This window comes from Limnobaculum zhutongyuii (assembly GCF_004295645.1).
GTDB lineage: Bacteria > Pseudomonadota > Gammaproteobacteria > Enterobacterales > Enterobacteriaceae > Limnobaculum > Limnobaculum zhutongyuii.
This window is the reverse complement of the sequence record NZ_CP034752.1, coordinates 2532127-2993499: the sequence shown is the minus strand read 5'-3', so window position 1 is coordinate 2993499 and position 461373 is coordinate 2532127. Positions and strand designations below refer to the sequence as shown.

Below are 461373 nucleotides of genomic sequence, written 5' to 3'. Positions count from 1 at the left end.
ACACACTACCGGGTCGTTCAACGGTGCTCTGGTTTACGTCGGTATCCATGCTGCGGTCGCGATTGTTAGCTATCTGTTTGTGGTTGGTAAGATTCAGCGTATTGAGCTGAAAGTGTAATCATCAGGAGACAAGTACTATGCATACGCAAGATACGCCAAACATTGTTTCCATGAGGGTCATTCCGGTTGCCGGTCATGACAGTATGCTAATGAATATCGGCGGAGCACATGGCGCATACTTCACTCGCAATATAGTCATTATTAAAGACAACGCCGGTCATACCGGCGTAGGTGAAGCCCCGGGTGGTGAAGTGATTTACAACACGCTGGTGGAGGCAATCCCCCACGTGGAGGGGCAGTCGGTAGCAATCCTTAACCGACTGGTCGATAAAATGCATCAGGGCAATTTGAATTCAGATTATGACACTTTTGGTAAAGGCGCCTGGACCTTTGAGCTACGGGTTAATGCAGTAGCGGCTCTGGAAGCGGCACTGTTGGATTTGATGGGCCAACATCTGGGTGTACCGGTTGCAGAATTACAGGGACCAGGTAAGCAACGGGATGAAGTTACCGTGCTGGGTTATCTGTTCTACATCGGTGACAGCCAACAAACTGATTTGCCTTATCTGGCTCCGGAAACCGGTAAACATGACTGGTATCGTCTGCGTCATCAAAAGGCCATGGACACTGCATCCGTAGTAGAACTGGCTGCCGCGGCTAAAGATCGCTATGGCTTCAAAGATTTTAAAATGAAGGGCGGTGTACTGGCGGGTGAAACTGAGATTGAAACGGTTACTGCGTTAGCCAAAACCTTCCCGGATGCACGTATCACGTTAGATCCTAACGGTGCATGGTCGCTGGATGAAGCTATCCGCTTATGTAAAGGCATGGACCATGTTCTTACCTATGCAGAAGATCCTTGTGGTGCAGAGAATGGTTATTCCGGTCGGGAAATCATGGCGGAGTTTCGTCGGGCAACCGGACTACCAACGGCAACCAATATGGTGGCGACTAACTGGCGCGAAATGTGCCACTCCATCATGTTACAGGCAGTAGATATTCCGCTGGCGGATCCGCATTTCTGGACATTAACCGGCGCTTCCCGCATTGCGCAGATGTGTAATGAATGGGGCCTCACCTGGGGTTGCCACTCTAATAACCACTTTGATATTTCTCTGGCAATGTTTACCCACGTAGGAGCTGCGGCACCGGGTAATCCAACCGCACTGGATACTCACTGGATCTGGCAGGAAGGTCAGCATTTGACCAAAGAGCCGATGCAAATCGTTAACGGCAAAATTGCCCTGAGCGATAAGCCCGGTCTGGGTATTGAGTTGGATATGGACCAGATAGAAAAAGCCCATGAGCGGTATAAAAAAATGCCGTCCGGTGCGCGTAATGACGCCATGGCGATGCAGTATCTGATCCCAGGATGGACCTTTGATAAAAAGCGTCCGGCAATGGTGCGCTAATGATGATTTGTCGGTTGGCCGTTAACATCAGCTGACCGGCTAAAACAGACTTAATTTATTGAATAATAGAGAACAAGGTGGATTAACTATGAGCGCTTCATCATCCCCAATGATTATTGAAATGCAGGTGATTCCGGTTGCCGGACACGACAGCATGTTGTTAAACCTTAGCGGTGCTCACGCACCTTACTTCACACGTAATATCGTGATTATGAAAGACAATGCCGGTAATACCGGTGTTGGTGAAGTTCCGGGGGGCGAGAAGATTCGCCAGACGCTGGAAGATGCCAGACCATTAATCATTGGTAAAACTCTGGGTGAATATAAAAATGTTATGAATACCGTTCGTGCCCAGTTCTCCGACAGAGACTCAGGTGGTCGTGGCACTCAGACATTTGACCTGCGTACCACCATCCACGTCGTAACCGCAATAGAAGCGGCGATGCTTGATCTGCTGGGGCAACATTTAGGGGTGACAGTGGCTTCCCTGCTGGGGGATGGTCAGCAGCGTGATGAAGTGGAAATGCTGGGATATCTGTTCTACATCGGCGATCGTAAGAAAACTGACCTGCCTTATCAAAGCCAGCCGGATGATAAATGCGATTGGTATCGTCTGCGTCATGAAGAGGCGTTAACACCGGATAGCGTAGTGCGTCTGGCAGAAACCGCATATGAAAAGTATGGTTTTAATGACTTTAAACTCAAAGGCGGTGTACTGGCTGGGGAAGAGGAGGCTGAGTCTATTATTGCTCTGTCTAAACGCTTCCCACAGGCGCGTATCACGCTGGACCCCAATGGTGCCTGGTCACTGGATGAAGCGATTCGCATTGGTAAATACCTGCGTGGTTATCTGGCCTATGCAGAAGACCCATGTGGTGCTGAAGCGGGTTATTCCGGTCGTGAAATTATGGCTGAATTCCGCCGCGCCACCGGCCTGTTAACCGCAACCAACATGATTGCCACTGACTGGCGTCAAATGGGGCATACCATTCAGCTTCATTCAGTGGACATTCCACTGGCTGACCCGCATTTCTGGACCATGCAAGGTTCGGTACGCGTAGCACAAATGTGCCACGAATGGGGCCTGACCTGGGGCTCTCATTCTAATAACCACTTTGATATTTCACTGGCGATGTTTACTCAGGTTGCCGCAGCGGCACCGGGCAAAATTACCGCCATTGATACTCACTGGATCTGGCAGGAAGGCAATCAGCGTATCACCAAAGAGCCACTGCAAATTAAGGGCGGTATGGTACAAGTGCCGAAGAAACCGGGTCTGGGTGTTGAGATCGACATGGATCAGGTGCTTAAAGCCCACGAGCTGTATAAAAACATGGGACTGGGTGCCCGTGATGATGCGATGGGTATGCAGTATCTGGTTCCAAACTGGACCTTTGATAACAAACGTCCTTGTCTGGTTCGTTAATCAAAGAGGGGCTGCGGTAATGGCCGTAGCCCGTCGGAAAGATTATCACTCAGGCTTAATTAATACTGAATCACCAGCCGTCGTGCTGCAGATAATAAAAAGGATTCATGATGTCTAAATCTACCGTTGTTAACCCATTTCGTCAGGATCTCCTGGGTGGTAAAACATTAATTGGTTGCTGGGCTTCACTTGCCAGTCCTATCACCACTGAGGTTCTGGGCTATGCCGGTTTTGACTGGCTGCTGCTGGACGGCGAACATGCCCCAAACGACGTAACGACCTTTATCCCTCAACTGATGGCGCTAAAAGGCAGCGACAGCGCAGCCATTGTGCGCCCTCAGTCCAACGATCCGGTCACCATTAAGCGTTTACTGGATATTGGTTTCCATAATCTGTTGATTCCTTTTGTTGAGTCAGAAGAAGAAGCATTGCAGGCGGTGGCTTCTACACGTTATCCACCACAGGGTATTCGTGGCGTATCGGTATCTCATCGCAGCAACTGTTACGGCACCGTAGCGGATTACTTCAGCAAAATTAACGACAACATCAGTGTGATGGTGCAAATCGAAAGCCAGCAGGGTGTCGATAATCTGGATGCCATTGCAGCGGTAGAGGGCGTGGATTGCATCTTTGTAGGACCAAGTGACCTGTCGGCTGCGCTGGGCTATTTAGGTCAGGCCGGACATCCGGAAGTGCAAAAAACGATTCGCCATATTTTTGAGCGTGCAAAAGCACATGGTAAGGCCTGCGGCATTCTGGCTCCGGTAGAAGCGGATGCGCGCCGCTACCTTGAGTGGGGCGCAACCTTTGTTGCCGTTGGCAGCGATCTTGGCGTTTTCCGTACCGCCACTCAGGCACTGAAAGACAAATATAAGTAATTGTCTGACGACAATTCTGTTTTACCCCTTCTCCTGTGGTTAATGCCACAGGATTGAGAACGAACACTATGAGGAATATGTAATGAAAATCGGTTTTATTGGCTTAGGGATTATGGGCAAACCAATGAGCAAAAATCTGCTGAAAGCGGGTTACTCGTTAGTTGTCATGGATCGCAATGCGGATTCCATTGCTGAAGCTGTCGCAGCCGGTGCCGTCGCTGCGGCAACGCCAAAAGCGGTAGCAGAGCAAAGTGATGTGATTATTACGATGCTGCCAAATTCACCGCAGGTAAAAGAGGTTGTTCTGGGAGAGAATGGCGTTATTGAAGGTGCAAAGAAAGGCGCTATCGTTATTGATATGAGTTCCATTGCGCCACTGGCCAGCCGTGAAATCTGTGCAGCACTGGCTGAGAAAGGGGTAGAAATGCTGGATGCTCCAGTGAGCGGCGGCGAACCAAAAGCGATTGATGGCACTCTGTCCGTTATGGTTGGCGGTAATAAAGCAATATTTGATAGCTGCTTTGACATCATGAAGGCGATGGCAGGTTCTGTGGTTCATACTGGTGATATTGGTGCCGGTAACGTCACTAAACTGGCTAATCAGGTCATCGTTGCACTGAATATTGCAGCCATGTCTGAAGCACTGGTACTGGCAACCAAAGCGGGAGTCAATCCGGATCTGGTGTATCAGGCTATCCGTGGTGGGCTGGCGGGTAGTACCGTACTGGATGCCAAAGCACCTATGGTGATGGATCGTAACTTTAAGCCAGGCTTCCGTATCGATTTGCATATTAAAGATCTGGCGAATGCGCTGGATACATCACATGGGGTTGGTGCTCAACTGCCATTGACTGCGGCAGTAATGGAAATGATGCAAGCCCTGAAAGCGGATGATATGGGAACTTCTGACCACTGTGCTTTAGCACGTTACTATGAGAAGTTGGCTAAAGTTGAAGTTACCCGGTAATAACCGTTTGTCCACCTTCACAGGTGAACGGCGGGCAAAGGTATCGTATCTATCGTTGGTCATTCAATAATCTTATATATGGATAGGTTATGAAAATAGTCATCGCACCGGATTCCTACAAAGAAAGTCTGAGCGCACTGGATGTTGCGACCCAGATTGAAGCTGGATTTCGTGAGATTTTCCCACAGGCCGAGTACATAAAACTACCGGTTGCCGATGGGGGAGAAGGAACAGTAGAAGCGATGGTAGCCGCGACATCAGGGAAAGTTCTTACAGTAGATGTGACCGATCCATTAGGTGAACGAGGCTCTGCTTTTTTAGGACTGTCCGGTGACGAGCGCTATGCCATTATTGAGATGGCGGCAGCCAGTGGACTTGAGCGAGTTCCAGCCAGTCAGCGTAATCCAATGATAACCACTTCGTTTGGCACCGGAGAGTTGATTGTTGAAGCGCTTAACAGTGGAGTAAAACACTGCATTATTGGCATTGGTGGCAGCGCTACGAATGACGGCGGTGCAGGGATGGTTCAGGCATTGGGTGCTAAATTACTCGATGAAAACGACCAACAAATTGGATTTGGTGGTGCAGAGCTTGCCCGTTTGCATCGTATTGATGTGAGTCAGATGGATAAGCGTATTGCCAACTGCCGGTTTGAGGTAGCCTGCGATGTCACTAACCCATTAACCGGCACACAGGGCGCTTCAGCGATATTTGGCCCACAGAAAGGCGCAACACCAGCGATGATCGAACAGCTGGATGCCAATCTGCTTCACTATGCAAAGATTATTCAACGCGATCTTGGGCTGGATGTGAATGATGTTCCGGGAGCAGGGGCTGCGGGTGGTATGGGAGCCGCTTTACTGGCTTTTCTTGGCGCCGAGCTGCGTCCGGGTATTGATATTGTTACGGAAGCTGTTGGGCTGGATGAGGTGGTCAGAGACGCGGATTTGGTGATTACCGGTGAAGGCCGAATCGATAGCCAAACCGTTAACGGCAAAGTACCCATTGGGGTTGCCAGAGTGGCTAAACGCTACCATAAACCGGTGATCGCCATTGCCGGCAGTCTGAGTAGCGATGTGGATATTGTCTATCAGCACGGCCTGGATGCGGCGTTTAGCGTACTGTATAAAATCAGTTCATTAGATGAAGCACTGGCTCAGGCGGCGGATAATGTCAGGATGACAGCCAGAAATGTAGCGATGGTGTATCGCTTAGGATTATCTGCAAAATGATGGTTTGATTTGTAGATGATTCTGTTTTGAGTAAGTTCTGCCCGTAATAATGCAGTGCTTCGCCAAACATCCCTGTTTGGCGTGCTACTCTCTTTCAGTCGTCAGCTAATTCCAGCGATCTGAAAGCTCAAGGGATAAGTCAAAAGAGAAGACGATTAATAAAAAACAACCTGTGTACCGAACGACATCAGGTTGTTTTTCTATTCAGATAATACATTTATAAACAACAGGTTTGCTGTTATTTAGTGCTCTGCACTCCGATGTGCGGCTCCGCCACCAATAATAAACGGCGGTTTAGCAAACCAGACAAATACCAGCAGCAGCAGGAAGATGCCACCAAATAACCAGAAGATCTCATTGGCAGAAATAATCAGTCCCTGATTGGTTATCTGATTGTTAAGATAAGCGCTAATTTGCTCCGGCGACATTCCCATTTTCCCCATAGACTCATAAGTTTGCTGTGATAGCGGATTATGCGGATTAATAGCCTCGGTTAATCGGGTATGGTGCAGGGCTTCCCTTTGGGTCCAGGAGGTGGTGGTAATCGATGTGCCAACGGAACCCGCCAGAGTACGCAAAAAGTTGGACAGGCTGGATGCAGCCGCAATTTTTGACGGTTCCACATCGGAAAGCGTAATTGTCGTCAGCGGCATAAAGAAACAGGCAATGGCAAAGCCCTGCACGAATTGCGGCCAGGCCACGGCAGCAAAATCCATTGCTGGCTCAAAAGTATAGGCCCGCCAGTAGAAGCAACCGGCATACACAATGAAGCTAAAGGTAACTAATCGACGTAAATCGATTTTAGGGCCATATTTACCAATTATTGGCGCTAATAACAGCGGAATTAACCCAATGGGTGCCGCAGCCAGTCCCGCCCAGGTGGCGGTATAACCATATACCACTTGCAATAACTGTGGTTGCAATACAATTGAACCGATATACAGCATGAATGCCAGACTGATACACAGGCATCCGATGGTGAAGTTTCTCGATTTAAACAGCGATAAATCGACGATCGGGTGGTCGTCGGTTAACTCCCAAATTATCAGGAAGGTGATGGCCACCACGGCAATCACCGACAAAACGATGATTTCAGTTGAGTGGAACCAGTCCAGCTCTTTACCCCGGTCAAGTAGCATCTGGAAGCAGCCAATTCCCACCACCAGCAAGACCAGGCCAACCGTATCAATAGGGCGGATCTCGGTTGGCGTTTCCCGATCTTTTAAGATGCCCCAGGTAATGATAACCACAGCAATACCGACCGGAACGTTAATATAGAAAATCCATCCCCAGTGATAGTTATCGCTAATCCAGCCCCCAAGTATTGGCCCAAAAATGGGGGCTACCGTTACCGTCATTGACCAGAGCGCCAGCGCCATACTGCGTTTCAGCGGAGGGTAGTTATTCAACAGCAGGCTTTGTGATAGCGGCATAATGGGTCCGGCCACCAGTCCCTGAATAACCCGGGAGAGAATAAGCATCTCCAGACTATGCGACATTCCGCACAGCCATGAAGCCACCACAAATAGCGTAATGGAGGCCATAAACAGGCGAACTTCACCAACGCGTTTAGCAAACCAGCCGGTTAGCGGAATGGAGATAGCGTTAGCCACACCAAAAGAGGTGATAACCCATGTGCCCTGAGAAAGGGATGAACCCAGATCGCCAGAAATGGTTGGAATAGCCACGTTAGCGATGGTGGAGTCCAGCACTTGCATAAATGTCGCCAGTGCCAGAGCCAACGTGATCCAACCTAATTGAGCCCCTTCAAGAGGCTTTAGCGGTGCGTTATTCATTTTTGGCATCAGTTGCCAGCGTTGGCATGAATAATATCAGTAATCAACGTATTGACTGGCGTCAGGTCATAAGTGAGCGCATTAGTCTCATAGGCCACTCCCGGACGAGGTTTTTCAGCCAGTACCAAGCCATTTTGGTCGGCAGTATCTACCGTAACTTCCATTGACAGACCAATACGTAGCGGGTGTTGTGCAACCTGCTGTTGGTCAAGTTCAATACGTACAGGCAGGCGCTGCACTACTTTAATCCAGTTTCCGGTAGCGTTTTGCGCCGGAAGGAGAGAGAACGCGCTACCGGTTCCCATATCGAGCCCTGCGACGGTGCCGGTATATTCCACATCATCACCATAGAAATCGCTGGTAATGTGGACCGGCTGGCCGATGCGCATATTGGCCAGTTGAGTCTCTTTAAAGTTAGCATCAACCCAAACCTGATCGGCCGGCACTATCACCATTAGTGGGTTACCCACGGCGATTTGTGAACCAACCTGAACGCTACGACGTGAGACGTAACCATTAATCGGAGAGACCACTTTAGTGCGCTGTAGGGTTAACCAGGCATCCCGTAGCTGAGATGAGGCATGCAACACAGAAGGGTGCTGTTCGAGTGGCGTATTAAGTACCAGTGCGTTGTTGGCCTGATATTGTTGTAAAGCGACTTCCAGTTCGGCACGAGCGCTAACGGCGGCATCTCTGGCGTGCTGTAACTCTTCTTTACCGATAGCGGCGGCTTTACCCAGCGTTTCTCTACGCGCCAGATCTGCTGCTGCCTGACTCAGAGCGGTTTTCTTCAGCTCAATATTGGCCTGCAACTGGCGGTTATTAATAATGAGTTGATGAGTTTGTCGCACGCTATTTGCCAGCGCGGTTTTTGCGCGCTCAAAGGCTTGCTGTGCATCCGTTGGATCCAGCGTGAGCAGAACATCTCCCTGTTTTACCCGGTCGGTATTATCCACATGGATAGTGGTTACGTTTCCGGCTATCTGGGCCATAATCTGGATCTGATTACCGGCCACATAAGCATCGTCAGTTGTTTGATGATGACGTAACGCCACAAACCAATAGATGGCATAACCCGCGCCAATAATGATAAACAGCGAAGATGCTATTGCCATTGCCAGTTTACGGGTTTGCTTTTTGTTTTTTGGTTGCGGGGAGAGCGTTTCCGCGGACATTTGGTTCTACCTCAAATAAGTTTGCTCTGAATGGTATTCGTCAGCCATTCAGTTACCCTGAAATTCAGCGCTATAGTTTATGGGTATTTTGTGCAATAAGGCAGTGATAAACTGCTGTAATTTAGCAGTATACGATGGGATCGCATATTTAGCTAAATTACAGCATTAACAATCAGGCGTGATCGATAGTTTCCAGACGGGTAAGCAGTTTGCGATTTAACGATTCAAGTTGAGCGCGCTCTTCTTCAGAGAAAACATCCCAAATCTTAATTAAATTAGCATGTTGCTGTGGAAACATACCGCTAAGAAAATCTTGTCCGGCTGGTGTCAAAAACAGGTGCAGGCAACGGCGGTCCTTGCCACTTTCTTTACGAACGATCCATCCCTTTTTTTCCAGATCGTCAGCAATACGTGTAGCATTAGTTCTGGACGAACCCAGAGCCAGGCTTAATTCTGATGGTTGAATTGATTTGTCTTTTTGTGCATTCAATATGACTAACGCCATAAACAGCGTTTCATTTATTCCCTGCGCCTTGAAATTTTTATTCCGATATTCAAGTAACTTTGAGTGGGTATGCATGCTAAGACGGGTTAGCTGGATTTCCTGACGCGGAAACTCTTCCTGTGTTGTTGCGTACAGGCTTAAAATACTTTCGGTAGGCGAAAATGAACTTTCCATGTGCTACATTCTCCTCGTTAGCGTTGCATAATAATAACGTTGATAATACCCATAAGTAAATATTTCAAATATTGTAACGTAGTGTTTATTAGTTTAATCGGATTAATTAAGCCCATTTATACAACGCTTTGACAATGTTTTTTTTATAATATTTTTTATCTGTCATTGTATCGATAGTGAATAAGGCAATAATCACGCGGTTTGTGGAGTAGGTAGTTAAAAATATGGATGGGTTGCGCCTGACAGATTTGTGATCTGAACAGGCTTTTTTTCAATATATAAAAACGTTTTCTTACCAAAGCGTGGATGACCAAAAAACACGCCCAATAATATGAATGCGTTGTTCAAACTCTTCTCTGGTTAGCTGCTCATCAGGGTAATCGGTGTTGTTAAAGCTCTTAATGATCATGCCACCATCCGGACGAGGGATCAGCTGTTTTACTCTGATCAGATTCCCATCACGGATAGCGTACAGATCGCCATCAATAATCGTTGAGTTATTAGCAGTATCAATACCTACCACATCTCCGCTACGCAACATTGGCGCCATGCTATTGCCGATAACCCTGACAACTCGGGCATTAACCCCCATTCTGCGTAGAGTATACCGACGAAACGGCAGGGCATAGATTTCATGCTCATTATCCGCCATCGCGCCATCGCCACAGGCCGCTTCCACATTCAGCATTGAGACTTCGACAAACTCGTCCTTGTCGCGATTCATTGATTCCCATTCTTCAACTCGCAGGCTACTGGCCTTGATTTCACTGTCGTATATATCTACGGACTTAATGGGAACTGATTCATCACCAAATAATAGCCATTGTGGGCTGACCTCTAATGCTTCTGCCAGCCTGTCCAAATTGCGTGGCGATCGGGTTTGGCCCGATTCAATTTTATTAATTGATTGTTGGCTGACCTGAATCTTTTCTGCCAGGGTTTTTTGACTTAAACCCAACTGTTCGCGCCGCTTTGCAACGCGTTCTGCTAACGTCTGCATAGTGATTCTCATTATAGATAAAAGATGAAACTGACAACTAAATATAGTTCTACTATAACAACTAATATATGTTGATCAACCTTTAATTTTCGATTACCATAGCTTCACAACTAATTGTTGTTAATGTCCGGGGGGATAAATGCACAATATCAAGACAACTTTAGAGATGTGGGGCAACTGGGCTCGTTGTAATGTCGGCACTGAATATTCCAAAGTCAATGTCACTTTTCAGTCGGTTTTACCGGACAGCAGTTCGACATTTTTCCGCACCGATGATGAGCAGGGAATGGTGGTTGATTCTGCTGTTGCCGGACTTCGTCATTATGATCAGTTGGCTTATAAGTTGGTGATTGCACACTATGTTTACCGAATTAGCCAGTCAAAATTAGCGAAGCAATTGGGTAAGGCTCAGAGCTATATTGCAGGAATTTTAAGAGTCGCTGAAGCTTTTATTGCCGGACAAATTTTTGTTCAAACGGGAGAGGCGGTTGCTGTCTGATGGCGTTTTATGAAGCTTAGTTTTTGCATTTATGTGCTGCCAAAAGGCGGCACTTTTCATTTTCAGGCCCCCTATAAATAAAGTTGTTAAAACAAATAAAAGGTGTTGACTTCATCTGATTATCAGGTATAGTAAGCAGTATAAAGTCACAAAGTTGTATCCAAAGAGTGCTTCTACAAATGCCCGCTATTGAATGCGGGCATTTTTGTTTTTATCACCTGGTGGAGTACGGCTCTGTGGCCTTATTTGATACGAACAAGCACAAATGGAAAACAAGCCCGAATGGCAAAAAGGTGTCATAAATGCTGTCCGTCAACAGCCCCGGTACTTATTAACAAAAATTGTTAAACCACAGGATGCCGTACATTAACCATGTGTGACGTATCAGTCTGTCAAATTTAGCCCCGCTTTGCGGGGCTTTTTTATTTCTCCCGTTTAGGAGTTGAAAACATAAATGCCAATAAAAGAACCTGAAAACTTCAGTTTATTTAGTTACTTGCTCGTATTGATTATGACTTTACTGGGCGCTATTGCCAGCTATGCCTACCGAATCCTCAATGGCGAAGAGTTTCGCTGGTCGATTCTTTTGCTGCAAGCCATCGTGGCTATCTTCGCCGGTGCGCTGGTGTTGCTGGCCGCCAATTATTATCACTGGGCTGCTGAATTTGCCGGCGGCATTGCCGGATTATCCGGCTGGTCTGGTGCGGAATTTATTAAAACCCTGGAAAAGCGTTTTCTAAAGCGGGTCCATGGAGGAAATCATGATAACTAGCCAGCATGGTGTGGATCACATCAAGTCTTTTGAATCCTGCCAGCTAAAAGCTTATCTCTGCCCGGCAAACGTATGGACCATCGGTTATGGCCATACTGCCGGTGTTAAATCAGGAGACCAGATTAGTCAGATGCAGGCGGAGCGCTATCTGAAGGCCGATCTGGTTCGTGTAGAGCAGGATATTCAAAAAATTGTCCGTGTTCCTTTAACTCAGGGGCAGTTCGATGCATTGGTTTCTTTTGCATTTAATTGTGGAACACGAGCACTCAGCACTTCAACCCTGCTACGTAAGCTTAACCAGCGAGACTACAGCGGTGCTGCGGAAGAGTTTTCCCGCTGGGTGTATGCCAATGGAAAACGATTAGGAGGGCTGGAGCGCCGTCGACGTCTGGAAAAACGGATGTTTGAGTCATGAGTTTTACCCATAAGTGGATTACCGCCGCATTAGCGGCGTTATGCATTGTTGTGTTGCTGCTCTATTGCCGCTGGTTGAGTCATCAACTGAATCAGCTAAGGAATGAGAAGCAACAGGCAGTGGTGGCGTTAGCCGAAGAACGGGCCTATTCAGCCAAGATCAGGACCCAGTACTTGCAAATCCAGGAGGTGATGGATGGTGTTGCAGAGCAAAAACAACAGAGTGAAAAACGTACTGCAGCGTTGCAACGGGCACTGGCACAAAGCCAACTGGAGAGTCCCTGCGTTGCTGTTCCCGTTCCTGATGCTGTTACTCAGCGGTTGCGTGAGCGAGTCGCCGAAGTCAACGCCACCGCTGCCGGTGCCAACAAGTCTGTTCAAGCCTTGCCTGGTGCCAACTTATCAAGTTCAACATTACGGTGATTATCCCGGCTATATAGCCGAGCTTTTCGCTGTGATTGAACAATGTAATGGGCAATTAAAGGGGGTACAGAAAATTCTGAATGCATCGGTAAAGTAAAAATTTCTATATGTGGGGCAAGCGGACCAATGTTTTTTCGTCATTTCTTAGAGTGGGAGAGCTCTGTGGTGGTTGATAAGGCTGTTTATGCGTTATATCCGCGTTATCACCAGCAAAGTATGAAGAAAAAATACATCTGAAAAAATTAGAAAAAACAAGAAGAAACATGGCGTCAGGTATTGGTAATCAATTGATATCGGCCAAATTACATTAATCTTTAGGTGGTTTATGATGAAGCTTGAAAAAATAACAAAAGTACCCGGGTTTGATAAAGAAGATCCTGACAACGCGCGTCAAAATAACTATGCGTGGAGTATGACGGGGTTTGGCGACTACGTTTACGTCGGAACCGGTCGGAACGTTCCTTATAATGGTTATGGAAATTTTGATTTACCCGCTCCGGATGCTTTTACACCGGAAAACCCAACGATGACTGCGGAAATATGGCGTTATCCAAAGTGTAGTCATGGTCACAAACATTGGGAACGCGTTTTCCGGGCTCCCAAAGAATGGAGTGTGATGGGTTTTCGAAGCATGGAAGTATTTACCGATGATAAAGGAGAGACGGCCTTATATTGCGGTTGCTATGCCAGAGGAAACGGCCCTTCATATATGTTGAAATCCACTGATGGTGTGAGTTGGAGGCATATTCCGGCAGGCATTGAACCGGGTTACAGCACGCGAAGCGTTAAGACACATAAAGGAAAGCTATATACCTCCGCGCTGCACCAATTCACTACTGAACTGGAAAGTTTTTTATATGTTACCGAAAACCCTGAAAAGGGCTGGACTCGTGTCAATACAGACACGATAAGCGGTGAGATATTTAATATGATTAGTTTTAATGGCAGCTTGTATCTGGCAACGATGCCGGTGGGTGGCTTTGAGTTATGGCGTTGCGAAGATCCTGAAAGCGGTAAATGGAAGCGAGTCATTGATAAGGGTGCCGGTGATGCACTTAATGAATGTCCACTTTCTTTAGAAGTATTTGAAGATCATCTCTATATTGGCGTTGGCATCAGCTGTGAGTTTTACAGTACCGATCCGGTCAATCCGTGGGTAGTTCCTAAAGGGTTTGATTTGATCAGAATATCAAAAACTGACAAGTGGGAAGTTATCGTCGGACAGAAGCCTATTGCACCGACTAAGACCACTACCGGAACTCGAAATTTAGGCAAGTATCCATCAGGCCTTGGCAATATGTGTAACGCATACTGCTGGGAATTACGCAGTTTTGGCGGACGACTGTATCTGGGAACCTGGGATACACGCAGGATTAATCAAACGTTTATTAGCGATTTTATTCTGCGCCCTACGATGGAACGATACAAAAAGTTTGGTTCTTTCCTGGTTGGGTTTATCAAAAGTGTTGGTAAGAATATTATTGAAGATGACTACCATATGCTGCGTTGGCTCAAAGCATTTCTCTGTACTTATCTCAAGCGCGAAAAGAGTCTTGGTTTCGATTTTGCCAGCAGTAAAGACGGCAAAACGTTCGAGATGATTTCCATTGATGGTTTTGGTAATAAGGAAAATATGGGAATCCGGAGAATGTATACCCCAGACGATCGAATTATGTATATCGGTACAGCCTGTGGTTCTCAGGGGTGTGAAGTTTGGACCTTAGAAGAAGATAAGTGTAAGTGTTGTAACTCATGTAACTGATAGCCAGGATACTTCAGCTTATTTTATTGGTTATCAGATATTGTTAGCCACAATAAAGTAGAAAGGTTATATCCAAATGAGTATAGAAAGGGCCAGCATAAATATGTTGGCCCTTTTTTTACAATACAATTCTTGAAGTTGTCATTTTTTATTGTGTTCGATATTACGCGGTTAGTCTATTAATACCGTTATATCAGCTGTTATTGCTTAGCAATCATTTATCTCTTTATTACTAGTCTCAGCCCGCATTATGTCGGGCTTTTTTATTCTGTTTTTTTGCTGTTATCGAACAATACAACAGACAACTAAAGGAGGGTTCTGAATACAGTTGTCACGTGAAAATTCTATATACCACTAAAAACAAACCCATATTTTTTCGTCATTTCTCAGGGTGGGAGAACTCTGTGATGGTTGATAAGGCTTTTGAGAGGTTATTTCTGTTTTATCACCAGCAAAGGATGAAGAGGAAATAGATACAGGATAGGTAGGAAAAATAATAAGGGAAATGGTTGCGGGTATCAGCAATAGCCTGATAGCGGCCAAATTATATCAATTTTTAGGTGGTTTATAATGAATTTTGAAAAAATAACAGAAGTACCCGGGTTCGATAAAGCAGATCCTGGCAACGCTCGCCAGAATAACTATGCGTGGAGTATGACTGGCTTTGGCGACTATGTTTATGTCGGGACCGGTCGGAACGTTCCCTATAATGGCTATGGAAATTTTGGTCTAATCGCTCCGGAAGCTTATACGCCGGAGAATCCGACGATGGCTGCTGAAATATGGCGTTACCCAAAATACGGTAGCAAACACAGAGAATGGGAACGTGTTTTCCGTGCACCAGTTGAATGGAACATGATGGGATTCAGGAGTATGGAGGTATTCACCGATAATAAAGGTGAAACAGCCTTGTATTGTGGCTGCTATGCCAGAGGAAATGGCCCTTCATATATGTTGAAATCCACTGACGGTAGGAATTGGAAACACCTTCCTGCCGGAATTGAACCAGGATACAGCACGCGAAGCGTTAAGGCGCATAAAGGAAAGCTATATACCTCCGCTTTACATCAGTACACCACCGAACTGGAAAGTTTTTTATATGTTAGCGAAAACCCGGAAAAGGGCTGTGCTCGGGTAAACACCAGCGGAATCACCGGTGAGATCTTTAATATGATCAGCTTTAACGGCAGCTTATATCTGGCAACGATGCCGGTGGGTGGGTTTGAGTTATGGCGTTGCGAAGATCCCGAAAGTGGTAAATGGAAATGTATCGTTGATAAAGGGGCTGGTGATGCACTGAATGAATGCCCGCTATCTTTAGAAGTATTTGATAATCACCTTTATATAGGTGTCGGTATCAGCTGTTCACTTTATAGCACCGATCCGGTCAACCGCTGGGTTGTATCTAAAGGGTTTGATTTAGTCCGGGTATCAACCGCCGATCGGTGGGAAATTATCATTGGACAAGAGCCTATTGCGCCAACTCAGCCAACAACCGGCACCAGAAACTTAAGCCAGTATCCCTCGGGCCTTGGAAATATGGCTAATGGATATTGCTGGGAGCTGCGCAGTTTCGGCGGACAACTGTATTTGGGAACCTGGGATACCGGTACGGTTTATAAGACGTTTCTCAGCGATTTGATCTTGCATCCTTCTGCTGAGAAGTACTCAAAACTTGTCACTTTTCTTCGAGGATTTTTCAAAAGTATCAATAATAATATCGTTGAAGATGACTACCATATGACGCGTTGGTTCAAAGCATGGTTCCGTACTTTTCTTGAATATCCAAAGAGCCTTGGTTTTGATTTTGCCAGCAGTAAAGACGGTAAGACTTTTGAGATGATTTCGGTTGATGGTTTTGGCAATAAAGAAAATATGGGGATACGGAAAATGTATACCCCTGACGATCAAACGTTGTATATCGGTACTGCTTCTGCCTCTCAGGGGTGTGAAGTTTGGACCATGAAAAAACAGCTGTAATAACGAGTGTAGATTAATTATTTATCGGTAACTCATTAACTCTGGCCCCGCCTTCTGCGGGGCTTTTTTATTTCTATTGAGTATTCGGGCTAGAGCACGGAGCTGTTTACCGTTATTGAACAAGGCAATGTCCAATTAATGGGAGTTAAGGACATTCTAACGTCATCAAAATAATACCCATTATCCGGGAAAATAATATCGCTTTTTAGAGTGGGAGAACTCAGTGATAGTAGATAAAGTATTTGATTTATTAGGTGGTTATAGCGATCCAAATTACGGCGTCAGCTATGGTCTGTCAGACAATAACCGTTGGGAAAAATTACTGGATACCCCCAGACTTTGGGGGCATAACCCGGCGGTTAATGATTATGAACCCACAGCACAAAATTTGGTTCAGGCAATTACTGAGCTTTTGGCATCAGCAGAGCACACCATTGATATTTCTACCTTAACCCCATTGCCTTATGGATTATTTTTAGAGGCAATTAAGGCAGGAATTGAAGCCGCAATTGCCAAAGGCCATCGACCTGTTGTTCGCGTATTGGAAGGCGTTTATTTTCCACTGCTTACCACGGGGGAGCCAACATCAAAAATGGTCTCTTTTTTGCGAGAGCTAAGCGTTTCACTGGATGTTCCTATTTACGCAGGAGCGATGCAAAGCTCTGCTTTGTCATGGAATCATTCCAAGTTAATTATTGTGGATGGCAAACGGGCTATTTGTGGAGGGCATAACCTTTGGTCTTCTGATTATACCGGTTTTGGCCCGGTTCATGATGTCAGCATGCAATTGTCAGGGCCAGCTATTACCACGGCACAAAATTTTCTGAATAAAATCTGGTCTGTGCTGGCGAGCTATTCGCGCGGTTGTGATATTACCAAATGGTATTGGAGCAGGCTGATATATAGAGGAAATATTTATAAAAATGCCTTACCGGTGATTAAACATAACCTGGCTGAACCAACCGGCGATACCAGAGTGCTAGCCTTAGGCAGAATGGGAGATGGTTTAGTTGATGCCAGCCCTTCTGCGAATGCCAGTCAAACAGCACGTATTGCCGCGATTCAACATGCCAAATCACATATTCGTCTGTCTCAACAAATGATTGGGGTGATGGATATTGGCTAGGCAGAAGGCATCTCCTTTGGTTTTGATAATGAATTTATTCGTGCTTTGGCGACGCATATTTCACAAGGGCGCGATCTCTATCTTATTGTTGCAGATTCAAACGGAACCAGCGGTGTTGTAGGAGGAACCTATGCCGGTGTTGGAGGTGTAAAAGAGGCCGCACGCTACATTGGCGAAGTGGTGTCTAAAGTGAGCGGTAAAAAGGGTTCGGCGCTGATCGAATTATTATCAGCACATCTGCATGTTGCACCAATACGTATTTATGACAAGCAACCAGGCGACCCTAAAGCAGAAAGTTGGAAATGGCGGAAAGATAAGAAAGTGGTTGAGCCTGGTAATCATGCCAAAGTTTGTATTTATGACGATGAGGCTTTTTACATCGGCTCGGATAATGCCTATGGCGTTGTGATGAACCCTCAGGGATTACAGGAGTTTGGCTTCATGGTTTCAGGTCATGAAGAGACCGCTGTTTTAGTAGAAGAATACTGGAATAAAGCCTGGCACTACTCATCTCAGTTCCTGTTTAAGGATTGGGCCTCACTTTTTGCCAATAAATAACAGGGAAACAGATATGAACCATACTTTTATTCACAGTATTCAAAACCAATCGCCAGAAACCGTTCAGATTATGGTGCTTAATGAGGGTAATTCATTAAGTTATGATGCGATATTGGCTGCAGGACAATCTATTTGTTATAGCGATATCTTTGATGCAGCCAGTCTTCCTGTGCCTTATGTGGCATCAGCCTCGACTTTTAAACAATTACACATTGAGCTTAGGGTTGGAAAATCGACCTATGCTTTGTATGAACATGAAAATCAGGTTCGCTGCAATCATCAGGGGCTTTTTAGTGCAGATACGCCGCCATTAGCGGGATATTCCGGTCATGGTGCAATGGATTTAATTATTGATTGTGATGGCATTCCTTATGGTGAAGTGAATGCTTTTAGTGATAGTACCGAGCTCACCAGTATTTCCTGGATACTTTCTCAGTATGCTTTGTACGGATTGAAAAAAGGAAAACTAAACCAGAAGTCATTTGTGATCGCTGACTGGAAAGATCAGGAAGCGTTCGAACAGCCAGCATGCGGTTTAAAAGGGCCTATCGTCGCCGTTTCATGGGCTGCCGGGCGATATGCTATTTATGCGCTTGGTAATGATAATCAGATTTATGAAAAGTGCTGGCTGACCAGCTATTGGAGCAACTGGGCGATTTATACCCAACCAACGGGTGTTAATTTACGTCATTTATCCGCAGTTTCATGGTGTTTGTCGCAATACGCTATTCATGGCGTGGGAGACAACGGAAATCTGTATGGAAAAACGTTCAATATCACCACCTGGAAAGATTGGGAGAACATGGGGCGCCCGACCAGCTGTCGCTTAAAAGGCCCGTTAACTTCAGTCTGCTGGACTCCATTGCGTTATGGCATCTATGCCCTTGGCGATGACGGAAACGTCTGGATGAAGTGGAAAGGTCTGTTTTGGTCTGAATGGAAAGATATAGGTTCACCTGTTGCTCCGCTTAAAACATTAACTTCAACATCCTGGCTGGATCGAGCTTATACCATTGCTGGTGTGGCTGAAGACGGCAAGCTATATGCCAGAAACTACCATTATGCATGGGATAAAAACTGGAACGATCTCGGTCATCCGCCTGAATGCAAACTGGCAGGCCCGGTGACAGCGGTAAGCTGGTGTCTGGGTAAATATGCTTTTTATGCACAGGGGGTTAATGGCGTTATGTATCAGCTGTTCGAAGGTAAATGGTCGGTGGTTGATGGACGTTAGGTAATATTGTTCAGGTGAGTGTTTTTAATTAGCTATAAAAGATTGAGTTAAACACTGTAGAGGTGATTTTTATTCTTATATCAGATATCGCTACATTATTTAGCTGTAAGTTTGTAGTTTATTATCGAGAATAATTTATTTGTTCGTAATTAATTTAGCCCCGCATGATGTGGGGCTTTTTTATTCTATCTATATGCATTAATAATATTCAGGAGCTTCAATGGCTATAAAGATTGCCGGGATTTTAATGGATGGAATGGGGGAGCCTATTCCTAATTGCACAATTGAATTAAAAACAAAAAGAACTACGCAAAATGTAATTATTAAAACAGAAGCGAGTTTATTAATTGATAAAAATGGTTCATACAGTATGGATGTGGAACCTGGTGAATATGACGTTACGTTATACGTTGAAGGTTTTTCTCCTAAAGCGGTAGGTAGTATCACTGTATATTCAGATTCCTCCTCTGGTACCTTAAATGATTTTCTAATCTTACCTGGTGATAGTGATTTATCTCCTCAGCAGGTTCTGGTATTTCAGCAGTTGAGAGATGAAACTAAACAGGCCGCGATTGCAGCTAAAAATAGCGCAGAACAAGCACATATTGCTTTGGATGATAAACAGGATAAATCAGCATTACTTACGGCAATTGCTGCGCTTAAGACAGCGGCAAATGAATTGATTTATCTGACTGGTTCTGATTCAGCTGCCGTTACGGCTTTAAGTGAATTAGGACGAACACTATTATCTGTATCAGATGCATCTTCAGCTCGTTCAACGATTAATGCCGCAGCTGATAATGAAGTTTTGAAAATATCCAATTGTCTTTCAGAATTTCGGGATACAACTTTACGGAGTACCGCCAGAAGCAACTTAGGATTAAGCAATCTGGCTACTGAGAGTGGTAGTGACCTGGTCAGAGTTTTACCTTCTGGTTCTTTCAATCAATCGATTAGAAGAACTGATGCTTATCCTTCAATTGTATTAGAAAGTACCCGGGTCCCAACATCATCTGTTGGTTGTAAGGTACTACTGGAAAGTTCCGGTTCCTCACTATATTTTGTTATTCGTAATGGTAATAGCTTTGTTGATCAAATGGTGATTAATATGGTTTCCTCGTATAAAGCAGGTACCTATACGTTGTATTCAAGTGCCAACACGATTGTTGATGAGAATGGGTTCATTAAGAAGGCGTAGTTTACGTTTAGAATTTTTTGATAGCTTTTTATTATTCCTTTAAAATAAAGTTGTTAAAACAACCAAAAGGCGTTGACATTATCTAATTATCAGGTATAGTAACCACTATAAAGTCACAAAGTTGTATCTGAACGAAGTATATCAAGAGCCTGCATTGTATGCGGGCTCTTTTGTTATCTGGTTTTATGTCAGTATCTGTGACTTTATATAATTCAATATGAAAACATTATTAACTAAATAAAATTGTTTTTTTCTAAATTGTCATTTAGCAATAGTGGTTGTTTCAACAACCAACTCCAGCCTCGCATTATGCGGGGCTTTATTATTTATCCCATCTACTGAATATCGATTCTTGAGGTTTTCATGGCGATAAGCATTGAACAGCAGTTGAAAAACTTGCTGCAACCCTTGCTGGACGCCAGCCTGATTGTTAAGGGGGAAGCAGTACCGGAAGAACCTTATGCTGAATTAAGTATGGTTTCTTGTACAGCATTAGGCATGAGTGATGAGATTGGTCAGGAGGTTGATGAACAAGGTTATTTGATCATCCGTGGCCAACGTCGAGCCGAGATTGCTATTCACTACCGCGGAGAAGGGGTAGTGGAGCAATTAAATAAACTCAGCGACAGACTGAGAAAAGTATCCGTGTCAGAGCGGTTTCAACTGGCACAAATAGGAATAGAAGGCAGCGCTCAACTTAAAACAGAAATGAAAGAAGACGCTGAATGGACACCAAACTCAGAAACCTATCTGAGTTTGTTTATCCACTATTCCGTCATTATCAAGGACGCCATTAGCGTAATTGAAAATATCCATGCTGCCACTGATGGTAGCGAAATCATGATTAACTTAACGAGGTAAAACAATGGGTTCTCTGAATCAGATTGTGAATGTAAATATTGCACTAAGTACTACCAGTGTACCGCGTGGTGTTTTTGGCGTGCCAATGATTATTGCTCCATTAACCACTTTTACTGAGCGTGTTCGCGTCTATCTGGACTACAACGCGGCTCAGGAAGATGACCTGCCAGCAGAGGTACTGAAAGCACTGCGTGCAGTATTTAGCCAAACCCCACGTCCACAAATGTGTAAAGTAGGTCGTTTGGACGTTGGCACGGAAGGGAAAGTGGCTGCTGATACGCTGGCTGCACAACTGTCAGCTATTCAGGCTGAAGATGCTAACTGGTATGGCTTTGCGTTGACAGAACGTACTCCGGCACTGCAATTAGCGGCTGCGGAATGGGCTGAAACTCAAACCAAAATGTTCTTCACTTCCAGCGCGGAAGCAGCAATTACTGATGCCAGCAGCACTACGGATGTTCTGTCTTCGCTGTCGGCTAAAAATTACCTGCGTACGGCTGTTATTGTTGATAAGCACGCTGCAGACCAGTATCTGGAAATGGCTTGGATGGGCCGTTGCTTTACGATTGCTCCGGGGGGAGAAACCTGGGCTCTGAAACAGCTTTCTGCTGTGGAAGCCTCCGACTGGAGTGCAACCGAGCAGCAAACCATCCTGAAGAAAGGTGGCAATACTTTTGAACGTTTTGCGCCACAAATTTACCTGACAACTCCGGGTAAAGTGGTCAGCGGCGAGTGGGTGGATGTGATCCGTTTCCGCGATTGGTTGGCCGATGCTATCCAAACCAGCTTAAGCACCCTGATGATCAACCGTAATAAAGTGCCTTATACCGATGGCGGTATTGCGCTGATTGTAAACAACCTGACCGGTTGCCTGATTGAAGGCCAACGCGTTGGCGGTATTGCACCGGATGAAATTGATGCTGATGGTAATAACGTTAAAGGTTTCGTTGTGACTTATCCACGTAGCGTTGATGTGTCATTCCAGGACAAAGCCGATCGTATTCTGAATTTAGCATTCTCTGCTCGTCTGGCTGGCGCTATTCATCTAACTAACATCAACGGCAATCTGTCGTACGAATTACAATAATAAGGAACATATATACTATGGCAATTGAATTAACCGGTACTTATAAAGGCGATCAGGTTTTTGTTACTGTTGGCTCTGTTCTTATTTCAGGCTTTAGTGATGGTGATGCCATTTCTGTTAAGCGTGCAGAAGAGCTTTATACACTAAAAGTGGGCATTGATGGTGGCGTTGCTCGTTCTCGTAATGCTAATAAATCAGGCACAATTGAAATCAAATTACTGCAAACCAGCAAAGTAAATGATGAATTATCAGATATGTTCTACGTTGATAATTTTGGTGAAGATGGTTCGCCTGTTTTACCAATCAGTATTACTGATGGTAATGGTCGTACACTTTGCTCTGCTGGTCAGGCTTGGTTAAAAGCAGTACCTGAAATTACTTTTGGTAAAGATATTGGCGAACGCAGCTGGGCTTTTGATTGTGCTGATTTGAAAGTTTATATCGGCGGCAATTGATTCTATTTTTATTTCTCAAAGTTAAAACCAGAATTAGATTATTTAATATTTTAAAAATAGGAGGCTTATGCCTCCTGTTTTCATGAGGAAACATAATGAAAGTTGAAACCTTTATTATTGGAAATAAAGAATATACCGCAGGTAAAATGAATGCGTTTGATGCTGGCCGTTTATTGATCAAGCTTAAAAGTGTTATTAGCCCAGCGTTATCGCAATTAGGTCAGGGTGAAGATATCCAAAATGGCAATATTATGGATTTATTATCAGGTCTTGATGAGAAAACTCATGAAGATATTATCTTCCCTATTCTGGCGGCAGCAGGTGTTTATTCAATTGAAGATAAAAGAAAAATTTCATCCGCAATGGATATGAATATGTGTTTTTCTGTTGATACTTTATTTGATTTTTATCTGCTGGTTTGGGAGGTGTTGAAATTGAACTTCACCCCTTTTATCGGTCAGGTAACGAGCCACTTTGGCAGCCAAAATACCGAGCCGGAAGTGGTAGTGTAGTTAATAGCAACGATGTAGGTCAGCTACGCAAGGATCTGGAGGAAGAGCTCTGGATCTGGCGTCCGGTACTCGCTCAATTAGTTACTGTTGAGGCAATTAAATCTGGCGAGATAACCAGTGAAGACCTGTTGAAACTCAATGCGCTTTTAGATATGCGTGAAGCTATACAATCTAAAGCTCAAATGGAGAATCGCGCATGATAACAGCTAATATGTCGTTATCTAATGAGATGAGTAAAATAAGAGAGTTAAATAAATTGCTGGAGAGTGGGGCCAGTATTTATGTTAACTATCTCAAAATACAGAAATCTATATTAGGTGATATACAGGAAAAGATTAGAGAAATATCCAAAGACTCTGTAGATGGTGCTAAGCATACAGGTAATCAACTCATAAAGTTATTTTCCTTAATTAAACAGGGTGCTAAAGATTTAAAAAATGATCTACATAAGTTATCAATAGCTCCAATGATTATTTTTGCTGCTATTGGTGGTGGAATTCTTTTGGGATTAACCCCGGTGCTTAGAGCTATCCCACATTTGTTTCGTGCAATGGGAAGAACAATAGCATTAATCGTCCGTATGAGTGGTGCTGGGATTATTCTGGCATTCAAATTGATTGGTAAGGGTATTATTGGCATTGTAAAACTGGCGGGAAAAGGCATCTTAAAGTCTTTTAAATGGATTGGCAGCAACATAGCCAATATGGTAAAAACTTTTGCCAGTGGATTTCAGAAAATTCCTGGATTATTAGCAAAAATCCCAGTGAAAAGCTTTGCTGAACAAGCTCAGGAAATGCAAACATTACAGAAAAGAATTCGTGGATTACCTCAACAATTCTGTGATAGCGCAGATGGACTGGCTTATTTATCCCGGCAAGCTAACCGAGCTCGCAGACCAATAGCGAGCTATGGTGAGGCATACATTTCTTTAGCTAAAAGTACCAAGTCATTTATCACGTCTCCGCTTGAAGTTAGTAATGCATTAAATACCATGTCGAATGCATTAACTCTAGGAACTGGAAATTCAGAGGAACAGGAAGAAGCACTAACCGCTTTAACTAAGGGATTTAGAAAGGGAGCATTGGATAGTAGTGAATTAAGCGGATTTCTTAAATTACTTTCTGAAAAGGATTTAAAACAGCTGGAACTGGCTTTAGATGTGAGCTGTGGTTCTTTACTAACCATGGCAGAACAGGGAAAAGTAACTGGTGCTCAGCTTATTGATGGATTAAAAAAAGTAGGCCCGGCATGGCAGGATCAAGTAAATGGAATGCCATTAACTATTGGGCAAGCAACCGATAAGATTTCTAATCGCTGGCAAACATTCTTGTTTAATTTAGAAAATAAAACTGGAGTTATTAGTAAGATAACTAACTTTATTTTTCAGGCATTTAAATTTATTGAAAAACAGTTGGATCGTTTTATAAGCAAAAGTGGTGGAGCGAGTGCTGTTTTAGCCAAATTTGTGAATTTGTGTATAAAAGGCTTCGGTTATATCAATAAGCTTATTAGCTGGTTTGTGGAATATTGTGGAGGAGCAAAACAAGCACTGGTTACGCTTGGTATTGTTTTGGGTGGATTGGGGATAGCATCTTTTATCGCTGCATTGACACCAATTCTTATCCCTCTGGGGCTTATTATTACAGCACTGCTTTTAGTTGGTAAGGTTGTTAAAGATGTGTTTGCCTGGCTTAATGGAGAGCAATCTGTTCTTGGCGACTTTTTTGGTCCTTGGGCCGAATTTGCGCCGAAACTTACAACAGCTTGGAATACATTTTCAACTAAAATGGTTGCAGTATGGAGTACTGTAAAAAACATCATATCAACCGTATGGAATGAATGTTCTCGGATGTTTGAGCTGATGGCACCATCTTTTAGTGTGTTATGGGATGGTATTACATCTATCTTTAGTGGCGGTATTGATGTTCTGACAGGACTTTGGGACATCATTATGGGGATATTTACTGTTGATTCAGAAAGAATTAACGCTGGTTTTTCCTCTATATTTACTGGTATCTCAAATATACTTAATGGGTTGATTCAATCGATTATTGGATATCTTTCCGCCATGGGAGTAGCCATAGGTGATGTATTCGACAACATGCTTGCTTCATTATGGTCTGTCATTAAGGGATGGATAGCTAAAATACCAGGTGCAAAAGCATTTCTTGGTGACAGCTTTGATCAAGATACACCATCAGGTAAGGCCCCTACATATCACAGTCTGGCTGGTCTGGAAGGTTTATCTAATATGGGGAACAGTATTGGTAATATCAATGCTATGAGTATAGCTCCTAACCCCAATATTATTAATTCTCAAAGAACTGCTAATAATCAAATCAATGTTGCTGTACCGGCAGGAACTAATGAACAGCAGGCTCAGACTATTGCAGCATTAATTAAAAATTCATTAATGGAAGTAGAAACCCGACTGGCTAAGAATTTAGCGGGGGGCGTACCATGAGTGCAACCTGGGGTATTTTAATTAAGAAGATAATGTCTAATACAGATGTTGTTACTCTTAATAATGAATATATCAATATGGAGTTTGATGTAGTTACTTCTGAGGAACACACCTGGACTTCGGAGGTAACCAGTAATCCTGTCGAATATGGTGAGCCTGTTTGTGATCACGTACAGCGCAAAGCGGATACTTTAACGCTATCAGGTGTTATTAGTAATGCATCATTACAACGCTGGCGAGGATATATTTGGGAGAAAATTAGCGAACTGTTAAATAGAGAGTCTAACGTACAGATAGCCTTTGATCAGTTTAGAAAAATAATGGACGATAAGCAGCCTGTAACCGTTTATACCCGATATCGTAATTATCCCGACATGGTTATGACCAGTCTGTCTATTCCTCGCAAAAATGAAGATGGTGATGCCATCGAATTTTCGGCTTCTTTCACTCATATTAAACGAGTCACTACATTATTAGTGGATTCAGAAGAGGCAGGAATTAGCCCGGAGCAGAGCGATACGCCTGAAACTGGACAGAAATCATCGGGTAAACAAAATCGTGGTAAAGAACAACCGGTTTCTGTGGATAATGAGACAGCAAAAAAAGCGGATGAAGCTTATAACTCTGGAAGTTGTGGTGTCGGTGGCAGCTGTTCGGTACCTGATGATAATGTCAATGATCCACATGCATAGGAGATATTATGTCTAAATTCCTAAAGATTCCTTTACAAGCAGGTATAGCCGATCAGCAGTTAGATATTATTTTGGATGAACAGCCATTAACGATTCGTGTTACCTGGAATGGAGATGGAGAATATTGGTATTTCACTCTATCGCATAGAAATGGCGATACTATTCTTAATGGTATTAAAATGGTCAAAAATATTCCCCTGATAAGCCGATACCAAATAAAGTCTCCTCCCGGGGATTTTATTTTTTTAGATAATAACAGTAATAAAGAAAGACCTGACTTTTATTCATTAGGTAATGACTATTTATTTCTTTATAAAACACAGTATTAATTAATTTTTTAATAATTATTTTTTATCCCTATCTTTATAAGAGAGGCGGTATGCTATTTAATCGTATCGCAGAGTTAGTGGTAGGTGAGGTTGATGGTAACGCAGTAATTATCAAAGATCTCCGATTTTCATTTGAAATTAAAAAGGATAATGATAAATCCACTAATAAACTGACGCTTAAAATATATAACATGAATAATCAAACTCGGTGCTTAGTTGAGCAGGTCAATAATTGTGTCATGCTGAAAGCTGGTTATGAAGATGATATTGGTGCAATAACTATATTTACCGGCACTGTCGTAAGCGCATGGACCATTCGTGAAGGTAACGATACGATTACTGAAATGTCCGTTCGTGATGGTATTTTACCATTAAGACAAAATAAAATATCGGTAAGTTATGCACCGGGTACTTCTGCACTGGATATTCTTGATGATATTTCACACACGTTCAGTATTCCGGTTAAATCTTTTCCTGAAAACATTATTGATAAGCCCTATATCAGGGGTTTTGCTTTTTGTGGAAAAGCAGAAACGGCGATGAGTAATATCTGTAATTATCTGGGACTAACCTGGTCTATTCAAAACAATGAAATACAGATCCTTAATAAGAATAATCCAGTAACGGATGAACTGGTTGTATTAACACCTGATAATGGATTGATTGGATTTCCGACTCGTATTGTTGATTCGACACGCAAAAAATCACAAGGTGACCCTTCACCTCCTTCCCAATTAGTTTTATCGGAAAGTCTGGATAGCAAAAATCAATATCAAATTGAAGGATATAACGTGAAATGTTTATTACAACCACGACTGTATCCGGGCTGTTATGTAGGACTGGAAAGCAGAATGTTACTGCTTGATCCTTCTGTTGACCGTGAGGGTGAGGAGCTTCCAAGAGCCTTCTTTCGGGCCGAGGTTGTCACCCATAGTGGAGACACCTTTGAAGGGGAATGGATTACTGAGTGTGAATTAAAAGCAATTTCTCAGGGAGGCAAAAATGGCTGAAAGCAATAATTTGATGCAGGCATTTCAAACGTTGATTCAATCTGAAACCAGTCAAATGAATACTGCAGTAGATGGCATCATCGAAAGTTACGCTTCAGGCATTGCCAGTGTAAAACCAATTCCTAAGCAGCGTTTTGTAGATGGTACTTCTCTTGATTATCCCGTTATCCCCAATGTCCCCGTGATGTGGCCACGCTTCGCCGGTGATATCGCCGGCGTTAAAGGTCCTGTCAGACCAGGAGATAAATGTCTGTTGGTTTTTTGTCAGCAGGCAGTAGACGACAGCGATGATGAACGCCGTTTTTCTCTTACTGATGCCTACTGCATTGTCGGTGGTTTTGGTGCTGCCAAAGATCGTGGTGCTGAAAATGATCAGATGCAACTCTATTTTGGTGAGGCCTATGTGGCTCTGACCGAAGATGGCAAATTGCTGATTAATGCACCGGCTGGTGTGGAGATAACGACGCCAGAGACCTTGAACAAAGGTTTATTAACTACGGAAGGTAAGCTGAGCTATCAGGCAGGAATGTCCGGCACGGGTGGGGCTACCATTAACGGCACCGTGAAGGCAACGGGCGATGTTCAGGGTAGCGGTATTTCATTAATTCAACACACCCATCGCGAACATGATGGGCCTTCTACAGGATCAGCCCAATGATTGATCTAAAACTTGATACTACGGGCGATCTCGATTTGCGGCGTAATGACCTGTCATGGGTTGATGGCGCAGAACGTGTACACCAACAACTGCAGATTAAGCTGAAATTATGGAAAGGTGAGTGGTTCTTAAACACAGAGTTTGGCACACCTTATTTACAGCAGATTCTGGGAAAACACATCACGCTGAATGGTGCTCTGGCAGCGCTAAAAAATAGTATTAACGAGGTGGACGGTGTACAGGAGATCGAACAATTTAACTATGACTTTGACCGGCAAACCCGGCAGTTAACCGTGCATTTTGCCGTTAAAACACCTTATGGTTTAGTCAAATATAAAGGTAAACAATAATGGCTTTAACTAAAGATGGCTACACAATCAAACGGTTAGCTGAGCTGAAAAAAGAGTATGACCGTTTGTTAATTAATCGTTTTGGGCCGATCAATACTCAGCCTGATTCGGTTATCGGGCAGTTAGAAGGTATTTGGGCTGAAGCATTAGCCAATATCTATGAGCAAGCCCAGGATACTTATCACTCTATGTACCCATTCAGTGCAGAGGGTGTTTCTCTTGATGGTGCGGTGTCATACGTAGGGATCACCCGATTTGCTGCTACTTCAACTCAGGTAATTGCTGTTGTATATGGTCGTGAATCAACACTATTAAAAAGTGGCGCTCAGGCAACGGATGGAAATCAACGTTACCAAAGTGTGCTGGATGTGGTTCTCAGTCGAGCCAATGCCATTGATATTCAAATCGAAATTGATGCAAAAGACAACACTGAGTACGCCATTAATATTAGTGGCGTGTTATTTAAGTACCATTCAGGAAGTAATACGTCAGCAGGACAAATTGCAGAAGGGTTTGGTGAGCAGTTAAATCCCAAAGTTTTACGTTATGAAATAAAAGAGAAAACATTACGCATTTATGCAGCAGATGGTTTTACTCCTTTTGCGCTTTCGGTTGGGGAATATTTAAAGCTAACTCAAATTGGTTCTCCAGCTCGTTTTATTGCAATGGAAGAGGGACGAAAAGTTCTGCCCGCGGGGGCATTAACGGAAATCATTACTCCACGTAGTGGCTGGGATGCCATTTCAAACCTGAATGATGGAGTGATTGGTCGGGAACGAGAAAGTGATGCAGAACTGCGGCTGCGATTCGAGCAATCCCGTCAGGTAACCGGCTCGGCAACCCTTAAAGCCATTCGTGCCAGACTGATTCAGGAAGTTAATGGCGTTAGTGAGGTTCATATTTTTGAAAACCGAACTAATTGCGTATCTGAAGATGGGATTCCACCACACGGTTTTGAGGCTTTGGTGGTTGGTGGCGATAACCAAAGCGTTGCAGAGGCTTTATGGAAATATAAGCCTGCTGGTATCGAAACGTTCGGTTCAAATAGCATGATGGTGAAAGACGAAAATGGTGATGGTCAGCAAATTCGCTTTTCAAGACCAAACCAACAATATGCCTGGATCAAAATTAATATTACCGGGCTATATGACGAAGAAACTCTGCCACAGGATGTGATTAAAAATATTAGAAAAGCCGTGCTGAGTTATGGCGAAACTCTGGGGATTGGCGATGACATCATTTTACAGCGCATGCTGGGGCCAATTTACAGTAATACTAGTGGGCTAGCTGAAATAGCTATTGAGGCAGCGATTACCAGTGAACCAGATCAACAACCTGCTTATCAAGCAGAAAATATAGCAATAGATAAACGCAGCGTTGCTCTGTTTGATGAGATTCGACTGGAGGTGATTGGATTATGACGTTTCCCTACAGAAAGACCGCCCTTTCACGGCTAGTAGGGCAATTTCACGATAAACCAAGAGTTAAAGCGCTGATGGAGTCAATGGTGGCTCCACTTGAAGATATCTCAAGCGATCTGGACGAAATTAAGCATCTTCGTTGGGTCGATAATGCAATAGGCGCTCAGTTGGATGGTTGCGGTTATATCGTTGGTGTCACCCGCTTGAGTCGAAGTGATGACGAATACCGAATGGCGATTAAATCACGGATCCTCAGTAATACTTCACAGGCAAGGCCACAAGACCTGATCGAAGGGGTTCGCTTTCTAACTAAAGCGACGGAGGTTCAGTATATGGAAAGCTATCCTGCCTGCGCGTTACTGTTTTCTAATGGTAAGTCAGTTCCGGAAGGTAGTCAGACTATTTTACAGGATATCGCACCAACCTCGATTGAGAATGTTCCATTAATGGTGAGTTATGGGCGAGCCGCTCCTTTTCGCACCGGGCGTCTGGCTCAACCAATGAGCATGAAAGTGGAGACTTCTGATGAAAGTGGTCGATTACAGACTAACGATCAACAGCTAACTATTAGCAATAGTAATCCACAGGGTTCAGCTCGCTTATCGGGAATGTCGCCAAATAAACTTTCACTCACGGCTAATCACGCCAAAATCAGCGTTGGCGGCGGTATGCTGGCTGTCAGCACCAGTTATCAGGTCTTTGATAACGGATATCATTTACCAGGAGTTTTTCAATGACCACTTTTGCAGAAAATAATATTGTTTTCCCTGACGGGCAATTAAACGTTGCCCCTTTACCAGAAGCGCTTATGCGTAATGGCTTTACGCCTGAAACCCGTGATGCACCGGGCATGCCGCTACCAGCACAATATTTGAACTGGTTGTTTAGGGATGTTTATCGTAACCAGCAAGCTAATCAAGATGCTACAAATAATGCATTAAAGAAAGATGCTAATTTGTCAGATATAGTTGATCGGGATGAAGCTTTAAAAAATCTTGAATTGAAAGAGGCTGCAAAAAGAGATGTGGGGAATGGTGAAAACCAAATTCCTGATATGTCATCTTTTGCGAACTCATTACAAAATAATGGCTGGCAGAAGCTTCCCAGTGGATTGATAATTCAGTGGGGAACCACTGTAGTAAATTCTAGTGGTGATGCCATAATTAATTTTCCAACAGCATTTAAAGTAGCTTGTTATGCTCTAATTCCTGTTTCTGGTCAAACGATGTCGGCTGCTTATGCATATACATCGGTGACAAAAACATCAGCTGTAATACCTCATTACAATACAGTTACGGGAACAAAATCTACAGGAGGATCAAATACACAATGGATGGCTATTGGAGTTTAATAATATCTTAGTAATCTTATCTGCTTAGAATAATAAAAAGATTAATCAGAAATTTAATTAGTCATTATAAAAGGTTTTTTATTGAGATAAATATCTCAGCCTTAATGCTTTAAAAAATCTATATCTTGCAAAGAAATTAATTTCTCGGCAGGTTCTCTATTGATCTTTTTAGACCGAATAAATTTATAAGGAAAATTAAATGGCTTTAACAATCGAACAAGAACAAGCGTTATTAGCATTATTAGATGAAAAGAAAATAACTTTATCTGAATTGCCCGCAGCAACGGATTTAAGTACAGAAGATCTGCTGCTTATTCGCCAGGGTATTATTGATAAATCAGTTAATAATAACGTCTTGAAAAAATACTTTACTCCGGCAGCATCTTCTTTCACTGAATCTGGCATTGTGAAATTGAGTAATGCGATTAACAGTGATGATGAATATATTGCGGCAACTTCGAAAGCAGTTAAGTCAGCGCACAATATTACTATGCAGGCTAATCAGGATGTTGCTGCTAAAACGTTAAGTAAAAGTGCAAATTTGTCTGATGTTGCTGATCCAGTCGAGGTTCTGAAAAACCTTGGTTTATCAGAAGCGGCAAAAAGGGGGGTAGGAGATGGTGAAAACCAGATTCCTGATATGAACTCGTTTATATCCATGAAAGGAGGGGCAAATGGTACATATCTTAAATTGCCGGGAGGTTTTATTTTACAAACAGGACGAGCAGAAACAAACCGCCTTTCAGCTTCATTAATCAACTTGCCAATTGCGTTTCCAAAGAGCAGTTATAATATTGTTGGTGTCTCAATTGATCAGACTTGGAGTACTGTAGCAACCTGCGCACCTCAAACTGCAAGTTCATTTTATTTGAGTACTTGGGGGGCAGGATCTACCGCTAATCTGGGGGTTCGTCAGGAAAGCCTTGTATATTGGATTGCATTTGGTTATTAAGGAGGATAGAGAAATAATGTTCCTATACAGCGCGATAAACAATGCATTTTACCCATTGGAAATGAAACCATTATATGAATCCGTTGGTACATGGCCTGTTGACGGTGTAGATGTTGACAAATTAACGTTCGAGGCTTTTAGTGGGAATGTGCCAGTTGGTAAAGTTCGTGCATCAAATGAGTATGGACTGCCTGTTTGGGTAGATATTCCTCCACCATCACGAGAGGAGCTCATTAGTGCGGCTCGCAATGAAAAGGCATGGCTGCTAACTTTGGTGGATACTACGCTGAATACATTAAAAGATGCAGTAGAACTCGATATGGCGACAGATAAAGAGGCTGAAAGATATACAACCTGGCGTAAATATCGTGTATTACTTAGTCGTATTGATGTGACAAAAGCACCAGATATTGAATGGCCAGACAAGCCTATTGAGTAATAATAAACTTTCTTTCAATTTCTTTTACTGCCGAGTGATTAATTTAGCAATATGCGATATTAATTGATGATTTCATAATTTAGCTATGCAAATTATAGCGCGGTGATAATATTAAATAACACCGCGCTATAATGAGTATTAAATAACTCCCACCCCCACATCAAATATGATGCCCATACCCCACATCACAACTCGCTTTCTTTTTACGTTTCTTTGGTGTTTTAAACAAAATGCCAGCGGGATAAATATCAGGCACACTGCCGCCATCAGGTAGAAAATATCCAGGTAGCTAAGCAATCGGGCTTGAGCGAAGGCGATCTCTTTTATATTTTCCAGCGATACGCTTAAATCCACACTTTCGGTGACCCGATCGCTGATGCGGCTGTAATGCATATTGGTTCGGCTATGGAGCATGTTTGCCATTAGCGTCAGGCCAACGCTGCCGCCGATATTACGCATCAGTGCCGCAAAAGCGGCGGCTTCGTTACTTTTATTGGAGGAAATTATTATCTAATGTGATTTGATTCTTACTGCATAATCAAATGTAACAAGAATGAGGTTCAGATGCAGTTCTGGGTACGGAGTCATGTTTGATGTGAAGAGCAGCCAATTAACCCACTATGTTTAATTAATTTTGTAGCGCAGTGAAAAAATGATAACACAGCGCTACAATTTGCATAATTACACTCTAAAGCGATTGATTGATTTTACATTATGCAAAATCATCGTTTCTTTCTGGAAGGAATGGAAAAAGTTATTATAGCTCAGCGGGCCTATCTGGCCATTCAATATCTGGTGCTTTTGATATATCCAATCTATTAAGTAATACTCGGTAAGTTCTCCATTGCTCATAACGCAACGTTTCATTTGGTGTTGCAATTCCCAGTTCAACTGCGTCCTGCAATGGCGCAATTGTGGTCGCAATTTCAGACAAACGCTGTAGCTTTTCTGATTCAGCCTTCAATTTAGGGGCCTGAATTGGAGAATCAATCCAACACGGTTGGTTATTTTCTATCCCTCGTAATTTATTCAATGGAGGTTCACCCGAGTAAATTGTAAAAATATCATTATCAATTAATACTACATCAGTAGGCCAGGAATTAGATGCAAGATAATTTTTTTTACCGATTCAGGATAAAAAGCATTTTCTTTGGGACTAAAATAAATATTCATATTACTCACCAATTGCTATCCAATATGCATAAATAGAGCCAGAGGTAAGACTACCCATTAATGCAAAAGTTGATGCTGTTAGCGGTAAAGCTGCAAATGAATAGATAGTCGATATACCTGATCGAGCATTATCATATGAACAAACCACACTATAATTAGTATCAGAAAATGAAATGGGAAGCTGAATTGTTGTTGGGTTTCCTGCAGTTCCAGCGATGCTAATACCTCGTTGAATAATTGTCCCGTCTGGGAATCGTTTCCATGACCGCGATCCTTTAATACCAGTCCATGCATTCATATCTGGTATTTGATTTTTCCCCGTTCCTACCCCTCTTTTTGCCGCTTCTGATAAACCAAGGTTTTAAAGAAGATATCTATTTTTCCCCTTTCATTTTTGAGACTATCCTGTACAAAAATAAAAGGAGAAAAATAGGTGCTAATTGGATATGTAAGGGTGTCAACAAATGACCAACAGACTAATTTACAGCGAGAATCACTCAATCGTGCAAATTGTGAGCTGATTTTTGAAGATAAAATTAGTGGGACTAAGTCTGAACGACCGGGCTTAAAAAAGTTGTTAAAGACGGTTAAAGAAGGTGATACGGTAGTTGTCTGGAAGTTAGATAGGCTTGGTCGAAGTGTGCGCCATTTGATTACTTTAGTTGCTGATTTAAAAGCTCGTGGAGTACATTTTAGTAGTATTACCGATAATATTGATACCAGCACTGCCGCCGGTCGGTTCTTTTTTCATGTGATGTCAGCATTAGCTGAGATGGAGCGGGAATTGATTGTTGAACGAACTCGGGCTGGGTTGGCGATTGCCCGGTCTCAAGGACGAATTGGAGGGCGCCCAAGGCGATTATCGACTTTACAAATAGAGCAGTCACAGAGATTGCTAAATAAAGGTCACTCTCGTAGAGAGTTGGCATTGATTTATAATGTTAGTCTGGCAACTGTTTATAAATATTTACCAGCATCGAATATAAAGAAGTAATGATTTTATTTCACAAACATATAATTGTAAGCTATTCACCCAAATAGAGAGATATTCATGTCGTATCATACTATTTTATTATCTGAATAAATTACATCAATTCCCACCCCCACATCAAATATGATGCCCATACCCCACATCACAACTCGCTTTCTTTTTACGTTTCTTTGGTGTTTTAAACAAAAATGCCAGCGGGATAAATATCAGGCACACTGCCGCCATCAGGTAGAAAATATCCAGGTAGCTAAGCAATCGGGCTTGAGCGAAGGCGATCTCTTTTATATTTTCCAGCGACACGCTTAAATCGACACTTTCGGTGACCCGATCGCTGATGCGACTGTAATGCATATTAGTTCGGCTATGGAGCATGTTTGCCATTAGCGTCAGGCCAACGCTGCCGCCGATATTACGCATCAGTGCAGCAAAAGCCGCGGCTTCATTACTTTTATTAGCCGGTAACCCTTCATAGGCCAGCAGGCTAACCGGAATTAACATTACCGGAAACCAGATAACCTGTAATAAACGTGCCCAAACGAAGGTGGCAAAATCCACGTTTAGTGTCATTTGTGACATATGCCAGGTTGAAATAGCGGTGCCCAGCAAGCCAATTGCCACTAACCATTGTGGATACGCGACTTTATTGGTGATAACACCAACGATCGCCATAGGAATAATCACCAGAAGACCACCGATGCCCAACATAACCCCGGCAATGGCCGCCGTGTAGCTAAACAGCTCCTGAGTCATTTGTGGCAGGACCTGGGTGGTGCTGTAGCTGAGAAAACCAATTAAGAAGATAATCAGACTGCTGATGGTAAAGTTGCGATGGCGCAGCAATCGGATATCCATAATTGGCTGAGGATGGAACCACTCCCATATCACCAGAAAGCTGAGGGAAACCGCTGCGGTAACGGCCATCGTGCAAATAAAGCTGGACGAGAACCCGTCATTGATTTCATATCGGTCAAGAAACAGCTGTAAGGTACCAAATCCGATAATCACTAATGAAATACCGACGTAATCGATATTACTTTTTTGTAGTTTGCGCTGCTTACGTTCTTCTTTCAGAAGTGGTGGCTCTACGATGAAGTAATAGCTGAGTATCAGAGAAACAATCCCAATCGGCACGTTGATTAAAAAGATCCAATGCCAGGACATATTTTCTGTTAACCACCCGCCCACAAACGGTCCGATAGCGGGAGCAACCAGAATGGTAATACCATACAGCGCAAAAGCATGAGGGCGTTTTTCTATCGGGAATGAGTCGGTGATCATCGATTGTTCAACCGGCGCCAGTCCGCCGCCACTCAAACCTTGCAGTACCCGGGCAAGAATTAAAAACTCAATGCTGGTGGCGATGCTGCAAAGCAGAGAGCCAATAGTAAATCCGGCAATGCTCAACATATAGTAACGTTTTCGGCCAATGGTACTGGACAACCAACCGCTCATCGGCAGCACTAATGCGTTAGCAACAATATAGCTGGTTAATACCCACAGCGATTCGCTATAGGAAACGCTAAGCGAGGCCGAAATATGATAAAGGGAAACGTTGGCAATGGTGGAATCCAGCAGCTCCATAAATGTGGCAATAGAGGCAATAATGGCCATTAGCCACGGGCTACGGTTTCCGGCAGCGGAGCGGGGCAGGTGCGCCGCACTGCTATTACTTGATGTGGACATTAGGCACTACCGACATGCCGGGAGACAAAGGATGCTCGGCGTCATTAATTCTGGGGTCGGTAAACAAGATTTTTACCGGTACTCGTTGAACCACTTTAATATAGTTACCGGTGGCATTTTCTGCCGGTAACATACTGAATACCGGGCCTGTTCCACGCTGGATACTGTCTATTTTGGCGCTGTATTTATATTGAGGATAGGCATCAATAGCCACTTCCACCTCTTGCCCCGGGCGCATATTGGCCAGTTGAGTCTCTTTAAAATTTGCCGTTATCCAGACGTTGTTAGAAACCACAGATAATAAGGTTCTGCCCGGATCGATATAACTTCCCAGCTCTACGCTGCGCTTGGTGACATGCCCACTCTGTGGCGCAATAATTTTGGTATAGGACAGCTGCAGTTTTGCATTCTCGATTTCGACTTCCAGCTGTTTTAGTTGCGCATTGTTCTCTTCCAGTGCGGCTTTTCCTTTATTGAGCAAGGCCTGATTGTAAATAACCGACTGGCGTGCGGCATCTAACCGACCTGCACTGGCTTTAAACGCGGCATGTTGCATACTGAGCTGACTCTGACTCCAGGTTTGCTGAGATTTTTGGTAGCGGTCATAATCATCTTTATCGCGTTGATACTCAGCCTCTGCTGATTTCACGTTGGCCTGAGTCTGTTTTAAATTGGCTTCCAGCGCTTCTATCTGATTATGTAACTGTGGCGTTTGTGCTAATGCCACATTCTGAGCGGCAATGGCCTTATTGAGCAGGTTTTGATAGTCACGGGCATCAAGCTCAATCAAGACGCTACCCGCTTCCACATATTGATTATCTTCCACCAGAATGCGATCTACCCGACCGGGTACGGCGGCGGACACTTTCGCAATATTGGTATCAATAAAGGCATCATCAGTACTTTCGTAGTCTTTCAGACAAAACCAGTAATAACTAAAGGAGGACAGCCCGATGATAAACAACAATAATATATAAAGAGTGAATACTTTTTTCTTATTATTCTTGTTTATTTTCGTATTAGTTGTTGTTGGCGATATTGTGTTGTTGTCGGGCGACATGCTGATTTTGTTCCCTGTGTTAAAACGAAATTCCTTTGCTAGTTACCTGACGAAAAATAAGGTAATTCTTATTTTTATTATTCAAAAGGCACTTAAATATAATTAATGTTGAGTATTTGTCATTCGGCGGTATTAATAATATTTAACGTGAAGGATGTCAATAAGCATGGCTATAAATTCTATTTTAATTATATGGTTAGCTAGATTTTTCTAAGTAATTACTTGGTATTTATAAGTAACGATATAGCTTTTCTATGGCTACTTATTTAATTATTAACCAGTGGGATTTGAAAGGGTTTTATTGAATTGTTGAATAATTAACTAAATAATTATTTTTTAGAATTGAAAAGGAATTGCCATTAATGATAGAAATTAATCACTAATGGCAAACCAGTTGTTTCAAAATATTAAACTTTAGGTAAATCAAATACCAAAATCTCACTATCGCTATGAACAGTGATATTCATGGTTGATTCATCCCACAGAGCGATACCGTCGCTAGTTGAGGCTTGAACACCATTGATTTCTACATCACCTTTCACCACCTGTACCCAGATACGACGTCCTTCTTTGATACTGAATTCAGCTGTCTCTTTGGCATCCAGCGCCCAGCGCCATAGCTCCATATCCTGATAAACTTTTAAAGAACCATCACGGGCATCAGGAGACAGGACCAACTGACGCGCATGCTTTGCAGTAAAGGTCTTCTGCTCATAACGTGGCGTAATGTCCTTGCGATCGGGAATAATCCAGATCTGATAAAAGTGCAGAGGTTCGCTATCACTCGGGTTGTATTCTGAGTGGCGAACGCCGGTGCCGGCACTCATAATCTGAAAATCACCAGCAGGAACGCGCTCTTTGTTTCCCATACTGTCCTGATGTTCAATAGTACCTTCCAGAACATAAGAGAGTATTTCCATATCTTTATGTGGATGGGTAGGGAAACCCTGGCCCGGTGCCACTCTGTCTTCATTGATCACTCGCAGTGCAGAGAAACCCATAAAGTTAGGATCGTAGTAATCAGCGAAAGAGAAACTATGCCAGCTATCAAGCCAACCATGATTAGCATGGCCGCGTACATCAGCTTTACGTAAATAAATCATGTGAAACCTCCTTAACGTTTTAAACAGTTTAGTCGATAGCACAAAGATAAAAAGCGGAAAAAAATCACTCAGATATTCAAAAAAATTGAACAATAAAAATGGGTTTTACTGCAGGTGGTATAAAGCATCCGGTGAAGTGATTATCACCGGATGCCAATTTTAAAAGCAAAATTACTGATCGATGTTGTCCAGCAGGTTAACGCCAGCTATTTTCGACATCTCTTTACGATAGGCATCAATTTTAGGCGGATATGTTACCCCCTTCACAATGGATATTCCCCGGATTGATGGAAACAGGTGAATGTCATCTACCGACAGCTCACCGTTACAGGCTGCCGGTGATTGAATCAGTTTTTCCAGTTGGGCAAGGTCTTGCTCCAACTGCTTAATCAGTTCCGGCGTTTGTGCCAGCGCTTCAGCAAAATTACCAATCATGGCTTCTTTTTTGTGGCTGAAATACTGACGGGCCGATGGCGTTCTGAATTCACAGAAGTCAGCCTGAGCATAGCGAGGAATCAGCAGTTTGTTGAGATAAGGGGAAACCTGCTTCAACCAGTCGGCAATGGCCGGGTTGGTTTTACCGGTTAAAGCCGGGGAGCCAAACGTTTCATCCACATAGTGCACAATATCCATACTTTCTGGCATATAGCTACCATCGTCTTTTTCCAGTATTGGCGCCATTTTTTGGCCGATCATGCGAATGGGGTCTCTTCATCATCATTCAGCAGAGTTACCAGTTCAAAAGGGATCTTTTTGATGCCAAATATCATGCGTGCTTTCACGCAGAAAGGGCAATGGTCATAGACATAGAGTTTCATAATATATCCTTAGCCAGCAGAATCAGGGGATAGTATAGGTTTAACCCAGAATGAAAACGGATGCCATTATTATCTTACCTGCCTGATTAATCGAAAAGAGAAAAGCCGTAAGCAGAATAGAAAACGAGGCGGCATATTCGCCGCCATCAATCAGGATATCGGGCTACATAATTCCAGCAGAATTCCGGACGGCGCCCTGACATAGGAGACGGTCTGCCCCCAGGGCATCACCGTTGGTGCTTTTAGCTCGGTAGAACCATAAACAATCGCGGCATTGTGGGTTGTTTGAACATCTTTTGTCACCAGCGCAATTTCAATACCCAGCGGTTTTTCTGAGCTGCCTGCGGGTATATAGCCATCAGGGAAATGACCATGGCCCAATTCATGAGAAGCAAACGCCAGAACGGTTTCGCCGGTATCCAGCTCGCCATAGGTCCCGGTATCATGCAGAAAGCGGGTTTTCATATTGAAGGCTTCATTAAAGAAATGAAGCGTTTTCTCAACATCGTCGACATAGACAATGGTGTATCCGAATTTAACCATAATACAATCCTGTCTGTTTATGCGGTCAGTAATAAAATTATGGCAAAAGAATAACGGAAATCTATTCCGGAAGGGCAAGAATATTGGAATTGTGAAGCAGGCTGGTGAACAAAGAGCCTGACATGGTGTTCAGGCTCTTTATCGATAACAGAATTAACGCAGATGTGACGGTCGACCACCACGATGGTGATATACGCCAGGCCGGTTTGCTGGTCGATAATTTCCTTTATATACCGGACGATAGTTATTCAGGTTATAGCGATATTGAAAGCTAATACCGGGATTATACCGATGGTTATAGCGGTGATTATAATAACGTGTGTAGTTATAGTGGGATGGAGCACGATATTGCTTATGTCGGTTGTAATTATAATGCTTTGGATAACTTTTATAACCGCGATAGTCTCGATGATCCCTCGGCCCTGCTGATGCGCAGAACGATACCGCTAATAATAAAATAAACAGTGTCTTCTTAAGCATGTTGAGATTCCTGAGCGAGTGAACATGCATCAATCATTACATTTAGAGGAAATTGTTCAAGAGAGCCAAATCAGTTTTACGAAACTTTTACGCTTATAATACGTAAAACTGAGCAATATCGCAGGAAATGCTAAAGGCAACGCTATCAGGTAAGACAAAAAATAGACGTGCTGGTGATAAGCTGCGTTTTTAGGAAATAAATAAAACGCTTTGTTGATGTGATTGGAATATCAGGCTTACCCCAAACAATCAGAGTAAGCCTGCTACAGAAACCGCCGACTAAATATTGAGTCGTTTAGCCTGCCACTTTCTTGATTTCCAGCGCCAGGTGTTAGCCAGCCCGCGTAGCCATTCGTCACACATAAAGCCGATCCAGATCCCTACCAGGCCCATCTCCATGGTAATACCGAGGAAATAGCCCACCGGTATCGAGACACACCACATAAAGAAGATGGCGGTATATAACGGGAAAGTAGCATCGCCTGATGCCCGCAGGGCGTTCACCATCACGATATTGAAGGTTCTGCCCGGCTCAAGGAATACCGAAAGTAAAAACAGCGGCAGCAACAGCTTATTAATTCCATCATCTTTCGACAGGAAGTGCAGAATATGCACATCTGCCAGCCAGAAGCCGATGACCACCAGAATAGTGACCCCAACCCCCAGCTTCAGGCTGCGGAACGTCTGACGATAGGCGTCCTCGAAGCGTTTTGCTCCCACCAGATGACCAACAAAGATTTCATTACCGATACTGACGGAAATACCAAACAGCATGACAAATAGCGCGATCTGAAAATAGAGGGTTTGCGCCGCCAGTGAGGTTTCACCCATCAGGCCGATAAAGGCGTTGGCGGTCATATATTGCAGAATCCACACCATATTCTCACCGGCAGCCGGTAAGCCAATGCGCAGAATTTTTCCCAGTTGATCTTTAGACCAGTGGAAAAAGAGTTTCATTTCAAAGCGAATGCGTAAGCCGTAATTTAATAAACAGGCCAGCAGAATAATACAGATAACGCGACCAAATACCGTTGACCAGGCTACGCCAACCAGACCAGCGTCGAAGACATACAGCGCCAGAATATTACCGATGATGGTAATAATATTCACAATCAGCGTTACGTACATGGCGGCTTTAGATTTGCCATATACCCGCAAACAGGCAGCCAGAATCAACGAAACTGCTTCGGGGATCAGACAAATACCCAGAATATGCAGATAGTTGAAGCCATCTGTCATCAGATGCTCCGGCATATTCATGATATTTAGCGCTTTGTAACCAAAGAAGAAGATGGCCCCCGCACAGAACAGACCGAGTACAAAGTTAAACGCAATGGAAATATGAATCGCTTTCTTTGCCATATCCATATGGCGAGCACCCAGATACTGAGCAATAACAACGCTACACCCAACGCTGATAAAGCTGAATATGGTAATACACATATCGAAAACCAGGTTACCGGGCCCCATCGCAGCAAGATAGGCGGTAGACACCTGGCTGACCATATAGATATTAATCAGCAGCGTCGAAAAGTGTAAAAACAGATCGATAAATATCGGCCAGCTCAGAGAAAATAATGAGCGCTCTGTAACATCATGGTGATGCATTAAAAAATCCTAATACTTTTTTATCAGATAAACGTTAAAACGGATGTTCAACTCAGGTGAGAAGGGGAAACAACGCGGCGTATTGTAGCATTGTTCAACCAATAGTCTCTAACAGAGTGATAATTTTTTAAACTAAAAATGCGGGTCTGAAACGGCATAGTTTCACTATCTGAATTGGATAACTCTCTGAGTTCGTCAAAGCATAGCTTCTGCGGCTGATAATATGGCTGAATAAACGTTATTTTTTTGACTAAATAAAACCAGAGTATTATTTCTGCTTTGGAATATTTGATAACATTGGTTAAAGTCTAAGGCGGTTTTTCTTTTGTTAATCATTTAGGTTAGTGGAAGAATGAGAACGGCAAGATTAAAACAATAACTGAGACAGGGATAACCATGACTAAAAAAATTAGAGCGGCCGTTGTCGGCTATGGAAATATTGGTAAATATGCGATTGAAGCCCTGAACGCGGCAGATGATTTTGAAATTGCCGGAGTAGTACGCCGCAGCGCGGGTGAACCACTGGCAGAGCTGGCCGCTTATCAGGTAGTGGATGACATTGATAAGTTAGACAATGTTGATGTGGCGATTCTTTGCTCACCAACCCGGGCGATAAAACAAGTGGCTCAGAAAATTCTGGCGAAAGGTATCAACACCGTAGACAGTTTTGACGTTCACTCTCAGATTGTTGATTTAAAAAATACGCTGGACCCTATCGCTAAAGCCAACAATACGGTATCCGTTGTGGCAGCGGGCTGGGATCCGGGCTCTGACTCTATTGTGCGTACCCTGATGCTGGCGATGGCGCCAAAAGGGATCACCTATACCAACTTTGGTCCGGGTATGAGCATGGGGCACTCAGTGGCTGCCAGAGCGATTCCTGGGGTTAAAGAGGCGCTATCGGTAACGGTACCAATGGGAACCGGCGTGCATCGCCGCCTGGTTTATATTGAGCTGGAGCAGGGTGCTGATTTTGCCACGGTAGAGAAAACGTTAAAGGCCGATGACTATTTTGCCTCAGACGAAACTCACGTTAAGCAGGTTGATTGCGTTGATAACCTGAAAGATATGGGGCACGGCGTGCATTTAACCCATAAAGGAGTATCGGGTGAGACTCAAAATCAACTGTTTGAATATTCCATGCGCATCAACAACCCGGCGCTGACCTCGCAGTTTTTAGTTTCTGCTGCCCGGGCGACCACTAAATTAAGCAGCGGTGCCTATACGGTAATTGAAGTGGCTCCAATCCATTTCCTGCAAGGGGAAACGGATAAACTGATTGAGCGTCTGGTGTAATTCGCCTTAACGTTTGGCAGTTAATAACAAAAACCCGCGTTAACCAATAGGTGTGCGGGTTTTGTTTTTATCATGGTCATGGATGATTCCGTAAGATTAGCGAGGAACGCGGATCCCTCCCTCAACGCCTTTAGGGCTGAACAGAATTTGCCACAGCTGAATATCTCTGGCCCGGAAAGCGCCAGCGCAGGCATTCAGATAGTAAGTAAACATACGTTTAAAACGTTCATCATACTTGCCTGAAAGCTCGCTCCATCCCTGAATAAATCCTTTGTACCAGGCCATCAGCGTTCGGTCGTAGTCAGCACCGAAGTTATGCAGGTCTTCCATGACAAAATGCTTTTCGCTGTTTTGCGCAATATTGGTTACTGACGGCAGGCAGCCATTAGGGAAGATATATTTATGGATCCACGGGTCGACATTCACCTTGGTCTGTTTCGAACCAATGGTATGCAGTAAAAACAGCCCGTTTGGTTTCAGGTTGCGCGCAACCACATCAAAATAGGTGTGATAGTTTTTCGGCCCAACGTGCTCAAACATTCCTACCGAAACAATCCTGTCGTAATGATTATGCAAGTCGCGGTAATCTTCCAACAAAATAGTCACATCCAGCCCGGCACAACGCTGTTGAGCCAGCTTTTGCTGTTCAGCAGAGATGGTTACCCCCTCTACCGAAACACCATAGTTTTTCGCCGCATAGGCGGATAATCCACCCCAGCCACAGCCAATATCCAGCAGAGTCATTCCCGGCTTTAGCTGAAGTTTTTCACAAATCATTTTCAGTTTGGCCTGCTGGGCCTGTTCCAGCGTATCTGCCTCTTTCCAGTAACCACAGGAGTATTGCATATAAGGATCGAGGATCTGGTTAAACAAATCGTTACCCAAATCATAATGTTTTTTGCCGACCATCCAGGCGCGATGTTTTGACTGCAGATTAATCAGACGGGCGGTGGTGATACGCAGGAAATCTTTAATATGGTGAGGGACTTTCTTATCCAGCCCGGAACGCAGGATACGATGAAATAGCATATCGGGACGCTGACAGTCCCACCATCCGTCCATATAGCTTTCACCCAGACCGAGGGAACCTTGTTGCACTACGCGTTTGAAGAACTGCGGGTGGTGAACTTTAATATCAAACGGGCGTGAACCGTTAATTTCAACATCAGCCAGCTGTAGTAACTCACTGATAATTCGATACCACGGATTATCCTGAGTGCTGACATCTTCAATACATGATGAGCTCATAGTTTCTCCATAACTTTATCTGGTTACTACCTTAAGGCACACCCGATATAACGCATACGGTGAGTGAATACCTGAGGGCAGGTAAACCACCAACGATGAAAACGTATTTTTGGCTTAGAAACAGAGAGAAAATCCGGAGGCAAGCAGCAAACCGGTGAACCAGTCCATGATAGAAACAGGGGCGATAATCCATCGCCTGCAAGACGTTTGTAAGATAAACGTGTTAATAATGTTATGTATGGCGGTTTTCCGAGTATAGAGCGGCTAAAAGCAAGACTCAAGACGTGATTTGTATCACCTTTGATGTTTTTTTAATCATGCCGGATAACACAATGATTTACGGGAAAATAATTAGCTGGTGAATTGTTCAGGCCAATAGCGCTAATGCTATAGCAGCCTGAACAATCAGCAAAAGATGGGTTACTCATCATAGCGGGCAAAGCTTTCAGCCCTTTCACCGCACAGAAATACCTGCACCCAATCTACCAACAACAGCTGGTGCTGTTTTACAAAGTCGTCCATTAACGGGGCGATAGTGGCAGATTCCGTGTGTGTTCCCGGCCTCAGACACAGGGTGGTGATATAACCGCTATCATCCGTCTGACCCCAGAAGATCCAACCCGATACCGTTTGTCGGGCAAAACCGTTAACAACCGTAGCGGCAGCGTTGCTGAATGCGATGCCGTCATAGGTTTTTTCCAGACTAAAGACGTTATCCAGTTCTGCAAGAGTAAGTGATTTTTCTGGTAGTGGTATATCAACCCGACGACGAACGTGAAGTTGTTTAAAACCAGAACCATTATGCTGGGTCTGGTAGATGTTAAGGATATCTTCCAGTTCCTGACGGATTTCATTTTCGAGTCGGACTGAAAGAAACTCAAACTGGCGCCAGTCGTCCTCATACACCACCAACACGTTTTCCAATGAGTCTGCTGCTTCCACGCCCGGCAAGTCCGAGCTGATGGTAGGCAAACTGTAGAGGATTTTTGCAGGGTCAATTTGTGTTACTTCATATTTTGCCAGCGTAATAATCAACGAACCGGTTTTACGAAACTCTGCTTTGCGCGGTGGCACAGCGCTCACCACGCTCCATTCATCTCCGGCGATGCTCAGAGTTGTATTGATCTCAAAGGTATCAGGTAGTTGTTCAATCGGCACCTCGGAAGCGGCAAAGGCGTTTTCCTGACCGCTTTCAATAAACTGAACCCGAATGATTTCTTTATCTTTCTTTTTACCAAAGCCGAACATTGCTCAATTCCTTTTTCGGGAAGCAAAATACAAGCCTTTAACGTTATCTAAATCGAATTAAAAATCAAACTTCGGATATTGTTTTTTAACTAAAATTCGATCGTATCGACAATATTGAGTTTTTCTTTATCGTGATGCTCGGTGTTATGGGGGGAATAGTATCAATAGCGGCAGAAAAGGGTGATTTCCTGTAATGACCGGAACGGTTATAGTGAGCTATCAAGGTTTATTAAGGACAATATGATGGAAAGAATAAGGCAGTGTATTTGCGCGTTGTTTTTTACTTTTACGCTGGGTTGTACTTTTTCGGCTCATGCCGGCGATCCGGGGCCTTACTGGTTGGTGTTTCTGGATATCTCGGAAGAACCCTATCAGGACGGTCAAAAGCTGTTGATTGATTTAAGAAACATGGAATCACTCGCCGACGGTAAAAGAGAGTTCTGTTTTATGTGTAACGGTGGCGATGCGGGTAGCTATGTCGATGTGCTTTATCTTTATTCCATACCGGTTGGTTTGTCCGTTGAGGAACTGCGCAAAGCGGTGAAAGGCGATGATGCAGCTAAACGGAAAATGCAAAGCGTATTGAATAAATTTGAAGATAACAAAGGGCATGGGGTCGATGGCTTGTTGATTTACGACCATCAGCCAGGAAAAGTGACCATTTACACCATGGATAAAAAGGTCGGCTCAAAACTGACAACCGAAAGCAAAGAGGTGAAGTCTAAGCTGCTGCATTCCAGTCTGGATAAGCTGTTGGAAGATGCGGCGGGTAAGTTGGATCGGCCGGTATAACGTCTTCAGGTAGTGAGAAAACCGGCGATACAGGCCGGTTTTTTGTTGTCTGTTTTTACCTCAGTTTTCACCAACAATATGAACTATGGTGATTTTTCAACTAGGCTTAATACAGTACTTTTGATTTATTGCCCCTGACATTTGTTGTTATCACCTCTGAAGGGGCACCACACAGCTTCCGGGAGAGTGGGATGAGCAGAACAGGAAAAGTCCTGAGCTGGACGGGTGGGGTTATTGTTGTTGTTATCGTTGCAGCCCTGATCTTTTTGGCGACCTTTGACCTGAATCGTCTGAAACCAACCATTAATGAGAAAGTTACCGCTGAGTTGCACCGGCCGTTTGCCATTCGCGGTGATTTAGGGGTTAACTGGCAGCGTCAACCGGATGAAACGGGCTGGCGGAGCTGGATTCCCTGGCCAATGCTGCATGCGGAAGATATTATTTTAGGCAATCCGCCGCAGATCCCCGGTGATAATATGGTGACCTTACAGCGCGTTGAGGCATTGATATCACCGTTATCTTTACTGCATAAAGAACTTTATATTCAGCGTATCTGGCTGAAGCAGCCCTATGCATCCATTCAGCGTTTAGCCAATGGCGATAATAACTGGACCTTCGCTCCCGCAAAAACAGAACCTTCCACACCTCCTTCAAGCTGGTCAGTGAATATTAACGATATTGTGTTTGATAGCGGTAAGGTAGATTTTAAAGATGCCACCCTGAAAGCGGATATTCATGCGGTTATCGACCCCTTAGGCAAGCCTCTTTCTTTTAGCGAAGTCACCGGAAACGGAGGTGAACAGCCGCAAAATAACGTGCCGGAGTATGTATTAGGCTGGAAAATAGAGGGTAAATACAAAGGAGAGCCGCTGAAGGGCAGCGGCAAAGTGGGTGGTATGTTATCCCTGAAAAGTGCCGACCGGCCATTTCCGGTACAGGCTGATGTAAGTTCCGGCACCACGCGAATTGCCCTGGCGGGAACACTAACGGACCCGATGAATCTTGGTGCGTTAGATTTACAACTTAAGTTGTCAGGACGGAGTTTGGGTAATCTGTACGGTATTACCGGCGTGTTGCTACCCAATACTCCCGCCTATTCAACCAATGGTCGTTTGATTGCTCATGTTCATGCAGAAGGTGGCGCTACTTTCGATTATCAGGATTTCAACGGCAAGATTGGCAGCAGCGATATTCACGGTAGCCTGAAATATACCGCCAGCAAACCCCGCCCAGTGCTGAAAGGGGAATTAGTCTCCAAGCAGCTACTTTTTGCTGATTTGGCGCCGCTAATTGGTGCAGACTCTAATCAGCAGAAAAAGCAGCGGGGCGAGAAGAGCCTTCAGCCAGCCGATAAAGTATTACCGGTAGAACCGTTCGAAACCAAAAGCTGGGATGTAATGGATGCGGACGTGAAGTTCACGGCTAAGTACATCGAACACGGTAAATCATTGCCGGTAAACAATTTGTATACCCATCTGATATTAAATAACGGTGAGATCCTGATGGATCCTCTGCGCTTTGGCGTGGCGGGTGGCAGTCTGAATTCGACTATTCGGCTGGATGGCAGTAAAAGCCCAATGCAGGGAAAGGTTGATATGCATGCCCGACGCTTTCAACTGAAACAGCTTTTACCGGACGTAGAGATGATGAAAAACAGCCGTGGGCAAATCAACGGCGATGCCAGCTTAACCGGTCGGGGTAATTCCGTGGCTGCGCTGTTAGGCAGCAGCAGCGGTGATTTACGCGTGTTGATGAACGAAGGCATGATTAGCCGGGGCCTGATGGAGATCCTTGGTCTGAACGTGGGTAATTATCTGGTTTCACAAATCTTTGGTGATGATGAAGTGAAGATTAACTGCGTGGCGGCGGACGTGAATATTCGTGGTGGTCTCGCCTCCCCACGTTTGCTGGTGTTTGATACCGAAAACGCCATTATTAACGTTACCGGCCAGACCAATTTTGCCACCGAACGGTTGGATTTATCTATCGACCCACAAAGCAAAGGTATGCGCTTACTCACGCTGCGCTCTCCGCTGTATGTGAAAGGTACCTTTAAGAATCCTCAACCGGGAGTCGAAGCCGCACCGTTGATTGCACGGGGTGCTGCGGCAGTAGCTTTAGGTGTGGTTGTTGCGCCAGCTGCGGCGTTACTGGCGCTGGTGTCGCCAAGCGAAGGGGAAGAGAATCAGTGTGGGCAAGTACTGAGACAGATGAAGGATCAGCCAAAGGGTAAATCAGCAGCGGTAAAGAAAGGCGCTAAAGCTAAGTAGATTTATTTGGAATGCAGATAAGAGAGAAGTCGCGGCGTTTATCTGCATATTGCAGGGTTTTTCGAGACATTTCGCATTATTGGTATGAATCTGCAAAGGTCGATTGCTGGTGGTTTTGGGGTTGGTATAGTGGCGAGGCATCCTGAGTTGGGATGCCGGGATTTGCAGCCCGAATAGCTCCTTGAGAATGACATATTGATACATATAGTATTTTTATCGTCATAGTCTTTGTGCACCCTAAAAACATGTCATAATGCTTGTTCTATGGTGGCTTTGGCTGGGACATCTTTGGATGTGCCGTTTCCAAGGGGCGGTCTGCAAACCCGATCAAAGCCACCACCCCGAGAGATTTGCAGCTCCGGAGGTGGGAGATATTAACTACCTTTGGAGTTAGCCCATGAACGAACTTACTCAACAAGACTCTTTAACCCCTGAAGATATTACCGTTCAGTGTTTAGCCGTGATTAATGCCGCGTTGAATACTGAGAACCTCGCCACCCGTGAAGCCTTGATGTTTGTGTTACAGGAAAGGCTGAGGGAGCTGTATAAGGTGTTGGGGGAGTAGCGGTAAAATGAACTGCTATATATGTGTCACTGAAGATTTACTTACCTAATACTGTTTATTTAAACAGTGTTTTTGTTTCATTATGGGAATAATGAGTGCTATAGTGTTACTCATTATTCCTATCCAGCATAGACAGTGTTATATCATGAAAGAATTTGATTCAGCTACTCAGTCACTTATCGAGCAGGCGTTAGTTAAACAGCAGCAGCAGTTAGAAGATGATAAAAAATTAGTACAACAACTTTCAGGTATTTATGACCAGAAAACTATTGCTGAAGTATTGCGTAAGATTAGTGTAACTGATTGGTGTAGGGAGTCACTTAATCGCTGGATTAATGGTAAAGGGGCTCAAAAACCATTAACTGAAATTGAAAGTAATGTTCTTAGAAAAATGTTACCTCAACCCCCTGAATGCCACTCTGATTATAAATTTCGTTTTATCGATCTTTTTGCCGGTATTGGCGGTATACGCAAAGGATTTGAAGATATCGGTGGTCAGTGTGTCTTTACCAGCGAATGGAACAAAGATGCTGTTCGGACATATAAAGCTAACTGGTACTGTGATCCAAAAGAGCATACGTTCAATTCAGATATTCGGGAAATTACCCTTAGTGAGAATGATGGTATAACCGAAGGCGAAGTTTATAAGCATATAGATGCTCATATACCAGATCATGATGTGTTGCTGGCCGGTTTCCCATGTCAGCCATTCTCCCTTGCTGGCGTTTCCAAGAAGAATTCTTTAGGAAAAGCACATGGTTTTGAATGTGAAACTCAGGGTACATTATTTTTTGATGTAGCCAGGATTATTGCCAGTAAAAGACCAGCTATTTTCTTACTGGAAAATGTAAAAAACCTGAAAAGTCATGATAAAGGGAAAACATTTAAAATTATTATGAATACCCTGGACGAACTTGGTTATGAAGTAGCTGATGCGAGTATTACAGGCTCTGACGATCCTAAAGTCATTGATGGTAAAAATTTTCTACCACAACACAGAGAGCGTATTGTGTTGGTTGGATTTCGCCGGGAGTTGAATCTTCATCACGGGTTTACTCTAAGAGATATAAATAAATATTTTCCAGAAAAACGACCATCTTTTGGGGAGTTACTGGAATCTTCAGTTGATAAAAAATACATTCTGACACCAGCTCTCTGGAAATATCTCTATAACTACGCGAAGAAACATCAGGCTAAAGGCAATGGATTTGGTTTTGGCCTGGTAGATCCGACAAATAAGGATAGTTGTGCGCGTACATTATCAGCTCGATATCATAAAGATGGTTCGGAAATTTTAATTGATCGTGGGTGGGACAAGGAGTTAGGTGAGATCGATTTCGATAACGAAAAAAATCAGACTAACAGGCCTCGGAGATTAACACCGAGAGAATGTGCCCGTATTATGGGATTTGAAACCCCAAACGGTCCAAAGTTTAAAATACCTGTGTCTGATACTCAGGCATATCGACAATTCGGTAACTCAGTTGTGGTTCCTGTGTTTGCTGCGGTAGCTAAATTGCTTGAACCCATTATTTTGAAAGCAGTAAAAATGAATAAGGATCTATAAATCATCTATGGCTGATGTACATAATCCGGCGACGCGTTCAAAAAATATGCGAGCTATACGTACCAGTGATACAGCAATTGAGAAAAAGTTAGCAATAGCCTTGGATCAACTGGGGATTATGTACAGAACTCAAGTAAAAGAGCTTTCGGGCAAGCCTGATTTTGTTATAGATGATTATAAAGCGATTATCTTTGTACACGGTTGTTTTTGGCATCATCATGATTGCCATTTATTTAAGCTTCCGTCTACCAGAACTGAATTTTGGTTGAAAAAAATTTCTGACAATGTCAATAGAGATCATGATGTTGTCTCTATACTTTCACAAGATACCTGGCGCATATTAGTTGTGTGGGAGTGTTCTTTAAGGGGGAAATTAAAGCTTTCAGACGAGAGTTTATCTGAGAGATTGGAAGAATGGTTATGTTCGTCCAGTGGGAATGCAGAAATTAATATCCATGGTATAAAAAGTATGTTTACATCTGCAGATTAGTTGGAATTATTATCGGTTTCAATTTCATCATTTATATTCTGAAGAATTAAAGCTATTCTATCAATTAGTTAATTATCTCTATGAATTTAGAAGGCTTACTCTTATGGTTTCTTTAGAAAAGATAGCTCAACTAATGCAAAAGTCAGGAGCAAATAAGGTTATCTATAAATTGTTGGCAAATAATGATAATTCTAAACAACAAATATATATGGCCGCAGACTTTGAGCTACTTAAAGAACTACCTACAGGTGAGATAAAAAGTGGCGGTGTTTCATCAAAAAAGGGACCTATATTCAAGGCTCCATTGAATCTGTTTTGGATGGATACAGATGGCAACACGGAACAAGCCAGGCACTCTCAATTAATTTTATATCCTAAATATCCTGAAGTAAGGTTATCTGGCTTTCTTCAAAAATGTTTACTTTCCCCTTCAAAGCTGATGCAGCCATCCACCCTGGAAGAAAGAGCACACCGAATAGATCAAAAGCGATGCTTTATTCTTGGCATTTGTCATGACCGTATTCTTGCCTATGTCAGCTCCTGGGATGATGAAATTGCATTGTCAGCAAAACAGTTAATTAGTGATAAAAAACTGAATAGCTTTAATTCGGTTTTTTATGAATATTCTTCTACTGATGCAGATAGTAAAAATGTATTAATAGAAAAGCTTAAGGAAATTTATGGTAAAGGTTTTGTTCCATCACGCAGATTAGATCGTGATGGAAATATTCAGCCATATAAGGCACAAAATGGAGCAGGGTTCACACTGGAAAGTTATTTTGGCATCATTCCTAATGGTCGTTCTGAACCTGACTTTATGGATTGGGAATTGAAAGCTCATTCTGGTAGTGTTATTACATTGATGACCCCTGAACCAAATTCTGGTACATATTGCACTGATATTTATTCGTTTTTGCGTGAACATGCATCAGGTATTAAACCGAACAGGCTGGATTTTGCCAGTCGTCATGATATTGGTATATTCAATGAAAAGACAAAATTAGTTTTAAAACTTGATGGGTATAATCCAAAAACGAAAAAAATCACTGATCCAGATGGTGGTGTGTTTCTTAAGAATAAAGATGATGTAGTTGTTGCTGGCTGGAGTTTTAGTAAATTACTTGAACACTGGAAACGCAAACATTCAAAAACTTGCTTTGTTAGTTATAAAAAACAAGGGAAAGAAGAAGTTTTTTATCGTTTTGGTCCGGAAGTGATATTTGCAGTAGGTGCTGATTTTAATACCTTTTTCAATTCTATAGCGAATGGGACTATTTATTATGATCCTGGAGTAAAAATGGATTTGCAAGAAAATGGTACATGGAAGCCTAAGAAACGAAATCAATTCAGAGTAAAGTGGAAAAATATTTCTGATATTTATGGGTCTACAACATCAATAAATTTGGATGAAATATAGTAGTGAAAAATAAGAGCCATACTTCTACCTGGCATGGCTCATATATATTGATGATGATTAGCTCTGACGCTGCCCAATTCCCCGCAACTTAACCCCAGCATAAATCTGCAATATGCCATACATCAAAACAATCACCCCAAGCCAGATGGTGGTAATCACCAGTCCAACAATCGGTTGTGCCATCAGCAATGCACCGAGAATTATCGCCAGTACACCGCTAAGGATAATCATCCATTCTCCCTGAATCTGATTGCGAACCTGAATCGCAAACAGAATGCGGTAAATACCGCCAATAATCAGCCATACTGCTAAAAAGATCATCAGGATGCTGGCAGTCGCCGCCGGGTTATACAGGGCCAACACACCAAAGATGATGGAGATAACCCCATAGCCAAATAACCATCCTTTAGAAACCACAATACGGTTAGTCAACAGCGAGACGATAGTAATTACCCCTTCCAGCAGGGCAAACAGACCAATAGCCCAGGCTACCGATATTGCGGTTGATAGCGGAGCGGTTAATGCAGCAATACTAAATAAAATGGCAATCACGCCATAAATAATTAATACCCACCAGTTTCGGGAAAGTGCTCCCAATATTTCCTGTCTCATATTTATTCCTCGTGTCATTCAGATGGTGATATTCAATTTATGTAGTGAGTTATAGATAGCTACCTGATTAAATATAGGCCTGATTGCATCAGGCCGTTTACCACATGATGTTATTTGGAATTCGCGAATATCAGGAAAGAAGATTAATTTAACCTTGCATGGTGCTTCTGCAATTCAATTAATGTATTTAATGCACGGTCGGCATCTTGTTCAGGAACAAAGATATGATCGTGATAATAGGCCGCCACGACGTTAGCGCTGATATTGTTATCGGCTAAAGCTTTAGATACCGCAGCGGTTAGGCCCACCGCTTCAAGGCTTGAATGCACGGTTAACGTGATCTGGCGGAAGGTGCCACTAAACGCTAGCTGATGAGTTATTGCGGTTTGTTGCGTAATAATCAGGGTAACGCCTTCCTCTTCTACAAATAGCCCTTTGGGTTTGAACCTGAAAAGCTGCTCAGTAAATTCTTCTTTGATGGTACAAAACACATAAGTTTCACTGCTTAATGCAGGTGACATAGAAGAGAGCAGAGTACTGAGTTGTTTAATGGGTTGCATAGATATTCTCCTTAATTGCCAGCAGGATAGATATATTATTGGAAGATGGATAATTAAAGTTTTTACTCAAGGATTAGGATAACTTATGGCTGAAATATTATTCTGAAGTTAGTTATACCTATTATTCCGGCTTTATTATTACCCGGTTAAATTATTTCTATATATCAAGCGATAAGAAACTGAAAATTATGTCAAGGATGTGTAAAGCACATTGACGGAGATATGCCTTAGTATATTTTGAATGGCGTAGAGGGCATTCTCTCACTAATAAGGAAATATGATGAAATCAAAAGCTATTGTTATCGGACTATTTAGCGCAGCATTATTAACCGGCAGTTTCAGCGTATTTGCTGAGCCAGATAGTGCACCACAACCTCAGGATGTGCAGCAAAGCGAAAGACATTCTGATGGTAAGTCGGACGACCGTAAGGACAAGCGCGATAACAAACGTTCTGATGCAAACAAGGATGAACGCAAAGAGAAAGGCGATCGCCCGGAAAGAAATTCAGAAGACCGTAAAAACAAAGGCGATAAACAGCGTCCGGACGTAAAACCAGAAGATCGCAAAGCAAAGGGTGATAAAAACTCTTCTGAAGAGCGTAAAGCTAAGAGTGATAAAAAGCGTTCTGATGGTAAGAAGGGTGAGCGCAAAGCCAAAGGCGATAAACCGCAACCTGATGCAAAAGCAGACGATCGTAAAGACGATTAATTGCTGAAAATTAAAATTATTTTAGTGAAGGGGCGAAAGCCCCTTCACTGTATTTAGCGTATCCATATTCCTGCCTGTAAACCTGACATCATAAGATTTTGGTCACTTTCTAAATGATAATGAAAATAATTATCATTATGTGTTGTTTCTTAACCTATTGTTTGATTCAATAAAACGCGATGCGGAGGATAAAGACGCATGTCTAACGTTTGGTATCCTCTGCAGCGCAACAGTTGATATTTAGGCAGGATCAATCAAGGAAACGAATAATGAAAAACAACAAACTGTTGGCAGGGCTGTTACCCATTATGATGGTGGCGGGGGCAGCAAATGCGGCTGAACTATATAACAAAGACGGCAACAAGTTAGACTTCTCGGGACAAATCGAAGGTAATCACTACATCTCTGATGACAAAGGCGAAGACGGCGACAACAGCTTCGTTCGCTTTGGTATTCGTGGTGAAACACAGGTTACTGAACAAATCATTGGCTATGGCTACTATCAAACCGAACTTACCGCCAGTTCCAGTGAAAACGGCGGCGATAATGGTTCTACCACCCGTTACGCCTTCGCCGGTATTAAATTTGGTGATGCTGGTTCTTTTGACTACGGTCGTAACGACGGCATCCTGTATGACGTTGGCGGCTGGACCGATGTTCTGCCAGAGTTCGGTGGCGACTCCTATCAGCAAACCGATGTCTTTATGACTCAACGTGCAGGTAACCTGGCAACCTATCGTAATAAAAACTTCTTTGGCGCGGTTGATGGTCTGGACTTTGCCGTTCAGTATCAGGGCCGTAATGACTCCGGCGACCGTAACAAAAGCGATCGCAATGGCGACGGCTGGGGTATGTCCACCACCTATGATTTAGGTATGGGGCTTTCTGTGGGTGCTGCTTATGCTTCATCTGACCGTACTTATGACCAGTCGCAAGACCATCTTGGCGATCGTGCTGACGGTGTAAGTGCGGGTATTAAATATGATGCAAACGATCTGTATCTGGCAGCCATCTATGGCCAAACTTACAATATGAATCTGTATGGCGACGATTTTGTTGCTAACAAAACTCAGAACGTAGAGCTGGTGGCTCAGTATCAGTTCGAAAACGGCCTGCAACCGTCGCTGGCGTGGGTTTACTCCAAAGGTAAAGACCTGGGTCATGACATAGGCAGCAAAACATACAATAGTGAAGAGCTGGTTAACTATATTGACGTTGGTGCCAACTACCACTTCAACAGTAACTTCACCGCTAAGGTCGACTATAAGATCAATATGCTGGATAGCAGCACGTTCACTGAGAAGGCTGGAATATCGACGGATGATATTGTGTCGCTGGCGGTTGTTTATCAGTTTTGATTGATGGGCTGCTTGCTGGTGGGGTAGCGAGTGGCTTGGAGTTGGGGAAAGGCGCTTAATGCGCCTTTTTTTGTTATAAGAGGAAATTTTGAAGTAAATAAAAGCTAATATAGCCATATTAATATGATAGAAAATATAGTTATAAAAATTAAATAGTTACTATTATCTTCAGAGTGTAATTCATTAAATTAAATATTTTCCAATTGATTAATTGAGAAAATGGAAGAATTTATTAGTGCTAAAAAATATTTACATGTTCCTACTTTCTCTTTATTTTTAAGAATAAATATATTACATTTTTTATCTAACTATCTGTTAAAATGGAATAATTATTATAATTTAAATGATGATGAATGGGAGGCGAAGGTGTATGTCTGTTGGTTGGAATATTCGAAGAAATGAATTATTTCTAATTGATCTTAACGGAAACATTCTCATTCCATCTGTGGAAGATGTTTATGCAGCCTTGGTTGAGCATCGACCAACAGAGCCATGGATCCCTATTGTAGTTAATGAACTACATGTCTCGCGTTATCCATTGGAACCAGTGCTTGTAATTGATGTATGTAGAAACGATATTCCGACATATTCAATATGTGCAAGTAGTCGTGGAGTTACAGTAGAGCTGGAGCTATACGATCTGAAACGAGGACATGTGATCGCGGGACAGAATTGGTATCCGATTGAGCCACAGGCTACTATTGAAATACTTGAACTGTTACAAACTTATGTTGTTGATATTGGTCCGGCTCATTCTTTAAAAGCATTTCTTTCGATTCGTAAAGCCCCTGCCATAAGAGATATTATTGATGATCGAATAGGTGAGAAAATTATTTCACCTCTTGTGTTCGCACCAAAAACTGATGATGTGCCGACTGGTATTATAGGACAACTCTATCCATATCAATTGACTGGTTGGCGATGGCTTAAATTTCTGTTATCTGAAGGTGTTGGTGGGCTTTTAGCTGATGAAATGGGGTTAGGGAAAACCCTGCAAATTATTAGTGTGATTAGTGATTCGGGAGCTTCCCAACTAAGTCCCGCATTGATCGTTGCTCCCGGGTCTTTGCTTGAAAATTGGTATCGTGAAATTAAAAAATTCGCACCTCATCTAAAAGTATTAAAACATCATGGTCCTGTGCGTACAGGACGACCAGCTACATTAATGTCTTATGATGTAGTTCTTATATCGTATGATAATGTAGTCACAGACAGCAGTCTGTTAAATATGATTCTTTGGAGAGTGGTCATTCTTGATGAGGCTCAATTTATTCGGAATCCTTATGCAAAACGAACTCGAGCTGTAAAACGTCTGAGGCGAGTTACTGGTTTGGCAATAACGGGCACTCCGATTGAGAATAAATTACTTGATATGTGGTCTATCATTGATTTTGTGTTTCCTGGATATTTAGGTGATGTAACATCATTTGAAACTGAGTTTCAGGATTCTGTCGATGGTGCTATTCGTCTTGAACCAATCGTTTCCCCTTTGATGTTGCGACGTAGAATTATTGACGTAGCACAAGACCTTCCTCCGCGAATAGAAATTCCTCAAGTATTGGAGATAGATGAGAATGAAGCCGTAGCCTATGATGCAGAACGAAATCGTATTAGTTCTGAGTATGGTGTTGCTGCAACTTTAGTATCATTAACTTCACTACGTCGTTTTTGTGCTCATCCCATTTTGATGAATGGTAATTTAGATTGTGTAGATCCCATGTCATTTTCAAAGTTTCGTCGATTGAATGATATATTGAATGAAATTTTCATTAATAATGAAAAAGTTATAATTTTTACGTCATTTACAATAATGGCAGATTTAATTCTGCAACACATACAAAACTATTATGGCTTTTTTGTAGGTATTATTGATGGACGGTTGGCAATTGATGAGCGGCAGCCACTTATTGATATTTTTAGTAAAGTAGATGGTTGTGCTGCTTTAGTTCTTAACCCAAAAGCTGGTGGTGCGGGGTTAAATATCACAGCAGCTAACCATGTCATACATTACAATTTGGAATGGAACCCTGCCTTGGAAGACCAGGCATCAGCGCGAGTGTATAGGCGGGGACAGAAACGGCCAGTTACAATTCATAAACTTTTGATTAGCAATACAGTTGAGGAAGTTGTCGCTGAACGTTTAGCTAGAAAAAGAGAATTATCATCAGTTGCTGTAATAGGCATTAAAGGGAAGGATGATGATTATAGTGATATTATAGCCGCATTAAGCAGATCGCCTTCTAAGGTGTTTGTAGGGAAATAAGTTATGACAAAAAAGTATGTTGTAAAAATACTTAGTGCCAACGATACAGGAGAGACGGGCGGTCATCAAGCTGGCATATTAATCCCAAAGGATAAGGAATTGCTTTCGTTTTTTCCTGTTCTTAATGAGAAATTATATAATCCTCGTGCTCATCTTCATTTTCTTGATGAAAGTGGGACGTTTTGGGAGTTTGCTTTTATTTATTACAATAACATATTTTTTGGTGGCACCCGTAATGAGTATCGTCTGACTAGGATGACGAAGTATATTCGGCAAGCTAGGTTAGTTGCTGGAGATGAATTAGTCTTGTTGAAAGAAGATGGTCGTTACAAGGTGTCATATAAACGTAAAGATACAAGAGTCCATACAGGAAAGGTGCTTCAGTTAGGTACTAATTGGCGAGTAATTCAAATTTAAGGAAAAAAAATGATTAATAACGTTCAAGAAATTGAATTACCGCCTGACCCAGAGCGCGTAATTGTAGGCCTTAGAGACACGGGATATGAATTTAATACAGCTGTTGCTGATATTGTAGATAATTCGATCGCAGCTAATGCAACAAATATTCGATTACAACTTGGTATTGATCTGAAAGGAAATATTCGTCTTTTGATAGCAGATAATGGAGATAGAATGGATCGCCAGGGATTAATTAATGCAATGCAATATGGCTCGAAAGCCCGCTCTAATTTAGCCAGTCTTGGTAAATATGGTTTAGGTCTTAAAACTGCTTCTACAGCTTTTTGTACTCGTTTGTCAGTGATATCTCGCCCAAATGCTATAACTTCTCCACTTATGGCAACGTGGGATTTATATCATGTTGCAGATGCAAAAAAATGGGCATTATTGCTTAATGAAATTTGCGATGATGAAGCTGTTGAGCTCATGAATAAAGTCGCTCCAGGCCAAGCTGGGACAGTTGTACTTTGGGAAAATGTTGATAGGTTGATCAAAGATTATTCTGATCCAGCTGGAAAACCAGCAAGAAAGGCTTTACAAACAAAAGAAAATTCGCTTCGACATCATCTGGCGTTGGTTTATCAACGTTTTCTTGATTTGGATGATAATCGTGCCCCAAATATTATTATCGAATTAAATGATGAGCCTGTAGCACCTTGGGACCCTTTCCAGCGTGGCCTTTCTGAGTTGGTTGCTGAAGAGAAAGTAACGACAAGATTATCGGATGGTAGAGAGGCTCAATTTATAATACGTGCTTTTATATTGCCACGACGGGAAGAGTTTCCTGATGATGCTTTAGCTGCTGCAGCATTATTATCAAATGAGAGACAGGGTATTTATATTTATCGTGAGAATCGGTTAATTCATGATGCCGATTGGCTTGGACTATACCAAAAAGAACCTCATCTATCCTTATTACGAATTGAATTTTCATTTGATCATAAGCTTGATGATGCCTTTCATCTTGATATTAAAAAGTCTCAAATTATTCTTAATGATGACATTGCTACTTGGTTATCACATGAATTTTTAACATCTCCCCGACGTGAGGCAAACCGTCGATCTCGTGAAGGACAGCAAAAAGAGATTTCTAAAAGAGGGGAAGGTGCCCATGATAATTCTAATAATAATATTCGAAATCGAGAAGCTGTCGCTGGTGGACCGAAGGTTAATATTACTGACTTAAGTGCAGGCGAAGCAGAAGTCGAGAACAAACATGGAAAGACGCGATTGAGACTAACGATTACTTCGGCAAAACGTTCCGGCGAGGTTTTTGTTCAACCAGTCGATGGTATAAAGAATGGTTTGTTATTTCAGCCAGCTATCATTGAACAACATAAAGCAGTACAACTTAATACTAGTCATCCATATTATCATAAGGTCTATATTCCTAATTTAAACCGCAGTGTTACGATGCAAGGATTAGACTCTTTAATGTGGGCTTTGACTGTCGCTGAACTTTCAACAGTACAGGATAATACCGCCGCAATATTTCAAGATATGCGTTATGAAGTTTCTAGAATACTTGAAAAATTGGTCGAAACTTTACCTGAGCCAAATATGGGGTCAGATAATGGTGATTGACTCTTACTCTTTAGCTGAACGTATATCTTCAGAAATAGGTTTTGAATTTACTGCTTCTGAGGGATGGGATAGAGAAGGTCAACGTTGGTTTGAGCTATATCCTACGGGATATCCTATTGGACAGACTTTTACAATTCGTACAATAATTGGCTGGCGTCGAATTGATGTAATTTTTCGCCCAGCTATTTTTGCTGGTGAGTTGGTCGAAGCAATGAGAACTTCTGATGAGGGGGGGCGGCAAACTTTCCGTGCTATTTTGGATACTTGCCAAAATGCTGATACGGAAATTTCTTTTATCATTAACGAAACGGTTTGTAATCCGAATGATGATGCTGTCTGGGATTTACCGTGGCGTAGTGTTGGTCTGGAAATTAGTAAGGGAATGCTTTCGATTAATAAAGGTAATATTGAATCCGATATGTACCATATCGAACTTTGGACTTCACGTATGGCCGCTGCAATAATATCTCTTTTACCATTAGAAGAAACTGTAGATGATTTTTTGGAGGTTTTTGGATTGCCCGAAGGGGCTAAAATGAGTATTGAAGTCAATCGCTATGAAAGAGATAGGCGTAATAGGGCAGCTGCATTAGCTATTCACGGATATACATGTAGTGGCTGTGATCTTAATATGGAAGAAAAATATGGAAATATTGCTGCAGGTATCATCGAAGTTCATCATGTGAAACCTATATCTGAACTTGGTGCTGATTATATCATTGATCCTATAAATGACCTTATACCATTATGTCCAAATTGTCATGCGGTTGTTCATAAATGTTCACCACCACTATCTATTATTGCACTTCGTAAAAACTTAAATATAAATTAATAAAGCATTTATGGTTTGGACAAATATTAGTAGTTGTTAATTGTAATATTATTAAAATTCTTTTTAAGAAAAAGCCCGCAAACCTTTCAGTTAGCGGTTTTTTTACTTTCTGCAGAACTTAAACCAAATTTGGTGGAGCTGGCGGACACTTAACTCCACACATAACCCATTGATTTAAATGGGTCATAAAATAGTCTCTAAGTTGTTCTGGGCCGTATTCTGGGCCGAATATTTAATATACTGCCGGGATAGCTGAGTTCAGCTATATGACGAAGTCTAACCATTTTCATAACAAATTTGAAGCATAAATATTCAGCCTACCGGGAGTTGAACTGGGTCATTTCAGGAGTTGAACTGAGCTATTTTGGGGAGTTGAATTCAAACCATGCTCAGGAAATGAGTTAAACAAATCATATAGTCTCAACTTGCCATCCAGATTCCCGCAGCAACTGAGTTTGCTCATCTGATATACGGTCTGCGTGCAGGGCTAAACATAGTAGATGCCTTGGTCTACTCATTGCGACATAAAATTGCCGCATAAATACTTTATTTGATTTGCGTGAATTTGGTTTATCTTTCAGATTGGAATTAGGATGTGCAATACTTGGTAGCTCTCCTGTCAAATATGGCAGCATAGCTTGCATATCAAATGTGTGATTCTTTGTCTCAACGACCAGTGTCGCATCATGAGTTTCACCTTTAACCGCATGTATTGTTGAAAGCTCAATATGGAAGCCATCTACGTGGCTTATAGTGTTGTCTTTCGAAGAAGCTAATGTCGGGGCTTGCTCTGTTCGCATAGGTTTACTGGAGGCATTAAATGCCATATATTCTCTAGTTTCTGCCGAAATATCTAAGAGTCCAATTAAAGAGGATAGTATCGAGCATGCTTGCACCCAACGGATAAGTTGCGTTGCTTCGGTTTCAGTGAGTAAATAAAATAATCCTTTGCGAAAGCGAGCCCAACTATCTTTTTTTATTAAATATTCGCGTAGAGTCGAATTAGTAAAGTTGCGACCATCGTCATCTGTGATGTTACTCATTCGCATAATCTTAAGGATGCAAGTTAATAAGAATTTATAATTATCAGCTAAATCGATAGATGAATTTTGTTGACAATGACGAACGGCATCTATAAAGCAAGACTCTTTGAAGTTAACCTTCGATTTTGCCTTGTCAAAATCAGGCCAATAATGACCTAATCTGAATTGGTCTTTATCTGGCGTTATTTCTGCACCAACCGCACCAACAACTTTTACCGTAAATTTTTTGTCTTTTTTATATTTATCTGCGAATTGATTTGAAATAATCTGAGCAAAATACTCAATTACTTTTTCACAAGTATCATCATTAAAAAGAATAATGGTATGAGTGAATTTATTACCAGAAATATGTGCTTGTGCTCTATCTAATAAACTTGTTTCTGTTAATTCAGTTTCTAAAGGGATTTCATTGAAGCTTAATCTATTGATTTTTTCAGATAAAGCCCCATCAAAACGATGAGATTTATGAATTATATAATCCATTTGGTCTCGCAACTTACCGTTGAAGCTTTGATTAGGCTCTTCTGTTCCAATGCTATTAAAAATAGATTGGTCTGGATCTCCAAAACGTTGAATAATCGAATTTTGATTAAAGGGAAAAATTTTACATAAAAGTTCATCTTGGAATTTTTGTGTATCTTGCATCTCATCAATCAAAATAAATGGGAATCTTGTTCTTATCACCTTAGCTAATTCAATATTATTTGTACATGCTTTATCGGCTTGTATATACATATCTCTAAAAAGGAATACACCTCGTTTATCCAAATAATTTTTTAATCGATTTAGATCACTGATTGCCTTTTGGAAATTATTATCGCTTTTCCAAGCTTTGGATTTTTTATCAATATTTATTTCCTCACCATTCTGTGAGATATATCTAAATGATCCCCTAAAAAAGGCCTCCTGTTTTTCCGTATTTCCTAATCCACTCAATGTCGCTTTAAACCAGGAAAACTGAGCTAATTCAAGGAGCTTCACTGCTTGTTTTGCGTAGGTGTCATTGTCTACCGTGATATCACTAACACCACTAGATCTTATATATGGAAGAGCTAAAAAGCGGTGTACAAATTCCTGAATGGTACCGATAAAGTGTGGGTAGCTCAGTAGACGCTGTGCAACTTTTGATTTTGAGCGCTGAAGGCGGTCAATGATCTCATCTTTAGCCACATTGGTATGAGATAGGACGCATATCCCTTGGTGTGGATAGTTCCACTTTTTAGCCAGAAGAATGAGTTTTGTGGCAATCAATGTTGTTTTTCCACTTCCGGGGCAGGCTTGTACATCAATGGAGTGCATAGCCTTCAAAATAGAAATGCGAATATCATCCTGAAGAATAAGTTTTTCAGTTTCGGCTATCTCGGTAATGTCATCATGTGTAATGAGGCCTTCAAGTGAGTGCCGCATGCCGCACCTCCTCGGGCTCTTCTTCAATTGGCTCTGTTACATATTCAATAGCTTCAATAAGGTAGTTTGGAAGTTTCTGTCTGAGTTCAACTGCAAATTCGGTTTTTGCCCGTGTTTGGACCGAGTTAGAAATATCGTTATTACTGGCATCAGCATCACTAAGAGAAGCTATCGCTGCATCAACTTTTTGTTCTTGTTGTTTTTGAAGAATGCGAGACAGTTCATATGCAAAGTCAGTTTTTGAAACCTGGCTAAGAATGAATGTTGCTTTGGTATCATCATCGCCAACGATGTCATCAATTCCTGTATTAGAGCCAACGATAGCTTCATAACACTCGCCAAAAAGACCGTATTTAGCCAGGCAATATTCAAACGTCCAATCATCCGATATTTTGACTGCAACATTCTGCCTATCTAATTGAGCGATATGTTCAATTTTTCTTTTCTGGTCGTCGGGGCAATTTCTTCGCCAATAGGCTTGGTTTCTGCTGTTCTCTTTTCTAAATCCGTATGGATTACTACCGTCATCTTTTTCTTCGGCACAATCTGGCCAAAGGTCAAGATCCCTAAGTACGCATACTTTTGTCGGATGCCATGCGGTTTGGTTTTCATCTTGGCCGGATCTTAAGAATAATCTGGCAAAGCGCTTCCATGAGCCACTATTGTCGTATTTGACAATAGATACGCCATAATTTTCTAAAGGGCGTCCCAATAATTTTGCTAATTCAGGTAGCAGGATATTTTCACCATCACCTTCCACAAGCATGACTGCTTTAGCAAAAAAAACATTAGCTTTGGTTGAATCTAAAAATTTCCTCAGAAATTGATAATCATCCTTAGCAAGTTCTGTTTCACCTACAGCAAGCGGCCAAGCACCCCCTTCCGATAACATGATGATTTCGGCAGGATCGGCTTTAGATGCTATGTTAGGGCTGTGAGTTGTCAGAATACATTGTACTCCATCTGGTTTCTTTTCAGTTTTAGTTGTCTTGTTTATAAACTGAAGGAGCTTCATCTGTAGTTGGGGATGAAGATGTGCCTCTGGCTCTTCGATGAGAAGCAAAGGGAATTCGTTGTTTGCTTCTTGCTCCAAAAGTAATAACTCAGCACCCATAAAAAGAAGATTGAGATAACCAAGCCCATGTGTTCGTTGGTCATTAGTAAGAGATAACGTTAATCCTTCCAATAAGGTGCGTAAATGACGTTTTTGGATATGTCTTGGTAGATTGGAAAGGTCTTCTTCTTTAATGCCCGCTATATTAATAAATGCACCAAGTTTTGATTTATCTTTCTCAAAAATAAGCTTATGGAGATATTTTTGCTGAATGTTTTCTGCCGATTTTTTCAATGCCGCATCGTCAGTAAGAAGCTCATCATTTGCTTTAGCGACGATAGTAAGAATGCTTTCCATTCCCTCTATAATGTCTTTTGAGGAGCTCAGTATTTGAGATAAACGAGAGGCTCTACCACTAGAAAGTTCTACTTCGGCATCTCTTAGTGGCTTAAGGTACGTTGAGGCGAGAAAATCTCTGATCTCAGACTCAACGGCTAAACCGTTCCCGTTTATGCCTGAGCGTAATTCGGTCTTTATGTAGGGATAGCCTCTTTTCTCTAACCCCGTAATTTGAGCGTGTAGCTGAACATAAAGTACTGAACGGAGTTTTTTTTCACCGTTCTCATCTTCATATTCTTCATGAGAAATATGTTCGACAAAGCGATGAGCATGAGATGCTACTTCAGAAAATTTTAGTTTTATTTTTAAATCATCAGCATCATTGTGAAAGTCTTGCTCTGTAAGATAGGCCCGATCATTGGATTTTGTGCCTAGTGTATACCGAATTGCATCGATCAATGCCGTTTTGCCAGAGTCATTCTCTCCAACTAAGACATTTAGGCCTCGGTTTAGCTTCAAATGTAAATGCTGGAACAGCCTAAAGTTTGATATTTCAATATGTGATAAGTACAAATTAAAGCCTACTTAATGACAACGCCCATGAGACACGCCTATGCAACAAGGTTGTTAGGCCTCTAGTACTGCGGTGAATCAACAATTACTTAACCTTTGATTTTACACCTATTTACAATTTTCTATCTGTGATATTGATCCAAAGACGGAATACAAGCCCACTGGAACAATCAGTTACTTGCGATTTAGTGAAATAGTAGACATTTAACTATATTTCTAGAATAATGGAAATATGGTTTGTTGGGAGGTGCTATGAACATTGACGATGCGGCCAATCTCCTGAAAGAGCTTGGCCATCCAACGCGTTTACGGGTTTACAAGCAGTTAGTTAAATCGGGTAAGGAGGGAACACCGGTTGGAGAGTTGCAGGAAAAACTGGGTGTACCTAATTCGACACTCAGCCATCATCTGTCTGCGCTGATCTCAGTGGGTTTGATCCGACAACATCGAGTAAGCCGGACGCTTTACTGTATTCCAGAGTATGATTTACTCAATGAGCTTATGATTTTTCTAACGGATGAGTGCTGTGTAGATGAAAAATAATCTTAACGACCTGAGCGATATTGAACAATTTAATCATTGTATGGCAACCTTCTGGCGTCAACATGAGCAGGAACTTTACCTGTTTTTTCTTGGCCGTTTAGGCGACAGAGAGCAGGCAAAAGATTACTTGCAAGACCTGTTTTTAAAGGCGCGAACCATTGCCGACAGTTTTTGTTCGATGGACAATCCTCGCGCCTGGTTGTTTAAAGCAGCAAGGAATATGTTGATTGATAACTGGCGTAAAAATAGGGAGTTCACGGAGTTATCTGAAGAACTACCAGTATTAGACCGTGATACGCAGCCAATTGAAAAACTCACGACGTGCCTACCTCAAACCTTGCAGAAGTTATCGGAGCAAGACCAATACATTATACAGGCATGTGATATTGAGGGGTTTCCACAGTTAATGATTTCTGAGCAGATGGGGCTAACCCTACCTGCATTTAAGTCACGCTTGCTTCGAGCCCGGCTTAAGTTAAAAGAGATCATGTTGTCAGAGTGTCAGATTGAGTTTGCCGATGACACCTCCATTTGTTGTCATAAACACGATGATCAATAAATTTTCGATTTTATAAATAATTTTTGCATCCTTTTCCCATTTCATACGTTTACCTCAGTGAAGCTTATCAAGAGCAATTTAATTCACTGAGGAGAAATACCGATGAATACCATTTCTATTTATGAACCTGCCGGATGTTGTGCAACCAGTAGCGTTGTGGTTGATGAGAAATCATTAGCTTTCAATGCGGATATGGACTGGTGCAAAGAGCAGGGGATTCATGTCGAACGCTTTAATTTGCTGAAACAGCCTGCGGCCTTTGTCTCAAATGCTGTGGTTAAGGACTTTCTTACTACCTCAGGTCAACAATCTTTGCCATTGGTACTGGTCAATGGACAAATCGTACTCGCTGGGCGATTGCCGGTACGCGATGAATTGAAGCGCTGGTCTGGCGTTGATGTCGATAAATCGACTGAGGATTTTCCTCCTTCATGCTGCAACGTTCCACGTATGCCGTAATTGACCATGATTAACTTTAATTAATAGATAAGAATTGATAGGTAAAGAATATGACACCACTATTTTTGCAAAACATGCCGCCATTTATCTTTTTCACCGGTAAAGGTGGCGTAGGTAAAACCTCTTTAGCCTGTGCGACAGCGGTAGCACTAGCAGATCAAGGAAAGCGTATTTTATTAGTAAGTACCGATCCAGCATCAAACGTCGGGCAGGTATTTGATCAAACGATAGGACATCAGATTGTTGAGATTGAAAAGGTCAATAATCTATCCGCAATGGAAGTCGACCCAATGGTTGCTGCTCAAGCGTATCGTAACCGAGTGTTAGATCCCGTACGGGATGTGATGCCTGCTGATGTGCTCAGCAGTATCGAAGAACAATTATCGGGTTCATGTACGACTGAAATTGCTGCATTTGATGAGTTTACTGATTTACTGACGAATACTGATTTACGTGAGCGTTTTGATCATATTGTTTTTGATACGGCACCTACTGGACATACTATTCGGATGTTGGAGTTACCGGGAGCCTGGTCAGGGTATCTAGATGCGAATCCAGATGCCGCAGCTAATTTGGGGCCTCTAATTGGGCTTGAGAAGAATCAAACTCAATATTCAGATGCCGTCGCGGCATTGTCCAATCCGGAACAAACTCGCTTGGTATTGGTGGCTAGAGCCCAATCTTCTACGTTAAAAGAGGTCTCTCATACCTATGAGGAGCTTTATAATATTGGTATTCAACAACAGCATTTGGCGATTAATGGCGTTCTTCCACCAGAAGCGGCAGAGAATGACGCGTTGGCTCAAAGTATTGTTGAGCGAGAGGCTCGTGCACTAAATGAAATGCCTGAGAATTTGGCTAATTTACCCCGAACTCAGCTGGCTTTAAAACCGTTTAACTTAATGGGCGTTGAATCTTTGCGTGCACTGTTTTCACCGGTCACTGAGAACTCCCTTGAAACTAACCGGGCAACTTTTGAGGATATTGCTTTTCCACCTCTTGAAACATTGGTCTCTGATCTGAGTAAACAAGGTCATGGATTAGTGATGATGATGGGAAAAGGCGGAGTAGGTAAGACCACCGTCGCTGCATCCGTTGCCGTTGCACTGGCAGGACGTGGCCATAAAGTCCATTTGACTACCTCTGATCCGGCCGCTCATCTTTCTTATACGCTGGATGGCTCATTGGATAACCTGACGGTCAGTCGTATTGATCCAAAAGCGGAGACAGAGAGATACCGTCAGTTTGTCTTGGATAATCAAGGTAAAGGACTTGATGCTGAGGGATTAGCCGTATTGGAGGAAGATTTACGTTCACCTTGTACCGAAGAGATCGCGGTATTTCAGGCGTTCTCGCGAATTATTAAAGAAGCTGACCATCAATTTGTTGTTATGGATACGGCTCCGACGGGTCATACGCTACTGTTACTCGACGCTACAGGTGCCTATCATAGAGAAATGGTACGTCAGATGGGACAAGGGGGGGAAGATGTTTTAACGCCAATGAGGCAGCTACAGGACCCTCAAAAAACGAAGGTTATGATAGTTACGTTGGCTGAAACAACACCGGTATTGGAAGCCGCTAATCTACAAGAGGATTTGCGCCGGGCAAATATTGAACCTTGGGCATGGGTGATAAATGGCAGCTTGGCTGCCGCTGCTCCAAGTTCACCTTTTCTTATTACCCGGGCGAACCGTGAGCTACCACTGATTAGGGATGTGGAAACACGTTATGCAAATCAAGTTGCGGTTATTTCTCAGCAGGCAATAGAGCCTGTAGGCGTAGAGCAACTGAGTAAACTGGCCAATAATCTCTAATTCCACTATAAATACAAACATGGCGTATCAATCAGATATGCCATGTTTGTATTGTCATTTCTTTCTCACCTTGATGTAACTAATTCGTATTACACATTCGATAACTCGGATGTATCTTTTCATTTTTGGTAAGTGATTTGTGATGCTTGTCAAAGTTAAAGAAAATTTATGAATTGATAATAATTAATATAAATCAATTTGTTATTTAAATTCTCCCTCTCATTAATAAATATACATTTCGGTAAGTTGATTTGTGTCACTAATGCGTTAACTTAAATTGATATATTCGATTTTGAAGATCTATTGATTTGCTAAAATAAAAAATACATATAAATCAATTTAATAAAATTTAAGCATTTGAAATGTGAGGTATGTTTAATATGTCATCATGCTATTTCGGTGGAGTAAGCCGGAGGACTTTTTTATTGGGTACAGCAGGGGTAACCGCGCTGTCACAATTCCCATTAAGTCCTCTAGCCCAAGCAATGTCAGAAGACCGCCTACTTTCAGCTAAACCAGGAACGGGGAAATGGATTGCCACTACTTGCAATGGTTGTACTTCATTTTGTGCAAAACAAATTTATGTCCAAGATGGTCGCGCATTACATATTCGGGGAAACGAATTCTCAAAAGTACATGGAAAGGCCAGTTGTCCAAGGCAGTACCTCTCACTACAGGAGCTCTATGATCCCGATCGCGTAAAAACCCCTCTGTTAAGAATGAATCCGAAAAAAGGCCAAGGTATTGATCCCGTATTCAAACCAATTAGTTGGGAAGAAGCCATAAGCCTGTTTGCCGATAAAATTATGGCACTGAGGGAAAAAAATGAAACGCATAAATATGTGGCACTGAGAGGTCGATATTCATTTTTAAGCGATATTCTAATTAAAAACTTTACGACAGTCCTCGGTTCTCCTAATGCGATTACACATAGTTCATTGTGTGCAGAAGCAGATAAATTTGGTTCTTATTACACAGAAGGAGGGTGGGAGTATAGGCAATATGATATTAAAAATACTCGCTATGTTCTGTCGTTTGGCGTGGACCCTTTAAGTGCGAACAGACAAGTCTCTTATTATTGTAGCGAGTGGGGAAACATGCTGGATCATGCACAGGTGGCAATTGTCGATCCTCGATTTTCATCATCAGCTTCGAAAGCTGATGAATGGTTACCCATTATTCCAGGGCAAGATAGCGCACTTGCACTAAGTCTTGCTCATCAAATATTAGTTAATGATGGTTGGCATAAAGCATTTGTGGGTCAATTCATTGATGGTGTAAATCGCTTTCAGTCAGGAGAAGTTGTCGATCCTCTGGCCTTCAACGAACTACATACCTATGGGCTTGTTGAGTGGTGGAACTTAGAATTAAAAGATCGCACCCCTGAATGGGCGGAAACCGTTTGTGGGATTTCAGCTGAACAAATTAAACGTATTGCACAGAAACTTATTGCAGCGGCTCCTAAAGTTCAAATCTGGCGTTCCAGAGGCGCACAGATGCAGCATCGTGGGGCTTATACAACGATTGCCTGTCATGCATTAAATGGGCTATTAGGTGCGGTGGATAATGAAGGCGGCGTTATTCAATATAATAGTTCTCGTGAAGACTCTGTTCCTTCTGCCAAAGAATTTGTCGATGATTTGGCGAAAAAAGGTCTAAAACAAGAACGTATTGATCGGGTTGGTCGGCTGGAGTGGCCTGCACTCAAAAGTGGCAAAAGCGGAGGGGGTGTTTTAACTAACGTTGTTGCCGATAGCATATTGAGTGCTGATCCTTACAAACCTGAAATTGTTTTAGGCTATCTAAACAACTTCACCTTTTCAGCACCAGGAACTCAGCGTTGGGAAGACGCATTAAAATCTGTTCCTTTTGTTGTTCATGTGACGACTAATATTAGTGAATTTAGTTGGTTTTCTGACCTTATTCTGCCTGGTTCACATTTCATGTATGAGAAATGGGGTGTTCAGGGATCGTGTGGAAATATGCATTCACAGGTTTCAATTATTCAGCCCATTATTAAAAGGCTTGGCGATACTGTTGATGACGAGTCCGGTATTCCTTGGTTGCTGGCGAAGGAATTGGATAAGCGAGGATTTTCAAATCCACTGGCTTACTTGAAATCAATTAGAGATCCCGAAACGCAAAAAGAGCCAATAACAGGTGACGAACTTGGACTATATGCCGCAAAGGTTGTAACACAACCATTGTGGGATCCTGCAAAGTATGTTGATGGCGATAAATTCTCAGGATGGGATGAATTCCTTCAAAAAGGAGTGTGGAACTCTGAACCTTATCAGTTCCGTCAGCTTTGGGGAAAAATGAAAACAAAAACAGGGCGGTTTGAGTTTTATAGTGAAACATTGAAATCAGCGTTGAGTAAGCATGCAGAGAAACATAATACAGATGTCGATGAAGTCATGCGGATTTGTAATTATCAGGCTCAGGGCGAAATGGCTTTTATTCCTCATTATGAACAGCCTTACCGTTTCGGTGAGCCAGCAGAATATCCTATGTTATTTATCGACCATAAATCTCGTTTAAATAGAGAAGGGCGATCGGCCAATAACCAGTGGTATCAAAACAATCTCGATATAGATCCTGGGGCCGTAAAGCATCAGGATGTCGTTAAGATTAATCCGATTGATGCACAACAGTTAGGGTTAAAGAATGGCGACCGTGTGAAGATCACATCAATACAGGGCGAAATAGCCTGTCAGGTTTCAATATTTGAAGGCGTGAGGCCGGGAACTGTTGCGAAGGCATTTGGTCAGGGGCATTGGGCCTATGGCAAAGTGGCTTCAAAGGTTTTTGGTCAAGAAGCTTTAGGGGGGAATAACAATACAATTTTACCTCCCGCCCATGAACACTTATCTGGCGCTGCTGCATTCTACGGGCAGATAGGCGTTCGTATTGAAAAAATGATTGAGGGCTGATAAATGCGCTACGGTATGGTTATCGACTTACAGAAATGTGTAGGCTGCACGGGATGCGTATTTGCCTGTAAAGCAGAAAATAATACAACGCCGGAAATTAACTGGTGTGACAAAATCATTAATACATCAGGAACGTTCCCTGACATTTCTTTTGAATACATTTCGACAATGTGCAACCACTGCGATGATGCTCCCTGTGTGAGTGGCTGCCCCACTCAGGCGATGCATAAATCAGAGGGCGGATTGACATTACATGATCCCAATAAATGTATTGGTTGCAAAGCCTGTATGGTTAATTGTCCCTATGGTGTTATTAGTTTTAACTGGAATACACCTCATAAAGAATGGAAAGCAACTGAAGGTGTCACCATTTTAGGAACTTATACGCCAGCAGGAATGTTACAAGCTTCTAGAGGAGAGGGTAGTCCTCATAGTAATCCAGAAAGAGCAACAACGTATCCAGTCGTGCGTCAGCGTGGCACCGTTGAAAAATGTACGTTTTGCGATCATAGATTGAAAGTGGGTTTACAACCAGCTTGTGTTGACGCTTGTCCATCTCAGGCGCGAATTGTCGGCGATCTTGACGATCCCAATAGTGGGGTTTCACGCTTAATCCAGCGTTATAACGGGAAAACACTTCGGCCGGAGTTAGGTACTGGCGCGAAGGTTTTCTATATTCGTCAATATACGCCTTCAGGCCGGTGATTAAGGAGCTATAACATGCAAACTAAAACCTTGTATCATCCCGTGAATTTATTGGCAATTGTTGGCGTTGCCGCGGGTGGATATGTCGCCATTGATGAATGGTTCTTTCAGTCCTCTTTTCGGACTAATGACGGCATCGTATGGACCCTGCCACTAATCAGCTATATTTTCCTAGCGCTAATGAGTACCGGAGTATCCATACTTTTAGCCGCTGGCAAAATTGGCAGGATAGAGATATTAGAGAAAAATACAAAGCATTTGTTATGCCTTGCTATTGGTGCTTTGTTAGGGGCTTTTGCTGCATTATCAACGGAGATGGGTTCTTCATTAAACATCTACTGGCTCATTTTTAGCCCTAATCTCACGTCGCCTATCTGGTGGATGGGAACGTTGTACTTTATTGAACTCATCTTGCTTGCCGTGAAGTTTTTTGAGCTTTACACCAATAAGCATGTTGTTAATGAACGAGTACTGGCGTGGTTAACAGCGATAGTTGCCATCTCCGCTGCTTTGGTATTAGGCAGCGTATTTGGGACAGTTATTGGCCGGGTGAGCTATGTTGGTCTGAGTGCATCCGTGTTCACTTTACTTGCAGCGTTGGCGAGTGGGATAGCTTTGGTAACTATGCTATCAGCTCAGGCTGTGCGCCAGTTTATCATGCCTTATTTCCGCCTCGCTCTTGCCATATTGCTTGTGTTCCTGATTGCCGGGTTTATTTATCAAATCAGAAGCACGGTTGATAATGAAGTCATTACGGTATCGGCGATTTCGTTAATTTTATTAGTCGCCGCTATCTTCCTCGCTTCTCATACATCGGTAATGAGTGCTGTCCTGGCTTTAGCTGGCATTCTGTATGCTGAATACAAGTTTGTTATTGGTGGGCAACTCTTTACGCTAGGGCCGAAAGCGACATGGTTTGGTGTAGAACAGAACTACCTTCCTAATATCTATGAGTATGGCGTACTGATTTTAGGAATAGCGTTTGCCTGGCTAGCTTATTCTGTACTCTATAGAGTGCTCAATAAATAATAATAGGCAACATAAAAAAGAGGGGTAGATTATTATCCCTCTTTTTGTTTATACACTGAATAAAACTTATTTAGTTATCCGCTTGCCCTCAGCGTCAATCACCTGCCCTCTATCCCTTTTTGTGAGTGCACCTTATGTGGAATGAGTAAGATATCTAAAACGACCTTCAACGGTTGACAAAATTTGGTGACTAATTCGAAGACGGCTAACAACATTTACGTTGCAACTGAATTGGTGGGCATGGCATTGAACCAAATGAACAGTAGACGCAACAGTCACCCTGTTTAGGACGTAATAATGTTTTGCAATTCTCACATTCGTAATAGAATTGACAAGCATCAGTAGGCATTGTTTCCTGTTTACTAAAACCACAATGAGGGCAAGTGAGTATTGATTCTAAAATGACTGTTGTCGGTAATTTGGACATGCTATTGCTCCCTTTTATGTGAGGGTAAACTCAGGATGAGTTTACAAGCAAGATTTATGATTGGCTAAAGACTTTCTTGTTTTATTAGGAAGAGGGTTAATCCTCTTCCTAATGTGGATATTAAAAATTAAATTCTATTTAATCAATCGCTTACCTTTAGCGTCAATCACTTGCTCACCATCCTCTTTCGCGAATTCACCTTTTTGTGGCGTGGGTAAAATATCCAAAACCACTTCCGAAGGGCGACACAGTTTGGTGCCTAATTCTGTCACCACAATCGGCCGGTTAATCAGAATAGGATATTCCAACATAAAATCGATTAACTGATCGTTACTCCATTGGGTTTCATCCAGCTTGAGAGTTTCATAGGGTTCAACATTCTTTCGAAGTAATGCGCGTGCAGTAATACCCATATCAACAATCAGTTTTATTAGCTCTGCACGGCTTGGTGGGGTCTCTAAATAATGAATCACTGTGGGCTCAATACCACTGTTGCGGATCAGTTCAAGCGTATTGCGGGACGTGCCACAAGCCGGATTATGATAAATAGTTACGGAATGCATGTTTACCTCTTATTTCTTAATAATAGTAAAAAAGCGACAGAGTTATCTCTGTCGCATAATTTAACTTATGTCTATATGGTTAATGATAAACGTAAGGCGAGTGCCACTAGCGTGACAAACAGTACCGGGAGCGTCATCACGATCCCGACCTTGAAGTAATAGCCCCAGGTAATGGTCAAATTTTTCTGCGACAGTACATGCAGCCATAGTAAGGTGGCGAGACTGCCAATTGGCGTGATTTTAGGACCGAGATCACTGCCAATTACATTGGCGTAAACCATCGCTTCTTTAATGAGTCCCGTCGCGTCACTGCCCTCAATAGACAGTGCGCCGACAAGCACCGTCGGCATATTGTTCATGATGGATGACAGAATAGCGGTTAAGAAGCCTGTGCCGAGAGTGGCAGCCCATAATCCCTGTTCAGCCAGATAATTCAGAATTTGAGAAATGTAGTGAGTCAATCCTGCATTGCGTAAACCATAAACGACTAAATACATGCCGAGTGAGAAAATCACGATTTGCCATGGAGCACCACGAATGACTTTCTTGGTATCGATAACGCTGCCTCTCTTGGCCACGATATACAGAATGATGGCACCTACGGCCGCAACCAAACTCACGGGGACGCCAAGATGATTAAGTCCAAAAAAGCCAACCAGAAGGAGTACTAGAACAATCCATCCGGCTTTAAAGGTTGATAAGTCACGGATAGCCTCTTTTGGTGATTTCAACAATCCGATATCGTAGGTTTGCGGAATGTCTTTGCGAAAGAACAGATGAAGCATGACCAGAGTTGCACAAATAGCGGCAATATCGACAGGGATCATGATGGCAGCATAATCGGTAAAGCTAATGTTGAAGAAATCTGCTGAAACGATATTGACAAGGTTAGAGACAACCAAAGGCAAACTTGCGGTATCTGCAATAAATCCGGCAGCCATAACGAATGCCAGCGTTGCACCTCGACTGAAGCCTAACGCAAGTAACATGGCCATAACTATCGGCGTCAAAATGAGTGCAGCACCATCATTGGCAAACAGGGCGGCCACGGCAGCACCGAGTAAGACGATGTAAGTAAACAGCTTACGCCCGTTCCCCCCTCCCCAACGAGCAACGTGTAGCGCAGCCCATTCAAAGAAGCCCGATTCATCCAATAACAGACTGATAATAATTACCGCGACAAAGGCCGCAGTAGCATTCCAGACTATCTGCCAGACAACAGGAATATCACCAAGATGAACAACACCAAACAGCAGAGCTAAAACGGCACCAAAGCATGCACTCCAGCCAATGCCTAGCCCTTTAGGTTGCCAGATAACCAAAATAATGGTCAGAACAAAAATAGCACCGGCCAACCACATAGAAACCTCCGTTTAGGCAGACGCTATAACGTCTGCCAATTATTTGTTATTAAATTTACTCTGCCAGTTTGTTTAAGCGTTCAATCCCGACAGGCTCTTCTTCCTGCAAGGGAATTAATGCTAGTCGGGTGGCGTACTTTTCTTTAACCAGATTGATCTGCTTGATTTCTTGCACTGCGCGGTGACGTAACAGAGGCGAAGTTGTGCCGGTAGCGGCACGACTGTTATTAATCAACCATGCCCAAGGTTCAATGCCAGCACGACGCAAATCTTCCTGCAAATTACCGGCCTCTAATACAGGAGTAGTCTCCGGCAGCGTCACGAGCAGTATCTTGGTTCGCTGAGGATCTTGCAGCTGCATCATGGGGGTAACATAGTGGCCATTGCTGCCCATTTTTTGGGCGATTTCACGATGGTAAGCGCCCGTAGCATCTAACAGCAGTAAAGTATGGCCAGTTGGGGCCGTATCCATAATGACAAAGCGTTTACCGGCATCGCGAATAACACGGGAAAATGCCTGAAATACGGCAATTTCTTCAGTACAAGGCGAGCGAAGATCTTCTTCTAGCAGTGCTCGACCTTGAGCATCCAAATCTTTCCCTTTGCTTTCCAGAACGCTTTGACGATAACGTTCGGTTTCCGCTTCGGGATCGATACGGCTGACTTCAAGGTGAGGTAATTTACCGTGCAGAGTATTTTCCAAATGTGCAGCCGGATCGGAGGTGGTTAAATGAACATCCAGTCCTTTTTCAGCTAATTTTACCGCCACTGCTGCTGCTAATGTTGTTTTGCCGACACCGCCTTTCCCCATCAACATCACTAAGCCGTGCTTATCTTTTGCGATTTGCTCAACCAGTACCGATAGTGGATCGATTGGCGGTATTGTCAGGTCGTGATGTTCTTCATTGTCGAGTTGCACATTGGTTTTAAATAAATTACGCAGCGCATCAATACCCACCAGATTGACGGGTTGAAGAATAATGCGATCCTGAGGGAGTGAGGCCACAGCGGAAGGGATGTTTGCCAAGGCCAACTGCTCGCGCTGGTAAACGGCCTGAGCCAGTTTATCATTATGTATAGCGGCTTCAGGCAAAATACCATTAATCACTAAATATTGATTTTTGATACCAAGCTGAGAGAGTTCGCCATAGGTTCTGGCTACCTCGGTTAGTGTCGATTTTTGCGCACGGGCAACTAATATCAATCGGGTTTTATTGGCATTGCCTAACTCAGCAACCGCTTGTGCGTAGCGTTCACGCTGTTTTGCTAATCCTGATAGGGGGCCTAGACAGGATGAACCTTCAGGATTTTCCTCAATAAAACTGCTCCAGGCACCGGGTAACTGCAACAGCCGGATCGTGTGGCCGGTGGGAGCAGTATCAAAAATAATATGGTCGAAATCGGCTAACAAGCAGGCATCCGTGAGTAAGTCGGTAAACTCATCAAATGCGGCAATTTCAGTCGTACAGGCTCCCGAAAGCTGTTCTTCAATCCCACGGACAACGTCATCCGGTAAAATACCCCTGACGGGATCAACAATACGTTCACGATAGACTTGTGCGGCGGCCTGTGGATCGATTTCTAATGCTGACAGGCCTGATACTGATTCTATCTTGGTAATATGATTACCAATCGTTTGATTGAAGACTTGGCCGACGTTGGAGGCTGGGTCGGTGCTGACTAACAGAACGCGTTTACCCTCATCGGCTAAGGAAATTGCCGTTGAACAGGATATGGATGTTTTTCCTACGCCGCCTTTACCAGTAAAAAACAGGAAAGGAGGCACATTTTGTAAAAATTTCATGGCTGTACTCCTTATGTTTTTAACAGCAGGAATCATTTCCGTTGCAGCAGGCCTGAATAGACTTAATTTTTGGTGCTAAAGATAAATCACACCAACGGGCCATATCTTCTCGGGTCGGATAACGACCAGCCATTACAAAAGCGCCGTCTACCAGAATGAGGGGGAGACCTTCCGCTCCTGAGTTCTGAAGAAAGTTTTTAACCAATTCATTTTCAACAAACGCCATCGGTTGTTGAGCAAGGTTGAAACGCGTTAACGTGACGCCTTGCTGCTTAACCCAATCGGCATCGGCAGAAAAATTGACTAATGATTGATCGACGTCGGTTCCACACACGCCGGTACTACAACATAGAGCCGGATCGTAAACGGTAATCGTTTTCATAATAAGTTCCTTATAAATTAAATGATTAAATAGTCAGTGTTCCGATATGATCTAATTCAACCTGTAGTTGTATTGGATCACCTTTTAATTCAGCCAAAGGTAGAGCAAGCAGAGCCTGTATCCTGATTTTCAAAATGTTGTAGGTTGTCTCAAAGGCTCGGTCGATTTCCGCGTCACTGCCCGTCGCTTTATCTGGATCGTCAACCCCCCAGTGAGCCCGAATGGCAGGAGCTAGATAAGCAGGGCACACTTCGCCAGCGGCGTTGCCGCATACCGTAATAACAATATCGGGTGTGTAAGGAAGAGAGTCCCATGACTTGCTAGAGTATCCTTCGGTTGAAATTCCTTTGCGTGATAGCAAGGCTAACGAACGAGGATGTATAAAACCTTTGGGCTGGCTCCCTGCGCTGATGGCGTGGTGTTCTGGAGAGGCTAAGGTATTAAAGATTGCCTCGGCGATAATGGATCGACATGAGTTACCGGTACATAAAAATAGAATATTCATCGTATAATGCCTTTTTCATATATGAAAATTCGAATATATCAAGATAAATTTTTTTTTTTTTACAGACAAGCGGCGCTATTCGTTGTTGAACCCGACGCGTTCTTTAAACGTTTAGAGAGTGTTTTTATATTGAGTTCTTGGCTTTGGTATGCTTGTTCAATGATCGCACCCGCCCACATAGGCATATTATGCGACAAGCGATAGTGAATCCATTTACCCGCACGGCGATCGAGAAGAATGCCGTTCTCCCTTAGCATGGCAAGATGACGTGATATCTTGGGCTGGGGTAAGTCCAGTGTTTCACACAGCTCACAAACACACAGCTCTGTCGCTTCTTTGAGAAGCAGAACAATGGTCAAGCGGGTCTCATCAGAGAGACATTTAAAGAGTTGTAACGGTGTTAACTGGCTCATCACAAATACCTTCTATTTAGTTATCGTAATCATACGACGTTTTTCATTGCTGTCAATGATCAAATTCGTTTTTTCAAATGTGTTTTTAATAAAGGCTTTCAATTACTTTGTTGATTTTATAGGTTTTTATTTTATTTTAAATAAATGCTTTTTCTCTAGATTGTGGATTTTCTACAATCTAGCTCTTGGAATATAGCCCTACCTATATGAGAAATGACATTTTTATTCTTCATATTTAAAGGGATCTTACTTTAACTCTCTAGGAGTTAACTTGATTTAAGTACCACTTGCCATTACCTGCGAGTGGCACTAAGGGTTACAATCTACCAACCGATTGATATTCCGCTATTTATCCCCATTCCATTCTGAGTGTCGTGTGTGATGTTCATGCCTATAACAACATTGTTCCTAACATTAACGTTAGTGCCGACGGCCGCGGCGCGTTCACCCCGGAATGTTCCAGCACCTAGTCCAAATGATGTCTTATATCCAAATTTTGTTGGGATTGAAGTTGCTGCAATAGTTGAGGCTATGCCTGCATTCAAACGTTTATCATTGCGTTTAATTGAGTCGTCTAAACGATGTAATTGGTTATCAGCGTATTGTTGCAGCTCATTCCTAAATTCGGTATTAACCGTATTTATACGGTTATCGGTGTATGAGGTACCTCTGTCTATGATGTTATGCAATGTAGCGTCGGTATAGTGATTAGCATTGACAAGCGTTGTGTCCAGTTGGGCGTCTGTATACTGTTCAGTGACGTTTTTAACGTTATACAAGGTACGATCCGTATAATCATTGGCATCAATTTGGGTCTTGTCCAACTGGATATTGGTGTATTGTTCAACGACGTTCTTGACGTTGTTTAAAGTGCTATCCGTGTAATCATTGGCATTAACTAAGGTTTTGTCTAGTTGGGCATTGGTATAGTGTTCAGCGACGATCTTAACGTTGCTTAAGGTATTGTCGGTATAATGGTTGGCATCAACCAGAGTTCTGTCTAGTAGGGTATTGGTGTACTGCTCAGAAACATTCTTGACGTTGTTTAAGGTACTATCCGTGTAGTGATTAGCATCAGTCAACGTTCTGTCTAACTGGATATTGGTGTATTGCTCAGCGATGTCTTTAACGTGGTTTAAACTAGTGTTCGAATAATGATTGGCATCAGTCAGTGTCCGGTCCAATAGGTTATTCGTGTACTCCTTAGAGATATTTCTAACGTTGTTTAAGCTGGTGTCCGAATAATGATTAGCATCAACTAATGCGCTATTCAGTTGGGCGTTGGTGTACTGTTCAGAAATGTTTTTAACATTGATAAATGAATCACTAAGCTGAGCTATATTAATGGCATCATGATCCTCAATTCCATCTTTGACAGCCGTAATGACGCGGTCGCCGATGTTAAATTCATCGGCTTTCTCGGCATGAGAACCAGAGCCCAATGCAACACCGCCATTACTGGCATTTGAATTGTGCCCCAAACTAATCGAATGGCTACCATTGGCGGTTCCGCCAATATTAGTCAGGTTGTTACCTGAAGTGCCGGAACCATTGATTGAAATCGAGTCAGATAATGAACTCCCTGTTGCGGAGCTGGATGTGTTTCCTCCCATGACAATACTGTTTTTTATGTCGGTGATATTATTTCCGACACCGGCGTTACCACTGCCGTACAAAATGGTATCATTCAGATTATTAAAGGAATTGCCTAAATTCACCCCATTAACAACATTATTATTACCATTTTTAATGGTGTTGTTATTACCTGTAACGACAGAGTTAATTGAGTTATTTACCGTATTATTATCACCTTTTACATTGACGCTGTTAGTATTCGAGAGCTCATTATTACTCCCCGTTACTCTAAACCCATCACTATTAACAATGTTGTTATAATGCCCATTATCAATCCGGCCATTATTTGCCGACGTTAGGATGTTTTCATGCCCCAGAACAACATTATTACTTGATGTGTCAAAATGATTGTTATTACCATTTTGTTGTGCCAGGAAGTTATTATTGCTGTTGTTAAATGTATTGCCGTCAGTAACGCTATAGTTATCATTGGAGTTTTCGAGTTTATTGCCGCTTCCAAATATTCTATTTTTATCTGCGTCAGTTAGGATATTACCGGTGCCACCAGTAATATTATTATTAGAATTGGTTAACTGTTGATTGCGCCCTCCGACATCGTTGCCATGACTATTAACTAAAGTACTACCATAGTCCCTCATTTTTAATATCCCATCTCTGGGGTCAATGAAGTAGGTGTATTCTTCACTCCCGACTTTATTGTTATGGGAATTAATCAGCGTCTGATCTTTACCCCAAACACTGTTGTTATTTGAATTATTGAGACTGTGGTTTTGACCGACTAATTCATTATTATCTGAACCATTAGTTATCGTCATTCCCCAACTCGTCACATTTTGACCGGAGCCCTCAACATTGTTCCAATCATGGATATTGTTAGCTGATAGAACAGGAAAGCTTGAGAGTGACACAATACAAAGTGCAGTTTTAATCAGTTTCATAGCAATTTCCTGTGATTAGTTTGCACCGAATGCAAGACCGGCACCGAACCCAACGCCACTTTTTGTATCAATGGAAACATTAATTCGAGAAACCAAGCGTGAGTTAACGTTCCAGTCCGTGCCGAATGCTAATGCCTGCTGAGAGCGGTAATTAGAAATAGCCATGCCAAATGATTTTTCAAAACCGTATTTTTGTGGAATAGAACTCATCGCCATTGCACCGGCAATCCCGGCGTTGCCTCGTTCATAGTTACGATTGATTTTTTTATCTAACTGATTGGCTTTATTATCAAAGTATGACTTTCCCTCACTGAGGGAGTGATTAAATGATTCGGTGATGCGATTATCCGTATAGGTATTAACTTCATTGACTGATGCTTCGACTTTGCTGTCTGTATAGGTATTGGCATTAACTAATGTTTCTGAGGATTTGTCGTCGGTATAGGATTTAGATTCGTTCAGTGTTGTCATGGCTTTGCTGTCTGTATAGGTATTGGCATTGACCAGAGTTTCAGAGGCTTTATCGTCGGTATAGGTTTTGGACTCGTTGAGTGTTGCTGTGGCTTTGCTGTCCGTGTAGGTATTGGCATTGACCAGAGTTTCAGAGGCCCTATCGTCGGTATAGGATTTAGATTCGTTCAACGTTGCCGTAGCTTTGCTATCCGTGTAGGTATTGGCATTGACCAGAGTCTCAGCGGCTTTATCGTCGGTATAGGTTTTGGACTCGTTGAGTGTTGCGGCAGCTTTGCTGTCCGTATAGGTATTAGCATTGACCAGAGTCTCGGATGATTTATCGTCGGTGTAGGTTTTGGACTCGTTGAGCGTTACGGCAGCTTTGCTATCCGTATAGGTATTGGCATTGACTAATGTTTCTGAGGATTTGTCGTCGGTATAGGTTTTGGTCTCGTTGAGCGTTGCAGTAACTTTGCTATCCGTGTAGGTATTGGCATTGACCAGCGTTTTAGCGGCTTTATCATCAGTATAGATTTTGGACTCATTCAGTACGGTATCAGCCGTAGTCTTAAGTTGCCCCACGTTTGCTGCATCACTTTGGTTTACACCGTCTTTGACGCCAGTAATTTGTCGGTTACCGATATTCATCTCATCGGCAGAACTGGCTACGCTACCTGAACCGATCGCTATCCCGCCATTTGATGAATGGCCACCTCCAATTGATACGCCATCACCATTCTCAACGCTGCCACCGTTACCGATGATAACGCCATTTTCTGAGCCAGATAGCTTACTGTTATTGCCGAGAATGATGCCGTTTGAACTGGAACCGGCGTCATTGTTATTACCAACAACAGATGCATTGCTCGAAACACCACTATTACCATTACCGATATTGCTGGCAGCATTAGCGGTAGGGAGGACTAAGTAGGTTGATAGGGTGATGGTGATTAGGTAAATTTTTAAGTGGGAATGTATTTTCATTATGGTTACTCCGGCTTGGTCTACGAAATGAAACGTAGCTCGGTAATTGAGCGACCGGGGTAATGTTGAAGGTGAAAAAGGAGCAGGGCATTAATCAACTGAAAATGCGAAAAAAAGGTTAATTTGGGCGACTAATAATGGCAGGTGTGACCGTTTTTAAATAACGATGTAAAACGATATCTTCTGCCATATAACACACTATGTCTCGATAAGTGTCAGGTAGGGATTGCTGTCTGGAATGATACTTTCTTCGCCAAATAATAGGGTCGGAGTTTCTAAAATATACCCCTTAATTTTTCTAGTCTTGCGTGGTCCCTGAACTTCACATGTCCAGATATTGATTCCATCTTTACCACGGCGATGAATTTTTTGCTTTTGAAAGACCTTTTGTACCTCTCGCCATTCCTCTCCGGTTGACCCGATTGTCTCTTTGACAAAGAGTTTAAAAATCTCGGGAGACACGAGAAATATTGAACCATTTACCACATGTATTTTTGCCTGAACATCGTTTATCTGTAGGTGTTTGGTCATTATTCCCTGTTTCAACCAGTTCAAAAACGCTAGATCAGCAATAGATGAGGTTGGCTTTTCTTGAGGGCGCTCTGATATTGGCGCTTGTTGAATAAAAGAAGATGGCTGTGGCGGCACATCAACTCGATCTGGCTGTATACGTTCTGGCATAAAAGGGACAATCGCTGGTGGATCTTCAGGTGAAGAGAATAATGACAAAGTCAGTTCTTCCAGATTCACTTCTGGCGGATGGTTGTCACTGTTATTAGGCGATGGGTTATCTAGCGGTGGAATGGAGTTAACTACGGCCACTGGGGTTACCGTTCCGTCAAATAGCGGCGGCCGATTTTCGACTTGTTCCCATATCAATGATGGCGATACACGAAGTAAGGTGAGGTCGACGCCAGGGCTCCAACCACTCGATGATTTTACGGTACAATTCCAAATGGCTTTTCCTTCATTTGATAAAACGATGCCATGATCCTGCATCTCATCAAACAAACGAGAGTTACTGTCTGGAACGCCGGTAATTCCATGTTGCAACAACCATGCACGGGTTTTGTCTGACGCTGTTTTACTGACTAACCACAACGCTTCTTCCGTAAGCCAACCATCAGAGCCAAATTTTGTATTATTAAGTTTTAACGTGTTTTGTACCAATTCACGTAATGCCGCAATAATTTGTTTAGGCAACGTTGACTGCGGCCGAGCGAGGGCTTTTGATGCATCGCCGCCCATATTCTGGGCAACGGAGGCCTGGTCCGCTTTTTGTATCAGTTCACCAATGATCCCGGCACTTTCATAATGGCCTGCGATGGAATACAGCAAAGATGAAAACAGTTGTTGATACTCAGAGAGCCAGTTGAGAGCCGCTTGAGGCAGTATATGTGTACACAGAATAGCGCCAGCGGCGGGATGCAGGCGATAGTCACGCTGCGGATTATATTGCAACCGATAGGGTTCTGTTAGTGGACCATGCCATGGATGCCAGCGTGCTCCTGATTCAGTCATCACGGTCATATCAACCAAAGGTTTACCGATATCATGTAATAACGCGGCATAGACAATAGCGGCCGTCCAGACTTCAGCTTCTTTTGTTTGATCTTCAGGTGGACAGCCGGGTGGTAAGAGATGCGTTTGTCTCATTTTCGCAGCAAAGCAAACCACCTCTAAAGTATGGTCTAACATACCGCCTAGATGGGCGTGATGATGAGATTCTGAGGCAGGTAAGCGTTGAACCAATGCCGCATATTTCTGAATCGGATTCAAATAAAGCTCGGTGAACAGGGGCTTGGAGAGTGATGTTCTGTGCCAGATGAGCTGAATAAGCTGCTGGCGCAATGGTGTCGATAACAGGTTATCGGCGGTGTCGGGGAGTAACCAGCCGTCTTCCGGCATGCCGATATCAAGCGTTGAGGTCGGCTTCGTTGGCACTTTGCTGCGGGTTAACCATTTAAACATAGTGTTCTCCTTATCATGACATCATGACATCATGCTTTCATGACTTAATTGTTAACCTTCCTATAGAGACGATAACCATCGAGTAATAACTCGGTCATCGATTTATCAATCTCTGTCGCATAGGTTTTGATCTCTCGATGAAGAAGAGGATCAATTTTTAGTTGAATAGGTTTTAGGACACCTGCATTAAATCTGGAATTAGTCACCTCAATGGTGGCCGTTGTTGAAGAAGGCGGTATTATTTTAGGTGGCTTTACCATGAGTACAATTCTCCATAAGAATAATGCTTTCATGAATTAATGAGGCTGGCGATCTCATCAATAATGGAACATGCGGCGGTGTTAAGCGTAGGATAGTGAGTTTCAGTAATGGATTTACCTGCATCAAGAGCCTGACTATAGCCCGGCATAAAACGGATAAAGTGATAAGCACACTGAAATCCCCAGGCGGAAATGGTGCGTTGAGCGGCCTGTCCTTCGGCAATACTCGGAGCTTTACAGACAACAAACAGAATTTTATGCAGAGGGATTTGCCGTTTCTGTAAAAATTCTCTGCCTAATAACAGAGAAGGTTCTAAATCATCGAGAGAGGTGCCGGTGGCAATAACGATCAGGTCTGATGCTTCAGCAATATCGACCGATGAAATATCAGCGAAAGGACGAGTATCAATAAGAAGTAGCTGATTTAAAGCGGCAGCTTTTAGTGCAACATTATGACGACGATAGACTGCCGTTTCGATAGAGGGGGTAAGGCTCGCTAAATCTCGCCGTTCTGCCCATTTACTGCTGGTTTGTTGCTGAGTATCTAGATCGGCTAAGTGAACTTGCCAACCGGCTTTAGCAAACTCGGTTGCGGTTGCTCTTGCTAGTGTAGACCGGCTTACGCCACCTTTCTGACTAATAAAGCTAATAATCATAGGCTCCTCGATACTGATTTCATTAATTAATGATGTGAGGAGTGTGGTTCTATGTGACTATGTTTACCGCAAGAAACTGAATTGTCAGTGAAGAGAGTTATTAATGAATTAATGCTTTCATGATACTCGCATTTATATGAGGTGATAGATCCGAGCGATGCCAGCCAATTCAGCCTTTTGGCCTTTTCGGGTAGGGCTCTTACCTTTATAAATATTACCCTTCAGGCCATTTAACCTTTTATCAGTTGAGCCATTTAAGTCTCGAGTTTACCATTTGATTAAGCGTTTTTACGACACGTCGAAAGGCAATAGAGTCTTGAAATACATCGTGAATAATGATGAGCAGATAACGAGAAACATTATGAAAGTGTTGATCTCCATATTTGAGCTCTAATTCTGAATCGATGGCATCAAATATCGTATCAAGCGCTGAAATAATATTGCTCGCTAGTCGGAACTCATTCTCGGGTAGATTTAGTTCTGGCAGCGATTTTAGGTAGATTCCAAATTCTGTCATAACCGTTATATATTTACCGAACCATTTATTATTCAGGAGGCAGGAAAGGTGATATTGCAACGCCCATCTCTCTTAAATCATCCATAACGAGAGTGTTAATCCATATTTTTTATATGAAACTTTTGTCACAATACCACCAAGTTTATTTCTGGAACATTTCTCTGGTTTTTCTCTTTTGTTTCCCTGATGTTAGCGAATCGATTGTAGGAAATATTGGACAATTTAACAACAAAAAAATGAAGTTAAACTTTATATTTGTCGGTGTACTGGCGTTAACTGCTGGATAGTTAAGCGCATTTTCGAAGTTTAACTTCAAAAAATAAAAATGAGAATCGAAGAAAATCTTCATTTTAGTGGCTAATGAGGGTTCAGGTTCCCATGTTATCGACTCGGTTAAAAGCAATACGCAAACTGCGTCAACTATCTCAGGAGCAACTTGCTCATCTCGTGGGTATAGAGGAAGCATCAGCTAGCACAAGGATCAGCCAATATGAGCGAGGTGTCCATGAGCCTCCTTATAAACTGATGATTAAAATTGCAAAAGTACTCGATGTCCCCGTCGCCTATTTTTATGCAGACAATGATGAGTTGGCTGAAATTATTCTTAAATATCACTCTGAGAAAAAGCGCTGATTCGCCGGTAGCCATTGACACCATACAGACTCGGTTGAGAATTTAATGGCATCCATTGCTAAAATGTTTCTGAAGGGATAGGGTGAGCTAATGGTTGAATAATAGCCATACTTCATTATGATGAATCATCGCTTCAGAGTGCAATGGAGGATTAATGAAATCATGTATGCATGAAGGAAATACTCCTCATAATAGCCTCGGTTACAAAGCGGGGCGCTTAGCCGTTAGAATGCGTAATCGAGTCGCTGAATGGAACACTAGATTAGCGCATTTGGCTCATAAAAGAGGTTTACCCTTATGGGTGGCTAAACTGCCGTTTATTGTCTTTATCATGGCAGTGATTGGATTATTCGCTGCAAGCCTATTCCTGCTGGCCTCCGTTTTGCTCATCTTAGCGATCATAGGATTCTCACTTATTGCCATAGCTAAGGGGATGGAGTCAGATGATATTGTTGAGTTAGATAGTCAGGTTCTTGAAGGTTATTGCGACGGACCTGATGGCGTGGGGGAATATGCAGGTGGTGAGCGTATTGATAAAGATTAATGGGTAACATAATGTTTACTGGCTCATATTTAATTTGATACGTTTGCTACTCTGGATGTAATCAGCTCCGACAGTCGACTAAGAGCGAATAGCCGACTGCACTTGGAGCTAAAGAGCGACTTGTTAGATGCGCATAAACCAATAAGGAACCTTAGCGCCTTCTTCTCTTAAATTTTCACAACAAAAGCCGATGAACTCGCATGCTGCTTCATGAGCAGTTAGATTATCGGGGATTTTCTCAGCTGCATAAAATGCATCATCCATATTTATAAGCGTTCCTGTTGCAGAAAATATATGGCGTTTATCTTTCGCATCACTATTTAGGGATAAATTGATTGCATTTGTAATAAGTGCAGTTTGAACTTCAGTGATAAACTGAAACTTCTTCCAGTTAAGCTCTTGATTCATTGATGATCTCCAATATTAATTTTAACGCACGCATCGCATGCCAACTCTGCGGCGCGCATTAGCGCGTCCGCCCTAGGGATATACTGCTTTTGATTGTTATGTGTTTTTTGTCTGATTCAGAAGTTGGCTATAACCAAGCTCCATTTTTTCTATAAAACTCTCTCTAATCGTAGGGAAGCCATACACAAGGAGCTCTTTTTCTTGAATTTTAAATAACTTGTAGAGATGGCTTTCTTTCTTATTTGAAACATGTACAGAAGTAAATGGCCTATTTCGTACAATTTCTTTGTTTAGCTCTCTGGCACTAATAATGTTGTATTGGTCTCCAGTTATATCAATGACAATTTCACCTATTTCTAGCCAATAGTGAGTTATTTCATTATTTTTTCCTGTAGCAGCCATAACACCTTTTAACTCAAGTTGTGGCCATAATTTCAGAAAATGGTAGGCAAGAAGCATTGAAGAAAGTTTACAGCTCATAACCGGAAAACAATCTATTACAAGCTTGGTTTTCGATTTATCACAATTTTCAAGCAATTCCCGAAACTTTAATGCTTCTTCTTTTATTTCATTGAATGTTGCCATAAATTTTAAACCCTTAGCTGTACATCACGCTTGTATCAGGAGCGCCCCTTACCTGTATATAAAACAATTTTATAAAAGGCACTGTACACGCAAGGTAAATATTTTTCTGCCTCCTTTTATAATTCCCAGTCAAATTGGTGGTTATATAATTATATTTCAAATGGTTGTATTTAAATAACCTAAATGTAATCGGACAAAACTCATAAAGCAAACAGCCTGATGGTCGCTTGGCCGATCAAACGATAGAGCGTTGATAATTTGATTACGCCAAAATCGCTTGGCAATCATACAGTCTGTATCTGTTGGTAATCACACTAATACACATTATGATTACCTCGTATGGTGTTTGAGCCCCTATTTTTTGAAGGAACTCCCCGCTTTTAGCATTACATCACCTCCTTTTCCTCCCGCTGCTCTGGCGTCTTGCGTTCCCGCTCTGGCTGCATTCTCTAATGCCCCTCCGACCCGAACGCCAGCCCAGCCTAAGGCGCTCATCCAAAATGCGGGTAACACCAGAAACATTGTCCCCATAACGAAGTTAATGATTAGGTCGTCCTGTGAGTTCTGTATCCCGGCTAAATTCCAACTGCTGTGAGTATCGCTATCATACAGAGCACCTAGCAGCCAGCTATCTAACCATCTGGCCAGATCCCACCAAAACGTCAGAAAAATGAGAGCAAACTGTGCGAACGTTACGGTGACTACCGTTTTAATATCATAGGCTGAAAAAACGATGATGAGCGGAATACAGATAATCAGCGCCATTAACAATATGGCTTGAACCATTGGCAACGCCTGTCGCATGCTGTCAAACGCGGGAAATGCGGCAATGCCAGCGAAGGCTTGACCGACCGTTGCAGCGGTACGGCTAGCGGCGTTCGCTAACGTACCGTCGATATTGCCGCCAAAACCGGGATAAACCCGCCCATCTTGCGAAACTTGCATATTTCTTGGGCTGACCAGAGAGCGTAAAACGGCTTCTTCATATTCAGCTTTAGATTGCCCCAGCTTTTTTAACTGCTGCCAGACCGACGGTTGAACCAGTTTTAGTGTCCTATCTTTAATGCCGGTTGTGCTGTCTGACCACCATTGTTTACAGCTTGGATAACCTCCGGTACCGGCATCAAAAAGTCCGGCATCCCGGCTGGTATTGTAGGGCCAAGCGCTGCGGGGAGATCGGGCCCGGTCGGTATCATAATAACCCGGTGTATTCATAAAAAATTGTGACCCGATCCATGACACATCAGTACTTTCCGCTGATTTTAGATTCGATTCACGCATCTTCAATCTCGCTAAGGAAGGTGCATAACATTCCTGAACAAAATCTTGTAGCTCTTGAGCTAGGGTAGGATCGCTGATGCGCGTATGCTGAACTTCAAAGCGGATTTGGCGTAAGTCAGGCTGACAGGGGAGCGTCGAACTGGCTGCGTTAGTGACGCCTTTCGACAGTGAATGAACCAGATACCACCACACCGGGACGGCGGCTGTTTTCCCGCCAATCTCACTGGTTAGCGAGCTATAGCCTGATTCTGATGGTTGCGCTACCGTATAGCCGCACTGTTTTGAGCGGCTGATATCATATTGAATGGTGTTTAAATCAACAGTGATCAGCGGTACGCAGGTAAACATAATGACGATCATCGCCATATATGCCACGTTTTCAAACCAGGTTAGTGCTAGTCCGCCCTGATCGCCTTCATCTGCCCCTTGTCCTCTAGCTTTAAGCCAGACGCCAATCAATTTGGCCAGTAGAGGAAAAGCGAAAATGCCGGTTGATGTAATGATGCTCCAAATACCGTTATTAACGGACCAGCCGAGTAATGTCAGAAAATACTCCAGATAGCTATGGGTTATCATGCAGCTACCCCCGTATTCACATAATTAGTGTATTCGCACAGAACGGCGAGAATAGCGAAACAGACAATAATCTTTGTGAACGTATTACTACGCTCTGGATTGTTTTTGGTTAGCACCAGACGGACTTTATACAGTAACCAAACAATCGCCAAATACAGGACTAGTCTCCAGACTAACAGTGGAAGCAGGACGCTATTTAACTGAGTCATAATATTATTAGTATCAGCACTAAATCGTAGACTTAGCCAACCTATCAGTACCATGGCCATAATGATGCCAATGCTTATCGTGATAAATTTTCCTATTCGTCTGATGTTTGGGATCATTATGGTTCCCCTACATGAGTACTATTCAATTTATTCACTCGGCTATCAACATCATCACTACTTTCAACGGCACGGCCCTGTAACGTATCGCGTAGGGTCTTGCGGTTGAGAATGGTGGTCGCAGCGTTATCTGCCAGTGATTTCCTCATATCCATCTCTAATTTGAGCTGGGTGAGTTCCTGATCGAGGATCTGGGAGGAGCGTCCCAGTGCATCTTGGGCTTCTTTTTCATTGGCGATATTTGGTTCTCGCATACCGGCAAGCATGGCTCTACGCGCTAATAGCGCTTGCTCTGTTACCTCAGCAATAGCCATTTCACCCGACAGGCGTTGAACCAGTACTGCTGCATCTGGGTCATCTTGTAGTGCCTCGACCACGCCTCGAGTGAGCATGAGATTCCCACCACTGGCTTTTGCTAAATTCTCTGAGGTTGGCTTGATTTTACCGTTGACCAAATCGGCCATCACTTCAATGATGCGATCTTGTTCTTCCTGAATTAGCGGGTTTAGGCCGACGCCAGCCTGAGCGCCGCTCTTGTTACTGTTGTTACTCCCTTGATCGTTAGTCGGTGCAACGTTAATGGTCTGTTCTCCAACGACTCGAGTCATCCATTTAGCAGCGTCTTCCGGTTTAGTCCATGTTTTACACAATTGCCCCTTACAATCGGACTTATTCACCGTGGACGTGGAATTCGGTTCGCGGCCATTCAGGATATTGAATCCAGCAACCGTGGTGTCGCGGATAAGTTTTATCGGAGCCTGATTTTTGCCGCCGCGCTGTTGGCCGCCAACCCATCTTTTCCCTTTTTCGGCTGCTTCTTTACTGGCCTGCTGATTAGCTCTGACCGCATCTGTTTCTCCTGAGACAATGGTTTGATAGTTTTCTGCTTTAGCGCCTTGAACCCAGGCAGAGCCATACGCGTAATCAGCCATTTTTTCAGCCATGTTTTCGCAGCTTAGTTTCGCTTTATCAAAATCTAACCGACCTTGTAAGACACCATTGGTTAACAGGTCATAAAGCTGTGGATTGGCTCGCTGAATAATCATCGCTGGAAGGCTTGCTACGGCACCGGTCGCATTACTGATGACATCACCCATCAAGTCTTTAAACCCGTCAGTAACACCATTAAGTTGATTTTTAACGGTGGTATTAATATCAAAATTGCCGCACATTAGGTCTGCGTTCCATCCAATCCCCACCGTCAAGGGATTGGTTGAACGCCGTGTTAAAGAAGGAGAAATCGCTGAGCCACCGCCAATCTGATAGTAAACATTGTCAGCAATGGCCCCGTGATTATCGAAACCATACTCATTAGCAGCGCAGGTACTTATGGAGATCGATAAAAGAGCCATTAAGATGCTGGTGCTCAGGACATTTCTTGCTGGAAAGTTGACGTATTTCATCATGATTAACCTCCGGTGCTGCCGAGAAAGGTTTGGCCACGGCGCTGGCAACAGCTATAAGGACGCCATAATGCCCACGCATAGCCGCCGTCAGCGGCGAGTTTGTCTGAGTAGGTATCGAGAGTTGAACGGTCAGGGAATATGGCACAGCTGTTATCGAGTCTAGGTGCCAGCATCTGCCATTTATGGTTGTTAGTTTTTCCCTCTTGTACGGATTCTGGTGGCCAATATCCGGGACTATGACTTGCCGTTAGCGGTAAGTAGACATGAGGTTGCCCTGCGCGCGTCACGATATCCGCGACGCGCTGAGCGATAACAGCTCCTACCTTATAATCATGAGTTTGGCTCAGCGCTCCGGCGCGGGGAAATACATTGCCCCAGAGATCGCCCGTTTGTTTAACCTCACGCTGTCCAGGAATTAGTGCTTCAGGATAGAGACTTTCTGGCAAACCGGTTCGCCAGGCTAACGCATCCAAAGTACTGATAAAATAAGGTTGAAAAGCAGTGGCTGAACCGCTGCAACTGTAACCAAAACCAGACAAAAATTTATAGAATGCTTCACTGCTTGGGTGACCGATAGCATCAGCATTCTTGAATCGAGTCTGCGTTTTTTCATTACTCGGACGTGCATTCGTATTGCCGCCTGATTCAGCAATGATCGGGATGGACACACCCAAAAAGGCCATTTCACTCCACGGGTTATCGCCGGTATTGCTATAGCTGGAAACGACCAGATCGGGAATATAGTGTTTTACTTTTACTGAGGTTTTAACGCTACAACCGTAGGGTGTACAGAGTAGCCAGTAGCAAATGCCAACCACCTTATATTCAAGACAGGGCGCTGAGAGTGAGGATGCAATAATTCCAGCGGTATTGATAGCAGAGGCGGGGAGTGTCACGGTAGCTATCAAAGAGAGTATGAGGCGGAGGCGCATCAATGGCCCCCTTGAAACTGCTTCAGCTTTTCTCTGGCAAGTTCTACATTGGTTGTACCATAAACAACAAACCTACCTTCCATCACAATAGCTGGGACTTTTTCTATGCCTAACGACCAGGCTTTGATAACGCCTTTGAAGGATTCTCTTAGAGCGGCATCTTGTTGTTGCCAATTTTTGGAAGACATGACTTTTTGACTATGCTTTTCCGCCGTTTTGCGATCGGATGGAAGAGAACTAAAGGCGTTGGATATCAGACGCTCAGGATCATCGAGATTGTAGATCACAGTATTTGTTGGAGTGCCTAATAATAGATTATTGTTATTGGTAAAAATGATGGTTTCTTTTGTTTCCGCGATCCCTTGGGAGGTGAATAACATAAGAAAAGTAAGCGTGAGAACTTTTGATAAATTAGATACTGACATAAGGTACCCCCAGTGCAAAGAGGAATAGATGTAACAGTTTGATCTATAGCTCTCAGCAGAAAACCCTATTTTCGCTAGCGAAGGTTTCTTCACAACGTAACAGTACAATGGTGAAGTCTTGTACATAAGTAATGGAGATTAGAAATGCTTTTCGTCAATCGATTGTGGTTATTTCTGATATAATATCTAGAGATACATTTTGTTTCATTTTTTTAACTATATGATTTTATGTTTATTTTTTTATGTGAAGTCGACAGGAAACACATATGGAAAGACATGTAAGGGATAGCAATGGGTGATAACAGCTATAAATTTCAAAAACTAACGCCTATCAGCGACGTTGAGTTGGGCATATATGAAGATGCTATAGACTTTGTTTTTGACAATGACGATCTAAAAAATATTGCAATATCAGGACAATACAGTGCAGGTAAGAGCAGTCTTGTCGAATCATATAAAAAAAATCATCCGCAACTAAAATTTGTTCATATATCACTTGCTCATTTCAGAGCTGCGGATCAGATTAGTACTGATGACCCCAGCAAGGCTATTAATGAAGTTGCGTTAGAAGGTAAGATCCTTAATCAGTTAATTCACCAGATTAATACTGATAACATTCCTCAGACGAATTTTAAAATAAAGAAAAAAATAAAAACTAAAAGTATTTTTATCAATACATTCTTTATGGTTTTATTCATTGCGACAATATTGCATATAACATTATTTAAGAAATGGATTGAATTTGTACCATCTTTATCAGAAGGTGTCTTAACAGATTTTTTAAGGCTATCAACTAAATATGATTCGTTGCTCATAAGCGGTTCTATATGTGCAATTATATCTTGTTTTTTTATTTATAAATTAATAAAAGCTCAAAAGAATAGAAATGTACTTAAGAAAATAAATTTACAAGGTAATGAAATAGAAATTTTTGAAGAGAGTGATGACTCTTATTTTGATCGGTATTTAAATGAAGTGCTATACCTCTTTGAGAACGTTAGCGCTGATGCAATTATTTTTGAGGATATGGATCGTTTTAATGCTAACCATATCTTTGAACGGCTGCATGAGGTAAATAGATTAGTCAATATTCATCGCAAGTTGGTTGAAAAGTCTTGGTTCTCATTTATATATAATAGGTTCTTAGCCAAAAATAAAAAGCCAACATTACGTTTTATCTATTTACTTCGTGATGATATCTTTATTTCTAAGGATAGAACTAAATTCTTTGATTATATTATCCCTGTCATTCCAGTTGTTGATAGTTCTAACTCTTACGATCAGTTTATCTCTATCTTTGAGAAAGGTGATATCTTATCATTATTCAATGAAAGGTTTTTACAAGGACTTTCATTATATATTGATGATATGAGGATATTAAAAAATATCTATAATGAATTTCTGGTTTATTACAATAGATTAAATATCACCGAGCTTGACTGTAATAAAATGCTGGCTATTATTGCCTATAAAAACATTTTCCCTAGAGACTTTAGCGAATTACAGCTTAATCAGGGTATGGTTTTCGCTATATTTAACAGTAAGGAAAATATTGCCAATGATGAAATAAATCGATTGGAGAAAGAAATTGTTACTAAAGAAAATGAAATTAATGAAATAAATAATGAAATACTCGAGTCTAGTCAGGAGGTTAATGTTTTATATGATCATCAACTAATTCCATATAATAATTATCGTCATGGCTATCAGAATGAAATAGCAGATGTAGAGAGAAGAAGAAGTGCTAGAGTGTTGAATGTTGAAAATAGAAGTAATGGTAAATTAAACAGTCTAAATAAGGAGCTTGTTAAGTTAAGAAATGAATTAACTTACATGAGTAGTAAAAGGCTAAAAGAAATTATATCAAGAGAAAACATTGATAGTATATTTAAACTCATCTATACCAATGAAATCGGCGACAAAAGAGATTTTAATGAAATAAAAAGCAGTGAGTATTTTGACTTGCTCAAATACCTTATCCGTGATGGCTATATTGATGAAACCTACACCGACTATATGACCTATTTTTACGAAAATAGCCTGAGTCGGATTGACAAGGTATTTTTACGCAGTATTACCGATCAAAAAGGCAAAGAGCCTACCTATCAACTTAAGAATCCCAAGCTGGTCGTTGCCCGCCTTCGAGAGGTGGATTTTGAACAGGAAGAGGTGCTTAATTTTGATCTATTAACTTACCTGCTTCAGACGCCAGCTCATGTGAATTTAATAAAACGCTTATTTAAACAGCTTAGAGAGAACAAAAGCGTTGAGTTTATTCGCGACTACTTTGAAGCAGAGAGAGCCCAGCCTGGCTTTATTAATCGATTAAATATGCTGTGGCCTGAGTTTTTTTCTTATGCTCTTAAAGAGAGTGAGTTTTCTGCTGATTGGGTTAAACGCTACTCGATAGGCACATTTTATTATTCTGCTAGTAATACCATTGAGGCCATCAATATTGATGATTGCCTAACTGACTACCTCTCTGATTCGGCGGATTATTTAGCAATAGCAGAGCCGAAGGTTGACAAGTTAATTAGTGGTTTTAAGCTGCTTGGCGTCTCTTTTGCCAGTATTAATTTTGAAAGCGCAAATAAAGCACTCTTTGATATGGTTTATCAGCATTCACTTTATGATATTAATTTTTCCAACCTGACCTTAATGCTGAGTGAGGTTTATCAGCTTAACAGTGAAGATGATATTCGCCATAAGAACTATACGTTAGTGATGTCACAGCATGATTCTCCCTTGGCTAGTTATGTTAATAACCATATTAGTGACTATCTGAATATGGTTTTATCTAGTTGCGATGGTTCAATCGTGGATGATGAAGCTATTGTTTTATCTGTTCTCAATAATGAGGAAATATCGGATGAGCAAAAAGATAGGTATATAAACTATTTGCAAACTTCCGTGACCTCTCTCAGTGAGGTCGAGAACAAATCCTTATGGTTATCGCTACTGGATAAAGATATAGCAGTTTGTTCTGAAGAAAATATAGTGTCTTACTTTGCAAATATTGATGGATTAGATGATTCACTTATTGGATTTATCAATAGAACGGATGCAGAGTTGGATTTTGCAAGTATTGATATTGAAGATGAGCAAAAAATTAAACTGTTTAGAGCGATTATTATCTGTAACGATTTATTAAATGATAAATATGAGAAATTAATTTGTTCGCTAAATCGTATTTATAGTTCCTCCTTTGGTGTCAAAGGTATTGTAGGTGATAAATTCAAAATATTAGTGGATAAGAAAATTATTCGTATAAGTTTGGATTCACTTAAATTTATACGAGAAAACTATCCTGAACAGCTTTTCTATTATATCAAACAGAATGTCGAAACCTACGTTGAAATAATGACGGAAGAGAGCTTTGTCTTAGATGAAGCTATGTCGATACTTTCTTGGAACGTTGATGATGATATAAAAATTAAGCTACTCGGGTTTGTTAAAGTACCGCTTATTATTAATAGCAAGGAATATTCCCTTGCCGTTAATGATTATATTTTAGAAAATAATTTTGAACCAGACGAACTCTTAAGTTTGACGTCATCATATAAAACATGGGGAACCTCCACTCAGTCACTCATTCTGAGTCGAGCAATAGAGTATATCTCAACATTGATAACAATCCCCAATTACATTTCTGAACCGTTACTAAAAGACCTGTTTACCTCAGAGAATCTGGATAAGCAGGATAAAATAGCACTATTAATCGCCTTATTACCGAATAAGGATTTGAGTAAGACGGTCTGTAAAGAGTATCTTGATCTGCTTGGTTTATCGGAGTTTAGTAAAATTTTGGGGCGAGGCAAGCCTAAGATTGAGGTCGATGCAACTAATCAACGTTTATTAACAGCATTAAAAGATAATCATTTATTCTATGATTTTGAAGAGGATAAGGAAAATCCCCCTTATTATAAAATAATAAGGCGACGCTCTATGTTTGATTCAGATACATAGTGTTATATATTTTTCGACAGTTTGGGCACTTTCATGGTGCCCAATTTTTTACGCTGAAATCTACGTAGCTAATCCTCTAAACCCATCAATATTCTTAGCCACCATCAGTGCGGCATCCAGTTCACTGATTTTATGTTTCAGCATAAGCTGTTTACGCTCCGCTTTTTCATGCTTTTCTGTCATTCCAAGCGCCAGATAAATACTTGGCGGTACGACGCGGAACAGTGCTTCAACCTTATGGCTAAGCACCACGCCTTCAGTGTATTTACCCTGTGCTTTGGTTGCCGATAATAACAATAACCGCTGTTCTTCGGTCAGGGATTTGAAACGACTAATTTGCTTAACTTCGTCCGGCGGCATGACCAGTAACTCCCACCACTCAATCATATTCAATAGCTTCTCTGCATCAGCCGGGAAGTCGGCCAGATTCTGGGTTGCCAACCACAGCCAAACGCCTAATTTACGCCACATCTTAGAACCTTTGGTGAGGAACTTAGCCAGCAGCGGATTGACGGTAATAATATGGGCTTCGTCGGTAATATTAACGATAGGGCGCGATGAGTGCTGGTTTTTCTCGCCCAAATTATTGATGTGATTAATCAGGGAAATATAGGATATCGCAAGTTGTGCTTCATAGCCCTCGCGAGCAAAGGTAGCAAAGTCTACCAACGTAATGTCAGCGTCTGGCCATGTCTGACCCTCACGATTAAACAATTCACCCTCAAATCCGGAGCAAAATAGCCCCATTGATTCTGCCATTTCATAGGCTCGGTTTCGGCGAGACTCGGGCAGAGTGTTATCGTGAGATAACTCAAACAGGGCATCCCGAATATCTTGCGTTAAGGTCTGCCGTTGCTCCTCATAGGTTTTATGGGCTGCATTCATAATCGCTTGCCGAATCATGGCTCTATCCGGACGGGTTAGTCTGGCATCTTCTCTGGCTTCACCGCCGGTGATCATTAGACGTGCCGTGATCTCCATTTCACCAAGAATGTCGCGTTGAGCGTCTCCGTCATCTTCATTGGTATTTTCTTCGGTCTCATCCTCAAACTGTTCGACTTTAGCGGGGTCTTCACCCATCAGACGCCAAGAGTCGGCAAATAACGGCAGGGTGATGCCGGAACCGGGTTTTAAGCTGATCTTATTAACCGTCAATCCGTAGCGTTCGGCATAGTCAGCGGTGAGACCAAATGAGTCACCGGCTTCAATGATAAACAGATGTGGGCGATGGAGCGCCATCAGTTGAGCTATTTTACCGTTCAGCGTGGCTGATTTACCGGCCCCAGTCGGCCCTAAAAGCAATAGATGTCCATTTTGCGATCGATCATTTTTGTTTAAGGATCGAAGGTTAATGGCGAACCACCCCGGTTGAAGTAACTGACTCCTGGATTTCCGGTGCCAGTCTCTCTGCCGAAAAAAGGCAGTAAGTTAGCCATGTGCTGAACAAAGTTAAATTTGGTATACAGGTTACGTTTGTCTCTGGCGGGTTCAAAGCACATCGGTAGCCAGCGGAGATAGGCACTCAGCGGCGCGACCTCATCATTTTCCTGAATAGGCACTAAAGAGGCATTGAGTAAAACATTGTTCAGCTCTCTAACTTGTTTTTGCAGTAACTGAGTATTTTCAGCGGTTAAATAAAACGCTAATGCGCTGCGATACATCTTGTGGCCATCTTTGAGATAGGTTTTTACTTCCTGACAGTCCGATTTTGTGTAGATCGAATCAGTATTTTCACCAATAGCTCGGTCAGCCAGCTTATTCAGATGCTCTTCAAGCTGGTCCTGTGGATAGATGACGATAGTCATGCTCATAATTGTGGATTCAGGCATTAAATCGAATAAGGCATTAATCCCATCACCTTTGCGGTTCTCTCCTGTGATATGCCCGACTCTCGGCGCTTTGCGTAAGCGATCTACCACCACAACCCGGTGAGGTCGAGCATCAAAATACCAGTTACCCTCTTTACTGTTTGACGCTGGTTCAGTAAACAGCAGCGACTCGGCAAAATCGGTCAGAACTGGCAGATTCTGAGCGTCCTGTTCGGCATACCCGGCGAGCTGATAAAACTGTTGCCGATCTTCAATAAACGCTGGGGCAGGATTAAACCAACGCAGCAGCCAGTCATGAACCTGCGCTGCCGACTGGCGGTGCAGTTTGAGGCCTGCGCCTTTGAGTGCGCCGATGATGCGTTCACAAATATTGTTGAGTGCGTCTTCCGGTGTCTGCCCTAGCAGGGTGGGATCGTTGTTAGGAATATAGCGATAGATAACCATCCGGTTTCGGCGCAATTGCCCCCGCCACGGGGTTTTTGTCACTACATCGTCAAAGAACAATCCGTTAGGTTTTGATATGTTATGCAGGTGCCGGTCCATCTGATTCAGCCATTCCTCAGTAAACGCGCTGCCTTTGGCCTCGGGGACTACATAATTACGCAGTGTCTGCATATAAGAGGAGAAGTCACTTTCATTTTGACAGTAGAACTGAACAATCCATGGATGGTTGTCTGTCTCTTCGAAACTGTCTTGCAGGGCATGGGTAATGATATCCCTGACTTCTTCCAATCGTGACTCTGCCCGACCTTCGGTGCCGATGGGCGTTATCTCATAAACTGCACCAACGCTGTGGCCATCATCAAGCAAGAGCGTTTCACTGTGACTTTGATACTCAACCCACGGCAACAAATCGACAAAAGATTGCCCTTTGGCATAGAGAAAATTCACATCAGCCTGCGTTGTTTTACCACTGCGTACCGGTCGTTTTTGGCCTGTTTCAGCAGGTTGAGTTTCGGCATCTTTCTTTATTGAGGCATGAAATAATGATTTCATTACAACTCTCCTGTTCGTTCGCCTGGTAGAGCGTACTCAACGCGGCTATGTAGCGAAAAAACGGTGGAATAGCCGGGCACTGGCGTCGTTCCCTTACCGGTTAAATGAGGGAAGACATACATGACCAAATCAGGGTTCGGCAGGCGTGGAAAAAGTTGGTTAACTTCATTTTCCGCCGTACGAGTATACTCCCGCTGGGCAGCGGTCATTGTATCCGGTGATGTTAGCGGTCGTCGTAGCTGAGTGCGCATATCGAGTAAGGTTTGAGAACCACCGGCTTGCTGATGCCACAGATCCAGCATACTTTTGCCATTTGTCGGCAGGATATCTTCTTGAGAGGTACTGCAACCCACCAAGGTGATGGTGAGTATGAGTAAAAGTGTTTTTTTCATGTACTCACCTAATCCAGTTCTGCGTTGATATTAGTGGCATCGTCATATTTAACTTTGCGGCCCTGTTGCTCATAATCAATGGGGATCTGCTTGCTGATATGTATCGCGATAGGATGGCCCGGAGGGACATACACAGCATCAAACATTTGGCCGTAACGTTGCTTAAACCAATCACTGGTCTCTTTTAAGCCGCCCCCGAGCATCTGACCAAGAACATACTGGCCGCTGCTGCCAGTGACGGCAGTTGTTACAGAGCTGCCATCGACGACGGTGGTCGTATTACCATTGGCAAAGGCATCGGCGGCAGCGGCTGAACCTGACAGCAAGAATTGGCTGCCGATATATTCAGCTGCGTTGGATTTTCTCGTACCCGGTACGCAGGGTAATCCCTGTGGATCGGATATCCAGCCAATCACACTGCTTTGCTGGCTATCACCACTATTCTGCGCTTTGTCTGAGGCTGGAGGGACGGTACGCACTGTTCCGTCACGGAATACGAAGGTGATTGAATGAACATTGCCCCTGACGCATGAAAGCGTCCAGTCGCCGGAGGCTGAACCTGACATAACGGCTCCTTCAACGTCGGGCAGTTCAATCCCGTTAGCAGTCAGGTTATCTCGACCTATCAACACCTTAAATGGATACGGGTCGGTTACCGTGCCGTTAATTGGCACTCGGCCAAGTAGGGCGGTCATAGCGACGGAACCCATCAACGTTGAATTTTCAGGGAGTGTGTAGACAGGCTTCGCATCTTCAATATCCCGCTCGCCTTTGAGTGCTGCACGAAATTCCTTTTGATCTTGACCTAATTCAGAGTCATCAAGAGATTTAAAACGGGTAGGGAAGCTGAAACCCGGAGATGATTTTTGGGCATCATCATTAATGGCATCCTGAGGCTCAATCCAACGAATGTTATTGCCCGATTGGTCGGGTAGATCGCTTGACTCTAAACCCAGACCGATAGGTAAATCCCCCGATAGATGGTTACTACTGGTCAGCTTTTCTAAACGTGATTGAAACTCATCAACCAGTGAGTTTTGTTGAGAACGCATTTCACCCCGCAGCGTATCCCGCTCAGAATTAAGTGCGGACGCTATTCGAGTATCAACGCTCTGCTCTCGTTCTCTAAGAAGCTGGTTTTCTTTTAGTAGCGTGGAATTGTTGGTTTTAATCTCTTGGAGTTCACGCCTATATTGTTTCATTTGACCCACTAACGTCGCCACCGTATCGGCAGCGGTATCACCGTCAATACCGAGTGCTTGCAGCTCCTCATCGGTTAAGTCAGCCACCGCAATTGACACTATCTTTTGATTATCCGAATCTGGTGACGGCGCATTACAGGATTTAAGTCCGATAAATATGGCCCCTAAAACAGCAATAGGTAGGATCAGCTTGAGCATATTATTGGGTTTCAGCTTCATGGCTTTGCTCCCAATTTGTTACTGGTTTCAGGGACTGGCTCTGGTAGAACCGCTTGTTCTGCCCCATGGTTGCGAGTCACTAAATACACCACCGTTGTGTCTTCAGGCGTTCCGATTGCCCCTAACCAAGCGTGCTGGAATGTGGCAGCATAAAAATGGCCTTGGAGCGCCCTGGGGTCGAGAGCAATTCGTTGGCGACTGGTATTTTTTAGCTTAATTGCAGTAACAACATAATTGCCGCTACGCCAGGCATTGAGTGGGGTTGCGATGATAGGTTCACTGGGCAAGAGCGTTGAAATAGTAGCAGGGAGTCTGACGGATACTTGCTGAATTCCTGGTAATGCCTCGATGGTGCGCAAAGGGGCATACAGACTTTGCGCTGCATAGCGCGTCAGGGCAACCGGCTGTGGAATAGAAAGCGTGTAGGGCTGCTCTGGTTGAGCCTCCGATGCTGTGTTTTGAGTTCCCCGCCCCCCATCTTGCTGATTGCTGAAAACACTATCACCGTAAACTAACTTAACTGGTTCAAGCACCGTTTTACCGACTTTAGCACTGATATCGAGCAGTATTAACTCACCATTTTCTACGTTCCGCAGCTGTAAACGGCTGGGGGGAAATGGCTCGTTGGCCAGTAGATACACTGTACCACCGGCGCTCTGTAGCCGAATTTTACCGTCAAGGCTGGCTGGATAGCCGATTCGAACGTTTCTATCAACGAAAATGATCCGCTCTTGATCCACGTTTAAACTAATTTGCAGAGGAATGCGTTCCCATTTCATCAATTCAACCGCTTGGGCACCGGCACTGATTAAAACCGATAGGAAAATGAGGATATGTTTCATTTATCCGCTCCTGAAGCTGGGGCAGCTTCTAATCGCTGTGGGTTAGCGGAGTAACAGTCGATGGCTAATCCCCATGGATTATTTTCTGCATCCACGTCATAGCGTACAACTTTGATGGGATAACGAACGAGAGCCCGTTTAACCGGCTCAGAACGGTAATATTCATCGACCGTCAAATCGAGCGTAACTAACCAGTTGTCCCGGTCGATAACTTCGACACGTTTGTTATTGAAACCTCTGCCCGGGATCTCATAAGTCCCTCGGACACGATCTCTTAGCTCACCGGCGTCACGCCGATAACGATAATCTTGTTCTAATTGAGAGTGGCAAGCGGGTGTCAGGTAAGCATTTAACGATTGCAGGTTACGGGCGTAGTCAACGTCGCCATTGGTTGGCCAGCGGTTGAGCTGCTGAAAAATATAAAACGTAAAGGCGTAGACACTACCGGGAGGGACTTCCCACCAGGCTCTGGTGCTCCCGGCTCGTAAGTCTGGAGGATTATGAATGGTTAAATCTCGTGGTGCGGTTTGCCATCCGTACCACAATCCCATGGCGATGATCAGAATAATAACCAGACCTAAACGCAGCGAGTTGATATGAGAATCTCGGGCGGCCAGTGCGTGTTTAAATTTGCTCATGGCTTAACTCCGTTTTATTGACCAAATGGCGCCGAATTGAATTAATCGCGTATCACCAAACCCACGTCGGGCGAACCATGCAGCAATTGCCAGATAGAGCCAGGTATCTGGCCTGCCGCGTTTAAGGCGTGCAAAGTATTTACCGCCCCATAAAATAGCTAAGGCCGCAAATAGCAGGGCGCAGGTGGGTATGAGGGGCCAGAGTTGCAGAGCTATAGCGGGAATAACGCCGAAAAATAACCCGCTAAAGAACCCAAGCAAGAAGGCGATAAAAAGCTCGCTGGTGGTGAGACCCCGAAATACGGACGGTTCTCTGTTGAGTCGGTCGGGTAAAAAGTCGATTGAGGCCATATCAAAGTATCTCAGAGGCTTTGGTCAGCAACCAAATAATGACAACCAGCAGAACAGCACCTACACCGGCGATAGCCCCAAGGTCTTTCCACTGCTTTTTACCCGTTTGGACTTCTGCGTAGGTTGCGATACAGCTATTAGCAACTGAGAGAAATCCGACGGCACAGATCCCCAACGCCAAGAGAATGACAATATCGTAACCGTAGTTTTTTATGGTATCGACGATCCCTTTGCCTTTACCTCTAGAGGGATCTTCCATGGTGGGTAAGTCGGCTCGGGCCATGACGGGAGTTAAAAAAATGATGACGCTAACGATAGCGCGTTGATATATCTGAACGATAAATTGTATAAAAGATATACGCATGCCATGTTCTCCATTAGCTTAAGGCGAGCCATAAGCAAAATAAAATAAGTAATACTGTGCGCCCGGTGATACTGCCGAGCTGTTTCCAGCTAACCTGTCCCGAACTTATCCCTCTAAAGGCGGTAATCAGCACCCAGGCGGCAAACAAAAACAACGAGGCAGAGAAAAGCGCGAGTAGCATCAGGTTCATCGATTCAGGTTTGGCGTTACTGCCAGCTTGAAATGCCGCAGATAAGTCAGCGCTGTTCATCGAACGGTTTCTCGTCGGTATTCACCCACCAAGGGAATAGGTACTCGGGGTTGAGCTCGTGAAGGCGATAGATATTGTTCAATGCCGGAACGCATTAGTTGGATATCATGATGGATCTGCGGGTAATCAAAGAAAAAACGTTGCTCAGTTACATTGGATTGCGCCGTCTGGTGGGCTCTTTTCAGCGTTGATTCAATTTGAGCTAATTGTTTTAAAGTAAGAGCGAGTTCTTCATTCTCACTGGCATGGAGTGGCAGATTAAATGATGCGCTAATCAATAGCACTAACCATTTAGAACAGCGCATAGAAGGAGCCTCCTGTTGACGATAAGTGAGTCAACAGGATGGCGTTAAGATAAGACTATTTCAGTGGGAAATTGAGTTTTGGTTTAGAAGAGTTTCTATTTTATGTTTAAAAGTTCATCACGAGCTTTAGGTTCTAATAGTCCACATGAAATTAATTCTTCAATATCTTTAGGCCTACTTTGTAATGATTTCAATTGAGCTTTAAGATATACCTCATTCCATCTCAATTGCTCAATGTCAATTTCATTTTCAGCTAAAGGTGGAATATCAAATACAATATCGCGAATTGAATAAGCTTTAACTGGAGCCATTGAAAATGGTTGTTTAGGCTCAAAGGGGGAAAGTTTATTTCTAAGATCAATCAGTTTTGGTAAATTATTAGCTGAGTCAACCATATTTTGTGGGTTTTTTTCTCCATTCAATTCTCTAGCTTGAATTTGAATTCTTGATTTTATAGCTGTAGTACTGGGTAAAATATAATCTCTCAATAGAAAGTAATATTCAAGCTGTCTTAACATTGCATTTTTACCCAATAAATATGAGTTTTTCATACTGTCTTGCCAAAAAGATTTATCTAAACCTTGATTCTGCGTAGGACACGCATGTTTCAATGTTCTTATAACATCTTCTTCAAACATATTAATGCTAGTTAGTGTTATTAATGTTTGCCTGTAATCTTCATGCATTATTTTTTTATGGCATCAATTTCTTCTAAACTAACTGAGCTAAGAAATACAGATGAGTCTTCAATATGTTTATCAAAATTGGCCAAAGCTGACTCGATAGGGGTAATACAGCTTTCTTTAAATTCTTGGCTAAATATGAAATTGCTTTTGTTAAGTTCTAAATAACAGCTAGAATATGAATCACCTAATTCATTCGTTAAATCTAAAGCCTGATTAAGCGAGGTTAGTGATAAGTTTTTTTGTTGTAGCTTGTCATTTTTGTACTCAGAATACTGTTTTACTCCAATATAACCAACGAGTAAGAGAATGAAAATAAAGAATGAGCGTAAACACCACTGAGTGATGGTGAGACGTTGAAACCAATGCCCATAAAAACTTTTTTGAATGTCAGGATACAAACCTATGTGATCGCATATTGTATTCCATCCCCACAGAGATATTTCACATTTACCTTGTTCTAGACGTTCTTGGGTTAACTTTACTACATATTCTTGGATTTTTCGGTCATCGGGTGCAGTGGTTAAGATAATTAAATGATCAATTTTTCGAGGAAATTTAGAGATATCTTTGATAATTTGATCAATTTCTTTAATCGAAAAGTTTTGTCCAAAACCATCACCTTTGCCTTTACACTGTAATGCAATGAATTTGTTATTTTTTGTAAGAGTATATAAGTCAACACCATTCTGAAATTGGCCATTACGGCCCCAACGTTGAAATTGCTTACCATATATTTTACTGAGTAATGCTCTACAGAGTCGTTCAAAATGTTGCCAATCTCTTGAAGGGGAATAGCTTGCTGAATGGGGCATATCGTACTAGTCCTTATACGAATGAAGTTTGTTTATTGGCTTATATTAGCTCACTCTATAAAGATGAGGAAATTCACGTTAACTTATTAATTATAAATATTTTTTAAATGCTCCCGTAGTAATTGACACCGCCAACCCCAGTCCTAACGCACCCGGTAACAGAATAACATTCGGATGTACCGAAAACGGTAACGCCAGATAAAGCAACCAGGCCGTGATGAAGATAGGGCCGATGGTGCGTTTGGCATGGTGATAGATAAAGCCTGATTCGTAGCCTGAACCAAACCGCCTGATATCGCGTCGTACCAGTCCATCCACTAAACCAACCAGTACGGATAATCCAAATAGTGGCATAGTTAATACCAACAAGGTTAACCGTAAAATAAACGTCATCGTAATGTAGAGGGTGGCATGAATATAGGCATCAAAGTAGTAGTAGAGCGCATAGCTGAGATTCTGGTTATCTGAGGTTTTGATGTTACTTATCCAACCGGCGATACCGGTTTTTACAAACAGCCAATAATAAGATCTTTCTAGGAGGAACTCTGCCTGCTGGAGCGGTTCAGAGATTAGCAGGCTACGGGTAAAATCGTGAGAAAACCATTGCAGTTCAGCACGCATCATTTGTCGACTGTGTTCCGCGCCTAACTCGGGCCAGAATATGGCGATGCCTATCCATTCAATCAGTAGGCTGAGGAACAAGGAAGTAAATAGGAGCGCGATGATTTTACCCAGCAGCGAGAATGCGGATGAGATAAGACCTTGTCGCTTTTGGGGTAAATTGTTATTAGGCACTGATTCAGACATCATCGACCTCAGCGCTGGCATTATCATCTGCTAGTGCTTTGAGTAGCGCTTCTGTACTATTTTGGTCAGAATCTGAGCTCTCTGGCATCACTGCTCCGCGCCACCATTGCTCGCCGGTTCGGTAGTTCTTCTGCATATAGTCTGCAATTTGTAAGATATTATCTGGCATAAATTCATCATTACCGGCGGCAGGGAGTGGCATTCTAATTTTCCATAGCTGACCGCCTTCAAGCAGACCAAATGCCTGTCCTTTCGGTAGTTGGATAATGGCTGAGGGATCAATTAACGGAACCTTGACGGAGCTGACACGGTCTTGAGTATTACTGACAAAGTCGCTTTTACTGAACGGATCAGACGAATCAGTGACGCCGGAGATCACCGTGTTGGTCAAAATATCGACTTCATGAAGCTGACTCGTTAGTAGCTCTGCGGTAGCCGTTTCACGAACGCGTAGCATAATCAGGTTATTAAAGTTGCCGATAACCTGACCGGCTTTTGCCGCATTACCTATACGAGCTTCAATATCTGATAGCGTTTGAGTGTACGCTGTAACCTGTATTCCAGCTCCACCACCTTTATTGATCAATGGGATAAACTCATCACCCATAAGCTCATTGAATTCATCACAGTGGAGATTGATCGGTACTTTTGATTGATTCTCTTCGGGTAGGCCATCATTGACACCAAACTTGTAGATATGACCAGCGACAGAAACCAGATCGGCAAACATACTATTACCAACCGCAGAAGCCACTTCAGAATCGGAAAGTGCATCAAGGCCCACGTAGACCACGCCACGTTTACGAATAATCTGTTGCCAGTCAAAGATAGGTCGAGAGTCATTCAGGTCACTATAGTTAGGGGCCAAAAGCTGTGCCGTTTTACCGGTAGTGAGTTTTTCTAACAACGGTAAGAGTGATGCTACTATTTTGTCAAAATAGGTTTTATCGTAGCGAACGGCAGATCGTAGGCCGTCCAATATAGGGTCATAAACCTTAGCCATCGCAAGATATTGCTCCAGAGCAACAACGTGCTTATCCCTTCCTTGAAGGTTACGTGGGGTATTTTTATCATTAATTTTCGATGTAAGCTGAACGATGATTTCCCACGCTTTCGGTTCATGCTTTGGTAAGTAGTATTTGGCATATTCAATGAAAAGATCGTCGATATTGACGACGTGCCGGGCAATTTGCAGATAGTCCGGGCGTCGGCCAAGTTCGACTAATGCTCTGGCGATAATATTAACGAACCGCCAGGCGAATTCGCGGAATGCGGCGCTGTTCCCCTCACCGGAAAGTTGCCCAGCTATGCGGGATGCCACTTCGGAGATACGACCAAACCGGCCGACAGCGTTGTAACGAGACGAAATATCAGGCCAACCGAGGTGAAAGACATAAAATTCATCTTCACGTCCTGCTCGTTTTGTTTCAGCGTATACGCGCTTGAGTAAATCTGCATCGCCTTTTGGATCGAAAATAATGACCACTTCACCCCGACGAATATCTTGCGTAATAAGCAATTCGGCTAATCGGGTTTTGCCGACGCGGGTTGTTCCCATAACCAGAGTATGACCGACGCGCTCACCAAGAGGGAGCGTTACGTCTATTTCATTTAATTCAATGCCATGTATCAGAGGGCTACCGCCAACCGGTGGCAGGGGGCGAAAAGGGTTGAGAATACTATCCTGAGATAGCGCTTTGGTTAGCCAGAAGGCTCTATGCTCACACAATTTTTCTAGCTGCCGGGCATAATAATAGTGAGTGCTCGGATTAACATAGGCTTCAACCTCGGGACGGCGACAGGTATGGAGTCGCTGGGTATGTTTTTGTTCCCAACGAAAGCCACGGCCAATAAATAGCTGGCGATAGCTTAAAGGCACCTGAGCGCTGGTCATAACATAACGAGGTAGGCGGCGGATATTGCGCCGGTAACGTAATATCCGCAATCCTTGATTAGCGCGAACAGCGGCTAAAGTCGCAAATCCCAGCGCCACGGTGTAACTGACGTTAGGCGCGAGTGCCAGTGACCAAGGGGCGGCTATGCAGATATACCCGGCGGCAGTTGCCGCACCGGCAGAATAAAGCTCTACGGCGGGTCTAAGCAGGGTTTCGATAACGTGACGATCGCTCATTCGCTGTTTTGAGCCGCTGAAGAGGATGATGCTTCGAGGGTTATTAGATGCGGTTGGTCTGTATCAATTTGCTGATTTTCGCTTAACGCTGATGCAATTTCCTGCTCCAGACATTTCCGCAGCGCCGGGTTTGAGTATTTTTTAGGTGAAAGCCGCATTATTGCTCCAGCCCGGTTGCGGTAATTAAGACGGGATAATGAGTGATATTCAAACGCGATGCTAAATCATCGCCAGAGGTTGGATAGAGACTGATATTATCAGCAATATTACGCAGTGCAGCGAGACCAGAACTGTCAGACACATTGACGATCAGACCGGTTGCATTCAGGGTCTGTAGCATGGGTAATCGTTCTTTGAGCCAACGTTTAGAAAGAGGGTCATTACCTACCAAAAAAATCGGGATCATACCGGGGAGTGAGTGTTTACGGTTTGCCAGCGTACCCGGCGTCAGCTTTTCAGAAATAACCGGCAGAAAGTGGTTTTCATCAACTGAATGAATATCTGCCGGTAACGGTAGTTTTCTGTCAATAGCATTAATACCTTCAAAATAGGGTGCGGTAGCCTCTCCGCCTAAATCAGCAACAACGGTTAATGCCGCCTGAGCGGTTATTGAGTAGATAAGCAGCATGAAGATAAAATAGCGTTCCATAATAATCTCTTCTATTGAGTGACGGTTTTAAGGTGGCGCTGTACTGCCAAGCGGTAGGTTTGTGCGGGTCGGCCACCGGCGGGTCGGTGATAGCAAGCGGCAGCATTTAGCCAACTGCCACGCCCCTGAGACTGATAGCATTCATTGAGAATTTTGGCGGTAACATGCAGATTTTTATACGGCGAGAATCCTTCACAACTGGATTGATAATGGTGACCGTTATAGCCGAGATTGGTCTGTCCCAGTCCGACATCGATGCGCTTAAGCCGTGTCGACCGCATAAAACCGGTCAATGCAATACAGGCGTCTTTTTGTGTTGGATACCGGTAGCCTTTGCCTGCAACGTTAATGGTCCAAGGCCACGGCCTGATACCTTGTCTAAGCTTGGTTCCACTTTCAGTTAAAGCGATGGCGTACAATATTTCAGCGGGAATATTGTATTGTGCGGCCACTTGCTTATAGCCCACAGGAACAGCATTTAGGGAAGCAAAGGATGATGATAGGCTAGCGAATAGCGTCATTATTATTATGGCGAGACGAGTACCCATTCACTCCCCCGTTTTTGTATCAGTGCTGGCATTTTTCCCTGACCGAGCGTTAGCCAGCGACCATCGTCGTGGTTCAGGGTAATTTCTGCATTTTTGACTCTGTGGGTATCAATGCCTCGTTTCAATGCCCAGGTTCGAATTCGGTTATCGTCATTCTGACTACCCACTAGGTAAATATCGACGGGTTTTCCTGAGGCTAATAGCGACCTTAGCTGTGAGTCACAACGGGGGCATTCATCAGAGGTAAAGTAAGCCAATCGGCCTGAACCTGCTATGTCGAATTGTTGCGCTGAGTTTATGGGGGTTAGGGTAGGGAATAGCTTTTTCCAGGCTCGGTCATAAGCACGCTGAAATGCCAATTCTTTCTCAACGCGTTGAAACTCTTTTTGAACCAACAGTTCAGCATATTTATCGCGTTCGGCCTCATTTTCTGACTCGATACCTAACGTTGTCAGGGGATCTAATCCTGGTGACCAAATGCCTCGCTCACTGTCTTTGAGCCGTTGATAATGTTGCCACTCAGTTTCACTTAGGCCCCAACGTTGCGCATCAATAATTGCCGGAGTTTCAGTCGATATCGCTTGTTTGATAGATTGTTTTTTTGACGAGGTGGTATCGGCATAGCTGTTACCAATAAGGATAAATAGTATTCCGCCAGTAATGAGCGTCTTCACTTTCATTGCGATGACTCCTGACTTATAAGGGATGTCGTTATTTTTTGTCTACCGCGCTGAAATGTTGCCGAACGGGATGACAGATTGGTTAATACCCATCCATCAATAGACTGCTGACCGATAGCAATATGGCTAAGTTGAGCAAGCTGGTTAAATGTATTGGGGGCAACGACGGCAACGGCGTTCCCACCGCGTAGTTCAATGCCGGTCAAGACAAAGGGTAATTTGGGCTTGAGAGAAGGGCGCGATTTATTAAGGAGAGGATTTTGTTTGATTGCTGGCGGTGTTTCTAACGGTACTTTAGCCGACGATATTTTTATCGCCTCTAAACTGCGTACAGATTCCTTAAGTTGCTGCAATATAGAATCATGGGCTTCAATTTTAGTATCTATGGCATCAATACGATGATTTGCTGTTTGAGTCGACTGGCTTAACTCAGCCTGAATTGCAGCAAATTGTTGTTGAGATAACGCTTCGATTGACGAGATTAAGCCAGACAGCTGCTGATTATCAGCGGTGTTTTGACCTATCGTTAACGTTGCTGATGTAAGCTCATTTTCTATTTTTTCAATCGCGCTGAGTGTAATGGTAGGTAAGCTAGATAAGTGCTTAACTTGAATGAAGTTATAAAGAGTAGCGACAGAAAGAATGAATAGAATGCCGATTTTTAGGCTATTAGCATGACGATGTAGTTTTACCATAGCGGATATCCAACGTTGAATTTTAGTTACGATGTTTGATTTAGTGCATCGCGACAATAAACAACTCAAATCGGGTCAAAAAGAGAAAAGCCATTAGATGAATGAGCCTACATACTTGTCATATTTCAAGTCGTAGGCGCATTCGCTTCGTTACTCAAACGGTTTTTAGAGTAGGGCATACCGTTCTGCTGGTGTCATTTACCTTCACTTCCCACGCTGGCCCGACTAAAACAGCTAATGCCTGATGTAGTCGTATTGGCCCCATAGAGCGGTGAATCGCGGGTAAGGGGTGTTGGAGTAAGATACTGGCTTGGTCATTAGGAGAGCACAGGCTATAGCCGGTATCTTTGAGTACATATTGCATGGCAGCGGCAACAGAGACATTTAATTGAGCGGGGATTGAATAGCTAATTATCTGCTGAATGGGATACTGCTGAGCCTCTGTAGGGGAAATGGAAACCAACGTATATTGCCCATAACGTATGGCTTCTATCGGTGGTTGAGGCTTAACATTGTCTTTAACTGGCTGGGGGCTCGTAGGGCTGGTACTTGCAGTACAACCGAACAATGCTGAAGTGAACACCAATATAAAAATCGAGAATAGCTTCATAGACGATCCTTTCTTAGATAAATAAAGAGTTGGATTAGAATGAAGTGAGCATTTCTTTGGCGCAGTAAATAACTCAATTTCTAATTGAAATATAAAGGTGTGTTATTATCGATCTAACTAAAAAATAAAGGGTTATTGTGGTTGGGTATTATCGTGAGTTATCACTTTATGATAAATCTATCCATGCTGAATCTGCCCAGAGTACTGACAATTTTAGTGTCGGAGGTGTAATGGGAGTAGCGGTTGTCCAAGTTTCACTAGATATGTTGCGTGATAGAATTGCCGAAGGCATCAGGGAAAACACAAAATCGTATAACGTTCCTGCTGTTTGCGTTAGGGTTGGAATTCAAAAAAGTGTACAAGACGGTGATGCCGATGAGGCTTTTAGAAGTCGGAAAGTCTATGTTAAAAGCCGATTAATGGAGTATGACCAACCAACTTTATTGGCTATTGCGGAAGCTGTTCTGAAAGAATTTGATGCTCCAAGATTAGCGGAAGTCTTGAGCGAAATGACCGTGCATGCCGAATACCGAATCACTGAAATTACTCGTCGTGATATCCTGAAGGTCTTGAATAACCTTGATAAGCTTTTTAATGATGTGGATATTTTCGACGGTCTCAATGTCATTTCTTTAGAACATTTGTGTTGGGATAGTGCTAATAGTAGTTTTAATATCCTGCCTTCTTTATCCCAAGATATCGCCCAGCATTATGTGCGTAATTCAGACTATTCGATTGAGGAAGTATTGATTCGCTGCGGAGCGCTAACATGCAGCCAGACCAAGTTTTTTACCCTGCTTGAAAAGTTACTTGATCCTGTGGTTAGACGCGGAACTGAGCAAGCCGAACTTGCCACAAAATTAAATACTATTCTGCGTTCTGATGGATTTCATGCTGTAGTGATTGGTGAGCAATCTAGATATCCAGTTTATGCCATTCAGCGGATAGATAACGGTGTTGCAGGCTCAGTGAAAAACTTGATTTTTGCCTCGATTGGGCCAAAGCCAGAATTGGTGTTACGTGATGCCATTAATAACGACATCGAGATTACACAGCACGCAGACATGTGCTTAGTGTTTGATCAGCCCTTACCGTTTACTGGCTTAACTTGGGTCGGAATGGCTGAGTGGTGGCAAAATCGTCAAAAAATACCCGATCTAAAAACAGCTCGAAAGTCTTTAGGAGATCGCTTGAAACGCGCGGTTGGGCTGACTCATTCTCCGGGTGAATATGCGATTTTTCAGACCTATTACGAAGTATTCGCGCCTAAGCTAAAAGATCGACTTCCTGCGTTAATTCCACAGGTCTATCTACATTACGATCCGTTCACGAAAACAGAGCGGGATAAATTAAACAAAGTGCATGTGCTCGAACGGCAACGAATGGATTTCCTGATGTTACTCGATGGGCATGTTCGAATTGTCATCGAAGTAGATGGTCAGCAGCATTATGCTGATGATGGTAGGGCGTCTCCAGTCCGATACGGAAAAATGGTTGAGGAAGATCGACGATTGCGCTTAAAAGGTTATGAATTGTACCGATTTGGCGGAGCTGAATTTTCCGATTCCAGCTATCGCGACAATCGCTACACCATAGGGCCAAAGTCTAAGGCAGTGGCGGTAGAGTTTTTTGAATGTTTGTTTGAACGACTTAAAATTAACTTATGAAAAAAATCATCGGTTAACGACGAATATGGTCGGGCATTAGATTTTCTGTTTGATAGTGTAATAGAGGCCATCAGTACCATCAATGCGGGTATTTTAGCTTTTGATTCACCGATGAGTGGTTAAATCGCCCCATACAATTTGGGGCAGTGATTAAGCATAGGTTACCTGAACTGAGCCAGGGAAGGTGCCTGGTGTGGTATTAATCACAATATTAATATCAGCGCCGAGTGCGGTGAGCATTTTCATTAAGCGTTGTTCACTAAATCCGTCGAAGTTGCCTTTCAACAGTTTTGACAGGGCTCCCTGCTTAACTTTCATCATTGAGGCGGCATCTATTTGGGTGAGATGGCGCTCTCTCATCATCAAGTCGATGGTACGAGTTAGTTTGGCTTTTACTAACTGCTCTGCGGGGTTGTCAAAGCCGAGATCGGCGTAAACATTGGTACTGCCTTTATCGAACTCTATCATTTTTGTCCCTCTCTAAGCTCTGCTTTGATAATAATTCCGCCATTTTAAGTCTACTTTTGATCAGTTCCATATCAGATTTCGGTGTGGCGATACCTGACGTTGATTTCTTTTGAAAACAGTGCAGAACGTACACCGCATCATGAAATTTTACGGTATACACGGCGCGGTAGGTATTTCCCTGAAGGTCTTCAATAACCTCCAGCACACCAGCAGAACCGAATCCTTTAAGGGGCTTCGCGTCATTGGCTTTTTCGCCGATTTGCGCCAAGTTAAGCGCATAGCCAAAAAATTGTTGAATAGCGCGTGGTAAGGATATGAGGTCTTTTTTGCTGGAGCCCATCCACATCAGCGGCTTTTCTATTCGATTCATTATAGCATCCCAATTATACCAAAACTGGTATAATTTAAAAATTAAAAGCACAATGCTTAATGCTCACCGATAGCAGCAACGTCACTGATAAATTGAATTTATTAATCATGTTGATAAAGGGAGCAGAGAAGCCAGATTCGGTCTTTGTTTGGTTGGTTCAGACAGAGACAGTCATCAAGTTGTGCAAGTAAACAACTAGCGGGATTTTTGGAATAGAAAGAACTGTTTTCTCAATAAAGCAGTTTTATTTGGCTATAAAAGCGAAAGAAAGCGCCATTGCTGGCGCAGTGTTATATTTCGGTAAGTTGTCGCGGTAAAATTAGGCCCAAAAATTATGAATTATGCCCTCGCAGTCATTATCATCATTCCGATCCCCTGTGGGCTTGGATCGAATAGCAGGCGCTTACGCACAAACGGCACCATTTTTTTGCCGGTTGGTCCCGGCTGTAACAAGGAAGTTAGTCATGTGCAGATACACCGATAAGAATATCTGCACATGGCTAAGAACAGTTGATAAATAGTGAAATAAGCTTCGATTCCGAAGGAATTGCGCGTTCAACGAAGCTCGCGCTATGAGGAGGCAGCTAAAGTAATATTTAGCCCATATATGACTTGAACATTATAACAACTGAGACAGTGATTTTTATCATGAACTCACTTTCCAATAATAAGATTGAATATACTAGTAGCGAGGTGATCTGACAGTCAGTTAGGAACACGAGTGGACGTTATGTGTATTTTCCTGACTTAATAGTTGGTGATAAGCAAGCTCCATCTCTTCTATAAAATCTTTTCCGATGGTAGGAAAACCATAGGTGATAGGCTCTTTTTCTTTAATTTTAAATAATTTGTAGAGATGGCTTTCTTTCTTATTTGAAACATGGACAGAGGTAAATGGCCTGGTTCTTACAATAGCTTTGTTTAGCTTTTTGGCATCAATAATGTTGTATTGATCACCAGTTATATCAATGACAAATTCACCTATTTCTAACCAATAGTGAGTTATTTGATTATTTCTTCCAGTTGCTGCCGTAATACCTTTTAACTCAAGTTCTGGCCATAACGTTAGAAAATGATAGGCAAGAAGCATCGAAGAAAGCTTACAGCTCATAACCGGAAAATCGTCTATTACAAGATTGGTATTGGATTTATCACAATTATCGAGCAACGCTCGAAATTTACATGCTTCTTCTTTTATCTCATTAATCGTTATCATGATAGATATGCTCTTTGGCTACATATGATGCTCCAATAATAGGAGTTTTAGGAACGTAGAAAGTAAAATTTCTGAGAGCAATAGTTCGTTATACTTTTTTAAAAACGGCCCTAAAGTCAACCATATGCTCAGGAAATAGTAAACCAATCCTACCAGTTTTATGGTTAAATCCTAGTTGACCCTTTTCCATAATTAGTTCAACTTGTTTTTTTATATTAGCGTCAAGTTTGCTAAGAATATATTTAATGAAATCATCGACAATTTTCTTATCTTCATGTATGGCTTCAAACTTTACTGATCGCATTGACACTCCAATTGATTTATCCCAGAAGTCTTCATACTGGATAAAAAGAGGGACGCGTTTATTGAAGAAAACATCACCTATTGAAAGCTTATTAATCTCAACATTTCCATGCAGAAGATCGTTCCTTTCATTCATCAGAGTGTGAAATTTTTTACACTCTTCCGATGAATAATCAACAGCTGAATCAAACCCAATGCAACTGACATGTAATGATTGAATCCTTACGTCTATAGGTTGCCTAATCGTGTTTTTGAAAAGTCGTTCATTACTTTTTATATCTGCTCGACATAAAATAAACAACAGTAGGTTCACAAATGATTCAGCAAGGACTGGTAGCATTGACCGCAAGCCGAAAGCTAAACCCACAGCATAACTATACTTCTCTGATACAGTAGACCAACGCTCCTGATAGGTCGCCCATTCCTCATGAGAAGTAGCTTGTGGAACTTTGTCTTCCTGAGGATTGAGTTTAAGTTCGTCTAGTTTATTAAAATGAAGGTTTACAGCTGATTCAATGCGTTGATAAGGGTTGACAAACTGCGTCCACTTTTCAAGCTCTTTTCTAAGTTCGGATATTTTTTTACCATGATTTCCGATATCCGATTTTATCTGGGAAATAAAACTCTCGAGTGTAATTCCTTTACCTTTAAAATCACCAATCAAATGAACTTCGCTTCGAAAGTTTTGCCCTTGAATTGAAGTAAGTCCATATTCACCAGCAAGAGTCCATTCCCAATGAATGAGATTATCCGAATCATCAGAGCGAAGGAAATTCTGCATGCCATTTGGCGGACCATACTTTGCATATAGATAGCAGTAAAGATCCAACGGTTTTATCTCATTGGTGAACTCCCATATCTCGCCATTTTTTGGAAGCTTATTCCCTTGTAGAATTTTGACCAAGCATGAAGGATGAATTGCTTCCAAGTTTAAAAAATAATTTTCCATTTAGACTCCATATCAGCTATCAAACATAACAATTCAATTATAGGTTTTAATAGCATGGGCATAGGCCTATGATTCTTCAACCTTTAGGTGGCTAAGTAAAGGTAATTATTTTACGAGAGACTGCTGTTTAGCATATTCGACAATCTTGCCAATCCATACTGACTGCTTTGCCAGAAAATCATCAAGCTTAAGTTCCCCTGATGCAATACTATCGAGCGCCTGCTCCCATAGTGCAGTTGTACCAGGATCTTTAATGACATCAGGTATGGCATCAATCAACATTGTCGCGGTGTCGCTTGAGACTAGAAATCGCTTCTTTTTTACCAAATAGCCACGTTTTAGTAGTGTTTCAATAATACCTGCTCGGGTTGCTTCTGTACCAATACCGGCATTTTCCTTTAGTCGCTGTTTCAAGCGTTCATCAGTGACGAAACGAGCCGCATTCTTCATCGCAGCAATCAGTGTTCCGTCAGTGAAATGCTCGGGAGGTTTGGTTTTAAGGACGCGGATATCAACGTTGGTAACAGAACAGCACTGTCCATCTATCAAGGCAGGAATATTTTGTTCAATACCTAATTCTGAAGTGGAGTCATCAAAGTCTTTACTAAATAGCGTTTTCCAACCGGCAGCGATAATGACTTTGCCCTGGGCCCGAAACGATTGGTTGGCATTTGATAGCATGACCTGTGTTTTATCGCATTCATGGAGAGGGAAAAACTGTGCTAAGTAGTGGCTGCATATCAGGTTATAGACTTTTCGTTCTTCATCGGTCATTTTCCCTAGCTCGGTAGCCTGCATCGTTGGAATTATTCCATGGTGAGCGCTGATTTTTTTATCATTCCAAGCGCGAGATTTGAACTGGGGATTTAATCTAGTGGTCAACGGCTGTACCTGCGGGTCGGTTTTTATCATTGCTGCCAGAACGTGAGGAACTTCAGCAAACATTGATTCTGGCAGATAGCCACAGTCGGTCCTTGGATAGGTAGTCGCCTTATGGATTTCATACAGTGATTGGGCAATAGTCAGTACCTGCTGTGCCCCCATGCTCCACTTTTTAGAACACACTTGCTGAAGGGTTCCTAAGTCAAACGGTAAGGGTGCCGATTCCTTTGCCCGTTTGGTTTCTACCGAGCTAACAATAGCCTGCCCAGACTTTTGAACATGCTGACTGACTAATCTGGCTGCTTGTTCATGAATACAGCGATTATCTTCGTCGCTGACATTTTCTGGCGGGAGCCATTCAGCGATAAATGAATCAGTGCCGGTATTCAACGTTAAGAATAGCGACCAGAAGGGCTTTGGGATAAATGAAGTAATTTGTCTGTCACGATCTACGACCAGTCTCAGCGTTGGGGTTTGCACTCGACCGACCGAGAGGACGGTTTTTTGTAGCCCCGCATTGCGTCCGAGTAGGGTATAAACGCGGGTCATATTCATACCGACCAGCCAGTCTGCTCGGGCACGGCCTAATCCTGCTAAATATAGAGGGTAGGTTTCTGCATCTGATTTTAGTGACGATAATCCTTTGCGGATACTGACATCATCAAGCGCTGAGAGCCAGAGGCGCTGTGTTTTACCCTTGTACTGACAATATTCTAACAGTTGTCTGGCTATCGTCTCGCCTTCTCGGTCAGCGTCTGTAGCAATAATAACGGTAGTCGCTTTTTTAAGGAGTGACTGAATGACTTTAAACTGCTTTTTCGCTTCAGGCTTAACTGAGAGTTGCCATTGTTGCGGTATTATAGGCAACGACGCCATTTTCCATTGTTTATATTGTTCGCCATATCCTTCAGGGCCGGTCATTTCTAATAGATGACCGAAGGCCCAGGTTACAGTAACGCCATCGCCGACTATACAACCATCAGAGCGCTTTGTGGCACCAACAATTTTCGCGATATCCCGTCCCTGAGAGGGTTTTTCACATAAGAACAGTTTCATTGGCTTATTCCCAGATTATGGCCATTGTTCTGAAGAGTGTTAGCGGTTCTTCGTTAATTAAATAGGTGAAACTGTTTATTGGGTGAGCAAAAAATGGGCGCAGTGTGGATCTGCACCCGAACAGGTTAGGAACCTATGCATTATGGGAAGGATATAAATACAGCTTAGGTAGCCTAAACTCTTTTTTGGCGATAAAAGAAAAGGCCCATCATGATGATGAGCCTTATTAAGATGAGTTAAGCGGCCGACTGTTGCGCCATACCGTGGTGGTCTATCAGGTATTCAAAGGCCTCCCGAGCAAAGCGGCTGGCCCGGAATATGGCATGCTTATCTTCTTTCAGCGTTTTCAACCAAGAAGAGAGGTAGCTTTCATGTTGCACATCACCAAAAATACCCAGCTCGGTGCAAAGAAAGGCGCTGCCAATTTCGGCAATCAATTCTTCGAATCCGTAAACCGTATCGCCAAAACGCCGAGTTGTTGAGGTGATGCCTGCCCGGTTTAATCTAAGGGAATGACCGGTGGCATGGGTTAACTCATGGAGTACGGTAGACCAATAGTCAGCCTCGGTGAAGAATTGCTGGTGTTCCGGCATGACTATCTGGTCGGTTGCCGGACGATAGAATGCCTGATTTTGTGGATGAGACAGAAAGCTGACGCCTGTCTGGTTAATCATTGTCATGACTCGATTAAATGTTTGAGTATCAACAGCACCTTCATCGGTTTGTGGAGGAGAACTATCCGTTAGAGGGGAGGGTGGCGTACCCTTGATAGAATCGGGCAAACCATCACATTGTTCAATATTGAATAGTGGCATATGTTTGATAAAGGCTCGTTCAGCCTGAATTGGTTGACCTTGTTCATCTAAGAGCGGATGACCCTCTTTGTCCTGTAGTTCAACCTGGAAGGGTTTAAACAAGATAGCAAAATTAGCTAACTCGCCTTTCTTGACGTGACCGCCAGCGGCTTCAGCTTGCCGATAGGTGAGCCAACGATGTGAGTGAAAGCCGCATTCAGCAGACGCCATCCATAACAGCAGAACATTGACACCACTGTAACGGCGTCCTGTGATGGCATTGCATGGCATCATGTTACCGGCTTTGCCTTCGACAGATCGCCAGGGCTGTTTCCAAGGCGGTGTGCCTGACTCAAGAGCGGCAATGATTCTATCGGTTACAGCTTGATAGAGGTCGTTATGAGCTCCATTGGTACGTGTTATTGTGTGATTTTCTTGCGTCATAGGATACTCCAAATAAGGTGTACCCAGCCCGATGGCAAAAGTACACCATCAGGGTGAAAGGCGATTAAGTAAAACGGAGGTATTTAGTGAAATATCACCACCAGGCGTGAAAAACGAGGCGACTTTCGTCGAAATCAAACGTTTCCAGTATGTCATGAACCCATACCTTCACGTCATGGACGTCTTGCCAGTATGAATGATCATATTTTGTAGAACCGAAGAAAAACCCTTCAGTCGTCGGAAATTGTTCCCCACAGTTTTTAGGCGTTAGTTGGGTTAGATTATCGTACAACCGCTGTAGGTGTGACCGAGTAATATCAATATCAACACAGTTCTGGACAGGTTCTACGTGGGTATTAATCCAGTTTAAGAGCGCATTAACCTTACGAAAATAGCCAACATCGATAGGTTGTTCAGTAAGTTCACTTACCGGAGTAGTGGTGTTTTTTTGAAGCTCAAAAAAGTAAATGTCGAGTCCCATTTTATTTTCCTATTTAGGTAGTAAGCAGGGATATCCCGTAAGGGAGTGTCCCTGTGGGGTGAGTGAAATGAAGTATTAGGCCACTGCGTTGAGTGGTTTTGAGGAAGCGTTGATAGTCGATTCTATACAGCCAGCGGATATGGAAACGTTAGTATCACTGCTTACAACGTTGGCTTTTGGTAATTCCGACGTGGGGTTGTATATCGCTCGATAGACGCTTTCCCCATTAACGGAAATTGACGTGATGGCGATTAAACGGCCTTTGAGCGATATGCCGATTTCACCTTTCCTTTCGCCATTTTTATATTCAAACGTTTCTGCATACAGGTCACCAATGCGAAATGAAATGGTTACCCGTTGTTTATTGTCCAGTGCATCTTTGTATTGCCAAAGTAGGTTGGCCGCATCTTGGTTATAAACTCTGACATCGATATAGGTATATTCAACCGCATTAGACTCGCCTCTCATCGCGCTAATCGTACAGGCAGTGAAAGAAGAACCCTTTTTGGGCGTGACTTCACGCAGCCGGTTGACATAGCCAATACCCGTTGTGTGTAAATCAAAATAAGAGGTTAGTTTAGTTGTCATGATAGGTCTCCAGAGAAAAGAATTCAGAGCCACGTATCCCTATGGAAGAGTGTCTCCCGTAAGGAAAGTAAATAATGTGTGAAGTGAGCAACAGCCACGTTGGGTATCATAACGCGTAGCCCGTTTTTTCAGGTTGCATCGGGCCTGGGGGTGAGTCACATGCTGATGCATGGGTAGCTATAGGACTCTGACTACCGGGGCTGCCAGTGAATGGCAGTAGAAAGTCTGAGTAGTTAACAAAAAAAGACGGTAGTTGAGAAGGCAGAATTGATTTTCAGGATGGGGGAGTTTTTGAGATAAACCAACAAGGAAACATTAGGTGCAGGGCTAATGGGGCGTTGTAAGCAGATTCACTTACAACGCAGAGCTTGTCGATAAGGGTTAGTCCCTGCTTTCAGTCAACGGCAGTTCGTCAATTGGCGGACTTTCCGTTGGCGCATTGCTAGATTTAGAACCAAGCATTTGCATAAGGCCATGCATATCGATAACGACTTCTGTTGTCTGGCGTTCTGCCCCGATATTATCTTTCCATTTTCGGGTTCGTAGTTGTCCTTCAACATATATCTGAGATCCTTTTTTAAGATGCCGACCGGCAACCTCTGCAAGTCCGCCAAATATCACTATTCTGTGCCATTCAGTACGGTGACGTTGTTCACCGGCATCTTTATCTTTCCAACTTTCCGATGTGGCTAATGAGACAGTAGCAACTGCTCTGCCATCGGGCATATAACGAATTTCTGGGTCTTGCCCCAAATAGCCGATAAGACAGACTTTATTTAAATCACGATGAGCCATAATTATCTCCGCAAATTTTGGGATGGGGAAATGGGAAGAGATTTTGCTAACGAGTTTGCCGATAAGATTTTTTCTGAACACTCACGGGTTTGGCGAATAATAAAAGTGACTATCGACATCTGCATATTGAATATGATGCGGTCATGTTCAATGGCTAATAGAGCGGAGCGAACAGGTGCTGATATCGCAAGTGATTGTAAGTGTTCACCCCAGGCTAATGTTCCGCTTCTGTTATTTTCTTGATTGCGCCAGCGAAGGAAATTTGCACCAGATCGCGCTGGCCCACGGCAAAGTATTAATGGTAGGTAACGGATTGGGAATCGCCATGCTCGCTGAAGAATTTGGGTTTGTAGTTGCATTAGAACTACCCTCGCATCAAGAGCGTCCTGGGCCAGAAGATCCAGTTCCCCCTTACCCTTTAAAAGGCCTTTTAGCGAGCTTTTGTAAGCAATCGAATTATAGTCTTCGTAAGCAAGTGCTCGATATTCAGCCTTTGATAAATCAGGTGCTTTAGAGAGGTCGCTCATTTAGCTGCCTCATTATTTTCGGGAGGCGTGGTATCAATTTTGGCTCTTCGCTGACGAATTGGTGCTGGCGGGTTTCCTGTGATAGCTTCAACAACTGAAGTTGCTATTTCATCAGGCGTGCCCGCCGTATTTTCTTCTTCGACAGAGGTTAACGTAGTGCGTAGGATGGGGGGAGCATATTGGGAACGCCGAGTAGCATTGAGAATATCTACGGGTACAGGCCCATAATGTTCTTCTGCATCTTTAGCTCGTCTATGACCATCAATGAAATCTTGCCGGGTCACCGGAACGCGCTGATACTTCTGCGCCAGACTGTAAATGCTACGGATCATGCCGGAAGCGCGTTCCAGAAAATCCTTGGTATAAGTGCTGGAGCAGACCGCCATATGGTTGGCTAGCATCATTTTACGCGCTAATTGATCGAAGTCAGTCAGTAGATAGATCGCTATATAGCCAAGTTGTGCCGATACAAATAATGGAAATTTGGCCGGTTGGATACTCAGGCAGCTTTCGATATTAATCGTATCAGGTATTGCAACAAGGGCTTTTTCGGCTTCGTGTAGCAGTTCATTCATTTCGGTACGCGCTTCGAGTAAGCGCTCTTCGAGTTGTAGCATCCACATATCAGCATAGAGATTATTGCGAGCGGCATCCATTTTGATGGTATTCATAATGACTAAAAAACGAGGCATACCGATAATTGGATGTACTTTATCTTCGATAGAACCTCTTCGTCCTTGCCAGAGTTGGGTAGCCCGGTGAGTATGCAATTCGATGGTAATCGCACTGCGTAAGGGGCCGCTAGTAAGTTGGTAATCACTCATTTTTACCTCTGCGCCATGGCGCTCTGTTTAGTGTTGGAGCAGGGTGCAACTGGAAGATGTTTGCCGCAATGCGAAAATAGAGTTAGGAAATGGAACAATTTATGGCAAGGAGATAAATACGAACTCAAAGAACCAACAATCAAAATGGAAATATTGATAGGCGTAGCATTAAACCATTGGTGTAATGCTATGCCTATTTAAAGTTGTGTTTTTGATAGTTATTACCTTCCTTTGACCAGTTTGATCCGGTTTTTAATCTCGTTAAGGATTGCTAAGACATTTTGTGGATCGCTGCTACGGAATGTGTCTTGTTCTACCGGATGATGTGAGGTGGAAATTGGCGGTGAAATGGCCGATGAATGCTTACTTAACGCATTGAACTCACCCTTTTTAGCGCGTTTCAATGTTGCCAAGAGGTAGGCGGCTGGATTTTGTATGCCGCCGCGACTAATTCGAGCCGCAGTATCATCTAGTACCGCTTGTGCCAATGCTAAATCGAGTTGATGAGTAATTTGCTGCACTAATTGGATTTCGTGTGCCTGTAATGCAATAACTTCTGGCCATTGCAGTTTGCCGTTCGCGCGCGGTACTTGTAGTTTTCTTTTTTTACTACTCTGTAATGTAGTACTGGAGTCTTGTAGTAAGACCGTTGTTTTTTTGTTTGATTTTAAAGAAGTATTTCTATTTGTAGCACTTGGTTCTTTATTAAAACAGGGTGATTTAGGCTGAGTCTTGCTATAAGACTTAGCACTAAAATTAGGGCTTTTATGCTTGGTTTCCTGAGCAGACTGGGTCATTGCTTGTTCTTGCTGCCAGATGATTCGTTCTTCAATTAAACTCATCCGTGACGATAAGTATTTTAAGGTGCCATCACTGTGAATGGTGACCAATAGCTCCTCTGCGACAGAGCGTAAACGTGGATTAGCATGACAGATGCAATGCGCCAGTAATTTTAAATAGTCAGGATCGAACGTTTGGGCATCTAACAACGTTAGCGGTTCATCATGTAGTACATAGATATTGCCGAGTATACGGCCATTTCTTTTATCCCTAGCGCGATGACATAGGCTTAGCCATCGAGTAAGGCGTAATGTTAACAGCGTCAAGCTGACCGTACTTCTGGAGGCCTTTTCTTTTACGGGATAATTAGATAATTGTATTTGTAGCTCATCGTAAGAAGGGAAGGCTGCACCGGTATTATTATCGGTGGCGTGTAGGCGTATGAGCTGCCAGGCGAATTTTTCCCGTGGGTTTAGGATACTATCCAGTAATAATCGGCGAGGAACGACATCGTGTAAATTGCCAAGAAAAATGAGGCTGTCCCAGCGAGAATGATTCGAATTTGATGGTGATGCTTTAACGTCAGCACGTTGCAATAGCCGATCTGTTGCATGATCAATAAACGCTGCAAGTGTTGACGTCGGTGACATGACAAACTTTCTCCATAACAAAATTAGCCCCCGCCCTATATATATTCATCGGGATACTTCTCTTAAGGTTTGGCACTCAATACAAAGCGATACCCCGGGTAAGATTTGTCGACGTTTAGCGGGGATAGGGGCATTGCATTCGATGCATAAATGTGACGATGACTCATTAGAAACGCATAGTCGTACGCGTTCTATTTGTATCGTGAGCATCAGTTCATAGATATCACTGTCTCTATCGATATCATCCATTGTCAGACTCATCCTTTGCCCAAATAACGATTCGATTCCATACGACGGTGAGTGATATAGGGTTATCGTCAGAGGATATCTTTTCAACAATTTCAATCATTTTGTCTAATGCGTCGAGGGAGTAGATCTTGTCAGGAGGTGATTGCTGCCAATGTTCCCAGATTTTCGCATCATCGGCTTCATTAGGGATCTGTGTTCGGCCTTGGGGAATATGAATGCCCATTAATCGCCGTCTGGCACTGATTTCGTTCGATGACATGCCAAAAAATTTATTGAGAAGCTCGATGGAACCACCGAGTGATATCGCTTTTTCAATACGTTGTTGCAGAAAAATCTCTTGTTTTGCCTGAGCTAACATTTTCCGAAGAACTTCATGTTGAACCGTTACAGACATAAATTGTGCGGCAGACCGACTCAGGCAAAATAGCTCATCCATGGTGAGTTGGTTAAGCTGGTTTAGCTCGCTATGAGTAAAACCTAACGATTCACAGTGCCTAATGTTTCCATCTTTAAGCGCTCTTAAAACCTGAGTCAAAATCGAGTGGTTAATTGACGAGATCATAGTTGCACCTCCATCAGTTGTTTTTCTCTCAAGCGGCGTATTATTCGGATTAATCGGAATAAATTGATGACGAACTCATCTGGCCAACCTGGTGCGGTGGTGGAGTCACCTAACAATAGAGAGCGCCAAAGCACATGCGTGCTGGGATTATCAGTACTGGATAAAAATGATAGAACCTGCCAGCAACTCTTTGCTTCATTTGATGCATCTTTGTTGAGTTCTGAAAGCTCAAAGCCTGTAAGTGAGGAGTCAGCAGATGTGGGAGTGATAAGATTTTCAATGCCGCAGGACGTTGCTATTTCCCATGCCAGACGGTCTGACATTGACATCAATGATTCAGGGTAATCGAATAGAGGGTCTATATCCCAGAGTGTATTAGACGGCTTAACCGATTCATTGCAAACTTGAGTATTTGTAGAGACGACAAGCTGGGAGGAATATTCATTTGCTTGCAAAGGTTGTGGGCTATCGTTAGGACTTTCTTCTGGCTCCTGCCACTGTTGTTCTTCTCTTAGCTCATCAGACTCATCAATATCTAAGGCTGAATCATCAGAAGCGGTAGATAGTTCAATACAGCTTTCTAAGTCTACTTCAGCAGTACTGATATGCTCTGGAACGTTGGCAATCGCTACAATTGGTTCAGTCGGCGGCCCAAATAACGTTTGCCGTTTTTGCTCTGATGCATCGGTATTGAGTGCTAATAAATTGTAATCAACCCCAAGCGCTTGGCTCATCATGCCAAGTAATTCATCTTGAACATGAGAATGAGAAAAACCTTCAATAGGGCCGTTAAAGGGGGTTAGTGACATAGAAAAAATATCGTCAAAATTTTCACCAAGCTGGCGACCTTCACTGTAAATATTCCATAAGTTTTCAGCATTTGTTCGCAGCGAAAGAAGTTTCTCAATTTGGGGTCTACCTAAACCTCCATACAGCGTTTCCGGGATATGGGGAAGCAGAAACTCAATTGATTGCAGCATTTTACCGATATGCTGTTGAATTGCTGGGTAGCCGTCATCGCGAAGCTTTCGTGCCAACATATTTTGTGATAGTTCAGTTTTCTCTTCTTGTTCATATAAGTCTTTGGCTCTGGCAATGCCCAGAGCCCGTTCGATAAATGTTAATCGACCATGTAAATCGCTTTCGGCTAAATGTCCGGTCAGGCAACGTAAATTACCTCGTAACACGTTATTTGATTCGGGCCAAGAACGAAATAAGCAGTAAATATTGAAATATGACTCATTGTGGGTCTCTTGCCATAGTTCATTCAATATGGCTAATCGAGTATTCCCGCCATTAGCTATAATGAAGAACTCCTCATCGGGGCGTTGGGTTATCTGTGGCGGATTATCCAATCCTCGATAGCGGATTGATTCTTTAATTTCATCGTAAAAAGGGTTACGGATGATTCTAGGGTTTAGGTCAAAGGGCCTGAGTTGATCTAACGTGACCAGTCGGGGGGATTCTATCGGGTGGTATGTTTCCTTTTTCATGTAAAACCTCTTAAATAGCAATGAAATAGAGTTAGTTGGAAATCACACCCCGGCTTTCGGAGATTTTAATATTTATCCACTCATCTATTTCTTGCTCCAACCAAGCGACCGCAGTTGGGCCAATTTTGATTGATGAGGGAAATTGCTTTTCTTTCATGTGCGCATAGATCTGGGATTTACATAGCCCCGTCTTTGCTCGAACTTGAGCTAAACGTAATAATTTTTGAGATTCCATATCAGTACCTCTAAGTGCAAAAGGGTAGTAACTCTAATGAGTGCCTATACTGAATCATAGAAATGCTGATAAATTAATCAGTTAAGGTCGAGTTAAGGTTTTTCAAACCCGTATTACGGATTCTTAAACAACGGGGGATCCACGGCTGAGTGCTTTCTTGAGTGTGTCACCACTGAGTTTGTCACTAATACCATCTTCTTTTGCCCAAACTTCAAATAACGCGAGTAGCTTATAAGGGTGTTGGATAAGCTCTGTGCCAATCAATGGATTGTTTTTGCATGCAAGCCACAAAAAGCGAGCTAAAGGGGATGACATCCGGCTCTCTGGTTTATCTGTTACATTTATTGCGCTATGTTTAGCAATGAACTTATCAACGTATTCTTTTTTAATCACGAAGAAGGCATCGTTAGGTAATTGATATAGAGGGAAGAACATCTTTGTTTTAAGTAACTTCTTTATGGAAATTGAGCGGCAATTTTTGATACGATTTGCAGCTCTAAAAATAAGGTGTTCAGAATGTTCTAGTTTTTCTAGTTGGGTTTGAATTCTGTATTTGACCGTGTTTCTTTCAAAAACCTGATAAGTATTGTGATTGCTATCATGAACTAATACACCACAGTGATATTGGTATTGACCGATGATAGGGGCGGGTAAACCAAGTGAGCGAGCAAGTAGTTTTTGAATAACAATACTTTCTACACCTATAAGTTTTGTATCCCAAATAAAGTCAATTGGAAATATAAATTCTCCTTCAGTATGCGCAATTGCATCACAACATTTACTTCTATAATATTTATAATCTATAGGGTTAAGAAAACACAGTTTATACAACAAGTTGTGATTGTCGATATCTCTTTTTAAAATAGCATTATTCTCATTAACTATTTTCTTCAAAATAACAGGTGATTGAAAATATATGGATAACGTTATTTCACTGTTAAGTGCGAATCTATATATATTGCTTTCAGTAAGCGATAAATTGCATGATTTATTAATTAAGTATATTGCCTCTCTAATTGTTAACCATTCAATAGCTTTAGGAACAGCGGGTGTATTAAGCTCATCACATACAGACATAAAGACTCCTTTTAACGGCTAGGTTTAAGATAACTTCATGAAAATTCAATAAATGGAACGCTAATGTACTAATTATATGGCGATAGCACGATTTGAAACTCTATATAGGATGATTATGTTTGGTAATGTGAGCGCAGTTGGAAAAAATCGAGTTGATGTAACCAATGCGTTGCTATGATGCGGTTTAAACCTATAGGTGTTGCTCTGCTGATTGTGAGATGATTTTTATATATAATATTGGGCATGTGTTTATTTCTTATTAATATCTTAAATGATATTTGTTTCTTTTTTATATTAATAAAGTTATCGGTAATTAAAATTAGGATGTTATCGTATATTGTATTTTAATAAATATAATTTATCTCTTTATGGATGACCAATGAATTTCGATTAAATTATGCATGGTTAAAAAAGGCAGGTAATTTGCTGCCTTCTTTTTAAACTTAAAATTAATTATTTCAGATCGGGACTTTAACTAGCTTCTTGAACTTTATTTCCCCACCATGCCATGAGTTCTTTACGTTGCTCAAGGTAGGTTGAACGATTATAAGAACGACGAACATCATTCTGATCCACATGGGCTAACGCTGCTTCAATAACGTCTGGATTCCATTCAGCTTCATTCATTGCAGTACTAGCTATTGAGCGTAAACCGTGTGCAACAAGCCTTCCACCCCATCCGATTCGTTTTAATGCCGCATTAGCCGTTTGGCTATTCATCGGTTTTCCTGGGTGAATTCTGCTTGGAAATACGTATGAGTATGCTCCACTAATTGGTTTCATTCGTTCCAGTATCTTTATTGCCTGAGGAGATAAAGGCACGGAATGGGCCCGGCGCAGTCCTGTTCTGCCTTTCATATTCTCCGCCGGGATATGCCAAATAGCTTGTTCAAGATCGATATTTTCCCATCGAGCGTTGACCGCCTCATTGGGTCTGATTAACGTTAGCATTTGCCATTCAATTAAATATCTTGTCGTCAATGACAGGTTAGATAACCTAATTGAGGACATCAGTTCTGGTAATAATTCAGGCCTAATAGTTGGGAGGTTTTTTTTGAGCGGCTTTTGAAATGCTTTAGCAATACCGGAGGCAGGATTAGCATCTAACAAACCAACATTCATCGCATATATCATTATTTCATTAATGCGTTGTATTATCCGACGCAGTGTTTCAAGCGCACCTCTCTCTTTTACCGGCTGTAATATGTCAATGAGCTTTCGGGCTGAAATTTCGCTGATGGGGATATTTTGGATCGCGGGTATAACGTCATTTTCTAAAGAGCGCCACACATCTAACGCATAATCTTCAGTGACCGTTTCTTTCTTTAACTCAAACCATTCCTTAGCTACATTGAGGAAGATACTTGCCTCTAATACTTTTTGTTCCTCTTTATCCGCCGTTTCTTTAACTTTAGGATCGATACCACTCGCCAGCATCGATAAATAAGTTGCTCGTAGCTCTCTTGCCTGGGCTATTGAAATAGAGGGGTAAGACCCTAAACTAATTCGGTTCCTTGCGTTGCTGTAAGGGCGCTTATAACGAAAGTGCCAGTATTTATTGCCGGTAGGTGATACGACCAAGCTAAGACCATTACCATCTGAAAGAGAAAACTCTTTAGTTGCGGGTTTAGCTTTACTCACTTCTGCATGGGTTAAAGGACGAGTAATGATAGCCATGGCTAGCTCCTAACGTTGACAGTGAGAGGGAGTGGGTTAGTACTCAGTAGTGCCTGAGGACGCTGAGGCAAACCGTCGTAATCATCTGTGGCGTAAGTAATTTCAGCTATACGAAACTGAATTTGGGCCCAAGAAAATTGATGTGTCAGATGTTGGGCCGATATCTGGGCCGATTTTTTGTAGAATGGTGTGGATGCATATGGACTAATATGGACATAAAAAAACCGTATCCTCTTGAAGAAGATACGGTTTCCTGTACTTTTAAGGACTTGTCTGGACGTCCTTGGAAGGTTATGTGGTGGAGCTGGCGGGAGTTGAACCCGCGTCGTTTAAGGGTTAATAATTTGATAAATAAGAAGTTAATTGATTTTTTCTCTTGCGCGTATCCTTCGCGTACTCTCTGGTGTCCTTGTGCTGTCTTATTAAATCAGTGGGTTACATTTTATTGATAACGTTTATTTTCACCAGTTCAACTTCCAGTTAAGGAGTTGAACTGGCGTCCGGAATTCCCTGCATACTCCGCCAAGTATGAACCATAATGCCTAAATAGCATTTCAGGTCCTTTATGCCCCATTTGAGATGATAGCCAGAACAGGTTCACGCCTCGGCTGATGTGCATTGTGGCAAAGGTATGTCTTGTTTGGTAAGGATTACGATAGCGAACACCAGCTTTCTTTAGAGTTGGTACCCATGCCTTCTTTCTGATTGCATCAGCTCCGGCCCATGGTAGGCCTGTTTTTGGATCAGAGAATATATAGTCACTGTGTAAAAACGTGAATTCTTTTTGAGCATTAAGCGCGGCAATAGCATCTTCATTTAATTCAATCATCCTCCTCCCGGCCTTTGTCTTTGTTCCTTTTTCTATACCAACTACTGATGCATTTTTCACAGCGGCTAATTCGTTTATAAAGTCGATATTCGACCAACGCAGCGCGCATAGTTCAGAGCTTCTCATACCAGTATTTAAAGCGAACTTAAATAAATTAGACCATTGTCGATATGTTGTTGCAGATAATATTGCTGTTACTTCTTTAGGTGTGAATGGGTCAACTTCATAGTCATCTTGTTTTACGTCACTTGTATTCTTATATCTTGCAGCAGATATTTGGGCTACAGGATTTATGGACAATAATCCGTCTGTAACTGCTTCATCAATTGCAGAACGGAAGAAAGATAGGCGGTTCCGGATAGTTTTAATTGTTGTGTCTTGATTCTGAACCCATCCCTTAATCATTGCCGGCGTTAGTTCGGCAACTAAAACTTCATGCATAGCAGACAATGAGCTTAAACACTTGCGATAACCGCCCAATGTAGAAGGGGACAGGTTTCGATTCTCACAAATCAATAGGTAGTCATTGAGGTACTGTTTTACTGTTTTAAACGATTGGCTATTACCGAAAATTTTTAGTCTGGTTGATTTGGGGAAATGATCTGCATAGTTAAAGGTACCACGCTCAATTTTATTATGTATTTCCCCAAGTAACCGCTCCGCATATTTAATGTTCTTTGGTGTTACATCAAGGTTAGAGAGGGGCTCTCTACATTTAACCCCTCTGTAGGTGAATGCAATATTGATCGTACTACCTGAACGGTGCTTCCTGACGGTTATTCCCCTGGGTAAGTCTTTTTGTTCGTTCTGGCCCACTTTGCTACCTCCACTAAATCAATCCATCGTTCCTTCACTCCTTCTATTTTTAAAACATGGACACCCTCAATCCATAACCCTCTTTGTATCCGTTTGTTAACGGCATCAGCAGTTTCGCCCGTCATTTGGTAGTAGGTTGTTAACGGAACGCAATCAAGAGATAACATTTTTAACCTCTCCATCTAAAATCACTTTCAGCCTAACCAGAACGTCTTTAAGCTCATTTAGTCGCTTAAATTCCACGCGAGCTTCTTCCATTTTTCTTTCGATACAGGCTATCGTTGGTAGCGTCACGGTTTGTGTCTCGCCGGCAACTGATAACAGTGTTCTGCAAGTGGCCTGAATATCCATGCTTTCAGGGGCTGATCCCTCTGATGGCGTGATTTCAACGGTGGCCACCTTGTAAAAATTACGCCCATCGATTTTACGGACGGAAATCTTCCCGCTTTTAACGTCATGAGATAATAGTCCGCTAATGCTTTTTAATGGGACGTTTGCACGTTCAGCCAGGTCATTAGCTGTAATTTCGGTATTGATATTGTTCAGCACTGAACGACACCGTTCCGTTGGCCCAAGACCGGATTTATTAACTACACGGACAGTTGATTTTTCTTCCAGCTCGGCTTTAATTCCTGCTGGTGCTGGTGCTGGTGCTGGTGCTGGTGCTGGTGCTGGTGCTGGTGCTGGTGCTTCATCAGCCAGACGATACTTATCACCATCACGGATAACGGTTTCACGTCTGAGTAATGCGGTAAGCATGGCATTCACCATACTTTCTTTATAGTCAAGATGGCCTGCCAGTGTCTCTACATCACAGGCGCCTAATATTTCGAGCGCTTCAACTACAGGTGATTTTTTAATATTCATTTTATTTTCCATTCTTTAATCTGCACAACTACGCTACGATCCTTGTGGGGCGCGGTGTCTTGTGATATAGACGATTAATCGACCACTTCTGCCTTTCTCTGGCGTTTCTTTTTCGGCTTTTTAATTGGCGTCAGCTTTATTTCGGAAACTTTAGGTCTGTCCGGTGGAGGCTCGTAAATGCCATTTCGCATTCTGCGTCTGGTGTTCATGCGCCATACATGGTGCGCTGTCCAGTCGCAACCATCATCGACAATTAAAGTGCTCCGGATGATTACATCGTCAATATCCACCATGCCGCAGTCGTTTGTTTCTATGTCGGTCATCGCTCTATCTCCCTTATTGCGAGTTTGTAGGCTCGCATTACCGCTGGTGTTTTCCCCTTAATAACGGTGGTGAGGAAGAAAAAGCCACTTCGTCTCATAGTGACATTAGCTCTCAGTAGGACAGCATCAACAACGCGGTTATGTCTTCTAAACTCAAAGGCTGTACTGGTTATGGTTAGCGTTGCAATGCTGCCCTGATCTTGGTATTCAAATTTCATCCTAAGAACTCCTTAACTACTTCAAAGGCACTATCACGGCAGGGCATTACGACAAACTTTGGATTGCCATACATGCTATTGACTGTCGTATCGAATTTGATGAGAACGGCGCTCTCTTTGCCTGATGGCAGCAACTGCATAGGGATAAATTTCCGTTCTCGCCCGAACATCTTCTCTGGGTAACTAAGAAGTCCAGCCTGGACTACGGGGTTGATGTTGTGGTCTACCATTGTTGGTACGACGCGATCCAGATCGGGAAAACGTCCATCCAGCAGCTTTATGGCGGTAAACCCTATACGTTGTCCATGAGCGTCATAATGCGTCGCAAGCAGTGACTTCCCGAATGTCAACTCGGTCATGTCGGCCCTAACAGGAATGTGACCAATAAACTGAACAATGATATTTCGGCGAGTGTTAATACCGTGTTCAAGACGTAAGGCAACGTGACCATTAGTTGCCTCAATATATTTAGGCGTAATGTGAATACCATTTAAATAATAGCGGGCGTCATTTTTGGCAACGCATACCAGCGCTGCACGGAGCATTGCAGATTTAATTTTCATTTTAGTTATTTTCCTCACTGGTAAATCCCATAATTAAACCGAGAGTGAATGACAATTTGCGGATAGCTTCATCATCTTCAAAATGCTTTTCTAATAAATAATTCACGCGAACCTTAAACTCTTCTAATGAGTTGGATTTATTTATCAATAATTCATAATCCTCATACTTAATATATTCGCCATTTTCACTTTCACGCATTAATAGACCTTCGTGACTCAATGAAACATGATAATCAGGTGTGTAACGTTTAATCTTTTTCATTAGCTAATGCCTTTTGATGTAATCGTTCTGCAATTAATTCTGTGATATAACCAAAAAAATCCTTTCCTTCTTTGGTTATATTCCCGTCTCTGGTATATAGCGCTGCATATGCTGATATTATTTGTTCATCAGACATCTTCATTAATCCCTTACATACCTTGTTTTCATACAAGTTGAGTAACGCGCTATTTAATACCTGCTTATCCAAATCAATTTGATATTCCGCATCCTCTATAATTCTGATGCAGGAAGGGGATTTGCTTTTACTTTTTAAATAATGAAAAACAGAATCAATAAAAGCCTTTCTTCTTCTTTCAAGTAAAGAAACTTTTTCCATTTTGTATTTCTCATATTTGGGCTGAGTTTTTCCTCAGCCGTTAAGCTGTAATTAAATTTAATTAATAAAGTTTTTAATTAATTTGTTAGCGCGTTATTTTTCCTTGTGGCATATATCGAGTTCTCTAAGCTCATCGCCATAATCTTTAGGGAGCACGGAAAATAACGAGTGATTAGTTGAATCAATCCGATCATCATTCAGTGCTGTATTTGTTTTATTAATGGCTTCCTGTGCATCAGTCGCTGATACTGTCATCTGTAATGGGTGTCTGTGACCACACGGATAATCACCAAGGTAAGTAACAATATATTTAATATATTGCTGCATGATTATTTCTCCCAGCCGATGACTTGAAATATTCCCATCTTAGAGTGATACCAGCGGGTACCTCGTGGTTCAGCTTCATGCATCAGTTTTCTGAATGCGGTCATAAATGGCAGCTCACGAACTATTGTCATTGTGGATTTAGTTCCACCAGGAGCAATAAAGGGGATTGGCTTATGGTCAATATCATACGCAGCAACTAATTGTCGGCATTTAGTATCAGATAGTCCGCATTGGGCTTTAAGTTCTGAATAACCTGCCCATCCGGATGGTGTAGCTCCGCGAGAAATATCGTCGAGCAGGTCAGTTACCTCTGCAACTTTGTCTTCAATATGGATTAGGCGATTTTGCTGACGAACCGCATCCGCAGCCATAGCCGCAATCATTTCCATTTCTGACATTGGTTTAGGTTGGTGCCCATAGCTGCCAGTTTCACGGATTGATGGAAGAACCTCTTCACAAACCCAGTCCTGAACCCGTTCGGCGGATGGAAGGTGGCTACGCATAATAAGGCGATATGCATCGGACTCTAAGGCAAGAATAATGCCTTTAGGTCTGAATCCTAAACCTAATTCCCCCGTTTCGGCGGAATCTAGTTTAATCAGGGACTTACAGTGTTTAGTTAATGCACCATGAGGATCCGCATACCCCAGCGACTCCGCTAAATCTACAGCTACAAATACTGGCTTACCTTGGTACAGCATTCCATTCAGAGAAATACCCAGTTCGTGCGATTTAAATGTCATCAATTGATTTTTCATTTTCGTTATTCCTCTTAATGTAATTCTGCCGGTGGCTGTAAATTTCCAGAAAGCAGCAGGGCAGAACCTTCAGTTAAAAATTCATCGATGAAATCATTCAGCCAGTTACAGCCCTCTTGCTCCTGCTTCTGCGCATTCATCATGTAGAATTCCATAACGCTGATATAACCGTCGGCTTCCGGGCGCTCTAAAATGGCTGATTCAACCTGCGCCTGTAGCAGGGTTTCGATGATGTTCTGATCGATCTGGATAATCACATTGTCATGCTTAAACACATAACCGCCATATTGCTGACCAAATCGCTCACCACACGACACTAAGTATCTCAGTGCCAATACAGCTCTTTGCTGACCCACGAAAATCTCTGTAAACTCCAGTGATTCTTCACGGGTTAATGGTTCACCGTTTTTTATGTGGTCTACGTCGGTCATCCATGCTGGTAATTGCATACCGGTAGCTTTGAGCTGCGCTACAAGTTCTTCCGCTGAAATATCAGGCTGCTTTTTCATTGCGGCTTCTCCGGAGTATTTCATCTGTAGACCATTCGTGTATTTGGGCTTCCAATGCTCTGGCCTTTTTGAACATCGCTCGGGTGGTGAAATATAAATCACTCTCACCATCATCACTTGTAGCGAGCGCCAGTGTCGCCAACATTGCGGTGAGTTCTTCAATTTCTTCTGCTACTACAGTAGGGTCATAGTTAGTCACTTTTCCCATTCTCCTTATCCAACCATGTAGATATCCGGCAGCTAGTTTTCCACGCAATACCGATACAATTGTTGAATTCCGGTGTAACGTCTTCCTTCTCGTATAAAATGCACAATAGAGACTGAAGTTCATCGGCAAGTACGGCTACTTCAGTAATGGTTAAGGTGTTATCTTTCATTTCCCACCCTCCAAGGCACGGTTTACATTGCTGAGTAAATCCATTACTGCGAATACTAAACAGGCCTCATTGTTGTCACTGGCAGCATCGGCCCATACTTCAAGAACTACTTGAAGCCTCTCAATTCTGAGCTTTGCCTCACTGATTTTATCCTTGCTCATTGCTAATTCGCGGTTATCCATGTGACACCTCTGAATGTAATGACTCGTTAATTTCTGCTATTAGGTCAGCGGCAATTGATATCAGTGTCACAAGCTTTTTTGATGCTTCCTCATCATGAGCAACCTCTTCAATGGTAAATATCAACATGTCTAACTGACTCGCTTTATACGCGGCGGGATTTAAGGTAATTGGTTTACGCATGAGCAGTCTCCCACTTTAAGTCACATTCCTCACATCGAGTGATATCGTGAATACAGCTAACCCAGCAATAGACCTCAAACCGTAGTTGTTCATCCTCGATTGTAGGGATAATTTCGGTAAGTAGGTGACGCAGACCTTTTTGTACCCGCAGTAGGCGGTCACGAGAGATGTTCTCAGTTGAGGTACCTGTGTAGCCAATAACGGCGCTAATGCGATCCATGGTTTCGTTGTAGATATCAAGGGAATGTTCACGCATGATTCACCTCGCTTTTTTCGGTCTTAACTGCTTTCCCTGCCGCATCTTCAATATGACCAAGAAGGGCTAGTTGAGTATCTCGTTCGTCCTGCGTGGCAGTTAAAAAACTGGCTGCTGCGGCAAGTGCCTCTATCTTTGATAGGATATCGTGCAGAGCAAAAATATCAGTCATTGCCCCCCCCTGACGAATACGGGCAGAGAACGTCAGTAGAAAACCACCAGATAGCATTTGGCGGGCACAGTGTTCATCTGGAGCGATAATTTCACGTCGTGATAAAGTTGATGTGTGAGTATCCCAAAACCGAAAGCGGAACAGGGGTAATCTCACTGGACAGGCATCCACTACAAATGAATGCTGATTTGCGGTATGATTTACACTGGTCATATAGACCCTCCGTTTATTGTGACCTACAACCCCAGCAACTATTCGAAGTGGTGTGCTGGGGTTTTTTATTACACGCAATAATACCTAGGGTTTAATTTAAGTCAAAGGTTTTTTTTTATGATTTTGGGTGTTTTTTATGAGTGTTTGGATTTTTTGAAATCAACCACAAAACGATAATTTAAATTTGTTTTGCGATAATCTTATGTTTTTAATCTGAATTTATTTCGAAAATATTTTAATCCCCGGTCATGGAATCTGAAGTGAGGTTATGAAATTGTGGGGAGTGTTACGAAACCTGAGGAATTGCAGGCATAAAAAGCCCTGCGTTGAGGCAGGGCTATAAACTTAGCAGCCTGTAGGTTTTGGAGGGCTAAATTAACATTGTCGATGAGTTAAATACGCGACCTATGATTTTTACAGTATCCATATCCGCTATTTCATCTGGGAACTCCATGGAATTATAGCTACGGATAATCAATTTCCCTCCTGGTTGCCGATAAAGAAGTTTTATCCGGAATAATTCATCTTGCTCAATGAAATAAATTCCGCCATCAACGATATTGGTGCTACCTCGGTCAACCATGACGGTAGAACCATTCGGTATCACTGGTGCCATACTGTCACCATGTACTGGAAAAGCGGCTGTATTTGACGGTGCTATACCATAGCGTCTCAGGGTTGCGCGTGAGAATCTTAATTTAAAACCGTTATAGTCTGCGTTCTCACAACGCCCGTTACCGGCAGCTAACTCAATGCTTTTGTAGTAAGGAATTTCTACCTCCTCATCTTCAAGCGGATCTGAGCTATCCCATGCCTTTATTGGCCTACCGACCGCTTCGGATACAGACACACCATCTCTGGGTTTGTTATTGGTACTATCACGCATCTCACCATCACCATTTTCAAGCCATTCAGGACGAATATTTAATACTTTTGCGATCGGTAATAAGAAAACTGTTCTGGTAGTTTTTCCTGTCACAATTTTTTGTATGGTTGCTTGAGAAACGCCTACTTTTTCAGCTAAAGAGCTTTGTGTTATTCCAACCTCAGCCATTGCGATCCTCAGGCGTTGCGCCAAAGTCAAACTCATCTGCATAATCCTCCAATAATAATCCGCTTAAATTACAACCATGGTACTTAAGTGTCAATGACTGTTTTACTTGCAAAATAAAAACCAAAAGTTTAAATTAAACCCAAATAATTAAGGAGTATTTATGCTTTACACAAAAACACCTATTGAAGAGGCTGTGTATATTGCTGGTGGACAAACTGCCTTGGCAAAAAAAGTTGGCGTTACTCAAGGCGCTGTTTGGAAGTGGGTTCGTGGGCTTAAAAAGATCTCGCCCGTTAACGCCGTTGCTATTTCTAACGCCGTTGGTGGTGTGGTTAAACCTTATGAGCTGCGGCCAGATATCCCGTCTGTTTTCCCTCACCCTGACAACCAACCATGCACAGAGAAGCATACCTAAGCGCGATCATGCCGGCAGCCTATTGCCCTGAGGATGCGGCATGGATTCAGGGGCAACTGATGGAGCTTAGGCCGACCGTCAGGCGCAAGGTTGCAGTGAAGTACGCAGAGGTTTATCAGGCTGCTTTCGATGCTGAACCGATCAGCTATAAGCAAGTCAATCGCGCCAGGCATGAAGCTAATAAGCGATTAAGGGAATTTGTTGAGAAGTACGCTGGTGCCAGTGATGGATTATGTATACCAGCCCCTGTGTTTAAAGGGCACCAAGCCAAAGGAACCAGCCAGCAGCAGGGCTGCTAAGTCCGAGACTGGATATTACAACGATCACCGTTTTGGGCCGTGTCACTTGGCAAAGTGAAAATGTTAATGACTTCCATGTAGTTAAGTATGAAAACAAAGGTCAAGGTCAACACCGGATCGAGTCACAGAATACTCAACCTCCTAGAACATAGATAAGGGGACTTTCGCGAATCGTTAAAAAACAACAAGTTAAGAGGTGTATTTTTCTCACCCATGATAAGGAAATCGGTCATGTATGAGAAAGCAAGAAAAAACAATAAGTTATAAAGAGGTGTTCAGTGGACGGAAAATCAGCAAAACAGATTATCGATGAAATACCGCTGATGAAAGGTAAGCAGATTAACTTCGCAATGATTTATGACACTGGGTTTGAATTTATTGATGGGTTGTTACGTGACGGTGAGGCTTCAGCCGCGAGGGTGTATCTGCATCTGGTTAAGAACATGGATCGTAACAGCGGGGCGATAGTGACGGATTTAAGCTCAATTATCTCTGACCTTGGTATCTCTCAGGCAACTCTGTATCGGGCATTAACAACACTGAAGAAGTCTGGTCACGTGGTTAGCCGTCACCGGAACCTGTTTGAAATAAACCCGGAAGGGGCATGGAAGGGGCATTCAAACCGTAAGAGCAGCGCATTGTTCATGACGGCAGGAAAGAAAACGATTGATCGGAATGTGAAGTATCGGCTGAACGCAGCCAGTAAACATCAGGAAGGAATGTCTGTAGCGGCAACATTTGAACCGGTAGAGGGCAAGAAACCGAATCAGGGAACTTTGACGAGTGATACTGAAACGGTTCTTGCGGGAGAGAAGAAATGATGAACATTTCATTCGAATATGATTATGCCATCAAGTGGCATTCAGTGCTAGTAGGGGGCATCTATGCTGACTATCACGCCTAATTTCGCACAGGAACGGGCATTAAACATGCTGCGCCGTGACTGGAAGCAATATAATTCTTTCATGGTTTACAGCCCGACAGGAAGTGGCAAGACGGGTCTGGCGAGCTTTATCACTGACGGACATGTTTCTCGTGGAATGCGGGTTATGTTTGTGGTGCCTTACACGACTTTGATTACACAAACCTCAGACCGGTTTATCCAGTACGGGCTTCCGGAAGATGAAATCGGGTATATCTGGCGTGACCATCCAAATTACGATCCAGAGCGAATGATTCAGATTGCTTCTGCCGATACGCTCATCCGTCGTGACTTTCCCGATAACATCGATTTGCTGATTATCGACGAAGCTCACTTACGCCGGAAGAAGCTGCTGGAGGTCATTAAATATTTGACTGAAAAAACGCAAGTGAAAGTGATTGGTTTGTCCGGTACACCTTTTTCGTCATTCCTCGGCCAGTATTACCAGCAGCTAATTAAACCTACCACCATAAAGGAATTAATCAACCGTGGAGATTTGAGCACTTATGAGTTCTTTGCTCCCTCCATGCCTGACCTGAAAGGGGTAAAGAGTAACCGTAGTAACGAGTATGGTTCTGACTATAACGAAGAACAACTAGCGGAGATTATGAGTGGTGCGGATCTGGTTGGTGACATCGTTCGTAACTGGCTGGAACACGGCCAGGATCGCCCGACAATCTGCTTTTGCGTGAATGTACGCCATGCTAACTACGTGACGATTGAGTTTAATCGGGCTGGTATTGCTGCCGAGGTGATGACAGCGGGAACGCCACATGATGAACGTCAACTGATCATTCACCGATTTGAACAGGGTGCAACCAAGATTATCGTCAATGTCGGCGTGCTGGTGGCAGGGTTCGACAGTGATGTTCGGGCGGTCATTTATGCGAGGCCAACTAAATCAGAAATTCGTTGGTTACAAACTATTGGTCGTGGATTACGTACAGCGCCGGATAAAGATACATGCCTTATCTTCGATCACAGTGGCTCTGTTCATCGCCTGGGCTTTCCTGATGCTATCGAGTATGGCGAATTGCCAAACAAAAGTGATGGCATGAAAGATAGCAGGGCGCAGGAACGTACAGAAAAAATTGAAAAATTACCAAAGGAGTGCAGCCAGTGCCACTACATGAAGCCTGCCGGCGTTTATGTTTGTCCTAAATGCGGGCATAAACCTTTAGCTGGTGAAGATGTTGATGTTGATACCAGTCGCGGATTAAAGAAATTCAGCAAACAGGAACGGAAGTACACCAAAGAAGATAAGCAGCGCTGGTGGTCACAAATTAAGTATTACCAGAGGCAGCGATTGTCGCAAGGGAAACCGGTTAGTGATGGCTGGTGTGCACATACCTATAAAAGTAAGTTTGGAACATGGCCTAATGGGTTACAGGATTATCCGCAGGAAATAGGTCCGGAAGTAAGTAACTTCATTAAATCTAAACTTATCGCCTATGCAAAAGTTCGGGAAAAACAACAGAAACAGCAGGGAGAAAGTGAACCTCAAATGAGCCTGAGTGGTATCAGTACTATCTTAGAGTCCAGAGATGCTCTTAGGCAGATCCGGAGTATCGGAGGGTTGCAACAATGATGACCCGAAGGAAGACCACAGAGGCAGTGATAGGAAGATGGCCAGAAGTTTTTGAGCATTACAAATTACCCCAAGTTACAGGCAGGCGGCATTATGGCGACGAATGTCCTATCTGCGGATCTAAAGGCTCATTCCGAATTGACAATAAAGATGAACGTGGAACCTTTATTTGTAAATGCAATGCAGGAGATGGCTGGAAATTACTTGAGCTTACTCAGGGGAAAGACTTTAAAACTCTAGCGAGTGAAGTCGATAAAATCATCGGTAATGAATATATCAAGGAAAATTCTGAAAATCCCAAAAGGGATGATCGCTCATCTTTACGTAAATGGGTTAGCCATAAATTTTCGTCATTACTGAGTTTAAAAGGAACACCAGCAGAATCTTATCTTAATTTGCGCGGGATCCACTCTTTGCCCCTTGAACATATTCGCTACTGTGACAATCAACCCGCTAACGGAAAAACGTATCAGGCCATTTACTCACTGGCTACGGATGACAAAGGGGCCTTATGTTATTTACATCGCACGTTATTGGATGGTGATAAAAAAGCGAACGTGGACCACCCTAAAAAAATGAAAGCGCTGCAGGAGGATAGTTATCTGAGCTATGCAAATTCTATTGCAATCCGAATGTTTCCACCTGCGTCAACGTTAGGTATTGCTGAGGGGATAGAAACCGCGCTGTCATGCAAACAGATTTATGGTGTAAACACATGGTCTGTAATGAACGCTAATATTATGGAGAAATTCCGTGTTCCAACCGGAGTAAAACATTTAATTATTTTTGCTGATATGGACCCGCATTCAGCTACTGGGCACTCTGCCGCTTTTGCATGTGCACACAGTAATCTTACGGTAAGAAATGATTTAGTTAAGGTAAGTGTCCGTTGGGGAGATAACGGAGATTTTAACGATCTTCTGATTAACGGCGATCAGGTCCGAGAATTAACTTTTACAAAGAGGGTAGCAGCATGAAGCGTACAGATAACTTAAAGCATAAAGTATTATTTTCTATCCCTGTAGCTTCTCACAGCACCGCGATAGCAACAGTAAAACCTTTACCTCCTCAACGTAAGATAACTGGACATAAGCAGACCGACGCTTATTTGTGGGTTCTGGAGGTTATAAATACTAATGAACCGGCACATTTAGATGCCGCAGAAGAAGCGTTGAGTAAGTTAAAGATAACGCCTAAAGAGGCTCAGAAGCGTTACTCTGATTATTTGATGGCATCTGGCGCTGCACCATTCCAAATTGCGTTTGGTACGATGTCAATGGATAACCCACAGAGTTATATCAGCAGAGCAAAACAAAATATTGAGAATGCCTGTTCAGTACGGTCTTATTTTGGTAACTATGATGCTGCATTAGAGAACATGCCTCCTGAAAAACTCATGCTGGTTGGTGAATTAAGCGATGTCTATAGTGCATGCTGGGGTTGGACGAAGAAAGAAATCGCAGCGCAATGTGTACAGGGAGAACGCTGCAATGAAATTGATATGCAGAGAAAGTCTATATCAAAAGGTTTCGTTGAACAGCTACCAGAACCATCATCTTTATCTGATGTTGTTCGTGAATTCCAATACTGGGATTGGCTTTACTCCATGCGCAACAGCGCCGAAAAAGAACTTGGCTATGAATATGCCGATGGAGGCCGTTGCCATGTGAATGATCGTGAAGAATACCTTGAAACATTGCTCCCCAAAATTAAACCAATTACACGACAGGAAGCAATCGATGTGTGTAAATGGATACTGGAAGAAGAACGCTTTATGGATCGCGGCGAGTTAACTGACGCAATCATACTCAATCTGGTGGGGGAGTGTGGCTGATGAAACTGGAATCTTCGCTAAAGCACTTTAGCCCACAAGGGATGACTATCACTGACACGCCTAATGGAACGTCAGCAGACCGTCTTACGGGAACTGATGTCATGGCTGCTATTGGGATGACAAAAGCAAAGGCGAGTTTCGGTATATCTGCATTCCTGGGTAAAACAGGGATTAGCACTGAAGATAAGAAAAAGGCCATCCATGAGCTAATTCAGTACGCTTACCAGAAAGCGCCAAAGCTGGTGGGTAAAGTTGCTGGCCGTCGAATGGCTCGTTGTATGCAGATTCTGGCCACTCTCGCTTATGAGGAATATTCTCACTCAGCAGGTGCCAGTGTGACATGTCACAGTTGTTATGGAAAAGGGACTGTAGAAGTTTGGCGGGATGTTGTTAAGTATCCCGGGTACATCGGTGCTGATGGTGAAGAGAAAATACCACCAGTCATTGAACGTGAAATCGTTCGTGAACTCTGCCAGCCCTGCAACGGGAAAGGAGTAATATATAAACGTTGCCGCAACTGTAAAGGCACAGGGAAAGCGATTGATAGAGATGCAACAAAGGATGCTGGTGCGCCGGTCATTAAAGGGTGTGAACGTTGTGGCGGAAAGGGATATAGCCGGATGCCGTCATCGGTAGCTTACAGGGCGATTACAGCATTATTGCCAGAACTGAATGAAAGAACATGGCGCAGAAACTGGAAACCACTTTATGACCTGTTAGTGACTAAGTGCGACATAGAAGAAAGTGTGGCGGCAGATGAATTTCAGAAAATAACAAAATAGTGATAGAGACGGATACAATATTTTTATCACAAACTTGCATTTTGTCCGAAAGTGGCGTAATTTGTATAAATAGTGGGAAAGTCTATCTATACACCACTAAAGCATACTTAAGCCCTGCCAGAAATGGCGGGGTTTTTTATTGCCTAAATTCTCATAAATCCTGTTTAGTGCGGATTTATCACAAAAAAAGCCGCAGGGATAACCCTACGGCATTCTTCTTAATCTCAAAGATGGGCGACCACCAGTAGTTAGAGCTACTGGCGGACATCTATACCCACAGCACTAGTCATGAGTATAAACCAAGGCCCACTGTTCATGCATGAACGGGCGTTATACTACAAAAGCGCGGTAGACATGACTATAGAAAAAATTGAATTTAGTGATTTAACGCTGGTGAATGCCGATTGTTTAATCTATTTGAAGACACTGCCTGATATCGGTTCCGCATAATGAATTAGTTGCTGAGTATGCTGATTTAAAACAGCAATATGAAGATTTAAGGCGACCGTTCTCAGTAAGGAAAGAAGTACCACATACTGACGTATGGCATTATCCGCCGGTACAGTATTATCCAGGCAAACACCCATGCGAAAAACCGCTGGAAATGATGATTGATATCATTAATGCCAGTTCGCGACCTGGTGAAGTGGTAGCGGATTTCTTTCTTGGTGGCGGTAATTCTTTATTAGCAGCCAAACAGACTGGTCGAAAAGGTGTAGGGGTTGAACTTGAGGCAGAGCGCTTCGAGTCAACCGTAGAGAAGTTAAAAAATGCGTAGCGAGAAGAGTGGCGTTGCGTCCACAGAGTCCCAGCCTAATCGTTGGGGCTTTTTCGTGTCAAATTGAGTCACCGGCAGCTATTAGACCCCTTAGTTTCCTAGGCCAAGATCTAATAGCTGCTTCTTCATTTTAGCCCCAGTCAAAACCAACACACCCTCATCTATCAGAAAACGACTGAGGGCTAATCCTATTAGAGGCATTCGTATGAAAAATACTCAGCAGTACATTTGTATTGGCGATTTAACCGAAGATGAGTTAGTTGAATGGTTGAAGCGGCAGCATATAGCCTTGTCCTACTATATGAAATTGAAAAACGAAAGAGCCGAACTGATAGAACGGCTCGGAGAGCTTGACTTGATTATAAGTGATTATCAACCTGAATATCATGAAGGAAAGTTGAGTTTTCCCCAGGAGCCCACTCATTATCAAGAAAACCATCAAACGTTAGAGAATAATCAGGCAGATAACTGAGATATTCTTGAGCATCAGCCGGTAGCTTATCTATCCGGATGTCCTCTTGCAGAGCCAGCAAGCAGTGGTTTAAAGACATTTTTTCGATATCTTCAATTCTCCATTTAGTTTTCATGAAAATTAAATGATGGAGTGCTTTGATCCCGTTTAATGGCTCAAATTTTGTTCCATATTTTGAACGGTGAATATGCAGTATTAGCTCTAGAGTGAAAATCTGAGCAGCTCGTAGATATAGCTTAACAGTATCGGCGTTATCGTAGTTTTTAAAACCAATGCTTGAGTGAGCAATACCTCTAATGTCTGCAACTCTGGAAATGATGACGTGCCATAAATCTGAATATGTGCTCATGACGATTATCCTTTTGATTTATAGGATATCAAAAGATATCACTATGTCTCATCCGGGTAAAGGATAATCATTTCTCTTTAAATTTAACGAATAACGGACACTTCCAATGGAGGTGCAAATGCGTATGGATAAATACACGAATGCCACTTACGGGAGTGCCGGGTTAACAGCATTTTTCGCCAGCCTGACCTTGTATGAGTGGGGGTTTATCATCGGCATGGCCTTTAGTATGGCGCTGGGTATCATGACCTACATGATGAACCGGCATGAGCAAAAGAAACGAACGGCACTGTTCCAGCATTTAGTTAACAGAGCTGAATCAGCGAATCCATCAGCGGCAGCAACACTGGCAGCCCAAATCATGAGCAAAGCGCCGAAGGATATCTGATGAACGAAGTCTTACGAAACAAGCTATCTATGGCAATGGTGGGTGGAGTCATGGCAATAGCTGGTGTACTAATAGCTAATTTTGAAGGCTACGAGGCAAAACCTTACCGTGATGTTGTTGGCGTTCTGACGGTCTGCTACGGGCATACAGGGAAAGATATTATTCTGGGTAAGATATACTCAAAAGCAGAGTGTGAATGGTTGCTACAGAAAGACTTGTCATCAGTTCAGAAATCTGTCGATCCGCTTATCAAAGTGAAAACCACTGACTCACAGAAGGCTGCGCTTTACTCTTTTACATATAACGTTGGCGCTAGTGCTTTTAAGCGGTCAACGCTACTGAAGAAATTAAACTCAGGTGATACAGCCGGAGCATGCAATGAGCTACGACGCTGGACGTATGCTGGCGGTAAACGATGGAAAGGGTTGATTACACGTAGGGAGATTGAGCGTGAAGTCTGTTTATGGAGTGAGAAATCATGACCGGAAGAGAGATTGTTATTGGCTTAATTGCCGCAGCTTTGCTTTCTGCCGCCGGGTATCTCTTTTCGATACGTATCTCGCTTCTTGAATCAGATAAAAGAGCGCTAACTGCCGAACTGAACACAGCAAACAGTACTATCGACGAAATACAGGCACAGCAGAATAAAGCTGCTGAACTGGATAAACGCGCAACGGAGAAACTTCATGCATCCGAATCTGAAAACAATCGTCTTCGTAATGAGCTTGCCACTGCTAATCGCAAGCTGTACATCAAAGCCAAGTGTCCAGCCACCTCAACCGGCAGCGTGGGCGATGATGCCAGTGTCGAACTCACTGGTGCTTCTGGACAAGCTGTTTTCGATATCCGAGCTGGAATCATCCGAGACAGAGCAAAGATAGAGTACCTACAAGGCTACATTAAAAACGTTTGTCTATCTCAATAGGAGGTGGTCATTCTTAATGGCTGTAACTACAGCAAGTTAGTTACCACTACTGAGAAGCGGTGGGAAACCGGCGAAATGTATAGCTCAACTTACTGGGCTTATTTGGGGGTTATAAGCCGGAAGCCACCAAAATTTTGACAACTCAGTCGCTCAGTTGGTAACTATGCAGTGAAATATGACGCCGACTCATCACGGCCTCCCTTCATAACCATCCATATATGTTGCTGAAATCGCGTCTCCCATCGCCTTAAGTTTTTTCGGGGAGGGGGTACTGCTGTTCGCGTATGTCCTGCCCGCAAACACCTGCACTGACTGAATGGATTTCAGAAATTCCTCACTGCGGAACAGAGAGGCCCGTTTCATCGCATCGTCACGGGACAGGCCTGTAGTTTTGTCTTTTACCCCCATGTCCCGGAACTGATGGAAGAACGACACCATCGACCGGATGTTGTCGGCCTCCTTGACATAAAAATTAGAGTCGAGGCCGTCGTCACCAACCGCATAAACATACTGCCGGGCGTGACGCTCAACGCTTGTCTTCGGGGTGCAACCAGTGGTTATCAGTGTAGTTATAGTCAGCGCGGTACATAACAGGACGACAGAAGATTTTTTCACGGAGTCTCCTTACCTTAAATACATATTTATCAATTTATTACAGTCAATCTATATCATACACCCATCCTTCAGGCAGTGCTATTGACTCTTTAATTTCATCGGCGCAGCATAAAAATGCTGTATATGTACAATATATTTATATACAAGTTTTTTAACTTTCAATGAGGAAATATCTATGGACGGTGGAGATGGTAAGGGACATAAAAAAGCCCCTCAATCACCCATGCGAAATAATTGAGGGGTAAGAGGTTCAGATGTCAGACATGATCCCGAATAGGCACCACATAATAAATATAGTTGATGGTGTGATGATTGCAAAGAGAGGCTGGCATTGAATGCAAAAAGTCCCCTCGTCCAAGGAGGCTAAGAGAAGGGGGCAGGCAGTTTAGTTATTGTTATGCGAGCTTTACAGCTTCATCTTAGTAGCGTGCATGAACACGCCGCAGAACAATAATAACAACTGTTATAACTGTCAATTTGGATTATATAAAATACTGTGGAAAGTGGTGATGGTGTGATTAATTCAGCATAAACATGTTGAATTGGTATCAGGTGTTCTCAAAAGTTTCCGGGGTTATATCACACAATCCAGCACAAAATTCTAATCAGGCCGCTAAGCGGTCTTTTTTACGCCTGAAGGAAAGTGAAATGGCAATAGGGAGCATAAATTACAAAATATCCATTAAGCAACATTTGAAATGGGTATTGGTTATTGCGGCACTCATCAAGTTTAACTGGTTAGCAAATAAGTGCTTTAGAGCTGAAGTAATAACTGGTGGCTATCAACCACTGAATGGGCCTGAACCAAAAAAGAATCCACCTGGCTCTGAATGATTAACAATACTAAGCGCAGCCTGTCGCAGTCTCCCCGCCTTAGCTATGACCATGCCCTGATAGGGTGCTCCTTTCATGTGAGCGGGTAGGGTTAATCAATAACAGGTAACGCCGAGGGTAATGCCTCTCATTGCGGTCTAACAGTAACCGTGGCGGAAGAATACTGATAACTCCATTGCAGGGATAAAGATGAAAGAACCACGCATATATAACAGCCGATGGGACAAGGCCAGGTTATCTTTCCTTCGTAGCCATCCGTTGTGTGTCATGTGTAGTCAACAAGGAAGGACTGAACCAGCAACAGTAGTTGACCACATCAAACCACATAAACTGAAAGAAGCATTGAAGTCAGGTAGCCGTGAAGTAATCTCTAAAGCCCAGGTATTGTTCTGGGATAAGAAGAACTGGCAGCCTCTCTGTAAGCAGCATCATGATTCAACCAAGCAACGTATGGAGAAGCGTGATGTGGTCATCGGGTGTGATGTTAACGGTATGCCGCTTGATCCAAATTCTCATTGGTTTAAATGATAATAATTCTCAATAAAGGGGTGGGGGCGGTCAAAAAGTTCAAAATGTTTGCTCTAAATGACCGCAGCCTAAACTCAGATTTAACGCTAACCCGATTTTTTTAGTTTCTAAGGTATGACCCAATGGCTACAAAAAGAACACGTTCCGACAGTTCGACGGCGGCGATTCAGGCCATGAAAAATGCAACGGAGGATAGTATTCAACCCCCAGCGCATGCGGGCTTAGAAAAAAAAGCCCTCCCTTTTTGGCATGACAACATCCGTTCAAAAGCACTGGACTCCTGGTCGCCGTCTGATTTACTGGCGGCTGCTGAACTGGCAAATAATCAGCTCTATATCACGATATTGCGTAAGGATTTGCGCTCAGAGGAACGAAAAAAAGGTGAGGCGCGGGAAGAATCGCTGATTAAGGACTTACGCAAACAGATTGTCGAATTACAGCGGACAATCCTCGCCCAACGCCGTGATCTACAAATCCACTCGCATGCGACCAACGGTGAAAGTCGTGATCAGCGAAAACGAAACCAGAACGATAAAGATGCCCGTACTGTTGCGGATAAACACGTATCGCCTGAAACCAACAATAATCTGATTGCCTTTCCAAAACACGGTTAAGAGGAAATTATGACGCGAGGTGAGCGCGTAATAGCGTTCATTGAACGTTATTGCATTGTGCCGGAAGGTAAATTGCTGGGACAGCCGATGAAGCTGGACCCGTTTCAGAAAAAATTCATTCTGGATATTTACGATAATCCGTCCGGTACCGATATGGCGATATTGAGTATCGCCCGTAAAAACGGAAAAACAGGATTAATAGCAGGTATTCTGCTTGCACATCTTGTGGGGCCGGAAGCGGTACAAAATTCACAGATTGTTAGCGGAGCAATGAGTCGAGAACAGGCCTCGATTGTTTTCAATTTGGCAGTGAAGATGATTAACCTGAACCCTGAACTTCAGGAAATTGTTCACATTATTCCCAGCGGTAAGCGTCTCATTGGATTGCCTTGCAATGTTGAATACAAGGCATTGTCTGCTGAAGGAAAGACAACGCACGGTCTTTCCCCAATTCTGGCTATTCTGGATGAAACCGGACAGGTGCGCGGTTCTCAGGATGATTTCATTGATGCTATCACTACTGCACAGGGTGCCCATGAAAACCCGCTTCTCATTGTTATTAGCACTCAGGCGGCAAACGATGCCGATTTACTCAGTATCTGGATTGATGATGCCGTAAGGTCAAAGGATCCGCATATTGTCTGTCATGTCTATGAAGCAGATAAAGATGCTGATATCTCCCTTCGTGATACATGGTTGTCAGCTAATCCGGCCTTAGGGACTTTCCGATCGGAAAAAGACATGTCCCGGCAGGCTGAAAAAGCTGGCCGGATGCCGAGCTTTGAGAATACATTTCGGAACCTTAACTTGAATCAGCGAGTTTCTGTCGTATCGCCGTTTGTCTCTCGGTCTGTGTGGGAGTTATGCGGTGAAGCACCTCTGGCTATTACGGGAACCTGTTTTGCTGGGCTTGATTTATCCGAGAAAAAAGACCTCACAGCCTTTGTGATAGTCGGCCAGTCAGCAGATGGCTTCTGGAATGTTTACCCGTACTTCTGGACACCTGAAAAAACATTACTCGAAAGGGCCAAAACAGACCGGGTGTCATATGACGTCTGGGTTAAACAAGGCTTTTTACGCACTACGCCGGGCGTCACGGTCGATTACGATTTTGTTGTTAATGATATCGGCAACATCCTGCTGGAGTTTGAGATTGATGCTATCGCTTTTGACCGCTGGCGGATCGAGATATTACGCAAATCGGCTGAATCGGCAGATTTGACGCTTCCGTTAATCCCGTTTGGTCAGGGGTTTAAGGATATGGCACCGGCGCTCGATACGCTGGAGGAGAATCTCTTGAATGGACGGCTACGGCATGGCATGCATCCGGTATTAACGATGTGTGCCCAGAATGCCGTGACGATCAAGGATGCCGCATCAAACCGAAAACTCGATAAATCGAAAGCGACAGGCCGCATGGATGGCATGGTGGCACTGACTATGGCAATGGGCGCTTCAAATGGTGATGCCGTTGAAGAAGAGGGCGACATTGATGATTTCTTATCTAAACCGTTGAGCATGTGATGACAGATAAAACGAATTACAGTATCGATCTGCGAACGAATAACGGCTGGTGGGCCCGGGCAGTATCGTGGTTTGCGGGTGGGCGACTTGTTACACCGAATCAGGGTTCTCAGACAGGCCCCGTTTCCGCCTCTGGCAGTCTTGGGGATTCTTCAGTCACTGATGAGCGCATTTTACAGATATCCACTGTCTGGCGCTGCGTATCGCTCATTTCTACGCTTACCGCTTGCTTGCCACTGGATGTATTTGAAACGGATAAAGGGGATAACCGACAGAAGGCGGGCATGGATAATCCGCTGGCCAGATTACTACGCTATTCCCCAAATCAATATATGACCGCACAGGAATTTCGCGAAGCCATGACGATGCAGCTTTGTTTTTATGGCAATGCGTATGCGCTGGTTGAAAGAAATGCCAGCGGTGATGTGATTAGCTTGCTCCCGCTTCTCTCCGCCAACATGGATGTCAGGCTGGAAGGTAAGAGGATTGTTTACCGTTATCAGCGTGACTCCGAATACGCCAACTTTCCTCAGCGTGAAATTTTTCACCTTAAAGGATTTGGGTTTAATGGCTTAGTGGGACTCTCACCGATTGCTCATGCCTGTAAATCTGCGGGTGTGGCTGTTGCCATGGAAGATCAGCAACGGGAATTTTATGCGAACGGGGCGAAGTCACCGAAGATATTAACGACGGGTGACCGGGTGATGACCACAGAACAACGCGCTCAGTTAGAAGATAACTTCCGGGAGATTTCAGGTGGCCCGGTTAAAAAACGGCTTTGGATTTTAGAAGCTAACTTTGCTACTCATGATATCGGTGTTAGCCCACAAGATGCGGAAACTATGGCATCCCGTAAGTTTCAGGTCAGTGAATTGGCTAGATTCTTTGGCGTGCCTCCGCATCTGGTTGGTGATGTTGAAAAGTCCACCAGTTGGGGAACAGGTATTGAGCAACAGAATATGGGGTTTCTTCAGTACACACTGCAACCTTATATTTCCCGATGGGAAAACAGCATTCAGCGCTGGTTATTAAAGCCGGATCAAGTCGGGAGGCTTCACGCTGAACATAACCTTGATGGGCTGTTACGCGGTGATTCAACTTCTCGCGCCGCCTTCATGAAGGCAATGGGTGAATCTGGATTAAGAACCATCAATGAGATGCGCCGACTGGATAACTATCCTCCTTTGCCGGGTGGCGATGTTGCCATGAGACAGGCGCAGTATGTACCAATAACGGATCTCGGAATGAGCAAAGAGCCTAGCGAAAGCGGGGCTTAGTTTTTATGGGGGCAATATGCCAGAAATTAATAAAACACTGTCGTTTGACCAGACAGAAATTAAGTTCACCGGGGATGGTTCACAAGGCATTTTTGAGGGGTACGCCGCTGTATTCAGCAATGTGGATTCTGATGGTGACATCATTTTACCGGGCGCATTTAAACATGCGCTGGAAAGTCAGACACGAAAAGTGGCTATGTTCTTCAATCATCGAACATGGGATCTGCCGGTTGGTAAATGGGATGCTTTACAGGAAGACAGCAAGGGGCTCTATGTCCGTGGACAGCTAACACCTGATCATAGTGGCGCTCTGGATCTGAAAGCCGCCATGCAGCATGGCACTGTTGAGGGAATGTCTGTTGGTTTTTCTGTGAGCAAGGACGATTACTCCATTGTTCCCGGTGGTGGACGTATTTTTAAGAACGTTGCCGCATTAAGAGAGATCAGCGTGTGTACCTTCCCAGCTAATGAGCTGGCAGGCGTGTCTGCAATGAAATCCATTGAGAGCATTGAAACTGTCCGTGATATTGAAAGCTGGCTGAGGGATTCAGTTGGTTTATCTAAGTCTGAAGCAATGGGTTTTATTTCCCGCTTCAAATCTGCAATTCGGAGCGAGTCCGAAGGCAACCCACCTAACGCTGAAATTGATTCAATTATTCAGCAGATTAACTCTTTTTATCTTTAATACAGGAAATCGTTATGTCTGATTTAGAAAAAATTCAGAAAGCCATTGAAGACTCGCAACACAAGGTCAAAGAGCTTTTCGATGCGCAGAAAAAAGAAATTGAAGAAACAGGCCGTGTTTCAAAGGCTTTGCAAGATGATCTGGCAAAAGTTCAGGAGGAATTAAAAACAGCGGGTACCCGCCTGTTTGATCTCGAACAGAAAGGTGCAACCGGTGCTGATAATCCGGAGCAAAGTAAATCATTCTCTGAGCGTGCAGCAGATGAACTGACTAAATCATGGAATGGTAGTACAGGGATCTTTGAGGCAAAAACCTTCAATAAATCTCTGGGTAGTGATGCGGCATCGGCAGGCTCATTGATTCAACCAATGCAGGTACCGGGCATTGTTGCACCTGGCTTGCGCCGTCTGGTCATCCGTGATCTGTTAGCGCAGGGCCGGATTTCAAGCAATTCTCTTGAATACGTACGTGAAAAACTCTTTACCAATAATGCTAAACCGGTAAAAGAGAAGGCTCTGAAGCCTGAGTCAGATATGACATTCGAAAAGGAAACGGCGAACGTTAAAACGATTGCTCACTGGGTTCAGGCATCCCGTCAGGTTATGGATGATGCTCCGATGCTGCAATCCTATGTTAACAACCGTCTGTTATATGGTTTAGCGCTTGCTGAAGAAGACCAGTTACTCAATGGTGATGGCTCGGGTGATAACCTAACGGGTATTAACTCCGTAGCGACCGCGTATGATACCGAGTTGAATGCTACTGGTGACACCATGGCCGATATGGTAGCCCATGCTATCTATCAGGTGACTGAATCAGAATTTAGCGCCTCCGGTATTATTCTTAACCCGCGTGACTGGCATACCATTGCATTATTAAAAGATGGTGACGGGCGTTATATTTTTGGTGGTCCGCAGGCATTTACCAGCAACATCATGTGGGGATTACCCGTAGTTCCAACGCGAGCACAAGAAAAGGGAACCTTTACGGTTGGTGGTTTCGATCTGGCGTCTCAGGTTTGGGATCGCATGGATGCCACCATTGAAGTTAGCCGGGAAGACCGGGATAACTTCGTTAAAAACATGCTGACTATTCTTTGTGAAGAGCGTGTGGCTCTGGCTCATTATCGACCACAGGCGCTGATTAAAGGTTCTTTTGCTGCACCACCTGCTGGCAAATAATCAACGAAGGGGGCGGCGATACACCGCCCTGAGTAACCATGGCGATTATTGTTACTGATGTAATAGATATTGAGACGTTACGCCAGCATATTGAACTTGATGTTACTGATCGTGACGCACTGATAAAAATATATGCTCAGGCTGCACTTGATTACTGTTTACGCTGGTGTGATGAACCCCGCTGGAAATTAGCGGCTGATATTCCGGCACCGATTATTTCAGCCACGCTTCTGGTATTTGGCGATCTATTTGAGCACAGAACGGAGCAATCAGAAATACAGCTATATAGTAACGCTATAGCTGAATCGCTGATGTTTAACTGCCGGAACTGGCGCGGCACTGTTGATAAGGAGGAATAATCATGGAGCCTGGACGGTTTAGGCATCGGGTGACTATTCAGAACTTTACCACTATCCGTGATGAGTTCGGGCAGGAAATAGAGGAATGGTTTGATATTGATACCGTGTCAGCGGAAACAAAAGGTATTAGCGGCAGGGAACTGATTTCAGCAGGTGCCGAAATGGCCGAAGCCACGATCCGTGTCTGGATGCGCCACCGTTCTGATGTTACTGCGTCTTCCCGTTTATTGTGCCGGGCTGGTCCTTATCAGGGGATTGTACTTGATATTATTGGTCAACCTATTCCCAATGCTAAATGTACTCGTCTTGAAATTTTCTGCAAGCAGGGGGTAAAGCGGTGATTGATATTAATCTGGATTTCTCTGCTTTGAATGATATAGCAAAAGATTTGGAACTATTAAGCCGGGCGGAAAATAACAAAGTGTTGCGTGATGCCACCCGATCGGGTGCGGAAGTCTTTAAAAATGAGGTTCAGCGAAGAGCCCCGGAGAAGACTGGGAAGCTGAAACGAAATATTGTAGTTGTGACACAGAAAGGCAAGCAACGCGGAGAAATATCATCCGGTATCCATATCCGGGGAACCAATTCGAAGGGGAATAACAGTAATAGCAAGGTGAAGGCTAATAGCCCAAGAAATGCCTATTACTGGCGATTTGTTGAACTGGGTACGGTGAAAATGGCGCCTATTCCGTTTATTCGGACATCGTTTGACGCAAAGACTCAGGAAGCCACAGATGCAGCCATGCGCCGAATGAATCAGGCTATTGATGAGGTTCTGAGCAAATGACAGAAGCTGATGTGTATTCACGAATTGCCGACTTAGCCGATAAAAAAGTGTATCCGTATGTGGTGAAACTTAATGCAGCCGGTGAGCCAGCGGTATCACCACCCTGGGTCATTTTCTCTATTATTTCGCAGGATCCTGCGGATGTTCTATGTGGAACGGCTGAGGAATGGAATTCACTCCAGATAGATGTTTATTCAAAGACATTAGCCGAATCAAGGGCGATAAGGGAGAAGGTGATTAATGCGCTATCCTCTCTGTCACTCACAAATCAGCAGCTTCTTCAGGGATACGATCCTGAAACTGGACTCTATCGGGCAACACTCGATGCTCAGATAATCGATTAACTTACTTTACTTGCAACCAAACCCGCCACCTGAGCGAGTTTTTTATTATGGAGGCTATATGGCCGCTTTGTTTGAAAAATCCCAGGGTACTCAAATACTGGTTTCTTCTCTTCCTGCCACAAAAGAAACAATGTTGACGGCAGTCTATCTTGCTTTGCAATGTGCGCTAAAGCAAGCCAGTTTCACCGCCGGGCAGAAACAGGATATTGACGTTACAACGCTGTGTTCTGAAGAGCAGGAAAATATTAACGGTCTGGCAGCCGCTTCTGAAGTTAGTCTGTCCGGTAACTTTTTCCGTAATGCTGCACAGGATGTTTTACGTACTGCGTACGACACTGACGGCGTTTATGCTTTCAAAATCATTTTTCCATCCGGTAATGGCTATAACTTTCTTGCTGAAGTTCGTCAACATACCTGGGATGCGCAATCGAATGGTGTTGTCGCGGCAACATTCTCGCTTCGTCTGAAAGGGAAACCGGTTGAAATCAATGCACCAGTAGAACCCGGTGGAGAGGAATAATTAACCCATGGCAAAGAAATCACTTAAATCATTGGCGTTATCGCCATTGTCGGGTTTTCGTCATATGGAAACGGACGTTCCTGAATGGGAAGGTGCAAAAGTCATTTTGCGGGAGCCGTCAGGTGAAGCCTGGTTGCGCTGGCGTGAAATTGTCAAAGAAGACAAAGAGGATGAATTATCTCTGCCCGAAAAGGCGCTTCGTGATATTCGCGCTGATGTGACATTGTTTATTGATGTTCTGTGTGATGAAAGCTATCAACCCGTTTTCACGGTTGATGATACGGAAGATGTGGTAGCTCATTACGGGCCGGTACATTCCCGTCTGTTAAAGCAGGCACTTGAGTTAATTACTAACGCAGACGCCATTAAAAAAAAGTAGCTAGTCCCGGTATGCAGTTTCTGATGATGTTAGCTCTTCGAATGGGGCGAACATTATCAGAGCTGCGCCAGCACATGAGCGCAAATGAACTCATGATGTGGGCTGAATACGACCGAATTTCTCCGATAGGCGATGTTCGTGGGGATTATCAGGCTGCACAGATAGTTTCGGCGTTGTATGGCTCTCAGGGTGTCGATGTTTCAATTCAGGATGCAACCTTACGCTGGCATCCTGTGGTTGATGGGGAACAGACAGACCCGTTAGCCAGTCTTGAGGCGTCATTTAAGCAGGCAGCAAAATAAACAGGGTGAATGATGGCCACTTTACGTGAACTCATTATTAAAATTTCGGCAAACTCCCAATCTTTTCAGTCTGAGATTGCCCGCGCTTCACGTATGGGGAGCGATTATTATCGCACCATGCAAAGTGGCGGACGTCAGGCAGCTGCTGCTTCAAGAGATTCACAGCGGGCGTTATCCTCTGTAACGGCTCAGTTATCTGAAGCTAAAAACATGGCGCTGGGAATGGCGGGGGCATTTGCCGGTGCGTTTGCAACACGGAACTTGATCCAACTTGCTGATTCTTATAATTCTCTTTCTGCCAGAATTAAACTGGCCACAACGGATGCCGGCGACTTTTCCAATGCACAATCCGGACTGATGGAAATCAGCCAGCGAACCGGAACGGCGTTTGCAGATAATGCGGCATTATTCTCAAGAACGTCATCGTCTCTTCGTGAATGGGGCTATGGCACTCAGGATATACTGAAGCTCACCGATGCGTTATCGACAGGGTTGCAGGTGTCCGGAGCAACCGCGCAGGAAACATCCTCTGCAATTACTCAATTGTCCCAAGCACTTGGGCGTGGCGTTCTTCGGGGGCAGGATTTTAACTCTGTAGCCCAGTCCAGCCCGCGATTGATGAAAGCATTAGCGGATGGCATGGGAGTTGCTCAGAAAGATCTGAAAGGTCTGGCTGATGCAGGGGCGTTAACCACTGATAAAATTGTACCGGCATTGATCAGCCAGATTGGAAAACTCCGGTCTGAATTTGAGTCTATGCCAAATAGTGTCAGCGCCGCTTCAACTCGCGTGTCAAACGCCTTTATGGAGTGGGTTGGTGGCGCTAATCAGGCCAGTGGCGCTACTGCGGGTATCTCCGGCGTTCTGGATGGTGTTGCTAAAAATATTGATAGTGTAGCGTTGGCAGGTGGTGTATTAGTCAGCGTTGGACTTGCCAGAACCATTGGTGGCTGGTCTTCCAGTCTGGCAGGATCAACTAGGCAGTTAATTTCATCTACACAAGGTCAACTGGCGCTTGCCGCCGCACAAAGAGAGGGATTAACCACATCACTTTCTTTAATTAATACAGAACGTGCCGGAGCTATTGCCGCCCAGAAATCATTAGTTGCTCAATTGAATCTGGCACAAACAGAGCAGTCCAGAGCTGTCATTCGTCGGCAATTAGCCGCTAACTCAGCTGAAGTTATAAGATTAACTCAGGCAGAAACTGCGGCAACGGCACAACTGGCAGCGGTACAAAGCCGACTTTCTGTTACGGCTGGTTTAGCCAGTAAAGCGTTAGGGTTACTTGGTGGTCCGGTTGGGGCTGCAATGCTTGCTGCCGGGGCAATATTCTATTTTCATCAAAAATCAGAGCAGGCCAGAGAGTCAGCTATTGCATTTGCTGATTCACTGGGAGATTTGGAAAAATCACTTAATAGCATGAGTGAAGCCCAGTTACGGGCAAATAAGGCGAAGTTACTTGATTCTGAAGATATTCAATCTGATTCTATTGCGAAAAAGAAAGCTGAATTAGAGGGAATAACTGTAGCGCTTGAAAAATATAAGGCAGGACAGGTTGGGTATGGAAATATCTCATCGCTTTATATTCGGGCGCTGGGTTCAGAGGAAGAATTATTACGCCGTAAAGCCGTTCTTCTTGGTGAGCTTGAACTTGATCAGAAACGGTTAAATCAGACGCAGGAAACCAGTGCCAATGTTAGCGGTATGCTGACTGATAAATTCTCCTGGATGGCTAAAACAGTTGAAGCCCTGACAGGAACCATTGAAAGCGCTTCACCTGCTACGACTGAAATAACGAAAGATTTTGAAGGTTTTGGCAAGGCTGCTGATTCTCTGGCGCTACAACTGGATGTTTCTCGATTAAATGCCGCCGGAGCTGCAAGAGAAGCCTATATTCTTGCCGGATTACAAAAAGCCGCCGGTGATGCTGCACTGAAGCATAAAGATGACCTTATTGCTCTGGCAAAGGGGCAAATTATGTCAGGGGCTATATCTGATGAAATGGCTCTAAAGTTGACTGATTATGCCGCAAAGTTAGGTCAACTTTTTGATGAAGGTAAGCAGACAAAAGCTTTAACCGCATCTCATAAAGCCTCTAACGGAATAGCCCAGTCTTATCAGCGTCAACTGGAAAGCCTTGACCAACAAATTGCATTATTCGGGCAAACAACGGAACTGGCCAAGCAGCGTTATCAGCTTGCTCATGGTGAACTGAAAAGTCTGGATGCAGCAAAAAAAGCAGCAATAGAGCAAAGAGCGATCGAAATAGATCGGCTTAATGCTAAAAAGGCTTATCAGGACACTATGTCCGATCTGCAAACCGCAGAAGAAAAAGCATTGGCGACAACGAAAGAACGACTGAAGGTTATTCGTGATGCGAAACTATCATCAGAGGAGTTAGCCGCAGCAGTTGAAAAGGCATCAAAAGCCAGCGTAACAAAAGCGCCAAAGTTTGGTGGTTTATCTCCTGAAGTAGGTGGTGCCGCCGGTGAATTGATTAACATTGCAGGTGCTGAGGTTGAGCTTAAAAAATGGAATGATCAGCAGCTTCAGTTACAGAATGAGTTATTTGCACAGAAAGAAATTGATGCAAAAACACACTCTGATCGCCTGATTGAAATTGAACAGATGAATGCCGATCGCCGTAAAGATATTCAAATGGCGTATGCATCTGCTTCTCTGGGCGTTATTTCCAGTATGACCGGCCAGATGGCTGACATGATGTCACAAATGGGAGATAAAAGTAGCGCCGCTTATAAAACCATGTTTTTAGCCAGTAAGGCCGCAGCGATCGCTCAGGCAATGATAAGTACAGAGGTTGCAGCAACAAAGGCTTTGGAAATGGGGACAATTCTTGGAATTCCAGCAGCTAGTGTTGTTCGTGGTTTAGGTTATGCATCAATAGGGATGATAGCAGGTCAAGCTATTTCAGGAATGGCTCATGATGGAATTGATAACGTTCCTCGCGAAGGTACCTGGTTACTTGATCGCGGTGAGCGTGTTGTTGATTCCCGTACAAACGCTGATTTGAAAAACTATCTGAGTAATGCTAATGGCAATCGGGGAGGGGGAAATATTAATATCACTGTTCCACTTTCAGTTAGTGAAGGGATAGGAATGGAGGACGCTAAAGCATTAAGTGGCTTAATCAAGAGCAAGGTTATGGAGGTGATAACCAATGAGCAACGTTCAGGTGGTTTGTTGAATAAGAGGTAAGCATGGAAACCTTTCATTGGTGCGCTGCACCTGGCATGTCTGTACCAACAGAACCGAAAGTTAGAGTGGTGAAATTTGGTGATGGGTATGAGCAGCGTCAACCAAATGGTATTAATAATAAACTTCGTTCTTATTCACTTACTTTTAGAGTGCCACGACATGAGGCATGGTTAATTGATGATTTTCTGTATCAACATGGTGGGGTTGAAACATTTTTGTGGACGCCCCCACATCGTTACGAGCCAATTAAGGTTGTTTGTCGTAAGTGGACTCCATCAGTAGGAAGTACGGTTACAGAAATATCCTGTGAATTTGAAGAGGTTGTGGCATGATAAAGTTACTCGATTAAACTTTATTATGCAGTTTATAGCTAATTACAAGGTGGAAGGATGAGTAAAAAATTGGTTGTACTTGCCTGTATTATAGTTATGAGTGGTTGTTCGACGAATCCTGTTAGTACTACAGAAGCAAAGTCCGTTCCTGATTCCCGCGTTTTTAACAAAAATTTTGCTATAAAAAAATCCGGAACTGGCGAAGTAATTATTAAACGTGATAGTGGGATATTGGGCAGTCCATGCGATACAAAAGTATATCTTGATGGAATGGATATTGCTGATTTATCAACCAGTGAAAAGCTAGTTATATACCCTACCATTGGAGAACATATTATTAGTGCGAAACCAAATGGGATTTGCGTTGGTGGGTTGGTAGAAGCCAGCATAAATGTTATAGAAAATAAAACTATCATTTACAGAGTTGGCTATGGAAGTGGCGGCGATTTTGGCATGCATCCTACAGCATTTTAATAACATTATAATTATTAAGCCTCGCTACATGCGGGGTTTTTTATTGTCTAAATTCTGGGGAATATATGCAGGATTTACCAAAACAAACTCTATTGGAAACGGCAAGACCTAATCAGGATGTATTGGTTGAACTGTTTGAGCTTGATTTAACACATATTGGCGGTGATTTATTTCGATTTCATTCTGGAATGAATGAAATAAGAAGTTCAATCAAATGGCAGGGAAAAACATACGAGCCATATCCAATTGAGGCTAGCGGGTTTGAATTCAATGGGCAAGGGACGAGTAACAGACCAACATTAACCGCTGCCAATATTACCGGACTGATAACTGGTTTAAGTCAGGATTATGATGATCTGGTTGGTGCGATTGTTACGCGCCGTCAGATGTATAGTAAGTTTCTTGATACTGATAATTTTCTTGATGGCAATCCGCTGGCAGATCCAACACAAGAGCTGGTTTCTCGTTACATTGTTGAACGGATGACAGCCTTAGAAGCTGACTTTGCCAAGTTCGAATTAGCTCTGCCATGTGAGAGCGACGGCGCATTATTACCAGCCAGAGCTATTATCGCAGATACCTGTAACTGGATTTATCGTAGTTCTGAGTGTGGATATACCGGCGGGGCTGTTGCTGATGAGTTTGATAATCCAACAACAGATCCTGCATGTGATAAATGTGGTAAACGCCTGACATCTTGCAAACTCAGGTTTGGCAAAAGCAATCCACTCCCCTTTGGTGGCTTCCCTTCTGTTTCTAAAATGTCCCGGTAAATAAAATGATTGAACGACAAATACTGGATCATGCTTCTGCATGTTATCCAGAGGAATCATGCGGCTTTGTGATAGCCACAGCGAACGGGCAGCACTACATGCCCTGCGTGAATATAGCCGATGTACCAACAGAACATTTTGAAATTTCCCCGGATGATTGGCTGAGGGCTTATACCGCAGGAGAGATTATTGCATTAGTTCACAGCCACCCTGACGGATTGCCGGTTTTGAGTGCTACAGATAGAGAAATACAGCGGCGTACAGACCTTGATTGGTGGTTGGTATGTGATGGCTCACTTTATCAATACAGAAACATAGTTCCGTTATTGGGGCGAGATTTCAAACATGGTGTTATGGATTGTTATACCTTGTTTAGGGATGCTTATCATCTGGCTGGCATAAATATGCCTGAATTTTCACGCTCGGAGGATTGGTGGGAAGCCGGGCAGGATCTCTATATTGATAATATGGCAGCAACAGGATTTTACCAGGTAGAAAATCCAGAGGCTGGCGATATTATTTTAATTTGTCTTGGTAGCCATAAAGCCAATCATGCCGCTATTTATTGTGGTGATCAGCAAGTATTACATCATTGTCCGAATCGTATGAGTAAACGGGACGTTTATAACGGTTATTGGCTCAAGTACACCCATTCAATCTGGAGGCATAAAGCATGGCTATCGTGCGGTTTTACGGCGATCTACAACGATATGGCCGCAAGTTCAATCTGAATGTAGTAAATGCGGCAGAAGCTATCAGAGCGTTAGCATTACAGATACCCGGCTTACGTCAGCATATTCAGGGAGATTATTACCGGGTTCGTATTGCTGGCAATGATATCAATGAAAGTGGACTGCAGTACGGGATGTTAACGGTATTAAAAGAAAACGATGTTATCCATATTATCCCACGGTCTGTTGGTTCAAAGTCTGGCATAGGAATTTTTCAGGCCGTTGCCGGTGTTGCTTTAATGGTTGCATCAATATGGTTGGGGCCAGCTGCATTTGGTGCTGGTTTAGGGCTCCTAATGGGCGGAGTAGCAACAATGCTGACAAAAACACCGAAGACTAAAAAGGCAGAAGAAGGAGCAACGAATAATAATACCTCCTTTTCAAGTCTGGATAACACGGTAGCCCAAGGGCAGCCAGTACCACTGTGTTATGGTCGCATGATGATAGGCTCTAAAGTCCTTTCTCAGGGACTGAGTACGGAATAAATAAAACATAATTTTATGACCTGCTTCGGCAGGTTTTTTTGTTTGTGGAGCTAAATAGCTATGGGTAAAGGCGGCGGCAGTTCTTACACTCCAACGGAACAACCAGATAATCTAAAATCAAAACAGAAACTATCTATCATTGATATGTTATGCGAAGGGCAGATCGAAGGCCCTGTGGGTGGCTTGCGTGGTGTGTACCTGAATAAAACGCAGGTACAGGGTGATGATGGTACCAATAATTTTGCTGGTGTGAATTTACAGTGGGTTGCTGGTACCCAGGCTCAGGATTATTTATCTGGGTTTCCATCTTCAGAAAATGAGGTTTCTGTTGGAAGCGAAGTAAAACATGCAACACCAATTGTCAGAACGATTACCGATGTAGATATTGATCGCATTCGTATCACGGTAGGGGTTTCTGCGCTGTATGAAATCACTGATAAAGGTGATACCTATGGCAGTTGGGTTCAGATGCTTGTACAGGTTGGTAACGGTTCTATTTGGCGCACTGTGGAAACGGTCGACATTAACGGTAAGACCCGAAGTCAATATTTACGCTCTGTCATTATTAACGATCTCCCGGCGCGGCCTTTCAATATTCGGGTTGTCCGGACGAATGAAGATAGCACATCATCCCGGCTGGAAAATAAAACGCTCTGGTCGAGCTATACCGAAATTATTGATACCAAACTAACCTACCCCAATAGCGCTGTTGTTGGGCTTCAGTTTGATTCTGAACAGTTCAACGGGGTACCAAGCCGACAATATCTTATTGATGGGTTAATTGTTCAGGTTCCTGATAACTACGATCCGGTAAACCGCACTTATAACGGATTATGGACTGGTAATTTTAAACCCAGTTGGACCAATAATCCTGCCTGGATATTTTATGATTTAGTCACCAACGAGCGGTATGGACTGGGTAAGCGTTTAGGGCAATTTGGCTGCGATAAGTTTTCGCTGTATATCATTTCTCAGTATTGTGATCAGCTTGTTGATGATGGTTTTGGCGGGAAAGAGCCCCGCATGACCTGTAATGCCTATATTACCGATCAACGGCAGGCTAAAGATTTACTGGATGATTTGGCATCGGTGTTTCGGGCCATACCGGTTTGGGATGGGCTACAAATGTCCTGCATTATGGACAGGCCGTCAGATCCAGTCTGGCGGTACAGTAATGCCAACGTAATCGATGGTAAGTTTTCTTATTCCTCCAGCGCCCAAAAAGCGAGACATACCGCCGTACATGTTCGTTATGTGGATCCGAATAACGGGTGGGAAACAGCAACAGAGTATGTAGCAGATGATACGTTGATCGCCCGATATGGACTGAATGTCAGTCAGGTTGATGCTTTCGGCTGTACTTCTCGCGGACAGGCACACCGGGCAGGAAAATGGATATTAGAAACAGAACGACTGGAAAAACAGACAGTCAGTTTTCAGGTTGGCAGAGAGGGAATTAAACACCTACCCGGCGATATTATTGAAGTTGCTGATAACAATTTTGCTGGCGCCAGAATTGGTGGTCGTATAGTCAGTATTGATGATGGAAAACAAACCGTAACATTGGATCGTGATGTTGTTATTACTGACGATGAACAGGCTTTTTTTGGTTACATCGATAATAATGGCATACCGCAAAAAGTTCAGGTTTTTTCCCATCCAGAACCAAATATCTTGGTACTTGGCAGGGCCATTGATGGCATGACCGATTACGGGATGTGGACATTATCAACAGCAACAATTAAACCGCGATTATTCAGGGCGCTGGGTATATCTGAGGATGAGGGAATCTATACCATTTCAGCTATTCAGCACGTACCAGAAAAAGAGGGCGTGGTTGATAATGGTACCGTCTTTGACCCTGACACGAATACGTTATATAGCGGGAGGATCCCGCCTGTTGAGCATTTACAGATCGAAGCTATGCCAGATTCTGATGTATTCCAGATCCGCATGACCTGGGACACTCCACGAGTTATGAGTGGTTTAGTGTTCGATGTGAAACTGATGCGAGAAGATATGGTGCATAAGCGTGAAATCGTGTCTGATACTGAATTCTTATGTGGCAACCTTCCACTGGGTAATTATTCCGTAGCTATCCGGGGTAAAAATCCTGCTGGTCAACTTGGAACAGAGACAACGACAGTCTTTGAGATTGGTCCTCCGTCATTACCCGATCATCTTCAGGTTACTGTAGGCAACTTTAACGTAACCATAAAACCGGTTGTAACGAAGCCAACCAGCCTTGGTACTCAGTACGAATTCTATAAAGGAATGACTGAGGCAGAGGTCATTGCACAATCAAACTATCTTGGACGGGCAACCGTTCTTAATGATGTGAACTGTACGCCGGACACTGAATACTGGTATGGCGTGCAGGCGGTTAATGGTGTTGGCCGGTCTAATATGATGATCCAGCAAGTGCGGACGCAACTGAAGCCAGAAGATATTCTGGATTTGATTGGTCCTGAAATTCCAAAGCTGGACTGGGCGAAAGAACTATCAGAAATGGTAGAGGAAAATAGCAGCAACATCGTGCTACTGGAAGACCGTGCCGCGTTGGTTGTGAATAAAGATAACCGGGTAACCGGTATCACGATCACGGCAGGGGATGAGGCCAGCGCTATCGATTTTCTTGCTGATTTTGTTTCATTTACCGATCCTGATTCGTTTGAACGGAATTTATACTGGGACAACAACAGAAAAACTCTGATTTTAAAAGGTGAAATCCAGCTATTGGATGGTACCAGTGTTTCTTCTAAAAATGATTTGGGGAATGGGGCTGGTGGGATTTTTCGTATTAAATCAGCTTCGGGTGTTTTCCCCGGCAGTGCAGAAGTTGCAAATGCGCTTTTCCGGTCGGCATTCGGTACCGATCCTGGTATTGATACAGTATTAACATTTTATTCAGTTAATGGTGCTGGCAAGGTCGATCGGGCTGATTCTCGAATGTATAACGGCACTGACTGGATCACGCCTATGTTGTTTATTGATGGTGATCTGATTGCACTGGGAACTATTCGCGGCGATCGGCTGGTAGCCGGTACGGAAATTTATGCACCGGTAATCAGAGGTGGTGCCCTTGTTGCTGCCAGCATTCAGGGGGGGACACTTAATATTAACGACCGATTCATTGTCGATCAGTATGGAAATGTAGCAATCCGCAATGCTAACGCCAGTGTTGGATTACAGATTACTTCCAGTTCGGTTGATGTCTATAACGACTATGGTCAACTGATGACGCGCATGGGGAAACTCTGGTAATGGCTGAATATGGTTTTTTGATGAATCAAGGGGAAGGTAAGTCAATCAATATGACAAGTGGCGCACGGGCCGCTTCTTTTTTGGGAACGAAAAAGGATGAGTACCCGAACTGGCAGGACTGGAATAACTGTTATTTTACGGATTATGTTTCTGGCACAAAAATGTATGTTATTCCGATCATTACGGGTAATGGAAATAATGTGCCAGGGTTGGCATATAAAGTTCCGGCTTATGTCACTCACTTCAATATATCAGGGAGTAAAGTCACTCCCAATTTTGCTGGTGATAGTTCTGTTAAAGATATGGCAATAGCCGCGATGCAGATTTACCCCGCAGGAAACACTGGTTCATATGGATTGATGCTGAGGGATGCAACGGATTATTCAGCGATTACAAATAGCGGTATGGCTGGCGTTGTCACATATTCAGCGAGAGTATTAATCAATGGTACCTGGTATTTGCCTGCTAATATTCCGGGTAGAGGGAATGGTGTGATATTTGCTAACTTTACCAATCCTAATGTTTCTCTTGCTCCAACATCAGATTTAACTGGCGTGATTGCAACAGATTTTAATGGCAATTCCGCTACTGTTGAAACCTATATAATTTATGTTTCCAGTGGTTTTAGCCTCACTATTCCGCAATATGGTTTTGCTATTTATAACGCATTGGGGCAAGCAACTTTTACCAGTGCTCACCGGCCACTACTACTTCGAGGTGAAGTAACTATACCCACACCGAATGGGATGCAATGGCTCGGCGCCCCTGCTGGTGTTCAACAGATGATGGTACCGGTTTGTTCACCGGGCATGAATTTAGTTATACGAAATACCAATAACTATTTTATGTACCGAACCGGCATAACCATGAATGGCAACCAGTGTGCCGTGGGGAATAATCAGTTGTTAACCAACTTTACTTACACTGGTGGCATATACCAAGGCTGGCGTGTAACCAGTACCACACTTCCCATTTTAGACGCAACAGACTACTTCTAATCTCAATTTAAAAGGTCAATCATGGCTATTAAAATCTCTGGCGTTTTACGCGATGGGATGGGTAAACCGATCCCGAAATGTACTATCGAGCTTCATTGTAAAAAGACTTCCTTAACCGTTGTTGTTGAAACTGACGCTCTCCTTGGGGTTGATATTACCGGTGCATACACCATGCAGGTCGAACCGGGGAAATACGAAGTTTCACTATATGTCCGGGGATTTCCTCCAAAGCGTGTTGGTAGTATTGATGTGTATGCTGATTCGCTGCCTGGTACTTTAAATGATTTTCTGATGATGCTTGGTGAAAGTGATTTAACTCCAGAGCTGGTTCTTATTTTTCAACAACTGCGCGATGAGGCACGACAGGCGGCAGATGAAGCAAAAGCAGATAAAGATCTTGCTGATAATATTCTTAATGATGTTCGTTCTATTCAAACCGATGTGACGGCAAAGCAACAACAAGTCAGTGCCGATACTCTGGATGCAAGCAATTCTAAAACCAGTGCAGCGGCGTCCGCTGCAACATCAAGCGACAATGCAGCCAGTACTGCGGCAGACGTTGTGACAGTTACAGCATTAAAAACATCAGCAGAGGCTGCTGCCAATAGTGCTGAAGCGTCGAAAAACGCAGCCAGCACAGATGCAGAAAAAGCAGAACAGGCAGCAGCCAGCGCTGAAGCGTCGAAAAATGCAGCCAGCACAGATGCAACCAGAGCTGAAGCAGCAAGAACCATTTCAGAAAACATTCAGGTTGATTTAACCCAAAAATATGATCAAGTTGTGGTTGATACTACCGCTGTGTTGGCAGCGAAAACAGAAGCTGTAAATGCTGCAACAACCGCGGCGGCGGATGCCATGGCTACAGCAGCAGATAAAACAGCTGTGAGTAGTGATAAGCAGGCTGTTGCAGCTGATAGAGAATTATCACAGCAGGCGGCAACTACTGCGACAGAAAAAACGGATGTGGCAATTTGGGAAGCAAATAGAGCTAAAACAGAAGCTGATAGAGCAGTGGCCGCCACTGATGGTAAACAGGACAAAAACGATTTATTAACGGCTATTTCTGGTTTGGATACAGCAGAAAATCAGATTATTTATACTACAGGTGTTAATGAAGTAGCTACAAGCTCGGTAAGGGCAATGGGGCGTGTATTGCTAGCTTGTGCTGATGCTATAAATGCACGGGAGAGTTTAGGTCTTGGTAATGCTGCAATTCTCGATACAGGAACCTTAAAAGGAAATGTTGTCACTGTAGGAGCAACTCAACCAATGTACTCGGCCCAAGCATCCGGGCAGGGTGGGTGGCGAGATATTGCGATGGTGGGTTACACAAATGAAATCGATGTTTGGCCTGATTCATATCTGCCATATTTAAAGCAAAGATGTAATCTTATTGGTAAATGGTCATTATATGGTTCGATAGGTTTCTATTCCTCACCTGATTCTAATCCGAATTTAAGCGGCATAGCGATGGCGTGCTCTGACGGTGATATTTACACTCGAACATGGGTATTCCGTAACGATGGTAACATTGTAAATTCCATTGGTGGTTTATTCTGGAATCAGGTCAATACAACCGTTGACGTAAATGGCTTTATCAAACGAGCTTCTCCTGTTGTTAAATTATTTAGTGATGGTTCATGTGCGCCAAATGGAGAGGCAGAAGGGGTAATATCTAAACGTGTTTCTGAGGGGGTATATCATTTATCTGGCGCAATTATGGGATTGAATTCCAATAGAGCATGGCATATTGAAATACCATGTGACGAGAATAAACAACCCATGATTTGGGTAGATTACGTGGTGGGATCTAGCGGTGATATTTTGGTTAAGACATACCATCGCTCACATCCTAACGCCCCATTATTCGCTCAGAATAATATTCAAGGATACAATGATGGAGACCCCGTTGATATTCCAACAGGGCGATGGGTTGATTTACGGGTACAGGTTTATTCTGATAAGCCTAATCTTGAACCATTGACCGAAAAATAATGATAATGAGCCACAGATGAGCAGTGGCTCTTTTCAATCCCCCCGTTTATGAGCAAGTAAAGAAGCACTACATTTATCCTCATTCTCTTCACTGAATCAGCATATTTCCATCATTGTGGATATCTAATACCTTTTAATTAGACATCCAATCTTCTGACTCTTCAAACATTTGCTCAACGATTTTGTTAACAGCAGCAGACTGATCTTTAGAGCCGCCAGTAACGCTAATACTAGTCGCAGATGAAAAGCGGACTCGAATACCGGTACCGGGATACTTTTTTGACAATCGTTTTTGTAGTTCATTTTCCACAACAGCAAGACCATTACTTGGCAACTGCTTCTGATTTCGTTTATCGATAGTGATTTCTACACGCATACTGAACCTCCGTTGGTTGTGATTACTGTTTATTTATACAGTAATCTTATGGAGGCAGCAATGTCTGATGATGTTAGATGTAAAGATGATGTGAATTTTTACAAAAAGAAAATTGTTACATTTATTTACTTTTTGAAACGAGAATCCAGTGATAGGTAGAACAGTTAACTAAAAGCGTCCGCGTATCCTTTGCGTATTCTTTTTTGTCCATTCTCTGTCCTGCCTCAGTCCACTTAAAATCATAACTCTTTGTTTTTAAATGCACTGTCCTATCTTATGTGGTGGAGCTGGCGGGAGTTGAACCCGCGTCCGAAATTTCTACACCGTCGGTACTACATGCTTAGTCTGGTCTTTACATTCGCCTGGCAGCTGCGGACAGACACGCCACTACCAGACTAGCTTGATTAATTTTAATGCTTCAACCCCAAGCAAGGCATCCACACGATCTCTTTTGGTTTTGACCTCTCTTGATCCCCGTCCTAAGAGCGGAGGCTAGGGAGAGAGGGCTCTGAGCAGGTTATTAAGCTGCTAGTGCGTAGTTTTCGTCGTTTGCGACTATTTTTTTGCGGTTTGTTAACGAGGCCTACCGCACCTCGGCATGCACCTTGGGTTTCGCAAATCCCGTCGAATCCAGAATCAGCCCCAAGTTGATTGAACGATTATAACAGATTTATCCCTGTACACACCAGCGACTTAACCGTTTGCCGGTTTTATAGGCAGAGTGGCTGAACAGGGGCCTGACGGAGTATTGAAACTCAGCCGTCAGGCCGGTTAACCGTGGAGGATTACTTGCGTTGCCCTTTAGAGAGCATCCATTGCCATTTTTGTTCGCGGTTCAGTTCCGGAGGGGGAACGCGCAGGGATGGATCTAAACGTGATACCGGATCGTTGTCAGCTTCATTATTAACGGCGTTCTTGATGCGAGTAGTGATTACCTCATCAATATGGCTCACCTGAATCAGGCGCTGACACTGACAGCCACGACCTTCCAGCTGGTTAGGCACGCTTTTAGTTTTGCAGGTTATCTCGTCAACCGCAGAAAGAATATAGGATACGGTGTTGATAGCTTTACACGGAGTCAGCTCGAAGTGCTCTGCTATCTCTGTGGCGCTAATCCAACGACTTTGCTGCATTACCCAGCGAGCGACGGAAAGATATAAAGGTTCTTGAACATACTGTCTGTACATATTCTCACCTATTTCATCAGGACTACTAACCTATAATATTGCCAGCATTTATCTATTTTTTAGTGCAATAAATAGATGTCACGACGATGTATTGATATTTAAGTTTTTAATTATCAATATGTCTGAATATACCTAATCATGCCCCAAAGAACTATGTGTTTTTATGCTATTTTTTATAAAAATATCAATTAATTGTTAATGTTAACTCATTGTTTCAATAAGGTGTCTTTGGCGTAATTTAAAATGATTATTTGTGACATTTAAATAAGGTGAGACTACATTTATTGATCGTCATCATTTATTGATATTGGATTAGACCTTTTGCTGTTTTAGCGTAGAAATGTAAATCAATTTATCGCCGGGAATGATTATTTTATTATAAATTTCATTTAATTACTGTTTTTGTGCAGTGGATCAGAGTTCGGTTGCAGATAACGAATAAAATTAATCAATATCTGCCTGGAGGATAAAATGAAGCCGGAAAATAAAGTGAATGTTCTTGAGTGTATTTCTCAGGAAATGCGTGATGTATTGCAATTTCAATTACAAAATGCCAAACCTCAACCTGCTAATTCAGATTATGGAACTATTCGGCAAAGTTATATTGACGAGCGTAAATACTGGAATAGTGAAGGGCCTGAAATGGCAAAAACGCAATCGGTAAAAATAGCCACAAAATATGGTGAAACCGAAACGCGAATATATTATTCACAACACAAAACTCGGGCCACGCTGTTTTATTTACACGGCGGTGGTTTTATTGTGGGTAATCTCGATACTCACGATCGCATTATGCGCCTGTTGGCACACTACACCGGCTGTGCGGTGATAGGGGTAGATTATTCACTTTCCCCTGAAGCGCGATTTCCGCAGGCGATTGAAGAGACGGTTGCCGTCTGCCAATATTTTCATGCTCAGGCAGCGGATTATCAGTTAAATATGCAACAAATTGGTTTTGCGGGAGATTCTGCTGGTGCCATGTTGTCATTTGCTACCGCGTTGTGGCTGCGGGATCGTGGCATTGATTGTGGCCGTGTTGCTGGTGTGTTGCTTTATTACGGGTTGTATGGCCTACGGGATTCTATGACTCGTCGCCTGTATGGTGGCAGCTGGGATGGGCTCACTCAGAAAGATTTAGAAGAGTATGAGCAAGCCTATCTGGCCAACGATCAGGATAAAGAATCACCTTATTACTGTATCTTTAATAATGATTTAACCCGCGATATTCCTCCATGCTTTATCGTCGGTGCGGAGTTTGACCCGTTAATTGACGATAGCAAAACCCTGTACCAAACATTGCGTGAACATCAACAGCCTTGCCATTATCAGATGTATGCCGGAACCCTGCATGCCTTCTTACACTATTCCCGCATGATGAAAAGTGCCGATCAAGCCTTGCGCGATGGGGCAGACTACTTTTGCCGTCATCTGGATTAGTTGACTCCCGGGAGGTTGCCCGTGTGGGCAACCCTCTCAAAAATAGGTTAATAAAGTTTCATTTGACTGGTTTGTTCCAGCGACATACCGCGAGTTTCCGGAGCCAGTACCACCGATACCAGTAAGCCAAACAGGGAGACGCCAGCACCAACCAGCATGGTGGCAGAAATACCATACTGCTGCATAAACAGCGGCAATCCATAGATAGAAACCATGGTACCTATACGGCTGAGAGACATGGCCGCACCAACCGCCGAGGCGCGGATGGCGGTGGGAAACAGCTCATTAGGATACAGCCACTGTAAGATCCCCGGACCACCGGAGAAGAAAGCATAGGTAGCAAAGGCAATAATAATAAACAGAATGCCGGGTTCGGATACAAAACCTAACAGCGCCAGCGCGATGGTCATCATGGTAAAACTGCCAATCAACAGCGGCCTGCGGCCAATACTGTTCAGCCAGTACATGGCAGGAAGGCAGCCGAGCATGAAAAACAGACTGATGATCACATTGCCCAATACCGCGTCTTTCCCTTCGCTCAGCCCCAGTTGAGTGATGATTTGCGGACCGAAAGTATAAATGGCAAACATCGGGATCACCTGGCAAGTCCAGATTATGGCGACAAACAGCAGCGAAGTGAAATGGCGGCGGCTAAAAATCTGACGGTAGCGGGTTTCAGGTTCCTTTTCCTCTTCGAAAACCACATGCTCGCCAAACAGTTTAAACATCAGCTCCCGGCACTCTTTCACCCGCCCTTTGCGAATCAGCCAGCGGGGTGACTCCGGTAGTTCAAAACGTCCTAATAGTATGATAATACAAGGAATGGCCGCACTGCCCAGCATCCAGCGCCAGCCGTTTTCCATATCATAGAGCAAATATCCCACCAGATCGGCAGCCGTCGCGCCGATATACCACATGGCGGCAATAAATCCCATGGTAAAGGCTCGCTGTTTGGTACTGGAGAATTCCGCAATCATTGAGGTGGCGATGGGGTAGTCAGCCCCAATGACAATGCCAATCAAAAAGCGCATTACCACCAGTTCCAGCGGCGATGAGACAAACATAGTCGCCACGGAAATCAGACCGATGGCCAGAATATCAATTAAAAACATCAGGCGGCGACCAACCAGATCGGCAATATAGCCGAACAGGGCTGTGCCAATAAACAGGCCAACCAGCGTAGCGGCACCGATCAAACCTATCCAGTTAGCATCCAGTTTTAAAACCGGGGTAAGTTGTTCCAGTGAAATACCGATGATGACCAGAACATAGCCATCAAGAAAAGGGCCTCCGCTACCCCACAACATAATTCTGCGGTGTATCGGTGAAAAACTAATGTCATCGAATTTTTTATATTGTTCCATAAAGTGTCAGGCCACATTTGTTATGCCTTCGGTCGGTTCGGGAACCGTCAGGCTATTGTTATTATGTGAAGAGCGGAGATAGATACGTTATCCATCTCCGCATTGGCCTTAACCGTAACGATATTCAACCCCAAAGGTACCGCGCGGGTAGGTCCACTCTTCTAAAACTGAATGGCGACATAGAATGCGACAGGTTCCACATTCCAGACAACCGGCATAGTCAAAACGAATCGAGCCATCTTCCAGCTGTTTGTACAATCCGGCAGGGCAGGCGAGAGTCAGGGTGCGAAATGCTGCCATGTCAGGGTGTTCACGAATAATGATATGTGGATGTCCCTCATCCACATGAAACTTGTTAATGCCCAGCTTCACGTCAATATTGACTGGTTCACTCATAGCGCAGTTACTCCTTTAATACCGTCCTTAAGCAGGTTCAGGTAGCCGACCTCTTTAGCATGTCGCATGATTTTTTTGCGTAATGGCTGTGGAGGTTGTCCGTCAATAGTGAATAGATCCGCCATGACGTTGGCCGCCATTTGCGGGTATTGGGTAAACATGCGGGGGTTATCCATCATGGCTGGCACTTTGCGATAGTGACGCAGGTCTTGCATTACCGACAGGGTTTCCAGATGCTGGGTATAGCTGCTTAAGCCCTGAGCGCTAAAGTCGTTTTTGGCTTTGGCATCCAGTACCGCACGGGCTGCGGCTTCGCCGGAGGCGATAGCCAAATCCATACCGCGAATGGTAAAGCCAAGGTTGAGGCACATCCCTGCGGTATCACCGGCAATCAGCACACCATCACCAATCAATTTTGGCATCATATTGATACCGGCTTCCGGTACGACATGAGCCGCATACTCAATGGTTTTGCCGCCGGCAATCAGAGGCCGTACTGCCGGATGATGTTTAAAATCCTCCAACATTTGCGGTACTGATTTATTCGCCTGTTCAATGTGGTGCAAACCATATACCAGCCCCAACGAGATAGTATTACGGTTGGTATACAGAAAACCTCCGCCCATTTGACCATCGGAAGGCGTACCGGCAAACAGCCAGGCGGCCCCCTGATTACTCTCCAGACTAAAGCGCGCTTCCAGCAGATCTTGCGGTAGTTCAATCAGTTCTTTGACGCCAACGGCAACGGAAGCAGGAGACACCGGCTTCGCCATGCCAATTTGCTCAGCCAGAATGGCATTAACCCCTTCAGCCAGAATGACAGTATGGGCTTCCAGTACATCGCCATCCGCCTCAACGCCAATCACCTTCCCATCACGCTGAACCAGCTTATCGACGCGGATACCACAGATGAACTGTGCTCCTGCTTCTTCTGCCTGCGCCATTAACCAGGGATCGAATTGAGCACGCAGTACCGAGTAGGAGTCTTTTAACGGCGTGGCATCGCCGGAACGATGATAATCAAGGGTTACGGCACTGTCGTCAGTGAGAAATGAAATCTTCTCGTGAGTAATGCGGCGCTCAACAGGCGCCTGTTCGGCGAAGCCGGGAATAATACGCTCCAGACTGTGAGTGTACAGTCGACCGCCAGTGACGTTTTTGGCACCGGCATAGTTGCCGCGCTCAATTACTAATACGTTAGCGCCTTCTCGTGCCAGCACCAGTGCGCAAACACAGCCTGCCAGCCCTGCACCTACGATAATGGTATCAAAGATATCTTCGGACATAGTGTCTCCAGGTAGACGATAAAATGGCGCAGCCCTGAATGACCGCGCCGTCTCGTTAACGTTTTAACGCCTCAGTAAGCGCAGGAACGATCTTCATTAGATCGCCAACCAGACCATAATCGGCATACTGGAAAATCGGCGCGTTTTTATCTTTGTTGATCGCCATGATGATTTGAGCGCCGTTGGCACCAACCATATGCTGGATTTGACCGGAGATGCCCAGAGCCAGATAGAGCTCAGGCTTGATCATAATGCCGGAGATACCGACATAGCGTTCCCGATCCATCCATTTTTCGTTTTCAGCTACCGGACGCGAACAGCCGAGTTCAGCACCCATCGCATTGCTAAGGGCTTCGGCAATCGAGATATTTGCCTGATTGCCGATACCGCGGCCTACGCTAACCACCAGTCTGGCTTTGCCGAGGTCGACGCTGTTACTTTGCTTAACCTTACGGGAGACGCAGATAATTGGATTCTTAGGTGCGACGAACTCCAGCGATGTGGCGCTACCGGTGCGGGCGGAATCTTCCTGAGCGACCTCAAATACGCCGCTGTTCAGGGTGGTTACCGCATAAGGTGTTGTAATTTGCTCTTTACCAAACGCCAGTCCGCCATACACCATGTGGGTTGCTACGATGTGACCATCCTGCAAAACCAGTTCATTGGCGTCATTAACCACACCGGCAGTAAGGCGGGCACCCAGTCGTGCCGCCAGCGCTTTGCAGCGTCGGGTGGCGGGTAACAGCACCAGAGCGTTTGGCGCGTGATTTTTAATGGTTTGTACCAGCGTATCTGCATAGTCTTCGATAATGCGATCTGCCGGGATGGAGCCTAAATCATATGCCGCATCTGCGCCAAGGCGAAAAGCCTGAGCCGACTGCTCATTACCCTGAACAATGACGCGAACGTCTTCACCAAGCTGACGGGCTGCACCCATCAGTTCCGGCAGGCGGGATGCAGCATCACTAAATACCCAAACAGTTGAAAATTTGCTCATGTCATCCCCTCATTAACCAATTACTTTACGCAGGTGTTCTGCAAATTCGGCGATTTGTTCTTCGCCATCGCCTTCAATGATTACGCGAGCACGCGCTTTCTGTTGAGGGGCCAGTACGCTGAGTAATGTGGTATAACCGCTCACATCACCCAGACCTAAATCTGCGGATTGCCAGGCCTGAACCGGTTTTTTAGCCGCGCCAAGAATCGCCTTCATGGAAGGGATTTGCGGCGCATTAATATCGGTAGATACGGCAACCACCGCAGGCAGATTGAGGGTTAAGGTTTCCACCTCATCTTCCAGCGTACGTTCCACCTGAATTTGTGTATCGGAAAGGCTGATAATGCGGCTAACACCGTTAATGGCGCTAACACCCAAGGCTTCACCCAGTAACAGGCCAACCTGCTGGGCATAGAGGTCAGCGGAACCATCACCACAGAGGATCAGATCGAAGCCTGATTTTTGTGCTGCCGCGGCCAGAATCGCCGCCGTTTGATGGGGCAGGGCATTTTCCAGCCCGGGTTCAGAGACAACAATCAGCTCATCCGGGCCGCGTGACAGTACATCTTTACGCCCTTTAGGATTTGCCAGCGCTTCACCACCGGAGCTCATGGCAACAATATGAATATCGCTATTTTGCTGTTTTAGCGCGCAGGCAGCTTCAATAGCGTTAAGGTCGAATTGGCTGATTTTTGCATCTGTTTTATTGAGGTTCAGCGTGCCATCACTGTTAACGGTAATATCCTGCTCCTCAGGAATAAGCTTATAGCATGCAATTATTTTCATCACTTCTCCGATTAGGCAATATAATTTTCAATATTGTGAAGTATTTCCCAAATTAGAAAGTAAATACAAATTAAGGAAAATATAATATAACGGCATATTAGAAGCCGTTTAAAAGTTTACGTGGTTATTAACGGTAAAATAGTTCACCAGACTTAATGTGATTAATTAATATTCTATTTATCCATTCCTCAACATCAAATTATCCTGATGGCAATAGAAATACCATGATTCATCGGGTCAAAATAATACGTAGATCACCAATATTGAAAGTGTCACCTCTTCATCTAACCCTTTTTTAGTAGTTGTTTTGTTTTTTATCATAATGATTTTAAATGATATTTTTGAATTTAAAACGATGTGGTATCTCTGAGGCTTATCGGTAGCAAGGCGAAATCAGGGACATAACTTGATTAAGATCACGGATTATTCACCGTTCAAATTTCATTATAAACCTCATGTTAATTAGCTGAGTTTTTTACATTAAGGAATATGTTCTGAATTCTGTTTATTTATTTAATGCGTTGTGTTTTTGATTTTATAAATCTGAAGTCTAATTAAAAAGATAATTTTATGCCGGGTGTGTTCACCTGTTTAAGGTGACATGGATAGTTTCTGTTTAGAAACGTAGCTCTCAATATTGCCATTGTGAGGAGAATATTTCATGGGGCAGATACAAAAATGAAAAATGAAAATGAAGCTGGTAAAAAGAAAACGGGAATAGAACCCAAAGTCTTTTTTCCCTCACTGATTATTGTAGCAATACTTTGCTATCTGACGGTTCGCGATCTGGAGGCGTCAAACGCGGTTATCAATTCAGTATTTAACTACATCACCTATGAATGGGGATGGGCGTTTGAATGGTACATGGTCGTTATGTTCGGCGGCTGGTTCTGGCTGATTTTTGGACCGTTTGCTCATCGTACTCTGGGGGATGAAAAGCCGGAATTTAGCACCCTAAGCTGGATTTTCATGATGTTCGCCTCCTGTACTTCGGCTGCAGTTTTGTTCTGGGGCTCCATTGAGATTTATTACTACGTTTCTTCCCCTCCGTTTGGTCTGGAACCGTTCTCTACTCCGGCTAAAGAGTTAGGTCTGGCTTATAGTTTGTTCCACTGGGGGCCGTTGCCGTGGGCAACCTATAGCTTCCTGGCAGTAGCCTTTGGCTACTTCATGTTTGTAAGAAAAATCAATGTGATGCGCCCAAGCGGAACCTTAGTGCCCCTGCTGGGAGAAAAACGCTGTAAAGGGATCATCGGTACCATGGTAGATAACCTCTACTTAGTGGCGCTGATTCTGGCAATGGGCACCAGCCTTGGGCTGGCAACGCCACTGGTAACCGAGTGTATTCAGTATCTGTTTGGTATTCCTCATACGCTGGAGCTGGATGCATTAATCATTGGCTGCTGGATCATATTTAACGCCATTTGCGTTGCGTTTGGTCTGCAAAAAGGGATCAAAATTGCCAGTGATGTGCGTAACTATCTGAGCATTATTATTCTGGCCTGGGTATTTATCATTGGTGCAACCAGCTTTACGGTCAACTACTTCACCGATTCGGTTGGGGTATTGCTGATGAACGTGGGTCGGATGCTGTTTTATACCGATGCGATCAGCAAAAGTGGGTTCCCACAGGGCTGGACAGTATTTTACTGGGCGTGGTGGATCGTTTACGGCATCCAGATGTGTATCTTCCTGGCGCGTATCTCTAAAGGACGTAGCGTACGTCAACTGTGTCTGGGAATGGTAGGTGGCCTGACGGCATCAACCTGGCTGCTGTGGACCATTCTGGGTAGTAACACCCTGTCGCTGATTAATAACCAAACCATCAATATTCCACAAATCATTGAACAACACGGTGTGGCGAGGGCGATTATCCAAACCTGGGCTGCATTGCCGTTAAGTACGGTCACCATGTGGGCATTCTTTATTCTCTGCTTTATCGCCACGGTAACACTGATTAACGCCTGTTCTTACACGCTGGCCATGTCGACCTGTAAAGAAGCCAATGGCTACGACGAACCGCCGGTTTGGGTACGGGTGGGCTGGTCGGTGCTGGTGGGCATTATCGGCATCATCCTGCTGGCATTAGGTGGCCTTAAGCCGATTCAGACAGCGATTATTGCCGGAGGATGTCCGCTGTTCTTCGTCAACATAATGATAACCATCTCTTTCCTGAAAGACGCCAAAGCGACTCATTGGAAATATTGATCTTTTAACACAGAAAACAGAAGAGGCCTTACCTATGGATTTTACATTGACCGATGAACAGGAGCTGTTTGTTGCCGGTATTCGAGATTTAATGGCGCAGGAAAACTGGGAAGCCTACTTTGCCGAATGCGACCGTAACAGTGAGTATCCTGAGCGCTTTGTCAGAGCGCTGGCAGAAATGGGGCTGGATAGTCTGCTGCTGCCGGAAGAGCACGGTGGACTGGATGCCGGATTTGTCACGCTGGCGGCAGTGTGGGCGGAGCTGGGGCGTTTGGGGGCACCGACTTATGTGCTGTATCAACTGCCGGGTGGCTTTAATACCGTTCTGCGCGAAGGTACTCAGGAACAAATCGACAAGATTATGGCGTTTCAGGGCACGGGTAAGCAGATGTGGAACTCCGCCATTACCGAACCGGGCGCGGGTTCTGATGTAGGAAGCCTGCAGACTAACTACACCCGCAAGAATGGCAAAGTGTATCTCAACGGTAGCAAGTGCTTTATTACCAGTAGTGCCTACACCCCTTATATCGTGGTGATGGCCCGGGATGCCGCTTCACCGGATAAGCCGGTTTACTCAGAATGGTTTGTGGATATGAGCAAGCCGGGTGTTAAAGCCTCCAAGCTGGAGAAGCTGGGGCTGAGAATGGATAGCTGCTGCGAAATCGTATTCGATAATGTCGAACTGGAAGAGAAAGACATGTTCGGCCGCGAAGGTAACGGTTTTAACCGGGTGAAAGAAGAGTTCGATCATGAACGTTTCATTGTGGCTTTAACCAACTACGGTACCGCTTACTGTGCCTATGAAGATGCGGCTAAGTACGCTAACCAGCACGTGCAGTTTGGTGAAACCATTGGTCGCTTCCAGCTGATTCAGGAAAAGTTTGCCCATATGGCGATCAAACTGAACGCCATGAAAAATATGCTGTTTGAATCAGCCTGGAAAAGCGATAACGGCCTGATGACCTCTGGCGATGCGGCAATGTGTAAATTCTATTGTGCGAACGCCGCTTTTGAAGTGGTGGACTCTGCCATGCAGGTGCTGGGTGGTATCGGTATTGCCGGAGACCATCGGGTCACTCGCTTCTGGCGTGACCTGCGGGTTGACCGTATTTCCGGTGGTTCAGATGAAATGCAGATTCTGACTCTGGGCCGTGCCGAACTGAAAAAGTATCGTTAATCACTTTCACCAGACAACAGGGGTGCTTTTGGTGAAGTGCTGACCTGAAGCATTCCTGAGCTGGTGCCATACAAAAGGCTAATAATTATGTCTGAACGGTTATCCATGCCCACATTCGGCCCACTTTCCGGTTTACGGGTAGTTTTTTCCGGAATTGAGATCGCCGGTCCCTTTGCCGGACAAATGTTTGCCGAGTGGGGCGCAGAAGTTATCTGGATCGAAAACGTCACTTACGGCGATACCATTCGTATTCAACCTAATTATCCCCAGCTCTCAAGGCGTAACCTGCACGCACTGTCACTGAATATCTTTAAAGATGAAGGGCGTGAAGCTTTTCTGAAGCTGATTGAAACCACAGATATTTTCATTGAAGCCAGTAAAGGGCCTGCTTTTGCCCGTCGTGGTATTACGGATGAAGTGCTGTGGGAACATAACCCAAAGTTGGTGATTGCTCACCTCTCAGGTTTTGGTCAGTACGGTACGCCGGAGTACACCAATCTTGCTGCTTATAACACCATTGCTCAGGCTTTTAGCGGCTATCTGATTCAAAATGGTGATAAAGATCAACCGATGCCGGCTTTCCCTTATACGGCAGACTATTTCTCTGGTATGACGGTAACCACGGCAACGCTGGCTGCATTGCATAAGGTGCGCGAAACCGGCGTGGGTGAAAGTATCGACGTGGCAATGTATGAAGTGATGTTGCGTATGGGTCAGTACTTCATGATGGATTACTTTAACGGCGGCGAAATTTGTCCGCGTATGACCAAAGGGAAAGACCCTTATTATACCGGCTGTGGCCTGTATAAATGCCAGGATGGCTACATAGTGATGGAGCTGGTGGGTGTGAACCAGATTCAGGAAATGTTTAAGGATATGGGGATTGATGACCTGTGGGGAACGCCTGAAATTCCGGAAGATACGCAACTGATACACCGCATCGAATGTCCTAAAGGTCAGTTTGTTGAAGATAAACTGGATGAGTTTTTAGCCGAAAGGCCAATTGCTCAGGTGCTGGCGCGCTTTGCCGAACTGAAAATCGCATCGACTAAAGTGCTGACCATTCCTGAGCTGGAAGACAATCCGCAGTATGTTGCCCGTGAGTCTATCACTCATTGGCAAACCATTGATGGCCAGGACTGTAAAGGGCCAAACGTCATGCCGAAGTTTAAGAATAATCCGGGACAAATTTGGCGCGGTATGCCAACCCTGGGAATGGACACTGCCGCCATTTTAGCCAACGTTGGCTACAGTGAGGCGGAAATCCAGCAACTGGTAACTAAAGGTCTGGCCAAGGTGGGATAACCGCTTTAGTTACTCATTGAATAAGATTTTGTCGTCATTGCACCCCACCAACCGTGCAGCAATATTGGGTAGGTATGGAATGGATATAGTAGGTAGACAAGATTTACGTCAAATGTGGGATGACCTTGCAGAACTGCATGGCGATAAAACTGCATTGATTGTAGAGAACCTTCAGGGGCTGGCGCTGGAATATAGCTACCGTGAGTTAAATGAGGAGATTAATCGTACCGCTAATCTCTTTCATTCACTCGGAGTGGCTAAAGGCGACAAGATAGCTCTGCATCTCAATAACTGTAACTGTGCTGAGTTTTTCTTTTGCTGGTTTGGTTTGGCGAAAATTGGCGCGGTCATGGTACCGGTTAATGCCAACCTGCTAAAAAACGAGAGCGCCTATATCGTTAATCAGTGCGAAGCTTCGATGGTAGTAACCAGCAGGGAATTTATTGCCATGTATCAGGAGATTCAGCAGGAGGCGCTGGCGCCAATACAGCGGCTCATGTTGATCGACGCGATCGCAGAAGATAAATCTCTATCTGATGTGCTGGACTTTCACCATCTGAAACAGGTTCAACCCCTTCATTTGATGCATTGGGAAGATCTCGATGTTGAAGATACGGCGGAAATATTGTTTACCTCCGGCACCACTTCTCGTCCCAAGGGAGTAGTGATCACTCACTATAACCTGAGGTTTGCCGGTTACTATACCTCCTGGCAGTGCGCCTTGCGTCAGGATGATGTCTATCTGACGCCAATGCCTGCCTTTCATATTGATTGCCAGTGTACCGCGGCGATGGCCGCTTTCTCCGCTGGTGCGACCTTTGTGCTGTTGGAGAAATTCAGTGCACGTACGTTTTGGGCGCAGGTATGCAAATACCGGGCGACGGTAACCGAATGCATACCGCTGATGATCAAAACCATGATGATGCAGCCGCAGATGCCATGGGAAAAGCAGCACTGCCTGCGTGAAGTGCTGTTTTATCTCAATATTTCCGATCGGGAAAAAGAGGCTTTTGTTCAGCGTTTTGGCGTTCGGCTATTCACCTCTTACGGTATGACAGAGACTATCGTTGGTGCCATTGGTGACCGCCCCGGAGATAAACGCCGCTGGCCATCCATAGGTCGCGCCGGATTTGCCTATGAAATAGAGATCCGCGATCGGGATGGAACGCTGTTGGACGCTAATGTGACCGGAGAAATCTGTATTAAAGGCATCCCCGGCAAAACCTTGTTCAAAGAGTATTACCGTATGCCTGAAGAGACCGCTAAAGCACTGAGTGCCGATGGCTGGCTGCGTACCGGTGATTATGGTTATGTCGATAACGAAGGCTTCTTCTACTTCGTTGAGCGTAGCTGCAACATGATCAAACGCAGTGGTGAAAATATTTCCTGCGTCGAACTGGAGAATATTATTTCCACTCATCCCAAAATCATGGATGTCACGGTCATTGGTCTGAAGGATTCGATTCGGGATGAAGCCATTAAGGCTTTTGTGGTGCTCAATGAAGGGGAAACCATAACCGAAGAGGAGTTCTTCTCATTTTGTGAAAGCCATATGGCCAAATTTAAAGTGCCATCCTTTCTGGAAATCAGAAAGAGCTTACCAAGAAGCTGCTCGGGAAAAATTATTAAAAAAGGTCTGCACTGAGTGTGTTGAAGAAATCATAAACAGAGCGCTGATACGACATGATTATTTATGCTGATGTCGTATTGGTTTACTGCGCTCCATTATCAGCTCAGTGACGTTATTAATTGCCAGTCAATGGAGTATTAACATGAGCGAATCGTTACACGTAAGCCGGAATGGCCACATTCTGGAGATTATTTTAGACCGACCTAAAGCGAATGCTATCGATGCTAAAACCAGTTTTGAAATGGGTGATGTGTTTATTCAGTTTCGTGACGATCCTGAATTGCGGGTAGCGATTATTGTCGGTGCCGGTGAGCGTTTCTTCTCTGCCGGTTGGGACTTAAAAGCCGCCGCGGAAGGGGAAGCCCCTGATGCTGATTTCGGCCCGGGCGGATTTGCGGGGCTGACGGAGCTTTTCAATCTGGATAAGCCGGTGATCGCTGCGGTAAATGGCTACGCTTTTGGTGGTGGTTTTGAACTAGCGCTGGCGGCAGATATGATCGTTTGCTCTCAAAACGCCAGTTTCGCGGTTCCCGAAACGAAGTTGGGCATTGTACCTGACAGCGGCGGTATGCTGCGCCTGCCGAAGATACTGCCACCTGCCATTGCCAACGAAATGATGATGACCGGACGCCAGATGAATGCCGAGGAAGCCTTGCGTTGGGGAATAGTTAATCGGGTAGTGGAAAGCGGACAGTTAATGGAAACGGCTCGTGAGCTGGCACATCAACTGGCTCTCAGTGCGCCTTTAGCGGTGGCGGCAATAAAAGAGATCTATCGTGAAACCGGTGAAATGTCGGTGGAAGAGGGTTATCGCCATATACGTAGTGGCAAGCTGAAAAATTATCCGTCCGTTCTTCATTCAGAAGATGCACTGGAAGGGCCAAAAGCTTTTGCAGAGAAGCGCGATCCGGTGTGGAAAGGAAAGTAAATCAGAGGTCAGAAAGTGATTTGCCAACAGAATAGGGCTCGATGCTTATCCTGTTGGCAAACGCAGTATTAAAAGAAAAGTGCCAACCCTTAGCGGTTGGCGTTTTTCATAATCCGCGCTTTATTTAGCTGCCATTCGCGATCTTTAATATCGGTACGTTTATCGTGCAGTTGCTTACCTTTTGCCACGCCGATTTTGATTTTGCTCCAGGCGTTTTTCCAGTACATGGAAAGGGCAACAATGGTGTAACCATCGCGATTTGCCAAGCCAAACAGCTTATCCAGCTCTTTTCTGTTTAACAGAAGTTTGCGGGTACGGGTTGGGTCACAAACAATATGTGAGGAGGCAACGTTAAGTGGAATAATGGTGGCGCCAAACAAATAGGCTTCACCGTCACGGAATACCACATAGCTGTCGCTGATATTTGCTTTGCCCGCGCGCATGGATTTTACTTCCCAGCCTTGCAGGGCTAAACCCGCCTCGATCTCTTCTTCAATGAAGTATTCGTGGCGTGCTCGTTTGTTCATCGCAATGGTTGCGGAACCGGGTTTGTATGCTTTTTTCTTTGTCATAATGTTTTTATTATACTTAATGCTGATTTGAAAGATATCCCCTAAGCCCTTTGCTCAGGTAATTTTCTTCCATCAGGTTCTATTATATCGGGGTATTCGCAGGATGATGGCCTGTGGTTTACTTTTTTGCAGGAAAAAGAGACGGGTGATAAGGTTTTTGGTCACAATCCGGTTAGATGATATGATTTGCGCCGTTTAAATTTTTCTCGCTTTTCAGACCCATTGATTAGGAAATGTTATGCAGCGTATCAAACGTTCGGCACTGGTCAATTATAGCGCCGGGCAAATGTATAAACTGGCTAACGATGTTCTTTCTTACCCGAAGTTTTTACCGGGTTGTGTGAGCAGCCGCATACTTGAGCAGACAGAAAACACCATGACGGCATCCATTGATGTTGCCAAGGTGGGAATTCGTAAAACCTTCACTACCAGTAATCAAATGGTAGAAAATTCAATCATTGATATGAAGCTGGTGGATGGCCCATTTCGCACCCTACAGGGTGGCTGGTTGTTTACCCCTTTAGGTGATGATGCCTGTCGTATTGAGTTTAATCTTGAGTTTGAATTTAGCAGTAAGCTGATTGAAATTGCCTTTGGCCGAATTTTTCAGGATTTAGCGCAAAATATGGTGCAGGCGTTTACCCGCAGAGCGAAAGAGGTATACGGTGTCTGACATTCATATCGAAGTGGTCTATGCCTTACCTGATCAACAATACGTTAAACATCTTACTGTAGAAGAAGGATGTAGCGTAGAACAGGCGATTATTGCCTCAGGCATTCTGGACATGCGTAAAGAGATCGACCTGAAAGTAAATAAGGTCGGTATTTTTAGCCGTGGTGCCAAATTAAACGATTCGGTTCATGATGGCGATCGGGTTGAAATCTATCGCCCGCTGATTGCCGATCCTAAAGAGTTGCGTCGGATACGGGCGGAGCGCTCAAAAAAATAAGACGCCATTCGGCGTCTTATTTATGTCATTCGTACCAGTAACTGTCTGGTGTTACTTAGTTTTCTTGCTTCATCATTGAAGTATCGTTGGTGATACCGCTTAATGAACCGCCACCATCAAACGTTAGCGTTAACGTTTGTTGTGTCACGTCCTGGTGTCCTGGCTGCTGGCGGAAGACATAGAACCAGGTATCGGAACCAAATGGGTCCTGCAACATCGGTGTGCCTAAAATATAAGCCACCTGCTGCTTGGTCATGCCTTTTTGCAGTTTGGAGACGTCAGCTGGCGTTAAGAAATTACCCTGATTGATATCCGGACGGTAAACTACTTTTTGTAATGTAGAACAACCGGTTACCAGAATCCCAAGAGCCACCACAGCGGCAGTCAGCAATTTGCAGCGCATAATAGTACTTTCCTTTAGAACATAGGCTGTCGATGATAATAGACCTTGCGACATTTGGAAACCTTTACTGGTTGTTTATCGAGGTCATTTAGTAAAATTCTATCTGCAAATCTGTTCTTATGCTTCAGATATGTGTTGATTCGACCCCAATTATCACAAAAAGTTGAGCCACATTAAAACTTTTGTTGTTAATGTGGCTCTTTTTATCGGCGGTTACTATCGCTTAACGCTTATTCAACGTTCGCATAACTATCAGGCGGCCAGAAGCTCTTTGGCGTTAGCAAGGGTATTACGGGTGATTTCACTGCCGCCCAGTAAGCGAGCCAGTTCTTGCAGACGGGCATTTTTGTCCAGCAGTAGCATTTGGGTTTCAGTCTCTTCCCCATCGGTTTGCTTGCTGACATAGAAGTGCTGGTGACCATTACCAGCAACCTGCGGTAAGTGCGTAACGCACATAACCTGAGTCGATTCACCTAACTGACGCAGCAGTTTGCCGACGATAGCGGCGGTTGGTCCGCTGATACCGACATCCACTTCATCGAATATTAGCGCCGGGGTATCCATTTTCTGTGCGGTAATCACCTGAACCGCTAAAGCAATACGTGACAGTTCACCACCAGACGCTACTTTAGACAGGCCCTGTAACGGTTGCCCCGGGTTAGTGCTGACCCGGAAATCAACCCGATCCGCACCTTCAGTGTTCAGATGTTCTGGTTGCCATTCCACATCAATAACCAATTGGCCGTGCGGCATGGCCAGCGAGTGCATACTGTCAGTTATCATGGTAGAGAGCTCTGCCGCATAGTGAGCACGTTGAACATGCAAACGTTTAGCCACTTCCAGTGCTTGTTTGTGATGCTGAGCAACCGCTTCGGTCAATGCTTCGTAGCCATCGCCCTGACGGTTAATTTGCTGTTGTTCATCCAACAGTTGCTGGTGAAGTTCGGGCAGTTGCTCTGGTGCAATATGATGCTTACGTGCTAAAGCTAATTGACGGGACAGGCGCTGTTCCAGTTCATACAGGCGTACCGGATCCATATCCATTCGCTCTGAATAATGGCGAAGCTCTTCGCTGGTTTCGCTAACCTGAATAGAGGCCTCCTCCAGCATGGTCAACAGGCCAGCCATTTTTTCATCGATAGAGGAAAGCTCTTGCAGGCTATGTTTGGCATGATTCAGCAGGCTGAGTACGTTCTGCTCTTCATTTTCAGCCAGTACCTGTAAGGCATCCTGACTGAGTGAAAGCAACTGACCACTGTTAGCCAGACGCTTGTACTCTTCATCTATCTGCTCATATTCACCGGCCTGAGGAGCAAACTCATTCAGCTCTTTCAGTTGATATTGTAATAGCTGCTGGCGAGACTCATGTTCAAGGCTCTGCTGTTGGAACAGAGCCAGTTGCGCACAGCTCTGATGCCAGCATTGATATGCCCGTTGCATCTCAGTAGCCAGCTCAGTCTGATGCATATAAGCATCCAGCAGGTGTTTTTGGTGTTCAGGTTTTAGCAGGAGCTGGTGCGCATGTTGACCATGAATTTGAATCAGTAGCTGGCCCAGTTCACGCAGTTGCGAAACGGGAACGGCGGTACCGTTAATAAAACCACGGGAACGACCATCGGCACTGATCACCCGGCGTAGCAGGCACTCGTGCTGATCGTCTAACTGATTATCTTCCAGCCACTGGCGAGCTGCCGGGGTATCTTTCAGGGAGAAGCGGGCACAGATATCGGCCCGATTGGCGCCATTACGTACCATTGCCGCTTCAGAACGGCTACCCAGACATAAGCCTAATGCATCAATAGCAATAGACTTACCGGCACCGGTTTCACCGGTAATGGCAGTCATACCTGACTGAAAATCAATTTCCAGTTCGCGAACAATGGCAAAATTACTAATGGTTAACTGTGCCAGCATGATTATCTTCCTGTATAACCTAATAACTGTAGTTACATACAGTATAATATGGTTTTATATACAGTAAAGAGGGATAGCTGATTTTTCAGAATAATTTTTTAGACCATCCTAATTTTGTACTTAATGTATTGTAGTAGCTGTAGTTTTTAGGATGAATTAAATTGAGATGAGCCTCACTGCGTTTGATGATCACTTCTTCATCTTTTTGGATTGGTAGGGCTATCTGGCTGTCACAGCTGATTTCCAGGTCACGACTATAGTGAGAGAACTTCAGATGAATAACGCTGTTACTACTGATAACCAGCGGTCTGGAGGTTAGAGTGTGTGGGAACATCGGTACCAGAGCAATGGCATCCAGCGTTGGTGTCAGAATAGGGCCACCGGCGGACAGGGAGTAAGCGGTAGAACCGGTAGGGGTTGAAATGATCAGACCATCAGAACGTTGCGAGAAGGCAAAGTTATTGTCTATATACACTTCAAACTCGATCATATGGGCGACTTTCCCCGGATGCAGCACCACTTCGTTAATGGCGGTGCTAAGACGGGTTGGCTGGCCTGCGCGATGCAACTGAGCTTCCAGTAAAAAGCGTTTTTCGGTGATGTACTCTCCGGCAAGCACTTCAGAAAGTTGCTGGTGCAGATTATCTGGATTAAGGTCGGTAAGAAAACCGAGATTGCCACGGTTAACCCCAATCACTTTAATATCATAGCGCGAGAGAACCCGGGCTGCCCCCAACATATTTCCGTCACCGCCAATCACCACGGCCAGGTCGGCCTGTTGACCAATTTCTGACAGGCTGCCAGTGGTCATATCTTCCAGTTTCAGGTCGTTTGCTATTTGTTGCTCTACAATAACGGTATAACCGTTGCTCTTTAGCCAATGGTATAGTGTCTTGTGTGTCGCTAGTGCTGAAGGATGACGTGGGTGTCCGACTAACCCAATGCAACTGAACTTGTTATTATTCATTTAATTTTTCCTGTCAGATGCGACAATAGCATCCATACAATATGAATGACTTCCTTGATTCGTCAATTTTCATCCCCATAATATAAGCGAACAAGTGAGCGTAATGCCAAACTGCGGAGATTTACATGAGTAGTAAAGAACAAAACACCCCTAATGAGCAAGTCTTGGATGAGACATTAAACGAGCACCAGCAAGTGGAAGGCGCAGAACAAGCCGCAGAGTCAGTCATAAATACTCAATTTTTTGAGCAAATTGCTAACCTGGAAGCTCAACTGGCTCAGGCTCAACAGCAGGAGCGCGAGAATATTTTACGCGTTCGTGCCGAAGTTGAAAACGTTCGTCGTCGCGCAGAGCAGGATGTGGAAAAAGCACATAAATTTGCTCTGGAGAAATTCTCTATTGAGTTGCTTCCGGTCATTGATAACCTGGAGCGTGCTCTGGCCTCTGCCGATCAAGAGAACCCGGATTTTGCTGCTCTGGTGGAAGGTGTAGATCTGACCCTGAAATCACTGTTGAATGCAGTACGTAAATTTGGCGTAGAAGTGGTGGAAGAGGTTAATGTTCCGTTCAACCCTGAGCTGCATCAGGCAATGACGATGATGGAGTCTGCTGACCATGCACCAAACCACGTAATGATGGTGATGCAAAAAGGTTATACCCTAAATGGTCGTCTGATTCGTCCGGCCATGGTCGCGGTTTCTAAATAGCTGGTATAAAAATTAATGCTAATGAAGCTTGATAATAATTAGCGTTATGATTAATGTGAGATAAGAGTCTAAAACAGGTCTTATCTCACATTTTTGAATTTTCATTATTATTCATTAAGTTAACTTCTATTTTCTGTTTTTCCTTCCATTTTCCATCAGTTATACCTTACTAAATACCCATTAATAGCTAGAGCCTATTCTAATGATAGGTAAGACCGCCCGTGATACTTGATCAGTATCAATTTGATATTTCCCTTACCAGAGATAATCCAAGCGATTTTCATCATGAGGTAGGATTTTCTCATGACATTCCAATAAGACAGAGAAGAATGTGAGGGAACTATGATAAAGAAGCTAATCGTAGGAGCTTGTGCTTTAGGCATAGTCGGTTATCTGGGGACGGCAGCCTATATCTACAATTATGACGCTAAGCGAAGCGAGCGTTTAATTGCCACCGCGGCACCGAAAGGTGATGCACACGTAAGGGAAATTTTTTATCAGCGCGGTTGCGAATATTGCCATACCGCTAATGCCGATATGCCTTTCTATGCGTCATTCCCAATTGCCAAGCAATTGATGGAACATGATGTGAAGATGGGCTATGTACACTTTAACCTGCAGGCCACCATGGACAGCCTGGTTAATAATACGGCGGCACCAGAGTCTGATTTGGCTAAAATTGAACGTGCTATTCAGGACGAGATCATGCCTCCTAGCCGCTATACGGCGGTGCACTGGAGTGGTGGCGTAACGGCAGAAGACAAAGCAGCTATTCTGGCGTGGGCACAAGATCAGCGTTCTAAATACTACGTGACTGAAGGTGTAAGTCCGGCCTTTAAAAACGAAGTCGTTCAACCATTACCAGCACCTATGCCAACGGATCCAAAGAAAGTGGCCATGGGTTCCATCCTTTATCATGACAACCGTTTATCCGGTGACAACTCACTGTCATGTGAAACTTGTCATAAGTTAGACGGCGGCGGTGTTGATAATCTGATTACGTCAAAAGGTATCAATGGTTCAATTGGACCAATCAACGCACCAACCGTATTTAACTCGGTATATAACGTTGAGCAGTTCTGGGATGGCCGTGCGAAAAACCTGCAAGAGCAAGCGGGTGGACCACCGCTTAACCCAATTGAAATGGGCTCAGAATCCTGGGATCAAATCATTGGCAAACTGTCTCAGGATCCGGCTCTGACCGCGGCATTTACTGAAGTTTATCCGCAGGGTTTCAGCGCAGATACTATCACTGATGCTATTGCTGAGTTTGAAAAGACCCTGGTAACGCCAAACAGTGCATTTGACCGCTTTATGAAGGGTGATGATAGTGCATTGACTGCTCAGCAGAAGCGCGGCTTCCAACTGTTTAAAGACAACAAGTGTGGAACCTGTCACGTAGGTAAAAACCTGGGTGGTCAGTCGTTTGAAATGATGGGCCTGAAAGAAGACTACTTCGCTGCTCGCGGTAGTATTACTGATGTGGATCAGGGCCGTTTCAACTTCACTACCTTTGAACGTGACCGCAACCGCTTTAAGGTGCCAACGCTGAGAAACATCGAACTGACGGCGCCATATCTGCATGACGGCAGTATGGACACCCTGAAAGGGGCGGTTGAGATGATGCTTAAGTACCAGTTAGAAGTTAATCTGCCAGAGAAAGATGTAGACGATATCGTTGAGTTTCTGAAGTCTACTACCGGTGAATATAAGCTGGATCAACCAACTAAGCTTTAATATTGACTGACGTTACCATGTATAACCGCGCTAAATAGCGCGGTTATTTTTTTGCGTCAGACAGAAAATTAAAGGTTATCTAATTGCCAGCGAATAGGTGTTAAACCTTGCTGTTCTAACAATGTATTCGCCTGAGAGAAGTGCTTACAGCCAAGGAAACCGCGATGAGCAGATAAAGGGGATGGGTGAGGTGCTGTCAGTACGTGATGGCGTTGACGGTCGATAATCCGTCCTTTCTTTTGCGCATGAGAACCCCATAACATAAAGACAATTCCATCACGATGTTCGTTGATAGATGCAATCACCTTATCGGTAAACGTTTCCCAACCTAAACTGGCATGGGAGTGCGCTTTACCAGCCTCAACGGTGAGTACGGTATTAAGTAACATCACCCCTTGTTCCGCCCAGCTTTGCAAATAACCATGGTTTGGGCGTTGAAAACCGGGAATATCGGTCATAAGTTCTTTATACATATTGACCAGTGACGGCGGTGGTTGGATTCCCGGTAATACTGAAAATGACAGACCGTGTGCCTGATTAGGGCCGTGATAAGGATCCTGACCCAGTATCACCACTTTGATGTCTGCCAACTCTGTTGAACTGAACGCATTGAAAACATCTTTTTGTGGAGGGTAGATCACTTTTCCAGCCGCTCTTTCACAAGCGACAAACTTGAGGGTGTCCTGAAAGTAGGGCTGCTGTTTTTCCTGACCAATAACATCGTGCCATGTCAGTTTGTCGCTCATAAAGGATCTCCTTTCTTTTGAATGGTCTATCGAGCGCTAAGAAAAAGTTATCGCTGAATAATACAGCAAGGCGATGACGATTATGATCTTTTAATCGCACTTTCAGGCAATGAATCGACGGTGGTTATAAAAAAAGTTGAAAATTTACAAAAATAATTAAATGTTAAAAACTGACAAAAATTGATATAAAACAAAAAACTGACCAAAATGTAATTTTTGGTATGATTTTAAAATTGATTTTAATCAAAGAATGTTAACAGTATCACTGATATATAAGATGAAAAATAATGTTAGTTTTGTATCACTAATGTTACGACTGAATGAATTCGATATTGTTACCCCAAAAGATTAGGGGGAACTTAAATTTAAAATACTGATGGAGGCACCAAATGATTACTGGTATCCAAATTACTAAAGCTGATAACTCTGCGCTTCTGAACTCTTTCTGGTTGTTGGATGATGAAACTGCTGAAGCACGTTGTGTTTGTGCAAAAGCTGATTATTCAGAAGATCAGGTTGTTCCTGTTAGCCAACTGGGCAAAATCGAATACCGCGAAGTTCCAATGGAAGTTAAGCCAACCGTACGTGTAGAAGGTGGTCAACACCTGAACGTTAACGTACTGAGCCGTGATACTCTGGAAGATGCGGTTAAGAACCCGGAGAAATACCCACAGCTGACGATTCGTGTATCTGGCTATGCAGTGCGTTTTAACTCACTGACTCCGGAACAACAGCGTGATGTTATTACTCGTACTTTCACTGAAAGTCTGTAGTAGGTAGTTGTTTTTTGAAGGGCCGCTGGGAACAGCGGCCTTTTTTTATTGTTTTTAGGCGGATAGTTGCAGTGTAAGTTTCGCTGCTTTGGGTGTTGTGTTTATTTCGGCGGTGGTGTCTGCGTCGGGTATTGGGGCGAACGGCTTCTACATAGTCTTGCTGTTTGAATGTTTGGTTCAGTGTAAATTTCGCCGCTTTAAGTGCGGTGTTTATCTCTGCAGTGGAGTTTGCGTCGAGCAGAGGGACGTTGGGGCGAACGCCCCTCTGCACTCCCCGCGCCTGCGCAGCCGACTGTTGACCGCCGCGTTGCGGCGGCAACCTCAGTCAGCAAAAAAAATGACGCACCGGCGCAGAGCCGGAGTACTCGCCTCATCCATGAGGCTCGGCCCTTTGGGCCAGCACTTTGTGCTGTTCAAAATTGCTCCTGCAATTTTGTCCGACGTCGCTGCGCCTCGACCCGCATCCCTGCGTGTCGTGCTATTTTTTTGCTTCCTTCGGCAACATTCGGATGCTTTAACTTGAAGGGCTAAGGGCTAAGGGCTAAGGGCTAAGGGCTAAGGGCTAAGGGCTAAGGGCTAAGGGCTAAGGGCTAAGGGCTAAGGGCTAAGGGCTAAGGGCTAAGGGCTAAGGGCTAAGGGCTAAGGGCTAAGGGCTAAGGGCTAAGGGCTAAGGGCTTCAAAAGATAACGGCTCCGAAGGGAGCCGTTATTTCATTATGCTTTATCAGTAGGTGTATCCGGAGAGGCGGGCTCATTGGCTGGCTTACGCCGTTTACCTACGTTTTTACTGTCCCGATGGCGGACTTTTACTTTGACCTTTTCTTTATTTTTCTCTTTTTTCTTTTCTGCCGCTTTTTCTTTAGCTCTCTTGGATTGCTTGCGGCCGTTGGTTGGTCCCGGGGCTTTGCTGGTTGGGCGTAATTCATCAATCACGCGCATTTTCAGTGGTTCCTGAAGATAGCGTTCGATTTTACCCAGCAACAGATGGTCGTGAGATTCCACCAGAGAAATAGCGATACCTTTTTTACCTGCACGGCCGGTGCGGCCAATACGGTGCAGGTAGGTGTCGGCAGTGCGCGGTAAGTCAAAGTTGAAGACGTGACTGATGTCCAGAATATCCAGACCGCGAGCGGCGACATCGGTGGCTACCAGTACGTTAACGGTTCCATCCTGCAGGCGTTTAATCGCTTCATTACGTTTCGCCTGTACCATTTCACCTTCAAGATAGAAACAGGTAATACCGGCATCACGCAGCCAGGTTACCAGCTCATGCAAACGTTCACGTTTACGCACGAAGATAATGGCTTTATGTATATCGGGCTGTTTCAGCAAATGGCAAAGCAGGGCGGTTTTATGTTTAATATCATCAGCACGATAATACCACTGATGAATTTTTTTACGTTCGCGGCGTGAAGGGTCTGCTTCAATTTCTACCGGATCGTTTAACAGACGCTCAGCGAAATCACGAATCGCTTCCCCTTCCAGGGTGGCAGAAAACAGCAACGTTTGTTTACGCCAGCGGGTCTCGGCTGCGATGCGTTCGATGTCCTGAGCAAAACCCATGTCTAACATACGGTCTGCTTCATCAAGGATTAGCGTTTCTACCGCACGACAGTCAAAATTCTCTTCTTTAATATATTGCAGCAGGCGACCGGTAGTCGCGACTACAATATCCTGATTCTCGCTGAACACTTCAGCGTGATTCATATAAGCCACACCGCCGGTAATAGTCGCAATGTCCAGATGAGTATGGGCCGCCAGTTCACGCGCCTGTTCTGCTACCTGCATTGCCAGCTCTCGGGTTGGCGTCAGGATCAGAATGCGCGGTGGGCCGGACTTTTTGCGCGGATAATCGAGCAGGTGCTGAAGTGCGGGCAGCAGGAATGCCGCAGTTTTACCGGTTCCCGTCGGTGCGGAACCCAGTACGTCACGTCCATCCATTGCAGCCGGAATAGCCGCGGCTTGAATGGCGGTTGGGCGCTCATAGCCCTTGTCACTTAATGCATCCAGCAACGGCTGGTCGAGATCGAGTGCGGAAAAGTCTAATACTGTCATGGTCTACCTCTGCTTGGGGCGCCGATTATAGATGTATTGGGCAGGATCTTCATCTGTTATTGTTGACATCAGGCATTTATCTTCGTTTTCAGTTAGAATTCATCTGGCATTATTGATGAGTGAAATTATTGGCAAAATACAGTGTAATTCTCTGTATTGGCCATAAAAGCGTATGGGCTATTTATGCAGGTTACGATGAAACAGAGCAGTGAGAAACCTTTACTTCGCCGCGGTGGTTTCACATTTAAGCAATTTTTTGTCGGTCATGATCGCTGTGGAATGAAGGTCACGACGGACGGCGTTATTTTGGGCGCCTGGACTCATGTAGGTTCAGGTCGACGCGTTCTGGATATTGGTACCGGAACCGGATTATTAGCACTGATGCTGGCGCAACGTAGCGAACAGCAGGTTATGATTGATGCGGTTGAGATTGATCTTGCCGCCTGTCAGCAAGCGCAAGAGAATGTTCAGGCTTCTCCGTGGCATCAGCGTATCCGGGTATTTCATCAGGATATTGCTGATTATGCTGAAATAGCAGATAGCGGCTATGATTTAATCATCAGTAATCCTCCTTATTTCCCGGAGGGAACGGATTGCCGCGATGAATCCAGGGCTAAAGCGCGTTATACCCATATTCTTAACCATCAGAATTTATTAATGTATGTTGATAAATTGCTGACGCCACAGGGGCGATTCTCGGTGATGTTACCCTGCGCCTCTGGTGAACAGCTGGAAAAACAGGCGTTGGCGATGGGATGGTTTGTTGCACGTCGTACCTGGGTTTGTGATGTTCCGGATAAAGCACCGTATATTGTGCTACTTGAGTTATCCAAAACACCACTGATTTGCGATGAACAGAAGTTGGTGACGCATCAACCGGGTAGAAAAGATTACACCGAAGCATTTAAGCAGTTAGCCAAAGATTTTTATCTTGCTCTCTGAAAAATATATAAAAATTGCGTGATGAATTAATGCAATCTTTTGTATAGAGTGAGGCTGAAAATGGAAAATCATGTTAGCCTACACCGAATCAGGCCGGAAACAGCAGCGTATTGGCTAAATATCCTGACGCCATGCGCCTGATGGGAGCTCCGGAACGACAAAATAACAGGCAGATTGGTTGAAAAACCAGCTAACGATACAATTACGCGTGAGATGTTGGGAACTAATCATTCAACAGCGTCTCTAAGAGGTTGCTTGCTCAAATTAGTACAACAATAAGTTTGGCAGCACGAAACGCATCGAGATAGTTGAGGAGACTTTACCTCGAATGAGCGAGCAGTTAACCGACCAGGTGTTGGTTGAACGGGTCCAAAAGGGCGATAAAAACGCATTTAATATTCTGGTCGTTCGTTACCAGAATAAAGTTGCGGGCCTTGTTTCCCGCTATGTACCACAGGCGGATGTCGCCGATGTGGCGCAGGAATCCTTTATTAAGGCCTACAGAGCGTTGGAGTCTTTTCGTGGTGACAGCGCTTTTTATACCTGGTTATACCGAATAGCAGTAAATACCGCGAAAAATTATTTAGTGGCTCAGGGGCGCCGTCCTCCCTCAAGTGATGTGGATGCCGGCGATGCAGAAAACTTCGAAAATGCAGGTGCATTAAAAGAAATTTCGAACCCTGAGAACTTAATGTTGTCAGAAGAACTGAGACGTATCGTTTTTGGAACTATCGAGTCATTGCCTGAAGATTTAAAGATGGCAATCACCCTGCGTGAAATCGATGGTTTAAGCTATGAAGAGATTGCAGAAATCATGGATTGCCCGGTAGGAACAGTAAGATCAAGAATATTCCGGGCCCGTGAAGCAATTGATAATAAAGTACAACCACTGATACAGCGATAGTATTTGTATCTGACTTCCAGGATGTTGTAAGAGAAAGGGTATTAGGCATGCAAAAAGAAAAGCTTTCCGCTCTGATGGATGGAGAAAGCATTGATAACATGGTTATCAATGGACTGTCCCAAGATAGAACGCTTCAGCAAAGCTGGCATCGCTACCACCTGATTCGCGATACTCTGCGTGGAGATATCGGCGAAGTGGTTCATTTCGATATAGCAGACAAAGTCGCCGCCGCACTGGCGCTGGAACCAGCGTTATCTGGTGTTGATAAACCGGTGGTATCACAGCCTCATCCGGCAACCTGGCAGAAGATGCCGTTCTGGCACAAGGTTCGCCCATGGTTTGCTCAGGTTGGGCAAATTGGTGTAGCAGCCTGTGTGTCTCTGGCGGTGATTGTTGGTGTTCAACAATATAACCAACAGGGTTCTGACAGTACGCCAGACGCTCCGGTATTTAATACTATTCCGTTAGGCGGGCAGGCATCACCAGTTAGTTTTGATGTGGCAACGGAAGGCGCTCAGAATACTAATCAACAGGTTCTGGAGCAGCGTAAACGTATTAACGCCATGCTGCAGGACTACGAATTACAACGACGTTTACACGCGGAACAGCTGAAAATCGCACCAAGGGCTGATACCAGTGCAAAAACCAGTAATTCTGCGTCAACAGGGTTAACTCAGTAGTCGATGAAACCAATCGCGTTTATTGTTTGTAGTTTGCTGGGGGGACTCCCCCTGGCTGCGGTTTCCGCACCGAATCCAACAGAAGTTTTATTGCAGCAAATGACTAATGCCAGTCAGACTTTAAGCTATGAGTTCTCTTATGTGAACGTTAGCAAAGTTGGCATTGAATCCCTGCAGTACAGACACTCTATACAAAATGGTAAACCACTGGTTCAGCTAATTAATATGGATGGACCTCAGCGGGAGGCAATACTGCGCGGTATCGAAGTGAGTTACTTTGAGCCCGGCATGGAGCCTTTTAGCATTCGCGGTGACCATATTGTTGACTCATTACCCTCTCTGGTATTTGCCGATATTGATCGCTTAGAACAAAACTATGATTTTGTTCCGGTGGGACGGTCACGTATTGCTAATCGTATTTGTGATGTTGTGCGGGTCGTGCCGCGCGATGGGTTACGCTATAGCTATGTCGTTTGGTTAGATACTGAAACTAAGTTGCCTCTGCGTACTGATTTACTCGATCGGGATGGCGACACGCTGGAGCAGTTTCGCGTAGTGGCTTTTAGTGATGGTGATAGCGTAAAAGCGAAAATGGCCAACTTTTCAATGCCGGTTATGCCACCGCTGTTAGCCGTTCCTCCCGGTGATAAACTAACCATGCGCTGGAGTGTGGGCTGGTTACCTCAAGGTTTTTCCGAATCCTCACGCAGTCGTCATACGGTTTCTGATGCGAAAAATAGCGTAGTGGAATCCCGACTCTATTCTGATGGTTTATTCAGTTTCTCTTTGAATGTGTCCCCGAATAATTATCAGGGTCAGTCCAGCGAACATTCGTTACGTCAGGGGCGTAGAACTATTCATACTGAAATCCGTAATAATGTAGAAATTACGGTGATTGGTGAATTACCTCCGGCTACAGCCAAACGTGTTGCTACCAGCGTCGTTGTGAATTAAGGCTGATAAATGTTACGTGAGTGGGCGACCGTCATCGACTGGCAACAGGGCATTGCGACTTTACGCTGTGAACAGCAGGCGGGTTGCAGTAGCTGTCAGTCAAAAGCTTCCTGTGGTACCCGTGTATTGAATAAGTTAGGGCCTCAGGTTATTCACGATTTGCAAATTGCGGTTGAGCAACCCTTATTACCAGGACAGCGTGTTGAACTGGGAATCCCTGAAGCCGGTGTACTGCTATCTGCACTGTTAGTGTATATGGTGCCTCTGTTCGGCCTTCTATTGTGTTCCGGGCTGTTTTATTATTGGTTGGAAAGCGATATTGCTGCGATTATCGGGGCCGTCATTGGGGGTGTTGGTGGTTTTGCTATTGCGCGTTTTTATGCCGCCAGGTTTGCGACTAATGCATCAGTTCACCCGATTATATTGCAGATAGGTATTCCTGCTGTTAGTCAAACCGGGAATTAAATTTCACCGAATTCCTGCGTTCTTGCCGTTTTTATCTATTCTCAATAACACAATAGAAAAATCACCCCGCGGGGCGGAGTGATTGATTCAGGAAGATAGGATGATGAAAGCGTATCTGACTTATTTATAAATGATCGCAGTACCGTGGATGTTTTCGCTGGTAGATGCAGAGTTAATATAATAATGACTTGCACCCATCGCATCAGCTTTAGCTGCCAGTTTACTTTCCAATGCGGATAAAGAACGCGCATCGCTGGCAGAAACAGTACCAATCTTATCCAAATTTTCTGTTTGAGTGCGAGTCACTTGTTCAGCAGCGAAAGTGCTGAAAGACAAAGTAGTCAGGATAGCGGCAGTAGCAATAAATTTGATGCTTTTCATAGTGGGTAACTCCAGTTAGTTAAAATGTTGAAAGATTGTTGTCTTTCGGTAACACACATTCTAGATGAGTTACTCTAAATGAATAGCGGAGAGAATTGATTTACTTGTTCAATTTATTTGAATTTATAAGCACGTGATGTTTTACATCTGAAGTTTCATTTTTTTTCAATTTAACGCGATGACAGATTTCAGTAATAATTCATCGGAAAAAAACAGTTACAGCAGCAGTTAACTGGTTAGCAGATAGCGTATGTTGCTATGTTTTAGTCATAGTGACGTGTAGAATGTCCGCCAGTTTAGAGATTAAGTTAATTTTTGCTGTGTGGGGATTGGCAATATATTCCTTGCATCAGTGGGTTTCTGTATCAGCCGGATCTAGGTAAATGACTGATAATAAAAGTATAGCAAATAAGAATATAAGAAACTTTTCGATCATCGCCCACATTGACCACGGTAAGTCGACGTTGTCCGACCGTATTATTCAAATTTGTGGCGGGTTGAGCGATCGTGAAATGGCGGCACAGGTTCTGGATTCTATGGATCTGGAGCGGGAGCGTGGCATTACCATTAAAGCGCAAAGCGTGACGTTGGATTATAAGTCACAGGATGGTCAAACCTATCAGTTGAACTTTATCGATACCCCGGGGCACGTTGACTTCTCTTATGAAGTATCGCGTTCACTGGCGGCTTGTGAAGGTGCGTTGCTGGTGGTTGATGCCGGACAAGGGGTAGAAGCCCAAACGCTGGCAAACTGCTACACCGCGATTGAAATGGATCTGGAAGTGGTTCCGGTTCTGAATAAAATCGATTTACCGGCTGCGGATCCCGATCGTGCGGCTCAGGAAATTGAAGATATTGTTGGAATCGACGCGACCGATGCCGTTCGCTGTTCGGCTAAAACCGGTATGGGTGTGCCTGACGTACTGGAGCGCCTAGTTCGCGATATTCCGCCACCGTCAGGTTCGGCAGATGAGCCTTTACAGGCGCTGATCATCGATTCTTGGTTTGATAACTATCTTGGCGTTGTGTCGCTGGTGCGTATTAAAAATGGCGTACTGCGTAAAAACGATAAGATCAAAGTGATGAGTACCGGCCAAACTTATGGCGTGGATCGCTTAGGTATATTTACACCGAAACGGATAGATACCGAAGCCCTTGGCTGCGGCGAAGTAGGCTGGGTAGTTTGTGCCATTAAAGATATTCTTGGCGCACCGGTAGGGGATACCCTGACCAATGCGCATAAGCCAGCAGAAAAAGTGCTGCCGGGCTTTAAAAAAGTTAAGCCTCAGGTATATGCAGGTCTGTTCCCGATCAGTTCTGATGACTATGAAGCGTTCCGTGATGCATTGGGCAAATTGAGCCTGAATGATGCGTCTCTGTTTTATGAACCAGAAAACTCAACGGCGCTGGGCTTTGGCTTCCGCTGTGGTTTCCTGGGCCTGCTGCATATGGAGATCATTCAGGAACGTCTGGAGCGCGAATACGATCTTGACCTGATTACTACCGCACCAACGGTGGTATATGAAGTGATCACCACGACTGGTGAGACGGTTTATGTCGACAGCCCGTCTAAATTGCCGCCGTTGAACAATATTGAAGAGCTGCGTGAGCCTATCGCGGAGTGCCATATGTTATTACCTCAGGAGTTTCTGGGTAATGTCATCACGCTGTGTATTGAGAAGCGTGGCGTGCAGACCAATATGGTGTATCACGGCAATCAGGTTGCTCTGAGCTATGATATCCCGATGGCTGAAGTGGTTCTGGATTTCTTCGATCGCCTGAAGTCTACCTCTCGTGGTTATGCTTCACTGGATTATGGTTTTAAACGCTTCCAGACTTCTGACATGGTGCGGGTAGACGTGTTGATTAACGGCGATCGAGTGGATGCTTTAGCATTGATCACTCACCGGGATAATTCACAAAACCGCGGTCGCGATCTGGTAGAAAAAATGCGTGAATTAATTCCACGCCAGCAGTTTGATATCGCGATTCAGGCCGCTATTGGTAACCACGTGATTGCCCGTTCAACGGTCAAGCAGTTACGTAAGAACGTATTGGCCAAATGTTACGGTGGCGACGTGAGCCGTAAGAAAAAGCTATTGCAGAAACAGAAAGATGGTAAGAAGCGCATGAAGCAAGTGGGGAACGTCGAAGTTCCTCAGGAAGCGTTCCTGGCTATTCTTCACGTTGGTAAATAAGTAATAAGGAGTTCGCATGGCGAATATGTTTGCCTTAATTTTAGCTGTGGCCACACTGGTGACGGGAATCATCTGGTGTCTGGACCGCTTTAAGTGGGCGCCTGCGCGACGCATTAAGATTGAAGCCCTCAGGGTTGAGACCGACGGAAAGATTGATGGTAAAGCGCTGGCCAGAGTGGCCAGACAACCAGGCTGGATTGAAAGCTGTGTTTCTGTGTTTCCCGTACTGGCCGTGGTATTTGTGTTGCGCTCTTTTTTATATGAGCCTTTTCAGATTCCATCCGGTTCCATGATGCCAACGCTGCTGATCGGTGATTTTATTCTGGTGGAAAAGTACGCTTATGGCGTTAAAGATCCGATTACCCAGACGACACTGATTAAAACCGGTACGCCGCAGCGTGGTGATATTGCGGTATTCAAATATCCTCTGGATAAGAATATTGATTATATTAAGCGTGTTGTCGGGTTGCCGGGAGATACCATTCATTTCGATCCAAACTCGAAGAAGTTAACTATCACTCCGGCCTGTCCTACGGGGAAAGAGTGTAAGCCAGCCGCTGAGCTTGAGTATTCTGATTTGGAGAAAAGCAGCTGGTTTATTGGCTTTGAACCTTCGGCCGGTGGTGCCAACCAGATGACCACTCGCTTCTTCGATACTAAAACCGAAGCAGAACGTGCTGAAGGTTTACGCGGCGTGTATATGGTTGAACGTAACGAAAAATTGGGTAATGAATTTCACCAGACGTTAATGATTCCTGGCGTAGCGAACAGCGCGAGTGATTATTATCAGCAACCAGGCGCTCCGGCTAATACCTGGATTGTACCGGAAGGCAAATACTTCATGATGGGTGATAACCGCGACAACAGTGCGGACAGCCGTTTCTGGGGTTTTGTACCGGAAGAGAACTTTGTTGGTAAAGCAACAGGGATCTGGATGAGCTTTGAGAAGCAAGAAGGTGAGTGGCCAACCGGTATTCGTTTTAGCCGTATTGGCGGAATTCACTAATCCGTTCTAAGTTATACTGTCTCAGATGTAAATAGTCCGGATTTAGAACCCCTTAGATCCGGATTTTTTTATCATCTCGCCATAACATAGTAGTGCTTTAGCTGGATAACCGTTAAGCTAGGCCGTTATTTTTTCTCGTTTGGAACAATTTGTTGGTAATGCATGAACCCCATCATCATTGAGAGGCTACAGCGAAAGCTGGGTTATACGTTTCAACAGCAATCGCTTTTACAGCAAGCTCTGACACATCGAAGTGCCAGCAGTAAACATAATGAACGTCTGGAGTTTTTGGGCGATTCAATTTTGAGTTTTGTTATTGCTGATGCACTATATCAGCGCTTTCCTCGGGTTGATGAAGGCGATATGAGCCGTATGCGTGCAACGCTGGTTCGAGGCAATACGCTGGCTGAAATGGGACGTGAGTTCGATTTAGGTGAATGTTTGCGTCTGGGGCCGGGTGAATTGAAAAGCGGTGGTTTCCGTCGTGAATCCATTTTAGCCGATACGGTAGAAGCGTTAATCGGTGCGGTTTATCTCGATAGCGATATTCACCGAGTTCAGCAATTGATTCTGGCCTGGTATCAGAGTCGTTTAGATGAGATCAGCCCGGGCGATAAACAAAAAGATCCTAAAACCCGTCTGCAAGAGTTTTTGCAAGGGCGCCACTTACCGTTACCAAGCTACTTAGTCACGCAAGTGAAGGGTGAAGCCCACGATCAGGAATTTACCATTCACTGTCAGGTGAGTGGCATTGACGATGCGATTATTGGCATTGGTTCCAGCCGCCGTAAGGCAGAGCAGGCTGCGGCAGAACAGGCGCTTAAACATTTGGGCCTGGAATAATCGATACGGTGCGCTCATTTTAATCGGATGAGCGCATTAGCTAAACTTCTTTGCTGGTGTTTTATCAACGGATTGATAAGCGATGAGCATACTACTCCCATTTCTTTATTTTCTTGCCCCTATTTGTTTTATCGCTGGTAGTGCAATTCTGGCGATCGCCATTGTTCGAGCACGAAAAATCATTTCACCTAAAACTCGCTATGTTTTTGAGGTCGCGCCTGAACCGGGAGAAGAGATCGAACTTTCAGAACCGGGACGTTATGTGATCTCGGTGGTTATACCTCCGCTAAAGTTTATTATCGGTGTGGCTCATTTTTCCGCCAAATTCTCCGTTAAAGAACGCAGTTCTGCACAAAGTATCGAATACACTCCCTTTGGCCGTTTTAATCTATTTACCGTACGGCGTACAGATATGCGTGGCAATAAATCACTTCCTTTAGGCTATTTTCAGTGTGACAGGCCCGGAAAATATCAGGTTACCTGTACCACTCCAGAGAAGATTCGCTCCGAATTTAAATTAGAGGTCGCCCCTTACACTCGCCCAATCGTACTCGGTGCACTGGTTCCCATCATCATTATCGGTAGCAGCTTAACGTTAGTTGGGATTATCGCCACAGTAGCGACCGGCCTTGGACGACTGTAGTTAATAAAGGTAACGACCCTTTAGCCCTTAGATTTTATCTTTTGATCTTTTTATTTGAGCGCTGGAATTCAGCCGACAACTGAAAGAGGGTAGCACGGCGAACATGGATGTTCGGCGAGGCGCAGCGATGTCTGGAGCGGCTCTGCGCCGGTGCGTAAGCCCGAGTGAAGGCGAAGGGAAGTCGCCATAGGCGACCTGGATTCGGGGGCGAAAGCGCGGGATTGTTAAGGGGGCTCGCCAGCCCCCTTGACTCGGCCACGCACACTGAGGATTATTAGAACACAATACTATTAGTGGTCGAAACTTACACCAGAACTACTTTTACAGCCCCGGTAACCTTATAACTTAATCAACCTCCACATAGCATCTGATATCAAACCACCCCAATCAATGCTAATATTACCCACATTCACAACGAAAACCGCTGAGCAAAGATCAACCACGCTCACGTCTGCTTATTAGCAAATACATTAGAATCAACGCATAAAAATTAGTTGATTGATTTTAATGAATAAATAATTCGTTATATTTAGGATTGGAATGACAACAGATAATCAATTAACCGATACGGATAAGCAATACTGTGGCTTTATTGCTATCGTGGGCCGCCCTAACGTTGGTAAATCAACATTGCTGAATCAGCTTTTAGGTCAGAAGGTATCGATTACTTCACGTAAAGCGCAAACCACGCGTCACCGTATTATGGGAATTCACACCGAAGGGCCTTATCAGGCAATTTATGTGGATACCCCGGGGTTACATATTGAAGAAAAACGCGCCATCAACCGTCTGATGAACCGGGCTGCCAGTAGCTCGATTGGTGATGTCGAGCTGGTGATCTTTGTGGTGGAAGGTACACACTGGACACCCGATGATGAGATGGTGGTGAATAAGCTGCGCAGCTTAAAATGCCCGGTTATTCTGGCTATCAACAAAGTAGATAACGTTACCGATAAAGAAGCGCTGCTGCCGCACATGGCTTTCCTGAGCCAGCAGATGAACTTTATGGATATTGTTCCTATCTCCGCAGAGAAGAACATGAATCTTGATACTATCGCCGGTATCGTGCGTAAACTGCTACCGGAAGCGGAACACCACTTCCCTGAAGATTACATTACCGATCGCTCTCAGCGCTTTATGGCCTCTGAAATTATTCGTGAGAAGCTGATGCGTTTTCTGGGTGAGGAACTGCCTTATTCGGTCACGGTAGAGATTGAACGTTTTGTGACCAATGAGCGTGGCGGCTATGACATTAATGGTTTGATTCTGGTTGAGCGTGAAGGCCAGAAGAAGATGGTTATTGGCAATAAAGGCCAAAAAATCAAAACGATTGGTATTGAAGCCCGTCACGACATGGAAGAGATGTTCGAAGCCAAAGTTCATCTGGAGCTTTGGGTGAAAGTGAAATCAGGCTGGGCGGATGATGAACGAGCATTGCGCAGTCTGGGATACACCGACGACCTCTGAAGGTAAGCATGATTGACGGCTGGCAACGGGCTTTTGTTCTGCACGGACGACCTTACAGTGAAACCAGTTTGCTACTGGATCTGTTTACAGAAAGTCACGGCAGAATAAAGTTGTTAGCCAAAGGTGCCCGCGGTCGCCGTTCACATTTAAAAGGCTGCTTGCAGCCTTTTACGCCTCTTTTAGTTCGCTGGGGGGGAAAGGTGGTGTTAAAACGTTACGCGCCGCTGAAGCCGTTTCCCTCTCGTTACCGCTTTCTGGCCTGACGCTGTACAGCGGCCTTTACGTTAATGAAGTGCTGGATAGGGTACTGGAAGCCGAAACGCCATACTCCTCGCTGTTTTTCGATTATTTAGAATGTATTCAATCGCTTGCTGGTGTCTCTGGTTCACCTGAACGCATCCTTCGCCGTTTTGAACTCGCTCTGCTGGGCCATTTGGGATACGGCATTGATTTTTTACACTGCGCTGGCAGCGGTGAACCTGTCACTGAGCAGATGACTTACCGCTATCGGGCAGAAAAAGGGTTTATTGCCAGTCTGGTGGTGGACCACTTCTCTTTTACCGGCCGTGATTTACAGGCTTTGGCCAATCGGGAGTTTCCCGATGTTGACACGCTTAAAGCCGCCAAACGTTTTACCCGCATCGCACTGAAACCCTATTTAGGGGGCAAGCCGCTGAAAAGCCGCGAGCTGTTTCGACAATTTACCATTAAAAAACCCGCCTCAGACTCGACCTTACCTGTTGATGAATAGTAATCGTTAAAGGTTTACACCTTGTTCAGCAGTTAAAATTCCTGATTTCATTTTCTTTTTTGATTAAATCCGGTAAAAGAATGGAACAGATTTTTTAGTCCATTCAGAACATCAGGCGCTATATCACACAGGATGGTGATTAAAAACGATTGGAAAATGAAAAATGTCAACTTCTGGTGTCGGAAAGGCATTCATTAACTTTTAAGGTGGAGTCATGTCGGATTTATTGTTAGGCGTCAATATCGACCATATCGCAACGTTACGTAATGCCCGTGGTACTCAATATCCGGATCCGGTTCAGGCCGCGTTTATCGCCGAACAGGCAGGAGCCGATGGTATTACTATTCACCTGCGGGAAGACCGCCGTCATATTACCGATCGGGATGTTAAGCTGCTTAACCAGACCATTCAAACCCGTATGAATCTGGAAATGGCGGTAACCGATGAGATGGTGAATATTGCCTGTGAAATCAAACCAGCATTCTGCTGTCTGGTTCCGGAAAAACGTCAGGAAGTGACCACTGATGGTGGGTTAGATGTGGCCGGTCAAATTGATAAAATGACCGTGGCGGTTGGGCGTCTGGTGGAAGCCGGTATTGCTGTATCACTGTTTATTGATGCAGACCATCGTCAAATTGATGCCGCTGTAGCAGTAGGTGCCACTTTTATTGAAATCCATACCGGTCGTTATGCTGATGCAGAAAACGAACTGGAGCGTGAAGCAGAACTGCTGCGCATTGCTCAGGCAGCCACTTATGCCGCCGGCAAAGGTCTGCATGTGAATGCCGGGCACGGATTGACCTACCATAATGTTCAGGCAATCGCAGCACTGCCTGAAATTTATGAATTGAATATTGGACATGCCATTATTGGTCGGGCGGTAATGTCAGGGTTGCATGCGGCAGTGGCGGATATGAAGGCCTTGATGCTGGCAGCAAGAAAGTAGTTCTGCTTTTATAACGGCCAAAACCACATCGCCCCGTGATTAACGGGGCGACAGAGGCAGAATAACAGAGCAATCGTTAAATTATCACTTACTCCGTTTTGATAAAATCAACCGCTTCTCTTCTGACGTTTTCGAATTCATCCAACAGTTCCATCCATTCCGGTTCCAGATCTTCCGCTGGCGTTCCGTTACGCAGTTGGCTTTCCAGATACTGACAGAGTTGTTTCAGACGTGGTACGCCGCTGTAGCTACAGCTTCCGTGCAGTTTGTGGATGATATTAACGATGTCATCGTCTTTATTACCGTCCAGTACTGCCTGAACCCGTTCTTCAACTTCAGACAGGAAATCGACCAATATTGTTAGCAGGTCTCGGGCTAAATCTTCTTTGTTTGCTGCCTGACGCAGCGCCAGCTCCCAGTCCAGCGATGTTGAGGCTACGCTAACCGGTCGGGTTTCCACATGGCTTACCGGAATGAGCGGTTCTTTAGTCTGAATACTTAATGGAATGCGGCATTGAGTTTTTAACACATTAAACAGCATATCTTCGTTTATTGGCTTAGCCAGATAATCATCCATCCCCGCATTCATCAGGCGTTCCCGCTCACCAATAGCCGCGTGGGCGGTGACAGCAACAATCGGCGTAGTGATATGGTTTGGTAGCTTACGGATTAACTCAGCGGCTTTGATACCGTCAATTTCCGGCATCTGAATATCCATCAGGATAATATCCAGATCGTGTTTTTTCGCCTGTGCAATCGCTTCTTCACCGCTGTGGCAAAGAATGACGTTAGACACCAGATCTTCCAGTAGTACGCCAATCAGTTTTAGGTTTGCCGGATTATCATCAACGGCCATCACGTTGAGTGGCAAGTGATGAGTTTTCTCTGATACTTGTGGTTCGGGTAATGACTGCGCCGCCAGTAGCGCATTAAACAGTCGATTGCGAGAAAGTGGTTTAAACAGGCAGGCTTGTGCCCCGGCTTGTTTCAGGGTTTCCGCATCCATATGAGGCTGATTTGGAATCGCCAGAATCAAACGTTCAGAAAGCGATAGCGCCTGTTTCATTACGCCATTGGTGTATTTATCAATATCATCAGTAGCAATTGGTACGCCATGCAGAACGATATCGTATTGCTGATGTTTCTCCGGGATTTGATCGAAATTATCATAATGAATAACTTCTACCGGTTCTGACTGGAAGATATTTAATGTAGCCTGAGTTGCAGCCGGGTTCGCTTCCACATACAGAATTCGTTGACCTGACAGTTTGGTCAGATGGCGACCATCACCCAAAATAGAGCGGTCGCTTAGCTCCAGATTAATATGGAACCAGAAGGTTGAACCTTTATGTAGCTGGCTGTGGAAACAGATATCTCCACCCATCTCCTTCACCAAACGCTGAGTAATCACCAGCCCCAGGCCGGTACCACCATGACGACGGGAAATACTCGCGTCTGCCTGACGGAAAGCCTGGAACAGCTGAGATTGCTGGCGTTCAGAAATACCAATGCCGGTGTCGTGCACCTGAATCTCAATATCAGCACTGTTTTCATGCAGCATACGCAGTTCAATATTGATATCAATATTGCCCTGTTCGGTGAATTTGATGGCATTTCCCAGCAGGTTCATGATCACTTGCTGTAAGCGTAATGGATCACCTACGATGTTGTCCGGCACATCGTTGTTGATGTTCAGCGTCAGTTCCAGAGATTTCTCATGGGCGCTGTGTGCCAGTAAAATCGCGGTTTCATCTACCGTATCCCGCAGTGAGAATGGAATATGTTCTAACACCAGTTTGCCGGCTTCCAGCTTGGAGAAGTCCAGCACATCATTAATGATGTTTAACAGGTTGTTTGCTGAACGTTCAATGGTTTGCAGGTAATCGGTTTGCGTTGGCGTTAGCGATGTTTTCAGGGTTTGGCGAGTGAAACCAATCACACCGTTAAGCGGGGTTCGAAGCTCATGAGACATATTCGCCAGGAACTCAGATTTAATTCGGGCCGCTTCCTGCGCGCGTTTTTTGGCCAGATCCAGTTCTACGTTTTGGATCTCCATCTGTTCCAGCGTTTCCCGCAGGTCAGAGGTTGCCTGATCGATATTTTGCTGCATCTCTTCATGATAGGCAGCAAGGGACATGGCCATTGAGTTTATGCCGTTCTTCAGCATATCCAACTCGCCCAGCATATACCCCTCAACCCGGCTATCTAACTGACCGCGACGAATACGGTCTACGGTGTTAACCATGTTGCGGATTGGCCCGGTGACATCACGCATCAGGCGATAGGCAAACAGCATGGCAATACATAAACAGAGGCTGAGTAGCAGGGTGGCAACGAAAATTTCTTTATATTGCTGTAGTCGAACGGTACGTAAATCCAGCTCAATGGCAATGTAGCCCAGCGTGCTGTGGCCGGGTTCCAGGCTGACATCCATATCCGGTAGCTGATTTTCCGAAACGATCGGGGTTCTGAGGATCAGTGAGTCCCCTTTGGTCGTGACGGTTAAATCATCCGGAATTGCCGCCCCCTTGGGCAGCTGTAATAAGGTATAATTTTGATGGAAGTTAGAAGTCACTAATAAGTGATTTTGAGTGTCAAAAACAGCAATAGAACGCACGATATTTGAGTGGCGTCGGTGTAACATACTGACCAATTGACGAACGCCTTCGCGGTTACTGAACGTCATGCCATATTCACTGGCGATGGCAAGAGGTTCGATGATGCTGGAGCCGGAATCAACCAGTTGATCCTGTAGCTCGTTATAGCGGTGAACCACGAAAAAGGTACTGATCAGAAGCCCGATTAATAGGGTGGGGGCAAGGATCAGTATCATCATGCGGGCCCGAAGGCTGTATTTGGTCATAAGGTTCCAATATGGGACGACAATATGTGACAATTAGCGACTCAGTGACGTACCCGATTGTATAGATAGTAATAAACTACGGAAATCTTTATTCAGATATTATGGCGCAATTTTACTCGCCCGGCCGCCGTAAGGCGACACAACAAACTATCAATATTATTCCCCATGAACTTGATACTCAAGGGCAGGGGGTTGCTCGTGATAACGGAAAAACTATTTTTATTTCCGGCGCGCTTCCTCAGGAGCAGGTTGAAGCGCAGATTTACGAGAATAAACGAAATTATTCTAAAGCCAAAGCGATCCGTATCTTATCGCCGAGCCCGCAGCGAATGACACCGCCTTGCTCACATTATGGTATTTGCGGAGGCTGCAATCAGCAACATGTTTCCACAGATTTGCAGCATAGTAGCAAATCTAAAGCGCTCAGCCAGTTGTTTAAGCGAGAAACCGGGCTGGAACCTGCTCAGGGCGCAGTCATTTTTTCTCAGGGATATCATTATCGACGCCGTGCCCGACTCGGATTGCAGTATCAACCGAAGCAACAGAGGCTGCAAATGGGCTTTCGCCAGCGGGCTTCTAACGATTTGGTGGAAATGACGGAATGCCCGATTCTGGTTTCTGAGCTGGAGCAGTTGCTGGTACCTTTAAAAGATTGTCTTAGTGCGTTATCCGTGGTGAAGAAACTGGGGCACGCCGAGCTGGTGATGGCGGATAACGGACCTTTACTGGTGCTGCGCCATTTAGTGCCGCTGGCAGAAAACGATCGTCAACATCTGCTACAGTTTGCAGAACGTCATCAGATAGCGATTTATCTGGCGGGAGAGAGCGATTCGCTGGAACGGCTGATTGGTGAAGATCCTTACTATCAGGTGGATGATTTAACCCTTGGTTTTAATCCGCGGGATTTTATCCAGGTTAACGCCGGTGTTAATCAGTTAATGGTTGAGCAGGCGCTGGCCTGGCTGGAATTACAGCCGACTGACAGAGTTCTGGATCTGTTTTGCGGCATGGGAAACTTTACCCTGTCTATCGCTAAGCGTGCTTTACGGGTGACCGGAGTGGAAGGTGTCGAGGCGTTGGTAAGCAGAGGGCAACAGAATGCTCGCATAAATGGCTTATCAAACGTTGAGTTTTTGCACCACAATTTAGAACTGGATGTCAGTCAACAGTCGTGGGCAAGAGAAGGTTTTGATAAAGTGTTGCTGGATCCGGCCCGGGCGGGCGCAGCAGAAGCCATGGCGCAAATTGTTAGTTTAAACCCTGAACGCATTGTGTATGTGTCCTGCAATCCAGTGACGCTGGTGGAAGACAGTAAAGTTCTGTTGTCAGGTGGATACCAGTTAAACCAACTGCGTATGCTGGATATGTTTCCACAAACGGGGCATATTGAGTCCATGGCGTTATTTATTAAAAAGTAAGCATCTTAGTAGTCAGTAATGAGGAAGCCTTATGGTTGCGGTAAGAAGTGCGCATTTAAATACAGCCGGAGAATTTGAGCTGGATAAATGGATCGGTATTCTGGGTATTAACAGCCCGGAATTATGCGAACGTTTGGCAGCGACCTGGCGGTATTGTGAGCAGCAGGTTCAGGGCAATCCGGATGCTTCCCTCCTGTTATGGCGTGGGTTGGAGGTAGTGGAAATTTTAGCCACCCTCAGCATGGATAATGAAAGTATGCGTGCTGCGCTGCTGTTTCCATTAGCTGACGCCAAAATTATTGATGAAGAAACGGTCAAAGAGCAGTTTGGTAGTGAAGTCGCCAATCTGGTTCATGGCGTACTGGATATGGATGCCATTCGTCAGCTTAATGCAACCCACAATGGTTCTAATACCTCCATACAGGTGGATAATGTTCGCCGTATGTTGCTGGCGATGGTAGAAGATTTCCGCTGCGTAGTTATCAAACTGGCCGAGCGCATTGCCCATCTGCGAGAAGTTAAAGATGAAGCGGAGGAAGTCCGCGTTCTGGCAGCTAAAGAGTGTTTTAACATCTATGCTCCACTGGCTAATCGTTTAGGGATTGGCCAGTTAAAATGGGAAATGGAAGATTTCTGTTTCCGCTATTTGCATCCTGCTGAATACAAGCAGATTGCCAATTTATTGCATGAGCGACGTATCGATCGTGAAGTGTATATCGATACCTTTGTGCAAACCCTGCGCGACTCGATGAAAGAACAAGGTATTCAGGGGGTGATTTACGGCCGACCAAAGCATATTTACAGCATCTGGCGCAAAATGCAGAAGAAAGCGCTGGCCTTTGAAGAGTTGTATGACGTGCGCGCCGTGCGGATCGTCGTCGAACGTTTGCAGGATTGTTATGCAGCGTTAGGTATTGTGCATACCCATTTCCGTCATCTGCCCAGTGAGTTTGATGACTACGTGGCTAACCCAAAACCTAATGGCTATCAGTCGATTCATACGGTAGTGTTTGGCCCGAAAGGACATGCGGTAGAGATTCAAATTCGTACCCGTCAGATGCATGAAGATGCGGAGCTGGGGGTTGCAGCGCACTGGAAATATAAAGAGGGCAGTACGGTTTCTGGCCGTTCCGGTTATGAAGAGCGTATTGCCTGGTTACGTAAACTGATCGCCTGGCAGGAAGAGATGTCTGACAGCGGCGAAATGCTGGATGAAGTCAGAAGTCAGGTATTTGACGATCGGGTATATGTATTTACTCCGAAAGGCGATGTGATTGATTTACCAACCGGTTCCACACCGTTGGACTTCGCCTATCACATTCACAGCGATGTGGGTCACCGCTGTATCGGTGCCAAAATTGGCGGACGTATCGTTCCTTTCACCTATCAATTGCAGATGGGCGATCAGATTGAAATCATCACCCAAAAGCAACCTAACCCAAGCCGGGATTGGTTGAACCCAAATCTGGGATTCGTTAACAGCAGCAGAGCACGAGCCAAAATTCAGGCGTGGTTTAAGAAGCAGGATCGGGACAAGAATATTCTTGCTGGCCGTCAAATCTTAGATGATGAACTGGAGCGTTTGAGCATCAGTTTCAAAGATGCGGAGAAGCTACTGGTACCGCGTTATAACGTTCACTCCTTTGATGAAGTGTTAGCAGGTATTGGCGGTGGCGATATTCGTCTCAACCAACTGGTGAATTTCCTGCAAAGTAAATTTAATCAGCCAACGGCAGAAGAGGCGGATCGCGAAGCGCTGCGTCAGTTGAATCAAAAAACGGCAAATGCTCAACAGCGCAATGCGAAGAATAACAGCCAGATTGTGGTAGAAGGGGTCGGTAACCTGATGCACCATATCGCCCGTTGCTGCCAGCCGATTCCGGGTGATGATATTGTTGGTTTTATCACTCAGGGCCGTGGCATCTCAATTCACCGTTCCGATTGCGATCAGTTAAATGAGCTGAAAAATCATGCGCCAGAGCGTTTGGTGGAGGCTGTATGGGGGGATTTTTACTCCAGCGGTTATTCGCTGGTAGTTCGAGTTGTTGCCAACGACCGTAGCGGGTTGTTGCGTGATATCACCACGATTTTAGCCAACGAAAAAGTAAATGTACTGAGCGTTTCCAGCCGCAGCGATGTGAAAAAGCAGATGGCGACCATTGATATGGAAATCGAGCTGTATAATTTGCAGGTGTTGGATCGGGTGCTGTCGCGGATCAATCAGTTGCCGGATATTATTGAGGCTAAGAGGTTGGGGGTTAAGTAACCTTTTTTGTTGAGGTTGTTTTATTGGCTGTTGTGGATGTTCCGGCCGTAATTATAAAGTGCTTATATTGCCTTTGTGCTCGGCCGGAAAACAATTTGTACTTAGCTGCGGAGTGCGACGGGCCTAGCCGGGTTAGGGGCGCTTCGTTGGCTGACGCCAAGTCGACCCCAACACCCGTCTCTCCCGTCGTTTAACTTTGTTACTAATAAGGGCTTTAATTGCCTTTATTCATATTTTCGCTTGAGTCTTGTTACACCAACTCACCAATCAGAAGATAAATAATGGACCAGATTACGCCCATTCAGCGGTTGCTGAATATTATGAGCCGGTTACGTGACCTGGAAAATGGATGTCCTTGGGATAAACAGCAGACGTTTGAGACCATTGCGCCTTATACGCTGGAAGAAACTTATGAAGTGTTGGATGCGATCCGGCGTTCGGATTTTGGCGATTTGCGTGAGGAACTGGGGGATTTGCTGTTTCAGGTGGTGTTTTATGCGCGTATGGCGGATGAGCAAAACCGGTTTAATTTTGATGATATTTGTAACAGCATTAGCGATAAGCTGGAGCGTCGCCATCCTCATGTTTTTGATACTCAAACTCAACATGACAGTCAGGAAGTGATTGCCGGTTGGGAGAAGCGTAAAGGCGAAGAGCGCGCGCAGAAGGCTCAATTTTCTGTGTTGGATGATATTCCAGAAGTGTTACCCGCATTGATGCGTGCCCATAAAATTCAAAAGCGCTGTGCTTCAGTAGGATTTGACTGGACAACATTAGGCCCGGTATTGGATAAGGTGTATGAAGAGATCGACGAAGTGATGCATGAAGCTAAGCAAGTTGTCATCGACCAGTCTAAACTGGAAGAGGAGTTAGGTGATTTATTTTTTGCCACCGTTAACTTGAGTCGTCACTTGGGCCATAAAGCAGAAAGTGCCCTGCAGGCCGCTAATCGTAAATTTGAACGTCGTTTCCGTCAGGTAGAACAATTGGTTGCTCAATCAGGGAAATCGATGGAGCAAGCATCGCTGGATGAAATGGAAGCAGCATGGCAACAGGTAAAAAGCCTGGAAAATCAGACAGAAAAATAGATTAATTTTCACTATCTGATTTCAACGTTTGTTGTGAGGGAAAGGGTCTGGTATACTACTTTCCCGTCCTAGTACCTCCATTTTAGTCTTTTAAACCTAACCTTCAGGTTCAGCATGACAACTAATTATATATTTGTGACAGGCGGGGTTGTATCCTCACTCGGTAAAGGTATTGCAGCAGCCTCTCTGGCCGCTATTCTTGAAGCTCGTGGCTTAAATGTCACTATGATGAAGCTGGATCCATACATTAACCTCGATCCAGGTACCATGAGCCCAATTCAACACGGTGAAGTATTCGTCACCGAAGACGGTGCAGAAACCGATCTGGATTTGGGCCATTACGAACGTTTTATCCGCACTAAAATGACCCGCCGTAATAACTTTACGACCGGTCGTATTTATTCCGATGTATTACGCAAAGAGCGTCGCGGTGACTATCTGGGAGCAACCGTTCAGGTTATTCCGCATATTACCAATGCGATTAAAGAACGTGTAATCGCTGGTGCAGAAGGCCATGATGTAGCTTTGGTCGAAGTGGGTGGCACCGTTGGTGATATCGAATCACTACCGTTCTTAGAAGCCATTCGCCAGTTAGCGGTTGAAGTAGGTCGTGAGCACACACTGTTTATGCATTTAACACTGGTGCCATACATGGCGGCTTCAGGTGAAGTGAAAACTAAACCAACCCAGCACTCGGTAAAAGAATTACTCTCTATCGGTATTCAACCAGACATTCTGGTATGCCGTTCCGATCGCGCTGTTCCTGCCAACGAGCGGGCTAAAATAGCGCTGTTCTGTAACGTGCCTGAAAAGGCAGTTATTTCTCTAAAAGATGTTGATTCTATTTATAAAATCCCTGCATTGTTGAAGTCGCAAGGGCTGGATGAATTCATCTGTAAACGCTTCCGTTTCGATCTTCCTGAGGCCAACTTATCTGAGTGGGAACAGGTGATTTATGAAGAGTCCAATCCTACTCGCGAAGTCACTATTGGCATGGTCGGCAAGTACGTAGAATTGCCAGATGCTTATAAATCTGTCATCGAAGCATTAAAGCATGGTGGACTGAAGAATCGATTCAGCGTTAATATAAAGCTAATCGACTCGCAGGATGTTGAGGTCAGAGGTGAAGAAGTTCTGTCTGGTCTTGATGCGATTCTGGTTCCCGGTGGTTTTGGCTACCGTGGTGTGGAAGGCAAAATCACTGCCGCCCGCTATGCTCGTGAAAACAAGATCCCTTATTTGGGTATCTGTTTAGGCATGCAGGTTGCGATGATGGAGTTTGCACGTAATGTTGTTGGTATGCCCGATGCTAACTCGACCGAATTTGTGCCAGACTGTAAGTACCCGGTTATTGCGCTGATCACTGAATGGCGCGATGAAGAGGGGAATGTTGAAGTTCGCACAGAAGAGAGCGATTTAGGCGGAACCATGCGTTTAGGTAGCCAGTTATGTCATTTAACTGAAGGCAGTCTGGTACGTAAACTGTATGGCTCACCAACAATTTCAGAACGTCATCGCCATCGCTATGAAGTGAACAATATGCTGCTGCCGCAGATTGAAGCAGCAGGGTTACTTGTAGCAGGGCGTTCTGCTGACCATAAGCTGGTGGAAATTATTGAACTGCCTGATCATCCTTGGTTTGTTGCCAGTCAGTTCCACCCGGAGTTCACATCAACTCCGCGTGATGGCCACCCACTGTTTGCCGGTTTTGTGAAGGCGGCTGGTGAGTACCAGAAGCGTCAGGCAGACTAAGCGGTCAGTAATAGCATTAAAAGTATTCAGTAAGCCCGGCCTGATTACCGGTGGTAAATGCAGTATGTTCAGACATAGCGTTTATTGATACATCAGGCCAGAGTGTGCGACGCAATAAGGTGTCGCAATCTACAGTTTGTAGTTTAATCAACTTGTACTGAGGAAAACCGAATGTCCAAAATCGTTAAAGTGCTCGGTCGTGAAATTATCGACTCTCGTGGCAATCCCACTGTTGAAGCTGAAGTTCATTTAGAAGGCGGTTTTGTAGGTCTGGCTGCTGCGCCATCAGGTGCTTCTACTGGTTCTCGTGAAGCTCTGGAACTGCGTGACGGCGATAAAGCTCGTTATATGGGTAAAGGTGTACTGAAAGCTGTTGCAGCAGTAAACGGCCCAATCGCACAAGCGGTTATGGGTAAAGATGCAAAAGATCAGGCTAACATCGATAAGATCATGATCGACTTAGATGGCACTGAAAACAAATCTAAATTCGGTGCTAACGCGATTCTGGCGGTTTCTTTAGCAGCAGCTAAAGCAGCAGCAGCATCAAAAGGCATGCCTTTATTTGAGCACATCGCTGAACTGAACGGCACCCCAGGCAAATTCTCTATGCCATTACCAATGATGAACATCATCAACGGTGGTGAGCACGCTGATAACAACGTTGATATTCAAGAGTTTATGATTCAGCCAATCGGCGCTAAAACTCTGAAAGAAGCGGTACGTATCGGTTCTGAAGTATTCCACAACCTGGCGAAAGTTCTGAAGTCTAAAGGTATGAGCACTGCGGTAGGTGATGAAGGTGGTTATGCACCTAACCTGGAGTCTAACGCTGCTGCACTGGCTGCTATCAAAGAAGCCGTAGAACAAGCAGGTTATGTACTGGGTAAAGATGTGACTTTAGCGATGGACTGTGCAGCTTCTGAGTTCTATAACAAAGAAACTGGCAACTATGAGCTGAAAGGCGAAGGCAAAACCTTCACTTCTCAAGAGTTCACTCACTATCTGGAAGAGCTGACCAAGCAATACCCAATCGTTTCTATCGAAGATGGTTTAGACGAATCAGACTGGGATGGCTTTGCTTACCAGACTAAAGTGATGGGTGACAAAATCCAACTGGTTGGTGACGATCTGTTCGTAACTAACACCAAGATCCTGAAAGAGGGTATCGAAAAAGGTATCGCTAACTCTATCCTGATCAAATTTAACCAAATCGGTTCTCTGACCGAAACTTTAGCCGCTATTAAAATGGCTAAAGATGCTGGTTACACAGCGGTTATCTCTCACCGTTCAGGTGAAACTGAAGATGCTACCATCGCTGACTTAGCGGTAGGTACTGCTGCTGGCCAAATCAAAACGGGTTCTATGAGCCGTTCTGACCGTGTTGCTAAGTACAACCAATTAATCCGTATCGAAGAAGCACTGGGTGACCGTGCTCCGTTCCACGGTTTAAAAGAAGTGAAAGGTCAGGGTTAATTTTTAATCCTCCTGTAGCTTAGTGAAATCCCGTATTGGTTGATATCAATACGGGATTTTTGTTTTTAGTTGTACTGTCTGAAAGAAAATCTTTGAGAGAAATATGTCATATCCCGTTAATGAGTTATTTCAAACCCTACAGGGCGAAGGGTTCTTCACTGGCGTTCCCGCTATTTTTATTCGTTTGCAGGCCTGCCCGGTTGGCTGTAGCTGGTGTGATACTAAACACACATGGGAGAAGATTGCCGATCGTCAGCAATCAATGGATGACATTCTGGCGAAAACTCAGGAGAGCGACAGTTGGGGAGAAGCCAGTGCTTCACAACTGCTGGCTATTTTGCAGCAACCGCATTATACGGCCCGTCATGTAGTGATTACCGGTGGTGAACCCTGCCTTTATGATTTATTGCCACTGACCAGTTTACTGGAGCTGCACGGTTTTCAGTGTCAGATTGAAACCAGCGGTACCCAACCGGTGATCTGTTCTACCAATACCTGGGTAACGGTCTCCCCTAAAGTTGATATGCGCGGCGGACTGAATGTCATACCTCAGGCCTTGATAAGGGCAGACGAAATAAAACATCCGGTGGCCCGTGAGCGGGATATTGAACAGTTAGATGAGCTGTTAGCCACGCTGTCAGATAATAAAAAACGAGTGATAGCGTTACAGCCGATTAGTCAAAACCCAAGAGCGACCGAGCTTTGTATTAAGACCTGTATTGAACGCAACTGGCGGTTGTCGATGCAGACGCATAAATATTTAGGGATTGAATAATAGTCAGTTCCTGTCCTTGGTCTTGATCTTTCCTATGAGCACTTGAATTCAGCTGACGACTGAGAGAGGCCAGCACGCCCCGCATGGATGCGGGGCGAGGCACAGCGACACCGGGAGCGGCTCTGTGCCGGTGCGTTAAGGCCAAACGAAGGAGGAAGGGAGTCGCCTAAGCGACCTGAATTCCTGTGCGAAAGGCGCGGGGTGCAGGGGCATTCGCCATAATGCCCCTGCTCGGCCGAGCATAAATGTCAATTCAAACACGATACTGATATGGCCGAAACATACTCCAAATTCAATAGCACTTTGAATTCAACATCCTTAATCTGAATCAAACGGGTTGCCTGAATAGAGGATCACTCCCCTTTATAAACACACCCAGCACTACAGGTCTCCTTCACCCTAACTCCACTCAACAACGGAAGCCCCGGCTTAAGCTGTTGCCAAATCCAGTGGGCTAAAACTTCGCTGGTGGGGTTTTCCAGTCCGGAGATATCGTTCAGATAGTAGTGATCTAAACGGTCCAGTATGGGCTTAAATGCGGCTTTAATTTCAGAAAAATCCATTACCCAACCGGTAATTGGGTTTACTTCACCAGTGACTTCGATTCTGACCACAAAAGAGTGCCCATGCAGACGGGAACATTTATGGCCTTCGGGAACATTCGGCAACCGATGTGCGGCTTCAAAAGTAAAGTCTTTAAATAATGTGGTTACCATAATCGCCTCTGATAATAATTTCGGCGGTATATTACTAAAAAGTAGGGTAGGTTGCCATGGTAAGGCAATTTCAAAATGTATCCAACTCCTTTGGATTGTTGATAACCATCGGTCTTCATTGATGCTTATATTAATATTTTTATTCTGATTAAGTGTTAATTTGTTTAATTAAAACCTGATGAGTGCTGATTTACTTTTTAAAATTACGGTTCCATTTATATTAAAACTAAATGTTGATTTTTTGTTATTTAAATTAATCATCCAATCTCTATTTATAATGGTTATTCGTATTGAATATCTTGTCTTATTTAACTTAATGAAAGATTTGTTATTTAACTTAATGGATTGTAAGAGTGGTTGATATTTTATTTTTCACCGATCTTTCATTGGCAAGTCTTGCCTCGCGAGATAATCATGCCAGATCTGATAAGTCAATTGACCTGAGTCTCATCTTTTAATAATGACATCCATTATTCAATATCCAATTGATTTTAAATGATAATTTAAAATAAAATAAATGAATAAGAGATGTAAATATAAATGTACATCTGATTATTCGCTCCACTTCGAGGTTCAGAATGTAATTCAACATAGATTTTGAATATAAAGTTTGAGTCCGGTCACATTAATGAGTTTGTTCAGGCTGCGAATTAAATTTTATGCCTGATTAAACGATGAGTGTAATAAATATAACACTCGTAATAATAAGGTTACAGATGATGATTTTTATCAATTGGTTCGTAGTATTGCAAAAAGATATTTAAAAGTAAGAATGAAGGGGTCCGAAAAAGCCTGAATTAATATAATCACAAATGAGGAAAGTATAATGTCATACCCAGCTGAACCTTATAAAATTAAAGTTGTTGAACCAATTGCAATGACTACTCGCGAACAGCGAATTCAATATATTAAAGATGCAGGATATAATACATTTTTACTTCAATCCAAACAGACTTATATCGACCTGTTAACCGATAGCGGCACCACAGCCATGAGTGATAATCAGTGGGCCGGTATGATGTTAGGTGATGAAGCCTACTCAGGTAGCGCAAACTTCTATCATCTGCAAGAAGTCGTCAGTGAATATTACGGCTACAAGCACGTGGTGCCTACTCACCAGGGCCGTGGTGCAGAAAACCTGCTCTCTTCACTGTTAATTAAAGAGGGTGACTACGTACCGGGTAACATGTACTTCACCACTACCCGTGCTCACCAGGAGAGAAACGGTGCGACTTTCGTTGATATCATTATTGATGAAGCGCATGACTCTCAAAAAGAGCTGCCGTTTAAAGGCAATATCGATGTCTCCAAACTGGAAAAATTGATTAACGAAGTTGGTGCTGACCGTATCCCTTACGTTTGTCTGGCGGTTACCGTAAACCTGGCTGGTGGTCAGCCGGTAAGTATGGCTAACATGCGTGAAGTCAGTAAGCTGTGCCGCAAAAACAAAATTCTGGTGATGTATGATGCGACACGCTGCGTTGAAAACGCCTATTTCATCAAAGATCGTGAGCCTGAGTATAAAGACGTCACTATTGCTGCCATCCTGAAAGAGATGATGAGCTACTCTGACGGTTGTACCATGAGCGGTAAAAAAGACTGTCTGGTGAACATCGGTGGCTTCTTATGTATGAACGATGACACCCTATATCAAAAAGCCAGCGAGCTGGTTGTTCTGTATGAAGGTATGCCTTCTTACGGCGGCCTGGCTGGTCGTGATATGGAAGCAATGGCTCGCGGTATCGTTGAGTCTGTTGATTATGCTTACATTCATCACCGTATTGCTCAGTGTCGCTATCTGGCAGACAAACTGGAAGCCGCCGGTGTACCCATTGTAAAACCGGTTGGTGGTCACGCAGTGTTCCTGGATGCAAAAGCTTTCCTGCCACACGTACCTCAGGACCAGTTCCCGGCTCAGTCTTTAGCGGCTGAACTGTATATCGATTCCGGCGTTCGTAGTATGGAACGCGGTATTATCTCTGCGGGACGCGATAAGAAAACCGGTAAGAACCATACGCCTAAGCTGGAACTGGTTCGCCTGACGATTCCTCGTCGTGTTTACACCTATGCACACCTGGATGTTGTCGCCGATTCTGTGATTCATCTGTACAAAAACAGAGAGAAGATCAAAGGATTGGATATGGTATACGAGCCGAAGTTCCTGCGCTTCTTTACTGCAAGATTTGAGCCTCTCAAATAAGGATCTCATTGAGCAAATCATAAATTAACCATCAAAGAGTCTTTCATTCTAAGGAATGAAAGACTCTAAAAGTCTGGATCAGTCACAGGTCATTAATATGTTTTTCCCACTTAGAATTTTAATTAAAGGAATCAATTATGACGGTCAGCGTAGAGGCTCAGGGGTCTGCTCAGGTTAAAAAGAAGTCGGTTATTGGTGGAGCGATGATCACCACGGCGACCGTTGTTGGTGCCGGAATGTTCTCTTTACCTGTAGCCATGTCCGGGGTTTGGTTCTCCTGGTCAATTGGTATCCTTGTCGTTACCTGTTTTATTATGATAATGGCTGGCTTTATGCTGTTGGAAGCCAACCTTAATTATCACATTGGTGCCAGTTTCGACACATTAACAAAAGATCTATTAGGTCGATTCTGGAATATTGCAACCAACATTACTTTTGCCTTCGTTCTATATATTCTTGCCTACGCCTATATTTCAGGAAGTGCTGCGGTTATATCCCAAACGTTAACCCAGTATTTCACGATTGGAATCTCTTCCCGTATTACCGGTGTGATATTTACCATTATTGTGGCATTTATTGTCTGGTGGAGTTCAACGGCAGTAGGGCGCATTACTACCATCTTGCTGTTGGGCAAATTTATTGCTTTCTTTATGACGTTCGCCAGCCTGTTGGGTTATGTGCAGGTTGATAATCTGATGGACGTAGTGGCTCCGGAAGGGACCAGCTATCTGCCTTTCCTGTTAATGACGCTGCCTTTCTGTATTGTTTCATTTGGCTTCCACGGTAACGTACCCAGCCTGGTAAAACACTATGGTAAAGATCCGAAACGTATTGTTTCCTGCATATTAATCGGAACCTTATTTGCGCTGTTCCTGTATGTCTTCTGGTTATATTGCACCATGGGGAATATCTCCCGTGCGGACTTTAAACCGATTATTGCTCAGGGTGGAAACATTGACGTATTCATCACCGCCATGGGGGCGATTCTTAACAGTGCATCGATGGATGTGATCCTGACATTCTTTGCCAACTTTGCGGTTGCCAGCTCCATGTTAGGCGCAACACTCGGTCTGTTCGACTACATTGCCGACCTGTGTAAGTTTAAGGATGACAATGGCGGCAGAGCAAAAACGGCATTGGTCACTTATATTCCTCCGGCGCTGCTTTGCTCCATCTATCCAAATGGCTTCCTGTATGCCATTGGTTATGCGGGACTGGCGTTTGCGGTATGGGCTATCATCGTTCCCGGCCTGTTGGCAAAAGCTTCGCGTGAAAAATTTGGTAACCCGATGTTCCGCACTTGGGGTGGAACTCCGCTGGTGTATGTAGTGATTGTATTTGGGGTAATCACTATGCTGGCGCATATACTGTCGACGTTTAATATATTGCCGACGTATAGCTAATCAATAATCTTTTGGTTATATAAAGATGTCTTTTTAAAGTGAACCCCGAAAGTTGGATACCCAACAATTAGGGGTTCATACTTTAATGGAAAAGAAAAAATATACATTAGAATTTAAACGACAAATGGTTCTTCACTATTTAAATACAACTTTTGTTTCACTATCCTGTGCGACATAAAATTTTTTGGAAGTCAGTATATTTATAACCTGCCTGACATATTTTATGTTCTTGATGACCATCCACTATAAGTAACAGTATTACCAGTACAAAAACACAATGCCCCATCTTCCTTATTCATTAAGGATATCACTTGCGTTCAGTTGCTACTTTACCCTGAATGGAATAATCAGATGCCCAGTCAGTAAAAAATTGCTGTCGACCTTGAGACAGTACGTGAATCTTCAGACTATGTGGCGGTGTACTGAAATTCAAAGAATGCTGCTGAGTGGAAAAGCGCATGTCCCCATTCTCAGGAGCACCCTGCAAATAACGTAACAATTCCTGACTGTCTTTAAATTGAGAAAAATGATCCCGTGCCTGTATCATTCTGGTAAGAGACGATTCTATTTCTTCTGTTTCGCCGCCATACCAAGAATGCTCCATGTTCGTCAGCTTTAAAGCACGACCCTCCTCATCTAATCCCTCTATTACATATTGAGTTTTACCAGGCATCCTCAATAGCACAATGGTCTGTTTATCTTCCATTTTAATTAGGCGATATGATTCACCATTTGCCATTTTAACCTGCGGATGTGTTGGTGTTAGCATGATCTGTTGAATTGAATCATAGACAGTGTAGTTCAGACGAAATTTTATACGTTTAATTGGTTTTTTAATCGGAATTAACGTCCCGTAGTTAAGAATTTCACCTTCACACTTTTTAGGGGCTGCCCAGCTACTGTCATCATGAAAGATAACTTTAGTGACACAGTAATCTGGATAGTGTTTGATATTTTTTCCAGCAGGTGAAAAATAGTCAAATACTTGGATAACTTCATTCCAGTGGGGGGTAATGATAGTACCCGAGGAAATTATCCGTTGAGTAAATTGAAATGAGGATGCATCCAGATTATTTAACCGGCGTTCCAAATCTTTCTCTGAGTAAGGGATGAAGTTTTCAGCGTAATCGGAGTCTTGGCGCTGATTGTTGTTTGGCGGGGAGACAATTGAAAACGATTGGCTGCGACGTTCCTCTTCTTGAGTATCCTGTAATATCTGTTTATAAATAATGATAACGGAATCCAGACAAGTACGTGCCTTCGAAAGAGAAATATCGGCGAAACCATTCAGTTCTCCAGGACAAGACCGATATTCTCTGGCATCAATGTTTATCGTAAATAGAAGCAATGAGCCAACGATAATAGTACATAACCCAGTGATTTTTTTTCTCATAAAAAATCCTTTTATTTGAATAACACCTTGTTATTAGATATTTTTTGCTAAAAATTGACAGTTATATAGTGGTTATGCTGAAAAAGCGTAATTTATCATATGGAAATCTGATGTGTCAGTTTATGTTTTTTAGCTCACATATTGTTTTTACTTTTAACTGAATCCTGACATCAATCTGATAAATAGGATGCTGGATAGAGAGTTTAATAAGCTGAAAAGGCTGATAATCCAGTGCGTTATTCAGATAAGGGTTGGCAATATTAAATGGCGACTTATCTGGAAAATTGACCTCTAATGACGTCCAGTACAATATAGAACCCAGACCATGTTAGCCACTGGGTAAACAGTCCAATAGTTGGTGTTCACTTCATTTTTTTACGTTACAGAAAAGCTAACGGGAGACAGCCAGAGTCCAACACTCTGAAACGAAGTATATAGCCCTTCCGGTCGAGCACTTTGATAATGTTCGAATATAGTTTTTACAGTCGGAATATCCACGATATTAACCTGTAATAAAAAAACCGCCCAAAGGGCGGTTTTAGAATCAAAGCAGAGAAACTATCACAGTGACTTAATAATGCGACTCAGCAACTTAATCCGCGGAATAATACTCTCTAACTCAACATATTCCGCCGGGCTGTGGAAATCGGCACCGATCGGGCCAAAACCATCCAGCGAAGGAACGCCTAATGCTGCCGTATGGTTAGCATCAGAACCACCACCTACCACTTGCCACTTCACCGGAATACCTTCTTCCTCACCGCAACGCTCAACTAATGTCATCAGCTTTTCCGTTTCTGCAGAAGGAGACATCGCCGGAGTATGCGCCATTTCAGTAACGGTGGAAGTTACGTCTGCCACATACGCTTTTTTGCTCATTTCATTGATAGCTTTATCAATGCGGTGATATTCATTGTTATCCCAGAAGCGTACGTCAACTACCGCCTGAGCTTTGTCCGGAACGATATTGGCGGCGTCACCACCTTTAACGACACCTACGTTCAGGGTGGTGCCCGCTTCTGCATTACCTAACTGATTAATTGCCAGAATCCAGTTCGCTAATTCGGTAATGGCTGAACGACCTTTTTCCGGTGCGTTACCTGCGTGGGCTGCTCGTCCGTGGAACTCAATGTTATAACGAGCCATACCTTTACGGGCTTTAACCAGAGAGCCATCAGCACGTGCCGCTTCGGCAACCAGCACATAGCGGCTCTGTTTAGCGTATTTACCCAACCATTCATGAGAATAAACTGAACCGGTTTCTTCATCCGGGTTCATAGCAACGGCAATGGATAATCTCTGCACATCTTTATCATCCAGTGCGCGAATAGCCCATAGAATATTCAGCAGGCCAGATTTCATATCCGCAGCACCCGGACCATATAAACGGGTTGCATCAGTAGACATTGGACGCTCGGCTGCGGTTCCCGGTGGGAATACGGTATCCATATGGCCAATCAGCAATACGTCAAATTGAGTGGCGCCAGGTTTGTTAGTAGCAAACACGCCCGGGCCGACCTCTTTACCCAGATCAACGATTTCTGCATGCCAGCCTAAATCCTTATATTTTTTCTCCATCAGACCGGCAACAACGGCAACGCCTTCGGTGGTTTGAGTTCCACAATCAATATTAACCAGCGGACGTAATTCATCTAAATATTGGTTTAACTGCATGGTTCATCCTTCCTTAATTGTTTCGTGTTGAACAGGCATATTCGCTTATAAATTAATGATGATTCTCATCAGCAGCATCGCACCAAATGAATTGATAACGGCAATAAGCAACATTAATGGAATGCGGCTACCCTTAGTGCCGACAACGCCTAAAACGCGTCCGACATATTGCACTAACGAACCCATCAGATAGATTGCAGGGGCGAGAATTGCCAGATGTTCGCCATTAAGATGTCCGCTCTGGAACAGACTGACGGCAACACCGATTGCTCCACCCATTGACATCAAGCTACTAATTAAAACAGCGGCAGCCTCTCCCGGCAGGCCAAACAGCGCCATGACAGGCTCGCAGAGCTTGCCTAACAGATCTAACAGTCCGGTGATTTGTAATGCTTTAATAATGACAAACGCCATCAGTACGTTAGGTAGTGTACTTGTGGTCGCAATTCCCCAGCCTTTACGCGCTCCGGCAACAAAAATATCAGTGATCATTGGATTTGAGTTATTAGACATGATGCATTATTCCCTTATTATTTTTCTGTCGCTGCGTTTGATGGCTGTTGTTCTTGTTCATCTTTATCTGGGAATGTTGTCAGATAAAGACGCATGATATTGGCACCTACAATTTTCATAATGAAAATAACGCCAATACAGGCTCCAATGGTGGTTGGAACAGCGAGTTCACCAGATGCCAGTACCAGAGTGAATAACACGGCACCAGAAGAGAAAAAGTTAGTAATCATGGCGCCACCAGAAAACTGGAACATGGTTAGCACTTCTTTTTCTTTGGCATTGATTTTTTGTTCATCCGCCAGAGCGCGAGTCAGTGATGCGCCCACGTCTGTACTTTGCAGGCTACCAATAATAGCCAGACCGGTAACGCCAGGAATGCCCAGAAGAGGGCGTAGAATAACGCTTAATAATTTACGCGCTGCGTTCAGAGCACCATAGTGTTCCAGCACATTGATCATTGCCAGAGCGAACATAACTGAAGGGATCAGGCCAAAGGCAAACAGGAAACCTTCCATTGCACCACTGCCACCGGTACCACGATAAGTACCATTAGTGGCTTTTAGGGCATCATCGACCTAGCTAACGCCGGTTAACACTTTACCAAACGAGCCATTGAGGGTGGTGAAATCAATGGTTGATAATAATGGAACAATCCAATCCGTTAACCAGTGGGATAATTCCGGATTCTGTGCATGTAGCTCTTTAATCTGCGCGGCAATCCAGAGAGTAGTTGCGGATGTTGGGCCAAAAATTCCAGAGAAAAAGACAACGGCAAAAAACAGTGCAAAGTAGGCACCGGCCCCAATCTTTAGCTCCTTAGATGGGACGGGTTGTGGGTTATCATTTGACATATTAATGGTTCCATTAAGAAATAATGATAGTGGTAAATAGTTTCCGATTATCTATTAGTTCTGTTTTACCAGCATTTGACTTCGATCAAATAACATACCTGCTTGAGATCACGCTTCTGGTATTAATATGGTCATATGCCATTCTCTTGGTTAAATGTTATACAAAATAACTAGTTATGCGGATTGGGATGTAATTTTTTTGTTAAATTACTGACGGTATTCAGCGTATTTTTCTGCCATAACAGGAAAATAGACGTAAATCTTATTTATTTACATAACCATTGCATATCCAGTGTATTTTTATGCGCTTTTCATGCATAATTTCACGATTCTCCATGCAATAATAAAGGATGCACAAATGTTTAAACGTCTTTCTATTTTTGGTGTATGCCTGGCTGCAGCCCTGTGTACATTACCTGTTGCCAATGCAGCGGAACCAACCTACGTTGTGGGTTCTGGTGGTACTTATCGTCCTTTCGAATTCGAAAATAGTAAAAAAGAGCTGGAAGGATTTGATATCGATATCATCAGTGCGATTGCTAAAGCCGAGAATTTCAATATCAAGCTGGTGAATACGCCGTGGGAAGGGATCTTCGCAACATTGGGCAGCGGCGATCGTGACATTATTATTTCTGGCATCACCATTACCGATAAGCGTAAGCAAATGGTTGATTTTTCAGCACCATATTTCCCTGCTGAACAGGCTATTGTGATACCAAAAGGTAAAGATATTAAGTCTATTGCCGAGCTGAAACCGCTGAAAGTGGGCGTGGTTAACTCCAGCACCGGCGATATTGTGGTATCAGAAGTTTTGGGTAAAAACAGCACTTCAATTAAGCGCTTTGATAATACTCCACTGATGCTACAAGAACTGTATGAAGATGGTATTGATGCGGCTGTAGGTGACGTAGGTGTTGCCAAGTTCTACATTAAAAACCATCCGGAAAAAGAGTTCTCTTTGGTTGCTGATGACAAATTTGAGCGTCAATTCTTTGGTATTGCCGTGGCGAAAGGTAATGAAGAGTTACGCAATAAGATCAATTCCGGTCTGAAGAAAATCATTGCTGATGGTACTTACGCGAGCATTTATCAGAAGTGGTTTGACAGCAACGTACCGGTATTACCTGCCGAGTAATTTTTTCACTGATATTCCTTTCAGGGCGATTATTCGCCCTGAATGTTTTTCTATAACGGATTCATTTTTATGTCAGGATTTCGCTGGGAGATAATCCAGGAGTATGCCCCGCTGTTTGCCGAGGGCGCATGGATGACCATCAAATGTACCATCATCTGTGTAATACTGGGCGTAACCTGGGGATTAATTCTCGGGCTGGGCGGTACGGCGCAGGCACCTCGCAATCGCGGTTTGAACCGTTTGCTGCATATTTTTGTACAGTGGCCGGTTAAGATTTATGTCAGTGCTTTTCGCGGTACGCCGCTGTTTGTTCAGATCATGGTGGTGCACTTTGCGCTGATCCCTCTGTTGATCAATCCTCGCGATGGTTTATTGGTTAGCAGTGGCATCATGTCGGTGGATTTCGCCCGTATGTTGCGCTCGGAATATGGTGCGTTCCTCTCTTGCGTAGTGGCAATTACTCTTAATGCCGGTGCCTATGTTTCCGAGATTTTCCGCGCCGGTATTCAGTCTATCGACCGTGGACAGATGGAGGCAGCCCGTTCACTGGGGATGAGCTATGGTAAAACCATGCGCAAGATTATTCTGCCGCAGGCGTTTCGCCGTATGTTGCCACCGCTGGGTAACAACGCCATTGCCATTGTTAAGGACTCCTCGCTGGCATCCGCCATCGGGCTTGCCGATTTGGCCTACGCCGCCCGTACTGTTTCTGGCGCCTATGCCAGCTACTGGGAACCCTATCTGACAATCTCTATTGTTTATTGGGTGATTACTTTCTTACTTTCGCTGATGGTAAGGCATATGGAAAAGAGGTTAGGCCGAAGTGATTAAGATTCGTAATTTACAAAAACAATTTGATAAAACCCATGTTTTACGCGGTATCTCCTGCGATATTGCTGCTAATGAGGTGGTTTGTATCATTGGCCCTTCAGGTTCTGGCAAAAGTACTTTTCTGCGCTGTATGAATGCGCTGGAAGAGATGAGCGGCGGCGAAATTACTATCGATGGCTATGACGTTCACGATCGTAAAACCGATTTGAATAAGCTGCGTGAGAGTGTGGGGATGGTGTTCCAGCGCTTTAATCTGTTTCCTCATATGACAGTACTGGAGAATTTGATTCTGGCGCCGATGGATGTGAAAAAATTGTCTAAAGCAGAAGCGATAAAACGCGCAGAACAGCTGCTACAGAAAGTTGGGTTGATCGATAAAATTGATGCTTACCCAAGTCAGCTATCTGGCGGTCAGCAGCAGCGTGTGGCAATTGCTCGAGCCCTGGCGATGGAACCGAAAGTGATGCTATTTGATGAACCTACCTCTGCTCTCGATCCTGAGCTGGTGGGTGAAGTGCTGGCAGTGATGAAAGCGCTGGCCCATGAAGGTATGACCATGGTGGTGGTAACCCACGAGATGGGATTTGCCAGAGATGTTGCCGACCGGGTTATCTTTATCGATCAGGGGATTATTCAGGAAGAAGATGTTCCGGAGAAACTGTTTACGGCACCGTCGAATGACAGGACCAAGGCGTTCTTAAGCAAAGTGTTATCTGTTTAGCTAAATGCTCTTTTGTATCTATTGCTGAGTACATTTCGTCCACTAATAGTGCGGAGTTTGAATTAACATTGGTGTGAGTGGCCGAGCAGGGGGGCATTAGGGCGAATGCCCCCCTGCACCCCCCGCGCCTTCGCACACGAATTCAGGTCGCCTGACGGCGACTACCTTCCTCCTTCGTTCGGGCTTACGCACCGGCACTGATTCGCTCCAGGCGAAGCAGTGCCTCGCCAAACATCCCTGTTTGGCGTGCTACCCTCTCTCAGTCGTCAGCTGAATTCCAGTGCTCCTAAGGTCAAAGGATTGAAGGGCAAGAGATGAGTAAAGCTTGCTTGATGTAACACATCTGAGCCTAATTTCAGTTAAACTACCCCCAGCTATTTATAACAACCAACATTCAATATGATAAAAATCTGGTCATTAGGTGATGTGGTAGTGGATCTGCTACCGCTGGAAAATATGCAATATCAGGCCTGTGCTGGCGGTGCTCCGGCGAATGTGGCAGTAGGGGTTGCCCGTTTAGGGCATCCGTCTGGTTTTGTCGGGCGGGTGGGCAACGATCCATTTGGCCGTTTTATGGCGGAATCACTGGCACAGGAAGGGGTTAACTGTCAGTGTATTGAACAGGATGATCGTTACAAAACCAGTACGGTTATTGTCGATTTATCTGCCAGCGGTGAACGTAGTTTTACCTTTTTAGTGAGTCCTTCTGCGGATCAGTTTCTCTCTTTACATGCATTACCTGATACGTCTGCTGCCATTTTACATACCTGCTCATTAGCCCTGACCGGAAGAGTCTGTCGGGATTCACTGCTGAATATCACTTGTCAGGTGAAACAGCAGGGAGGAATAGTCAGCTTTGATCTGAACCTGCGCGCCCAGATGTGGGCGGATAAACAGGAAATGCATCAGGTGATTGCAGAATATTGCGCTAAGGCCGATGTGCTTAAATTATCAGAAGAAGAATTGTTTTGGTTAACCGAATGTTCTGATGATAGCTGGTCTGATGCATTGGCGCGGCTAAGTAATTATCCGGCAGCATTGATAGTGATTACCCGGGGTAAGCAGGGGTGTTTGGTGCTATGCCAGAATGACATCCACGCATTTGACAGCTATCCGATAACCAGCGTGGATACTACCGGAGCGGGTGATGCTTTTATGGCCGGATTATTAGTGGGGATCGCTCGTTATGGTATTCCGGGACAAGAAAATGATGTATTAAAAACCCTGAGTCAGATTATCAGTCAGGCCAGCGCATGTGGTGCATTATCGACAACCCACAAAGGGGCATGGGCGGCCTTACCAAGCCAGGATCAATTACAACACTTTCTTTCAACACAGGGAATGTTAACGCCGGGAACGCGATAAGTTCAGTTTTATCCCATTTCTGTATGGAGTCTGGCCTTGAGTTATGGGATGATTAGCCGGTTTTTAGGGGGCGGGATGAAAAAACTTACGCTGTTATTAATTGTACTTATTGGCTGGTTGCAGTACTCCCTGTGGCTGGGCAAAAATGGCATGCACGATCATGCCCGTGTAGAAGATGATTTGGCTGTACAACAAGATAATAATGCCAAACTGAAATCTCGTAATGCACGGCTGTTCGCAGAAATTAACGACCTGAAAAGCGGGCAAGGCGCTATTGAAGAGCGTGCCCGTAATGAACTGGGCATGATTAAACCGGGAGAGAGCTTCTACCGGATTATTCCTGAACAGTCTCAGCCAGCACAAGGCGGTAAAAAGTAGTGACGCAGGCCAATTCTTCCTCCACGTCATCTTATCCAGATATTGTTGCCATACTCCCCGCCGCAGGTATTGGTAGCCGCATGCAGGCTGACTGTCCCAAGCAATATCTGACTATTGGTCAGCAGACTATCATTGAATACGCTATTCATGCGCTGTTGTCTCATACTGCCGTTCGTCAGGTGATTGTCGCATTAAATCCTAATGATAATACTTTTGCTCAACTGGCTGTGGCACAAAACCCTCGGGTTTCTGTCGTTATTGGCGGCGCTGAGCGTTCTGATTCCGTATTGGCAGGTTTGAAGCAGGCAAAGGCTCTGCAGGCTGACTGGGTTTTAGTGCATGATGCTGCACGTCCATGTTTGAGCTATGACGATTTAGATAAGTTGATTCAATCGGTATTACTGGTAAAGCAGGGCGGTATTTTAGCCATGCCGGTCAGAGATACCATGAAACGTGCGATTGTCGATAAATCCGCCATTGCTAATACCGTCGATCGCAATGGCCTTTGGCACGCCTTAACGCCACAAATGTTCCCACTGGAACTGCTGTTTGAATGTATGGTTCGGGCGCAACAAGAAGGTGCGGTAGTAACCGACGAGGCTTCAGCTTTGGAACACTGCGGTTTTCATCCGCTGTTAGTATCCGGTCGTTCAGACAATATTAAAGTCACCCGCCCGGAAGATCTGGCGCTGGCAACATTTTATCTTACACACCAATAATAGACAGGAGAGTGACTGATGCGTATTGGTCATGGTTTTGACGTACATAAATTTGGCGGCGAAGGCCCGCTGATTATTGGTGGGGTTCGCATCCCTTATGAGTTTGGTTTACTGGCTCATTCCGATGGTGATGTGGCACTGCACGCATTGACCGATGCTTTGCTGGGCGCAGCGGCACTGGGTGATATCGGTAAGCTGTTTCCTGATACCGATCAGGCCTATAAAGGCGCGGATAGTAGAGAACTGCTGCGGGAAGCGTTTCGGCAAGTGAAAGCCAAGGGGTATGTGGTTGGTAACGTTGATGTCACTATCATCGCTCAATCGCCAAAAATGGCGCCTCATATTCCACAAATGCGGGTGAATATTGCCGAAGATTTAGGTTGCCATATGGAGCAGGTAAACGTTAAAGCCACCACAACAGAACAGCTTGGTTTTACCGGTCGTAAAGAGGGTATTGCCTGTGAGGCCGTCGCCCTGTTGGTTAAGGCATGAATAACGGCATGATGTCATTATCCTGGCTATACGGTGAACCAACTGCCACCGGCGTCCTTAAAAAGTCGCCACAAGACTTTTGCGTTAAAGAAGATCTGGGCTTTGAACCCGATGGTGAGGGTGAACACGTGCTGGTCTATTTACGCAAGACTGGCTGCAATACTCAGTTTGTCGCCGATAATCTGGCACGCTTTGCCAAAGTATCCGGTCGGGTGGTGAGCTATGCCGGACTTAAAGATCGTCATGCGGTAACCGAGCAGTGGTTTTGCCTGCAGATGCCGGGTAAAGACACGCCTGATTTTAATGCTTTTACTCTGGAAGGCTGTGAAGTCCTGAAAGTAGCACGTCATCGCCGTAAGTTGCGCATTGGTACGCTTAAAGGAAATTTTTTCCAACTGGTGCTACGGGATATCAGTCTGAAAGAGGATGTTGAGTCACGCTTACAAAAAATTCAGCAGTCGGGCGTTGCCAACTATTTTGGTGAACAACGTTTTGGCCGTCAGGGCAATAATCTGGTGATGGCAGAACGTTGGGCTAATAATGAAATCAGCGTAAAAGAACGTAACAAGCGCAGTTTTTATCTGTCTGCAGCGCGCAGCGCGATGTTTAACCACGTTGCCAGCCAGCGAATTGCGCAATCTTTGCATCAGCAAGTGATACCTGGTGATGCCATGCAACTGAGTGGCAGAGGAAGCTGGTTTGTGGCTCAGCCTGAAGAGCTTGAATCTTTGCAGCAGCGGTTAAATGATGGTGAATTGCGGGTAACTGCGCCATTGCCGGGTGACGGTGAGTTGGGCACCCAGTTGGAAGCACAGATTTTTGAACAACAGGTATTGGTTGATGACCAAACGCTGTTTTCACTGGTGAAACGCGAGCGGGTTGAACCTGCTCGTCGGGCTATTTTGGTTCAACCTCAGCAAATGGCATGGCAATGGCTGGATGATGCTACGGTATCGGTCAGCTTTTGGTTACCGGCGGGTAGTTTTGCTACCAGCGTGGTGCGAGAGCTGATGTTAACCGCAACCAGTGAAGATATACCGGAAGAGTGATTGATAGAACCATCGCGATTGAGTCGCGATGGTTCTCCTATTCCTTCATCCTGCATCCCTGCAAAATATCCAGTTCAGATTTATATTCCTGAGTCTTTATATCCAACATTCCGAGAATGGTATGGAATAAATTATCCTGTGAAAACTCCTGCTGCCGGGCTTTATTTTCCAGACAGCCGCTGTCTATCTGGTAATCTTTTTTATAGTCATCTGACATCCACATCAGAAAAGGGATATGGGTTTGTTCATCGGGGGCCAGTAAGTAAGGGGTTCCGTGCAGATATAAACCTTTTTCACCCAATGACTCGCCATGGTCGGAAAGGTAAACCAGTGCGGTGGCAAATTTCTGCTGGTGGCTTTTCAGTAGGCGGAGGGTTTTATCCAGCATGGCATCGGTATAAAGCAGCGTATTGTCATAGGTATTAATCAGCGACTGATGGTCGCAATCCTGTATCTGATTGCTGTCACAGGTTGGAGTGAACTGTCGATACTCAGCAGGATAGCGCTCGAAATAGGCCGGGCCATGGCTACCCATTTGATGTAATACAATCAACCCATCGTTGGTCAGGCCGTTAATATAGTTATCCAGTTTGCTCAGTAGAGCATCATCATAACAGCTGCCATTGTGGCACAGGCCATCCGGTTTTAGCTGAGTTATATCCTGATGAGGAATGCGATCGCAGGCGCCTTTACATCCGCCGTCGTTCTCCCGCCACAATACGCTGACTTTGGCTCTGGCTACAATATCCATTAACCCTTCCTGATGGGCTGCTTTTACCGCGTTATACTCTTTGCGCGTCATATCGGAAAACATGCAGGGCACAGAAACCGCGGTCTCTGTGCCGCAGGAAGTGACATGAGGGAAATAAATAACGTTATTTTGCTTTAATTTGGGGTTGGTCTCTCGCGGATAACCGCCTAATGAAAAATTAGCCGCCCGGGCGGTTTCGCCGACCACTAATATGACCAGCGTTTTTTTCGGCTCCTGCTGAATAACCGCACCTTCATGCGCATCCATACCGATATCAACCAGTGGTTGATGGCTCTCCACCTCTCGTTTGAGAGCGCTGGTTACACCAGAAACATAGTTAGTAGGTACCAGCATTTTGACCAGATGAGGGTGATTACGAATTAACGGCGCATAATCTTTATAGAAAAAGAAAGCGATAACCAGAATGACCAACAGCGAAAGGCCGATATTTGCCAGCCTTGCCCCCACCGCTTTTAGCCAGTGTTGTGCTGGCTAAATTTTCACGGCGATAACTAATACAGAAGGCAGTACGCCCAGCAGCAATAACCACAACATCATCTTGGGGGTTATCAGCGCCATGACTTCTTGATAATTGGTCTCTAAGGCGTTTTGCATCATATTGCGATCAATAACTACATTAAAGCTGTACATCACATAGTTAACGTAAGCTCCACCCAGCAGCAAAATAATAGCCAATGGTTTACGCAGCCAGGGCAGCAACAGTAAGCTAAACACAATATTTAATGCACAGAATAGCGTCACCGGAACCGTAGCCATAAACAACCAGTGCTGCCGCCCGGTATCAGCAATAGCCTGCCAGAATGCCGTTAATGCCAGTGCGTTTTGAAACAGGGTAAAAAACAGTGCGGTTATCAAAACAAAGGTAAGCCCACGGCAGCGTAACTTACTGGCAATACTCATAGCGTTACTCCGTCAGATAGTCTGACAAGGTGGTGATAGTAAATGACAGCCATTTGGATATTGTGGTTATAGTTTAGTTCAGCCGGGATAAGGGTTAATTGTTTCATTGATGATTGTTTGCATAATTTATCGCCATACTGAGAGCAATATCGGAAGAAAGCGCCACTGAATAGGGCTGTCAGGTTTTCCTGCGCGTGCAGAAGTGGTTATAATCAAACTTGTGTTAATCGTAATGAATTACTTCTGATGTATTGGGTCAGGGGATAAATATCATTCATACTTATTCAGAGTTTAAGGGCTGCAGGCAGCATTGATGATGAGAATACTTCTGAGCAATGACGACGGCATTTCTGCGCCGGGCATTCAGATACTGGCTGAACATCTGCGGCAGTTTGCTCAGGTACAAGTCGTTGCTCCGGATCGTAACTGCAGCGGCTCTTCTAATGCCTTAACGCTGGAATTACCTGTGCGTATTGATACCCAGCCACAGGGAGATATCTCTGTGCGGGGTACGCCAACCGATTGTGTCTATCTGGGCGTGAATGCGCTGATGGTGCCACGTCCGGATATTGTGGTATCCGGCATCAATGCAGGGGCAAACCTCGGGGATGACGTTATTTACTCCGGTACGGTTGCTGCAGCAATGGAAGGTCGTCATTTAGGATTACCGGCATTAGCGGTTTCTCTGGTGGGAAACCAACACTTTGAAACTGCGGCGATAATGACCTGTAAACTATTGCATATGCTGGAGCAGGAGCCATTACGTACTAATCGTATTTTGAATGTTAACGTACCGGATCTTCCCTTAAGTGATATCAAAGGATTTAAAGTGACGCGCTGTGGTAAGCGCCATCCGGCAGATAAAGTTATCTGTCAGCAGGATCCACGAGGACATGATATCTACTGGATTGGACCTCCGGGAGAGAAAGATGATGCGGGTGCGGATACCGATTTTGCCGCGGTTGAACAGGGATATGTATCCATTACGCCATTGCAGGTTGATTTAACCGCGTATGCAGCACAAGATGTGATTAATCAATGGCTATTGCAAACTAAGGTTACCTGAGAATGCCAAGTAAACGTATGCAGACATTGCTGAAACAGCTTGTCGGGCAGGGGATCCGCGATGAGCGGGTTCTACAGGCCATAGCATCCGTTCCGCGCGAGCTTTTTATTGATGAGGCATTATCCCATCAGGCCTATGACAATACCGCATTACCGATAGGTGCCGGACAGACCATTTCTCAGCCCTATATGGTGGCTAAAATGACTGAATTGCTGAAGTTGACCGAGAATTCGAAAGTGCTGGAGATTGGCACAGGTTCCGGTTATCAGACGGCGGTTTTAGCCGAACTGGTACAGCATGTCTATTCCGTTGAACGGATTAAGAGTTTGCAGTGGCAGGCGAAGCGTCGCCTGAAGCAGCTCGACCTGCATAATGTGTCAACCCGCCACGGTGATGGCTGGGAAGGCTGGCCGGTTCGAGGGCCTTTTGATGCAATTATCGTTACCGCTGCACCGGATGAAATTCCGCCATCCCTGATGACACAACTGGCTGACGGTGGTCGATTGGTGCTGCCAGTGGGGGAACAACGTCAGTCTCAGTTGCTGCAACTGGTTCAACGCTATGGCGATAAGCTAATGGTGGATACCATTGAGATGGTGCGCTTTGTTCCAATGGTTAAAGGGGAACTGGCCTGAACCATATGTAGAGATAGGTAAATTTATCTATTCTTGTTTGACGTTAGATATCAATTTAGTATCCAATTTATAACTATCTGTCTTTATTAGAGAGTTGTTAGTAGTATAAGTCGCATAAACGTGACGTTATCTGCCGCGATCCTGATGATTTTTCAGCAACGGCAGCGTCATATATACCTAATTTTAAGTCGCCATATTTATGGCAGGTTTATTCCGCTATTAACGGAGTAATCATGGATATTATCAGTTTTGATTCTGCTACACGGTGGGGGAAGCATGAATAAAGGAAGCCCGATGATGACATATCGGCGTATAACAATAGGCGCAGCGATAACGATGTTACTGGTTGGTTGTAGTAGTGAACCAACAAAACCTGCTCCAATTACTTCTATTAATAATAGCAGCGGAACCTATTCCACTGCCTCCACTTCAACAGCAGCAAAAACCTCCGGGTCAGCGACGACAATGGCGATGGATACCAGTCGTCCAAATATCGTTTATACCGAAGGGCAAGAGCTGGCTCCGGCAACATCAACGGCAAACGCATCTGCTCAGGGTAGCGGCAATCCGTTTAATCAGAATAAAGCGGCCAGTAATCAGGTTGCTACTTCCGGCGATCGTATTGTTTATAACCGTAGCTACTCAGATATTCCAAAAGGTTCTTACAACGGGGGACCAACCTATACCGTCTCTCGTGGAGATACTTTATTCTATATTGCCTGGATTACCGGTAATGATTATCGTGAACTGGCACAAAAAAATAACATTTCAGAACCTTATGCTCTATCAGCTGGTCAGACCTTAAACGTTAGCGGCGGCACCAATACCGGCGGAACATTGGCTGGAACCAGTAATAATGGGGCATCCGTCTCAACTGTGACTTCTAATCAAAATCCTGCAACAGGTGTTGATTCTGCAAATTCAGGCGCGTACACTGCCTCAAGTAGTAAACAAAATGTTGATAAAACGTTACCGACTACAGCAGCGGCAGGAACCACAACGGCAGCAACCAGTACAGCAACCACTCCGGCAACGGCAAGTAGCAGCAGTACTTCAAATGTTCGCTGGCGTTGGCCGACTGAAGGAAAGGTGATCGAGAACTTTTCTACCTCTGAAGGGGGTAATAAAGGGATCGATATTGCAGGATCGCGTGGTCAGTCTGTACTGGCAGCCGCTGATGGGCGAGTTGTGTATGCGGGCAATGCGCTACGTGGATACGGTAATTTAATCATTATCAAACATAATGATGACTATCTGAGTGCGTACGCACACAATGACTCAATGCTCGTGGCTGAGCAACAAGAAGTCAAAGCAGGTCAAAAAATAGCAACAATGGGTAGTACGGGCACCAGCTCAGTGAGATTGCACTTCGAAATCCGCTATAAGGGCAAGTCCGTCAACCCGCTGCAGCATTTGCCGCAGCGTTAACTGGGCAGGAGATGTTTTCCTGCCTGATTGTCGCAATTTACAGGTAGGAAAACAAAAATGAGTTCCAATACGCTGAAAGTCAACGAATGGCCTGAAAATGCCGAATTCGATGAAAATGAACCCACGGAGTTCGACGAAAAAGCTCAACTGGATATCGTCGAAGAAGATAGCTCCACGGATGACATACTGCTTTCACAAGATGTGACTCAACATGTGCTGGATGCGACACAGCTGTATCTCGGAGAAATTGGTTTTTCACCTTTATTAACCGCGCAGGAAGAAGTCTATTTTGCCCGGCGGGCATTACGTGGCGATGCCGCTGCCCGCAGTCGTATGATAGAAAGTAACCTGCGTTTGGTTGTTAAAATTGCTCGTCGATATAACAATCGGGGCCTTGCTCTGCTTGATCTTATCGAAGAGGGCAATTTGGGTCTTATTCGTGCGGTAGAAAAGTTTGATCCTGAAAGAGGGTTCCGTTTTTCTACTTATGCAACTTGGTGGATTCGTCAAACCATTGAACGCGCCATCATGAATCAGACCAGAACTATCCGCTTGCCGATTCATATTGTTAAAGAGCTGAATGTCTATTTGCGTACTGCCCGTGAGCTGTCTCAAAAGCTGGATCACGAGCCGCGTGCGGAAGATATCGCGCTTCAACTGGATAAATCAGTGGGTGATGTTAGTCGGATGCTACGCCTTAACGAGCGTGTGACTTCTGTGGACTCACCATTAAATGGTGAATCAGATAGCGCATTGTTAGATATCCTACCGGATGAAAATAACAATGATCCTGAATATACCACTCAGGATAACGATATTAAGCAGAGCATTGTTAAGTGGTTATTTGAACTGAATCCAAAGCAGCGGGAAGTATTAGCTCGTCGTTTCGGCCTGTTAGGTTATGAAGCGGCAACTCTGGAAGATGTCGGCGCAGAGATCGGGTTAACCCGTGAACGCGTTCGTCAAATTCAGGTAGAAGGGCTGAGCCAACTGCGTGAAATCCTGGTGAAACAAGGGCTGAATATTGAGGCGCTGTTTCAGGAATAACCATTGCTAAATCTCGAAAAAGCACCTGCGTTGATACGCGGGTGTTTTTTTATCTGAATCAGTTAGACTGACAAATATTAATTCCCTTCAGACAAGTTATGCCATGGATAGGGTGCTTATATGTTGAATCGTGTTCGTCTTTTCTGCCTATCAATCGGATTATTGCTGCTCAGTGGTTGCGATGATCAACAGACCTCTCAACAAACACATGATTTTTTAACGCTTTGTCAGAACGGACAACTGAGTGAAATTTCAGCTGCCATAGACCAGGGGATTAAAATCAACAGCGTTTCACCACAAGGTATTAGCTGCTTAATGATAGCGGCTCAGGAGAGACGAGAGGATGTAGTGAAACTGCTGTTAGACCACAAAGCTAACCCACATCAAAAAACGGCTTCAGGGATAACGGCACTGATGCTGGGGATTGGCGTAGAGAATAAACCCGAGCTGCTTAAGATGTTGATTGCAGCTAAAAGTGATGTAAATCTTCAGGGTTCTGATGGCAGTACGCCATTGATGATGGCGCTTGGAAGCCATAACGCTATTTTAGAAGATCGTAAAACTATCGAAAGCCTGCGAACTAAGCCATTGTCGAATGAGAGTGAAACGATGGTATCCGACGATAACTATAGTCTATATCCAAAGCCGGATATTAACGCAGTTAAGGTTCTGCTTGATGCCAAAGCTAAAGTTGATACCAAAGATCATGAAGGCAGTACCGCACTGGATTATGTCATTACCCGGGAATATGACACCAATATTATGACGCTCCTGATTAATGCCGGAGCTGATGTCAATGCACCTACCGGATATGGTACAACCCCGCTAATTCATTCTTTTTATAATCACAATATCGATTACGCCAGATTGCTTATTTCACATGGGGCTAACGTTAATAGCACCGATAAAGGCGGAGAGCCGCCATTATTTGTCGCGGTTCGTGATGCCACTCCCGGTCTTATTGAATTATTAGTTAAACATGGAGCTGAAATTAACTATCAGACTCCTCGTGGCAAAACCGCGTTAATGTCAGCGGTAGAGGCTAAAAAGCCTGAAAATGTGGAGACACTGATACGATTAGGGGCTGATATTAACCTCAAAGATCATCTCGGTGTTTCTGCGCTGGGCAGGAGTCAAGGCAGCATTCGTGACAGGTTAATTAAGCAAGGTGCGGTTATCCGTGGGCAGGAAGTCAGAATGGCAGAAACAGACATTCAAGAGTGCACGGATAAGCTATTTGATGGTTTTCTCACTAAATACATTTCAGAGCGAGTTGTTGGCTCAGTGGTAGACAGCATAAAGATAAATACATTCGTTAAAGAGGTTGAAAGCTGTGCCAATTTTGATGATGTGGTATTGGTTAATTACTTAAAGACATTTGCACCGGAAATTTCCCCGGCTGATGGTGGTCCTTCCATGAAGTCGAATTATTATGGGATAGCAGTCGAATGCCAGATTATTGAGTCGAGAGCGAAATGTGAACCAGTTGGAACCCCTTGATAGCTGATACCAACCGAATAAAAAATGGCCCTGATTCAAAAGCAGGGCCATTTTTGCATTTATAAATCTCAGTAATTACCAGTGGTAGTTAACTTTAGCGGTAACGTTACGACCTTCACCGTAGTAACACCAGTAGTTACAGCCACTCACGTAATTGGTATCCGTCAGGTTGCTGGCGTTAACCTGTACTTGCCACTCTTTATTGATGTCATAGCGAACCATGGCATCCCACAGCGTGTAAGCCGGAACTTTCAGATCTTTATCGTTGGTCTTATCGCCGTAAGTACTGCCAATATAGCGAACGCCTGAACCTATGGTTAATCCTTCAAGTTTTCCATTAAAGGAGTAATTTGCCCACAGGGAAGCCATATGCAGCGGCGTTAATGGCAGGCGATTACCAATTTCATCACTATCGCCAGAACGAATGGTTTCTACACGGTTTAACGTATAGTTGGCGTGAAGCTGAAGGGAATCGGTGACATAACCCACGGCTTCCAGTTCCAGACCACGAGAACGCGCCATTCCGGTTTGGACCTGAGCATAGTTAATGGTCGGGTCGTTTGAGGTCGTCAAAATGTTCTTTTGATACATTTCAAACGCGGCCGCATTAAAGTAGCCATTGAAACCTGCCGGTACATACTTAACACCGATTTCGGTTTGTTGTCCCGTTTGCGGTTCATAAGGCTTGTTTCTGCCATCACGTCCGGACAGCGGTTGGAAAGATTCTGAGTAGCTGATGTACGGATTCAGACCATTATCAGACAGATACATCAAACCCGCACTTTTGGTGTACTTATGGTCATCCATATCGATGCGGCTATCGACCGTATTACTGTTTGCGCCAGCGTTTGAGATGATATCGCTGGAACGCGCTTTATCATAACGACCGCCAAGCAGTAATAGCCACTTATCATCAAACTTCAGCTGGTTTTGAACATATAGACCTGTCTGGAAGCGTTTGGTGTGGTGACCAAATAATTCGTCGTCGGTAGCAGGCGTATAGTTACCGTAAACCGGATTAAAAACATCCAGCGGGCTGCCGAAACTATAAATGTTACCATCGGTACCGCGTGAGTTAATGGTTGAGTAGTCAGTACCCAGCAGCAAGGTATTTTCAAAACGATCTGATGTCCAGTTACCCACTAACCGGTTGTCGATAGCATAGTTTTGAGCACTACCGTCGCGATAGGTCAGGCCGCGTTGAACGTTACGATCATCAAGCATATAGGAGCCGTAAACGTTACGTAACAGCAGGTTAAGATAGCTGTAAGAACCGTTTTGCTTAAATGTCCAGGTATCATTGAACATATGGCTCAGCTCATAGCTAATGTTGAACTGCTCTGAGTCGCCTGTGCTGTAGCCCGGCTCGCCAAAACTGGTGTCTTTATCCACCTTACCGAACGGCGTGCTGTGCAGCGTACCATATGGCAGCTTAAAGCCACTCGTTGGGTTGGTGTTATCTTTCATGTAGCTGGTAAGCAGAGTCAGGCTAGTTTTATCGTTAAAATCAATCGACATGCTTGGCGCGAAGTAGTAACGCTCGCTGGATGCGTCGTCTACCGGGCCATTATCTTTCTTGGCAAAGCCGACAAAACGATAAAGTACGTTACCTTCGTCGTTGACGGGGCCTGAAGTATCGATGCCGAAGTGACGGTAATCGTCTGAACCATAGGCAACGTCAATTTCACCCTGCTTTAAACGGGTAGGATGTTTGGTGATGATATTTACCAAACCGCCCGGTGGATTTTGACCATACAGCATTGAGGCCGGGCCTTTAAGGGCATCTATGCGCTCTATACCGTATGTTTCCTGATGCTAGGAGTAGAATCCCGCTTCATTGTAGATACTCGCCAGGCCATTTTGATAAGGAGCCCATTCGAAGCCCCGAATAATTAACCAATCTGTGCGGTTATCCGCGCCATACTGACCGGTTTGGATACCTGCGCTATAGCGTAAGGCTTCATCAATTTTTTTTGCGCTACGGTCTTTAATATCTTGTTCTGTGACTTCTGATACCGATCTTGGCGTTTCAGCCGCGGGGGTATCCATTTTCATCGCGGTGTTACTACCGGTAACGATAAGGGTTTCGTCGCTGTTGGCATCTTTATTATTGGTGGTTTCTTCGGCCATCGCTGGAGAAACTGCGGCAAAACTAAGTAAAATAGCATAAGCCAATGGCTTGTAAGCCAGGCTATTCGGTGCAACCGGGTTGTTCATAGATGTGGCATCCTGATGAATGTTTCTAAAATGAGAATACTTATCATGCGTATTCTCTTTTCTTTTGTATGTTTATGTCAATTGAAACCACAAGAAGCTTGATGAATAGTTTTCATCCCGTGATATAACGCGTATGAACTCAATATATTGCGAATAGTTATCATTATTTCTGAGCTATAGTTACCAGCGGTGGTATGATCTGCCGGTTTCAAATGGGTTAGGGTATCAACCGTTTTCACTTTTGATATAAAAAGGGTTTTAGAATTCGATGAGCAAAAGCTTGTTAAAGCTGGTGTTAGTGCTGATTTTCAGTATTTCAACGACCAGCGCAGCGGAGTGGCCAAAAACGGTCACCGATGTTTTAGGTAATCAGGTGGTTATCAATCAAAAACCACAACGGGTGGTTTTAGCATCAGGCTATAGCTTTGTTGCTTTGTCATTTGCCCATGAAGATCCAACGTCATTTTTGGTTGGCTGGGGAAGTGAATTAAAGAAATTTGATATTGCTACTTACCAACTTTATCAGAAAACGTTTCCTAAACTTTCTTCGCTGAAGACGATTGGCAGCGGCAGCGGTGATGAGCTGTCTCTGGAAACGATTTTGTCTTTGTCTCCGGATTTGGTGATTTTTGAGGCATGGCAGGCTCCACGTTCACAAGCTTTGATCGCGTTGCTGAATAAAAGCAAAATTCCGGTGGTGTTTATTGATTACTATCAGTCACCGTTAAAAAATACTGTTCCTTCTATACGTATACTGGGGCAGGTGTTAGACCGTGAAGCGAAGGCTGAGGAATTAATAACCTTCTATCAAAGCCATATGGATAAATTAACCTCCCGTCTTGATAGCCCTAAATTACAGCATCCACGGGTATTGCTTCATGCTTATCCTGGCGTATGGGAATGCTGCTGGAGCAGTGGTTCCGGTGGGCTTGGTGAATATATTTCACTGTTTAAAGGTGAGAACGTTGGTGCCGATAAATTTCCAACGGCTAATGGCGGGTTACTGAGCCTTGAGTATCTAATCCAGAAAAATCCGCAGGTCTATATTGCCACCGGGCATTCTGGCGTCGATCCACAGAAAGCGCTGCCGCTGGGTACCAGTGTCGATATGGCATTGAGCCAGCGTCAGTTAAAAGCCCTGGTAGAGCAGAAAGGGATTAATACCTTTGATGCGGTTAAAAACGGCCGGGTTTATGGCTTCTGGAATTACTTTTCTGGCTCACCATTTAATGTTGTGGGTGCTGAAGTCATGGCGAAATGGATCCAGCCTGAACTGTATCAGGATATCGACCCTCAGCAGACTATGGATGAAATGAATCAACGGTTTCTTCCCGTGAAGTTGACCGGAACTTACTGGCTTACTTTGCAGAGATAGTATTATGTATATAAAACCTGAACACGTAGTCTCTTCTCAACAGCAACTGCGTGAATACTACGAGATGCCACATGAAATCGTAGTGAAAAAGCAGATTGATTTTCTGGCACCTTATGGTCAGAAACTGATCGCCATGTCTCCGTTTTTTGTGCTGGCGACCGTGGGTAAAAATGGTGTGGATGCTTCTCCGAAAGGAGGATATCCGGGCTTTGTCAAAACGGTAGGGGAGAAGACGCTGCTAATCCCTGACTATGCAGGTAATAATCGGTTAGATGGGCTGCAGAATATTATTGAGAACCCGCAGGTTGGCTTAACCTTTTTAGTTCCGGGTTATAACGAAACGTTCCGCGTGAATGGTAAAGCAACCATCTCTATCGATCCTTCGCTGTGTGAGTTTTTCACTGACACCGGTAAAAAAGTGAAGTGTGTGATTGTGGTTAATATCGAAGAGGCGTTTATTCACTGCGGTCAGGCTATTAGTCTGGCGAAATTGTGGGATAGCGAAAGCCAAACCAATAAGGATAAAGCACCGACGCTTGATGAGATTATACAGTTTCATACAGGGCGTGAGACGGTGAAGTAAATAGTGATATTGGTGGTGATAAAAAAGCCGGGCAATGAAAACATTGCCCGGCTTTTACGTTCAGGAAGGGAAGAATCAGACCAGATCTTTTAACCGGTAGATCCATTCCAGCGCTTGTTTAGGCGACAGGGTATCCGGATCCAGATTTTCCAGTGCTTCTACCGCCGGTGATGTTTCTTCAACGGTAATCAGCGCCATTTGTGAGCCTTCCGCGGTGCTGTTGGCCGCGTTAATTGACAGCGACTCCAGTTCTTTCAGTTTTTGTCTGGCACGTTTAATCACATCTTTCGGAACACCTGCCAGCGCGGCAACCGCCAGGCCATAGCTTTTACTGGCGGCGCCAGGCTGTACGCTGTGCATAAAGGCGATGGTGTCGCCATGTTCAACCGCATCCAGATGAACGTTTTCCACCCCTTCCATTCGTTCAGGCAGGGTAGTCAGTTCAAAATAATGGGTGGCAAACAGCGTCATGGCTTTAATTTTATTGGCCAGATTTTCAGCACAACTCCATGCCAGCGAAAGGCCATCGTAAGTAGAGGTACCGCGACCGATTTCATCCATCAGAATCAGGCTTTGTTCCGTTGCGTTATGCAGAATATTAGCCGTTTCTGTCATTTCGACCATAAAGGTTGAACGGCCAGAAGCCAGATCGTCAGCGGCACCAATACGCGTAAAGATACGATCGACCGGGCCAATGGTGGCACTCTCTGCGGGAACAAAACTGCCGATATGGGCCATCAACACAATCAATGCTGCCTGACGCATATAGGTGCTTTTACCGCCCATATTGGGGCCTGTAACTATCAGCATTCTACGCTGTGGTGATAACTGTAGCGGGTTAGCAATAAACGGCTCATTCAGCACCTGTTCAACCACCGGATGGCGGCCACCGGTAATAGAAATACCCGGTTTATCGGTTAACTGTGGACATACGTAGTTAAGGCTATAAGCACGTTCAGACAGGTTACACAGCACGTCCAGTTCGGCTAACGCAGAAGCACTCTGTTGTAGCACTTCAAGGTGCGGTAACAGCAGATCGAACAGTTCATCATACAGGCTCTTTTCTAAGGCCAGTGATTTGCCCTTAGAAGTCAGTACTTTGTCTTCGTACTCTTTGAGCTCAGGGATGATATAGCGTTCTGCATTTTTTAGTGTCTGGCGACGAACGTAATTAATTGGTACTAAATGACTCTGACCGCGGCTAACCTGAATGTAATAACCGTGAACCGCATTAAAGCCAACTTTTAGCGTATCCAGCCCAAGTTTTTCCCGCTCGCGAATCTCCAGACGATCGAGGTAATCAGTTGCGCCATCGGCTAAAGCTCGCCATTCATCCAGTTCGGCATGGTAACCGGGAGCAATGACGCCACCGTCACGGATTAATACCGGAGGTGATTCAATAATGGCGCGTTCCAACAATGCCTGTAACTCATCGAATTGGCTAATTTGATTTTTTAGCGTCTGAATATAGCCGGAGTCCAGCGGTGCCAGAACATGATGGATATCCGGCAATTGTTGAAATGCATAGCGCATACGAGCCAGATCGCGTGGGCGGGCGGTACGCAGCGCCAGACGGGCCAGAATACGCTCTAAATCGCCAATATTACGCAAGTAAGGTTGAATATCGGTGTAGTAACCTTGTAATTCATTGATAGCCGACTGACGGTTACGCAGTAATTCAATATTACGCGTAGGTGCGTGAATCCAACGCTTAAGCATCCGGCTGCCCATTGGCGTCACTGCATGGTCAAGAATAGCTGCCAGCGTATTTTCTGTACCACCTGACAGATTGATTGTCAGTTCCAGATTGCGGCGAGTAGCTGCATCAAGAATGATGCCATCCTGCTGGCGTTCCAGCGTAATGCCGCGAATATGAGGCAGAGAAGTGCGTTGAGTATCTTTAACATACTGCAGCAGGCAACCAGCCGCACGCAGGGCGCGTATTGATTTCTCTACGCCAAAACCATTCAAGTCTTTGGTACCAAACTGCAGATTAAGCTGCTGGCGAGCTGTATCTAATTCAAACTCCCACAGCGGGCGACGGCGCAGGCCATGGCGCAGGTCGATAAGCTCCATGGAGGCAAAATCTTCCGGGTAAAGTAATTCAGCCGGGTTGGTGCGCTGAATTTCTGCTGCCATGGTTTCTTTATCCACGGGTTCGGAAACTTGAAAGCGCCCTGAGCTGATATCCAGCGTGGCATAGCCAAACTGTGCGCCTTCCTGCCAGATAGCGGCTAACAGATTATCCTGACGTTCCTGCAACAGTACTTCATCACTCACGGTGCCCGGAGTAACAATACGTACCACTTTACGTTCTACCGGCCCTTTGCTGGTGGCCGGATCGCCGATCTGTTCACAGATAGCAACCGACTCACCCAACTGCACCAGCTTCGCCAGATAGTTCTCTACCGCATGATGAGGTACGCCCGCCATAGGAATTGGCTCACCGGCAGACGCTCCCCGTTTGGTCAGCGAAATATCTAACAGCTGGGAGGCACGCTTGGCATCATCATAAAACAGCTCGTAAAAGTCCCCCATACGATAGAACAGTAAAATCTGAGGGTGCTGAGCTTTCAGCTTCAGATACTGTTGCATCATGGGAGTGTGGGAATCTAAATTTGCACTATTACTCATATGATTGGTCTGTTTAATCTATTGAATTTAATATCGATTATGGTTTCACTAAAAATCATTTAATCCCATAAAGTGCAGGTGAGAATACAGGACTACGAGTTTCTTGTGGGCTACCGACGTCAAAAATTTCCTGCCGCTATACTAGCCCAGTTATGAGCAAACGCATACAGCTAATAATTGGAAGCTTCCCGCAAAATTCACTTGTAATAGCAATGACTAAGGCTCAGGTTATTTAAAAAATAAGCGTATAGAGTTGAAATCATGTGAAACGAGATAAGTGCCTGGCATACCCAACTGTCTCCACTTGATACAGACCATCATCCAGCCATTGAATATGGCACCCCCAACATATGCTGCTCCGCTTATACAAAACAGCCTGTCATGACTCGTTTACTGACGTATAACCGTAAAGAACGTTGACGTTTTCAGATGACAGTAATTATTCACAAATTGTGTTTATTGCTATCACGAATGGCTAATTTTATTCACGATTTATGACTGTTAACATTGATTCACAATAACGCTATTCCGTGTTTGCTGCAGCCAGACGCTTGATTTCGAAAAAATTCATTTACGGATAAGAGGTGTGGATCATGGTGTATCTTCATGTTGTATTGTTAATAGGGATTATTATATTAGCAGCGAGGCTTGGCGGAATCGGCGTTGGGCTTGCCGGTGGGCTGGGTATGGCGATAGCGGTATTCTTATTCGGTATAAAACCCGGTGAAATGCCGATTGACGTCATTTTGATTATTCTTTCCGTTATTCTGGCTTTATCGGCGATGCAAAACACTGGTGGACTAAGGTTTATGGTTCAGGTAGCAGAAAAATTATTACGTAATCACCCTCGCTATATTAACTTTCTTGCACCATTAACGACTTTCGTTCTGACGGTATTATCCGGTACTGCGTATACCACGCTGTCTGTCTTGAAAGTAATTCAAGAAGTCGCTAAATCCATTGGCGTACGGCCAAGTCAGCCGTTAACTGCGGCGGTAGTTTCCTGTCAGATCGCCATCACGGCATCACCGATTTCAGCTGCGACAGCGGCAATGTATGTTGTTGTTGAAAAAATGGGTGTTCCTTACGGCGATGTGCTTTTGGTTATTGTCCCGACTGGATTTGTCGCTATTTGCGTAGCGGCGCTTGTTGCCAGCCGTCAGGGGGGTGAATTACTTAACGATCCAATATTTATCGATAGAAAAGAAAAAGGATTAATTGAAGTCGGCATTCAGGATTCAAAGGAACTCCCTAACAGCCATTTGGCGAAACGCGCCGTTTATTTGTTTCTCGCCTCAGTGGTATTTATCGTTACCATGCTGATTTTTAAGCCAATAATTGGTCATAAAATAGGTTCGCGCGACATTATTATTATTACGATGTTTGTCACCACATTATTGATTGTAGTGACCTGTAATGTGAGTTTGAGAAGCATTAAAAAAGCTAGCCTGTTTTCTGATGGCACAGAGTCGCTGGTGGTTATCCTTGGTATCGCCTGGCTGAGCGGTTCAATTATCGGGGCCTATATTCCTGAGATAAAAGAACAGGCTGGTGAAATTCTGAGGCAATATCCTGCGCTATTGGCGTTGGTGTTTTTTATTACCAGTGCGGCATTGTTCAGCCACGGCGCAGCAGCAGCTTTGCTGATACCAATTGCTGCTTCGTTAGGCATTGAAGCCTCGACTATCGTCGGCGCTTTTGTCGCGATGAGCGCGATGTATATCACGAATATTTATCCAACGGCAGCTTATGCGATTGCTGCCGATGACACGGGTTCTTATATGAGTAAACGTTGGAACGGTTCCTATTTGGTTAACCATCCCTTTATTTTACCAGGGTTATGTGGGGTAGGTGCTGCGTTACCCGTCGGTTTTTTTCTGGCTAACACATTTATTGGTAGTTAGAGCCAGAGAAATTAATATTCGGAAAGAATATGCAAAATAAAGGCGTTTAAAACAAATCCCAATTGGGTAAAACCGATTGGGATTCGTTCTATCAACAATTAAAGGTGAAGGTAATACCACAAACACTATGAACAAGCTCATGGTGTTATGAATTTAGCTCACAATGTAACCCCACACTACACACTCAACCCCTTCAACAACTGTTCAATAGCCGGGTTTTCCAGCGCCTGTACCGCATAACAAATACCTATCCGACGCATGAGTGGATGACCGGGCAGTGGGCGGGAAGCTAAATCACAGCGAGTCTCTATCAGCGGTTTTGGGGCAATGGTTAAGCCAAAGTCCGCTTCTACCAGGTCCAACGCCAGCATAAAGTTTCCTGCATTGGCGGCTGGCGTACTGGCGGAAGCACCGTAAAACGGTAGAAAACGCTGGTGAGAATCGTGAGTTGGCAACATCACCCATGACTGGTCATGCAGCTGTTCAATGGTCAGTGCGGATTCCTGATTAAGGGGATGCGTAGCCGGGAAGACCAGCTCATAATTTTCGTCAAATAGCGGAATAAACAGTTCGTCTTCACAGCGTAAACTTTCACAGCCAAGCCGGATATCTCCGGTGCAGCCCGGATCAAGGGTAAGCAGCACATCGGGCATGGTTGTACGCGCTTTTTCCAACAAAGTGACCAGATGGGATGAGGCAATATCATGTTCGATACCGATGGTCAGCGGTGTTTTATCCTGACGTTTGCGGAATCGTGATGCCAGCGCAGCCATATCATTAATCATACGCCGGGCATGAGGGTAGAGCACCCGTGCATCTTCGGTTACGTCCACACCGCGGGTTTTACGGATAAATAACGGTATTCCCAGATCGTCTTCCAGTGCCTTAATCGTGGCGGACAGCGCAGGCTGTGTCAGACTTAATAGCTGAGCGGCGCGAGTGATGTTGCGTTCTTCGAATACGCAAATAAAAGCTTTGAGTTGTTGCTTATCCATAGGAATTTCTTATGACGGTGAAAGAAATAAACCATTTTTAACTAAATTCATCCGGATTTAAAGTAGCGGTATGACATTAGTCATCATTTTTATTTATGGAGAAGACCAATGAGTATTGCATCTAAGCCTTTAATTGTGATTACTGGCGCCAGCTCTGGTATAGGTTTGGCAACGGCCAAATTGTTGTCTGCCAAAGGCCATGCGCTGTTACTGCTGGCTCGTCGTATTGAACGTATGACTGCATTGAATTTGCCAAACACATTGTGTCGTGCTGTGGATGTAACCGATCGCAATGCATTTGCCACTGCGGTAAAAGAGGCAGAACAGAAATTTGGGCCAGTGGATGCGCTGGTGAATAATGCCGGGGTGATGTTGTTAGGCAATATTGAACAGCAAAATCCAAATGAATGGGATCAGATGCTGGATGTGAACGTGAAAGGTTTGCTTAACGGTGTTCATGCGGTAACAGAAGGGATGATGGCGCGTAAAGCCGGAACCATTATTAATATCAGCTCGGTGGCTGGTCGTAAAACTTTCCCTAACCATGTGGTTTATGTCGGGACTAAGTTTGCGGTACACGGCATGTCCGAAAACCTGCGGGAAGAGCTGTCACCACATAATGTGCGTGTAGTGGTGATTGCCCCTGGCGCAGTGGAAACCGAGTTGTTGAGTCATACCACCAGTGATGAAATCAAAACCGGTTATCAGGCCTGGAAACAGGATATGGGCGGTAAAGTACTGAGCCCGGAAGATGTGGCTAACGCAATTGATTTTGCTTATTCTCAGCCGCAATATGTCTGTATTCGTGAAATTGTGCTGGCAGCGACCCGTCAGGGGGCTTAATAGAGGTTGGTTAAAACAGGGGAATTTCCCCTGTTTTATTACAATCGTTTTACCCGTTCAGCCAGGCTTGCCCTTGCGCTTTCATTGCTTGCTCCAGTTCACTTCCTCGTGTGGCGAATACGCGGTTGACGGGAAAGCCGCTTTTTTCTAAAAGATAAGCCAGTGCGGCATACTCACGTGGGTATTTGGCCGCCAAAGATTGATCGATTTCCACCAGCCCTAATGGAAACGTAAATGTTCCCATGTCATAGACGCTCTGGCGCTTGAGCAGTTTCCAGACACCATGACGTTTTTCCGCCAAATCGTAAAAGCGATTATGTACATTACAGCCAAGATTGAGTTTGACGTTTTCCCCAATAATCACCGCATTGGTTTCAACAATGGCTTTATTACCGTTAAAGGTGATGTCAGGTGTACCAATCAGGTGTTTCGTCCGAAGATCTGACTTTCCCATACGCATAGAGCCGTTCACAAATTCGCTGAATAAACCTTCGAACCAGGTGATCTCAATGATGCCATCAGGATGGAATAAATGACGTAATGGTTCCCACTGTCCGAGATCCCGGTGTATCCAACCGTTAATTAAATCAGCGATTTGCGTACGGTCTTCAAGATTATTTTCCATGGTGGTTCTCGCTTTAAAGATTGGGTTATTGGTATCTACTTTAGTAATAAATTAAAATAAGACAAATATATAGATATGACTGATTCATCATATTTTTTGATTAAAGGTGAGAGATATGGATTTGCGCCACTTGCGCTATTTTTTAGCGGTTGCTGAAGAGGGCCATTTTGGCCGCGCCGCTGAGCGCCTGAACATCGTTCAGCCCGCATTAAGCATGCAGATACGGGCCCTGGAAGAAGAGCTTGGTGGTCCGTTGTTTGCACGGACCAGTCGGCGCGTTGAGTTGACCGAGGCGGGGAAGTTGCTGCAAGTGGAAGCGCAACGTACTTTAGCGCAGGCAGATCACGCCAGATCAATAGTACAGCGTTCACTAAGAGGTGAAACCGGCTGTGTACGGGTAGCTTTCGCCGGAAATGCCGTTTTCAGCGGTAAGTTGATGGAGGATTTACGCGCTTTCCGTCATACCTATCCGGATGTGGAATTGATTATCCGGGAAATGCCGCCACAGGCTCAGGTGGACGCAATTATGAGTGGACAAATAGATATCGGTTACGCGCCGGACCATAACACCATGCATGCTCCAACATTGATTTGTGAACAGATAGGGCGCTGGGACAGGGTAGTGGCGATGTCTGTGGATCATTCATTAGTGAATGAAAGTAACCTGACTGCGGCTATTCTGGCAGAAGAACCGTTGATTCTTTACGATACTCATGATGCAGATGAACGGCTCTACAGGACATTAAGCCGGCTATCAGGTCGGGAACCGAATGTGGCGCATCGTTCGGCTTCTACTCTCAGCGTTCTGGCACTGGCAGCTGCCGGACTGGGTGTTGCGCTTGTGCCAGAACCCTTGGCACAAATAGCCATTCCGGGGCTAATCTACCGAGCGCTAAATGAACCAGAGCTTTCCGCCAGTTTGATGTTGCTCAGCCGTGCGAATGAGACTAATGGGGCGGTTCGAGCCTTTCTGATTTTGATACGTTTCGATGGTTTTTGATCCTAATTACAATGTGTTGCGCCCTCCATATCGAAGAGCGCTTTCTCATATCAAAAGATTAACTATTCACTCGGCAAAACGATCGGATCCCGTTTCGCATTGCCTTCACTGTGCTGTCGCCATATAGCCCGATACAACCGCTCTAAATCGCGGGTAAAGCGCTCGGTATCAAACAGCGGTGAGGTGGTTCGATTGGCCGCCAGTTTCTCTTTTAGCTGCTGAATTCGTGCCGGATCATTGGCTAATGCAAGTGCTAGCTGGTAGTACTCTTCATCGGTTTCAGTCACCAGCTCAGGTAATCCTACGGCGGTAACCAGACTTGCAGCAACCCGGCTGGCAAATAGCGGCCCAAGGCGAGTAACCAATGGCACTCCGGCCCATAAGGTATCGCTGGCGGTAGTATGTGAGCCAACCGGATAAGTATCCAGCGCTAAATCTGCCAGTTGTAAACGGCCAAGGTGCTGATCTACGGATAAGCTATCAGCAAAAATTAAGCGCTGTGGATCAATACCGTTTTTTACTGCTTCAGCGCGCAAGTTATTCACGGGTACCGATGTACTGCTAAGTAACCATAAGACGCTGTTTGGCACGTTATGTAACAGCTTGCACCAAAGGGCGAACGTCTCCGGGGTATATTTCATTATCTGGTTAAAGCTACAGAAAACGAATGCATCTTCCGGTAAATTTTGCTCCGCACGGGTTGGGCGTGGGGCAATTTTCTTTTTGTCATCATTGGGCTGATAACAGTGAGGCATTAATGCCAGCGTCTCACTAAAGTGTTCCGCATGTTCGACCGGAGTCACTACCGGATCGCCAATGATGTAATCTGCCAGTTTTGGCTCCCCTAACGAGCCGGGATAGCCTAACCAACTCACAATAACCGGAGCCGGGCGTAATGCCGTAATCTCCAATCGGGTACCTTGCGTGAAGCCTTTTAAATCAACCAGAATATGTAAATTATCCTGAGCAATGGTTTTAGCGGCTTCATGGTCTGACATGCTGCTGAGGTCGATGACTTCAATGTTCAATGCACTCAGACGTTCGGTGTAGGAGTCTTTCCTTTGGGGAGAGTAAGAGTAGAGCCGAATAAGGAAGTTATCCGTATTATGCTTTTCCAGAATGCCAGACATCAGATGCATGGTGGCATGATTATAGAAATCAGATGAGAGATATCCAATTCTCAATACACTATCGGCAGGTAACGGCGCAGCCAGCGGTACAGGAGGACGTTGCAATGCCGATTTCAGCTTAAATTGAGCGAATTTTTTACCAATATCCCGGTGCTGAATTGGCGTTAATCCGGAAACGTTTAACAGTGACCATGGCTCAAAAAAATTGAATTCGTTACTGTTGATTAAGCTGTCTAATGCCGTTTTGTCCAACTCCGCCAGTCCATCCCAGTAGGCACCCCGGCGAGCAGCACGCTGTGCTGAACAGTAGTTACCAATCTTTTTGAACATATCAATAGCGGATTGAAATTCGCCATCCTTCTCATACATGCCAGCCAAAATTGAGTAGGATTCAGCAAGATTAGGATCAAATTCAATGGCTTTCAGTAGTACCTGTTTAGCTTTTTCTTCCTGGTTGGTATCCCTGAGAACGAGACCCAGATTTTTATAGGCTAAGGCATACTTAGGGGAGCTGGTTATCGCGAGATTATAGTAGTGTTCTGCTTTAACGAAATTCTTTTTGCCAAGTTCTATATTGCCAAGATTATTGGCTGCTTTGGCATGTCTTGGATCCAGCTTTATGGCTTTAACGAAGGCCGTTTCGGCTTCCGCTTCTTTATTTAATTCCCGATAAACCAAACCAAGATTGAAATAACATTCAGACGTTGGTTTGATAACGGCAGCTTTGCGAATGAAGGTTTCTGCTTCGCTATGTCGATTAAGCAGATAGTAAACAACACCAAGCAAATGTATGGCATCGAAAGATCTTGGCGCCCGCTGTACTAATTGACGCAGAATACCCTCGGCCTTTAAGTATTCACTTTTGTTATACAGTGCAAGGGCTTCCTGATACTTTTGGTTTAAAATTTGTGGATTACTCTTCATTGCCCCTCCTGGAGCTATCGATATGAACAGCAGAATTTAATCTGTTTCATAACCTACGCGTCATACTTGAAGCTGTGCTGAAACCGGTTGCTTAATAGGAGAACTATTTACCTTTAATAAGTAATGTCTGAGTTTACCAATAAAGCAAGGACTCGTCATTTTGATGAGCTAAAGAGGAAAGAATTTCGGCATAAAAAAGGACGAGATATTTCTCGTTCCTTTAGATTGATGACAAAGTCATATGATTCAGTTTTATGTTTTAGCATAGCCAATCGGAGGGAGAGATTGCCGTTGGGGTCGTAGCAGCTTTAGCTGCCGAAGTGCCCCTAGGGAATCTATGCCCGGAGCGCTCCTTAGCTAAGTACAGATGGTCTTCCGGCCGAGTACGAGGGTGATATGAGCAATATCGTTTTTACGGACGGAATAGGCACAGTTGCTGATTGATCAAGTTTGTTAGCTGCCTTAAGAGACGAGATATTTCTCATCCCTTAAGGTTTTCTTGATTATTTTACTGTTATAACCCTTTGACTATTTGGCGGTATTCGGTGCTTCTCTGACAAACCAGGAAAGCACCAGGAATACGCAAACAAAGCCAATCAGGGTATTAAAGCCGAAGGCAATGCCGTAAGTATCTGACAGCATACCGACCAGCCAACCGGCGAAGGCGCCGCCTAATCCTGATGCTACATAAATTAGTCCCAGCATGCTGCCGCTTTTATCGGTCATACGGGTACCAATTGCTGAAGCGGTAGGGAACAGAACCGACATAGCAAAACCGAAGGCCATAAAGGCATAGATCCACTCATACACCATCATACGACTGATAATCAGCGTAATCAGCGACAGGGCAGAGAACAGAATCAGCGTATTACGCTCCCCCAGACGCATATTAATAAATCCACCGATAAATCGCCCTATGGTAAACAGCACCGCGAAGCTGGCGATTACATAGGCACCGGTAGCGGTTTTTTCGGCGACGGTAGCGTTAGCAATATCCAGAGAGCTGTAAAAAATTGGGAAGAAGTTAAGGAAAGCCACTTCCGCTGCCACGTAAAACAGTAAGTAGGCAATGACTAACATCAGACGGGGATTCGTCAGCAGTTGCATGAAGTCTTTAACGTTCATGTCCATACCGCCAGATTTTTCCAACCGAAGTGTGGTCAGTACCAGCAATATCAGCGCCACAATAACCGCCACGGCAATATAGAAAATGCGCCATGAAATGTTATGGCTGAACATCATATTCAGCACCAGTGGAGTGACAATCATACCAACGCCGAACATGGCATTTGCCACGTTGAACATCATGCCAGCACGCTCTTTATAGAAGGTCGGGATGACGGTCACGATAGAGACCAGCATCGAGCCAATACCCAGGCCGATAACCAGATAGAAGCCAAGAAACAGCATCACGGTAAATGCCATACTGGTGCCCACCAGGCCAATGGCCATACAGCTGGCACCAATGAACATCATAAAGCGTAATCCTTTCTTATCGGTGAAATAACCGGTAAGCAGGCTGGCGATAAGAAAACCGTACTGAAACGTAGAAATTAAAGTACCTATCTGCGACATGGTTAAACCGATGTCGTGATGGACCTGCTCCAGAATGATGCCCTTGGTGTTTTGGATACCACCCAGTAGAAACATGGTGGTAAACAACAAAAAGAACACTTTCCATTTTTGTGCATTAGTCATGTTTTGTTCTCCCTGATGTCAGGATGAAAGTGTTAACGTTTAGTGGATTGTTGACCGATAGCGGTAAACAGATCGTCGGTTGCCCATCCATAGCAGTAATACAGCAGGTCATCACAGGCGCTGTTTTTGGCCGCTTTCACCGCTTCTAACAGGCCGTCGGCATCGATATTCCACATTTGAATGCCGCTGAAAATCCAGGTGCCGGGCTGTGAGCGCTCACGAACAATATCGTTTTGCTGCTTAACGAAGGCGATAGGAAATCCATGTTGCTTAAACTGCTGATAGCTCAGGTCGTAAGGCAAATTGAATAATCGCAGGAAGGCCGAGAAGGCCTTTTCCTGTTTCTCTGGTGTATTGGCCAGAAAATTAATCAGCCCCTGCACATCCGCACCGCCGCCCAGTTTGTGATAAGGGAAATGCTTTAATGCCGGAGAGAGTTTGGTGAGCTGGGTATAATCCTGACCGAGGATCCATGAGTAAGCGGGTGGCCACAGGTCGAGCCATAGCTTCAACGAACCATCATGTTGATTAACGTCGTGCAACAGGTTTTCGACAAAGTGACTGATGCTTTGTTGACGGAATTGTTGCCACTGTTTCAGCAAAGGATCATTCAGCAAGTAATCGACAACGACGTCATATTCATGCTGTTTGAGCAGAATCACTAACTGATTAATGGTGAATATCAGGTTATTGATATCAATATTCTGCTGTTGCATCTTTTTTCGGCAGTGTGGGCAGAAGCAGGTTAGCAGACCGCGTGGGCTAACGGTTTTCCCTGCCCAGTCTGGAAAGCGAATACGGTCAATCAGATAGGTATCATAACCGTATGTTTTTTGCAGACTGTGGAAGGTTTTTCTCCACAGTTCAATCACGTCCGGCGCATTAGGACACAACCAGTGTTCAACCGGGTCGCCCTGAAAATCAATTACCTGATTATTTGCCAGATCGCCGGCAAAATCACCGTTAAGGATATTGACCCAAGGGATCACTTTCAGCTCAGTGCCATCAGTTTGTTGTTTGATGATGGCTAACGGGTCCTGACCCGCCAGAATAGTAGGGTCAACCCGCTGATACAGCGCACCCTGTTGATAATCATTCAATCTGGCATGTAGAGTGCCGGTACCCATGACGACCTGATGAATTGGATTATGGGGAAGATGACCTACCGGGTAGGGGTTACGTTCAAATATGGTATTAACTTCCACAAACAGATGATCAATATCACCCATTTTTGCCAAACGGCTAACAATGTTATCCACGCCTTCATCAAGAATATCGTGAGGGTGGAGATGAATACCTGACATGGTGAAATCCTCGCTTGATAATCGTCTATTTAGTTGGCGCTAACTGAGCTGAGCATCAGACATAAATTGAATTGAGGGATAAACCTGATTCAATGCCAGTACGGCAATACCGTAGAGTGGGGCCTGAGTACCCAGTTCGGATTGTTCTATCTGAATTAAGGTTTGTGAAAACGTATGTTGATTAATATGGGCCTGTATATAAGGCAGAAATTGTGGGGCAGACTGAGTGACACCGCCGGTCAGAATGATTTTTTCCGGGTTGGCGATGGCAACAATATTCAGGATGCCGATGGCTAAGTAGTCAGCCAGTTCTCTGAACAGTGACTCAGCCAGCGTATCCCCCTGGTTTGCCAGTTTGGCTATCGCTTCAGCGCTCAGCGTTTTACCGCTGAGTTCCTGATAGCGTTGGCTGATACCGGAACCAGAGGCATGGACTTCAAAGCAGCCTTTATTACGCCAGTTATGCGAAAGGTGCTCCCGGCTAAACATCATATAGCCGATCTCACCGGCGGCATTGTTTGCACCACGAATGATTTTTCCGTCCATTAATAAGGCAGCGCCTAATCCGGTACCGACGCCAATTAATGCGGCGCTATGAACTTTCTGGCATTTGCCTCGCCACATTTCACCAATCAGAGCCGAACGAATATCGTTTTCCAGCACCACCGGTACCTTAAATACGGCGGAAACCTCATCGGCCAGAGGAATGTTTTCCCATTCCGGCAGGTTAGGGGAGCCTTCCAGCACAATACCGTGGTGATAATCAACAATGCCCGGTGTAGCGATGCCAATCACTTTAAGTTTGTCGGCACTAACTGCATGTTTATTAAGGAATTGGCGAATAGCGTGATTAAAGTGCTGTAAAAATTCAGCACGGGTAGCCACTTTATAAGTTTCAGTTTGTGCGGTGGCCAGCAATTCAGCATTCAGATTAAACAGAGACAGGGATATTTTAGTGCCACCCAGATCGATACCAACCCCCACACCGTGGTTGGCATCAAAATTAACCATTACCCCTTTACGGCCCAGACCACCTTCAGTCATCCCACTTTCATAGATGATTTTCTCATCCAGCAGCTCTGTAACAATCTCAGAGATAGTCGCTTTAGTAATACCGCTGATTTTAGCGATTTGCGCCCGGGAAAGGGGAGTATGTTCGCGAATCACATTGAGTACTAAAGACTTATTCATCAGTCTCAGGGTATTCGGTACGTTAGGGCTCATGGTTATCTCCAATTAGTTTTGAATCAAAACTAATTAAGTAAAAAAATAGGCTGATATGTGTTTTTTTATAAAATAGACTCCAATATCACACCTTGTAAAGTGTTTTATCGATCCATTGGTTTGCTTTGTGAACTTTTGTGGCGTGCAGCACACTTTTTGATGAATGAGTGAAATAGCGGCACGAAGACCGCATTTCACTTTAAGTATGAGGTTTAGTTATTTTCGATATTAATGGCAAGCATTCTGTCGCGATCCTGAATACGGCTTAGCAGTTTCGCCAGACACCATACCACCATAACTCCGGCGATAAGCGCCAGCAGATGAAAGGGGATTCTTCCCCCCAGATTAAAATAGAGAGCCAGCGGGCCACTTCAATAGAGGCGGCACAGGTGCTGAGAACCACAATATTTAGCGAGGCGGAAACCGTACCCTTGGGAAGGTCGTTAGAAAATAGCGTGAGGCGAAAAAGGGTTGGAAAGATAAGCCCGATACCAAATGCATAAAGGCTGGTACCGAGAATAGACCATAACCAAACGTGTGGCATCAGTAAATTACCGGCGATAAGGGTGATAAGTCCAGCCAGCTGAAAAGGTACCGCGCGCCAGATAAATGCGGGTGAACCGGGGTCTTTGACAAATTTTGCCACCACAATATTCGCCAGAATAACTGCACCAAATACCGGTACTTGCATCCAGGCAAACTCTGATGGCGTGAGGCCACCATCATCGATCAGGATCACCGGAGAGACCGCCACCCAACTCATCATGGGGATATAACTTAATGAGATAGTTGTTACGCCGGTAAGAAAAATACGATTGCGAAATACGTTCCTGAAATCATTAACTACGGTACCCGCACTAAATGGCCGATCACTCTTTTTGATAGTTTCCGGCATACTGAACAGTAATCCCAGCCAGGCTATCAATCCCATAACGGCAAGCATGCCAAACAGCACTTTCCAGTGAGTGAATTGCATCAGGGCTGCTCCAACCAGCGGACCAATAACCGGTGCAATCAATACAATGGAGGTGATGATTGCCATCAGTTTAATGGCTTTTGTCTGACCAAATGCCTCCTGTACCGTCACATAACCAACGGTGGCAATAAAGCAGATGCTGGTGCCTTGAATGGAACGCGCCAGCAAATATTGCTCCATTGAGGTGGTGAACAGAGTGGCAAAACAGGCGAGGGTAAAAATCAGCGCACCGGTTATCAACACAGGCCGACGGCCAATACGATCGGATAACGGGCCTAATAACCACTGTAGTGCCATACCTCCAGCCATATACAGGCTAACCGATGCAGGCGCTAAGCTAACATTAGCGTTGAAATCCCGTACCACATGAATGATACCGGGTTGAATCATATCCGTGCTCAGATAGGCGGTAAAATCGTACAGAATTAACGCCATGGGAAAGAACAGCGTGGTGCTGTGGCGGGCAAAAAAACGAAATAGCGACTGCATAAAATAGGGGCTCCTTTACTTCCGGTCGGCTGTTTTTATCTATGATTTTCCGGATACGGGGTGCCACTTTAACGTTCCGTTATTGATTGTGCTTATCACTGATTGCTATTTTGAAATGATGCAGATAAATCAGCAGGACAGCTTTTCCTCCATCAGTGTTAATTAACATGACGGTTACGGGAAAGGTTTTAGTTTCTCAATATATCGACCAACGATGAGTCCTGCCAGCATAACGGCACAGGCAATAACTACTGTAGCAGCCAGCAGCAAAAAGGAATTTTGATAAATATAGGGTTGCACTATGCCATAGATAAACAGCAGCAAAGGAAAATGCAGAATATAGATACTGTATGAGCTTTTCGCCAAACGGTAACCGGGCAGGCGAATACGTACACGTTGAAAACTCATTAAATAGAACAGCAAGCCAAAACCCAGGCCGCACAGGGTGCCATATAGCGCCAATAGTAGTTTGGGTTTGTCTACATCGGCCGGTAGCATAAACAGCCCGCTCACCGCTAACACAAGCAGCACTATGGTTGTGAGAGAAAAGATAACCAGTAAAATTCTGGCCTTAAGCTGGTGTTGGTGGTTATGCAAGAGTGCCGCTATGGCTCCTCCACACCAGATCAGGCTATACAGCAGAAAAGCATAATTCAGCAGGCTTAACGACAGCATTAACAGGGCTGCGCTAAAGATGGCTATTTTATTTTGCGGCCAAAGCAGCAGGCCGAATAACACATAAAACCAAACCTCAAACGGCAGAGACCAGAAAGAGAAGTTACTGGCGGGGGTTTCAGTTAAAAAACCATTCACAAACAGCAGAACGCCGGTAAAACTTTTGGCATCCAGCACCATTTTAGCCTGACTCATGGTATCGCTGATAACCGCAAGTTCACGGCTACCGGAGGCAAAAAACCAGGGAGAGATCAGATAGATTAATAACAGCGCCCCACAACCAAAATAGAAAGGGGGAACAATGCGGTTTAAGCGGGAAAAAGCATAACGTCTGATATTAAACTGATGGTTTTGCTGAATGTTATAGCAGGCAGATTTACATATCAGAAAACCACTCAGGGCAAACAGCGCCATTACCCAGGCGTGAGCAAACAGATAGACAGGCAGCATAATGGCAGGCCAGACCGGGTAGAGAAACAGTAAATAGGCGTGACAGAACAACACCATGGCGGTGCTGAAACCGCGCAACATATCAAGCTGGTGAGAGACCTCTTGCTCAATAGGGGTAAACCGCTGAAACAACGTCGCTAATGTCATGGTCTCTCAGACACCGGTAATGCAGTTTTTCCCGGTACAAAATTGATTGCACTGGCACTGTACAGTCGCTGTTGACCTTCCTGACTGAAAGGCAGGTTTTGATACTCCCCCTTTAACCAGTCATCAATATTATCAGCATAGTGTGGGCTGGCTGGATTCGCTGATTGACCAGCATTGTTCATCACCCAAACCGGATCGGGCTGGCTGAAATCCACAATCAAACGCATGGCGGGGATCAGCAGGGTATTAAAGTCTTGTCCCATAGTGTAACTGGCAATATTCACCGTATTGATGTTTCCCCCGGCAGGGTAAGGCCCCCGGTTCAGATAGCCATCGAGGCGAACAATCATTTTTTGCTGCTCTTCCGGTAGGTATGGCGCTATTTGAGATGAGAGGCTATTCCACTTATAGCGATGTAGTTGCCCCCATTGCCAGCGTGAATAGTCGTTGCCAAGTTGTTGTTCACCATGTTGCACCGCGCTAGCCAGCGCACGGGCCACAATAGCCGCTTTACCGCTGTGAGCCGGGTCTGCTTTTTGCCAGAACGGACTGGCGTTGGCTTTATTGTCATCCTGCCACAGCAAATGGTCCGCCTGAGCCGAATAGGATTTTGAGCTTTCCACAAAGGCATGCCAGGCCTGTGGATGGTCGGTAAAGGCATCGGCAAACAGCTGGTGGCTAAACGCCGATAAAAACAGATTATACAGTGCTGCTGCCGGGCTATCTGCATGCAGTTGGCCGTCGAAATCCATCAGTCGGGACTGGGCCAACTTCGCCTGCTGCTGTTCAGGTTCAGGCAGACGGGCAATGGCTACGCTGAGTGTCGGGTCTCTCAGATAAACCTGAAGTTTGGCTACCATTGGGTCCAACTGGTCATATTGCATTTGCTTCATGGTGGTGAGGCTATGCCGATTGGTCGCATTCAACATGGTTGAGATGCGCTCGAAACGTTCCGGATGGGCCCAGGTTTGTGAAAAATTAACCGGATAACCTTTTTCTACAATGCGGTTATTTGCACTAGCTAACCAGCCTTGTTTATTTTTTAGTGCTGACGGGTAACTTTTGGTTGGTGCGCTACCCTGCCAGTCATATTTGCCGTCCCAGCCCGGTGAAGGGAACAAACCCAGGCCATTTTTGCGCAATGGATAGCTGCCGGTTAACTGCCAGCCAATTTGCTGCTTATCCGCCAACAGCATATTTACTGAGATGACTTTAATCTGGTTGGCTAATGCCATCGCCTGAGGCACTTGTCGCTGGTAGGGGATCGCCATTAGCGCATTAATACTGTTATCGTCGTTGGTGGGTGACAGGGTACTCAGGGCGATGCCGTAACGAGACTCCACCTCCAGTGGCTGTAGCAGATAGCTGCGGTTTTTCAGCGATTCATTCAGCAAAATACCGTGCTGAGTTTCATACATATTTTCCCTAACGTCGGGCAGTCCCTTAACATGGAAGACTTCCTGGGTTTGCTTTACCGGTAGCCATTTTCCTTTATACAGATATTCAAAACCTTTAGCGCTGGGGCGCATTTGTTCCAAAAACAGATCCTGATTATCTGCCATCACCATGGTATAGCCCCAGGCCAGTTCCGGCGTGGCACCCAACACAATCGCCGGAATTCCCGGAATCGCAGCTCCCGCCATTTGCCACTCAGGGGTTTCGATTTGGATCATACTCCACAACGAAGGTAATCCGATGGGCAGATGGGTATCATTTGCCAGCAAAGTTCCACCGTTTTGCGTTAAATCGGCCGTTAATGCCCAATTATTGGAGGCCATAATATCGTGAAGATGAATACTTTCCAGCGAGCGGCTAACCAGCTTTAACTGATCAGCTTCCTGTTGTAATGGCTGTAGATTAAGTCCCTGTAGTTTTTTTGCTTCAGCATGGGGAATAGGTTCATCCGGATAAACAGGGAACAGCCAGGGGAGTCGCTCGATGCCCAGCTGTTGGGCAATAATCAGACTATCAATCTCTTCATGCAGGTTGCCAGCCAGACCAAAGTTAGCCAGTGATAAGATCAAAATGGCGTCTGTGGCTTGCCATGCAGGAACCGGATAGTCCGCAGCGGCTAAATCCATCGGTAGATTATCCTGATGGGTATCCAACCACAGGTTTACTCCCTGAGCATAAGCTTGCAGATAGCGGCGATTTTGGGCATTAGTTTGCTGGTAAAGTTTATCAGCGGCCTGACGAAAGCGCATTTTGCGCATAAAGCTATCAATACTCAGCGCGCTTTCTCCCAGATATTCAGATAATCGACCTTCCGCAGTCAGACGCATTAATACCATATGGTTAATACGTTCAGACGCATGGATATAGCCCCAAACCAGATAGACATCATCCAGATTCTGGCCCTTAATCAATGGAACGCCCATCTTGTTATAGCGTACGCTGACCGGTTCATGTAGTCCTGCCAGTGTGATTTGACCTTCTTTACGGGGCAGGGTATCGGAATAATAGAGATTGAGCAGGCTGTGGCAGCCAGTTAGCAGCAATGAACTGACGAGCAGACAATAGCGTAACGTTCCCTGTAATCTCATCTCTTACCCCATAAAATTTAAAACTCTTTTGCGATTATATCCGTTAGTGTTAATAAACCCAGCGATTCCTGACTGTTTTATCACCCGTTGATTCAGGGCGGTACAGCAGGGCAGGCATATTCCTGTTTGTTCACGACAGATAATGCCTTACCATAGTCGCCATTCTTTTTCTGTTTAGTCATATGGATATTTGATGCGTTATTTGGCTGCTCTTTAAGCCTAAGTCTACTTCTCCTGTTATTGCGCCTGCACCCGGAACAACACAGCTTCCAAGTGTATATACCGTAAGAGGCGGTTTTCAGCTTGAAGCTGAACACGCTAACCATCTGTCTGATGGTGATTTTGCCTATAATCCGGCGACATCCCGCTTTATTGACAAGATGGTACAGGTACACGGTTTTGACCGTCAGCAGTTACAAAGCGTATTAGGCCAGACCAAGCGGCTGGATTATGTCATTAAGCTGATGGACAAGCAGGCACCGTCTACGACAGTGAGCACCGGTAAGCCATCAGGACCAAATGGTTCATGGATTCGCTATCGCAGTAAGTTCATCACGCCGGACAACGTACAAAATGGCGTTGTGTTCTGGAACCAGTATGAAGGTGCCCTGCAACGTGCCTGGCAACAATATGGTGTTCCACCAGAAATTATCGTTGGTATTATCGGAGTAGAGACCCGCTGGGGCCGCGTGATGGGTAAAACCCGCATCATTGATGCATTGGCCACGCTTTCTTTCGACTACCCACGTCGCTCTGAATATTTCACCGGTGAGCTGGAAACCTTCCTGCTAATGGCACGTAAAGAAGGCAACGATCCGCTCTCTTTACGCGGTTCTTATGCTGGTGCCATGGGATATGGTCAATTTATGCCATCTTCATTTAAAGACTATGCGGTCGATTTTAATGGCAACGGTCATGTCAATCTGTGGGATCCGGAAGATGCTATTGGCAGCGTAGCGCATTACTTCCAGGCGCACGGCTGGAAGAGAAATGCACCGATCGCCGTACCAGGCGTAGGCGAAGCGCCTTCACTGAAACACGGCTTTAACACCGTCTACCCACTTTCTACGTTGGCCGCCGCCGGGCTAAGACCACAAAGTTCCCTTGGCGGCTATCAGGAAGCCAGCTTGCTACGCTTTGATATGGGCAGCAACTATGAATACTGGTACGGGCTACCCAATTTCTACACCATCACCCGCTATAACCACAGTACGCACTATGCTATGGCGGTATGGCAGCTAGGTGAAGCGGTTAAACGCGCCAGATAATTGAGTATTGTTGGCGGTAGGGGAGCGCATTAGTGCTTTCCTACGGCTAGCTAATTAGCATTAGTGGATATTCCGACCGTAATACCAGCACCATAAACGGTCGGAAAACCGTCAATACTTAGTTGCAGAGTGCTCACTCTGTTCAAACAGATTTTCACCTGTTTATTGTTGGCTAACGCCAAGTTACCCCCAACACCCGTCCCTCTCAACAAGAGACTATTTAGGGTATAAAAATCCTTTATCACCAATCTAAAATATTTCTGATGTTTGTTAGCAGAATCAGGGTTAGGTATTAACACTCAAAGATAGTCAATCGGAGGGAGAAGGTGCTGTGGGGGTCGACTTGGCGTAAGCCAACGAAGTGCCCGTAGGCAGCTTAGGCCCGACGCACTCCATACTCAAGTATAGATGGTCTTCCGGCCGGCCACGATAGCAATAAACACTCATTGTATTTACGGCCGGAATGTTCACCGATGCAGATTGATTAGATTTGTCAGCCGTCTCAATTATCAGAGATATCTGTATGTACTTCTCTATAGTCATGTTTCAATTTTGTGAATAAATTGTAATCAAATCCCTCTTTATGTGAAACATCATCCCCACCAAAAGCGTATCAATGATCAAGACAACATAACGTTAATAAAACAGTTACAGGGGAGGTCAGTATGAGTTTTCAGGGGAAAGTCGCCATCGTCACGGGTGGTAGCAGCGGAATTGGTCTTGAAACCGTTAAGGCGTTCGCTAAACGAGGTGCTTCCGTTGTGATCGCGGATATCAGCGATAGCGGTCAAAAAGTGGCGGAATCATTAAAGGCTGAAGGTTTGGATATTCTGTTTGTTAAAACAGATGTGACCAGCGAGAAAGATCAGGAGAATCTGATTAACCAAACCTTAAATCATTTTAAACGTCTGGATATTTTGTTTGCTAACGCCGGTATAGCCAGAGATAACGCCATTGATATGCTCAGCCTTGATGACTGGCAGAAAACCATCGATATCAATTTAACCGGGGTGTTTCTCAGCAATAAAGTAGCCATTCGCCACTGGCTGGCAGAGAAACAGCAAGGGGTCATTGTTAACTGTGGTTCCATTCATAGTTTTGTCGGTAAAAAACATGTTACTGCCTACGCCGCTGCTAAAGGTGGTGTCAAACTGCTAACCGAAACACTGGCGGCGGATTATGCCGGTAAAGGTATTCGCGTTAATGCGGTTTGTCCTGGTTATATTGATACGCCTTTGTTGAGTGCATTAACCTCTGAGCAAAAAGATGCACTGGTGAAACTGCATCCGCAAGGACGCCTTGGTCGGCCTGAGGAAGTGGCAAACGTAGTGATGTTTTTGGCCGGAGATAAAGCCACCTTCGTTAACGGCGCTTCGGTACTGGTTGACGGCGGCTATACCGCACAGTAATTTCCTGTGGTACGGCTAACTCTCTACAGGAAACAGAGGCTAAATGAGGCAATATCGCTGGTTAGTGAAGAATATCGTTCACCAACCAGCGATATATTTTGGCAATGAATTACAGGGTTTCGCCGTTGCTGGCGATCACCTTCCGGAACCAGTCAAAGCTGGCCTTTTTCGACCGCTTCATGGTTCCACTGTTATCATCATGCTTATCAACGTAGATAAAACCATAACGTTTACTGTATTGCCCGGTAGTAAAGGAAACACAATCAATACAGCCCCATGGGGTATATCCCATGACCTCTACACCATCATAAGTCATCGCTTTCTTCATCTGCTCAATATGCGCTTGCATATAGGCAATACGATAGTCATCGTTAATCTTGCCGCTGGCATCGGGCTTATCAATGGCACCAAAACCGTTTTCCACAATAAACAGCGGTTTTTGATAACGTTCATACAGAATGTTTAATGAATAACGCAGGCCAACCGGGTCAATCTGCCATCCCCATTCAGACGTTTTTACATAAGGATTTGGTACGCTGCCCTCAAATCCTGATAATGCGCTGCCTGTACCTTTAGCATTAGCCTGTACTGCATTGCTCATGTAATAGCTGAGGCCAATGTAGTCGGCACAGCCATCACGCAGGGTCTGAGCATCTTGTGGTTCCATAACAATATCGAAACCCTTACGTTCCCATTCGCGCAAAATATAGCTTGGGTAATAGCCGCGCATATGTACATCGCTGAACAGGAAACGTTCATGCATAGCTTCCTGAGCATACATGACGTCGTCCGGATTGCAGGAATAAGGATAGAGCGGAACGCAGGCGATCATACAGCCAATCTGGAATTCAGGATTAATGGCATGACCCAACTTGACCACCGCCGCGCTGGCGACAAACTGGTGATGTAGCACCTGATACATGGCCTGCTCGGGGTTCTCTTCCTGATTGAAAATCACACCAGAACAACAATAACCAAACAGTGGCGTTTTATAGTTACGCTGATTGTTGATTTCATTAAACGTCATCCAGTACTTCACTTTATGCTGATAGCGGCGCATCACCACTTCGCTGTAGCGAATAAAGAAATCGACCACTTTGCGGTTTTTCCAGCCGCCGTATTCTGTTACCAGATGCCAGGGCATCTCAAAGTGCGACAGGGTAATTACCGGCTGAATATTGTATTTCAGCAGTTCATCAAACATATCGTCGTAAAACTGCAGGCCAGCTTCGTTTGGCTGTAGTTCATCGCCTTTAGGAAAAATACGCGACCAGGCGATCGAGGTACGAAAACATTTGAATCCCATCTCGGCGAACAGCGCGATGTCTTGTTTATAGTGGGAGTAAAAATCTACCGCCTGATGGTTAGGGTAGAGATAGCCATCAATGATACCGTCGGTGATCACCCGATCGACACCGTGCCGTCCGCCGGTTAGAACGTCCGCGATGCTGATACCTTTACCACCCTGATCCCAACCGCCTTCAACCTGATGGGCCGCAACGGCACCGCCCCATAAAAAATCTTTAGGTAATTGATGTTGTTTCATATTTTGCATCTCATTTAGTCCTTACTATCTGGTAACCGTAATCAGCTCATCACCGCTATTGACATCATGGTGCTGTGAGTTAATCAGCGAGAACTCTTCCGAGTTGGTGACCACAATCACTGTCGTCGCATCGATATCCTGAGAGGCCAGATAGGCCATATCAAATTCAATCAACAACTGGCCTTGCTTCACTTCATCTCCCTCAGTTACCAAGGCATTAAAGCCTTTTCCTGCCAGTTTTACCGTATCGAATCCCACGTGAATCAATAGATCAATACCTGACTCTGAGCGTAGACCAATCGCGTGCTGAGAGGGGAGAACGGTTTCTACTCGCCCGCTGAACGGCGCATAAACTTTGCCTTCTTGTGGAACAATCGCGACCCCCTGACCCAGTAAACCACTGGAGAAGGCTTCATCTTTAACTTCAGCAAGTTCAATGGCGACTCCTTTTAGTGGACTGGTGATTGGCGCGCTTTCACCTGCAGCCAGCAATTGTGACTCGTCGTCCTTGTCTTCTGGCCGATCCTGAACTTCATCATCTTCTTTAAATCCTGCCAGCCAGGTAAATACTGTGCCAAGCACAAAGGCGACGGTAATGGAGAGTAAGAAGCCAAGGAACTGCGGCATATGACCGGTTTTAAAGAACACCGGCAGAACCGCAATACCAGGTAAACAGTAGCTCCAGGAGACGGCATTAAACCAGCCAGCAATAGCACCACCGATAGCTCCGGCCAGACAGCCGCATAACATAGGGCGCTTCAGCCGTAAGGCAACACCGTAGATAGCCGGTTCAGTAATACCAAACAGACCAGTGACCCCAGCAGAAAGGGCGACCCGTTTCATTTCACTGTTTTTGGATTTCAGATAGACCCCAAGTACCGCGCCCGCCATAGCAAATACCGGTGACGCTTGCAGGCCGGTAAAGGTGTCATAGCCCAGCGTTGCGTAGTTACCGACGGTAACCGGTGTAATCCCCCAGTGAACGCCGAGAGTAACCAGTGGCATCCACATGGCACCAACAACAAAGCCGGCAATAGAAGGGTTGAGGTGATAAAGGTAGTTATACACGTTACCAATACCGCCGCCGATAGCGTTACCGATTGGGCCAAACACCAACAGGGTTAGCGGAACCATAATGGCAATACAGAACATTGGCGTGAACAGGTTGCGGATAACCAGCGGCAGCAAGCGTTCAAAGAAGCGTTGAACGTATGACATTGCCCATACCATCAAAATAATGGGAATAACGGCGGCGGTATAGCTCAGGTACTGCACCGGAATACCAAAGAAGTCCAGATTGGGTGCGGTAACCGGAATACCGGCTAACTGTGTCAGAACCGTTGCCATTTCCGGATTACTTAACGCTTCCTGCATCAGTTTATGGATGGCTGGATCGGCGGAATTAAGCGTAGCAATCTTATTGGCCGTCAGCATATTCATATAATCCGGACATACCAGCGCACAGGCAGAAATCACGGCGGTAAAAGGATTGACGTTGAATTTTTTTGCTGCGGTAAAAGCCACCATCACCGGCAAGAAGGTAAAGCCAGTCCAGGAGACGAAGTTTAGAATGCGGTAAGTACCACTGGCCGGATCCATCACTTCAATCGCGCTCAGGAAAGAGATGATGCCCTGTAATATCCCACAGGCAGCTAATGGATAGATAAAGGGTACAAAGATACTGGAGATAATATCCATCAGTCGGCTGACAATACCGACTTTTGGTCCCGCACTGGCACTGGCTTTTTCATCAATGTGAATCAGCTTCATGACTTCCTGATAAGCATCACCAACGTGGTTACCAATAACCACCTGTAACTGGCCGCTGGATTCAAGAACGGTAATGACGCCTTTTACCCGACTTAACGTTGTTTTATTTACCTTAGAGAAATCCTTTAAAATAAAGCGTAAACGAGTTGCGCAATGTGTGAGGTTAATCACGTTATCATCGCCGCCAATAAGTTTCACAATTTCCTTTGCCGATTGGGCATAATCAATTGCCATTATATATTCTCCTGCCGTCAGGTACGAATAACCATTGATACACTCTCGTGTTTCGTCAGATTATATGAGGAATTATTATTCTGTTTCCTGAAGCCTAGCAAAAAGAAATAGAATGTTACGATATAACAATTCGCTAAAAAAGTAATTTGTCACAAGAATAAAACAGACTGTTTTATTTTTTAAGATAAGTTTTAGCTAAATGATTTCCAATGGCTTCCAGCATATAAATAACCGGAACCTGAGTAGTGATATTATATTCGCCGGATATTAATGTCTGGGGCATATGATAAGAAAGATTAAAGTCAGCCATGCGGGCTAAAGAAGAAGTTTCACTATTGGTAATACTAATTATTTTGCAATGGTGCAAACTGAATTGACTGGCCAGACGCAGTATTTCCGGCGTTTCTCCCGAAACGGAAAGAATGATGGCAATAGCATTTTTAAACATATCGCTGCTAATCGGATAATAAGGGTCGTCAATATAGTTACTAAATTTACCCACGTTAGAAAAGAAGCGGGCACCATATTTGCCTAATGAGCCAGAGGTTCCTGCGCCTACAAACACAATGCGTTCAGCATTAATTATTTGAATAACTGCTTGATTAATAAGCTCATCAAACTCTTCATTGTTGATGCTTTTAAAGAAGCTAAGGATTTCACTGACGCCAAAATTAACCGGCTGGTGGACTTCCTGTTCCAGATAGAGCTTAAAGCGAATACGAAATTCTGAATAGCCATCGCAGCCCATCTTTTTGCAAAAGCGTAGTACCGTCGTTGTGGAGACTTCCGCTGCATCTGCCAGCTCACGGATAGTCATGTACATCACTTTATCTTTATTCTTAATGGCATAGTTATAAACCATGAGTTCCAGACCATTAAGATTTGCTATTGAAGTGTGAGTGAACATAGATAAACCCGTGAATTAAGTGCGTTATAAGCCCATCAACACAATAGCAGATTTTAGCTTTGATAACATACCCGAACATCACATAACCATCAGAGATATAGCGAATAAAAACAGACAAATATCAGTGGATTCAGATGATTGGTCTCTTCAGTTGTGATGATTCCATTTTTATGTAAACCAATGGCGGATAGCGTTGTTTTTTGATTAACAATAAATGGAACAGACATAGCCGTTGTATCAGTTATCTATATCTTGTGAGATGACTCACAATATCGAAAATTGATTATCAGACTAAATAAGTGATTTTTTATTTTAAACAAAAAAAAGTGAAATAAAAATTCTTTAAATAACAAAGGTGTTTTATATTTTAAATATTAATTAAAACATGCTGTTTTATTAATGTAACAAATCACAAATAAATAAAATATCACATGTGAATAATGCGGGTGACAGCTTTAAAAGTTTTATGCTAGCCTCTGTCATAATTAAAGTTTGTCTATTTGAGCTATTTATATTTATCGATAAATAAATAGCCGGTTATTATTTATTTTTTAAAATGATAAGGATGGCGTCTATGCGGGAAATATAAATTCGCTGAGATAACCCTTGAAATATTTATATTAACCAATATTAACGCATATTAATCATTAATATGTGTGGGTGAATTCGTTTCATCCTGCCGGTTGGGTTTATCTGTTGAATAAATATCCTGTCTGATTTTGTCGCCAGAGCAACATTATACCAACAAAGAAGGTTCTGCCATCACTAACGATGGATAGCAATGAACCCGAAATAACTATGCGCTGCTATTTGGGTGGCAATACAAGGAGAACAGACAATGGCAGGATTTAACCGGTTACCTCTTTCACTGACCATCGCCGCGGGATTATTTACTACTCAGGCACTGGCGGTAGATTTTCACGGCTACGCCCGTTCCGGTATCGGTTGGACCGGAAGCGGCGGCGAGCAGCAGTGTTTTAAGGCCACGGGTGCTCAAAGCAAATATCGTCTGGGCAACGAATGTGAAACCTATGCTGAACTTAAACTGGGGCAAGAGCTGTGGACAGAAGGGGACAAAAGTTTCTACTTCGATACTAACGTTGCTTATTCCATCGATCAGTCTAATGACTGGGAAACCACCTCTCCGGCATTCGTAGAAGTTAACGTCAAAGGTAAGGACTTGATCGAATGGCTACCCGGTTCCACGCTGTGGGCGGGTAAGCGATTCTACCAGCGCCACGATGTACACATGATTGACTTCTACTATTGGGATATTTCCGGCCCCGGCGCAGGTCTGGAGAATATCGATCTGGGCTTTGGTAAGTTGTCGCTGGCTGCCAGCCGAAATACTGAATCCGGTGGCTCTCAGGCATGGATTATGGGCGAAAAGGATGAAATTCCTACCTCGAATGATGTGTTCGATGTGCGACTGGCAGGTCTGGAGACTAACAGCAATGGTACTCTGGAACTGGGATTCGACTATGGCCGGGCCAATGCCCGTGATGGCTATTCGCTGGATAAGAATGCCTCAAAGGACGGCATGATGTTTACGGCGGAACATACCCAAAGCATGTTCGGTGGCTTCAATAAGTTTATGGTTCAGTATGCGACCGACGCCATGACCTCTGCTAATACCAATACGGTTAATAAAGGACATGCAGAAGGCGCCAGCGTAAATAATGACGGTAGTATGGTGCGTATTCTCGACCACGGTGCCATCCAAATGGGTAACGACTGGGACATGATGTATGTGGCCATGTATCAGGATACCGATCTGGATAATCAAACCGGTTCTACCTGGTACACCGTAGGGGTACGTCCAATGTATAAGTGGACGCCAACCATGAGTTCACTACTGGAAGTCGGTTACGATAACGTCAAATCGCAACGTACCAGTGAACGTAACAGTCAGTATAAAGTAACGCTGGCCCAGCAGTGGCAGGCGGGAAGCAGTATCTGGTCTCGTCCGGCTATTCGTGTATTCGCAACATATGCCAACTGGGATGAGAAGTGGGCTATGACGATAGTGGCAATGCCTATAAAGATACCAAAAGTATCAGCTACAGCCGTGGTAATGATGATGAGGTCACTTTCGGCGTTCAGTTTGAAGCCTGGTGGTAGTCAACATATCACATCTAGCCTGTAGCTGGTGTTACAGGCTATAAATCCAGTATTCATAGGATATCGAACCCTCAGGTTTTGATAGGATGAAATAGAGCTCATTGGTAGTATTAAGCGAAAGGGTCTGCGCCTTTTTCGACTATTTCCCTGATTGGGGTTGTGCGCCGGACATGGGCGCACTTTTTTTATCTCAAATGGTTTGTTATAGCCTGGCAGATTAACGCGCTGGTTTTGTTGTATCATCAACCTCTAACTGACGACCAGTAATAGAGGTGGCAATGCGCAACTTACCAACGGAAAAACATCAATTATCCGAAGCAGAAATACAGCAACAATATGCAGTATTACAGGCATGTTTGCAAAACGATGCTCCATTAACCTTGCTGCATATTGGTAGTCAAAAGACGCTGGTTATTTCCGGCGATACAGGTAGGCCAGCGCAGGTTCAGGTATTAAATATCGGTAGTGATAAAACGGCGGCAGACTATTTTCATCATCAGCCTCCAACACCGGATGAAATGGAAAATGCCATTATGGCAGTCGAAGATGAAGTGATCCGTATTCGCACTTCTATTCCGGCAGGGGCTCGTCTTGGTACCAGCGATTTATCCATTCGGGATATTGCCTTGATTGCCGGTCTGACGGAACAACCCGAACTGACGATGTCTCTGGATACTATGGAACGCACTTTCGACCGTTTGGCTGCGGTGATGCTGGGCAGACCTGCGGCATCAGAAGGTATTCCCGGAGAAAACAGCTTTGCCGCGCGTTTGCTAATACTGAGAGAGTTTATGCATCATCTGGCATTTCCCGCGATTACTATTGTGACGCAAGACTAAAGGGTGATTTTCTGTTCAATAAAGTCGATAAATAGCTTTATGCGGCTGGAAAGGGCGGTATTGCGATAATAAACTGCCTGTACCACTTCCCGTGGGTGCGGGCTTTGCATTTGTTCTGCCAAAATCACAGTCAGATTTCCGTTCTCAATATCCCGTTGAACCATAAAATTAGACAAACAGGCGATGCCGTTACCTTCCAGACAGAGCTGGCGTAATACCTCACCGTTACTGGCGGCAATATCCGGTGTGATAGTCATTCCGCTACCCACTGACCAATGGTTTAAGCCGGAAGGCGGAATAAATCCCAACAGTCGATGGGACAGTAACTGCTGGGGCGTTTCCGGGGTGCCGGATAGCTGTAAATAGTCAGGGCTGGCTACCAGCCAGAGTTTTGAGTGACCTAAAACGCGGGCATGCAGAGTGGAATCTTCCAGCTTGCCAATACGGATGGCCAAATCGGTCCGCTTTTCCAACAGATTAATGATGCCATCGCTGGCGCTCAGCTCAATATCAATCAGCGGGTAACGTTGAGAAAACGCCTTAATGTGAGGCGTTATCTGGTGCAAAATAAATGGGCTGGCGGAGTCAATACGCAAACGCCCTGACGGTTTTTCATGACGTATTTTCAGCCATTCTTCGGCTTCGGACAGCTTCTCTAATCCCACTCTGACTTTTTCAATAAACAGCTTTCCTTCCTCCGTTAGTTCTACCCGCCGGGTGGTGCGGGAAAACAGGGTGGTATTTAACTGTTTTTCCACGCGGGCAACGGCACGGGAGACCTTAGCAACCTGAATATCCAGCTGTTCCGCTGCGGCGGAAAAGCCACCGGCATCAGCAACAGCAATCAGAATAGTCAAATCTTCAGAATGAGTGATTATTGTCATAATTGATAAAATCTTTTGCTATTAGTGGTGTTTATTGAAAAAGAATCTATCAGCACAATGACGTCAGTCAAGTCAATCCGAGGAACTTTTTCCATGTCAAAAATGCCGCTTGCCTTATGGGCGTTGACCCTGAGTGCATTTGCTATTGGTACTACCGAGTTTGTCATTGTTGGGTTGATCCCGACGATTGCCAGTGATTTACAGGTGTCATTACCCTCTGCCGGGCTGCTGGTAAGCCTGTATGCATTGGGCGTTGCCGTTGGTGCTCCGGTATTAACCGCGCTTACCGGGCGCTGGAAGCGCAAAAAAGTTTTGCTGGCTCTGATGGGGGTTGTTTATTGGTGGTAATTTACTGGCATGGAATGCACCCGGTTATGAAACGTTGATTGCCGCGCGTATTCTCACCGGATTAGCTCATGGGGTGTTCTTCTCAATTGGTTCTACCATTGCCACCGGGCTGGTTGCCAAAGATAAAGAGGCCAGTGCTATTGCGCTGATGTTTACCGGATTAACCGTTGCGCTGGTTACAGGGGTTCCTTTAGGTACCTGGATTGGTCAGCATTTTGGCTGGCGCGCCACTTTCCTGATCGTTTCTGTACTGGGTATTATTGCTTTGCTGGGCAGTGCTTTATTGGTTCCGTCCGATTTGAAACAGGCCGCTCCGGCAAAACTATCTGCACAGCTTAAAGTTCTAACTCAGCCACGTCTGTTACTGGTTTATGGCATTACTGCAGTGGGGTATGGCGGTACATTTATTGCCTTCACTTTTTTAGCCCCTATTTTACAACAAGTATCTGGTTTTCAGGCGGGGTCGGTTGCTGGCATCATGTTGGTTTATGGTGTATCGGTCACTATTGGTAATATTTGGGGCGGTAAACTGGCAGACAGCATGGGACCGGTTCGGGCACTGAATATCATTTTCGCGGCGTTGGCATTAGTACTGTTTGTATTTACCTTTACAGCAAACAGCCAGATTGGTGCGCTATTAACCGTGTTTGTTTGGGGGCCTTTGCTTTTGGTAATGTGCCCGGACTACAAGTGTATGTTGTCCAACTGGCGAATAAATACACTCCGGAGGCGGTTGATGTAGCATCTGGTCTGAATATCGCCGCTTTTAATGTGGGTATTGCCATTGGTGCCTGGCTTGGTGGTCATGTTGTCGCTGACATGGGGCTAATGGATACTCCATGGATTGGTGGACTGATCGTGATACTGGCTCTGGCAATGACGCATTTGTCTGGTTTTCTGGATAATCGCAGTGCGACACGAGTGGCGGCCTGCCATAGTTAATAGCGTGGAAAATTTAGCTGGTTGAATTAAAACCGACAAAGATTCAATAAATTAAAGATTGGAAGATGTTTCGCATATTAATACCGGCAGGTTTGATTCTCATCCAATGGTTCAGATATGGTAATCTTTAGTAGGGCGAACAAAGCCTGAGACATATGTTCTCAGGCTTTGTTACGAGTAGCCTGTATCAAGATATTAACCGCAGGGGGTATCCATCTTGAATATCAGAACATGTGAGTTGAGTCAGCAGATAGGCCAACATCTTGCTGCGACAGGCCAGTGGATCACTTGCGCTGAGTCGTGCACCGGTGGTTTGATTGCGGCTTATTTTACTGAAATAGCGGGGAGTTCAGCCTATTTCGACCGCGGCTTTGTCACTTACAGTAATCTGGCTAAACAACAGTTACTGGGGGTTAATCAACAGACCCTTGCTCAATGGGGAGCCGTTAGTGAACAAACGGTGAGAGAAATGGCGACCGGTGCGCTAAAAGCGGCGGGTGCAGATATTGCCATTTCGGTTAGCGGTATTGCCGGGCCAGACGGTGGTAGTACAGAAAAGCCGGTTGGTACCGTTTGGTTTGGCTGGGCGAACAGTGAGGGGCTAGTGATTGCCCGCAAAAGACGCTTTAATGGCAATCGTCATCAGGTCCGTCAACAGGCGGTGGAATACGCCCTGACGGTGGTGTTGGAAAAATTTATTTAAAACTGACTTGATACTGTATGATTATACAGTATAATCATTTCATCGCTTTAGAGATAAAATCTCGTATTACTTTATGACCATATTTGATAACCACGGAGCCGCATAATGGATGACAACAAACAAAGAGCGCTTGCCGCCGCATTAGGACAGATTGAAAAGCAATTTGGTAAGGGTTCTATCATGCGTTTGGGTGACACTCAATCTCTTGATGTTGAGTCTGTTTCTACCGGCTCCCTGAGCCTGGACGTTGCACTGGGCATTGGTGGTTTACCAATGGGCCGTGTTGTTGAAATCTTCGGGCCAGAATCTTCCGGTAAAACCACGCTGACGCTGTCTGTGATTGCTCAGGCGCAAAGAGAAGGCAAAACCTGTGCCTTTATCGATGCTGAACATGCTCTGGATCCTATTTATGCCGCCAAACTGGGCGTGCAGGTTGATGATTTACTGATCTCTCAACCGGATACGGGTGAACAAGCGCTGGAAATTTGTGACGCGCTAGTTCGTTCCGGTGCTGTTGACGTTATCATCATTGACTCCGTTGCTGCGTTAACACCAAAAGCTGAAATCGAAGGCGAAATGGGTGACTCTCACGTTGGTCTGCAGGCACGTTTAATGTCTCAGGCGCTGCGTAAGTTAACCGGTAATATCAAGAATGCTAAATGTCTGGTGATCTTCATTAACCAGATTCGTATGAAAATTGGCGTTATGTTTGGTAACCCTGAAACCACTACCGGTGGTAACGCACTGAAATTCTATGCTTCTGTTCGTCTGGATATTCGCCGTGTAGGCGCAATTAAAGATGGTGAAGAAGTGGTAGGTAACGAAACGCGCGTTAAAGTGGTGAAGAATAAAATTTCTGCACCATTCCGCCAGGCAGATTTCCAAATTCTCTATGGCAGCGGTATCTCTAAAGAGAGCGAGCTAATCGATCTGGGCGTTAAACATAAACTGGTCGATAAATCTGGTGCATGGTATGCCTATAACGGCGACAAGATTGGTCAGGGTAAGGCAAATTCAATGAAATTCCTGCAGGAAAACCCGGCGATTTCTAATGATCTGGAAAAACGCCTGCGTGAATTATTGCTGACCGCTAATCCGTTTGTGCCAGAGGGTGGCGATGTAGAAGATGATGCTGAGCTGCCAGAAGGCGAAGAGCTTTAATCTCAGCTGTAAGTTTAAGTTATAGAGTAGATTAGTTATGAAATCACTATTACCACGAGCAATGCGCTTATTAGCCCAGCGTGATTATAGTGAACAAGAGATGCGCCGTAAGCTTGCGGCGCACTCTCCTTTTGACCGTACCGCAGAAAAAGAACCCATCTCCAAAGAATCCATCGATCAGGCCATTGAATATTGCCATCAGTACAACTGGCTTAATGATGCAGAATACTCCCGTAAGTTTATTATTAGCCGCAGCCATAAAGGTTATGGTCGTCAGCGCATTCAGTCGGAATTACAGCAAAAGGGCATCGATCGGGACGATATATCCCGGGCCATGCAAGAGTGCGAAATTGACTGGTATGAGAAAGCCAAAAAAGTGGCCACCCAGCGTTTTGGCGATGATATCCCGAGCGACTGGAAAGAACGCTCAAAAATGCAGCGTTATCTGGCCTATCGCGGATTTGCTCAGGACGAAATTCAATCAGTTTTCACCGATTCTGAATAATAAATCTTCTGCGGATTTACTTCCCATCAAAGAAATTTTATCTTATGGCTACTTTTAATTCGTAAATAAGTCGGTTACTTCCGTTTTTTCGTGCTTAACTTACGAATCGCCTTCATTTTAGCCAGATATTGGAAATTATATGAGCAAGAGCACCGCTGAGATCCGTCAAGCGTTTCTCGATTTCTTTAATAGTAAAGGGCACCAGGTTGTCGACAGCAGCTCTTTAGTGCCGCATAACGATCCAACACTCCTGTTTACCAACGCAGGAATGAACCAGTTTAAGGATGTATTCCTTGGGCTGGATAAGCGTGCCTATACTCGGGCAACGACTTCTCAGCGTTGTGTACGCGCCGGTGGTAAACATAATGACTTAGAAAACGTAGGTTATACCGCCCGCCACCACACCTTTTTTGAAATGCTGGGCAACTTCAGCTTTGGTGACTACTTTAAACACGATGCTATCAATTTTGCCTGGGAACTACTCACTGGCGCTCAGTGGTTTAACCTGCCAAAAGAGAAGCTGTGGGTGACCGTGTACGCAACAGATGATGAAGCTTACGAAATCTGGGAAAAAGAGATCGGCATTCCTCGCGAAAGAATTATCCGTATTGGCGATAACAAAGGTGCTGCTTACGCATCAGATAACTTCTGGCAAATGGGCGATACCGGCCCTTGTGGTCCATGTACTGAGATCTTCTTTGACCATGGCGATCACATCTGGGGCGGCCCTCCGGGTTCACCGGAAGAAGATGGCGACCGCTATATCGAAATCTGGAATATCGTATTTATGCAGTTTAACCGTCAAACCGACGGAACCATGCTGCCATTGCCGAAGCCTTCCGTTGATACCGGTATGGGCTTAGAGCGTATTGCTGCTGTTTTACAGCACGTTAACTCTAACTACGATATCGATCTGTTCCGCACCCTGATTGATGCTGCGGCTAAAGAAACTAAAGCGACTGATTTAACCAGTAAATCGTTACGGGTTATTGCTGACCATATTCGTTCTTGTGCTTTCCTGATTTCTGATGGCGTTGTGCCTTCAAATGAGGGCCGTGGTTACGTATTACGCCGCATTATCCGTCGTGCTGTGCGTCATGGTCATATGCTGGGCGCTACGGAGACTTTCTTCTATAAGTTAGTTACGCCGTTAATTAACGTTATGGGTAGTGCTGCTGATGAACTACGTCGCCAGCAGTCAATGGTTGAACAAACCCTGAAAACCGAAGAAGAGCAGTTTGCCCGTACTCTGGAGCGTGGTTTAACGCTGCTGGATGAAGAACTGAGCAAGCTGACCGGAGATACGCTGGCCGGTGAAACGGCATTCCGTCTGTACGACACCTTTGGCTTCCCGCTGGACTTAACGGCTGATGTCTGCCGTGAGCGCAACATCAAAGTTGATGAAGTCGGTTTCGAAAAAGCGATGGAAGAACAGCGCCGTCGCGCTCGTGAATCCAGCGGTTTTAGTGCTGACTACAGCAAATTAATCCGCGTTGACGGTGAAACCTGTTTTAGCGGCTACGAGCGTCTGGAGCAGTCATCAAAAGTTATCGCCCTGTTTGTTGCCGGTAATGAAGTTAAAGAAATTAAGAGCGGTCAGGAAGCGGTAGTGGTGCTGGACAGTACTCCATTCTATGGCGAATCTGGCGGTCAGGTTGGCGATCAGGGAGTGCTGAAATCAGCTAATAGCACTTTTGATGTACAGGATACCCAAAAATATGGTCAGGCAATTGGTCATGTTGGGCGTTTAGCTCAGGGTGAACTGAAAGTCGGTGACAGCGTTGATGCCGTGGTAGATAGCGTACGTCGTGGACGTATTCGTCTTAACCACTCGGCAACTCACTTACTGCATGCTGCATTGCGCCAGATTTTAGGTGAGCACGTTGCTCAGAAAGGTTCTCTGGTTAATGACAACTATTTGCGTTTTGACTTCTCCCATCCTGAAGCAATGAAGCCAGAACAAGTTCGTGCCGTTGAAGATTTAGTTAACCAGCAAATTCGTCGTAATTTGCTGGTAGAAACTAATATCATGGATTTAGAAGATGCCCGAGCTAAAGGCGCGATGGCGCTGTTTGGCGAGAAGTACGATGATAAGGTTCGCGTACTTTCCATGGGTGATTTCTCAACCGAACTCTGTGGTGGTACGCATACTGATGCTACCGGTAATATCGGCCTGTTCCGTATTACTTCTGAATCAGGTATTGCCGCTGGCGTGCGTCGTATCGAAGCTGTTACCGGTGAGAATGCAATTGTTTCTATGCATCAGCAAAGTGATGTGTTGAATGAAGTGGCATCATTAGTTAAAGGCGACAGCAACAGTCTGATTGAAAAAGTGAAGAGCCTGTTAGAACACGCCAAAGGTGTTGAGAAAGAGCTTCAACAGTTAAAAGATCAGCTGGCAGCTCAGGAGAGCTCATCACTGGTCAGCAAAGCGGTTGACGTGAAAGGGGTTAAGCTACTGGTTAGTAACCTGCAAAACGTAGAACCAAAAATGCTGCGTACTATGGTTGATGATATTAAGAACCAGCTGGGCTCAGGAATTATTGTATTGGCAACGGTACATGATGATAAAGTCAGTCTGATTGCTGGTGTTACCAAAGATCTGGTCGATCGCGTGAAAGCGGGTGACCTGATTAGTCCTGTTGCTCAGTTAGTGGGCGGTAAGGGCGGTGGTCGTCCTGATATGGCTCAGGCGGGCGGTACCGATGTAGCTGCATTACCGGCTGCACTGGCAACGGTCGAAAATTGGGTTGCGGCTAAGCTATAAAACAGGAAATCCCGCAGGTTTGTATGATTATTCGTTTTTATCATCTTGGAACCCGCGGGATTGTTTGATATTTTTAGTTGGAACAAATTAGTACAAAATGACAAAAGTTAGCTAAACTTAGGCATATACGTGTTCTTATCTTGATTATTGGCTGAATGAGTCAGTGATGCTAGTTAATCTATCGGATTTATAGCTTACGTTCTTAGGGCATATCATGGATAATGGGCAGGATGCACAAAGAGATGCAATGGTCTGTTTAATCTGTCAAGGAGCAAAGAATGCTTATTCTAACTCGTAGAGTTGGTGAGACGCTGATGATTGGTGACGAAGTAACTGTTACTGTTCTGGGCGTGAAAGGTAATCAAGTTCGTATTGGTGTTAATGCACCGAAAGAAGTATCTGTTCATCGTGAAGAGATCTACCAGCGAATTCAGGCTGAAAAGTCACAACAATCGACTTTTTAACCAATAAACGCGCCTTACCTGCGATTATCGAAAGTAAGGCGCGTTGATTTTTGCAAAACCCTTCAGTTTTTTATTATTACATCATTTTTATATTCTTGTTTTACCCTTTGGTTTTAGCCACAAAAGCACGATTTTTTGCTGGCAAATTGTTCGTGTTGTTTGCTTAGTGCACAAACGAACCTAATCAACGAAAAAGTATTTGACTTATAAGTCCGGGAAAGTAATATGTGCGCCACGCAGTGTTGATAAACATTTTAAACGTTTAGCAGCCTGCAGATAGTAATTACACGGTGAGGTGGCCGAGAGGCTGAAGGCGCTCCCCTGCTAAGGGAGTATGCGGTCAAAAGCTGCATCGAGGGTTCGAATCCCTCCCTCACCGCCATTTACTACGTTGTTAGAATCTGCACCCGTAGCTCAGCTGGATAGAGTACTCGGCTACGAACCGAGCGGTCAGAGGTTCGAATCCTCTCGGGTGCACCATATTTTACAGTGTTGTTTTAGTAACAGCATTCGTATCAAAAACAGATATCTTCGTAATATCTGTTTCAAAGAATCAAAAGAGCACCCGTAGCTCAGCTGGATAGAGTACTCGGCTACGAACCGAGCGGTCAGAGGTTCGAATCCTCTCGGGTGCACCATATTTTACACTGTTGTTTTTATAACAGCGTTTGTAATAAAAACAGATGCCGCCGTAGTATTTGTTTGAAAGAATCAAAGAGCACCCGTAGCTCAGCTGGATAGAGTACTCGGCTACGAACCGAGCGGTCAGAGGTTCGAATCCTCTCGGGTGCACCATCTTGAAGTTTGCAGATACCGAAAGGTATCTTTTTTTATGCCTGAAATTTGATATTTGCCATTCCCGACCTCTTTTTCATCCTTTATCTATTGATTCACAATCTTATTGTTCGTTCTTGCATATACATACGATCTTATTGTCGGTACGGGGTGTTTATATTCTCGGTGGGGTAAATGTAGCGTCAGAAAGGCCCTGTAGTGTTTTATTCGAGTTACACTCCCCTGATTAACTGACAGTAAAATTATTGCTTAAAATCAATTACAGCGCGTTCTATCCGTTTGGCAATGATATTGATATCGAGTTGATGGCATCAATGTACTGCATCAAAAGCGCCAATAAAAAAGCGGTCTGAAAGACCGCTGAAGTGAGACAAAGACAACAATGAGGGATGTAGCTTAAAAACACTATCCTTTTACGCCGCCAGCCGTCAGGCCACTGACTAACCAGCGCTGGGCCAGCAGGAAGACAACGGTAATAGGGATAGCGGACAACACGGCGGCTGCAGCAAAATCTCCCCACAGATAGTTTTGTGGATTGAGATACTGTTGCATACCCACTGCTAACGTATAGCTGTTCACATCGCGTAACAGCAATGACGCGACGGGTACTTCAGTGATGGCAGCAATAAACGATAAGATAAACACTACTGCCAGAATGGGCACCGACAGCGGCAGCAGAACTAATCTGAATGCCTGCCATGGCGTCGCTCCATCCAGTGCTGCGGCTTCTTCCAGGCTGCCATCGATAGTTTCAAAATAGCCTTTAATGGTCCAGACATGCAGAGCGATCCCTCCCAGATAGGCAAATATCACGCCACCATGGGTATTTAAGCCCAACATAGGAACGTACTGTCCCAGACGGTCAAACAACGCATACAATGCCACTAAAGAGAGTACCGCCGGGAACATCTGAAAGATCAGCATGCTTTTTAGCAACGTACTTTTACCGCGAAAACGCATACGGGCAAAAGCATAAGCACAGGTAGTGGACAGCGCTACAATGCCAATTGATGTAATCACCGCTATTTTGACCGAATTCCATAACCACAGTAGAACCGGGAAGGGCGGCGGCGTCACTTTGCCGTTGGCGTCGGTGATGCTGAATCCTAATGCCAGTTTCCAGTGCTCCCAGGATATTTGTTCAGGGATCAAACTGCCGGTAGCAAAGTTACCTGAACGCAGAGATATTGCGATTACCATCAGTAGTGGAAACATAATCAGCGCAATAAAACACAGCAGCAGAATATGAGTAACGCCAATACGTAGTCGCTGAGATTTAGGTTGAACCATTGCCATATTATTCTCTCTCCTTAATCAAAGTTCATACGTGAGGCTTTGAGGTTGATAATTGCCAGTGCACCCACCAGTAAGAAAATCAGGGTGGCAATCGCGGCCGCCAGACCAAAGTTTTGTCCACCGCTGCCTTCAAATGCCATACGGTAAGTGAAGCTAACCAGTAAGTCGGTATAACCGGCCGGCGTGGTGGTACCAATCCGGTCAGGACCACCGTTAGTGAGTAACTGAATCAATACAAAGTTATTAAAGTTAAACGCAAAGCTGGCAATCATCAGCGGTGTTAATGGCTTAATTAATAATGGGAAGGTGATACGGAAAAAGTTCTGGAACAGGTTAGCACCATCCATTGCAGAAGCCTCATATAAATCATCAGGAATAGTCTTCAGTAGCCCCATGCACAGAATCATCATATAAGGATAGCCCAGCCAGATATTGACGATCACAATCATACTGCGGGCCATGGTTGGATCGTTAAACCAGGCCGGTTTGATGCCAAATAACGCCTCCAGCATCATGTTGATCTCACCAAAACTTTGGTTGAATAGCCCTTTAAAGATCAGTATCGAAATAAAAGATGGAACGGCATAAGGCAGAATTAAAAGTACCCGATAGATGGCTCGGCCTTTCAACGACTCCCACTGGACAACGCAGGCTAAGATCATGCCCACCGCCACGGTAAACACAACGGTCAACAGCGAGAAGGCGATAGTCCAGATAAAAATAGAGATAAATGGTTTTTGGATACCTTCATCAAACATCACCGTCAGGAAGTTTTTCCAGCCGACGGTAACGGTAAAACCGGGGCTCAGAACTTCGGTTTGCCACTGACCCTGAGCATCAACCGCTTGATAAAAACCGGTATCTTTATTAGGCAGATAACGAACGCCGGTTTGCTGGTTGAGCAGGGTCTTTTGATCCTCGCCCAGCACATACAGCGATTGAATTTCAGAAAACTGGCGCAGTGAACTCATGCGCAAGACTTTTTCTTCTGGCAGTTGAACGGATAACGTTCCGAGCTGTTTGTTATTTTGAATAACAACGCGTAAAGGGGCGGCTTCTTCTGTTGGTGCCGCTGTGGTTTTCTCCACTTTCAGGGTTGGAGGCGGTGCATTGAGATCAAAAGGCTCAGAGAGCAACATCTCATTTTGTGTATCATTCAGAAACAGACGCCATTTTTGGCCTTCCGGATAGAGCGAGAAGTTATAGGCATGTCCGGAAGTAAACTGATTTTGCAACAATACTGATTGAGCACGTTCAAAAGTGAGCTGGTTGACGCTGCTGTAGTTGGTAAATGCAATAGCAATGGTACAGGCTAAAGGAAACAGTACAAACAGCCCCATTCCCGCCATACCCGGATACACATAGCGCCAGGCATAAGCACGCGGGTTAGCAAACACATACAAACCCAAACCCACCAGTATCAGGGTCAGAATGGCAAACAGATATTCGCCCTGAGCATACATCAGTACCACCAGATAGCATGCAAACAGCGCGAAGAGTGTAATGACCAGCCATTTCAGGCCGTTACCCAGGCTAAACCATTTATTTCCTTGTGGTAATTCGGTTTGAATAACAGACATGACGAACTCCTTTAGGTGGCCCGGGATACTATAAACATCCGGTGATTAGCAGCGACGCAGTCATCTGCGCCGCTGTTTTACTGATTTACTTAGTGATACGAGTTTCAACATCTTTTAATGCAGCAGGAACTGTCTGACGGCCATGAATCGCATTCAGAATGGCGCTGCGTTCGGCATACCAGAATCCGCTCATTTGCGGAATATTTGGCATGATTTCACCTTTTTGCGCATTGTTCATGGTGGCGGCGATGCGAGGATCTTTTTCCAGTTTCTCCTGATAGGATTTCAGAGCTACAGCACCCAGCATCTTATCGTTATTCACCAGAGTTAATCCTTCATCGGTCAGTAAGTAGTTTTCCAGAAACTCTTTGGCCAAATCTTTATTTGGACTGGCGGTGTTAATACCAGCAGAAAGTACGCCAACGAATGGTTTAGATGGCTTGCCTTTAAAGCTTGGCAGCAGAGCAACACCATAGTTAATTTTGGCTTTATCCAAATTGCCCCATGACCATGGACCATTAATGGTCATGGCGGTTTCGCCTTTAATAAAGCCGGCTTCTGCTACGGAGTAATCAGTGTCAGGATTGATGTGTTTGTTTTTCACCAGATCTACCAGGAACTGCAGACCAGCCTGTGCACCGGCATTATTTACCCCTACGTTTTTCACGTTATAGTTGCCGTTTTCAAATTTGAAGGCATAGCCGCCGTCAGCAGCAATAAGTGGCCAGGTGAAGTAGGGTTCTTGCAGGTTCCACATAATGGCGCTTTTACCTTTGGCGCGCAGTTTGGTATCCAGAGCGGTCACTTCTTCCCAGGTTTTTGGTGGCTCTGGCAGTAAGTCTTTGTTGTAGATCAGTGATAAGGATTCTACCGCGACAGGGTAGCCAATCAATTTGCCTTTATAGCGCAGCGCGTCCCAGGTGAATGGTGCGATTTTGTCCTGCAGGGCTTTCGATGGAGTGACTTCTGCCAACAGGCCTGATTCAGCATAACCGCCAAAACGGTCGTGAGCCCAGAAAATGATGTCCGGACCATCGCCTGTTGCAGCGACCTGAGGATATTTTTCTTCCATTTTATCCGGATGCTCAACGGTAACGCTGATGCCGGTATCTTTTTCAAATTTCTTTCCGACTTCGGCCAGACCGTTGTATCCTTTATCACCATTGATCCAGATAACCAGTTTGCCTTGTTCAATTTTGGCCATTGCCGAGCTGGAGAGACAAAGTGCGACCAGAGCAGATAGGGTTGCCACCTTAGAAACCGCTAGTGGACGTTGGGTATGACGACGTGCAGCTTTTAGTATACGGAACATCATAGTTATCCTTCTTTCAATTTAGTCAGGTAGGCCGGATAGCAATCGGTATTCGGTTGCCGGGGCAAAGACATTTACACAGTGACTATGTTGCCGCCTTGAGTGAATAAAACGCATCCTCCTCTTTTCTATGCCCTCCAACACCTTTGTGTGATGTGTGTTGCAATTACAACGCATTTTGTGCGCGCCATCACATAAAGTCTGTGATTAATTTGTGAGTAAATTCACAATCTTTCGTTCCTCAGCGAGGAAATCATCTCCCCTCTGTTTATCTCATCCTCCCAGCTCCTCCCCCCATAAAAAACCTTTCGGTGGATGATTTGTTCTTGCGATTTTTTATGCATTATCGCAGCCATACCAATTTATCGGTTGGTTGAGTATGACCACAGAAACCGACAAACAGAGAGGAGCTAATTATGGCCAATGTCACGCTAAGCAATGTAAGTAAGGCGTTCGGTGATGTTGTCATTTCCAGGGACATAAATCTTGAAATCGATGATGGTGAGTTCGTCGTATTTGTAGGCCCATCGGGCTGTGGCAAATCTACTCTGTTGCGCATGATTGCTGGTCTGGAAGATATCACCTCCGGCGAACTGACCATCAACGGTAAAAGAATGAATGAGGTGCCTCCGGCACAGCGTGGTATCGGAATGGTGTTCCAGTCTTATGCGCTGTATCCCCATCTTTCTGTGGCAGACAACATGTCTTTTGGCCTGAAGCTGGCTAAAGCACCTAAGAGTGAAATTAAGCACCGGGTCGCTCAGGTGGCAGAGATGCTGCAGCTGGGGCATATGTTGGAACGTCGACCGAAAGAGCTATCTGGTGGACAGCGTCAGCGCGTAGCAATTGGTCGTACTTTGGTGGCTGAACCAGAAGTCTTCCTGCTGGATGAACCGCTTTCTAACCTGGATGCCGCTCTGCGGGTTCAGATGCGTATCGAGATTTCCCGTCTGCATAACCGCCTCAAACGCACCATGATTTACGTTACTCACGATCAGGTGGAGGCCATGACGCTGGCGGACAAAATCGTGGTACTGGACGCCGGGCGCATTGCTCAGGTGGGCAAGCCGCTGGAGCTCTATCACTATCCGGCAAATCGCTTTGTAGCCGGATTTATTGGCTCGCCAAAAATGAATTTCCTACCGGTGAAAGTCACCGCAACGGCGATTGAACAAGTACAGATCGCATTACCAAACGGGCAGTTGGTTTGGCTACCGGTAGACAGTCATGGAGTTCAGGTGGGGACCAATATGTCTCTGGGGATCCGGCCTGAACATTTAACAACCAGTGAGATTGCAGATGTCACGCTGGAGGGAGAAGTACAGGTAGTAGAGCAGTTAGGCAATGAAACACAGATCCATATCCAAATTCCGTCGATCGGACAAAACCTGATTTACCGTCAGAACGACGTTGTTCTGGTAAAAGAAGGCTCCACCTTTGCCATTGGTTTACCGCCACAACGCTGTCATCTATTCCACAGCGATGGCAGGGCCTGTCAACGGTTACACAGAGAGCTGGGCGTTTAAATAAACATATAAGCCACCTGGTGGCATCATAGGAGAACTACGATGGTCGTGTCCCGCAAGTTACAACTTTCTTTAGCCGTTGCAGCAGGAGTTTTTGCAACTCAGGCACTGGCTGTTGATTTTCATGGTTATGCTCGTTCTGGTATTGGCTGGTCAGGGGATGGTGGTGACCAACAATGTTTTCAGGCGACGGGTGCACAAAGTAAGTACCGTTTAGGTAACGAATGTGAAACCTACGCAGAACTGAAGTTAGGGCAGCAGTTATGGCAAGAAGGCGACAAGAAGTTTTATCTGGACACCAACGTTGCCTACTCAATCGATCAGGCAAACGACTGGGAAGCAACTGACCCGGCATTCCGTGAAATTAACGTGAAAGGTGAAAACCTGATCGACTGGTTGCCTGGTTCAACCATGTGGGCCGGTAAGCGTTTCTACCAGCGTCACGATGTTCATATGATCGACTTTTACTACTGGGATATTTCTGGTCCGGGAGCAGGTCTGGAAAATATCGATCTGGGCTTTGGTAAATTATCGATGGCGGTTACCCGTGATACCGAAGCGGGTGGTTCTCACGGTTGGATTGATGGACAGGCTGATGAGGTTCCAACCTCTAACGATGTGTTTGACATTCGTTTAGCCAACCTGAATACCAACCCGGATGGCGTACTGGAGCTGGGTGTGGACTATGGCCGCGCCAACGCGCGTGATGGTTATTCTTTAGCTGATGACGCTTCGAAAGATGGCGCCATGTTTACCGCAGAGCATACTCAAAGTATGTTAGGTGGTTTTAACAAGTTTGTGGTTCAATATGCAACAGATTCAATGACTTCCTGGAATACTGGCCACTCACAAGGTGCCAGCGTAAATAACAATGGTAGTATGGTCCGCGTATTGGATCACGGTGCCATTTCTCTGGCACAGGATTGGGATCTGATGTATGTAGCTATGTATCAGGACACCGATCTTGATAACAACAATGGCTCAACCTGGTACACCGTGGGTGTGCGTCCAATGTACAAATGGACACCAATTATGAGCACATTGTTGGAAGCAGGCTATGATAATGTGAAGGCTCAGAACACTGGCGATCGTAACAGCCAGTATAAAATTACGCTGGCACAACAATGGCAAGCAGGTAACAGCATTTGGTCTCGTCCGGCCATTCGCGTATTCGGTACCTATGCAAATTGGGATGAGAAGTGGGGATATAACGACGGTGTTGCAACCAATGATACCTCGACTAAAACCTACAGCCGTGGAAATGATGATGAGTTCTCCTTCGGCGTTCAATTCGAAGCCTGGTGGTAATAACATCTGATGTCCCAATGACAGGCGTGAATGATTGACTGTTCAACGCCTGTCATTTTTCTGTTGTATGAGTATTTTGCTACTTTCAGAGGGAAAAATAATGAATAACAAATATCTGGCCTTATGCTTAGCTCTGGCACTTGGCAGCGGCATGGTCGGTCAGGCTCAGGCGGTATCGCTGTTCAGTGATAACGTTCAGGCTCCGGAGAGCGTGACAACCGCTCCTACACTTTCTGGCAGTAAGCTACAGCAGTTGCCATGGCAGCCGCTGGTTCCACCTACATCTCAAACGATCAAACTGGATGCGAATTCACCTCAATTGTCTCAGGGGGATATTCGTGGTGCGGTTGCTACCATCGCGCTGCCGGCTAACCGCGGTACTTTGGAAATAACTTTATCCAGCCTGGTAGACAATAAAAGTGTGTATGCACCTAACGTCTTAGTATTGGACGAGCAAATGCGTCCGGCTGCGTATTATCCCAGCGAACGATTTGCTTATGCGGGTCCTGAAGTTATGGATACCGACCGCCTGCAAGGCACTTTACGCCTGACTCCGGCCCTGGGCCAACAGCAGATCTATATGCTGGTGTACACCACCAATAAAGACCTGCAACAAACCACCAAATTAACAGCTCCAGCCAAAGCTTATGCTAAGGGCGTGGGGAATGCGGTACCGGATATTCCGGATCCAATTGCTCAACACAGTGAGCAGGGTACGCTGAAAGTTGTGGTGAAATCTGACCAGCAAAACGGCAACGTAATGATTGGTCAGTTGATGCCAACCTCTTCATCAGATACTGCGGCCACCGCGGTTATTCCTGCGCCAGCAGCAGCTCCGGCAGCAAAAGCGCATGCCGCGCCGGAAAAAGTACTGACGGATACCGAAGAGTACTTTAACCAGAGTATTCGTACTGCGGTGAAGCAGGGGGATATTGATAAAGCGCTGAAGTTGCTGGATGAAGCGGAGAGATTGGGATCGACAACGGCGAGGGAGACGTTTGTTGGGAGTGTGAAGAGTAAGAAGTAATTTGAATTAGATTCAGAGAAGGTTTCGCCGCCTCAGTTGCTGAGTTTGACTCAGCAGTGGAGTTTGCGTCGAGCAAAGGGGCGTTGCGGCGGCAACCTCAGTCAGCCCAGAGGCTTAACGCACCGGCATAGAGCCGCTCCCGGCGTCGCTATGCCTCTCGCCGCATCCATGCGGCTCGTGCTGCCTCTGGTCTTCCTTCGGCAACATTCGGATGCTTTAACCTGAAGGGCAAAGGGCAAAGGGCAAAGGGCAAAGGGCAAAGGCAAAGCAAAGGGCAAAGGGCAAAGGGCAAAGGGCAAAGGGCAAAGGGCAAAAAGCTCAATATAAAAAATAAATGCCCAAATGTAATATCTGGCTGGCAGTTAGCATTGTCAATCGTCGGCAAGGCCGACATCCTCGGAACCAAAGTACTGATGGTCCCCCGGCCGAGCACAAAGATAATATGAACACATTAGCTATTACGGCCGGAATATTCTCAGACCCCAACTATCCAAACGCCAATCGTCGGCAAGGCCGACATCCTCGGAACCAAAGTACTGATGGTCCCCCCGGCCGAGCACAAAGATAATATGAACACATTAGCTATTACGGCCGGAATATTCTCAGATCCCAACTATCCAAACGCCAATCGTCGGCAACGCCGACATCCTCGAAACTAAAGTACCGACGATCTCCCAATCGGAATATCCTCAAAAACCAATTAAAATATAAAGGGCCATCATTTGATGGCCCTTTATATTCATTATTAGCCTACGGCTATTTCTGCTTCGACTTCCGGCTCGCCGCCAACTGTCTCTTGCTATTCAAATCATTCAGCAAACGACGTGTCGATGAATCAGCAAACATATTTTCCAGCGAGTCCGTCAGCTTACGACGCCAGTTTGGATATTCCTTATAGGTACCAGGAACGTTTACTGGCTCTGACATATCCAGTAAATCCTCTAACTGAATACCCACCAGAGCACTCTCCGTCAGTGCTAAATAACGCAATATACCGCGATTAAGCTCCGGAGACATGGGCATATCCTTCACCGTCTTACGCATACTTTTCGGCACACAGTAATAGCGATGCAAACTGTTCAGAATACCTTGCTTGGTCAGTTCGCGTTCCTGATAGATTTTCGCCAGAGCCAATGGGTTAGGATAGAGTCCCAACTGTTTGCCTAACGCTAAATCACCACACTGCCAGTAACCTTTCAACGTAGGCATATCATGGGTGGTTGCTGTCGCCATTGCCTGTGGCAGATACTCTTCCGGTGGCGTTAACTGATTTTGTTCATCTTGCTCAAAAAACAGAATCTTATAGGAGTAAACCCCACAGGTGCTTAACTTACTGACGATATCCTTAGGTACAATACCCAAGTCTTCACCGATAACCATACACTGGTGTCGCTGACTTTCCAGCGCCAGAATCGCCAATAAATCATCTACCGGATAATGTACATAAGCGCCGTTTTTCGCGCTTTCCCCCTGAGGGATCCACCACAACCGCAATAATGACATCACATGGTCGATACGTAATGCACCGCACTGGGTCATATTGCCTCGTAACAGATCAATAAATGGCTGATAGGCACGTTCAACCATCACATGCGGTCTCATTGGCGGTAGCGCCCAGTTTTGCCCCAGTGGACCAAGAATATCTGGAGGAGCACCAACTGAAGCGCTAAAACAATACAGGGAACGATCTTTCCAGGCATCGGCGCTCTCCTGAGCCACACCTACTGCCAGGTCACGATATAAACCAATCGACATCTTCAGCTTACGGGAAATACGGTAACACTCACTTAATTGCTGGTGAGCTAACCATTGTAGCCACAGATAGAATGTCACTTCAGAAGCATGTTCCTGAGCGAACTGGCTGACTTCTTTATTCTGACTATCCTGATAACCAATCGGCCACTGATACCACTGCCAGGAGTGGCCAGCCTGTACCAGGTGAACTGACAAGGCATCAAAAATTGCCTGATAACGTAGATCATCGCCACCCAGAGTTACAAACTCATTGAATTCCCGTTGTGACTTATCTCTTTCCGGACGGGTAATAAATTGCTGATAAGCTAACTTCAGTGCAGCCAGTTTTAATGACATCACGCCAGTGTAGTCAACCCATTCAACGTTACGTAGCTCGACTAACTTTTTCTGAGTAGCGGCCTGCTGCCACCATTTTTGCGCTTTAGCACTGTGATGAAAATCATCCACCTGATTGATATCAATATAAATAATATTTAACCAACGGCGGGAAGAAGGGCTATAAGGGCTACAAAACTCAGGATTGGCCGGATAGAGGGCATGGATGGGATTCAGCCCAACAAAAGCCCCGCCTCGCTCAGCGACCCTTTTGAGCAATTGCTGAACATCACCAAAGTCACCAATCCCCCAGTTGCGATCGGAGCGCAGGGTATACATCTGCACGCAGGTTCCCCACAGCTTTTGGTGATGATGAAGGGGGGCCGGCTCATAACAGCGCACGGGTGCCACAATCACCTCACAGCTCCACTGCTGCTGACCTTGAGTCAAGGTTAGCTGATGGTAACCGCAGGGCAGGTCGGCTGGTAGCTTTAACGGTTTACCCTTAGCCACTTTGCCCTGACGTAATTCTCCCTGTTCTAATACAAGCTGCCACTGAGCTTCAAAAGTCAGTGGCAAGGAGAATGCGCTGTTTTGCTGTAACACGATAACCGGGGGAAGCGGCTCCCCCTCCTTATCGTTTGGTAGGGTGAACTGCATTGCTGATAGCAACAGCTGTTTCACCTCATCACTGATGATCTCCGGCTGACCATAGGCATTCAGATAACTACCTGATATGCCTGCGGCCGCTGCCGTTTGTTCCAGGAGTGACTCTTTTTTCTTCATACATACCTGCTTATGCTTTGCGCTGCCAAATACGCTGCTGATAGTCACGGATAGAACGGTCAGAACTGAACATACCAACGCGAGCAGTATTCAGAATTGTGGTTCTTGTCCAGAGATCGCGATCGACAAAGTGTTCACCCATACGCTTCTGTGCTTCGCAGTAATCGGCGAAATCAGCCAGAACCAGATAAGGATCGCCACCGCTGCCCAGACTGTTTAACATCAGATCGAAGGCATGTTTATTGCCCTGAGTGAAGAAACCGCTGGAAAGCTCTTTTAAAATCTCGTCCAGATGCTTATCTTTTTTACGCCATTTCAGCGGATCATAACCGGAAGCTTTTAAGGCATTAACCTGCTCAACGGTATGACCGAAAATGAAGATATTTTCGTTTCCTACTTCCTGAGCGATTTCCACGTTAGCACCATCCAGTGTACCAATAGTCAGTGCACCATTCAGGGCCAGCTTCATATTACCGGTACCTGAAGCTTCTTTACCCGCAGTAGAGATCTGTTCAGACACATCGGCGGCAGGAATAATCAGCTCGGCTACCGATACCTTATAGTCAGGAATAAATACCACCTGCAGCTTCTGATTAACCAACGGATCGTTATTGATCTTCTCTGCCACACAGTTAATGGCATAAATAATATTTTTTGCCAGGTAGTAACCCGGAGCGGCTTTAGCCGCAAACAGAAATACCCGCGGTGGAATATCCAATGCCGGGTTATCACGCAGTTGGCGATAAAGAGAGAGAATATGTAACAGATTAAGGTGCTGACGCTTATATTCATGCAACCGTTTTATCTGTACGTCAAATATAGCACCAGGGTTAATGACCAGACCGGTAACCTGCTTCACATAACGTGCCAGATGCTGCTTGTTGTCATCTTTGATTTGCTGATAACGCTGACGGAAAGCAGCATCACCAATAAACGGTTCCAGCTTTTTCAACTGGTCTAAATCAGTTACCCAACCGGTACCAATAGAGTCATCAATCAGTGATGCCAGCGCTGGATTACACTGCTTCAACCAGCGACGAGGAGTGATGCCATTGGTGACGTTATGAAATTTGTTTGGCCATAACTGGTTATATTCCGGGAACAGATCTTTCACCACCAGTTCGGAGTGCAGGGCGGCCACGCCGTTCACCGCGGAACCACCAATAACACACAGGTTACCCATGCGCACCTGACGGTTATGAACCACACAGAGTTTTTCCCATACGGCTTTATCTTTAGGCCAGGTTTTTTCTACCAGCGGCTTAAAGTGAGCATCAATTTGCTTAATGATGGCAAAGTGACGCGGCAAAAGGCTCTGCATTAACGAAGCGCTCCAGCACTCCAGAGCTTCCGGCATCAGGGTATGGTTGGTGTAAGCAAAGGTTTTGCTCACGATCGACCAGGCTTTATCCCAACTCATTTGATGCTCGTCCAGCAGAATACGCATTAGTTCAGGAATAGCGATGGTTGGGTGAGTATCATTTAACTGAATAACCTGATAGTCCGCCAGTTGCTCAATTTTATGCCCGGCCAGATGATGACGGCGCAGAATATCCGCAACAGAGCAAGCGCACTGAAAATATTGCTGCATCAGACGCAGGCGTTTACCCGCAGTATGGTTATCATTGGGATAGAGAACTTTAGTCAGTTTTGCTGCTTCAATGCCCAGACGTTCAGACTGAAGGAATTTACCATCGTTAAACAGCATCAGGTCGAAAGGTTCGCTGTGGGTGGATTGCCATAATCTTAAAGTTTGAACCACACCGTTTTGATAGCCAACGACCGGCAGATCCCAGGCTTCACCAACCAGCGTTAATGCTGGTTCCCAGCGCTCAACGCCTTTTGCATTTTTAACCAGCTTGCCGCCAAAGTTAACCTGTACGTTTAGCGTTTCATTGCGGGTAAACCAAGGGTAATGTTCACGCATCCAGTTGTCAGGAGACTCATGCTGGTGACCTTGTTTAAATGACTGACGAAACAAACCATATTGATAATTCAGACCATAGCTGATGGCTGGTTGATTAATGGTGGCCATTGAGTCCAGAAAACAGGCCGCCAGACGACCCAGCCCACCGTTGCCCAGCGCCGGATCCACTTCTTGCTCTAACAGATCGGTAAGGTCAACTTTATAGTCGGCCAGAGCGGTTTTTATTTGTTGATACAGCCCAAGGTTAAGCAAGTTATTCCCGGTTAAACGGCCGATCAGAAATTCCATTGAAATATAGTTAACTTGCCGTTGCTGAGTATCCGGAGCGGTAGCCTGCAGCGGCAGTAATTCGTTTAATGTACGGCTGAGTGCTTGCCACCATTGGTGTTGAGTCATCTGTTGCGCCGATTGCAGACCAAAGCTTCGCCATTGACGGGCCAGACTGTCATGAAACTGCGCGGTATTAAATGTTTGCATAGTAGGTAGGGCCTCTGATTTTGTTAATTATAGAGTAGCGCTCATGCTGTCATTGATGCAGGTGGAGAGCATCATCCCGAGGGGGATTAGTTGGGGAGGAGGAGTGGGGCGTAGTTGGACCATATTCATACGATGATTTTTATATTCTCAAGGTCAAAATTATCGATTGGGGGGCGGATAAAAATAGAGTATGCGACTAATATCAGACATGCATCAAAACAGAAAGTTGGAATTGTGACACAGGGCCTTTTCAGATAACCACAGGTTAGCGTTATATTGTGGTACTGTCAGATGTGTCAGACTGGGCGTACAAAAAGAAATATTTGTGCTATAACTATTTGTATTTACATATATTAATTAAGATTCGAGTCTGATTATATGCTAATTCCATCGAAGCTCAGCCGTCCAGTAAGACAAACGCACGTAGTGATGCGTGACCGTTTGGTGAATAAGTTATCCAATGCATTTGACTATCGTTTGATATTGGTAACGAGCCCGGCAGGTTATGGAAAAACCACCATAGTTACCCAATGGGCATCCGAAATGCCTTATCTGGGATGGTACTCGTTGGACGAAAGCGATAATCAACCACAACGCTTTGCCAGCTATTTAGTTTCCGCAGTGCAACAGGCAACCAATGGGCTCTGTGAGAAAAGTGAAATTCTCACTCAAAAGCACCAGTACACCAGTATTACCGCGCTATTTGCCCAGCTGTTTGTTGAATTATCAGAGTGGCAGCAACCGTTGTATCTGGTTATTGATGATTATCATCTGATTACCAATGACATTATTCATGATGGGATGCGCTTCTTTTTACAGCATCAGCCAGAAAACCTTACGCTGGTGATCTTGTCGCGTAATCTTCCCGCGCTGGGAATTGCTAAATTGCGGGTACATGGTCAATTATTAGAGATTGATAGCCAGCACCTGGCGTTTACCCATGATGAAGCTAAAGATTTCTTTGACCGTCGTCTTGAAGCACCGGTATCAACAGAAGAGTCCCATCGGTTGTGCGATGAAGTGGCGGGCTGGGCGACGGCATTACAATTAATTGCGCTCTCTACTCATCAGTCCGGGCATTCGGTAAAGCAATCGGCTAAACGCCTTTCAGGACTTAATATTCGCTATCTGTATGACTATTTGGTGGATGAAGTGCTCGATCGGACCGATGCAGTAACGCGTTCGTTTCTGTTGCGTTGTTCGGTGCTGCGTTCAATGAATGCGGAGCTGATTACCTGCATTACCGGAGAAGACAGAAGCCAGGCGCGACTGGAGGAGACCGAGCGTCAGGGGCTATTTATTCAGCGTATGGACGATCGGGGTGAATGGTTTAGCTTCCACCCTCTGTTTGCCAGTTTTTTACGCCAGCGCAGTCAAAATGAGCTGGCTCAGGAGCTGCCGGAAATTCATAAGGCCGCCGCTCAGGGATGGCTCAACATGGGCTACTCGGGCGAAGCTATTTATCACGCGTTGAGTGCGAATAACCTCGAATTACTGCGGGATATCTTGTTACAGCATGCCTGGTCACTGTTTAATCACGGCGAGTTGGAGTTGCTGGAGGAGTGTATCAATGCACTGCCTTACGATTACCTGATTGAAAAACCTAAACTCATTTTGCTACAGGCCTGGCTGGCACAGGGGCAACACCGTCATGCGGAAGTAAACCTGTTACTGACTAAAGCAGAAAAAGAGATAACGGCAAAACAGATTGAGATTGAACCCTGGCTGTACGCGGAGTTTGACGTTTTGCGTGCACAAATTGCGATTAATTCTGAAGCACCGGATGAAGCAGAAATGCTGGCAATGACGGCAATTGAAAATCTGGCACCGGACAGCTATTACGGTCGAATCGTTGCCACCTCTGTGATTGGTGAAGTGATGCATTGCAAAGGCAATTTGACCGAAGCTCTTGGCATGATGCAGCAAACCGAGCAAATGGCCCGTCACTTTGAAATTTACCACTATGCGCTATGGGCGTTGCTACAGCAGAGTGAAATTCTGCTGGCTCAGGGCTTTGTACAGGCAGCCTACGAAGTACAGGATAAAGCTTTTGCGCTGGTGGAAGAGTTCAACCTGCAACAACTACCAATGCATGAATTTCTGCTGCGCTTGCGCGCTCAGCTATTATGGCAATGGGCACGTCTTGATGAGGCGGAGCTGGCTACCCGTAAAGGAATGGAAATTTTAGATAATGGGCAGCAGCAGCTACAGTGTCTGGCACTGTTGGCGAAATGCTTTTTGGCGCGCGGCAATCTGGATAATGCCCGTCAATACCTTTATCGTTGTGAAAACCTGTTAAGTAATGCCCAATACCACAGCGACTGGCAAACCAACGCCGATAAGCCGCGAGTGATTTACTGGCAAATGACCGATGATCGAGTTGCGGCAGCCAGTTGGCTGCATCGAACTCAACGGCCGATCGGGGCTTATAATCACTTTCAACATGGGCAGTGGCGCAATATTATCCGGGCTCAGCTTCTGTTGGGACTTTATGATGAAGCAGAAGTCATTCTGCTGGATATCATCAAGAGTGCTCGTCAGCTACAACTGGTCAGTGAGCTGGGACGAAATCTGATACTGTGTAATATGCTTTATTGGCATAAAGGACAAAATGGTGAGGCACAGCAGATGCTGATTGAGGCACTGACGCTGGCTTATCGCACCGGTATTATTAGTAACTTCGTCATTGAAGGCGAAAGTATGGCTCAACAGTTACGCCAGTTATTGCAGCTAAATACCCTGACCGAACATAATCAACATCATGCTCAGCGTATTCTGCGCGAGCTTAACCAGCACTATCGACACAAGTTTGCCCACTTTGATGAGAACTTTGTTCATCAGCTGCTGAATAATGCACAAACGCCGGAGTTGATTCGAACCAGTCAGTTAACCCACCGTGAGTGGCAGGTTTTAGGACTCATCTATTCTGGTTACAGTAACGACCAGATAGCGGGAGAGCTGGGCGTTGCTTCCACCACGATCAAAACGCATATTCGTAATCTGTACCAGAAAATTGGCGTTACCCATCGTCAGGAAGCCATACAACAGGCTCAGCAACTGTTGGAAATGATGGGTTATAACACATAACCTAAAAACGAGTTGAGTCAGAGGGCCCGTTAATGATGAATTAACGGGTCTTATTTTTTTGTATTTATCTTAATGAGTTATTTTTACTACCTGTTAAATAAATTATTCATAATATCAGTCAAAAGTATTATGGAATTTATTTTTAATGGGAGGTTTTTTTGATTTTTTATTCGTATTTTTAAATTTCATTTCTAATTAGAAATGATTTTTAAATCTCTTTAAAAACAATGGTGATATTTTTCATATCAATATAATTTATTGAATAAATTGACTGTTTTTTATTTTCATTATCTTGTTTAATTAATTCCATAGTTATCAATGCAAAAGTTTTTCAGACAAGTAATTAAAAAATAAAAAAAGCTTAATTTTGTGTGTGGATATTTCATTTCTGAAGAACTGAACAATACTTGTAGATATAAATCAGAATAGTGGAATATTATGGTATGGCGCCGTTATTTATAAATAAAGAGAATGGGCATCCTGAATATAGGCTTTCTCCGTTAGTGGTTAGTTTATATAGAGCTTTTCCATTATTGGTTATGGGGCTCATTTCTAACGGTGTTAATGCATCTTGTGGTGCAACAGGCGGCTCGGTAACGACGCCAGAAACGGGTAACTGCACTATCAGTACCGATGGAAGTACTTTAACGCTGGACAGCAGTTTTACTGGTTTACTAACGTATACCGGCAATAACACTGGATTAGTGATCAACTCTGGCGGTAGTTATGTTTATTCTGGTTTAACGTTTAGTGGTATTCAGACAACAGCTCCTACTAATACCAGTTGGTCATTAACTAATGCAGGAAATGCCTCGGTTCCTCCTGGTATAGGTTCTGCAGATTTGATTGGACTAAGAGTCAGTGGAAACTATCTAATTACTAATAATGGGATACTGACTAATACTTCGACAAGTGGTTCAGCCAATACCATTGAAAGTAGCGTTAATAATACTAACTTAATACTGAATAATGCAGGTTCTATTACTTCTATCAATAGTGAAACGCTAAATTTAACGGGAACAAGCACTTATATTATTAATAATAGTGTTGGTGCTACCATTTCTTCCACCAGTGGTATTCCATTAAATATTGCCGGAAATAATACCACTATCGATAATTACGGCACCATATCCACCGGTAATAACTATGCTATCTGGAACAATGCCGGCACTATTAATATTACCAATGAAGCGGGTGGCACCATTAGTTCACTCGCCCGGACCATGCAGTTGTACGGCACTGCCAATATTATCAACTGGGGGTTAATTTCAACGGCGGCAGGCGGTTCTGACTGGGCAATCAACGCTAATGCGGCGATTACCGTGCGTAATGGCGGTACTATTCAAAATACATCAGGTCAGGGGGCGATGTTTTGGTCAGGTACGGCTGATACCCTGATCCTGGAGCCTGGTTCAATTATTACCGGTTTTGTTGATGCTGCTGGTGGTAACGATCTACTGGCTCTAGGGGGGGACACCGGTTCTGACAGTTTTAATCTCTCTCTGATTGGTAACTCAACTCAATATCGCCACTTTGTTCTGTTTGATAAACAGGAAAACAGTAAGTGGACTTTAACTAATACTGGTACACAAAACTGGACGCTAAGCGGCGGTCAGTTGGCTATTGGCAGCGGGGCACAGCTTAACGGTAATATCAAAAACACCACCAATAATGATGTGTCGCTACAGCTCACCGGAACGCTGAATGCCAGCGGCAACGGCACCACGGCAATTCAGTTTGACGGAACAGGGCAGAATTCGTTGATTGTCGATGCCAGTGGGGTTCTTTCAGGTACCAATACCAGTCTGGTAAAGAATAATGGCGGTACCTTAACGGTTACTGGCCAGGGTAGTTATACCGGTCCCGTCAATGTCTCTAACAGCAACGGCATACTCCAGATTGGGGATAATGGGAGCAGCACCGGAGGAAGCATCACCAGTAACATCACGGACAGTGGCACCGTGGTGTTTAACCGTGCAGATAATTATGCCTATACCGGTATTGTCAGCGGGGCGGGTGCATTAGCGCAGTCAGGATCAGGAACCACCACCCTGACAAAAGTTCAGGCCATTACTGGCGCGACCGCCATTAACAATGGCATCTTGCAGGCTGGGATTGCCAATATGATTGCTGGCAGTAGTGGCCTGCAGGTTAATAGCGGTACTTTTGATCTCAATGGATTAAACCAGACGCTGAAGAACCTTAACGGCAGTACCGGTGGTGCAATCACCATGGGTGCCAATAACAGCACAACCCTGACAGTCAATAATACGGCTAATGATATTTACTCAGGAACTATCACCGGTACCGGCTCTCTGCTAAAACAAAATACCGGCAGCTTAACGCTGGCTGGCAATGTCAATCTCACCGGTGATGCCAGCTCAAATATTCAGGTTACTGGCGGCTCTTTATTGATTAATGGCGGAAATACGGTTGAAGATTCCAGCACTCAAATCAGTAATAGCAGCGCCCTGACAGTTAGTGGTGCTGGCTCAACGCTAAAATCACGTGTGGCAACCAGTGTAGGGACTTCAGGAGCAGGAACACTGAATGTCAGCAACGCGGGTACAGTGTTAACCAATACGCTATTGGGTACCGGTTCCGGTCAGGTCAATCTTGACGGCGGGACACTGAAAGCTCTCGCTGGTAATAACACCTTTATCAGTGGTTTTAGTGCAACAGGATTAGCTTTATTGAGCGGCGGAGGTACGGTTGACTCTAATGGTTTCGATATTGCTACTGATAATGCGTTTAGCGGCGTCGGGTTACTGAGCAAAACGGGAGCGGGAACTTTTACGCTGACGGGGACAAGTACCCATACCGGTGGTACTAAAGTATCCGGCGGTGCCTTGCGTTTAACTAATGCTGGTTCAATTGGCAGTTCTGCTGTCATGATTGATTCCGCAGGAACACTGTTTGTTGATTCTCCTTCATCGGGTAATTACCAGTTTAATAACGCCTTAACGGGTAATGGCATATTGTTGGTGTCATTGCTGGATAAAACCAATACCTTCCAGTTTGGTAGCGGAGCAGGAAATCTGTTTACCGGTACTGTTCAACTGGGTAACAGCACATTCACCCTGACGGGGAACAATACTGTTGCGTTAACCGACGCAACATTACAACTCGATACCGGTAGCACCGTTGTTGTTGATAGCGGTACACAAACTATTGGTGGCGTGGTGTTTAACGGCGGGGCGCTACGGTTTGAAAATCTGCCTACCGGAGTGATCAATGCCAATACCCTGACATTGGGAAGCGGTACGGTCGCCGTCAACCCTGACAACATCGTAAGTAGTACCGCTAATATTTTGCAGCAGGATGAAGGGACAAATTTCCGCCTGATTACCGCCGGTAGCGTAACCGGTGATGCATCAGGTTTGACGCTGACAGATTTATCAAATAACGCTATTGCGGACACCGCCAATATACAACAAAGCGGAAATACCGTTGCCATTGGTAGCTATGCCATCTCTCTGGAGAGCGATGCGACAGGGTTATATACCCACTATGCTTTGACCGGATTGCAACTGTTAAGCGGTTTTACTACCACCTTATCCAATGATGCCACCACGCCGAGTGGCGCTGATGAACTGCACGCATTAATCAGCGGTGATGGCGATCTTGCCATTAATGCCGGCACCAGCATTACGTTAAATAATGGTAGTAACAGCTATACCGGAAATACCTATATTGATGGCGGTACGCTGATTCTGGGGGCCGATAATGTATTGGGCGCAGGAAAGAGCCTCTGGTATCGGGCCAATAACACGTCCGTTGATTTGAATGGCAAGACGCATATTGTCTCTATGCTGACTAACGATAACGGTATTACCGGCGCGACGCTCAATATCAACGGAGGCAATTTGACGCTTAAAGGTGAGACGGAGTCGGTGTTTGCCGTTGGTCTGATAGGCAGTAGTGGTTCAGTCACTATAGATAATGGCACCAGGCTTACCCTAACGGGCAATAACACCTACACCGGCGATATGACCATCAACAGCGGTTCCTCTCTGACGATTGACGGAGCCGGAAGTTATGCCGGGGATATCACCGATAATGGCAGCCTGATTTTTACCAACAGCGCTGATTTATCTTATGCTGGTGTTGTTAGCGGCAATGGAGCACTGGAGAAAAACTCGGCTTCAACCATTCTGACTCTGACCGGTGATAATACCTTTACCGGTTCTACATCAATTAATAGTGGTACTTTACAAATTGGTTCTGGCGGTAGCAGCGGCAGCATTATCAGTAATATTATCAATAATGATGCATTGATCTTTAACCGTCTGGACGATATTACCTATTCAGGTGTGTTATCGGGTTCTGGTTCATTAACTAAATTAGGTGCCGGTTCACTGACCTTAAATTCCACTGGCTCTTCTCAGGGAAATGTTGCCGTTAATGCCGGTACGTTAGTTTTTGCACAGGGGGGGATTTTAATGCGGTCAACCTGACCACCGCATCCGGTGCAACCATCACATTGAATGACAATGCAACGTTAAATATTAGCGGAGTCTTCACACAAAGTTCTGGCTCTACGCTCAATGTCACTTTGGGAACAAATGAACCAGTTATCACCGCGAATACAGTAGCACTAGATGGAACATTGAATGTTACGGGTATTGATTCAGCCATTACGCCAACCAGTGCCAGTGAACTGGCCAACAGTACCACTACGATGATTCATACTACCGATGGAATTAGCGGTAATTTCAGCACGATTAATGTCGGTGGTGCTGCCAGTGAATATGACTATCTGACGATCAGTGGTTTTAAGAGCAGCGACGGCAAAGATTACGATATTGGCTATGGACTAACCTGGCTGGCCGAGCCTGCGTTGGGTAATGGTACCTTTACATTAACCAACAGCGATGACCGTTTTGATGTAGATGTAGTGCTGGCAGATCAGACCGGGCCCTTTACCAGCGGCTGGGATGGCAGCAGCCTGACCAAAGAAGGGGATGGCACTTTATTACTTTCCGCCGCGAATACTTATACCGGTACTACTTTAATTCGCGGTGGCACATTACAGACTGGCGTTGAAAATGCATTTATTGCCAGTTCTCTGGTGGATATTGCCAGCGGTGCAACACTGGATTTAAATGATTTTGATCAGCAAGTTAATAACCTGATTGGTAACGGTAACATCAATTTAGGCAGCGCAACGTTGACCCTAAATAATGAATCTTCATCAACGTTTTATGGTGATATCAGTGGTAGTGGTGGCCTGATTAAGATGGGCCAAAATACAATAGGCTTAGCGGGAAATAATAACTATAGCGGTGGCACAGTTATTCAAAACGGAATTCTCTCTTTACTCAACGTTAATGCCGCTGGTAGCGGAGAGATCGTTAATAAGAGTGCATTAAAGTTGCTTATTAGAGATGACCAGACATTTGCTAACGTATTAAGCAGCTTTGGCTTACTGGAGAAATATGATGAAGGAATCGTTACTTTAACCGGGGCAGGTTCCAGTCAGGGTGACGTTCGTATCAATGCGGGTGGGTTGATATTTGCGCAGGGAGATACTTTTAATACCAATAGTTTCTATTTGGGTGATACTGTTAGCCTTTCTGTTATTGATAATACGGCGCTGAACATTACTGGCGATCTGGCCATTAACTATACCAGCACCACTAACCTTGAAGTAGGCAGTACTAATCCGGTGATTAGTGCCGGAACTGCTACGCTGGGCGGTGTATTAAATATTACCGGTATTAATGATGTTATTACTGCTACTAAAGCCAGCGATCTGGCCGCTAACCAAATCACACTGATTCACACAACCAACGGTATAACCGATGACTTCGCCAGTATTGATTTTGGCGGGGCTACCAGTTCAGTAGATTACCTGACGCTTTCTGCCGGAATTGTTAATGGCGTAGATTATAACGTTGGCTTTGGCCTGACCTGGCTGGCTGGGACTTCGTTAGGTGACGGAACATTTACGTTAACCAATGCCAGTGACCTGTTTAATGTAGATGTGGTGCTGGCGGATCAAACCGGGCCCTTTACCAGCGGTTGGAACGGCAGCAACCTGACCAAAGAGGGGGACGGCACACTATTACTTTCCTCGGTGAATACCTATACCGCCGCAACACTGATTCATGGCGGTATACTGCAAACTGGCGTTGAAAATACCTTTGCTGACAGCTCATTTGTTGATATTTCTGCTGGTGCAACGCTGGATCTCAATAATTTCAATCAACAGAGTAATAATCTTACCGGCCAAGGCAACATTAAATTAGGCAGTGCAACATTAACCATAAATACCACTCTGGAGACAATATTTAACGGAAATATCACTGGAACTGGAGGTTTGATTAAATCAGGTACTAATAATCTTGGATTATATGGTGTTAGTGATTATAGCGGTGGAACAACTGTTCAAAATGGCATTCTTTCACTGTCTAATATGAAAGCAGCAGGTAGCGGAGAAATTGCCAACTACAGTACATTAAGTTTAGATACCGAAATCGATGAAACTCTGGCTAACAAATTAATAGGTATTGGCCTTTTCATCAAGGCAGGGGAAGGCATAGTTACTTTGACTGGTGCAGGTTCCAGTCAGGGAGGGATTGATCTTAATGAAGGAGCATTGATCTTTGCTCAAGGCGATACCTTTAACGCCGACTACCTGAGTCTGAATTACAATACTGCATTCAGTGTTACGGCCAACACATCGCTTAACTTGTCAGACAGACTGGCATTAAACGATTTGGCGACAATGAGCATTGAATTAGGCAATGCGAACCCTATTGTTACAGCCAATAAGGCAACTCTGGGTGGTGTGTTAAATATTACCGGCATTGATGATGGCATCACAGTAGCGAATGCCAGCGATTTGGCGGCAACGCAAAAAACTATTATTCATACTCTAAGCAGCCTGACGGGCGATTTTGCCAGCGTTGATTTCGGCGGTGCTGCCAGTTCGGTTGATTACCTGACCCTCAGCGCAGGGGTTAACGGTCTGGATTACAACGTTGGCTTTGGCCTGACCTGGTTGGAGGGAACTGCACAGGGGAATGGCGTCTTTACGCTGGCTGATAGTGATGACAACTTTAATGTTGATGTGGTTCTGGCCGATAGAACTGGCCCTTTTACCAGCGGTTGGGATGGGAAATCCCTGACTAAAGAAGGGTTGGGAACGCTGCAACTCTCCTCGGTAAATACCTATACCGGCAGCACCTTCATTAATCAGGGCACCTTACTGACTGGGGTAGCTAATGCCTTTGCTGCCAGTAGTGATGTCACTATTGCCAGTGGCGCAACGCTGAATCTGAATAGCCTGGCACAGCAGGCCAATAATTTAAGCGGAACCGGTCACATCATTTTGGGAACGGCAACACTAACCGCCAGTAACAGTGTGGATACAATCTTTGGCGGCAATATTGATGGCAGCGGTAGCCTGATTAAACTGGGAACCGGTACGCTTACCCTAAGTGGAACAAATAGCTACAGCGATGGTACCACCATCAATGCTGGTCGATTAAAGGTGACTCAGGGCGAGGCGCTGGGTACGGGTGATATAACCAATAATGCGTCACTTGAGCTGAATTTTGCCAGCGATAGCGTCCTGAATAATGTACTGAACGGTACCGGCGATTTGGTGAAAACCGGTGACGGTAAAGCCACGCTAACGGGAGTGGGTTCCTCACAGAACAATATCGATATCAACGACGGAACCTTAACGCTGGCATTGGGTGATGTATTCTCAGCAGGCGATCTGAATACCGCTGACGGTGCAATCATTGATGTTGATGTGATACTGGCGGATCAAACCGGACCATTTACCAGTAACTGGGACGGAAAAAGCCTGACTAAAGAGGGGCTGGGGCTGCTGCAACTCTCTTCGGTCAATACCTATACTGGCAGCACGCTGATTAATGCAGGGATGTTACGGGCGGGCATTGCTAATGCCTTTACTTCCAGCAGTAATGTGAATATTGCCAGTGACGCCACCTTAGATCTGAACAATCTGGCACAGCAGGCTAACAATCTGACGGGAACCGGCCATATTACGCTAGGCAGTGGCGCCCTGACGGCCAATAACCTGAGTAATACTACCTTCAGTGGTGACATTAGCGGCAGCGGCAGTTTGATTAAAACCGGAACGGGGGTACTTACCCTGAGCGGCCTGAGTAACTATAGCGGTGGCACCGTCATTAATACCGGAACATTAAAAGTGACTCAGGGCGGTGTTACCGGGAGCGGCAGCATCGCGAACAATAGTATTTTTGAGTTGAACTTTGTTGGTAACAGTACGCTGGAAAATGTTCTGACAGGTAATGGTAATCTGGTCAAAACCGGCGCAGGCAATGCAACATTAACCGGCATGGGTTCAGCACAGGGCGCTATCAATGTGGATAGCGGTACCCTGACTCTGGCTCAGGGGGATAGTTTTACCGCAGGTAGCCTGAATACCGCCACCGGCGCTACCACGGCAATAACCAGTGATACCCAGCTTAATATCGGTGGCGCCTTAATCCAAAACGATGGTGCAATTCTGAATGTCGCTTTAGGCACCACACAACCTGTCATTACGGCAAATACCGCAGCACTGGATGGCGCGCTGAATATCAGTGGTTTTACCACCGGTGCACCTGACAGTGCCAGTGAGTTAACCAGTACACAATTTACTATCGTTCATACTACCGGTGGAATTACCGGCGATTTCAGTAGCCTTAGTTTGGGCGGCGCGACCAGTAGTGTGGATTACCTGACATTGACGGGTAAGGTGGTCAATGGTCTTGATTATAATGTGGGTTTTGGTCTGACATGGGAAGCTGGCGATACGCTGGGTAACGGTACTTTTACCCTGAGCAATACTTCAGACAACTTTAATGCTGATGTCGTGCTGGCAGATCAAACTGGCACCTTCACCAGCGGTTGGGATGGTAAGAGCCTGACCAAAGAGGGGCTGGGTACACTACAACTTTCTTCAGTAAATACCTACTCTGGCAGTACCCGAATTAATAATGGTACCTTGCAAACGTGCATCGCCAATGCCTTTGTCTTTAGCAGTGAGATTGCGGTAGGCAGTAATGCGACGCTGGATTTAAATGATTTTAATCAGCAGGCAAATAACCTGAGCGGTGGCGGCAGCATTCTGCTGGGCAGTGCAGTGTTAACGGCTAATAATAGTTTAGATACCACCTTCAGCGGCGTGATTGACGGAACCGGTAGCCTGACTAAAGACGGCACGGGTTCTCTGACTTTAAGCGGTATCAATAGCTATCAGGGCGGTACCACCATCAGCCGGGGAACGCTGACCATTGTTCAGGGAGAGGCGCTGGGTTCGGGTAGCGTCAATAATGGCGATATTCTGGAGTTGAATTTCACCGGCAGTAGCACATTAAGTAATTTACTAAGCGGCAGCGGTTATCTGGTGAAAACCGGTTCCGGTATCGCCATATTAGACGGCCTTGGTTCAACCCAGGGCAATATTGCGGTCAATCAGGGTACATTGGTTTTTGCTCAAAACGGCATATTTAATGCCGACCGTCTGGCAACCGCTGATGGCGCTACCACTTCGCTGACCGGTGCCGCTATTCTGAACCTGACGGGGGCCTTAACTCAAAGCGACAGTTCAACATTAAATATTGCCGTAGGCAGTGGCCAAACGGCAATTAATGCAGATACCGCCACGCTGGGGGGAACGCTTAATGTCACAGGGTTCAATGACAGTGCACCAACCAGCGCCAGTGACCTGTTTAATGTGGATATGGTACTGGCGGATCAAACCGGACCATTTACCAGCGGCTGGGATGGCAAAAGCCTGACTAAACAGGGGCTGGGCACTTTACAGCTCTCCTCAGTAAATACCTACACTGGCAGCACCCTGATTAATGGCGGTACGCTGCAAACGGGAATTGCCAATGCCTTTGCTACCAGCAGTGATATCAGTGTGGCGGGTGGTGCCACATTGGATCTGAATAGCTTTGACCAGCAGGCGAATAACCTGAGCGGTAGCGGCAGCATTCTGTTAGGGAGCGCAGAGTTAACCGCGAATAACAGTGCGAATACCAGCTTTAGCGGCGTGATTAGCGGCGCGGGTAGTCTGAGCAAAACCGGTACCGGTACGCTGACCCTAAGTGGAGTGAACACTTATCAGGGTGGCAGTATCCTCAGCAGTGGAATACTGGTAGCCACGCAGGGCAGTGCTCTGGGAACCGGTGCCGTTGATAATGGCGCAACGCTTGAGCTGAACTTTACTGGCGACAGTACATTAACGAATGTGCTGAGCGGCAGCGGAACGCTGATCAAAACCGGACCCGGTGTTGCTACACTGAGTGGTTCAGGCTCGACGCAGGGGGTGATTAACGTCAATCAGGGCACATTAAACTTTGACCAGAGTGGCGTATTTAACGGCAGCAGCCTGACCACGGCAGATGCTGCCATCACGTCGGTGGCAGCGGATTCATCACTTAATCTAACCGGCGGATTAACACAAAACTCAACGGCGGCGTTGAATGTGGCCGTGGGCAGTGTTCAGCCGGTAATCACGGCAGATACCGCCGCGCTGGACGGCACACTAAATATTACCGGTTTTACTACCGGTGCTCCAACCAGCGCCAGTGCGCTGACCGGTACTGAATTTAATGTTATCCATACCACCGCTGGTATTACGGGTGATTTTTCAACCGTCAATCTGAGCGGAGCGGCCAGCAATGTGGATTACCTGATACTGGCTGGTCGGGTGGTGAATAATATTGACTACAACGTGGGCTTTGGCCTGACCTGGCAGGCAGGTTCTTCACTGGGTAATGGCACCTTTACGCTGGCCAATGCCGATGACCTGTTTAATGTGGATATGGTACTGGTGGATCAGACCGGACCATTTACCAGCGGCTGGAACGGCAACAGCCTGATCAAAGCCGGGTTGGGTACTTTACAGCTCTCCTCGGTGAATACCTACACTGGCAGCACTCTGATTAATGGCGGTACGCTGCAAACGGGTATTGCCAATGCCTTTGCCACCAGCAGCGATATCAGCATCGCTGATAGCGGTACTCTGGCATTAAATGGTTTTGCTCAACAGGCTAATAGCCTGAGTGGAACGGGTCATATCAATCTGGGGAGTGCCGCACTCACGGCGAACAATGTTGCTGATACCACTTTCAGTGGCGATATCAACGGCACCGGTAGTTTGATTAAAACCGGCAGCGGAGTATTGACCCTGAGCGGATTAAATACCTATAGCGGTGGCAGCACCATTAATGCCGGGACATTGAAAGTCACTCAGGGTGGCGCATCAGGAAGCGGAACGATTGCCAATAATAGCCAGTTGTTACTCGACTTTTTGGCTAACAGTACGCTGGCGAACAGTTTGACCGGTAGCGGAACTTTGGTGAAAACGGGCGGAGGCAATGCCACATTGAGTGGTGCAGGTTCCTCTCAGGGCATCGTCAATGTGGATAGCGGAACCTTGACGCTGGCTCAGGGCGATACTTTTATTGCCAGTAGTCTGAACACGGCAACCGGAGCAACCACGGCGATAGCAAATAACACTCGACTGAATATTAGCGGAGCGTTAACCCAAAACGATGGCGCAACCCTTAATGTCGCACTGGGTACTACACCTCCAACCATTACCGCCAATACCGCAGTTCTGGATGGTTCGCTGAATATCAGTGGCTTTACCGAAAATGCGCCGACCAATGCCAGCGAGTTAATCAATACACAATTTACTATTATCCATACCACCGGCGGCATTACCGGTGATTTCAGCACTGTTAGTCTGGGTGGGGCGACTAACAGTGCAGATTATCTGCAACTGGCAAGTCATGTGGTTAATGGTCTGGATTACAACGTTGGTTTTGGACTGACATGGGAGTCCGGCGATACATCGGGCAATGGCACTTTTACGCTGACCAATGTATCAGACAGCTTTAATGTGGATGTGATACTGGCGGATCAAAGTGGCACCTTTGTCAGCGGTTGGGATGGTCACAGCCTGACGAAAGAGGGGCTGGGCACACTACAACTCTCCTCAGTGAATACTTACACCGGCAGCACGCTGATTAATAACGGTAGCTTACAAACCGGAATTGCCAATACCTTTGCCACCAGCAGTGAGGTCAATATTGGTGGTAACGGCACTCTGGCATTAAATGGTTTTGCTCAGCAGGTGAATAACCTGAGCGGAACCGGTCATATCAACCTGGGTAGCGCAGCACTGACCGCCAACAATGTCGCTAATACGACCTTTAGTGGCGATATCAGTGGTACCGGCAGTGTGATTAAAACTGGTGCCGGGGAACTGACACTGAGCGGATTGAGTAGCTATAGCGGTGGCAGCACCGTTAATACCGGCATCTTGAAAGTAACGCAGGGTGGCACGTTGGGAACCGGGACGGTCGGCAACAATAGCGTATTACAACTGGATTTTGCCGGTGACAGCACGCTGACCAACGTATTAAGCGGTAGTGGTAATCTGCTGAAGACGGGCGCAGGCAATGCCATTTTAAACGGCCTGGGTTCTTCTCAGGGAGCCATAAATATCAATGCCGGTACATTAACATTCGCTCAGGGTGATGTTTTTAATGCCAGCAGTCTGACGACGACCAGTGGTAGCACTATCGCGCTGGCAACCGATGCTTCACTTAATTTGAGTGGCGCGTTAACGCAACAAAGCAATGCTACGCTGAGCGTGAGATTAGGTTCTGTTGAACCATTGATTACGGCATCCACAGCCACGTTAAGCGGCATCTTAAAAGTAGAGGGAATTGATACCAGCGGTATTCCTGATAAAGCCTCTGAAATACCGAATGGTCTGTTTACCATTATTCATACCACCGGTGGGATTAGCGGTGATTTTGACAGCGTTGACCTGAACGGTGCCAGCAGCTCCGCCGATTATTTGGTGGTTAATGCGGCGAAGAGCCTGAATAGTAATGATTATAACGTGGGTTTTGGATTGACCTGGCTGGCGGGTGCTGATTTGGGAAATGGCACCTTTACGCTGGTTAATCAGGATGACAGCTTTAATGTTGATATTGCATTGCTGAATAGTGTTGCATCAGCGACCGGTTGGGATGGAAAAAGCCTGACCAAAGAGGGCGTTGGAACCCTGATTCTCTCTGCGACAAACCTCTATACCGGAAATACGCTGATTAATAATGGTCAACTGCGTACGGATATTGCGGATGCTTTCGCAAATAGCTCCAGTGTGGTGGTTGGCAATAATGGCACGCTCAATCTGAATAGTTTTAATCAGCAGGCCAATAATTTATCGGGTAATGGCAAGATCCTGTTAGGGAATGCAGTGTTAACCGCTAACAACAATGTTTCCAGCACTTTTAGCGGAGCGATCAGCGGTTATGGAAGCATAACGAAAACCGGTAGTGAAGCCCTGACCTTGAGTGGAATGAATTTTTACTCGGGTGGCACAACCATTACTCAGGGCCGGCTCATTGGCACACAGGGCAATGCGTTAGGGGTTAATGAAATAGCTAACAACGCTGAACTGGAACTGGCATTTGCCCAAAACAGCATTCTGAATAATCAATTAACCGGAAGCGGTAGCTTAATCAAAAGCGGCAGTGGTATTGCCATACTCACCCATAATAATTCCAGTCAGGGTAATGTTGCTGTTAATCAGGGGGTATTACACCTGACTCAGGAAGGGGGATTTAACGTCATTAATTATGATTCGGCGGTAGGTGCCACCACTTCACTGGCCACCAACGCTACGCTGACCGTCAGTAATCAGTTCAATATTGACGGAGTACTGGATGTGGTTGCTCGCGGTAATCCACCGCTAATCACTGCCGGTACCGCCAATATCGGCAGTGCTGCCGTGATTAATGTGGCGGGTTACAGCGCACCAGAAACCACCACCGCCAGTCAGTTAGCCAATAGCCTGTTTACCATTATTCAAACATCGGCACCGGGAAATATGACCGGGCACTTCGCCAGCGGCACCGCCGGTGGTGCCGTAAGTCCGGTTGATTATCTGTCGATAACATCAATCAATGATGGCTATAAGTTTGATGTTGGTCTGGCATTAAGCTGGTACGCCGCCCATACCGGATTGCCGGCCAAAGCCACCGGTAACTTTACCCTTACCGCTCAAAATGAATACTTTGATTTAGATGCTTTGCTGATGGATGAAGTGGCTAATGCTGCCAGCGGATGGGATGGAATATCGCTGACTAAAGCGGGAGCGGGAACACTGGAACTGTCGAAATCGAATCTCTATACCGGTGCAACGCTGATTAATGGCGGTAGGCTGTTAGCGGGACATACGGACATTATTGCCCAGAGCTCACAGTTAAATGTGGGTGAGGGTGCCACCTTCGATTTGAATAGCTTTGACCAACATGTCAATAACCTGACCGGTTCAGGCCATGTAGTATTGGGTAATGGACAGTTAATTGCCAATAACAGCCTTGATAGTACATTTAGCGGTGATATTGATGGTTTTGGTAGCCTGAGTAAAACCGGCAGCGGCACTCTGACACTCACCAATGACAATACTTTCACCGGCAGCACAACAATTAGTGAAGGCACCTTACAACTTGGCAATGGTGGTACAACCGGCCGGGTGGCCGGAGCCATAATTAATAATGCTCAACTGACCTTTAACCATAGTGATGATTACGCCTACGGCGGTGTTATCAGTGGTAGTGGAGCATTGACGCAGCAAGGTACAGGGCAACTGAGCTTTAACCAAAACCAGACCTATAGCGGTGTCACCAATATCAATGCCGGTAGTCTGGTTCTGATGAATAACGCTTTACTGGCCAATACCCCATCGGTTTCGGTGGCAGAAGGCGCCATATTGGGTGGCTATGGCGGCGTTGGCGGTGATGTGACTAACCATGGTTTGTTGGCGGTAGCGGATGCATTACCGGGTATGGGTGATAGTCCGACCGGCGTGTTTACCGTTGGCGGTCAGTTGGTCAACAGCGGTGAATTACGTATGGCCAGCCCGTTACCCGCCAGTCAACTGGTAGTAAAAGGTAACTATGTGGGTAATAACGGCCTGCTGACCCTGAGTACCGTACTGGGCGGTGATAACTCTGCCACCGATAAGCTGGTGGTTCAGGGAGATACTTCCGGCTCTACCCGTGTGGTGGTAAATAACGCCGGTGGAAATGGTGCCGCCACGGTTAACGGCATTGAAATTATCAGCGTTGGTGGACAATCAAACGGTCAGTTTACGTTGGCGAATCGGGTGGTAGCGGGTGCTTATGAATACAGCCTGAATCAGGGGCTGCCAACTCAGGCTGATGGTAACTGGTATCTGCGTTCCGTCAGTGATGAAGGGGATGACACACCACAGTGGCGGCCGGAGAGCGGTGCCTATTTGGGTAACCAGTCAATGGCGGCACTGATGCAAATTCATACGCTGTTCGACCGTCAGGGGGCTCAATATACCCAGAATAATGGCAGCTCATGGGGGCGGATTATCGGCGGCCATACGGAAAGTAAAGCGGCCAGTGGTCATGTAGGGATGGCGGGTGACTATACGCTGGTGCAGTTTGGTAGCGATATCGCAACTTACCAGCAGGATACTCAACGCCTGCAAGTCGGATTGATGGGCAGTTGGGGAAATGGGGATACGGATGCCACTGGTAACAATGATTTAAATGGGGTACATCATTCTGCCTCCGGCTCGGTTAATGGCTTCAACCTTGGTGCTTATGCCACCTGGTTTGCCAATGCACAACAGAAGAGCGGAGCCTATGTTGATAGCTGGACGCAGTACGGCTGGTATGATAACGATGTGCAGGGTGAAGGTCAGCGTTCTGATAGTTATGATTCCAGTTTGTGGAGTTCATCGCTGGAAGTTGGTTATAGTCTGATACTGAGCCCGCAAAATGAGAAACATTTATTGCGACTGACGCCGCAGGCTCAGGTTATCTATAGTCGATACACTGCTGATACGTTCACCGACTCCAGTAATACCCGGGTAAGCGGCCAGAATAATGAGGCTTACAGCACCCGTTTAGGCGTACGTCTGTCAGACGATATTCTGGATGATGCCTATGCGGTTCAGCCATATGCTGAACTTAACTGGTGGCATCATAATCAGAACTCGTCGGTGACTCTCGACAGTATGCACATTGAAGAAAACGTACCAAAAGATCGCGGCGAATTGAAGCTGGGTATTCAGGGTAACTTTAGTCAAAACTGGCAGGGTTGGATAAATGTGAGCGGCACTGACGATTTTGACCATTATCAGAAGCTGGAAGGCGCGGTTGGTGTGCGTTACGTCTGGTAAATCTCATCAAAGAACAATAAGTATATTAAAATGATACGATTACAAAATATAAACCTAACCTCTCCTGAAGCAATACAGAGATTAGCTAATAATCACGCAATCGCTGTAAACCTACGGGATGCGTTTCCATATCCTTATACGATTGAGGATGCTATTACATTTCTCGGTTTAGCCGAAAATGGTGTATTAGGGCATGTTTTCGGAATATATGAGGACGATACATTTGTCGGTTGTGGTAGTTTAATACCACAACATGACGTATATCGTATTAATGCAGAGATAGGATATTGGATTGGAGAACCCTATTGGGGGAAAGGCTATGCTACTGAAACAGTAAGGCTATTATTAAATATTGCTTTTGAAGCACTTAACTTATTGAGGGTTTATGCAAATATTTACGAATATAATATAGGTTCAATGAAAGTGTTAGAAAAAGTGGGTTTTGAAAAAGAGGCTGTTATTAAATCCTCAGTAATAAAAGAGGGGAAAATAATTAATGAACATTTATACAGTATTAGAAAGACATGAAAAAAGATATAGGTGAACATATTATCAGCAAATTGGATTTGCCGGATATAGTTAAGATACTATCTGATGAATTAAGTGGGTCGGAACTGAACACTATTTTATTGGAGGTTTTTAACAGGCGCATCCAGCAAGAAACGCCCTCGTCTTTATTAAATAAATACGAGAGGAATAAACTTGTCAAACCTGCCAATATAGATGTTTTAAGGTACAAAGAACAAGAATTGACGTGCTATAAAGTATTAGCCAGCAGAGGATTTGAACCGATAGAACATTCTCCTGCCGCACAGTTGGGAACGAGTAGTGTTGTTGCTACCGTAGACCAAAAGAAAGTGTTGACGGCTTTAAGAAATACAGAAATGCAGGCAGATCCAACCAATGCAACAGCCTTGCATTATGCTTCATTAAAGAAAAAAGGCGGATTAGGTAGCCGAACCTACAACTACAGTAATATTTCACGGATTATTCGGACACAGGTATTTGACAATCCTAATTTTACTCCTCATTTTTCAGTTATTTGCCTGATTTCCTGTGGTAAAGATACAGGGAGTTTTAATTTTGAAAAAGAGGAACTATTTAAACACCTGACAGCATCGTATGACGTTTTACGAAGTTACAGCTTTGAACATATATACTTCGAGATTATCCCATGCAAAGGGTATGACGGTCGAAGCTCATTAATTACAGAGTCAATATCATATGTTCAGAAAAACAGCGACCATATAAAAGTATCGGTTGTCGAACCCGACTATGAAAATAACTATTACTATGGCTTTCGGATAAAAGCAAAAATAGTAGTAGGCGAGAATGTGATTGAGATTGGCGACGGTGGGTTGCTCGACTGGACACAACAACTTCTAACCAACAGGAAAGAACGCATGATGACAATGGGTATTGGCTTTTCGGTACTACATGCAATAACAAAATAACATGGTCAAGGGCAAAGTCATATTTGAAGATGAAGAAAAAATAGAGATTAAATATCCCTGTTTTGAACTAAAGGATACGGAAACATCAAGCCGCAAGCGGTTTTTAGAAATTTCTTCCTTTTTACTTCACAAAAAGAGTAAATTTCTAAAAAGTATTGCCTTATCTATTCCCTGAATGAAAGAAAGGTATATCAAATAAAAAAAGAAAAAAATATGTGTTGGTTTGTGAGAAATAATTCGTAGATTTGCAATGAGTTATTTGAGGAAATGCAGCGCAAAACGCAGAAATTAGCACGGTTGCCAACTCGTTACCTCGTCCGCTGAAAAACCAACCTTACAGCCTTTTATTCAAAAGGTTATCTCCCTAAGATAATTTTATAAAATAAAATGATAACAATAATTCATTTAACTAATTGAATATAAAGTTAAAATAATTCTATTTTCCACGTTGTACTCTTCCCGCTAATCCGAATCGATATAGAAAACTGGTAACTCTGACAGGCAGAATTAATTTCATTGCGAAAGTATTATCAATGCTAATTATTTTGACTGGTTGCTTTTGTTGATCGGTTTCTATTCATCAACCTGTTGTTGTTACTGATAAACCATATCGCTATAGGGAAATAATCATGAATCATTCTCTGATGGGTAGAGGGAAAGCCTTACTGGACAAACAACTTCAGGCTTATGCAACGAGCATGGCGAACCGTTCAGAATCGTTTTCTTTGTTAAATGCCGGGTTGAGCCGCTATCAACTTACGATTGATGGACTGGCGGTACCTTTATCGGTTTTACAGGTTGAAGGGAATGAGCACTTAAGTCAGCTTTGGCAATATCAGATACAGTTTACTGCTGACCATAGCTTGTCTATGTCGCAGGTTCTAAGTGAGAAAGCCATCTTTACGCTGTCAGCAATAAACAATACCGATCCTATCGGGAAGTTAAGTGAATCATTAGCATCAGCGTTTAGCGTCTATGACAATGTGTTATCGCCATTGTCGGGCAGAGAAAAACGAACAGGTTTATTGAATGAGGAGAACGCGGATAAATCACGCGTCCTGTATGGTGTCATTACCTCATTTAGCCAACTGGCGGTATCAAAGGACCAGACCCACTATCAAATTACGCTGTCCCCCAGAATTTCCCTGTTAGCTCAAACTCAGGGTTGTGCCATTTATCAAAACCAAACCGTTCCTCAAATTGTTGAGTCTGTTTTACGCCAGCACGATTTCACCGGTGTGGATTTTCGTTTTGAACTGACAGAAAACTACCCGGTTAAAGAATTTGTGACTCAATGGCAAGAGAGCGATTTAGCCTTTATTCAACGAATCGTGGCGGACAGTGGTATCTGGTTTCGTTTTGAAACTCACGACAAACATAGCTGTGATGTGGTGATCTTTGGTGACTCAGAACAGCAGTATCAGGATGGGCCAACAGCCAGCTATCGCCAACCATCGGGAAATAATGATGAGGGTGTGGCGTCCGTTTGGGATATGTCGGTGGTGCGCAAAACGGTGCCGCAAAGCGTTCTGACTCAGGATTATAACTATCGTGATGCTCTGGCGGACATGCAGGTAGAGGTGAATCAGGCGCAAAAAGATAAAACCACCCGAGGGCAGGTTTATCTTTATGGTGAGCACTATCGGCAGAAAGGAGAAGTTATTAGCCGTGGCGGCGGTGAGTTAGCGGCGTATGCTGACGCCAATTCTGATATCAACCAATTTCCGGATGATGAGCAACCTGTTGGTCAGGGAGCCTGGTATGCCCGAATACGGCATCAACGGTTTATAACGGAACAGGTGATGATTCAGGGTAAGACCACGTTATTTAATTTAGTACCGGGACAGATACTTACCGTTAATGATGTGCCGATCAGCGAAGCACTTCCGGGAATACTGATTGTTGCCGTACAGAGCACCGGTAATCGCGCCGAGTCATACCAAATTGAATTTACCGCTATTCCTTATGATGTGCAGCGCCCTTATCGACCAGCAATCATGCCATGGCCCACGATTAGCGGCACGCTGCCTGCCAGAGTGACCAGCCCGGATAATGATACTTACAGCTATATCGATATTCAGGGACGTTATCGGGTAAAAATGGATTTTGACCTGAATGATAGCTGGCGCAAAGGCGAAGAGAGCCTGTGGTTACGTCAGGCAAAACTCTACGCTGGTGATACTTATGGCATGCACTTTCCATTAATTGATGGCACTGAAGTGGCCATTGCATTTACCGGAGGTAATCCGGACCGGCCCTATATTGGCCATGCCATGCATGACTCCCGTCATCCGGATCTGGTGACGATTGCCAACCATAAGCGAAACGTGATTCGTACCCCGGCCAATAATAAGTTACGCATGGGCGATGAGCGAGGCCTTGAACATATTAAGCTGGCCACAGAATACGGTAAAACCCAGTTAAATCTGGGTCATCAGGTTGATGCCAGTAGAAATAAACGCGGTGAAGGGTTTGAACTGCGTACCGATCAGTGGGGAGCCATTCGGGCAGGCAAAGGATTATTGATTAGCGCAGACGACCGCAGTCAGGCCCGTTCTGTGCAATTAGATTTAGACGAAGCTCGCTCTCAGTTATATCAGGCTCAGGATATTTGCCAGTCTTTACGAGCGGCGGCGGAACAGGCTCAGGCTGAACTGGCCGATTTAGAACGACAAAAAACGCTGCTGACGGAAACGCTGGATGAGTTAAAAAAATCCGCCATCTTACTCTCCGCTCCGGAGGGAATAGCCCAAACGACACCAAAGAGCATTCAACTGGCCGCCGGTGAAAATATTATCGCCAGCAGCGGCGAAAATACCGATTTCAGCGTGATGAAGACATTTACATTGGCGGCGGGAGAACGGTTAAGTTTGTTTGCCCAAAAGCTGGGAATTAAGCTGTTTGCTGCCAAAGGCAAAGTAGAAATCAGGGCGCAGGGGGATGAAATGCAGTTGGATGCATTAAAAGACCTGTCAATCTTTAGTCATCAGGGAAAAGTGGTCATTGCGGCAAAGCAAGAGATTGTACTGACCTGCGGCGGCGGATATATCCGTATTGCTAATGGTGAAGTGGAAATTGGCGCGCCGGATAGGCTGATTCAACGGGCTGATGTATGGCAGAAGTTTTCCGGCCAAAGTATCAGTCAGGTATTGAACCAATATGGCGATGCAAAATTTGCCGTGACGCCACAGGTACAGTGGCAACAGGATGGCTCTCCAGCGCGAAACCAGCGGGTATTGGTGCGGCGAGATGATGGTACCGAGATGGAAATGACCACCGATGAAAACGGACTGCTGGCGCTACAAAACAGTCTGTTTGCTGAAAATTTGTCTATCACCATTATTAAGGGTAAGGCGTAAATGATGGCTAAGGGAAATCATCAAACCTATTCCACCCGACAGGACCAACATGGCAGAGAGTCGGTTAGTGTCACCACGGCGAAAGCGGAGGAGAATAAGCGCGCGGTGGTTAATGTGGATGATAAGCGGGTTATTCCGGTGGTGTTTTGCCGGGGATAATGGGGAGTAATTTGAAAACCAAAACAGACAATCCTGACGAGACGGATGAATTATGGCGGTTGGATAGTGCACTCAGCTTAATTAACTGGAGCTATCCAAACAGTGATGCACGGAAAAGAAAGTTAAAACTGGATCCTGATTTGGTTGAAGTTGATAGTGATGGATTGTTTTATCCTTATGTAGGCGTGTCACAACTTAACGCGTTATCTGACCAATATAAAATTGATGATAATAGTACCGCTGAAGAGATAGAAGCGTATCAAGAGGCGTTAGCCAGACTTATGGCGGATGACCCGGAAGCTAAACTTTTTGGCGGGCGTAAAGAGCGGGGATGGGGCGAAGTCGCCAGGCTAAGCTATGGCGAGTTTTTAGATACCCTACAACACGCCCTGCATCGGGATAAGCTCTCTCCATCGGGTATTTGCCAGCAGTTGGTGGGCGAAATACTGAAGGTTGAACATAGCAGGCAAAATGAAGCGCTGGAAAATGCCGAGTTAAAGGTTCTTGAACAGTACCTGTTTCCGGTTCATGCCATGGGATATTGCTGGCTGGGCTCCAATGCCGATTCAGCCAACGCTCTGGCAAAGCGAATTGAATCTATCCAGGCTTTTTATCGTGATAAAGGGTTTAAGTGCCATAAAGTGATTTTAGTGACTCATTCTATGGGGGGCCTGGTAGCCCGTTACTACTCGGAAGTACTGGGAGGAAACGCACAGATTTACGGTGTAGTACATGGGGTATTGCCCTCTGTGGGTGCTGCCGCCACCTATACCCGAATGAAGCGGGGCACCGAGAACCCACTATCAGATATTGCCGGTTATGTCACCACCCAGATTCTGGGCAGAGATGCAGCAGAGATGACGGCGGTTTGTGCCCAGTCACCGGGAGCGTTACAGCTGTTGCCTGCACCGGAATACGGCATGGGCTGGCTAAATATTATCGATCGTCACGGAAATAAAGAAAGCTACCCTAAAGTCGATCCCTATAGTGAAATTTATACCTGTAAGGATAAGTGGTGGCGGCTGGTGGATCCCCACTTATTAAACCCGTTAAATGAAAGAGGAAATAAATGGGTATTCGAGCAAAATTGGAAGGGGTTTGAAAATATTATTTATAGACATGTTAAAAAATTTCAGAGTGATATATCCGGGAAATACCATCCAAACACTTATTCCTTTTACGGTCTTGATGACTCTTTTGTCAGTAAAGTGGAAGCGTCTCATACAACCCAGCAAACCGCCATATGGAAAGGAACGTTATGGATGGCCGAGGAAAATACGTATCCCGTGCCCTCCAGTGCTCTTCCCGGAGAACAGCTGGATAAACGTGAAGTCATGCAGCATCGCACCATTTCGGACGTTTTATCTGCCAATGAACGGGACTATCAGATTGTGGGTACCGGCGGTCCGGGAGATTATCGGCAGCGAACCAGCGTATATGTCGGGCAACGCTTTACCCTACAGGATGCCGCAGAAAATGGTGATGGCACAGTACCAGTCATATCGGGAGTGATTGCGGATAAGCATTTGGTCTCCCGCCTGCCGTTAAAAGTTGAGCATGAACCGGCCTATAAAAAACCTATCGCCCAGAAATTTACCCTGCGCGCCATTATTAAAATTGCTCAGGAGGTAAACAATGATCCGCTTATGGCTTTTAAAGCTTAGGGCCTTAGCCCGCTGGCAGCAGGCGGCATTACTGGCTGGTTTATTGATTATATTAACCGTTGGTTATATTAAATATTTTACCCTGTATCGTTATTTAACCGACAAGGAGCAGTCTATGGTAAATGAATTATTACAAAATGCTCAGACGCGCTGTATAGGTGTTTATTTAATTGATTTACCAATGGAATTAAACCCAAAAGGTGGGATGTTATTTAAATTTAATGGGTTACATGGCCCGATGCTGGAAAGCAAAATACAGTACAAGGCCCCTTTTGAACAGTTTATTCAACGGAGAGAGTTAGAGTTAAAAGGGACGAAACCTGTTGATGCGAAGGATGGCGAATACTTAAAGAGAGTCTATTTATCACATGATGGTATGACTGGAAAAGTATTTGAGAGAATGGAGAGTATAAGTATGCCAGATGTAGCCAGAGTGTTAGAAGGCTACAAATGGGATAATGATATAACATTCAAAATAGAAATGAAGGCTGATGATGGTCGTGCTTCCCGATATGATGAAGATAGGAAAGTCTACGTCCATTCATTTGATTATAATATCCCGCAAAAATTAGATGAACTTACGGCCTTATTTAAACGCCTTCATGCTCGTAATGACATAATGATTCCAAATAAACCGGGGCTTTGCATATTACAAGGAGTATTGGATGGTTCTCCTGTTGAAGAGTACATTTTAGGGTTTAGTTATGCCCATCAGAATATTTCCGGATTATCTATTCGCTTTGACACGATCAACTTTGGTGCTGATAGCTATTCATTACTGGATCAGGATGAAAGAGCAATAACCCGAGGGAAATCAAAAACGGTATATAAAGGACGACGTACTGCTAATGGTTTACCAATAGAGGAATGGATAGTGAGTGGAGATCTGTTTAGTGAAAATAAAGGCTCTCAATTTTTCCTGGCTATTTATGAGAAAGAATCCAGCATTAAAAAGCCTAAATTTACTATTCGAATGAGTTACCGGATACCTAACGATATAAAAAAACAACAGGTATTAACCGAAGCCGAACTCATCACCTTCTGGAAAGAAATCACCTCCACCATCCGGTTGAGAGAAAATGCATTTGAACAATAATTTTAGGTGGATAAATAGCAAACTCCAGAAACTTACCCTGCACGCCATTATTAAAATTGCCAGGGAGGTAAACAATGATCCGCTTATGGCTTTTAAAGTTTAAGGCCTTAGCCCGCTGGCAGCAGGCGGCATTATTGGTTGGTTTATTGATTATATTAACCATTGGCTATATTAAATATTTTACCCTGTATCGTTATTTAACCGACAAGGAGCAGTCTATGGTAAATGAATTATTACAAAATGCTCAGACGCGCTGTATCGGTGTTTATTTAATTGATTTGCCAATGGAATTAAAGCCAGACGGTGAAATGTTATTTAAATTTGATGGGTTAGATGGCTCGATGCTGGAAAGCAAAATCCAGTACCAAGCGCCTTTTGAACAGTTTATTCAACGGAGAGAGTTAGAGTTAAAAGGGACGAAACCTGTTGATGCGAAGGATGGCGAATACTTAAAGAGAGTCTATTTATCACATGATGGTATGACTGGAAAAGTATTTGAGAGAATGGAGAGTATAAGTATGCCGGATGTAGCCAGAGTGTTAGAAGGCTACAAATGGGATAATGATATAACATTCAAAATAGAAATGAAGGCTGATGATGGTCGTGCTTCCCGATATGATGAAGACAGGAAAGTTTACGCCCATTCATTTGATTATAATATCCCCCAAAAATTAGATAAACTTATCAATTTATTTAAACGCCTTCATTCCCGCAATGATATATCTATTCCAAATAAACCGGTGCTTTGTATATTATACGGTTTTATTGATAACCCACTGTTAGCTGATTATTATCAGGAGGTTAATTATTATCATAATGATATTAATAATCTAAAAATTAATTTCAGAACAGAAAATTATGCTCCGGAGGATTATTCATTATTGGAGCAGGATTCCAGAGTCATTGGCTTGCACGAATACGGCACTATTTATAAAGGTAAGCGAGAGGTTAATGGACTACCCGCAGAAGAATGGTTGGTAGGGGGACGATTAGTTGAAGAGAGACGTAGTTTTCATGGCTATCTGTTTTATTTAAGGATATATGAAAAAGAGTCCAGCATGACGAAGCCGAAATTCAGTGTGACTATGTATTATAAAACTGACAAGTTACCTCCGGAAAAAATATTAACCGAAGCCGAACTCATCACCGTCTGGAAAGAAATCACCTCCACCATTCGTTTACGAGAGAGCGCATTTTAAAATGATGATTATCTATATTGGTGTCAAATCAGTATGAGAGGAATTGTTTGTCTTGGTGATGCAACTGACCATGGCGGCAGGGTGATTACTGCATCATCTTCACTCTATTTTGAAGGGAAAGTGGTGGCGCTGGTGGGCGATTTGGTCTCTTGTCCCGTCGATGGACATGGTGTTAATCCGATTATTGAAGGTGACAACACCCTGTTGGATAATGGCAGAGCGGTGGTGACCCATTTTTGTCTCACCGCCTGCGGCTGCCATGTGTTATCCAACGCGCCTTATAACAGCAGTGAGGGTTAATGATGGGCTGGCCAATAAGTCAATTGACGGAATACCCTGAACCAAAATGGTTGGTGTGGTGGCGATGGGGGCTGTTGTTGCTGGTTTTTATCGCAATTGGATTTGGTATCAGCCTCTGTTTCGGATCCTGGAGAGAGGAGGATGAGCGGCTGTTTTGGCTATCTGGATTTCTGCTGCCGGCATTTATCTGGTTGATAGCATTAGGTATCAGGACCAGTCATTATCTGGCTGAGGCCAAAATACGTGAGGCCTGGGAACGAGCCGAACGGGAAAATATTGCTGAATGGCAAATATGGAGCCGGATGCAGTTACCGGTTTTAGCGCAGGCGCTGTTGACGCCAGAAGAGAAGGGAATTGAGCTTTTAATCGGCGATCCCAAAAACATTCCAGCCTTCCCTAAGAAGAGCCGTCCACTCTATATTTCGTCACTAAATAGCGATCAACCCGCATACGCTTTTTTAACGCATATTCATAAGCAGCTTGAAGATAGCTATCCGAACTATCGCCGCAATCTGGCTACTATCTATATTTCAGCGCATCTTTTTACGGATAAAGCATTAACCGAAGTCATTTACCATCAATGGGATCTCTATCCACAGCCAATTGAAAGCTATGCCGATTTAATATCAGAACTGTTTGCTTCTCCACCGGACTTACCGGTAATGATCTTAAGCAGTCAGTACTGGAAAAATGCTGATAAACAGCCATATAGTGAGATGGTTTCAGCACAGATTGTGTCATCTAAGCGGTTTATTCAGCAAATGAACATTGAACCTGTTATTTGGATGGGGCGACTAATGCCATCGTCAGCCGCAACGCTTAACGACGACTTGCAGCAACTGTTTTCTTTTAATCGTTTATCGGCTAAAGACTCATCGGGGATCTGGCTTTCTGGTATGGATAAACAAAACTCAGCGGTACTGGCTACTTTCGCTTATCAGACCCAACTTTCGCTCAATCCTGAACATCCATTCCATCTGCTGGATCTCTCATTTGCTGAAGCGGGACCAGAAATGGGTGGGTTACTGTCAACGGTGGCAGGCTCAGCCGCCCGAATGACAGGGATGCATCAACTCTATTTGTGTCAGTCGGATAAAAGCAGTGAAGGTTTACTACTGCAATTAATGAGCGCAGAAAAATTTAACTAAACTTGAAAGCAGGCCACCGATGGTTTGCCGGATTAGTGACAAACCATCGGTGAGAGGGGGGAGCGCTAAATATCAGCGGCGTATCTTCTCAAAATGAGTGGCAAAGTTTTTTGCTGCCTCAATATAAGACTCTTCTTTAATTTTGATGATCTGGTTCAGTTTGGTTTGATCCGACTGGAAAGGAACACTCATAAACTCACTTTCCGTATTGGGTGGGGTATACATTACCCACATGCCGTTTCTCACATCAACACTGGCAAAACGAATGCTGTAGCGTAGCAGTTTGGTCTCTTTAGGGATTTCTCCGTTGTGATAAGGCAGCCAGACTACCTGAATGTTATCTTTATCCGGCATACCCAGTTCAAGGGTTCCCCAATAGACAATGATCTTGTCCTGCCTGGCTTTTGCGGAGGCCAGGCGTAAAGAGCGGATATAGTTAGGCTGCGGCGCTTCTTCCTGTTCCTCATTTTTTCTGGCAACCGGAGAGCGCTGTTTAGACGGTGACAGTCCGGAATAGACCGAAACGCTGAAGTAATTCATCATCTCCTGCTGCATCACCGCATCCGGCACGGTAGCACCGGATTGCACTAACACAATTTGTGCCCGGCTGGGGATCAAAAAGCTGCTCTTACTGGCTTCTCTTACCGCCTGTTGAATATCATGTTCAGTAATCTCCACAAAAGGGTCGATATCTAATACTTCCTGTTCCGTTAGCCCATTTTTTGCGGTTAAACCGGCGGCTCTGGATTTAAAATCCGGGCTGGATGAGCAGCCGGAAAGGGCTACAGATAGCAGCAGTAACAGAGGCAGGAAGCGTCCTGAAGCAAAATATTTATGTGACCGCATGGTGTTGTCCTTTTATGCGTAAAACAGCAATCGGGCTGATTAACGTTTTTCTTTGAGTAATTGGTGATACTGGCTTAATAAACTGTTTAACCGCTGTTCCAACAGCTGGTTCTTTTCTGGTATCGACTGTTCAGCTTCAACCAGTTGCCTTAGCACTTCTTCAACCGGCTCTTGTTCACTCAACTGACGCTGAATGGCGGTAAGGGAGTTCCTTAATTGCGCGTAAGCCGGGGGATTTCGCTGCGATTCTGCCTGATTTAGCTGACGGATCAGGGTAGCAATTTTCTTTTGCACTTGAACGTAATTGTCATTTAGTGAGTTTTGATTACGCTGGGTGCTGAGAAATTGTTCCCATTGCTGTTTGATCGAAGCGGCTTTTTTGGAGTCAGGCCACAGCTGAACTATCAATGCACTCAGGTTGTCACCGTAATATCGGCTGGCCAGCGGTGATTGACCGGCGAGGGCGGTCAGCTGTTGCTGATAAGCGGTTAAATCTGGCTGTGGGCGATAAAATGGCTCTGTTTGTAACTGATTAGCATATTGAATGATTTCCTGCTGGGGTAACGCGGAGAACAGGTGCGTTTCCATCAGCCGTGGAGGTTGCTGATGCCCATACATAAAGCCGATAAATGCCGCGCTGGCAAGCAATACACCAACGATAAAACCATGCCATGCCTTGACTCTGGGGGCGGGTGGCGGAGGTGAGAATGGCAAATTAACCGATACTGGCTGTTGAGATACCGGAGCCTGATGAATATGAACCGGCGTCTGAGCCTGTTCAGGTTTTTCTACGACTTCAGGAACTGACTTAGTTTCGGGTTCCGGTGTGATTTCAGGAGGTAATATCGACTGTTGTCGATCCTGTCTGAGTTGCTCTACCGCCCGTTTTTCCAGCGTTTCACGGGTGTTAATGACAAACTTGTACAACTCAATAACTTTGGATTCTTTTTTTAACTTCCGCGACTGCAATACTTCGGCAATACGTTTTAACGGCTGCTCTAACTGCAACAACAGGGGGATATCCGCCGCTTTAAATTTATAGTTACGGATGTCTTGTCCAATCCGGTTATTCAACCAGTCCAGCATCTCTATACGGGCGGTTTCACTTTCGGGCCATAGCGTATCCCAATAGCGTTCAATCAATTCAGCTATCAGGGTACAACCCTCGCTAAAGCCGGTCAGACCCGCAAGTCGGGTTTCTGCCAGTGTGGCGTAACAGGCGGTTTGCAGATCAATACCATTTTTACTGAATAACTCTGAGGACAGGGTTTTAATCAGTTCAAAATCAACCTCAGAGGCCGCAGGGTTGCTGAGTTTATTAACTTCATTGCGTATTTCTGTAAATTCCAGGTAATTACGCGGGTCGCTCCCGGCATGGAAATCCCTGTGCATAAACGAACCTCCCAAAAGGGCCGGACGCTGAGTCCGGCCATACTGCACTTAATACAAGGTGTCTGGTAAGTTGAACTGGCTAAATAGTCCACCGGCAAACGGATTATCGGATTCATCAATAAACACGCGATAGATGATGTAGCCGTTGTCGATGTCATAGCGCACATCAAACGAGTTATTGCTGACGTTGGTTAACTTGCCGGAGTTAATCATGCGTAACAGCCCCCAGGCGCTGGTGTAGCTCAGGGTCTTATTGCTGCGTTCGCCACCCACCAGTGTCAGTTTACTTTCTACGTTATCCCGCATGGAGTTCGGCCAAATCAGACGCACTGGAATGCTGCTGGAGTGGCGGTATTCCACTAACTGTCCGTCCAGATTCAGGATGCCGCGACGGCGGTTGCCCGACATATTGATCGGTTGAATAGAGAACTGAATGCCTAAGCCATTTTGCTTCTTAAAGAAGGTCCGGCGGATCTTCTCGGCGATGTCTAACTGGCGCAGGATGTTTGGATGAATCAGGGATTTATCCGATTCATTCATGCTCCATTCATTATCAATAAACACTTTCAGGTTTTGCTGATAGAAGGAATCCAGCGTTCCGCCGTAGCCAAAGAAGCGTTCAAATTCGCTTAACGGTACGTCCAGTTTTGCGCCCGGCGAGAATGGATAGCGTTGTGCAAGACTCTGGCGATATGGGGTGACCACTTTGTCATTCCATTCCACCTCCAGCGAGCGAATCGCTTCAATCATGATCACGTTCCACACTTCGGTTGCCAGCTCGTTAACCCAGCGGCCAAGCGGTTCCGGCAGGGATTTAGACAACTGCTGCGCTTCGAAAATCGGGTCGCTGTTGTTATTACTTAACCGCAACTGAACCGCCTGCAAGGCTGATTTCCCCGGTGACGGTGAGTTCTGAATTGCCATCAGATAGCGGTGCAAATCGGTTAACTTCAGGCTGACGTTGCCTAAGGCGCTGATCTGATCCTTATCTTCAATGGTAACGCTGTTCTCTTTGGTAAATTGATGACTGAGATAGTTAAGCAGCTTGTAATCGCGCCCTTGTCCGGTAGCGGTGGTATTGAGTAACTTGGAACCATCACCCAGCACAGACTCTTTAGGGTTGGTGTTTTCCCGCAGTAAATCCATAATGCGTTTGAACACATATTCACCGCTGGTGATCTGCTCCAGTCCGGCAATCGCGTCCGGAATATCGGCAAATTTGCGGATATGAATATTGTTATAGGCATTGTGCCAGGTGGTGATGTAATCGTTCAGATACAGCGAAGTGATCTGCTTTTGTATCTCTTCCCGATCTGCTTTGCTGTAGTTTACATCCTGAGTGATATCCAATACCCAGCTGTCGAGCGAGGTATAGTTAATCAATGACTCATCCTGAAGTACGAAGAAGTTGGTCAATCCCGAGCGTGTTAGCAGCTGTGGCACTTTTAGCAGGGCTTCATTATCGGCAACAAAGATGGAGTCAAAGCTGGCACCCACCTGATTTCGGATGTTTAAATCATTGGGCAGTGCGGTCTTGGCTTGTCCATGTAACCCCTGATAAACCCGACGATAGATAGACAAACGGCGTAAATCTACCTGTGCATCTTTGATGCTTTGCTCATAAGGCAGATAGCTTTCAATAGCCAGCCGGTTCTTATTTATGCGCTCGGCTTTCCAGTCGATATGGTCGAGTGCATATGAAAGATGCTGTTCCAGTTGGATCTGAATATCGTTTTGGCCTTTAAAGGCGGTGCTCCAGCGGTCAATCATATAGTTCATAACGGCGGTTTTGTCCCGGCCGGTTTCATCTTCAATCATGCGCATAATACGCAAAATGCGAAGTTTATTGTCGCTGCCTTCTTTCTCTTTCAGTAGCTGTTGCTCCAGACCATTCATAATGGCCGGCAGGAAGCGCTGCATCAGTAAATTCAGGTAAGTGGATTCCACATAAGGGCCAATTTTATTGCCCTGATACAGCCCCATATCCGAAAGCACACTGCGCTTGTTGTAGTCACCATAAGCAAAGGTTGCCTGACTCACCGGGTTGAGCAGGGGCAGTTGCAAGGCGCCCAGATAGTCTTTTTGGTCAGGCAGTTCGATTTCTACATACTGTTTCGCATTGGCAAGGACTTCGTCTCCCGCTTTATGGTTATAAGAGTAGAAATACTGCCAGCCAGCAAGGAAAATGACCGCAATACCGGCAGCGCTGGCGCTCCAGCGGTACAGGCGCTTACGAGTATCATTGCGATACTGTTCGTTTTTGCCTGCCAGTTGAGTCTCTTCAAACAGCAGGTTGTTTAGCAGCTCGTGGGTAAAATAGGGGTGAGAAAGCTGGCTTTGCCAACTTGGGTAGATCTGCTCCGGCAGGTTGTATTGAGACGCCGCCGATTTAACAAACAGATCTTCCATTTGTCCTTTTTGCTGTGAGGAGGTGAGGTACAGCCCACGCAGCAGAAACTGATTATGTTCTGAAGAGAACAGACCATGATCGATCAATTCCTGAACATAGTCTTTAATCCCGTTAATCTGACGGATAAAGGTAAACAGCTGACTGCGCTGGCTCACGTCGACGTTATTCAGCATCATGCCTGGCATGGCGCTGTTGAGCTGATGGAGCCACTGCTGCCAGAAGTTATTGAGCGTTTTTTTCCAGTCGGATTCATCGGTTGGGAAGGTAATACCTAAAATCTCTTCCCGCTGTTTTTTATCCAATGCCTGATACATGGCACCAAAGCCATACAACAGGTCAAACTTGGTTAACACAATATATACCGGCAGACTGGTATGCAGCGTACTGGAAACCTCACTTAAACGCGCCTTTAGCGCCGCGATGTAATTTTCTCGTTCTATTTTGTTGAAGGTGCAGAACTGATAGAGGTCAACCGTCAGGATAATACCGCTGAGTGGCTGTACCGGTCTGACTTCAACTAACCATGACAACAGATTTTTCCATAATTTTTCATACAGAGTTGGCAGAGCATGGTCGGTAGGCTGCTCCAGCAACACGCCATCCGCTTCAACAATCACCGCCTGATTGTTAAGCCAGCAATGGACCAGCTGTTGATTTTCTGGTGCATACAGTTCATTAAGCTTACAGCCTTCTTTCAGGAAGGTGGTTTTCCCCGAGCCGCGATTACCCAACACCAGATACCAGGGTAACTTATATTCTGCGTTTTTTACCGCCAGTTGTTTTTGTAAATTGACCATCCAACGGTTGAGATAACGTTGTTGAACGCTAACTTCCATTTCAACCGGATCTTTTACTTCGCGTTTGGTCTGCTTTTGCTGCATACGCAGCCGGCGGTTGGATAACTCCAGATGTAGCACCGCCCATATCATGGCGCTTAGAATAGTGATTAAGGTAATCAGCCAACGGCGAACCGATGGGGAAAACGGCTTAGCCCCCAGAATTTCAAAGTCATCACCATAGGTCCACATCCAGAACATGGCCAGCAGCCATATTGCCACCACAATAAAAATGCGTTTGCTCTTAATCGCTGAGCCACCGGGTAGCTTCGAGAGTTTGGATGCACCGGGAAGCTTTGGCAGTTTTGGCAACCGGGGTTTGAATATTGATGGCAACTTCATGATGACTCCTTGTTACCTAAGGTCTCTTTTAATTCGTTACAGCTATCAAAGAATGAGGGTTCCCATTCCTGAGCGGATAACTGAGTTGTCCTGTGGATTAAATTTTCCAGCTGGTGGTTGGCTATTTTGTGACAGCCCGCCTGTTTGAGTAGTTGAATGGTGCTGAGCTGGCTATAAGAGAGTGAACGAGGTTGGTCACTGGCGGCCTGTTCCAGACTATCCAGCGCGGCCTGTAATCCTTCCGTGTCAAATAACGCCAGCGCCTGTTGATACTCTTCATTGGTTGCCTGACGACTCTCTTTCTGGTTAAACCACTTTTGGGTTTTCTCATTCATAAAGGGTGCGCCATTAGAGAAGCACAGGGACTGACAGTCGGGAAAACGTTCCAGAAAATACTTTAGCTCGTTGCGGATAACATCTGCGATGCCTGAATGGCCTAACTTGTCAGCAATGCGTGCTGACAGACAGTGACCGTCAAACCAGTAAGGGGAGTAGGCGATAGTATTTTCCACTTTGGCCCACAGGGCATAACTGGCCTGACTGAATTCTCGATCAAACTCGCTGATTTTCTCTGCGGGTAACGGTGGTACGGTAGTGACATGATTGCCTGCCGCCGGAGGAACCGAAGCATTAAACCAGATGGCGTGACGCCGCAGCTGAAAACAGAGCGGTGTGCTGAACGATCTCTCTGCTTCAATTTCGGCAATTTTGAGCAGCGTTTTACTCCAGGCGCGTTCAGAGGAATCATCCAGATGAACGTGAGGCAGTGGCTTTGAGGCAACTGCCGGTTGTGCCTGTGATGTCGGGACAGATGCGCTGTGGCTGGCCGGGGCAGGGCTGACCGTTTGAGCGACAGGCAGCTCGGTAATGGATGATTTGGCATAGCTGACAATCAGCTTATCCAGCTCTTCACAGAGCGCAGAGTCGCTTTGCCATAGCTGCTTAAGGCGAATAAACTCTTTGGTGGATTGTTCACGTTCTTCTTCAATCGCGGCATGGCAAAAAGCCTCTTTTGCATTGCTGAAACGTTGAATAATCATTTGGGCAATGCGACGCTTATTCTTTTGCGGGGCAGCGATATCCCAATAGGTTTCAACATAGTCAGCCAATAACGCAATCGCCAGTAGAATACTGGCCGGACGCTCACTGCGCTGTAGGGTATTCGCCAGATGAGCCAGCAGGCGAAAGTCTTTGGTTTCTTCAGCGAATAAATTGAGTATACGATCCTGAACGTCGGCGATATTGACGGTTTCATGGCTAATAGTGCCTAACTTGGCCATTTCAGAGTCAATATATTCCCAGTCGCTGTTATTTGACGCGATGGCCTGTTGCTGCTGCGCCGGAGACAGTGGCTTAAGCAGCAAATCGCGCCAGGGATGTTGTGCAATAAATTCCATCGCTAATTTACCATCTGCATGCTTGTCGAAGGGGGGCTATCTCTTTCGATAATCCGGAGATCGGGAAAGAAAGCCCGTTTAACGCCGGGTTTTCTGATTCAATCAGTAGCGTTTCTGCATTCAGCAACCGTGATATTTCAGAGATGCCCGGTAAGCCCCGACTGCTTTCCAGCAGCAGCCCGTTATCGCGAATAAACCAGTGGGAGCGAAACGACACGCCGGTATTGGTTTTTAACAGAATATCGCTCTCCTGCTTATTGAGTAGCGGAGTAAAGAACGCGATTTGCATTCGGGTAATATTGTCCTGACAGCTGAAAATAAGAACCGGCCGGGGAGGCTTCGTCCCCAGTGCCGGTGTGGTAATAATGACTTCCGGTGACAGTGCGCCTTCGGCACTGGCAATCAAAAATCCGGTTGAGTGCGGCTCCCGCTGTTTTTCCAGCGCCAGTGCCTTTTTCACCGTATCGCTACGTTCAGATTCGGCAGTTTGTGGCACAGCGCCCTCCTGAGTTTTAAACAGGTTGTCATAACAGGCTAAACGCAGCAGTGGAGACTGCTCATTGCGGCACTGGAGCAGACTTTTCTCCAGTCCGGCGGCATCTTTGAGTTGAGACTGCGGAGTGACGGAGAAAGAGGCCAGTGAAATCAAGATGAGCAGCGGCCATTGAACAGGAGAAAGCCCGGCTATTCGCATATCGGCTCCTCACCTACATAGGAGATAAACTGGTTATCTTCAATGCTGAAACGAACGTAATCGATAGGTTCATTGGCCGCCATTTTGTTGAGCAATTGCAGAGAGACTGGCGGCAGCAATTGACCATCGATAATAGATTCCAGCATCCGTGCGCCGTTTTCAGAACGCGTCGCCCTGGCAATGATTTGCTCATGAACGTCATCATCAAATACTACCGATGCGCCAAATTTGCCCTGTAGCGTTTTTTCCAGCTTATGCAGTTTGCCCTGAACAATAACTGTCAAAACCTCTTTAGACAGCGGAAGGTAAGGTACGATTTCCATACGCGCCAGCAGGGCTGGCTTAAAGAAGTCAGCTAACTCTTTATACAATCGATCGTTAATCTCTTCCGGCTGATTGGCATACTCCACAATGGTTTGATAACCAAGGTTAGAGGTCAGGAAGAACACAATGTTTTTGCAGTCAATAATACGGCCTTCACCATCTGCCAGTTCGCCTTTATCAAACGCCTGATAGAACAGATTGAGCACGTCCGGGTGGGCTTTTTCCACTTCGTCCAGCAACACCACGGAATAGGGTTTTTGACGAATGCTTTCGGTCAGAATACCGCCTTCGCCGTAACCCACATAGCCAGGAGGTGAACCAATCAGACGCGAAACGGTATGTTTTTCCTGATATTCCGACATATTGATGGTGGTCAGATACTGGCGACCGCCAAACATCAGTTCAGCTATCTGAATTACCGATTCGGTTTTACCTACGCCGCTGGGCCCAACCAACAGAAATGCACCTAACGGACGTCCGGCGCGGCGTAAATCGGCGCGGGCGGTGAGCAGGTGCTTATGCAAGTTTTCAATGGCCAGATCCTGGCCTTTGATTTCTACGCTAAGGTATTTAGGCAATTCGGTAACGATAGACAGTTCGTTTTGCGAGATACGATTAAGTGGAACCCCGGTCCATTCAGCAATCACCGAAGAGATCTGCTTTTTATCCACGTGAGGAGAAACCAGTAACTCTTCTTTTTGCAGTTCAACTAAATCAATGTTCAGTAGGGTTAGCTCTTCCAGCAATGCCTGTTCGGTTTGAGCTGCGTCATCGCTATTTTCTTGCTGCGGATTCTCATATGTTGCTTCTGTTTCTGTCTCGGTTTCTGTCAGCGCCTTAGCCTGAGGTTCTGCCGGAGAAAGTAAGATCCCTCTGAGTTCAATGATACGATGAACCAGCGTTTGCTGTTTCTGCCACAGGGCATTGATACGCTCGAGCTGTTTTTGTGCATCATCACATAATGCTCTTAACGCACTGATGCGAGCAGCATTGTCTTTCAGGCCTAAACGGTGTTCCCGTTCCAGTAAATCAATCTCTTCATTTAACTGATGCAGGGTGTTTTCCAGCACCGAAACCTGACGAGGAGGAGAGGTTAAGTTAATGGCGATTCGGGCACAGGCGGTATCCAGCACGTCGATGGCTTTATCCGGCAGTTGACGACCAGAAATATAGCGAGAGCTCAGGTAGGCGGCTGCCTGCAAGGCATCATCATCAATCAGAACGCCATGGGATTCCTCATAGATTTTACGCAGTCCGCGCATGATGATAACCGCTTCATCGGCAGTAGGTTCACTCACCTTAACCAACTGGAAACGGCGGGACAGGGCGGCATCTTTCTCAAAGTATTTTTTGTACTCGCTCCAGGTAGTGGCGGCGATGGTTTTGAGTTCACCCCGGGCCAGAGCAGGCTTCAACAGGTTAGAAACATCCAGTCCGCCCTGTTGGTTACCGGCACCAATTAAGGTATGTGCTTCATCAATAAACAGAATCACTGGCGTAGGGTAGTGTGTCACTTCAGGCATAATGCCTTTGAAGCGTTTTTCAAATTCACCTTTAACCGAAGCTCCGGCCTGAAGAGCACCCAAATCAAGGGACATTATTTGAGTACCGCGCAGTTTATCCGGCACTCGATCCTGTGCAATTCGGATAGCCAGACCTTCAATCAAGGCACTTTTACCCACGCCGGCATCACCAACGACAATCGGGTTGTTTTTTCTGCGGCGGGAAAGGATATCCACCATCAGATCGATTTCTTTATCACGACCCAGTACCGGGTCCAATTTGCCGTCAATGGCCTGTTGCGTGAAGTTAGTGGCATATTTGCCTAGCAGCGAAGCCTCACCGCCGCTGGCATCACCGGCACCAAGGGTTCTGCCGGTCGGTTTTTCAGCTACGCTTTCTGCGGAACCGGCAGTCCAGTGATGAAACTGGCTTTGCAGCAAATCTTTGTTAATTTGCGTGAGCAACTGAGCTACCGGCTTTGACACATAGCGATTAGGGCTATGCAGCAACGCCAGCAAGATAACGCCGGTACGCAGGTTACTCTCTTTTAGCTCGGCGCTGCCAAGCAGCAGGGCATCTTGCAATAGCTCAACTAACAGCGGGGAGAAACTGGGGGTGGTTTGCCCCTGTTGGGCATTATCCACCGGAGTCTGTTCCAATAACTGACGCAGGCTTTCTGGCTCAATATTGGCTTTAGATAAAATTTGCCGAATATCACAGAGTACGGTTTCCAGGCTCTGCAACAGGAAGTGCGACACGGTAATTTCGGAACTCTGTGAGTTCACGCAGGTTGCAGCAGTACTTTCAAAGATATGTCGGCTAACGGGATTTAGCTGTTGGATTAATTTTGGCAGTTCAATACGGATCATCGCTAATTCCTTTTATTTAAGCAGCATATTCAGTTGTTCTAAAATACTGGCGCTTTGCGAATTGAGTTTGGACAGATAGATAAAATAGGCCAGTAGCAGAATACCTACCACACCAATAACGATATGGCGGGTGGTCAACTGTTTAGGTAAAAAGTAGCGGGCAGGTTTTTTCGCACCCATATGCAGACGGGTTGATGCAGGCTCGCCGTTGAGTGATTGCAACAGACTTTGCAACCGACGGAATAATCGTTCAAATTCATCATTATTGGCGTTCTGCACTTTATAACGTCCGCGAAAACCCAGACCAAAGCACAGATAAATAAATTCCAGCATATCTTTGTAACGTTTAGGTTCATTCATTAAACGTTCGGTAATCTGGAATACCCGCTCACCGCCCCAGCCTTCATTATGAAAGTGAATCAACAGCGACTTGTGGCTCCAGTATTTGGCCAGCGAGGAGTCAGCGCTCATCACGCATTCATCGATAAAGGTACAGAGCACATAGCGGAAAGTAACAATTGAACCGGGCTCATAGCCTTCCATTTCTAAAAACTGTTCAATGCTTTCGATATCAGTTTGAACCTGACGATACAGGTAGTCAGGTTCAGGAAGGTCTACAGAGAGATCCTGCATCCGCAGGATCATGCCCAACAGCGGCGTGGCGGCATCAATAATCGGGTTAACGTTGCGCCCACGCAGGGTTAATGAGTACTGTTCCAGCTTGTTCAGATAGCGGCTGGACTGGTCGGCTCCATGCCATAGTGGCTGTTCACTCATTATTTACTCCTTACTGCCCAGAACTGCAGGTCAAGCTCAGGGAAATTACCGGCAACGTGGAAAGCAATGCTGTTTGACTTGATAACTTCTTCCCATTCCGCTGCCTGACTGTCCAGTTGGAAATAGATGTATCCCGCATGGAATGGCAACTGAGGCGGCGCGGCAGACAATGGGGTAAGCGGAATACCCGGAACCTGCACGCGAACCAGATGTTCGATTTTGGTTGGGGTTGAAATTTTGGTTTGCTGTACAAACAGGCGAATAAGCTGGTCCTGAGGCAGCTGAGCTTTGACCGCCAGCACAAAGTTGGCGGTTCTTAGCAGTTCCACATCGTTAATCACCCCGGTATGTACACCGCTGCGATCGATTAATGGAATCGGCACCGCTCTTGGCGTCAGAACAATGCTTAATGCCAGTCGGGTTTTCAGGATCAAATCTCTGAAGGTACGCGTCAGATCATCATGGTTATACAGTTGGAAATCCTGAGCTGTTTTTGACTCAGAGGTGAAGGTCATCAACTCTGAACAGGTTTTGGTCAGCATTAAATACAGGGTTTCCGGATGTACGATCTGAGTGTGGGCCAGATGGCGATAGGTCGGCTTAGCGGAATTAAGTAACTGCAACATTAAGAATTCGGCAACGCCGGATATCCCCTGCTGAGTTGGAGAACCAATTTTATCCGACAGCTGCCTTGCCCGTTCCGCTACCAGGTTTGCCACTTCCTCCAGAAAGGTTTGCAGATGTTGTGCTACCCGAACTTTGGAAATGGTAGGAATAAAGGTTTCATCCAGCGTTAACATGCCGTCGGCACCCACTTCTTTTATGCGGCACAGGGGCAGCAACGTGTAGGCGCTCAGGTTGTCGGATCCTCTGATCAGGCGGGGAGCCAGTCGGGCAATGCTCACCTGCACATAGTTACCGTTTTGGGTGTGTAAATCCCGGATCTGATGCGGATGATGCTTAAAGCGGGATATCTCAGACAGATTATCTGAATCATGATGGATTTCAGTAATCGCATCGCTAACAATGGGCAGTGCCAGATAGATATCACGGCTATCGGTGCTGGGAATATCACGGATCTCAATGGGCTGAGGCGGAATATCTTCAAAAGGAATATCAAACAGGGTTCCGTCCGGCATAACACCGGCCGCATCGGTAATGCTCACGCGCCCCAGTTTCAGCATTTCGTGGTCAATAGAGAGTCTGCTGAAGCCATAAGAGTAATTAACCGCAGCATCCACTCTACCGTGAACTAAATAATCAATGTGTCTCTGCTGCTGTTGCAGATGCTGTGGTGCGATTGAAAGTCCTTCACGCCAGACTACGCGATTCTTATTTGCCATGTTATTCCCTTAAGATTTCTTTATTTCGACTTCGCCGGCGCGTAAGTGAATAAGTATTTTGTATTTTTGTCCGACCCCATCGATATCAACGATATCCATCCAGTACACTTCCCCGGTATCTGAACCGGTATAGTGAGCAATCACTGCCAAAAACTGAGTTTTAGCCTCAATTTTCATTGGTTTTAACGGCTTAAATTGCCCTGGTTCCAGGGTGTAATCCTGATGGTCGATGTAGTTTTTCCCCAGAATCTTATCCAGGGGTTCAGTGGCAACCTGGTAGTAATCGGTACTGAGTAGCTTTGAGTCATCTTCTAAATAGATCACCTGAATATCGGTAGGAGAAGCCTCTCCCTCCAGATTCGGGTTAATGTTTTTATCCGCCAGAAGCGTGAACTCAATTTCGCTGGGGTTCTGGTCCGGGTAACCTACCGGTACGTCCGGATCGGTGACCACGGTATAAACCTTCTTGGAAACTTCACAGCCAGACAGCATCAGACTGATGAAGATCAGAATTACTGCCCCGATGCGTTTCATAACCGATCCTTTCCATCCAGTTCTTGTTGCAGCTGGCGAATGTGCCTGTCGTAAGACTGTTCGTATATTTCCCAGAATAGTTTTTCAAACCCTTGCTGGCGGTTAGAGGTCAGTTCGTCAAAGTAGCTGCTGTACATTTCCCAGGCCCAGTTGCTATCCGGCGCGCTCTTTTCATTGGCCCGGCGGTAACGCAGGAAACGGGCAATAAGCGCCTGAGGAGAAAAGGCTTTAAGCAGGGCGGTAAGCGCTTCGGAAATCGCCATCTGGTTGGCAGTATGGTGCAAGCGAATTTGATTTAAGCTCTCGGCGAACGCTGAAGGTGCTGACAGATGCACCGGGCACTTATCGGTGGAATACAGCAGGTTAAGCATTTCATCGTAGCTAAGCTTAAGGTGGAGTGGGTTATCCTCAATGGGTCTCAGATGCTTATCTGATGAGTAGAGATTAGCCGAGTGCAGTGAGCTTAATCCTTCAATCACGGCTCGGATGCTATAACCAATCTCTTCCAGTAAATCATAGGCTTCTTTACTGTCTTTCAGATTAATGGTGTGTTTCATCCCCTGAAACAGCGGATTGATCGCCAGATGCGTGAGATCGTTATCCATCGGCATAGCGTCATAGCCTTGCTTTTCTTCTAACTGGATAGAGTGATCCAGCACATTTTGTGTCGTGACCGTTGGCTGTATGGTGCGCGGAGACCCGGATACAGGAGCCTGTTCTGAATCCAACACTTTCATTGGATCGAGAGGCAGGGATGAAATCACCTGAGTTTGTTGGAATTCAGGCAAAGCCAAATCACCTGAGGATGACCCCGGCTTTCTGGAGAGAATTTCATTAATGGTGTCATGGTGATTAGCGATGATATCTTCAGGGCGCATGGATAGCGGGTCCTGATACAATTTACCATCGGGATTGACCTGAACTTTTATTTTGAAATCAGATAATTTAAGCACATCCCCATGCTGCAATCGTACAGGCTTAGCTTTGGCAAACAGATCAACATCATTCAGATATAAATCAGGTGCATAAGCGCTAATGCAGAAGTGGGAATCCACCATATCAACTTTAGCGTGCAGAGGCTCAATTTGCCCCTTTTGATTTTGAATGGACCAAAAATTGTCGGGATTACTGCCAATGGTTGCACCCTGTGAACCAATGAGAGTATTACCATGTTTGCCACTGGCAAGGCTGTCGTTATTCAGTATCTGAAGCGTCAGCGTGTTTGAATGATTCATAATTACTCCTGCATCTTCAGCATAATGCTGGGATTGCGTGGTGGTTCTTGCAAAAAGGTTGTCCAACCTAAATAACATCCGGTATCACTGCCTAATGTCATGCTGCTGAGTTGGTTTTGAGCCAGTACTAACTGCAGGTCCCAGGCGAACTGATCCCTCAAAATGAATGAAACAAAGTTATGAAGTGCATGATGAAGCGAACCGGTAGGCAGAAATTGCTCCATCTTTTCACGGCTTAATTCACCGATCGTCAGAATAAATTTTCCGCTGTAATCAGGAATGTGGGTGCCGATAATGAAGTTTTCCCCCAGCACCGAATTAGCCAGACCAATGCGGTTTTGTTGCTGTTGAGGAATGGCTACACGGCGAAATTGCCATGACTGGATTTTTACTGAAGAGAGATCGAAACAGTGAGCAATCAGCGACGCCATCAGATGAGGCGAACGCCCCGAACTGGCAAGAATACCGGCATACGAAAGCATCTTGCTTTGGTTCACCTGTAGCGATTGCCGTATGCTGGTTTTGCCTAATCCAACCAGGGCAAACATTCGTTGGGAAAACTCATCTTCGCCGCTGTGTTTGTAGCAAATGTAATAACGATATTTACGCCAGATTTTGTACAAATAGGTTGCCAGGCGATGATTAAACAGATCGAGCAGGGCGGTTAAACGGTAATCCTGCTGGATCTCTTCCCAGGCCATATCTTCCAGATAATAGTTTGGCAGTGGGGAGTGAGTACCGGTCAAGCTCAGAAAAGGGAGCTTGATCTGTATTTTGTTATCTTTAAACGTCACCGCAGAGATATCTCGGGTGACAAAGGCCAGCGATGGATTACTGATAAACTGAATAAATTCCTTATGTGGAGGTAAATTCAGTAAGTTATCAATATCCACATGGCTTGATTTCGCCAGTAGCTCAATCAACTGATAAAAATTATATTTTTCCGCCTGTTCCGGAATCAGGTATTCATCAACGACCATTGGTACACCTCATGTGTTGATGCATTAACCAGTTCCAAAAAATGGAATGAATTGACCGTGGCATATTGGGAGTAAAAATGGGCGATAACCGCACCAAACAGGTACATTTCCCCAACGTTATTAAATGCCGCCGGTGAAATAACCAGCGTTGACTTATGCCCCTCAATAATCAACTCGTTGTAATACTGCTGATGGGGTTCAGACTCAAAACTATGAATAGATGCCAGCAGCTTACTCATCGACTTTTCCGCCCGCTGGCTATAGCGGGTAGTGAAATTGTAATTTTGTAAAATCTGGCACAGAGAGTGCTTGTTCAACAGAGATAAATAGTTCAACGAAAGGGACGAGATAGTCGTCCACTGCAAGCTGCCATCCAGATCCGGACGGATAACCCGGGACGGGTAAGTCACATTGCTTAATGAGACAAAGCTCGGGATCTCTTCGCCACCAAGACAGATATCGCCAATTCTTAATTTTTGCGCTTCGTCCCGATTACTGCACAAGGCGCGGATGGAAATGATTTCGTCATGATTAAAATGCTGAGTTTCATCGCCTCTGACAAAAGAGAGAGAATAAGCGATCTGCTCTTGCTCACGATCCGACTTCCGATTGAGATGGAAATAGAGCGGGATCTTACCGTTTTCATAACGGGTCTGATGGAGAAAACTGTCAAACGGGGAATATTTACGTATCTGGTTTTTACTCCAGCCGCTGATGCTATCAATAGCAAATAGCTCATAATATTCACGGTGTTGATGGTTGATATATAAAGGATATTCGGTTTTATCACCATCAAGAGAAATCGGTTCGCAATCGTGATAAAACAGATTAATTGCCGGAGCGCAGTTAATTTTTATCGAGTCGGCGGTTAGTTTTAAGGTTGCGGGCAACGGGCGTTTGAATTTAAACGCCAGAGTAAATTCTTTGGTATTTAAACGATCCAGATAATCAGGGAACCCTTTAAAATCAAAGAACAGGAAGCCTTCGGTAAAGGTAAAATATTCATGCAGTAAACGGTATCCGGCGTAAGTATTGGTCGGATAATCCAGAATAGCCTGAGCAGCATCAAAACCAACGGGAATCGCTTGTAAATCTGGCATAGGCAATGATTGACCATTAACCGTCAGGGTAACGCTGGACAGATACTCAGCCAGATAGAGATATAGTTGGCAGCCGGTCAGAATATCGGCTCCCAGAAACAGTCTTAGCTTATCGAAACCAACGGCTGACAAATTCTGATTTTCAGCGCTTTGGGCGCTGAAATGCAGATGGATAGTATCCGGCGATGCTTTAATCGTTTGGTTGATATCAAATGGCATCACCCAGGTACTGCGCGTGGTTCTGAATGTGCAGGAACGGGAATGTTCCGTAGTTACCGGACTGAATACGTTAGCATGGTGTGGAATCTCTACCGCGGTTCCATTGTGAGTTTTAAATTCAATAATGGTAGTACTGGGCGTCTGCTGTAGATAATTGGGCCACAGCATATCCATCAGGTTAGCGGTAAGCTGAGGATATTCCTGATTAATTCTGGCGTGCAGCAGACTGCTTAGATAGGTAAATCCATCGAGCGTGCGGTTAACGTCCGGATCGAAATAGGGTTCTGACAAAAACTGGGAGGCCTGAGGGAACTCCTCAACGAATTTTCTACTCTCCTCATTAAGATAGTATTTTTCTTGTTTAATATAACTATCTGGCAGCATATCATCCCTAATCAAGCTCAAAAAAATACGTGGCTAAATAACTTCTAATTTATTGTTATTAATATGAATATCGAGTTCGATTCGTTCTACATCGTAAACTTGTGCAATTTGAGCAATTACCGAGAAATAATAGGTAAAGGTAATAGGGTCCTGCCGCACCACAACCTGGGTTTGGCTGATACGGGGCTCATAGCGTGCAATGCAGTGGCGAATCGATTGGCATATAGAACTCTGAATTTCTTCCGTACTGAGCAGGGCATCATTAACATCAATAATGCCCAGCTCTTTAGTTCCATGGCATTCACCCGGTCTGGCGTTGAAAATATGGCGCAGATTGTTTTTTACCGACAGGATAAAGGCCGCGTCCCCTTTGAGTCGCGGCTGATCGTTTTGTAATCGGTCAAACAGGCTGCCTTTACTGCCGGTATTCCAACGTCGTAAGGTCGCCATGTATTACTCCTTGTCCAGGCGTCCTACCAGCGAGAGCTCAGTGTATGAACCCATGCTTTTCAGATGTGGACGAAGTAACAGACGTGTTTTCACCCAGCCTGGTTCGCCCGGAACATCGCTAACGGTTAAGCTGATAGCGCGGAATGGACGACGGCAGCGAACGTCTACCGGTGGATTTTCCTGATCGGAAACATACTGCTTCAGCCAGGTATTCAGGTTGCGTTCCACATCGGCGGCTTCCTGATAAGAACCGAGTTTTTCGCGTTGAATCACTTTCAGATAGTGGGCAATACGGGTAGACAGCATGATGTAAGGTAATTGAGTCCCTAGCTTGCTGTTGGTTTCTGCCGCTTTACCTTCGTCAGTATTCGGGAATTTCAACGGTTTTTGTACCGACTGAGCAGAGAAGAACGCAGCATTATCTGAACCTTTACGCATGGTCAGCGCAATAAAGCCCTCTTCAGCCAGTTCGAATTCACGGCGGTCGGTAATCAGCGTTTCTGTTGGGATCTTGGTTTGCAATTCACCCATGGCTTCAAATACGTGTACCGGCAGATCTTCAACGGCACCGCCGCTTTCTGGTCCAATAATATTCGGACACCAGCGGTATTGAGCAAAGCTATCGGTTAAACGGGTACCAAATGCGTATACGGCATTGGTCCAGAGATAATGCTCATGATTATGGCTAACGTCCTCTTCATAACCGAAGCTTTTCACCGGATTATCCATCGGAGAATAGGGCAGACGAGCCAGATTCCTTACGGTTAACAGGCCCAGCATTCTGGAGTCTTCGGCTTCACGTAGAGAGCGCCATTTGGTGTAAGTCGGGCTTTCAAATACCGAGCTTAGTTCTTTGATGCTGTCTAACTGGGTATAGCTATCAATGCCAAAGAACTGAGGTGCGGCAGAAGAGATGAATGGCGTATGCGCCATTGCCCCTACTGCAGACGTGTATTGCAGCAGCTTGATATCTGGCGCATTAGGTAAGAACTGATAATCTGCCAGAATAGCGCCAATAGGTTCACCACCGAACTGACCATATTGTGCTGAGTAAACGTGCTTATATAAACCAGACTGAGTAATTTCAGGCGCAAACTCGAAATCTTCCAGCATTTCGTCTTTGGTTACATACAGCAGGTTGATTTTGATGTTTTCTCTGAAATCGGTACGGTCAATTAACAGTTTTAAACCGCGCCATGAAGATTCCATTTTTTGCAGTTCTTGGTTATGCAAAATTTCATCAAGCTGGACACTAAGTTTTTTATCCAGCTCGGCAATCATTCGATCAACTAGCTGTTTATTAACGGGTTCTTCGGTATTTCCCGTATCCAGAAGATGAGAAACTAATGTAGCGATACCCTGTTTAGCAATATCGTAGCTTTCATCAGCCGGTGAGTAGTTGGTTTGGGAGGCAATCTGATCCAACAGGCTCATGGAGCTAAGCGCTTGCTCTTTGGAATCAGCGGCAACATTTTGTTCAGCTATAGACATAAAAAGTAATCCCTTGTTAAAACACGAATGCAATCACATAGCGACTGCACATAACCCATGAATTTATTTCACCGGTCTTTATTGCAAGTGGATGCAATAGTTAGTGTTTATCCGATTCAGTTGTCATGCTCAGCTCACGCAGTAGCTGTTCACGGCTTGCTTCATCACCAAGAATGGCTTCGATTTGAGCGCGAAATGCGGGTTTATTACCGAGTGGGCCTTTCAGGGCTACCAGTGATTCCCGAAGTTCAATGAGTTTTTTCAACTCGGGAACGGCCTGCGCAATGCTATCCGGCGATAGGTCTTTAAGGGTTTCAACTTTTAATTTGATAGGAATTTCAGATTCAACTTTTGAATCATCTTCTAAGCGATTAGGAACTGAAAATTCAAGCTCAATACCTGCATTAGCCATTACCGAATCAAAAGTATATTTATCAATTGATATTGGTTTACGCTCTTCTATTGGTGTGTCTTGAGTTTTTCCGGTGAAATCACCTGTCACTAATACGTGGAAAGGTAATTCTTTTTCCGCGACCTGACCATTTGTTTCAGTTGTATATTTAATATTGATACGTTCTTTGGGTGCAACACTACCTTTTTTACCAGCCATGATTAATCCTTTGCTAACTAGATCCTGGGGAGTAAAGTGTATTTAATTAAATCTAATCTGAATTTTAGATATGTGTGCCACAAACAATAATGGTCAAAATTAAAAATGGCAATAGCAATTATATTTATTTTTTTAATTTTAAATGTTTCCATTGTGTTTGTTTTTTGGTTTTTATTTTAATGAAAATCCATTAATTATCATATAATTAAATTTATTTTTTGTTGTTGTTTATTATATTTTGATGGTGTTGCCATACGACATTTTTAGATTTTTATAAATTTAAAAACTGGTAAAAATAGCAGGTGTAAATATGATTGATATATGTATAACATATTTAAAATTATTATTTTCAATCAGTATTTTAATGCGTTTTTCTGTTTATTGAATTAACTTTCTATTTATATTGTTATTAATGTAAATGAATTTAAGTTTTGTTCTTAGACGCTGTCTGATTGAATGATAGATGTTTTTCTTGATAATTGATATTCATGTATCGGAAATGGAATTTAGACATGAGTGTATTTTAAATGAATTTTTAGTAAATACATTCATCGTTTTAAGAAATTTAGAATAACTTACTGATAGGCAGTAATTGTTATTCTGAATACACACTTGGCAATCAAATGTTAAAGGAGAATGCGATGCCAACACCACCTTTTGTATCCATCACTGGAAAAACTCAAGGCAACATTACTCAGGGTGCTTATACTCTTGAGTCTGTTGGTCAGGGATTTATTGAAGGTCATGAAGATGAGATGATCGTTCAGGAAGTGAAACATCAAGTCTTTGTTCCTACCGACCCACAAAATGGTCAGCCTTCAGGCCAACGTCAACACAAACCTCTGGTTCTTACTATCGCGTTAAATAAAGCCGTTCCGTTGCTTTATAACGCATTAGCGGCGGGTGAAAGTCTGCCGGAAGTAGCACTGAAATGGTACAGAACGTCTCCTGATGGTAAGCAGGAGCACTATTTCACCACCAAACTGGAAGACGCCACTATTGTAAATATGGATTTAGTGATGCCTAACAGCCAGGACCCATCTCAGTCTCATTTCACTCAATTGCTTGATGTGCATTTAGCCTATCGCAAAATTGATTGGGAACACGTAGTTGCTGGTACTTCCGGTGCAGATGACTGGCGTAAACCAGCCGTTTGATTTTAGTGTTTGTATCTTGAAAATAGCCGCATCTGTACCGATGCGGCTATCTTGCATAGACGATATAAGGAGTCAGTATGGAGCTAAGGGATTGCTTCAAGGACGAGCTGCAATACATTAAGCAATTGGCTGCCGAGCGAGCAAACCAAAATCCAACATTTGGTGAGTTTCTGCAATCTTCAGAAAACGATGCAGACGTTGAATTTTTGTTTGAACACTTTGCCTTTTTGATGGCTAAACTGCGGCAAAATGTGGATGACGCGTTTCCGGAAATCACGCAAAATCTGCTGTCTCGGGTATGGCCTACGCCAATCAGGCCAATACCTTCCACATCGATTCTTAATTTTCGCCCCAAGTCGGATGAAATTTATCATTTGATGAAAGGCAGTCGGGTTGAAGCCGATCTGGGCAATGATGAAGCCTGTACTTACCAGCTGGCAAGAGATGTCAACGTTGTTCCCTGCATTATTCGTGATTGTACGCTGGTTAATACTCCGACTAACGGCATGATAAAGCTGAAAGTTGAATGGCAAGGAAATATTACCAAAGAGGGGAAGTGGGTAACTGAGCCATTTACGCTGTTCTTAAGTCCGGACCAACAAACTGCCGGGCTGCTGCAATTATGGTTGCAGCAATATCTGGAGAAGGTTGCGGTGGTTTGTGGTGACAAACGTTTCTCACTCTCCAATCGCGTGATTCAAACCTTTACTCCGGATCCCGAAAGCCTGATTCTTCCACTGGATATTCCACTATTTTGGCGTCTGCAGCTGTTACAGCAATATTTTCATCTCCCGCATGTCAATGACTTTATTACTATCGATTTTAGCGCTGAACTGGATACTGTTCTGTTGAATGAGGATGGTACTTTTGAGCTGCAATTCGAATTTAATCAGCCATTACTGACCGATAAACCTATTGATGTGACTACGGTTTTTTTCACCAATTGCGTACCCGTTATTAATCTTTGTCAGAGCAAGCCGCAGATCGTCGATTTTATAAAAGGGCAAAGTACCTATCAGTATCAGGATGAAGTGAACCATAACGTTTATCAGATTAAATCGATCTATTCGATTCTTGAGTCTGGTATACGTAATTCTCGTGGTGATTCAATCAATTATCTGCCAATAACGCAATTTACAACCAATAACTTTGATCATAGCCAGATTTACTATCAGTGCATGCTGGAACATAACGTCAAAGGCGAAGCGCAAACGCTAATTACGTTTATTGATAGTCAGGGAAAACGTATTGTCGATTTCCCTAATAAAACATTTTTTTGCGATGTAATTGTGACTAACGGACAACTGTGCGGCGGTTTAGATATTGGTGATATTTGTATGCCAACGCTGGATATTTCTAATAGCCTCAATTTTTCTAATATTACCCGACCAACCCATGAAATCGCGCCACTAGTGGATAGTCATAGTCATTGGCCCATTATTTCTCACTTATCTCTCAGTCCAATGTTTTTAAAAGATTTGGCCGCCATCAAACAACTGTTGACCGATTTGAATTTCCATATCCATACCAGCGCACCGTTACAGCAGCTAAGTGAACAGCGCTTATCGGGCATTGTCAGCCTTAAAACCCAGGCGCTGGACTGGATTTGGCATAAAGGGGTGATGAAACGTGGATTGGAAATGGTGTTAACCCTGAATCCTGACAATTTTAGCGATGACGGGGATATGTATCAGTTTGGTTTCATTTTAGGAAATGTACTTCCGTACTGTATGACAAAAAATAATTTCCTGATGATGAAAATCGTTAATAGCAAAACCCAGCGATTATGGTCTCTGGCACCAATCTTAGGTGGAAGAGAGCAAATTTGATGAATAAAACTCATCGATAGATTGTGCCACCCCATGATGGGAGTGACATGCGCATTATGTTGATGAAATATAGGGATGTAGGTTATGGATACCGGATTATATTTCTCATGCAAAATTGGCAGTCTGCCGGAAACAACATTTGATGTAGTTGACTTCACGTTGGAAGAGGCGTTATCGACACTGTTTACTTTAGACGTTAAGGTGGCCAGTGATGATGCCAATATCAATATGGATGAGCAACTGCTACAAAAAGCCACGCTGACAATTAAAGTTGATGGGGAAGTTAAGCGCATTATTAATGGCATCGTCGAAGAAGGATTTCGGGGAGACAGCGGCTTTCAGCGTACCTATTACACCTTTACCATTCGCCCGGAGCTATGGCTGCTAACGCTAACTCAGGATAACCGAATTTTCCACTTTAAGTCAGTGCCCGATATTTTGGACGAATTGCTGCAAAAACATAGCGTTCGGGCTGAATCTAAGTTGATTGATTCCCATAAGCAATGGGAATACACCACCCAGCGTAATGAAACCGATTATCAATTTTTCAGCCGGTTAGCGGCAGAAGAAGGCATTGTCTTCTGGTTTGAAGAGAACAGCATGTTTTACAGCGATAGTCGTACCGGCATGACCGGTGGAGAAAAATTGTTGTATAACCTACATATTCAGGGTTTCAACCGGGAAGCGGTTATTCACCGGTTACAGTATGGCGCTAAGATGAAGCCTAATGCGGTTCATCTGAAAGACTACAAGTTTTCCCACCCCGACGTAGGTCTGGACTCAAAAGTCAATCAGGCTAAAAAGCGACCGCTTTATACCATGTATGAAAGCTATGGTCGTTATGATGATGACGGTGTAGCGCAACAGTATGCTAAATATCGGTTGGAGGCCCATCAGGCTAATAGCCTGTCCGGTAAAGCGGAAAGTAACAGCATCCAATTAATGCCTGGGAAGATTTTTACTATCGAAGAACATCCAGCGGATGCCATGAACAGCAACTGGCAGATCGTCAAAATTGTTCACCGCGGCACATTACCTCAATCGGTAGAAAAAGAGTCGGTAGATAAAGTCGCTGCCATCACCAATGAATTTACTTTTATCCCCGGTAGCGTGGATTGGCGGGCACCGTTTATTGCCAAGCCAACGGTATATGGAGATGAAACCGCCACGGTTGTTGGTCCTGCGGGGGAAGAGATTTACGTTAATGAATACGGTGAAGTGAAGATCCATTTTCACTGGAATAAATACGATGCCGCTGATGAAAATGCTTCATGTTGGGTAAGAGCAGGGCAAGGCTGGAACGGTGACGGTTTTGGTTTTATGGCCGTTCCGCGTATTGGGCAGGAAGTGATTATTGCCTATCTGAATGGTGATATTGATATGCCGGTGATTGTCGGCACTTTATATAACGGCAAGAACTCCACCCCGGTATCACTACCGGCCAAGAAAACCCGTATGACCATTCGCTCGCAGACCCATAAAGGCCAGGGTTTTAACGAAATTGGTTTAGAGGATGAATCCGGGCAGGAAGAGTTCTATATGCATGCCCAAAAGGATATGAATACCGATGTCCTGAATAATAAAGGTACACATGTCATCAACGATCACAATGAAAATGTAGATAACAATCAAACCATGGTGGTGGGTGTAGACCAAACGCTGAATGTAGGTAATAACCAGGCCGGTACTATTGGTGTAGACCAAACGCTGGACGTGGGTAATAACCAGACCAATACCATCGGCACTAACCAGAGTTCAACCATCGGTGTCGATCAGAGTTGGGATGTGGGCAGCAATCAGACCAGCACTATTGGTGTCGATCAAACCACTACCGTAGGCAGTAATCAGACCGATACCGTAGGTGCTAATCGCACAGCGACTATTGGCGGTAATGATGTACTAACTGTGCAGGCTAATCAGGCAGAAACCATCGCTATTGCCAAAGCGGAAACGATTGGTGCGGCTAAAGCACTGAGTATTGGCGCGGCCTACCAGATTACCGTGGGTGGGGCGATGAATACCTCGGTGGGGCTGGCTCAAGGCACGCAGGTTGGATTGGGTAAATCGCTCTTGGTTGGTAAGGATTACAGCCAAAACATTGGTAAAGATAAAAGTACTACCGTGGCTAAAGATACCAAATTTAAGAGCGGTAAAGACTATGTGATTAATGCCGGTAACTCCGTCACCATCGTTTGTGGCCAATCGAAGCTGGTGATGAAAAAAGATGGAACTATTACGTTAAACGGCAAAGATTTAATGGTGAAAACCACGGCCAAACAAACCTTTAAAGCCAGTGGTGATATTAAGCTGAAAGGTAAGAAGATCCATGAAAACTAAGGTGATGAAATTCACACCCTATTTTGAGTGGGTGAATCATTATTATCAAGCCCAGTATCGGGTTGGTATCACGGAGTTTGCACAACAAACGCTGGGGGAAATTGTTTATCTGGAACTACCTCAACCCGGTAGTCTGGTTAAGAAAGATGAACCCTGTGGTTTTGTGGAGTCGAGAAAATCGGTTGTGGATATTTTGGCTCCTCTGTCTGGTGTGATTGTGGCAGAAAACCGGTCTCTAATAATGAATCCTAAACAGATAAACCAATCACCTTATGAAGAGGGCTGGCTATTTACTATAGAAACTGATGATACGCAGCAATGGAATAGCCTGTTGGAAAGCGAACCTCATTTAGAAAACGGCAGAGGAATACAGAATGATTAAGGAAAAAATCTCAAAACTAAATCGGCTGTTTACCTATACCACTTTAGGGCGCTTAGTCGATTTCAAAGATGATAAACATCCCGTTGTCGAAATTAGTGACGGAACGCTCACTGAAACCCATTTAGCGCGTTCGTGCATTAAGTTAACTAAAGTCCAGTTGGGTTCTGAAGTTGTATTATTGCTGGTGGGGGATAATTCACCAGTTATTACCGGCGTTATTGAAGCGGAGCCTGTGGAAATAGTGATTGAGGAGCAAGCTCCAATATTTCCTAAAAATGTGATTACAGTGGATGGTCATGTTCTCGATTTAAAGGCAACGGAGCGGATCTCCTTACAGTGCGGGCAGGCCAGAATTACCTTAACTAAAGATGGCAAGATTACGATCAAAGGAAAATATCTGTTAAGCCGGGCCAAAGGATCTAACCGTATTCAGGGTGGTTCTGTTGAGCTTAATTAATGTGTAGCCCATGGAAAGCATGATGCAGGAACAAACATTATTAAAACCGATTTTCGGCATAGCACCTCAAACTATTTCTCAGATGGTGAATCGGGATGTGGTTGAACAACATGTCGAAGAGGCCTCATTTCAATGGCTGCAACATGTTAGTGCGGTTTCTCGCCCTGATTACGATTTGCAGGATATTGCCGAACTGGATGAATACATTGAAGCTAATCTGGAAGGCATCTATCTGGGAAATGAAACGGCCTGGGAAATTTGTGAATCACTGCTGGAAGACGATATTGAGTATCTTTTTTCTGCCACTATTTTAGCTTTTCGATGCGATAACAAAGCGTGGCAGAAGAGAGTCTTAAAAACCGTAAATAGTGAAAATGAAAATGCATTTATCCACGCTTTAGGGTGGTTGGATTACCCTATGGTTAAGCCTTTCGTTACTCAACTGCTTAATGATAAACGTCCTTTTTATCAGTATATTGGTGTTTCTGTGTGTGGTTTGCAGCGTCAAATGCCGGATGTTGATTTAAAAGAATTACTCAAAATTAATATCCCTTTATTGAAGAGCAGAGTGATTCGCCTTATTGGTGAATTAAAGTGCCACGATTTACGAAAGGATTTACATGGCTACCTGGTGCATGAAAAAGAGGAATATCGATATTGGGCTGCCTGGTCGTTGTCACTGTTAGGGGAAAGAACCAGTACCATCCCGGTACTGGCAAAGTTTGTGAATGAAGTATCTGATTACCAACTGCCAGCGTTACAGGTATTACTAAGAATTAGTGATGAAGAGTTACAAAAGCAAATTATTAATCAATTGATTGCTGATTCTGAACTAAAACTGGCTGTGATGGGAGTAGGTATTGCTGGTTATCCCGAATATGTGCCTTGGCTGATTGAAATGATGGAACATCCTGAGCTGGTCAGGTTAGCTGGTGAGGCGTTCAGCATGATTACCGGGGTTGATATTGATTATGAGGATCTGGTGATTGAAGACGATGATGATGAACAAGCAGAGTCTTTCGATCTGGATAATGATGAACTGGATGAAAGCTTCTTTGATGATGACGAAGAAGACGATTTAGATGAGTACGAGCAGGATTTACAGGTGCCAGATCCTAAATTAATTGCGGTGTGGTGGCAGCAATATCAACCACATTTTAATGAGGGAGCTCGCTATCTGGTAGGAAAAGTCATCGCAGAAGGTAGCCTGTTTGAAGTATTACAAAGGGGATTTCAGCGTCAACGAAGTGCTGCAGCGTTAGAGCTGGGGTTATTGCACCCACAATATCTGTTTTTGGAAACTCAGGTGAAAGGACGCAGGCAGCAACGGTATGCTTTAGGAGGGAGATATTGATGGCTAGAGAAGTGTTTGCGAATGGGCGAGAAGTCTCTTCTAAAAAGAGTAATGCAAAAGCTGTGGCCCCACCACCTGATGTTTGTCATACACCACCACCACCACCACCGCCGTTGGTTCCCCCAAAAATTGGTATTCCCATTCCTTATCCTAACGTGAGTCAGTCATCGACACACAAAAAAGGAACTAAGACGGTTAAAATTAAAAAAAAGGAAGTGGGTATTAAGAATAAGTCATTTTATAAAACTAGTAATGGCAATCAGCCTGCAACCAGTCAATTTAAAAAGGGAATTCTTTCTGGAACTATTACAGGGAAAGCGTATATAACTTCATGGAGTTCAGATGTTAAATTTGAAAAAAAGAATGCTGTTCGTCACTTAGACTCAACAAGGCAAAATGTAAAATAGGAAGGGAATCTAAATGGCTGATAATACTGATGGCGAGTTGGGTAAAATCATTGCAACGCAAGGAGTTTCACCTGAAGAAAAACCTGAATGTGAGCAAGCTGGATCAGCAAAAGAGCAGGGAAATAACGTATATGATAAAGCAAAAGATGCCCGCCGCTCGGAAGATGCAAAAACTAAATTTGAAAATAAAGCAAGAGCGGTTGCTGGAGCTTTTGTTAAAACGGGTAATGAGTTGTTTGATAATATGATTATGAAGATGATCAGCTGTCATTCAGCTTCTGCAAGTTTTAATTCAGAATTTGAAACTGGTCAGAAAAAAGGCACGATAGAGATGTGTGATGGAAAATCTTACACATTTGGTCCACAAAGACATACTCAGTTTGCCTGCCATGCAGAGACCAAATTAATATCTGCCTTAGCAGATGTGGGTTTACTGAAAAGTGCGAAGATCACTTTTAACATTTTTTGGAAAAATAGTGAAGGTATTAGTAACGTACCTTGCCCAAGCTGTTTTGATGCAATGTGTTTTGCCGCAACTGAATGTAATGCGGATATTTTTGTTTGTAGTGAGAAAAATAAGAAAGTACCTTTAGATAAAGATGGTGAATGTAAAGATAAAGAAGATGGTTATGAAGATTTTCTCTCTAGAATAAAAAGATAAAAATATTAATTTAAGAATAATAAAGAAGGAGTTTATATATGTTAGTTATCCCGAAAATTCTAGAATCACAATTTCTAATTGAGAGTGATTTAAATTATGAGTGGGAGAAAGAGCATTGTAGAATGTATTATATTGAGTATATTAATGATAAGTTATCTCATGCTCTATGGCAGCTAAATCATAAATCAACGGTTGGTTTGGCTACGGCATTAGCAGAATGGATTTTATGGCGACTATCATTATCTAGCAATAATCCGTTTATTCAGGAGTTTAATGAAATTGAGGCTATGTGGGCGGGATTAATCTCTAAAGATTATATATTCGACTCATTATATAAAGGAAAGAAAGATAGCGATAAAGTCATGGGCCCTTTATGGGTAACTCTAAAATGTATGGAAGATGTTCGTTTTAGCTATATTGAAGGTAAAATATTTATTAATGAGAAGCTTTCTGCTTTGGCGGCAATAGCACGATTGGTTACTCCTGAATCGCAGTTTTTCGATAATTGGATAGCTAATTGTATTAAAAAAGCTATAGTGTTGTTCCCTGCTGAGTATGATAGAGCTGAATGTAATGATCCCAGCGAGCGTTATAACTCATCTCATGAACTTCCTATTCCTAGAGAATTCTTTTTTGATTTTGATTTTGATTATTTGACTGCAAATGTTAATAAGTTATTAACAGATTTCATTTCTTCACTAGATTATACGGTAAATGATTTTTTAAATCCTCCGGAAGTAATGATTAATAATGGTTATGTAGGAACTCCTTATATATATACGGGAAGGTAACATGTATCAGTTACCTGATTATATAATATTTAGTCAAATAAATAGCCCAAATATTAATTATTCTTGGGATGATTCAGATGTAGAGTCTTGTTTGAATTATGATTATGCCAATTACATTATTAATAAAGTCAATGCAATCAGTTTACGAGCTAAGATAGCTTTATCTATAGGTATTTATGAGTGGATATTAGGTCGTTTTGAGGGCTTATATCATAATGTTATCCCAAAACAAATTGCTGAAATGGCTTGGTGTGCAAATATAAATAAGGAGTACACTTATTATTTGGAGTTTGATAGAGCGGAATACTTAGGGCCAATAAATGCCCCTATATGGTGTGGGTTTAGTTTTTTAATTCCTACTTTATATGTTTCAGAAAATGTAGGTATTGATGAGAGCAATGCTAGTGATATTTTTGGTTATGATGAAAATGCTTGGGAAACTGCATTGCTTTACCTTATTTCAATAACTATACATATAGTTCCAAAGAATAAACTATCAATATTTATAGATTGGCTGGAAGGTGTAGTTCATCGTTTGTTAAATTTTTATATTATGCCTGAAGAGGATCCATTTATTAACCTTTTTGGGCATAAGAATGATAAAGACTGGCTTGGTGATTATATTTCCAGGGAAGTCCTCGATCTTAATTATGCTTATTTTCCTGATAAGTCTTTAGAACTGTGTGATAAATATCTTCAATCAGTTGATTATATAAGCAATCCATTTTTATTATTACCTGAAGATATAGCCAATAATAAAATTAAGACACCTTACCGATTATTACAGGAATAGTGACTTTTCATCTGTAATGTTAATGGATTAAGGCTGGAAGGGGGTAATTATGCAATTTATTAATAAAACTAAGTTTGAAGCCTGCTGGATTCCGGGATTAGGTACAGATGGGCGAGAGCAGTTGGTTGTAATTATTAAAGTGACATATCAAATGCCCCAGCAAGAAGGAGAGATTAATCTGGCTAATGTTCAAAGAAATATAATAGAAGCAGATATTTCAACTGGTGAACCAGGGTTTTCAGCCATTTTATATGAGTCCGATTATGTATCTTACAAGCCTATGTGTGATGTTTTATTTAATGGCTGTGCTTATGCTCCTTTTGAAGAGGAAGTAAAGGAGTTAGTGGTAAGTTTACAGGTAGGTAAAATGTATAAATCATTTAAAGTTATAGGTGATAGAACTTGGGGAGAATCGCATCCACAACCTTTTACAATGATGCCTATTTCTTATGATAATGCTTTTGGTGGTACAGATATAAGCGATAAGAAGAAATTTCGTTTTTACCGGGATAATCCGATTGGTACCGGTTATTCTTATCATTGTAAAAATATTGTAGATATGTCATTGCCTAATACAGAAGAATTAAATTCTCGGGTTAAAAATCCAAAAGGTTCTTATAAGCCTATGGCATTTGGTGTTATTGGCAGGGCATGGCAGCCTCGTATCGAATATGCAGGAACATATAATAATGAATGGATAGAAAACACTATGCCATTCTATCCCGAGGATTTTGATATTCGTTATTTTCAATCAGCACCACCGGAACAGCAAGTTCCTTATATAAAAGGAGGGGAGAGAGTCATATTAAAAAATCTTTCAGCCAATGGAATAGAATCTTTTTTGTTACCTAAGCAAGATATACCCGTCATTTTTACTCAATATAAAGGTGGTGATATTCTATTACATTCGGTAGTTGATACATTAGTCATTGAGCCCGAGTTAGGCATTTTCTCCATGGTATCTCGAGCAACGTTACCTCTTAGAAAAAATCTTCATGACATAAAAAAGATAATTGTTGGTGATGTTGAACGTGAATGGCGACATAAGCAACGAGTGCCGGATAAGAAATATTATGCAACGTTAGCTGATTTTATTGTTCAAAAAAGGAGATAGCTATGGATTTAGCGGTACTCTCAACAGGTATAGTTTCTGCAATTGGGTTTAATGCTTTGACAAGTTGTGCTTCGATTCGAGCAGGAATCAGTGGAATTAGTGAGACTTATTTGAATGAATACACGGGAAGTATTGAACATTTACGAGGTGGGAAGGTTGCATTGCCACAATGGTGGGATCGTGTTGATAGATTAGTTGATTTAGTTGCTCCAGCCATTATTGAAGCTTTAAATTTTATTGATAAAAAAGAACGAAAACACGTCCCCTTATTAATAGGGACAGCACTTCCTGAAATGCAATTTTTAGGTAATGTTATTGAACAACAACTATTAGCGAAGATTGAAGCAAAATTAGGCTTGCCACATCATTTGGAGTCACGTGTTTTACCTATAGGCCAGACGGCTGGAATTCAGGGATTGAAAATAGCCAGCATGCTTTTAACTAAAAATATATCAGCTTGTATAATAGCTGGAACTGATAGCTATCTTCAGAAAGAAACAATTAAATATTATATGGCTCAACGTCGTTTGATGACGAGTGATAATTCGAATGGTTTTTTCCCTGGAGAATCTGGTTCTGCAGTTTTAATTGGTTTAAGTAGTTATTATCCTCAGGCGCTATTGCATATTTTGGGTATTGGTGAGTCAAAAGAATTAGTAACTATTTATTCTGAGGAGATTTTTCGTGCAAATGGAATGACTAAGGCAATTAGAAACGCGGTTACTAAATCAGGTATTAAATTAAGCCAGATTAGCTGCCGTTTTACGGATGTTAATGGTGAATATTATAAATTTCGTGAAGGAAATATTGCTATAGCTCGATTTAATAACAAAAATGAAACAGTAGATATGGACATCTGGCACCCCATCGAATTCACCGGAGAAATTGGCGCAGCTATCGTCCCTCTGTTGCTAGGCCTGGCTTTAGATGCCGGACAAAAAGGTTATAACCCAGGGAAATATTTATTATTTCATGTAGGTAATGACAAAGAAGATCGCGGCGCTCTGATTACACGTTACGGACCATCAGTTGATGAATAAGATACTTATCAGACCAGAGCATCCGATATACCTGCCTCAAACCCATTAAGGCAGGTAATTCCAAAAAACTACAACTCCTCAATCTTCCAATCAATAGGCTCTCTTCCTGCCTGTACCAAAAACTCATTCGTTTTTGAAAACGGCTTACTGCCAAAAAATCCACCATTGGCCGCTAATGGAGAAGGATGCACGCCTTTAAGCAAATAGTGTTTAGGATTGGTAATGCCTTTAGCGGCGTCAATGGCATGGTTGCCCCACAGAATAAACACTAACGGCTTTTCATGATTATTGAGTTGTTCCAGCACCTGGCTGGTAAATTTAGCCCAGCCAAACTTTTTATGGCTACCGGCATTTCCCTCATCTACGCTCCAACTGGTATTCATCATTAAGACCCCTTGTTTAGCCCAGGAAACCAGATAGCCATGTTTAGGGGCATCAATATCTAAATCAGTTTTTAACTCTTTATAGATGTTTCTTAAACTTGGTGGAATTTTTATACCGGGTTTTACTGAGAAGCTTAAACCGTGAGCCTGATTGGCTCCATGATAAGGGTCCTGACCCAGGATAACGACTTTTACATCATCATAAGCACAGAGTTCAAAGCAGGAAAACATATCATTCTCTGGTGGATAGACTGTTCCGATAGCGCGAGCGTGATTAACTTTCTCCATTAACGCAACGAAGTAATCCTGTGTTTCCTCATGTGCCAGAAACTCACTCCAGTTTTCCATACGGTTTCCTTTTTAAGCTAAATTATCATTAGATTATGATCTTATCTCATTAAAGATATGCAGACAATGTATCGCGGCCATTGCTAATTTAGTTAACGGATTAAGATAACTATATTGTTAAATGGTTGCCTGCTATCTATAGGAGTGAGTACAAAATAAAATTTCGTATATGTATTAGTTGTTTTTATAAAGTATTTTTATATTTTAATAATGACTAAAACTGGTAAATATGACAGGTGTAAAGTTAATGCTTATGTGTTTAATATATAATTCAATTTATCTTAATGCGTTATTGTTGTAATTGATTTTTTTGAAATCATAAAATATCTACTTGACTGTTTTCTTATTGCGTTAGTTTTAAATAAATATATTTATTTAAGTTTTATATAAAACCCCTCTGATTATTCTTTTTGTTGTTATTAAAGTAATGATGCTGTTTAAGTGGGGGCATATGACCTTTATATTGTTTTGATTAATTCAATTTTAATTAATCAAAACAATATAAAGTGGGTTGTTAAATAACGAAGACATGGAGTGGAACGAGCTAATATTTCGTTAACCACACATCATATTGATGAATAAAGGGATGTAGGTTATGGATACCGGATTATATTTCTCATGCAAAATTGGCAGCCTGCCTGAAACAACGTTTGATGTGGTGGATTTTACGTTGGAAGAGGCTTTATCTACGTTATTCACATTAGAGTTAACCGTTGCCAGTAATGACGCCAGTATTGATATGGATGAGCAGTTGCTGCAAAAGGCCTCGTTAACCGTGATGGTCGACGGCGCAGTAAAGCGCACTGTTAACGGTATTGTGGCTGCAGCTTTTCAGGGTGATAGCGGTTTTAAGCGCACCTATTATAACTTTATTATTCGCCCGGAAATGTGGTTATTGACGCTGGTGCAAGATAATCGGATTTTCCATTTTAAATCTATCCCTGACATCCTTGATGAATTGCTAAAAAAGCATAGCGTCCGTGTTGAATCAAAGCTGATTGATGCTCATAAACAGTGGGAATATACCACTCAGCGTAATGAAACTGATTATGACTTCTTTTGCCGGCTTGCGGCTGAGGAAGGTATTGTTTTCTGGTTTGAAGAAAACAGTATGTTCTATAGTGACAGCCGTACTGGAATGAAGGGCGGAGAAACATTACTGTATAACGCACACATTCAGAGCGCCAGCAGGGAAGCGGTTATTCACCGTTTACGATATGGTGCCAAAATGACGCCCAATGCGGTGCATCTGAAGGATTATAAATTCTCTCATCCCGATGTTGGCATGGACTCTAAAACTAAAAATCTGAAAAAACGTCCGGCATTCACGGTATATGATAGCTATGGTCGCTATGATGATGATGGCGTTGCCCAGCAATACGCTAAATACCGCTTAGAAGCCTATCAGGCTGATAGTCTGTCTGGTAAAGCCGAGAGCAATACGATTCAGATGATGCCCGGTAAGATTTTCACGATTACTGAACATACCAACGCTGCGCTGAATGATTCGTGGCAAGTTGTTAATATCATTCATAAAGGGTCATTACCCCAGCCCGTGGCCGATGAGTCGGTGGATAAGGTTGCAGCGATTACTAACAGCTTTAGCTTCATTCCTGGTTCAGTGGACTGGCGCCCTCCGTTTATTGCTAAACCTACCGTACATGGTGATGAAACGGCCACGGTAGTGGGGCCTGCGGGAGAAGAGATTTACGTTAATGAATATGGTCAGGTAAAAATTCATTTTCACTGGAATAAATATGATGCCCCTGACGAGAATGCATCCTGTTGGGTGCGTACCAGTCAGGCCTGGAACGGCGATGGTTTTGGCATGATGGCCATTCCACGTATCGGCCAGGAAGTGGTCATCACCTATATTAATGGTGATATTGACCAGCCAATGGTCCTTGGTACCTCTTATAACGGCAAAAATAGCCCGCCACTGGATTTACCTGCCGCAAAAACCCAAACATCGTTTAAATCTAAAACGCACAAAGGCGGTGGGTTTAATGAATTAAGATTCGAAGATTCTGACGGTCAACAGCAGCTATTTATGCATGCACAAAAAGATATGAATACCAGCGTGCGTAATAACCGAACGACTGATGTTGATATGGACCATACGGAAAATATTGGTCAACACCAAACCGTTAATGTCACTGCTAACCAGAGTACTAATGTAGGCGGTAATCAGAGTATTGATGTCACGGGAGATCGTACCGATCACGTAGTTAAAAACGAAACAACTAATATTGATATTAACCAGACGCTTACCGTGGGTGGCGATCAATCTATTACCGTAACCAAAAACCGTACCGATAACGTCAATATTAATGAAACCGTTGAGATTGGTGCGAATCAGGATACAACGATCAAAGGGAACCATACGGTTAAGGTGACGGGGACTCAGGATATTACGGTAACCGGCGCAGAAAATACCACGTATCAAAATCTGCACAATTTTACCGTTAACGGTAACCATGATGCCAAATTCCTCTCCAATCAAGTTCTGCTGGTGCAGGGAACTCAAACGACAACGGTAAATGGAACTAAAACCGCCACTATTCATGGATTAATGACGGAAAACTTTCAGGCATCCCACAATATGAATGTGACGGGAAGCCAGACGGTTGTGGTTACGGCAGCACAAAATCTCCAGTCTCAAACGCTTACCATCACCGCAGCAGACCAAATTGTTATCGGTTGCGGCAGTTCTCAAATCACCATGGATTCCGCCGGAAATATTCAAATTATGGGCGTGAAAATCACGGTGGTAGGACAGAGCGAATGTAGCACCGTGGCGCCGAAAGTTCATTCTAATGGTATGTCAGAGAATATTGTTGAAGGTGCAGTAGTGAAACTGAATCCATAACGGATGAAGGGTCATCAGCCATATGGAAATAAATAAAAAGGAATTGAATCATGGATAATTGGCAGCCTTCAAACCCGGTGGAACGCCGCTTTATGCTGGCACATGAGGATGCTTTAGCATTTGCTGAACAACCACAGGCAAAATTGTTTTACTGGCAAGCTAACGGGGATGACTTTCACCTGCTTAATACCTATTTTCAAGTTCAGCAGGAAAATGGGTGCTGCACCATGCAGTTTACGGATGATTTTACTTCCGGCGGTAAGTATGCCGCCCTGATAGCGCAGAATATTATCAATTTTTATGACCAGCGGCGTGATGGCTCTTTAGCACAGGGGATTACCGCCGACTGGCTGGTGCCGGAAAAAGAAAGTGGCACGACAGAGACACAATATTTGTTGCAGATAGCTCACAGTCTTATGCAACACCATCCTGATATCTTTCCCGGTTTTTTATGGGTGTTCTCTCCGGGTAATTTGAAAAGCCTTAGCAAGACAGAATCCTGGTTAGATGAGTTATTAACCGAGACGCTATCGGGTGACTGGGCATCTGAACGCATTCGTTTTGTGGTGTACACCATGGAAACCGATCTCTTTTCTACATTATCCGACAGCTATCCTCAGGCCGTTTATCGGGTAAATGGCCAGTACCATTGTGAAAACGTTCCCAGAGAAATGATTGCAGAATCGAATGAACGTGGGGATAGCGGAAAATTCCGGCGTCTTTTTGTCGAGCTGACGGAAACATTAAAAAATAACGACCCCGAGCGTTTGGAAAATCTGTCTAAAGCGGCGCTAGCTATCACTAATAATGCCAGATGGTTTGATCAGAGTGTGGTGGTTCATCTGATAGGCGGTGCTGCTTATTTGAAATGGCAGGATAAAACACGCTCTTTGCAGGCTTATGGTGAGGCACTGGCATCGGCAGAGCAAGCAAAAGAAGAAGGGCATCCCGCCGGTAATAAACTGATTGTTAATGCTCTTTTTGGTATTTGCAGTGTGTACTACATGAATAAAGAGTATGACATGGCAGCCAGCTATTACGATCGGATACCCGAATTTTCATTAGCGGATGCCGATTATATTTTGACGGTGGAAGCCGACAGAATGCGGGCAGAGTGTTGGGATAAGGCCAAAAGCCCGGCTAATGCTTTTAGTGCAGCTTTCGAAGGGGTTGATGCCGGGCTCAATATGGAGCCAGAGTTACGTAAACAGAGTTCGTTACCGATTTTAACTCATTGGCTTTATAAGCATATTGGTCTGACTGACTGGCGCTATGGAGAAATGCGCGAGAAATTCGCTTCATTATATGGGGATGACTGGGAACAGTTTGTCAGTCTTGATCCGCTTAAATCATCTCAGGAAGAGGAGAAGAGAGTATGAGTGTTCTGGCATCAACGCACTTATCCCCTGTTGTCGGGGTGGATGTTCATATGGTGAACGTTCCTGCGCCGGCTCCCATTCCTCATCCTCATGTTGGTGTTGTTCTGGATTTCCGTGAGTTGGTCAATGGGGCTAAATCCTTTGTGGGTTCACTGGTGATGAATTTCGTTCAGGAGAATGTTCCTGCGGAGATCATGGAAAAGGTGGGGCAGGCACAAGAGGCGCTGGCGTTGGCCAATGCCATCAGAAAAGGGGATCTCAAGTCAGCTGCAGGGCAGGTCGGCGGAAAAATATGGAACAGTGAAGCCGTACAGGGCAATCCGATGGTTAAATCTGCACTTGGTGCAGTGAACTCGGTGAAAGATGCATTGGGCGCTGGCGTCGGGCAGGGGGGCGGTTCTGATAGACCCGTATTAGTCAATAACCTGATGCGCGCTACGGTAGGAACCAATTCACGCCATATTCCAGGGTTACATTTCCCATTGGGGGCCGGTTACGCTCAAAAGCTACCTTCCTGTGATGCCGAAGCCTTTATGGGAAGTAAAACCGTCATTGTTAATGGAGATCCATTTTCTTATCTGGCGCTTCCTTCGTTAAGCTGCTGGTTTGTGGGTATGTTGCCAATCAAGAAGAATGGTGCTCATACGGAAAGAAAGGAACTTTCATTACCGACGGCAGTAACGCTCCCCATTCCTGTAGGCCGCCCGGTTTTGGTTGGCGGACCGCCAACGCTCAATTTTCTGGCAATAGCGTTGGCGCTGTTTAAAGCATTTCGCGGTTCTAAGCTGGCAAAAAAACTGTTTTCAAAATTACCACCGGGTTTTATTAAATGTAAAATCTTTGATGCTGAACCCGTGAATTCGATTACCGGTGAAGTGATTGTTCAGCAAAATGATTTTGAAGTAGATGGCCGCTTCCCACTGATTTGGGATCGTTATTACTCGGGGCATCAGGCTTATGATGGCGCGATTGGCCATATCTGGCTAACACCGGCGGATATTCATCTCGCTTTGGTAGTCACTGAGGGTGTTTTAGGGGCGATAGCCCAGTTTCCCGATCATAAAACCGCTTTTGAGATGCTTCCTGCTTATGAAGGCTGGGAACATCACAGCCTAGACTGGCAGCAAGGGCATGCCATCTATCGTTTGAACAATCAACTGATTTTAAGAACCAGAGAAGGGGTTGAGTACTATTTTCCACTACCGGGTGACTGGTTGCACCGGGTAGAGCAGTTAGACGATGATGAGCAGTTATCCCTTTGGTTTAGCCGAATGGAAGATCTGAACGGCAACGGCTGGCGTTTTGAACGGGATAAGCAGCAACATCTTCAGCAGCTGGTGGAATATTGTCTTGAAGGGGATACCGGACGTCATATTGTGTGTCACCATGAAGGGCGATACTTAACCGATTTGGTGCTATATGAAAGTGCCGCGGATAATTCCGGTGTGTTGCTGGCGGGGTATCGACAGGATAATCACGGCGATATGGTGTCAGTTCTGGACGCTCATCAACAGTCATATGATTTTGAATATATTGATAACCACCAGATGGTGCGTCATACCGACCGCAATGGTTTGTCGTTTTACTATGCTTATACTCTGCATGAAGATCAGGTCCTTCGGGTGCACCGTGCCTGGGGCGATCATGGTTTGTTTGATTACCGGTTTGTCTACCATCCTGAGCGTCAGGAGACGTTAATTACCGACTCTCTTGGTCATACCACCATTCTGCAATATGACGAACGACAACTTCCTTTAGTTCGAATCGATCCGCTGGGAGGCGTTAAATCCTATCAATACGACGGTCAACAACGAGGAGTATCGGAAATTGATCCGGGCGGTAACAAAACCGAATGGGAATATGATCAGCGAGCAAACATTGTCAGTCGCCGTTACCCTGACGGAAGCGGTATCAGTATTCGCTACGATGAGAGAAATAAGCCGATTGAGATTGTTGATGCTGAAAATCAGCGTTGGCAGCAGCAGTGGAATGAGAAAGGTAATCTGATTAGCCAGAAGACCCCACTGGGTCAGGAAAGTCGGTATAGCTATGATGCGCTGGGACAGCTGGTTGAAGTCCATAGTGGTCGGCAGCAGACAACGCTGGCATATGATGAATTAGGTTTTATTCGCCAGCTTCAGGATATTGCCGGGCGGGCAACTGATTTCCAGTTTGACCGTTTTGGTCATTTGCAAAAGCGTCGGCTGGCTAATGGCGATGAAACTCGCTATCAGTATGATAAAAAAGGGCGTTTGATCTCATGTCAGCTAGAGGACGGCGAATTTATTAGCTGCCGCTACGATGATGAAGATAACCTGATTGAGTACCGCGATCGCGGTAAGAAAGTGACTAAGTTTGCCTATTTTGGTCAGGGGCGACTGTCGCAGCAGACGTTGCCGGACGGTAATACACTGCAATATCACTACAATACCGAAGAACAGCTAATTGGCGTCACCAATCAGCGTGGCGAACGCTGGCAGTTAAACCGTGATGCGGTTGGTCGCCTGATTGAAGAACGGGACTATTGGGGGAAAGCGCGTACTTACCATTATGATGAGGCGGGCTATTTAACCCAAAGCCTTAATCCGTTAGGCCAGTTACTGGCGGTTACCTGTGATCGAATGGGGCGGATTGTCAGTAAAGCTCCGCATGGGCAGCCGGAAAAGACGGAAACCTACGCTTATAACAAACGGGGTCAATTGACTCTGGCGAAGAACCAGCATTGCGAAGTGACGCGTCAATATAATCAAATTGGCATGTTAATTCTGGAGAATCAGCAACAACAGGATGTGACGGCGCGCCTTGAGTATGTGTATAACCTGTCAGGTCAGCTATCAGAGCAACATCATCAGTTACGGCATCACAGCCAGTCAAAAGAAACGGCGTTTAAGCAAGCGCTACGCTTTGAATATAACGAGCTGGGGCAACTTATCCGCCAGCAGGTGGATGATCATGCGCCAATTGAGTTTGGTTTTGATGAAATTGGCCGACTTACCAGCCAGAAACAGAGCGAAGCCGTTACCTCGACCTTTGAATACACCAAAGCCGGGCAACTAAAACGCCAGAGCCTGCACCGTAGCGACAGCGTCCACAGTGACTCCATTGATTACCACTATGACGTGTCGGGCAATCTGGTGATGCGCAGCGATAGTCGAGGAGGAACCGACCGCTACTTCTATGACGTATTAGGGCAAATTACCCGACACAGCAATCCAATGGGTGAGATCCACGATTATGTGTATAACGCGAACGGCGATCGGTTTGTCGAAAAAGAGAATCCGGAAGGCCAGCGTGAATTGACCTTTAACGACGGTATGCAATATCGCCTGAATCAGGCAGGCCAGCTGATTGTGCGTGAGGATGGCGAACGAAGCGATCGTCTGGAGTGGGATGAAAATGAGTGCCTGAGCGGATTCTATCGTACCGGAGAGCGGGGTGAACGCTATCAGTATCATTATGATGCGTTAAGGCGACGTATTCGTAAAACCTGCATCAATATGAGCGATCGGGTTGAGAAGATTACCTATTTTATCTGGGATGGCGATGCGCTGGCGGCAGAAGTCAGTTTCTCACCGATGGCGACAGGGGTGAATGCCAAACTGGATAGCCGTTTCTTTGTCTATTACCTGAATACCTTTGAACCACTGGTGCTACAGTGCAAACAGCAGGGCATCGGCAGTCTGGCTCCACCGGAAGAGACCGGTTACTATTTTTATCAGAACGATCCAAACGGTATGCCGTTGCGGTTATACGATGCTGAGGGTGAAATTGCCTGGAGCGCGCACTACACCGCGTTTGGCCGGATCGATCGACTGGATGAAATAAAGGTTCAACAACCGCTACGACTTCAGGGGCAGTATTTTGATGAAGAGAGTGGTTTACACTACAACCGACATCGTTATTATGATCCGCGTACGGGAATTTTTGTTTGTCAGGATCCGATTGGGTTGGTTGGTGGGATTAATCCTTATCAGTTTGCTGTAAATATATTGGGATGGAATGACCCATTAGGATTGGATTATACATCAGGGCCAAGAAATACAGGGCTATTAGGTGGTAATGCAAAACCAAATGGTTCAACTGAACATTTATCTGAATGGCGACGTACCATTGATGCTTCATCGATAAAAACTGAAAAAGATAAATTCTTAGGAAGAGATAACGTAAAAGTTGATAAAGGGACGTGGAGAAGTCAGGATGGATTAAGACAGTTTCGTGTTGTTCCTAGTGACTATTCTTTTGATGGTAGTGGGCACGGAATGGGGATGCCAAAAGTAGCTGGGCAATCCCACGTACATTTTGAGTTATTAGAACCAAAAGTTGATTCATCAGGAAATGAAACAGGTAATTGTAAAGTAACCAAGAATGTTCATGTACCTTTATCAATAGGAACTTGAAAATGATATGTTTTTATAAAAATTATAATGGTATTAACTTTTTATTTAATAGTGATAATTCACTTTATTTACTTAGAAAACTGGAGACGGCTACTATTGGGGTACCTGTTATTGAAAATATAAGAGAAAATATAAAAAACCAAATTTGCACGATGGAAATAAATTTATTTTCAGATGAGGATTATGTTTTTTATAAAAATAACAGGATTACATTTTGGTTTTCAGAAGAAACATTAGAATATGCGATATATAAAATCACGGATTTTTTGGCTAAAGGAGATTTTTATCCTTCAGAGTTCGGTGATTTTATTATAAGTAATTCATTGGGTGTTCCTGAAGGAAACCGAAGAAGAAAAATGCCAATTTATTTTATAAAGGAGTAAATCGGCCGATTAGATTTTTAGGTTTTAATTTTAACAGAATTGGTAATGTAGAAATTGTATTTCTACAGATGAATAGTAATTGGTTTATAGGTATCGTTAATAATTTCGAATAACAATCTTTTTTTGAGTAATATTGTAAACCACAAAGACAGGTCGTATATGAATTCCTAAATCCTAGTGTAGTCTCTCCGTTTTTATCGTACCGGAGAGCGGGGTGAACGCTATCAGTATCATTATGATGCGTTAAGGCGACGTATTCGTAAAACCTGCATCAATATGAGCGATCGGGTTGAGAAGATTACCTATTTTATCTGGGATGGCGATGCGCTGGCGGCAGAAGTCAGCTTCTCGCCAATGGCGACAGGGGCGAATGTCAAACTGGATAGCCGTTTCTTTGTCTATTATCTGAATACCTTTGAACCGCTGGTGCTACAGTGTAAACAGCAGGGCATCGGCAGTCTGGCTCCACCGGAAGAGACCGGTTACTATTTTTATCAGAACGATCCGAATGGGATGCCGTTGCGGTTATACGATGCTGAGGGTGAAATTGCCTGGAGTGCGCACTACACTGCGTTTGGCCGGGTAGACCAACTGGATGCAATAAAAGTAAAACAACCGCTACGATTTTTAGGACAGTATTTTGATGAAGAGAGTGGGTTGCACTATAACCGACATCGTTATTATGATCCTCGTACGGGCATTTTTGTTAGTCAGGATCCGATTGGGTTGGCTGGGGGGAGTAATCCTTATCAGTTTGCGCTGAATACATTCAGTTGGGCAGATCCTTTAGGATTAGCTTCACTTTTCGATGTAGGTACTTATGGAAGTCAGAATGGCGGAGAACATGTCGGTGATGGCCTTCAATCACATGAATTAATAAGACATGAATATTTGAGGCAAGAGGGGTTAGCAAATGATACCCGTTTATCTGGAAATCCTGCTATAGCATTAGATCTTGATCACCACACTCGTGGACCAGAAAAAGATTCAAGAGGTGTTGGTGGCGTTCATTATCATGAAGGAAAAGTTAGAGAAGAAAGAGGACTAGGGCGCAATGATTTTTCATCAACAATTGATGATGAATTAGATATAACAACAGAAGCGATGAGACGAGCTGGAGTTCCCGAATCTAAGATTTCTCAACTTCGAACAGCGGCTAAGAGTTTCTATAATAAATTGAAGGGATGCGAGAAAGGAGAAGAACAAGTATGAAAGAAGTATATCAGTTAAAACCCACTAATGTGGATAATGAAACAGGTAGTATCAAGTTTGGGGGAGGGACTTGTATAGAGGGGGCATGGCCCAAAAATCCTTTAGGAGAAGAACTTACTTTATTATTCTCAATTGAAACAAATATGCTAAATAAACTTATTAGTTCTTTAGGTCTACCACCAAATTATACTGTATCTATTTTTTCCACATACAATGAAAGTCGATATTTTATAGATGATATAGTTTTTACTGGTGATGATGTAGAGTTTAATTATATATGTAAAGGTTATACAAGGATAACTATTGGTAATAAAGATAGTTATAAGGAAGGTGGGGTGAGGGTAAGCGAAAAAAAACTTACTTTATCTCAAAGGAATTTAGAAGATATCGATTTCCCTGCTTTTTCCTTTATATCTAATGATATTCCTAATGGGTTAGTTGGGTATGAAAAGCTAATGAAAGAGTATATATTTATTGGCCAGTTATATTCATCTGATTTATCTTCTGAAAATAATGGTATTTTGGGGCTTTCAGATTCAATAGGATATATGTTTTTGAAGAAAAAAATTGAAGATAATAATGATATAGGATTCTTTTTTATTCAAACAGCATGATTTTTATATAGCCAAGCCTGTCTTTTAGTTAATTAATTGAATGACGGAGACAGGCGATTTATGTATTAAAATTGGTCAAATAAATTAATATAATATTTCTCGTTCATTGATGTTGATAATCAATAGTCTGATATTAAAATCTAAAATTTCTAATAAACTTAATACTATCAAAATGTTATTGTTACAGTGTAAACAATAGGATCTCGGCAGTCTGGCTCCACCGGAAGAGACCGGTTACTATTTTTATCAGAACGATCCAAACGGTATGCCGTTGCGGTTATATGATGTTGAGGGTGAAATTGCCTGGAGCGCGCACTTACCATTATGATGAGGCGGGCTATTTAACCCAGAGCCTTAACCCGTCAGGTCAGCTATCAGAGCAACATCATCAGTTACGGCACCACAGCCAGTCAAAAGAAACGGCGTTTAGAGAACCGTTAAACGTTGATTATAAAGAATTTGGAAGTGTGTCATGAATTGTAGAGAGAAAGAACTAAAACAGACGCAAAAACAACTTTGCGAAAAATACAACTCACCATGTTTCTTTTGTACTGAAAACGAAATTATTGGTATTGCAATTGGGTCAATAAAAAATCAACCAATATATGGAGTAAGGCACCGCCGTGAGAATGGTACATGTGGGTGGTATCTTTGGGGAGGTGACCATTCTGATGATGAGAACTTTTTTCAACCGGTTCACTTTTCTCATGTTTATGAAATTCTTCCTGACTATGCACTAAAATATCTTGCGTTGGCTCCGGGATTTAAATTTATTACGGATATTAATGGTTATGAAGACGTCTGGTATGAAGATTAGCTTTTCGCGTTATTCTTAGAATTTTAAACCAGATTAACTATATGAATTTAAAACTATCATAGTTAAAGATAACAAAATTCAGATAATTTACCCCATCTCCCCTTTAGGCTTAACCTCCGTAGTCCCTTTCAGCCGGGGTCGATTAGGCTCCATCTGTTCCAGAGGAGTTACTTCACGCAGTGATAACTGCGAGCGGGAAACAAGGTCCTGATATTCTAAAGTGTTCAGGCGTTTCCAGTAGAGTTCATCATCTGAAACGTCACGCACGTATTTTGCCGGAATTCCCATTAATAATTGCCGGCGTGTACCAATGAATCCTGCTTTAACAAAGCTCATCGCACCAACAATACTTTCTTCACCGATGATTGCTCCATCCATAATCACGCTATTCATTCCCACCAGAGCATCTCGACCAATGATACAGCCATGCAATATGGCACCATGTCCAATATGACCGGATGAATGAACGATGGTATCCCTGTCGCAATAGCCGTGCATAGTGCAACTATCCTAAAGATTAGACCCTTTTTCCAGAATCAGTCGTCCATAGTCTCCACGCAAGGAAGCATGAGGACCAATATAAACGCCTTCACCAACAATCACATCGCCAATAAGTACTGCACTAGGGTGTACATAGGCAGTGGGATGAACAACAGGTATTAATCCTTCAAATGAATAGAAACTCACTGGCAACTCCGATAGTCAATTTTATGACGTTTAACTCCAATAAAGGTATTTTTAATACTATAGAATTAAGTGAGTCATATATTACTTATGTTCAATATTGGTGAGTTATATAGCAGTTATTTTGGAGTTGCCTGAAAGCCTCCGTCATAAAGGTAAATTCCCTCGGCGGTCAGTAAGTTACTATATGCATAGTCAGGATCGGTCAATTGTATCTTATGAATATCATTGGTTTTAATTTGTCGGGCTGGGGTATGAGTATATGAAGGGCCAAAAATATAGATATAGCGATCATCATGGCCAAAATAGTCACTTAATGAAATAAACCCACCGTCCAATTTAAACTTCTGAACACCGCCTTGATTAATAAAGTAAATATTTGAGGGTTCAATATGATAGGGCATTGAAGTTTGTTTTATCGGGGAGTTTAATATCATCGTCTGTAGTGACAACGGGCTTTGAGAATCAAATTCTCCTTTCAGTATATATAGATGATTTTCATCAGTTGCTACGCGTTGGTTGATCACTTTAAAAAACTCTGGGTTGACGTCCGGAATTTCAGTTAGTTGCCATTCTCGCGTTTTTCTATTTTGAGATTGTGTGTAATACACTTTACTTCTTGATAGGTAAAAACCCTGTGTCAGATATTCAATATCTTGAGCTAACAGATTTTTAACTTCCTGTTCCGTATTATTATAGTAATAACTGTGTAAACCATTCTTATCAGAGTAATCCAGCAGAATATTTGGCATCCAGCGTTCAATTTTAAACGTATCCGCATCAGCAGAGATGGGAATACCATCAACAAATACCGTATTCATATTACGTGAAATAATGTTATCACCATGATAACAAGAGGCTCCATCGCCATAAGCTTTACTTTTTAATACCTGAAAACCTTCCGATACACCAATATATTGACCTGCATGATAAAGGTTATTTTTATCCATCATGATATAGCTATCAATTAGTTTTAACGTTGCTAAGTCAACGTGACTAATGCCGGTATTATTATCACTACGTTTTCCCTGATAATAGATACTGTACTTATCAACCGCAAAAGCCAGATTATCAAAAGGCTGAGTAAAACTTTTGGCATCAACAGCCGGTTCTTCTGGTGAGTTAGTCAGTATTTCTCCGTCAAAAAACACACGAACATTATCCGTAAAGTAATTGGGATCGCCAAAGAATCGTACGCCATCAATCCAATTTTTATTATTTTTAGATAAGGAATGAACGCGATGAAACGCTTTTAAGTTAACATTTTTTAGCCTGTTAACTTCGGATGGTGTTTGATTAATATTGGTCTTTTCATAAATTAACATTCCATTTTTAGCTTTATAACGATATTCAATAAATGCAGGAGAGCATGCTTGAGCCGAATGTTGGAATATCCATAAAGCAATAATGCTGATCAATATGCTCACTTTCATCTTATCTTCCTTGATGCTGCTAGCGTTGTAATGGCAGATAAATGTAACAGGGTTTTGAGAGATATCCCTGCTTAGGGATGGTAATTTATATTGATTCCTGAGCCTGATGGAATGATTTTATTGATGTAGGCTGATATGGATTCGCATCGAAATGGCGTCCCCGACAGGAATCGAACCTGTAACTAGCCCTTAGGAGGGGCTCATTATATCCATTTAACTACGGGGACTTATGCAAGGGCAGCAGTATACCTATTTTTATTCTGAGATTCAGCACTGTTAAGTGCGTTTGGTCAATTAGTGACAGGTTGACCCAGTTTTGGTTTAAATCAGACTAAAATTACTATTTAGCATTTTATTCTCCTATTTCTGTGATTGGTGGTTTTTAGATGTAGTTCACATTCTTCTGAGTTTCCCATTCAGTGTTTGATCTGAGACCGTATTTTACCCACAATTAGGTACCTAACCGCTCGGTGCGAAGCTACGAGCCGCTAAAAGGCTGTGATATGATAAAGCCAATTTTTACCAATTGAGAGTTATGTGTAATACGATGCTGGAAGCGCAAGGACTGAATTGTATCCGTGATGAAAGAGCTCTGTTTACCGGGCTGAGTTTTGCTATTCATCCCGGAGAGCTGGTCCAGATTGAAGGGCCTAACGGTGCAGGGAAAACCAGCCTGTTACGCATTCTTGCAGGATTAGCCAGCAGTGATGGCGGTGATATCCTCTGGCAGGGGGAATCAACACGCCGTAATCGCGATCGTTATAATCACTCTCTTCTTTATATTGGCCATCAGGCTGGCGTTAAGGCGGTATTAACGCCGTTTGAAAATCTTTCATTCTTTCAGAAATCTTCCGGTAAAAAAGATCCCGATGCCATCTGGAGCGCACTATCACAAGTTGGTCTGGTGGGATACGAAGATGTACCGGTAGCTCAACTCTCAGCGGGTCAGCATCGTCGAGTGGCGCTGGCGCGTTTGTGGTTGAGTGATGCCCCGCTGTGGATTCTGGATGAACCACTCACCGCCATTGATAAACAGGGCGTAGAGCATTTAACCCGCCTGTTTGAGCAACATGCAGAAAAGGTCGGTATTGTGATATTAACGACCCATCAGGATATGATGAGTACCCGCTGCCCGATTCGAAAAATTAAGCTTGATGGTGGGGTGTGGCGCTGATGTTTATTTCGATTTTGCACCGTGAGCTGAAAATTGCCTTTCGCAGAGGCTCTGAGATTATTAACCCGCTGTGGTTTTTCCTGATCGTAGTAACGCTGTTTCCATTGAGTATCGGACCTGAGCCTCAGCTGTTATCGCGTATTGCTCCGGGAGTGGTTTGGGTTGCGGCGTTATTGGCCTCGTTACTCTCGCTGGAACGATTACTGAGAGATGATTTTCTGGACGGTTCACTGGAACAACTTATGTTGTTGCCGGTGCCGCTGCCGCTGACTATTCTGGCAAAAGTATGTGCTCACTGGCTGTTAACCGGCTTACCATTACTGATTTTGTCGCCACTGATGGCGCTGCTATTGTCGTTTGATTATGCAACATGGAAAGCGGTGGTGCTGACCCTATTGTTAGGAACGCCGACACTAAGCTTTATTGGTGCAATTGGTGTATCGTTAACTGTTGGTCTGCGTAAAGGTGGGGTTTTACTGAGTTTACTGATACTGCCGTTATATATTCCGGTATTGATTTTTGCGACCTCGGCGATTGACGCCGCATCGATGTCGCTGCCGATTAATGGTTATCTGGCCATTTTAGGCGCAATTTTAGCAGGAACCGCGACGTTAGCACCTTTTGCCGCTTCAGCTGCTTTACGGGTAAGTGTGCAATAACAAACATAATAGTTATTAACTGATTATTTTAATTACAACCAAGTGTGAGCATAAACAACTATGTGGAAGTGGCTGCATTCCCTCGCGAAACCAGAGACGCTATACCGTCTCTGCGGTAGGTTTATTCCCTGGCTGGCAATCGCCGGTATTATCAGTTTATCCGCTGGATGGATATGGGGATTTGGCTTTGCCCCGTCTGACTACCAGCAGGGTGACAGCTTCCGGATTATCTATATTCATGTGCCGGCTGCTATCTGGTCGATGGGGATATACGGCTCTATGGCTATCGCCGCTTTTATTGGCCTGATATGGCAAATGAAATCGGCAGATATGGTCGCTTCAGCGATGGCGCCGGTGGGTGCTGTATTTACTTTTATCGCATTAGCCACTGGCTCCGCATGGGGAAAACCAATGTGGGGAACCTGGTGGGTATGGGATGCTCGCCTGACGTCTGAACTGGTTCTGCTGTTCCTGTATTTGGGGGCTATTGCTCTCTATAACGCTTTTGACGACAGGCGTCTGGCGGGAAGAGCCGCAGGGATTCTGGTCTTGGTTGGAGTAGTGAATTTACCGATTATTCATTTTTCGGTGGAGTGGTGGAATACCCTGCATCAGGGTTCAACCAATATGCAGCAAACCGTTGACCCAAGCATGAGAACACCGCTAAGACTCTCTATTTTTGGTTATCTCTTCTTCTTTATTACCTTAACCTTGATGCGGTTACGTAATTTGATTCTTATTCATGACCGCCAGAAACCCTGGGTCGAGTCACTGGTTGGTAAGGGGGCAGGCAAATGACACCGGCATTTTCTTCATGGCAGGAATTTTTTGCAATGGGCGGTTATGGCTTTTTTGTCTGGCTGGCCGTGGCGGCTACGGTGATCCCACTACTGGCTCTGGTTTGGCATACCCGGTGGCAGCGGAAACAATTACTAACGGAAATTCAACGTCGTAAATCTCGTGAAGCCCGCATCGAAAATGCTAAAAATAAGCAGGAGGCAAGCCTATGAATCCGCGTCGTAAGAACCGAATGTATCTGGCGATTGCCGTGTTGGTTGGGATGGCGGTAACAATATCATTGGTGTTGTATGCCCTGCGTTCTAATATCGACCTGTTTTACACCCCGGGTGAAATCGTCTACGGTAAAGGTGAAGATAAAATTAAACCTGAACCGGGGCAGCGGTTACGTATTGGCGGCATGGTGATGACAGGATCGGTAAAACGCGACCCGGAATCCCTGAAAGTCAGTTTTAAAGTCTATGATGCCCGTGCTGCAATCGACGTTCACTATGAAGGTATTCTGCCAGATCTGTTCCGTGAAGAACAAAGCGTGGTTGCTCAGGGTGTATTTGAAGAGAACAATGTGATTAATGCTAAAGAAGTATTAGCCAAGCATGATGAGAATTACATGCCGCCAGAAGTGGAAGAGGCGATGAAAGATAATCATCACCGCCCTGAAGCCGACTATAAAGATAAACCTGCGGCTCAGGGGAATGCTAAATGATACCTGAGATTGGAAATTTTGCGCTGGCGCTGGCAACGGCATTAGCGCTGCTGTTAAGCATCTATCCGCTGCTGGGTGCTTATAAACAAGATGCTCGAATGATGGCCGTTTCCCGGCCATTAACCTATGGATTACTGGCTACTACCGTGCTGGCTTTTGGCTGTCTGGTGTATGCCTTTATTATTAATGATTTCAGCGTTATTTATGTCGCCACCAACTCTAACAGCCAGCTTCCGGTTTATTTCCGTATGGCGGCAGTTTGGGGGGCGCATGAAGGTTCGCTGTTATTGTGGATCGTTTTGCTTTCATTGTGGACCGGTGCCGTTGCGCTCTTCAGTAGCAAAATGCCGCTGGATGCCGTAGCCAGAGTGTTGTCGGTATTGGGTATGATTAACGTAGGCTTTCTGCTGTTCGTTATTCTGACGTCTAATCCGTTTACCCGTACTCTGCCGATGTTCCCTATTGATGGACGCGACCTGAACCCGCTGTTGCAGGACGTAGGTCTGATTTTCCATCCACCGCTACTCTATATGGGATACGTGGGTTTCTCGGTAGCCTTTGCGTTTGCTATCTCTTCGCTGATGGTAGGACGTTTAGACACCGCCTGGGCTCGCTGGTCTCGCCCATGGACCACGGCCGCATGGATTTTCCTGACGCTGGGTATCGCTCTGGGTTCTTACTGGGCTTATTACGAATTGGGCTGGGGCGGATGGTGGTTCTGGGATCCGGTAGAAAACGCCTCGTTGATGCCGTGGATTACCGGTACCGCATTAATGCACTCGCTGGCGGTAACGGAAAAACGAGGCACATTTAAGGCCTGGACGGTATTGCTGGCGATTGTTTCGTTCTCTCTGTGTCTGTTAGGCACTTTCCTGGTACGTTCGGGCATTTTGGTTTCCGTTCACTCCTTCGCCTCGGATCCGGCGCGCGGGATGTTTATTCTGGCGTTCCTGGTAGTGGTGATTGGTGGATCTTTACTGTTATATGCGGTAAATGGTGCGCGAGTCAGTAAGACCAAGGCTCGTCATGAGTTCTTCTCCCGGGAATCTTTCCTGCTGGGTAACAATATTCTGCTGATGGCGGCAATGCTGGTGGTTCTTCTTGGCACATTGTTACCGCTGGTGCATAAACAGTTGGGATTAGGTTCAATCTCTGTTGGTGCGCCATTCTTTGACTCGATGTTTATCTGGCTGATGGTGCCATTCTCCCTGTTATTGGGGGTTGCCCCATTAGTTCGCTGGCGCCGTGATGAGCCGTCGAAGCTGCTAAAACGCCTGATTGTTGCCCTGATTATTACGCTGGCGGCCTCTGTTGCTTTACCGTGGCTGTTACAGGATCAGATTATTGCCATGACGGTATTAGGCCTGATGATGTCCATCTGGGTGGTAGTACTGACCGTGATGGAGCTGCATGAGCGAGCCACTCACCGCCATGGTTTCTTTAAGGGATTAACTCAACTCTCCCGCAGCCATTGGGGAATGGTGATTGCCCACCTAGGCATGGCCGTTACGGTATTTGGTATTGCCTTTAGCCAGAACTATAGCGTGGAACGTGATGTGCGCATGAAAGATGGCGATAGCATCATGATTCATAATTATAAATTCACTTTCCGTGATGTTCGTGAAATCTCCGGGCCAAACTATACCGGTGGTGCCGGTGAGCTGGAAATCACCCGTAAAGGTAAGCCAGAAGCAACCTTGCACGCCGAAAAACGTTACTACAAAGTGGCTGGCAGTATGATGACTGAAGCTGCCATTGATGGTGGTATCACCCGCGATTTATATGCCGCATTAGGTGAACAGCTTAATGACGGAGCCTGGGCGGTTCGAATCTATTACAAACCGTTTATTCGCTGGATTTGGTTCGGTGGCTTGTTTATGGCGTTTGGTGGTTTGCTGTGTATTTTGGACCCGCGTTATCGGATTAAAAAATCATTAGCCCGTGAGGAGACAGTATGAATAAGAAGTTGCTGTTTATTCCATTAATTGTCTTTCTGGGGCTGGTTATCGCGTTTATGGTTCAGCTACAGCGTAATGCTCAGGGCGACGATCCAACATCTCTGGAATCGGCATTGATCGGTAAACCGGTACCAAAATTTAAGCTGGAGTCGCTGGATATTCCCGGAAAGGTTTACGATCAGGCTGCATTGCATGACGGAAAACCAATGCTGTTAAACGTTTGGGCAACATGGTGCCCAACCTGCTATGCCGAACACCAGTTTTTAAATAAGCTGTCGGCACAAGGGATCCGCGTAATCGGTCTGAATTATAAAGATGAGCGCAATAAAGCCATTAAATGGCTGAACGATTTGGGCAATCCTTATGCGTTAAGTTTATATGACAATAACGGCATGCTGGGACTGGATCTCGGTGTTTATGGTGCTCCGGAAACTTTCCTGATTGATGGCGATGGCATTGTTCGCTATCGCCATGCCGGCGATCTTAATGACCGTATATGGGAAGAAGAAATTAAACCCCTTTGGATTAAATATCAGGGGAGCGGTTCATAATGCTTAAGCGTATTTCATTTATTCTGTTCGGCCTGATGATGACCTTCGTGGCCCACGCGACCATTGATACTTATAACTTTAAGTCGGTGGAAGAAGAGCAACAGTTTCGTGAGCTGACAGGGCAGTTACGCTGTCCTAAGTGCCAAAATAACAGCATTGCTGACTCTAATGCGCCTATTGCCACAGACATGCGTGAGAAAGTGTATGAGCTGATGGAACAAGGGCAGTCACGGCAGGATATTATCAACTATATGGTTGATCGTTATGGTAATTTTGTCACTTATGAGCCACCAATCACCCCAGCGACCATTTTCTTGTGGTTAGTGCCTGTGTTATGTGTGGTCATTGGTGCAGCTGCGATTGTGATGCTTTCTCGCCGCCGTAAAGTCAGTGATTCCGGGGCGGGGTCTGAGAGCTTATCTGAGCAAGAAAAAGCACGATTACAGCAACTACTCAGCGATAAAACGGGCGCTAAAGGCAGGAAGAAATCATGATCGCATTTTGGCTAACAATTATTGTATTACTGGTTATTGCTGCGGCATTGCTGATTATGCCAACGCTGGGTAAACCTGACCCTAATGCAGACACCGACCGTGACGCAATTAACAAAGCATATTATCAGCAGCGTCTGACCGAGTTGAGTGCAGATGAAGAGCAGGGCGTTATTGGTGAACGAGACACCATGATCGCCGAATTACAACATAACCTGCTGGAAGATATTCCTGAAAGTGAGCGGGCTGCAAAACAGGCTCCGTTGGGTAAGATGGCGTTAATACCCGGCGTATTATTGCTGGTTGTGGTATCGCTGGGGCTCTATTTTCATACCGGTGGTTTAGCTCAGGTGATGCAGTGGCAGCAAATTGTGAAAATGTTGCCAGAGCTGCGTCAGAAAGCGGATAGCGGTCAACTTGTGGCGACGGAAGATATTGCCCGGTTTGGATTAGGCTTGCGGACTGAACTGCTTTCTAATCCTGATAACGTTCGGGACTGGACGATGTTGGGGTTAGCCGGTCTGAAACTGGGTGATGGCGAAATGGCATTACAGGCATATGAAAAAGCCTGGCAGTTATCACCAAAAGATAGTTACATCCAGATTATCTACGCTAAATTGTTGACCCGTTCTAACAATCCGAATGATATTCAACAGGCCAGCGATATTCTGAAAAATATTCTGAAGACCGAGCCTGATAACACTGACGCGCTGTCGGCATTAGCGATGAATGCTTTTGGTCAGGGTAACTTTAATGAAGCGATTATGGCCTGGGAGAAGGTGTTAACCCTGTTGCCAGCTGATGCCAAAGGTCTTGATGTTATCAGAAGCAGCCTTGCCTATGCGAAAGCTCAGGTGACCTCTAACGGCTATCGATTAGCGGTTAAATTGGCGCTATCGCCAGAGATGACATCACATTTACCCGCACAGGGAAAAGTAATGATCGCGGTACTGGATGGTGAATCTCCTATACCGGTAGCAGTTAAACAATTGCCGTTAGATAAATTTCCGTTAGAATTGGCATTAGATGACAGTAATTCGATGATGCCAGCACGTTTACTTTCCAGCCTTAAACAGGTGAAAGTGAAGGCTACCATTACCAGCAACGATCAGGCTGATACCCAACGTCTGGTTGGGGAAAGTAATGTCCACTCATTTAGCGGTAAAGAAACTGTCGATGTAACCATTAGGCAGATTAAACAGTAGGTGCTGTGCTGTAAGCCTGCATATTAGGGAGAAGAAAATGAAGCGCCGTCTTATCAGTATGGCACTGGCCGGAGTGATGCTAACCGGATGTGCAAACAGCGGGAGTATGAACGAAGATGGAACTCGTCAGGATCCGCTGGAAGGTTTTAACCGTTCCATGTTCAACTTTAACTATAAATACATGGATCCCTACGTTGTCCGCCCTGTCGCGGTGGTATGGCGAGACTATATGCCGCAGCCTGCACGTAATGGTTTAAGTAATTTCACCAGTAACCTGGGTGAACCAGCCAGCATGGTGAACAACTTCCTGCAGGGTAACGTTTATGACGGTTTTCGCCATTTTAACCGCTTTTTCGTGAATACCCTGTTGGGTATGGGTGGTTTTATTGATGTTGCCGGTATGTCGAATGACAAGCTGAAAAAAGGCTATAACAAAGAGTTTGGTCAGGTGCTGGGTCATTATGATGTTCCTTACGGCCCTTATGCCGTATTGCCTGCTTATGGCTCTGCGACTCTGCGTGATGAAGGTGGCGGCTATGTGGATTACGTTTATCCGGTACTAAGCTGGATAACATTCTGGGGTTCTGTCGGTAAATGGACCGTTGAAGGTATCGAAAGTCGTGCTCAATTCCTCGATCAGGATCAGATGCTGGCTAACTCACCGGATCCATATATCTTCGTTCGTGAAGCTTATTTCCAACGTCATGACTTCCTAGCAAATGACGGGAAGGTTGATGCAGAGAAGAATCCGAATGCAGATGCACTGAAAGATCAACTGGATGATATCGATTAATTATTCACGCCATTGATTGAAAAATCTGAGACCTCCGACTGACAGCGACTGTTATCGGAGGTTTTTTTATAGAATGATATCCGGGAATTAGCGAACAAAAAGGATGTATTGATGAAGTATTTGCTGATGATTATTTTGGGGTTATGTTTTACTGGTTCAGCTTTAGCAGGCTGTGCTGAAGATGAAAATGCACGTTGTTCCTATTACAAAGCCGGGGAATTAAAGAGCCAAAGTAGCTGCAAGATAACAACCTGTGCTGCAACAGAGGTCTATTTTTTAAGTCAGTGGGAGTGGAGTAATGGTAACTCTGTTGATATACACATGGATCCGGAAACGAAAAAAGTGACATTAAATGATAAACCGACCTACAGTTTACCCCAAGAACTCTCTGGCAAAATGACCTGTTTTGGTGTGGTGGACAGTGATGAGCTGATGTGCACTGACTCCGGTAATTTCTAAGTAAAAAAAACGCCACTCGTTGCAGAGTGGCGTCAGATATAAAACGGCAGTAAATCAGAAGGTATAGTTCAGGTTGATACCGTACAGCCATGCCTTTCCTTCTGAACGGAAAGTATAGGTTGGGCTATTCGCTGAGTTGTTCAGTTTCTCTTCAATCTTCACTTTCTGTCCATGCATATAGGATACGCCAAGGTCAACTGAAGCATCTTTGGTGAAGTTGTAGGTTGATCCCAGGCTTAACCATAAGCGGTCCTGGTCCGGAATAGAAATGGAACGGGTGTCAGCGGGCACTGCGCTATCGTCAAACGCAATACCGGCACGCCATGTCCAGGTATCATCATGGTAGTAAGTGGTACCTAACGCGATACGATAAGCATCACGGAAGTTTTCTTTCTTATAGAACAATGTTTGCCCTTCAGAACCGGTACCTTTTAACTCTTTAAACTCACTCCAACTGGTATAGCTCAAGCCGTAATGCATAGCCCATTTAGGTGCGACTTTGTGGTATCCGGCGAGTTCCCAGACCTCTGGCAGAGACAGCGTCAAATCACCGTTAACGGTTTGACCATTGGTTCCCCATGGCATTCCGGTAGCGGCTTGCATCGCGTTATATTTGGATGGCAGTTCACTGCTGTAATCGCCGCTAAAGTCGATGTCTACCTGTGAACGGTAGCTCAGGCCAATACGGTTTTCTTTATCGATTTCGTATAGCAGACCCGCGTTCCAGCCATAACCCCACTCGTCGCCTTTCATATGAACGACTTCGGTATCTCTTGGCATACCGTTGCTATTCTCACCGGCATGACGGTTGATTTCTGCTTCCGCGTAGATCGCATTAAAACCTGCGCCAAAGCTAAAATATTCATTGATACGGTAAGCGGCACTGAAATTAAGATTGCCGGTTTTTAATGAGGTTTTACCAGCCAAAGGACCTGCAGCATAATCATCAGAGAATTGGGTAGAAAGGCCATAGTTACTGGTTAAAGAACCACCAACCGCCCAACTATCATTAATTGGATAGATAAAATGAAGGTTAGGAACCCATTCGTTTGGCGTAATGTCACTTACGGACATATCTGAACCAGATGGGGAAGTACCGTCAATTTTTACCGTAGGCTGGACGTAAATGGCGCCACCAGAAAATGTAGGGCGGTCAAACATCGTCATTGATGCAGGGTTACGGCTACCTGATGCTGCATTATCAGCAATCGCACCTTCACCGGAAAACGCACGACCTAACCCTGAAGCAGAAGATTCCTGAAGCTGGAAACCTGAAGCGTAAAGATTAGAAGATACTGCCGCTATAACAATTGCCAATGCCGACTTTCTTAAAATATTTTTGTGGTGCATACCAAAATCTCAAAAGTGATAAAAACTATTACGGATTGTAATAATTGAGGCGGCATTGTAGGGAGTAAGATGTTGGCTACAGATTAGACCAGTTGGGCCGAATGACAGAGGTTAAGGGGCATTAGGGCTTAATACTTTATTTAAAAGTAAATACTTTTTACATACCGGATTGGTTACATTTGAAGCGTATCAAAGTGAAAAATCATAAAGGTAATAATAATCATATTGTTATAACTCAATTTTGTGTGGGAAGGTTGATTATTGTACGAATAATTAGTCGGGTAATAACAAAGTCCATGCGTAAATCGGGCAGGAAGAGTAGTATAGGAAAGATTATTGAATTTTGAGCTAGATCTCATTCAGGTTTTAAATAAAACGACTATTCAGCCGTTTTATTCACAGGAGAAGAGTACGATGTCTGATTCATTAAAATGTAATGCACAAGAAACCGCTGCTTGTTGTTGCGTTGATGTTGGTACCGTGATGGACAACACGGATTGCACTGCGTCTTACCAAAATGTATTTACCAATCGTGGCGAAGCAGAGTTAATGCTGAAGATGCTGACAGAAAAAGCACGAGCAACAGAATCTGAGCCTTGCATGATTGAAAGCCGTTTGACTGATGTCGCGGGTGGAGTAGAACTGAGCGTAGACTTTACATTCTCGTGCCAGGCTGAAACTATGATTTTCCAACTGGGCCTGCGTTAATCGCCACCAGTTTTTGTACAGTTTAGAATAATGCTAACGCCGGAATACCGGCGTTAGCCATAAATGAACGGAGCAAAACATGCAGGTGTTCATTATGCGGCATGGTGAAGCCAGTTATCATGCTGACAGCGATCCGGCTCGCAACTTAACAGAGCGCGGATGTAAGGAAACGGCTCAAATGACGCGCTGGCTACGGCAAAAAATTGCTGAGATTGACTGGGTGCTAGTCAGTCCTTATGTTCGGGCACAGCAAACGTTAGACGTAGTCAAACACGAATTTCCTCTGTCATCTTCCTCTACCATCGAAACGTTTTCAGCCCTGACGCCGGGTGGCGATGCTATGTTATCTGCTGATTATTTGATGACGCTGGCACAGGATGGAGTGAATTCTGTATTGGTGGTTTCTCATTTACCGTTGGTGGGCTATCTGGTCTCTGAACTTTGTGGTGGTATATACCCACCTATGTTTAGCACTTCAGCCGTAGCAGCGATTACGCTGGATGCTGAAACCGGCAGAGGTTCTCTTGACTGGCAGCAAACGCCGGGGTCATTGAGTTAATTGTGGAATCGCTTTTAAATTCACTTTAGTGGATATTCCGGCCATAAACGCAAACATGTATCAATATGCATGGTTCCAGGCCGGAAAGAACAACAATTTAAAGCCCCAGCCGATGCGCGACCACTTCCTCCAGCAAACGCACTAACTCCGGATCCATATACTTGTAGTCGTCGGGAATATCCAACACGTGAATGGTTTTATGCTCTATCAAGCGCTGATATTCCGCCACAATACGGTTCTTATGTTTTTGCTCCATCACGCAAATAACATCAGCCCACTGTAACAATGCAGGGGTTAATGGCTTGCGGGCATTGCGGCTGGTTCCGGCTGATTTAACCGAGAGTTCAGGGTGGCGACGCCACACCTGTTCTGCGGTAGGGCTTCGCCACTGGTTACGACTACAGATAAATAGCACATTCATACAGCAGTCAGACCTCTTCCATGGCTTTTAGCGTTCGTTGACTATTGGGTATTCTGGGATACTCGATACCTAGCTGCACCGATCTTGCCAGCTTGTCTCGACGGGTGTAGAGCATTTTCCAGTTTTTTTCTCCACGATAGTCGTCTTTTGCCCGACCACCCTGGTGTTTTTTACGTTTATTTTGTGAGAGCCGCCAGGCCCGGTTTCGGATGTTATCCATATTTGATGCCTCATCAGATTAATCGTGGTTCAGCAGCCGCGATAATACAGAGAGGTTGGGACGGGTTAGCGTCCGGCTTTATGATACCGAATGTAGCCAATAACCGTCCAGTGGCTATTTTTGCGAATCGGGTTGCTCCGGGTTAGTGGCTAAAGGGGAAAAGAGCGCCGGTAAGTAGTGAACTGCTTGATACATGGTTACCGATGAGAGGGTTCCACAGAGAATGGAAAGCCCGAGAACTTCAAAATCTAACTGTCCCCAAAAAATAAGCAGAGTGGTTGGGAGCAATCCCGAGGTTATAGCACCGACCAGCGCGGCAAAAGGAAACTTTTGATACAACGGCGTTAAGTTGGCAATAATGATTCCAGTCGCCAGTGCTGGCAAACTTCCCCAGATATAGGTAATGAGCAGAGCAAAAGGTAGCTCACGGATGATATCGCGGAAGAAACCAGATGGATAACCCGTATAGATATATATCGTGGGAATCGCAATAATCAGTCCAATTAACGGCCCAAAAAGGGTAAACCAGACGGCGTTATTTATTATTCGATGTGTTTTACTCATATGTGGCAACTCCCTGCGCTGGACATCATCAGACTTTCCGGCAGGTTAACTGGCGTATGTGAAAATAGCGTGAAGTCAGAATGGAGAGGGTTCTTCCGAAGTTTCCTGAGCAATTAATACCAATATTGAGGCGTTACCACCGAACTCTTTGGGTGCCTGATGAAAGGCCATCACATCCGGATGTTGGGCCAGCCACAGCGGCGTTTGCTGTTTCAGTACGTATGTACCATAGCCATGCATAATACAGGCACAGTGAACATGCTCCCGGCGGCAGGCGGCGATTAATGCGCCTAACTCTTGTTTAGCCTCTGCTTGTGTTAACCCATGCAGGTCAAGAAACAGCTCTGGTGAGTAATCACCACGTCGGAGTTTTTTTACCTCATAGCTATTAGCGCCGGGGCGCACATAACGAATCGGGCTATCCTCACTCAACAGAGGTTGAAATTCATCAGAAAAATAGAAGCTGGCATCCATCTGTTCCTGAAGCAGACGTTCTACCGGCCGTTTTTTAACTTTGGGTTTAATACGATGCAGAGCCTTATCCTGGCGCAGGGGTTTTATTCCTCGAACCGAGTCCCGAAATAGCGCATGTTCTTCATCTGATAAGGTAAATTTATTTTTCTTCAAGAGTTCAAAATTGACTAAATGTGATAAAAGATAACGCTTAGTGTAACCCGAACGAGCGTTCTGTCCACGTCAGATCTAAAATGAGTGGGATTATTTGTGTTGAACTGATAGCAGAATTACGCTTGATTCCAGCTGATTTGTTACAAGCTTCGTGGCAAACTAGGAGGTTATTTGCGAATTCTATTCCTTGCCGGAGGGCTCATTGGACAAAATTTTTGTAGATGAAGTGGTTAACGATATGCATACCATTCAGGATATGCTGCGTTGGTCCGTCAGTCGTTTTAATGCGGCAAGTATTTATTATGGACATGGAACGGATAATCCATGGGATGAAGCTGTTCAACTGGTACTGCCAACCCTGTTCCTGCCGCTGGATATTCCACCGGAAATGTATTTTTCTCGTCTGACGCTCAGTGAACGCCAGCGCATTGTTGAGCGAGTTATTCGCCGGGTAAACGAGCGTTTACCTGTGGCCTATCTGACGAATAAAGCCTGGTTTGCCGGTCATGAATTCTTTGTTGATGAGCGAGTATTAGTGCCTCGTTCGCCAATTGGTGAACTGATTAATCATCGTTTTGAATCGCTGATCGCTCAGGAACCGCAAACCATTCTGGATATGTGTACCGGCAGTGGTTGTATTGCAATAGCTTGTGCCTATGCTTTCCCGGAAGCGGAAGTTGATGCGGTTGATATCTCTGTCGATGCGCTGGCAGTCACTGAACAAAATATTGAAGCTCATCGGATGGAGCATCGGGTTACGCCAATTCGTTCAGACTTGTTCCGCGATATGCCGCCGGTAAAATATGATTTAATCGTTACCAATCCGCCTTATGTGGATGCGGAAGATATGTCCGACCTGCCAAAAGAGTTCCGCTATGAACCTGAGCTGGGGCTAGCGGCGGGTACTGATGGTTTGAAATTAGTGCGCCGTATTCTGGCTCGTGCGCCAGATTATCTGAATGAAGACGGCGTATTGATTTGTGAAGTGGGTAACAGCATGGTGCATCTGATGGATGAATATCCGGATATTCCATTTACCTGGCTGGAATTTGAGTTCGGCGGCGATGGCGTATTTATGCTAACGCGGGACCAACTGCTGGCGTGCAGCGAGCATTTTCGCATTTATCGAGACTAAGCTTTACCGCAGCTAAATGGTTGCGACAATCACTTTTACCGGGCTATTGAACGCTCTGATGATAAATAACAGCTAAGGAGCTGTGATGGCAGGGAACAGTATTGGAGAATTATTTCGTGTGACGACCTTTGGTGAGTCGCACGGTGTTGCATTGGGATGTATTGTTGACGGTGTACCTCCGGGTATTCCTTTGACCGAGGCAGACCTGCAGCACGATCTGGATCGTCGTCGTCCGGGGACTTCCCGCTATACTACTCAGCGTCGTGAGCCTGACAGCGTGCGTATCTTATCCGGCGTATTTGAAGGGGTCACTACCGGCACCAGTATTGGTCTGTTGATAGAGAACACCGATCAGCGCTCACAGGATTATGGCGAAATTAAAGATCTGTTTCGTCCCGGGCATGCTGATTACACCTACCAGCAAAAATATGGCCTGCGTGATTATCGCGGTGGCGGCCGTTCTTCTGCCCGTGAAACGGCGATGCGCGTAGCAGCTGGCGCGATTGCCAAAAAGTATTTGCAGCAGCAGTTTGGTATTCAGATTCGTGGTTATCTGTCACAAATGGGTGATATTAGCTGCGAGCTAAAAGACTGGGATCAGGTAGAGCAGAATCCTTTTTTCTGCCCGGATGTCGATCGTCTGGAAGCGCTGGATGAACTAATGCGCGAATTAAGAAAGGCGGGTGACTCCATCGGTGCCAAAGTAACGGTCGTGGCGGATGCGGTGCCTGTTGGATTAGGTGAGCCGGTTTTTGACCGTTTAGATGCCGATCTGGCCCATGCTTTGATGAGCATTAATGCGGTCAAAGGGGTTGAGATTGGTGATGGATTTGCCGTAGTCAATAAACGCGGCAGTGAAAATCGTGATGAGATTACACCAGAAGGGTTCCTGAGTAACCACGCTGGCGGCATTCTCGGTGGTATCAGCAGTGGACAGCAAATTGTTGCCAATATTGCGCTGAAACCAACGTCCAGCATTACCATTCCTGGACGGACGATCAATAAGCAGGGCGAAGCAGTAGAAATGATTACCCGCGGTCGTCATGACCCTTGTGTAGGTATTCGTGCGGTGCCGATCGCAGAAGCGATGATGGCAATTGTTTTAATGGATCACTTGATGCGCAACCGCGCACAGTGCAATGACGTGAAATCAGACGTTCCACGTTGGTAAGGAATATAGTAATGAGAAAATGGTTTTTAGTCGCGGCAGCCTTAGTGTTTAGCGCCTCGGTAACGGCAGCAACCCCATGGCAGAAAGTGAAGGAACCGGTTGCCGGTGAACCTCAGTCTATTGGCGGTTTTTCTAACGGTTGTATTATTGGTGCACAGCCTCTGGAATTGCAGGGAGAAGGGTATCAGGTAATGCGTAGCCAGCAGCTACGTTATTTTGGTCATCCTGATTTGCTGTCATTTATTGACCGTTTAACCACGGAAACTCAGGCAAATGGTTTAGGTAATGTGTTGGTGGGCGATATGGGAATGCCTGCCGGTGGTCGCTTTGCGACCGGGCATGCCAGCCATCAGAGCGGTTTAGACGTTGATATTTGGTTACAATTACCGACTTCTCGCTGGAGTGCAACTCAGTTAAAAAATCCGAGAGCGATTGATTTAGTCTCCGGAGACGGCAAGCGAGTCGTTGAAAGCCTGTGGCAACCACAAGTTGGTGAGTTAATTAAACTGGCCGCCAGCGATCGTGATGTGACACGTATTTTTGTTCATCCGGCCATCAAGCAAAAGCTGTGTCAAACCGCCGGAACCGATCGTACCTGGTTACGTAAAGTTCGCCCATGGTTTGGTCATCGCGCCCATATGCATGTGCGTTTACGCTGTCCGGCAGATAGCCATGACTGCGAAGAGCAGGCGGCAATTCCTGCTGGTGATGGTTGTGGAGCCGAACTGACCAGTTGGTTAGAAGCACCGGCTAAATTACCAAATGCTAAACCTAAAGATCCGGTTATTCCTGAACCACCGGCGGCATGTAAGGCACTGATAGTGAATAATTTTAAGGCAGAATAATAAATGGAGTGGCTTCCGCTCGGCGTTGAGATTTATCTGATTTTATTTTTTGTTGCAATGCTGGCCGGATTTATTGACTCCATTGCGGGTGGTGGTGGGCTGATTAGCCTGCCAGCACTCATGTCAGTCGGTATTCCGCCTGCTCAGGCGCTGGCTACTAATAAACTACAGTCTATCGGCGGATCGTTTTCCGCCAGTCTCTATTTTATCCGCCAGAAAGCGGTAGATTTAAAAGACCAGCGATGGACCATTCTGCTGACATTTATTGGCGCCATGTTTGGCGCCATTCTTATTCAGCATATTGACGCAGATATTTTACGTTCTATTCTGCCGCTGTTAGTTATTGCCATTGGGCTCTATTTTATTTTCAGCCCTAAAGTAGGAGAGGCGGATCGTCAGAAACGTTTAACCACCTGGCCTTTTGCTTTCGTTGCCGGATTCTGCGTGGGTTTTTATGATGGCTTTTTTGGACCCGGTGCCGGTTCTTTCTTTGCCTTAGCTTATGTTACACTGCACGGCTTCAATCTGACTAAATCCACGGCTCATGCCAAAGTGTTGAACTTCACTTCGAATCTGGCTTCCCTGCTGTTTTTTATTCTGGGGGGAAAGGTGGTGTGGAGCGTTGGCTTAGTGATGTTGTGCGGTCAGGTTATTGGTGCTCGCAGTGGTGCCCGTATGGTACTGAGCAAAGGGCAAAAATTGATACGGCCAATGTTGATTACCGTATCGTTCGTGATGAGCTGTAAACTAATTTATGATAACCACAGTGCTGAAATTCATCAGTGGATCGCAGGCTTTTTCTAATAAAACAGTAGGGATACACCCTCTTAAAACCGAGTGACGTTAATTGACCAGACAACATAATCCTCAGGATCTTATCGATCTGTTTGAGCAAACTTTTGGTGTGGACTATCAGACTAAATTGGTTCAGGGCGATGATGAACCTATCTATCTGCCTGCCGATGATAAGACCCCTTATCATCAGGTCGTTTTTGCTCACGGATTTTACGCCAGCGCTTTTCACGAAATTTCTCACTGGTGTATTGCCGGAGAGCAGCGCCGTCAGCAGGTTGACTACGGTTACTGGTATTGTCCGGACGGACGCAGTGCCGATAAGCAATCTGAGTTTGAAGTCGTGGAAATAAAACCGCAGGCTTTTGACTGGTTTTTCTGTGTGGCGTCAGGTTACCCATTTAACGTTAGCTGCGATAATCTGGAAGGGGATTTTCAGCCAGACCGTATCGCGTTTCAACGTAAAGTTCATGCTCAGGTAATGGACTATCTGGAGAAGGGTATACCCGAGAGACCAGCCCGTTTTATTCAGGCGTTGCAGAAATTTTATCAAACCAGTCCATTAACAGCAGATGATTTTCCTTATCCGGAATATCCTACGGGCTGGTGTAATTAATTCACTCTGGTCTTAAATTCAACGGGGCTGTTGCCACCTGATTTATTATTAACCAAGTAGAGATACCGCATGATTGCAGAATTAGAGAACCGCATATTGGCCTTGATCGATAGTAACGTTGAACATGCCAGTGATGATGAACTGTTTGCCGGCGGTTATTTACGCGGTCATATTACTCTTGCTGCTGCTTTGGCTGAAGAGCAGGGCAGTAGTAGTTTGGATGATTATTCACAATTGATTGAACAGAGTCTGGATAAAGCGATTAAAGCCGGTGAACTCTCTCCTCCGGACCAGGTGCTGGTTTTTAATCTGTGGAAGAGTTTGCAGTTGAAAGTGCGGTAATTGAGGCGGCTGATAAACCAGATAAATTGGCCTTAATGAATATTCCGGTCGTAAATTATTAAGTGCTTATATTGGCGCAGTGCTCGACCGGAAGACCGTCTGTACTTAACTGTGGAGAGCGTCGGGCCTACCTTTCCTATGGGCAGTTATGAAACACCTTGCGGTGTTTCACCCTGACGGGCCAACGCAAGCGTTGTTCAAACAGGCTTTGCCTGTTTGTCATTGGCTTACGCCAAGTCGACCCAAACGGACAACGCTTGCGTTGCCCCGAAGGGCAGGCGCTAGCCTGTAAAGCTCTCCCTCCGATTGGCTATATTAAATCATAAAAATATACAGTCAGACTTTGCCATCAATTTGATAATTCGTTTTACTTTTTTGGTTCGGATGAAGGAAATACTCGTCCGAACCCAATGTGATTTACAGCGGTGTTCCTTTCAGTAGTTTTCTTACCCAGAGTCGATTTGGGTTCAGCGCAGCCAAAATATCCGCAGGCAACGGCAGTGGTTCATTAAAGATTTGCCCTGCCAGTGTTTCTGCCAACAGTGGAGCTGAACAAAGACCACGTGAACCCAAGCCACTCAGCATATACAGCCCCGGCCATACCGGAGCCTGTTCTATTTTTTCACCGCGTTTTAGTTTGCGATCCAGATGCCGGTAGGATTCTCGTAGCCGTGAGTAATCTGCGACGGCGCCCATCATTGGCAAGTGGTCACGAATGGCACTACGAACGCTGCACCGGGCTAATTGGTTGCTGATATCAATATGCCGTGGCCAGTCGATATCCGGTAAACAATTTAACAGGCGCTGGCGATTTTCTTGCTGTTCCGCCTGACGATAATCGATTTGACTGTCTCCACGACCATAGCTGGCACCAATACAGTGATATTGATGATTAGCATCTACAGGCGTCATATAGCCATCGTAGCAAATGACGTGTTTTAGCTGGCTCAGTTCAGAACTGGTTGGAACCTGTGATACCTGACCGCGTACCGGAGTGAGTGATAGTTGAGCCGTTTGCTCAAATTCAGTTACCCGATAGCCATTAGCTAAAATAACGGTGGCATGCTGCGCGCTTTTTCCGTGGCTGAAGGTTAGCGCCCACCCTTGTTCCGCTAGTTTTAATCCAGTGAGGGAGTGTTGGTAACAGGTTTTCATTCCAAGCGTTTGTGCATGGTTTAATGCATTAGCGGTTAACTGCCGGGGAGAAAGCCATCCACCTAAAGGATAGTGGATACCGCCGCAGCCGGTAGGTAGCCCGCATAACGTTTCGACCTGCTGTTGTGACAAATGACAGGCGATCTCTGGTAGAGGATTTGAGGCCAGAATGACGTCATTTTTATTTCGGCTCTTTTCGTCATAGCCCAGTTGGGTTACACCACACCATTGATGGTCAAAGTCTATTCCTTCGCTTAACAGGCTATCGTAACGCTGGCGGGCAAAAGTAAACGCATGGCTGAAGAACCGAGTCATGGCATTTTCCCTGCCTAACAAGGGGTAGAGAGCGCCCTGATAGTTTCCTGATGCACCCTGAGCGGGCAAATCATCAGCACAATACAGTGTAACCGTTGCTCCCCGACGGAGCAGGGCCAGAGCCGTCATAGCACTGGCGATACCACCACCAATAATCGCTACATCCATTGGCTGTTGGGCACACGGACTGGTATACCAGGGCATATTTAGCGGTTGCTGAGGTGGCAAATCTGGCTGGCGAACCCCCACCAACATTTCTCGTTTTTGCCCAAATCCCTTAATACGTGAAACATCAAAACCAGCGTCCTGCAAGCCCCTGCGAACGAAACCGGCGGCAGTGAAGGTGGCAAAGGTACCTTGCTCAGCGGCAAGTCTGACCATTTGTTGAAATAGCAGTGGGGTCCACATATCCGGATTTTTTGAGGGCGCAAAACCGTCGAGAAACCAGACATCAACTTTGCCATTAACGCTGTCATCAAGCTGAGGCAGCAGTGTATTCACATCACCAAACCACAGATCCAGTGTTACCCGACCATCGTCGAGCAACAACCGATGGCAGCCGGGCAGGGCAGAGGGCCACTGTTGTTGGAGCTGTTCACATAACGATGAAAATTGTGGCCATGTCTGATGAACCTGCTGTAAGTCTTCGCGCCGTAAAGGGAATTTTTCAAAGCTAATGAAATGCAGATGTTTTAACGGCGTTTCCTGATGATGGGCATAAAACTGGCGAAAAGCATGCCATAAGGTCAAAAAATTTAGTCCGGTACCAAATCCGGTTTCAGCCACGGTAAAACTACGCTTAGCATGTACAGTGAATCTTTCAGGAATATGATTGCCCGTTAGAAAAACATATTTTGTCTCTTCCTGACCATCCTGATTCGAAAAATAGACATCATCAAATTCTCGGGAAACAGGTGTACCCTGTTCGTTCCAGTTGAGGTCAGCATGTTGGATTGAGGTGTGATTCACGTTAAAAGACCGTCTGTTCAAGTGCTAGCGAGAGCCTAATGATGGACGACTCGTCAGGAAATTAACATCTTTTGTTGCATCTTTTTTGCTGATCGGACTTGTTCAGCTTACAAGTGTAAGCTAATCTGTTATGCAAATTCCGCCATGCTATATAAAGTAAAAACAGAGGTAATAGATGAAACGTGCAGTTATCACCGGTTTAGGTGTTATTTCTAGTATTGGTAATAATAAACAAGAAGTCCTTGAGTCTTTAGAATTAGGACGCTCTGGTATTACCCATGCTCAGGAACTGCAAGATGCCGGCATGCGTAGTCATGTTTGGGGTAATATTAAGCTGGATACCGCTGGGTTAATTGACCGTAAAGTTGCTCGTTTTATGAGTGATGCTTCAATTTATGCCTATCTTTCTATGCAGGAAGCCATTCAGGATTCAGGATTAGCGGATAATCAGGTTTCTAATGAGCGTACCGGTTTAGTGGTTGGCTCTGGCGGTGGTTCTCCACGTAGCCAGGTTGCTGGCGCTGATGGTATGCGTTCTCGTGGTTTACGTGGCGTTGGTCCTTATATGGTGACCAAAGCGATGGCCTCAGGTGTTTCTGCCTGTCTGGCAACCCCATTTAAAATTCGTGGTGTTAACTACTCAATCAGTTCTGCCTGTGCCACCTCTGCGCACTGTATTGGCCATGCGGTTGAACTGATTCAACTGGGCAAGCAGGATGTCGTGTTTGCCGGCGGCGGCGAAGAGCTGTGCTGGGAACTCTCCTGTGAGTTTGATGCCATGGGCGCACTATCTACCCAATACAACGACACGCCAGAAAAAGCCTCTCGTACTTATGATTCAGCCCGTGACGGCTTTGTTATCTCTGGCGGCGGCGGCATGGTCGTCGTGGAAGAGTTGGAGCATGCTCTGGCACGTGGTGCACATATCTACGCTGAAATCGTAGGTTATGGCGCAACATCTGACGGTGCCGATATGGTAGCTCCATCAGGCGAAGGTGCTGCACGTTGTATGAGAATGGCAATGCACGGTGTTGATACACCGATTGACTACCTCAACGTTCATGGTACTTCTACCCCGGTTGGTGATGTGAAAGAACTGGGCGCGATTCGTGAAGTGTTTGGTGATAACACCCCGGCCATTTCTTCTACTAAAGCGATGACGGGTCACGCGCTGGGTGCCGCTGGTGTACATGAAGCCATCTATACTTTGCTGATGGTCGAACACGGCTTTATCGCTCCAAGCATTAATATTGAAAACCTGGATGAACAGGCTGCCGGTATGAACATTATTACCAAGACAACGCGTCGTGAATTAACCACGGCAATGTCTAACAGTTTCGGCTTTGGTGGTACCAACGCCACGCTGGTAATGCGTAAATACAGCAAATAAGCTTTTTAGTTTATCTGTAAAAAAACAGCCGGTGAGATAATCACCGGCTGTTTTTATTTTATTGGATGGGGTAAAACCCATCAGGTTATTCAGGTATCATAGTGGCTATTCTGGCCCAGCCATCCTTGGTTAATAAAAGCTCTTTCGAACAACTGGATTGTCGAAGGACGGTTAAATGCTTCTATGTCTTTGAAAGATAAAAAATCATCTGTATTAGTCCCCATTATTTTGCTGCTTATTGCCATGTTATCTATTCAGGGCGGTGCATCGTTGGCGAAAACACTTTTCCCTGCGGTTGGTGCTCAGGGGGTAACGGCTTATCGCCTGTTTTTGGGTACCATCATTCTGATGATTTTTTTACGTCCGTGGCGTAAACAGACAACCCGAACACCTGCTCCCGGTGCGTGTTGGTGGCTGGTGGCATATGGCCTGTCCCTTGGTGGTATGAATCTGCTGTTTTATATGTCTTTACGGACAGTACCTCTGGGAATTGCAGTTGCATTAGAGTTTATTGGGCCGCTGGCCGTGGCGATGTGTTCTTCCCGTCGGGTGGTGGACTTTCTGTGGATTGGTCTGGTGATTGTTGGGCTGGGTTTACTGTTACCGCTACGTCAGTCGGTGAACGGCATCGATCCGGTAGGTGCCTGTTATGCATTGGGTGCAGGCTTTTTCTGGGCGCTGTATATCGTATTTGGTCAACGTGCTGGTGCTAACTATGGAACCCGTTCTGTAGCATTAGGTGCGCTGGTAGCAACGATTATAGCTGTACCTATTGGGGTTGCTCATGCAGGCAGCGATCTGTTTGCCTTATCGTTATTGCCGGTAGCGATTGGCGTGGCGATTCTCTCTACCGCATTACCTTACTCACTGGAAATGGTGGCTTTGACTCGTCTCCCAGCTCAAACCTTCGGTACTCTGACCAGTCTGGAACCCGCGATTGGTGCGCTTTCGGGGCTGATTTTCCTTAATGAAACCCTCTCATGGATGCAATGGATGGGGTTGTTTGCCGTCATTGTTGCTTCGATGGGGGCTTCATTGACGATTAAGCGTAAGACAAAGTTGGAGACGGTGGAGATAGAGAAGGGCGGCGTTGTTTTGGATAAATAAGCTAATTTAGCTCGTCGTCTGTTTTGTCGGTGAAGAGTTCGCTGTTTTGCTCGACTGCCTGTGTGGCGGCCGAGCAAAGAATATAAGGGTCAAACCGTCAAAATTTATAGATCCAACAATAACCCCTGATACTCACTCAAATCTCCCAGATTCTGTTTCACCCACTCAGGATTATAATAAGTATCCAAGTACCGCTCACCGCTGTCACACAGTAAAGTCACTATTGCGCCGGTTTCACCTTTGTCGCGCATCCGTATCATTAACTGTAGCGCACCCCAAACGTTGGTACCGGTGGAAGCGCCGGTTTTACGGCCAAGGATCTTTTCCAGCCAGAGAATGGTCGCGATGCTGGCAGCGTCTGGAACCTGTATCATTTCGTCAATGACTTGTGGAATAAATGAAGGCTCAACGCGCGGGCGACCAATACCCTCAATGCGACTACCACAATGGGCGGATGGAGTACGGTCTCCCGTTTGGTAATAGTTGTAAAATACCGAGTTTTCCGGGTCGACGACGACCAATCGAGTATCGTGTCCCTGATAGCGAATGTAACGTCCCAGCGTTGCAGAGGTACCACCGGTACCGGCACTCATGACAATATAGTCAGGGATAGTATGAGGCTCGCGTTGCATCTGGCGGAAGATACTATCAGCGATATTGTTATTACCACGCCAGTCGGTTGCCCGTTCAGCATAAGTAAACTGGTCCATATAGTGACCATTTAGCTCTTTTGCCAAACGTTCTGACGCTTCGTAAATTTCGGATGGATGTTTTACAAAATGACAGCGACCGCCGTAAAACTCAATCAGTTCTATTTTACGTTTGGCGGTACAGTCAGGCATGACGGCAATAAACGGCAGGCCCAGTAAACGCGCAAAGTAAGCTTCAGACACTGCGGTACTGCCTGATGAAGCCTCAATAATGGTCGTGTCCTGTTTGATCCAGCCATTGGATAAGCCGTATAAAAACAGAGAGCGTGCCAGACGATGTTTCAGGCTGCCGGTAGGATGGGTGCTTTCGTCTTTCAGATAGAGATGAATACCGGGAAACTGTGGAAGTTGCATACGGATCAAGTGTGTATCGGCGGAACGTTGGAAATCTGCTTCAATTTCACTGATAGCTTGTTTTACCCATTGGCGATTCATATTCTTTTCCTGTAACGGCCTGTTAATAACCTGTCAGGCAGGTTTGATTCTATACTGATAGATTAACCGCGTTGACAGAAAAAATTATTGCTATTTTTACTGTATAATAGTCATATGGTAGAAAATATTTCTCTCAGAGGCCGATGTGTTAGATAAAATTGACCGAAAAATGCTGACTCTGTTACAAAAGGATTGCACTCTGTCACTTCAGACGCTGGCGGATGAGGTCAGCCTGACTTCAACACCCTGTTGGAAACGCCTGAAAAGGCTGGAAGACGAAGGATATATTCGCCATAAAGTCGCCCTGTTAGATGCGGAGAAGCTGGGGCTGAGCCTGACGGCTTTTGTGCTGATAAAAACCCAGTGCCATAGCCGCGACTGGTATCAAAGCTTTGTGGATTGTGTGGAAGATATGCCCGAAGTGATGGCCTTTTATCGCATGGCTGGTGAATATGATTATCTGATGCGCGTTCAGGTTGCCGATATGAAGAGCTTTGATAATTTTTATAAGCGTCTGGTTAATAGCGTGAGCGGGCTTAGCGATGTGACCTCCAGCTTTGCTATGGAAGAGATAAAGCTCACGACTTGTTTACCTATTACTGAATAGGATAATTTTTAGCGCTAAATGAGAAATAATTTCATTTGGCCTGGCTGAAAATGGTATCCTTTCGCCGCTGATTTTATTGAATTTAAACTAATGCAGTCACTCTCCAGAGACTGCCTGATGACCGGATTAATATAGTGAAACTGTTCTCTCAATTGCGCTGGTTTTTTGTTTTACAGTGGAAACGCTATTTAGGTGCAGTGACACTTCTTATCATCATTGCCCTGATGCAGTTATTGCCTCCCAAGCTGGTAGGTACGATTGTTGACGGTATCACCCATCGCCAGATGGATGGTTATACCGTGATGATGTGGATTGGTCTGATCGTTGGCACGGCTGTCGTTATCTATTTGCTGCGTTATGTATGGCGCGTATTGTTATTTGGTGCCTCTTATCTACTGGCTGTTGAGCTACGTAATAAATTTTATCGTCAACTGAGCCGCCAGCATCCCAATTTTTACCTGCGTCACCGTACCGGCGATCTCATTGCCAGAGCAACCAATGATGTAGATCGGGTGGTATTTGCTGCCGGGGAAGGGGTCTTAACACTGGTGGATTCGCTGGTGATGGGTTGTGCCGTGCTGGTGGTGATGAGCGTTCAAATTAGCTGGCAATTAACGCTGTTATCTTTATTGCCCATGCCAATCATGGCCATCTTTATTAAACGTTATGGTGATGAGTTACATAATCGTTTTCGCGTGGCGCAGGCGGCATTTTCATCTTTAAACGATCGCACTCAAGAAAGCCTGACCAGCATTCGGATGATCAAATCATTTGGTCTGGAAAATTACCAGTCAAAACTCTTTTCTGATGTTGCTACCGATGCCGGTCATAAAAATATGCGGGTAGCGAGAGTGGATGCCCGCTTTGATCCTACTATCTATCTGGCAGTTGCCTGCGCCAATATGCTGGCGATTGGCGGTGGTAGCTGGATGGTGATCCATAATCAGATGACATTGGGGCAACTGACCAGTTTTGTGATGTATTTAGGCCTGATGATTTGGCCAATGTTAGCGCTGGCATGGATGTTTAATATCGTTGAACGGGGCAGTGCTGCCTACGGGCGTATTTCCAGCTTGCTGGAAGAAGCGCCGGAAGTGGTGGATGGGGATTTGGATTTACCTCCTGGTCGTGGCGTACTGGATATTAACATTCAACGTTTTCACTATCCGCTAACCGAAAAAGCCTCACTGGAAGATGTTCATACCCGTCTGGAGCCCGGAAAAACCCTGGGTTTATGCGGCCCAACCGGTTCCGGCAAAAGCTCACTATTGGCACTGATTCAACGCCAGTTTGATGTTACCGAAGGGGATATTTGCTATCACTCATTACCGCTGCGGCAGGTCAAACTGGATGAATGGCGAGCTCGTTTATCGGTGGTGAGTCAGATGCCGTTCCTGTTTTCCGCCACCATCGCAGAAAATATTGCACTGGGTTATCCGCAGGCTACACAGGATGAAATTGAACAGGCTGCCGCGCTGGCCTGTGTGCATGAAGATATTCTGAATCTCGCGCAAGGGTATCAAACCGAGGTCGGTGAACGCGGTGTGATGTTATCTGGTGGGCAGAAACAGCGTATCGCCATCGCCAGAGCGTTATTAATGGAAAGTGAAATACTGATCCTTGATGATGCACTTTCTGCGGTAGATGGTCGCACCGAGTATCAGATCCTGCAAAATTTACGTCAGTGGGGGAAGGACCGTACTTTAATCATCAGCGCACATCGGCTCTCAGGATTGCTGTATGCCAATGAAATTCTGGTGTTGCAGGATGGTCGTGTAACTCAGCGAGGCTCGCATTCAGAACTGGCAGAGCAGGCTGGATGGTATCGCAATATGTATCGCTATCAGCAACTGGAAGCCGCACTGGATGAGTAATATGACGACCAACAAAAATCAAAAATTCCGTCAATTATGGCCAACGCTGAAGCGCTTGCTGGCCTATGGTGCTCCTTATCGTAAACCATTAAGTCTTGCCGCCTTATTGTTGTGGCTAGCCGCAGGGGCGGAAGTTTGTGGTCCGGTACTGATCAGCTATTTTATTGACAATATGGTGGCTAAAAATATTATGCCGCCCGGCAAAGTCGCTGCGCTGGCGGTCGTGTTTTTACTGCTACAAATACTGGCAGCCACGCTGCGCTACAATCAGGCGTTATTGTTTAACCGTGCCGCCGTTGGCGTAGTACAAACTATCCGTAGTGATGTGATGGACGCTGCGCTAAAACAACCTATCGCTATTTTTGATACCCAGCCGGTTGGTCAGCTAATTTCAAAAGTGACTAACGATACCGAAGTGATTAAAGATCTGTATGTCACCGTGGTGGCGACGGTATTGCGCAGTGCAGCATTAATCAGCGCAATGCTGATTGCCATGTTTAGTCTGGACTGGCGTATGGCACTGGTAGCGATGGCGATATTCCCGGTGGTTCTTGTTTTGATGAGTATTTATCAACGCTATAGCACACCGGTTATACGTCAGGTGCGTAGTCTGTTAGCCGATATCAACAATCGCTTTAATGAAGCTATCAGCGGCATGGTGGTATTACAGCAATTTCGTCAACAGGTTCGCTTTGGTGAGCAGTTGGGCGAAACTAACCGCACTCACTATATGATGCGCCTGAAGACCTTACGTCTGGAAAGCTTGCTGCTGCGCCCGCTGTTAAGTTTGATTTCTGCACTGGTTTTGAGCGGGCTATTAATGTTGTTTGGCTTTAGCCCGGAAGGTTCCATCGGTGTTGGTGTGTTGTATGCCTTTATTAACTATTTGTCGCGGTTGAATGAACCACTGATTGAGCTGGCTTCTCAGCAAGCTATGCTGCAACAGGCTGTGGTTGCCGGTGAGCGTATTTTTGAGCTGATGGATGGGGAACAACAGAAATACGGTGATGATAATCAACCGCTGCTGTCGGGGAAAATTGATATTCGCGACCTGAGCTTTTCCTATAACCGAAGCAAAACGGTTTTGAGCGACATTAATCTGTCGGTTCCATCTCGTGATTTTATTGCCTTGGTAGGCCATACCGGCAGTGGCAAAAGCACATTGGCTAATTTGTTAATGGGTTACTATCCGCTTTCTAAAGGGGAGATTTGCCTCGACGATCGTCCTTTACACTCCCTGAGCCATCAGGTGTTGCGTACCGGCGTAGCGATGGTACAGCAAGACCCGGTGGTACTGGCGGATACGGTTTATGCTAACGTGGCCTTGGGGCGAGCAATTAGCGAAGAACAGGTATGGGAAGCGTTACGTATTTCTCAATTGGAAACGCTGATCAAAGCCATGCCTTCTGATATTAATACGGTGCTGGGTGAACAGGGGAACAATCTTTCGGTAGGGCAGAAGCAGCTGCTGGCCTTAGCCCGGGTGTTGGTGCAAACACCAGAAATTTTGATTCTGGATGAAGCGACAGCCAATATCGACTCAGGTACCGAGCAGGCTATTCACCGTGCGTTAAGTGCTATTCGTCATAAAACTACGCTGGTAGTCATCGCTCACCGTCTTTCTACTATCGTGGAAGCGGATCAAATAGTCGTCCTTAATCGGGGACAAATTGTTGAGCGTGGCACACATCATCAATTATTGATGCAAAAAGGACGTTATTATCAAATGCACCAGTTACAACTGGCCGCGACGGAATTAGAAGCTCAGGCTTAAATATGATTGTATAAGTGGGGGAGAAAATAACTAACCCGCTTATACATTGTATTAATTATTAAGTGATTAGTTGAGTTGAATACCTTTTTTCTATTTTTCGCAACGGGAAAATAAACTTAATATATCGACAAACTATTAATACGGTTACATTTTAACTTTATTTCCGTAATTCTATTTTTCTATGAATAATCAATAGCTAATAAATATCTCACTGATCAAATAAATGATCGGATTTGCTATTTTTTCGTCTGGTTTGACCTGATATTTTATAACAAAAATATCCCATTAAAATTTTTCTGTTATTTGATTTTTAATGATTTTTTTCATCTGATGGCATTAACATAAACTTATGATGATTAGTTACATTTAATTTACATTGCAATTACTTAGCTCTTACTCTCACTGACAAAATAGGGATTATATTTATTTCAGATTTAACGAGATACGAAGCTAAATCACCAATAAGCATCCGGTTCATTTCCGCCTGCTGTGTTATCAAACGCAATTGAGTTAACAATCCTGAGGATTTATCAAATGAAAAAATTATTACCTTTAGCCGTTGCTACTATGTTTGTTCTGTCTGGTTCTGTATTTGCTGCCGATACTGCTGCAACCACTCCAACTGATTCTGCACAAACTGCTACTGCTCATCACAAAACTGCTGATAAGAGCAAACAGCATAAAAAACATGCTAAAAAAGCTGAAGCTAAACAATCAACTCAAGAACCAGCAGCTAAGTAATTAGCGCTGATAACGGATACCAGGGTGTACCAAATGAAAAAATTACTCTCAATGGCCACAGTCGCTTTATTTGTTCTGTCTGGCACAGCCTTTGCGGCTGGTAGTAATACTCAACCGGTAAAAGATGCTCAGCAGGTTTCCGCTACTGCACATAAAGCAAGTAGCAAGGCGAAGCAGCATAAACAACATGCTAAAGCTCAACCTGGCACCAAATCAGCAGGCCAACAGCCGACCACTCCGGCGGCCTAATATCAGGTTTGTCACATGCGTTAAAAACCCCGGTTTCCGGGGTTTTTTTATGCCCTTAAAAATAGATCAATTTTGTGCAATAGATAGTAAGCAGGAATTATTTTGCATCAAATTACGCTTTATTACGCACTGTTTTAGTGCGGGTTAATAATTTGAGAGATTCTATTTTTGCTGTCTGAATTTGCTTACCTTTATTATTCAACGGTTATATTTATTGAATTCATCACTTTTATTGATCTTTTTTTAATGATGAAATCCTCAGTATAAACCTCTGCATTTTCTCCAGAAAAAACCATGTGTTGGATATATTTATTCGCCCATTTCTAAACTCGTTTTAAGACCCTAATATTTTTTTATCAGCTCTATTTATTGCCGGGAAAATGGGGTTCATTTCTATTTTGGCATGCTAATTGCTCTTGTCTGATCGTGGACCATTTATCAGTTAACCATTATTAATCGTTAACCCTTAATCGAGGAGAGGCATATGAAACTTGTCACTGTAGTGATTAAACCCTTCAAGCTGGAAGATGTGCGCGAAGCCTTATCTTCAATAGGAATTCAGGGATTGACGGTTACAGAAGTTAAGGGATTTGGCCGTCAGAAAGGGCATGCGGAGCTATATCGCGGTGCGGAATACAGCGTTAACTTTTTACCGAAAGTGAAGATTGATATTGCGATGTCTGACGATCAGGTTGAGGGCGCGATTGCCGCGATAACTCAGTCTGCTTACACCGGCAAGATTGGTGATGGAAAGATTTTTGTTACTGAATTACAGCGGGTAGTACGTATACGCACCGGCGAAACAGACGAAGACGCTCTGTAAGTCATAAATACTCAACATGTGAGAAGGATGAATAGAGATGAAAAGATTTTTATCCGGAATAGCGATGAGTCTGCCGGTTATGTTTCCTGGTTTTGCCATGGCTGCCGAGAGCGTCGCCGATAAAGCCGATAACGGCTTTATGATGATAAGTACTGCGCTGGTTCTGTTTATGAGTATTCCTGGTATTGCGCTGTTTTATGGCGGATTACTACGTTCTAAAAACGTGCTTTCTTTGATGACTCAAGTGATAGCGACCTTTTCTTTAGTGAGTGTGCTTTGGGTGATTTATGGCTATACCCTGGCTTTTGGTGAAGGGAACGATTTCTTTGGTAACTTTAATGGCTTACTGCTGAAAGATGTTCACTTAACCGATGTGACAGGTACGTTTTATAAGTTAATTCATGTTGCTTTTCAGGGATCGTTTGCCTGTATTACCGTAGGATTAATCGTTGGTGGATTCGCGGAGCGGGTTCGGTTTTCTGCGGTAATTCTTTTTGTTTTCATCTGGTTTACGCTGGCCTATTTGCCAATGGCTCATATGGTATGGGGAGGCGGTTACCTGTTTAAAATGGGTGCTATCGATTTCGCGGGTGGTACCGTGGTACACATTAACGCGGCAATTGCAGCTTTAGTGGGTGCCTACATGTTAGGAAAACGCAGCGGATTTGGCCGCGAGGCGTTTAAACCACATAACCTGCCGATGGTGTTTATTGGCACTGCGATTCTGTATATCGGCTGGTTTGGCTTTAACGCGGGTTCTGCCAGCAGTGCCAACGAAATTGCGGCCCTGGCTTTTGTTAACACCGTAACCGCTACAGCGGGGGCGGTACTGGGGTGGCTGGCTGCCGAGTGGATGATTCGTGGTAAACCGTCTTTACTGGGCGCCTGTTCCGGTTGTATTGCGGGTCTGGTTGCTATTACCCCAGCCGCAGGCTCGGTGGGTATCGGTGGTGCACTGATTCTGGGTATCATTGCCGGTGTTGCTGGCCTGTGGGGCGTGGTGGTACTGAAATCATGGTTAAACGTTGATGATACCTGTGATGTCTTTGGGGTGCACGGCGTATGTGGAATCGTGGGTTGTATTGGCACTGGTATATTGACCTCAGCCGCTCTGGGTGGAACAGGCTACGCTGAAGGTGTAACCATGCTGAAGCAAGTGGGCGTTCAGGGGATAAGCATCGTAGTGTGCTTGTTATGGTCAGGCATTGTTGCTTTCGTGGCCTACAAAATAGCTGATATCCTCCTTGGCCTGCGGGTACCGGAAGAAATGGAACGTGAAGGTCTGGACGTCAACTCACATGGTGAGAGCGCGTATAACCAATAATTTGGTACGCATTGTTAATAGAAAAAGACGGCCAGAGCCGTCTTTTTGTTTTTAATAAAGCTAATTGTAGGAAGAGCAGGTCAGACATGTACTGATGTTAACTTCAGTCGATCTTCCGGTTGCACACAAAGCCAATATCACTACTTTAGATGTGGCGACCGGCATATCCATTCATGTTGATTTAGACTATTAACCAGCAAAATCCATCACCCAAACAGCGAATACAAAATCGCTGAAATCGCAACCAGACCCATCAGTACCACAAAGATATTGCTCATATGGCCACGGTATTTCTGCATAGCAGGAACTTTAGCGATAGCGTACATCGGCATAATAAACAGAATCATCGCGATAACCGGACCACCTAAGGTTTCAATAATGCCCAGAATACTTGGGTTCAGCGTGGCAATAATCCAACAGGTAATAATCATAAACACCGCAGTAATGCGTTCCAGTTTTTTGATTTGTACCGGCTTGCCTTTAGAGCGCAGTGATTTAATCATCAGCCCTTGCATACCTTCGCTTGCACCAAGATAGTGCCCCAGGAATGACTTGGTAATCGCCACGAATGCAATAACTGGCGCAACATATTCGATAAGCGGAGTCTGGAAGTGGTTAGCCAGGTAAGACAGAATAGAAATATTCTGCGCTTTAGCTTCTGCCAGATTGGCAGGGGACAGGCTTAATACACAGCTGAATACAAAGAACATGACGGTAATTACCATCATCAAGTGCGCATATCTTAAGATGCGACCACTTTTCTCATCGGCGTTTTTACCATAAGTTTCTTTTTGGCTAACGGCAAACGAAGAGATGATTGGCGAGTGGTTAAATGAAAACACCATGGTAGGAATAATTAACCACAGGGTTAACAGCAGCGTTTTAATGCTGCCTGCGTCAAAACTGGTGTTAGCCTGTTCGAAAATCGCACCGCTCCATTGAGGGATCAGATACAGCGCCAGCAGCATCAGAACGGTAACAAACGGATAAACCAGAATACTCATCGCCTTAACCACCATATCACGACCAAAGTGAACGATAGTCATCAGGCCAAGAATCAGAACGATTGACAGTAACCAGCGCGGTGGTGCCGTCATACCCATCTGAACTTCAATAAAACTGATAGTGGTGTTGGTAATACCCACGCTATAAATCAACAGAATAGGGTAGATAGCAAAGAAATAGAGCAGGGTAATTAATGCCCCGGCAAATTTACCAAAATGTTCTTCTACCACTTCTGTAATGTCACCACCGCGTGATGAACCAGACAGAACGAAACGAGTTAAGGCACGATGAGAGAAATAAGTCATTGGAAAGGCGATGATCAACATGATCACCAAAGGCCATATACCACCCAGACCCGCGTTGATAGGCAGGAAAAGAACCCCTGCTCCGATAGCGGTGCCGTATAAGCCCAACATCCACGTTGTATCTTGTTTTTGCCATTTAGATGTTTGAATAGCTGTGTCCGTATCAGGTATCGATACTGAGATGTCTTTAACCGACATTTATAACCCTCATATGCGTAAAAAGTAGAATATTAAAAACCGCGCGTATTCTAGGGGCAGTTATTGCGGGAGGATATGTGTTTGATCACACAATTAGCATTTAAATCGCCCTGAGAGGCTGAATAGCAGTGCATTAGTTTATCATTTAAGCAATCGGCATTGTGAAGTTTTTTGATGATAAATTAATCTAAAACTAACGACCTGAATTCAGGCCGTTAGTTTCCAGAGAGTTATCAGAATAAAAAGCTTCAGTTAACCTTTATGAAAGCGCATTACGCCTTCCTGACTGGTGGAAGCAACCAGCAGACCACTGCGGGTAAAAAATTGACCGCGCACAAAGCCTCTGGCTCCTGATGCAGAAGGGCTTTCTACCGAATACAGCAGCCATTCATCCATCCGGAAGGTGCGGTGAAACCAGATTGAATGGTCAATGGTGGCCACTTGCATGCCAGGCTGTAATAAAGCGATGCCATGAGGCTGAAGCGCGGTTGGCAGAAAGTTAAAGTCAGAAGCATAACCCAGCAGATACTTATGGATACCCGGATCGTCAGGTATGGTGCCATTAGCCCGTAACCAAACATGGCGAATTGGTTTATCAATTTCTGCTTTCAGCAGATTATGGTATTTGACCGGACGCATTTCGATAGGCATTTCATTACAGAAAACGCTTTTCATTGGTTCTGACAACAGATGAGCAAATTTTTTGGCAATATCGGTTTCTGAAACCAATGACTCCGGTGGTGGAACGTCGGGCATAACGGCAGCCTGATGATCAAAGCCCTCTTCATAACTTTGGTACGATGCCGTCATATAGAAAATAGTATGGCCATTCTGTATTGCACTGACTCTTCGGGTGCTGAAGCTGTTGCCATCACGGATGACTTCTACTTCATAATCAACGGACTGATGACTATCACCGGGGCGTAAAAAGTAACTGTGACAGGAGTGCACCTTACGTTCAGGTAATACGGTTTGTTTAGCTGCGGAGAGGGCCTGACCAACAACCTGCCCACCGAATAGCTGCTTTAGTCCAAGATTTTGACTCTGCCCGCGAAACCGATGCGTATCAATTTTTTCCAGATGAAGTAGCGTTAGTAGATTTTGTAAAACGTCGCTCATGGCGGGAAGTCCTGTCTGATGGCCTTGTGGCTTTGATTTATATAAATAATATGATGATTTAATGGATCTATTTTAGTTGGGAATGCTTCGAAAGGGGAGTTTTTATCAGTGAAATATAAACTCAGATTATAATGGTGTAAAATTCATATAATGCCATTGTTTAGGTGGTATTTTTAAAATTAGTTAGATAACTAAACTGATTTTTTGATAATTTTGAGTTAAAATTATGTTTGATACCGACAATATTCAGGAGGTAAACATGAGTTTTTTAAAATTATTAAGTAGTGCGGCTTTGACCGTTGCATTGGTTGGCTGTAGTAGTTCTGCTACACAAAATGAGAAGGAGAACGCTATCAATAGTGCAACCACCGTTAGCGGTAGCGTGATCTATCGCGACAGAATGGCTTTACCTGAAAAAGCGACAATCACTGTCACGCTAGCCGATGTATCGCTGGCTGATGCGCCTGCAAAAGTCTTATCAACGGTCACTATTCCGTCTGAAGGTAAGCAGGTTCCTTTTATGTTTAAACTGCCTTATAACAATCAACAGTTAGCCGGAGCCCAACGAGTTTCACTGTTTGCTACCATCTCTGTTGATGGCAAGTTGTTATATACCACCACCACAATGAATGAGGTTCTTACCAATGGACAGCCTGCTCATGCGGATCTGATTCTGGATCGCGTTCAGCACTAATGACTCTGCTGTTGGCGGCTGGCACAACCTGATACTGAAGTCTGTTTTGGACTTATGGCTGTGTCAGCCAACCATAGATTTTAAAATTGATGCGATCTGAGCGAGTAAAAAGCACACCATCGGCCAGTAATGCCTGTTTCTGGCGTATATAGTCCGGCCCCGTCAATGATATTTTCCCCTGAGAATTAACCACCCGAAACCAGGGCAGAGTGCTTCCTTCGGGCAAACGACTTAAGATGATTCCCACATGACGCGCTGCACCCGTTGCTCCGGCTAAACGTGCAACCGCACCGTAGGTTGTTACTTTTCCCGGAGGAATTGAGGCAACAACGGTATAAATTCGGGTTGGGAGCGATGGTTCATCGTTTTCCATCCACAAGATTCCTTCTATGGTTGATATTGCAGATTTTTAGCATAAAGAACAGGTTGCTAATTCTGCCATAAATTGGAGAACTGAGTAAGAAAACATCGCTTAGCGTCAGGAGCCTTGCAATTGAACGGCCCATCCACGATAATGCCTGCGCTTCATGAGAATGAAGTCGTCAATGGGGGCTCTGTTGGTTCTCCCGCAACGCTAACTTGTGAACTCGGTCAGGTCCGGAAGGAAGCAGCCGCAGCAAGCGTCGTGTGTGCCGGGATGTAGCTGGCAGGGCCCCCACCCAATTTTGGGGAACCCCTTTCTCAACAATCTTAATATCCCTTGTTGTAGTGACTTTGGTCGTCAAGATGATAAAAAAGATCCTTCGCAGGCTATTTTGCATTATTGCTCTCTTATTCTCAGGCATCATTTTTGCCTTGTTTGGTTACTATTTAGTTGAGATTGAACCCCATCGCAGTGAAATGGATGCATTATCTCAGTCACTGAATCAGGCTCCTCGCCATAATCCTCAGGTTGATTCATTACTTTCTGTTATTTACCCATCACAATCGATTTATGTTTATGCGCCCGGGATTTGTTTTCTAATTTTCATCAGGGACAACGAATTCCTCAGGGAAAATACCATCTGCATAATGCGTTATGGCAGCTTTGGTTAACCGTTTTGTACAGTCAGTCAGAAATAAATTCTATCTGGTTATCTAATGCCTATTTTGGTGCTGATAATGGCAAACCTGTTTATGGCCTTGAGAATGCAGCACAGGTTCGTTTTTCTGTTCCCGTTTCTGCGTTGAATTGTTCACAGACGGTTGAGTTGCTGGCAATGTTACATGCCCCTTCGTTATACAAGGCGAAACCAGAGCTCTTTAAACAAAGGGTGGAGAAATTGGAGATGCGAGGGTGCACAGATCGTCGTGAGAACCAGGAATAACAGGGTTATGAGTGGGTTAATGATTCAGTCAGAATCATGACAATCGATTTCGCTTATAATTTTACTTACTTTTTCTAAGTGTATATTTATGTATCGCTAAATCTTAATCGTATGGTAGCTGCAAGGAGTGGCTGATACTATAAGCTTGCCCTGTAATTTGGGGTTGATGGATAACAATGGGTTCTTTTGTTGTTTAACGATGGATAGCGGCACTGGAAATTATCTACATGTATCTTTCTTATGGAAAAGGTGAGTAATGAGTTATGTTGCCTATTTTCAGAAAATTAATTCACTCTCCGTTTCCACTCGCCAGCGAATGGCCGCCATCTATTTTCAATGTTATTCCGGTAGTGATACCGAACGGTTTTTCCTCGATTTAGACCATAAAGATGAGGTCCTGATTTTAGAACACAATCAGGAGATTGTCGGATTCAGCAGTCTACAGTTTTACGCTTATCAACATTCAATGATTGTTTATTCAGGCGATACTATTGTGCTGCCAGAACATTGGCAGCAGCAAGTATTACATAAGGCCTGGATTCAGCGTATGGGGCTGTTTAAACAACAGCATCCCGGGAAGCCCTTATACTGGTTTCTTCTGGTGAAGGGATATCGGACCTATAAATATTTGGTGGTGTTTGCCAGACAGTTTTATCCTCACTGGCAGCGACCACAACCCGAGCTTAAGCAGCTTGCAGACCAACTGGCCGGGCAAAAATTTGGCACATTATATAACTTACAACGGGGAATTGTTGAATGCCCTCCTGATTATGGTTTTCTGGCGGAAAATCTGGCTACCATACCGCCAGCCAGCCTGACAAAACCAGATGCGCAGTTTTTTCTGGCTAAAAATCCTCATTACGCAGATGGCCATGAACTGGTGTGTTTATGTGAAATTAGTGCTGATAATTTGCCTCTACGCTGCCGCTCTTTGTTGTTAAACCCAACGGTTGAATATCGTGAATAACTCTCCCTGGTATCAGTTTCGTCGCCAGAAGCGACATGAACATTTGTCGGTGACAGAACGGCAAACCGCATGGTTGCATGATTGTCTGCAACGTAACCAACGTTCTGCCTATGGCCAGTTATATGGTTTTGAGCGCATCCGGAGCGTGGAAGATTTTCAGCAACAGTTACCCATTGTGGATTATGACAACCTGAAGTCCTGGATTGATAAATGTGCTTCAGATCAACACGATCAACTGTTTGCGGGCAAGGTTATAGCGTTTGAAAAAACCGGGGGAAGCCATAGCGGTGGAAAACTGATCCCTTATTCTGAAAAGGGGCTGGATGATTTTCGTTATGCGCTGTCAGACTGGCTAGCTCAGTTGGTTGAACAATTTCAGATAGACAAGGGAACTGCCTACTGGGCGCTAAGCCCGGCAATAACTCAATCTACCGAGACAAAGGGCGGAATTCCTGTTGGTGGCGGAGACGCGCTTTATTTCGGTGAGGAGTATTTGAGCGCATTTGCGGAAATTTCTGTCGTTCCGTTGACATTGTCGCAGGTGACCAATGTAGATGACTGGCAGTTGCTTACCCTCTACTATCTGGTATGTCGTCGTGATTTACGATTATTTTCAGTCTGGAGTCCCAGTTTTTTAACTCAGTTGCTGGAAGGATTGCAGCGTCGTCAGCGCGATCTGTCAGAGTTGTTGCAACATGGGGGGGCGCTCGCAGGTCATCAGCTACAAAAAAATCAGCCAGCAGCGGATGTTTACCAGAGTTATCTGGAATCTGGTGATACCCGTGTTTTATGGCCCCAGCTTGATGTGATTAGCTGTTGGGCTGATGCCTCATCAACAACATTAGCTTCCCAATTGATGGACTATTTCCCTTCAATTACCTTACAGCCTAAGGGACTACTGGCAACGGAAGCCATTATTACCATTCCAAATCAGAAAAATCAGCCACAGCTGTGCATTGATAGTAACTTTTATGAGTTTATTGATGGGCAGGGCCATATTCAGTTGGCTGATGGTTTAAAGGTTAATCATGATTATCAGGTCATTGTCACCACCAACAGTGGACTATACCGATATCGTATGGGTGATATGGTGCGGTGTATTGGTTTTCAGGCAGATGTACCGCTATTGTGTTTTACCGGCCGGACTGGTGTTGTCAGCGATTTAGTTGGTGAAAAGCTTACGGAGAGCTTTGTGAATTACTGCCTGTCACCCTTAACAGGTTTTGCCATGCTATGTTCGGATAGCGCGTCATTAGGGTATTGTTTATTGCTGGATAAACAATTTTTACCAGACAATAAAAAAGCTGTCGGCATCGTTGAACAACGATTAAATGAAAATCCTCAATATGCCTACGCCAGAACATTGTCTCAACTGGTGCCATTATCCTGCTTGCCGCTTGAACAGCCGGAACGCTGTTATTTGGCCTGGCAGTATGCGAAGGGAAAACGTCTGGGAGATATCAAAATACCCAGTCTGATGCATAACAATAACTGGCGAGAAATATTTCAAATAGTGGAATAGGTACCGATATGGAATCGCATGTATTTACTCACGCTCGTAAAATGAAACTGGTGCTTATTTCACCAAAAGGGCCGCTGTATCGTAAACGCGGCGGTATTTTTAAACGTTCTTTACGCTATCAGCCGCTGACACTGACGACTCTGGCGGCACTGACACCTAAAGATTTACCCATCGATGTGACGTTAATTGATGAAAGCGTCACCGAGATTCCGGCAGACTTAACCGCCGATCTGATTGGTTTAACCGTTATTACCGGCACGGCTTCCCGGGCCTATTTTCTGGCCGATCGGTTTCGGGAAAAGGGGATGAAGGTGGTGTTGGGTGGACCACATGTGACGCTACTCCCTGACGAAGCGGCTGAGCATGCGGATACGATTTGTGTTGGTTATTCTGAACAGAGCTGGCCGCAGTTATTACATGATTTTATGTCAGGCCAGCTGCAAAAGCGCTATCAGCAGGCACCTGACTTTAATCTTGATGACCCCAATATGCCTTTTCCTGAGCGCCATCGCTTTAACAGTGAAGATTTCCTCACTCAGGCCGTATTTGAAGCGACGCGTGCCTGCACCCATAACTGTGAGTTCTGTGTAGCGCCAACGGCGTGGGGTCGCAAGCAGTATCAGCACCCGGTTGAATGGGTGGTCAATGATATTCGTCAGTTTGTGGAACGTACCGGAAAGCGAAAGCTTATTTTTGTTGACCTAAATCTGGTATCGGATATTGGTTATGCAAAAGCACTGTTTACCGCACTGATCCCGCTTAAGATTAAATGGTTTGGTCTGTCGACGGTGCTGATTGCTCATAACGAAGAGCTGATGGAATTAATGGCCCGAAGTGGCTGTAAAGGCCTATTACTGGGGCTGGAGACGGTGACGACGGGTAGCCTGGGTGATGCAGGTAAGAAGTTTAATTCATCCGTTAACTACAAAGAACTGGTGGCTAAACTGCATAAACTGGGTATTTCAATTCAGGGCTGTTTTGTCTTTGGTCTGGACCACGATACGGTCGATACCTTTGATGCCACGGTTGAGCTGGTGATTGATGCCGGTATCGATCTTCCCCGTTTTTCTATTCTGACGCCTTTTCCGGCCACGCCACTGTATCAGAGGCTGGAGCAGGAACAGCGTATTCTGACTAAAAACTGGGAGTTATATGATGCTCAGCATGTGGTGTTTCAGCCCAAACTGATGACGGTAAAAGAGCTGGAAGACGGGCATGAAAGAGCATGGAAAAAAATCTATCAGTACAACAATATTGTTCGTCGTCTGTGGAATGCAAAAAACTTCCAGCCACTGGCGATTACTGCGAATCTGGGATATCGCTTCTATGCTCACAATCTGCATAAATTTTATACCTGTGACTGGCCGATTGAACATAACCCGGCCAAAAGCAGAGGGTAGAGAATTATGCGTTTAACCTTTATCCACCCGGCGATTGGTCATCGGGCTAATGAATCCTATTTACGCTCCTGGCAGATGGAGCCCCTTCCTATTGCAACCTTAAAGGGATTAACGCCAGCACATATCGAAACGCGTTTTTATGACGATCGTATGGAAGTCATACCCTATGATGAGCCAACGGATGCCGTGGCCATTTCGGTAGAAACCTATACCGCTAAACGCGCCTACCAAATTGCCAGTGAGTTCCGTCGTCGCGGGGTGCCGGTGATTATGGGCGGGTTTCATGTCACGCTGGTACCTGAAGAGGCGGCACGTTATGCCGAATCTATTATGACCGGCGAGGCGGAATCCATATGGCATGAGTTATTAGACGATTTACAGCATCAAACGTTAAAGCCTCATTATCGTGGAGAACAAACGGACCTCAGTCACGTACGCGTCGACCGTAGCCTGTTTCGAAATAAGCGTTATTTACCCATAGGGCTGGTAGAAACGGGGCGTGGCTGTCGTTTTCCCTGTGAGTTTTGTGCGGTTCAAACTTTTTATCAACGTAAGTATCGTCGCAGGGATCCTGATCAGGTATTAAGTGAGTTAACTGAACAGAAAAAATATAAGAAATTGTTCTTTTTTGTGGATGATAATTTTGCCGGTAATATCAGCGAAAGTCGCTTATGGCTTCCTGAACTAGCAAAGCTGAATATTCGCTGGATTACCCAGATGAGTATTAATGCAGCCCATGATGAGAGTTTTTTAAAGCAACTGGCTCAGTCCGGATGTAAAGGTGTACTGATTGGCTTTGAATCGCTCAATGAAGCCAACCTGAAGCTGATGAATAAAAACTTTAATACCATGAAAGGCGGGTTTGTTCAGGCGTTAGCCAACTTACGTAAATATGGTATTGCGGTATATGGCACCTTTGTTTTTGGCTATGATCACGATAATGTTGATTCTTTCCAGCAGGCGGTGACTTTTGCTCAGCAACAGGGAATGTATATTGCGGCTTTTAACCATATGACGCCGTTCCCCGGCACGCCACTCTACACTCGCCTGCAACAGGAGAATCGTCTTCGTTACCAAAGCTGGTGGTTAGATGATAGCTATCGTTACAACGAGCTGCCATTTTTCCCTACCCAGTTAACACCCCAGCAGGTAACTCAAGGCTGCGTTGAGGCTCGTAGAACGTTTTATGGCTGGCGTTCTATCGCTAAACGTAGCTGGAATAATCGCCATGACTTCTTTATGTTCCGCAACTATTTTCCCATTAATGCATTACATCATAATGAAATCAGTGCCCGTAACGGTTACCCATTAGGTGATGAGACCTGGCAAGGGCCGTTGCTGGAGGTGAGATAGTGCATTTTCAGACAGCATTACCAGAACATAGCTCGTTGCTATTACAACTGCTGGAAGAGAATGCTATGCAGGGAACGATAGACATGGTGATGACTAGACGGCCTGATTACTTCTCTAATCTGCACTATTTTGGCACCGAGTATCCTGTGCTGGCAGAAGAGCATAATAGGGTGGTGGGAATGTGTCAGCTAACTAAACATAACGGCTTTATCAATGGACAATTGCAGCCGTTGGGATATTTGAACAGTTTACGCGTTAGTCATCATTATCGAAACCGTATTCGCGTACTGAGATCGGGTTTTGACTATCTTAAACAGCATCTGTCACCGCCACCGTATTGTTACACCAGTATTGCCAGCGATAACCTGACGGCAAGAAAACTGCTGGAAAAAGAGAATACCGGATTACCCCGTTACTCCCCGTTAGGCGAGCTTAGTACGCTGGCAATAAGCACTCAGCGAGGTCGTTATTTGGGATTGTGGCAGAACCAAACGGTGGAACAATATCAGGACGTGGTAGAGTTCTACCATCGACAGACCATCGGCTATCAGCTAAGCCCGCAGTTAAGCGTTGAGTGGCTGATAAATTCTGGTTTACCGGTATGGGGCTATCGGGTGAACGCTGAATTACGGGCCTGTGCAGTACTATGGAATCAGCAGGCATTTAAACAGGTGATGGCGCTGGATTATCATTCAATCTGGCGTACTCTCAAACCGATTTACAATGGTTATGCCGGCCTGATGAAACGAGTCGCGTTGCCAGCAAAACAGCAAGCACTGGATCAGAGTTTTTTAGCCTTTTTTGCTATTGCAGACCATCAGGATATGCTCTCTTTGATTGATGATGCGTTGTCCCGTTGCACCACCAACGTTTTGACCTTTGGGGTGGCATACAGCCATCCAATGCTGAATGCAGTGATAAAACGTTTCCGTCCGCTGAGTTATAAAACTTGTTTATATGGCGTTGATTTAGTTTCCAGCCCTGTATGGCCTCAACAGGCAATCGCCCCGGAAGCCGCTATTCTATGAGAATCGTTCTGTTGCGTCCCAATATGGGGGATTACCGCACGACTGATGCCATGCCGCCTTTGGCTATGGGAATTTTAGCCGCGCGCTCTGCGGGACATGAAATCATTTTTTATGACGATCGGGTAGAAGAAATCCCTGATGTTTTACAGGCCGATTTGATAGCAATTTCAGTAGAAACGTTTACCGCATTGCGGAGTTATCAATTAGCCGATCGCTATCGCGCTCAGGGAAATACGGTCGTTATGGGAGGATATCACCCGACGTTTTTACCGGATGAAGCATTGGAGCATGCCGACAGCGTCATTATTGGTGATGCCGAAGGTGCCTGGGAAAGATTATTGCAGGATAAACAACAGGGGAGATTACAGCGTTATTACCATGGCGATCATAGCCTACCGCTGAATGATTACCTGCTCGATCGCGCTATCTTTAGCAGTAAAAAGTATGCCCCAATTGAACTGGTCCAATATACCCGGGGATGCCGCTTTGCCTGCGATTTTTGTTCTATTCATGGTTTTTATCACTCCACCGTTCGGGCTCGCCCTGTAGAGCAACTGCGTGAAGAACTAATGGCGTTGGATCCCCGTCGGTTTATTGCATTTGTTGATGACAATCTGTTTGGTAACCGGGTTATTCTCGAAGAGCTGTTGACCATGCTTAAACCGCTGAAGCGGCGTTGGGGCTGCCAAATCAGCATTGATGTGGCAAGAAATACACAACTTTTGGATCGGTTGGCACAGGCGGGATGTCGTTTTGCACTGATTGGTTTTGAGAGCCTGAATACACAAAATTTAAAGCAGATGGGAAAGTCCTGGAATCGTGTAGCAGGTGATTATGATGAGGTCGTGAAGGCGCTCCATACCCGAGGTATTAGCATTTATGGCACCTTTGTTTTTGGTTATGACGAAGATGATGAGCAGACTATTCAGCAATCTATTGATTTTGCTCTGCGCAATAAACTGGAAATCGCCAATTTTAATCTGTTAATTCCTACGCCGGGGTCAAAACTTTACCAGCGGCTGGCAGAAGAGGGGCGGTTGATATCACCTTTGTGGTAGAAAGATCCTGACTATCGTTATGGCGATCCGATTTTTCAGCCTAACAAGATAACGGCAGAGCGACTAACGGCACTTTGCTTTTCAGCTAAAAAACAGTTTTACAGTTACCCTTCGATAGTTAAACGGCTATTGAGTTTGAGTAAACGAACCTATTGGAAGGACAGAGGTATTGCTCTGCTGGCCAATATTATTTCGCATCGGGAAATTATCAGGAAGCAGGGTAAACGGTTAGGGGAAAAGGGATGAAGCTAACGCTAATTAAACCAACCATTGGGCGAATGGAGCACAGCCTCTATATTGATGAAGGCCGAATGGAACCGCTGATGCTGGGGATTTTAGCCACGTTGACGCCGGATGACGTGGAAGTGGTGATGTATGACGACCGGATGGAGCAAATCCCCTTTGATGAACCTACGGATTTAGTGGCTATCACGGTGGAAACCTATACCGCCCGTCGGGCTTATGAGATAGCCAGTGAATACCGTAACCGGGGTGTTAAGGTAGTGATGGGGGGAATTCACGCCAGTTTGTTGCCGGAAGAGGTGATTCAACATGCAGATAGTTTGTTTACCGGTGATGCAGAAACCCTCTGGCATGAACTAATCAATGACGCTCGTCACCATCGCTTAAAAGCGCGTTATGATGCACCGGTTGGTACCGGGCAGATAACCCATTGCGGAGCAAGCGTGCTCCCACGGCGTGATATCTTTCGGGGAAAGGATTATTTGCCAATTTCTCTGATGCAGTTTTCTCGTGGCTGTCGTTTTGCCTGTCAGTTTTGTGCGGTAACCCAATATTTTGGGCGTAAGCATTACTTAAGAAAAATTGATGATGTTGTGCGAGAAATCGAGCAGCAGGAACGCAAATTTATCTTCTTTGTGGATGACAATATCGCTTCAGATCAAACCGCCCTGACTGAACTTTGTCATGCACTCATTCCTTTAAAAGTAAACTGGATTAGTCAGGCCAGTCTGGATGTCACTAAGAACAGTCAACTGATGTCGTTAATGCAAAAAAGCGGCTGTTGGGGAAATGTGATGGGGTTTGAGTCCATCAATCCACTGAGCTTAAAGGATGCCAGAAAATCACCCAACATGCGAAATTTCTCGCATTATGCGGATGAGATTGCTGTACTTCGCGACCACGGCATGCAGACCTGGGCTGCTTTTACACTGGGTTACGATCACGATACTCTGGAAAGCATTGAACAAACGGTGGAGTTTGCCCTGAAGAACCGCTTTGCATTTGCTGCATACAATATTTTGATGCCTTATCCCAATACCCCCACTTTATATCCAGCTACAACAGCAGGGAAGGTTGCTTTACGATCAGAAGTGGTGGCTGCATCCTGAGTATCGTTTTAATCAGGCGGCGTTTAATCCTAAATTAATGACGGCAGAACAACTGACAAATGCTTGCCATCAGGCCCGCAGCCAGTTTAATAGCTTACCCTCTATCATCCGACGCTTTTCAGATATCAGGATGACTCTGCAATCGTTATCAAGGATGGCTTCATTTTGGCGTTATACGTTGCTGTTCCGTAAAGAAGTGCATAAAAAACACCAGATGAGGTTTGGTCTGAAATAATCAGTATTTCAGGTTATTTAGCCGAGAGTTATGAGATTATAACGCCATGATTACTTATGCGATTTAGATAAATGGAATTAACCGCAGAACCGTTTACCAAACGCCTGAAGACGTATTTAATTTACGCTTGTTGGGTGGGCGTATTCTTTTTTGGGTTGTACCCCACGATAAATTGGTTTACCAGTACGCGTAGCGATTTTTTTGCGCTCTATTTGCAGGCGGAACTGGCAATTCCCTTTATTCCCGCTTTTGTCTGGTTTTATCTCTCAATGTATCTGGTGTTTATGCTGCCAGTATTTTTCCTCAACTCCCGTGAGCTAAAGCGATTATCCGCTGAACTTATTCTGGTAACCATTATTGGTGCGATAATCTTCTTGTTGTTTCCTGCCCGGTTAGGGTTCACCCGTCAGCTGCCGGAGAGCGATCTTTATCGCGGGATATTTGAATATATTTTTGCATTAGATAAACCTCATAATCTGGTGCCTTCACTTCATGTGGCCTATTCTGTCACTATTGTTTTAGCAATCGTGCGACATTGCCGGCCTCTGGTTCGTTATAGCCTGATGATTTGGCTAACAGGTTTAATACTTTCTACCGTGTTCACTCACCAACATCATTTGTTGGATGTTGTTTCGGGTGTGCTGTTGTCGTTTTTTACTTATCAACTTATGGACAGACGTTATGAAAAAATTACTGATTCTTGTCGTGATGCTGTTTAGCGTTACTGTGCAAGCTGAAGAGCAGGACAAAGTGATTCATGATGAGTTACGTCAGGCATTACAAACGGTGACCGATGCCATTAACAGCGGTGAATATGAAAAGATGTTGCCGGTATTGAGTAAAGAGATTAAAGCTACGCCGATTACTCAGGAATTTATCGATGGGCAGCAGCAGGTGGTGCCTTATTTTCAGAAATGGTTTGGTCCTGAACGTTTTTTAAAGAAGTTAAATATTACGTTTGTGCCAGATGTTGTTACTGAGCTATCACCGGATAAAACCTGGGGTGTGGTTTATGGAACCGGGATAGAGAAATATAGTCTGAGCGATGGGCGCTCCTATGATTTTCATACCCGCTGGACGGCAACGCTGGCGATAGAAGAAGGGCGCTGGAAGATAAAAGCCATCCATATCGGTACTGATTTTATGGATAACCCATTACTGAATGAAGCCCGCGACACCATCATGAAAAGTGCGATTGGTGGTGCCGTAGGCGGAATCTTGCTGGGAGTCTTATTTGGTTTCTTTGTTTTCCGGAAAAAGAAACGTTAGGTCTGCCGGGGCACACATTGGAGGTGCCGGACGAATGCCTTTCCACAGACTAAAATAGACGCGCCAGAAACTGGGTTGTTGTGCCTGATGGTCAACTAATGAAGGGAGTTGATACCAAGGGGCCTCCGGTTTCTGGTGGTGTGCCAGATGATAATGGTAATTTAGCGCAAGCCAGCGTGAAACCGGCAGTACTTTTAAATTCCACGCTCCATTTTTGACATCTCTGCTGCTCCAGGCGTGGTCAACGTACTGTAATGCCGACCAGTGAAGGGCAAAGGCAATTTGGCAGGCGAGATAGCCAAGCCAGCTTAAATCTAACAGCCAAAACAGCAGTGCCTGATAGCCAAACGACATGGCAATTTCATACCACACCCGAAATGCAGGTAACTTAACCAGTTCTGCAACCTGAGGGCCAAAACCTAATACTGGCGCTATCTTATGAACGAACACGTTTGAACGGTAGAACCCGCAGGCAAACAGATAAATGATGTTGCCCAATACCACAAAAAACCAGTAAAACCCCAACAGATTCCCCATATAAAGCTAGGTGCTACGTAGCCATTTTGACTGCTGAGGAAGGTAATAGTCGTATAACTCTTCATCCGTCCTGTTACGGCGGTGGTGGTCAAGATGCGCCTGTTGCTGTAATAAAAAAGAGGTGGGAAAAGCCCAACTGGCGATGGTGCCAATAATACGATTTCCGCGTTCAGATTTGGCCGCTACACCATGTACCGCCTCATGCATCACCGCAAATGGCATATTATTAATTAGTGCAAAAAACCAAATGGCAGCAATGGCCCAATACCATTGACTATGACTGGCTATCCATAGACAAGCAGCTGAAATAGCTAACGATATCAGTAATAAGCTAAAGTTTAAGGCAAATCTCATCCGGTGTGATCCAATCCATATTTAACTATTGGCGGATGATAGCGAATATTTGCAGAAATCATCAGGGGATTGATCATAAAAAGGTAACTATCGAAGGAAATAATACCAATGAGGAATGATTATACCGTTGGCGCTTCAATCTGCTGAGTATAGGTAATGACCCGATCTTTTCCGGTTGTTTTAGCATGGTACAGCGCCTTATCCGCGCGATTAATCGCATGATTAATACTGGACCGATCCGCAAGTTCAGTGGTGCCAATACTGATAGTGAAATAGACTTTTTCTTTCTCTGACTCCGGAACCATAACCGAGAGATAGCGAGTTTTCTTACATAGCCAGTCGAGCGTTTTTTGTACCTGCTGATTGTCACAATCGTACAGCAAGATAGCGAACTCTTCTCCGCCGTAACGGCAAAACAGATCTTCTTTTCTGAAAAAGGTTTTAAGCAATCGGGAAAATTTCATTAATACTTCATCTCCACAGCTATGGCCGAAACGATCGTTAATACGCTTAAAATTATCAATATCAATTAAAGCCAGCGATGCTTTGTACTGCTGTTCTGCGGGTAAATATCGAATAGCATCCAGAAACGCCCGACGGTTGGAGATACCGGTGAGATAATCGGTGGTGGCGCTGAGCTGGAGCTTGCGGATTAACTCTTTATTGCGATTTTCCAGTCGGTATTTTTCTATCTGGATTTTTTTCAGTTTAGCCAATGCTTGCATAATGGATTCCAGTTCAAAACTAAAACGGCTTTGATTTTCATTAAAGTTGATGTTCAGGTCATTATTGGAGAGTTGTGTAATGGCTTTCTGAACCAGTGTAAAGGCGCCGCTAAGTTTAAAGATCATGACTGAAATAGGCAGAATGGCGAACAAAAAGAAGATCGCCAGAAAACACACCATGCTATAGATTTTGATTCTGGACAGGTAAATTTGGTTAGCCGAAATATCGATAGCTTCGTTCAGCAATATTCTATTCAAGGATGAGAGATGGTTTTTTGCCTGAAAGTAGGAGTGATTAACCCGTTGTAATCCAACGTTGTTAGCAACAGTATGATCAAAGTTATTGTAAATAAGATGGTTTATTTTAATCGTGTCATGGCTGAAAACTTCGCTGACTAAGGCATCTATCTCTTCACTTTTATTACTGTGCTTAAGGTAGTTTTTCTGTATGGAGACCAGACGATTCTCTGTTTCATCAATGGCACCCAACAGTTTAATAGCTTTAATTGCCGATGATTCATCCATGCTATGAGATACTTCAATATCAATCAGCTGATCGATAAGTTCGGTAAAAAAACTATATAGCTGAGTGGTTAATCTGACGCCTTCAATGGCAATCATAAATTCGGCAGAGTGGTTTTGAATCTGAATAATCTGATACTCAATAATCGATTCCAGTCGATTAAAAGAGTAAGAGCTGGCGAAGCGTTTATCCTTTCTTATCTCTTCCGATAGCCGGTTAACTTCTAAAGCAGCATATTTATCGTGAGGGAACTCATCTTTTTTAGGCTCATGTTCAGTAAATTCGAGCAGATTATTAATTGCCGTATCGACAGGGTGATAATTTATCGGGCCAGCGATCTGATAATAAGAGGCCATTTTTGAGATCTGGTGTTCATCGTAAATACGTTCACCTGCTATCAATAATAGCTGGAGGTATTTAATTTTATTTTGTTCTTTGATGTTAGCGCGAAGGTCGGACAAATCACCACTAATGGTAGAAATGGAAAGAATACTCAGTGATGTAATTATGAATAAGATAATAAAAATAAAGAAATTTCTAATTTTCATCATTAAGGTTCCGTCTGAAACTCACAACCTCAATGTCATGATAACTAATTGATTCCATTTTAGCATAGTTTAACCGTCAGGCAATTTGCTTACCTTATCCAATGTTACAGAATTATTGCCAGAAAAAGGCATGAATGTGATTTTTCGACAATACTTTATCGGTAGCTGGCTGGCATCACTAAACTGAGACTTGTTTTCTGGCTACAGAATGAATCCATTTCTACAGTATCAGGTAATCACAATGAAAAAATCTATTTTGGTCTCGTTATTGCTGTTCTTCATATGGGGAGCGGTTATTGCCGCAGAACCAGTTAGCCATAGTGTGCATCAACAAGTGAGTGCGATGGACAAGGGTTCTCTGACGCCAGCAGGCAAAGAGTATGCCGCCGCCATGAGCATGATGCATGAGCCGATGATGGCTGCGGTCAGGGAGTCGGATCCTGATGTGGCTTTTGTGAAGGGAATGATTCCTCACCATCAGGGAGCGATTGAGATGGCCCGTATTGAGCTGAAATATGGTAAAAATCCTGAAATTCGTAAACTGGCGGAAGCGGTGATTAACGCTCAGGAACAAGAAATCGATACGATGAATCGTTGGCTGGCAGAGCATAATAACAGCGTTAAATAATGATAAGAATAACCATAACGTGGCCAGTTCTCTGGCATCGTTATGGTTATCTGAAAATGATAATGCTACGAACTACCAATAACTAACCCGGTAGCGAAAACCAACAATCCCCCGACAACCACCTGAAAGGCCGCCTGTAGAAACGGTGTATCCATATAGCGATTACGGATCCAGGAAATGGCAGCCAGTTCGAATATCACCACCAGTCCAGAAACGGTCATTGCCGTCCAGAAGTCACTAATAAGAAAGGGAAGGGTATGACCCAGCCCGCCGAGGGTGGTCATTACGCCACAGGAAGCTCCACGTAGCCATGGGTTTCCCCGTCCGGTTAGTGAACCGTTATCTGAAACTGCTTCGGCAAATGCCATGGAAATACCTGCACCAAGAGAGGCGGCTAAGCCAACCAGAAAGGCCTGCCAACTGTCTTTGGTTGCCAGGGCTGCTGCAAATACCGGTGCTAATGTCGATACAGAGCCGTCCATCAAGCCGGCCAGCGAAGGCTGCACAATCTGAAGTACAAACAGGCGATGGGCCGACTTATTCTCTTTTTCCTGCACTTTCGGGTTTATCAGCTGCTTTTCCAATTGCTCTGCCCGTAACTGATGGCGGTGCTCTTCTGCCGCAAGGTCATCCAACAGTTGGCGAATTGCTGCATCAGTAGTTCTGTGAGCAGCCTGATAATAGAAGTTTTGGGTTTCTATCTCCATGACTTCAGATTGTTTTCTGACTTTATCAATACTTAATGGGCGGCTAAGCCAGATAGGCTTACGTTCAACAAAGCCTTTTACATCCTGTCGACGAATTAATGGAATATGATTACCAAACTTTTCCTGATACAGCTTAATTAAGCGGTGACGATGTCCATTTTCTTCCTGAGACATAAGCTCAAAAATTTTTGCTGAATCAGGGTAGGTCTCCCGTAATCCTTCCGCAAATTCGTTATATATCTTGTGGTCTTCTTCTTCTAACGATATGGCCAGAGCCAGAATTTCCTTTTCTGAAAGCTCGGAGAAATTTTTCATGATGCCTCCGGAAATTTACCTGATGTGCTGCCTACGATATTAATCCCTTATTGGTGGCATGTAAAAAAAACAGGGGCCGCAATTGCGGCCCCTGAGGAGAAGTTAATTTAATCTTAACTTAGGATTTATGTTCAACTGCATGTGAATGCTCGATATCTTCACCGCGCTTACTAAAGCGGCGACGCACCACTACGAAGAACACAGGAACGAAGAAGATAGCCAGAATAGTCGCACTGACCATACCGCCCAGAACTCCGGTACCTACCGCGTTCTGAGAGCCGGAACCCGCACCGGTACTGATTGCCAGTGGTAGAACCCCGAGCATAAAGGCCAGAGAAGTCATCAGAATTGGACGTAAACGCATACGTACCGCATCCAGTGTTGCTTCTATCAGACCTTTACCTTCTTTATCCATCAGGTCTTTGGCGAACTCTACAATCAATATGGCGTTCTTTGCCGAGAGTCCGACAGTGGTTAACAAGCTTACAATAAAGTAAACGTCGTTCTCCATACCGCGTACGGTGGTGGCTACCAGAGCACCGATAACCCCAAGTGGAACAACCAGCATAACTGAGAACGGAATTGACCAGCTCTCATACAAGGCTGCCAGACACAGGAATACCACAATCAGTGAAATGGCATACAGTGACGGTGCCTGGTTACCTGACAAACGTTCCTGATAGGACATGCCGGTCCAGTCATAACCAATACCAATCGGTAACTGAGAGGCTAAGTCTTCCATCAGTTTCATGGCATCACCACTACTCTTGCCTGGTGCGGCTTCACCCAGAATTTCCATGGATGGTAAACCGTTATAACGCTCCAGACGTGGAGAACCGTATTGCCAGTGTGCGCTGGAGAAGGCAGAAAGAGGAACCATCTGACCATTTGTACCGCGTACAAACCAGTTATCAATATCCTTTGGTACCATACGGAATGGCGCATCAGCTTGAACGTAAACTTTCTTCACACGACCACGGTCGATAAAGTCGTTTACATAAGATCCACCCAAAGCTGTTGACAGGGTTTGGTTAATATCACTAATTGATACGCCCAATGCCTGTGCTTTTTCCTGATCGATAGTCAGTTTAAACTGAGGCGTATCTTCCAGACCGTTTGGACGAACCCCAACCAACATATCCGGATGTTTAGCAATCATGCCTAATAGCTGATTACGTGCTTCAGTTAATTTTTCATGGCCTAAACCAGCCTGGTCAATCAACTGGAAGTCAAAGCCAGAAGCGGTACCTAATTCAACGATGGCCGGAAGGTTAAAGGCAAACACCATACCGTCTTTAATCTGAGAGAATGCTTTAGATGCCCGACCGACGATGGCTGACACTTTATTATCTGCCCCCGGACGTTCATCCCATTCTTTCAGTTTAATAAATGCCAGACCCGTATTTTGGCCTTGTCCGCTAAAGCCGAAGCCGCCAACGGTAAACACCGAAACAACGTTGTCTTTTTCTTTGGTAATAAAGTAGTCGCTAACTTCGTCCAGAATTTTTTGGGTTCTTTCCTGAGTAGCGCCCTGAGGCAATTGAACTGCTGCCAGGAATACACCCTGATCTTCTTCTGGTAGGAAGGAAGAGGGGAGGCGAATAAACAGCAATGCCATGCCAACAACCAGAACCAGATAGATCAGAATATAGCGACCGGTACTACCCAAAATGTTAGCAACGCTATTGGTATAGTGATGAGTATTCTTCTCAAACATGTTGTTGAACCAACCGAAGAACCCGGTGGTAGCGCCATGGCTACCTTTTGCTACCGGCTTCAGAATGGTGGCACACAACGCGGGAGTCAGAATCATCGCTACCAATACCGACAGCACCATCGCCGAAACGATCGTAATGGAGAATTGACGATAAATCGCACCGGTAGAACCGCCGAAGAAGGCCATTGGTACGAATACTGCCGACAGTACCAGGGCAATACCGACTAACGCACCCTGAATTTGCCCCATGGATTTCCGCGTGGCTTCTTTTGGCGGCAGACCTTCTTCCACCATGATCCGTTCAACGTTTTCTACTACCACGATGGCGTCATCAACCAACAGGCCGATGGCGAGCACCATGGCGAACATCGTCAGGGTGTTTATTGAGTAGCCAAACGCGGATAACACCGCAAAGGTTCCTAATAACACCACCGGTACTGCCATGGTAGGGATTAGGGTCGCGCGCAGGTTCTGCAGGAACAGGTACATGACGATAAATACCAGCAGAATTGCTTCTACCAGCGTTTTGATTACTTCGTTAATCGAAATCTTAACGAATGGTGTCGTATCGTACGGATAAACGATCTTCAGGCCTGCGGGGAAATATCTTTCCAGCGCGGTTAATTCGGCTTTAACCGCAGCGGCGGTATCCAGTGCGTTAGCGCCGGTAGCCAGCTTAATACCCAGACCAGATGCTGGTTTGCCATCGAAACGAGCAACTACGTTATAGCTTTCACCACCTAACTCAATCGTTGCCACATCTTTCAGACGAACCTGTGAACCATCGGTATTAATCTTTAACAGAATCTGACCGAATTGCTCCGGAGTTTGTAAACGAGTCTGCACGATAATCGATGAGTTTAACTGCTGGCCTTTTACCGGTGGTGTACCACCTAACTGACCTGCTGCAATCTGGTTATTCTGAACTTTAATGGCGTTATTAACGTCAAGTGGCGTTAACGAATAGTTATTCAGCTTATTAGGATCTAACCAAACGCGCATTGCGTATTGTGAACCAAACAGCTGTATATCCCCAACGCCGTTGGTACGGCTGAGAGGATCTTTAACGTTTGAACCCACATAGTCAGCGATATCTTCCTGACTCATGGAGCCATCTTCAGAGATAAAACCGGCAACCATTAAGAAGCTACTGGTGGCCTTTTTAACGCTGATCCCCATTTGCTGTACTTCTTGCGGTAACAGAGGTGTCGCCAGTTGCAGTTTATTCTGAACCTGTACCTGAGCGATATCTGGATCCGCTTTTGAGTCAAACGTTAGGGTGATAGAGGCGTTACCGGCCGAATCACTGGTGGAGGACATATACATCAGGTTATCGATACCGTTCATATTCTGTTCGATAACCTGTGTGACAGAGTCCTGTACTGTTTGCGCATCAGCACCCGGATAGGATGCAGATATAGAAACAGCCGGTGGTGCAATCGTAGGGTATTGCGATACCGGTAGTTGGACTAATGCCAGAGCCCCCGCCAACATAATGATTATGGCGATTACCCAGGCAAATATAGGGCGATCAATAAAAAATTTAGCCATCTGCTACACTCAATCTCGTTTATGATTTCGCTGCTGGTGCGTTTGATGCGTCATCTTTCGATTTTTCTGCATACTCTTTAGCATTGACAGATGCGCCCGGTCTGATCTTCTGTAGGCCCGTTACAATCACGCGATCGCCCGGCTCAAGGCCTTGGGTTACCAGCCAATCAGCACCAATAGCCTGACCGGTAGTAATAATGCGTGATTCAACTTTACCTTCTTTATCGATAACCAGCGTTGTGGCTTCACCACGTTGGTTACGGGTGATTCCCTGCTGAGGAACCAGCATCGCATTAGGTTTTACCCCTTCGTCAACGCGGGCACGAACGAACATGCCTGGCAGTAGCTGATTGTTTGGATTCGGGAAAACAGCACGCATAGTAATAGAGCCCGTGGTTTCATCAACGGTGACGTCTTCAAACTCCAGAGTGCCTTGTTCCTTATAGACGCTACCGTTATCAAAAATCAGACTTACCGCTGCTTTGCTTTCCTTTTTCAGTGAGCCATCAGCCAGCTCTTGCTTCATACGCAAGAAATCATTACTGGATTGAGTGACATCTACATAGATAGGATCAAGCTGTTGTACGGTTGCCAGAGCATTTGCCTGATTCGCATTCACCAGTGCACCTTCGGTAACGCTGGATTTGCCAATCAAACCGCTGATAGGGGACATCACCTTGGTGTATTCTAGATTGATACGGGCAGTTTCCACAGCCGCTTTTGCTGCCTGTACGCTAGCTTCGCCCTGACGTGCATTAGCCACGGCAGTATCGTAGTCCTGACGACTAACAAAGTTATTTTTCAGTAGTGGTTGATAACGTTTCACCGTTAAACGCGTCAGGGTAGCGTTAGCTTCTGCTTTAGCCAGATCGGCAACGGCACTGTTATAAGTCGCCTGATAGGTTGCAGGATCGATTTGATAAAGAGAATCGCTCTCTTTGATCATGCTGCCTTCAGTAAACTGGCGTTTAAGTATAATTCCGCTTACCTGAGGACGCACTTCTGCAATACGGAAAGCAGATGTTCGTCCAGGAAGCTCAGTAGTGATATTGATTGGTTGTGTTTTTACCGTTACAAATTCAACTTCTGGAGCTGCGTGTTGGGCGCCCGCGTCGGATTTATTATCGCATCCTACGAGTACTAAACCGCTTGAAAGCATTAGCACCGCTGCCAGAGGCATCACCCCTCTGTTTCTACTCATAGATCAACCTCAACTCAATATTTCAATATCAGTTACCGTTATAGTTAAACTCAGGTAACCACACGGTTATTCTCAAAAAATTAGTGTGCTATAATACAAACATTCATGTATGTATGTAAGTAATTACACAACACACCGCACATAAAGCATAAAAATTATGGGCCGCAAAACTAAGCAACAATCCCTGGAAACCCGTCAGCATATTCTTGATGCCGCCATGCAGGAATTTTCCCGGCGGGGAGTATCCAGTACATCGCTGAATGATATAGCCCTGGCGGCAGGAGTGACGCGAGGCGCTATTTACTGGCATTTCAAAAATAAGGTCGATATTTTCAATGCAATGTGGACTCAAATAGAGTCTAGCATTGATGACGTAGTGCTGCGATACAGAAATGAATTTCCCTTAGAACCGCTTTTAGCATTACGCCATACGCTTATTTTTGTTCTCCAGGCGACAGTGACGGATCCTCGTCGAAGAACTTTACTGGGTATATTATTTCATAAGTGTGAGTTTGTCGGAGAATTGCTCTCATTACAACAAATTCATCAATCTTTATATCTTGAAAATTATGAAAGAATTGAGAAAGATCTGCGATTGTGCGTTCAATATAAACAATTGGACGAACAACTGGATATCGGCCTTGCGGCTATCACTTTGCGGGCATATATTTGTGGTCTGATAGAGAACTGGCTTTTTATGCCAGAATCTTATTCATTAGAACAGGAAGCCCCGCGGTTAGTTGATGCTTTTATTGATTTAATGAAACATAGTCCTTCATTAAAGAAAGCGTGTTTTTAGCCTCAGGGTGAGAATATCCCATCACAGGAAATAACAGATGCAACGTATACTGGTTGTCGCTAACGGCGCGCCTTATGGCAGTGAACTACTATTTAATGCTTTACGCCTGTCCATCGCGATTCGTGAGCAGTCACCGGATTGTGAATTAAAACTATTCCTGATGTCGGATGCGGTAAGTGCCGGAATTCGCGGTCAGAAACCTCATGAAGGATATAATCTTCAGCAAATGCTGGAGATCCTGACGGCCCAAAACGTTGAAGTGAAGTTATGTAAAACCTGCACCGATGGTCGTGGTATCAGTCAATTACCACTGATTGAGGGAGTAGAGATTGGTACGTTAGTCGAGCTGGCTCAGTGGACACTGGCGGCAGACAAAGTGCTGACATTCTGATGAGTGAGGCCATTTATCAGAATGGGTTTAATCAATGACCCATTCCCGCTCTGTTTTCCGTTCATCACCAGTGGCATTCATTTTATTACTATTGGTGTTAGTGGGGATTTTACCGCTGTTAAGTCAGGTACTGGCTTATTTCTGTCTGTTGCTAGTGGATTCCAGCGCCTGGTTCAGCCGTGATTTGGTACTGAGTGAAGGATTCACCATTAGTCGGGTAGGATTGCTTCAAATAACGCGCTGGTTTTGTCTGGCAGTTTTTTGTCTGGGATTATTGGCAATGGGACATGCCTATGGGCGCTATATGCCCTTACCAAGGCAGCGGTTATGGCGTTATATTCTTTTTCTACTTTTTATTCTCTATGCTCAGGTAGTTTGCACACTGGTGCTATCGGCTGGTGGAGAGCCTATTCTTGGCTATTCACCTTATGATTTTGCTTTTCTGGCCTGTTTTTCTTTTCATTGGATAGCTCCTCACCTGAAAGAGCCCCAATGGTTGCCTCTGTTAACCATGTTAACTTATACCCTGTTTAGCGCAGGCGTATTTACTGCTCATCAGCAGAATAGGTAAGTAGGGGCAGTTTTAATCATGTTGCTGCTGTTGTTCTGCCTTACGTAAAAAATCCTGTTCGACAATTTTCAGTGCTGCCAGTACGGTTTTGGCATCAATTTGGTTGCTTTCCAATAGATAAATTAAATCGACAGCCAGTTTGACCTCTTCAGGAGCTTGTTCCAGCGACATCGGTAAACGCCTCGGGTAAGAGTGAACGGTGTTGCTATTGTAGCGACTTTTTCTACGGTCAGTTATTCCTGATAACGATAACCGGCACCGTGTATGGTTCTAATCAGGATTGGCGTAACCGGATCCAGCTCAATAAGTTTACGCAGTTTGGAAACGTGCTGGTCCAGCGTGCGGCTGTTAGGCAGATGATCATATCCCCAGGCACAATCAAACAGCATATCGCGAGTAACAACCTGATTTTTATGCTGCCACAGGCACATCAGAATTTTAATTTCGCGCAAGGATAATTCAATAATCTGCTGTTCGCGTTTGGCACAGAGTTCCGCCGGAGATACCAGCAGATCGCCAAATTGAAACGTTTGGTCCGGCGAATTTTGTTTGGCTTTCAAACAGCGGCGGGCGATGGTTTTAATTCTGGCGCGTACTTCATGAATACCAAAAGGCTTATTGATATAGTCATCGGCACCCAACTCAAGGCCCAACACTTTGTCGATCTCCTCTCCTTTGGCGGAAAGAAAAACAATAGGCGTATGTTCATCATGCTTTCTGATTTCTTTGCACACCGAGTAGCCATCTAATTCTGGCATCATAATATCCAGAATAATGAAGTCAGGTTGTTCTTGCTGATATTTCACTAAGGCGACTTTACCGTTTTCAGCAGTAATCATGGTGTAACCTTCGCGGGAGAGCATATCGCTCAATCCATTGCGAATATGAACATCGTCTTCAGCAATTAAAATTTTCATGGTTATTTATCCGTATCATGTTGTCCGTACCTTTTCAGCTGCGCGGGATACATAAGGTAAATTCCAGCCCGCTATCGCAGTTTTCTGCCATCAGGGTGCCGGACAGACTCTGAGCTAACTGAAGCGCTATCGTCAGGCCAATACCGGTTCCGGTAACCCCTTCGGTAATCTCTGATTTCACTCGATAGAATGGCTGGAAGATATGTTTTAGCTCTTTGTCTGACAGACCTTTGCCATAATCCCGCACGCGGATATAAATGTTCTTATCATCCTGACAGGCACTGAGTTGGACTTTCTTGCCTTCGGCAGCGTACTTTTCCGCATTGCTAAGCAAGTTGCTGATGATTTGAGTTATTCGATCGATATCGCTGTGGGTATTCAGATGGCCCTCAACTGTCAGTGCCAAATGAATGCCTTTCGCTTCAAAGACCGGCGTAAAAATAGTGTGAATCTGCACCAGTAACTGGTTGATATCCACCGGCTGCAGATTGATTTTAGGTGATTTGGTAAACGTCAGCACATTTTGAATCAGGCGAGACAGGCGGCGGCTTTCACTGATGATCACCTCCAGATAGTGAGTATTCTGGCTATCCTCTTCCTGCTCCATCTCTTTCAGCATTTCTGCATATAGCGTGATATTGGTGAGTGGGGTCTTAAGCTCGTGGGATACCTGACTGACAAAACTGACTTGTTGGCTGGCCAGACGGGTAGCCCGGTTAAATTCACGATACAACGATAGTGCAATAATTCCCACGGCCAGGATAGCGATAGCCAACAGACCAAGGGTGAAATAATAGAGTGAGTAGTTGCTGTTGTTACTGGCGTAGTAATCAATTTTCCAGGCATGCAGCGGGAAGGGCAGAGCCTGATTATAGGTTGGCTGTTTGGTTTTATCATAGGCGCGGGTCAGTGACTGATACAGTACTTGACCATTATCTGAGATCACCAGACTGTCCGGCTCATAGTTAAAATCGATGCTGGAAATGATATCTGACAGCAATTTCACATAGGACAGCTTAAAGCCAATGATTTGATTGTTGAGTTTATGCCAGTAAATCAGTACCAGCTGTTGCTGCTCTTGCATCACATACCAGCCAAAATCAGGTTGTTTATCGTCAGACTGATGCTGTTTAGCGATAAGAATGGCCGGATCCTGAATAATGGGTGTGATTAGCTCGATAAAACGGGATTCTTTTTGATTCAGTGGATTATAAGCATCGGGAAATACCAGCTTGTTCTGTTCCAGTACAAACAGGGCTTCGATATCACTGTCCTGAGCAATCAGCGTATTCAGCGACAGGGGATCCAGTTTCAGGTAGGCCAGAATGGCGCTGAAGCGAATTTGTTTTTGTCCCAACTGCTGCAAAATGAAATCCTGAGTTTGCGCCACGCGGGTTTTGGCCAGTTGCTGAGTTTGGTATTCATTTAGGGTGCTTTCTTGTGACAGGGTACGGTATCCAAAATAGCCAATCAGTCCGATAATCAGGACAGTGACGACCATAAACAGATAAAGAAACTTTTTAGATTTCATTCCATACCCAATCATGTAATTAATGAACCGGAGATTAGATTACCTAATCTCCGGTGAAAAAAATGTTACTTAGTTTTTAGATTGCTGCTTTTGTGTCTTATAGGTGCTTTCTTTCATGCTTTTACGGGAAACCGCTTCAGACTTGCTATCTAAATCTTCGTATAACTTTTTATTCTCAACCGCGCCGCCGCTAGCTTTAGCTTTGGCTGACGGGCTGCTGACAGAATCGGATAATGCATTTAAAGTAGAGGCGTTTTGTTGAATAATTCGGTTGGCTTCATCTTTTTTGCCTTCATCCAGTAATTTAATCGCTTTCTCATTTTCAAGGTTGGCTTTTTGAATTGCTGAATCAACGACGATCTCTTCCTGTACTGCCTGTTTCACTGCCTGTTCTGATTTGCTGTAAGCAATATCGATACGGTTTTCCAGATTATCTTTTTTGCTGGTTTGTAAGTTGTCGTAGCTGATAACTACATCGGCTAATGGCTTTTTCTCATTCTCTTTGCCTTTAGGCGGAATAACTTCTAACAGGACATACTTTTCCTGATTAGAGTACAGCTGGTTCATTTTTACCGTAACGTTATTGCCTTTAATATCGCCTTCACGGCCCAACAGACGCACTGGTTTAACGCCGTCTTGCAGACGGATGGTGACAGTCACTTCCTGAGCAACAACCGACATGACATCTTTAAATTCACGCACAAATGCTGCTTCCAGATCGGCTGATTTCTCAACGAAAGCATGATTGCCATCGCTATAGCTGGCCAGCGCGGTCATCAGGTCTTCGTTGTAACTGGCCCCTAAACCAATGGTGGTAACGGCGATGCTTTGTTTTGCAGCCACAATACCTAAGTCAGCCAGCTCTTTGGTGCTGCTTGGCCCTACGTTAGCCTGACCGTCAGACAGCAGAATAATGCGGTTTACCTGATCTTTTTTATGGAATTTATTAACTTCTTTAATGCCTTTGCTGACGCCGGCAAACAGTGCTGTCCAACCTTGCGGAGTGATTTTGTCATTGATGGTTTTAATCAGCTTTTGTTTGTTATTGGCTTTGGTCGCAGGGATAACCACATGGGCATCATTGTCGTAAGCAATAATCGAGATGATATCATCGTCTTTCAGCATATTGATTGCCAGTATCGCGGCTTCACGCGCCTTTTCGATACGGTCACCGGACATCGAGGTCGAACGGTCAATGACTAATGCCAGATTGATGGGAGTACGTTTATCGGTGTCTTGTTTAGTACCCGTCAGAGAAACTTTCAGATAGTTATGCTCTTGCGATCCTTCCAAAATAATTGGCGAAGACAGCTCGCTTTTGGTTATGACATAAGGTGCCGGGGTTACGGCGATTGATGTAGCGAAGGTTGAACCAGATAAAAGGGCCAGGGCAGAAAACAGATACTTTATATTCATCACATAACTCCTGTAATTGGTGGTGTTCCGTCATTATTGGTGAATTAATTTTTGAGTTGTGTGTTTAATGCATAAGAATGTAACAAAATGTAACTATCACTTGAGGCTGAAGTTACAAACCTGATTCGCGGCGTTCAATCTGCTTTTCAATTCGTTTAAGGGCTTGTCGACAGCGCATCAGACGGCCTTCCAGGGCCGCCAGCTCTTTTTGAATTTGCTGTTGAGCCGTTAGGGTCGTTTGTAGAATAAGCTGGCTTTCTTTATCTCTCAGCATCTCTTGCAGGCGTCGTTCATAGTCCTGATGCTGGGCCAGAGTTTGGTAAATATCGCTGTTGGTCTTTACCGCTGTGGTATTACTTTTGCGTAGGTTAAGGGTTGCCAATTCACGCTGTAATGCGGTGATCTGTGCCACGATTCGCTCAGCCAGAAAAGCCACCTGCTCGAGACGGTTTTTATCCACTTCTTGTTTTAGCTGCTGCAGATTTTTTTCTACTTCAGTCAAATAGTGACTCAGGCGAGAGTCACGCTGGTTAAATAATTGATGGTCAAAGCGGGGAGGCATCACGCCGGAGGCTGGGGCATCAGCAATGGCCTGTGCCAGTTGCTGTACCTGATGCTGTAAAGCCTGTAATAAAGCGCCGGTGTTCATAGGCATCCCTGATTGGTGTAAGGTGGCAATAATGGTCCGACGATAGCCTTTGCCGAAAAACGTGCGGACATCTTATATCAGTGGGCGTTTGAATAAAAATTGGATATAGAACTTGGTTGAAATTGCACCGAATGTGCGAGAATGACTATCATTACGTTGGGGTGAAGGTTATTTTTGATTAGACTAGCCTCAGGGTTTTCATAACGGGTGGAATTATGTATCGATGGTTTCTTCTCTGCCTTGGCTGGCTGGCGATGGGGTTAGCCTGTCTTGGCGTTATTTTACCTGTCTTGCCAACCACCCCGTTTTTACTGTTGGCGGCCTGGTGTTTTGCCCGCTCGTCCCCACGTTTTCATGACTGGTTATTGTATCGTTCATGGTTTGGCCCTTATTTGCGCCACTGGCAAACGTATCGCGGGTTACCACCAGGGGCGAAGAGTAAAGCGATTTTGATGATCGTTATTACTTTTGCTGTGTCATTATGGCTGGTCTCATTACTGTGGGTTCGAGTGCTATTGCTGGCGATTTTACTGGTGTTGCTAATATTTATGCTGAGGTTGCCGGTTATTGATCCATTACAGCAAAAAAGTGATTAATTCCTTTATTGTGACAACTACCAGTTGCATTTCCTGCGTGCTTTGCATAGATTTGAGCGTTTTTCGCCGCTGTCCCCCGCGTTTATTGATGGAAAAATAGACCCCGACACCGGCGTTATGGAATAGAACCGTTAGTTAACCGGGTACATATTTATGACGACGACAGAACAGCAGCTAACGCTGATCAAAGATAGCATTATGACTATCCCTGACTATCCAAAAGCAGGAATCCTTTTCCGTGACATCACCACGTTACTGGAAAACCCGGCTGCTTTTGCCGCAACCATTCAGATGATGGTTGATCATTATAAAGATAAAGGTATTACTAAAATTGTCGGTACCGAAGCCCGCGGTTTTCTGTTTGGTGCTCCGGTCGCTTTAGCGTTAGGTGTTGGTTTCGTCCCGGTACGTAAAAAGGGCAAACTGCCTCGCGAAACGCTGCAGGAAACCTATGAGTTAGAATACGGCACTGACGTGCTGGAAATTCATACCAGCAGCATTCAGCCAAATGATAAAGTCCTGATGATTGACGATTTGCTGGCAACCGGCGGCACCATTAGCGCTACGGTAAAACTTATCCGTCGTTTAGGTGGCGAAGTGAGCGATGCGGCTTTCGTTATTGAATTACCTGAGCTGGGTGGCCGCGCACGTTTAGCCGCTCAGAACGTTGAAAGTTATAGCCTTGTCTCGTTTGACGGTCATTAATCCAGAACAAACGTCGTCGCGAATCATCGGCTGTGATAAGATGTTTCACCTATTTTAATCGACTTTTCTGGTACCAATGAGCTATCAAGTTCTGGCCCGTAAGTGGCGTCCACAAAGTTTTGCAGATGTTGTCGGTCAGGAACATGTTCTGACCGCCATCTCTAATGGTTTGTCCTTAGGACGAATCCATCATGCTTATCTTTTTTCTGGCACCCGTGGCGTAGGTAAAACCTCGATAGCTCGTCTGTTGGCCAAAGGTCTGAATTGCGAAAGTGGTATTACCGCCACGCCCTGTGGCAAATGTGGTAACTGCCGCGAAATCGAAGAAGGGCGCTTTGTCGATCTGTTAGAGATTGATGCCGCTTCTCGCACGAAAGTTGAAGACACTCGTGAATTGCTGGATAACGTTCAGTACGCCCCGGCGCGTGGCCGCTTCAAAGTTTACCTGATCGATGAAGTCCATATGCTCTCCCGCCACAGCTTTAACGCACTGCTGAAAACGCTGGAAGAGCCACCGGAGCACGTCAAATTCTTGCTGGCGACGACCGACCCACAAAAATTACCGGTCACCATTCTCTCCCGTTGCTTACAGTTTCATCTGAAAGCGCTGGACGTGGAGCAGATAAAAGGTCAGTTAGATAAAATTCTTCAGGCCGAACACATTCAGTCCGAGCCCAGAGCACTGCAACTGCTGGCCCGGGCGGCGGAAGGCAGTATGCGTGATGCCCTCAGTCTGACAGATCAGGCGATAGCCATGGGTGATGGCGTGGTTGCCACTGAATCCGTTAGCATGATGTTGGGTACGCTGGACGATGAGCATTCGCTGGCGCTGGTTGAAGCATTAAATCAGGCCGATGGTGAAAAGCTGATGTCACTGGTGACGCAGATTGCGGCTAAGGGCGTTGACTGGGAAACCTTGCTGGTGGATATGCTGGCCTTGTTACATCAGGTAGCCATGGTGCAGTTATTGCCTTCTGCATTAGATCCGTTGCAGCAAAATGAACAGCGGATGCGTGAATTAGCGCGGCAAATGGCTCCGCAAGATCTTCAACTCTACTATCAGACCCTGTTAGTGGGTCGTAAAGAATTAGCCTATGCGCCAGACCGGCGGATGGGTGTTGAAATGACGCTATTACGGGCACTGGCTTTTCATCCTAAAGTGGTGATAAAAGCGCCAGAAGCGGTAGCGCAAAATGCCAGTTCGCCGGTTTCCCGACCGGTTGCGCCCGTTCATGAACCGCGCCATGAAGCACAGAGCGTACCTGTTTATACTTCCCGTGATATGCCTTCTTCTGCTACATCGGAACCTGCTGCGGCAATAACGACTGCGCCTGTAGCGCAAACGTCAGTTCCGGATCCGCAAGAGGAACAAATCTCGGCGGGTTTATCAGAAACTACCGCACAGATGTTACAGGCCCGTAATCAACTACGGCGAAATCAGGGAAACCCCGACTCAAAAAAGGGTGAACCGGCGGCACCATCAAAAGTGAAGCCGGGATCTTCGGTGCTGGAACGTCTCGCTTCGGCAACCGAAAAGGGTGCTGTTGCCCGTAATAAAGCACCGTCATCTGCTCCGACCAAAAAAGATAGCTATCGCTGGAAAGCGCAAAACGATTTTGAAGCGGTTAATGAACCAGTAGCAACACCAAAAGCACTACGCTCAGCGCTGGAGCATGAGAAAACACCTGAACTTTCGGCTAAGCTGGCGCAAGAGTCATTAACCAGAGATCCATGGGCGGCAGAGATAAATCAAATGCCATTGCCTAAACTGGTTCAACAACTGGCATTGAACGCCTTCAAACAACAGCTGTCTGAGAATGAGGTCTGTCTGCATTTGCGGCCTTCTCAGCGTCATTTGAATTCGGAATCTGCTCAGCAGGTGCTGGCTCAGGCTATCAGCCAGTTAGCCGGACATCCGGTCACGCTGACTATTGTTGAAGATGAAGATATGACGGTTAAAACGCCGCTGGAATGGCGTCAGGCTATTTATGAAGAAAAGTTAACTCAGGCTCGGGAATCAATAGCCGCAGATCAGCATATACAGACGCTGTGCCGCTATTTTGAAGCCGAGCTGGATGAAGACAGTATTCGACCCGTATAACCGATCGTCGTGAGCATAGCGAACGACGATGATTGATTTTTACCCATAGCAAAGAGAGAGATGACCATGTTTGGTAAAGGCGGCCTTGGCAATATAATGAAGCAAGCTCAGCAGATGCAGGAAAAAATGCAGCAGATGCAGGAAGAGATTGCAAAGATGGAAGTCACCGGTGAGTCTGGTGCAGGTATGGTTAAAGTCACAGTAAACGGTGCTCATAACTGCCGTCGCGTAGAGATCGATCCAAGCCTGATGGAAGATGACAAAGAGATGTTAGAAGATCTGATCGCAGCAGCATTTAACGATGCGGCTCGTCGCGTTGAAGAGACGCAAAAAGAGAAAATGGCTCAGGTTTCTGGCGGTATGCAATTACCCCCTGGCTTTAAGATGCCGTTCTGATGCAAACCAGTCCACTGTTAGAATCTTTGATGGAAGCCCTGCGCTGTTTACCCGGCGTAGGGCCTAAGTCTGCTCAGCGTATGGCTTTTCAACTGTTGCAGCGTGATCGCAGTGGCGGTATGCGTTTAGCGCAATCGCTGACCCGTGCCATGTCTGAAATTGGTCATTGCCGGGACTGTCGTACTTTTACGGAAGAAGAAGTCTGTACCATTTGCAGTAATCAACGCCGTCAAAATAGCGGCCAAATCTGCGTGGTGGAAAGTCCGGCAGATATCCATGCCATCGAGCAAACCGGTCAGTTTGCCGGTCGATACTTTGTGTTGATGGGCCATCTTTCTCCGCTGGATGGTATTGGTCCAAATGATATTGGCTTAGATCGTCTGGAAGAGCGTCTGGCGTCAGAAAAAATTAATGAAGTGATTCTGGCGACTAACCCAACGGTGGAAGGGGACGCGACCGCTAACTTTATCGCCGAAATGTGCGGTATGTATGGGGTAATGGCCAGCCGTATTGCTCACGGGGTACCGGTGGGTGGTGAGTTAGAGATGGTGGATGGCACCACGTTATCGCACTCTTTGGCCGGGCGGCAGCAGATTAAGTTTTAGATTTAGTGTTGGTAAATTTAGCTCTGAGATAGTTTCGTCCACCATTAGTCCTGTGACTGAATTGACGCTTGTGCAGGTGGCCGAGCAAGAGGCGCTTAGGCGAGCGCCTCCTGCACCTCCGCACCTTCGCACACGAATTCAGGTCGCCTGACGGCGACTGTCTTCCTTCTTCATTCGGGCTTACGCACCGGCGCAGAGCCGCTCCCTACGTCGCTGCGCCTCGACTGACATCCATGTCAGTCGTGCTACCCTCATTCAGTCGTCAGCTGAATTCCAGTGCTCCTGAAGGTCAAAAGCTTAAAATCAAAAGACTAAGGTCAAAAGATTAAAGGCGGAGGGACAAAAGCAGCTTCGTTGTTGTTACTTTAGCCGCGGTTATTATGTTTTTTCACCAATAATCTCATCATTCTCTTGAAAAACCTCACTATGATCCCCATCTGTTAACCATTCCCATAGAGTCCAGGGCATGTAGAAATCTGCCTGAGTAAAATCAAGTAATTGAGGTAAGTAATGAGCATGAAAAGTCAGGAAACCAGAGGGTTTCAGTCAGAAGTTAAGCAGTTATTACATTTGATGATTCACTCTCTCTATTCCAATAAAGAGATCTTTTTACGTGAGTTGATATCGAATGCTTCCGATGCAGCAGATAAATTACGTTTTCGTGCGCTTTCTAATTCAGATTTATATGAAGGAAATGGCGAACTTTGCGTACGGGTATCGGTTGATAAAGAGAAGCGTACTCTGACACTGAGCGATAACGGCATCGGCATGACCCGGGATGAAGTGATTGATAACCTGGGGACCATCGCTAAGTCAGGAACTAAAGCGTTTCTGGAGTCGATGGGGAGCGATCAGGCGAAAGACAGTCAACTGATTGGTCAGTTTGGGGTTGGTTTCTATTCTGCTTTTATCGTTGCCGATAAAGTGACGGTTCGTACCCGTGCCGCCGGCGCTGCGGAAGATCAGGGCGTTTTCTGGGAATCAGCAGGTGAAGGCGAATATACCATTGCCGATATCAGCAAAGCCGATCGCGGTACCGAAATTACACTGCACCTGCGTGAAGGAGAAGATGAATTTCTGGATGACTGGCGCGTGCGTTCCATTATCAGTAAATACTCAGACCATATTGCTTTACCGGTAGAAATTCAGGTTACCGAAGAGAAAGAGGGTGAAGAGCCGGTTGTTAGTTGGGAGAAGATTAATAAAGCTCAGGCGCTGTGGACCCGCAATAAATCAGAAGTGACTGATGAAGAGTATAACGAGTTCTACAAGCATGTTTCCCATGACTTTAGCGATCCGTTAGCCTGGAGTCACAATCGGGTAGAAGGTAAACAAGAGTATACCAGCCTGCTGTATATTCCTTCTCAGGCTCCGTGGGACTTATGGAATCGCGACCATAAACACGGCCTGAAACTGTACGTACAGCGCGTATTCATCATGGATGACGCTGAACAGTTTATGCCAAACTATTTGCGTTTTGTGCGTGGTCTGATTGACTCTAATGACTTACCGTTAAACGTTTCCCGTGAGATTCTGCAAGATAACCGCATTACTCAAAGCCTGCGTAGTGCCTGTACTAAACGTGTTTTGCAAATGCTGGAGAAACTGGCTAAGAATGACGCGGATAAATATCAGCAGTTTTGGCAACAGTTTGGTCTGGTGTTAAAAGAAGGTCCGGCAGAAGATGGTACTAATATAGAGACTATTGCCAGCCTGTTGCGCTTTGCTTCTACTCATAGTGATAGCGATGCTCAGACCGTCTCTCTGGCTGATTACATTGGTCGTATGCAGGAAGGTCAGGAGAAGATTTACTACATCACCGCAGATAGCTACGCAGCGGCGAAAAACAGCCCGCACCTGGAGCTGTTCCGTAAGAAAGGTATTGAAGTCTTACTGTTATCCGACCGGATTGATGAGTGGATGATGAGCTATCTGACCGAGTTTGATGGTAAATCTTTCCAGTCAGTCAGCAAAGCCGATGAAGCGCTGGATAAGCTGGCAGATGCGGAAACCGAAGAGCAGAAAGAGGCTGAAAAAGCACTGGAACCTTTTGTTGATCGCACCAAAACCCTGTTGGGGGATCGAGTAAAAGAAGTTCGTCTGACTCATCGTTTAACCGATACGCCGGCCGTGGTCACCACGGATGCTGATGAAATGACGACCCAAATGGCTAAGCTGTTTGCCGCAGCAGGTCAGAAAGCGCCAGAAGTGAAATACATTTTTGAGCTGAATCCGGACCATGCTTTGGTTAAGCGTGCATCAGAAGTGACTGATGACGCAACATTTGGTGAGTGGATTGAGTTACTGTTAGATCAGGCATTATTGGCAGAGAAGGGCAGTCTGGACGATCCAAACAGCTTTATCCGCCGAATGAACCAACTACTGTTGAAGTAATGATGACAGAAAGTTAGTGGTACGAAACAGGCCGATAGTCCATGTCGGCCTGTTATTTTTTACTCATTTGAAAACCATATTGGAAATAAAACCGGTAAAAAATTCGAAAATAGTATATTTATTTCAGTAGGTTAATATGTATTTTTGTTTGTTGGGGCCTTTATCTCTGCGCAATCTGCCTCTTGAGCATCATGACGTAGGGTGATAATGTTCGCTGGTTTTCCATAATTTATATATAAAAGCTAAAATTCTAGGGGATTTACGCAATGCGTATCATTCTGCTTGGCGCTCCCGGCGCCGGTAAAGGCACTCAGGCTCAATTCATCATGGAGAAGTACGGTATTCCGCAAATCTCCACCGGCGACATGCTGCGCGCAGCAGTAAAAGCAGGATCTGATTTGGGTAAGCAAGCAAAAGAACTGATGGATGCCGGTAAGTTAGTGACTGATGAACTGGTTATCGCTTTGGTAAAAGAGCGTATCGCTCAGCCAGATTGTAAAAATGGCTTCCTGCTTGACGGGTTCCCTCGCACTATTCCACAGGCAGATGCGATGAAGGAAGCGGATATTCAGGTAGATTACGTGCTTGAATTCGACGTTCCGGATGAAATTATTGTTGAACGCATTGTTGGCCGTCGTGTACATGCTGCTTCTGGCCGTGTTTATCACATTAAATTCAATCCATCTAAGGTTGAAGGTAAAGATGACGTTACCGGTGAAGAACTGACTATCCGTAAAGACGATCAGGAAGATACTGTGCGTAAACGTCTGGTGGAATACCATGCGTTAACTAAGCCACTGATTAACTACTACAGTGCTGAAGCAAAAAGCGGCAACACGCGCTATTTCAAAATCGACGGTACTCGTAAAGTCACTGAAGTTAGCGATGAGCTGGCTAAAATTTTGGGATAATTCCCGAACAGTTTGAAGAACAAAGGCGACTCAGGTCGCCTTTGTTGTATATTAAACTTAATGTGTGTCAGATAATTTAAGGATAACTGAAATGGCTCAATATGTTCGCCTGTTGATCATTGCCGCATTACTGGCAGGAACCAGTGCATGCAGCACCAGTTCTGAAACCGAGGCAGTGAACACCTCTCCGGGCGTGTCAACTTGTGTATCAGCCGAGGAAGATGATGGTACCGCTGCCTGTGTTAATTCCGCCCCGGAAGAGAGCGTTGGCAGTGATTCTGGAATGCAGGATGCGGTGGCAGATGCTCTAGTGGAGTAGTTTAAACCTCAGACTATCGCAATGGGTGTCATAATCAATCAAGATAGGGCGGCAAGCCGCTGAGCAAGCCAGTATAATCTTAACTATTCGCTGCTAATCATTATCCCAGGAAATTATGTCATCAGAATTCATAACCGGTCGCGCTAATTCCCCGCTCAGTCAGATTAAAACTGGCATATTACTGGTGAATTTAGGTACGCCTGATGCCCCAACTGCTGCTGCGGTAAAACGTTATCTGACCCAATTCTTACAGGATCGCCGGGTGGTGGACCTCAATCCTCTGATATGGTCGTTTATACTGAAGGGAATAATTCTGCCGCGTCGCGCACCCAGAGTGGCGAAACTCTATCATGAAGTATGGATGGAAGAAGGCTCTCCGTTATTGGTTTATAGCCTACGCCAGCAGCGAGCATTAGCCGCTCGTTTGCCGCAGGTGCCGGTAGAGCTGGCAATGACTTATGGTTCACCTTCCGTTAAGCAGGCACTGGATCGGTTACAAAGTCAGAATATCAAACGTTTGGTGGTGTTACCGCTCTATCCACAATACTCTTGTTCAACCACCGCAGCTGCCTGGGATGCACTTTCCGCCGAACTGGCTAATCGTCGTGATTTGCCAGAAATCTCATTTATTCGTGATTATGCGGAACATCCGTTATATATCGCGGCGTTAGCGCGTTCTATTCAGACATCGTTTGAGCGCTATGGTAAACCAGATTTGCTGCTGTTTTCTTATCATGGCATACCACAACGCTATGTGGATGAAGGTGATGACTATCCTCAACGCTGTGAAGCCACTACCCGTGGTGTTGTTGCTGCTTTGGGGCTGGAGCCTTCAGAGTACAAAATGACCTACCAGTCGCGTTTTGGTCGTGAAGTCTGGTTGCAGCCCTATACTGATGAAACGATGCGTTCATTGCCTTCACAGGGCGTTAAATCTATACAGGTGATTTGCCCGGGCTTTGCATCAGATTGCCTGGAAACCATTGAAGAGATTGAGCAACAGAACAGGGCTTTCTTTCTGGAGAGTGGGGGCGAGAGTTATCACTATATTCCTGCGCTGAATGATAGCGTGGAGCATATCGATCTGTTTGAGACATTAGTTACTGAACGCGTATAGTTAATTGTGCATAAAATAAAGGCCAGTGCTTGCCAAACGGCAGGTCACTGGCCTGATAGTGATTACCGAAGATTAAATCGGACAACCTTCCATAATGGTATCTTTTTTATTTTCTCTGTCCTGATACAACTCATCAATCATGCCCTGCGCGATTTCACGCTCGCCCATAATCACATGGTTTGCGCCGCGCTCTGAAATGTATTCCACTTCGTCATCATAGTGAGCTCGGGCAATAATCATCAGGTCAGGGCGTTGAGAGCGGGCATAGGCTACAATCTCACCGGCTTCATAACCGTTAGGTGTGGTAACCAGCAGACAACTGGCACAGTCCAGACGCGCCAGAGTCATAATCTCGTGGTTACCGGCATTCCCCAGTACGGTGCTGATATCCCGCTCCCGCAAAATCTCTACCCGCGAAAGTGAATTCTCAACTACCACTAATGGGATATCCTGATCGTGCAAACGTTCGCAAAGAATATTGCCAACCCGACCATAACCAACCAGAATTACATGGTTACACATATCCACCGGAACCTGTGCCACTTCTTCTTCCACCACTTCCTCAATAATTTGATCTTCAATGGTTTCAGTTTTAGCCAGATATTGCCCAATCAGGTTAAACACCAGTGGGTTAAGCAGAATAGAAAGGATAGCACCAGCCAGAATCAAACTCTGACCATCTTTGTTCAGAACCCCTAACGCAACCCCCATACTTGCCAGAATAAAGGCAAATTCCCCAATTTGTGCCAGACTGGCAGAAATGGTCAGCGCGGTACGTTTTGAATGGCCAAACATACGTACAATCAGGAAAGCAGCAATAGACTTGCCCAGTACGATAATCACTAATGTACCCAGTACGGCTAACGGCTGATCAATGAGCGTCATTGGCTCAAACAGCATACCGACGGAAACGAAGAACAGTACCGCGAACGCATCGCGTAACGGCAGGGTGTTTTGCGCCGCCCGGTGGCTCAGCTCGGATTCGTTAAGCACCATACCCGCAAAGAAAGCGCCAAGCGCAAATGAGGCCCCAAACAGCTGTACAGAGCCGTAGGCGATTCCCATAGCGATAGCCAGAACTGAAAGGGTAAATAGCTCATTAGAGCCGGTAGCCGCGCTTTTTGCCAGTAACCACGGAACCACCCGACGGCCGACGACAACCATCAGTACAATAAAGGCAATCACTTTACCAAGGGTTATGCCCAGAGAAATGGCCAGATTGGTAAAGTCACTGTGTCCCTGTTGCATAATGCCGGTGATGGCGGGTAACAACACCAGTGCCAGCACCATGGCTAAATCTTCTACAATCAGCCAGCCGATTGCTATTTTCCCCCGCTGGCTTTCAATCAGCTGTCTCTCTTCAAGGGCTCGCAGCAGCACCACGGTACTGGCGGTGGACAGACAGAGGCCAAATACGATACCGGTCATCAGATCCCAGCCTAATCCATAAGCCAGGCCCATCCCCAGTAGCGTTGCAACGGCTATTTGCACAATAGCGCCGGGAATAGCGATCTTTTTAACGGAAAGAAGGTCTTTGAGCGAGAAGTGCAACCCTACACCAAACATCAGCAGGATTACGCCAACTTCGGCTAACTGATGGGCTAGGGCTTCATCAGCGACAAATCCTGGAGTGTGTTTACCTGCGACAATCCCTGCAATCAGATACCCTACCAGAGGGGAAATTCGCAGACGATTGGCGATGAGGCCAAAAATAAAGGCCAGTACCAAGCCTCCGGCAATGGTGGTAATGAGTGGTGTAGAATGATCCATCAACGCTCCTTTTTGTTGTGGGGGAAAAGGGGACGTTTTAATTTTATGGTATTTATCGTACTTTTGCTTGGGAATATTTGCTATTTATGAAAAAAAGTATCAATTAATTACTGAATCGATTAAAGACAGGCATTTATACAATATTGAATCATTATCATCATGCTCCATAAGGTTTTTCCCTGCGCAGAAAAATTTTTTCCACGCAGGAGTAAGCCAAATTACTACACCTTATGCTCAATATTTGGTAACAGAGCGGTCAGAATACCCAGCAGAGGAAGGAAAGCACATATATGGTATACCGTCTCGATGCTGGTTTGGTCGGCCACATAGCCTAATGCGGCGGCTCCCAGTCCTCCCATACCAAAAGATAATCCGAAGAATAAACCGGAAACCATACCGATTTTCCCCGGAATCAGCTCTTGTGCATACACTAAAATGGCGGAAAAGGCAGAAGCCATGACCAGACCAATAATCACGGTCAAAATACCGGTCCAATAGAGTGATGCATAGGGTAAAATGAGGGTAAAGGGTGCTGCTCCAAGGATAGAGGCCCAAATAACATATTTACGCCCAATCTTATCTCCAACAGGCCCGCCAATGATGGTTCCTGCGGCAATAGCAAATAAGAAAACAAATAAATGGATCTGAGCATTTTGCAGGGTAACGCCGAATTTATGCATCAGATAAAAGGTATAATAACTACTTATGCTAGCCAGATAGAAGTATTTGGAGAAAATCAGCGAAAGTAGAATAAACAGCGAAAAGGCAATAGTGCTGTTGGGCAATTTCTGTGCAGTCGACGGTCGTAATGGTTTGCCGCCATTGCTGCGTTGCTGAGCCTGATACCAGCGGCCGATTTGTAATAACACCACAATAGCCAGTAAAGGCGCGATAGCGAACCAGGTTAATGTGCCTTTGCCATACGGCGCGATAAACGCGGCTGCCAATAATGGCCCCAGTGAAGCACCAAAGTTGCCGCCAACCTGAAAGATAGATTGGGCCATACCGTGACGACCACCGGAAGCCATGCGGGCAACCCGCGATGATTCAGGGTGGAACACCGAAGAGCCGGTACCTACCAAAGCTGCAGCCAGCAAGACCATATGGAAGTTTGAAGCATAAGCCAGCAGAATCAGGCCAACTAGCGTAAATGCCATTCCCACCGGTAGCGAGAAAGGTTTAGGGTGTTTATCCGTATAGAGCCCAATTAACGGCTGCAATAATGAAGCGGTTAGCTGATAAGTCAGTGTGATTAAGCCTATCTGACCAAACGACAGTGAGAACTCTCCCTGTAACATAGGATAGATGGCAATAATCAGCGATTGCGTCATATCATTCAGCAAGTGAGAGACGCTAATCGCGCCTAATATGCGAAATGATGTCTTACGCGAATTATCCACCGCGGGTGGTAATGTATCGGTACTGGTTTGATTTGTCATAGTATTCGTTATTTTTGCTGAAGATGCCTTAGAACATAGCCCTAACCCAAAGCACAACCGATAAAGCCCGGAACTGGACTTTATCGGTTGTGCTTATGTTAAATGGGTGTGAAGCCAGTATAGCGTGGTGGTGGTTAGCAATAAAAGCGTTATTGTGTGTTAAATCGCCATTTTGATCAGGGATTAGCGGCCTTCCGCTGCAATAGGAGCAAAGGTGGCTGAGGTTAAACGGCAAAGATCTGCTGGTGCCAGCTCAATATCTAATCCACGTTTTCCACCAGAAATATACATTGTAGGAAATGCTTCTGCTCCCGCATCAATGACAGTAGGTAGTCTTTTTTTCTGTCCTAGCGGGCTGATGCCACCAATCAAATAACCGGTAACCCGTTGGGCCTGCATTGGGTCAGCCATCTCAACTTTTTTGGCCGACAACGCTTTAGCCATTTTCTTCAGATCTAACATACCGGATACTGGCACAACGGCCACGGCTAACTGTTTGATATCACCATTTATGCTGACTAACAGAGTTTTGTAGACTCGTTTAGCATCCAGACCCAGTTTATTTACCGCTTCGTCGCCAAAATTGGTTTCGTTAGGGTCATGATCGTAAGGATGCAGGGTGTGGCTTACTTTTTGTTTTTTTAACAGATCAACTGCAGGCGTCATAGAAAATACCTTTCAAACTAACTATCAATAACAGTAAAAATAATGGCTAAAGTGGCGTGGCATTATCATAACTCGTTACGCCAGCATTTTCTTTTAATAGCTGTAGCAAATTATGCTCACCAAACAGATGTAAGGCGCCAACCACCACCACATACTTTCCTTTTGGCAACGCCAATAGCTGCTGTTCCCACTGGCGATTACGATTTGCAACCATCAGATCGTACAGATCGCCACCCATACCGTAAGGCAAACTAAGAGACTCGTTACTGGCGCGTTGGTTTAACCACCAGCCAACCATGATTTGCATTAGTTGTTCATTATCCTGCCAGTGAGCTAATGAGTCCTGTAATAAAGGAATGCCATTATTGGGAAGCTGTTCTAAAAGATTGAGCTGTTTTTGGGCACCTTCCAGTTCAATTATTGGGATGTCATGCTGATTTGCTGCCTGTATCACCTGAAAATCAATGCCATACTCACCTTGCAGGCCAAACTGCTGAGCCTGGGTATTTTGTAATACCAGCGCCGCCTGCCAGCCAGATTCAGTTGCGATATGCTTAATATCGAGTTTGAGCTGTTGGCTGATTTTTGTCAGTTCCAGATACTCTGGTTCACTAAGTCGCTCAGAGAGATGAGGGTAATCACTACGACCATTAAAATTAACCGGTTTGGAGATATCGACTTCAACGATGATTCCATCAGCCTGCTTTAACTGCTTCAGCAGGGGGACAGGAAGGGGAGACATCTCTTTGGTTCCCATATGAATACTTCCCACCAGGTGCAGTTGGCTACCGTTAGGCATCACCATATCATAGGCCGGATAAGCGCAAGCCAGCGGTGGCGCTAAACCCAAAACAATAGCCAGTTTTTGCAGTGTTTTAATCATCAGAGCCTCAAACAGGGAATGACATAAGTTTATTAAGCATTAGCTTTGGTGGTTAATCAACAACGGGGTTATTTTTCTTGTTATAAATCATGTCAGTATTTCAATGAAAATTGAGATAGTTACTTGTTTTTCCCTGCCTGATAACCGTATCAACATTAAATTATACCGGTTAGCTTCACCTGATGTTTTCAAAGCAGTTTCGCAAATGTGCAGTTTAATTTCACCAGTGGCTGACCAAGAGTTACGTCTGGTTAGCCTTTACGGAATGGGTTACTCTCTGAGTCAGATAAATAACGATAGTATTAATAGAATCAGCTTTGGTAGTAAAGATATAACCCAATGCATTCAACGATAAATAATAAAAACAGGTAATCATGAAACGTAAAGATGCAGTTTGCCAGGAGTTAGAACGACTGACGCTTACCCTGAGGTGCGATGCTTTAGGGGATGCCGTAGGATTTGATGCAGACACTATTGGTTTTAATCTTGGGTTGGCTCGAAATTCAGTCAGTAAAGAGCTAAATCAACTTTGTACTGAAAAAAGAGTGATAAAAATTAAATCCCGTCCGGTACTGTTCTTACATCTGGCGGTGGTTGAAAAACTGTTGGGTATTAACTTTAGTCATGATGCTTTATTAGAAGTTAAAACGTTAGCGGAACTGCTGCCAATAACGGAAGAAGATAACTTAGCAGATACCGATCCTTTCCATTCATTAATTGGTTATGACCGCAGTTTGAGGCTGGCAGTAGAAAAAGGTAAAGCGGCAGTGCTTTATCCGGGAGGATTACACGTTCTGCTTACTGGCCCTTCTGGCGTAGGTAAGACTTTTTTTGCTGAAGTGATGCATCAGTTTGCCGTCGGCCAATTAACCCATTCAACGGTGCCTTTGGTCTATTTCAACTGTGCCGAATATGCTAATAACCCGGAGTTGCTCTCTTCTCATTTGTTTGGTCATAAACAAGGGGCGTTTACTGGCGCCAGCGAAAATAAGCGAGGATTGATAGAGCAGGCCGACGGTGGTTTTTTACTGTTGGATGAAGTGCACCGTCTACCCTATGAAGGGCAAGAGAAACTATTCTCCATTTTGGATAAAGGGGAATATCGCCCGTTGGGGTCAAGTGAGAAAGCCAGATCCATCAGCGTTCGGTTAATTTGTGCTACCACAGAAAGTGCCGATTCAACGCTATTACGGACCTTTTTGCGTCGAATTCAGGTGACGATTGCCATTCCTGCGCTGCGAGATCGTTCGCTGGAGGAACAGGTTGAAATCATCATTGGCTTTATTCAGTTGGAAAGCAGGAAAATTGACAGGACCATTCGTCTTGATAAAGGATTGTTGTTGTATCTGCTGGAAAAACCATTGGCAGGTAATATCGGTCAGTTAAAAAGTGATATTCAATTCTTGTGCGCTCAGGCTTGGGCAAGTGGAATGGGGTCTCCACAACAACATCCGATACTGATTCTGGATAAACGTCTGACCGACAGCCATGTTTCTGCTAACGCCAGTAGCCGGTTACTGGTTGACGGATTATTTGGTCAGAAAGAATTTATCGATATCAACGCTCAACCATTCGCTCAACTAAAGCAGCATTTGATTGCGTTGAGTTCTGAGCAGGATAGCGATCTGTTTTATACCTATCTGACTCGTGAGTATGTCAATTTACGCAATAGCAATGTGCCGCCTCAAGAAACGCTATCCATTCTGAAGAATAAGTTACGGACTATTTTTGAATATGGACTTTACAGCCATAATGCCGGAGAGGCGGATGAACGCTATTACGGTGGTCAGATTGAGCAGCGAATTTCGCTGCTTACGGGTTGTATCGAACAGGTTCTTGGATTTCCATTGCCGCAGAATATGGTCGGGCATCTGCGTAAACATTTTCTGGCGCTTCTTTCCTATGTTCAAAAAGGCCTGATCCCAAATCTTTACTCTAATAGCCTGATTTTAGACTACTGCAAAGATGAGTATGAAAATGCTACTCAGTTATGTCAGAAAATTAATGAGATCTTCCATATTCAGTGTCCATCAACTGAAATCGTCTATTTATGTCTGTTCTTAAAAGAGTGCCGTAGTTTTCGCCAACGTAAAGATGTTAATCCGGACTGTGGTGTGATGCTGATTGGTCATGGTTCTACAACGGCAAGCAGCATGGCGAACTATGTGAACCGGGTACTTGAGCGAGAGCTGTTTACCGCTATCGATATGCCATTTGAACAATCGGTTCATGACACATTAGAGCTGTTGATTAATGAAGTGCGTGAAAAACATTACCAGCGATTGGTATTGATTGTTGATATTGGCTCTCTGGTTCATTTTGCCAGTACCGTGAATAAACTGTTTCATATCGATGTATTGCTGATTCAAAATATTACGCTGTCATCACTGTTAGAAATAGGTCTGGACTTAACTTATGAAACCAGTGAATTTGAACCATTAATGGCCTTGATGAATAGTAAAGGAATTCCTTTTCATTTGTGCGATCGGCACGAAGAAGAAAGTGGAAAAGTATTGGTTATCTCCTGTATTACCGGCATGGGTACCGCAGTAAAAATTAAAAAAGTGCTGGAAGAGAGCTTCGGCACGTTAATGTCAGATGATACCAAACTGATTGTGGTTGACTACAACGAGGTTCGCAGCCTGGAGCGATTGCGTAATGCCATTGGCGGCAGTGAGCGTTTGGTGGGGATTGTGGGTACTTTCCAACCAGGATTACCCGATATACCGTTTATCTCGCTGGAAGAGCTGTTCTCTGAGCAGGGACCTGAGTTAGTGCTCAGTTTACTGACTCCGGATTTGAATAGTGCAGAGCGCCAGCTGGAAGTTGAACGCAGTTCAATGCGCTTTATCAGCGCGCTGACGCTGGAAAGTATTATCAACCATATCTCGGTTCTCAATCCTCAACGAATTTTGCAGGAGATGGAAGGCGTATTGCATTTAATTTGCCGGACTCAGGATATCCATCCAACCCGTCAGGTGACACTTCGTTTCCTGATTCATTGCTGCTGTATGGTTGAGCGTATCGTTTTAAGCCATAAACCGTTACAGATAGCATTGGATGCCGAGCAGGATTTAGACCAACAGGCATTTTCTGTCATCAAGAATGCTTTTTTACCTATAGAACAGGCATATTCTATTCGCCTTTCTGACGCTGAATACTTTTATATCTACGAGCTGCTTTACCGCTAACCCTTCTATGGTGGGGATTTAATCCCCCGCACCTCCATAACGATCTCTGACGTGCCACAAAGCTGGCACGTCAATTGCTATATCCAAAGTAATACTAAATTTAGCAATTTATTTTCAGGGAAAATCAGGAGGTTCTTTTGTCTTTAACACCACAAATTTTGCTGCTTACTCACGGTGGCTGGGGGGCGCAACTACGTGAAAGCGTTCGCATGGTGATCGGTGAAACCGACGGTGTGTTTGATATCGCGTTGATGCCGGTTGATACCCTTGATGAATTTTATCAAAAAGTTAAGCAACAGGTTTCTGTTATGCCTGCGGGGTCAGTGATTCTGACGGATTTTATTGGTGGAACTACCTCCAATGTTGCTGCCCGCCTGAGTGCGGACTACCAAATTGGCGTGATTTCTGGTCTGAACGCTACGCTACTGTTAGCGGCCATAGATTTACGCGATCGGGGTGCACTAACTGACGCGATTGATGAGTTAGTCGAATTAGGTCAGAAAAGCTGTATTGACGTTGTTAAGCATATTAAATCAATAACATCAGAGGAATAACATCATGGCTAAAATCGTACTGTGCAGAATTGATAGCCGCCTTATCCACGGACAGGTCGTTACTAAATGGGTTGGACAATCTCAGGCGAATCGTATTGCCGTTGTCAGCGATGAGCTGGATGCCGATCCTTTCATGAAAAGTATCTATTTAATGGCAGCGCCGCCTAATGTGAAGGTGGACTGTTATAGCAACCAAAGCTTTGCAGCAGCATGGAATGAAAATCAATTAGGCGAAGGTAACGTGCTGGTTTTGTTCCCGAATCTGGCATCCGTACAAAAAGCGGTAATAGATGGCTTTAACGTTACCGGCATTCAGGTTGGTGGGTTAGGTGGTGGGCCAAACCGCAAAGCGGTATTCCAGAATATTACTCTGGATGAAGCTGATGTCATCGTGTTACGTGACCTGCAACAACGTGGCGTTAACGTTATTTTCCAAACTATTCCTGAGGACAAACCTCAGGCGTTGGAAGATGTATTAAAAAAATTCTGACTCCACGATAGCCAAAGTAACAGAAGTTGCCGCTAACGCTGATGCAACTTCAAACAATAAAAATAGAACATCTTAGGAGTAACACTATGGATAACTTAACTGTTGCCATCTGTATGGGACTGTACTACTGGTTTGCCCGTTTGCGTTTGGGGTACACCTTATCGGGTATGTTAATCCAGCCTATTGCGATTGCTGTATTTGTCGGTTTGTTACTGGGCGATATGAAAACGGCGATGATTATTGGCGCAGGAATGCAATTAGTTTATCTGGGCGTAACATCTACTCCCGGTGGTAATGTGCCTTCAGACCCAGCATTAGCAGCCTGTATCGCCTTACCGATTGCGGTTAAAGCTGGCATGGACCCCAATCTGGCAATTGCTCTGGCAATACCGTTTGGCGTTATCGGCGTGTTTATTGATCAGTTGCGTCGTACTTTGAACGCTATCTGGGTTCATATGGCGGATAAGTATGCTGAACAGGCAAATATGCGCGGCATCATGATGTGTGCATTCCTGTATCCGGCATTACTGGGGTTAGTTATTCGCTTTCCGGTGGTATTTGCCGCTAACTATTTTGGTCAGGGCGTAGTCGAAAAATTCCTGGCATTAATGCCTCACTGGTTAACTCATTCCTTTGAAATTATGGGTGGGATCCTGCCTGCACTTGGATTTGCTATCACCATTATGGTTATCGGTAAAAAGAGTTTACTGCCGTACTTCATTGCGGGTTTCTTCGCCGTTATTTACTTAAAGGTCGACATTATGGCCATGGCGATTTTCGGTACCTGCGCGGCGTTCTTAGTAAAAAATATGGCGAAGAGTGAAGGAGCATAATCATGAGCACCACAGATAACGCAATTATGGATCATGAGTTGGTTGAGAGAGCTCGCCAGACTAACGCACTAACAAAAAGAGATATCACAAAAGCCTGGTTTCTTTACTGGCTGGGGGCAGAGGTTTCCAACTCGTATGAACGCCTGCAAAGCCTGATCTTCTGTGCTTCAATGACGCCGATTATTAAAAAGCTGTACCCACAAAAAGAAGAACAGGTTGATGCCCTCAAACGTCACCTGAACTTTTTTAACAGTGAGCAGACCTTCGGTGCCGTTATCCAAGGTGTTGCCATTGCCATGGAAGAGCAAAAGACGCGTGGTGAAGCCATTACCGACTCTTCTATCACGGGTATTAAGACCGGTTTGATGGGGCCACTGGCAGGTATTGGCGACTCCATCGTATGGGCCGCAATTATGCCTTTGCTGATTGCTATCTTTATTCCTTTTGCCGCAAGCGGTAGCGCATGGGGCGGTATTATGCCTGTAGTGCTGTATACCGGTATTACTCTGGCAATTAGCTATGGTTTAGCGCACAAAGGTTACACCCTGGGTCGTGAGTCGATAATTAGCTTACTGCAGGGGGGAAATATCAAAGAACTGATCTACGGCGCTAACGTGCTGGGCCTGATAATGATGGGGGCCCTGTCTGCCAGCTACGTTAAGATAACCACACCATTAAAAATCAGTGCACTGGAAGGATCGGAAATTGTCGTTCAACAAATTCTGGATTCGATTGCTCCCGGTCTGTTACCTCTGGCAGCGGTATTCTCCATCTACCTGTTCTTACTGAAGAAAGGGCCTCGCTATACCACTATTTTATTCTCGGTAGTGATACTTAGTTTGTTCTGCTCTTTAACCGGTCTGCTATAAGGAAATCTGGATGAATATCTACCAACGACTGGGATTGAAATCGGTAATCAATGCCAGCGGGAAGATGACGATTCTTGGCGTCTCCTCCGTTGCGACGGAGGTGATGCAGGCTACCGCCGAAGCTGCCGCTTTATTTGTTGAAATTGATGAACTGGTCGATCGTGTCGGCCAGTTAATATCACAACATACCGGCGCAGAAGACAGTTATGTCACTTCATGTGCATCGGCAGGAATCGCTATTGCAGTTGCCGCCGCGGTGACGCGTGGAGAACCTGATTTGGTTGCCCGACTTCCGGACAGTCAGGGCTTGGCTAATCAAATTGTTATGCTGCGTGGACACAATATCGACTACGGTGCCCCGATTACCACTGCGATTCGATTGGGCGGCGGTAAAGTGATTGAGGTAGGGCAAAGTAATCTCTCTTATCGTTGGCAGTTAGAAAAAGCCATCAGTTCAGAGACTGCCGCTTTGTTATATGTCAAATCTCATCACTGTGTACAAAAAGGGATGGTTGCACTGAAAGACTTTGTTGAGGTTGCTCAACGTCATCATATTCCATTGATTGTTGATGCGGCAGCGGAAGAGGATTTACGTGCTTATGTCGCTGCTGGTGCCAGTATGGTGATTTACAGTGGCGCTAAAGCACTGGATGCACCTACTTCAGGATTTATCACCGGCCAAAATCAATGGATTAGTTACTGCAAAGCTCAACATAATGGTATTGCCCGTGCCATGAAGATCGGCAAGGAAAATATGGTTGGATTGGTGATGGCAATGGAACGCTATCAAGCACATCAACCTGACTGGACACAGCAATTACCCGAACTTAAGGAGATTGCACAAAAAATATCCACGATTGCTGGTTTTCAGGCTGATATAGAACAGGATGAAGCCGGGCGTGCTATTTATCGTATTCGAGTGAAAGTCGATCCCTCTCAATTAGGATTAAATGCCGTAGAGGTTGAAGAACTGTTGCGTACGGGAGAAATTGCAATTTATACCCGTCACTATTTTCTTCATCAGGGGGTATTTAGTTTTGATCCGCGCGCATTAAAAAAGGGAGATTTCGCCTTGATAGTGGATCGCTTGCAGGAGATATCCCGATTATCCGGAGCTAAACATGCAGCAAATTAATTTTTATCAGCAACGGGTAGCCCTTAATGTATTGGCTAAGGATGTAGCCAATGCAGTTGATGTGTATAGGGCTGCTGAAGGCCATGCCGTAGTAGGAGTTATTTCAGCGCAATTCAATACGGTTGAGGAGGGAGTAACGGAAGTAACACGATGGATGGGGCAAGTACCCGCTATTTCAGTTGGTTTGGGGGCCGGGTCAGCACAACAATTTTATAAAGCTGCGATGATTGCCGCGCAGACTGCTCCGGCTCACGTTAATCAAACCTTTACTGGCTGTGGCTTTGCTGCTGGTGCACTGGCTGCACGTGGTGTAACCAATACTCGCATCAATGCCTTAATTTCTCCTACCGGTACACCAGGATGCGTGATTATTTCAACCGGTGTGCATAGCAGTCAGGGAATACCCGCCATTGTCAGTTGCGATACTGCTATAAAAATGATTCAGGATCTTGGTGGTCATGCGGCTAAATTCTTCCCGATGGGCGGGATGCAGTCGTTACCAGAACTTAAAGCGCTGGCTGAAAGTTGTGTACGTAATGGTATGACAATGATTGAACCTACCGGCGGCATTGATCTGGATAATTTTCGTCCGATACTTGAAACCTGTCTTAACGCTGGCGTTGAGCAAGTTATGCCACACATCTACAGCTCAATTATTGATGCTGATAGTGGTAATACACGTATACAGGATATAGTGAAGTTACTGGATATAGTGAAGTCGGTAATAAAGTCGCTTTGATCCCATTAGTAATATGATAAAACGGCCGGTCATTAAAATTGCTGATTATCAGTAGTTTTAATGACCGGAACTACGTTTTAGACAAATTCGTTTCCGGCTTATATTCAGCCATCAACAGTTATTTATCCTTTCGGTTTAAACCGCAACAGACGGTTGGCATTTCCCACCACAGTAATAGACGATAGTGCCATTGCTGCCCCAGCTACCACCGGACTGAGTAACGCACCGGTCAATGGATAAAGCACACCGGCCGCAATCGGGATCCCCAGCGAGTTGTAAATAAAGGCACCCAGCAGGTTTTGCTTCATATTACGCAAGGTGGCTTTAGACAACTCCAGCGCATCGGCAACGCCGCTCAGGCTATGGCGCATCAGAGTGATAGCGGCGGTTTCAATAGCAATATCGCTGCCACCTCCCATGGCGATACCCACATCGGCACAGGCCAGTGCCGGAGCATCGTTGATACCATCACCGACCATGGCGACTTTATGTCCAGCCTGTTGTAGCTGCTTAATGGCATCGGCTTTACCATCAGGTAATACACCGGCGATCACTTTATCAATACCAGCCTCTTTAGCGATGGCATTGGCGGTAATCTGATTATCTCCGGTTAGCATAACCAGTTGATAGCCCTGTTGATGTAAGCGCTGTAGTGCCTGAACGCTATCGCTTCGTAACGGATCGCGGATGGCGAACACCGCGACCAAGGTGCCGTTTGCAGCCAGTAATACTGGTGTGGCTCCTCGTTCTGCTTCGGTGCGGATAGCTTCAGCCGCTGCGCTGATATCTACCTGCTGTTCGGTCATCAGGCGATCGTTCCCCAGCAGGAGTACGATTTCACCAACGGAGCCACTAACTCCTAAACCTCGCAGCGTGCGGAACTCACTGACTTGCGGCAGGCTTATTCCTTCTGCTTTGGTCATAATCGCGTGAGCTAATGGATGGCTGGCACCTTGTTCTAATGCTGCCGCCCATTCCAATACCTGCGCTTCAGTTGTCTGATTAAAGGTATGAATGGCAGTAACCTGCGGTTTGCCTTCAGTCAGAGTACCGGTTTTATCAAAAATCACGGTATCTATTGCGCTGGCCTGTTGCAGAGCATCCGCATCACGTACTAAAACACCTAATTCAGCGGCACGACCCACGCCAGAGATAATTGACATCGGCGTAGCCAGACCTAGCGCACAAGGGCAGGCAATAATGAGCACCGTGGTAACAATTACCAGGGTATATACCAGCTGTGGCTGTGGCCCTATCAGATACCAAATCAGTCCGCTGATTAATGCAATAGCGACCACCACCGGTACGAATACCGCGGAGATACGGTCAGCCATACGACCAATTTCTGGCTTACTGCTTTGTGCCTGACGAACCAGTTTGATAATACGTGCCAGCGTGGTTTGGTTACCGATAGCACCCGCACGGAACAGGGCACTACCATCCTGAACCACGGTACCAGCATGAACGCGATCCTGTGCTGATTTCTGCTGTGGCATGGCTTCACCGGTCAGCATGGCTTCATCCAGCCAGATTTCCCCCTGTATTACTTCGCCATCTACCGGAACCCTATCGCCAGTGGTAAGTCGAATAGACATACCCACCTGAACGTCAGATAGCGGGATCACTTTCTCACCCTGTTCGGTAACCACTTTGGCCGTTGGCGGCGTAAGGTCCAGCAGCCGTTCCAGTGCTTTTGATGAGCGCTGTCTTGCCCGCTGTTCCAGTGCATGACCTAAATTAATCAGACCGATAATCATGGCGCTGGCTTCGAAGTAGATATGCCGGGCAGCCATCGGGAAAATCTGTGGCCAGATAGCAACGCTGATGGAGTAAATCCAGGCGGCTCCGGTACCCAATGCAATCAGGGTATCCATAGTGGCGCTGCGGTTCATCAGACTACGCCAGGCATTCACATAGAAGTGTCCACCAGCAGCAATCATTACTGCCAGCGTTATCAGGCCGGTCACAATCCAGTAAGGCTGGTTATCGGTGGTCACCATCATGGTGCCACCAAATACGCCCCATAGCATAAGCGGAACACCTAATGCCAGCGCCAGTGCGGACTGCCAACGGTATTTACGAATACTTTTTTGGGAGGTTTCGTGCTGGCGAGCGCGGCGTTGATCTTCATCCTGAATTATCTCCGCACCATAACCGGCTTTTTGTACCGCATTAATCAGCTCATCCTGCTGTGGCTGACCAAAGACCATGGCACTGCGTTCTGCCAGGTTGACCCGGGCCTGTTCAACGCCGGGAACACTTTCCAGCGCTTTTTGAACTTTGTTAACGCAACTGGCACAGCTCATGCCACTAAGCAGTAACTGTACGCTGTCATCGTTATCATCTGTGACTGCTGCGGGTAATGCGTCTGCCGGATGGCTATTCTCCGCCGCTGTCATTGGCTCCGGCTTTTCTGATACTGACAGCGGCTCAGTTTTTGGGTGAGCAGTACCGGTGCTCAGGCTGGCTTCATAACCCGCTTGTTTAACGGCTTCAATTAATACCGACGGTTTTGCATCACCATAGATCTCGGCTTTATCCAAAGTAACTTGAGCTGACAGTACACCCTCAACGGCTTCCAGCGCTTTGGTGGTTGCTCCGGTGCAGTGGCCGCATGAAAGGCCTGACAGATCTAACGTGACGTCTGGTTTAGCGGTTTCAGCCTGATAGCCAGCCTGCTCAACGGCGGCAATTAATTCAGAGTCAGGCAGTTCGCTGACCACTTTAGCCTGAGTAACATTTACATCGCTGGACTGTACGCCGGACAGGGCATCCAGTGCTTTTTTAACTCTGCCAGCACAGCCCATACAGGACAAACCGGTCAGTTGCAGAATAGTAGTGTGTTGCATAATAGACTCCTGATGACTTGCTCAGATTTTTCTACCGTAATTGGTTTTTCTTAGCTGTAATGAAGTTTAAACCTTCCAGCAACAGGAAGGTCAAATGATTTTTTGGTATCTGATAAAAAGGGAGAATAATTATACTTGCGGGCTTAAAACCCCAAATAGTTCCTTAATTATGAATGGGTAATCTTCATTAATTCTTTATCACTATAAAGCGAATCAAAGGGATTGATAAGG

General features: G+C 44.8%; 410 protein-coding genes, 5 tRNA genes, 2 other RNA genes and 12 pseudogenes (1 of these 429 only partly in view). 251 read left to right on the top strand and 178 right to left on the bottom strand.

The window, feature by feature from the left end; translation table 11 throughout:
* The 6 genes from EKN56_RS13445 to EKN56_RS13420 form a co-directional block, all read left to right on the top strand.
* Window positions 1–118: the 3' portion of an MFS transporter gene (locus EKN56_RS13445; RefSeq protein WP_130592248.1), read on the top strand. Its footprint begins 1217 nt before the window's first position; only the last 118 of its 1335 coding nucleotides appear in the window; its start codon lies off the left edge, out of view; its stop codon occupies window positions 116–118.
* Window positions 119–137: 19 nt separating this feature from the next.
* Window positions 138–1472, top strand: a complete 1335-nt coding sequence (locus tag EKN56_RS13440; RefSeq protein WP_130592247.1) for an enolase C-terminal domain-like protein — start codon at window positions 138–140, stop codon at window positions 1470–1472.
* Between the two features lie 88 nt (window positions 1473–1560).
* Complete coding sequence (gene gudD, locus EKN56_RS13435) at window positions 1561–2898, top strand: glucarate dehydratase (protein ID WP_130592246.1); 1338 nt, start codon at window positions 1561–1563, stop codon at window positions 2896–2898.
* 110 nt (window positions 2899–3008) lie between these two features.
* The gene (garL, locus tag EKN56_RS13430; protein ID WP_130593705.1) at window positions 3009–3776 is read left to right on the top strand and encodes a 2-dehydro-3-deoxyglucarate aldolase; all 768 of its coding nucleotides are present in this window, start codon (window positions 3009–3011) and stop codon (window positions 3774–3776) included.
* Between the two features lie 82 nt (window positions 3777–3858).
* Complete coding sequence (garR, locus tag EKN56_RS13425; protein WP_130592245.1) at window positions 3859–4743, top strand: 2-hydroxy-3-oxopropionate reductase; 885 nt, start codon at window positions 3859–3861, stop codon at window positions 4741–4743.
* An 89-nt stretch (window positions 4744–4832) separates the two neighbouring features.
* Window positions 4833–5975, top strand: coding sequence for a glycerate kinase (locus EKN56_RS13420; protein WP_130592244.1), 1143 nt, complete (start codon window positions 4833–4835; stop codon window positions 5973–5975).
* Between the two features lie 242 nt (window positions 5976–6217).
* Here EKN56_RS13420 and emrB read toward each other — a convergent pair whose 3' ends face one another.
* The 4 genes from emrB to EKN56_RS13400 all read right to left on the bottom strand — a co-directional run bounded on the left by emrB (window position 6218) and on the right by EKN56_RS13400 (window position 10625).
* Entirely contained in the window at window positions 6218–7771 is a 1554-nt protein-coding gene (gene emrB, locus EKN56_RS13415; protein ID WP_130593704.1) for a multidrug efflux MFS transporter permease subunit EmrB, read from the bottom strand.
* A gap of 8 nt (window positions 7772–7779) precedes the next feature.
* On the bottom strand, window positions 7780–8946 hold the full coding sequence (emrA, locus tag EKN56_RS13410; protein ID WP_130592243.1) for a multidrug efflux MFS transporter periplasmic adaptor subunit EmrA: 1167 nt from the start codon (window positions 8944–8946) through the stop codon (window positions 7780–7782).
* Window positions 8947–9118: 172 nt separating this feature from the next.
* Window positions 9119–9625: a transcriptional repressor MprA gene (mprA, locus tag EKN56_RS13405; protein WP_130592242.1), complete on the bottom strand. Its 507-nt coding sequence runs from the start codon at window positions 9623–9625 to the stop codon at window positions 9119–9121.
* A gap of 292 nt (window positions 9626–9917) precedes the next feature.
* Window positions 9918–10625 (bottom strand): XRE family transcriptional regulator, encoded by a 708-nt coding sequence (locus EKN56_RS13400; RefSeq protein WP_130592241.1) that lies wholly within the window; start codon window positions 10623–10625, stop codon window positions 9918–9920.
* Window positions 10626–10764: 139 nt separating this feature from the next.
* On the opposite strand from EKN56_RS13400, the gene EKN56_RS13395 reads away from it, so the two are divergent.
* The 26 genes from EKN56_RS13395 to EKN56_RS13275 all read left to right on the top strand — a co-directional run bounded on the left by EKN56_RS13395 (window position 10765) and on the right by EKN56_RS13275 (window position 33172).
* Entirely contained in the window at window positions 10765–11124 is a 360-nt protein-coding gene (locus EKN56_RS13395) for an antiterminator Q family protein (RefSeq protein ID WP_130592240.1), read from the top strand.
* A 454-nt stretch (window positions 11125–11578) separates the two neighbouring features.
* Window positions 11579–11896: a phage holin family protein gene (locus EKN56_RS13390; protein WP_168189653.1), complete on the top strand. Its 318-nt coding sequence runs from the start codon at window positions 11579–11581 to the stop codon at window positions 11894–11896.
* Window positions 11886–12311 (top strand): lysozyme, encoded by a 426-nt coding sequence (locus EKN56_RS13385; RefSeq protein ID WP_130592239.1) that lies wholly within the window; start codon window positions 11886–11888, stop codon window positions 12309–12311. The genes EKN56_RS13390 and EKN56_RS13385 overlap by 11 nt, the downstream gene beginning before the upstream one ends.
* The gene (locus EKN56_RS13380) at window positions 12308–12733 is read left to right on the top strand and encodes a hypothetical protein (protein WP_130592238.1); all 426 of its coding nucleotides are present in this window, start codon (window positions 12308–12310) and stop codon (window positions 12731–12733) included. The genes EKN56_RS13385 and EKN56_RS13380 overlap by 4 nt, the downstream gene beginning before the upstream one ends.
* Window positions 12672–12830 (top strand): hypothetical protein, encoded by a 159-nt coding sequence (locus tag EKN56_RS21725; protein ID WP_456085565.1) that lies wholly within the window; start codon window positions 12672–12674, stop codon window positions 12828–12830. The genes EKN56_RS13380 and EKN56_RS21725 overlap by 62 nt, the downstream gene beginning before the upstream one ends.
* 228 nt (window positions 12831–13058) lie before the next feature.
* Window positions 13059–14495 (top strand): beta propeller repeat protein, encoded by a 1437-nt coding sequence (locus tag EKN56_RS13375; protein WP_130592237.1) that lies wholly within the window; start codon window positions 13059–13061, stop codon window positions 14493–14495.
* A gap of 570 nt (window positions 14496–15065) precedes the next feature.
* Window positions 15066–16475: a hypothetical protein gene (locus tag EKN56_RS13370; RefSeq protein ID WP_130592236.1), complete on the top strand. Its 1410-nt coding sequence runs from the start codon at window positions 15066–15068 to the stop codon at window positions 16473–16475.
* A gap of 223 nt (window positions 16476–16698) precedes the next feature.
* The gene (locus EKN56_RS13365; protein WP_130592235.1) at window positions 16699–17601 is read left to right on the top strand and encodes a phospholipase D-like domain-containing protein; all 903 of its coding nucleotides are present in this window, start codon (window positions 16699–16701) and stop codon (window positions 17599–17601) included.
* A gap of 45 nt (window positions 17602–17646) precedes the next feature.
* A complete protein-coding gene (locus tag EKN56_RS13360) occupies window positions 17647–18159 on the top strand; it encodes a phospholipase D-like domain-containing protein (RefSeq protein WP_130592234.1) in 513 nt (170 codons plus the stop codon).
* A gap of 13 nt (window positions 18160–18172) precedes the next feature.
* Entirely contained in the window at window positions 18173–19393 is a 1221-nt protein-coding gene (locus tag EKN56_RS13355; RefSeq protein ID WP_130592233.1) for a hypothetical protein, read from the top strand.
* Between the two features lie 220 nt (window positions 19394–19613).
* Window positions 19614–20591: a prophage tail fiber N-terminal domain-containing protein gene (locus EKN56_RS13350; RefSeq protein ID WP_130592232.1), complete on the top strand. Its 978-nt coding sequence runs from the start codon at window positions 19614–19616 to the stop codon at window positions 20589–20591.
* A gap of 363 nt (window positions 20592–20954) precedes the next feature.
* A complete protein-coding gene (locus EKN56_RS13345) occupies window positions 20955–21452 on the top strand; it encodes a hypothetical protein (RefSeq protein ID WP_130592231.1) in 498 nt (165 codons plus the stop codon).
* Window positions 21453–21456: 4 nt separating this feature from the next.
* On the top strand, window positions 21457–22539 hold the full coding sequence (locus EKN56_RS13340) for a DUF3383 family protein (RefSeq protein WP_130592230.1): 1083 nt from the start codon (window positions 21457–21459) through the stop codon (window positions 22537–22539).
* Window positions 22540–22556: 17 nt separating this feature from the next.
* Window positions 22557–22994: a phage structural protein gene (locus tag EKN56_RS13335; RefSeq protein ID WP_130592229.1), complete on the top strand. Its 438-nt coding sequence runs from the start codon at window positions 22557–22559 to the stop codon at window positions 22992–22994.
* 95 nt (window positions 22995–23089) lie between these two features.
* Entirely contained in the window at window positions 23090–23506 is a 417-nt protein-coding gene (locus EKN56_RS13330) for a phage tail assembly chaperone (RefSeq protein WP_130592228.1), read from the top strand.
* Between the two features lie 196 nt (window positions 23507–23702).
* The gene (locus tag EKN56_RS13325; RefSeq protein ID WP_130592227.1) at window positions 23703–25970 is read left to right on the top strand and encodes a tape measure protein; all 2268 of its coding nucleotides are present in this window, start codon (window positions 23703–23705) and stop codon (window positions 25968–25970) included.
* On the top strand, window positions 25967–26662 hold the full coding sequence (locus tag EKN56_RS13320; RefSeq protein WP_130592226.1) for a phage baseplate protein: 696 nt from the start codon (window positions 25967–25969) through the stop codon (window positions 26660–26662). The genes EKN56_RS13325 and EKN56_RS13320 overlap by 4 nt, the downstream gene beginning before the upstream one ends.
* A gap of 8 nt (window positions 26663–26670) precedes the next feature.
* Window positions 26671–26991, top strand: a complete 321-nt coding sequence (locus tag EKN56_RS13315) for a phage baseplate plug family protein (RefSeq protein WP_130592225.1) — start codon at window positions 26671–26673, stop codon at window positions 26989–26991.
* A gap of 50 nt (window positions 26992–27041) precedes the next feature.
* Complete coding sequence (locus tag EKN56_RS13310) at window positions 27042–28001, top strand: phage protein (protein ID WP_130592224.1); 960 nt, start codon at window positions 27042–27044, stop codon at window positions 27999–28001.
* Complete coding sequence (locus EKN56_RS13305; RefSeq protein WP_130592223.1) at window positions 27994–28659, top strand: Gp138 family membrane-puncturing spike protein; 666 nt, start codon at window positions 27994–27996, stop codon at window positions 28657–28659. The genes EKN56_RS13310 and EKN56_RS13305 overlap by 8 nt, the downstream gene beginning before the upstream one ends.
* On the top strand, window positions 28656–29009 hold the full coding sequence (locus EKN56_RS13300; protein ID WP_130592222.1) for a hypothetical protein: 354 nt from the start codon (window positions 28656–28658) through the stop codon (window positions 29007–29009). Before EKN56_RS13305 ends, EKN56_RS13300 begins: the two co-directional genes overlap by 4 nt.
* Entirely contained in the window at window positions 29009–30430 is a 1422-nt protein-coding gene (locus EKN56_RS13295) for a baseplate J/gp47 family protein (protein WP_130592221.1), read from the top strand. Before EKN56_RS13300 ends, EKN56_RS13295 begins: the two co-directional genes overlap by 1 nt.
* Window positions 30427–31167: a DUF2612 domain-containing protein gene (locus EKN56_RS13290; protein ID WP_130592220.1), complete on the top strand. Its 741-nt coding sequence runs from the start codon at window positions 30427–30429 to the stop codon at window positions 31165–31167. Before EKN56_RS13295 ends, EKN56_RS13290 begins: the two co-directional genes overlap by 4 nt.
* Window positions 31164–31781, top strand: coding sequence for a gp53-like domain-containing protein (locus tag EKN56_RS13285; RefSeq protein WP_130592219.1), 618 nt, complete (start codon window positions 31164–31166; stop codon window positions 31779–31781). The genes EKN56_RS13290 and EKN56_RS13285 overlap by 4 nt, the downstream gene beginning before the upstream one ends.
* 199 nt (window positions 31782–31980) lie before the next feature.
* Window positions 31981–32733 (top strand): gp53-like domain-containing protein, encoded by a 753-nt coding sequence (locus tag EKN56_RS21025; RefSeq protein WP_130592218.1) that lies wholly within the window; start codon window positions 31981–31983, stop codon window positions 32731–32733.
* Between the two features lie 16 nt (window positions 32734–32749).
* The gene (locus tag EKN56_RS13275; protein WP_145963889.1) at window positions 32750–33172 is read left to right on the top strand and encodes a tail fiber assembly protein; all 423 of its coding nucleotides are present in this window, start codon (window positions 32750–32752) and stop codon (window positions 33170–33172) included.
* Between the two features lie 138 nt (window positions 33173–33310).
* On the opposite strand, the gene EKN56_RS13270 is transcribed toward EKN56_RS13275, so the two are convergent.
* From EKN56_RS13270 to EKN56_RS21720, 3 genes are all read right to left on the bottom strand, one after another.
* Window positions 33311–33631: a hypothetical protein gene (locus tag EKN56_RS13270; RefSeq protein ID WP_130592216.1), complete on the bottom strand. Its 321-nt coding sequence runs from the start codon at window positions 33629–33631 to the stop codon at window positions 33311–33313.
* A 298-nt stretch (window positions 33632–33929) separates the two neighbouring features.
* Window positions 33930–34301, bottom strand: a complete 372-nt coding sequence (locus EKN56_RS13265) for a tail fiber assembly protein (protein ID WP_130592215.1) — start codon at window positions 34299–34301, stop codon at window positions 33930–33932.
* Between the two features lie 45 nt (window positions 34302–34346).
* Entirely contained in the window at window positions 34347–34643 is a 297-nt protein-coding gene (locus tag EKN56_RS21720; protein WP_130592214.1) for a gp53-like domain-containing protein, read from the bottom strand.
* Window positions 34644–34778: 135 nt separating this feature from the next.
* On the opposite strand from EKN56_RS21720, the gene EKN56_RS13255 reads away from it, so the two are divergent.
* Window positions 34779–35339: a recombinase family protein gene (locus EKN56_RS13255; protein ID WP_130592213.1), complete on the top strand. Its 561-nt coding sequence runs from the start codon at window positions 34779–34781 to the stop codon at window positions 35337–35339.
* Between the two features lie 114 nt (window positions 35340–35453).
* Here EKN56_RS13255 and EKN56_RS13250 read toward each other — a convergent pair whose 3' ends face one another.
* The 7 genes and pseudogenes from EKN56_RS13250 to EKN56_RS13220 form a co-directional block, all read right to left on the bottom strand.
* Complete coding sequence (locus EKN56_RS13250; RefSeq protein WP_130592212.1) at window positions 35454–37019, bottom strand: DHA2 family efflux MFS transporter permease subunit; 1566 nt, start codon at window positions 37017–37019, stop codon at window positions 35454–35456.
* Window positions 37003–38079 carry an HlyD family secretion protein gene (locus EKN56_RS13245; protein ID WP_130592211.1) on the bottom strand — a complete coding sequence of 359 codons (1077 nt, stop codon included), beginning with the start codon at window positions 38077–38079 and terminating at the stop codon, window positions 37003–37005. Before EKN56_RS13245 ends, EKN56_RS13250 begins: the two co-directional genes overlap by 17 nt.
* A 407-nt stretch (window positions 38080–38486) precedes the next feature.
* Window positions 38487–39182, bottom strand: a complete 696-nt coding sequence (locus EKN56_RS13240) for a pirin family protein (protein WP_130592210.1) — start codon at window positions 39180–39182, stop codon at window positions 38487–38489.
* A 171-nt stretch (window positions 39183–39353) separates the two neighbouring features.
* A pseudogene (gene grxB, locus EKN56_RS13235) lies at window positions 39354–40000 on the bottom strand (glutaredoxin 2).
* Window positions 40001–40150: 150 nt separating this feature from the next.
* Window positions 40151–40543 (bottom strand): VOC family protein, encoded by a 393-nt coding sequence (locus tag EKN56_RS13230; RefSeq protein ID WP_130592209.1) that lies wholly within the window; start codon window positions 40541–40543, stop codon window positions 40151–40153.
* 153 nt (window positions 40544–40696) lie between these two features.
* Window positions 40697–41023: a hypothetical protein gene (locus EKN56_RS13225; RefSeq protein WP_130592208.1), complete on the bottom strand. Its 327-nt coding sequence runs from the start codon at window positions 41021–41023 to the stop codon at window positions 40697–40699.
* Between the two features lie 279 nt (window positions 41024–41302).
* Window positions 41303–42631, bottom strand: a complete 1329-nt coding sequence (locus tag EKN56_RS13220; protein ID WP_130592207.1) for an MATE family efflux transporter — start codon at window positions 42629–42631, stop codon at window positions 41303–41305.
* Window positions 42632–43027: 396 nt separating this feature from the next.
* Here EKN56_RS13220 and EKN56_RS13215 point away from each other — a divergent pair, with 396 nt between their 5' ends.
* On the top strand, window positions 43028–43927 hold the full coding sequence (locus tag EKN56_RS13215; RefSeq protein WP_130592206.1) for a diaminopimelate dehydrogenase: 900 nt from the start codon (window positions 43028–43030) through the stop codon (window positions 43925–43927).
* A gap of 96 nt (window positions 43928–44023) precedes the next feature.
* Here the strand turns inward: EKN56_RS13215 and cfa are convergent, their stop codons facing one another.
* Window positions 44024–45175 (bottom strand): cyclopropane fatty acyl phospholipid synthase, encoded by a 1152-nt coding sequence (gene cfa, locus EKN56_RS13210; RefSeq protein ID WP_130592205.1) that lies wholly within the window; start codon window positions 45173–45175, stop codon window positions 44024–44026.
* A gap of 420 nt (window positions 45176–45595) precedes the next feature.
* Window positions 45596–46423 carry a hypothetical protein gene (locus EKN56_RS13205; protein ID WP_130592204.1) on the bottom strand — a complete coding sequence of 276 codons (828 nt, stop codon included), beginning with the start codon at window positions 46421–46423 and terminating at the stop codon, window positions 45596–45598.
* Between the two features lie 240 nt (window positions 46424–46663).
* Between EKN56_RS13205 and EKN56_RS13200 the strand changes: the two genes are divergently transcribed.
* From EKN56_RS13200 to EKN56_RS13180, 6 genes are all read left to right on the top strand, one after another.
* Window positions 46664–47215, top strand: coding sequence for a hypothetical protein (locus EKN56_RS13200; protein ID WP_246019824.1), 552 nt, complete (start codon window positions 46664–46666; stop codon window positions 47213–47215).
* A 191-nt stretch (window positions 47216–47406) separates the two neighbouring features.
* Window positions 47407–49485 carry an AsmA family protein gene (locus tag EKN56_RS13195; protein WP_130592203.1) on the top strand — a complete coding sequence of 693 codons (2079 nt, stop codon included), beginning with the start codon at window positions 47407–47409 and terminating at the stop codon, window positions 49483–49485.
* A 397-nt stretch (window positions 49486–49882) separates the two neighbouring features.
* A complete protein-coding gene (locus EKN56_RS20935; RefSeq protein WP_168189652.1) occupies window positions 49883–50050 on the top strand; it encodes a hypothetical protein in 168 nt (55 codons plus the stop codon).
* 145 nt (window positions 50051–50195) lie between these two features.
* Window positions 50196–51617: a DNA cytosine methyltransferase gene (locus EKN56_RS13190; protein ID WP_130592202.1), complete on the top strand. Its 1422-nt coding sequence runs from the start codon at window positions 50196–50198 to the stop codon at window positions 51615–51617.
* 7 nt (window positions 51618–51624) lie between these two features.
* A complete protein-coding gene (locus EKN56_RS13185) occupies window positions 51625–52107 on the top strand; it encodes a very short patch repair endonuclease (protein WP_130592201.1) in 483 nt (160 codons plus the stop codon).
* A gap of 103 nt (window positions 52108–52210) precedes the next feature.
* Window positions 52211–53524, top strand: coding sequence for an MvaI/BcnI family restriction endonuclease (locus tag EKN56_RS13180; protein WP_130592200.1), 1314 nt, complete (start codon window positions 52211–52213; stop codon window positions 53522–53524).
* Window positions 53525–53581: 57 nt separating this feature from the next.
* Here the strand turns inward: EKN56_RS13180 and EKN56_RS13175 are convergent, their stop codons facing one another.
* Window positions 53582–54136, bottom strand: coding sequence for an HdeD family acid-resistance protein (locus EKN56_RS13175; RefSeq protein ID WP_210405305.1), 555 nt, complete (start codon window positions 54134–54136; stop codon window positions 53582–53584).
* Between the two features lie 143 nt (window positions 54137–54279).
* Window positions 54280–54696 (bottom strand): ACT domain-containing protein, encoded by a 417-nt coding sequence (locus EKN56_RS13170; protein WP_130592198.1) that lies wholly within the window; start codon window positions 54694–54696, stop codon window positions 54280–54282.
* A 277-nt stretch (window positions 54697–54973) separates the two neighbouring features.
* Here EKN56_RS13170 and EKN56_RS13165 point away from each other — a divergent pair, with 277 nt between their 5' ends.
* From EKN56_RS13165 to EKN56_RS13140, 6 genes are all read left to right on the top strand, one after another.
* Complete coding sequence (locus EKN56_RS13165) at window positions 54974–55405, top strand: hypothetical protein (protein WP_130592197.1); 432 nt, start codon at window positions 54974–54976, stop codon at window positions 55403–55405.
* A gap of 269 nt (window positions 55406–55674) precedes the next feature.
* A complete protein-coding gene (locus EKN56_RS13160; protein ID WP_130592196.1) occupies window positions 55675–56763 on the top strand; it encodes a porin in 1089 nt (362 codons plus the stop codon).
* Between the two features lie 370 nt (window positions 56764–57133).
* Window positions 57134–59026 carry a DEAD/DEAH box helicase gene (locus tag EKN56_RS13155; protein ID WP_130592195.1) on the top strand — a complete coding sequence of 631 codons (1893 nt, stop codon included), beginning with the start codon at window positions 57134–57136 and terminating at the stop codon, window positions 59024–59026.
* Between the two features lie 3 nt (window positions 59027–59029).
* Complete coding sequence (locus tag EKN56_RS13150) at window positions 59030–59443, top strand: EcoRII N-terminal effector-binding domain-containing protein (protein WP_130592194.1); 414 nt, start codon at window positions 59030–59032, stop codon at window positions 59441–59443.
* Window positions 59444–59452: 9 nt separating this feature from the next.
* Complete coding sequence (locus EKN56_RS13145; RefSeq protein ID WP_210405304.1) at window positions 59453–61069, top strand: ATP-binding protein; 1617 nt, start codon at window positions 59453–59455, stop codon at window positions 61067–61069.
* Entirely contained in the window at window positions 61059–61901 is an 843-nt protein-coding gene (locus EKN56_RS13140; RefSeq protein ID WP_130592193.1) for an HNH endonuclease, read from the top strand. Before EKN56_RS13145 ends, EKN56_RS13140 begins: the two co-directional genes overlap by 11 nt.
* 410 nt (window positions 61902–62311) lie before the next feature.
* On the opposite strand, the gene EKN56_RS13135 is transcribed toward EKN56_RS13140, so the two are convergent.
* Entirely contained in the window at window positions 62312–64351 is a 2040-nt protein-coding gene (locus tag EKN56_RS13135) for a UvrD-helicase domain-containing protein (protein ID WP_130592192.1), read from the bottom strand.
* Window positions 64335–66317 carry an ATP-dependent nuclease gene (locus EKN56_RS13130; protein ID WP_130592191.1) on the bottom strand — a complete coding sequence of 661 codons (1983 nt, stop codon included), beginning with the start codon at window positions 66315–66317 and terminating at the stop codon, window positions 64335–64337. Before EKN56_RS13130 ends, EKN56_RS13135 begins: the two co-directional genes overlap by 17 nt.
* A gap of 252 nt (window positions 66318–66569) precedes the next feature.
* On the opposite strand from EKN56_RS13130, the gene EKN56_RS13125 reads away from it, so the two are divergent.
* The 7 genes from EKN56_RS13125 (at window position 66570) to EKN56_RS13095 (ending at window position 74362) form a co-directional block, all read left to right on the top strand.
* Window positions 66570–66860 carry an ArsR/SmtB family transcription factor gene (locus tag EKN56_RS13125; protein WP_130592190.1) on the top strand — a complete coding sequence of 97 codons (291 nt, stop codon included), beginning with the start codon at window positions 66570–66572 and terminating at the stop codon, window positions 66858–66860.
* Window positions 66850–67419, top strand: coding sequence for a sigma-70 family RNA polymerase sigma factor (locus EKN56_RS13120; RefSeq protein WP_228723132.1), 570 nt, complete (start codon window positions 66850–66852; stop codon window positions 67417–67419). Before EKN56_RS13125 ends, EKN56_RS13120 begins: the two co-directional genes overlap by 11 nt.
* Before the next feature lie 102 nt (window positions 67420–67521).
* Window positions 67522–67878 carry an arsenic metallochaperone ArsD family protein gene (locus EKN56_RS13115; RefSeq protein WP_130592189.1) on the top strand — a complete coding sequence of 119 codons (357 nt, stop codon included), beginning with the start codon at window positions 67522–67524 and terminating at the stop codon, window positions 67876–67878.
* Between the two features lie 50 nt (window positions 67879–67928).
* Window positions 67929–69695 (top strand): arsenical pump-driving ATPase, encoded by a 1767-nt coding sequence (gene arsA, locus EKN56_RS13110; RefSeq protein WP_130592188.1) that lies wholly within the window; start codon window positions 67929–67931, stop codon window positions 69693–69695.
* A 380-nt stretch (window positions 69696–70075) separates the two neighbouring features.
* Window positions 70076–72628, top strand: coding sequence for a molybdopterin-dependent oxidoreductase (locus tag EKN56_RS13105; protein WP_130592187.1), 2553 nt, complete (start codon window positions 70076–70078; stop codon window positions 72626–72628).
* Between the two features lie 3 nt (window positions 72629–72631).
* Window positions 72632–73333, top strand: coding sequence for a 4Fe-4S dicluster domain-containing protein (locus EKN56_RS13100; RefSeq protein ID WP_130592186.1), 702 nt, complete (start codon window positions 72632–72634; stop codon window positions 73331–73333).
* Between the two features lie 15 nt (window positions 73334–73348).
* Complete coding sequence (locus EKN56_RS13095; protein ID WP_130592185.1) at window positions 73349–74362, top strand: polysulfide reductase NrfD family protein; 1014 nt, start codon at window positions 73349–73351, stop codon at window positions 74360–74362.
* Window positions 74363–74567: 205 nt separating this feature from the next.
* Here the strand turns inward: EKN56_RS13095 and EKN56_RS21495 are convergent, their stop codons facing one another.
* From EKN56_RS21495 to EKN56_RS13040, 11 genes are all read right to left on the bottom strand, one after another.
* Window positions 74568–74789 carry a GDCCVxC domain-containing (seleno)protein gene (locus EKN56_RS21495; RefSeq protein WP_130592184.1) on the bottom strand — a complete coding sequence of 74 codons (222 nt, stop codon included), beginning with the start codon at window positions 74787–74789 and terminating at the stop codon, window positions 74568–74570.
* A 134-nt stretch (window positions 74790–74923) separates the two neighbouring features.
* Window positions 74924–75352 carry a glutaredoxin-dependent arsenate reductase gene (gene arsC, locus EKN56_RS13085; RefSeq protein WP_130592183.1) on the bottom strand — a complete coding sequence of 143 codons (429 nt, stop codon included), beginning with the start codon at window positions 75350–75352 and terminating at the stop codon, window positions 74924–74926.
* A 71-nt stretch (window positions 75353–75423) separates the two neighbouring features.
* Window positions 75424–76713, bottom strand: coding sequence for an arsenic transporter (locus tag EKN56_RS13080; RefSeq protein WP_130592182.1), 1290 nt, complete (start codon window positions 76711–76713; stop codon window positions 75424–75426).
* A 55-nt stretch (window positions 76714–76768) separates the two neighbouring features.
* A complete protein-coding gene (arsA, locus tag EKN56_RS13075) occupies window positions 76769–78517 on the bottom strand; it encodes an arsenical pump-driving ATPase (RefSeq protein ID WP_130592181.1) in 1749 nt (582 codons plus the stop codon).
* 19 nt (window positions 78518–78536) lie between these two features.
* On the bottom strand, window positions 78537–78899 hold the full coding sequence (gene arsD, locus EKN56_RS13070; RefSeq protein WP_029092875.1) for an arsenite efflux transporter metallochaperone ArsD: 363 nt from the start codon (window positions 78897–78899) through the stop codon (window positions 78537–78539).
* 25 nt (window positions 78900–78924) lie between these two features.
* Window positions 78925–79404, bottom strand: coding sequence for an arsenate reductase ArsC (locus EKN56_RS13065; protein ID WP_130592180.1), 480 nt, complete (start codon window positions 79402–79404; stop codon window positions 78925–78927).
* A gap of 59 nt (window positions 79405–79463) precedes the next feature.
* Entirely contained in the window at window positions 79464–79817 is a 354-nt protein-coding gene (locus EKN56_RS13060; RefSeq protein WP_130592179.1) for a metalloregulator ArsR/SmtB family transcription factor, read from the bottom strand.
* Window positions 79818–80140: 323 nt separating this feature from the next.
* Window positions 80141–82351, bottom strand: coding sequence for a YadA C-terminal domain-containing protein (locus EKN56_RS13055; RefSeq protein ID WP_130592178.1), 2211 nt, complete (start codon window positions 82349–82351; stop codon window positions 80141–80143).
* 15 nt (window positions 82352–82366) lie between these two features.
* Window positions 82367–83788 carry a YadA-like family protein gene (locus tag EKN56_RS13050; protein WP_130592177.1) on the bottom strand — a complete coding sequence of 474 codons (1422 nt, stop codon included), beginning with the start codon at window positions 83786–83788 and terminating at the stop codon, window positions 82367–82369.
* 198 nt (window positions 83789–83986) lie between these two features.
* Window positions 83987–85759, bottom strand: coding sequence for a MobH family relaxase (gene mobH / locus EKN56_RS13045; protein WP_130592176.1), 1773 nt, complete (start codon window positions 85757–85759; stop codon window positions 83987–83989).
* 289 nt (window positions 85760–86048) lie between these two features.
* On the bottom strand, window positions 86049–86675 hold the full coding sequence (locus EKN56_RS13040) for a ParA family protein (protein WP_130592175.1): 627 nt from the start codon (window positions 86673–86675) through the stop codon (window positions 86049–86051).
* An 895-nt stretch (window positions 86676–87570) separates the two neighbouring features.
* Between EKN56_RS13040 and EKN56_RS13035 the strand changes: the two genes are divergently transcribed.
* On the top strand, window positions 87571–87825 hold the full coding sequence (locus EKN56_RS13035; RefSeq protein ID WP_130592174.1) for a helix-turn-helix domain-containing protein: 255 nt from the start codon (window positions 87571–87573) through the stop codon (window positions 87823–87825).
* A gap of 154 nt (window positions 87826–87979) precedes the next feature.
* The gene (locus tag EKN56_RS13030) at window positions 87980–88369 is read left to right on the top strand and encodes a DUF3742 family protein (protein WP_130592173.1); all 390 of its coding nucleotides are present in this window, start codon (window positions 87980–87982) and stop codon (window positions 88367–88369) included.
* Window positions 88370–88492: 123 nt separating this feature from the next.
* Here the strand turns inward: EKN56_RS13030 and EKN56_RS13025 are convergent, their stop codons facing one another.
* From EKN56_RS13025 to EKN56_RS12995, 7 genes are all read right to left on the bottom strand, one after another.
* Window positions 88493–88777, bottom strand: a complete 285-nt coding sequence (locus tag EKN56_RS13025; RefSeq protein ID WP_130592172.1) for a hypothetical protein — start codon at window positions 88775–88777, stop codon at window positions 88493–88495.
* A 96-nt stretch (window positions 88778–88873) separates the two neighbouring features.
* Window positions 88874–89362: a hypothetical protein gene (locus EKN56_RS13020; RefSeq protein ID WP_130592171.1), complete on the bottom strand. Its 489-nt coding sequence runs from the start codon at window positions 89360–89362 to the stop codon at window positions 88874–88876.
* A gap of 354 nt (window positions 89363–89716) precedes the next feature.
* Entirely contained in the window at window positions 89717–91219 is a 1503-nt protein-coding gene (locus EKN56_RS13015; RefSeq protein ID WP_130592170.1) for a conjugal transfer protein TraG N-terminal domain-containing protein, read from the bottom strand.
* A complete protein-coding gene (locus EKN56_RS13010; RefSeq protein ID WP_130592169.1) occupies window positions 91216–91545 on the bottom strand; it encodes a hypothetical protein in 330 nt (109 codons plus the stop codon). The genes EKN56_RS13015 and EKN56_RS13010 overlap by 4 nt, the downstream gene beginning before the upstream one ends.
* Window positions 91545–92951 carry an integrating conjugative element protein gene (locus tag EKN56_RS13005; RefSeq protein ID WP_407656483.1) on the bottom strand — a complete coding sequence of 469 codons (1407 nt, stop codon included), beginning with the start codon at window positions 92949–92951 and terminating at the stop codon, window positions 91545–91547. Before EKN56_RS13005 ends, EKN56_RS13010 begins: the two co-directional genes overlap by 1 nt.
* Window positions 92952–92953: 2 nt before the next feature.
* Complete coding sequence (locus tag EKN56_RS13000) at window positions 92954–93883, bottom strand: TIGR03756 family integrating conjugative element protein (RefSeq protein WP_130592168.1); 930 nt, start codon at window positions 93881–93883, stop codon at window positions 92954–92956.
* The gene (locus EKN56_RS12995) at window positions 93883–94308 is read right to left on the bottom strand and encodes a TIGR03757 family integrating conjugative element protein (protein ID WP_112872088.1); all 426 of its coding nucleotides are present in this window, start codon (window positions 94306–94308) and stop codon (window positions 93883–93885) included. Before EKN56_RS12995 ends, EKN56_RS13000 begins: the two co-directional genes overlap by 1 nt.
* A gap of 291 nt (window positions 94309–94599) precedes the next feature.
* On the opposite strand from EKN56_RS12995, the gene EKN56_RS12990 reads away from it, so the two are divergent.
* Complete coding sequence (locus tag EKN56_RS12990; RefSeq protein ID WP_130592166.1) at window positions 94600–98274, top strand: YobI family P-loop NTPase; 3675 nt, start codon at window positions 94600–94602, stop codon at window positions 98272–98274.
* A gap of 60 nt (window positions 98275–98334) precedes the next feature.
* Here EKN56_RS12990 and EKN56_RS12985 read toward each other — a convergent pair.
* The 18 genes and pseudogenes from EKN56_RS12985 to pilL2 form a co-directional block, all read right to left on the bottom strand.
* Window positions 98335–101099, bottom strand: a pseudogene (locus tag EKN56_RS12985) (conjugative transfer ATPase).
* Window positions 101099–101491 carry a TIGR03751 family conjugal transfer lipoprotein gene (locus EKN56_RS12980; protein ID WP_130592165.1) on the bottom strand — a complete coding sequence of 131 codons (393 nt, stop codon included), beginning with the start codon at window positions 101489–101491 and terminating at the stop codon, window positions 101099–101101. The pseudogene EKN56_RS12985 and the gene EKN56_RS12980 overlap by 1 nt, the downstream one beginning before the upstream one ends.
* An 8-nt stretch (window positions 101492–101499) precedes the next feature.
* Window positions 101500–102912 (bottom strand): TIGR03752 family integrating conjugative element protein, encoded by a 1413-nt coding sequence (locus tag EKN56_RS12975; RefSeq protein ID WP_130592164.1) that lies wholly within the window; start codon window positions 102910–102912, stop codon window positions 101500–101502.
* Window positions 102909–103754: a TIGR03749 family integrating conjugative element protein gene (locus EKN56_RS12970; protein ID WP_130592163.1), complete on the bottom strand. Its 846-nt coding sequence runs from the start codon at window positions 103752–103754 to the stop codon at window positions 102909–102911. The genes EKN56_RS12975 and EKN56_RS12970 overlap by 4 nt, the downstream gene beginning before the upstream one ends.
* The gene (locus EKN56_RS12965) at window positions 103751–104392 is read right to left on the bottom strand and encodes a PFL_4703 family integrating conjugative element protein (protein ID WP_130592162.1); all 642 of its coding nucleotides are present in this window, start codon (window positions 104390–104392) and stop codon (window positions 103751–103753) included. The genes EKN56_RS12970 and EKN56_RS12965 overlap by 4 nt, the downstream gene beginning before the upstream one ends.
* 3 nt (window positions 104393–104395) lie before the next feature.
* Window positions 104396–104743: a TIGR03750 family conjugal transfer protein gene (locus tag EKN56_RS12960; protein WP_130592161.1), complete on the bottom strand. Its 348-nt coding sequence runs from the start codon at window positions 104741–104743 to the stop codon at window positions 104396–104398.
* A gap of 1 nt (window position 104744) precedes the next feature.
* Entirely contained in the window at window positions 104745–105107 is a 363-nt protein-coding gene (locus EKN56_RS12955; RefSeq protein ID WP_130592160.1) for a TIGR03745 family integrating conjugative element membrane protein, read from the bottom strand.
* 13 nt (window positions 105108–105120) lie between these two features.
* Window positions 105121–105357: a TIGR03758 family integrating conjugative element protein gene (locus tag EKN56_RS12950; protein ID WP_130592159.1), complete on the bottom strand. Its 237-nt coding sequence runs from the start codon at window positions 105355–105357 to the stop codon at window positions 105121–105123.
* Window positions 105354–105662 (bottom strand): integrative conjugative element protein, RAQPRD family, encoded by a 309-nt coding sequence (locus EKN56_RS12945; protein ID WP_130592158.1) that lies wholly within the window; start codon window positions 105660–105662, stop codon window positions 105354–105356. The genes EKN56_RS12950 and EKN56_RS12945 overlap by 4 nt, the downstream gene beginning before the upstream one ends.
* Before the next feature lie 95 nt (window positions 105663–105757).
* Window positions 105758–106300: a hypothetical protein gene (locus EKN56_RS12940; RefSeq protein ID WP_130592157.1), complete on the bottom strand. Its 543-nt coding sequence runs from the start codon at window positions 106298–106300 to the stop codon at window positions 105758–105760.
* Window positions 106301–106347: 47 nt separating this feature from the next.
* Entirely contained in the window at window positions 106348–107160 is an 813-nt protein-coding gene (locus tag EKN56_RS12935; RefSeq protein WP_130592156.1) for a PDDEXK family nuclease, read from the bottom strand.
* Between the two features lie 90 nt (window positions 107161–107250).
* A complete protein-coding gene (locus EKN56_RS12930; RefSeq protein ID WP_210405303.1) occupies window positions 107251–107970 on the bottom strand; it encodes a TIGR03747 family integrating conjugative element membrane protein in 720 nt (239 codons plus the stop codon).
* Window positions 107960–110098, bottom strand: coding sequence for a type IV conjugative transfer system coupling protein TraD (traD, locus tag EKN56_RS12925; RefSeq protein WP_130592155.1), 2139 nt, complete (start codon window positions 110096–110098; stop codon window positions 107960–107962). Before traD ends, EKN56_RS12930 begins: the two co-directional genes overlap by 11 nt.
* A 157-nt stretch (window positions 110099–110255) precedes the next feature.
* On the bottom strand, window positions 110256–110747 hold the full coding sequence (locus EKN56_RS12920) for an integrating conjugative element protein (protein ID WP_130592154.1): 492 nt from the start codon (window positions 110745–110747) through the stop codon (window positions 110256–110258).
* Between the two features lie 11 nt (window positions 110748–110758).
* Complete coding sequence (locus EKN56_RS12915; protein WP_130592153.1) at window positions 110759–111295, bottom strand: transglycosylase SLT domain-containing protein; 537 nt, start codon at window positions 111293–111295, stop codon at window positions 110759–110761.
* Window positions 111274–111975: a TIGR03759 family integrating conjugative element protein gene (locus EKN56_RS12910; protein WP_130592152.1), complete on the bottom strand. Its 702-nt coding sequence runs from the start codon at window positions 111973–111975 to the stop codon at window positions 111274–111276. The genes EKN56_RS12915 and EKN56_RS12910 overlap by 22 nt, the downstream gene beginning before the upstream one ends.
* The gene (locus EKN56_RS12905) at window positions 111972–112670 is read right to left on the bottom strand and encodes a hypothetical protein (protein ID WP_130592151.1); all 699 of its coding nucleotides are present in this window, start codon (window positions 112668–112670) and stop codon (window positions 111972–111974) included. Before EKN56_RS12905 ends, EKN56_RS12910 begins: the two co-directional genes overlap by 4 nt.
* Before the next feature lie 154 nt (window positions 112671–112824).
* A complete protein-coding gene (gene pilL2 / locus EKN56_RS12900) occupies window positions 112825–113280 on the bottom strand; it encodes a PFGI-1 class ICE element type IV pilus protein PilL2 (RefSeq protein WP_130592150.1) in 456 nt (151 codons plus the stop codon).
* 230 nt (window positions 113281–113510) lie between these two features.
* On the opposite strand from pilL2, the gene EKN56_RS12895 reads away from it, so the two are divergent.
* The gene (locus EKN56_RS12895; RefSeq protein ID WP_130592149.1) at window positions 113511–114947 is read left to right on the top strand and encodes an AbiJ-related protein; all 1437 of its coding nucleotides are present in this window, start codon (window positions 113511–113513) and stop codon (window positions 114945–114947) included.
* Window positions 114948–115097: 150 nt separating this feature from the next.
* Here the strand turns inward: EKN56_RS12895 and EKN56_RS12890 are convergent, their stop codons facing one another.
* The 6 genes from EKN56_RS12890 to EKN56_RS12865 form a co-directional block, all read right to left on the bottom strand.
* Window positions 115098–115415: a helix-turn-helix domain-containing protein gene (locus tag EKN56_RS12890; protein ID WP_112872070.1), complete on the bottom strand. Its 318-nt coding sequence runs from the start codon at window positions 115413–115415 to the stop codon at window positions 115098–115100.
* Window positions 115399–115785, bottom strand: a complete 387-nt coding sequence (locus tag EKN56_RS12885) for a type II toxin-antitoxin system RelE/ParE family toxin (protein ID WP_130592148.1) — start codon at window positions 115783–115785, stop codon at window positions 115399–115401. The genes EKN56_RS12890 and EKN56_RS12885 overlap by 17 nt, the downstream gene beginning before the upstream one ends.
* Window positions 115786–116494: 709 nt before the next feature.
* Window positions 116495–117001: a hypothetical protein gene (locus EKN56_RS12880; protein ID WP_130592147.1), complete on the bottom strand. Its 507-nt coding sequence runs from the start codon at window positions 116999–117001 to the stop codon at window positions 116495–116497.
* A gap of 88 nt (window positions 117002–117089) precedes the next feature.
* Window positions 117090–118253 carry a hypothetical protein gene (locus EKN56_RS12875; protein WP_130592146.1) on the bottom strand — a complete coding sequence of 388 codons (1164 nt, stop codon included), beginning with the start codon at window positions 118251–118253 and terminating at the stop codon, window positions 117090–117092.
* Window positions 118254–118358: 105 nt separating this feature from the next.
* Window positions 118359–120191 (bottom strand): DNA topoisomerase III, encoded by a 1833-nt coding sequence (locus EKN56_RS12870; RefSeq protein ID WP_130592145.1) that lies wholly within the window; start codon window positions 120189–120191, stop codon window positions 118359–118361.
* 236 nt (window positions 120192–120427) lie between these two features.
* A complete protein-coding gene (locus EKN56_RS12865; RefSeq protein WP_130592144.1) occupies window positions 120428–121429 on the bottom strand; it encodes an ArdC family protein in 1002 nt (333 codons plus the stop codon).
* Window positions 121430–121460: 31 nt separating this feature from the next.
* Between EKN56_RS12865 and EKN56_RS20930 the strand changes: the two genes are divergently transcribed.
* The gene (locus EKN56_RS20930) at window positions 121461–121625 is read left to right on the top strand and encodes a hypothetical protein (protein WP_168189651.1); all 165 of its coding nucleotides are present in this window, start codon (window positions 121461–121463) and stop codon (window positions 121623–121625) included.
* A gap of 360 nt (window positions 121626–121985) precedes the next feature.
* Here the strand turns inward: EKN56_RS20930 and EKN56_RS12855 are convergent, their stop codons facing one another.
* From EKN56_RS12855 to EKN56_RS12725, 27 genes are all read right to left on the bottom strand, one after another.
* A complete protein-coding gene (locus EKN56_RS12855) occupies window positions 121986–122498 on the bottom strand; it encodes a DUF3577 domain-containing protein (RefSeq protein ID WP_112872064.1) in 513 nt (170 codons plus the stop codon).
* Between the two features lie 381 nt (window positions 122499–122879).
* Window positions 122880–123293, bottom strand: coding sequence for a single-stranded DNA-binding protein (ssb, locus tag EKN56_RS12850; RefSeq protein WP_130592142.1), 414 nt, complete (start codon window positions 123291–123293; stop codon window positions 122880–122882).
* Between the two features lie 2 nt (window positions 123294–123295).
* The gene (locus EKN56_RS12845; RefSeq protein ID WP_130592141.1) at window positions 123296–123820 is read right to left on the bottom strand and encodes a DUF3158 family protein; all 525 of its coding nucleotides are present in this window, start codon (window positions 123818–123820) and stop codon (window positions 123296–123298) included.
* Window positions 123817–124644 (bottom strand): PFL_4669 family integrating conjugative element protein, encoded by an 828-nt coding sequence (locus EKN56_RS12840; protein ID WP_130592140.1) that lies wholly within the window; start codon window positions 124642–124644, stop codon window positions 123817–123819. Before EKN56_RS12840 ends, EKN56_RS12845 begins: the two co-directional genes overlap by 4 nt.
* A 221-nt stretch (window positions 124645–124865) precedes the next feature.
* Complete coding sequence (locus tag EKN56_RS12835; RefSeq protein ID WP_130592139.1) at window positions 124866–126074, bottom strand: STY4528 family pathogenicity island replication protein; 1209 nt, start codon at window positions 126072–126074, stop codon at window positions 124866–124868.
* 45 nt (window positions 126075–126119) lie between these two features.
* Complete coding sequence (locus tag EKN56_RS12830) at window positions 126120–126284, bottom strand: TraR/DksA C4-type zinc finger protein (RefSeq protein ID WP_246020073.1); 165 nt, start codon at window positions 126282–126284, stop codon at window positions 126120–126122.
* A gap of 31 nt (window positions 126285–126315) precedes the next feature.
* The gene (locus EKN56_RS12825; RefSeq protein ID WP_112872058.1) at window positions 126316–126885 is read right to left on the bottom strand and encodes a DUF2857 domain-containing protein; all 570 of its coding nucleotides are present in this window, start codon (window positions 126883–126885) and stop codon (window positions 126316–126318) included.
* The gene (locus EKN56_RS12820; protein ID WP_130592137.1) at window positions 126882–128378 is read right to left on the bottom strand and encodes a ParB family protein; all 1497 of its coding nucleotides are present in this window, start codon (window positions 128376–128378) and stop codon (window positions 126882–126884) included. The genes EKN56_RS12825 and EKN56_RS12820 overlap by 4 nt, the downstream gene beginning before the upstream one ends.
* 31 nt (window positions 128379–128409) lie before the next feature.
* On the bottom strand, window positions 128410–128613 hold the full coding sequence (locus EKN56_RS12815) for a helix-turn-helix transcriptional regulator (RefSeq protein WP_130592136.1): 204 nt from the start codon (window positions 128611–128613) through the stop codon (window positions 128410–128412).
* Between the two features lie 123 nt (window positions 128614–128736).
* On the bottom strand, window positions 128737–129690 hold the full coding sequence (locus tag EKN56_RS12810; RefSeq protein ID WP_130592135.1) for a hypothetical protein: 954 nt from the start codon (window positions 129688–129690) through the stop codon (window positions 128737–128739).
* A 471-nt stretch (window positions 129691–130161) separates the two neighbouring features.
* The gene (locus tag EKN56_RS12805) at window positions 130162–131367 is read right to left on the bottom strand and encodes an integrase domain-containing protein (RefSeq protein ID WP_130592134.1); all 1206 of its coding nucleotides are present in this window, start codon (window positions 131365–131367) and stop codon (window positions 130162–130164) included.
* Window positions 131368–131836: 469 nt separating this feature from the next.
* Window positions 131837–133012 carry a site-specific integrase gene (locus EKN56_RS12800; RefSeq protein ID WP_130592133.1) on the bottom strand — a complete coding sequence of 392 codons (1176 nt, stop codon included), beginning with the start codon at window positions 133010–133012 and terminating at the stop codon, window positions 131837–131839.
* A complete protein-coding gene (locus EKN56_RS21275) occupies window positions 132973–133179 on the bottom strand; it encodes an excisionase (protein WP_130592132.1) in 207 nt (68 codons plus the stop codon). Before EKN56_RS21275 ends, EKN56_RS12800 begins: the two co-directional genes overlap by 40 nt.
* Window positions 133166–133879 carry a hypothetical protein gene (locus EKN56_RS12790; protein ID WP_130592131.1) on the bottom strand — a complete coding sequence of 238 codons (714 nt, stop codon included), beginning with the start codon at window positions 133877–133879 and terminating at the stop codon, window positions 133166–133168. The genes EKN56_RS21275 and EKN56_RS12790 overlap by 14 nt, the downstream gene beginning before the upstream one ends.
* A 74-nt stretch (window positions 133880–133953) precedes the next feature.
* The gene (locus tag EKN56_RS12785; RefSeq protein ID WP_130592130.1) at window positions 133954–134202 is read right to left on the bottom strand and encodes a hypothetical protein; all 249 of its coding nucleotides are present in this window, start codon (window positions 134200–134202) and stop codon (window positions 133954–133956) included.
* Window positions 134199–134420: a hypothetical protein gene (locus EKN56_RS12780; RefSeq protein WP_130592129.1), complete on the bottom strand. Its 222-nt coding sequence runs from the start codon at window positions 134418–134420 to the stop codon at window positions 134199–134201. The genes EKN56_RS12785 and EKN56_RS12780 overlap by 4 nt, the downstream gene beginning before the upstream one ends.
* Window positions 134417–134983: a beta clamp domain-containing protein gene (locus tag EKN56_RS12775; RefSeq protein WP_130592128.1), complete on the bottom strand. Its 567-nt coding sequence runs from the start codon at window positions 134981–134983 to the stop codon at window positions 134417–134419. The genes EKN56_RS12780 and EKN56_RS12775 overlap by 4 nt, the downstream gene beginning before the upstream one ends.
* 1 nt (window position 134984) lies before the next feature.
* The gene (locus EKN56_RS12770) at window positions 134985–135245 is read right to left on the bottom strand and encodes a hypothetical protein (protein WP_130592127.1); all 261 of its coding nucleotides are present in this window, start codon (window positions 135243–135245) and stop codon (window positions 134985–134987) included.
* Window positions 135232–135582, bottom strand: a complete 351-nt coding sequence (locus EKN56_RS12765; RefSeq protein WP_130592126.1) for a hypothetical protein — start codon at window positions 135580–135582, stop codon at window positions 135232–135234. The genes EKN56_RS12770 and EKN56_RS12765 overlap by 14 nt, the downstream gene beginning before the upstream one ends.
* Window positions 135583–135675: 93 nt before the next feature.
* Window positions 135676–135909, bottom strand: coding sequence for a hypothetical protein (locus EKN56_RS12760; protein ID WP_130592125.1), 234 nt, complete (start codon window positions 135907–135909; stop codon window positions 135676–135678).
* A gap of 2 nt (window positions 135910–135911) precedes the next feature.
* Entirely contained in the window at window positions 135912–136667 is a 756-nt protein-coding gene (locus tag EKN56_RS12755; protein WP_130592124.1) for a BRO-N domain-containing protein, read from the bottom strand.
* Between the two features lie 14 nt (window positions 136668–136681).
* The gene (locus tag EKN56_RS12750; protein ID WP_130592123.1) at window positions 136682–137176 is read right to left on the bottom strand and encodes a hypothetical protein; all 495 of its coding nucleotides are present in this window, start codon (window positions 137174–137176) and stop codon (window positions 136682–136684) included.
* A complete protein-coding gene (locus tag EKN56_RS12745; protein WP_130592122.1) occupies window positions 137160–137375 on the bottom strand; it encodes a hypothetical protein in 216 nt (71 codons plus the stop codon). The genes EKN56_RS12750 and EKN56_RS12745 overlap by 17 nt, the downstream gene beginning before the upstream one ends.
* A 174-nt stretch (window positions 137376–137549) precedes the next feature.
* Window positions 137550–137735: a hypothetical protein gene (locus EKN56_RS12740; protein WP_130592121.1), complete on the bottom strand. Its 186-nt coding sequence runs from the start codon at window positions 137733–137735 to the stop codon at window positions 137550–137552.
* Window positions 137728–137916, bottom strand: a complete 189-nt coding sequence (locus tag EKN56_RS12735) for a hypothetical protein (RefSeq protein ID WP_130592120.1) — start codon at window positions 137914–137916, stop codon at window positions 137728–137730. The genes EKN56_RS12740 and EKN56_RS12735 overlap by 8 nt, the downstream gene beginning before the upstream one ends.
* A gap of 248 nt (window positions 137917–138164) precedes the next feature.
* Complete coding sequence (locus EKN56_RS12730; RefSeq protein WP_130592119.1) at window positions 138165–138557, bottom strand: host cell division inhibitor Icd-like protein; 393 nt, start codon at window positions 138555–138557, stop codon at window positions 138165–138167.
* A 370-nt stretch (window positions 138558–138927) separates the two neighbouring features.
* Window positions 138928–139647: a S24 family peptidase gene (locus EKN56_RS12725; protein WP_246019821.1), complete on the bottom strand. Its 720-nt coding sequence runs from the start codon at window positions 139645–139647 to the stop codon at window positions 138928–138930.
* Window positions 139648–139771: 124 nt separating this feature from the next.
* Between EKN56_RS12725 and EKN56_RS12720 the strand changes: the two genes are divergently transcribed.
* The 8 genes from EKN56_RS12720 to EKN56_RS12685 all read left to right on the top strand — a co-directional run bounded on the left by EKN56_RS12720 (window position 139772) and on the right by EKN56_RS12685 (window position 146229).
* A complete protein-coding gene (locus tag EKN56_RS12720) occupies window positions 139772–140026 on the top strand; it encodes a transcriptional regulator (RefSeq protein ID WP_130592118.1) in 255 nt (84 codons plus the stop codon).
* Window positions 140027–140034: 8 nt separating this feature from the next.
* Entirely contained in the window at window positions 140035–140325 is a 291-nt protein-coding gene (locus tag EKN56_RS12715) for a hypothetical protein (RefSeq protein ID WP_185955875.1), read from the top strand.
* Between the two features lie 278 nt (window positions 140326–140603).
* Window positions 140604–141146, top strand: a complete 543-nt coding sequence (locus tag EKN56_RS12710; protein WP_130592117.1) for a replication/maintenance protein RepL — start codon at window positions 140604–140606, stop codon at window positions 141144–141146.
* 63 nt (window positions 141147–141209) lie between these two features.
* Window positions 141210–142835 (top strand): DEAD/DEAH box helicase, encoded by a 1626-nt coding sequence (locus EKN56_RS12705; protein WP_130592116.1) that lies wholly within the window; start codon window positions 141210–141212, stop codon window positions 142833–142835.
* Window positions 142835–143812 carry a DUF7146 domain-containing protein gene (locus tag EKN56_RS12700; RefSeq protein WP_130593696.1) on the top strand — a complete coding sequence of 326 codons (978 nt, stop codon included), beginning with the start codon at window positions 142835–142837 and terminating at the stop codon, window positions 143810–143812. The genes EKN56_RS12705 and EKN56_RS12700 overlap by 1 nt, the downstream gene beginning before the upstream one ends.
* Window positions 143809–144669: a helix-turn-helix domain-containing protein gene (locus tag EKN56_RS12695; protein ID WP_130592115.1), complete on the top strand. Its 861-nt coding sequence runs from the start codon at window positions 143809–143811 to the stop codon at window positions 144667–144669. The genes EKN56_RS12700 and EKN56_RS12695 overlap by 4 nt, the downstream gene beginning before the upstream one ends.
* Window positions 144669–145451, top strand: a complete 783-nt coding sequence (locus tag EKN56_RS12690; RefSeq protein ID WP_130592114.1) for an antitermination protein — start codon at window positions 144669–144671, stop codon at window positions 145449–145451. Before EKN56_RS12695 ends, EKN56_RS12690 begins: the two co-directional genes overlap by 1 nt.
* Before the next feature lie 430 nt (window positions 145452–145881).
* The gene (locus tag EKN56_RS12685) at window positions 145882–146229 is read left to right on the top strand and encodes a site-specific DNA-methyltransferase (protein WP_130592113.1); all 348 of its coding nucleotides are present in this window, start codon (window positions 145882–145884) and stop codon (window positions 146227–146229) included.
* Between the two features lie 359 nt (window positions 146230–146588).
* On the opposite strand, the gene EKN56_RS12680 is transcribed toward EKN56_RS12685, so the two are convergent.
* On the bottom strand, window positions 146589–147050 hold the full coding sequence (locus EKN56_RS12680; protein ID WP_130592112.1) for an ECs1072 family phage-associated protein: 462 nt from the start codon (window positions 147048–147050) through the stop codon (window positions 146589–146591).
* 118 nt (window positions 147051–147168) lie between these two features.
* Between EKN56_RS12680 and EKN56_RS12675 the strand changes: the two genes are divergently transcribed.
* From EKN56_RS12675 to EKN56_RS12665, 3 genes are read left to right on the top strand one after another with little or no spacing between them, the layout of a single operon-like run.
* A complete protein-coding gene (locus tag EKN56_RS12675) occupies window positions 147169–147438 on the top strand; it encodes a phage holin family protein (protein WP_130592111.1) in 270 nt (89 codons plus the stop codon).
* The gene (locus EKN56_RS12670) at window positions 147438–147920 is read left to right on the top strand and encodes a lysozyme (protein ID WP_130592110.1); all 483 of its coding nucleotides are present in this window, start codon (window positions 147438–147440) and stop codon (window positions 147918–147920) included. The genes EKN56_RS12675 and EKN56_RS12670 overlap by 1 nt, the downstream gene beginning before the upstream one ends.
* Entirely contained in the window at window positions 147917–148363 is a 447-nt protein-coding gene (locus EKN56_RS12665; protein ID WP_130592109.1) for a lysis protein, read from the top strand. Before EKN56_RS12670 ends, EKN56_RS12665 begins: the two co-directional genes overlap by 4 nt.
* A gap of 189 nt (window positions 148364–148552) precedes the next feature.
* Here the strand turns inward: EKN56_RS12665 and EKN56_RS12660 are convergent, their stop codons facing one another.
* The gene (locus tag EKN56_RS12660; protein ID WP_130592108.1) at window positions 148553–148978 is read right to left on the bottom strand and encodes an Exc2 family lipoprotein; all 426 of its coding nucleotides are present in this window, start codon (window positions 148976–148978) and stop codon (window positions 148553–148555) included.
* A gap of 534 nt (window positions 148979–149512) precedes the next feature.
* On the opposite strand from EKN56_RS12660, the gene EKN56_RS12655 reads away from it, so the two are divergent.
* From EKN56_RS12655 to EKN56_RS12545, 23 genes and pseudogenes are all read left to right on the top strand, one after another.
* Window positions 149513–149812: a hypothetical protein gene (locus EKN56_RS12655; protein ID WP_130592107.1), complete on the top strand. Its 300-nt coding sequence runs from the start codon at window positions 149513–149515 to the stop codon at window positions 149810–149812.
* A 189-nt stretch (window positions 149813–150001) separates the two neighbouring features.
* Window positions 150002–150340, top strand: a complete 339-nt coding sequence (locus EKN56_RS12650; RefSeq protein ID WP_130592106.1) for an HNH endonuclease — start codon at window positions 150002–150004, stop codon at window positions 150338–150340.
* Between the two features lie 122 nt (window positions 150341–150462).
* Window positions 150463–150954, top strand: a complete 492-nt coding sequence (locus EKN56_RS12645) for a terminase (protein WP_130592105.1) — start codon at window positions 150463–150465, stop codon at window positions 150952–150954.
* Between the two features lie 9 nt (window positions 150955–150963).
* Entirely contained in the window at window positions 150964–152478 is a 1515-nt protein-coding gene (locus tag EKN56_RS12640) for a terminase large subunit (protein ID WP_130592104.1), read from the top strand.
* Window positions 152478–153755 (top strand): phage portal protein, encoded by a 1278-nt coding sequence (locus EKN56_RS12635; RefSeq protein WP_130592103.1) that lies wholly within the window; start codon window positions 152478–152480, stop codon window positions 153753–153755. Before EKN56_RS12640 ends, EKN56_RS12635 begins: the two co-directional genes overlap by 1 nt.
* 16 nt (window positions 153756–153771) lie before the next feature.
* Complete coding sequence (locus EKN56_RS12630) at window positions 153772–154440, top strand: HK97 family phage prohead protease (RefSeq protein WP_130592102.1); 669 nt, start codon at window positions 153772–153774, stop codon at window positions 154438–154440.
* Between the two features lie 14 nt (window positions 154441–154454).
* The gene (locus EKN56_RS12625) at window positions 154455–155621 is read left to right on the top strand and encodes a phage major capsid protein (protein ID WP_130592101.1); all 1167 of its coding nucleotides are present in this window, start codon (window positions 154455–154457) and stop codon (window positions 155619–155621) included.
* Between the two features lie 38 nt (window positions 155622–155659).
* A complete protein-coding gene (locus tag EKN56_RS12620) occupies window positions 155660–155980 on the top strand; it encodes a head-tail connector protein (RefSeq protein ID WP_130592100.1) in 321 nt (106 codons plus the stop codon).
* A 2-nt stretch (window positions 155981–155982) separates the two neighbouring features.
* Entirely contained in the window at window positions 155983–156321 is a 339-nt protein-coding gene (locus EKN56_RS12615) for a phage head closure protein (RefSeq protein WP_130592099.1), read from the top strand.
* Window positions 156318–156767, top strand: coding sequence for an HK97-gp10 family putative phage morphogenesis protein (locus EKN56_RS12610; protein WP_130592098.1), 450 nt, complete (start codon window positions 156318–156320; stop codon window positions 156765–156767). Before EKN56_RS12615 ends, EKN56_RS12610 begins: the two co-directional genes overlap by 4 nt.
* Window positions 156764–157111 (top strand): tail completion protein gp17, encoded by a 348-nt coding sequence (gene gp17 / locus EKN56_RS12605; RefSeq protein WP_130592097.1) that lies wholly within the window; start codon window positions 156764–156766, stop codon window positions 157109–157111. Before EKN56_RS12610 ends, gp17 begins: the two co-directional genes overlap by 4 nt.
* Window positions 157112–157169: 58 nt before the next feature.
* Window positions 157170–157604 (top strand): annotated as a pseudogene (locus EKN56_RS12600) (phage tail protein); the annotation flags it as partial.
* 34 nt (window positions 157605–157638) lie between these two features.
* Window positions 157639–158010: a phage tail assembly chaperone gene (locus EKN56_RS12595; RefSeq protein WP_130592095.1), complete on the top strand. Its 372-nt coding sequence runs from the start codon at window positions 157639–157641 to the stop codon at window positions 158008–158010.
* 11 nt (window positions 158011–158021) lie between these two features.
* A complete protein-coding gene (locus EKN56_RS12590; protein ID WP_185955874.1) occupies window positions 158022–158312 on the top strand; it encodes a phage tail assembly protein T in 291 nt (96 codons plus the stop codon).
* Between the two features lie 12 nt (window positions 158313–158324).
* Complete coding sequence (locus EKN56_RS12585; protein WP_185955873.1) at window positions 158325–161531, top strand: tape measure protein; 3207 nt, start codon at window positions 158325–158327, stop codon at window positions 161529–161531.
* Between the two features lie 2 nt (window positions 161532–161533).
* Window positions 161534–161863, top strand: a complete 330-nt coding sequence (locus tag EKN56_RS12580) for a phage tail protein (protein ID WP_130592092.1) — start codon at window positions 161534–161536, stop codon at window positions 161861–161863.
* Between the two features lie 57 nt (window positions 161864–161920).
* A complete protein-coding gene (locus EKN56_RS12575) occupies window positions 161921–162337 on the top strand; it encodes a hypothetical protein (RefSeq protein WP_130592091.1) in 417 nt (138 codons plus the stop codon).
* A 65-nt stretch (window positions 162338–162402) separates the two neighbouring features.
* Window positions 162403–163110 (top strand): phage minor tail protein L, encoded by a 708-nt coding sequence (locus EKN56_RS12570; RefSeq protein ID WP_130592090.1) that lies wholly within the window; start codon window positions 162403–162405, stop codon window positions 163108–163110.
* Between the two features lie 5 nt (window positions 163111–163115).
* Complete coding sequence (locus tag EKN56_RS12565) at window positions 163116–163841, top strand: C40 family peptidase (protein WP_130592089.1); 726 nt, start codon at window positions 163116–163118, stop codon at window positions 163839–163841.
* Complete coding sequence (locus tag EKN56_RS12560; protein WP_130592088.1) at window positions 163784–164326, top strand: tail assembly protein; 543 nt, start codon at window positions 163784–163786, stop codon at window positions 164324–164326. Before EKN56_RS12565 ends, EKN56_RS12560 begins: the two co-directional genes overlap by 58 nt.
* Before the next feature lie 60 nt (window positions 164327–164386).
* Complete coding sequence (locus EKN56_RS12555) at window positions 164387–167590, top strand: host specificity protein J (protein ID WP_130592087.1); 3204 nt, start codon at window positions 164387–164389, stop codon at window positions 167588–167590.
* Window positions 167590–168588 carry a DUF6453 family protein gene (locus tag EKN56_RS12550; RefSeq protein ID WP_130592086.1) on the top strand — a complete coding sequence of 333 codons (999 nt, stop codon included), beginning with the start codon at window positions 167590–167592 and terminating at the stop codon, window positions 168586–168588. The genes EKN56_RS12555 and EKN56_RS12550 overlap by 1 nt, the downstream gene beginning before the upstream one ends.
* Before the next feature lie 21 nt (window positions 168589–168609).
* Complete coding sequence (locus EKN56_RS12545; protein WP_130592085.1) at window positions 168610–170583, top strand: phage tail fiber protein; 1974 nt, start codon at window positions 168610–168612, stop codon at window positions 170581–170583.
* Between the two features lie 133 nt (window positions 170584–170716).
* On the opposite strand, the gene EKN56_RS12540 is transcribed toward EKN56_RS12545, so the two are convergent.
* The 3 genes from EKN56_RS12540 to caiF form a co-directional block, all read right to left on the bottom strand.
* Window positions 170717–170959 (bottom strand): DinI-like family protein, encoded by a 243-nt coding sequence (locus tag EKN56_RS12540; protein ID WP_130592084.1) that lies wholly within the window; start codon window positions 170957–170959, stop codon window positions 170717–170719.
* A 279-nt stretch (window positions 170960–171238) separates the two neighbouring features.
* Window positions 171239–171603: a transfer-messenger RNA gene (gene ssrA / locus EKN56_RS12535) on the bottom strand.
* 141 nt (window positions 171604–171744) lie between these two features.
* A complete protein-coding gene (caiF, locus tag EKN56_RS12530; protein WP_130592083.1) occupies window positions 171745–172146 on the bottom strand; it encodes a carnitine metabolism transcriptional regulator CaiF in 402 nt (133 codons plus the stop codon).
* A gap of 471 nt (window positions 172147–172617) precedes the next feature.
* On the opposite strand from caiF, the gene aes reads away from it, so the two are divergent.
* Window positions 172618–173583, top strand: a complete 966-nt coding sequence (gene aes, locus EKN56_RS12525; RefSeq protein ID WP_130592082.1) for an acetyl esterase — start codon at window positions 172618–172620, stop codon at window positions 173581–173583.
* 47 nt (window positions 173584–173630) lie between these two features.
* Here aes and EKN56_RS12520 read toward each other — a convergent pair whose 3' ends face one another.
* From EKN56_RS12520 to fixA, 5 genes are all read right to left on the bottom strand, one after another.
* The gene (locus EKN56_RS12520; protein ID WP_130592081.1) at window positions 173631–174947 is read right to left on the bottom strand and encodes an MFS transporter; all 1317 of its coding nucleotides are present in this window, start codon (window positions 174945–174947) and stop codon (window positions 173631–173633) included.
* 108 nt (window positions 174948–175055) lie between these two features.
* Window positions 175056–175343, bottom strand: a complete 288-nt coding sequence (locus tag EKN56_RS12515) for a 4Fe-4S dicluster domain-containing protein (RefSeq protein WP_108900065.1) — start codon at window positions 175341–175343, stop codon at window positions 175056–175058.
* Window positions 175340–176629: an FAD-dependent oxidoreductase FixC gene (gene fixC / locus EKN56_RS12510; RefSeq protein WP_130592080.1), complete on the bottom strand. Its 1290-nt coding sequence runs from the start codon at window positions 176627–176629 to the stop codon at window positions 175340–175342. The genes EKN56_RS12515 and fixC overlap by 4 nt, the downstream gene beginning before the upstream one ends.
* Before the next feature lie 55 nt (window positions 176630–176684).
* Complete coding sequence (locus EKN56_RS12505) at window positions 176685–177626, bottom strand: FAD-binding protein (RefSeq protein WP_130592079.1); 942 nt, start codon at window positions 177624–177626, stop codon at window positions 176685–176687.
* A 12-nt stretch (window positions 177627–177638) separates the two neighbouring features.
* Window positions 177639–178412, bottom strand: a complete 774-nt coding sequence (gene fixA / locus EKN56_RS12500; protein ID WP_130592078.1) for a putative electron transfer flavoprotein FixA — start codon at window positions 178410–178412, stop codon at window positions 177639–177641.
* A 678-nt stretch (window positions 178413–179090) separates the two neighbouring features.
* Here fixA and caiT point away from each other — a divergent pair.
* From caiT to caiD, 5 genes are all read left to right on the top strand, one after another.
* Entirely contained in the window at window positions 179091–180620 is a 1530-nt protein-coding gene (caiT, locus tag EKN56_RS12495; RefSeq protein ID WP_130592077.1) for an L-carnitine/gamma-butyrobetaine antiporter, read from the top strand.
* A gap of 34 nt (window positions 180621–180654) precedes the next feature.
* Window positions 180655–181797: a crotonobetainyl-CoA dehydrogenase gene (gene caiA / locus EKN56_RS12490; protein ID WP_130592076.1), complete on the top strand. Its 1143-nt coding sequence runs from the start codon at window positions 180655–180657 to the stop codon at window positions 181795–181797.
* A gap of 87 nt (window positions 181798–181884) precedes the next feature.
* Window positions 181885–183102, top strand: coding sequence for an L-carnitine CoA-transferase (gene caiB, locus EKN56_RS12485; RefSeq protein WP_407656482.1), 1218 nt, complete (start codon window positions 181885–181887; stop codon window positions 183100–183102).
* Between the two features lie 79 nt (window positions 183103–183181).
* On the top strand, window positions 183182–184747 hold the full coding sequence (gene caiC / locus EKN56_RS12480) for a crotonobetaine/carnitine-CoA ligase (protein ID WP_130592075.1): 1566 nt from the start codon (window positions 183182–183184) through the stop codon (window positions 184745–184747).
* 127 nt (window positions 184748–184874) lie between these two features.
* Window positions 184875–185660, top strand: coding sequence for a crotonobetainyl-CoA hydratase (gene caiD / locus EKN56_RS12475; RefSeq protein ID WP_130592074.1), 786 nt, complete (start codon window positions 184875–184877; stop codon window positions 185658–185660).
* A gap of 89 nt (window positions 185661–185749) precedes the next feature.
* Here the strand turns inward: caiD and smpB are convergent, their stop codons facing one another.
* A complete protein-coding gene (smpB, locus tag EKN56_RS12470) occupies window positions 185750–186232 on the bottom strand; it encodes an SsrA-binding protein SmpB (RefSeq protein ID WP_108900056.1) in 483 nt (160 codons plus the stop codon).
* 238 nt (window positions 186233–186470) lie between these two features.
* Here smpB and EKN56_RS12465 point away from each other — a divergent pair, with 238 nt between their 5' ends.
* Window positions 186471–186905 (top strand): SRPBCC family protein, encoded by a 435-nt coding sequence (locus EKN56_RS12465; protein ID WP_130592073.1) that lies wholly within the window; start codon window positions 186471–186473, stop codon window positions 186903–186905.
* Entirely contained in the window at window positions 186898–187182 is a 285-nt protein-coding gene (locus tag EKN56_RS12460; RefSeq protein WP_130592072.1) for an RnfH family protein, read from the top strand. The genes EKN56_RS12465 and EKN56_RS12460 overlap by 8 nt, the downstream gene beginning before the upstream one ends.
* A gap of 55 nt (window positions 187183–187237) precedes the next feature.
* Here the strand turns inward: EKN56_RS12460 and bamE are convergent, their stop codons facing one another.
* The 3 genes from bamE to nadK form a co-directional block, all read right to left on the bottom strand.
* A complete protein-coding gene (bamE, locus tag EKN56_RS12455; RefSeq protein ID WP_130592071.1) occupies window positions 187238–187585 on the bottom strand; it encodes an outer membrane protein assembly factor BamE in 348 nt (115 codons plus the stop codon).
* A 252-nt stretch (window positions 187586–187837) separates the two neighbouring features.
* Window positions 187838–189499, bottom strand: a complete 1662-nt coding sequence (gene recN, locus EKN56_RS12450) for a DNA repair protein RecN (protein WP_130592070.1) — start codon at window positions 189497–189499, stop codon at window positions 187838–187840.
* A gap of 85 nt (window positions 189500–189584) precedes the next feature.
* A complete protein-coding gene (nadK, locus tag EKN56_RS12445; protein WP_130592069.1) occupies window positions 189585–190466 on the bottom strand; it encodes an NAD(+) kinase in 882 nt (293 codons plus the stop codon).
* Window positions 190467–190591: 125 nt separating this feature from the next.
* On the opposite strand from nadK, the gene grpE reads away from it, so the two are divergent.
* On the top strand, window positions 190592–191173 hold the full coding sequence (gene grpE / locus EKN56_RS12440; protein ID WP_130592068.1) for a nucleotide exchange factor GrpE: 582 nt from the start codon (window positions 190592–190594) through the stop codon (window positions 191171–191173).
* Window positions 191174–191515: 342 nt separating this feature from the next.
* The gene (locus tag EKN56_RS12435; RefSeq protein ID WP_130592067.1) at window positions 191516–192910 is read left to right on the top strand and encodes a cytochrome c peroxidase; all 1395 of its coding nucleotides are present in this window, start codon (window positions 191516–191518) and stop codon (window positions 192908–192910) included.
* 68 nt (window positions 192911–192978) lie between these two features.
* Here the strand turns inward: EKN56_RS12435 and ung are convergent, their stop codons facing one another.
* Window positions 192979–193656, bottom strand: coding sequence for a uracil-DNA glycosylase (gene ung / locus EKN56_RS12430; RefSeq protein WP_130592066.1), 678 nt, complete (start codon window positions 193654–193656; stop codon window positions 192979–192981).
* Window positions 193657–194045: 389 nt separating this feature from the next.
* Between ung and grcA the strand changes: the two genes are divergently transcribed.
* Window positions 194046–194429: an autonomous glycyl radical cofactor GrcA gene (gene grcA / locus EKN56_RS12425; RefSeq protein ID WP_130592065.1), complete on the top strand. Its 384-nt coding sequence runs from the start codon at window positions 194046–194048 to the stop codon at window positions 194427–194429.
* A gap of 713 nt (window positions 194430–195142) precedes the next feature.
* On the opposite strand, the gene srmB is transcribed toward grcA, so the two are convergent.
* Window positions 195143–196483 (bottom strand): ATP-dependent RNA helicase SrmB, encoded by a 1341-nt coding sequence (gene srmB, locus EKN56_RS12420; protein ID WP_130592064.1) that lies wholly within the window; start codon window positions 196481–196483, stop codon window positions 195143–195145.
* A 195-nt stretch (window positions 196484–196678) separates the two neighbouring features.
* On the opposite strand from srmB, the gene trmN reads away from it, so the two are divergent.
* From trmN to rseC, 5 genes are all read left to right on the top strand, one after another.
* Window positions 196679–197425: a tRNA(1)(Val) (adenine(37)-N(6))-methyltransferase TrmN gene (trmN, locus tag EKN56_RS12415; RefSeq protein WP_130592063.1), complete on the top strand. Its 747-nt coding sequence runs from the start codon at window positions 196679–196681 to the stop codon at window positions 197423–197425.
* Between the two features lie 328 nt (window positions 197426–197753).
* Window positions 197754–198329, top strand: coding sequence for an RNA polymerase sigma factor RpoE (rpoE, locus tag EKN56_RS12410; RefSeq protein WP_108900045.1), 576 nt, complete (start codon window positions 197754–197756; stop codon window positions 198327–198329).
* 47 nt (window positions 198330–198376) lie between these two features.
* A complete protein-coding gene (gene rseA / locus EKN56_RS12405) occupies window positions 198377–199009 on the top strand; it encodes an anti-sigma-E factor RseA (protein WP_130592062.1) in 633 nt (210 codons plus the stop codon).
* A gap of 3 nt (window positions 199010–199012) precedes the next feature.
* Window positions 199013–199963 (top strand): sigma-E factor regulatory protein RseB, encoded by a 951-nt coding sequence (gene rseB, locus EKN56_RS12400; RefSeq protein WP_130592061.1) that lies wholly within the window; start codon window positions 199013–199015, stop codon window positions 199961–199963.
* A gap of 9 nt (window positions 199964–199972) precedes the next feature.
* A complete protein-coding gene (gene rseC, locus EKN56_RS12395; protein ID WP_130592060.1) occupies window positions 199973–200428 on the top strand; it encodes a SoxR-reducing system protein RseC in 456 nt (151 codons plus the stop codon).
* A 120-nt stretch (window positions 200429–200548) separates the two neighbouring features.
* On the opposite strand, the gene bhsA is transcribed toward rseC, so the two are convergent.
* On the bottom strand, window positions 200549–200809 hold the full coding sequence (gene bhsA / locus EKN56_RS12390; RefSeq protein WP_130592059.1) for a multiple stress resistance protein BhsA: 261 nt from the start codon (window positions 200807–200809) through the stop codon (window positions 200549–200551).
* Between the two features lie 383 nt (window positions 200810–201192).
* On the opposite strand from bhsA, the gene lepA reads away from it, so the two are divergent.
* The 7 genes and pseudogenes from lepA (at window position 201193) to pdxJ (ending at window position 208663) form a co-directional block, all read left to right on the top strand.
* Window positions 201193–203007: a translation elongation factor 4 gene (gene lepA / locus EKN56_RS12385; RefSeq protein WP_130592058.1), complete on the top strand. Its 1815-nt coding sequence runs from the start codon at window positions 201193–201195 to the stop codon at window positions 203005–203007.
* A 16-nt stretch (window positions 203008–203023) separates the two neighbouring features.
* Window positions 203024–204013, top strand: coding sequence for a signal peptidase I (gene lepB / locus EKN56_RS12380; protein ID WP_130592057.1), 990 nt, complete (start codon window positions 203024–203026; stop codon window positions 204011–204013).
* Between the two features lie 162 nt (window positions 204014–204175).
* Entirely contained in the window at window positions 204176–204856 is a 681-nt protein-coding gene (gene rnc, locus EKN56_RS12375) for a ribonuclease III (RefSeq protein ID WP_130592056.1), read from the top strand.
* 82 nt (window positions 204857–204938) lie between these two features.
* Complete coding sequence (locus EKN56_RS12370) at window positions 204939–205499, top strand: hypothetical protein (RefSeq protein WP_130592055.1); 561 nt, start codon at window positions 204939–204941, stop codon at window positions 205497–205499.
* A gap of 540 nt (window positions 205500–206039) precedes the next feature.
* The gene (gene era / locus EKN56_RS12365) at window positions 206040–206966 is read left to right on the top strand and encodes a GTPase Era (RefSeq protein ID WP_130592054.1); all 927 of its coding nucleotides are present in this window, start codon (window positions 206040–206042) and stop codon (window positions 206964–206966) included.
* Window positions 206967–206977: 11 nt separating this feature from the next.
* A pseudogene (recO, locus tag EKN56_RS12360) lies at window positions 206978–207717 on the top strand (DNA repair protein RecO).
* 214 nt (window positions 207718–207931) lie between these two features.
* Window positions 207932–208663: a pyridoxine 5'-phosphate synthase gene (gene pdxJ / locus EKN56_RS12355; protein ID WP_130592053.1), complete on the top strand. Its 732-nt coding sequence runs from the start codon at window positions 207932–207934 to the stop codon at window positions 208661–208663.
* 88 nt (window positions 208664–208751) lie between these two features.
* Here the strand turns inward: pdxJ and barA are convergent, their stop codons facing one another.
* Window positions 208752–211526 (bottom strand): two-component sensor histidine kinase BarA, encoded by a 2775-nt coding sequence (barA, locus tag EKN56_RS12350; RefSeq protein WP_130592052.1) that lies wholly within the window; start codon window positions 211524–211526, stop codon window positions 208752–208754.
* A gap of 101 nt (window positions 211527–211627) precedes the next feature.
* On the opposite strand from barA, the gene rlmD reads away from it, so the two are divergent.
* The 6 genes from rlmD (at window position 211628) to queE (ending at window position 220298) form a co-directional block, all read left to right on the top strand.
* Window positions 211628–212944: a 23S rRNA (uracil(1939)-C(5))-methyltransferase RlmD gene (gene rlmD, locus EKN56_RS12345; RefSeq protein WP_130592051.1), complete on the top strand. Its 1317-nt coding sequence runs from the start codon at window positions 211628–211630 to the stop codon at window positions 212942–212944.
* A 31-nt stretch (window positions 212945–212975) separates the two neighbouring features.
* Complete coding sequence (gene relA / locus EKN56_RS12340; protein WP_130592050.1) at window positions 212976–215210, top strand: GTP diphosphokinase; 2235 nt, start codon at window positions 212976–212978, stop codon at window positions 215208–215210.
* Window positions 215211–215491: 281 nt separating this feature from the next.
* Complete coding sequence (mazG, locus tag EKN56_RS12335) at window positions 215492–216298, top strand: nucleoside triphosphate pyrophosphohydrolase (protein WP_130592049.1); 807 nt, start codon at window positions 215492–215494, stop codon at window positions 216296–216298.
* Between the two features lie 114 nt (window positions 216299–216412).
* Window positions 216413–218050 (top strand): glutamine hydrolyzing CTP synthase, encoded by a 1638-nt coding sequence (gene pyrG, locus EKN56_RS12330; protein ID WP_130592048.1) that lies wholly within the window; start codon window positions 216413–216415, stop codon window positions 218048–218050.
* Between the two features lie 171 nt (window positions 218051–218221).
* Window positions 218222–219523 (top strand): phosphopyruvate hydratase, encoded by a 1302-nt coding sequence (gene eno / locus EKN56_RS12325; protein WP_130592047.1) that lies wholly within the window; start codon window positions 218222–218224, stop codon window positions 219521–219523.
* Window positions 219524–219626: 103 nt separating this feature from the next.
* Entirely contained in the window at window positions 219627–220298 is a 672-nt protein-coding gene (gene queE, locus EKN56_RS12320; RefSeq protein WP_130592046.1) for a 7-carboxy-7-deazaguanine synthase QueE, read from the top strand.
* Between the two features lie 353 nt (window positions 220299–220651).
* Here queE and queD read toward each other — a convergent pair whose 3' ends face one another.
* The gene (gene queD / locus EKN56_RS12315) at window positions 220652–221017 is read right to left on the bottom strand and encodes a 6-carboxytetrahydropterin synthase QueD (RefSeq protein WP_210405353.1); all 366 of its coding nucleotides are present in this window, start codon (window positions 221015–221017) and stop codon (window positions 220652–220654) included.
* 823 nt (window positions 221018–221840) lie between these two features.
* Between queD and EKN56_RS12310 the strand changes: the two genes are divergently transcribed.
* The gene (locus tag EKN56_RS12310) at window positions 221841–223214 is read left to right on the top strand and encodes a tyrosine phenol-lyase (RefSeq protein ID WP_130592044.1); all 1374 of its coding nucleotides are present in this window, start codon (window positions 221841–221843) and stop codon (window positions 223212–223214) included.
* Between the two features lie 137 nt (window positions 223215–223351).
* The gene (mtr, locus tag EKN56_RS12305; RefSeq protein ID WP_130592043.1) at window positions 223352–224617 is read left to right on the top strand and encodes a tryptophan permease; all 1266 of its coding nucleotides are present in this window, start codon (window positions 223352–223354) and stop codon (window positions 224615–224617) included.
* A gap of 307 nt (window positions 224618–224924) precedes the next feature.
* Here the strand turns inward: mtr and EKN56_RS12300 are convergent, their stop codons facing one another.
* The 4 genes and pseudogenes from EKN56_RS12300 to EKN56_RS12285 all read right to left on the bottom strand — a co-directional run bounded on the left by EKN56_RS12300 (window position 224925) and on the right by EKN56_RS12285 (window position 229048).
* Window positions 224925–226010 (bottom strand): hypothetical protein, encoded by a 1086-nt coding sequence (locus EKN56_RS12300; RefSeq protein ID WP_130592042.1) that lies wholly within the window; start codon window positions 226008–226010, stop codon window positions 224925–224927.
* Window positions 226011–226571: 561 nt separating this feature from the next.
* On the bottom strand, window positions 226572–227684 hold the full coding sequence (locus tag EKN56_RS12295; protein WP_130592041.1) for a M20 family metallopeptidase: 1113 nt from the start codon (window positions 227682–227684) through the stop codon (window positions 226572–226574).
* 45 nt (window positions 227685–227729) lie between these two features.
* Complete coding sequence (locus EKN56_RS12290; RefSeq protein WP_130592040.1) at window positions 227730–228197, bottom strand: YjiG family protein; 468 nt, start codon at window positions 228195–228197, stop codon at window positions 227730–227732.
* 17 nt (window positions 228198–228214) lie between these two features.
* Window positions 228215–229048 (bottom strand): annotated as a pseudogene (locus EKN56_RS12285) (nucleoside recognition domain-containing protein).
* 358 nt (window positions 229049–229406) lie between these two features.
* Here EKN56_RS12285 and EKN56_RS12280 point away from each other — a divergent pair.
* From EKN56_RS12280 to truD, 8 genes are all read left to right on the top strand, one after another.
* Entirely contained in the window at window positions 229407–230183 is a 777-nt protein-coding gene (locus EKN56_RS12280; protein ID WP_130592039.1) for a basic amino acid ABC transporter substrate-binding protein, read from the top strand.
* A 69-nt stretch (window positions 230184–230252) separates the two neighbouring features.
* Complete coding sequence (locus EKN56_RS12275) at window positions 230253–231014, top strand: amino acid ABC transporter permease (RefSeq protein ID WP_130592038.1); 762 nt, start codon at window positions 230253–230255, stop codon at window positions 231012–231014.
* The gene (locus EKN56_RS12270; RefSeq protein WP_130592037.1) at window positions 231007–231735 is read left to right on the top strand and encodes an amino acid ABC transporter ATP-binding protein; all 729 of its coding nucleotides are present in this window, start codon (window positions 231007–231009) and stop codon (window positions 231733–231735) included. The genes EKN56_RS12275 and EKN56_RS12270 overlap by 8 nt, the downstream gene beginning before the upstream one ends.
* Before the next feature lie 402 nt (window positions 231736–232137).
* On the top strand, window positions 232138–233100 hold the full coding sequence (locus tag EKN56_RS12265; RefSeq protein WP_130593694.1) for an aminoimidazole riboside kinase: 963 nt from the start codon (window positions 232138–232140) through the stop codon (window positions 233098–233100).
* A 75-nt stretch (window positions 233101–233175) separates the two neighbouring features.
* The gene (ftsB, locus tag EKN56_RS12260) at window positions 233176–233478 is read left to right on the top strand and encodes a cell division protein FtsB (protein ID WP_130592036.1); all 303 of its coding nucleotides are present in this window, start codon (window positions 233176–233178) and stop codon (window positions 233476–233478) included.
* A complete protein-coding gene (ispD, locus tag EKN56_RS12255; RefSeq protein ID WP_130592035.1) occupies window positions 233478–234197 on the top strand; it encodes a 2-C-methyl-D-erythritol 4-phosphate cytidylyltransferase in 720 nt (239 codons plus the stop codon). Before ftsB ends, ispD begins: the two co-directional genes overlap by 1 nt.
* A gap of 18 nt (window positions 234198–234215) precedes the next feature.
* On the top strand, window positions 234216–234689 hold the full coding sequence (gene ispF, locus EKN56_RS12250; protein WP_130592034.1) for a 2-C-methyl-D-erythritol 2,4-cyclodiphosphate synthase: 474 nt from the start codon (window positions 234216–234218) through the stop codon (window positions 234687–234689).
* Window positions 234690–234697: 8 nt separating this feature from the next.
* Complete coding sequence (gene truD / locus EKN56_RS12245) at window positions 234698–235738, top strand: tRNA pseudouridine(13) synthase TruD (RefSeq protein ID WP_246019818.1); 1041 nt, start codon at window positions 234698–234700, stop codon at window positions 235736–235738.
* Between the two features lie 37 nt (window positions 235739–235775).
* On the opposite strand, the pseudogene eptA reads toward truD, so the two are convergent.
* Window positions 235776–237410 (bottom strand): annotated as a pseudogene (gene eptA, locus EKN56_RS12240) (phosphoethanolamine transferase EptA).
* A gap of 313 nt (window positions 237411–237723) precedes the next feature.
* On the opposite strand from eptA, the gene surE reads away from it, so the two are divergent.
* From surE to EKN56_RS12215, 5 genes are all read left to right on the top strand, one after another.
* Complete coding sequence (gene surE, locus EKN56_RS12235; RefSeq protein ID WP_130592033.1) at window positions 237724–238476, top strand: 5'/3'-nucleotidase SurE; 753 nt, start codon at window positions 237724–237726, stop codon at window positions 238474–238476.
* A gap of 2 nt (window positions 238477–238478) precedes the next feature.
* On the top strand, window positions 238479–239111 hold the full coding sequence (locus EKN56_RS12230; protein ID WP_130592032.1) for a protein-L-isoaspartate(D-aspartate) O-methyltransferase: 633 nt from the start codon (window positions 238479–238481) through the stop codon (window positions 239109–239111).
* A gap of 276 nt (window positions 239112–239387) precedes the next feature.
* On the top strand, window positions 239388–240539 hold the full coding sequence (nlpD, locus tag EKN56_RS12225; RefSeq protein ID WP_130592031.1) for a murein hydrolase activator NlpD: 1152 nt from the start codon (window positions 239388–239390) through the stop codon (window positions 240537–240539).
* 57 nt (window positions 240540–240596) lie between these two features.
* Complete coding sequence (gene rpoS, locus EKN56_RS12220) at window positions 240597–241586, top strand: RNA polymerase sigma factor RpoS (RefSeq protein ID WP_130592030.1); 990 nt, start codon at window positions 240597–240599, stop codon at window positions 241584–241586.
* A 120-nt stretch (window positions 241587–241706) separates the two neighbouring features.
* Window positions 241707–243086: an ankyrin repeat domain-containing protein gene (locus EKN56_RS12215; protein WP_130592029.1), complete on the top strand. Its 1380-nt coding sequence runs from the start codon at window positions 241707–241709 to the stop codon at window positions 243084–243086.
* Window positions 243087–243161: 75 nt separating this feature from the next.
* Here EKN56_RS12215 and EKN56_RS12210 read toward each other — a convergent pair whose 3' ends face one another.
* Both EKN56_RS12210 and EKN56_RS21270 read right to left on the bottom strand, forming a co-directional pair.
* The gene (locus tag EKN56_RS12210) at window positions 243162–244874 is read right to left on the bottom strand and encodes a TonB-dependent siderophore receptor (RefSeq protein ID WP_260676958.1); all 1713 of its coding nucleotides are present in this window, start codon (window positions 244872–244874) and stop codon (window positions 243162–243164) included.
* A 27-nt stretch (window positions 244875–244901) separates the two neighbouring features.
* Window positions 244902–245303: a TonB-dependent receptor plug domain-containing protein gene (locus tag EKN56_RS21270; RefSeq protein ID WP_246019816.1), complete on the bottom strand. Its 402-nt coding sequence runs from the start codon at window positions 245301–245303 to the stop codon at window positions 244902–244904.
* A 268-nt stretch (window positions 245304–245571) separates the two neighbouring features.
* Between EKN56_RS21270 and EKN56_RS12205 the strand changes: the two genes are divergently transcribed.
* Window positions 245572–246678 (top strand): ABC transporter substrate-binding protein, encoded by a 1107-nt coding sequence (locus tag EKN56_RS12205; RefSeq protein WP_130592028.1) that lies wholly within the window; start codon window positions 245572–245574, stop codon window positions 246676–246678.
* A 4-nt stretch (window positions 246679–246682) separates the two neighbouring features.
* The gene (locus EKN56_RS12200) at window positions 246683–247261 is read left to right on the top strand and encodes an MSMEG_1061 family FMN-dependent PPOX-type flavoprotein (RefSeq protein ID WP_130592027.1); all 579 of its coding nucleotides are present in this window, start codon (window positions 246683–246685) and stop codon (window positions 247259–247261) included.
* A 75-nt stretch (window positions 247262–247336) separates the two neighbouring features.
* Here the strand turns inward: EKN56_RS12200 and mutS are convergent, their stop codons facing one another.
* Entirely contained in the window at window positions 247337–249895 is a 2559-nt protein-coding gene (gene mutS / locus EKN56_RS12195) for a DNA mismatch repair protein MutS (protein WP_130592026.1), read from the bottom strand.
* A 593-nt stretch (window positions 249896–250488) separates the two neighbouring features.
* Here mutS and EKN56_RS12190 point away from each other — a divergent pair.
* Window positions 250489–251799 (top strand): anaerobic C4-dicarboxylate transporter family protein, encoded by a 1311-nt coding sequence (locus EKN56_RS12190; RefSeq protein ID WP_130592025.1) that lies wholly within the window; start codon window positions 250489–250491, stop codon window positions 251797–251799.
* A gap of 176 nt (window positions 251800–251975) precedes the next feature.
* On the opposite strand, the gene EKN56_RS12185 is transcribed toward EKN56_RS12190, so the two are convergent.
* Window positions 251976–252794 (bottom strand): LysR family transcriptional regulator, encoded by an 819-nt coding sequence (locus EKN56_RS12185; RefSeq protein WP_130592024.1) that lies wholly within the window; start codon window positions 252792–252794, stop codon window positions 251976–251978.
* A gap of 108 nt (window positions 252795–252902) precedes the next feature.
* Here EKN56_RS12185 and EKN56_RS12180 point away from each other — a divergent pair, with 108 nt between their 5' ends.
* On the top strand, window positions 252903–253637 hold the full coding sequence (locus tag EKN56_RS12180) for an SDR family oxidoreductase (RefSeq protein WP_130592023.1): 735 nt from the start codon (window positions 252903–252905) through the stop codon (window positions 253635–253637).
* Between the two features lie 49 nt (window positions 253638–253686).
* Here EKN56_RS12180 and EKN56_RS12175 read toward each other — a convergent pair whose 3' ends face one another.
* Window positions 253687–254262 carry a nuclear transport factor 2 family protein gene (locus tag EKN56_RS12175; protein ID WP_130592022.1) on the bottom strand — a complete coding sequence of 192 codons (576 nt, stop codon included), beginning with the start codon at window positions 254260–254262 and terminating at the stop codon, window positions 253687–253689.
* Window positions 254263–254377: 115 nt separating this feature from the next.
* Between EKN56_RS12175 and EKN56_RS12170 the strand changes: the two genes are divergently transcribed.
* Complete coding sequence (locus tag EKN56_RS12170; protein WP_130592021.1) at window positions 254378–255262, top strand: LysR substrate-binding domain-containing protein; 885 nt, start codon at window positions 254378–254380, stop codon at window positions 255260–255262.
* A gap of 62 nt (window positions 255263–255324) precedes the next feature.
* Here the strand turns inward: EKN56_RS12170 and EKN56_RS12165 are convergent, their stop codons facing one another.
* From EKN56_RS12165 to EKN56_RS12135, 7 genes and pseudogenes are all read right to left on the bottom strand, one after another.
* Window positions 255325–257316: an O-linked N-acetylglucosamine transferase, SPINDLY family protein gene (locus EKN56_RS12165; protein WP_130592020.1), complete on the bottom strand. Its 1992-nt coding sequence runs from the start codon at window positions 257314–257316 to the stop codon at window positions 255325–255327.
* 528 nt (window positions 257317–257844) lie between these two features.
* The gene (locus tag EKN56_RS12160; protein ID WP_130592019.1) at window positions 257845–259014 is read right to left on the bottom strand and encodes an MFS transporter; all 1170 of its coding nucleotides are present in this window, start codon (window positions 259012–259014) and stop codon (window positions 257845–257847) included.
* A 32-nt stretch (window positions 259015–259046) separates the two neighbouring features.
* The gene (locus EKN56_RS12155) at window positions 259047–260318 is read right to left on the bottom strand and encodes a hypothetical protein (RefSeq protein ID WP_130592018.1); all 1272 of its coding nucleotides are present in this window, start codon (window positions 260316–260318) and stop codon (window positions 259047–259049) included.
* A 39-nt stretch (window positions 260319–260357) separates the two neighbouring features.
* Window positions 260358–261542, bottom strand: a complete 1185-nt coding sequence (locus EKN56_RS12150; RefSeq protein ID WP_130592017.1) for an ROK family transcriptional regulator — start codon at window positions 261540–261542, stop codon at window positions 260358–260360.
* 212 nt (window positions 261543–261754) lie between these two features.
* Window positions 261755–263007: pseudogene (mdtM, locus tag EKN56_RS12145) on the bottom strand (multidrug efflux MFS transporter MdtM).
* 174 nt (window positions 263008–263181) lie between these two features.
* Window positions 263182–264279 (bottom strand): acyltransferase family protein, encoded by a 1098-nt coding sequence (locus EKN56_RS12140; RefSeq protein WP_130592016.1) that lies wholly within the window; start codon window positions 264277–264279, stop codon window positions 263182–263184.
* Complete coding sequence (locus tag EKN56_RS12135; RefSeq protein ID WP_130592015.1) at window positions 264276–266822, bottom strand: penicillin acylase family protein; 2547 nt, start codon at window positions 266820–266822, stop codon at window positions 264276–264278. Before EKN56_RS12135 ends, EKN56_RS12140 begins: the two co-directional genes overlap by 4 nt.
* Window positions 266823–267061: 239 nt before the next feature.
* Between EKN56_RS12135 and mltB the strand changes: the two genes are divergently transcribed.
* Together mltB and EKN56_RS12125 are read left to right on the top strand one after the other, a co-directional pair.
* A complete protein-coding gene (gene mltB / locus EKN56_RS12130) occupies window positions 267062–268090 on the top strand; it encodes a lytic murein transglycosylase B (protein ID WP_407656556.1) in 1029 nt (342 codons plus the stop codon).
* A 665-nt stretch (window positions 268091–268755) separates the two neighbouring features.
* Window positions 268756–269499: an SDR family NAD(P)-dependent oxidoreductase gene (locus tag EKN56_RS12125; RefSeq protein ID WP_130592013.1), complete on the top strand. Its 744-nt coding sequence runs from the start codon at window positions 268756–268758 to the stop codon at window positions 269497–269499.
* 109 nt (window positions 269500–269608) lie between these two features.
* On the opposite strand, the gene EKN56_RS12120 is transcribed toward EKN56_RS12125, so the two are convergent.
* The 3 genes from EKN56_RS12120 to EKN56_RS12110 all read right to left on the bottom strand — a co-directional run bounded on the left by EKN56_RS12120 (window position 269609) and on the right by EKN56_RS12110 (window position 273956).
* Window positions 269609–271045, bottom strand: a complete 1437-nt coding sequence (locus EKN56_RS12120) for a 6-phospho-beta-glucosidase (protein WP_130593692.1) — start codon at window positions 271043–271045, stop codon at window positions 269609–269611.
* Between the two features lie 24 nt (window positions 271046–271069).
* A complete protein-coding gene (locus EKN56_RS12115) occupies window positions 271070–273049 on the bottom strand; it encodes a beta-glucoside-specific PTS transporter subunit IIABC (RefSeq protein ID WP_130592012.1) in 1980 nt (659 codons plus the stop codon).
* Between the two features lie 172 nt (window positions 273050–273221).
* Window positions 273222–273956, bottom strand: a complete 735-nt coding sequence (locus tag EKN56_RS12110) for a MurR/RpiR family transcriptional regulator (protein ID WP_130592011.1) — start codon at window positions 273954–273956, stop codon at window positions 273222–273224.
* A gap of 838 nt (window positions 273957–274794) precedes the next feature.
* Here EKN56_RS12110 and EKN56_RS12105 point away from each other — a divergent pair.
* Both EKN56_RS12105 and EKN56_RS12100 read left to right on the top strand, forming a co-directional pair.
* Window positions 274795–276077: pseudogene (locus EKN56_RS12105) on the top strand (maltoporin).
* Between the two features lie 278 nt (window positions 276078–276355).
* Entirely contained in the window at window positions 276356–276916 is a 561-nt protein-coding gene (locus EKN56_RS12100) for a hypothetical protein (RefSeq protein ID WP_130592010.1), read from the top strand.
* Here the strand turns inward: EKN56_RS12100 and EKN56_RS12095 are convergent.
* Window positions 276913–277800 carry a LysR substrate-binding domain-containing protein gene (locus EKN56_RS12095; RefSeq protein WP_210405302.1) on the bottom strand — a complete coding sequence of 296 codons (888 nt, stop codon included), beginning with the start codon at window positions 277798–277800 and terminating at the stop codon, window positions 276913–276915. The two genes, EKN56_RS12100 and EKN56_RS12095, sit on opposite strands and share 4 nt — an antisense overlap.
* 102 nt (window positions 277801–277902) lie before the next feature.
* Between EKN56_RS12095 and EKN56_RS12090 the strand changes: the two are divergent.
* The 10 genes and pseudogenes from EKN56_RS12090 (at window position 277903) to EKN56_RS12045 (ending at window position 285485) form a co-directional block, all read left to right on the top strand.
* Window positions 277903–279090 (top strand): annotated as a pseudogene (locus tag EKN56_RS12090) (MFS transporter).
* A 217-nt stretch (window positions 279091–279307) separates the two neighbouring features.
* A complete protein-coding gene (gene pncC / locus EKN56_RS12085) occupies window positions 279308–279793 on the top strand; it encodes a nicotinamide-nucleotide amidase (RefSeq protein ID WP_456085564.1) in 486 nt (161 codons plus the stop codon).
* 105 nt (window positions 279794–279898) lie between these two features.
* A complete protein-coding gene (recA, locus tag EKN56_RS12080; RefSeq protein WP_130592008.1) occupies window positions 279899–280954 on the top strand; it encodes a recombinase RecA in 1056 nt (351 codons plus the stop codon).
* 37 nt (window positions 280955–280991) lie between these two features.
* A complete protein-coding gene (locus EKN56_RS12075) occupies window positions 280992–281459 on the top strand; it encodes a regulatory protein RecX (protein WP_130592007.1) in 468 nt (155 codons plus the stop codon).
* A 139-nt stretch (window positions 281460–281598) separates the two neighbouring features.
* Window positions 281599–284226: an alanine--tRNA ligase gene (gene alaS / locus EKN56_RS12070; RefSeq protein WP_130592006.1), complete on the top strand. Its 2628-nt coding sequence runs from the start codon at window positions 281599–281601 to the stop codon at window positions 284224–284226.
* A 278-nt stretch (window positions 284227–284504) separates the two neighbouring features.
* Window positions 284505–284690, top strand: coding sequence for a carbon storage regulator CsrA (csrA, locus tag EKN56_RS12065; RefSeq protein WP_027275176.1), 186 nt, complete (start codon window positions 284505–284507; stop codon window positions 284688–284690).
* A gap of 289 nt (window positions 284691–284979) precedes the next feature.
* Window positions 284980–285072: transfer RNA gene (locus tag EKN56_RS12060), tRNA-Ser, on the top strand.
* Window positions 285073–285093: 21 nt separating this feature from the next.
* Window positions 285094–285170, top strand: a tRNA-Arg gene (locus tag EKN56_RS12055).
* A gap of 81 nt (window positions 285171–285251) precedes the next feature.
* A tRNA-Arg gene (locus EKN56_RS12050) sits at window positions 285252–285328 on the top strand.
* An 80-nt stretch (window positions 285329–285408) separates the two neighbouring features.
* Window positions 285409–285485, top strand: a tRNA-Arg gene (locus tag EKN56_RS12045).
* Between the two features lie 405 nt (window positions 285486–285890).
* On the opposite strand, the gene malG is transcribed toward EKN56_RS12045, so the two are convergent.
* The 3 genes from malG to malE all read right to left on the bottom strand — a co-directional run bounded on the left by malG (window position 285891) and on the right by malE (window position 289673).
* Window positions 285891–286781: a maltose ABC transporter permease MalG gene (gene malG, locus EKN56_RS12040; RefSeq protein ID WP_130592005.1), complete on the bottom strand. Its 891-nt coding sequence runs from the start codon at window positions 286779–286781 to the stop codon at window positions 285891–285893.
* 14 nt (window positions 286782–286795) lie between these two features.
* On the bottom strand, window positions 286796–288361 hold the full coding sequence (gene malF / locus EKN56_RS12035; RefSeq protein ID WP_130592004.1) for a maltose ABC transporter permease MalF: 1566 nt from the start codon (window positions 288359–288361) through the stop codon (window positions 286796–286798).
* 85 nt (window positions 288362–288446) lie between these two features.
* Complete coding sequence (malE, locus tag EKN56_RS12030; protein ID WP_130593690.1) at window positions 288447–289673, bottom strand: maltose/maltodextrin ABC transporter substrate-binding protein MalE; 1227 nt, start codon at window positions 289671–289673, stop codon at window positions 288447–288449.
* A gap of 416 nt (window positions 289674–290089) precedes the next feature.
* Here malE and malK point away from each other — a divergent pair, with 416 nt between their 5' ends.
* The 3 genes from malK to malM all read left to right on the top strand — a co-directional run bounded on the left by malK (window position 290090) and on the right by malM (window position 293534).
* Window positions 290090–291199 carry a maltose/maltodextrin ABC transporter ATP-binding protein MalK gene (gene malK, locus EKN56_RS12025; RefSeq protein ID WP_130592003.1) on the top strand — a complete coding sequence of 370 codons (1110 nt, stop codon included), beginning with the start codon at window positions 290090–290092 and terminating at the stop codon, window positions 291197–291199.
* 42 nt (window positions 291200–291241) lie between these two features.
* Window positions 291242–292507, top strand: a complete 1266-nt coding sequence (locus EKN56_RS12020; protein ID WP_130592002.1) for a maltoporin — start codon at window positions 291242–291244, stop codon at window positions 292505–292507.
* A gap of 100 nt (window positions 292508–292607) precedes the next feature.
* On the top strand, window positions 292608–293534 hold the full coding sequence (gene malM, locus EKN56_RS12015; protein WP_130592001.1) for a maltose operon protein MalM: 927 nt from the start codon (window positions 292608–292610) through the stop codon (window positions 293532–293534).
* 756 nt (window positions 293535–294290) lie between these two features.
* Here malM and malQ read toward each other — a convergent pair.
* Together malQ and malP are read right to left on the bottom strand one after the other, a co-directional pair.
* A complete protein-coding gene (malQ, locus tag EKN56_RS12010) occupies window positions 294291–296390 on the bottom strand; it encodes a 4-alpha-glucanotransferase (RefSeq protein ID WP_130592000.1) in 2100 nt (699 codons plus the stop codon).
* Between the two features lie 10 nt (window positions 296391–296400).
* Complete coding sequence (gene malP / locus EKN56_RS12005) at window positions 296401–298794, bottom strand: maltodextrin phosphorylase (RefSeq protein WP_130591999.1); 2394 nt, start codon at window positions 298792–298794, stop codon at window positions 296401–296403.
* A gap of 378 nt (window positions 298795–299172) precedes the next feature.
* Between malP and malT the strand changes: the two genes are divergently transcribed.
* The 12 genes from malT to EKN56_RS11950 all read left to right on the top strand — a co-directional run bounded on the left by malT (window position 299173) and on the right by EKN56_RS11950 (window position 328494).
* Window positions 299173–301881 carry an HTH-type transcriptional regulator MalT gene (malT, locus tag EKN56_RS12000; RefSeq protein ID WP_130591998.1) on the top strand — a complete coding sequence of 903 codons (2709 nt, stop codon included), beginning with the start codon at window positions 299173–299175 and terminating at the stop codon, window positions 301879–301881.
* A gap of 443 nt (window positions 301882–302324) precedes the next feature.
* Window positions 302325–306338 carry a beta strand repeat-containing protein gene (locus tag EKN56_RS11995; protein WP_130591997.1) on the top strand — a complete coding sequence of 1338 codons (4014 nt, stop codon included), beginning with the start codon at window positions 302325–302327 and terminating at the stop codon, window positions 306336–306338.
* Window positions 306339–306364: 26 nt separating this feature from the next.
* Window positions 306365–318115, top strand: a complete 11751-nt coding sequence (locus tag EKN56_RS11990) for an autotransporter-associated beta strand repeat-containing protein (RefSeq protein ID WP_130591996.1) — start codon at window positions 306365–306367, stop codon at window positions 318113–318115.
* A 30-nt stretch (window positions 318116–318145) separates the two neighbouring features.
* Window positions 318146–318643: a GNAT family N-acetyltransferase gene (locus EKN56_RS11985; RefSeq protein WP_130591995.1), complete on the top strand. Its 498-nt coding sequence runs from the start codon at window positions 318146–318148 to the stop codon at window positions 318641–318643.
* Entirely contained in the window at window positions 318640–319569 is a 930-nt protein-coding gene (locus EKN56_RS11980) for a hypothetical protein (protein WP_130591994.1), read from the top strand. The genes EKN56_RS11985 and EKN56_RS11980 overlap by 4 nt, the downstream gene beginning before the upstream one ends.
* A 629-nt stretch (window positions 319570–320198) precedes the next feature.
* The gene (locus EKN56_RS11975; RefSeq protein WP_246019814.1) at window positions 320199–322928 is read left to right on the top strand and encodes a type VI secretion system Vgr family protein; all 2730 of its coding nucleotides are present in this window, start codon (window positions 320199–320201) and stop codon (window positions 322926–322928) included.
* Window positions 322929–323087, top strand: coding sequence for a hypothetical protein (locus EKN56_RS21265; RefSeq protein ID WP_168189650.1), 159 nt, complete (start codon window positions 322929–322931; stop codon window positions 323085–323087).
* Window positions 323088–323098: 11 nt separating this feature from the next.
* Window positions 323099–324751, top strand: coding sequence for an esterase/lipase family protein (locus tag EKN56_RS11970; RefSeq protein ID WP_246019813.1), 1653 nt, complete (start codon window positions 323099–323101; stop codon window positions 324749–324751).
* On the top strand, window positions 324723–325847 hold the full coding sequence (locus EKN56_RS11965; RefSeq protein ID WP_130591992.1) for a T6SS immunity protein Tli4 family protein: 1125 nt from the start codon (window positions 324723–324725) through the stop codon (window positions 325845–325847). Before EKN56_RS11970 ends, EKN56_RS11965 begins: the two co-directional genes overlap by 29 nt.
* A gap of 74 nt (window positions 325848–325921) precedes the next feature.
* Window positions 325922–327046, top strand: coding sequence for a T6SS immunity protein Tli4 family protein (locus tag EKN56_RS11960; RefSeq protein ID WP_130591991.1), 1125 nt, complete (start codon window positions 325922–325924; stop codon window positions 327044–327046).
* A gap of 33 nt (window positions 327047–327079) precedes the next feature.
* A complete protein-coding gene (locus EKN56_RS11955; protein WP_130591990.1) occupies window positions 327080–327346 on the top strand; it encodes a PAAR domain-containing protein in 267 nt (88 codons plus the stop codon).
* Entirely contained in the window at window positions 327346–328494 is a 1149-nt protein-coding gene (locus EKN56_RS11950; protein ID WP_130591989.1) for a hypothetical protein, read from the top strand. The genes EKN56_RS11955 and EKN56_RS11950 overlap by 1 nt, the downstream gene beginning before the upstream one ends.
* 72 nt (window positions 328495–328566) lie before the next feature.
* On the opposite strand, the gene EKN56_RS11945 is transcribed toward EKN56_RS11950, so the two are convergent.
* From EKN56_RS11945 to tssB, 15 genes are all read right to left on the bottom strand, one after another.
* Window positions 328567–329340, bottom strand: a complete 774-nt coding sequence (locus EKN56_RS11945; RefSeq protein ID WP_130591988.1) for a hypothetical protein — start codon at window positions 329338–329340, stop codon at window positions 328567–328569.
* A 39-nt stretch (window positions 329341–329379) separates the two neighbouring features.
* Window positions 329380–330732: a type VI secretion system ImpA family N-terminal domain-containing protein gene (locus tag EKN56_RS11940; protein ID WP_130591987.1), complete on the bottom strand. Its 1353-nt coding sequence runs from the start codon at window positions 330730–330732 to the stop codon at window positions 329380–329382.
* Window positions 330733–330780: 48 nt separating this feature from the next.
* Window positions 330781–334320 (bottom strand): type VI secretion system membrane subunit TssM, encoded by a 3540-nt coding sequence (gene tssM / locus EKN56_RS11935; protein WP_130591986.1) that lies wholly within the window; start codon window positions 334318–334320, stop codon window positions 330781–330783.
* Window positions 334317–335717 carry a type VI secretion system protein TssA gene (tssA, locus tag EKN56_RS11930; RefSeq protein ID WP_130591985.1) on the bottom strand — a complete coding sequence of 467 codons (1401 nt, stop codon included), beginning with the start codon at window positions 335715–335717 and terminating at the stop codon, window positions 334317–334319. Before tssA ends, tssM begins: the two co-directional genes overlap by 4 nt.
* Before the next feature lie 7 nt (window positions 335718–335724).
* Window positions 335725–336411, bottom strand: coding sequence for a type VI secretion system-associated protein VasI (vasI, locus tag EKN56_RS11925; protein WP_130591984.1), 687 nt, complete (start codon window positions 336409–336411; stop codon window positions 335725–335727).
* Window positions 336402–339107, bottom strand: a complete 2706-nt coding sequence (tssH, locus tag EKN56_RS11920; RefSeq protein WP_130591983.1) for a type VI secretion system ATPase TssH — start codon at window positions 339105–339107, stop codon at window positions 336402–336404. The genes vasI and tssH overlap by 10 nt, the downstream gene beginning before the upstream one ends.
* A 12-nt stretch (window positions 339108–339119) precedes the next feature.
* A complete protein-coding gene (gene icmH, locus EKN56_RS11915; RefSeq protein WP_130591982.1) occupies window positions 339120–339884 on the bottom strand; it encodes a type IVB secretion system protein IcmH/DotU in 765 nt (254 codons plus the stop codon).
* The gene (gene tssK, locus EKN56_RS11910; RefSeq protein ID WP_130591981.1) at window positions 339884–341227 is read right to left on the bottom strand and encodes a type VI secretion system baseplate subunit TssK; all 1344 of its coding nucleotides are present in this window, start codon (window positions 341225–341227) and stop codon (window positions 339884–339886) included. Before tssK ends, icmH begins: the two co-directional genes overlap by 1 nt.
* 9 nt (window positions 341228–341236) lie before the next feature.
* Window positions 341237–341761 (bottom strand): type VI secretion system lipoprotein TssJ, encoded by a 525-nt coding sequence (gene tssJ, locus EKN56_RS11905; protein WP_130591980.1) that lies wholly within the window; start codon window positions 341759–341761, stop codon window positions 341237–341239.
* Window positions 341758–342996, bottom strand: a complete 1239-nt coding sequence (gene tagH / locus EKN56_RS11900; protein WP_168189649.1) for a type VI secretion system-associated FHA domain protein TagH — start codon at window positions 342994–342996, stop codon at window positions 341758–341760. Before tagH ends, tssJ begins: the two co-directional genes overlap by 4 nt.
* A 2-nt stretch (window positions 342997–342998) precedes the next feature.
* Complete coding sequence (gene tssG, locus EKN56_RS11895; RefSeq protein WP_130591978.1) at window positions 342999–343976, bottom strand: type VI secretion system baseplate subunit TssG; 978 nt, start codon at window positions 343974–343976, stop codon at window positions 342999–343001.
* A complete protein-coding gene (gene tssF, locus EKN56_RS11890; RefSeq protein WP_130591977.1) occupies window positions 343955–345679 on the bottom strand; it encodes a type VI secretion system baseplate subunit TssF in 1725 nt (574 codons plus the stop codon). Before tssF (EKN56_RS11890) ends, tssG begins: the two co-directional genes overlap by 22 nt.
* A gap of 33 nt (window positions 345680–345712) precedes the next feature.
* Window positions 345713–346129 carry a type VI secretion system baseplate subunit TssE gene (tssE, locus tag EKN56_RS11885; protein WP_130591976.1) on the bottom strand — a complete coding sequence of 139 codons (417 nt, stop codon included), beginning with the start codon at window positions 346127–346129 and terminating at the stop codon, window positions 345713–345715.
* Window positions 346130–346132: 3 nt separating this feature from the next.
* Window positions 346133–347620: a type VI secretion system contractile sheath large subunit gene (gene tssC / locus EKN56_RS11880; RefSeq protein WP_130591975.1), complete on the bottom strand. Its 1488-nt coding sequence runs from the start codon at window positions 347618–347620 to the stop codon at window positions 346133–346135.
* A 100-nt stretch (window positions 347621–347720) separates the two neighbouring features.
* The gene (gene tssB, locus EKN56_RS11875) at window positions 347721–348233 is read right to left on the bottom strand and encodes a type VI secretion system contractile sheath small subunit (protein WP_407656555.1); all 513 of its coding nucleotides are present in this window, start codon (window positions 348231–348233) and stop codon (window positions 347721–347723) included.
* 638 nt (window positions 348234–348871) lie between these two features.
* On the opposite strand from tssB, the gene EKN56_RS11870 reads away from it, so the two are divergent.
* From EKN56_RS11870 to EKN56_RS11815, 12 genes are all read left to right on the top strand, one after another.
* A complete protein-coding gene (locus tag EKN56_RS11870) occupies window positions 348872–349387 on the top strand; it encodes an Hcp family type VI secretion system effector (protein ID WP_130591973.1) in 516 nt (171 codons plus the stop codon).
* A gap of 77 nt (window positions 349388–349464) precedes the next feature.
* Window positions 349465–351216 (top strand): type VI secretion system baseplate subunit TssF, encoded by a 1752-nt coding sequence (tssF, locus tag EKN56_RS11865; RefSeq protein ID WP_130591972.1) that lies wholly within the window; start codon window positions 349465–349467, stop codon window positions 351214–351216.
* Between the two features lie 84 nt (window positions 351217–351300).
* Window positions 351301–353553, top strand: a complete 2253-nt coding sequence (locus tag EKN56_RS11860; RefSeq protein ID WP_130591971.1) for a type VI secretion system Vgr family protein — start codon at window positions 351301–351303, stop codon at window positions 353551–353553.
* Window positions 353543–353935, top strand: a complete 393-nt coding sequence (locus EKN56_RS11855) for a glycine cleavage system protein H (RefSeq protein WP_130591970.1) — start codon at window positions 353543–353545, stop codon at window positions 353933–353935. The genes EKN56_RS11860 and EKN56_RS11855 overlap by 11 nt, the downstream gene beginning before the upstream one ends.
* Window positions 353928–354392 carry a DUF6484 domain-containing protein gene (locus EKN56_RS11850; RefSeq protein WP_130591969.1) on the top strand — a complete coding sequence of 155 codons (465 nt, stop codon included), beginning with the start codon at window positions 353928–353930 and terminating at the stop codon, window positions 354390–354392. The genes EKN56_RS11855 and EKN56_RS11850 overlap by 8 nt, the downstream gene beginning before the upstream one ends.
* A 19-nt stretch (window positions 354393–354411) precedes the next feature.
* The gene (locus tag EKN56_RS11845; protein WP_168189648.1) at window positions 354412–355746 is read left to right on the top strand and encodes a TIGR02270 family protein; all 1335 of its coding nucleotides are present in this window, start codon (window positions 354412–354414) and stop codon (window positions 355744–355746) included.
* Window positions 355746–356153, top strand: a complete 408-nt coding sequence (locus EKN56_RS11840) for a DUF4150 domain-containing protein (RefSeq protein ID WP_130591967.1) — start codon at window positions 355746–355748, stop codon at window positions 356151–356153. The genes EKN56_RS11845 and EKN56_RS11840 overlap by 1 nt, the downstream gene beginning before the upstream one ends.
* A gap of 13 nt (window positions 356154–356166) precedes the next feature.
* Window positions 356167–356814, top strand: coding sequence for a hypothetical protein (locus EKN56_RS11835; protein WP_130591966.1), 648 nt, complete (start codon window positions 356167–356169; stop codon window positions 356812–356814).
* Window positions 356815–356852: 38 nt separating this feature from the next.
* The gene (locus EKN56_RS11830) at window positions 356853–357605 is read left to right on the top strand and encodes a hypothetical protein (RefSeq protein WP_130591965.1); all 753 of its coding nucleotides are present in this window, start codon (window positions 356853–356855) and stop codon (window positions 357603–357605) included.
* A gap of 1 nt (window position 357606) precedes the next feature.
* On the top strand, window positions 357607–358398 hold the full coding sequence (locus EKN56_RS11825) for a hypothetical protein (RefSeq protein WP_130591964.1): 792 nt from the start codon (window positions 357607–357609) through the stop codon (window positions 358396–358398).
* Between the two features lie 49 nt (window positions 358399–358447).
* Window positions 358448–359512 carry a DUF2169 family type VI secretion system accessory protein gene (locus EKN56_RS11820; protein WP_130591963.1) on the top strand — a complete coding sequence of 355 codons (1065 nt, stop codon included), beginning with the start codon at window positions 358448–358450 and terminating at the stop codon, window positions 359510–359512.
* 2 nt (window positions 359513–359514) lie between these two features.
* Window positions 359515–360552, top strand: a complete 1038-nt coding sequence (locus EKN56_RS11815) for a hypothetical protein (RefSeq protein ID WP_130591962.1) — start codon at window positions 359515–359517, stop codon at window positions 360550–360552.
* 68 nt (window positions 360553–360620) lie between these two features.
* Here EKN56_RS11815 and EKN56_RS11810 read toward each other — a convergent pair whose 3' ends face one another.
* Window positions 360621–361283 (bottom strand): uracil-DNA glycosylase, encoded by a 663-nt coding sequence (locus tag EKN56_RS11810; protein ID WP_130591961.1) that lies wholly within the window; start codon window positions 361281–361283, stop codon window positions 360621–360623.
* A gap of 595 nt (window positions 361284–361878) precedes the next feature.
* Here EKN56_RS11810 and EKN56_RS11805 point away from each other — a divergent pair.
* From EKN56_RS11805 to EKN56_RS11770, 8 genes and pseudogenes are all read left to right on the top strand, one after another.
* On the top strand, window positions 361879–364152 hold the full coding sequence (locus EKN56_RS11805; RefSeq protein ID WP_130591960.1) for a type VI secretion system Vgr family protein: 2274 nt from the start codon (window positions 361879–361881) through the stop codon (window positions 364150–364152).
* A 50-nt stretch (window positions 364153–364202) separates the two neighbouring features.
* Window positions 364203–365531: a hypothetical protein gene (locus EKN56_RS11800; protein WP_130591959.1), complete on the top strand. Its 1329-nt coding sequence runs from the start codon at window positions 364203–364205 to the stop codon at window positions 365529–365531.
* Complete coding sequence (locus EKN56_RS11795) at window positions 365528–369928, top strand: RHS repeat-associated core domain-containing protein (RefSeq protein WP_130591958.1); 4401 nt, start codon at window positions 365528–365530, stop codon at window positions 369926–369928. The genes EKN56_RS11800 and EKN56_RS11795 overlap by 4 nt, the downstream gene beginning before the upstream one ends.
* A 2-nt stretch (window positions 369929–369930) precedes the next feature.
* Window positions 369931–370311, top strand: coding sequence for a hypothetical protein (locus tag EKN56_RS11790; protein ID WP_130591957.1), 381 nt, complete (start codon window positions 369931–369933; stop codon window positions 370309–370311).
* A 276-nt stretch (window positions 370312–370587) separates the two neighbouring features.
* On the top strand, window positions 370588–371523 hold the full coding sequence (locus tag EKN56_RS11785; protein ID WP_210405301.1) for an RHS repeat domain-containing protein: 936 nt from the start codon (window positions 370588–370590) through the stop codon (window positions 371521–371523).
* A complete protein-coding gene (locus tag EKN56_RS11780; protein WP_130591956.1) occupies window positions 371520–372137 on the top strand; it encodes a hypothetical protein in 618 nt (205 codons plus the stop codon). Before EKN56_RS11785 ends, EKN56_RS11780 begins: the two co-directional genes overlap by 4 nt.
* 205 nt (window positions 372138–372342) lie before the next feature.
* Window positions 372343–372450, top strand: a pseudogene (locus EKN56_RS21635) (RHS domain-containing protein); the annotation flags it as partial.
* A gap of 159 nt (window positions 372451–372609) precedes the next feature.
* Entirely contained in the window at window positions 372610–372954 is a 345-nt protein-coding gene (locus EKN56_RS11770; RefSeq protein WP_130591955.1) for an immunity protein Imm33 domain-containing protein, read from the top strand.
* Window positions 372955–373041: 87 nt separating this feature from the next.
* On the opposite strand, the pseudogene caiE reads toward EKN56_RS11770, so the two are convergent.
* From caiE to EKN56_RS11755, 3 genes and pseudogenes are all read right to left on the bottom strand, one after another.
* A pseudogene (gene caiE / locus EKN56_RS11765) lies at window positions 373042–373641 on the bottom strand (carnitine operon protein CaiE).
* 116 nt (window positions 373642–373757) lie between these two features.
* A complete protein-coding gene (locus EKN56_RS11760) occupies window positions 373758–375071 on the bottom strand; it encodes a DKNYY domain-containing protein (RefSeq protein WP_130591954.1) in 1314 nt (437 codons plus the stop codon).
* A 152-nt stretch (window positions 375072–375223) separates the two neighbouring features.
* Window positions 375224–375298: transfer RNA gene (locus tag EKN56_RS11755), tRNA-Arg, on the bottom strand.
* Between the two features lie 320 nt (window positions 375299–375618).
* Here EKN56_RS11755 and ccmA point away from each other — a divergent pair.
* From ccmA to EKN56_RS11700, 11 genes are all read left to right on the top strand, one after another.
* Window positions 375619–376245: a cytochrome c biogenesis heme-transporting ATPase CcmA gene (ccmA, locus tag EKN56_RS11750; RefSeq protein WP_130593686.1), complete on the top strand. Its 627-nt coding sequence runs from the start codon at window positions 375619–375621 to the stop codon at window positions 376243–376245.
* A complete protein-coding gene (ccmB, locus tag EKN56_RS11745; RefSeq protein WP_130591953.1) occupies window positions 376245–376904 on the top strand; it encodes a heme exporter protein CcmB in 660 nt (219 codons plus the stop codon). Before ccmA ends, ccmB begins: the two co-directional genes overlap by 1 nt.
* Window positions 376905–376964: 60 nt before the next feature.
* Complete coding sequence (locus EKN56_RS11740; protein WP_130591952.1) at window positions 376965–377702, top strand: heme ABC transporter permease; 738 nt, start codon at window positions 376965–376967, stop codon at window positions 377700–377702.
* On the top strand, window positions 377699–377914 hold the full coding sequence (gene ccmD, locus EKN56_RS11735) for a heme exporter protein CcmD (RefSeq protein WP_130591951.1): 216 nt from the start codon (window positions 377699–377701) through the stop codon (window positions 377912–377914). The genes EKN56_RS11740 and ccmD overlap by 4 nt, the downstream gene beginning before the upstream one ends.
* Window positions 377911–378408 carry a cytochrome c maturation protein CcmE gene (ccmE, locus tag EKN56_RS11730; RefSeq protein ID WP_130591950.1) on the top strand — a complete coding sequence of 166 codons (498 nt, stop codon included), beginning with the start codon at window positions 377911–377913 and terminating at the stop codon, window positions 378406–378408. The genes ccmD and ccmE overlap by 4 nt, the downstream gene beginning before the upstream one ends.
* Window positions 378405–380366 carry a heme lyase CcmF/NrfE family subunit gene (locus tag EKN56_RS11725; protein WP_130591949.1) on the top strand — a complete coding sequence of 654 codons (1962 nt, stop codon included), beginning with the start codon at window positions 378405–378407 and terminating at the stop codon, window positions 380364–380366. The genes ccmE and EKN56_RS11725 overlap by 4 nt, the downstream gene beginning before the upstream one ends.
* Window positions 380363–380917, top strand: a complete 555-nt coding sequence (locus tag EKN56_RS11720; RefSeq protein WP_130591948.1) for a DsbE family thiol:disulfide interchange protein — start codon at window positions 380363–380365, stop codon at window positions 380915–380917. Before EKN56_RS11725 ends, EKN56_RS11720 begins: the two co-directional genes overlap by 4 nt.
* The gene (locus tag EKN56_RS11715) at window positions 380917–381411 is read left to right on the top strand and encodes a cytochrome c-type biogenesis protein (RefSeq protein ID WP_130591947.1); all 495 of its coding nucleotides are present in this window, start codon (window positions 380917–380919) and stop codon (window positions 381409–381411) included. The genes EKN56_RS11720 and EKN56_RS11715 overlap by 1 nt, the downstream gene beginning before the upstream one ends.
* Complete coding sequence (gene ccmI, locus EKN56_RS11710) at window positions 381408–382613, top strand: c-type cytochrome biogenesis protein CcmI (RefSeq protein ID WP_130591946.1); 1206 nt, start codon at window positions 381408–381410, stop codon at window positions 382611–382613. Before EKN56_RS11715 ends, ccmI begins: the two co-directional genes overlap by 4 nt.
* 37 nt (window positions 382614–382650) lie before the next feature.
* Window positions 382651–383406, top strand: coding sequence for a phospholipid-binding lipoprotein MlaA (mlaA, locus tag EKN56_RS11705; protein WP_130591945.1), 756 nt, complete (start codon window positions 382651–382653; stop codon window positions 383404–383406).
* Between the two features lie 111 nt (window positions 383407–383517).
* Window positions 383518–383865, top strand: a complete 348-nt coding sequence (locus EKN56_RS11700; RefSeq protein ID WP_130591944.1) for a hypothetical protein — start codon at window positions 383518–383520, stop codon at window positions 383863–383865.
* 54 nt (window positions 383866–383919) lie between these two features.
* Here the strand turns inward: EKN56_RS11700 and fadL are convergent, their stop codons facing one another.
* Window positions 383920–385215, bottom strand: a complete 1296-nt coding sequence (gene fadL / locus EKN56_RS11695) for a long-chain fatty acid transporter FadL (protein WP_130591943.1) — start codon at window positions 385213–385215, stop codon at window positions 383920–383922.
* Between the two features lie 414 nt (window positions 385216–385629).
* Here fadL and EKN56_RS11690 point away from each other — a divergent pair, with 414 nt between their 5' ends.
* Complete coding sequence (locus EKN56_RS11690; protein WP_130591942.1) at window positions 385630–385923, top strand: YfcZ/YiiS family protein; 294 nt, start codon at window positions 385630–385632, stop codon at window positions 385921–385923.
* A gap of 79 nt (window positions 385924–386002) precedes the next feature.
* Entirely contained in the window at window positions 386003–386482 is a 480-nt protein-coding gene (gene sixA / locus EKN56_RS11685) for a phosphohistidine phosphatase SixA (RefSeq protein WP_130591941.1), read from the top strand.
* Window positions 386483–386579: 97 nt separating this feature from the next.
* On the opposite strand, the gene EKN56_RS11680 is transcribed toward sixA, so the two are convergent.
* From EKN56_RS11680 to smrB, 4 genes are all read right to left on the bottom strand, one after another.
* Window positions 386580–386903 carry a low molecular weight protein tyrosine phosphatase family protein gene (locus EKN56_RS11680; RefSeq protein WP_130591940.1) on the bottom strand — a complete coding sequence of 108 codons (324 nt, stop codon included), beginning with the start codon at window positions 386901–386903 and terminating at the stop codon, window positions 386580–386582.
* Window positions 386904–386910: 7 nt separating this feature from the next.
* The gene (locus tag EKN56_RS11675) at window positions 386911–387123 is read right to left on the bottom strand and encodes a hypothetical protein (protein ID WP_130591939.1); all 213 of its coding nucleotides are present in this window, start codon (window positions 387121–387123) and stop codon (window positions 386911–386913) included.
* A gap of 114 nt (window positions 387124–387237) precedes the next feature.
* Window positions 387238–387687, bottom strand: a complete 450-nt coding sequence (locus EKN56_RS11670) for a hypothetical protein (RefSeq protein ID WP_130591938.1) — start codon at window positions 387685–387687, stop codon at window positions 387238–387240.
* 75 nt (window positions 387688–387762) lie between these two features.
* A complete protein-coding gene (smrB, locus tag EKN56_RS11665; protein ID WP_130591937.1) occupies window positions 387763–388314 on the bottom strand; it encodes an endonuclease SmrB in 552 nt (183 codons plus the stop codon).
* A gap of 202 nt (window positions 388315–388516) precedes the next feature.
* On the opposite strand from smrB, the gene prmB reads away from it, so the two are divergent.
* The 6 genes from prmB (at window position 388517) to EKN56_RS11635 (ending at window position 393215) form a co-directional block, all read left to right on the top strand.
* Window positions 388517–389449 (top strand): 50S ribosomal protein L3 N(5)-glutamine methyltransferase, encoded by a 933-nt coding sequence (prmB, locus tag EKN56_RS11660; protein WP_130591936.1) that lies wholly within the window; start codon window positions 388517–388519, stop codon window positions 389447–389449.
* A gap of 85 nt (window positions 389450–389534) precedes the next feature.
* On the top strand, window positions 389535–390620 hold the full coding sequence (aroC, locus tag EKN56_RS11655; protein WP_130591935.1) for a chorismate synthase: 1086 nt from the start codon (window positions 389535–389537) through the stop codon (window positions 390618–390620).
* Window positions 390621–390631: 11 nt separating this feature from the next.
* A complete protein-coding gene (gene mepA, locus EKN56_RS11650; RefSeq protein WP_130591934.1) occupies window positions 390632–391465 on the top strand; it encodes a penicillin-insensitive murein endopeptidase in 834 nt (277 codons plus the stop codon).
* Between the two features lie 3 nt (window positions 391466–391468).
* Entirely contained in the window at window positions 391469–392269 is an 801-nt protein-coding gene (locus EKN56_RS11645) for a sulfite exporter TauE/SafE family protein (RefSeq protein WP_130591933.1), read from the top strand.
* Between the two features lie 43 nt (window positions 392270–392312).
* A complete protein-coding gene (locus EKN56_RS11640; protein ID WP_130591932.1) occupies window positions 392313–392873 on the top strand; it encodes an elongation factor P hydroxylase in 561 nt (186 codons plus the stop codon).
* 69 nt (window positions 392874–392942) lie between these two features.
* A complete protein-coding gene (locus EKN56_RS11635) occupies window positions 392943–393215 on the top strand; it encodes a YfcL family protein (RefSeq protein ID WP_130591931.1) in 273 nt (90 codons plus the stop codon).
* Window positions 393216–393632: 417 nt separating this feature from the next.
* Here the strand turns inward: EKN56_RS11635 and mnmC are convergent, their stop codons facing one another.
* Entirely contained in the window at window positions 393633–395654 is a 2022-nt protein-coding gene (gene mnmC / locus EKN56_RS11630) for a bifunctional tRNA (5-methylaminomethyl-2-thiouridine)(34)-methyltransferase MnmD/FAD-dependent 5-carboxymethylaminomethyl-2-thiouridine(34) oxidoreductase MnmC (RefSeq protein WP_130591930.1), read from the bottom strand.
* Window positions 395655–395829: 175 nt separating this feature from the next.
* On the opposite strand from mnmC, the gene fabB reads away from it, so the two are divergent.
* Both fabB and rhtA read left to right on the top strand, forming a co-directional pair.
* Window positions 395830–397044: a beta-ketoacyl-ACP synthase I gene (gene fabB, locus EKN56_RS11625; RefSeq protein ID WP_130591929.1), complete on the top strand. Its 1215-nt coding sequence runs from the start codon at window positions 395830–395832 to the stop codon at window positions 397042–397044.
* 183 nt (window positions 397045–397227) lie between these two features.
* Window positions 397228–398151, top strand: a complete 924-nt coding sequence (gene rhtA, locus EKN56_RS11620) for a threonine/homoserine exporter RhtA (RefSeq protein WP_130591928.1) — start codon at window positions 397228–397230, stop codon at window positions 398149–398151.
* Between the two features lie 104 nt (window positions 398152–398255).
* Here the strand turns inward: rhtA and EKN56_RS11615 are convergent, their stop codons facing one another.
* On the bottom strand, window positions 398256–399296 hold the full coding sequence (locus tag EKN56_RS11615) for a PLP-dependent cysteine synthase family protein (RefSeq protein WP_130591927.1): 1041 nt from the start codon (window positions 399294–399296) through the stop codon (window positions 398256–398258).
* Between the two features lie 145 nt (window positions 399297–399441).
* Here EKN56_RS11615 and EKN56_RS11610 point away from each other — a divergent pair, with 145 nt between their 5' ends.
* The 7 genes from EKN56_RS11610 to amtB all read left to right on the top strand — a co-directional run bounded on the left by EKN56_RS11610 (window position 399442) and on the right by amtB (window position 406688).
* The gene (locus EKN56_RS11610) at window positions 399442–399903 is read left to right on the top strand and encodes an Lrp/AsnC family transcriptional regulator (RefSeq protein ID WP_130591926.1); all 462 of its coding nucleotides are present in this window, start codon (window positions 399442–399444) and stop codon (window positions 399901–399903) included.
* Window positions 399904–400037: 134 nt separating this feature from the next.
* The gene (locus EKN56_RS11605; RefSeq protein ID WP_130591925.1) at window positions 400038–401777 is read left to right on the top strand and encodes a SmdA family multidrug ABC transporter permease/ATP-binding protein; all 1740 of its coding nucleotides are present in this window, start codon (window positions 400038–400040) and stop codon (window positions 401775–401777) included.
* Between the two features lies 1 nt (window position 401778).
* Window positions 401779–403551, top strand: coding sequence for a SmdB family multidrug efflux ABC transporter permease/ATP-binding protein (locus EKN56_RS11600; protein ID WP_130591924.1), 1773 nt, complete (start codon window positions 401779–401781; stop codon window positions 403549–403551).
* Between the two features lie 534 nt (window positions 403552–404085).
* Window positions 404086–404292 carry an acid-shock protein gene (locus EKN56_RS11595; protein ID WP_130591923.1) on the top strand — a complete coding sequence of 69 codons (207 nt, stop codon included), beginning with the start codon at window positions 404086–404088 and terminating at the stop codon, window positions 404290–404292.
* 33 nt (window positions 404293–404325) lie between these two features.
* On the top strand, window positions 404326–404541 hold the full coding sequence (locus tag EKN56_RS11590) for a hypothetical protein (protein WP_130591922.1): 216 nt from the start codon (window positions 404326–404328) through the stop codon (window positions 404539–404541).
* Between the two features lie 484 nt (window positions 404542–405025).
* A complete protein-coding gene (gene glnK, locus EKN56_RS11585; RefSeq protein ID WP_130591921.1) occupies window positions 405026–405364 on the top strand; it encodes a P-II family nitrogen regulator in 339 nt (112 codons plus the stop codon).
* A 37-nt stretch (window positions 405365–405401) separates the two neighbouring features.
* Window positions 405402–406688 (top strand): ammonium transporter AmtB, encoded by a 1287-nt coding sequence (amtB, locus tag EKN56_RS11580; protein WP_168189647.1) that lies wholly within the window; start codon window positions 405402–405404, stop codon window positions 406686–406688.
* A gap of 206 nt (window positions 406689–406894) precedes the next feature.
* Here the strand turns inward: amtB and EKN56_RS11575 are convergent, their stop codons facing one another.
* Both EKN56_RS11575 and tesB read right to left on the bottom strand, forming a co-directional pair.
* Window positions 406895–408196, bottom strand: a complete 1302-nt coding sequence (locus EKN56_RS11575) for an HAAAP family serine/threonine permease (protein WP_130591919.1) — start codon at window positions 408194–408196, stop codon at window positions 406895–406897.
* A gap of 252 nt (window positions 408197–408448) precedes the next feature.
* On the bottom strand, window positions 408449–409315 hold the full coding sequence (gene tesB, locus EKN56_RS11570; protein WP_130591918.1) for an acyl-CoA thioesterase II: 867 nt from the start codon (window positions 409313–409315) through the stop codon (window positions 408449–408451).
* 259 nt (window positions 409316–409574) lie between these two features.
* Here tesB and EKN56_RS11565 point away from each other — a divergent pair, with 259 nt between their 5' ends.
* The gene (locus EKN56_RS11565; RefSeq protein ID WP_168189646.1) at window positions 409575–410009 is read left to right on the top strand and encodes a YbaY family lipoprotein; all 435 of its coding nucleotides are present in this window, start codon (window positions 409575–409577) and stop codon (window positions 410007–410009) included.
* 52 nt (window positions 410010–410061) lie between these two features.
* Here the strand turns inward: EKN56_RS11565 and EKN56_RS11560 are convergent, their stop codons facing one another.
* Window positions 410062–410382, bottom strand: a complete 321-nt coding sequence (locus EKN56_RS11560; protein WP_130591916.1) for an MGMT family protein — start codon at window positions 410380–410382, stop codon at window positions 410062–410064.
* Between the two features lie 182 nt (window positions 410383–410564).
* Between EKN56_RS11560 and ffs the strand changes: the two genes are divergently transcribed.
* From ffs to EKN56_RS11505, 12 genes are all read left to right on the top strand, one after another.
* An RNA gene (gene ffs, locus EKN56_RS11555) (signal recognition particle sRNA small type) lies at window positions 410565–410661 on the top strand.
* A gap of 301 nt (window positions 410662–410962) precedes the next feature.
* The gene (locus EKN56_RS11550) at window positions 410963–411316 is read left to right on the top strand and encodes a transglycosylase domain-containing protein (protein ID WP_168189645.1); all 354 of its coding nucleotides are present in this window, start codon (window positions 410963–410965) and stop codon (window positions 411314–411316) included.
* A gap of 256 nt (window positions 411317–411572) precedes the next feature.
* Window positions 411573–412283, top strand: coding sequence for a hypothetical protein (locus EKN56_RS11545; RefSeq protein ID WP_130591914.1), 711 nt, complete (start codon window positions 411573–411575; stop codon window positions 412281–412283).
* Window positions 412276–413805 carry a GH3 family domain-containing protein gene (locus EKN56_RS11540; protein ID WP_130591913.1) on the top strand — a complete coding sequence of 510 codons (1530 nt, stop codon included), beginning with the start codon at window positions 412276–412278 and terminating at the stop codon, window positions 413803–413805. The genes EKN56_RS11545 and EKN56_RS11540 overlap by 8 nt, the downstream gene beginning before the upstream one ends.
* A gap of 8 nt (window positions 413806–413813) precedes the next feature.
* Window positions 413814–415205, top strand: coding sequence for a B12-binding domain-containing radical SAM protein (locus tag EKN56_RS11535; RefSeq protein ID WP_130591912.1), 1392 nt, complete (start codon window positions 413814–413816; stop codon window positions 415203–415205).
* A gap of 6 nt (window positions 415206–415211) precedes the next feature.
* Window positions 415212–416558, top strand: coding sequence for a B12-binding domain-containing radical SAM protein (locus tag EKN56_RS11530; RefSeq protein ID WP_130591911.1), 1347 nt, complete (start codon window positions 415212–415214; stop codon window positions 416556–416558).
* Window positions 416558–417586 carry a GNAT family N-acetyltransferase gene (locus tag EKN56_RS11525; RefSeq protein ID WP_130591910.1) on the top strand — a complete coding sequence of 343 codons (1029 nt, stop codon included), beginning with the start codon at window positions 416558–416560 and terminating at the stop codon, window positions 417584–417586. Before EKN56_RS11530 ends, EKN56_RS11525 begins: the two co-directional genes overlap by 1 nt.
* Window positions 417583–418644 carry a B12-binding domain-containing radical SAM protein gene (locus EKN56_RS11520; protein WP_246019812.1) on the top strand — a complete coding sequence of 354 codons (1062 nt, stop codon included), beginning with the start codon at window positions 417583–417585 and terminating at the stop codon, window positions 418642–418644. Before EKN56_RS11525 ends, EKN56_RS11520 begins: the two co-directional genes overlap by 4 nt.
* Window positions 418645–418886: 242 nt before the next feature.
* Entirely contained in the window at window positions 418887–419996 is a 1110-nt protein-coding gene (locus EKN56_RS11515) for a B12-binding domain-containing radical SAM protein (RefSeq protein WP_246019811.1), read from the top strand.
* A complete protein-coding gene (locus EKN56_RS21260) occupies window positions 419962–420231 on the top strand; it encodes a hypothetical protein (RefSeq protein WP_246019810.1) in 270 nt (89 codons plus the stop codon). The genes EKN56_RS11515 and EKN56_RS21260 overlap by 35 nt, the downstream gene beginning before the upstream one ends.
* 71 nt (window positions 420232–420302) lie before the next feature.
* Complete coding sequence (locus tag EKN56_RS11510; RefSeq protein WP_130591909.1) at window positions 420303–420950, top strand: phosphatase PAP2 family protein; 648 nt, start codon at window positions 420303–420305, stop codon at window positions 420948–420950.
* Window positions 420913–421500 carry a YybH family protein gene (locus EKN56_RS11505; RefSeq protein ID WP_130591908.1) on the top strand — a complete coding sequence of 196 codons (588 nt, stop codon included), beginning with the start codon at window positions 420913–420915 and terminating at the stop codon, window positions 421498–421500. Before EKN56_RS11510 ends, EKN56_RS11505 begins: the two co-directional genes overlap by 38 nt.
* On the opposite strand, the pseudogene EKN56_RS11500 reads toward EKN56_RS11505, so the two are convergent.
* Together EKN56_RS11500 and EKN56_RS11495 are read right to left on the bottom strand one after the other, a co-directional pair.
* Window positions 421462–422391, bottom strand: a pseudogene (locus EKN56_RS11500) (fatty acid desaturase family protein). The gene EKN56_RS11505 and the pseudogene EKN56_RS11500 overlap by 39 nt on opposite strands.
* Before the next feature lie 119 nt (window positions 422392–422510).
* Window positions 422511–424190, bottom strand: a complete 1680-nt coding sequence (locus EKN56_RS11495; protein ID WP_130591907.1) for a GGDEF domain-containing protein — start codon at window positions 424188–424190, stop codon at window positions 422511–422513.
* Between the two features lie 238 nt (window positions 424191–424428).
* Here EKN56_RS11495 and copM point away from each other — a divergent pair, with 238 nt between their 5' ends.
* Window positions 424429–424815 carry a CopM family metallochaperone gene (gene copM, locus EKN56_RS11490; protein ID WP_210405300.1) on the top strand — a complete coding sequence of 129 codons (387 nt, stop codon included), beginning with the start codon at window positions 424429–424431 and terminating at the stop codon, window positions 424813–424815.
* 65 nt (window positions 424816–424880) lie between these two features.
* On the opposite strand, the gene mbfA is transcribed toward copM, so the two are convergent.
* The 3 genes from mbfA to EKN56_RS11475 form a co-directional block, all read right to left on the bottom strand.
* The gene (gene mbfA, locus EKN56_RS11485; protein ID WP_130591906.1) at window positions 424881–425837 is read right to left on the bottom strand and encodes an iron exporter MbfA; all 957 of its coding nucleotides are present in this window, start codon (window positions 425835–425837) and stop codon (window positions 424881–424883) included.
* Window positions 425838–425955: 118 nt separating this feature from the next.
* Window positions 425956–429105, bottom strand: coding sequence for an efflux RND transporter permease subunit (locus EKN56_RS11480; protein ID WP_130591905.1), 3150 nt, complete (start codon window positions 429103–429105; stop codon window positions 425956–425958).
* Window positions 429106–429124: 19 nt separating this feature from the next.
* Entirely contained in the window at window positions 429125–430306 is a 1182-nt protein-coding gene (locus EKN56_RS11475; protein WP_130591904.1) for an efflux RND transporter periplasmic adaptor subunit, read from the bottom strand.
* Window positions 430307–430463: 157 nt separating this feature from the next.
* Here EKN56_RS11475 and acrR point away from each other — a divergent pair, with 157 nt between their 5' ends.
* The 3 genes from acrR to EKN56_RS11460 are packed head-to-tail and all read left to right on the top strand — an operon-like array spanning window position 430464 to window position 432067.
* Window positions 430464–431105, top strand: coding sequence for a multidrug efflux transporter transcriptional repressor AcrR (gene acrR / locus EKN56_RS11470; protein WP_130591903.1), 642 nt, complete (start codon window positions 430464–430466; stop codon window positions 431103–431105).
* A 37-nt stretch (window positions 431106–431142) separates the two neighbouring features.
* On the top strand, window positions 431143–431496 hold the full coding sequence (locus EKN56_RS11465; RefSeq protein WP_130591902.1) for a DsrE/DsrF/TusD sulfur relay family protein: 354 nt from the start codon (window positions 431143–431145) through the stop codon (window positions 431494–431496).
* Window positions 431497–431530: 34 nt separating this feature from the next.
* Window positions 431531–432067: a hypothetical protein gene (locus EKN56_RS11460; RefSeq protein ID WP_130591901.1), complete on the top strand. Its 537-nt coding sequence runs from the start codon at window positions 431531–431533 to the stop codon at window positions 432065–432067.
* 12 nt (window positions 432068–432079) lie between these two features.
* Here EKN56_RS11460 and rsmS read toward each other — a convergent pair whose 3' ends face one another.
* The 5 genes from rsmS to priC form a co-directional block, all read right to left on the bottom strand.
* Window positions 432080–432238: a pleiotropic regulatory protein RsmS gene (gene rsmS / locus EKN56_RS11455; protein ID WP_130591900.1), complete on the bottom strand. Its 159-nt coding sequence runs from the start codon at window positions 432236–432238 to the stop codon at window positions 432080–432082.
* Window positions 432239–432300: 62 nt separating this feature from the next.
* Window positions 432301–432984 carry a response regulator transcription factor gene (locus EKN56_RS11450; RefSeq protein WP_130591899.1) on the bottom strand — a complete coding sequence of 228 codons (684 nt, stop codon included), beginning with the start codon at window positions 432982–432984 and terminating at the stop codon, window positions 432301–432303.
* 34 nt (window positions 432985–433018) lie between these two features.
* Window positions 433019–434515 carry a sensor histidine kinase gene (locus EKN56_RS11445; RefSeq protein ID WP_130591898.1) on the bottom strand — a complete coding sequence of 499 codons (1497 nt, stop codon included), beginning with the start codon at window positions 434513–434515 and terminating at the stop codon, window positions 433019–433021.
* A gap of 69 nt (window positions 434516–434584) precedes the next feature.
* Window positions 434585–435931 (bottom strand): vWA domain-containing protein, encoded by a 1347-nt coding sequence (locus EKN56_RS11440; RefSeq protein WP_130591897.1) that lies wholly within the window; start codon window positions 435929–435931, stop codon window positions 434585–434587.
* Window positions 435932–436043: 112 nt separating this feature from the next.
* Window positions 436044–436580, bottom strand: coding sequence for a primosomal replication protein PriC (priC, locus tag EKN56_RS11435; protein WP_130591896.1), 537 nt, complete (start codon window positions 436578–436580; stop codon window positions 436044–436046).
* Between the two features lie 215 nt (window positions 436581–436795).
* Here priC and EKN56_RS11430 point away from each other — a divergent pair, with 215 nt between their 5' ends.
* The 9 genes from EKN56_RS11430 (at window position 436796) to hemH (ending at window position 445724) form a co-directional block, all read left to right on the top strand.
* Window positions 436796–437176: a DUF454 family protein gene (locus tag EKN56_RS11430; RefSeq protein WP_130591895.1), complete on the top strand. Its 381-nt coding sequence runs from the start codon at window positions 436796–436798 to the stop codon at window positions 437174–437176.
* Between the two features lie 153 nt (window positions 437177–437329).
* Complete coding sequence (apt, locus tag EKN56_RS11425; RefSeq protein WP_130591894.1) at window positions 437330–437881, top strand: adenine phosphoribosyltransferase; 552 nt, start codon at window positions 437330–437332, stop codon at window positions 437879–437881.
* Window positions 437882–437957: 76 nt separating this feature from the next.
* Window positions 437958–439982 carry a DNA polymerase III subunit gamma/tau gene (dnaX, locus tag EKN56_RS11420; protein ID WP_130591893.1) on the top strand — a complete coding sequence of 675 codons (2025 nt, stop codon included), beginning with the start codon at window positions 437958–437960 and terminating at the stop codon, window positions 439980–439982.
* 66 nt (window positions 439983–440048) lie between these two features.
* Window positions 440049–440378 (top strand): YbaB/EbfC family nucleoid-associated protein, encoded by a 330-nt coding sequence (locus tag EKN56_RS11415; protein WP_130593684.1) that lies wholly within the window; start codon window positions 440049–440051, stop codon window positions 440376–440378.
* Window positions 440378–440983, top strand: a complete 606-nt coding sequence (gene recR, locus EKN56_RS11410; RefSeq protein ID WP_130591892.1) for a recombination mediator RecR — start codon at window positions 440378–440380, stop codon at window positions 440981–440983. The genes EKN56_RS11415 and recR overlap by 1 nt, the downstream gene beginning before the upstream one ends.
* A gap of 516 nt (window positions 440984–441499) precedes the next feature.
* Window positions 441500–443377, top strand: coding sequence for a molecular chaperone HtpG (gene htpG, locus EKN56_RS11405; RefSeq protein ID WP_168189708.1), 1878 nt, complete (start codon window positions 441500–441502; stop codon window positions 443375–443377).
* Window positions 443378–443643: 266 nt separating this feature from the next.
* Window positions 443644–444288 (top strand): adenylate kinase, encoded by a 645-nt coding sequence (adk, locus tag EKN56_RS11400; protein WP_130591890.1) that lies wholly within the window; start codon window positions 443644–443646, stop codon window positions 444286–444288.
* Between the two features lie 91 nt (window positions 444289–444379).
* On the top strand, window positions 444380–444607 hold the full coding sequence (locus tag EKN56_RS11395) for a hypothetical protein (protein ID WP_130591889.1): 228 nt from the start codon (window positions 444380–444382) through the stop codon (window positions 444605–444607).
* Window positions 444608–444722: 115 nt separating this feature from the next.
* The gene (hemH, locus tag EKN56_RS11390; RefSeq protein ID WP_130591888.1) at window positions 444723–445724 is read left to right on the top strand and encodes a ferrochelatase; all 1002 of its coding nucleotides are present in this window, start codon (window positions 444723–444725) and stop codon (window positions 445722–445724) included.
* Window positions 445725–445796: 72 nt separating this feature from the next.
* Here the strand turns inward: hemH and ybaL are convergent, their stop codons facing one another.
* From ybaL to EKN56_RS11370, 4 genes are all read right to left on the bottom strand, one after another.
* Window positions 445797–447494, bottom strand: coding sequence for a YbaL family putative K(+) efflux transporter (ybaL, locus tag EKN56_RS11385; protein WP_130591887.1), 1698 nt, complete (start codon window positions 447492–447494; stop codon window positions 445797–445799).
* A 221-nt stretch (window positions 447495–447715) separates the two neighbouring features.
* Window positions 447716–448933, bottom strand: coding sequence for an MFS transporter (locus EKN56_RS11380; RefSeq protein ID WP_130591886.1), 1218 nt, complete (start codon window positions 448931–448933; stop codon window positions 447716–447718).
* 183 nt (window positions 448934–449116) lie between these two features.
* A complete protein-coding gene (gene ybaK / locus EKN56_RS11375) occupies window positions 449117–449599 on the bottom strand; it encodes a Cys-tRNA(Pro)/Cys-tRNA(Cys) deacylase YbaK (protein WP_130591885.1) in 483 nt (160 codons plus the stop codon).
* A 46-nt stretch (window positions 449600–449645) separates the two neighbouring features.
* Window positions 449646–450482: a TraB/GumN family protein gene (locus EKN56_RS11370; protein ID WP_130591884.1), complete on the bottom strand. Its 837-nt coding sequence runs from the start codon at window positions 450480–450482 to the stop codon at window positions 449646–449648.
* 374 nt (window positions 450483–450856) lie between these two features.
* On the opposite strand from EKN56_RS11370, the gene dagR reads away from it, so the two are divergent.
* The 7 genes from dagR (at window position 450857) to dagF (ending at window position 458293) form a co-directional block, all read left to right on the top strand.
* Window positions 450857–453673, top strand: coding sequence for a transcriptional regulator DagR (gene dagR / locus EKN56_RS11365; RefSeq protein ID WP_130591883.1), 2817 nt, complete (start codon window positions 450857–450859; stop codon window positions 453671–453673).
* A 137-nt stretch (window positions 453674–453810) separates the two neighbouring features.
* Window positions 453811–454227, top strand: coding sequence for a PTS sugar transporter subunit IIA (locus EKN56_RS11360; protein WP_130591882.1), 417 nt, complete (start codon window positions 453811–453813; stop codon window positions 454225–454227).
* A gap of 4 nt (window positions 454228–454231) precedes the next feature.
* Window positions 454232–454717: a PTS system mannose/fructose/N-acetylgalactosamine-transporter subunit IIB gene (locus EKN56_RS11355; RefSeq protein WP_130591881.1), complete on the top strand. Its 486-nt coding sequence runs from the start codon at window positions 454232–454234 to the stop codon at window positions 454715–454717.
* 86 nt (window positions 454718–454803) lie between these two features.
* Window positions 454804–455550 carry a PTS mannose/fructose/sorbose/N-acetylgalactosamine transporter subunit IIC gene (locus EKN56_RS11350; RefSeq protein WP_130591880.1) on the top strand — a complete coding sequence of 249 codons (747 nt, stop codon included), beginning with the start codon at window positions 454804–454806 and terminating at the stop codon, window positions 455548–455550.
* A gap of 2 nt (window positions 455551–455552) precedes the next feature.
* A complete protein-coding gene (locus tag EKN56_RS11345) occupies window positions 455553–456419 on the top strand; it encodes a PTS system mannose/fructose/sorbose family transporter subunit IID (protein WP_130591879.1) in 867 nt (288 codons plus the stop codon).
* 4 nt (window positions 456420–456423) lie between these two features.
* Window positions 456424–457554 (top strand): D-glucosaminate-6-phosphate ammonia lyase, encoded by a 1131-nt coding sequence (gene dgaE / locus EKN56_RS11340; protein WP_130591878.1) that lies wholly within the window; start codon window positions 456424–456426, stop codon window positions 457552–457554.
* Window positions 457541–458293 (top strand): 2-dehydro-3-deoxy-phosphogluconate aldolase, encoded by a 753-nt coding sequence (gene dagF, locus EKN56_RS11335; protein WP_130591877.1) that lies wholly within the window; start codon window positions 457541–457543, stop codon window positions 458291–458293. The genes dgaE and dagF overlap by 14 nt, the downstream gene beginning before the upstream one ends.
* Window positions 458294–458415: 122 nt before the next feature.
* Here dagF and copA read toward each other — a convergent pair whose 3' ends face one another.
* Complete coding sequence (gene copA / locus EKN56_RS11330) at window positions 458416–461142, bottom strand: copper-exporting P-type ATPase CopA (protein WP_130591876.1); 2727 nt, start codon at window positions 461140–461142, stop codon at window positions 458416–458418.
* Window positions 461143–461373 lie beyond the last annotated feature (231 nt).

What these genes read in the sequence shown, in the direction of transcription:
- EKN56_RS13325 (WP_130592227.1), top strand. Translation starts at nt 23,703, where the DNA reads ATGATAACAGCTAATATGTCGTTATCTAATGAGATGAGTAAAATAAGA.
- EKN56_RS11495 (WP_130591907.1), bottom strand. Translation starts at nt 424,190, where the DNA reads ATGATGAAAATTAGAAATTTCTTTATTTTTATTATCTTATTCATAATT.
- EKN56_RS12625 (WP_130592101.1), top strand. Translation starts at nt 154,455, where the DNA reads ATGTCTGATTTAGAAAAAATTCAGAAAGCCATTGAAGACTCGCAACAC.
- EKN56_RS11835 (WP_130591966.1), top strand. Translation starts at nt 356,167, where the DNA reads ATGGCTGATAATACTGATGGCGAGTTGGGTAAAATCATTGCAACGCAA.
- EKN56_RS13125 (WP_130592190.1), top strand. Translation starts at nt 66,570, where the DNA reads ATGAACATTGACGATGCGGCCAATCTCCTGAAAGAGCTTGGCCATCCA.
- EKN56_RS11480 (WP_130591905.1), bottom strand. Translation starts at nt 429,105, where the DNA reads ATGGCTAAATTTTTTATTGATCGCCCTATATTTGCCTGGGTAATCGCC.
- EKN56_RS12680 (WP_130592112.1), bottom strand. Translation starts at nt 147,050, where the DNA reads ATGAGCACATATTCAGATTTATGGCACGTCATCATTTCCAGAGTTGCA.
- copM (WP_210405300.1), top strand. Translation starts at nt 424,429, where the DNA reads ATGAAAAAATCTATTTTGGTCTCGTTATTGCTGTTCTTCATATGGGGA.
- EKN56_RS13185 (WP_130592201.1), top strand. Translation starts at nt 51,625, where the DNA reads ATGGCTGATGTACATAATCCGGCGACGCGTTCAAAAAATATGCGAGCT.
- rsmS (WP_130591900.1), bottom strand. Translation starts at nt 432,238, where the DNA reads ATGTCGCTGGAACAAGCTCCTGAAGAGGTCAAACTGGCTGTCGATTTA.
- EKN56_RS11790 (WP_130591957.1), top strand. Translation starts at nt 369,931, where the DNA reads ATGATATGTTTTTATAAAAATTATAATGGTATTAACTTTTTATTTAAT.
- rhtA (WP_130591928.1), top strand. Translation starts at nt 397,228, where the DNA reads ATGTCTTTGAAAGATAAAAAATCATCTGTATTAGTCCCCATTATTTTG.
- EKN56_RS11825 (WP_130591964.1), top strand. Translation starts at nt 357,607, where the DNA reads ATGTATCAGTTACCTGATTATATAATATTTAGTCAAATAAATAGCCCA.
- copA (WP_130591876.1), bottom strand. Translation starts at nt 461,142, where the DNA reads ATGCAACACACTACTATTCTGCAACTGACCGGTTTGTCCTGTATGGGC.
- EKN56_RS11995 (WP_130591997.1), top strand. Translation starts at nt 302,325, where the DNA reads ATGGCGCCGTTATTTATAAATAAAGAGAATGGGCATCCTGAATATAGG.
- EKN56_RS13165 (WP_130592197.1), top strand. Translation starts at nt 54,974, where the DNA reads ATGATGAAATCAAAAGCTATTGTTATCGGACTATTTAGCGCAGCATTA.
- EKN56_RS11350 (WP_130591880.1), top strand. Translation starts at nt 454,804, where the DNA reads ATGGATAACTTAACTGTTGCCATCTGTATGGGACTGTACTACTGGTTT.
- EKN56_RS13335 (WP_130592229.1), top strand. Translation starts at nt 22,557, where the DNA reads ATGGCAATTGAATTAACCGGTACTTATAAAGGCGATCAGGTTTTTGTT.
- EKN56_RS12465 (WP_130592073.1), top strand. Translation starts at nt 186,471, where the DNA reads ATGCAGCGTATCAAACGTTCGGCACTGGTCAATTATAGCGCCGGGCAA.
- rnc (WP_130592056.1), top strand. Translation starts at nt 204,176, where the DNA reads ATGAACCCCATCATCATTGAGAGGCTACAGCGAAAGCTGGGTTATACG.
- EKN56_RS12135 (WP_130592015.1), bottom strand. Translation starts at nt 266,822, where the DNA reads ATGAGATTACAGGGAACGTTACGCTATTGTCTGCTCGTCAGTTCATTG.
- EKN56_RS11565 (WP_168189646.1), top strand. Translation starts at nt 409,575, where the DNA reads ATGAGTTTTTTAAAATTATTAAGTAGTGCGGCTTTGACCGTTGCATTG.
- cfa (WP_130592205.1), bottom strand. Translation starts at nt 45,175, where the DNA reads ATGAGCTCATCATGTATTGAAGATGTCAGCACTCAGGATAATCCGTGG.
- EKN56_RS13190 (WP_130592202.1), top strand. Translation starts at nt 50,196, where the DNA reads ATGAAAGAATTTGATTCAGCTACTCAGTCACTTATCGAGCAGGCGTTA.
- ung (WP_130592066.1), bottom strand. Translation starts at nt 193,656, where the DNA reads ATGAGCGACAAACTGACATGGCACGATGTTATTGGTCAGGAAAAACAG.
- EKN56_RS12575 (WP_130592091.1), top strand. Translation starts at nt 161,921, where the DNA reads ATGAGTAAAAAATTGGTTGTACTTGCCTGTATTATAGTTATGAGTGGT.
- smpB (WP_108900056.1), bottom strand. Translation starts at nt 186,232, where the DNA reads ATGACAAAGAAAAAAGCATACAAACCCGGTTCCGCAACCATTGCGATG.
- EKN56_RS11715 (WP_130591947.1), top strand. Translation starts at nt 380,917, where the DNA reads ATGCTTAAGCGTATTTCATTTATTCTGTTCGGCCTGATGATGACCTTC.
- EKN56_RS11675 (WP_130591939.1), bottom strand. Translation starts at nt 387,123, where the DNA reads ATGGATAACATCCGAAACCGGGCCTGGCGGCTCTCACAAAATAAACGT.
- EKN56_RS13025 (WP_130592172.1), bottom strand. Translation starts at nt 88,777, where the DNA reads ATGAATCAAGAGCTTAACTGGAAGAAGTTTCAGTTTATCACTGAAGTT.
- EKN56_RS12140 (WP_130592016.1), bottom strand. Translation starts at nt 264,279, where the DNA reads ATGACATTAGCGACGTTGTTTCAGCGGTTTACCCCTATTGAGCAAGAG.
- emrA (WP_130592243.1), bottom strand. Translation starts at nt 8,946, where the DNA reads ATGTCCGCGGAAACGCTCTCCCCGCAACCAAAAAACAAAAAGCAAACC.
- EKN56_RS12690 (WP_130592114.1), top strand. Translation starts at nt 144,669, where the DNA reads ATGAAACTGGAATCTTCGCTAAAGCACTTTAGCCCACAAGGGATGACT.
- EKN56_RS11975 (WP_246019814.1), top strand. Translation starts at nt 320,199, where the DNA reads ATGAATCATTCTCTGATGGGTAGAGGGAAAGCCTTACTGGACAAACAA.
- rseA (WP_130592062.1), top strand. Translation starts at nt 198,377, where the DNA reads ATGCAAAAAGAAAAGCTTTCCGCTCTGATGGATGGAGAAAGCATTGAT.
- pdxJ (WP_130592053.1), top strand. Translation starts at nt 207,932, where the DNA reads ATGTCGGATTTATTGTTAGGCGTCAATATCGACCATATCGCAACGTTA.
- EKN56_RS12725 (WP_246019821.1), bottom strand. Translation starts at nt 139,647, where the DNA reads ATGAGTTTGACTTTGGCGCAACGCCTGAGGATCGCAATGGCTGAGGTT.
- EKN56_RS12300 (WP_130592042.1), bottom strand. Translation starts at nt 226,010, where the DNA reads ATGAGAAAAAAAATCACTGGGTTATGTACTATTATCGTTGGCTCATTG.
- tssF (WP_130591977.1), bottom strand. Translation starts at nt 345,679, where the DNA reads ATGCTGCCAGATAGTTATATTAAACAAGAAAAATACTATCTTAATGAG.
- ccmE (WP_130591950.1), top strand. Translation starts at nt 377,911, where the DNA reads ATGAATCCGCGTCGTAAGAACCGAATGTATCTGGCGATTGCCGTGTTG.
- bhsA (WP_130592059.1), bottom strand. Translation starts at nt 200,809, where the DNA reads ATGAAAAGCATCAAATTTATTGCTACTGCCGCTATCCTGACTACTTTG.
- priC (WP_130591896.1), bottom strand. Translation starts at nt 436,580, where the DNA reads ATGAACACCGGCGCTTTATTACAGGCTTTACAGCATCAGGTACAGCAA.
- EKN56_RS12765 (WP_130592126.1), bottom strand. Translation starts at nt 135,582, where the DNA reads ATGGAAAAAGTTTCTTTACTTGAAAGAAGAAGAAAGGCTTTTATTGAT.
- ccmB (WP_130591953.1), top strand. Translation starts at nt 376,245, where the DNA reads ATGTTTATTTCGATTTTGCACCGTGAGCTGAAAATTGCCTTTCGCAGA.
- EKN56_RS11595 (WP_130591923.1), top strand. Translation starts at nt 404,086, where the DNA reads ATGAAAAAATTATTACCTTTAGCCGTTGCTACTATGTTTGTTCTGTCT.
- EKN56_RS12895 (WP_130592149.1), top strand. Translation starts at nt 113,511, where the DNA reads ATGGGAGTAGCGGTTGTCCAAGTTTCACTAGATATGTTGCGTGATAGA.
- EKN56_RS13000 (WP_130592168.1), bottom strand. Translation starts at nt 93,883, where the DNA reads ATGCGCCTCCGCCTCATACTCTCTTTGATAGCTACCGTGACACTCCCC.
- EKN56_RS11450 (WP_130591899.1), bottom strand. Translation starts at nt 432,984, where the DNA reads ATGAAAATTTTAATTGCTGAAGACGATGTTCATATTCGCAATGGATTG.
- EKN56_RS12955 (WP_130592160.1), bottom strand. Translation starts at nt 105,107, where the DNA reads ATGCGTATATCTTTTATACAATTTATCGTTCAGATATATCAACGCGCT.
- EKN56_RS13005 (WP_407656483.1), bottom strand. Translation starts at nt 92,951, where the DNA reads ATGATGAAATACGTCAACTTTCCAGCAAGAAATGTCCTGAGCACCAGC.
- ftsB (WP_130592036.1), top strand. Translation starts at nt 233,176, where the DNA reads ATGAAAAAACTTACGCTGTTATTAATTGTACTTATTGGCTGGTTGCAG.
- EKN56_RS12310 (WP_130592044.1), top strand. Translation starts at nt 221,841, where the DNA reads ATGTCATACCCAGCTGAACCTTATAAAATTAAAGTTGTTGAACCAATT.
- rpoS (WP_130592030.1), top strand. Translation starts at nt 240,597, where the DNA reads ATGAGTTCCAATACGCTGAAAGTCAACGAATGGCCTGAAAATGCCGAA.
- icmH (WP_130591982.1), bottom strand. Translation starts at nt 339,884, where the DNA reads ATGAGTGAACAGCCACTATGGCATGGAGCCGACCAGTCCAGCCGCTAT.
- mlaA (WP_130591945.1), top strand. Translation starts at nt 382,651, where the DNA reads ATGAAGCGCCGTCTTATCAGTATGGCACTGGCCGGAGTGATGCTAACC.
- EKN56_RS12180 (WP_130592023.1), top strand. Translation starts at nt 252,903, where the DNA reads ATGAGTATTGCATCTAAGCCTTTAATTGTGATTACTGGCGCCAGCTCT.
- EKN56_RS11510 (WP_130591909.1), top strand. Translation starts at nt 420,303, where the DNA reads ATGGAATTAACCGCAGAACCGTTTACCAAACGCCTGAAGACGTATTTA.
- tssF (WP_130591972.1), top strand. Translation starts at nt 349,465, where the DNA reads ATGGAGCTAAGGGATTGCTTCAAGGACGAGCTGCAATACATTAAGCAA.
- EKN56_RS12630 (WP_130592102.1), top strand. Translation starts at nt 153,772, where the DNA reads ATGCCAGAAATTAATAAAACACTGTCGTTTGACCAGACAGAAATTAAG.
- EKN56_RS21270 (WP_246019816.1), bottom strand. Translation starts at nt 245,303, where the DNA reads ATGAACAACCCGGTTGCACCGAATAGCCTGGCTTACAAGCCATTGGCT.
- amtB (WP_168189647.1), top strand. Translation starts at nt 405,402, where the DNA reads ATGAAAAGATTTTTATCCGGAATAGCGATGAGTCTGCCGGTTATGTTT.
- EKN56_RS12905 (WP_130592151.1), bottom strand. Translation starts at nt 112,670, where the DNA reads ATGGTAAAACTACATCGTCATGCTAATAGCCTAAAAATCGGCATTCTA.
- EKN56_RS11850 (WP_130591969.1), top strand. Translation starts at nt 353,928, where the DNA reads ATGATTAAGGAAAAAATCTCAAAACTAAATCGGCTGTTTACCTATACC.
- EKN56_RS12735 (WP_130592120.1), bottom strand. Translation starts at nt 137,916, where the DNA reads ATGCGTAAACCAATTACCTTAAATCCCGCCGCGTATAAAGCGAGTCAG.
- EKN56_RS11820 (WP_130591963.1), top strand. Translation starts at nt 358,448, where the DNA reads ATGCAATTTATTAATAAAACTAAGTTTGAAGCCTGCTGGATTCCGGGA.
- EKN56_RS11810 (WP_130591961.1), bottom strand. Translation starts at nt 361,283, where the DNA reads ATGGAAAACTGGAGTGAGTTTCTGGCACATGAGGAAACACAGGATTAC.
- EKN56_RS11805 (WP_130591960.1), top strand. Translation starts at nt 361,879, where the DNA reads ATGGATACCGGATTATATTTCTCATGCAAAATTGGCAGCCTGCCTGAA.
- EKN56_RS12590 (WP_185955874.1), top strand. Translation starts at nt 158,022, where the DNA reads ATGCAGTTTCTGATGATGTTAGCTCTTCGAATGGGGCGAACATTATCA.
- EKN56_RS11960 (WP_130591991.1), top strand. Translation starts at nt 325,922, where the DNA reads ATGATCCGCTTATGGCTTTTAAAGTTTAAGGCCTTAGCCCGCTGGCAG.
- EKN56_RS13150 (WP_130592194.1), top strand. Translation starts at nt 59,030, where the DNA reads ATGACAAAAAAGTATGTTGTAAAAATACTTAGTGCCAACGATACAGGA.
- EKN56_RS12205 (WP_130592028.1), top strand. Translation starts at nt 245,572, where the DNA reads ATGAGCAAAAGCTTGTTAAAGCTGGTGTTAGTGCTGATTTTCAGTATT.
- ispF (WP_130592034.1), top strand. Translation starts at nt 234,216, where the DNA reads ATGCGTATTGGTCATGGTTTTGACGTACATAAATTTGGCGGCGAAGGC.
- EKN56_RS13355 (WP_130592233.1), top strand. Translation starts at nt 18,173, where the DNA reads ATGAACCATACTTTTATTCACAGTATTCAAAACCAATCGCCAGAAACC.
- EKN56_RS11720 (WP_130591948.1), top strand. Translation starts at nt 380,363, where the DNA reads ATGAATAAGAAGTTGCTGTTTATTCCATTAATTGTCTTTCTGGGGCTG.
- EKN56_RS13060 (WP_130592179.1), bottom strand. Translation starts at nt 79,817, where the DNA reads ATGAGCCAGTTAACACCGTTACAACTCTTTAAATGTCTCTCTGATGAG.
- EKN56_RS12160 (WP_130592019.1), bottom strand. Translation starts at nt 259,014, where the DNA reads ATGACTAATGCACAAAAATGGAAAGTGTTCTTTTTGTTGTTTACCACC.
- EKN56_RS11815 (WP_130591962.1), top strand. Translation starts at nt 359,515, where the DNA reads ATGGATTTAGCGGTACTCTCAACAGGTATAGTTTCTGCAATTGGGTTT.
- tssM (WP_130591986.1), bottom strand. Translation starts at nt 334,320, where the DNA reads ATGAAGTTGCCATCAATATTCAAACCCCGGTTGCCAAAACTGCCAAAG.
- pilL2 (WP_130592150.1), bottom strand. Translation starts at nt 113,280, where the DNA reads ATGAAGCTATTCTCGATTTTTATATTGGTGTTCACTTCAGCATTGTTC.
- EKN56_RS13400 (WP_130592241.1), bottom strand. Translation starts at nt 10,625, where the DNA reads ATGCAGACGTTAGCAGAACGCGTTGCAAAGCGGCGCGAACAGTTGGGT.
- EKN56_RS12125 (WP_130592013.1), top strand. Translation starts at nt 268,756, where the DNA reads ATGAGTTTTCAGGGGAAAGTCGCCATCGTCACGGGTGGTAGCAGCGGA.
- EKN56_RS11785 (WP_210405301.1), top strand. Translation starts at nt 370,588, where the DNA reads ATGAGCGATCGGGTTGAGAAGATTACCTATTTTATCTGGGATGGCGAT.
- recR (WP_130591892.1), top strand. Translation starts at nt 440,378, where the DNA reads ATGCAAACCAGTCCACTGTTAGAATCTTTGATGGAAGCCCTGCGCTGT.
- EKN56_RS12615 (WP_130592099.1), top strand. Translation starts at nt 155,983, where the DNA reads ATGGAGCCTGGACGGTTTAGGCATCGGGTGACTATTCAGAACTTTACC.
- apt (WP_130591894.1), top strand. Translation starts at nt 437,330, where the DNA reads ATGACGACGACAGAACAGCAGCTAACGCTGATCAAAGATAGCATTATG.
- EKN56_RS12505 (WP_130592079.1), bottom strand. Translation starts at nt 177,626, where the DNA reads ATGAGCAAATTTTCAACTGTTTGGGTATTTAGTGATGCTGCATCCCGC.
- mbfA (WP_130591906.1), bottom strand. Translation starts at nt 425,837, where the DNA reads ATGAAAAATTTCTCCGAGCTTTCAGAAAAGGAAATTCTGGCTCTGGCC.
- EKN56_RS11355 (WP_130591881.1), top strand. Translation starts at nt 454,232, where the DNA reads ATGGCTAAAATCGTACTGTGCAGAATTGATAGCCGCCTTATCCACGGA.
- malK (WP_130592003.1), top strand. Translation starts at nt 290,090, where the DNA reads ATGGCCAATGTCACGCTAAGCAATGTAAGTAAGGCGTTCGGTGATGTT.
- hemH (WP_130591888.1), top strand. Translation starts at nt 444,723, where the DNA reads ATGTCATCAGAATTCATAACCGGTCGCGCTAATTCCCCGCTCAGTCAG.
- acrR (WP_130591903.1), top strand. Translation starts at nt 430,464, where the DNA reads ATGGGCCGCAAAACTAAGCAACAATCCCTGGAAACCCGTCAGCATATT.
- EKN56_RS13095 (WP_130592185.1), top strand. Translation starts at nt 73,349, where the DNA reads ATGCAAACTAAAACCTTGTATCATCCCGTGAATTTATTGGCAATTGTT.
- gudD (WP_130592246.1), top strand. Translation starts at nt 1,561, where the DNA reads ATGAGCGCTTCATCATCCCCAATGATTATTGAAATGCAGGTGATTCCG.
- EKN56_RS12930 (WP_210405303.1), bottom strand. Translation starts at nt 107,970, where the DNA reads ATGATGTCTGAATCAGTGCCTAATAACAATTTACCCCAAAAGCGACAA.
- EKN56_RS12555 (WP_130592087.1), top strand. Translation starts at nt 164,387, where the DNA reads ATGGGTAAAGGCGGCGGCAGTTCTTACACTCCAACGGAACAACCAGAT.
- EKN56_RS13205 (WP_130592204.1), bottom strand. Translation starts at nt 46,423, where the DNA reads ATGTTCGGCTTTGGTAAAAAGAAAGATAAAGAAATCATTCGGGTTCAG.
- garR (WP_130592245.1), top strand. Translation starts at nt 3,859, where the DNA reads ATGAAAATCGGTTTTATTGGCTTAGGGATTATGGGCAAACCAATGAGC.
- EKN56_RS13065 (WP_130592180.1), bottom strand. Translation starts at nt 79,404, where the DNA reads ATGAATATTCTATTTTTATGTACCGGTAACTCATGTCGATCCATTATC.
- EKN56_RS12540 (WP_130592084.1), bottom strand. Translation starts at nt 170,959, where the DNA reads ATGCGTGTAGAAATCACTATCGATAAACGAAATCAGAAGCAGTTGCCA.
- EKN56_RS12675 (WP_130592111.1), top strand. Translation starts at nt 147,169, where the DNA reads ATGCGTATGGATAAATACACGAATGCCACTTACGGGAGTGCCGGGTTA.
- EKN56_RS13030 (WP_130592173.1), top strand. Translation starts at nt 87,980, where the DNA reads ATGAAATCATGTATGCATGAAGGAAATACTCCTCATAATAGCCTCGGT.
- EKN56_RS12815 (WP_130592136.1), bottom strand. Translation starts at nt 128,613, where the DNA reads ATGGAATCTCAAAAATTATTACGTTTAGCTCAAGTTCGAGCAAAGACG.
- EKN56_RS12275 (WP_130592038.1), top strand. Translation starts at nt 230,253, where the DNA reads ATGTCAGGATTTCGCTGGGAGATAATCCAGGAGTATGCCCCGCTGTTT.
- EKN56_RS13340 (WP_130592230.1), top strand. Translation starts at nt 21,457, where the DNA reads ATGGGTTCTCTGAATCAGATTGTGAATGTAAATATTGCACTAAGTACT.
- EKN56_RS13170 (WP_130592198.1), bottom strand. Translation starts at nt 54,696, where the DNA reads ATGCAACCCATTAAACAACTCAGTACTCTGCTCTCTTCTATGTCACCT.
- EKN56_RS11445 (WP_130591898.1), bottom strand. Translation starts at nt 434,515, where the DNA reads ATGAAATCTAAAAAGTTTCTTTATCTGTTTATGGTCGTCACTGTCCTG.
- EKN56_RS11535 (WP_130591912.1), top strand. Translation starts at nt 413,814, where the DNA reads ATGGAATCGCATGTATTTACTCACGCTCGTAAAATGAAACTGGTGCTT.
- tssG (WP_130591978.1), bottom strand. Translation starts at nt 343,976, where the DNA reads ATGGTCGTTGATGAATACCTGATTCCGGAACAGGCGGAAAAATATAAT.
- EKN56_RS21720 (WP_130592214.1), bottom strand. Translation starts at nt 34,643, where the DNA reads ATGAATGCATGGACTGGTATTAAAGGATCGCGGTCATGGAAACGATTC.
- traD (WP_130592155.1), bottom strand. Translation starts at nt 110,098, where the DNA reads ATGAGCGATCGTCACGTTATCGAAACCCTGCTTAGACCCGCCGTAGAG.
- EKN56_RS12755 (WP_130592124.1), bottom strand. Translation starts at nt 136,667, where the DNA reads ATGAAAAATCAATTGATGACATTTAAATCGCACGAACTGGGTATTTCT.
- EKN56_RS11740 (WP_130591952.1), top strand. Translation starts at nt 376,965, where the DNA reads ATGTGGAAGTGGCTGCATTCCCTCGCGAAACCAGAGACGCTATACCGT.
- EKN56_RS12715 (WP_185955875.1), top strand. Translation starts at nt 140,035, where the DNA reads ATGCCGGCAGCCTATTGCCCTGAGGATGCGGCATGGATTCAGGGGCAA.
- EKN56_RS12435 (WP_130592067.1), top strand. Translation starts at nt 191,516, where the DNA reads ATGATAAAGAAGCTAATCGTAGGAGCTTGTGCTTTAGGCATAGTCGGT.
- EKN56_RS11795 (WP_130591958.1), top strand. Translation starts at nt 365,528, where the DNA reads ATGAGTGTTCTGGCATCAACGCACTTATCCCCTGTTGTCGGGGTGGAT.
- EKN56_RS13290 (WP_130592220.1), top strand. Translation starts at nt 30,427, where the DNA reads ATGACGTTTCCCTACAGAAAGACCGCCCTTTCACGGCTAGTAGGGCAA.
- EKN56_RS11395 (WP_130591889.1), top strand. Translation starts at nt 444,380, where the DNA reads ATGGCTCAATATGTTCGCCTGTTGATCATTGCCGCATTACTGGCAGGA.
- EKN56_RS12155 (WP_130592018.1), bottom strand. Translation starts at nt 260,318, where the DNA reads ATGTCAGGTATTCATCTCCACCCTCACGATATTCTTGATGAAGGCGTG.
- rpoE (WP_108900045.1), top strand. Translation starts at nt 197,754, where the DNA reads ATGAGCGAGCAGTTAACCGACCAGGTGTTGGTTGAACGGGTCCAAAAG.
- EKN56_RS12570 (WP_130592090.1), top strand. Translation starts at nt 162,403, where the DNA reads ATGCAGGATTTACCAAAACAAACTCTATTGGAAACGGCAAGACCTAAT.
- EKN56_RS13285 (WP_130592219.1), top strand. Translation starts at nt 31,164, where the DNA reads ATGACCACTTTTGCAGAAAATAATATTGTTTTCCCTGACGGGCAATTA.
- malP (WP_130591999.1), bottom strand. Translation starts at nt 298,794, where the DNA reads ATGCAAACATTTAATACCGCGCAGTTTCATGACAGTCTGGCCCGTCAA.
- mazG (WP_130592049.1), top strand. Translation starts at nt 215,492, where the DNA reads ATGGACCAGATTACGCCCATTCAGCGGTTGCTGAATATTATGAGCCGG.
- EKN56_RS21275 (WP_130592132.1), bottom strand. Translation starts at nt 133,179, where the DNA reads ATGTTATCTCTTGATTGCGTTCCGTTAACAACCTACTACCAAATGACG.
- tssE (WP_130591976.1), bottom strand. Translation starts at nt 346,129, where the DNA reads ATGGCGACCTTACGACGTTGGAATACCGGCAGTAAAGGCAGCCTGTTT.
- EKN56_RS13385 (WP_130592239.1), top strand. Translation starts at nt 11,886, where the DNA reads ATGATAACTAGCCAGCATGGTGTGGATCACATCAAGTCTTTTGAATCC.
- EKN56_RS11545 (WP_130591914.1), top strand. Translation starts at nt 411,573, where the DNA reads ATGAGTTATGTTGCCTATTTTCAGAAAATTAATTCACTCTCCGTTTCC.
- EKN56_RS12825 (WP_112872058.1), bottom strand. Translation starts at nt 126,885, where the DNA reads ATGATCTCGTCAATTAACCACTCGATTTTGACTCAGGTTTTAAGAGCG.
- EKN56_RS12565 (WP_130592089.1), top strand. Translation starts at nt 163,116, where the DNA reads ATGATTGAACGACAAATACTGGATCATGCTTCTGCATGTTATCCAGAG.
- EKN56_RS11860 (WP_130591971.1), top strand. Translation starts at nt 351,301, where the DNA reads ATGGATACCGGATTATATTTCTCATGCAAAATTGGCAGTCTGCCGGAA.
- EKN56_RS13225 (WP_130592208.1), bottom strand. Translation starts at nt 41,023, where the DNA reads ATGCTTAAGAAGACACTGTTTATTTTATTATTAGCGGTATCGTTCTGC.
- dnaX (WP_130591893.1), top strand. Translation starts at nt 437,958, where the DNA reads ATGAGCTATCAAGTTCTGGCCCGTAAGTGGCGTCCACAAAGTTTTGCA.
- csrA (WP_027275176.1), top strand. Translation starts at nt 284,505, where the DNA reads ATGCTTATTCTAACTCGTAGAGTTGGTGAGACGCTGATGATTGGTGAC.
- EKN56_RS12695 (WP_130592115.1), top strand. Translation starts at nt 143,809, where the DNA reads ATGAAGCGTACAGATAACTTAAAGCATAAAGTATTATTTTCTATCCCT.
- EKN56_RS12970 (WP_130592163.1), bottom strand. Translation starts at nt 103,754, where the DNA reads ATGAAACATATCCTCATTTTCCTATCGGTTTTAATCAGTGCCGGTGCC.
- EKN56_RS12780 (WP_130592129.1), bottom strand. Translation starts at nt 134,420, where the DNA reads ATGAAATTTGAATACCAAGATCAGGGCAGCATTGCAACGCTAACCATA.
- dagR (WP_130591883.1), top strand. Translation starts at nt 450,857, where the DNA reads ATGAAACGTAAAGATGCAGTTTGCCAGGAGTTAGAACGACTGACGCTT.
- EKN56_RS12620 (WP_130592100.1), top strand. Translation starts at nt 155,660, where the DNA reads ATGGCGATTATTGTTACTGATGTAATAGATATTGAGACGTTACGCCAG.
- EKN56_RS13200 (WP_246019824.1), top strand. Translation starts at nt 46,664, where the DNA reads ATGATGGAAAGAATAAGGCAGTGTATTTGCGCGTTGTTTTTTACTTTT.
- EKN56_RS13220 (WP_130592207.1), bottom strand. Translation starts at nt 42,631, where the DNA reads ATGCATCACCATGATGTTACAGAGCGCTCATTATTTTCTCTGAGCTGG.
- EKN56_RS13195 (WP_130592203.1), top strand. Translation starts at nt 47,407, where the DNA reads ATGAGCAGAACAGGAAAAGTCCTGAGCTGGACGGGTGGGGTTATTGTT.
- EKN56_RS13175 (WP_210405305.1), bottom strand. Translation starts at nt 54,136, where the DNA reads ATGAGACAGGAAATATTGGGAGCACTTTCCCGAAACTGGTGGGTATTA.
- EKN56_RS13315 (WP_130592225.1), top strand. Translation starts at nt 26,671, where the DNA reads ATGTCTAAATTCCTAAAGATTCCTTTACAAGCAGGTATAGCCGATCAG.
- EKN56_RS11615 (WP_130591927.1), bottom strand. Translation starts at nt 399,296, where the DNA reads ATGAATCGCCAATGGGTAAAACAAGCTATCAGTGAAATTGAAGCAGAT.
- EKN56_RS11560 (WP_130591916.1), bottom strand. Translation starts at nt 410,382, where the DNA reads ATGGAAAACGATGAACCATCGCTCCCAACCCGAATTTATACCGTTGTT.
- fixA (WP_130592078.1), bottom strand. Translation starts at nt 178,412, where the DNA reads ATGAAAATAATTGCATGCTATAAGCTTATTCCTGAGGAGCAGGATATT.
- EKN56_RS12830 (WP_246020073.1), bottom strand. Translation starts at nt 126,284, where the DNA reads ATGCTCACGATACAAATAGAACGCGTACGACTATGCGTTTCTAATGAG.
- EKN56_RS12845 (WP_130592141.1), bottom strand. Translation starts at nt 123,820, where the DNA reads ATGAGCGACCTCTCTAAAGCACCTGATTTATCAAAGGCTGAATATCGA.
- grpE (WP_130592068.1), top strand. Translation starts at nt 190,592, where the DNA reads ATGAGTAGTAAAGAACAAAACACCCCTAATGAGCAAGTCTTGGATGAG.
- EKN56_RS12290 (WP_130592040.1), bottom strand. Translation starts at nt 228,197, where the DNA reads ATGTCTAATAACTCAAATCCAATGATCACTGATATTTTTGTTGCCGGA.
- EKN56_RS12950 (WP_130592159.1), bottom strand. Translation starts at nt 105,357, where the DNA reads ATGAACAGCGCTGACTTATCTGCGGCATTTCAAGCTGGCAGTAACGCC.
- EKN56_RS13295 (WP_130592221.1), top strand. Translation starts at nt 29,009, where the DNA reads ATGGCTTTAACTAAAGATGGCTACACAATCAAACGGTTAGCTGAGCTG.
- aroC (WP_130591935.1), top strand. Translation starts at nt 389,535, where the DNA reads ATGGCAGGGAACAGTATTGGAGAATTATTTCGTGTGACGACCTTTGGT.
- fadL (WP_130591943.1), bottom strand. Translation starts at nt 385,215, where the DNA reads ATGCACCACAAAAATATTTTAAGAAAGTCGGCATTGGCAATTGTTATA.
- EKN56_RS12185 (WP_130592024.1), bottom strand. Translation starts at nt 252,794, where the DNA reads ATGGATAAGCAACAACTCAAAGCTTTTATTTGCGTATTCGAAGAACGC.
- arsA (WP_130592181.1), bottom strand. Translation starts at nt 78,517, where the DNA reads ATGAAATTTTTACAAAATGTGCCTCCTTTCCTGTTTTTTACTGGTAAA.
- EKN56_RS12515 (WP_108900065.1), bottom strand. Translation starts at nt 175,343, where the DNA reads ATGAGTGAACCAGTCAATATTGACGTGAAGCTGGGCATTAACAAGTTT.
- EKN56_RS11515 (WP_246019811.1), top strand. Translation starts at nt 418,887, where the DNA reads ATGAAGCTAACGCTAATTAAACCAACCATTGGGCGAATGGAGCACAGC.
- EKN56_RS13380 (WP_130592238.1), top strand. Translation starts at nt 12,308, where the DNA reads ATGAGTTTTACCCATAAGTGGATTACCGCCGCATTAGCGGCGTTATGC.
- EKN56_RS11760 (WP_130591954.1), bottom strand. Translation starts at nt 375,071, where the DNA reads ATGAAAGTGAGCATATTGATCAGCATTATTGCTTTATGGATATTCCAA.
- mobH (WP_130592176.1), bottom strand. Translation starts at nt 85,759, where the DNA reads ATGTTTAAATGGTTAACCCGCAGCAAAGTGCCAACGAAGCCGACCTCA.
- EKN56_RS12670 (WP_130592110.1), top strand. Translation starts at nt 147,438, where the DNA reads ATGAACGAAGTCTTACGAAACAAGCTATCTATGGCAATGGTGGGTGGA.
- EKN56_RS13320 (WP_130592226.1), top strand. Translation starts at nt 25,967, where the DNA reads ATGAGTGCAACCTGGGGTATTTTAATTAAGAAGATAATGTCTAATACA.
- malQ (WP_130592000.1), bottom strand. Translation starts at nt 296,390, where the DNA reads ATGAAGAAAAAAGAGTCACTCCTGGAACAAACGGCAGCGGCCGCAGGC.
- nlpD (WP_130592031.1), top strand. Translation starts at nt 239,388, where the DNA reads ATGAATAAAGGAAGCCCGATGATGACATATCGGCGTATAACAATAGGC.
- alaS (WP_130592006.1), top strand. Translation starts at nt 281,599, where the DNA reads ATGAGCAAGAGCACCGCTGAGATCCGTCAAGCGTTTCTCGATTTCTTT.
- mprA (WP_130592242.1), bottom strand. Translation starts at nt 9,625, where the DNA reads ATGGAAAGTTCATTTTCGCCTACCGAAAGTATTTTAAGCCTGTACGCA.
- EKN56_RS12785 (WP_130592130.1), bottom strand. Translation starts at nt 134,202, where the DNA reads ATGACCGACATAGAAACAAACGACTGCGGCATGGTGGATATTGACGAT.
- EKN56_RS13215 (WP_130592206.1), top strand. Translation starts at nt 43,028, where the DNA reads ATGACTAAAAAAATTAGAGCGGCCGTTGTCGGCTATGGAAATATTGGT.
- EKN56_RS12750 (WP_130592123.1), bottom strand. Translation starts at nt 137,176, where the DNA reads ATGAAAAAGCAGCCTGATATTTCAGCGGAAGAACTTGTAGCGCAGCTC.
- arsD (WP_029092875.1), bottom strand. Translation starts at nt 78,899, where the DNA reads ATGAAAACGATTACCGTTTACGATCCGGCTCTATGTTGTAGTACCGGC.
- EKN56_RS12115 (WP_130592012.1), bottom strand. Translation starts at nt 273,049, where the DNA reads ATGGCAATTGATTATGCCCAATCGGCAAAGGAAATTGTGAAACTTATT.
- EKN56_RS12200 (WP_130592027.1), top strand. Translation starts at nt 246,683, where the DNA reads ATGTATATAAAACCTGAACACGTAGTCTCTTCTCAACAGCAACTGCGT.
- EKN56_RS11600 (WP_130591924.1), top strand. Translation starts at nt 401,779, where the DNA reads ATGACGACCAACAAAAATCAAAAATTCCGTCAATTATGGCCAACGCTG.
- EKN56_RS12940 (WP_130592157.1), bottom strand. Translation starts at nt 106,300, where the DNA reads ATGTTTGAAGAAGATGTTATAAGAACATTGAAACATGCGTGTCCTACG.
- EKN56_RS12075 (WP_130592007.1), top strand. Translation starts at nt 280,992, where the DNA reads ATGAAATCACTATTACCACGAGCAATGCGCTTATTAGCCCAGCGTGAT.
- aes (WP_130592082.1), top strand. Translation starts at nt 172,618, where the DNA reads ATGAAGCCGGAAAATAAAGTGAATGTTCTTGAGTGTATTTCTCAGGAA.
- caiA (WP_130592076.1), top strand. Translation starts at nt 180,655, where the DNA reads ATGGATTTTACATTGACCGATGAACAGGAGCTGTTTGTTGCCGGTATT.
- vasI (WP_130591984.1), bottom strand. Translation starts at nt 336,411, where the DNA reads ATGCGAATAGCCGGGCTTTCTCCTGTTCAATGGCCGCTGCTCATCTTG.
- EKN56_RS13180 (WP_130592200.1), top strand. Translation starts at nt 52,211, where the DNA reads ATGGTTTCTTTAGAAAAGATAGCTCAACTAATGCAAAAGTCAGGAGCA.
- EKN56_RS12870 (WP_130592145.1), bottom strand. Translation starts at nt 120,191, where the DNA reads ATGAAACTGTTCTTATGTGAAAAACCCTCTCAGGGACGGGATATCGCG.
- malF (WP_130592004.1), bottom strand. Translation starts at nt 288,361, where the DNA reads ATGTCTGTTATTCAAACCGAATTACCACAAGGAAATAAATGGTTTAGC.
- EKN56_RS12910 (WP_130592152.1), bottom strand. Translation starts at nt 111,975, where the DNA reads ATGAAAGTGAAGACGCTCATTACTGGCGGAATACTATTTATCCTTATT.
- EKN56_RS13155 (WP_130592195.1), top strand. Translation starts at nt 57,134, where the DNA reads ATGTCTGTTGGTTGGAATATTCGAAGAAATGAATTATTTCTAATTGAT.
- EKN56_RS11770 (WP_130591955.1), top strand. Translation starts at nt 372,610, where the DNA reads ATGAATTGTAGAGAGAAAGAACTAAAACAGACGCAAAAACAACTTTGC.
- EKN56_RS13390 (WP_168189653.1), top strand. Translation starts at nt 11,579, where the DNA reads ATGCCAATAAAAGAACCTGAAAACTTCAGTTTATTTAGTTACTTGCTC.
- EKN56_RS13275 (WP_145963889.1), top strand. Translation starts at nt 32,750, where the DNA reads ATGTTCCTATACAGCGCGATAAACAATGCATTTTACCCATTGGAAATG.
- EKN56_RS13040 (WP_130592175.1), bottom strand. Translation starts at nt 86,675, where the DNA reads ATGATTATTAGCTTTATTAGTCAGAAAGGTGGCGTAAGCCGGTCTACA.
- htpG (WP_168189708.1), top strand. Translation starts at nt 441,500, where the DNA reads ATGAAAAGTCAGGAAACCAGAGGGTTTCAGTCAGAAGTTAAGCAGTTA.
- EKN56_RS12545 (WP_130592085.1), top strand. Translation starts at nt 168,610, where the DNA reads ATGGCTATTAAAATCTCTGGCGTTTTACGCGATGGGATGGGTAAACCG.
- EKN56_RS12990 (WP_130592166.1), top strand. Translation starts at nt 94,600, where the DNA reads ATGGGTGATAACAGCTATAAATTTCAAAAACTAACGCCTATCAGCGAC.
- malE (WP_130593690.1), bottom strand. Translation starts at nt 289,673, where the DNA reads ATGTTCCGTATACTAAAAGCTGCACGTCGTCATACCCAACGTCCACTA.
- EKN56_RS13105 (WP_130592187.1), top strand. Translation starts at nt 70,076, where the DNA reads ATGTCATCATGCTATTTCGGTGGAGTAAGCCGGAGGACTTTTTTATTG.
- fixC (WP_130592080.1), bottom strand. Translation starts at nt 176,629, where the DNA reads ATGTCCGAAGATATCTTTGATACCATTATCGTAGGTGCAGGGCTGGCA.
- EKN56_RS12885 (WP_130592148.1), bottom strand. Translation starts at nt 115,785, where the DNA reads ATGAATCGAATAGAAAAGCCGCTGATGTGGATGGGCTCCAGCAAAAAA.
- EKN56_RS11670 (WP_130591938.1), bottom strand. Translation starts at nt 387,687, where the DNA reads ATGAGTAAAACACATCGAATAATAAATAACGCCGTCTGGTTTACCCTT.
- EKN56_RS12550 (WP_130592086.1), top strand. Translation starts at nt 167,590, where the DNA reads ATGGCTGAATATGGTTTTTTGATGAATCAAGGGGAAGGTAAGTCAATC.
- barA (WP_130592052.1), bottom strand. Translation starts at nt 211,526, where the DNA reads ATGACCAAATACAGCCTTCGGGCCCGCATGATGATACTGATCCTTGCC.
- EKN56_RS11590 (WP_130591922.1), top strand. Translation starts at nt 404,326, where the DNA reads ATGAAAAAATTACTCTCAATGGCCACAGTCGCTTTATTTGTTCTGTCT.
- ccmI (WP_130591946.1), top strand. Translation starts at nt 381,408, where the DNA reads ATGATCGCATTTTGGCTAACAATTATTGTATTACTGGTTATTGCTGCG.
- EKN56_RS12880 (WP_130592147.1), bottom strand. Translation starts at nt 117,001, where the DNA reads ATGATAACGATTAATGAGATAAAAGAAGAAGCATGTAAATTTCGAGCG.
- EKN56_RS12120 (WP_130593692.1), bottom strand. Translation starts at nt 271,045, where the DNA reads ATGAAACAACATCAATTACCTAAAGATTTTTTATGGGGCGGTGCCGTT.
- EKN56_RS13345 (WP_130592231.1), top strand. Translation starts at nt 20,955, where the DNA reads ATGGCGATAAGCATTGAACAGCAGTTGAAAAACTTGCTGCAACCCTTG.
- EKN56_RS12855 (WP_112872064.1), bottom strand. Translation starts at nt 122,498, where the DNA reads ATGACAACTAAACTAACCTCTTATTTTGATTTACACACAACGGGTATT.
- queE (WP_130592046.1), top strand. Translation starts at nt 219,627, where the DNA reads ATGTCATATCCCGTTAATGAGTTATTTCAAACCCTACAGGGCGAAGGG.
- EKN56_RS13305 (WP_130592223.1), top strand. Translation starts at nt 27,994, where the DNA reads ATGGCTGAAAGCAATAATTTGATGCAGGCATTTCAAACGTTGATTCAA.
- EKN56_RS12740 (WP_130592121.1), bottom strand. Translation starts at nt 137,735, where the DNA reads ATGGATAACCGCGAATTAGCAATGAGCAAGGATAAAATCAGTGAGGCA.
- EKN56_RS12805 (WP_130592134.1), bottom strand. Translation starts at nt 131,367, where the DNA reads ATGGCTATCATTACTCGTCCTTTAACCCATGCAGAAGTGAGTAAAGCT.
- rlmD (WP_130592051.1), top strand. Translation starts at nt 211,628, where the DNA reads ATGGCGCAATTTTACTCGCCCGGCCGCCGTAAGGCGACACAACAAACT.
- EKN56_RS13330 (WP_130592228.1), top strand. Translation starts at nt 23,090, where the DNA reads ATGAAAGTTGAAACCTTTATTATTGGAAATAAAGAATATACCGCAGGT.
- EKN56_RS12650 (WP_130592106.1), top strand. Translation starts at nt 150,002, where the DNA reads ATGAAAGAACCACGCATATATAACAGCCGATGGGACAAGGCCAGGTTA.
- truD (WP_246019818.1), top strand. Translation starts at nt 234,698, where the DNA reads ATGATGTCATTATCCTGGCTATACGGTGAACCAACTGCCACCGGCGTC.
- EKN56_RS12110 (WP_130592011.1), bottom strand. Translation starts at nt 273,956, where the DNA reads ATGTTCACTCACACTTCAATAGCAAATCTTAATGGTCTGGAACTCATG.
- EKN56_RS12835 (WP_130592139.1), bottom strand. Translation starts at nt 126,074, where the DNA reads ATGTCACCGACGTCAACACTTGCAGCGTTTATTGATCATGCAACAGAT.
- EKN56_RS12705 (WP_130592116.1), top strand. Translation starts at nt 141,210, where the DNA reads ATGCTGACTATCACGCCTAATTTCGCACAGGAACGGGCATTAAACATG.
- EKN56_RS12165 (WP_130592020.1), bottom strand. Translation starts at nt 257,316, where the DNA reads ATGAAGAGTAATCCACAAATTTTAAACCAAAAGTATCAGGAAGCCCTT.
- arsA (WP_130592188.1), top strand. Translation starts at nt 67,929, where the DNA reads ATGACACCACTATTTTTGCAAAACATGCCGCCATTTATCTTTTTCACC.
- malG (WP_130592005.1), bottom strand. Translation starts at nt 286,781, where the DNA reads ATGGCAATGGTTCAACCTAAATCTCAGCGACTACGTATTGGCGTTACT.
- EKN56_RS12730 (WP_130592119.1), bottom strand. Translation starts at nt 138,557, where the DNA reads ATGACCAGTGTAAATCATACCGCAAATCAGCATTCATTTGTAGTGGAT.
- EKN56_RS21495 (WP_130592184.1), bottom strand. Translation starts at nt 74,789, where the DNA reads ATGTCCAAATTACCGACAACAGTCATTTTAGAATCAATACTCACTTGC.
- EKN56_RS11945 (WP_130591988.1), bottom strand. Translation starts at nt 329,340, where the DNA reads ATGCGGTCACATAAATATTTTGCTTCAGGACGCTTCCTGCCTCTGTTA.
- EKN56_RS12760 (WP_130592125.1), bottom strand. Translation starts at nt 135,909, where the DNA reads ATGCAGCAATATATTAAATATATTGTTACTTACCTTGGTGATTATCCG.
- EKN56_RS12655 (WP_130592107.1), top strand. Translation starts at nt 149,513, where the DNA reads ATGTTGAATTGGTATCAGGTGTTCTCAAAAGTTTCCGGGGTTATATCA.
- nadK (WP_130592069.1), bottom strand. Translation starts at nt 190,466, where the DNA reads ATGAATAATAACAAGTTCAGTTGCATTGGGTTAGTCGGACACCCACGT.
- EKN56_RS12980 (WP_130592165.1), bottom strand. Translation starts at nt 101,491, where the DNA reads ATGAAAAAAACACTTTTACTCATACTCACCATCACCTTGGTGGGTTGC.
- EKN56_RS12975 (WP_130592164.1), bottom strand. Translation starts at nt 102,912, where the DNA reads ATGAAGCTGAAACCCAATAATATGCTCAAGCTGATCCTACCTATTGCT.
- ccmD (WP_130591951.1), top strand. Translation starts at nt 377,699, where the DNA reads ATGACACCGGCATTTTCTTCATGGCAGGAATTTTTTGCAATGGGCGGT.
- surE (WP_130592033.1), top strand. Translation starts at nt 237,724, where the DNA reads ATGATGAGAATACTTCTGAGCAATGACGACGGCATTTCTGCGCCGGGC.
- glnK (WP_130591921.1), top strand. Translation starts at nt 405,026, where the DNA reads ATGAAACTTGTCACTGTAGTGATTAAACCCTTCAAGCTGGAAGATGTG.
- EKN56_RS21265 (WP_168189650.1), top strand. Translation starts at nt 322,929, where the DNA reads ATGATGGCTAAGGGAAATCATCAAACCTATTCCACCCGACAGGACCAA.
- EKN56_RS11530 (WP_130591911.1), top strand. Translation starts at nt 415,212, where the DNA reads ATGCGTTTAACCTTTATCCACCCGGCGATTGGTCATCGGGCTAATGAA.
- rseC (WP_130592060.1), top strand. Translation starts at nt 199,973, where the DNA reads ATGTTACGTGAGTGGGCGACCGTCATCGACTGGCAACAGGGCATTGCG.
- EKN56_RS12820 (WP_130592137.1), bottom strand. Translation starts at nt 128,378, where the DNA reads ATGAAAAAGGAAACATACCACCCGATAGAATCCCCCCGACTGGTCACG.
- tssH (WP_130591983.1), bottom strand. Translation starts at nt 339,107, where the DNA reads ATGATCCGTATTGAACTGCCAAAATTAATCCAACAGCTAAATCCCGTT.
- EKN56_RS11345 (WP_130591879.1), top strand. Translation starts at nt 455,553, where the DNA reads ATGAGCACCACAGATAACGCAATTATGGATCATGAGTTGGTTGAGAGA.
- EKN56_RS12945 (WP_130592158.1), bottom strand. Translation starts at nt 105,662, where the DNA reads ATGCGCTGTTCTAAATGGTTAGTGCTATTGATTAGCGCATCATTTAAT.
- EKN56_RS12915 (WP_130592153.1), bottom strand. Translation starts at nt 111,295, where the DNA reads ATGGGTACTCGTCTCGCCATAATAATAATGACGCTATTCGCTAGCCTA.
- EKN56_RS11415 (WP_130593684.1), top strand. Translation starts at nt 440,049, where the DNA reads ATGTTTGGTAAAGGCGGCCTTGGCAATATAATGAAGCAAGCTCAGCAG.
- tssK (WP_130591981.1), bottom strand. Translation starts at nt 341,227, where the DNA reads ATGGCAAATAAGAATCGCGTAGTCTGGCGTGAAGGACTTTCAATCGCA.
- EKN56_RS12810 (WP_130592135.1), bottom strand. Translation starts at nt 129,690, where the DNA reads ATGTCTGTATGTGATGAGCTTAATACACCCGCTGTTCCTAAAGCTATT.
- EKN56_RS13010 (WP_130592169.1), bottom strand. Translation starts at nt 91,545, where the DNA reads ATGATCCCAAACATCAGACGAATAGGAAAATTTATCACGATAAGCATT.
- EKN56_RS11465 (WP_130591902.1), top strand. Translation starts at nt 431,143, where the DNA reads ATGCAACGTATACTGGTTGTCGCTAACGGCGCGCCTTATGGCAGTGAA.
- EKN56_RS13055 (WP_130592178.1), bottom strand. Translation starts at nt 82,351, where the DNA reads ATGAAACTGATTAAAACTGCACTTTGTATTGTGTCACTCTCAAGCTTT.
- EKN56_RS11645 (WP_130591933.1), top strand. Translation starts at nt 391,469, where the DNA reads ATGGAGTGGCTTCCGCTCGGCGTTGAGATTTATCTGATTTTATTTTTT.
- EKN56_RS12935 (WP_130592156.1), bottom strand. Translation starts at nt 107,160, where the DNA reads ATGCCCCATTCAGCAAGCTATTCCCCTTCAAGAGATTGGCAACATTTT.
- EKN56_RS12595 (WP_130592095.1), top strand. Translation starts at nt 157,639, where the DNA reads ATGGCAAAGAAATCACTTAAATCATTGGCGTTATCGCCATTGTCGGGT.
- EKN56_RS12215 (WP_130592029.1), top strand. Translation starts at nt 241,707, where the DNA reads ATGTTGAATCGTGTTCGTCTTTTCTGCCTATCAATCGGATTATTGCTG.
- dagF (WP_130591877.1), top strand. Translation starts at nt 457,541, where the DNA reads ATGCAGCAAATTAATTTTTATCAGCAACGGGTAGCCCTTAATGTATTG.
- EKN56_RS12280 (WP_130592039.1), top strand. Translation starts at nt 229,407, where the DNA reads ATGTTTAAACGTCTTTCTATTTTTGGTGTATGCCTGGCTGCAGCCCTG.
- EKN56_RS11460 (WP_130591901.1), top strand. Translation starts at nt 431,531, where the DNA reads ATGACCCATTCCCGCTCTGTTTTCCGTTCATCACCAGTGGCATTCATT.
- caiC (WP_130592075.1), top strand. Translation starts at nt 183,182, where the DNA reads ATGGATATAGTAGGTAGACAAGATTTACGTCAAATGTGGGATGACCTT.
- EKN56_RS13240 (WP_130592210.1), bottom strand. Translation starts at nt 39,182, where the DNA reads ATGATTTATTTACGTAAAGCTGATGTACGCGGCCATGCTAATCATGGT.
- sixA (WP_130591941.1), top strand. Translation starts at nt 386,003, where the DNA reads ATGCAGGTGTTCATTATGCGGCATGGTGAAGCCAGTTATCATGCTGAC.
- EKN56_RS12635 (WP_130592103.1), top strand. Translation starts at nt 152,478, where the DNA reads ATGACAGATAAAACGAATTACAGTATCGATCTGCGAACGAATAACGGC.
- EKN56_RS13135 (WP_130592192.1), bottom strand. Translation starts at nt 64,351, where the DNA reads ATGCGGCACTCACTTGAAGGCCTCATTACACATGATGACATTACCGAG.
- EKN56_RS12920 (WP_130592154.1), bottom strand. Translation starts at nt 110,747, where the DNA reads ATGGAACGCTATTTTATCTTCATGCTGCTTATCTACTCAATAACCGCT.
- EKN56_RS11370 (WP_130591884.1), bottom strand. Translation starts at nt 450,482, where the DNA reads ATGATTAAAACACTGCAAAAACTGGCTATTGTTTTGGGTTTAGCGCCA.
- EKN56_RS12890 (WP_112872070.1), bottom strand. Translation starts at nt 115,415, where the DNA reads ATGATAGAGTTCGATAAAGGCAGTACCAATGTTTACGCCGATCTCGGC.
- EKN56_RS12645 (WP_130592105.1), top strand. Translation starts at nt 150,463, where the DNA reads ATGGCTACAAAAAGAACACGTTCCGACAGTTCGACGGCGGCGATTCAG.
- EKN56_RS12840 (WP_130592140.1), bottom strand. Translation starts at nt 124,644, where the DNA reads ATGAGTGATTACCAACTTACTAGCGGCCCCTTACGCAGTGCGATTACC.
- EKN56_RS13080 (WP_130592182.1), bottom strand. Translation starts at nt 76,713, where the DNA reads ATGTGGTTGGCCGGTGCTATTTTTGTTCTGACCATTATTTTGGTTATC.
- EKN56_RS12020 (WP_130592002.1), top strand. Translation starts at nt 291,242, where the DNA reads ATGGTCGTGTCCCGCAAGTTACAACTTTCTTTAGCCGTTGCAGCAGGA.
- EKN56_RS11965 (WP_130591992.1), top strand. Translation starts at nt 324,723, where the DNA reads ATGATCCGCTTATGGCTTTTAAAGCTTAGGGCCTTAGCCCGCTGGCAG.
- EKN56_RS13395 (WP_130592240.1), top strand. Translation starts at nt 10,765, where the DNA reads ATGCACAATATCAAGACAACTTTAGAGATGTGGGGCAACTGGGCTCGT.
- EKN56_RS13020 (WP_130592171.1), bottom strand. Translation starts at nt 89,362, where the DNA reads ATGGCAACATTCAATGAAATAAAAGAAGAAGCATTAAAGTTTCGGGAA.
- caiD (WP_130592074.1), top strand. Translation starts at nt 184,875, where the DNA reads ATGAGCGAATCGTTACACGTAAGCCGGAATGGCCACATTCTGGAGATT.
- EKN56_RS11700 (WP_130591944.1), top strand. Translation starts at nt 383,518, where the DNA reads ATGAAGTATTTGCTGATGATTATTTTGGGGTTATGTTTTACTGGTTCA.
- ssb (WP_130592142.1), bottom strand. Translation starts at nt 123,293, where the DNA reads ATGGCTCATCGTGATTTAAATAAAGTCTGTCTTATCGGCTATTTGGGG.
- fabB (WP_130591929.1), top strand. Translation starts at nt 395,830, where the DNA reads ATGAAACGTGCAGTTATCACCGGTTTAGGTGTTATTTCTAGTATTGGT.
- EKN56_RS11520 (WP_246019812.1), top strand. Translation starts at nt 417,583, where the DNA reads ATGAGAATCGTTCTGTTGCGTCCCAATATGGGGGATTACCGCACGACT.
- mtr (WP_130592043.1), top strand. Translation starts at nt 223,352, where the DNA reads ATGACGGTCAGCGTAGAGGCTCAGGGGTCTGCTCAGGTTAAAAAGAAG.
- EKN56_RS13100 (WP_130592186.1), top strand. Translation starts at nt 72,632, where the DNA reads ATGCGCTACGGTATGGTTATCGACTTACAGAAATGTGTAGGCTGCACG.
- ybaK (WP_130591885.1), bottom strand. Translation starts at nt 449,599, where the DNA reads ATGACGCCTGCAGTTGATCTGTTAAAAAAACAAAAAGTAAGCCACACC.
- EKN56_RS12175 (WP_130592022.1), bottom strand. Translation starts at nt 254,262, where the DNA reads ATGGAAAATAATCTTGAAGACCGTACGCAAATCGCTGATTTAATTAAC.
- EKN56_RS12775 (WP_130592128.1), bottom strand. Translation starts at nt 134,983, where the DNA reads ATGAAAATTAAATCTGCAATGCTCCGTGCAGCGCTGGTATGCGTTGCC.
- adk (WP_130591890.1), top strand. Translation starts at nt 443,644, where the DNA reads ATGCGTATCATTCTGCTTGGCGCTCCCGGCGCCGGTAAAGGCACTCAG.
- EKN56_RS11940 (WP_130591987.1), bottom strand. Translation starts at nt 330,732, where the DNA reads ATGCACAGGGATTTCCATGCCGGGAGCGACCCGCGTAATTACCTGGAA.
- ybaL (WP_130591887.1), bottom strand. Translation starts at nt 447,494, where the DNA reads ATGGATCATTCTACACCACTCATTACCACCATTGCCGGAGGCTTGGTA.
- EKN56_RS12095 (WP_210405302.1), bottom strand. Translation starts at nt 277,800, where the DNA reads ATGACAATAATCACTCATTCTGAAGATTTGACTATTCTGATTGCTGTT.
- caiB (WP_407656482.1), top strand. Translation starts at nt 181,885, where the DNA reads ATGTCTGAACGGTTATCCATGCCCACATTCGGCCCACTTTCCGGTTTA.
- EKN56_RS11870 (WP_130591973.1), top strand. Translation starts at nt 348,872, where the DNA reads ATGCCAACACCACCTTTTGTATCCATCACTGGAAAAACTCAAGGCAAC.
- rseB (WP_130592061.1), top strand. Translation starts at nt 199,013, where the DNA reads ATGAAACCAATCGCGTTTATTGTTTGTAGTTTGCTGGGGGGACTCCCC.
- EKN56_RS13230 (WP_130592209.1), bottom strand. Translation starts at nt 40,543, where the DNA reads ATGGTTAAATTCGGATACACCATTGTCTATGTCGACGATGTTGAGAAA.
- caiF (WP_130592083.1), bottom strand. Translation starts at nt 172,146, where the DNA reads ATGTACAGACAGTATGTTCAAGAACCTTTATATCTTTCCGTCGCTCGC.
- EKN56_RS11575 (WP_130591919.1), bottom strand. Translation starts at nt 408,196, where the DNA reads ATGTCGGTTAAAGACATCTCAGTATCGATACCTGATACGGACACAGCT.
- EKN56_RS13420 (WP_130592244.1), top strand. Translation starts at nt 4,833, where the DNA reads ATGAAAATAGTCATCGCACCGGATTCCTACAAAGAAAGTCTGAGCGCA.
- EKN56_RS11680 (WP_130591940.1), bottom strand. Translation starts at nt 386,903, where the DNA reads ATGAATGTGCTATTTATCTGTAGTCGTAACCAGTGGCGAAGCCCTACC.
- EKN56_RS13145 (WP_210405304.1), top strand. Translation starts at nt 59,453, where the DNA reads ATGATTAATAACGTTCAAGAAATTGAATTACCGCCTGACCCAGAGCGC.
- EKN56_RS11440 (WP_130591897.1), bottom strand. Translation starts at nt 435,931, where the DNA reads ATGAATATAAAGTATCTGTTTTCTGCCCTGGCCCTTTTATCTGGTTCA.
- EKN56_RS11985 (WP_130591995.1), top strand. Translation starts at nt 318,146, where the DNA reads ATGATACGATTACAAAATATAAACCTAACCTCTCCTGAAGCAATACAG.
- EKN56_RS13370 (WP_130592236.1), top strand. Translation starts at nt 15,066, where the DNA reads ATGAATTTTGAAAAAATAACAGAAGTACCCGGGTTCGATAAAGCAGAT.
- EKN56_RS11855 (WP_130591970.1), top strand. Translation starts at nt 353,543, where the DNA reads ATGAAAACTAAGGTGATGAAATTCACACCCTATTTTGAGTGGGTGAAT.
- EKN56_RS13300 (WP_130592222.1), top strand. Translation starts at nt 28,656, where the DNA reads ATGATTGATCTAAAACTTGATACTACGGGCGATCTCGATTTGCGGCGT.
- EKN56_RS21025 (WP_130592218.1), top strand. Translation starts at nt 31,981, where the DNA reads ATGGCTTTAACAATCGAACAAGAACAAGCGTTATTAGCATTATTAGAT.
- tssA (WP_130591985.1), bottom strand. Translation starts at nt 335,717, where the DNA reads ATGGAATTTATTGCACAACATCCCTGGCGCGATTTGCTGCTTAAGCCA.
- EKN56_RS12230 (WP_130592032.1), top strand. Translation starts at nt 238,479, where the DNA reads ATGCCAAGTAAACGTATGCAGACATTGCTGAAACAGCTTGTCGGGCAG.
- EKN56_RS13350 (WP_130592232.1), top strand. Translation starts at nt 19,614, where the DNA reads ATGGCTATAAAGATTGCCGGGATTTTAATGGATGGAATGGGGGAGCCT.
- malM (WP_130592001.1), top strand. Translation starts at nt 292,608, where the DNA reads ATGAATAACAAATATCTGGCCTTATGCTTAGCTCTGGCACTTGGCAGC.
- EKN56_RS12100 (WP_130592010.1), top strand. Translation starts at nt 276,356, where the DNA reads ATGCGCAACTTACCAACGGAAAAACATCAATTATCCGAAGCAGAAATA.
- EKN56_RS11635 (WP_130591931.1), top strand. Translation starts at nt 392,943, where the DNA reads ATGATTGCAGAATTAGAGAACCGCATATTGGCCTTGATCGATAGTAAC.
- EKN56_RS11800 (WP_130591959.1), top strand. Translation starts at nt 364,203, where the DNA reads ATGGATAATTGGCAGCCTTCAAACCCGGTGGAACGCCGCTTTATGCTG.
- gp17 (WP_130592097.1), top strand. Translation starts at nt 156,764, where the DNA reads ATGACAGAAGCTGATGTGTATTCACGAATTGCCGACTTAGCCGATAAA.
- trmN (WP_130592063.1), top strand. Translation starts at nt 196,679, where the DNA reads ATGAAACAGAGCAGTGAGAAACCTTTACTTCGCCGCGGTGGTTTCACA.
- EKN56_RS13015 (WP_130592170.1), bottom strand. Translation starts at nt 91,219, where the DNA reads ATGATAACCCATAGCTATCTGGAGTATTTTCTGACATTACTCGGCTGG.
- EKN56_RS11845 (WP_168189648.1), top strand. Translation starts at nt 354,412, where the DNA reads ATGATGCAGGAACAAACATTATTAAAACCGATTTTCGGCATAGCACCT.
- EKN56_RS13440 (WP_130592247.1), top strand. Translation starts at nt 138, where the DNA reads ATGCATACGCAAGATACGCCAAACATTGTTTCCATGAGGGTCATTCCG.
- EKN56_RS11830 (WP_130591965.1), top strand. Translation starts at nt 356,853, where the DNA reads ATGTTAGTTATCCCGAAAATTCTAGAATCACAATTTCTAATTGAGAGT.
- EKN56_RS13250 (WP_130592212.1), bottom strand. Translation starts at nt 37,019, where the DNA reads ATGTCCACATCAAGTAATAGCAGTGCGGCGCACCTGCCCCGCTCCGCT.
- EKN56_RS13270 (WP_130592216.1), bottom strand. Translation starts at nt 33,631, where the DNA reads ATGCGTAATATCGGCGGCAGCGTTGGCCTGACGCTAATGGCAAACATG.
- EKN56_RS13035 (WP_130592174.1), top strand. Translation starts at nt 87,571, where the DNA reads ATGTTATCGACTCGGTTAAAAGCAATACGCAAACTGCGTCAACTATCT.
- pyrG (WP_130592048.1), top strand. Translation starts at nt 216,413, where the DNA reads ATGACAACTAATTATATATTTGTGACAGGCGGGGTTGTATCCTCACTC.
- EKN56_RS12790 (WP_130592131.1), bottom strand. Translation starts at nt 133,879, where the DNA reads ATGAATATTAAAAAATCACCTGTAGTTGAAGCGCTCGAAATATTAGGC.
- tssC (WP_130591975.1), bottom strand. Translation starts at nt 347,620, where the DNA reads ATGTCTATAGCTGAACAAAATGTTGCCGCTGATTCCAAAGAGCAAGCG.
- recA (WP_130592008.1), top strand. Translation starts at nt 279,899, where the DNA reads ATGGATGACAACAAACAAAGAGCGCTTGCCGCCGCATTAGGACAGATT.
- EKN56_RS11780 (WP_130591956.1), top strand. Translation starts at nt 371,520, where the DNA reads ATGAAAGAAGTATATCAGTTAAAACCCACTAATGTGGATAATGAAACA.
- emrB (WP_130593704.1), bottom strand. Translation starts at nt 7,771, where the DNA reads ATGAATAACGCACCGCTAAAGCCTCTTGAAGGGGCTCAATTAGGTTGG.
- EKN56_RS12170 (WP_130592021.1), top strand. Translation starts at nt 254,378, where the DNA reads ATGGATTTGCGCCACTTGCGCTATTTTTTAGCGGTTGCTGAAGAGGGC.
- EKN56_RS12960 (WP_130592161.1), bottom strand. Translation starts at nt 104,743, where the DNA reads ATGGCCTCAATCGACTTTTTACCCGACCGACTCAACAGAGAACCGTCC.
- EKN56_RS12665 (WP_130592109.1), top strand. Translation starts at nt 147,917, where the DNA reads ATGACCGGAAGAGAGATTGTTATTGGCTTAATTGCCGCAGCTTTGCTT.
- EKN56_RS13310 (WP_130592224.1), top strand. Translation starts at nt 27,042, where the DNA reads ATGCTATTTAATCGTATCGCAGAGTTAGTGGTAGGTGAGGTTGATGGT.
- EKN56_RS12560 (WP_130592088.1), top strand. Translation starts at nt 163,784, where the DNA reads ATGGCTATCGTGCGGTTTTACGGCGATCTACAACGATATGGCCGCAAG.
- EKN56_RS11690 (WP_130591942.1), top strand. Translation starts at nt 385,630, where the DNA reads ATGTCTGATTCATTAAAATGTAATGCACAAGAAACCGCTGCTTGTTGT.
- EKN56_RS12720 (WP_130592118.1), top strand. Translation starts at nt 139,772, where the DNA reads ATGCTTTACACAAAAACACCTATTGAAGAGGCTGTGTATATTGCTGGT.
- eno (WP_130592047.1), top strand. Translation starts at nt 218,222, where the DNA reads ATGTCCAAAATCGTTAAAGTGCTCGGTCGTGAAATTATCGACTCTCGT.
- grcA (WP_130592065.1), top strand. Translation starts at nt 194,046, where the DNA reads ATGATTACTGGTATCCAAATTACTAAAGCTGATAACTCTGCGCTTCTG.
- EKN56_RS12640 (WP_130592104.1), top strand. Translation starts at nt 150,964, where the DNA reads ATGACGCGAGGTGAGCGCGTAATAGCGTTCATTGAACGTTATTGCATT.
- lepA (WP_130592058.1), top strand. Translation starts at nt 201,193, where the DNA reads ATGACTGATAATAAAAGTATAGCAAATAAGAATATAAGAAACTTTTCG.
- EKN56_RS13120 (WP_228723132.1), top strand. Translation starts at nt 66,850, where the DNA reads ATGAAAAATAATCTTAACGACCTGAGCGATATTGAACAATTTAATCAT.
- bamE (WP_130592071.1), bottom strand. Translation starts at nt 187,585, where the DNA reads ATGCGCTGCAAATTGCTGACTGCCGCTGTGGTGGCTCTTGGGATTCTG.
- relA (WP_130592050.1), top strand. Translation starts at nt 212,976, where the DNA reads ATGGTTGCGGTAAGAAGTGCGCATTTAAATACAGCCGGAGAATTTGAG.
- EKN56_RS12995 (WP_112872088.1), bottom strand. Translation starts at nt 94,308, where the DNA reads ATGTCAGTATCTAATTTATCAAAAGTTCTCACGCTTACTTTTCTTATG.
- mutS (WP_130592026.1), bottom strand. Translation starts at nt 249,895, where the DNA reads ATGAGTAATAGTGCAAATTTAGATTCCCACACTCCCATGATGCAACAG.
- recN (WP_130592070.1), bottom strand. Translation starts at nt 189,499, where the DNA reads ATGCTGGCACAGTTAACCATTAGTAATTTTGCCATTGTTCGCGAACTG.
- EKN56_RS12520 (WP_130592081.1), bottom strand. Translation starts at nt 174,947, where the DNA reads ATGGAACAATATAAAAAATTCGATGACATTAGTTTTTCACCGATACAC.
- EKN56_RS11980 (WP_130591994.1), top strand. Translation starts at nt 318,640, where the DNA reads ATGAAAAAAGATATAGGTGAACATATTATCAGCAAATTGGATTTGCCG.
- EKN56_RS13160 (WP_130592196.1), top strand. Translation starts at nt 55,675, where the DNA reads ATGAAAAACAACAAACTGTTGGCAGGGCTGTTACCCATTATGATGGTG.
- EKN56_RS12585 (WP_185955873.1), top strand. Translation starts at nt 158,325, where the DNA reads ATGGCCACTTTACGTGAACTCATTATTAAAATTTCGGCAAACTCCCAA.
- EKN56_RS12370 (WP_130592055.1), top strand. Translation starts at nt 204,939, where the DNA reads ATGAGCATACTACTCCCATTTCTTTATTTTCTTGCCCCTATTTGTTTT.
- EKN56_RS12580 (WP_130592092.1), top strand. Translation starts at nt 161,534, where the DNA reads ATGGAAACCTTTCATTGGTGCGCTGCACCTGGCATGTCTGTACCAACA.
- EKN56_RS11725 (WP_130591949.1), top strand. Translation starts at nt 378,405, where the DNA reads ATGATACCTGAGATTGGAAATTTTGCGCTGGCGCTGGCAACGGCATTA.
- EKN56_RS13115 (WP_130592189.1), top strand. Translation starts at nt 67,522, where the DNA reads ATGAATACCATTTCTATTTATGAACCTGCCGGATGTTGTGCAACCAGT.
- EKN56_RS13375 (WP_130592237.1), top strand. Translation starts at nt 13,059, where the DNA reads ATGATGAAGCTTGAAAAAATAACAAAAGTACCCGGGTTTGATAAAGAA.
- EKN56_RS13050 (WP_130592177.1), bottom strand. Translation starts at nt 83,788, where the DNA reads ATGAAAATACATTCCCACTTAAAAATTTACCTAATCACCATCACCCTA.
- EKN56_RS13245 (WP_130592211.1), bottom strand. Translation starts at nt 38,079, where the DNA reads ATGTCGCCCGACAACAACACAATATCGCCAACAACAACTAATACGAAA.
- garL (WP_130593705.1), top strand. Translation starts at nt 3,009, where the DNA reads ATGTCTAAATCTACCGTTGTTAACCCATTTCGTCAGGATCTCCTGGGT.
- ccmA (WP_130593686.1), top strand. Translation starts at nt 375,619, where the DNA reads ATGCTGGAAGCGCAAGGACTGAATTGTATCCGTGATGAAAGAGCTCTG.
- tagH (WP_168189649.1), bottom strand. Translation starts at nt 342,996, where the DNA reads ATGAATCATTCAAACACGCTGACGCTTCAGATACTGAATAACGACAGC.
- EKN56_RS12295 (WP_130592041.1), bottom strand. Translation starts at nt 227,684, where the DNA reads ATGCAGTTAAACCAATATTTAGATGAATTACGTCCGCTGGTTAATATT.
- EKN56_RS12865 (WP_130592144.1), bottom strand. Translation starts at nt 121,429, where the DNA reads ATGACGCAAGAAAATCACACAATAACACGTACCAATGGAGCTCATAAC.
- lepB (WP_130592057.1), top strand. Translation starts at nt 203,024, where the DNA reads ATGGCGAATATGTTTGCCTTAATTTTAGCTGTGGCCACACTGGTGACG.
- mepA (WP_130591934.1), top strand. Translation starts at nt 390,632, where the DNA reads ATGAGAAAATGGTTTTTAGTCGCGGCAGCCTTAGTGTTTAGCGCCTCG.
- tssJ (WP_130591980.1), bottom strand. Translation starts at nt 341,761, where the DNA reads ATGAAACGCATCGGGGCAGTAATTCTGATCTTCATCAGTCTGATGCTG.
- EKN56_RS11380 (WP_130591886.1), bottom strand. Translation starts at nt 448,933, where the DNA reads ATGACAAATCAAACCAGTACCGATACATTACCACCCGCGGTGGATAAT.
- EKN56_RS11505 (WP_130591908.1), top strand. Translation starts at nt 420,913, where the DNA reads ATGAAAAAATTACTGATTCTTGTCGTGATGCTGTTTAGCGTTACTGTG.
- EKN56_RS11955 (WP_130591990.1), top strand. Translation starts at nt 327,080, where the DNA reads ATGAGAGGAATTGTTTGTCTTGGTGATGCAACTGACCATGGCGGCAGG.
- EKN56_RS20935 (WP_168189652.1), top strand. Translation starts at nt 49,883, where the DNA reads ATGAACGAACTTACTCAACAAGACTCTTTAACCCCTGAAGATATTACC.
- era (WP_130592054.1), top strand. Translation starts at nt 206,040, where the DNA reads ATGACAACAGATAATCAATTAACCGATACGGATAAGCAATACTGTGGC.
- EKN56_RS12190 (WP_130592025.1), top strand. Translation starts at nt 250,489, where the DNA reads ATGGTGTATCTTCATGTTGTATTGTTAATAGGGATTATTATATTAGCA.
- srmB (WP_130592064.1), bottom strand. Translation starts at nt 196,483, where the DNA reads ATGACAGTATTAGACTTTTCCGCACTCGATCTCGACCAGCCGTTGCTG.
- arsC (WP_130592183.1), bottom strand. Translation starts at nt 75,352, where the DNA reads ATGCATTCCGTAACTATTTATCATAATCCGGCTTGTGGCACGTCCCGC.
- EKN56_RS12700 (WP_130593696.1), top strand. Translation starts at nt 142,835, where the DNA reads ATGACCCGAAGGAAGACCACAGAGGCAGTGATAGGAAGATGGCCAGAA.
- EKN56_RS11950 (WP_130591989.1), top strand. Translation starts at nt 327,346, where the DNA reads ATGATGGGCTGGCCAATAAGTCAATTGACGGAATACCCTGAACCAAAA.
- EKN56_RS11430 (WP_130591895.1), top strand. Translation starts at nt 436,796, where the DNA reads ATGTATCGATGGTTTCTTCTCTGCCTTGGCTGGCTGGCGATGGGGTTA.
- EKN56_RS13140 (WP_130592193.1), top strand. Translation starts at nt 61,059, where the DNA reads ATGGTGATTGACTCTTACTCTTTAGCTGAACGTATATCTTCAGAAATA.
- EKN56_RS20930 (WP_168189651.1), top strand. Translation starts at nt 121,461, where the DNA reads ATGGCAAAAGTACACCATCAGGGTGAAAGGCGATTAAGTAAAACGGAG.
- EKN56_RS11475 (WP_130591904.1), bottom strand. Translation starts at nt 430,306, where the DNA reads ATGAGTAGAAACAGAGGGGTGATGCCTCTGGCAGCGGTGCTAATGCTT.
- caiT (WP_130592077.1), top strand. Translation starts at nt 179,091, where the DNA reads ATGAAAAATGAAAATGAAGCTGGTAAAAAGAAAACGGGAATAGAACCC.
- tesB (WP_130591918.1), bottom strand. Translation starts at nt 409,315, where the DNA reads ATGAGCGACGTTTTACAAAATCTACTAACGCTACTTCATCTGGAAAAA.
- EKN56_RS12965 (WP_130592162.1), bottom strand. Translation starts at nt 104,392, where the DNA reads ATGAGCAAATTTAAACACGCACTGGCCGCCCGAGATTCTCATATCAAC.
- EKN56_RS12875 (WP_130592146.1), bottom strand. Translation starts at nt 118,253, where the DNA reads ATGGAAAATTATTTTTTAAACTTGGAAGCAATTCATCCTTCATGCTTG.
- EKN56_RS11840 (WP_130591967.1), top strand. Translation starts at nt 355,746, where the DNA reads ATGGCTAGAGAAGTGTTTGCGAATGGGCGAGAAGTCTCTTCTAAAAAG.
- EKN56_RS12150 (WP_130592017.1), bottom strand. Translation starts at nt 261,542, where the DNA reads ATGAGCCCTAACGTACCGAATACCCTGAGACTGATGAATAAGTCTTTA.
- malT (WP_130591998.1), top strand. Translation starts at nt 299,173, where the DNA reads ATGCTAATTCCATCGAAGCTCAGCCGTCCAGTAAGACAAACGCACGTA.
- EKN56_RS12770 (WP_130592127.1), bottom strand. Translation starts at nt 135,245, where the DNA reads ATGAAAAAGATTAAACGTTACACACCTGATTATCATGTTTCATTGAGT.